The organism is Planctellipticum variicoloris (assembly GCF_030622045.1).
Lineage (GTDB): Bacteria > Planctomycetota > Planctomycetia > Planctomycetales > Planctomycetaceae > Planctellipticum > Planctellipticum variicoloris.
Genome location: NZ_CP130886.1, coordinates 1,095,758 through 1,557,130, shown reverse-complemented (window position 1 = coordinate 1,557,130; position 461,373 = coordinate 1,095,758). Strand labels below are relative to the sequence as shown.

The following is a 461,373-nucleotide window of genomic DNA, read 5'->3' as shown; positions in this document are numbered from 1 at the left end:
TGGCGGCGACGTCCTGTCCCACGGCGTTGATGCGGGTGTAGGGAGGCGTGCGCGGGCGGGGTTCGCGGAAGTTGATGTTGTTGATGTCGCCGCTGGTCCCGTTCGCCAGCAGGGCGACAAACGGCGGATCCTGCGGGACCGGTTCCAACGCCCGTGCCAGCTCCTTGCAGAAGACCGCGAAGTAGTCGGCGGAGATGTGCCCTGGTCCGACGTCGCCGACGTAGTGGAGCGAATACGCGGCGAAGACCGACAGCGGCCGGCCGTTCGGTTCGCGGACGGCGACGAAGGAGACCGATGGATCGGTGGGTCCGGCGGGTTCGATGAGGTTGGGGCTGCCGCCAGGCGGGTTCATTTTGACGATGTCGGTCCCACCGAACGGATTGGGAGGGATGGTCCCCGTCTTCATGTACCAGCGACGGTTGAAGACGTGCTCGGAGATGCCGACGGTTCCAAAGGCGATCTCGGCCGGCTGCAGATTGTTCCGGGCCCGCTGGACGCCGTCGGCGATGCGACGGGCGACAAACTGCTGGTAGTCGTCGAGCGGCTGTTCGTGCTGAAAGCGATTGCTGCCGAGAGCGCTGATTGCGGAGTGGGTATGCGTGCCGGAAATCATGACGTTGTCGCGGGGGATGCCGAGGCGTTCGGCGATGAGCTTGCGGGCCTCGTCGCTGACGCCGCGATGCAGGCCGAGCAGGTCGCAGACGACAATCGCGACCTGAGTCGTCCCATCGTCGAATACCAGACAGCGGGCGTGGAGCTCGTCATGGACGTGCTTCGAAGGGATCGGCAGAAAACCGCCGATGATCCCGCCTCCCAGCTCGGGAGTGATATTGCTGGTCGCCGCCCCGGCTTTGAGGGGGCCGGCGTGGGCTTTGGAAAATCCAAGCAGCGCCAGGCAGCAGAGAGTCAGGAGCAGTAACGACTTTCGGGCAAAAGGCATTGTGGGATTCCTGATGGCTCAGTGGATGGTCGGCGACTGGAGCGTCCTGGCGCAACCCCGGTCCTTACAAGCAGACAGCACAAAACTCACAGTTCGAGGGCAGTTCCGCTCAGGATCCGCCTGCCCTCATTCTCGATTCGTGTTCATTGGTGCGATTCGTGGTTCACTCCGCGTCGACCATCATTCGCGAAACCGCAGCGAATACAGATCCGCGTCCTTCATTGTGAAGCGAAGTCGGATCGGCTTACCGGCCAGCGACGAAACGTCGTCGCCGTTCTTCCAGCGGACGACTCGCTCGATTTCGTCGCCAATGGTTTCGACGGCCTCTTCACCGGTGAAGCCGGGGATCGGTTTCTTGTCGGCGTCGAGGACTTCCACGAAGATGCCGCCCGAGGCTCCCGTCGAGAAGTTGAGGGTGAGCTGCCGGCCGGTGAAGGTGACAGGCTTCGTGACGAGTGCGGCGCCACGGAACGGAGCATGGACCGAAGCGAACCCGTCGGTCCGGAGCGAGTAGCGGACGAGGTGGGCGCTGGGTTGGGCGTAATGGGCCTGCTTGTAGAGGGACATCTCGGCGGGGCCGGTCGGGACGACGCCCAAGGCCGAGATGCCGGCCCGCGAGGCCCAGTTGCCGAGATCGACGCCGGGGCGGATGAAGCCGTCCAGAAAAGTGCGATCGTAGGCGTTGCCGCCGCGGCTGGTGAGGAGGACCGTCTCGGCACAGTCGCTGCCGTAGCCCTTGTTGACGTTGAGTCTCGCGGCCTGCTCGTCGGTGAGGACTTTCCGGCCGGGGAGGAACCGCATCGGCAGCGCGATGTAAATGTGCGGAGCGCGGAAGTAGGGCTGGGTCTGGTTGGTGTAGAGATGCTCGGGGGCGGTCTCCCCGAACGTCATCCGTTCGGGCTCGGTCCAGTTGAGGAAGTCGGTCGATGTCGACCGGGCGACGGTGCGGTACCCTTTGGGTTGCCAGACTTTTTCGTCGGCGGTCCCGGCGGTGAAGACGCGAAAGTAGAGCAGGTAACACTGCTCGGCGTCGGACCAGAAGGCGACGTTCTGCGAATCGAAGGCCCCCTTGCGGAAGACCGGCTCGTCCTGAAGCTTCCGCCAGTGGATGCCGTCGCCGCTGGCCCAGGCGATGAGCCCGGTCTTCGCGGTCCCGCCGATGGCTTTGAGCCGCTGATCGGCGGGGACGCCGGGCCGGGTGTCGAGGAACGGGCTGAAGTTGTGGGAGACGCCCGGCTCGGAGAAGAGGATGTTGTTCTCTTTCGAGCCCCCAAATTCGAAGAGGCCCAGGTTCGGTTTGGTCCAGGAGACGCCATCCTGGCTCTCGGCGTAGCAGGTGACTTCTTTGTCGCTCGTCTGCGGCCAGCCGCGATAGTACATGCGATAGACGTCACCATCCTTGAGGACCGTGGGGTAGCCGACGAACGGTCCTTCCCAGGGGGCATCGAACTGCAGAGCCACGCCGGCCTCGACGGGAGTCTGCAGGCGGAGCTCGCCGCCCTTCAGATCATCGATCAGCAGAGAATCGACGAAGAGTTCGCGGCGGTTGCCGAGTTCGACGGGTTTGTCAGCGGCGCGGGTTGGCGACGCGAACGTGAGGAGGGCGAAGAGGCTCAGGACAGCAGTCGAGCGACGGGACACGCACACGGCGGGGGCTCCTCAAAGTGCTTTCGGGGAGAGTCGGTCCGGTGGTAGGATTGGAGACGGTGCCAGTGTGACACATCGGAAGTTGTGAATCTATGGCGCGGACGGGAATCGGCGACCGCAGAGTGCTGTCTGGCGAGCGAGATGACTGACTGGAACCGTAGCCACGACTGGGAAGTCAGAAAGTCCTTCCAGACTCGGTATCGCGTCAGGGTGTGCTTCGAGGGTGCGACGCCGACAGCCGCTGAATTGGTTGCCGTCCGTCGCTGTCTGCCGCAGTCCCGAAACCTGCCGCCCGCCGAGTTCCGAAGGATGATCGCACAGTCGGGGGGGCTGGAACTGGAGGAATTGGGAGAGATTGAGTTTCAGTGGCTGAAGCAACGGCTGGAAGCGGAAAAGGTACGCTATCGAGTGGATCGCGAGCCTTGCATGTCCTATCTGTGTGTTGATCGGACGACTTCGACGGCGCTGTTGATCGAAGATTGTGAGGAATCGCGACGCGTTGCCGAGGAGATGATTGCGATGGGCTTCGCGGTGGTGCCTGTTGAAGTCGACTAGGACTGCGCAATTCCAGGGATTCACTCGTTCCCAGGCTCCGCTAGAAAACGCCCTCTTCCGAGGTTTTGCCTCGTCTGCCTCCTGCGAGCCACTGATCAAGAGGACGCGGAGCGTCCGAAGACAGTGTTCCCAGGCAGAGCCTGGGAACAAGGGCGATCACTCCTTCGCATCCCGCAATGTGTACCCGCCGTCGACGACCAGCGTCGTCCCCGTGATGTAGTCCGCGTCGTCTGAGGCCAGGAAAACGGCGGCCTTTCCGATATCTTCCGGCTGGCCCATCCGGCCCCAGGGGAGTTGCGAGCCGGCTTCGGCGATGGCGGCGGCGCCGAAGGCTTCGTGTTCGCCGGGGGTGTCGATCCAGCCCGGTTCGATCACGTTGACGTTGATCCGGTGTGGCATCAGTTCGGTGGCGATGGTGAAGGCCATGTGATTGAGGCCCGCCTTGCCGGCGTTGTAGGCGATGCTGCGGGCGTACGGTCGGCGGGAGTGGACGCTGGAAATGAAGACAATCTTGCCTCGGCCGCCCCGTTCGACCATGTGGCGGGCGACCGCCTGGCTCATCGAGAAGCCGCCGACCAGCGTCCCCTGCAGGACTTTCTGGAACGTCTCGATGGGATAGTCGAGAAAGTCGCCGCGGCGGGAGTAGGCCGGGTTGCTAAGCAGGATGTCGATCCGTCCGAGACCGGCGATGGCCCGCTGGACGATATCGGCGCAGGAGGCATGGTCGAAGGCATCGCCTGCGACGAGCACTGCCCGGCGACCGAGGCCGCGGATCTCGGCGGCAAGGGATTCGAGGGCGGGGGTGACTTCGCGGTCGTTGAGGGCGACGTCGGCCCCGGCGCGGGCGAGTTCGAGAGCGCAGCCACGGCCAATGCCTCGGCCTGAGCCGGAGACGAGGGCGGTTTTGTTGAGAAGTTTCATCAGATGGTCTCGAAGAGTTGCTGGCGTATCCAATTGAATCGAGTGGCTGGAGTCGAGTCTTCGAGCCCCCATACGACCCGGTAACATCCAAGTCTGCCGCGCAATCGCTGGGGGCGGCTCAAAGCAGCCGACCCCAGCCACCCGATTTCGCTTCACTCTGATTGTGACCTTGTGCGAGCTTCGGATTTCGAGATTCGCCGCTTACCATGCCGTCCATCCGCCGTCGATGATCAGATTCTGGCCGGTCATGAAGCTGCTGGCTCGGCTCGCGAGGAACACAATGGCCCCCTTCAACTCGTGGGCCTGGCCCATGCGCTTCATCGGGAGCTTCTGTTCGAGGCGGGCGACCATGCCGGCCGGGGCTTTTTCGCTAGGGAAGGGACCCGGGCTGAGGCAGTTGACGCGGACACCGTCGGCGGCCCAGTAGGCGGCGAGGTGGCGGGTCATCTGGATGATGCCCCCCTTGAGAGCGTGATAGGCGACGGGGCTGGCGGGGCAGACGCCCTCGTAGGCATCCGGGTACGACGCGACGACGCCGTACATGGAGCCGAGCATGACGATACTGCCGGGTGCTTGCCGCACGACGACGTGGTCGCGGAACAGCCGCGACAGCAGAAAATATCCGGTGGCGTTGGAGAGCTGCCGGTTGAAGTCTTCCGCGGTCACGCTGGTCCAGTCGTGCCCGTCGGCGGCGTGTCCGTTGTTGACGAGGATATCGACCTTTCCAGCCTGCTCGATGATCTGACCGAACCGTTCCGGCAGGGCGTCTGTGTCGAGATGGTCGAGGGCGGCACCACAATGCACGGCGCCTGTCGGACTCGGAAGTCTGGCGGCGATCGCTGCGGCCTTATCCACGTCGCGACTGGTGGCGATGACTGACGCGCCTGCTTCGGCCAGGGCTCGGGCCATCGCGCTGCCGAGGTGCCCCCCTGCCCCGGTGATCAGGACCACCTGGCCGGAGAGATCGAACAGCTCGGAGACAGTCGGTTCAGCAGGAGGCATGTGTCGCGTTCCAGAGTTCAAGGCTCGATCGTTTGCCAGCGTTGCTCCCGGAGGCTGGTCAGAGCGGCCAGGTTGACGCGCAACGTCTGCAGACCTTCGCTCAGAGGACAGAGCACCGGCCGCCGACCATCGATCGCGTCCAGGAACATTTCTGCCTGCGCGATGAAGACCGTGTCGCGTTCGAGCGGAGCGATGGTTTCATCGGTCCATTCGCCCGAGGCTTCAGTCATCCAGCGCCAGCGATGCAGATGGAACTCGCAGCGGACCGTTCCCCGTTCGCAGACGACGGTGAACGTCGACTCGTTCGGGGCCTGGTGCTGGTTGAGACTGTAGCTGCCCATCACGTTACCGTGACGGGCCAGGACGTGGACGGTGTCTTCGACGTCGACCCCTTCGAGGACCTGGTGGGCCGCGTCGGCGACCAGCCGGTCAATCGGCCCGACGAGCCACTCGCCGGCATTGAGCACATGCGTCAGAGCGTCCTGAATCGCCCCGCCTCCATGCGCGTGGCTGCTGTAGTAAATTGTGCGATAGGCAGGCCGATAGAGCGGGAAGTGCTGTCCCGAGACGGCGACCAGTTCGACCGGCTTTCCGAACCGGCCGCTCTGCAGGGCTTCGCGCATTGCGGTCAGGAGCGGGTGGCAGCGATAGACGTAGGCGACACCGGAAACGAGTCCCGGCCGATCCGCCGCCGCCAGCAGTTCGGCAACGCCGTCGGTGGTCGTGCTGAGGGGTTTCTCGATCAGCGTATGCACGCCGGCGTTGAGCAGCGTGGTGGACTGTCCCATGTGCAGCGGGGCTGGGGTCGCCACGACGGCGAGCGTCGGCCGCCAGCCCAGTCCGGCCTCCAGGCTGTCGAAGGCCCCCGCGACGGGGTAGCGGTCGCGGATGGTCTCGCGGAGGGCGGGGTTCACTTCGACGAAGGCGGCTTCGACGCGGCCCGTCGACAGAAAGCACCGCAGGTGCCGTTCGCCGATCGAGCCGACGCCGATGACCAGCAGCTTGTGTTGCGCGCTCATGTCAGGGATCTCTGCACGAACATGTCGTGTAGGGTCCGCTGCGCGGACCGACATTAGAATTGGTCCGCTACGACTGCTCAGAGTCGGTTCTCGAAGGTGAAGCCCAGCGGCGCGAACGATGCCTGGATCGCTTCGAGTCCCTGCTTGACCATGATGATGTCGGCCCCGTGGGCGATGAAGCTCGCGCCGAGCGCCATCAGTTCCTTCGTTCGCTCGACCGACCCGCTCGGCATCCCCCAGGCTTTGCCCGCCTTCTTCGCCGCGGCCGCGACTTTGCGAATCGCGCCATCGACGAGCGGATGATTGAACTGCCCCGGAATTCCGCTGAGCACGGTAAAATCGGCCGGCCCCAGGAACAGGACGTCGACCCCTTCTACGGCGGCGATCTCGTCGGCGTGCTCCAGCGCCTTCGGATCTTCAATCTGAATGACGATGAACGTCTGCTCGTTGGCGGTCTTGATGTAGTCCGTGAACGACATCGTGCAGTAGGGCATATCTGCGTTGCCGCCGTCGAAGCCGCGCTCGCCGAGCGGAGCGAACTTCGACCAGCGGACGACTTCGCGGGCCTCGGCGGCGTTGTCGCAGCGGGGATACATGATGCCGTTGGCGCCCGATTCCAGCATCCGCCCCAGCCGCATGAACTCCCCCTTGGCGGGGCGGGCCATGATGTCAATCGAACCGACGCGGGCCGCCCGCATCAGCCGGGCCGCAGTCTCAAGGCTCGTCATATGGTGTTCGAGATCCATCCACAATCCGTCGAAGCCCATCAGGCCCGCGAGCTCGTAGGCGGAGGGATCGGTGAAATGCAGCGTAGTGACGAGGACCGGCTCGCCCTTCCGGAGCTTGGCCTTGATCTTGCTGGAGCGCATGAGTGTTCCCGATGAGACCGTAGTGTGAAACGATCAACGACTCGGGAACAGGTTAGCGACTCAACCTGCCGGCTGCGAGTCGGCGAACGTCCGGTTTCGCAGCCGCGTGCGTCGAGCCTTCAAGGCTCACGGCCCCCTTCGAATCTCGATCCAGGGCGCCGCCATCTTTACAGCATCTTTACAAACCGTAGGAGAGCAGCCAGAGAACCGCAAAGATCGCAGCCATGCAGCCCATGATCTGCAGAAACAGCGTCAGCGAACGGCGCAGAATGCGATCGGGCAGTTCGAAACGGCTGGCGCTGTAGACCAGGCTGACAATGGCGGCCAGCGGCAGCAGATACCAGGTGACGTTGATGGTGGCCAGCAGGAAGTTCATGGCAGGGCCGATGGGGAAAGGAGACGGCAACTCTCAAAGCCGGCAGGAAAAACGCTGTCAGCCAGAACGGGACGCCGGGGCGCCGGGAGTGGCGACGGTCGACGAGACCAGCTCCGGAGTGGCAGCCGCCGGGGCGGCCGCGGCGACGGCCGCTTTTGGATCCGCAGCCGGTTCGGCTGGAGCCGGCGGCGCTTCATCCCCAAATCCGTAAGCCGGCCCCTGCACGCAGTCCCAGATCGCCAGCAGATTCAGCAAGCCGGCGACCCAGGTAAAAACCTGCGCCAGCTCAAACACCCGCCCCAGCCGCCGGGTGACTTCATCAAGCGCCCTCGGCTCGGGGGGAGCCGCGTACGCGTTCCAGAACGAACGGGGAATCGTTCCCTTGACCACCTGCGTCTGCATCGGATGCTGGGTGCCATCACGGACCACCGCGACCTCCAGCGGACGCCCGAACCCGGCGCCAATTGGCGGACCGAGCTGGAATTCCCCGCCGAGCGTTAATTCCACCGGTTTGCCGTCGAGCGTCCCGGTCAGTGTGCCGCGGGTGTCGGCGATGCCGCCGCTATCGGCGGACTTCAGGGAAATCTGTCCTTTCAGAACGCCGCGAGCTTCTCCGCTGCCGGGGCCGTAAGCTTCCAGCAGTCCGGTGAACGGTGCGTCGAGCGGAGCGGTCAACTGATAGGTCGAACGATTGTCGTGTTTCGCCCGCCGCGACTGCACCAGCGCCGGCAGCGATGGAAGTCCGACCGCAAGCTGCGCCGCAAACCCGGCCGAGAGGGGAAAGCGCTGCCCCTTCGGAGTCGCGTGATACACAACATACCACTCGCCCATCCGTTCCCCGCCAACAAACAATCCCATGATGCAGACGAAGTACAGGACCGCCTTGAAGGTTCGTCCCTGATACAGGTGACCGGCCCCCGGAATCAGCCAGGCCAGCACGCCCGCCACGATCGGATTGCGCTGCTCCCAGAGTCGCGGATGGGACGGCGATGATTCGGACGACATTCCGGCGGGCCTTCCAGCGATTCCTTGCACGACATCAGCGGGACAACGTCCCCGCCCTCACGCCGGATCACAACTCGGCGAAAGAGGATCGTTGCGAAGTGTAGCAGAGGCATCCCTGCGGAGACCAGAGAGGCTGGAGAAACCTCACGGCGCCTCCCAGTCCCAAAGTCGGGTGAGTCGAGTCCGCGAGGCTCACATTTTCCGCAAGGAGTTATGGCGAACGTCGAAGACTCGACCTCGGCCCCTGAGATTCTCCGGAACGACGACCGCTCCATCCCTGGCGACAGCTCCTCGCCCCGTCCGGAGGGAAGTGTGGATCGGACATTTGAGCCAGAGGCTTTGCATCCGAACTCCCCAGGTCAGTCGCGGCAGGTGAGATCGTTGAGGGTGGAGTTGACGACCGCCTGGGGGCAGGACCAGACCTGGAAGAACATCGCCTCGCGAATGGCGCGCTCGGCTGGATGCCCTTGCACGTAGCCGGCACCTTTGCAGGCCGCGAGGTAGGCCTGACTGGTTCGACTGACCAGCGAGTTGGCCCGGAAGCGGAGTTCTTCGGCCGACCCGGCGGAACCTTGTTCCAGAGCGGTCGCCGTCAGCAGTCCCGTCTGAAGTCCGTCGGCTTCGCTGTGGAGGAGTGAAACGACTTCGCGCAGCGTTTCACGGCTCTGCACTTCTTCGTTCAGACGGTCCAGGATGCCGAGGGCGGTTCCGAGGGCGAGCACGGACGTGCCCAGCGAACCGGTTCCTCCTTTCGTTCCGACCTTCATGACCTGGTCGGCTGGGCCCGCCACCACCCGGTCGGCGGGGACGCGGACCTGACCGAGGTGGACGCGGCCGGTTTGGGTGGCGTTGAGCGCCATCAGCGGCAGCGGCGTTTCGATTGTGACGCCGGGCGAACCGCGTTCGACGCCGAGCAGGACCTGCCGACCGTCGGGCAACGCGCCGCCGGTGACCAGCCAGTCGGCGTGAGCGGCGCCGGTGACCCAGGGAACGCAACCGTTCAGGCGCCAGGTTCCATCCGGGGACTGGTCAGCGGCCACGACGGGGCGCTGCAGGTGCTGGCGGGAGGTGCTGAAGTGGGAGATGCCGACGGTGCACCAGGCGCCGTCCCGAGCGACCGCGGTCAGCAGTGCTGCGGCCCAGTCGTTCTCTGATCCGCTGACCAGGCGCTGGACGGCGGCGTTGTGCTGCGTGAGCAGGAACGCCGTGGTCAGGCAACTGCGGGAGAGGTCGAGGTAGCCGCGCAGCAGCTCGGGTTCGGGCAGCTCCTGGCCGCCGAAGCGGCGGGGAACGGTCCATTGCAGGACGCCTGCAGATCGAAGCCTTTCGACTTGTTCATCAGGCCAGGCGTTTCCGGGGTCGAGCCGTTCGGACGCCGAGCGGAGCCAGGCGTGGAAGTCGGGGGTGAGGCGAGGCATGGCACTGTCCGGTGTGGTTCAGGGTTCCACGGTGCGAACTGAGAGGAGAAAGAAAGGGGGGGAACCGCAAATCTTAGGAAGGACGGTGTTCTCGGAGCGAGGCGGAGCCTCGCGAAGAGGCATTCCCAGGCGGAGCCTGGGAACGAGGGAATGAGGTTGTGCGCTGTTCTCAAACTGGAAATCGGGGAGGTTCAGAGCAGGTCGAGGAGACCCTGCATTTCGCCGGCGGCGTGGAGGTCGCCGACGCGTCGGGCGACGGCAATGCCTCGAAGCAGAACGTCTTGAGCGGCTTCACTTTCGCCGGCGGCGGAGAGGATCTGTCCACGCTGGAAGTAGGCGGCGACGAGATCGGGGAAGCGGGACTCGATTTCCGTCAGCCGGGCGAGGGCGGCGGGGGAATTTCCGGAGGATTTTTCCTCCATGGCGAGGGCGTAGTGCAGGAAGGGATCGCTGGGATCTTCGGCGAGCATCGCCTCCAGTTGATTGCGGCGCGACATCAGAGTCCTCCAGGTTTGACTGACCGGAATGGTCGGGGGCCTGTCTGGCAGGCTGGGGAAACTTTGCGGGTCTGCGATCGCTGCAGATCGCATCACAGATGCAGTCGGCTCCGGCGGCGTCTTGAGCAGAATCCGCCCGTCACTGCCGGAATGGTCGTTACGGCTGACTCGGCGTGCTCAGGGTCGACGCAGTTTTGCGCGATTCCGACTTGGCAAGTTATGCGTCACCGCCCCGCGGGTTTCAAGCGCTCCGGACAGTGTCGCCGATCCTCAACTCCGCTGGAGAACAGACGGATCGCTCTCCGCTTCACGAGGGATCGTGGCAAACGCAGCTTTGTTCTGGCAAACCAACCACCGAGCGGCCCACGAGCAGACCTTCCCTATGACACAACGGTTAACGTCCACCGGACTGTGCTGGGCCCTGATGACCTGGGGCCTCGGCACGACACTTCTGGCATCGGAACAGCGAGAGACGCCGGTCGTCCGCGCTGTCAAACGGGCGGCGGTTTCCGTCGTCAACATTCACACCGAGAAGCCTGCCGCCGATCGCGACGCCGTGTTTGCGGCGGGCAAAGGTCGCAAGATCAACGGGATGGGGACCGGCGTCGTCATCGACGAACGGGGCTACATCGTCACGAACTTCCACGTGATCGAAGACGTCGACGTGATCCGCTGCAGTTTTCAGGACGGTAGCGACTACGACGCGAACGTGGTTTCGTTCGATCGCGAGCAGGACCTGGCGGTGATCAAGGTCAACGCGACCAAGATTCATCGGGTCTCCGCGTTCGGCACGTCCTCGGACCTGATGCTGGGCGAATCGGTGATCGCGATCGGCAACGCCTTCGGATACCGCCACACGATCACGACGGGGATCATCAGCGCTCTCGGCCGGGACGTGGAAGTCAATCAGAACCAGTCTTACAAGAACCTGATTCAGACGGACGCGAGCATCAACCCCGGCAACAGCGGCGGCCCGCTGATCAATCTCGACGGGGAGATCATTGGGATCAATGTTGCGATCCGGGCGGGCGCCCAGCGGATCGGATTTGCGATTCCGATCGACGACGCCCGGCGCATTGTGGCGCGGCTGATTTCCACCGAGCAACTGAACCATACGGTTCACGGGATGCTCGGCAAGGATGTGAAGTCGGGGACGAACCGGATGCTGGTCGTCGAAGGGGTTCAGCCGGCCAGCCCGGCGGCCCAGGCGGGACTGAAGAACGGCGACGTCGTGCTGAAAGCGGGTTCTGTCGACGTGGTCGACGGCGCCGACTGGGAGCGGGCGCTGCTCGGGAAGCCGGCGGGCGAGTCGGTGGATGTGCTGGTCCGGCGCGATGACAAGACGGAGAAGTTGACGATCGCTCTGGCTCCGCAGCAGAACGGCAAAACGGTGCTGAGCACCGAGATCGTCGCCCGGGCCAACAACGATACTCCCGTCATGGAGAAGTCCTGGGCCGTCCTCGGCCTGCGACTGACGCCGCTGCCGGCTCAGCAGAAGACGCTGGTGGCTCCGAAGTATCATGGCGGGATGCGGGTTCTGGAAGTGCGGTCGGACAGCCCGGCGTTTCAGAACGGGATCAAGCCGGGAGACATTCTGGTCGGGCTGCATCTGTGGGAGACGATTTCGACGGACAACGTCGCATGGATTCTGAATCAGCCGCTGAACGAGCAGCCGCTGAAGTTCTATATCATCCGGGGATCCGAGACGCTGTTCGGTCATTTGCAGGTCGCGATGAAGCACAACTGATTCGCGCCCAGCGGATCGCAAATCGAACGAAATCCAAACGCCCCCGATCTCTGGTCGGGGGCGTTTTCGTTGTAGGATGCGAGAATTCCTTCGGAATCGGAGACCGGGGTTTCGCGAAGACGCTCCCAGCCCCGGCCACCCGCTTCCCCCATTAACGACACAGCCTGGACGTCAGCATGGCTGCAGCGGAATTCGCTTTGATTGACTGGATTCGGCGAGAGGCCGGGAGGACGACGGCGCCGGCGGTGCGCGTCGGCATTGGGGACGATGCGGCGGTGCTCGACTGGCCGGGGGATCGGGCGTGCGTGGTGACGACCGACATGCTGATGGAGGGAGTCGACTTCACGGCGGAGACTGCGACGCCGGAGCTGATCGGGCGGAAGTCGCTGGCTGTGAACCTGAGTGACATTGCGGCGATGGGGGGGCGGCCGGTGGCGGCGTTCGTTTCGATCTGCCTGACGCAGGGGCGGGGGGAGGAGTTTGCCCGGCGGCTGTACGGGGGGCTGTTTGAGCTGGCTTGCGAGTTCCACGTTGCGATTGCGGGAGGAGATACCAACAGTTGGGGGGGGCCGCTGGTGATCAACATTACGGTCCTGGGCGAGCCCGTCGCGGGGGCTCCGCTGCTTCGGAGCGGCGCGCAGCCCGGGGACTGGATCTGCGTGACCGGGCGGCTGGGGGGAAGTCTGGCGGGGCGGCATCTGACGTTTACGCCGCGGGTGGCGGAGGTCGCGGCAATCCTGGAAACCGTTCGACCGACGGCGATGATCGACATCAGCGACGGTCTGGGGGCGGATCTGCACCACTTGCTGGAGGCGAGCGGGGTTGGCGCGCGGGTGGAGGGGCCTCGGATTCCGCTTTCGCCCGAGATCGGGCTGATGCCGGCGGACAAGTCTCCGCTGGACCGGGCGCTGTCCGACGGGGAGGACTTTGAGCTGCTGTTTACGGTGGAGCCGTCGGCGGGAGAGCTGCTGCTCGCGAACTGGTCTCATGGGACGCCGCTGACGCGGATTGGTGAGATTACGGGGGGGCTGGGGGCGGTGCTGGTGATGGAAGATGGCCGCGAGACGGTACTGGAGGCGAAGGGGTGGGCGCATCCGCTGTGAGATGAAGAAAGAAGTGCAGGGTGCAAAGTAAGCAATGCGGAGTGGACGAGGATTCAGAGCACTTCCTGGATGATGCGGCCGCGGCTGAGTGGGATCGGGCGGCCGAGCTGGTCGTGGAGCAGGGTATCCGGGGCGTAGCCGAGCTGGTGGAAGACTGTGGCGCACAGGTCGGCGGGCTCGACAATGCCGCTGACGGGGTAGGCGGCGTGAGCGTCTGACTGGCCGTGGGCCACGCCGCCACGGATTCCGCCGCCGCACAGGGCCAGCGAGAAGGCGTTGCCCCAGTGGTCGCGGCCGGCGTTGGCGTTGAAGCGCGGCGTGCGGCCGAACTCACCCATCCAGACGACGAGGGTATCGTCGAGCAGGCCGCGCTGGTCGAGGTCTTCGATGAGGGCCGAGTAGCACTGGTCCATGATCGGCATCAGCAGATTCTTGCAGGCCGCGTTGTGCGTGGCGTGCGTGTCCCAGCCCCCCTGGTTGGGCTGATCGGCGATTCGGGTCCAGTTGACCTGGACCAGCGAGACGCCGGCTTCGACGAGGCGCCGGGCGAGGAGGACGCTCTGCGCGAACCGGCTGCGTCCGTAGCGGTCGCGAGTCTGGGGCGTTTCGAGGTCGAGATCGAAGGCGCGGCGGGTGGCGCCTGTGGCGAGGACGCCGAAGGCCTGCTGGACGTCGTCACCGTACTGATCCTCGGCGGCGCCGATCGGGGTTCTTCGATGCTCCAGTTCCGCGAGGAGGCTACGCCGGCTCTCGAAGCGTCGGCTCGGGATTTCGTCGGGCAGGGTCAGGGCCGGCGGCTTGAACGTGGCGGCTGAGGGATCGCACGTCAGGAGCCAGGGATCGTACTTGCGGCCCAGGAGACCGGCGTCCTGTCCGGGCCAGGGGAAGTTGCCGTCGTTCCAGATGTGTTCGGGGAGAGTCACGGCGGACGGCAGTTGACCGCGGGAGGGACGCAGGTACCGGACCATCGCTCCCCAGGAGGGGGCCAGATTGGGAGCTTTTGCGGTGACGCTTTCGGCGTTCGGCGGGACGTGGGGTACACCGGTCAGGAGCTGGTAGCCGCTGGAACTGTGGGCGTTGTCGCGCGTGACCACGGCGCGGAGGACGGCGATTTTGTGGGTGAGCTGCGCGGTCTTCGGCATCAATTCGCCGACATAGAGACCGGGGGTTCTCGTGGCGATGGCGCCGAATTCGCCGCGAACCTCGACGGGGGCTTCGGGTTTGGGATCCCAGGTTTCGTGCTGGGCCGGGCCGCCGACGAGGCCGAAGATGATCACGTTTTTCGCGCGCGGGGCTGCGCCTGTTTCCGCCCGTGCCGTCTGCGAGCGGAGCAGTTGCGGCAGGGAGAGACCTCCCAGACCGATTCCGCCGATGCGCAGCGCCTCGCGGCGCGTCAGGCCGTCGCACAGTGTCGGACCACGATCGAGCATCGACAGCATGGTGAGATTTCAAAGGTGTTGGACTGGCCGGTCAGGCGAGGATGTCGTGGATGACTTCGCCGTGGACGTCGGTCAGCCGGAAGTCGCGGCCGGCGTAGCGGTAAGTCAGCTTGGTGTGGTCGAGTCCCAGCAGGTGCAGCATGGTGGCGTGCAGATCGTGGACGTGGACCTTGTTTTCGACGGCGTAGTAGCCGTAGTCGTCGGTGTGCCCGTAGACCAGGCCGCTTTTGATTCCGCCGCCGGCCATCCACATGGTGTACCCCTGCGGGTTGTGGTCGCGGCCGTCGTCCCCCTGGGCGACGGGGGTGCGGCCGAATTCTCCGCCCCAGAGGACGAGCGTACTTTCGAGGAGGCCGCGGGCCTTGAGATCGTGCAGGAGAGCGGCGATGGGCTGATCGACTTCGCGGGCGTTGCGGGTATGGTCGGCCTTGAGATTGCCGTGCTGGTCCCATTTGTAGCTGTGGGTGCACTGGACGAAGCGGACGCCCTGCTCGATGAAGCGTCGGGCCATCAGGCACTGCTGGCCGAAGTTTTTTGTGGTGGGGTCGTCGAGGCCGTATTGCTTCTGCGTGGCTTCGCTCTCGTCGGACAGATCCTGGAGCTGGGGGGCCTCGGCCTGCAGCCGGAAGGCGAGTTCGAAGGAGTTGATGCGGGCTTCGAGGAGGTCGTCGGGGCCGCTGCGGGTGAGGCCGTCGCGGTTCATGGACTGGAGGAGGTCGAGCTCCATGCGCTGCAGGTCGCGCGGGGTTCTGTCGAAGTTTTCGATGAACGGAATTTTCGCCTTGTCGGAAGGGATGCTGGCGTTGCCGAGCGGCGTTCCCTGGTAGTCGGCGGGGAGGAAGGAGGAATTGTAGGCGTTGACGCCGCCGTGGGTGAGGGTGGGGCAAATGGTGATGAAGCCGGGGAAATCGCGGTTTTCGGTGCCGAGTCCGTAGGTGATCCACGAGCCCAGGCTGGGTCGGACGAAGGTGTCGCTGCCGGTGTGGAGCTCCAGCAGAGCGCCCCCGTGGCGGGAGTTGGAGCAGTGCATGGAGTTGATGAGGCACAGGTCGTCGACGCAGCCGGCGACGTGGGGGAAGATCTCGCTGACCCACGCACCCGATTCGCCGTATTGGCGGAATTTGAATGGCGACTTGAGCAGGTTTCCGGTCGGGGCGGAAACGACACGGGGCTTGTCGAAGGGGAGCGGTTTGCCGTGATCCCGTTCGAGGAGAGGTTTGTAGTCGAAGGTATCGACTTGCGACGGTCCGCCGTGCATGAACAGGAAGATGACCTGTTTGGCCTTGGGAGCGTACTGGGAGGCCCTTGCCGCGAGGGACTCCGCGGCGGCCTCTTCGGCCAGGAGGGAGGCGAGCGCCAGGCTGCCGAATCCGGCGCCGCAGCGGCGCAGCATGTCGCGGCGGGAGACTTTCATCAGTGATTCGCTGTTGGATTTCAAGGGACTATTCCACAAAGACGAATTCGTTGGCTCCGAGGACGGCGCGGCAGAGGCTCTGCCAGCCGCGGCGGCGAGCTTCGGGGGCCTGAGCGTCCGACGATTTCCGGGCGTAAGCGGTGACGAAGGCGATTGCGCGATCGGTCTCCCGGGCGTCGGGGTCGCGGGCGTATGCGGCGCGGTAGACGGCTCGGACGCGGCCGGCGTCGTCGAGCGTTGTTTCACTCAGAAGGCGGTCGGCGAGGCTCAGCGTCTGCTCGGCGACGAGCTGGCTGTTCATCATGAAGAGGGCCTGCGGGGCGACGGTGGTCGACTGGCGCTCGCCCGACAGCACGCTTGGATCGGCGAAGTCGAAGGCCTGGAAGACTTCGTAGAGGGCGCTGCGGACGACGGGCAGATAGAGCGAGCGCCGATTGGACTGGTAGATCGCCGGATTGACGTTGGCGGTGCTGGTGACGTAGGCGCGATTGGCGGTCGGGAGGAGGCTGCCGGTCATGGTCCCGTCCAACTGTCCGCTGACGGCCAGGGCCGCGTCGCGAATCGCTTCGGCTTCGAGACGGCGGCGGGCGAACTTCCATCGCAGCCGATTTTCGGGATCGACCAGCAGGGCCTGCTCGCTGATCTGCGTTCCCATCTGGTAGGTGGCAGACCGCAGGATCTCGCGGTGCAGTCGCTTGAGGGACCAGCCCTGTTCCACGAATTCGAGCGCGATGTGGTCGAGCAGCTCCGGATGGGACGGGAGTTCGCCGAGCATCCCGAAGTTGTCTGAGGAACGAACGAGCCCGAAGCCGAAGTGCCACTGCCAGACGCGATTGACGATCACGCGGGCCGTCAGCGGTTGCCGGTCGCTGGTCAGCCACTGCGCCAGTTCGAGACGTCCGCTGCCGGAGGGGCTGGGCGGGGGGCTCGATCCGTCGTCGAGAATTCGCAGATACCGCCTGGGGACGACCGGCCCCAGCGTCAGGTGGCTGCCGCGGTAGTGCACCGGCACGTTTTCGACCTGCTGGTCCGAGACGGCCATCACATCCGGAAACTGCGGGACCAGGGTCTGCAGGCTCTCCTTCTCGACACGCAACTGCTGGAGGTTTGACGCCACTGCGGGAGCGTAGTGCGTCTCGATCGTTGCGGGGGCTGCGAAGGCGCCCTTGGGGTCCTGCAGCAGTTTCCGCAGAGCCGCTTCGCTGGGGGGGAGGTCGGCGTCCGCCGGTCGGTCGAGAATCAGTTTCGCGCGGTCCTGGTAATCGAGCGCCAGCAACGGCAGCGTTTTGAGCGATTCCATCCGCGGCCGCGTGAGGAGTTCCCGCCAGGCTTTGAAGACGGCATCGGGATCCTTTTCCGGATGGGCGATCAGATCGCGGACAGTCTGCACCAGTTCCGGCCAGCATGCGACGGACGGCCCGTCAGTGGGAATCGCCAGGGCGGCGAGTTCCGCGGGGGCCGGGGCGATGAGCATCTTATCGATGTGCGGAAAGAACTGCGGCTGTTCCAGGCGGATCAGATTCCGACCTGCCAGCAGCTCGAAGAAGCCGACGACTTCCCACTTCTGGCTGTCGGGCTGCCAGCCCCCGGTCACGCCGCCGGCAAGATTCGTTTCGCGCACGGTCCCATTGATGGTCAGCGTGCAGGGGCGCGATCCTGCGGCAGCGTAGCGGACTTCAAGCTGATACCATCCGGCCCGCGCGACTTCGACGTCGTATTCAACGAAATTGGGGGTCTCGCCCCGATTGACGAGGACGCCGATGCCGACGCCGTAGCTGGTCGTATCGCGGAGGACGTTGCCGCGGGCGTAGTCTTCCGCTTCCAGGATCTGCAAGCCGGGCATCTCGGCGGCAGCCTGCTGGCCGAGAGATGCAGTCGACGTTTTCAGATCTTCGCGCCATTGCTGCGATGTTGCCGCCAGCAGGTACTCGCCCAGCTTGCGGCGTTCGTCCGACAGCAGTCGCTGGTTTTCCTGATCGACCTGCTGTTGAATTTCGGACTGTTTCGTATCGACGAGGCTCTGGCGTTGCTGTCGCTCGGCGAGCTGGGCCGGGGTGGCCAGCGGGCGTTCCTGCCATTTCGCGACGACGCCGAAGTTCTCCATCGTGCGGGTGCTCTTGAAGATCCCCGCCAGGCCGTAGTAGTCGGCCGTTGAAACCGGGTCGAACTTGTGGTCGTGGCACCGCGCGCAGCCGAGCGTCAGCCCGAGAAAGGCTTTGCCGACGGTATCGATCTGCTCGTCGATGATGTCCATCTGCATTTTGACCGGATCGTCCTCGGCGAGCATCTTGGCTCCGAGGACGAGGAAGCCAGTGGCGGCGAGCCCCTCGGTCACAGCCTCGGCGTCTTCGCCGTGCGGCAGCAGGTCGCCGGCAAGCTGCTCGGTGATGAAGTCATCGAACGGCAGATCTCGGTTGAAGCTCCGGACGACATAGTCGCGGTAACGGAATGCGTGGGCGTGGGCGAGGTTTTCGTCCAGGCCATTGGAGTCGGCATAGCGGGCGACATCGAGCCAGTGGCGGCCGTAGCGTTCGCCGTAGTGGGGCGAGGCGAGCAGCCGGTCGACCACTTTTTCAAAGGCGTCGGGGGAGTCATCGGCGAGAAATGCGTCGACGTCTTCCGGAGTCGGAGGGAGACCGATCAGATCGAAGGTGACGCGTCTCAGGAGCGTTCGCTTATCGGCCTGGGGCGCGGGTGATAGACCAGCCGCTTCCAGCTTGTGCAGAATGAAAGCGTCGAGCGAACTGCGGATCCAGTCCGGTTGCGTTACCGCGGGCGTGGGTGTCCGTCGGGCGGGCTGAAAGGCCCAGAAGTCCCGTTGCTCGGCGGTGATCCCCGGCTCTTTGGCGACCGCACCGCCCGTGGATCTGGCGACCGGCCCCGAATCGGGCCAATGTGCGCCCGCTTCGATCCACTGGGTGATGATGGCGATTTCGTCGCGCGACGGTTTTTCTTTGGGCGGCATCTTGAGCGTTTCGCCATGCTTCATGGCGCTGAGCATCAGGCTGGCGGCGGGCTTGCCGGGAACGATGGCCGGTCCGCGCGTGCCCCCTTTGAGGAGTGCGGAGAGGGAATCGACGCTGAATTCCGACTCGGCGTTGTCGGCGCTGTGGCACTCCTGGCACTTGGCGATCAGGAGCGGTCGGACTTTGCGTTCGAAAAACTCCAAGGCGGCCGAGTCCTCGCCTCGGACGGAGGGCGTGCCGACCAGCGCAACGACGATCAGTGCGAAGAGTCCGGAGAGAGTCTGAGGCAGCGAGTCCCTCATCGGGCGCGATTCCTTGAGCAGGGGCGGCCAGCGAACGACACATGCACTTCCGCTGATGGATTATGTTACCATCGGCGCGACGACCTGAAAACCCGAATCGAACATTGCAGGTCGGCACGACCGGTTCCCTGGCCGGTGCTGCGGGGCTTGAGCTGGCGACGAACGACGAAAAGTTCTTGCCACGAATGGCACGAATGAATGAGAAAAACTGGAACCAAGGAGGGGACTGAAGCAGCAGAGCGAGAAAGTGTGTCGACGGCGTCAGTTTCCTCAGTACACCTTCGTCTGCAGCAGGGCTCGTTCGTCGATGCGAGCGAGGTTAAGATGGCCCGCTTTCCCAGATTTCTACACCGTCTGATTTGAGAGACTCTCCATGATTCGATCGTCGATGTGGTTGCTGCTGGCTTGCGCCGTTCTGGGAATCGCGTCGCCTGGCAGCGCAGCGGATTTGAAAACGCCGGAGCCGGTCACGGTCGGTCCTCGGGACTGGCCCTGGTGGCGCGGGCCGCTGCGGAACGGAATTGCCTCTTCCGAGCAGACGCCGCCCCTGAAGTGGAGCGAGACGGAGAATGTGGTCTGGAAGACGCCGGTGCCGGGCCGCAGCCACGGGTCGCCGATCGTCGTTGGCGATCAGGTGGTACTGGCGGTCGCTGAACCGGATCGCGAGATCCAGTCGGTCGTCTGCCTGAACCGCAATTCGGGACAAGTCCTCTGGCAGACCGTCGTCCATGAGAAGGGCTTCGAGCAGACTGGAAAGCCGAATGCGAAGAGCTCGCTGGCCAGTTCGACTCTAGCCTGTGACGGTCAGCGGTTTTTCGTGAACTTCCTCAACGCCGGGGCGATTTACACGACCGCGCTGGATCGACAGGGAAAGAGGCTCTGGCAGACGAAGGTGAGCGATTACGTGCTGCACCAGGGTTTCGGCTCGTCGCCCGCCGTGTATGAATCGCTGGTCATCGTTTCCGCCGACAACAAGGGGACCGGCGCGATTGTCGGGCTTGAGCGGGCGACCGGCAAAGAGGTCTGGCGGCACGAACGCCCGAAGCTGCCGAATTACACATCGCCGATCATCCTGACGATCGGGGGACGGGACCAGGTGCTGTTGACCGGCTGCGATCTGGTGACCAGCCTCGATCCGCTGACCGGCAAGACGCTCTGGGAGGTGGAAGGTTCCACGACCGAATGCGTCACGTCGACGGTGACGGACGGCGCGCGGATCTTCACGAGCGGCGGATATCCGAAGAACCATCTTTCAGCAGTGCTGGCGGACGGTTCCGGAAAGCTGACGTGGGAAAACAATACTCGGGTCTATGTCCCGTCGATGCTGGTCCGCGACGGGCATCTCTATGCGATACTGGACGCCGGGGTGGCCATGTGCTGGAACAGCGCGACCGGCGAAGAGGTGTGGAAGGGGCGACTGGGGGGGACGTTCAGTTCGTCCCCGGTGCTGGTGGGAGAGCACATTCTGGCGACGAATGAGGCGGGGCGGACTTACGTCTTCAAGGCGACTCCCGCCGCGTTTGAACTGGTCGGCGAGAACCAGCTTGGCACCGAGGTGTTTGCGACGCCGACAGTGTGCGGCGGTCGGATTTATCACCGGGTTGCGGTCCAGCAGGGGGAGGAGCGGCAGGAGTTTGTGTATTGCCTGGGGAAGTAGTTGGGGGTCAGTTGTCCGTAGTCATTCGTCCGTTGCCGGAGGCTGCCGAAACGGGCACGGTCGCTTGTTGATCGTTCTGCAAACATCCCGACTGCTTGGCAGTTTCTTGACGCCAGATGTGGCGTGCAACCCGTGGGGCAAGTCGCGTTCCGCGCAATCGCCTATGACGGGCTTGCGGAGACTCGATCGCAACAAGGGACGAGGCGGACCGTCGCTGCCGGCAGTTCTCGAGCGATGCCCATCAGATTGCGGCGTGCTTCGCCCCCTACGCCGAGAGCTTCTCGGCGAATTGCAGGCGGCTGATGATTGAAGCGTCGGGGGCGAGGTTGGCCTGTTGGCCGGCCATGACGAATTCGACGACGCGCCAATCGAGCCAGTAGATGTCCGGGTCGAGACCTTTTCGGGCGATGTAGCCGACATGGCCGCCGCCGTTCGAAATCGTCAATCGGACCGTGTCGGGCCAGGAGCTCTGCTCGGCTTCGAAGGTTTCGACCGGCACCATCGGATCGTCGCGCGACGTCAGAATGGTTGTCGGGACCTGGATGCCGGGGATGAACTGGGCGGCGCTGCAGCGCTGGTAGTATTCGGCTCCGTTCTCGAAGCCGCCCATCGGGGCTGTGTACCAGTCATCAAACTCGTGCATGCGCCGCGGACGGGTTCGCGGGCAGGGGGTATGGGCATCCGGAAAGCGCTGGAGGTGCTCGGCCAGATGTTTGCCAAGCGAGCCGACGAAATGGCGGTCGTACCAGCGGTTGATCGGACCCGAGAGGGTGCTGACGCTGCGGGCCAGGTCAATCGGGGGATTGACGGCGATGGCGCGGGTGACCTGCGACGGGACCTGTTCCGGATTCTCGCCGAGATACTTCAGCAGGATATTTCCGCTCAGCGAGACTCCGAACAGGACCAGCGGCGTTTCGACGCCCGACGGGGCTTCGGCGTCGCACCAGCCGAGGACCGATCGGACCACCTCGGCAAGATCGTCGGAACGGCCGGCGTGGTAGGGGCGGCGGGCCAGGTTCGCGCCGGCGCCGCAGCCGCGCATGTCGAGCCGGAAGACGCGCACGCCGCGTTGATTCAGTTTTTCGACCAGTCGGACAAGGAGCGGGCTGAGTGAAGAACCGCCGAGACCGTGAGCGAGCAATGCGGCGCGGTCTCCGGGTCGCCAGCCGGTCGGACAGTCATCGTGGACGATGACGGCATCTCCATCGTGCATGACGACGGGACGGGCGACGGCCCGGTATTTCGGCAGCCGGGCCGGCCAGAGTGCACCGGCTAACGTCTGGGCGTGTCCGCCGCGGAGCCACCAGGGGGGTTCAAACGGGAGCACGTTGCGGTGCCATTGTGCGTCGCATTCGATTTTTGCAGCCCTTGTCTGACGGACGCGGATGACCGAGGTCCGCACGGAACCCGGCAGGCGATAAGTCGTTGCAATGATTTCAGTACGGGTAAGGTCGGCCTGTTCCGGTGCGATCATCGTGAAACCGGTGGAAGGCCGCAACCCCAGTTGCCGTTGAATACTGTGGAAGAATTGGAGCCGCCGCCTGGCGGCCGACCGGCGGGCGCTCCGCGATCGCGGAACGGAGCCACCGGCTGACGGAATGAGGCTGGATTCGGGCCGGTTCCGCGGTCAATGTGTGCCGCAGGTTCGCCGGCGGAGGCGTCGATTGTTGGTGAGTTGTGAGGGTCGCAAGATGACATCGGACGATCCCGATCTGTCGGCGTTACCGGATGAAGATTTTCGGTTCTCGCTGGGAATTCGGGAGGGTGACGCAGCGGAGTTCTTCGGCCCGTCGGCTGACCGGGAGGGATTGCTGGCGGAACGCCGGCGTTGGCTCCAGGAAAATCCCGCAAGGTATGCAGCAGCGGGGGCGAGCTCGGGACCGGGGCTGAACGAGGTCGAGTTGCTGGCGGGCGGATGGGGTTGCGTGTCGTCGCACGCCGCCGGAGACGAACTGGGGCGACTCACTGAGCTGGGGCAACAGCTCGAGCCGGATCTGGTGGTGCTGGCGCCGGATGAGGGCGGGCGGATGGCGGTTGTCGCGGGCTGCGTCTGTTTTCCCTCGTACTGGCGACTGACGGACAAGATCGGCCTTCCACTCGACGACGTGCACGGACCGGTTCCGGGGCTGAATGGCCACTTAGGAACGGCGATCCATCGCTATCTGGCGCGCATGAAACGGGGAAGCTGCTGGCTGCGGTCGAACTGGGGGCTGGCGGGAACGGCGGAGCGGAACGAACATCCCGACCGCCACTCGCGGCGGCTGGAGACTCCGATCGATCTGGAGCGGATCTGGGTCCGGCGGGAGGATCAGGCGATTCTGTCGCTGCCGGCGTCGGGAGGGGTGCTGTTTGGAATTCGGGTGGTTGTCCGGCCGCTGATGGAGCTGATGCAGTCGGCGGAGAAGCGGCGGCGGCTGAGCCGCGCGCTGCGAACGATGCCCGCGGAGATGCTGAAGTACAAGGGTTTGACGGGAGTTTGCGAGGAGCTGATCGGGTTCCTCAGCGGCGTCTCGTCTTCATGAACGGATCTTCGAGGTTTGCGGCGGGAAGCGGGTTGTCGACGGCATTCGGGCGGCGGTTCGGCAGGTTTCGCCGGTCGGGACGTGCAGGAGAGGAAACCGTCCAGTTTGAGTCCCGGCTGCCGTCTCAATCGGCTTGACCGGTCGTGGCGATTCTGGGAGAAGCCGATTCTCCCCTTTCTCGAAGATTTTCGTTTCACCGATTTCAATTCATGCCGCCGGCCCGGTCGTGGTCGGCGACCGGACTCGTTTCGGAACCAAGGATGGCACGCATGGACAGGTACCTCCTGGGCGGCCTGGTCTCGACCGCACTGCTGTGCGTCGGGGCCGGTTGTTCGCATCTCATGGAGACGCGGACGATCCAGAGGTTCGCCGACGGCGTCCAGACGGGAAATCTGGAGACGCTGAAGAGTCAGACTTCGCCGCAGTTTGCCGAGAAGGCGCTCCGTTCGACGGATGCATTGCAGGATCTGAAGATCCTGCGGCTGCCGGACGGCAAGGTGTCCGTGGTGGAAGTGAAAGAGATTTCTCCGTCGCGGAAGAAGGTGACGGTCGAAGTCGGCGAGATGAAGCAGGAGCTGTTTTACGAGATAACGAAGAACTCGAAAGGGACGTGGGTCGTCGACGACATTTACCTGCGTCAGAAGAAGCGAGGAATCGAAGCGTACAAGTCGGTGACCGAGCAGATGGATCTGCTGCTGACGGTGCGCGAGTTTCTGGATCACTGGCAGAGCGGGGATCGGACCGACATTTTCGCGAATACGACGCCCGAGTTTCGGGCCGCTCTGGAGAAGCTGCCGCCGAGTTACCTGGCGCGGGTGACGGGGGACGTGGTCGAACGGCGTTCGCCCGGCAGTCGGTTTCAGCCGAAGGCGGAGATGGACGAAACGAAAGCGGTCGTCCGTCTGGCGCGGGGGGCTGGGGAAGTTGCGCTGTCGCTGGAGCTGGTGGATGGGACCTGGCTGGTACATGACGTCGGGGTCGATTCCCGCGACGATGCGCAGCATATTCCGTCGCTGCGGAAGCTGGCGATTTCGGTTGGCACTTGCGTCGATTTTCTGGCGGCCTACGACAGCGCAGAGCACGACCGGCTTAAAGGACTGGTGGCCGAGGAGTTTTACGAGGGCGCCCTTTCGGTCGGCGACCTGAAGTCGGTCCAGTTGCCTCATCCGACGCTGTCGGACTTCGATCTGGACGTCAAAGTCCAGGATCTCCGGGCCGACTTCATTCTGAAGAACGACTTCCAGATCGTGCAGATCAACATGCACGAGACGGAGAAGGAGAATCTCAACGATCCGACGAAGTTCGAGGTGACCGACGTCACGATTTACGACATCGAGAGCAAACAGGAGCAGCGGCTGGCGGCGCTTTTCACGTCCCGCGCCATGCTGGAGCTGTTCGTGAAGGCGCTGGCGGATCGGGATCTCGCGCAGCTCCGCCATTGCACGACGCGCGATTTCCGTCAACGGATCTGGGCGCAGCTCAACGCGGCGACGATGACGGCGATGCCGTTGGAACTGTTCGATTCTCCCAAGCTGAAGGTGACGGAGACGACGTTCCAGGGATCGCTGACGAAGGTGGTTGCGGATTGCGGCGGTCAGCCGGTGACGTACATGCTCCGGGAGGAGTTCGGGCGATTCTATGTGGACGATATTTTGTGGCAGTCGCCGGGACGACCGGCGTCGGTCAAGACGACGATGGAGCTGCTGATTCCGGTCGCCAATTTTGCGGCGGGCGTAGCGATCGGTCGCGATGCGGCGGAGCAAGGGCCGGCGCTGGAGTTGCTGCGACGGAGCACGTCGGAGGATTTCAATCGGATGGTCTGGAGCCAGGCGCGGTTCCTGCCGGACTCGGGATTTTCCGCGGACACGTTCATGTCGTCGGCGGTCAAGTCGATGACGATCGGCGAGAAGCAGGCGGAGCTTCAGCTCGGGGATGCCCGATATGGCGCCCAGGTGCGTCTGGTTCGCGAATACGAACGCTGGCTGGTTGATGAGGTTGTGCTGATTGCGGGCCCGGAGGACGCGGATCGGCTGGCGGTGAAGCAGACGTTCCGGAACGAACTGGCACGCGGTGAAGCGAGGCCTCCGGAAGGCTGGGTGGAGGCGCCCCGGAAGCAGTCGAAAGCGACGATTCAGCAGGTCAGCGCCGTCGTCGATCCGGAAGAAGAGGAGTCGGCTGATCCGTTCGCCGAGATTCCTGAGGCCCCGGAACAGGCTGCTCCGCCGCGACTGCTGCCGGAGTGATTGCCCCCGGGGGCGTCAGATGGCGGGGGCCGCGGGCCAGTCGCCGATGCGTTCCGGTACGTCGAGTGCGGAAGTCAGCACATACCGGGCCTGCTCGATCGACTGTGCGCCCCAACTGCTGCCGTTGACCGAGAGCGGGGGGGGCTGAGATTCGACGCCGTCGGTTGTCGGCCCGAGCCAGATTCTGAGGCCGGCGTCGGGAACTTCGTACGCCGATTCGGCGACGCGCAAGTCTGCGGCGGGGAACGCCGGTTTGAGAGTTGCGACAATCGCGGTCCGGTCAACGGCGGATCCGCCGAAAATGGCGACTCGGAGCGGTCTGGGCAGCAGTCGTTGTCGCAGCTCTCCCCAGGGCTTCCAATGGAGGGGATGCCGGACGTCGGGGGCGAACTCGCAGACGGGATCGAGGACGAAGCGGCGATACCAGGCGGCGGGGTGAGGCACGGTGAGCTGGGGTTTCTGGACGATCGTGTCGCCAAACTGAATCAGATCGAGGTCGAGGGGGCGGGGTCCCCAGCGGAGATCGCGCGTCCGGCCGGCGGCGTCTTCTGCCTGCTGCAGTCGCTGGAGGAGCTCCAGCGGGGAAAGCGCGGTTTCCCAGGCGGTGGCGGCGTTGAAGAAGGCGCTTCCTGCGTCGTCGCCGACGGGAGCCGTCCGGTAGATCCCGCTGGAGCGGATGAGCTCCAGTTCGGGTTGCCGGGACAGCGAAAGGCAGGCGGCGCGGAAAGTCTGGGGGACGTTCCCCAGATTGCCGCCCAAGGCGATCCATGCCCGCGCCATTGCTTTTGACCGTACTGGTGGGAAACCGGGAGGCGTGTGAAGATTCCGAGGAACCGACGCGGGGAATCGCGGGATTCCTGGAATTCCATGCTAGCAAACAAACCGGCGTGGGAGATGCCGGCGGAGTGCGATGGACTGGGTGCGAGACGAAGTTGGTGTGAGCGGCCGGAATGGAGCGGGAACCGGAGACATCGAGAGGGGACGACTGAAAGTCGATATTCGAAGCGGGCTGGACAAGGGGGGGGCTGCAATTCCGCCTAGATTCCGGCGTCGTCGAGTTTGGTATCGATCAGAGACCATTTCGACCCCTGTCCGGTGCCGAACGTAGTGATGGCGCCGATGCAGGCCAGGAGGATCAGGGCGAGCATGACGGCATATTCGACCGCCGTCGCTGCGGAATCATCCTGGAGAAATTGACTGACGTGATTCATCGGGGGGGCCCTTCGACGAGTCTAGCTATGGAACGGTTGGCCCGAATTCCTGACTGCCGGGAATCTTCCTTGGTGAGCCTGCTCCGCATTTCCGGGCTGGGCAAATTCTTTCGACGACGCGGGAGCGGAATTCTCCGGCGGTTCTTCCGGGAGGTCGGGATATTCCAGTCGGGCCGGTTCTGCGGATCGCTCCGAACCCCTTTTCTGGAAGGAAGTTGCCGGTTGACGCTTGGATCACGCGCCCGATGGGGGCTATACTGGTCGCTTCGCTGGATTTCCGAGCCGTACGAGAGGACGTCAGGTTATGGCCAAAGAAGAGGCCATTGAAGTTGAAGGCAATGTGGTCGAAGCGCTCGCCAACACGCAGTTTCGTGTTGAGCTGACGAATGGACACACCGTGATGGCCCACGTCGCGGGGAAGATGCGCAAGCACTTTATCCGTATCGTGCCGGGCGATCGCGTCGTCGTCGAGGTCTCGCCGTACGATCTGAATCGCGGTCGCATCATCTACCGCGAGCGCTAGCCGTCGGCCGGTCCGACGTTGTGTTTTCCCGGCCTCATTCCAGTGAGCAGTGCGCCGTGACGTCTGCATCCTCGTCCGGTTCCGCTCTGCCGTTCGTACAGCTCTTTACGGACGGGGCCTGTCGCGGCAATCCGGGCCCCGGCGGCTGGGCGTGCATTCTGCGCCATCCCGCCTCGGGGAAGGAGAAGGAGCTGGCCGGCGGCCAGCTCCTGACCACCAACAACCAGATGGAAATGCTGGCGGTCATCCGCGGACTGGAATCACTGAAATCCCGTTCCGACGTCGAAGTCGTCACCGACAGTTCCTACGTCGCGCAGGGTTGCACCGAGTGGATGAAGGGCTGGAAAGCCAACGGCTGGCGCCGACGGGAAGGAAAGGCGTTCAAGCCGGTCAAGAATTGCGAGCTGTGGCAGCAGCTCGACGAACTGCTGACAAAGCACAAAGTTCGTTTTACGCACGTCCGCGGACACGCGGGTCATCCCGAGAACGAGCGTTGCGACGAGCTCGCAGTGGCGGCGGCGCTCGCGATCATGAATGGAGATGGGGAATAGGGATTCATTGCGGCCTGCTGATTGAGAAGCTGGCCCGCCAAGCTCCCATGGACGTCGATCCCCCATCGATTTGACCTGGCCCCCGCTCGCGGGCGACAATCCCTCCGGCCCCGTCTGAGTACGACATCCGCGGAGGGACGTGTCCGATGCCATCGATCGCCCGACGACTCATTGCGCCGACAATCGGCCTGCTCCTGCTGCATGCTGTTCCCGCGCTGGCCGCGGAGCAGACTCCAAAGCCGAATATCATCTTCATCCTTGCCGACGATCTCGGCTACGGCGATCTCGGCTGCTACGGCCAGACGCTGATTCAGACGCCGCGTCTCGACCGCATGGCCCGCGAGGGAATGCGATTCACCGACTTCTACGCGGGAGCAACGGTTTGCGCACCATCCCGCAGCGTCCTGATGACGGGTCAACACACCGGTCACACCCGCGTCCGCGGCAATGCGCCTCGCACAAACCGCGCGCCGCAGACTCTGCTGCCGGAGGATGTGACCGTCGCGGAACGGCTCCACGATCTGGGATACCGTACCAGCCTCGTCGGAAAATGGGGGCTGGGAGAGGTCGGCGACACCGGCCATCCCAACCGGCAGGGCTTTGACGAATTCTTTGGCTTCCTCGACCAGCAGCACGCCCACAACCACTTCCCGGATCATCTCTGGCGCGGCGAGACGCGCGTCCCGCTGCAGAATGTCATCGTTCCGATCGGAGACAGCGGGGCGGGCTATGCGACGACGCGCGTGGAGTACGCGGGCGATCTGTTCGCTGCGGAGGCGCTCAAGTTCGTCGAGGCCAACAGCCAGCGCCCGTTCTTCCTGTATCTGGCTCTGACCGTGCCGCATGCCAACAACGAGCGGACGCGGGAACTGAAGGACGGCCAGGAAGTCCCCGATTACGGCCCCTACGCCGACCGCGACTGGAGCAGTCCGCTCAAGGGCCAGGCGGCGATGATCACCCGGATGGATGCGGACGTCGGCCGGCTGCTGGATCGCGTGAAAGAACTGAGGATCGACGACAAAACGCTCGTGCTCTTCAGTTCCGACAACGGTCCCCATAAAGAGGGCGGCCAGGATCCTACGTTCTTCAATCCCAACGGCCCCGTTCGCGGCTACAAGCGCGACTTGACGGACGGCGGCGTCCGCGTGCCGCTGATCGCCCGCTGGCCCGGCCATGTGCCGGCCGGAAAAGAGTCGAAATTCGTCGGCTACTTCGGCGACCTCTTTCCGACGTTCGTCGAAATTGCCGGTGGAACGCCGCCGCAGAATCTCGATGGAATCAGCTTCGCCCCCGAATTGCTGGGGCGTTCTGCAGAGCAGAAGCAGCACGAGTATCTGTACTGGGAATTCTACGAAGGAGGTTCTTTGCAAGCGGTCCGCTTCGGCGACTGGAAAGTCATTCGCAAGCCATTCGGGACCGGCCCGGCGCAGGTTTACAACCTCGCCAGCGACCTCGGCGAAGAGCACGATCTGGCGAAAGACCAGCCTGAGATTGCCGCGCAGGGCGTGAAGTTCATGGACGAGGCGCACGTCACATCGCCGCTCTGGCCGGCCCCAAAGCCGAAGAATGCCGGTCGGTAGTCCACGCTCTCGGACAAGAAGAAGTTTTCGCCGCGAAGGAGCCGAGAAGAGAACGCGGGAGGTATGGGATTTCAGCAGTCCAACCGACCTGCCCCGTCGGAAAATGTGAGCGAGACAGAGCCCCGCAGCAGACGATGCTGCGGGGCTCATTTCATCTGGCTTGCAGGTCATTGCGCCGAATGGCTGGCGGCTGTTACCTGCAGCAGCAGCGTTTCCACAGCGGCCACACTTTCCTCGACAGAGTAGGCCTGTTCGACGCGGTGGCGAGCCGTCGGGACATACGACTGCCAGGCGTCGGGATGGGCGATGCAGTCGGCAATGGCGTCGGCCAGGGCGTGGCTGTCGCCTGGGGAGACCAGGCGGCCGCAACGGCCGTCGTCGAGGATCTCGCGCGGGCCGCTGGGGCAGTCGGTCGAGAGGACGGGAGTGCGGCAGGCCATTGCCTCCAGCAGCACGTTGGGCAGGCCTTCCGAGAGTGAAGCGAGCACCAGTAACCGACTGGCGCGGTAGAGCGGGAAGGGGTTCGATTGAAACCCTTCCCAGACGACGTGATCGGTCAATTCCAGGTCGGCGGCGAGCGTTTGAAGCTCCGGCACATCGGGCCCCTGGCCGACGACGTGCCATTGGATCTGACGGAGACCGCCCTGGTGGACGAGGTCCGCCAGCGCCTGCAGAACGAAGCGGTGTCCCTTGTTCTCGTCGATGCGGCCGACGGTGACGAAGTGCCAGCGGTCGGCGGGCCAGTCGGGGGTGAATTCGGCCGCACGGCGCTCGACTTCTAGGAGGTCGATGCCGTTGGGAATCACGGCGATCTGGTCGGGAGTCAGGTCCAGAATCTCGACCAGTCTCTGGCGGAGTCCGGCGGAGTTGGCGGTGACGCGGCTGGCGGTGGCGAAGGCGCGTCGGGCCAGCTTGCGCCAGAGGCTGGGCCACTGGCGGCCGTAGAGGGCCAGCTCGGTTGCGGGGTCGGCGACGCAGGCGGAGATGCGGGGAGTCGGTCGGAGTCGACAGGCGGCGGCCGTGTCGAGCGTCATCAGAAACGTGCGGTCATAGATGACATCGATCCGCTCGGCGTGCAGCAGGCGCGCCATCTGCCGGGCGCGAACGACGCGACCGAGCCGGAACCGCTGCGCGAGCCGTCCGACAATGGAGCGGACGAATGCATCCCAGGGGGCATAGATCGGGACGTCTGCGGGCACGAGATTCAGCAGTTCGCCCTTGCGGTAGCAGAGCCACAGCAGGGGTTGGAACTTCGTCCGGTCGAGCCGCTGGAGCAGGGTGAGAAGCTGGCGTTCGGCGCCGCCGCCCCCCATTGTGCCGATGGCGAAGAGGACGCGGAGTGGGCGGGGCGGACACTGCCCGTTCGCCTGGAGACCGAGATCAAGATCCAATGAGGTCGACTTCAATCAAGCCTCTCATAGCGGAAGTTAACGACGATTGGCGCGTGACGCGCGTTCCTCAAGAACCATGATTTGACGACGCGAGCTCTCAGGGTTTTCGCCCGACGTAGACCAGCCCCGTTTCCGGCAGCAATGGAATCACGGAGGAGATCAGTTTTCTCCACAGGCGTTTGATCAGCGGGACCGGTTGCGTTTGAATGTTTCCCCAGGCGATCGGCCGTGACAGGAGCGTCTGGAACCCGGCCCGCTCCATCGTGTCCTGCAGCAGCGTGTCGGTCCAGACGCGTCGATGCTGCCACCGATGAAACACGCAGCCGCACTCAGGACAGCAGACCTTGGCGGCATCGTAGTCTTCCCGATTGGGTGTCGTAATCACCACGTGCCCCCCCTGTTCGAGCAGTCGAAGGACTTCGTCGAGCGTAGTCGCCAGTTCGGCGTCGTCGAGATGCTCGACGACCTCGGTCATGACGATGAGGTCAAAGTCCGCAGCATGGAATGGGGTCGGGAATGTGGTGATGTGCTGCAGATCCGGGCGGGGAACTGCGTTCTGCAGTCGCTGCGAAGCCGACGCGACGCTTGCGGGTGAAAAATCGACGCCGACCAGCCGACAGTTGGAACTGACGAAGGGGAGGCAGGCCGCGAGAAGATCACCGACGCCGCAGCTCAGATCGAGAAATGCCCGGACGCGCCGGAAACCGATCGTATCGTCGATGAATCTGGCCACGGCCGGTCCCGCCTGAGCACCGAAGTACATGGACGTGACCGAGCGGTTGGTCGCGTAAAAATCCCAGAGACGGGTGACCTTTTCGGAGGTCCACTCGATTTCGTGTCGTTGAAATTCGGTCATGCAGGATTACCAGATCGAGGGGGCCGGAAGGTTCACGATGATGCCGCAGTCGGCGGATGGTCGGCGGTCCGCACGACAGACCATTCCAGATCGGGGCGGACAGCGCCGGGCCATTCGCCGGTCGTGGGCAGTTTGCGCTCGATATCGTGAACGTCGAAGGTCAGCACGCCGTCCACGTCGACCTGTGGAGACAGGTCGACAGCGAGCATGATCCGCAACTGGTGCGTGCCGTTATTGAGCAGGTGGCCTGGAATCCGGACGTTGGCCGCAAGTCGTCCCGGGGGGAGGTTTTCGGGTACTGAGCCTGTATTAAAAATACAAATGCCCTGCAAATTGGACAGATAGAGGGCGACATTCGAGTGTCCCCCGGCCTTGAGCTTGTCGTACTCGATCTGAATATCAAAGGTGGTTCCGACGTCCAGCGGCCGGTCGATCGTCCCGCCCTGAGGAATCAACCGGATCGCCCTCAGCCGGACCAGGTGATTGCCGGGGGCGGCGTCTGCGGTCCAGGTCCGTTCGGACTGGCGGACTTCGCCGGCGGAGAGGAAGCGGCGAATGACTTCGCCGGGGGGGCCGTTGTCGACCAGCCGCCCCTGTTCCAGCAGGATCGCGCGGGTGCAGAGGCCGCTGACGGCGGTCATGTTGTGACTGACGAAGAGGACAGTCCGCCCGGATCGGGAAACATCTTCCATTTTGCCGAGGCACTTGCGTTGAAAGGCGTAGTCGCCGACGGCGAGGACTTCGTCGACGAGCAGGATTTCGGGATCGAGATGCGCGGCGACGGCGAAGGCGAGTCGGACGTACATGCCGCTCGAATAGCGCTTCACGGGGGTGTCGAGAAAGGCCGCGATTTCCGCGAAGGCGACGATTTCGTCGAGTCGGCTGCGAATCTGGGCGCGGGTCATTCCCAGGATGGCGCCGTTGAGGAAGATGTTTTCGCGGCCGGTCAACTCGGGATGAAAGCCGGTGCCGACTTCGAGCAGGCTGCCGACGCGCCCGCGCATGCCGACGCGGCCCGAAGTGGGTCGGGTGATGCGGGAGAGGATCTTGAGCAGCGTGCTTTTGCCGGCGCCGTTGCGGCCGATGACTCCGACGACTTCGCCCGGGCGGACGTCGAACGAGACGTCCGAGAGGGCCCAGAATTCGGGGGAATCGGCGGTTGGCGAGCGATCGCGAGTCCAGGACCAGCGGACGGCCCCCAGGGCGGCGTCCCAGAGTCGTTCGGAGAATCGCAGGTACGAGGAGGCCGTCCCGCGACGGAAGCGTTTGGAAACCTGGTCAACGCTGAGCACCGGTGGCTGCATGGGGTTCAGATCCGGTCCGCAATCCAGCGTTCGACGCGTCGGAGGTAGGCCAGTCCGGCGATCAGCACCGCCAGCGTGACGAGTGCCGTAACGGGCAGGAGCTTCCAGTCCGGGCCGGATACGCCGGGGTGGACGACGATCGACCAGCGGCAACCTTCGATGGCGGCGGCGAGGGGGTTGAGCCCCCAGAGCCAGCGCCAGCGTTCCGGGACGAGGGCGTCGGTCTGATAGACGACCGGCGCGGCAAAGAACCCGAGCTGCAGCAGAAAGGGGATCACGTAGCCGATGTCGCGATAGAGGGCGTTGAGGGCGGCGGCCCACAGGCTGCCGGCCAGAGCCGCGAGAATTGCGAGGCTGAGGAATGCGGGCAGGAGCAGCAGGCGAGCGGAGGGCGAGACGTTGAAGGCGATCATGAGCGGAATCAGGACGAGCAGGGCGATCAGAAAATCGACCAGAGCGCAGACCACCGTGGCGGCTGGCAGCAGCAGGCGCGGGAAGTAGACTTTGGTCACCAGATCGCGATTGCCGACCAGCGAGGCGCTCCCTTCACGGACGGAGTAGGCGAACAGTTGCCAGACCAGCATGCCGATGTAGGCGAGGAGTCCGTACGGCGCGCCTTCGGCGGCGGGGCGGCGGCCGAGCCAGCCGAAGAGGACGACGAAGACGAGCATGGTCGCCACCGGCTGCAGGATGGCCCAGGCGATGCCGACGACCGCCTGGCGGTAGCGGACCTTGAGGTCGCGGACGGCGAAGACCAGCAGCAGCTCGCGGTAGTTCCACAGCTCGCGGAAGTCGACGATGCGCCAGCCGGGATCGGGACCGAACCACGCCATCCCGGCGAGCGGTGGTGGGGACTCCGACGCTGCCGCTGTTGCGCTGCCAGTCATGCTGTTTCGAGAGACCCTCTGAAGGGAGATCAGCCGCGCCTGACAAGGCGCTTGAGGACTTCAACGCCTTTGGCGAGTGTATCGTCTTCCGCGGCGAACGACACGCGGAAGTGGGTGTCGTGCTGGCTGAAGACGTTGCCGGGGATGATCAGCAGTTCGTTGCGGATCGCCTCGGCGACGAATTCGCTGCCCGTTCCCCACGGGGCTTTGATGAACAGATAGAACGCTCCGCTGGCGCCCTGGATGTCGTAGAGTCCGCCGAGTTCGCGGAGCATCATGTCGCGCTTGCGGTGGTACTCGGCGACGCGGTCGGAGATATCGGTTTTCAATGCGGCGAGGCCGGCCCACTGGACGGGTTGCGGGGCGCAGACGAACGTGAACTGCTGCAGCTTGATCATCTGCTGAATGATATGAGCGGGTCCGTGGGCCCAGCCGAGACGGAGGCCGGTCATGGAGTGCGATTTGCTGAACCCGTCGATCACGATGGTCTGATCGTTCCAGCGGGCGGGGCTGACGAAGGGGCGGTCGTAGCAGAAGACGCGGTAGATCTCGTCGCTGATCAGGGCGACGTCCTGTTCCTTCGCCAGCAGGGCGAGCCCCTTCAACTCCTCTTCCGTGGCGACGTAGCCGGTGGGGTTGCAGGGGCTGTTGCAGAGAATGACTTTCGTCCGCGGCGTGATCGCCTCGCGGACTTTGTTGAGGTCGATGCGGAAGTCCGGGTAGGTGTCGATCAGCTTGACCGTGCCGCCCGCGAGGGTTGTCAGGTGTTTGTACATCACGAACCAGGGGTCGAAGCAGATCACTTCGTCGCCGGGGTTCACGAGGGTCGACAGCGCCAGCATCAGCCCGCCGCTGGTTCCACTGGTGACGAAAATCTGCCGGTCGGAATGGTCGTATTCCTGGGCGACCTGAGCCTGGAGCGCCTCCAGCAGGGGCTTGATTCCCTGGGTCTGGCTGTAGACGTTCCTGCCGGCCTGGACGGCGTCGCAGAGGGCCTGTTTGACCTCCGCAGGAGTGTCAAAGTGCGGCTGGCCGATGCTCAGATTGATCGGGCTCTGCATATTGGCCGCAAGGTCGAACACTTTGCGGATGCCGGACGCATCGATCTTATGCATCCGGTCAGCAATCCAACGGTCGCTCATGGTCTCAGGTCTCGACGGAAATCAGGCAGTTGCGGCAATCTTAGCTGCGCCCGCGGCGGCAGTCACCCGATAGAGACCAGCTTCAGGCATTCGGCGAGGACTTCGAGCGGCAAACCGACGACGTTTGAGAGGCTCCCTTCGACGCGGGAGACGAAGACGCTGCCGGCTCCCTGGATCGCGTAGCCCCCCGCTTTCCCCCGGGACTCTGCGGTCTGCAGATACCAGTCGAGCCAGCGATCGACGTCCGAGCGAAATTCCACGCGTGTTTCCACGACGCGGCGGATCGGAAGGTTATGGCCGATTCGAAGGTCGAGCGCTGTCGCGGCGATGTGCCAGCGACCGGCGTAATACCGGCGGAACCAGTCCCGGACTGTGGTCTGCCATTCGTCCGTCTCGGGCGGCTGTTCCAGAACGTGCGGCCGCTGGGTTTCGGGATCGGTCGCGATGATCGTGGTGTCCGCCGCGACTACGATACATTTGTCGAAACGCTCGCCCAGTTGCCTGACGACCTGGTCGGCCTTGGTCGATGCGATTTCCTGAAGTCGCGATCGAATGGCGTCGAGGTCGCTCAGCTCGGCGAAACCGGCCTCCCGCGAAGTCGGCGGCGGGAGGACTTCGATCGATTCGGGGGGGACGAGCAGGCTCAGCAACTCCCGGCGGCGGGGAGACCGCGAGGCGAGGATGTAGCGGTGAGAAGGAGCCATCGCAGGACTTTCCGGAAGTGATCTCAAAACAGTGCGGGGTGGCTGGGGCTGGACCGAAGGGAAGCCCCGGTCCGGAGGTTGATTCGCGAGAACAACCGGGGCATCACGAAAACGCTCCTGCCCCGGCCACCCATGCCGTGCCAGTTACGAAAATCACCTCGAATACCGTCGCGAATTCTACTCCGCGTGACGGACGCCGGGGGATCGAGACAGGAATTTGGGGGGAGGGGGGCCATCGCTGCAGTCCGCAGTCGGCGGCGGGAGTTCGTCAGCGCTGAGCTGCAGGCTGGCGGGCATGTTCTCCGGGCGATCCTCGACCCGGCGGATCTCGGCCCCGATCGCGTTCAACTTCCGTTCGAGCCGATCGTAGCCGCGGTCGAGGTGATAAATTCGACGGACGACGGTTTCGCCTTCGGCGGCCAAGGCGGCGAGAACCAGCGCGGCGCTGGCCCGCAGGTCGGAAGCCATCACCGAGGTCCCGCTGAGTTGCGGCACGCCCTGCAGGATCGCGCTGGCCCCTTCCCGGCGGATGCTCGCCCCCAGCCGCATCAGCTCCGGGATGTGGAGGAAGCGATCCGGAAAGACCTTGTCGGTGACGATGCTGATCCCCTGGGCGACTGCCAGCAGGGCCGTGAACTGGGCCTGGACGTCGGTGGGAATGCCGGGGTATGGGAGCGCCGTGATATCGGCCGGCCGCAACGGCCCGGGCCGGGAAATTCGCAGGCAGTCCGGAGCGAACTCCAGCTCGGCGCCCGTGGCAGTCAGCACGTCGAGGACCCCGGCGAGATGTTCGCGACAGACGTTGGTGAGCCGTAGCGAGCCGCCAGTGATGGCGGCGGCCATGAGGAGCGTGGCGGCCTCGATGCGATCGGGGATGACGGTGTGTTCGCCGCCGTGAAGACGTTCGACCCCTTCGATGGTGAGCACCGGAGTTCCGAGCCCCTGGATGCGGGCTCCGAGGCCGTTGAGGAAGTTGCCGACGTCGATGACTTCGGGCTCGCAGGCGGCGGCGGAAATGGTCGTCACCCCCTCGGCGAAGACCGCGGCGGACATGACGTTGCAGGTGCCGGTGACGGTGCTGCCGAACGGACCTCCCAGGTAAATCTGAGCGCCGCGGAGCCGCTCGGCGCGGGCGAAGACATAGCCCCGTTCGATGGAAATCTCGGCCCCGAGGGCGCGGAGCCCCTTCAGATGCAGGTCGATGGGGCGGTGACCGATATTGCAGCCCCCCGGCAGCGAGACGCAGGCTCGCTTGCGTCGCCCGAGCAGCGGGCCCAGCACGCAGACGCTGGCACGCATGCGGCGGACCAGTTCGTAGTCGGCGAGGCAGGGATCGTGGCTGAGGGTCTCCAGCTCGATTCGTCCGGAACCGTCCTGAATGACGGACATTCCCAGGGATTCAAGGACGCGGGCCAGCGTAGTCACATCCACGAGATCGGGGACGTTATGGAGGACGACGGGGCCGTCCGCGGCGAGGGCAGCCGCCATGATCGGCAGGGCCGCGTTTTTCGCCCCGCTGACGGCGAGCGTTCCCCGCAGGGGCATTCCCCCGCGAATCACGAGCATGTCCATCCCTGGACCTCCACGATGCGGTTGGTGTGCTCTCGCCGGAACTCCGTCCGGCCCCGTCGGCGTTACCGTTTGCCTTTCCGATTGTTCGGATCGCGCGCGTCGGCTGCCGACTTCTTCGCGAGGGTCTGTTCCGCCCGGTCGACGGCCCGAGCGGCCTCCTGAAGATCCCGCTGGTGCTTCTCAACGGTCTGGCGGGCCTGGGCGACGTCGCGTCTGGCGGATTCGAAGGTCCGCTCCGCAGCCTGCCAGGCTGGCGAGCGGGCCGTTTCCCGCTGGACATTGGCGAGTTGTTTCCGCACGACCTCCTCGGCCTCGTCGACTGCTCTCTGGTGGATCTGCGTTCGACTGTCGCGGGCCAGCGATTCGCGTTCGAGGCGATTGAGGGCGGCGGTCAGACGCGCCAGTTCCGCTCGATCAGCCGCGACGCCGGACGGTCGCAGGGATTCCAGCCGCGTCCGCTCGCGATCCAAAGCCGCCTGAGCGTCGAGGATTGCGGCCGTTCGCCGCGCCTCCTGAAGGACCGGCCGGGAGGCGGCGTCGAGCTGCGCCTGTGCCGCTTTGAGAGCGCTTCGAGAAGTTGTCAGGCCCAGGCGGTCAGCGTTGTCGTTCTCCAGCCGCTCGCCGGTTTTCTGCAGTTCCGCGGCGGCGCGGCGTTGCTGCTGCTCGGCCTGATTCAGGGCCTGCTCGGCGTCGCGGACAGCCTTCGCGGCGGCGCGCTGCCGGTCTTGAGCGGCATGGACTTCCTTGCGGGCTTCCTTGACTGCGGCATTCTCGCGTTGCTCGTCATTTTTCTGGGCTTTCGACGGTGCGCCAAGGGCCGGCGCGGCCAGAAAGGCCAGTGCGATTGCGATGCACCAAGTCTGTCGCTGATTGTTCATCCTGCGTTCCCGCCAGGGGAATCCGATTGGCCGTCGTCCGGATCGACCGGTTGAGCCTGCCTCGAAGTATCGCTCCGGCGGTCGCACCCGGTCAACACGGGCTTGACCGTCGACCTCCCGTCGTCGCCTCGCTCACAGAAACACCGAGCCCGCATCCTCGTCAGACGCGGGCTCGGGAAATCGACAACCTCCCGGGCAGCGTTCAACCCGCGGCGGCCAACTCCAGCGAATCGCTTTCCTCTTCCGCTCCGAGCGGAAGGGGGAGATCTTCGTCGGCATTCGTCTGCACGAAGCCCCGAAGGTGGTCGGCCCGCGTGTGGTGCTGGAGCTTCTTGAGCGCCTTGGACTCGATCTGCCGGATCCGTTCGCGAGTCACGTTGAAGATCCGCCCGGTTTCTTCCAGCGTGTAGCTGTAGCCGTCGCCCAGGCCGTAACGGAGCCGGATGATTTCCCGTTCGCGATAGGTCAGGCTGCGGAGGACATGCTCGATCTTGCCCCGCAGCATTTCGTGCATGGCGGACTCGGCGGGGCTCTTGTCCCGCGTGTCTTCGAGGAAGTCGCCGAAGCTGCTGTCCTCGCTCTCGCCGACGGGCGTGTCCAGGCTGACCGGATGTCGCCAGGTTTTCATGATCCGTTCGGTGTCTTCGATCGACATCCCGACGGCTTCGGCGAGTTCCTCCATGCTCGGCTCGCGGCCGGTCGCCTGGCGGATGGCTTCGCTCTTGGCCTTGAGCTGCGAGATGCTCTGGAACATGTGGACCGGAATGCGGATCGTGCGGGCGTGATCGGCCACGGCCCGAGTGATCGCCTGGCGGATCCACCAGGTGGCGTAGGTCGAGAACTTGTAGCCACGGCGGAATTCGTACTTTTCGACGCCGCGCATCAGGCCGGCGTTGCCTTCCTGGATCAGGTCCAGGAAGCTGAGACCGCGGTTGCGGTACTTCTTGGCGATGGAGACGACGAGGCGGAGGTTGCCGCCGGAAAGCTGCTGCTTGGCGCGGGTCCAGGCGTCGAACTTGGACCGCATCTGGGCGACGCGCTGGCAGAACTCTTCCGGGGTCTCGCAGACCATGTCGGAGAGTTCTTCCAGTTCCCGCTCCAGGGCGTCCCGGTCGCGGTAGGCGGCCAGGGCGCTGCGGTGGTCCGGATGGGCGAGGAACTGGCGGAGGTCGGTGATTCGGCGGGCGATCTGATCCATCCGCTTCAGGACCGGCTGCAGGCGCTGCGTTCGCACGCTGAGCTCTTCGACGAGCATGGCCAGCTTGCGACGGCGGACCTTCATGCGGGCCTTGATGACGGCGACTTCGTCGGCGGAGCGTGCGGAATTCCGCGTTTCTTCGAAGTCCTTGCGGTTGTCGGCCAGCAGGCGTTCGATCGTCGGCAGGTTCAGCGGCATCCGGCCGAGGATCTGTTCCTTGCGGACGTTCTCGGTTTCGCTGGTCCGCAGCGTCCGCTCGAACGGCAGTTCGCCGTTGCGGACTTTGTGAATCGTTTCGACGGCAATATTCAGTGCAAAATCGGATTCCAGCATGATCCGCCGGAACCACTTGCGGGTGACTTCGATCTGCTTGGCGAGATAAATTTCCTTCTCGCGGGAGAGGAGGGGGATGTTCCCCATCTGGCTGAGATACATGCGGATCGGATCGCGGGAGGAGGCCGAAGCCAGCGGCTCCAGCATCATCGCGGTCATCGGTTCGGCCGGCTCGTCATCGTGCCGGGCGTCGTCGATGATGTCGAAGCCGTAGTCCTGCATGGCGAGGATCAGATCCTCGACCATTGCAGGGTCGCCTCCTTCGTCCGGCAGATAGGCGCAGACGTCGGTATAGGTTGCGTGGCCGCGTTCTTTCGCGGCGTTGATCAACGGTTCGAGCTCGTCCTGATAGCGATACATAATCCTCGGATCCTCCTGTCCTGAGCAGCTCATCCATGAGCCTGCCGGCGGTGCGAAGACCGCCCCCCCTGATACACTGAATTCCACCTTGAAACGTCGAACGTCACCGATTTCAGAAACGAACCGACGCACCGCGGACGTAACGGCGCGACGGTCAAGTCTGGGGGGCCGCTGGATGCGGCTCCACCAGCAAAGCTCACGTTTTCCGCCAGCAGGACTCAACAAGCCTCAACGGCCCCGGCGGAGGCAACTCGTCACGACAGGCGTGAAACGCCTGAAACATCGACGGTCGTGCTGGATCTCGCATTGACAGCTTCCCTTCTCTCGCTGCGATCGATCGGCAGGACATCCAGCCCTGCGTGAGGGCGGAAATGCTATCAAGAATGGTCGCCGCGCACAGGAAATTTCCGGTCTGGCGAAGATTTTCCGAAAAAATCTTTCAGTCCAGAACTGGCCGTACGAATACGTTCCCGTGAAATGCCAGGGACGCCGACGGATTCCGTCGGCGTCCCTGCGAATACTTCTACGGCTGCGGGCGGTGTTATTTCGCCGCGCCCGCGGGCTTGTCGTCGTCCTTCGGAGTCGGCTTCTTCGGCTCAAAGTCGCCGGCAATCGCCACCAGAATCCGGTCTGGATGGACGTGCTTCCGCAGCGCCTCGACGACGGACTCCGGCGTCAGTTTCGAGATCTGAGATTCCAGCCGGGCGTAGTATTCCATCGTCCGACCGGCGTAGAGACTTTCTTCGAGCATCCGGGCCAGGGCCGGATCCTCCGTCCGGGCGACTTCCTGCCGCTGCAGATAGCCCTTGGCGGCGTTCTCCAGTTCAACCGCGGTGATGCCCTCCTTGAGCAGGCGATTGAGCTCTTCGGTGATTGCGGCCTGAACCTTCGGGACGTTGTCCGGGTTGCAGATGGCGTAGAGCGAGATTGTGGCCCGTTCGTCGAGTGACGACGCACGGAAGGCCGAGCCGACGCCGTACGACAGGCCCTCCTTCTGGCGGATCCGGTCACCGAGCCGGGACGAGAGGGCGCCGGCTCCGAAGACATAGTTGCCGATGACCATAGCGGCGTAGTCCGGATCGTCGTCCCGCATCGGCAGGGCCGTTCCGCCGAAGTAGAACGCGTTGGCCTTGTCCGGCGTGAGAATCCGGATCGTTTCGGCCTTCAGATCGAGGTTTCCGCTGCGGCTGATCCGCTCGTAGGGCTGAGCGGCCTGCCAGCCTTTGAGCATCCCCGTCACGGCTTCCATCGTGGTTTCCGGGTCGAAGTCCCCGACGACCACGAGCTGCCCCGCCTGGGCGCCCAGGAAGTTCGAATAGAGCTTCTTGACCGCCGCCAGATCGAGCTCGATGGCGGCTTTCAGCTCTTCTTCGAGCGTCATGGAGTAGCGGACGTCGCTCGGCGGATACGGGTTCAGTTTGCGATTGATGGCCCGGACCGCCAGCGACTGGGGATCGGTGAGCCCCTGCTCCAGATCGGACCGATGCGCCTGCTTCAGGATTTCCAGCTCCGCCGGCGGGAGCGCCGGTTCGCGGAGGACTTGCCGGAGCAGATCGAGGACCGCCGGGAGTTTGTCCCGCTTGGTCTGGATGGAGAAGGTGGCTTCGCCGGCATTCCCGCCGGCGCCCAGCGTCGCCAGACTCTGATCGAGCTGATCCTGGAGCTGCTGCCGCGAGAGCTGCTTCGTGCCGCGGACCATCAGGGCCGGGAGGAACTCGCAGGCGGTGCTCATGCCGGCCAGAGACTGGCTGGTCCCGTAGCGCAGCGTCAGCCGCAGAATGACAGTATTGCCGCGGGTTTTCTTGGGGAGGAGTGCGACGCTGACGCCGCCGATTTCGCTCCGGCGGGTGCGTTCGTCGATGTTGGCCGGCGAGACGTCGAACTGCTCGCCTTCAGTGGCGGACTCGCGACCTTTGTAGTCCTTGACCAGTTCGACGATATCGGGCGTGGCGGGCACGGCCGTCCGCTGCGGCTGAGCCGTAGGGATGTAGAGTCCGATCGTCCGATTGCTGGGCTGGAGGTAGGCGCGGGCGACGCGGTCGACGTCTTTGACGGTGACCTGTTCGATCCGATCGCGGTAGAGGAAGTAGAGCCGCCAGTCTCCCTGGGCCTGCCACTCGCTCAGTTCGATCGCCATTTCGGCGCTATCGGCGGCGGCCATTTCCCGCTGCTTGAGGAGTCGCTGCTTGACCCGTTCAACTTCTTCTTCCTTGACACCCCGTTCGACGACAGAGTCGATGGTGTCGAGCAGCGTGTCGAGAACGGTTTCAGGAGTGTTTCCGGTGGCGACTTCGGCCATCAGCCGCAGCGTGCCGGGATCGTGCCAGGCGTAGGCGGCGCCGCTGACGCTGGAGGCTTTCTTCTGCTCGACGAGCGCCTTGTAGAGCCGGCCGGCCGGCTGGAGCGTGAGCACTCCTTCGAGGACATCAATCGCAGAGTAGTCCGGATGAGCGCCCGCGGGGATGTGGTAGACGACGCCGACCACGGCGACGTCGCCGACGCGGCGCAAGGTCACGGTCCGCTCGCCATCCTGGGCGGGCTCTTCGGTGTACGTCGGTTCGAGAACGCGTTCCGGCTTCGGAATTTCTCCGAAATACTTGCCGATGAATTCGAGCGCCTTCTGCTCGTCGAACCGGCCGGCGACGACGACCATGGCGTTATCGGGCTGGTAATATTTTTTGTAGAAGCGGCGCAGGCTTTCGACCGGCACGCGCTCAATGTCGGCCCGGTTGCCGATCGTCGATTTGCCGTAGTTGTGCCATTCGTACGCGGCGCCCATCATCCGCTGTACGAGGACGTAGGCGGGGTTATTTTCTCCGCGCTCGAACTCGTTGCGGACGACGGTCATTTCCGAAGCCAGATCCTCGGCGAGGACCTTGCTGTTCATCATCCGGTCGGCTTCGAGCCGGAGGGCGAACTCCAGATTCTCGTCGTTCGCCGGGAGCGTTTCGTAGTAGTTGGTGCGGTCGACCCAGGTGGTGCCGTTGAACTCGGCCCCGCGCCCCTGGAGGGCCTTGGGGATGGTGGGATGATCCGGCGTCCCCTTGAAGAGCATGTGCTCCAGCAGGTGCGCCATGCCGGCTTCGCCGTAGCCTTCGTGGCGGGAGCCGACGAAGACCGTCAGGTTGACGGTGACTGTCGGCTTCGACGAGTCCGGGAACAGGAGAACCTTGAGACCGTTGTCGAGACGGTATTCACTGATGCCTTCAATCTCGGTGATCTTCATCGGTTTGACCGTATCGGCTCCCTGCACCACGGAAACACCGACCGCGACCAACCAGGCCGCGGCCCATCCCTGCCACCCGCTGAGCATAATCCCCACTCCGTGAGTATCCTGTCGGAACTGCGCAATCCAACCCGGCGCATCCTAACAGTCGACTCTGGGGAATGAAACTCTCTTCCCGACTGGCGCAGCTTGCCGGAGTTGGCGCGTGCGGTGAGAAATCCAGAACGCAGCAAAGCAAAGTCTACTTGCCGTCATCCTGCGGATAGACCAGCAGACGGTCGTGCGTCAGGAGGACCAGATCGGCCCGGCCGTCGCCGGTGACATCGACGACCAGGGCCTCGCGCGGTTCGGTGTCGGAGACCCGGTCGTTGGCGAAACTCTTTTCTTCGAACAGACGGAAGTAGAGGGCGTGCTTGAGGCCGGTTTCCGGTCGGAACTGAAGCAACTCAATAAAGTGGGCTCGCGTGTCGGTCATCACCAGATCGACATGGCCGTCGCCGTTGAGATCTCCGGCGACGACGTCCGTGGGATAGACCTTCTCCAACTGACTTTCGAACGACGCCAGTTCCTTGACCGTCGGGGCTTCGCCGCCGGAGTACAGGACGGCATAGCGGTCCGCTCCGAAGACGAGGACATCGGATCGGGCGTCGCCGTTGAGGTCGGCGATCTGCAACGACTCGAAAGGGAAGTCGCCGAGATCGATTTCTTTCCAAGGCAGGTATCCCGACTCCTGCTTCAACAGGATTCGCAGTTTTTTGACGCCGGGGTCGACGAGGATGATCTCCGGACCGGGCTGGCCGTCGAGATCGACGGCGGCGGCCGCTGCAACGCGGGCGTTGGATTCCGAGACGTTGAACTGTTCGATCACCTGCCAGCGCTGGTCTTCTCCGAGGACCAGGAACCTGGCGAAATTCTCCTGGGCGACGAGGAGCCCGGATTTCCCGCCGAGCTCAGCGACAGTGACCGCGCCGGCGGCGACGCTTGGCAAGCCGGGGCCGCTGGTGTTTTCGGCGGATTTCAGAACCAGTTGATCGTCGAACGCGAAGACTTGGGGACGCTTGGAGGTTCCTTGCAGAATGACGAGTTCCGGCCGGGCGTCGCCGGTGAGATTCGTTGCCAGGAGCCGTTCGGGCGTGCCGTTGAGCTCGAAGGGCTGCATCCCTTCGCCTTTCACCGGCAGTGTTTCCCAGCGGTTCTCGCCGTCCCCGGCCTTGAGCAACTGCACTGCGTAGGTGGTCTCCCGCCCCTTCTTCACACGCAGCAGCAAGATCATTTCGGCCCGACCGTCGGCATTCAGATCGGCGAGTTCCAACCCGACGACATCGCCTTCCGCGGGGATTGCCCGCGGGAACTGAAGCCGACCGTCAACGAGCCGGCTGACGCCGAGCGTCTTTTCGGCGCTGCTGTGAACGACCAGTTCGCTGGCGCCTCTGCCATCCAGGTCGCCGGCTCGCAGTAGATCAGTTCCGGAGAGTCCTGGGAATGGCGTCCCAAGATCCAGCCCGCCCCCCTTGCGCTGCAGGAAGACCAGCATCCGCGAGCCTTCCGGGTCGGAGACGGCAACGTCGGTCAGCCGGTCGCCGTTCAAGTCGGTCAGCGCCACTTCGCGGTCCCGCCCCGTCCCGGCCTTGCCGAATCCATAGTGGATCAATCGCTCGGGCAACTGCCCGGCTGGAGTCGCCACGGTTTCCAGCTTGAGCAGCTTGATCCGTCCAGTCCGCGAATCGACAGTCAGGATTTCGGCGCCGGGGAGTCCGTCGACGTCTTTGAGGCTCACGGCCCGCGGGCGTTCGAGGTCGAAAACGTACTCCGGCCCGAGTCGACCTTCGCCATCCTGCAGTCGCGTGCAGAGCGTGCGATTCAGCCCGTCGCCGGCAAGATAACAGAGGTCGTTCCGACCGTCGCCGTTGAGGTCGGCAATCTGAACCAAGCCGAGTTTGTCGGAGGTATTCAGCAGTTTGACCGGCGTGCCGAACTTTCCGCCTTGCTCCTGGAGGAACACCCAGGTTTCCGATTTTCCCAGGACCGCCAGGTCGGCCTTCCCATCGTGGTTCAAATCGCCGGCGGTCAGCATCCAGGCGGCCGGGGCGACATCGGGGATCCGCAGCTCAAATTTGCCGGTCCATTCGCCCTGCTCGGGCTGAAATCGGACAATCAGGCGGTCCGGGTTGCCAAAATAGGCGATGTCGTCGCGTCCATCGCCGTTGAAGTCGGCGACGGCCAAGGCCGCCAGCTCTTGATCCACGCCGAGCTTCTGCTGGTCGAATCGCCCGGAATTGGCGACGGCGTTCACCTCTGGTATTCCGGCGCCGACGCCCGCGGGAGTGGCGTCGGTCGGCGACTTGCGCTGCAGCAGCAGATCAATCCGGCTGTGGCTGTTGTCGATGGCCGCCAGATCCGTCAATCCGTCGTGGTTAAAGTCTCCGGTAACCAGGCTGTTTGAGCGCTCGGTGAGTTTGGAGACTTCGAGCTCGCGAAAGCCGTAGAACTCGGCGAGTGAAGGTTCCTGGGCGTGCGACAGACCCGCCAGGCAGATCAGGGCGACGCCGGCGCTCAAAGATGTGGGCAGATTCATACGGATCCTCACCAAGTCTCGAATTTCCGGCGCGGAGCGATTGGGAAATCTTCCGACCGTCGTCCTGCGACGGCCACTGTACATCGCGCGAAGGCGAATCGAAAGTTTTCCGCGGACTTTTTCGCAGGAGGCGTTTCGGAAGTCCTTGGCAGGGCGAGGCTTTCCGTACTTGCCCCGCCCGAGGGAGCGGCTGCCGGTGAAATCGATTTCTTTGGTCGGGAAACGGCTGATTTCCGGGAGGCGCAGCGAACAAGACTCGAAACCCGTGTGTCGGATGTCTACACTAGGCGATCCTCGCACAGTTCGCGCATGACGCGGGCCGGGGCGACGGTGTAGGCAGATGGGGGCTCCGGAAAGCCGCCCGATGAGCGAAGGATGATGACTGTGGCGATTTGTGAACGACCGGAAGTGACTGCTGCCAAAAATGTTGTGAACGGCGCCGAGATCATGGTCCAGGCGCTGATCAAGCAGGGGATGGACGTCATTTTCGCGTATCCGGGCGGCTGCAGCATGCCGCTGCATCAGGCGTTGACGTTCCACCGCGACGAAGTCCGCACGATTCTCCCGCGGCACGAGCAAGGGGGGGCGTTTGCCGCCCAGGGGGTCGCCCGCACCACCGGTAAGGTGGGGGTGTGCATGGGGACGAGCGGTCCGGGGGCGACCAATCTGGTGACGGCGATCGCCGACGCCAAGATGGACAGCATCCCGATGGTCGCCATCACCGGGCAGGTGCCGACGACGGTGATCGGGACCGATGCGTTCCAGGAAACGCCGATCGTCGAAATCTGTCGCGCCATTACCAAACACCACTACCTCGTCACCGACGTGCGCGATATTCCGCGAGTCGTGAAAGAGGCTTTTCATATCGCCAATACCGGCCGCCCGGGCCCGGTGCTGATCGATATGCCAAAGAACGTCCAGCTCGCCACTGTGAGCGGGGACGTGGACTACGATCCGCCGATGAATCTCCCGGGCTACCACCCGGAAGTCCGGAAAGCCCATCCGAACCAGATCCGCCAGATTCTCGCCGCCATTCGGGAATCGAAGAAGCCGGTGTTCTATATCGGCGGCGGCGTGATCCAGGCGGACGCCTCGGAAGAATTTACAAAGCTCGCCCGCAAGACGCGGATTCCCGTCGCGACGACCGTCATGGGGATCGGCGCCTTTCCCGGCGACGACGAACAGTCCCTGCACATGCTGGGGATGCACGGCACGGTCTATTCGAACTTTGCGGTCGCCGAGGCCGATCTGCTGATCGCCCTGGGTGTGCGATTCGACGACCGGGTGACCGGCAAGCTGGAAGAGTTTGCCAAGCACGGCAAGATCATCCACGTCGACATCGACGCCTCGGAGATCCACAAGAACAAGGTGGCCCACATCCCGGTGGTCGCGAACGTGAAGCAGGTGCTCCAGGGCCTGAACGCGATGATCGCCGACGACGATGTGCCCGATACGTCGGCGTGGTGGGAGAAGCTCAACGCGTGGAAGAAGCAGTATCCGCTGGCCTATAAGGACTCGGGAGACTTTATTCTGCCGCAGTACGCCATTGATGAGCTCTGCCGGCAGACGCGGGCGAAAAATCCATACGTCTGCGTCGGGGTCGGCCAGCACCAGATGTGGGCGGCTCAGTTCTTCAAGTTCGACGAGCCGCGGCACTGGCTGAGCAGCTCGGGCCTGGGGACGATGGGTTTCGGCCTGCCGGCGGCGATGGGCGTGCAGGCGCAGCATCCGGATTCGCTCGTGATCGACATCGACGGCGACGGCTGCATGCTGATGAACGTGCAGGAACTGGCCACGCTGCATTGCGAGAAGCTGCCGGTCAAGATTCTGCTCCTCAACAATCAGCACCTGGGGATGGTGATGCAGTGGGAAGACCGGTTCCACGAAGGCAACCGGGCCCACACCTACCTGGGACCGGTCGACCACCCGGAAGCCGTCGGCGCCGGCGAGGGAGCCCATTACGAAGAGACCTATCCGAACTTTGTGCAGGTGGCCCGCGGCTTTGGCGTCGGCGCCGCGCAGGTCCGCCGGAAGCAGGACTTCCCGGCGGCGCTGGCGGAAATGCTGGCCTACGACGGCCCCTATCTGCTCGACGTCGTCTGCCCCTACCAGGAGCACGTGCTGCCGATGATTCCGAGCGGCAAGACCGTCCACGACATCATCGTCGAGTAACTCGTACAGTTCGCCAGAGATCTCACAGAGCCCCCGGAATCCGGGGGCTCTGTTCGTTAGCCGGGCAGGTCTTCATGCATCCTTCATGGACGGAAATTATGCTTCCGGAAACACGACCGTAGTCGCTTGAGACGTCCCGCCATGAGCCTCCCCCGCGTGCTGTTTGTGTGTGTCGAGAATTCCAACCGCAGCCAGATGGCCGAGGCATTCGCCCGCCGGCATGGAGCGGCCATTGTCGAAGCCCACAGCTCGGGGTCGCGACCGTCGGGGCGGGTCAATCCGCGGGCGATCGAGTTCATGCAGGAAGTCGGCTACGACCTGACGACGCACACCTCGAAATCCCTCGACGACATCCCTCCCGGACGGTACGCCGCGGCGATCACGATGGGCTGCGGCGATTCGTGCCCGATGGTCGCGGCCGACATCCGCGAGGACTGGCAGATTCCCGACCCGAAGGAGCTGCCTGCCGACGAGTTCCGGCAGATCCGGGATCTGATCGAGTCGAAGGTGAAGGCGCTGCTGACGCGCGTCGCCGCCGGCTGATCGCGGGGGTTCGGGCCGCTGGTTGCCGGTCGGAGTTCGCGGCCTCGGAAACTGAGTTTCGCGGACTCCGCGACTTGGGTATGGTTTTCCGCAGCCTGTGACCGTTTGTCCCGACTGCGGACGCGCTGCAATCATGCCCAACAGCGACGAAGACCTCGAAGAGTACGCCCCCCGTTCCGCGAAACCGAGCCGTCGGAAGAAGTCGTCCGCCGGGGTGTGGGCGATGATCCTGGTGGTCGTCGCAGTCGTGATCGGCGGCGGGACGCTCGTCTGTTGCGGGGGCTTCGTGTACTTCGGGCTGAATGTCATGTCGGCGGAGGTGGAGACGGAGTTGCGCGACAACGCCCGGCTGCGCGAGCACATCGGCGAGATCCAGGAGTTTTCGATGAACGTCACCCGCTCGCTGGCCAACGACGATGACGACGTCTTCGTCTACAGCGTCCGCGGCACGAAGGGGAGCGGCGAACTGACGGTGCATCACGTGACCGGCGACGACGGAAACGAGATCGTCGTGGCCGCGAGTTTGCGCCTGCCAGACGGTCGGACCGTGGACCTGTTCGAAGAGCAGTAAGTGCTGACGCTGGCGTTCGGTGGCGCATCGGCGGCTTCTGAGTCGATGCGGAGAACTGGCATCCAGTGCACGCCGGAAGCGGTCAGGCTTACGCACTCACGGGCGGCCGACGGTTCCCGAGAATCGTCGACAGCCTGCCGGGGCGGCGTCTCTACCCCGTCTCAGAACATGAACAAACGAACCCATCTGCAGCGTTTGCGTCGCGAAAAGTGGTCCATTTCCCGGCACAAACGCTGAACAATCCGGCAGTTTTCTGGTTTTTTGGGTTGCCACGGACTTGTTTTTGCGTATGCTTTCTTTCAAAGTTGACTTTGAGCACGTTTCGACGTTTGCATCATTCGCTCATCTCTCTTCGCAGATTCCTGCGTTTCCCCGTTGTCTGTAATTTTCTTTTCCGGGAGGTCACCCATGACGAAGTCTCGCGGTCGTTCACGTGTTGCGTTTACCCTGATTGAATTGCTGGTGGTGATCGCCATCATCGCCATCCTGATCGCACTATTGCTGCCCGCTGTTCAGCAGGCGCGCGAGGCCGCTCGTCGTACACAGTGCAGAAACAATCTGAAGCAGCTTGGGCTGGCACTGTACAATTATCATGATGTGTACAATGTTTTTCCGATGATGTCCGGGAATACGGGGGGACCCGGCGGACAACGTCAGGGCAGCTACGTGGGTATGTTGCCGTACATCGACCAGGCGCCTCTTTTTAATATCTGCGCTTCGGGCGGGCCGACGGCACATATCACCGGCGCTGCGAACAACTATGCGAATTTCTCATTCGTTCCATGGGATGAGAACCATGTGGGCGTGGTCGCCAAGATACCAATGTTGCTCTGTCCGTCGGATGCGGACACCAGAGTCGAGGGGAACGAGGGAAAGTGCAACTACATGACGTCCCGCGGCGACACCATCTGGGATCACACTCCGCAGTGGAATGGCAACGGTCAGCGTGGACTTCGCGGGTTTTTCGTCGGGGGCCAGCCGGGAGCGGGTACTCGTTCCGTGCGTGATGTGACCGACGGGCTGAGCAATACGATTGCCATCAGCGAAGCGATTAAAACAAAGCCAGGCGCCACGACGATTCTGACTGGGGCAGTCTCCTACCAGTTCGATCAGGGGACGTTGCGTACGAATCCTTCGATTTGTCTGACCGGCCTCGGTGCCGGGGGCGTTATCACGACGACGAACGGCAATTCACTTCGCCGTGGCACTCGCTGGATGGACGCCGCGCCCGTGTTCACGGGCTTCACAACGATTCTCGGGCCGAACAAGATCAGTTGCCTGTCGAGCAATGGCGGGGATTCTGGCGATGGAATTCTGGAACCGTCCAGCATTCACACGGGTGGCGTTCATGGCCTGATGGGTGATGGCGCCGTTCGTTTCATAAGCGAGAACATCAATGCGGGAAATGCCACATTGACGAATCCGCCAGGCGGCTCCGATCAGCCACCGAGCGGACAAAGCGTCTACGGCGTTTGGGGGGCACTGGGTTCCATCAACGGTGCAGAAACCGTGACAGATTTCTAGGACCGCTTTGCGCCTTGGATCATCGCACGTAGAGTGAGGGACGTTCTTCGCCCCTCACTCTACGTCTTTCTGAATCGGCAATTCTCTGAGGATGTTTACGCGATGCGAACGTCAATTCTGCACGCTTCAATCGCCCTGACGCTCGGTGCAGCAGTTCTGGCCGCTGGATGTTCGGGTGGGGGAGATGGAGCAAGTAAACGCGCCCAGGTCTTCAAGGCCAAAGGCAAGGTCACGTATATGGGGAATCCGTTGGTCGGCGCGTCCGTGGCCTTTTCCCCGCAGGGGAATCAACCTGCGGCTGTCGCGCGTTCCGACGACAACGGAGAATTCTCACTGATGACTTATCGCGCTGGCGATGGTGCTGCCGCGGGTGATTACAAAGTCATGGTCACGGTGACCGATGAGGCAACGCCCGGTGAACCGAAGGAAGCGCACGGCACCGTGGCGGGCGTCGACTATGCGGCAGCCTATTCCCACAGCGGCAAAGGGAAACGCTCCAGCAACATTCTCCCCGCGAAGTACAGCGACGCCCAGAACACTCCGCTGACGGCAAAGGTCGAACCCAACGGGAAGAATGAATTCACTTTCGAACTCAAGTAACGCAGTTGATGCGATGACTCCATGAGTCGAAATTCAACTTACGCAGCGCGGCATTTCAGCCGAATCGGCCGGAATGTTGCGATGCTGATACTTTCCGCCGTGTCCCTTGGCGCTGCCGGTTGCGACCGCACTTCGCCGCGTCAGGAGTCGGTGCTGTCCCAGGCGCGGGCGGCGCTGGCAGGCGGAAATTTTCGGAGTGCAGAGAAGCTGGCGTTGAAAATCCAGCGTGATAGCCCGGATTGGATGATTGCGATTGCTCTTGCGGGAGAGGCCGCGACGAAGGATCAACGCGTCGACGATGCCGTCCAACACTATCGAACGCTGGCTCTAAAACAACAGGAGTCGCGGGAACTGCCGCTGGGGGTGTTTTATGCCGCCGAAGCCTCCCGCGATGCCGGCCGATTGACCGAGGCGGAAGCCCTCTATCGGCAATTTTTGAATTTCGCTCCGAATAACGCTCTGACGCACGAGCGCATGGCCTTTCTGACGAGCGTGTCCGGCAGACGGTGGGAGTCTTTTCCCCACTACTTCTTCTTGGTTCGTAGCGGAACGGCGACCGTTCAGGAGCTGATTCTCTTTGCGGATCTCGATCGGCCCGTCGAGCAACGTCCGTTTCTGGAGCGTTGCTCTGAAAAAGTCCCCGACGACCGGCTTGTCCAACTGGGGTTGGCCAGTCATTCGTTCTGGGAGGGGGACGCCGCTGGTGCGGAGTCCCGGTTGCGATCTCTTGTCGCAGAGACACCGGATCTGATTGCCGCCCAGTCGATGCTGGGCGAGTTGCTGGTCACTCGGTCGAGCCAGCAGTTTCAGGAGTGGCATCGAAAGCTCCCGGCCGCCGCCAATGGCGATCCCGATATCGCGTATGTTCGTGGGCTCTGGGCCAGGACTCAAAATCGACCGCAGGTGGCCGCCCGATGTTGCTGGGAGGCCATCCGACTGGCCCCGACGCACCGCCGGGCGACATTTCAATTGGCCCAGGTTTTGCGGTCGATTGAGCATCCCGCCAGCGCGCCCGCCGAAGCCCGCGCCAAGCAATTGATTCAGTTGACGCAGGAGATTGACCGCGTCTTGCGCACGAAGTCTCAGGACGCTGCGCCCTACCGGAGCGTGGCGACGCTTCTGGAGCAAATGGGCCGCATCTGGGAAGCCGGCGCCTGGGGCGTTGTGGCGAGAAAAGAGTTTCCCGAATCGGAATGGATCGGAGACTTGCTGTCACGTGTTGCCGCGCAGCTCAACGACCAATTGCCGTTGGTGACTGACAACGAAAATCTTGCTCTGCGATACGATCTCTCGGGATTTCCCGAGTTCGCCTCTCTGATCAGCAGCAGTGCCGACGACTTGCCGCGTGATCCAGTTTCAAGTCGGGAGGCCATTCGATTTGCCGCAGAATCGGACGGCCCGGACTTCGCCTACTGGAACGGCGCAGATCCGGAGACGCCTGGCGTGCGCCAGTTCGAGCAGACCGGCGGCGGGGTCGGAGTTCTCGACTTCGATGTCGACGGCTGGCCCGATCTGTTCTTTCCGCAGGGGCTCGACTGGCGAACCGGCTCAATGGTTCCCGAAGTCTCGAATCGCTTTTCCGATGGATTGTTCCGCAATCGTGGCGGAGAAGGTTGGGGTGACGTGTCGACGTCCGCGGGATTGCATGACACCGGCTTCGGACAGGGATGCGCCGCAGGCGACTTCGACAATGACGGCTTTCCGGATCTTTACGTCGCCAATGTCGGCCGGAATCAACTGCTCCGTAACAATGGCGACGGCACGTTCGCCGATGTCACGGACGCCGCCGGCTTGACGACCGGCGACTGGACGGTGAGTTGCGCACTGGTCGATGTGAACGGCGATGGTGATCCGGACCTGTACGATGTGAATTATCTCACGGGTCCCGGCGTTTATGAGGCGATCTGCAACGGCAAAGCCTGCTCTCCGGGCGCCTTTGCCGGCGCTCCCGATCAACTGCTCATCAGCCACGGCAATGGCCGGTTTGCAGTTCATCCGCCCGACTCGCCGGAAGTTGACGGAAAAGGAATGGGAATCGTGGCCTTCGACGGGAGCGGACGCGGTCGACCGAGCCTCTTCATCGCCAACGACCAGGTGCCGAATTTCCTGCTGCAGAACCGGGCGACGGATAGTGGCGACCGCGTGCGGTTCGACGACGAGGGCTTTCCCGCCGGGGTCGCGTTCAATCAGGACGGTCTGGCGATGGCGTCGATGGGGATTGCCGCGGACGACGCCGACGGCGACGGTCGCATCGACTTCTATGTCTCTACCTTTAAGGACGAGGGGAGCACGTTGTTCTTGCAGAGTTCGCCCGGCCTGTTCGTCGAATCCGCCAACACCGCCGGCCTGAAAGGGCCGACGTTTCCGTTCGTCGGCTGGGGGGCGCAGTTTCTCGACGCCGATCTCGACGGCTGGCCTGACCTGGTCGGCGTCAACGGCCACGTCGACGACTATCGGGACAAGGGGGGCGAGTACCACATGCGGCCGCAGTTTTTCCGCAATCTCGGCGGCGCGCGTTTTGAAGAGTTGCAGGGCGCGGGCGTCGGTCCCTACTTCGCTCAGCCGAGGCTGGGACGCGGACTGGCGCGACTCGACTGGAACCGCGACGGCCGCATGGACTTCGCCGTCTCGCACATTGGCGACCGGGCGGGGCTGGTCACGAATGATACCGCACAAGCCGGACACTTCCTCAATATTCGCCTGAGTGCCCGCACGACGGCGCGCGACGCGATCGGGGCCACGGTCGAAGTCGTCGCGGGCGACCGTCGCTGGACGAAGCAGCTCGTCGCAGGGGACGGGTACATGGCCGGCAACGAACGATTGCTGCAGTTCGGACTCGGCTCGGCGGAGACGGCGACGCGGGTCAAAGTTGAGTGGCCGTCCGGGGCCACATCCGAGGTCGATGACGTTCCCGCAGATCGCACACTGGAGCTGATCGAGGATTCGTCGCGAGGGATCTTGCGCGAAAACCCGGAATGCTCGGAGGTGATCGCGACGGTGACCGGCCATGCCGAGTAAGCGGTCGAAGCGGAACCGCGTTCGATCCGGAGCGACTGCGGTCGCGCCTGAAGGTGTCCGTCGATATGGGGGCACAGGCTGGAAGGGGTTCGCGGCGGCGCTGGCAGGCGTGCTGATTGCGGCGGCCGTGTTCGGCATTTTCCAGGTTCGCGAGCCGCCGGAACGCGTGCTGGCGGAGGCGCGACGCGAGCGCGGCAGGGGCCGCCTGGCCGAGGCGGAGCGGCTGGCGGCGCGCGTGCTCGAACGGGATGTCGCCTCCGGAGAGGCCGGGCTGCTGGCAGCGGAGTGTGCGAGCGGGCAGCAGGCGTGGGTACGGGCCGCCGGATATCTGCAGAAGTCGGCTCCGGCTGCGCCGCGCCTGCGTCTGGAAACATCTTTGAAGCTGGCCGAGCTGGAGCATCGTCGGCTGCATCGGCTGCGGAATGCCGAACGGGCTTACCGCGCGGTTCTCGAGATCGATCCGGGACATGTTCGCGCCAACACCGGACTGGCGGAGCTGTTGAGTCTTTGCATCCGTCGTCGCGAGGCTCAGGAGTGCATTCTGCGCCTGATCCAGGCGGGCGAGGAAACCGAGCTGCTGATACTGCTGGCCCGGTCCGAGGGGATCGTGAATGATCCGGAGCTGCTCGAAGAGGCCCGGGCCGCCGATCCGGCCGACCCGAATCCCCTGGTCGGGCTGGCCTGGCTGGCCGCGGAGGCCGATCACATCGAGCTGGCGCTCGAACTGCTGGACGAGTCTCTCCGGCGGCAGCGCGATCACCTTCCGGCGCACGTTCTGCGGGGCCGGTTGCTGATTGAGACGAATCGGGCCGGGGATTTCGCCGACTGGCTGCACGGGTTGCCGGCCAGCGCCGACGCATCAGGGGAGGCCTGGTTTCTGCGGGGACAGATCGCCGAGCAGGCGGGCGATCTGCCGGCAGCGATTCGCTGCGACTGGGAGGCCCTGCGGCGGACGCCCGAGCTGAAGGGGGGGGCGGGCCGGCTGGCCCGGCTGTTGACGGAAGCGGGAGAAACGGAGCTAGCTGCGCGCTTCGGCGACCAGGTCCGCCGGGCTTATGAACTGGAGCAGGTGCAGAATCGGGTGCTGTTTCCGGGAGGGGAACGCCGGGCCGATCTGCTCGGCGAACTGGTGCCGGCCTTTGAGGCGGCCGGCCGGCTGTGGGAAGCGTACGGCTGGTGTCGGCTGGCTGTCGCCATGAATGTTGGCGGGCCGGAGCTGCACAGGGTGCTGCAGCGACTGCAGCAGAGCGTTGCCGGTCTGCCGCTGCAACTGATGGCCGAGAGCGCGAATGTTGCGCTCTCCGTCGACCTCTCTCATTACCCGTTGCCACGACGGGCGGCCGTCCTGGCGGCGCCGACCGCGAGCGGATCGTCATCGACGACTCCGTTGTCATTTCGCGATGACGCCAGAGCCGCCGGCCTGCAGTTTCGATTTTGCAACGGCGTCGGCGGTCCCCCGACGCAGCGCATGTTTGAATTCACGGGAGGGGGCGTCGGCGTGCTGGATTTCGATCTCGACGAGCGGCCCGATCTGTTCTGTTCTCAGGGTAAGACCTGGCCGCCCGGGGTTCCCGATCGCGAGCATGGCGACCGGCTCTTTCAGAATCGGAGCGACGCCGGCTTCGTTGACGTCAGTCTTAGTGCCGGAATCGTCGAGGACGGTTTCGGGCAGGGGGTGACGATCGGCGACTGGAATACTGACGGCTTCCCGGACGTGTACGTCGCCAACATCGGCCGCAACCGGCTGTGGCGGAATCAGGGCGATGGGACGTTTACCGACGTCACGCCAGGGGCCGGCATTGATGGCGACGCCTGGACGACGAGCGTTCTCCTGGCCGACCTCAGCGGCGACGGATTGCCGGACATTTACGACGTGAACTATGTCACGGCGCCCGACGTGTTCGATCGGGTCTGCCGGCACGCCGACGGATTGACGAAAATGTGCATGCCGTTTGATTTCTACCCGCAGCCGGATCAATTCTGGCTGAACGCGGGGGACGGTCGATTCATAGACGCCACGGCGAGTGCGCTGGATGAGCCGCCGCTGGGGATGGGGCTGGGAATCGCCGCGTGGGATGGGGACGGCGACGGACGGCTCAGCGTGTTTGTGGCGAACGATACGACCCCCAGCTTCTTCTTCGTCCGGGACTCCGCGCCGGATGGAACATTCCTGCTGCGCGAACGGGGCATTGAATCCGGGCTGGCGTTGAATGGAGACGGCAAGGCGACGGGGTGCATGGGAGTGGCGCTGGGGGATGTCGACGGCGACGGTCGGATCGATTTGAATATCACCAACTTTCTGGCGGAGCCGAACACTCTGTTTGTGAATCCGGTTGCAGGCGTCTTTGAGGACCGCACGCGCGCCGCGGGGTTGTCTGAACCTTCGCTGGAAATGCTGGGTTTCGGGACGCAGTTTCTGGATGTCGATCTCGACGGATCGCTCGATCTGTTTGTCGCGAACGGCCATCTCGACGACCTGACTCGTTTCGGACGCCCCTACCGGATGCCGCCGCAACTGTTTCGCGGCAATGGACGGGGGGAGTTTGCTGCGGTCCCGCCGGAAGAACTCGGCAATTACTTTCAGAGCCGCTGGCTGGGGCGGGCGGCGGCGAGACTCGACTGGAATCGCGACGGGCGCGAAGATCTCGCCGTCGGGCATCTGGAGGACGAGACCGCCCTGCTCACGAACACCACGGCGGAGGCCGGGCGAGCGTTGTCGCTGCGCCTGATCGGAATCACTTCGAATCGCGACGCTCTCGGGACGACGGTGACCGCGAGAACCGGTTCGAAGACTGTCATGCGACAGCTCACTGCGGGGGACGGCTACCAGGCCAGCAACGAACGGCGGCTGGTGATCGGGCTGGGGGAATCGGACACGATCGACGAGATGATCGTCCGTTGGCCCTCGGGGCTGCAGCAGCGATTTCTCGATCTGAAGGCATCCGGAGACTGGATTGTCCGTGAGGGGCATCCGCCGTTGAGCGTGCCGAGTGACGGGCGCTGACCGGGGGGGACCGATGGCCGCGACTTGATGAAGACTCGGTGAGAACTCGGGACGTCTGGTTCTTCATTTGTTGGGAATCTTCACAGAATCAACGCAAACGCCGGCATCGGGAGGACGGTTGCTCGACTTTTTGCAGGAATCATGAACTTCCGTAACTCTCTTCGCAGAAGTGATTTACGTCTAACTCCATTTGCGCCTGGATCGGGTTCATCGGGAATACTCCAAACCCTCACACAATCTTAATTTCGCACCGGATGATACCCCGGTCGTCTCACGCAGGGTGAGCGGTGTGTGATTCTCAGGGTTTTGGAGAGGTTCCGGATGAAGATTTCCACGGCGACTGAAAAGTCGCGCCGACAGGGGTTCACCCTGATTGAGCTGCTCGTTGTGATCGCCATTATCGCGATTCTGATCGCGCTCTTGCTCCCCGCCGTGCAGCAGGCCCGCGAAGCGGCCCGCCGGACGCAGTGCAAGAACAATCTGAAGCAGATGGGCCTGGCGGTCCACAACTACGAGTCGACCTACACCCGGTTCCCGTCGTCCGGGGAATACACCGACCGTGCGGTGATCGGTCGCCGGTTCTTCCCGGTCTCGACGTTTACGCAGATCCTGCCCTACATCGACCAGGCCCCGCTCTACAACCAGTTCAATTTCGCCTATCACTACTCCAACAGCGCCCTCAGCACCAACGCGACGGCCGCCAAGACGACGATTGTCGCGTTCCTGTGCCCGAGCAATCCGAACGCCAAGCCAGACAACCTGGGCTTCGGCAGCGTCGACTACATGCCGATCGCCTACACCGATCTCAGCCCGACGACTGGTGTTCGCAACAAGTGCGTCGACCTCACATCGCTGGGGAGCGACGTCGATAGCGCTCTCGGCCTCTGCAACCGGATCGCCGACGTCACTGACGGGACCTCGAACACGATCGCGATCTTTGAAGACGCCGGTCGCGATGTGAATACCGTGGGCTCCTACGATCCGGTCGGCCTGCTGGGCACCGTTCCGCGGTATCTCAACAGTGCTCGTGGCATCGACCTGACCGTCATGCCGTCGAGCAAGTCGTGCCCGAACCGCTGGGCCGATCCGGACAGCGGCAGCGGCGTCTCCGGAGCGGCCAATGCCACGACCAGTTCGCTCGGGATCATCAATCAGAACAAGACGCCTCAGGGTGGCCCGACGACGGGACCGAATCCGTGCCCTTGGACGACCAACAACTGCGGTCCGAACGACGAGCCGTTCAGCCTGCACGTCGGCGGCGCGCATGCTCTGCTGTGTGACGGCACGGTCCGGTTCATCTCGGAAAACACCGACACGCACATCGTCCGCCGGCTCTGCAGCCGGGCCGACGGCGAAGTGGTCGGCGAGTACTAAGCTGCGGGGGCCAGCTCCCGAACCCTGAGAGTGAACGCAACGGGTCACGATCTTCAGATCGTGACCCGTCTGCATTGGCGGGCGCAATAATTGAGTCGATCAGGCCGGCTGGCCGGCCTTCCACAGATTCAGCGTCAGGTGGGCCTGTCCCTGATGGTGGGCTTCGTGCCAGGCGACGACTTCAAGAACCCGTTCCAGCGTCCAGCCCCGCTGTTCGAACCACTTGGGGATCTTCGGCAGGTCGTCCGGGCCGAAGCCCTGCAGCGTCGTCAGCAGGTGGCTGCGTCCGTCCGCCAGGACCTGCCGGATCATTTCGACCGTGGGAATGTCGTCGTCGGGCGTGCTTCCCCCTTTGAAGCGCGGAATCAGTTCCGGGTAGGGGGGCATGGTCCCCAGCAGGCGCTCGGTGGCGAACAGGGCTTCCGTGACGCCGACGTGCATGAGCTGCCAGGCGATGTGTGCGCGACCGGGGCCGGGACGCCAGCCGAGCACGGCGGCGGGATCGGTCTGCCGGGCGACGTCGTCGAGCGTCAGCAGGGTCCGCTGGCGCTGAAAGTCGAAGAGTTTGAAATACGTGTCGAACGGATGCATCGAGCGCCTTTCATGAAGTGGTGGCGAACCCGGCAGGTTGCCGGCGAGTCCTTCCGGACGGACCCGTTTGGCGCGGAGGGGTTCACGCAGTCGACTCAGGCTCGCGACCCTCTCAGCCGCGGATCGGAGGCGTCCCGCAGGGCTTCGCCGACCAGGTTGTAGCAGGTAATGGTGATGAAAATGGCCAGCCCCGGGAACTGAATCAGCCAGGGGGCGCGAAAAATCGCGTCGCGACCGGACGAGAGGATCGAGCCCCAGGAGGGGGTCGGGACGCTGATCCCCAGCCCCAGAAACGACAGGCTGCTTTCGGTCAGAATCGCTCCCGCGACGCCGAACGTCGCCGAAACCAGGACGGGCGCCAAAGCGTTCGGGAGGACGTGACGGAAGATGATGTGCGGGGCCGAGTAGCCGAGCGCTTTGCCCGCCAGGACGAACTCCTGATCGACCAGCCGCAGGAACTCGCCCCGGACCAGGCGGGCGATGCCGGTCCACCCGGTCAGACCGATGATGATCATGATGTTCATGAGGCCGGGGCCGAAGAACGCCACAATGGTCAGAATCAGGAAGAACGCCGGGAAGCAGATCACGACTTCGATGATTCGCGAGATGACCAGATCCCAGAAGCCGCGGAAGTAGCCGGCGACGGCGCCGACGATGATGCCGATGAAAGTGTAGATGCTGACAGCGACCACGCCAACCGCCAGGCTGACGCGGCCCCCCCAGATCATGCGGCAGAGGATGTCGCGTCCCAGGTCGTCAGTCCCCAGCCAGTGGGGACCGTTCCAGGGGGAACTGGGCGATTTTGCCGGCTCTTTGAGAGCCCAGTAGGGGGGGGCGGCTTTGCGGGAGAGGTCGTCTTCGTCGATGGCGAAAGGAATCGGCGGCCAGAGGACCTGCTGGAAAACGACCGGGGCCGTCGCTGCGGCGGGATCTGCGGCCAGGACGGCCAGTTTGTAATTCGTGCGGTCGAGTCGCTGCGGGACGAACCACCACCAGCCGACGGCAGCGAGGACCGGCACGGCGAATACAGCGGCCGTGAGGCCCCGACGCAGGGCGTGCTGGCGGCCGACCGGCGCCAGCCGGCTCACTCCCCAGAATCCGAGCGGGGCCGCGAGGCAGACGACATAGCCCGTCATGAAAAAGAGATCCATCCCGCCGAGGCTGGCGAGCACGGGCCACCGGGCGGTTTCCCGAAGTTTGAGATCGCCGCGTGAAAAGTCTTTGCGAAGCTCAATCTGCAGCTTGCGGAGCCCGGCGGCATCCGGCGTCGAGGCGGCGGCGGTCGCCCGAGCACCGAATTCCCGCAGTTTCGCTGCGTCGTCGACCGGAAGTTCGACGGCCATCAGTTCCCACTGCAGCCGGGCGGACTTCAGCAGTTCGGCGCGGCGGCCGGCCTGCGATTCGCTCGAAATCTGACCGAGCAGCGCCCGCAGCGTCCGGGCGGCTTCCTGGTAGTCGAAGCGGTTGGACCCGACGTAATAGAGGGGCCGGTCGTGGGCGATCAGCGGGGCAAAGATGCTGACGCCGAACAGCAGGGCAATCACAACCGCGGCAGCCACGGCGAGCCGACGGCGACGGAACTGCCGCCAGATGAGAACCCATTGACTCTGTCGAACCCGGTGCTGCACCGCAGTCACTGTGGCTGCTCCGCGATATTTGTGATTTGTCAGTTGTTATTTGTCAGTTGTCAGTTGCGGGTGGTCCATCGTGTCTGGCTCTCGACTCTTAACATCTTGTTGCGTGGCATCTTCCTGCCTCCCTCTCCTGTTCCTCTTCCTCTCTGCGAACTCCTCTTTCCTCTGCGAGAGATCCTCGCTGTCCCAAAGGGGGCTCGCGCGTTTCCGGGCTATTTGTCGGCTTCGAAACTGACGCGCGGGTTCACGACGACGTAGAGGATGTCTGAGAGAAGGATGCCGAAGAGGGTCAGGACCGCCGAGAGCATCAGCGAGATCATGACGAAGTCGTACTCGCGACGCAGGACGTTTTCGTAGGCTCTCAGTCCCATGCCCGGGATGTTGAAGACGAACTCAATGATCACGCTGCCGCCGATCAGGGCCGGCAGCAGGGCCGCCAGCAGGGTGATCATGGGAAACAGCCCGTTGCGGAGGGCGTGGATCAGGATGACGCGGGCTTTGCTGCAGCCTTTGGCCTCGGCGGTGCGGATGTAGTCCTGGCGGATGACTTCCAGCATGCCCGCCCGCATCTGCCGCGACAGGTAGGCCAGTCCGCCGTAGGTGAGGCAGGCGACGGGGAGGACGATGTGCTGCAAGTAGTCGGTGAAGCGCTCCCAGGAAGAGAGCTGATCGTAGTGATCGGACCGGAGGTTCATGATCGGGAGGAGGGGAGGAGTCAGGCCGAATTGCCGCCAGAAATCCGACGCAATCGCCATCCGCAGCAATTCCGCCACCCAGAACGACGGGAGGCTGTAGAGCATGAAGAGCACCACTGTCAGCAGCTTGTCCCCCCAGGAATGGGGGAACGCGGCGCTGTAGATCCCCGTTGGGACCGAAATCGCGTAGATCAGCAGAAACACGATCAGGTTGAGGCCGATCGTAATCTTGAGCGCCCGGTTAAAGTCGCCCCAGATCGGCTCCTCCGTCTGAAAGAAGATCATGTCGCCGCGCCAGAGGCGATCGAGGAAGTAGCCGAACTGCACGACGACGGGCTTGTCGAAGTGGAATCGTTTGCGGAACCGGAGTTCGGCCGCTTCGGTCCCCCGTTCGGCGTTCATGCCGGCCTGGGCCTGAGCCGCCCCGCCGAATTTCTGCGAGGCGGGATCTCCGGGGGCAAGCTTGATGACAAAGAACGAGAGGACCAGGATTCCGAGCAGGGTCGGAAGCATGAGCAGGACGCGTTTGGCGATATATCCGAGCAAGGCTGGCGGTCCCCTTCAGGCGGCGAAGCACGGGAGGCATCCCAGGCGATCATTCCTTGATCAGTTGCTCGTCTTTGGGGACGTACCATTCGGTGAGATCGAAACCCGGACGCAGGCGATACCACTTCACCCCGCGGAATCGCTGGTGGTAGGCGCCGAAGTCTTTGATGCAATACATGAACATGTAAGGCTGCTCGGCATCAATCAGCCGGTGAAACGCGTGATGAATCTTCTGCCGCTTCTTGTCGTCGAGCGTGACGCGCAACATCTCGATCAACTCGTTGGCCTGAGCGTTGTTGAACGAAACGTGATTGCTGCCGCGCTTGTCCGCGCCGGCCTGCGATCCGTGCCAGATCTGATACGGGTCGCTCTCGACGGGCGTCACCCAGCTCAGAGTGCAGATGTCGAACTTCTTCGAGCGGATGCGGTCAATGAACGACGCCCATTCCTGCAGCCGCACGTCGAGTTCGATGCCGACGGTTCGCAGGCTCTTCTGGTACAGCTCTATCCGCTGCTGAACCACCGGATTGCCCGGCGGAATATAAATCGTCAGCGAAAGCTTTTTGCCGTCTTTGTCGAGCAGGCCGTCGTTGTCGGTGTCGACCCAGCCGGCATCGGAGAGAAGCTCCCGGGCGGTATCGGGCGAGTAATCGAGCGGGGCGACCGAGTGGTCGTAGCCCGGGCCGAAGTAATACTGCGATCCAGAAACGATCACGCCTGCATTGTAGAGTTTCTTTTCCAGGAAGTCCTGCTTGTCGAACAGCATCGACAGTGCGATCCGGACCCGCCGATCCTGGAACTCCGGGTTGAGCATGTTCCAGCCGATGTAGTTGAACATCGGCGTGAACCAGTCGGCTTTGACGTACTTGTTCTTGAACCAGTCGGGAGGGCCTTTGAGGTCTTCGAAATACTGCTCCGGCGTCATATACCAGAAAAAGTCGATTTCGCCGGCCTGGAGAGCCTGCATCGCCGTCACGTTATCGGGGATGAACTTGACGATGATCTTGTCGAGATAGCCCGGACGCTGCTGATTCCAGTAGATCGGGTTTCGCTCCAGCTCGACGAGCTGATCCCGGACCCAGCGACCAACCATGTACGGACCGGTTCCCAAGGGTTTCAGGTTGTATTCGCTGTCGGTGTTGAAGAACCGGCCGAACTCTTTGCCGTGAACGCTCCACTTCCCCTGGGCGGCTTCTTCCGCTTCGGTCAGCGGCTCAAGCGTCAGCTCGACGTTCTTCGAGTCCTTCACCCGTTTGGCGAAGAAGTGGAACGGGGGAGTATAAAGCCCGATCTGCGCGGTCACTTCCAGGGCTTTGAAGTACTGCTGACGGTAGCGCATGCGGACCACGTGAGGCGTGAGCCCTTTGCACTCGATAATGTCGGAGTAGTAAGTGCGGATCGACTCGCCATCAACCGTCGGATTCTTGAGGGAGGCGTAGGCGAATTCCAGATCCCTGGTCGTATACGGAGTCCCGTCAGACCACTTGACGTCCTGCCGCAGCCGGTACGTGTAATACGTCTGTTCCTGAATATCGCTCCATTCCCCCGCCTTCAGCGTCAGCTCGGCGTCCCCCGAAGACTTCAATTCTTCGCGGAGCGGGTTTTCTTCCGTGGCCGCCGTCACGACCAGCGAACCGTCGTCCCCTTTCTTCGCTTTACCGTAGATTTCGGCGCCGGTCTTGACGACGTACGTCCCGGTCGGAAATGCGCTCAACGTGACTTTGCCCTGGGGATCGCTCCACAGGTGATATCCGTTGAGCGGGGCGCCGAGAATCTTGCCCTTAGGAAACACGCCGACCCAGACTCCTCCGAGCGGTTTGCCGGCAGGGTCGCTGGTCAGGACTTCGACCTTCGCGGGTTCATCCCTCTCGCTGGCCGGTTCGGTATAGTCGAATTCGAAACTCGCCGCGGGGGTCTCGCCTGTCCGGGCGATCCGGCGCTCCTTGCCGGGATAGTCGGCCGACAGCTTCACGGAATCTTCGGCGACCCAGGATTCTGCAAGATGGGGCTCAAATTCGAAGGTCTCCATGTTCTGCCAGAGCAGAGACTCCTGCACGTACTGACCGATGTAGGTCTGCACGGCGGACGTCTCGACGATCGGGTTGAGTGTCTTCGGTTCCGAGTTGAAACGGATGCGGATCGCGTCGCCGCGGACAGGCTCGGACGGTTTGGCTTTTGCATGCTCGTTGCCGACGTCGGCCTGGATCGGACCGGTGAGCTGCAGGTCCTGGGATCCCGTCGTCAGCCGCGGAATTTCGATTCCGTCGACTTCGGTCATGATCGGAATGACGGGGACGTCGGGATACGCGGCGTCAACCGCGGCGATCTTTGCCGGCGAATCCGCGACCTTGCCAGATGGATCGGCCGATGCCCCCTCTGCGGGAGTCGCGGACTTCGCTGCGCTGTCGGCGGCCGGCGGAGACGACGTCGTGCAGCCGGCCAGCAGAACACAGGTCAGGCCGGCGGCCCGCCAGGCACTCGCGATGAATCGTGGCATCTCGCAATTTCCTCCGTGCAGCTTGATACGCTGACGCGACGTTGGTCGCTGGCCGGATTCTGGCAGACTCGTCCGGGAGCGGCAAGGACGGTTCGGCATTTCCGGAGCGTGTGTGCACGTGCGGATGGAATCGGCGGCGGCTGGCGACTACAGTTCTGAGATCGCCCTCCGTCTTACGCGAGCTCCCCGATGAATGCCGTCGTCCCTCCCCGGTTTCTCTTTCGCTGGTCGTTTCCTGCGCGACAGTGGAACGGTGCGCCGGCCGTTAAAGGCCGGCTGCTCGACCTGCCCGCGGAATACATCCTGCCCTGGCCGACGGGATTCGACGCCGGGCCGACGTTCGCCGAGATTCGCATGGGGTGGAACGCCGGGGGACTGGCGCTGGGGGTCAACGTGACGGGCAAGCGACTGCCGCTGCGCGTTCAGCCGCAGATGCCGGCGGAGTCGGACGGCGTCCAGCTCTGGATCGACACGCGGGCGACGCAGACGGTCCACCGCGCGACGAAGTTCTGTCATCACTTCTGCCTGCTTCCGGCGGCGGGAAAGGGTGGCAAGGGGGGAGGTCCGCTGGCTGTCGGGTTGCCGATCGCCCGGGCGCGCGAGGATGCGACCGCCACGGATGCCGCCAGCGTCCGGATCTGGTCGGAAGTGCGGCCGGATGGCTACGTCCTGGACGCCTGGATCCCCGCCGAGGCCCTCACCGGATACGATCCAGCGGGTTCGCCGCGGATGAGCTGGTATCTGCTGATCCGGGATGCGGAGCTGGGGGACCAGACACTGACGGTGGGTCGGGAGTTTCCGTTCGACGCGGACCCGAGCCTGTGGCAGACGCTGGAGCTGGTGCGATAGCCGCCCGCGGTCAGCCGTTGAATTCGGGGATGTTCCACGTCGCCAGGGGGAGCCCTTTCCAGAGCATGTAAGCGACGGGGCTGGCGTAGAGGACGCTGTCGAGCAGATCGAGCAGGCCGCCGAAACCGGGGAGGAGCAGGGCGGAGTCCTTTTTGCCGACGTCGCGCTTGATGAGCGATTCGCACAGGTCGCCGATGAGCCCGACGACGCCGAGCACCAGCCCGTAAAACGCCGACCAGTACCAGTCGGGGGGATGCCAGGTCGAGTTGAAGAGGGGCGTGGCGAACTGCAGCCAGAGGATGGCGCCGAGGGACGAGCCCACCAGGGCGCCGAAGCCGCCCATCCAGGTCTTGCCGGGCGAGAGGAGGGGGACCATCTTGCGTCGTCCGAAGAGCCGCCCCAGCGTGTAGGCGCCGACATCGCCGGCTTTAGTCACGATGACCAGCGACCCCAGTACGAGATATCCCGCGTCGGAGCCGGCGACCCAGCGCAACTGGGCGGTGACTCCCAGCAGCACGCCGAGGTAGCTGACGATCAGCAGTTCGCAGCCGAGCGTCTCCATGCTCCGCCCCGGCTCGCGATAGCGGTAGGCGGCAGTCAGGAAGAGGAGCAGAATTGTAAACGAATAAGCGAGCAGCACCTGCGCCAGCGTGTTGCCGTCCCCTTCGACGCGGATCGGCATATGTCCGAAGCGACCATACCAGCCCGCGGCGGAGACCAGCACGCAGCAGGCGGCGACGATCCCGCGGTTGGGGGTAAAGGAGCGCGTCCAGAGCAGGTCGACCAGTTCGCTGGAACCGCGGATGGCCAGGCCGATGGTCAGCAGCAGCAGGATGGGGGCAGACGGTCCCGCCAGCGCATCCAGGTAGAAGATGCCGAACAGCCCGGGGATCAGGATTGCGGAAATTGCCAGTCGCCAGCCCAGCATAGTGCCTCAGCTTGAAAGTCCGCCAAAGCGACGGTTTCGAGACCCAAAGTCACGCAGGGCCGACAGCAGGACCTCCCGGTCAAAATCCGGCCAGCACAGCGAAGTGACCCACAGTTCCGCGTAACTGATCTGCCAGAGCAGAAAGTTGCTGACGCGCAGCTCGCCGGCGGTCCGGATTACCAGGTCGGGATCCGGCATGCCGGCCGTGTAGAGGCGGTCGGCCAGAGCTTCCTCCGTGATCTCCTCGGGGTTCAGCCGGCCCTGCTTCACGTCTTCGGCCAGCGCCCGGGCGGCGTCGACCAGTTCGCACCGGCTGCCGTAGTTGACGGCGAGGCACAGCCGCATGCCGGTGTTTCCGCGGCTCAGATCGGTGGTCCGCTGCATCTCGCGGAGGACCCCTTCGCCGAGGCCTTCCCGGCGGCCGATGACGGAGAACTGCAGGTTCTGCCGCAAAATTTCCGGACGTTCGTCGATGAGATACCGCTCCAGCAGTTCCATCAGCAGCTTCAGTTCCAGCTCGGGCCGCTTCCAGTTCTCGCTGCTGAAACAATAGAGCGTGAGCTGCTTGACGCCGAGGCGGGAGCATTCCTCGACGATGTCGCGGACGACGAGGACGCCGCGCTGATGCCCTTCGATCCGGGGAAGTCCCTGCGCCTGCGCCCAGCGCCCGTTGCCGTCCATAATGATGGCGATGTGTTGCGGCATACGTTCGGCGCAAAGCCCGAACTGCTCCAGCTCCGCCGGGGAATAGGGAGCAGGAGCTGTCGGCAAGGTGTCAGCGGGGGGGGCGAGGGATGCCATGCGAAAGCGACGAGACCTCCAGTCTGCCATTGTGGCGGATTTGCCGTCGGCAGCAACTGTCAAAACATCGCGATGGGGAGTTCGGCCGCAAGGACTGGTCCGGACGCCATCCAGCCGGCCGTTCGTGGAACCTGGAATGCCGAACGTGCCGACGAACGGGGCGTCAGTGCGCAAGCTGCGCCACCCATTCATCTTGACGTGATTTCCCGAATCGCGAGAATCCCCCTTTCCGATGCAGAGAGATTCTCGAAGCTGGCCGTGACGTTCGGTCTGCGTTCGATCCCGCCCGTCAGCCCCGCAGGGAGGCGTATGCTGTGGGTGACGCCGTCGTTCAACCGCCGATCATCATCAGTCTGCGTCGTCTGTTTCCCCAGGCCAGTTTTGTGGGCTGCGCGGATTTGCGGGCCACGCACGTGACGGCCGACAGCCGGACCTGCCGCCCGAAGAGCCTGTTCGCCGTCATTCGGGGACGCCAGCTCAACGGATGTGAGTTCATCCGGGACGCGCTGTCCCGTGGAGCCGCGGGACTGATCGTCGACCGTCCCATCCCCGACATTCCCGTTCCCCAGTGCGTCGTCCAGGACGTGCGGGCCGCATTTGCGGAGATCTGCGCTTTCCGATGCGGTTGGCCATCGCGGCAGCTCAAGGTCGCCGGCGTCACTGGGACCAACGGCAAGACCACGGTGACCTGGCTCGTGCGATCGATCCTGGAGTTCCACCGGGAGCGGTGCGGCGTGCTCGGCACCGTCGAATACAGCGACGGCTGGACGACCGAGCCCTCCGCCTTGACGACGCCCGGTCCCGAAATCCAGGCGGCCTGGCTGGCCCGCATGGTCCGTCGCGGGGCGGGTTTTGCGGCCATCGAAGTCTCCAGCCACGCACTGGATCAGCGTCGGATTTCCGGGACCGAGCTGCAGTGCGGCGCGATCACGAATATCACGCGGGACCACTTCGACTACCACGGGACATTCGAGGCGTACCAGTCGGCCAAATTCCGGCTGCTGGAGTCGATTCGTCCCGGCGGACTGGTGGTGTTGAACCGGGATGATCCGGGCGCCTGGGCGCTCCGCGAGCGCGTGGATTCGTCGCGCAATCTGATCGCCACGTCGCTGGGGAACGCCGCGGACGTAACCGCGCAGTTGCGCGAGGAGTCGCTGCGGGGAACGGCGTTTCAACTTTCGATTCACGGCCGGACGGTCGAGTGCCATACGACCTTGATTGGTCGCTACAACGTCGCGAACTGCCTGACGGCGGCCGCCATTCTCAGCGGATTCGGACTTTCCCCCGAGCAGATTTCCGCCGGACTGGAGCAGTTCTGCGTGGTGCCGGGACGGCTGGAGCGGATCGCCTGCGGTCAGCCGTTCGACGTGTTCGTGGACTACGCCCACACCGACGACGCCCTCGCCCGCTGCCTGCAGGCGCTGCGGAGCATGACGCCGGGCCGGCTGATTGTCGTGTTCGGCGCGGGGGGGGATCGCGACCGGGAAAAGCGGCCGCTGATGGGGCGGGCGGCGCTCCACGCCGACGTGCAGATCGCGACCAGCGACAATCCACGATCCGAAGTCCCGGAGCGGATTATCGAGGAGATTCTGGCGGGGATGGCCGGCGCGCGGCCGATCGTCGAAGTCGACCGGTCCGTAGCGATCCGCCGGGCGCTCGAACTGGCGGTTCCGGGCGATTGCGTGCTGGTCGCCGGGAAGGGACACGAGCAGGAGCAGATCATCGGTGCGGAGCGTCTGCCGTTCGACGATCGTCAGGTCGTCCGGCAATGGTTGAGTCGGCTGACGACGGAGTGGAATCTGAGCCTGCCGACAGCATCTCCCCGGAGTTTTGCGCGTGTGGGATGACCGCCGGCCTTCGGTTCTTTTCCCCTTCAACCGATCTGGAGGCTGACGTGGAACGTCTGCGGCTGAAGGATCTGGTAGCGGCGACTGGCGGACGGCTGGCGGATGTCCCGGTCGGACTGACGGAAATTGTCCGCTTCGGGACCGACTCTCGAACATTGCAGCCGGGGGACGCCTTCTGGGCGTTTCGAGGTCCGCGATTTGACGCGCACGACTTTGTGCCGACCGCCGTTGCGTCCGGGGCGGTTCTGGCGGTTGTCGACGAGGCGCATGGGGAACTGGCCGTCCCGCGGCTGATTGTCCGCGACACGCTGGCTGCCTGGGGAGAGCTGGCCGGCTGGCGGAGGCGGCAGAGCGACGCTCTTGTGATCGGCGTCACCGGAAGCGTCGGCAAAACGACCACCCGGGAGCTGGTCTACGCCGCCTTGAGCGAGCAGTATCAGGGCATGCGCTCGGCGGCAAATCTCAACAACCTCTACGGTCTGCCGCAGACATTGCTGGAACTGCGGCAGTCTGATGAATTTGCCGTCCTGGAACTGGGAGCCGACCGGGTCGGCGAAATTCGCGATCTGTGCGCGATCGCCCGCCCGGAGGTGGGCCTGATCACTTCGATCGGAAAGGCGCATGCGAAGTCGTTCGGCGGGGTTGAAGGGATCATTCGCGGCAAAGGCGAATTGCTCGAAGCCCTTCCATCCAGCGGATTTGCCGTGCTGCCGGGCGACGATCCGGTCGTGCGGGACATGGCCCGCCGGGCGGCCTGCCCGGTGATCTTCGTCGGCGAACACCAGCAGAACCACCTCTGGCCGGTGCAAGTCCGGGCGACCGCGGGGTCGCTGCAGTTCCGCGTCAACGGTCAGGACTATTCGGTCCCGGCGACGGGGCGTCATTTTCTGGCCAACGCGCTCCTGGCGATTGCGGTCGGACGCGAGATCGGAATGAACTCTGGCGCGATCGCCCGCGGTCTGGCCCGGTTTGAGCCCGTCGACGGTCGCTGCCGCCCGCGGCAAATCGGACTATGGACGGTGATCGATGACAGCTATAACGCCAGTCCGACGTCAATGGCGGCCGCGCTCAATGTGCTTCGCGATCTCGATTTCGGCCGGTCCGCCCGGCGGATCGCCGTGCTCGGCGATATGCGGGAACTGGGAGAGTGCGGTCCGGAGGAACATCGCAACATTGGCCGACACGCGGCTGCAGCCGGAATCGACGCACTCCTGGCCTACGGGGACTCCGCCGACGAGCTGGCCCGGGGCGCACGGGAGGGAGGACTGACGTCGGGGCGGATCGCCGCGACGGACGATCTGGAAATCTTACGGCTGTTGCTCGACTGCTGGCTGGAGCCCGGGGCGGTCGTCCTGGTCAAAGGTTCGCGGGCGATGCAGATGGAGCGGGTCGTGAGCTGGTTAGAACAACTTGCGGAGGACTCCGGTCATCGGGTGGTCGGGCGTCAGGTGGCCTGACGCAACAGGGGGCGTTCATTCGAGGGTTTCTGACGAACCCGTCCAAAAATTGAAGGAGCTTGGCCGATCCCGTCTGAGGCGAAGAATTTGCGGGAATTCGTCGTCGAGTCCGGTGTAAGCCGGGCCAGCGTGCTGGAACTTGCGAAACGGTGGCGACTGGGTCCATCACCGTTCCGTGCCAGCCGCCAGGCGGGGTCAGGACCGGGCGTCGGCCTGCCGACGCCCGGTCTCTCCTTTTTCTTGAGACCGGGCGTCGTTCGCGCCAGCCGCGTGCGTCAGGGGAGGAAGCCCTTTTCGCGCAGCTCGGTGATATTGCCGGGAGCGCTCTGCAGCACTCGCTCCGTAGCGTAACGCAGCACGGCGAGACCGGCGAGATGTTCCGGGGCGGTCAGGATCGCGACGCGGTCTTCGTCTTCCGCATCGAGCTGACGATTGAGGCGGTCGACCGCCTCGTCGACGCTGTCGCTGACAATCCGCTTCGGTCCCGACTGGTTCTGCAGCCGGAGATGCGAAAAAGAGGCGGTCCGGGCCAGCAGAAACTGGGCGAGCTGCGCATCGTCCAGGTCTTCGAAGAAGTCCCGCAACTCGGGCTCGGCGTTGTCCGGCGTAATGATCAGGGGGCGGGTGATCTTGACGTCCCCCCGCACAATGGCCACCTGCCGCGTCGGCTCGGCAGGTTTCAACACCAGATAGTAGGGGAGGTCCGATTCGCCGAAGGTGAACAGCGAATAATGCACGCTCCGAGCGATCGCCACGGAGTCCCACCCCGCACGAAACCGCGACTCGGCATCCCAGTCCTCAGATGGCAACACGCTCAATTTCCTCTGCCGCAGCCGGCTTGTATTGATTAAATTCGATGGAAGAGGATCTCAACGCGGAGACGCGGAGGACGCAGAGAAATGCAGAAGAAGAGTCCGGAAAGTGAAAAGTGAAAAGTGAGTAGTGATGAGTGTAAAGTGTTCCCGAAGTCGAGAGATTCGCTCCAGCGCCGTCGAATCTTACTGCCTTATTCTGCACGACTCACTCTTCAGTACTCACTTTTCACTTTCTTTAATCTTCCCTTCTGAACTCCGCGTCCTCCGCGTCTCCGCGGTGAATCCTCTTCATTCCTCTTCTTCTTCGTCGTCGGTAATCTCGCCGTAGGCAAACTGCGCCCCGGCGATCGCCAGGCAGTCTTCCGCCCCTCCGAGGAGTCGCTGCACTTCCCGTTCGTTTTCGAGGGGGATCGCAAAGAGATCTTCGGCCAGGTTGCTTTCCAGGCGACTGAGCAGGTAGAGCGACGCCCAGTCGGCGGCCTGGGTCCACTGGGTGGCGGGAACCAGGTCGGGAGGGGACTCGCGGCGGAGGGGCTGCAGCGCGTCGGATGGGGAGCGCCGATTGCGGACCATTTCGACTCCGGGGCCGGGGGTGGCCTCCAGATCGGTCAGGAGCACGATGCGACCGCCGCGCGTCACAAGTTTCCGGGCCACTTCCAGGGCGGCGCCGACCTCGTCCCAGGTCGTCGGACCTGCCGCCGGTCGAACAGACACGAGGACGGTTTCGCGACGCTCGTGCTGAGTGATTCTCCAGCCGATGTCGAGCTGGCGGCGTCCCTCGCGAATGGTCGCTTCCAGACTCCCTGCCAGGACGGCGGCGATGCCCGTGGCGGACGGTATGACTTGAACGCCGAACTGGACTCCCAGCAGCCAGGCGGCTTCGTCGATGAGCTGCCGCAGGGGACGATCATCTTCGGGACGAAGTTCGGAATGCCCCTGCCCGTGGGCGCGGACAAACGCGTCGGGGCTGGACAGTCCCGGGTAAAAGAGGCTGGCGGCGCCGCGGTAGCCCAGCACCGGGTCGAAGCCCAGGCGGCCGACGGGCAGGACGAAGTCGGCGTCCAGGAGCTCGCGAGCCAGATAGACTCGTTCACCGGAGAGGCTGGTGGCGAGATAGCCGGTCGAGTTGTCGGCGGCAGGCTGGTGCATTTGCCAGCCGACCGCCGCCCGAATTTCCGCCGGAAGCGCGGACCGGGGATCGAGCGACTGCCGCGGCGTCAGCGAGGCCGGTTGGAGGAGCAGCAGGTCTTCCGGGCGAATGCCGGCTTCGGCGAGAACGCTCCAGATCCCGGTCAGCACGTCCGCCAGACCGGGCAGGCCGGGATCGAGAGCCATGACGACGCGATCACCCGGCACAAGCGCGGCGGCGAGAGCCGGATACTCCAGAGGCGCCGCCAAGGCTTCCCGAACGGCATCGATCGGGCGGGCCAGCGCCGCCGGGCCGGGTTTCCACTGAACATCCGCGTCGGCCCCGGTCTCCAAGGTCAGTTGGCCGGTCGTGCCGTATTCGATTCTCAGTTCCACGGGGGTTCCTGGCTGCAGGCCGGCAATTCGGGTTCGGGAGACCGGGGGGGACGACACCGGGCCGCAACGGCGACCGGGATCAGAAACTCGCAAGCTTCGACCGCCGACGATAGCGAGGGCCGACGGACTCGCCAACTGCGACGATCGATCGAGGCTCCAAGAAACGGGCCAAAATGGAAATTCCGTGTTGATTGACCGGGACGGATGTCTCATAGTGCAGAGCACCGCGGTGGAGACGATGCGCATGCTCCGGTCCAATCATTATGATGTGGCGTTTGAGGCTTATCTGCGGGCCTGCCGGACGGCGTACGTCGCAGTCGACGAACGTCGGCGGTCGGTCCTCGAACGGACTTCCTTGAAATCCCTGGATTTCCTGGTCTATACCCCGGATCAGGGGACCTGGCTGGTCGATGTGAAGGGACGGCAGTTTGCCGCGGGGGGACCGGGGCGACGCTGGGAGAACTGGGCGACGCACGAAGACCTTTCGGGAATGGCCGCCTGGCAGGAACTGTTCGGGGGACAGTCGCGGGGGCTGCTGGTTTTCGCGTACGATCTCGGAGAGAATGCGGTCGAGGTCCCGCCAGAGCTGGGGGTTCCGTTCGTCCATCGCGGTCGGCAGTATGCGTTCTTCGGCGTCTGGGCCGATTCCTACCGGGACTGGATGCGCGTCCGTTCCCCCCGCTGGGAAACGGTCTGGCTGCCGTCGCCGTTGTTTCGCGAATTGCGATTTCCGTTGTCCAGGCACCTGGTTCCGAGCGTGACCGTCTCATGAAGATCTCCGCCCTGTCCGCCGTCAGCGAATTCCTCCAGTCCGCCGAAGCGGGATCCGTGCTGCTGGCCCAGGCCGGCAATAACGTCCTGCTGAATGCAGGAATCTTCGTGCTGCTGGCGGCCGGTGCGGTGTATGCCGTCTGCCGCAGCAGTCAGCGGAATTGAACTCCCGTCGGGCTGGGTGGATCGCGGCAGGCCGGGTGAGGCGGATTGACGGTGACTGACCGGGGCTGGAGCACGCGCGACGTCGATCCGGTTGTGGTCACGGGAATCGGCCTCGTTACGCCGCTGGGCGCCGATCGCGAAACGACCTGGCGACGCCTGCTGGCCGGCGAGAGGGGCGTCGACTGGCTCCCGGACGCGTCGCGTGCGGCCTTCGAGCGCGTCGGCTTTCCGCGTCCCTGGGGGGGCTCCGCCGCGCTGACCGCGGGGCAAATTCTGCCCGGTCGCGACCGGAGTCTCTCCCTGGCTCGGGTTGCGACCGCCGAGGCGCTCGCCGACGCCTCCTTCGATCCGGCGGAAAGCGAAACCGGCTGCGTATTCGGCGCCAGTAAGGGAGGGCTGAGCGCCACCGCCGCATGGTGGGAGGCAGTCCATCATCGCCAGCAGTCGCACGATCTGCCGCCATTTCCGGACCTCTGGCCCTCCGCAGCGGGCGTCGATCTGGCGGAGCATTGGAATCTGCGAGGTCCGCTGCTGACCCCCGTGGCGGCCTGCGCGACCGGACTTGCGGCCTGTCTGCGGGGGGTAAACTTGCTGCACGAAGGGGCCTGCGAAGTCGTTCTGGCAGGGAGCGTCGACGCGGCAGTGACCCCTGCCGTGCTGGCGTCCTTCCGCCGCCTCGGCGTGCTGGCTCCGCCGGAACCGGACCCTGCAGCCGCCTGCCGTCCCTTTGATCGGCAGCGGCAAGGATTTGCGGTGGGGGAGGGAGCGGCCTGCCTGGTGCTGGAGCGACAGTCGCACGCGCTGTTGCGCGGAGCGCGATGGTATTGCGCCTGGGAATGGGGTCGGCTGGCGGCCGACCCCACGGGACTGACGCAACTCGCTCCGGACGGCGCACCGCTGCAGCGACTCATTCGCGACGTCCTGCGGGGCCAGCGCCCGGATCTGCTCCACCTCCACGGAACCGGCACGCATCTCAACGACGCCGTCGAAAGCCAGGCGGTCGCAGCGGTCCTGGGCGACGCCTTACCAAAAATTCCGGCAGTCAGTGTGAAGGGGGCGCTGGGACACCTGCTGGGAGCGGCGGGGAGCGTTGAACTGGCCCTGGCGGCGCTGAGCCTGCGGGATCAAATGGCGCCGCCGGTTGCGAATCTGGTCCATGCCGATCCCGCCTGCCCGCTCCCCTGGCTGCCACGAACCGCGGAACGCCTCCCCATCGAGCGCGTTCTCAAGCTCTCACTCGGCTTCGGCGGCCACCTGGCGGCGGCGGTGTTGAGCCGCTGTCGGGGAGAGGGGGAGAGGGAAGCGTTGATCGTTGATCGTTGAGAAGAGACGAAATCGAATCGCCCACCACCCACCACCCACTGACCACTGACCACTGACCACTGACCACTGACCTACGCCAACATCTTCCCCACCACCTCCCCATGCACATCGGTCAGGCGGAACGGGCGGCCCTGGAATTTGTAGGTCAGTTGGGTGTGGTCGAAGCCCAGCAGGTGGAGCAGCGTCGCGTGCAGGTCGTGGACGTGGACCCGGTCTTCGACGGCGTTGAAGCCGAGCTCGTCGGAATTGCCGAGCGTCAGACCCGGTTTGATTCCGCCCCCCGCGAACCACATGCTGAAGGCGTTCGGGTGGTGATCGCGGCCGTCGTTGCCCCCCTGGACCATCGGCGTCCGGCCGAATTCGCCTCCCCAGATGACGAGCGTGTCTTCCAGCAATCCCCGCTGCTTGAGATCTTTGATCAGGGCGGCGCAGGGACGATCCGTGTCGGCGCAGTTCTTTTTGAGATCGCCCACCAGATTGCCATGCTGATCCCAGGCTTCGTGGAAGAGCTGCACGAAACGGACGCCCCGCTCGACCAGCCGGCGCGCCAGCAGGCAGTTGTTGGCGAATGATGGCTTCCCAGGCTCGGCTCCGTACATTTCCAGCGTCTGCTTCGTTTCCTGCCCCAGATCCATCAGCTCCGGGGCGCTCGACTGCATCCGCCCGGCCATCTCGAAGGAGTTGATCCGCGTGGCAATCTCGGGGTCTCCCACGGCGTCGAACCGGAGCTGGTTGAGGCGGTTGATCGAGGCCAGGGACTCCCGTTGAACCGTGTCGTCGACTCCCGGCGGATTGGAGAGATACAGGACGGGGTCGCCGCTGCCGCGGAAAGTGACTCCCTGGTAGACGGTCGGCAGGAAGCCGCTCCCCCAGCAACTGCTGCCGCCGCTGGGCCCCTTCTTTCCCGAACTGAAGACGACGAACGACGGCAGTTCGCGGGTTTCGCTCCCGAGGCCGTAGGTCGCCCAGGCGCCGAAGCTGGGCCGGCCGAACTGTTGGGCGCCGGTGTTCATCAGGAGCTGACCCGGCGCGTGATTGAAGGCGTCAGTGGCCATCGATTTCACAATCGCGATGTCGTCGACCACCTCCGCCAGATGCGGCAGCAGTTCGGACAGCTCCACACCGCACTCCCCATGACGGGCGAACTTGAATTTGGGACCGAGTAACCGGGAGTTCGGATTGATGAACGCCGCCCGGTAGCCCTGCAGCAGCTCGGCAGGCGGAAGCTGTCCGTCCAGTTCGGCCAGCTTCGGTTTGTTGTCGAACAGCTCCAGGTGGCTGGGCGCCCCCGCCATGAAGAGAAAGATCACCCGCTTCGCTTTCGGCGGGTGATGAGGCGCACGCAGCCCCAGGGGGTCGGATGTTGCTCCGTGAGCGGCCGGTCCCAGCAGGTCGGTCAGGGCCAGCGAGCCGAGTCCGACGCCGCACTGCTGCAGAAACCAGCGGCGGGCGACAAGCTGTCGATGCGATTGAGCAGAAAAATCCAGCGGGGACATCGATCGGTTACTCCCGGGTGATAGTTTCGTCGAGGTTGAGGAGCACGCGGGCGACCGCCGTCCAGGCGGCCCGCTCCGCCGGCGAATGGCCGGTGCTGTCCTCCCCGCCGGCGAGTTCAGCCGCGTCGATCCCCGGCTGAGAAAAGTGGGCGCGCTGATCCTGCAGGAGTTGCTGCAGTTCCTGAAGTTCTGCGTTCGCCGGGGGACGGGCGACGCAGCAGCGGAAGGCGTACGTCAATCGCTCGGCGTCAGTCGCCCCCCCGCCAGCCAGCGTTCGTTCGGCCAGACCGCGCGCGGCCTCCAGGAAGACCGGCTCGTTGAGGGTCATCAGCGCCTGGAGCGGGGTATTCGAACGATTCCGGCGGACGCAGGCAAAGTCGCCGTTGGGTGCGTCGAAGGCCTGCAGGACCGGATAGGGCAGCGAGCGGTATCGGAAGGTGTAGAGCGCCCGGCGATGGCGCTCGGCCCCCTGGCTTTCGGGCCAGGTCTTCGGTCCGTAGCTGGCCGGCGGGAGCAGCATGAACGCAGGCAGCGGCGGAAAGACGCTCGGTCCGCCGACGTCTTCGTTGAGCAGGCTGCTGGCGGCGAGCGTGATGTCGCGAACCAGTTCGGCGTCGACCCGGAACCGGGCTCCGCGACCGAGGAGACGGTTGGTCGGATCGATCGCGTGCTGCTCCGGCGTCACTCGCGACGACTGCCGGTAGGTCGCGGAATTGACGATCAGCCGATGCAGCTCCTTCTGACTCCAACCCCGCTCCATGAATTCCACTGCCAACCAGTCGAGCAGCTCGGGGTGGCTCGGCGGCGCGGCCTGCGTCCCGAGATCCTCGCTGGTCTCCACCAGCCCCGTCCCGAAGTAAGCCTGCCAGACGCGGTTGACGAGAGCTCGGGCGGTGGTCGGGGAATTCCGATCCGCGAGCCAGCGGGCGAACGCCAGGCGGTCTGGCTCGTCTGTATCCGGGAGCGAATTCAGAAACCCCGGGACCCCCGGTTCGACCGTCGGTCCAGGCTTCAGGAAGTCGCCCCGTTTGAGCAGGTGGGTCATCCGGGGAGTTTCGCGGCGGGACAGGACCAGTTGCGAAGCCCCTGCCGGATGCTGCTGCCAGAGCACTTCGATGCGGTCGTTGGCAGCCTTCCATTCCGGAACGGTCGCCCGCCAGGCGCCGAACAGCGCGGCCTGTTGAGCCGCAGACCGCTCGGAGGCGGGGACTTGCAGCGCCGCACGGGCGGCGGTTGACAGCGGATCGGCCACAGGGTTCTCGGCCGCGGTGACCGCGAGCCGAAACCGGCCGAGATTCAGGTTCTGATTGTCGTCGCTGTTCCAGCCCCCGTGGTTCTGCACGAGATGAAACTGCAGCTCGAGCCCCTCGCTCCCCTCGGGGAGCGTGATCGGCAATTCGGGGACGAAGACCGCCTTGCGGGGCTGATTCCGCCGGCCGGGGCCGACGTCGATCGTCCAGGCCGTTTCGTCCTTGCCGTCGATGGCGTAATCGACCGGGCCGGTGACGCGTTTGCGGTCGGTCTTGTCGCCGAAGAGAGGTTCCAGCGGACGTTCGGGCGGATCGGCGTCCGACGTCGCCCGGACAAACTTGACCCAACGGGCCTCGTCCGGTTTGCCGAGCGGCTTCACGTGGACCTTGAATTCCGTGAGAGCCGACGTGCCGTAGATGGAACGTCCGGGGCCGGAAAGCGGCAGATTGGGATCGTTGAGCTGTTCGAGCCGGAACCCGGTGATCTTCGGCTGTCGGCTGACGACCGTCACCACGACCGTGTGCTTCGTTGGGGCATACCCCTGACAAAGGTAGGAACCGTCCGGCAGGCGATACATTTTCTGGCCACCCGACAGGTCGTCTTCGGCAGACTGGACTACGGTCCAATCCGGCTGATCCCCCCGGACAGTCTCTTCCCAGGCCGCCAGCTTCGCCGGCCAGTCGGGAGTCGACTCCTTGAGCCCCGCTTCAATTTCGGCGATCTGGCGAAACAGATCGGCTCGCTGCTGCTGCTCGGCGGGGGTGTAGGCGATTGCGCTCCCTTCGTGGGAATCGTTGAGGCAGGCGAACATGCGGTAATAATCGAGCTGCGTCAGGGGATCGTATTTGTGATTGTGGCACTGGGCGCACTGAATCGTCAGGCCGAGCACTCCTTTGCCGACGGCGTCCATCCGGTCGAACATCGCCTCCATGCGGAACTGTTCGGGATCAACGCCCCCTTCTTCGTTGATCATCGAGTTCCGCAGGAAGCCGGTCGCGACGAGCTGGTCCTGCGTGCCGCCGGGCAGCAGGTCGCCGGCGATCTGTTCGATGATGAACTGGTTGTAGGGCAGATCCCGGTTGTGGGCGTTGATGACATAGTCCCGGTAGAACCAGACGAATCGGGGTTTATCCTTCTCGAATCCGTCGGAATCCGCATAGCGAGCCGCATCGAGCCAGAGCCGGCCCCAGCGCTCCCCGTAATGCGGCGAAGCCAGCAGCCGTTCGACCAGGTTGGCGTACGCTTTGGGATCGCGGTCGGCGACAAAGGCATCGACGTCGGCCACGCTGGGGGGGAGGCCGAGCAGATCGAGGCTGAGCCGGCGGATGAGCGTGATCCGGTCCGCTTCGGGCGATGGCGTCAGCCCGTCGGCCTCAAGTCGCGCCAGGACGAACCGGTCGATTGCATTCCGAATCCATTCAGTCGCTTTAACCTCCGGCAGCTCCGGGCGTTGCGGCGGCTGGAAGGCCCAATGCCGACTTGTCGCCGGGTCGAGACCGGCCAATGCATCGGGCCAGGGGGCGCCGGCGTCGATCCAGCGTTTCAGCCGGGCGATTTCTGCCGGAGTGAGCGGTTCCCCTTCGGGCGGCATGCGCAGGGAATCGTCGGACGAGGAGACCCGTTTCAGGAGATCGCTCTCGTCAGCGTGTCCGGGAACGATGGCTTTGACCCCGGACTCTCCGCCACGGGCGGCGGCGGCGCGGACGTCGATCCGGTAACCGGCGGTCGCTTTGCGCTGGTCGTGGCACTCGTAGCACCGCGATTTCAGCAGCGGCAGGATTTCGCGTTCGAAGTCGACGGGGACCGGCTCGGCGGCCTGCGCCCCGAGACCGACGGCCAGTACGAGGCAGGCCGCGCGGGCGGTCGGAAAAATCGAGCGGTGCACGTCTCAGGTCTCCGGACTGGCGACGATCCCATCAATAGCGGCTGATTTTTCAGTGTAGTCAGCGAAGCGGCCTCTGACGAGCCGGAATGGCCGCGGCAAAGTTCTGCGTGATCCGGGGAAGCCCGGCCCGCGTTGTCGCAGAATGCGCGAGGATGTGACGGCGGCGTAACGGACCGGTACACTGTTCCCCATGACTGGGACACAGGAACACGGGGCCACCACGCCGGATCGGACGATGCTCGACGAGGACGATCAATTGATGCTGCGGCTCCAGGGAGGAGACCGATCGGCTTTTGATTGCCTGGTGGAGCGTCACCGTCACGCGCTCGTGGGGTTCTTTTTCCGGAACACGCGCGACATTCAACTGTCGGAAGACCTGACTCAGGACACGCTGCTGAAAGTTTACAATCAGTCGTGGGACTTTCTCCCGCGCGGTGCGTTCCGGGGCTGGATGTTCCGGATTGCCCGGAATCTGATGATCGACAATTCGCGTCGGCGTTCGCACGATGCGCTGGTGAAAGCGGTGCGCGGCCGCCACGGCGAAGAGGATGACGGACTGGGGCGGATTGAGGGCCGTGTGAAGTCGGCCGAGAGCGAAGCGGAGCAGCGGGAGCTTGCGAAGCTGGTCGAGGCCACGCTGCCGCTGCTGCCGGAGGAACAGAGACAGACATTTGTCATGCACCATTTCGACGGGCTGAGCCTGTCCGAAGTGGCGGATGCCATGGAAACAAATCTGCCAACCTGCAAAAGCCGATTGCGGCTGGCGCGGGAGAAGCTGCGAGACAAGCTGAAAGATCGGGGGGTGCGGGATCCACGCCTCGAATTGGACGAATAACGTCGCCAGTCAGTGTTCGGGAAATGCGAAAGAGTTGCCGCTCGTTCTTCGGTCCGGTGATCCGCCGGCGGAAGATTCGCGTTTTCCGAGAATGAGTTGCGACACGCGGAGGCGTGTGCGGAGGGGTTTATGAGTTATTTCAGTCGTCTGACCGACATTGTGTCGTGCAATCTGTCCCGTCTGCTGGCGGAGGCCGACGATCCGCAGGCCGCGATTGCCGAAATCGTGCAGGAAATGCAGGAGGGTCTGGCGGGCGCCCGGCGGAGCGTGGCGACAGCCTCCTCCGCGGAGCAGCGACTCCAGCGGGAAATCGACGAGCACGCAGCCCAGGTGGCCGCGTGGGCCGACAAAGCCCGCGAACGGCTGCGGGGAGGCTCCGAAGATGGAGCGCGGCAGTGCCTGCTGCGGAAACGGGAAGTGGAAGACCTGCTCGCCGGACTGGAGCAGCAGCACCGGGCGGCAATTGGGACGCGCGAGCATCTGGCCACGATTCAGCGGGCGCTGGATGCCCGGCTGGCAGAGGCCCTGCGGCGGCAGGCGGAAATGGGGGTGGCGGCAGCTCCGCCTGCCCCCGATGCCCATTTAAGCATTCCGGCCCACGCGGGCGACGAGCGATCCAACCAGATCGATGCCGAGCTGCAGGCCCTGAAACAGGAACTGGGGGCCTGAGATCCGCAGTACCCCGGTCGGGCGGGGATGAGTCGCCGGGGAGCAGGAAAAACGAAAAGAGCGCGGCAAGGTCCCCTCGAAGCTCCCAGCTCCTCCTTGCCGCGCTCAAGGCGATTCGAGATCTCGCGAACTCGAATCGCTGTCTCTGGCTTGAATTCCGTTGCGGTTGGCGGTCCCGTTCCGGGGACAACGCAAACATAGGTCGCGGCCGGGGACTGTCAAATCTGATATGAGCGCGAAGTTTTCCCGTCCGCGACAATCCGGGCGACCGCTGCAACCCGACACCCGGCTCAATGGCCCACCACCCCGTATTCTGCTGTCACAGGATTCCGTTCCGCATGACTGGCGATTTCACGACGACCGTCGGTCCAGACCTCGCCGGAAAGACGGTCCTGGCCGCACTGCGACAGCTCGAACCGGGGGCAAGCTGGTCGCAGTTGCGAGGACGTCTGTCGAGCCGCCATGTTCTGGTCAACGGCGTGCTCTGCCTCGAAGAAGCCCGACGCCTGCGGCTGGGGGACGTCATTGCACGGCAGATGCGTGCGGCGCCGCCACCGCCGGGGGCCGAGTCCGTCAAGATTGTCTATCGCGACGCCGATCTGCTGGTCGTTGATAAACCCCCCGGCCTGCAGACGGAACGTCGGGATGAAGAAGCCCGCTGGCCCGCCTGGCGCAGAGCGCAGCGGCCTACGCTCGATGAGATCGTGCGCGGCCTGCTGCAGTCGCAGAACCGGCGATCGTCGGGGAGGGCGCCGTACGTCGGTTTGGTTCATCGTCTCGACCGGGAAACCAGCGGACTGATGGTCCTGGCGCTCAATCCGCGGTCCGAAGAAAACCTGATCGCGCAGTTCCGGGACCACACCGCCCGGCGAACCTATCTGGCGGTTGTCGCCGGGACGCCGCAGTCCCAGACGATTCGCACGCGAATCACGCGCGATCGCGGCGACGGACTGAGGGGCAACGCAACGGAAGGGCTCTCCGCCGTCACCCACCTGACCGTCGTGGAATCGTTCGCGGGATATTCGCTCGTCCGCTGCGAGCTGGAGACCGGCCGGACGAACCAGATCCGGATTCACCTGGCGGAACTGGGGCACCCGGTCTGCGGCGATGGAAAATATCGGGGTCCGCTGGGACACCCCGTCTCCGACGATAGCGGTGCGCTCCGACTGGCCCTGCATGCGACCCGGCTGGAGCTGCGCCATCCGGCGAGCGGCAAAGGAATCGGCTGGGACGCGCCGCTTCCCGTGGAGCTGGCGAGCTGGCTGATGCGACTGCGGGTTTCCCCATAACCTCCCGGAACCGTATCTGATTGTTCAGTCGCTTCCACGAGCCGTTCTGTCGCAATTTCTCTGTTGTGAAACCTGCAGGGGATCGGCGGGGTATCGTTGCGGTCGGGAGGCAGAATCGCCTTGCCCGCATCCTCCCGACATTGCATGATCATGCGCCGTTCTTGCCAGTTCACGTATTCCGTGCAGTCGGACATTTCAGGGGATCTGCAACATGGTGCGGAAGTTTGCCGTTGGCTGGATTTTCGCCGGCCTGCTCCTGAGCTGTACGGTTTCGCAGGCTCAGACCGTTGCCCGCTGTGGCGACGGCTGGCTGGAAAAGGTCGACGGCTACCTCGTGCTGCACCTGAAGGGCTCCCCTTATGACATGGGCTACCAGCACGGCGCTCTCCTCAAGGAGCACGTCCGGCAGAACATGCACCAGTTGCTGGAGGTGAAGGCCAAGGAGTGGACGCTGGTGGAGATGGGGCCGGTCAAGGTGACCCCCAAGACCGCCATTGAAATGATCGTCAAGATCCAGCAGCCGCATGTCGATCAGCGGTACTTCGACGAAATCCGCGGCGTCGCCGATGGCGCCGAACTCTCCCACAGCGACATTCGGGCCGCCAATTTTATCCCGGAACTGTTCCACTGCAGCGGCTTCGCGCTGTCGGGAACCGCGACCCGCAACGGAAAAATGCTGCACGGACGCGTCCTCGACTACGCCGTCGACTGGGGTTTGCAGGATCACGCGGTGCTGATCGTCGTCGAGCCGACCGGTCGGCTTCCGTGGGTGAATGTCTCGTACGCGGGGTTCATCGGCTCCGTCACGGGCATGAACGCCGAGCACATTTCCATCGGCGAGATGGGGGGCGGCGGCCTGGGCCACTGGGGGGGCCGGCCGATGTCGCTGCTGATCCGCGAAGCCCTCGAAACGTCTCACTCGCTCGACGAAGCCATCGCCGTCTTCCGCGACGGCCCGCGGACCTGCCAGTACTACTACGTGCTCGCCGATGGCGAAGCGAACAAAGCGGTCGGCATGGAAGCCTCCTGGGACGTTTTTTCGCTTGTCGAGCCCGGCACGCCGCACCCGCTGCTGCCGAAAGCCGTCAAGGACTGCGTGCTGATGTCCGCGGGGTCGCGTTACGACGAACTGGTGAAGCGGGCGTCCGACAACCTCGGAAAATTCACCCCCGACGAAGCCCTGCAACTGATGTCCCGTCCGGTCGCCATGAAATCCAACTTGCACAACGTGTTGTTTGAACCGGAATCGACCCGGTTGTGGGTGGCCAACGCCAGCGCTGACAAGGAGCCGGCGGCCGACCAGAAATACCACGCGTTCTCGCTGAAAGAACTGCTGCAGCGCCGTCCCAGCGCCGATGCGCCGCAGTTGCCGATGGGGCAGCGAACGGCCGCCGCGAAATAGTCGGACGTCTCAGCCTGATCGAAGAGACGTAGCGATCCCGAATGGTTGAACCGGCGAGCGCTGCTTGCGAGGAGGCGGCGGGATCACTCCGCCGCCCGGTTCACTTCGGGAATCCGTCCGAAGGACGTGAGCAGCGCCATCAACTCGGCGAGGAAGATCTCCTGCCGGAATCGACTTCCAATGCGAGCTGCTTCAGCAGCGAAGTCGACGTATCCGAGCGGGCCGGGGAGCTTCCGACGCTTCCGCGGGAATATCAGGCGTGCATGGCCGCTGGCGATCGTCGGATGTTCTCGTAGCGGCCGCTTCGGCTGACCCTTCGGTGAACGGGGTCGCGTCACGGCGATGCCATTCTTTCACGTGCCGCATTCCGCAGATTTTCTGCTGCGGGAACGCAGGCCAAAGACGTGCAAAAAAACAACCCCGGCCAGGACTGCGGACCGCCGCGAGCGGCAATCCTCAGGCGCTCACCCGGCCGGGGAGTCTTTGGAATGGCGTGTACATCTTCATTATAATCGCGCATACGTGTGCCGGCAGTCACTACGTCAGTTGGGACGGCAATCGGCACGAAGCCGCGAAACGCCGCGCAAACCCGCGAGAGCAGCATCAGCAAATGTCCGAATCGGTCGCGGTCGTCGAGATATTCAGATTTGTCTGGACGTTTTTCGATGGCGACGCAGCATTCGGGCGGCCACACTTGGAGACTCATGTCGCCGGGGCGCACTTCTCCCCTTTCTTTCCACACGCTCTCTCCACCCTGCTTCAGGAAACGCATCATGCAGGTCCTCTGGAAATCACCCGCAAACGCCCTTGTCGCGATTCTGGCGGGGCTTGCCTTGGCGGCGGCCCCGGCACGTGGAGACGACGCTCTGCTGTGGCTGCCTGAAGGGTTGAACGCCGTGCTGGTGATTGACGCGAATGCGGCCTATCGCTCGCCGCTCGCCATTGAAGAAAAATGGGCGCAAAAGACGGCCCAGGCCTTCGTGGCTCAGGATCTCTTTCTGCCCCCCTCCACTCGACGGATCACCGTGGGGGCGGAACTGGATCTGACGGGGTCGCTCAATCCCATCCGCCGGCAACTGATCATGGAAGTCAAAGCCGGGACGGAACTGGCCGATATTGCTTCGGTGACCGGCGGGAACGTCGAGAAAGTCGATGACTGGCAGGGACTCAGCGTCCTCGACGGCCGCTATCTCGTCGAAGCGAAGCAGGCGGAATACCTGATGGTCGAACCGGGGGGGCGGCAGGCGGCCCTCCGCTGGGTGCGGGCCGGCGCCTCCCCGGCTCCGCGTGTCAGCAAGTTTCTGCAGCAGGCGGTCGGCAGCGTTTCCGACCAGTTCCCGATCGTCACCGCACTCGACCTGACCGATGCCGTCGACGTCGCTTCTGCAAAGGCCGTGCTTTCGTCGCTTCCCAACAGGCCGTTCACCGGGGCGGAACTCGATTCGACGGCGGCGCTGCTCGTGTCGGTTCGCGGCATCGTCTGTAAAGTCCATCTGGGGACGCAGCGGATGCTGCAGTGCCGGATCGAGTTTGGACAGTCGGCCGCTCCGTTGCAGCCGGTGGCGATTCCGCTGGTGAGTTCCGTTCTCCAGATGTGGGGCGCCAGCCTGGATGACAGCGTTAAGTGGCGGACTCGGGCCGACGGCCATGCGCTGATCATCGAAGGGGATTTATCGCCCTCCGGTCTGAAGCGTCTGATGAGCGTCGTTCATCCGCCGATCGTCAGCAGCGCGGCCCGCCAGGCCGGCGCGGAGAGTTCGAACGTTCCGACGGCTGAGGCGTCGAAGAAGTATCTGCGGTCGATCCAGCATGAACTTGACGACCTGCGCGGGACGCTGAAGAAGACTCGCGACAACCACTGTCTGTGGTACGAACGATCGGCCCGGACGATCGATGGCCTGCCGATGCTGAAGGTCGACCCGGACCTGTTGACGTTTGGCGCCCGTGTCAGCAATTCGCTGCGCTATCAGGCGCAGGCTGAACGGTTTTCGAATGTTCGGGCGGGGACGCGTCGGGCTGAGAACGAGACCGGCAAGTTCTACGGCGGCGTCAGCTCTTATGACGGTTACTACTACACTCCGACGGCGGGAGGGAACGAGGCCGCCATCAATGCGCAGGAGAATGAGAACGCGGCCGGCGTAAAGTTTTCCGAGTGGAAGCAGATTGAAGACGGACTGGTGGAAATCCGACGCGGACTGACGCAGAAGTACAGCGTGGAGTTCTGAGTCGGGTGGATTGAATCGGCAGTCCATCCGGAAACAGGTGCTGAAGCTCCGGATGGACTGGGCCGCGCGTCGATCAGATCGTGATGCAGCGATCTCGGGCGGTGACCGGCCAGCGATCGACGACGTTTCCGCCCGAAACGACGTAGACGTCTTTGTAGAGGGCCGAGGTCGGGCAGACGTGGCGGGGAATGGCGAGCAGTTCGTCGCCCGGCTGATAGCGACCGGCCAGCGGCGTCTCCAGGACCAGATGCTCCTCGTTGTGCAGCACCTGCTCGGCATCGGGCAGGTCGGGCACCTGAACTCGCGTCCCTCGCGGCGGATCGGAGGCCACGGCCTTGTTACCGACGTCCAGCGTCAGCCGAGTGGGGGTCGGGCGGCTGATGACGCGGGTCAGCAACAGTGCCGCCGGCTCGAAATCCATGTCGGGGAACGTCGTGCCGTAGCCGCAGTCGTGCAGGACGCAGGTGCCGGGGCTGAGTTCGATCTCAGGATCGGTCAGTTCCGCAAAGACTGGAAACGACCCGGTTCCGCCGCAGACGATGCGGGGGACGCTGAGCCCCTCGGCCAGCAGTTCCGCTCGCAGAATTTTGGCTGCGGCGTAGGGCCCCAGCACGGCGGCTTTGCGTTCGGCGAGATCAGTCTGGTGGTTGTGGCCGTCGTACCAGTGGAATCCTTCGGGCGTGAGTCCCGCAGTCCGACAGATTCGCCGATACAGATCGGCGGCCTTCGGGCCGGGCAGGACGCCGGTTCGGTGGAGTCCGGTGTCCATGTCGAGCAGGACGCCGATGGTCGTTCCGGCGGCGACCATTGCGGCCCCGAGCTGGTCGATCATCCGCTCGTCGTCGGCGGTCACAATCAGTTTCGCGTCGGGGAATTTCTGGCGGAAGGCGACCGCGCGGGCGATGTTCGGCCCGACCATGTTGTAGGCCAGCACGATGTCCTTCACACCGCACTCGGCGACCATCTCCGCCTCGGCAAATGTCGCACACTTGTGCCGGGTGATTCCGAGTTTGAGTTCCCGCTCGATGACCGCCGGCATCTTGTGCGTTTTGCAGTGGGGGCGGAGCCGGTCGACGCCCCCCGAGATGCGGATCATGCGTGCGAGGTTGGCGTCGAGAATGTCGCGGTAGACGATGAGGGCCGGGGAGAAGATCTGCGAGGTGTCAGCGATCGCGTAGCGAGAATCCACGGGGGCGCTCCGGGCGGGGTTATAGCGAATAGGGAATAGCGAGAAGCGAGCAGCCAGAAATTTGTCAGTTGTCAGTTGTCAGTTGTCAGTGAGTTGTTTGGGCGTGTGGAAGACGCGGAGTGTTGGTTTGGCGGGGCCGGGCCAGTCGGACCAGTGGTCGACGTCGGCGTCCAGGACTGCGACGGCTGCCGTGGGGAATTTGCGTTGGACGCCGGTCAGCTCGGCGAGCCATTCTTCGAGGCCCGGATTGTGGGCGACCAGCAGCAGGCAGGAAACGTCGTCGGGGAATGTGCTGACCACGGATTTCAATTGCTCAGGACCCGCCATGTAGAGCTCGGGACAATCATCGAATTTGACCGGCAGCCATTCGGCACGCAGGAGTTTGACGGTTTCCTGAGCCCGGACCGCGGTCGAGCAGATGATAAAGTCCGGGCGCAGGTCGTGCTGGCCCAGCCAGCGGGCGATCTGCGGCGCGGCCCGTCGCCCCCGCACGTTGAGGGGGCGATCGTGGTCGGCCAGCTCGGGAGCCTCCCAGCTCGATTTGGCATGGCGCATCAGGCAGAGCGTCTTCATCGGACAGCCTACTTCAACGGGTGAGGCTCAGGCCTTCTCGGGCGGGAACCAGGTGTGGCCATCCCAGCCGGCGACGTCGCGGACGTGGCGGACGATCCCCTGCGTGAAGACTTCGAACAGATGCTCTCCCTTTTCGGCGGTCGCCCGGCGGGGATCACCGATGTAACCGAGTTTCGTCCGATCCTTCGTCGTCCAGCCCCGATAGGCCGGTTCAAACCCGTATTCGAAGGACGCCGGCTCGAGTCCGTCGATCGGGCCGACCAGGTGCGGGGCCAGACGGAGAATCATCGAGGTCTCCCATTCGCAGGCATGTCCCATCGAAGTCTGGACCAGGTCGGATCGCCCTTCGCGCGGATCGGCGAATTCCCAGTACGTGGCGAATAACAGGAGCAGGTCTTCGCGGTGCCGGTACTTCTGCCGCACTTCAAAGACCGCCTGCTTGCCAGGCGTAATATTGCCTCCGTGGCCGTTCAGCAGAATGATCCGCCGGAAACCGTGGAACAGGAAGTTTTCCATCAGGTCAACCAGCAGATCCAAATAGACCCGCGGGCTGGCGGAGAGGGTGCCGGGAAAGTCCATGTGGTGGTGCGAATTGCCCAGCCACATCAGGGGGGCGAACAGGGCCTGGCCTTCCAGGGCGGCGGAAGCCCGGCGGACGACTTCGCCGAGCAGCAGGCTGTCGGTGAAAACGGGGAGGTGGCCGCCGTGCTGTTCGAGGGCCGCGACAGGAATCACGACGGGGGTCGAACGGGGGAGGGCCTCGACGGCGGGCCAAGTCAGATCGGAAAGTTGCACCATGCACCTCTATGTCTGGGAAGGCGGGAGTACCGGGCGAGAGAGCATATCGTCCTCTCACGAAGTCACCGCGGCAAGCGTACGCCGCCGCATTGGTTCTCGCAGGTCCGGTTGCCGGCTAAGATGGGACCGCCTCCCACGCCCAATTTGCGAGCTGCTCCATGACCGAAATCTCAACCGTCAATCCCCTGACGCTCCTGCGGCCCCGTCGCAAGGTCGAGGGGATTTCCGCCATCCTGCTGCCGTTCGTCGCGTCCGGCGAAGTCGACTGGCCATCGTTTGAGGCGCACGTCGAGCGGACGGCCCGCTGCGGTTTGACGCCGGCGGTCAACATGGACACCGGCTACGTCCACCTGCTCGACGCGGAACTGCAGGATCGCATCCTGGACCGGACCCGCGCCATCCTGGGGGGGCTGCCGTTCGTCGCCGGGGCGTTCGTGGGGGATCAGCCGGGAGCGGCGTTTCAGCCGGACGCCTATCTGGCACGGATGGACGCCATTGCCCGGCGCGGCGGAACGCCGGTGATCTTTCAGTCGTACGGACTGACGCGTCAGCCCGGTCCGGAGATTGTCGCGGCGTATCAGCAGCTTGCGGCGAAGAGCGACCGATTCATCGGCTTCGAACTGACGACCGATCTGGCCCCGTTCGGGGCGGTCTACGATCTGGCGACGTACGAGGGGATGCTGCGGATTCCGCAGTGCATCGGGGCCAAGCACTCGTCGTTCCATCGCGAACCGGAATGGGAACGGCTCGTGCTGCGGGATCGCGTCCGGCCGGACTTTCGCGTCTACACGGGGAACGATTTTGCGATCGACATGATCATGTACGGCAGCGACTACCTGCTGGGCCTGAGCACGTTCGCCCCCGATCTGTTTGCTCTGCGTGACACGTACTGGGAAGCGGGCGATCCGCGGTTCTACGAACTGAACGACCAGCTCCAGTATCTGGGGTATTTTGCGTTCCGCGCGCCGTCCCCCGCGTACAAACATTCGGCGGCCCAGTTCCTGCAATTGCGCGGGTGGACGTCGACCAGCCAGACGCATCCGCGGAGTCCGTCCCGGCCGGACTCGGACGTGGAGGTTTTGCGCGAGTTGGGGCAGCGGATGCGGGTGGTGGAGTCGAGGGAAGCGAATAGGGAGTAGCGAATAGCGAATCGCCAGAGAAGAGGGCTGATCGTGGATCGCCTATCGCCGGAGACGGGGCAAACGGTCGAATCTGGCTCTAGACACTCGACTCTCGTCTCTCGACTCCTGCCTTTCGACATTCCGCCTTCGTCATTCGACATTTCCCGCCTCGTCGGTTGCGGTATCGCCCCACACTACCAGCGCGATAGACTGGAGGGGTCGAAACCCGCCAGATTTTCCGCCTGTGAGTTCCCGCCATGCTGCGCGTTTTCCTGGCCTGCCTGACTGTTGCGCTGTGTGCGAGCTCCGCAGTTGCGGGGGACATTCAGTTCAGTCGCGATATTCTGCCGATCCTGTCGGATGCCTGCTTCCAGTGTCATGGACCGGATGACAAGGCCCGCGAGGGGGATCTCCGCCTCGACCGCGAGGCCGATGTGTTCCGCGCCCGGGACAGCGTGCACATCATCGTCCGCGGCAAGGCGGATCAGAGCGAACTGGTCCGGCGGATTCTGAGCACCAACCCCGATGAGGTGATGCCGCCGGCCCGGGCTGCCGGCAAGCTGACGAAGTCGCAGATTGCGCTGCTCAGGCAGTGGGTCGACGAAGGGGCGCCGTGGGGGCGGCACTGGGCCTTCGAGCCGATGGCCCGTCCTGCACCGCCGGCCGTAAAACGCACCGACTGGCCGGCAAATGCGATCGATCGATTTATCCTGTCCCGGCTGGAGCGGGAAGGGCTTTCTCCGGCGGCTCCGGCGCATCGCGAGACGCTGATCCGGCGGGTGACGTTCGATCTGACGGGGTTGCCGCCGACGCCTGCCGAGGTGGCGGCGTTTGTTGCGGACGCCTCTCCCGCCGCGTACGAACGGGTGGTCGACCGGCTGCTGGAATCTCCCCGTTACGGCGAGCGGATGGCGGCGGACTGGCTGGATATTGCCCGCTATGCCGACACACACGGTTATCAGATGGACCGCTACCGGGCGATGTGGCCCTACCGGGACTGGGTGATCGGGGCTTTCAATCGGAATCTGCCGTTCCGCGAGTTCATCGTCTGGCAGCTTGCGGGGGATCTCCTGCCGGACGCCACGCGCGAACAGCGACTGGCGACCGCCTTCAACCGGCTGCACATGCAGAACGAAGAGGGGGGCGTGGTCGCCGAGGAATTCCGGACGGCGTACGTGGTGGACCGCGTCAATACGATGGGGACGGCGTTTCTCGGTCTGACCTTCGAGTGTTCGCGGTGCCACAACCACAAGTACGACCCGATCTCGCAGCAGGAGTTCTACGGGCTCTACAGCTTCTTCAACAATATCGATGAATACGGGCAGACGACGTATTTCACGCCCGCGATGCCGGTCCCGACGCTGCTGCTGCCGGACGATGCGACCGAGGCCAAGTTGGGGCAGCTCGACCAGCAGATCCAGGCCGCGGAACAGCGACTGCAGGCCGTGACAGCCGACGAGGCGGCGGCGTTGGCGACATGGCTCGGGAGTCGAACCGGCGAGTTACCGCTGCCCAGACCGGTTGCTGCGTTCGACTTCGAGACGCTCGAAGGGAACAAGGCGGTCAACAGCATTGATGTCGAGAAACCTCTCTCGGCGAGCGACAACCCGCAACTCGCGCCCGGCAAGGTCGGGCAGGCGGTGGTTCTTTCGGGGGACAACAGCCTGACCGGCGGAGGCGTAGGCGCCTTCGCGCGGGCGGATGCCTTCAGCTTCACGCTCTGGCTGAAGCCCGCGGAGATTGTTTCGCGGGAGGTCGTGTTTCATGCGAGCAAGGCCGCCGCGGACGCCGGCAGCCGGGGCTACGAACTGCTGCTGGAAGATGGTCACGTTTCATTCGGTCTGCATCACATGTGGCCCGGAAATTCGCTGAAGGTGACGACGAATGGGGCGATCCCGGCGGCGGACTGGACTCACGTGGCCATCAGTTATGACGGCTCCAGCAAGGCGGCGGGCTTGAAGCTGTTCCTGAACGGTGTTCCGGCGGACGTGGAAGTGATCCGCGACGGACTGTTCAAGGACATCACGTACGACGGGGCGTCTGCGGCATTTCAAATCGGGGCGCGATTTCGCGACAGTGGTTTCAAGGGGGGGAGCGTCGACGAGCTGCAGATCTACAATCTGCCCCTGACGACGATCGAGGTCGCCAGGATCGCCGGCAATCCCCGCGGTCAGGAGGCATGGTCGGCGACGCCTGACGCATTGACTCCCGGGCAGCGGAAAGAGCTGCAGGACTACTATCTGGCTCGCGTTTCCGCGCCGGTCGCCGATGCGCGAAAGGTGCTGGCGGATTTGCGGCAGGAGCAGTCTAAGACGATCAATCCCGTGATGGAAGTCATGGCGATGCGGGAGATGTCCGAGCCGCGGCCCACGTTCGTCCTCAAGCGGGGAGCTTACGACGCACCCGGCGAACCCGTGACGGCGGGGACTCCGGCGGTGCTGCCCGCATTCCCAGCGGATCAGCCGAAGAACCGGCTGGGGCTGGCACGCTGGCTGACCGATCGCGAGCATCCGCTGACGGCCCGGGTGACCGTCAATCGCGCGTGGCAGCAGTGCTTTGGGCGCGGGCTGGTGGAAACAACGGACAATTTCGGCAGTCAGGGGGCGTGGCCGTCGCACCCGGATCTGCTTGACTGGCTGGCGAGAGACTTCGTGGCGAACGGCTGGGACATGAAATCCCTGCTCAAAGAGATTGTGATGTCGGCGACCTATCGGCAGAGCTCCGTGGCGTCTCCTGAGTTGCTGGCCCGCGATCCGGCGAACGTGCTGCATGCCCGCGGGCCGGTGCGTCGGCTGACTGCCGAGATGCTCCGTGACCAGGCGCTCGCGGTCAGCGGACTGTTTGCGGAGAAGCTGGGTGGCCCGAGCGTGAAGCCGTATCAGCCGGACGGATTGTGGGACGTGGCGATGGGCCGGCCGCAGTACGACCAGGGTCACGGCCCGGACCTCTATCGCCGGAGTCTTTACACGTTCTGGAAACGGACCGTTCCCCCGCCCTCGATGATCACGTTCGACGCCGCCGACCGAAACGTCTGCGTGGTGAAGCGTCAGAGCACGAGCACGCCTCTGCAGGCGCTGGCGCTGCTGAATGACGTGCAGATTGTGGAGGCGGCCCGGTTCCTCGGCCAGCGGATGCTGAAGGAAGGGGGAGCGGCGCTGGATGAGAGGCTCGCCTGGGCGTTCCGGACGGCGACCAGTCGATCGCCGCAGCCGCGGCAGATCGCGGTGTTGAAGCAGGTCTGGGACGAACAGCGAGCCATTTTCGCCGCCGATCCCGAGGCGGCTCAGAAGCTGCTGGCGCAGGGGGAAGGGAAGGCGGATGAATCGCTCGATCCGCTCGACCTGGCGGCGGCGACCGTTGTGGCCGAACTGCTGCTGAACTTCGACGAGACCGTCGTTCTGCGCTGATTTCCGGAATGAATCGACCGCGAGCTGCGGAGAGACGCAAAATGTTCTGCTCGAACGTGAATGTGGGCTTGAATCGCCGGGACTTCTTCGGCCGCTCGGGGCTCGGACTGGGTGGCCTGGCGCTGTCGCAACTGCTCGGACGGGACGCGGTGGCTGAGATTGCGCCGCCGAATCCGTTTCAGGGGATCCTCGATCAACCGCACCATACGCCGCAGGCGAAGCGGATTATTTATCTTTTCATGAGCGGCGGTCCGTCTCAGCTCGACCTGTTCGATTATAAGCCGCTGCTCAACGAGATGAACGGCCAGGATCTGCCGGCGAGCGTGCGGCAGGGGCAGCGTTTGACAGGGATGTCTGCCAACCAGGCGATTCTGCCGCTGGCGGGGTCGGTCTTCAAATTCGACAAGCACGGCGAGAGCGGCGCCACAATCAGCGAGCTGTTTCCATCGCTCGCCGAGGTCGCCGATGACCTGTGCTTTGTGAAGTCGCTGCACACGGAGGCGATCAATCACGACCCGGCGATCACGTTCTTTCAGACTGGTTCGCAGCTTGCGGGCCGGCCGTCGATCGGCTCGTGGCTGAGTTATGGTCTGGGAAGCGCGAACGAGAATCTGCCGGCGTTCGTGGTGCTGATTTCGAAAGACCGGATCGATCAGCCGCTGTATGCCCGGCTGTGGGGCAATGGATTTCTGCCGAGCATCCACCAGGGGGTGCAGTTCCGCTCGGGGGCCGATCCGGTGTTGTACCTCAAGAATCCGGAAGGAATCTCGGCGGCGAGCCGCCGGAAGATGCTCGACCGGCTCGCCGAGCTGCATCACCAGCAGTTTGAAGACCTGGGCGATCCGGAGATCAACGCCCGGGTGGCCCAGTACGAGATGGCTTACCGGATGCAGACCAGCGTTCCCGAGGTGATGGATCTCTCCGGGGAAACGGAAGCGACGTTCGAACTCTACGGTTCCGCCGCGCGGCAGCCGGGGACATTCGCGGCGAACTGCCTGCTGGCCCGCCGACTCGCCGAGCGGAACGTGCGGTTCATTCAGCTTTATCATCCGGGGTGGGATCAGCACGGGAACCTGCCGGGGGCGATCCGACGGCAGTGCTCCGATGTGGATCAGCCCTGCAAAGCCCTGATCCTGGATCTCAAGCAGCGGGGATTGCTGGAAGACACGCTGATCGTCTGGGGAGGTGAGTTCGGCCGGACGAATTATTCGCAGGGGAAGCTGACGAAGACGGACTACGGGCGGGACCATCACCCGCGCTGTTTCACGATGTGGTTCGCGGGGGGCGGCATCAAGCCGGGGATGACCTACGGCGCGACGGACGACTTCGGCTACAACGTCGCCGAGAACCCGGTCCACGTCCACGACCTGCAGGCGACGCTGCTGGACCTGCTGGGGATCGACCACACCCGGCTGACGTTCAAGTTCCAGGGCCGGCACTACCGGCTGACCGACGTGCATGGGGAAGTGGTGCGGGAGATTCTGGCGTGAGGGGCGTTTATCGTTGATGGTCGATCGTTGATCGTTGAGAAATACCAGGTCGTCGGCCGCGGCGTTTCTTCTAACCATCGACGATCAACGATCGACCATCAACGAACGTCGTCCGCGACCAGCGGAATATGGACCGCTTCGGCGGGATCCATCGCGGGGTAGTCGCTGCGGGCGTGGACGCCGCGAGATTCTTTGCGGACGGCTGCGGCGCGGATCATCAGCCGGGCGGTGAGGAGCATGTTCTGCAGCTCCCAGCCGCGGACGGACGAGAACTCGCGGGGACCGACGTAGCGATCCCAGAATTCGATCTGGTGCAGGGCCGATTCCAGCCCTTCCGCATTCCGCGAGATGCCTACGTGCCGCCACATCTCGCTGGTGAGCGAGTTCCACAGATCTTCGAGCTTGAGATCGTCATCGATACCGGGCGTGGATTGAATCGGGTCGGGAACCAGCGGGATCGCGGAGAACCGGTCGGGTTCGTCGAGCGCCAGGGCCGAGACGTTCGCTCCGGCCCGTCGCCCGAAGACCAGGCCTTCCAGCAGGCTGTTACTGGCCAGGCGGTTGGCGCCGTGGAGGCCTGTGGAGGTGACTTCGCCGGCGGCCCAGAGGCGTTTGAGAGAGGTGCGGGCTTCACCATCAGTGGTGACGCCGCCGACCATGTAATGCGCGCCGGGGCGGACGGGAATCAGGTCGCGAGTTAGATCGAGGCCAAAGTCGCCGCAGACTTTGCGGATATGCGGAAACCGCTCGGCGACCAGTTCCTTCGGCAGGTGGGTCACGTCGAGGTAAACGCAGTGATGCCGGGTTTTCTCCATCTGCTTCGTGATGGCCTGGCTGACGACGTCGCGGGGGGCCAGTTCCATCGCGGGATCGTAGTCCCCCATGAAGCGGACGCCGTGACAGTCGCGGAGCAGGCCCCCTTCGCCGCGGACGGCCTCGGAGATCAGGTGGCGGGACCCGCCGGCGATGTAGAGGACCGTCGGGTGGAACTGCATGAATTCCATGTCGCGCAGCTCGGCCCCGGCGCGGAAGGCCATCGCCTGTCCGTCGGCGGTGGCGATGTCGGGATTGGTGGTTTCGCGGTAGAGCCGGCCCGCGCCGCCGGTGCACAGAATCGTCTGCTTGGCCCAGACGAAGGTCTTGCCGTGCTGGGGATTCCACATCAGCGCGCCGCGGCATTCCCCCTCGTGAGTGAGCAAATCGAGCGTGAAGGTCTGCTCCCAGACTTCGATGTTGGGAGACTGGCGGGTCCGTTCGATGAGTGCCCGGATGATTTCTTTACCGGTGGCATCGCCGAGAGCGTGTGCCACGCGGCGGTGGCTGTGGCCCCCTTCGTGACCGAGGGCCATCTCGCCGTTTTCCTGATCGAAGACCGCGCCGTAGCCGATCAGCTCGCGGATGCGATCGGGGGCTTCCCGGACGACCAGTTCGACGATCGGGATGTTGCAGAGGCCCTTGCCGGCGGCGAGCGTGTCGGCGACGTGGTTGGCGAAATCGTCCACCGGATCAAAGACGCCGGCGATGCCTCCCTGCGCCCAGGCGCTGTTCGAGAGCTGGACCCGATCTTTGGTGGCCATCACCACGTTGAGCCGGGAGTCGATTTCGAGGGCCGCCCGCATTCCCGCGATGCCGGCTCCGACGATCAGCACGTCCGTGAAGAGGTGGGGAACCCGTTTGGGATCGAACCGCACGAGATACCGCCGCTTGGGGGCAATCCGAATCGGTTCCATCAGATCGTTCCCAGTTCGTCGTCGACGTCTGCCAAAGGAAACCGGCGCGGTGGCCGCGCCGGTTCATCATCGTCCCGCGATCGCTCAGCCGATGAATTCGACCTGCACCGGCTGCGGGATAATCTTCGCATCATACGCCCGTTGCAGCAGCGTCGCCACGGCCTTCCGGCCGCGCTCGCCGAAGTCGATCGTCCAGTCGTTGACGTACATGCCGACGAACTTGTCAGCCTGGCTGCGGTCGAGGTCCCGACCGAACTGCAGGGCGTACGCCAGGGCCTCGGCCCGGTGATCGAGAGCGTACTGGATGCTCTCCTTGAGCAGCCGGGTGACGTCCTGCATGACCTTGGGGCCGAGATCCCGGCGGATCGCGTTGCCGCCGAGCGGCAGGGGCAGGCCGGTGTCTTCGAGCCACCACTTGCCGAGATCGACGATCAGCTTGAGGCCCTGGTTCATGTAGGTGAGCTGGCCTTCGTGAATGATCAGGCCGGCGTCGACTTTCCCCTGCTCGACGACATTGAGGATTTCGTCAAAGGGATAGACGACCGGGGTGAAATCGTCCCCCAGCCACAACTTGAGAGCCAGGTAGGCAGTTGTCAATTTGCCGGGGATCGCGATCGTCTTGCCGCGAAGGTCTTCGCGAGTCATCGGCTCGCGGGCCACGACCATCGGGCCGTAGTCGTCACCCATGCTGCACCCGCAGGCGCAGAGGGCGTACTTGTCGGTCATGTACGCGTAGCCGTGCAGGCTGACGGCGGTCAGTTCCAGTTCGCCCTTCAGAGCCCGGTCGTTGAGGGTCTGGATGTCCTGCAGCTCGTGGGTGAAGCGGTAGGGGCCGGCGTCGATTTTGTTATTCGCCAGCGCATGGAACATGAAGGCATCGTCGGGATCGGGACTGTGTCCCACGCGAATCAGTTGCTTCTCGGCAGACATTCCGACTCTCATTTCATACGTCGTGAGCGGGCTTCCGGCCCTGCGGGTCCGGCAAGCCCCTGCGGTCCGTCCAGCCCCGCGCGGGGAAACTCCGGAACGGTGCGGCCGACGTCGCCTCATCCGCGAGACGACGGTGATCCGGCCGTCAGAATTGCTGCAATATAGTCCCCCGCTTTAGGATTGACCAACCTGCCGGGGCTGCCGGAAGGGCGTCCGGGGCAAATCCGCCCGCTTTCGCTGGAACCAGATCCCCCGATGATCCTCATTTCCACCCGCGACCTCAGCCGCCAGTTCGACAGTGCGCCGATTCTGAACAAGGCCACCTTCGACGTCCGGGCGGGCGAACGGATCGGCCTGGTCGGGCCGAACGGGGCAGGAAAAACCACCCTGCTGCGGATTCTGGCCGGGCAGGACCACTCCGACACGGGGGAACTGGCGATTCCTGGCGACGTCCGGATCGAAATTCTGGAACAGCACCCGGAATTCGCCCCCGGCCGGACGCTCCTCGACGAGGCCCGCGAGGGGCTGGACACCGTGTTCCGCCTGCAGGAGGAATCGCACCGGGTCGCCGACCAGATGGCGACGGCCGCCCCTGACGAACTGGCCAGGCTGCAGAAGCGGTTCGACGCCATCCAGCACGAGCTGCAGCGGCTGGACGGGTTTCAGGTCGACTACCGGATCGACCAGGTCCTGGCGGGGCTGGGATTCGACCGGTCCCAGTACGACCAGCCGGCGCAGTCCCTCAGCGGCGGACAGCAGAACCGGCTGCTCCTCGCCCGGCTGCTCCTGAGGGCGCCCGACGTCCTGCTGCTCGACGAACCGACGAACCACCTGGACATCGCCGCCACGGAGTGGCTGGAAAACTACCTGGTGGGCTGCGGGCGGGCGATGGTGCTGGTCAGCCACGACCGCTACTTCCTGGACCGGGTCTGCACGCGGATTCTGGAGCAGCATCAGGGGCGGCTGAGCGACTATCCGGGGAATTTCTCGCAGTACTGGCGGCTGCGGGAAGAGCGGCAACTGGTCGCCCAGCGGGCCTTCGAAAAGCAGCAGGAATTCATCGCCCGGACCGAAGAGTTCATCACTCGCAACCGCTACGGGCAGCTTTCGAAACAGTCTAAAGACCGCGAACAGAAGCTGGCCCGGGTCGAGGCTGTCGAAACCATCAGCGACATCGACGGCCCCAACATGGGCTTCGGCAACTGCACCCGGACCGGCGACTGGGTCATCGAGGCCACCGGCCTGACGAAAGGCTTCGGCGGCCCGCCCCTCTTCAAAGAAGTCTCGCTGCGCGTCGATCGCGGCGACCGGCTCGGCATCATCGGCCCCAACGGCACCGGCAAAACGACCCTGCTGCGGACGCTGCTGAAGGAGCTTCCACCCGACGCCGGGACGGTGCGGTTCGGGGCCAACGTGCTGGTGGCCTATTTCGACCAGCAGCTCGCCTGCGTCGACGAAAATCTCGACGCGATGGAAGCGATCCGGCCGCCCGATATCGCCCGTTACACCGACGGCCAGCTCCGGGACTTGCTGGCGAAGTTCGGCGTCCGGGGCGCCCTGGCGCTGCAAAAGGTCGGGGCGATGAGCGGCGGCGAGCGGAGCAAAGTCGCCCTGGCCCGGATTGCCGCCCTGCAGCCGAACGTGCTGGTCCTCGACGAACCGACCAACCACCTCGATCTCTGGTCTCGCGACGCTCTGGAACAGGCCCTGCGGACGTTCGCAGGAACCCTGCTGTTCGTCAGCCACGACCGCTACTTCCTCGACCGGCTCGCGACGAAAGTCCTCGTCGTGGAACCGGACCGCTGGTTCCTGTTCGAAGGGAACTACTCCGAGTACGTCTCGTTCCGCAAAAACCAGCAGGCGGCCCAGCAGGCCAGCCAGGAAGGCCAAAAAGCGGCCGAGCGCGCCGCGGCGGAACGGAATAAGCCGTCAGACAGCAAACGCCGGCGAAAATACCCGTACCGCAAAGTCGAAGACATCGAAGCCGACATCGCGGCCAGTGAAGCCCAGTTCGCCCGCTGCGAGGCCGACCTGGCGGACGTCGAGGTGCATCGAGATGCGGAACGAATGCAGCGGACGCAGCAAGATTATGCGCAGGCCCAGGCAGATCTGGCCCGGCTGATGGAGCACTGGGAAGAGGCGATGGAGTTGAATTAGGGCGAGAAGTCAGTGCAAAATGAAAGGTGAAAAATGCAAAGTGCAAAATGGAAGAGGGGGTGAGGCGGACTCATGCAGGACGCATGCAAATGCACCCGTCCTTGGAGCTGGTGCATTTTGCTTTGCTTCATGCACCCTGTGTCTTTCTCGGTGACCTCAGTGCCTTCCGTGGTTCCATCTCTTCACTCTGATTCGTGCGAATTCGTGTGATTCGTGGTTCCCCCCGCAATCACGCAAACACCTTCTCGCACACATACCCCTCATTGAGCGTCGGCCGTTCCGGCCGGCCCTGGTGGCGGTAGATCAGGCGGGTGTGATCGAGACCCAGCGCCGCCAGGATCGTGGCGTGGAAGTCGTGGATGTGCAGGCGGTCGTCGACCGCGTGCATGCCGAAGTCGTCCGTCGAGCCGACGATCTTGCCTCCCTGAACGCCGCCACCCGCCAGCCACATCGTGAAACCGTACGGGTTATGATCGCGGCCGTCTCCCTTCTCGGACATCGGCGTGCGACCGAACTCGCCTCCCCAGACGATCAGCGTTTCCTCGAGCAGGCCGCGCTGTTTCAGGTCCATCAGCAGGGCGGCGATCGGCTTGTCGGTCGACTTGCACAGCCCCGAGTGATTCTGTTCCAGTTTGCTGTGAGCGTCCCACTTGCTCCCCGAGCCTGAATAGAGCTGGATGAACCGAACGCCGCGCTCGACCATCCGCCGGGCGAGGAGGCAGTTGCGGCCGAAGGCCTCGGTCGCCTTGTCGTTCAGACCGTACAGTTCCTGCGTTTCCGCGGTTTCCTGAGTCAGGTCGACTGCCTCGGGGGCGTGGGCCTGCATGCGGAAGGCGAGCTCGTAGGACTTGATGCGGGCTTCGAGTTCGGAGTCGCCGGGGCGAATCTCGGCGTGATGCCGATTCAAGCGATCGATGAATTCCAGCTTCTTCGACTGACGTTGCGCGGTGATCCCGTCCGGCGAATTGAGGTGCAGGATCGGATCGCGGCCGGGCTGGAACTTGGTCCCCTGGAACGTCGCCGGCATGAAGCCGGTGTTCCAGACGCGGTTGCCGCCGGGCGGTTCCCTGTCGCTGTCGAGCAGCACCACGAAGCTCGGCAGATTGCGGTTCTCGGTGCCGAGGCCGTAGGTGACCCAGGAGCCCATGCAGGGCCGGCCGCCGAGGATGCTGCCGGTATTCATCTGGGCCACGCCGCCGACGTGATTCAGCGAATCGCCCCAGACCGAGCGGATGACGCACAGGTCGTCAGCGTACTGCGCGACGTGCGGGTACCAGTCCGAAATCGGGATCCCGCTTTCGCCGTATTGCTTCCAGGTCCGCTGGCAGGCCAGCAGCGGATTCTCCGAAACCCCCATCGGGGTGATGACCCGCTTGACGGTCGACGGTAGCGGTTTGCCGGCGTACTCGTTGACGACCGGCTTGGGATCGAACGTGTCGATATGGCTCGGGCCGCCATCCATGAACAGGAAGATGACGCTCTTCGCCTTGCCGAAGGCGTGCGGTTTGCGGGCCGATTCTTCGATGATGGCGCCAGCGGCGGCCTCTTCGGCCAGCATCGCCGACAGCGCCAGGGCGCCGAAGCCGCCGCCGGCCCGCTGCAGGAAGTCGCGGCGGGACTGGGCGGGACGTGCGTGCGGCAGACGGAAGTCGCTGGCGGTGGGCTGGTTGGTCATGAGTGGCCTCCGGGCGGGCGGCTGCGAGCAGCCGGGTCAGTCCACAAACAGGAATTCGTTCGAGTTCAGGACGGCGTGGCAGAGATCGATCCAGGCTTCGCCGCTGGCCAGCTTGCGTCCGGCGGTCGCGTCTTCTCCCAGCGACGGGTTGAGCGCCAGGAACTGGTCCTGCTGCTGACCGAGGAACTGCAGAGCTTCGGCCTGCTCGACCGAATCGGGCGGGCGGCCGTAGGCGATCAGCCACAGGGACTCGACCATCCCGGCGGCGTCGCCGGTCGCATGCTCGGAATTGATGCGATCGGCGAGCTTGCGAGCCGCGCCGAGAACCAGTTCGCTGTTGAGAAGCATCAGGGCCTGCGGAGCAATTGTCGTCTGCGTCCGGCAGCCGCACGCCTCGTGCATATCGGGCAAATCGAAGACCTGGAGCATGGGGTAGGGCAGGTTGCGTTTCGCGTAGATGTAGACCGACCGGCGAACGCGATCCGCGGGGTTCTCGGAAACTTTCCAAGCTCCGGCCCCGCCGAATTTGGGGGGGAGTTCAGGGCGGACGCCAGCCCCGAACATCGAGTCGTTGAGAGAATCGGCAACTGCCAGCCAGGCGTCGCGGATCCGTTCGCCGGTGAGCCGCTGGCGGGGAAAGTGCCAGTAGGTTCGATTGTCGGGATCGGTCTTCAGGGCGATGGCGGAGTCGCTCGCGGCATCGGTCCGGAATCCGGCCTGCTGGTAAGTCGCGGAGGCCATGATCAGACGATGCAGTTCCTTGATGCTCTTACCGCGAGCCAGGAATTCGGCGGTCAACCAGTCGAGGAGCTCCGGGTGCGTCGGGGCGGCGGTCTGCACGCCGAAGTCGTTGGCGTTCTCGACCAGCCCCCGGCCAAAGTGCCCCTGCCAGATCCGATTCGTCAGCACGCGATAAGTGAGCGGGTTGTCGGCGGCGGTGAGCCACTCGACAAAGGCCGACCGTCGGCCGGATGTTCCCGGCCGCGGCGGCTGGATCGCCGGTCCTTTCCACCCTGCCTTGCGGAGAACCTCGGGGACATCGGGGGGCGTTTCGTCAAGCGGATAGTCATAGCTGCCAGTCGCCAGCAGGAATGTGTCGGGGGCTTTTTCGGAGACTTCCGTCACCGCCATCGCGGTCAGTTCGCGCGGCGGTTTCGGGGCCGACTTGCGGGCCTCGTCGAGGGCTTTGGTCAGCTCGTCGCGGCGGGCCGCATTGGCTTCGCCCATCGCCGCGAGCAGATCCTTGTCTTTGATCTCGATCTGCCGCTCGGACCAGAAGACGAGCTGCAACTGGTAGGGGGTGCGGTCTTCCGGGGCCGTGTCGACGGCGTCCAGCACGACCTTGGGGAACTTCAGCCGCTTCTCGGCGCCCGCTTTGGCGCGGGCGTCGCGGCTGATGGCGTGCAGTTCGCGTCGCAGGTCGGCGGTTCGGGCTTGCCATGCCTGCAATTCTTCGCGGTACTTTGCGAGCGCAGCGTTGTCGCCCAGCGGGACTTTGTCCTGCAGGGTGATGCCGGAAAAGAACGCCTGGAGCTGGTAGAAGTCGGACTGCAGGATCGGATCGAACTTGTGGTCGTGGCACTGGGCGCAGCCGATCGACAGCCCCAGGAAAACGGCCCCCAGGTTCCCCGTGTGATCATTGAGAGCCGACTGCCGCGCCAGCAGGACATCCGACGCATTGCTTTCGTCAGGCCACATGCGGTTGTAGCCGGTCGCGATCAGGGCGTCTTTGCTGTCCGGGAACAGTTCGTCCCCGGCGAGCTGTTCGGCGGCAAACTGGTCGTAGGGAGTGTCGTTGTTGAATGCGCGGATGACGTAGTCGCGGTACTGGTAGGCCTGCGGCCGGGCGGGGTCGGCGTTGAAGCCTGCCGTCTCAGCGTAGCGAACGAGGTCGAGCCACAACCGGCCCCAGGTTTCCCCATAGCGGGGATCGGCGAGGAATTCCTCGACGCGGCGTTCGAAAGCGTCCGGGCGATCATCGGCGACGAACGAGGCAATTTCCGCAGGAGTTGGCGGGACTCCCAGCAGATCGAACTTGGCCCGGCGGAGCAGCGTGTACTTGTCGGCCCGAGTCGAACTGCGCACTCCCGCGGTCTGCTGTTGAGCCGCGATGAAGGCGTCGATCGGATTGCCGTGGGCGGGGATTTCGATGGCCGGGACCGCTGGGCGGTTCACGGGCTGAAAGGCCCAGTGGGCGCGACCTTCCTCGACGGTGGGAGGACCATCCGATGCGAGCGACGGCAGGCAGGCTGCCAGAGCGACGAGGCCGAACAGTGTCCGTACCCGGAAATTGACTGCAATTCGCGGCATGCACAACCTCCGGGGAGCTACACCGCCCAGCCCGAAGGCCACCGGGCAGGGACTCGCGAGCGGGTGACGTCGCAGGGGGCGCAAACCCCAACGATTTGTGTGGTTCGGAGGGGAACTCCCTCGAAAAACTACAGCTCCCACTATAACCAAGTTCGACCGCTGCAACAGCCCTGCATCAGTGATCGCCGATCTTTCCGGAAATCGAAAAACGGGGGCGTCATGCGATCCGGGAATGATCGGCGGAATCTCACGCCTGAACCTGACATTTCGTGCACCAAAGAAATTCCGAAAATGGCAGCGTCCTTGGACCGGGGAGCGTCGACATCAACAATTCTGGCAGGGCTCTGTCGCAGCGACAGGCCGGCAGATGCTTTTCAATGGGACAAGACTGAGCATGGAATTCGTCGACGTACTTTCGCGCTGGGTGCATGTGGGGACGGCGATTACGGTGCTGGGGGGGAGCGTTTTCCTGCGATTTGTGCTCCAGCCCGCTGCGGCTCAGCTTCCTGAAGAACCGCATAACCAGTTGCGCGGTCTGGTGATGCAGCGCTGGCGGCGAATCGTCCAGGTGGGGATTCTGCTGTTTCTGCTGAGCGGGTTCTACAACTATCTGGGGGGGATGGGCGGTCACCGCGGCGACAAATTCTATCACATGCTCGTCGGAACTAAGATTCTGCTGGCGTTTGGCGTGTTCTTCCTGGCCTCGGTCCTGACCGGCCGGTCGCCGACGTTTGAGTGGATGCGGGCGAAGTCGAAAACCTGGCTCGCCGTGACGATTGGCCTGGCGGCAATCGTTGTCGCAATTTCGGGTTACGTCAAAGTGGTCCATCCGCCGCGCGCCGCCCCAGTCGCGAGCCCCGCTCCGGCGGTCCATTAGCCGCGGCCACGAAGTGGGGGCGCCGCATTCTGCGTCTCTATTGGAGCAACTTGGAGTGCGATTTTGAGCGCATGGAAGTGTTCGTTTGTGGAATTGCCCGGGATGTCGGTGACGAGATTGGGCAAGAATTCAGACATCGTGGAAAATCTCCTGCCTGATTAGTAGAAACCCCCTGTAGCCGTAACTCGTCCATCAATTGCGACTTCGGGTGATTGTCCGCCGGGAGACTGCGAGACACTTGGTAAATTCCGCGTCATCTCGAACCTTTTTCTTCATCTGGCTGTCGAGATTTCGCGTATTCCATAGGGAGAGATGCGAGTTCCTCCCCGGCGGGGGAGGGGTTGACGCGACTGACGAAATGGTTTCGCAATGCCGGTTGGCATTGGTTTTGCTGTGCAGGGTTCTCCCATGGATTTGATTTCGCACTGACCTGCGAGACGGTGATGCGGGGGGAGGAGGGCGGCGGTGGTGCAGTACCTCAATCCGGTGATGAAGCAGCTCCGGGATCAGCAGATCCGTTACGCACCACGCGATGTGCAGGCTGCCCAGGTGGACCGCGCCGAGCGGCTGCTCTGGGAAATCGAACGATCACACTCCTACCCGTATGGCGAAATCTGCGAACGGATTACGTCCTATCGCGCGGAGCTGTATCCCGATCTGGCGATTTCGGGAGAAGAAGCGCTGCATGACCTGCGACGCTTTGTGGAAGACCTTTCGGAAAACATCGAACTTGAGGCCGCGTCCGTAACCGATGATGAAGTCTGGACCGTCGAAGACGTGAGTCGTCGATATCAAGTGTCCGGAAAGACGGTCCTGCGGTGGCGCGAAAGAGGGTTGCCGGCGCGGCGATTCCGGTTTGGCGGCAGGAAAAAGGTAGGCTTTCTCCGTTCTACGGTTGAGCGATTTGTTCAGCGGAATCCGACTGTCGTCGAACGGGGAGCCAGTTTCAGTCAATTGACCGATGCAGAACGCGAGAATCTGATTCGCCGGGCGCGACGGCTGTCGCGGGCTGGCGCCGGGCAGACGGAAGTTGCCCGGCGGTTGGGGAGACGCTTCGGACGGTCTCCCGAGACGGTGCGTTATACATTGAAGAATCACGACCAGGAACATCCGGAGGTTGCCGTGTTTCCCAACTCCACCTCACCATTGTCTGACGAGCAGAAAGTTCAGCTCGTGGCGGAATTTCGTCGCGGGCTGGACGTGGGCGTCCTTTCGGAAAAATACCGTCGGACCCGCACAAGCATCTATCGCGTCGTCGCGGAAGTCCGGGCTCAGCAGATCCTGGAACTGCCGATCGACTTCATGGACGCCGAGGAATTTCATGCGGCCGACGCCGACGCGAACATTCTGACGTCGTCGCCTCCGCCGACTGACCGCAAATCAGGAGTCGTCAAGCCGCCGCCGGGGCTGCCGCCGTATCTGGCAAGCCTGTATGCCATCCCGCTGCTGACTCGCGAGGAGGAAGCGTACTACTTCCGGCGGATGAACTACTTGAAGTTCAAGGCCGCGGAATTGCGAAAGACGCTGGATCCGCAGCGCCCGAAGACTCGCGACATGGATCAGATCGAGCAGTGGCTGAACCTGGCGGGCGAGGTGAAGAACTTCCTGATCCGCAGCAACCTGCGGCTGGTCGTGTCGATCGCCAAGCGACACGTGAAGCCGAACACCAATTTCTTCGAGATGGTCAGCGACGGCAACATGTCGCTGATTCGTGCGATCGAGAAGTTCGACTTCACGAAAGGATTCAAGTTTTCGACCTATGCGAGCTGGGCGATCATCAAGAACTACGCCCGTTCGATTCCGGCCGAGCACACCCGCCTGGACCGATTCCGGACCGGAAACGACGAAGTCTTCCAGAATTCGTCCGATCCGCATGCGGGCGAGCCGAATTCCGAAGTGGTCAACCATCGTCAACATGAAGCGATCATGGTCATCCTCAATCGGCTCGAGCCGCGTGAGAAGGAAATCATCGTGCACCGTTACGGCTTGAGCGTGGGGGCGGCTCCGCAGACGCTGGAGCAGGTCGGCCACCGCTTTGGCGTAACCAAGGAACGCATCCGCCAGCTCGAGGCGCGGGCCTTGCGAAAGCTGCGCAAGATCGCAGAGGCCGAGAGCCTCGAAATTCCGGGCATCTGAAGCCTGACGAGCGGAACGGTTGGAATTCCCCTGCGGCGGCGCGACGATCTGCGCCGCCGCAGGCTTTTTCAGACGGCGCAGCAACGCGTCCGGGTTGCCGATCGCGGGAGAAAGTCGGGGAGAGCGAACCCGGATGCCAGTTTTCACGTCCAGTGACTGCGACTGGCGCTTGCACGTGGTGCCGAGGTTGCTATATTCATCCCTTCTCAACTGGGGTGGTCCGGGGACCCGCTAGCGTAGCTCAACGGCAGAGCTCCAGTTTTGTAAACTGGGGGTTGTGGGTTCGAATCCCACCGCTAGCTCTTCTCGGCGGTGGTCGGCACGGATTCCACAGAAGCGACAGGCAGGTCACGGCAGACAGATCACGACAGACAATCCGGTGGGATTCCCGAGCGGTCAAAGGGGTCAGACTGTAAATCTGATGGCAATGCCTTCGCAGGTTCGAATCCTGCTCCCACCACTGAAAAATGCTGAGGTCCGATCGTTCGAAAGCGAAATGAGTGCGGCTCTGCCAGAGACGTAACCTGTTTCGGCGTGAGGGGTTCTGGCTTCGGAGTTTTTCGACCGCGGGTGTAGCTCAATGGTAGAGCTCCAGCCTTCCAAGCTGGTGGTGTGGGTTCGATTCCCATCACCCGCTCTGTTTCGGCTTCGGCGTGCAGAATCGTGGCAGGGTTGACAACTTGCGACGAAATGCACACTTTTTGCGGCAAGGCCGGCCGTGCATTGCTGCTGTAGCTCAGCCGGTAGAGTGCGTCCTTGGTAAGGACGAGGTCGTGGGTTCGAATCCCACCAGCAGCTTTTGTGTTGTCGGGCAGCGAACTGGCTGCCACTGCAGGTAGACGGTGGGGGTTCACCGTCGTAGCGGCCCGGTGGTCACCGTGGTCAATGAATCAGGCGGGATCAGCCGCCCCCCGGGACAGAGAGAAAGAGGTTCAGAGCAGCAATGGCGAAGGAATTATTCCAGCGGACCAAGCCGCACGTCAACGTCGGCACCATCGGTCACATCGATCACGGCAAGACGACCACGACCGCCGCAATTCTGGCGGTTCAGACCGCCAAGGGGCTTGCGAAGTTCAAGTCGTATTCGGATATCGCCAAGGGTGGTACCGTCCGTGACGAAACCAAGACCGTCACCATCGCGGTGAGCCACGTCGAATACGAAACGGCCTCTCGCCACTACGCCCACATCGACTGTCCAGGCCACGCCGACTACATCAAGAACATGATCACCGGCGCCGCACAGATGGACGGCGCCATTCTGGTCGTGTCGGCCGCCGACGGTCCGATGCCGCAGACCCGCGAACACATTCTGCTGGCCCGCCAGGTGAACGTCCCCGCGCTGGTCGTGTTCCTTAACAAGTGCGATCTCGTCGACGACGAAGAGCTCCTGGAGCTCGTCGAGATGGAGATCCGCGAGCTGTTGTCGAAGAACGACTTCCCCGGCGATGATATTCCCATCGTGCGCGGCAACGCCAAGGGCGCGCTCGACAATCCGGCCGACCCCAAGTACAGCCAGTGCATTTCGAACCTGATGGACGCCCTCGACGCGAACATCCCCGAGCCGACCCGCGACGTCGACAAGCCGATGCTGATGGCGATCGAAGACGTCTTCTCGATCGAAGGCCGCGGCACTGTCGTGACCGGTCGTATCGAGCAGGGCGTGCTGAAGGTTGGCGACAAGTGCCAACTGATCGGCCTCCGCGATACGCAGGAAACGACCTGCACCGGCGTCGAAATGTTCCAGAAGACGCTGGATCAGGGGCAGGCGGGCGACAACGTCGGCGTGCTGCTCCGCGGCATCAAGAAGGAAGACGTGCAGCGCGGCCAGGTTCTGGCCAAGCCGGGTTCGGTGACGCCGCACACCAAGTTCGAGTGCAATGTTTACGTGCTGAGCAAGGAAGAAGGCGGCCGTCACACGCCGTTCTTCAACGGCTACAAGCCGCAGTTCTACTTCCGCACGACGGACGTGACCGGCGATTCCAAGCTGCTCGACGGCGCCGAAATGTGTATGCCGGGCGATAATGTTCGCCTGGAAGTTCAGCTCGGCAAGCCGATCGCCATGCAGGAAAACATCCGCTTCGCCATCCGCGAAGGCGGCAAGACGGTGGGCTCGGGCGTCGTCACGAAGATTCTTGACTAGTCCTCCGCCGGCGGACTGACCGTGCAGATCCATGGACCGACCTCACCCTCAACGGGGTGAGGTCGGTTGTGACTTCGGGAGAGTGATTCGATGGCTCGCGAATTTGTGTGGCTGGAATGTACGGAAACCGGCCTCCGGAACTATCGCGTCAACAAAGAGACGCGCGGCACCGAGCGGCTGGAGCTCAAGAAGTACTGCAGCAAGCTTCGCAAGCACACCACCCATAAAGAATCCCGCAAGAAGTAGCGCTCCAGGCTGCTCTGGCGGAACGGCGGCGGGCGAATGCCGGCCGCGGTCTACGGGTGTAGCTCAATTGGCAGAGCAGCGGATTCCAAATCCGCAGGTTGGGGGTTCGAGTCCCTCCGCCCGTGCTTGACAATGTTGCCGGAGAACGCGGTGCGGACTGCCGACCCGTTGGAATTCCATGCAGGAACGTCGAGCGATGCCGCCTGACGTCGACAGAGGGCAGTGATGGCCAAGGCGCTTCGAGAATCGACCTATCTGAACTCTCTGTTCTCCGCAGGGCTGTTCAAGAAGAATCAGGGGCGGATCGCCCGGCTCTGGACGTGGATTGTCGTAACCGCCGCTGTCGTCTGGGGCGCATGGACGCTGCAGGCGCGACTGCTGGTCGAGTACGGCGATCTGATTCGGATTGGCGTCCCGACGCTTGTGGTCCTCGCCGGGGCCTGGGCTGCGTTTCGTCTCGTCCACTTTCCCCGGTTCGCGGATTTTCTGATCGATGTCGAAGGCGAGATGGGGAAGGTGTCGTGGCCGGGCTGGGGCGAACTCTGGCGCGCGACGGTCGTCGTGCTGGTGACGATGTTCCTCTTCAGCGTGGTGCTGTTCGGTTACGACATGCTCTGGCAGTATTTCCTGCGCTGGTGCTCCATTCTGCAGGCGTAACTATCTCCAGTCGTCGTCAGGTTTTTCCTGCTTCGATGGCTTGCAAAACCAGTGCTGTGGCGACATCATAGCCGGTTCGCCGCGACTTCCCGATTGCGGGGACGGTGTTGTTATTGCAGCGTAAAGCGTTGTTTTTCAAGCGGTTGCAGCGAAGGACTGAGGGATGAGCCAGGAGCAAAATGCTGTGGGCGGTGCCGACGCCGACAGCCAGGGAATGCTCTGGTACGTGCTGAAGGTTCAGAGCAACCGCGAGCGGTCGATTCGTGACTCGCTGGTTCGCCGGCTGCGGCAGGAAGGGCTGGACGAGTTCTTTGGCGAGATCGTGATCCCGACTGAAAAGGTTGTGGAGACCAAGGGGGGAAAGAAGCGAGTCGTTGAGCACAAGTTGTACCCGGGCTACCTGATGGTGCACATGGTTCTCAATGACGACACCTGGTACTTGGTGCGCACGACCGGGGGGGTTGGGGATTTTACGGGAGCGGCCGGCAAGCCGATCCCGATGCGGGAAGATGAAATCCAGCGAATGCTCGGTGTCGAGCAGAGTCGCAAAGAAGAACCGGCCAAGGTCAAGGTGGACTTTGAGACCGGCGATATGGTGAAGATTAAAGACGGTCCCTTTGATACGTTTCAGGGGACGATTCACGCGATCGACGAGGCCAACGGCAAGATTACGGTGCTGATCGAGATCTTCGGGCGTTCGACGCCGGTGGATCTCGAATACTGGCAGGTCGAACGCTCCTGAGAGCGCGAGCTGAATCCGCGCAGAGCTTGGGCAAATGGCGAAGAAATCCGCGAAAGTTAAGGCGCAGGTCAAGGTCCAGATCCCGGGTGGCAAGGCGACGCCTGCTCCTCCCGTCGGTACGGCTCTCGGTCCGCACGGCGTGAACCTGGGTCAGTTTGTGACCCAGTTTAACGAGAAGACTCGCGATCTGAACGGCATGATCGTTCCGGTCGTGATCACGATCTACGACGATCGGTCGTTCACCTTTATTCTGAAAAGCCCGCCGGCGTCGGTGCTGTTGAAACAGGCCGCCAAGATTGCCAAGGGCGCGGTGAATCCGAAGGCGGAGAAGGTGGGGACAGTCACTCAGGCCCAGTTGCTTGAGATCGCCAGGACGAAGTTCGAAGACATGAATTCTTCGAGCCTCGAACAGGCGGCGAAAGTGATCGCCGGAACGGCGCGCAGCATGGGGCTGGAAGTGGTGGACTAGCTGCCGGGGTGGCGGCTGGTCTCTGGTGCGAACAGTTGGTTCTTTTGATCGGATCGTTGTCATGGCGCATCTTTCCAAGCGCATGCGACATTTGCAGTCTCAGGTCCAGAGCTTGGGCACGGTGGATCTTCCCTCTGCGGTGAAGACGTTGAAACAGCTCGAAGGGACGCTCCCCGCAGCGATCCGAAAGTGCCGGTTCGATCAGACCGTGACGATTTCGATCCGGCTTGGGGTGGATCCTCGGCAGGCGGATCAGATCGTCCGCGGCTCGATCGTGCTGCCGCACGGGATCGGCAAGTCGAAGCGCGTCCTGGTGTTTTGTCAGGGCGATAACGTCGCGATCGCGACGGCGGCAGGCGCCGAGTTCGTCGGTGGCAAAGAACTGGCGGATAAGATCAAAACCGGCTGGACCGACTTCGACGTTGCAATTGCGACGCCGGACATGATGGGTGTTGTCGGTCCGCTCGGCCGCGTGCTGGGGCCTCGCGGCCTGATGCCGTCGCCGCGAGCGGGCACGGTGACGCAGGATGTGGCGGCCGCCGTGAAAGAGTATCGGGCCGGCAAGGTGGAGTTCCGCGTCGACGACGGCGGCAATGTCCACTGCGTCGTCGGCAAGCTGTCGTTCGATGAGACGCCGCTGGTGGAGAATGTCGAGGCTTTCCTGAAGTACATTCGGGCGCTGAAGCCGGCGACCTCGAAGGGACAGTACATTCGGAACGTCAGCGTCCAGGCGACTATGTCTCCCGGCGTGACGGTCGCGGCCGTTTAATCGGCGAGACCGGTCTGCGGGGTTCGTGCACGGAATTTCTGGGGCAGTCGGTGCTGCCGGGTATGGGATAGAGATGAGCAAGGTCGTTAAGAATCTCATGATCTCGGAAATCCGTGAACGGGTTGGCGAGTATCGTGAAGTGCTGGTGCTGGACGCTTCCAAGGTGAATGCCGTCACGGCCAACAAACTCCGGCTGACGTTGCGCAAGAAGGGCATCCGGCTGCTCGGCGTGAAGAACGCGGTCGCTCGCAAGGCGCTCAGCGATCTCGGTCTGACCGGGCTGGGCGCCGTGCTCACCGGCCCGTCGACGATTGCGTTCGGTGGAGAAGATATCGTTGCTTTGTCTCGGGAACTGTCCGAGCAGGCGACGCAGATTAAAGAGCTGGAGATCAGGGGCGGCGCGATCGGCGCGACGTCGTTGACGGCTAAGAATGTTGAGGATCTGTCGAAGAGCAAGGGCCGCGCAGAGCTGCTGTCCGACCTCGTCGCACAGATACTCTCACCAGGCGCCAACCTGGCTGCGGCCCTGCTGGGGCCGGGAGGTCGCGTCGCCGGCGCGATCAAGGCGATGGCGGACAAAGACGGCGGGGATGCTCCCGCCGCGTAAGCGGGACGCGGTGTGCTGAGGCCGCGTCGGCCGGCAACCACTATCTAATGATTTGAGTATCGGTTTTTTGCGACGAAGAAAGGATCTGGGGAAATGACTGAAGTGGCGACTTTCGACGCCTCGACGACGGATCTGGGCGACAAGATTGCTAACCTGACGCTGCTTCAGGCCAAGGCCCTGGCCGACTACCTGAAGCAGCAGCACGGGATCGAGCCGGCTGCCGGCGGGGCCGTGATGATGGCGGCTGCTCCCGGCGCTGGTGCGCCGGCCGCCGCCGAGGAAAAGACCGAGTTCGACGTGGTTCTTGCCGCGATCGGCGACAACAAGATCGGCGTGATCAAGGTAGTTCGCGCGGCGACGAGCCTGGGTCTGAAGGAAGCCAAGGACCTGGTGGAAGCCGCTCCGAAGGCCGTGAAGTCGGGCGTTTCGAAGGAAGACGCCGACAAGCTGAAGGCCGAACTGGAAGCCGCCGGCGCCAAGGTCGAGATCAAGTAGAGTTGGACGACAGGCGTACTGCACCGATTTTTCCGCGTTTGTCAAGAGAACATTTGACGAACGGGGGTGATTGGTGTAGCCTGCTAGGCGATCATGCTGCGGCCCGGCGTGGATTCCGCGTCCGGGCCGCAGCTATGCCGCTTTCGCCAATCAGGAGGACGCCATGCGTACGGCCCGCCGCCGTCTCGCAGTCTACTGGTCTTGTCCGTTCAGGGATGGACGGGTCTCGGGTGTGATTCGTGCTCGGGAGAGAAGCCGCTCCCCATTGCTGTGAAATGTGGTTTGAGCGGGAGCAACGTGCGGATGGCTGAGGTTGATCCGCGCGTTCGTTCGGTTATTCTTTCCGGTTTGGCAGGTCGCGGAAAGTGTATGGTCGCGCGTCATCCCGACGTTGAGCACGATCCTGACGGGAAGTTGTGTGACCGGTACGGTCGCGCGACGTTCAAGCCGCTGATCTGCTCCCGGGTGTGAGGCAGAGTTCCTGCCGCCGGTTGTCTTTCTCAGGAAGTGACACGCATGCCAGTTCCCTCTATTCGCGTCATCCCGGTCAATGAAGTCCGTAATCTGGGCGCCCTGAAGGGTGACTTTGAGATCTCGGATCTGACGCGAATCCAGACCGAGTCTTACTTCCGGTTTCTTCAACTGGAGAAGGAACCCAGGGAGCGCAAGGACGAGGGCCTTGAGGCGATCCTTCGCGAAATTTTTCCGATCGAGAGCTACCAGGACGGAAAATACCGCCTGGAATACGTGAAGTATGAGCTGGGCAAACCGCGGTATACGCCACTGGAGTGCCGCCAGCTTCGCCTGACATTCGGTCGTCCGTTCCGCGTCTGGCTGCGACTCGTCAAGGAGCAGCCGATCGAGGAAGAGGTGTACCTGGGCGATATGCCGATCATGCTCGGCGGCGGCGAGTTCATCATCAACGGCGCCGAGCGCGTGGTCGTGAGCCAGTTGCATCGTTCCCCGGGCGTGGACTTTGTCCAGGCCAACGAGCCGGGCGAGCGAAAGAGTTTTTCCTGCCGCGTGATTCCCGAGCGTGGTAGCTGGATCGAGCTGAATATCACGAAGCGTGAGACCCTGGGGGTCCGCATCGATCAGAGCGGCAAATTCTCCGTGATGACGTTCCTGCGGGCCATGGGGCCGGAGTTCGGTTCGACGCCGGCGCTGATCAAGCTGTTCTACCCGGTCTCGACGGTGAAGCTGAGCAAAGAGGCCGTTGAGAAGCTGACGGGCAAGCACGCCGCGGAGGATCTGATTTATCCGGCGGGCCACGAGCGCTGCGGCGAGATCATCGTCGAAGCGGGTCATCCGATCAACAGCGCTCTTGCGGAGGAGCTGGCGGCTTCGCCTTTGAAGTCGGTGCTGATTATCGACGAGGTCGCCGACCGGCTGGCTCTGGAGAGCATCCTCGAAGATCCGACGATGTCCTACGAGGACGCCCTGCTGCGAATCTATCAGCGGCTGCGCCCGGGGAATCCGCCGCAGCTCGAAAAGGCCGTGGATCTGTTCAAGGAGAAGTTCTTTGACGTGAACCGCTACCGGCTGGGCCGCGTGGGCCGGTTCCGGATCAATCGGAAGTTCAATCAGGACGTGCCGGACACGGAGATGACGCTCCGTCCCGACGACATCGTCAACTCGATCCGCTACATCCACAAGCTGCGGTCGGGCGAAGCGACGGCGAGCGTCGACGATATCGACAACCTGGGCAATCGCCGGTTGCGGACCATCGACGAACTGGCGGCCGAAGAAATCCGCAAAGGATTTCTGAAGCTCCGTCGCACGGTTCAGGAGCGGATGAGTCTCAAAGACGTCGAAGAGATGTCGCCTCGGACGCTGATCAATCCGAAAAGCGTGTCGGCGGCGATCGAGTATTTCTTCGGCCGCGGCGAGCTTTCGCAGGTCGTCGATCAGACGAATCCGCTGGCGACGCTGACGCACGAGCGCCGGCTCAGCGCCCTGGGACCTGGCGGTTTGAACCGGAAGCGTGCGGGCTTCGAAGTCCGCGACGTGCACATTTCGCACTATGGCCGAATCTGTCCGATTGAAACGCCCGAAGGGACGAACATCGGACTGATTTCGAGTCTGAGCATCTTCGCGAAAGTCGACGATTACGGCTTCCTGATCACCCCCTATCGCAAAGTGGTGAATCGGAAAGTGACCGACGAGATCGTCTGGTGCCGTGCGGACGAGGAATCGCAGGTCTATATCGCGCCCGCCGATACGCCGGTCAAGGATGGCGTGATTTCAGACGATCGCGTGATGGCCCGCCATCACAACGACGTGGTCTGGATTACGTCGAACGAAGTCAACTTCATCGACGTGGCCCCCTGCCAGATGGTCGGCGTCTCCGCGGGGTTGATTCCGTTCCTGGAGCACGACGACGCCAACCGCGCCTTGATGGGTTCGAACATGCAGCGGCAGGGCGTGCCGCTGCTGATTGCCGAGCCGCCGCTGGTGGGAACCGGACTGGAAGCCGCCGTGGCGGAAAGTTCCGGCATGGTTCTACGGGCTGAGAAGTCCGGAAAGATCACCTATGTGGACGCGAACGTCATCGAGATCGATGGCCGGAAGCATCCGCTCCGCAAATACATGGGGCTCAACGAGCGGACCTGCCTGAATCAGAAGCCGACCGTAGTGGTCGGTCAGAAGGTCAAGAAGGGCGAGATTCTCTGCGATTCCGCAGCGACTCGAGACGGCGAACTGGCCCTGGGCCGGAACGTGCTCGTGGCGTTCATGTCGTGGGAAGGCTTCAACTTCGAAGACGCGATCATCCTGTCCGAGCGTCTGGTGAAGGAAGACGTCTACACGTCGATCCACATCGACGAGTTCGACGTGGAAGTTCGCGAGACAAAGCTGGGCCGCGAAGAGTTCACCCGGGATATTCCTAACGTCAGTGAGAAGGCGCTCCGGAATCTCGACGAAGACGGAATCGTACGGATCGGCACCCGCGTGGAGCCGGGCGACATTCTGGTCGGCAAGGTCTCCCCGAAGGCAAAGACAGAACTGACGCCGGAAGAAAAGCTGCTGCATGCGATCTTCGGGCGGGCCGGCGAGGACGTGAAGAACGAGTCGCTGGAAGTTCCGAGCGGCGTCGAAGGAATTGTGATCCACACCGAGAAGTTCTCCCGCCGAATGAGCCTGTCGGAAGGCGAGCGGAAGAAGTTCGAAGCGGAGCTGAAGAAGGCCGAAGAGGCCGGGGCTGCGTCGGTGGCCGAGGCGTTTAAGGAGTTCTTGAAGGAATTCGAGACGGCGTTCGGCAGCAAGCTGAAGGACTCGGACGGTCGGGACGTGCGGTCGGTGAACGACGACAAGTTCCTGGCGACGTACGCCGAGACGTTCCACAGCATGTTTGAGATGCTCGATATCAAGAGTCCGCAGAAGAAGGCGGACTGCAAGAAGGCCATCAAAGATTTCTGGCAGCCTGTGGAAGACGCGATCGACGAACGCGACCGCACGCTCAACACCATGAAGCGCGGCGACGAGTTGCCGAGCGGCGTGCTGCAGATGGTCAAAGTCTACGTGGCGCAGAAGCGGCAGATCTCCGTCGGCGACAAAATGGCCGGTCGTCACGGGAACAAGGGTGTGATTTCCAAGGTGCTGCCCGAGGAAGACATGCCCTTCCTGGAGGACGGCACTCCGGTCGACATCCTGCTGAATCCGCTGGGCGTGCCGAGCCGTATGAACGTCGGTCAGATTCTCGAGACCCACCTCGGGTTCGCCTGCGCCAAGCTCGGCATCCGGGTCAAGTGCCCGGTGTTCGACGGTCCGGCGGAAGAAGAGATTCACAAGCTGCTGATCCAGGCCGGCCTGTGCGACGACGGCAAATCGCAGCTTTACGATGGACGGACGGGCGAGGCCTTCGAGCAGAAGACCACCGTTGGCTACATCTACATGCTCAAGCTGCACCACCTCGTCGAAGACAAGGTGCATGCTCGTGCGACCGGGCCATACTCGCTGATCACGCAGCAGCCGCTGGGCGGCAAGGCGCGGTTCGGCGGACAGCGATTCGGCGAAATGGAAGTGTGGGCGCTGGAAGCGTACGGCGCCGCCTACATTCTGCAGGAACTGCTGACGGTCAAGAGCGACGACGTCGAAGGCCGGACGAAGATTTACGAGTCGATGGTCAAGGGCGAGAACACTCTCGAAGCGGGCACCCCGGCGAGCTTCGAAGTGCTCAACAACGAGATTCGCGGTCTGTGCCTGAACATGCAGTTGGAGAAGACGGGCGTCTGACGCGCGTTTCACCGGCTGGCGTAAGTGATCAAGTTTTTCTGCGCATCGACCGCAGACTGCATTCTCAAAGGAGATTCCCCGTGAGTGTTGGCGAAACGACCTATGATCGCGTCAACGAGTACTCGGGCATCAAGATCGGCCTGGCGAGCCCGCACGATATTCGGAGCTGGTCGTTCGGCGAAGTGAAGAAGCCGGAGACGATCAACTACCGGACCTACCGTCCGGAACGCGACGGCCTGTTTTGCGAGCGCATTTTCGGACCCGAAAAGGACTGGGAATGCGCCTGCGGCAAGTACCGCGGCATGAAGTACAAGGGGATGATCTGCGATCGCTGCGGCGTGAAGGTGGCGCACAGCCGCGTCCGCCGCAAGCGGATGGGCCACATCGAGCTCGCCGCTCCGGTCGTCCACATCTGGTTCTTCAAGAGCATGCCCAGCCGGCTGGGGGCGCTGCTCAACATGAAGACCACGTCGCTGGAAAAGGTGATCTACTTCCAGGACTACGTGGTTATCGAACCGGGCGATACCCCGCTGCGCAAGTGCCAGATGCTGACGGAAGAGGAATTCCGGCAGGCGAAGGCCAAGTACGGCGATGAGTCCTTCGAAGCCGAAATGGGCGCCGAGGCGGTCAAGCGGCTGCTGATGGGCCTGAATCTGATCGAGTTGTCGGCTCAGCTCCGCGAGGAGCTGAAGAAGACGACCAGCGAGCAGAAGCGCAAGGACCTGATCAAGCGGCTGAAGATCTCGGAAGCCCTTCGCGACAGCGACAACCGGGCCGAGTGGATGGTGCTGGACTGCGTGCCGGTCATTCCGCCCGATCTGCGCCCGCTGGTGCTGCTCGACTCGGGTAACTTCGCCACGAGCGATCTGAACGATCTGTACCGCCGGATCATCAACCGGAACAACCGGCTGAAGAAGCTGGTGGACCTCAATGCGCCCGAAGTGATCGTGCGCAACGAGAAGCGGATGCTGCAGCAGTCGGTCGATGCGCTGTTCGACAACAACCGCTGCAAGCGACCAGTCCTGGGCTCGTCGAATCGTCCGCTGAAGTCCCTGACCGACATGATCAAGGGCAAGCAGGGCCGGTTCCGCGAGAACCTCCTGGGCAAGCGAGTCGATTACTCCGCCCGTTCGGTCATCGTCGTCGGTCCGAACCTGCAGTTGCATCAGTGCGGGCTGCCCAAGAAGATCGCGCTCGAACTCTATCAGCCGTTCATCATCCGGCGGCTGAAGGAGCTGGGCCACGCCGACACGATCAAGTCGGCCAAGCGGATGCTGGAGCGTCGCGACGAAGAAGTCTGGGATATTCTCGAAGAAGTCATCACGAATCACCCCGTGCTGCTGAATCGCGCTCCGACTCTGCACCGCGTGGGGATTCAGGCATTCGAGCCGATTCTGGTCGAAGGCAACGCGATCCGCATCCATCCGCTGGTCTGCCGCGGCTTCAACGCCGACTTCGACGGCGACCAGATGGCCGTCCACCTGCCGCTGTCGATTGAGGCGCAGGTGGAAGCCACCACGCTGATGATGTCGACGAACAACGTGTTCAGCCCGGCGAACGGCGCTCCCATCATCAGTCCTTCGCAGGACATCGTGATGGGCTGCTACTACGTGACGGTCAAGAAGAACGACCTGATCGGCCACGGGATGTGCTTCTCCTCCGTGCGGGAAGTCCATACCGCATTCCAGCTCGGCAAACTCCGGCTGCACACCGCCGTCAAGGTGCGGATGCCGAAGGACAAGCGAGTCAAGGGGGAAGGCGCCGAAGAGTTCACCAAGGGCGGCCTGATCGAGACGAGCGTCGGCCGCGTGATGTTCAACGACATCCTCCCCGCGAAGATGGCGTACTACAACATCACGATGAAGTCGAAGGACCTGGCGAACGTCATCTCCGACTGCTATCTGGAGCTGGGCCGTCGCGAGACGATTCAACTGCTCGATCGCATGAAGGAAATCGGCTTCCGCGAATCGACGCGCAGCGGTCTGAGCTTCGCCACCAGCGACCTGAATACGCCTTCCAACAAGGAGAAGGTGATCAGCGACGCCGAGAGCAAAGTTCTCAAGCAGCAGAAGCTGTACGAGCGCGGCATCATCACCTCCAAGGAACGGTACGAGCAGGTGCTCGATACCTGGACCCACGCGAGCGAACAGATTCGCGCGGCGATGATGGACGCGTTCAAGAACGACGTCCGCGACGGCGGCAAGTACGTCAACCCGATCTTCCTGATGGCGGACTCGGGCGCCCGAGGCGGCCAGGAGCAGATCCGTCAGCTCGCCGGTATGCGAGGCCTGATGGCCAAGCCGAGTGGCGAAATCATCGAAACGCCGATCAAGGCCAACTTCCGCGAAGGCCTGACCGTGCTGGAGTACTTCAGCTCCACCCACGGCGCCCGTAAGGGGTTGGCCGACACGGCGCTCAAGACGGCGGACAGCGGTTACCTGACCCGTAAATTGGCCGATATCTGCCAGAACATGGTCATCACCTGTCTGGACTGCGGGACGACGAAGGGGATCACCCGCGGCGTCATCTATCGTGGTGAGAAGGTCGAAGTCGGACTGACCGACGCCATCCGCGGCCGCGTCAGCCGGACCAACATCGTCAACCCGATTACGGACGAGGTTATCGTCCGCGAAGGCGAGCTGATCACCGTCGACGTCGCCCGACGCATCGAAGCGATGGGTCTGGAGAAAATCCAGGTCCGCAGCCCGATGATCTGCGAAGCCGATCTCGGCATGTGCCGGCTGTGTTACGGCATGGACCTGTCGACCGGTGCGCTGGTCGAAGAAGGTCTGGCCGTCGGCATCATCGCCGCGCAGTCGATCGGCGAACCGGGTACGCAGCTCACCATGCGGACGTTCCACATCGGCGGCGTCGGCATCCGCGACGTGCAGGACAGCGAAATCAAGACCCGCCGGGCCGGACGCGTCCGGTTCGCCCGCGTCCGCAGCGTGGTCAACGCCGAAGGCAAGAGCGTCGTGCTCGGCCGGAACGGCGAAGTCGTCATCGTCGATCCGAAGGAGCGTGAACTCGAGAAGTACACGATTCCCAACGGCGCCGTGCTGCAGGTCGCCGAGAACGATCTCGTCGATATCGGCCAGGTGGTCTGCGTCTGGGACCCTCACTCGGTTCCGGTGCTCTGCGAGGTCGGCGGACGCGTCCGCTTCGAAGACCTCGTCGAAGGCCAGTCGGTCCGTTCCGAACGCGACGCCAACGGCAACATGCGGCGAACGGTCATCGAGCACAAGGGCGATCTGCACCCGCAGATCATTCTGGAAGACGCGACCGGCAAGATCCTCGACTTCTACTACATCCCCGAACGGGCGAGCATCGAAGTCGAAGAGACCACTCAGGTCTCCGCCGGTTCGGTCATCGCCAAGGTGCCCCGCGAGTCGCAGGGAACGCAGGACATCACCGGCGGTCTGCCGCGCGTGACCGAGCTGTTTGAAGCCCGGAAGCCGAAGGACCCCGCGATCATCGCGCAGATCGAAGGCGAGATCGTCATCGTCGCGGAGAAGAAACGCGGAAAACGCGTGATCATCGTCCGCGGCGCCGACGGCACCGAGAAAGAGCACATTATTCCGCACGGTAAGCACCTCCTGGTGCATGCCGGCGAACTGGTGAAGGCGGGTGATGCGCTCGTTCGCGGGCCGCTCGTGCCGCACGACATCCTGGAAGTCAGCGGCGAAGAGGCCGTCGAACAGTACCTTCTCCACGAGATCCAGTCGGTGTACCGCTCGCAGCGTGTGACGATCGACGATAAGCACGTCGAGATCGTCGTCACGCAGATGCTGCGGAAGCTCAAGGTCAACGACGTCGGCGATACGACCCTCCTGCCCGGCCTGCTGATCGACAAGTGGGAGTTCCGCCGCATCAACAACCAGTTGATGCAGTGCGTCAAGGTGCTGGACCCGGGCGACACCGAGTTCCACGAAGGGGACGTCGTGCCGGCCGCGACGATTCTTCAGGTCAACCAGGAAATCGAAGCTACCGGCGGCAAGCCCGTGAAGACCGGCAAGCCTCGCCCCGCGACCGGAACGCCGCAGCTTCTGGGCATCACGAAGGCGGCGGTGCAGAGCGAAAGCTTTATCTCTGCTGCCAGCTTCCAGGAAACCACGAAGGTTCTGACCGAGGCGGCGATCGCCGGCAAGCTCGACAACCTCGTGGGCCTCAAGGAAAACGTGATCCTGGGGCACCTGATTCCCGCCGGTACCGGTTTCGAGCTGCATCAGAAGTCCGAGGTCCGGATCAAGCCTGAGGCTCTGGCGGAAATCTATGCGGAACGGGACCGCATCCTCGCGGCCCGGGCCAACCTGCTCAACGAACCCGACCTGACCGGCAGCGGATCGTAACGGCCAATTGGTGGCGGATGCGTGAAGTACGAGGAGGTCCGGCGAATTCGCCGGACCTCCTTTTCATTGGGGAGGCTCCCGCGTGGAACGCCGGAACGAATTTGCCGGAGTTTCACGGCGAAATCGGTCTTGAGGCGACCGGGACCGGTTGTCACACTACGCGCCGGGTCCGAACTGGAGACGGTCCCTCGTGTTCCTGGAGTCGAATCCGTGCTGCGTGCGGACAGGATGTCCCCGGCTCGCGTCTGGCTGCTGATGCTGGTGCTCGGCAGTGGGGGAGGGTGCGCATCGATTCTCCCCTCCAGTCCGCCAGTCGGCAATCCGGTCTTCGTTCGCGCCAACGACGGCGAGTTCGTCTGGGAGCGGACGGTCGATGTGGTCCACGACTACATGTTTGAGATCCGCCGCGAAAACAAGCTCGACGGCGTGATCGAGACGCAATACAAGACCGGCTCGGGCGTTCTGGAGCCGTGGCATCGCGAGTCGGTCGGTCTGTACGAGCGGACCGAGAGCACGCTGCAGTCGATTCGGCGAAAGGCGTATATCAGCATTACGCCGGCCGACGGCGGCTACCTGATCGGCGTCGAAGCCTACAAGGAGCTCGAGGACGTGGCGAACGCCGCAAACTCGCCGGGAGCGGCGACGTTCCTCGACAACAATCCGCTGCAGCGGGATTTGAGCCTGGTCGTGGGGCAGGCCACCCCCTCAGGCTGGATTGCGCGAGGTCGCGATCAGTTGCTCGAACAGGCGATGCTCGACGACTTGCGGGCGGCGTTCGGACAGTGATTGTCGCTGCGTCCGTTCAATGTTCGAGGCTCTCCAGCGCCGTCACCAGCCGGTCGATCTCGGCCCGCGTATTGTAGAGATGGCACGAGACCCGCAGGTGCCGGCGATTGCGCCAGTCCATGACGGGAACCTCGATCCGGTGCTGCTCCCAGAGCGCCCGCTGCAGAGGATCGAAGGCATTCGGTTTTGAACGCTGCGGCTCGGATCGACGGAGCGGCACGGTCACCATCGTTCCATACCAGCCCGGTTCATCGGGAACGAGACCCCGGCAGCCGGACCAGGCTTCCAGACGCCCGCGGGCGTAGCGGGCGAGGTCGTGTCCGTAGGCGCGAAACCGGTCGAGCCCCGCCGCCTGCAGGAATCGAATCGCCGCAGGAACCGCCAGAACCGCCGCAGGATCGCGCGTCCCCATCCACTGGAATTCATCCTGCCAGCATTCGTCGCGGCCGCCCAGACTGCGTCCCCAACTGACGAGCGGCAGCCGTAACTGGGACTGACGTTTCCGGGCGACATAGAGAAAACCGCTGCCGAAGGGAGCCGAAACCCACTTGTGCAGGCTGGCGCAGTAGAAATCGCAGCCGATCGCCCGCAGGTCGATCGGCACCATCGCTGGAGCGTGCGGACCGTCAATGCAAACCGGTATGCCGAGACTGCGGGCGCGCCGGCAGTTCTCGGCCACCGGGAAAATCGCCGCGGTCGGGGAGGTCACGTGGCTGACGACGATCAACCGCGTCTGCGGAGTGACTTTCGCGAACAGCTCCTCGATCAGTTGCTCCGCCGAACTGATCGGCGTCGTCAGTGCGGCGGTGACGACCTTGGCGCCGACCCCCTGGCACGTCTTCCGCCAGATATTGAAGACGGCGCCGTATTCGTGATCGTTCAGCAGCACCTCGTCCCCGGCGGCCAGGGGCGTTGAGGCGGCGACGACGTTCATGGCGATGGTCGCGTTGTCGACGAAGACCAGGTCGCGGCGATCCCCGCCCACGAACTGACCGAGGACCGCACGCGCTTCGTCGAGCTGCGGCTCCATTTCCCGCAGGAAAAAGTCCATCGGCTGCTGTTCGAGGCGGCGGCTCCAGCGTTCGCGTTCTTCCTGAACGCACCGCGGGGCCGGGCCGAATGAACCGTGATTCAGGTACGTCACATCGAGAGGAATCGTCCAGGCCTCGCGACCGGGGAGCGTTGAGGCGTCCGTGGCCTGCATCGGGGGCTATTCCTCGTCGGGGGGGGCGGTCGGCTCGTACGGGCTCTCGAATTCCTCGGAATCGAGATGCAGACTGGAAATGATGCGTTCGAAGTCCGCCCGGAATTGTTCGATCTCCCGGTCCTGCCCCTGATAGACGATCAGGAATGTGCGGGTCAGTGTTTCGAAGGAACGCAACGCGGCGGAGCTGACGAGGTCGAAGCAGACGAAGTCGAGGTCGCAGGCCTCGGCGGGAAGCTGGCAGATCGTCGTGCTGACGCCGTAAATATCGAGCTCGGGATAGTCGTCGCGATATGCGGCCAGCACGGCGCCAAGGACATCCTCCGCCGCCGGGCGATCGGCAAAGACCGTCAAGGACCAGAACGCGGCGCCCGAAGTCTGCAGCGACACGGTCGCAACGCCGTCGGACGCGTCCTCTGACAGCGTCCAGTCGGTCGGATAATGAAACACCAGTCCGTGGCCGGTGTAAGTTCTCTGGCTCGACATGCGGGATCCATTCCGGACTTCAATCCGTCCCGGAGACGGTCGGTGAGTTAGTATCAGAGCGATTTGCAGAGCACGCCGCCATCGACGAGCAGCGTCGAACCTGTGATGTAGCTCCCCGCGTCGCTGGCCAGCAGCAGAGCGGGCCCGGCGACCTCCTGCGGATCGCCCCAGCGACCGAGGGCCGTCCGGTCGGAAAAGTTCTGGCGATCGGCCGGCGACAGGACGCTCAGCGGCAGATCGGTCAGGAACGGACCCGGCGCGATGCAGTTGACGGTCACGCCGCTGGGGCCCAGATCGAGCGCCATGGCGCGGGTCATGCCGATCAGTGCGGCCTTGGTGGCGGAATACGTCGTGCGGCCCGCTTTGGAGGTCATCCCCATCACCGACGAAATGTGAATGATGCGTCCCCAGCCCCGCTCCTTCATCGCCGGCGCGACGGCGCGGGAGAGAACCATGCAGGAGGTCAGATTCAATTCCATCAGCCGGTCCCAGTTGACGTCCTGGAGATCTTCAATCGGTTCGGGAATGTTCGAGCCGGCGTTGTTCACGAGAATGTCGATGCGGCCGAACGTCGCCAGGGCCTCGTCGGCCAGCCGCTGCATGTCCTCGCGCACGGACAGGTCCGCCGCAATCCAGCATCCTTTGCGATGCGTGCCGTGCAGGATCTCCGGCAGGGCAGCCTCCAGCTCGGCGGGATGGCGGCTGCTGATGATCACATCCGCACCCGCCTGCGCGAAGGCGCGGGCCATCGCTTTGCCGAGTCCTTTGCTGCCGCCCGTGATCAGTGCGACGCGGCCGGTCAGATCAAACAGCGAAGTCGCCATCCGGAGGGCTTCCTGCGAAGTTGGTTGGGGGAATCTGCGACAGTTATCGGCTTGGACCGGACAATTCGCAAGTCGTGGACGAATGCGCCGCGGCCGAAGCTGCTAAAATGCCTCGAACGCGAATCGCTGGAAGACTCGACGTGAAACTCTTCTACACCGATCAGTTCGTGCTGCCCCTGCCGGAAACTCACCAGTTTCCGATGCAGAAGTACGCCCGACTGCGCGAACGGATCGCCCGGTCGGACTGGGGTTGCGGGCAGGAACTGCTGGTTCCGCCCGCGGCCAGCGACGTCGAGATTCTGCGCGTTCACGATGCCGACTATCTGACGCGGGTGGTGAAGGGCGATCTGGACCGCGACGACCTGAAACGCCTGGGGTTTCCCTGGTCTCCGGAGCTGATCGAACGGTCGCGGCGTTCCTCCGGAGCGACGCTGGCGGCCGGCCGGGCGGCCCTCTTCGACGGCTTCGCCGCGAATCTGGCCGGCGGCACGCATCATGCCTTTCGCGACCGGGCCGAAGGTTACTGCATCTTCAACGACACGGTGATCGCGGCTCGCGGACTGCAGGCTGAAGGTTTGATTCGGCGGGCGGTTGTGATCGATCTGGACGTGCATCAGGGGAACGGGACCGCCGCTCTGGTCCGCGGAGACAGCTCCATCTTCGCGTTTTCGATGCACAGCGCCCGGAACTATCCGTTCGAAAAGGAAACCAGCGATCTGGACGTGGCTCTCGATGACGGCGCAGGCGATACGGAATACCTCGCCTCCTTGAAGAAAACGCTGCCGACGGTTCTCCAGGCCGCCCGGGCGGACATTGCGTTCTATCTCGCAGGCGCCGATCCATACGCCGGAGACCGCCTTGGACGACTGTCTCTGTCAAAGGCCGGTTTGTCCGAACGGGATCGGATGGTCTTTGCGGCGTGCCAGGAGGCGGAGTTGCCAGTGGCCGTCAGCATGGCGGGAGGTTACTGTCCACGGATCGAGGACATCGTCGATATTCACGCGGAGACGATTCGGCTCGGGCTCATGCATTTTGGCGGGCGATCAACAATAATCACCGTGCAGCCATCGGAAGCCGTTTGAAAGACTCGACGGGCGAACTGCCGAATCTCCGCCGTTTGCGATGGCGGACCAGAATTCTCCTGGGCATCGTCGCAATGGTGTTTGCAGCGGGAGGTTGGAGCTTGATGACCGCAATTCAGCCCGACAATCTGGGCGTCGTGGAGGGGAGGTTGCGGCCGTGCCCCGCGTCGCCGAACTGCGTCTGCTCGTTCGACACAGATCGGGAACACGGCATTCCGCCGCTGACATTTTCAGATTCGCCGGAAGCCGCAATGGAGCGGCTCCGCCAAACCGTCAAGGCGATGCCGCGAACGCGGCTTGTTGTCGATGCTGCCGGCTACCTGCACGTGGAATTCCGAAGCCTGATTCTGCGATTCGTAGACGACGTCGAATTCCTGGTCGACGCAGAGACCCGCATGATCCACGTCCGATCGGCGTCTCGATTGGGGTACTCCGACCTGGGAGTCAATCGGCGGCGCATTGAGGCGATCCGGAAGGCATTCGCCGCCGGAAGCTGAAGGCCGGTCACATCCAGTCAGTCAGCTCGACTTCGACCGTCATGACTTCCTCATTGCGGCGGAAGATGACCGGAATCTTGTCGCCGGGGACTCTGTCGTTCAGCAGCTCGATCAGAGCTTGAAACGAATCGACTCTGTCCTCGCCGAACTTCAGGATCATGTCGCCTTCCCGCAATCCTGCCTTGGCCGCAGCCGATTCCTCGGCCACGCTGCTGACCGTGCAGCCGACGGCCGGCTGCACCGCGCTGATCCCCAGATATCCTTCGCCCCGCACCTGGATCTCATCCACGTTCCCCATGTCATTGGCGATGGCGTCCAGAGCTTCGTCCGAAACGGCAGCGTGTTTCGTCCGGTAGATTCGCAGCTTCGGGATGTGATAGAGCCTCAAAAGCTGCTTCAATCCCGCGTCGCCGCCGGTCCAGCGGCGCGTGATGATAATATTGCCCGGGGGCCGGCTGCGCCGGGCGGGTGTCGGAGCCGCCGCAAAAACGCCGGTGGGATCGTTGTATTTGACGAGTGCTCCCTGTTTCTCCAGTTCGGCGACCGCGCGCGCAAGTCGCTGATCTGCCGCCAGTTCAAGAATTCGCGTCGCGCGATCGCGAGTGGCCGTCTTGGGGGATTTCATCAGCGCGAACAGGACGGCTTCGGTCGCGTCGAAGCTCACGTCCTGGTTCGCGGCGTAGATCCGGTTGAGGACTTCGAGGCTGCGGGCGGCCGTTTCCGGGCTTCCCGCGCCTGCCGCCCGCGCGAGCGGTTCGATGGCCGCCGGTCCAGCCTTCAGCAACTCTTCAGACGCGCTGTCGCGCGTTGCAAAACTTGACGAATCGAGATCCTGAATCAGAGCGGTCAGACGCGCCGACGAATCGGGGGTCTCTTCCCCCGCGGCCAATGAGACAGTAAGAAACGCAGCCGCCAGCCCGCAGAAGACCCGTCGCCAGACCATCGCGTTGCTCCTCGAGTTTCAGTCTTTCGAGATTCGGGCCGAGTTTCGCGAGGGGCGATCAGTCGCTGAAGCCGACGGCGACGGAGCCTCACCGGCTGGAACCGATTCGGTTGCCGGAGCCGATTGTGGCTGTGAGTCGGGTTCCGCCTCAATGGCGTCCGGCCGTTCCGGCTTCGCCGCGTCGGTCGCAGCAGCCGGTTTGATCTCCGCCAGGAAACTGTAATCCCCGACCGTGTCCAGGCCGCCCGAATGCAGGGACTCGATCGACTCGATATAGCGGTCTCCCATTAACGAATCGACGTGAGTTTTGGGGCGATTTCGCTCTGCCATCGCGGCCGGGATGGAGTCGCGGGCCACATACAGCAGGAAACGGGCGGCGACCCGATCCGCGCTGGCATATCGTTCGAGCCGCGCCACGATCGGAGCCAGCTTCTCCTGGGATTTGCTGATGAAAATCTCCCATTCCGTGTCCGAAGCCTGGCGGCGCTGCAGCTCGCCGATTTCCATCCAGATCTTCTTCACCTCGGGATAGTACATCCGATCGTATTGCGGTCGTGGAATCAGAATGTAAAGGGCGATCCCCGCGGCAATCAGGCCGGCGGCGGCAAACCAGCGGCGTTTGCGCCACAGATGCTCGCGAAACGGGACCCGGGCGATCGCGCGGACGGCGTCGTCCTGCCGGGGAAAGATTTCCCACATCGAATCCAGCTTCATGATCCGCAGAACATCCTGCATATCTGCGGAAGCGCCGCAGAGCGCGATCCGTCCGCCGCGCTCGCGGACTGCAACCCCCAGCCGCATGAATTCGCCAATCATCACCGAGCCGAAGTAGTTGGCCCGTCCGAGATCGATGACCAGGTGCTTGACCCGACTCGATTTGGCGACTTCCAGGACTTTGGCGACTTCGTTGTTGACGACGTTGAGTCCGAAGCCGACGGCGTCCCCTGCCGGTATGACGACGAGGGTGTCCCCAAACAGGTCGACTTCCAGCACTCGGTGGTCGCGGAGTTTTTCCGTAGCTGGCATGCAGGCACCGGCAGGCGGGGACGAAGGAGGAAAGTCTTGTCGCAGGAGACGTTGTACCACGGCGGCCATTGGCGGTCACGCGCGATGTTTGCGAACCGCGGCCCGGCGCTGGAAATGCGATCACCCCGCAGATTCTGAGGCGATCGGTCGGAAATCCGGGAGAGTTCTTCCGAAACGAGGCGTCTTCTCTCTCGAATGGACTTGAGCGGAGCTGTTCGCTTACCGGTTTTAGCGGTTTTTCCAAATCTACTCTCTCGACAATCTTGCCGCATTCTGCTGAAGTTGACAGGCCAGTGCACAACGTGCGACGCCGCAGAGGGATGCTTTCATGCAACGATATCAGCCGCAAGGACTTCTGTTGACCGTCTGCCTTGTGCTCGCCGGGCTGGGGCATCCGACTGTCGGAGTTGCGCAGGAGCCGCCCGCCACGGACGCGGCCTCACTTCCAGAATCCGAAGGCGCCGCAGCCCCGGACCGGACAATCTACATACCGTTCAAGAACTTGCGCTCCGTCTTCGAGGGCCAGGGCTCAAGCGTTCTGATGCCGTATCGCGAGTATCTTGAGCTCGCCGAGAAGTGGTGGGGCGACAAACTTCGGCCCGCCGGCAAGCCGCCGGTCGAAGGGCTCGTCAGTTCCGCCACGTATGTCGCCAAAGTCGAAAGGGACATCGCGACGGTGACCGCCACGCTTGTGGTCACCGGGCTGGACCGCGGTTGGGCCGAGGTCCCGCTCCGATTTGGCGAAGCGGCGATCGGGGAACTGAGCAGCGATACCGGCAAGGTCCTCCTGCGCGGGACTGGGAATGGCACGTACGCGCTGCTTCTTCCCGAACCGGGCGAACATCGGGTGACACTGCAACTGACCGCGCGCGTTCGCACCAGTCCCGATGGCCGAAGCCTGGAGCTGGAGTTGCCGCCCGTCGGCATCACGACGTTCGAGCTCGTACTTCCCGAAGCCGATCAGATCGTCGAATTGAGCCCGAAACTCGTCAGCGAAGTGGTCAAGTCCGGGGACAAGGAGACTCGGATCAAGGCTGGACTCGGCGCCACCGAAAAAGTCACAGCGACCTGGCATTCCCGGGCCGGAACGCGCCCCGACATGGAGCTGCTGACCAGCGTCACGAATCAGACGCTGGTCTCGCTCGAAGACGGGCTGATTCATACCGATGCCTGGCTGACCTACGAAGTGCTCCGGGGCCAACTCGATCGCGTCCGGCTGGCGATTCCCAAAGAACACCGAATTCTCGACATCACTTCGGAGGCCCGCGTCAAAGACTGGACGACCGCCGAAGAAGAGGGTCGGCAGGTCGTTACGGTCGAGTTCCTGAGCCGGGCGAGCGGAAAAGTCACGCTCGAAGTTCACACCGAACGACCGTTGCCGGCAGACGCGGTTTCAGTGGTCGGTCTCGAAGACAACGCCGCCCACGGAATTCATGCCCTCGACGCACTCCGGGAAAGCGGTCAGGTCGCGGTCCGAACGGGCGGCGACCTGACATTGACCGTTGAGGAGCAGCAGGGGCTTTCGCGAATCGACGAAAGCGAAGTCGATGCCCGGCTGAAACGCCCCGGGGCGCTCTACTTCAAGTATTACAGCCCTGCCGTGCAGCTTAAGGTGCTGACCCGCCCCGTCCAGCCCCGGCTTATCGTGCGACATCAGAGCCAGGTGATCTATCGCGACGAGCAGCTCCGACTGCAGTCATCGCTGAACTACGCCATCGACCGCGCCGGGGTGTTTGAGTTGAAGTTCCGGCTCCCGGCCGGGATGACGGTCGAGAATGTCGTCTGCGCTCCCATGAAGCAGTTCGACGTTTCTCCCGACCAGTCGCAGTTGACCATCCTGCTTAAAGAGAAACTGCAGGGCGAAGTGGCCGTGCAGGTGGTCTGCGTGAAAACCCTCGACACCCAGGCGGCCGCCGCCGACCAGATGGCGCCGCTGCTTGAGCCGGAAGGGACCGAGCTGGAAAACGGTTCCGTGCAGATTTACGCCCCGGATTCGCTGGAAGTCATTACGGATATCGAGAAAGTCGTTTCGGCCCAGCCCGATCCCAACCCGCAGGCCGGAGGGATTCCGAACAGCCGACTGGTCTCGTCGTGGGTCTACAATCGTCGCCCCGTGGAGATTCCCGTCCGCATGGTCCGCAAGCCGACCCGTCTGACCGCCACGGTCGGGACGCGGATCGACGCCCGGCAGGGACAGGTGCAGGTCGTCGCACAGGTGAAGTTTCTCGTCGAATACGCGGGACTCGATACGTTCCGGATCGCGGTTCCGGAACCCGTGGCCGACACCGCCCAGATCACCCTCGCCGGAGGGGCCGATCTGCCGCCGGTGAAACAGAAGAGCAAAGCCGCCGCCGCCGTCGACGGCTGGGTCACCTGGACCATCGTCCTGCAGCGGGAAGTCGTCGGCACCGTCCCCTTCGAAGTTCGCTACGAACTGACCCCCAAGACCGCCGCCGCCTCGCCCGCCGAGCAGACCGCAGTGGGTCTGGTTCGCGTCGAATCGCCATACGACGACACTGAGCCGAACGCCCAGAAGAAAGCGATTACCGTCTCGCGAATCGCGGGCGAAGTGACCGTCGTCAAAGACCGCGCCCTGGCGGTCGCGACCAGCGCCACCGGCGGCGACGTCGAACCGATCGACGTCCGCGAGCTGACCCAGCTTGCCCAGGACGGCTTTGTCGCCTATCGCTACTACAAGCAACCGGTGGAGATTTCTCTCTCCGCCAGCAAGTACGACATTCAGGCGGTGGTAGAGACCGTCATCCCGCGGGCGCTGGTCGAAATCGTCATCGACCGCAACGGCGCCGCCACCTACCGCGCCCGCTATGTCATCCGCTCCAGCGAACGTCAGCGCCTTGCGCTTGCGCTCCCCAAAGGGGTCGAGCCCCTCGGCGTCATGGTCGACCGCAAGACCGTCGCCCTCGAAAAGAACCCCGCCGCCGACACCGAACACCTCCACGCCTACTTCGTCAACGTCGCCCGCGCCACGTCCGCCGACGAACAGTTTTCGTTCGCGGTCATGTTCCGCAACCCCCAGCTCGAAAAAGACCTGTTCCAGACCTGGGGAGGCAACATCATGCTTCGCCTGCCGGTCATCGGCGGCGAGACCGGCGTCGCCATCCAGCAGCTCAAGCTGGCCGTCTGGATGCCCCAGGAATACGCCCTCGTGGCGACTCCCGATGGCTTCACTTCGGAAACCCGTTCCACGTTCCGCGCCGCGCTTTTCGGTTTCCCCCGCCGGACCAGCAGCGCCGGCGAACTCGACCAGTGGATCGGCTCCGACGCCACCGGCCTGTTCGACTTCCCTGTCGAGGGCCGCGACTATGTCTACTCGAATCTGGGGGGCAAGAACCTGGCCGTCGTCTCCTGGTGGCCCCTGCCGGCCTATACCTGGCTCATCAGCGGCGCCCTCGTCGTCATCGCCGTCATCCTCCGCAACACCTCGTGGGAGAACAAGCTCACCATCCTCGTGATCGGCCTCTTCCTCGCCGCCGCGTATGCCTTGAAAGACTCCGAAATCATCCTCCACGCCGTCACCGTCGCCGCCTATGGCATCGCCGCCCTGATCGCCCTCTGGCTGATCCACGGCCTGCTCGGCGCCCGGCCGACGCCAGTCCTCGCCACCGCCGGCGGCCCCTCGCTGCCGGTCACTTCCGCCGCTGCTCCGAATGAGCCGGAACCGGAACGCGAACCGCCTCAGGAACCGCCATCCCCACCGGTGAGCTGAGTCTGAATGCGTCTTCGCGTCCCTTTCCGCCGTGCTCCGTGTTCTCCAGAAGTCGTGCCGACCATGAATATCACACGTCGTTGCACAATTGTTTGCCGGTGGATGGCAGCCGTCGCCCTGGCGATGGCCGGAGTGCCAGCGGTTCTCGCTCAACCGCCGGCGCCGCCCCAACCCTCGGCTCCCCGCCGCGTCTTCGTCCCTGTGGAAGAGCTCGACGCCGTCCTCGAACGCCATCGCCAGGGAGTCTTCCTCCAGCGGGCCGAGTTCGACGAACTGCTGAAGCTCGCGCAGGCCGCTGAGCAAAGCCGGCCGCGCAGCGCCGTCCCCGCCGCGGTGACGGCAGCGACCTGGCTGGCGGAGATCCGCGACAACCAGTTGTTGCTCAAAGGCACCATTCGCCTGTCGCAATTCGCCGACGGCTGGCAGAGCTGGACGTTCCCCGCCAACCGGATCGCCGTCGAACGGGCTCTCATTGGCGAAAACCCTGCCATTCTCAATCGCGACCCCCAGGGGGCGCTGGTCCTTCTGACCGAAGGCCGGGGCGATCATACTCTGACCCTCGAACTCAGCACCGATCTGACCGCCGTCGGCAGCGATCAGGTCGCGGTCTTTTCGCTCATCCAGGCGGCTCAAGGGACTTTGACGCTCGCCGTGCCCGCGGGAAAGCGACTCCTCGCCGGCAACCTGCAACTGGAACGCCCGACCCCGCTCGATCAGCCCGCCGAATACAAGCTGGCCGTCGGCGGGCTCCACAACCTGCAACTCCGACTCACAGACCGCGCCGCCGACAAGAACGCCGACGCTCTGGTCTTCGCGACCACCGGCTACGGACTGCACGTCGCGCCGGGCGAGGTCACCTGGCGGGCGCTGACGTCGGTGATCGTGTATGGCAAGCCGATCGACACCTTGATCTGCACGGTTCCCGCGACCCTGGAAATCGCCGACGTCTCCGCCACCGGGCTCGAAGGCTGGGAGCTTGCCGACGCCGACGACGGTCAGACGCAGCTCACCCTCGCCTTCGGTCAGCCGTTCGACGGCCAGCGGAAGATCACGTTTCAGGGCGTCATGGCCACCCCCCCCGATCAGGAATGGGCGGTCCCCCCTCTCAGCATTCGCGAAGTCACTTCGCACGTTGGCCAGATCGTGCTGCAGCATCCCGCGGCCGTCCGCCTCGAACGGACGGCGGCCGACGGGGTTCGTCCCGCGTCCGCCGGCGAGAAGGCCGCCTCCGATATGCCGGACGACATGGCGACGCTGGGGGCCACGGAGTTCCACCGCTACGACTTCTGGAAGCCCGATTTCACGCTCCGGTTCATCACCCGCCCCAAACAGCGCGAGCTCCACACCGCCGTCGCGGCCGTGCTCAACGTGACCTCGCAGAGTCTGGAGGCCCAGGCTGCCATCACGCTGGCCCCGCGGTTTGAACCCCTGTTCGACCTCGACGTCCAGCTCCCCGCGGAGTGGGCCGTCACCGGAGCTTCCGTCGCGGATCAGCCGCGCCGCTGGCAGGTCATGCCGCTGGAGGCCGGGCGGCAACAGGTTCGCGTGCCGCTGGAATCCCCGCTGGCGTCCGGCGCGACCGCCGTCGTCGTCCTGCAGCTCCGCCGCGAAACCGAAGGCTGGCCGCCGGAAACCGACGCCGTCGAAGTCACCCTCCCCGAATTCGTCCTGCCGCAAGCCAGCCTGGTCGAGACGACGCTGGTGGTCCGCGGCGATGACGACCTGGATCTGGCCCTCGAACAGATCGAAGGACTCGACCCGCAGCCCTTGCAGGCCGATTGGGAACGTCTGCGACTGCAGTCGCAGGACACGCGCTATTCCGGCCTGATGAAAGTCCGTCGGCGCCCCTCGCAACTCGCTGTCGAAACCGTCGAATTCGCCCGGCTCGATCCGCAGACGCTGCACGTCCACCTGCAGGGGCGGGTGACGGTTCGCGGCGGCGGCGTCCGCACGATTTCCGTGGGCCTGTCGTCCGCGCTTGGCGACAGCGTCCGATTCGATTTTCTCTCCGGCCCCCGCATCGTCGAGCAGCGAGCCGCCAACGCTGTGGACGGAGAGCGGGTCTGGACCCTCCGTCTCGATCAGCGATTTCGCGGCGAACTCCTGCTGGCGCTTGATGCCGATCTCCCCCGGACGACTGGCGAGTCCGTCTCCGTTCCCGTGTGGCGATTCACGGATGCCGAGCGCCAGAATGGCTACTTTGCGGTTGAAGCCGGGGCCGATCAACGTTTGACGCTGAAGGCCGAGAGTGCGGAAGCCGATCCGCTGGCCGAGGCCGATCCGCTGGACCTTCCCCCGACCCGGTACGCCCCGAAGGAACGGGTGATCGCGGTCTATCGCTTCGTGACTGCCGGGGCGAAACTGTCGCTCAGCGAAGAACGCTTCGAGAAAGTCAGCCTGCCGACCGCCGTCTGCCGCGAGCTGCTGATGGAATCGGTCCTCGGCGAGACCGGCGAGATCCAGCAGAAGGCCCTGTTCCAGGTGACGCTCGTCGGCGTGCAGAACCTGCGCGTTCTGCTCCCGGAAAACTCGACCCTCTGGGCGGCCCGGCTGAACGGCCAGCCGGTGGAAGTCCGCCGGGCGGACGACGCCTATCTGCTCCCCATCAGCGCCGACGTCGCGGCCGACCAGTTGCAGGCGCTGGAGTTGTTCTATCGGACGGAAGGCCCCGGCCTGCGGGCGTTCGGGACGATCAGTCAGCAGCCTCCCCGGTTGACCGCCATCTCCGGCACGGGCGTGGGACAGGCGGTCGAAGTTCTGCAGCAGAGCTGGCGCGTGCATCACCCGCGGGAGACGCTGGTGGTCGCCAGCGATGGCACGCTGGAACCGGTCGAACCGCTGGACGACACGGGCTGGCTGCGGAGCTGGCAGGACCTGGTCCGCGTGCCGACCGGCTGGAATCTGGCGTGGACCTTGATCGCCCTGGCCGTGATTCCTGGTGTTTGCGCGATGGTGGTGCTGACATGGCGGAATGGCGGCGTCGGTGGATTGGCGCGTGCGATCGGAGTCGTTGGAATCGTGGGAGGCCTCGGTCTGGTCGGACTAATGGTCTACACACTCGGGTCGCAAGAACGGAGTGCCTCAGCTCGGTTTGGCAAAGTCAATACGGCCCTTTCCGGCAGTTCGGATGGAAGTAGCACGCGGTATTCTGCGGGAACGATTGTCGGACTGAATCCGCCCGCGTCGGAAGCTGCGAGTCCGACAGCCGCACCGGCCAGCGAACCGCAGGCGGCAATGATGGGAGACTTCGATGCGCCGCAGAAGAGTCTCGCCATGCCAAGGGAAGCGAAGCCTGCCGAGGAGTTTTCAAAGCGACAGCAACCACAGTCGGCGGATGGCGAGTCCAAGAGCGAAAGTCTTGCCGACCGCAAGTCGGGTGAGGCCGAAGGACGATTCAAGAACGACCTCTCGGGGCCGCAACAGGACCCGTTTGCACCGCAGCGTGCTCAAGCTCAAGCAGCTCCCGTGGCCGCAGGCCAGACGCAGCCGTTCGAGCAGAATCTCTCCCTCGTGATCCAGCAGGACCAGAACCAGGACGGCGTCATGGATCGCGATGCCGATGGCGAGAAAACGAACTGGGCCTTTCGGAGCAAGTCGATGTCGAAGGGACTCCTGTCCCTAACGATGCAGCTCCCCGTCCCTGAAGACTCCGTGGCGAAACTCTTCCGTTACTACGGGACCGAGACCGATGGCGTCACGCTCGAATTCGGCTTTGTGAACCGCCAGGCCGGCCTGGTTCTGCGGATCTTCCTCCTGGTCCTCGGGCTGGCTGCCGGCTGGTTTCTGCGGAAACGGTCTCTTTCGGCCAAACTGCGAATCAGCCTGGTCCTGCTCGGCGGAACGCTGGCCGCGGTGGCGGTCGCCCCGCTCGGCTGGCAGGCGCTGCTCGATGGCGTCTGGCTCGGAAGCTGGGCCATGCTCGCCGTCTGGAGCCTGCACGCCGCCGTCCGCTGCTGCATCCAATGCTGCCATTGCTGCGGTTGGAACCGGACGACAACCACGATTACGACTCTGCTCGCCTTGACGGTCGGCCTGTCGTCTGCGGACACCGTTCAGGCGCAGGCGAAGGGGCCTGCCAAGCCGCCGGCCGCGGCGGCGGCGAAGAAGCCGGCAGTGGCGGCTGCGAAGAAAGACGTCGCAAGTCCGCCGGTGGTCGCGCCCTACATCGTCGTCCCGTACGACGCGAATGAGGCTCCGACCGTCGCCGACCGCGTCTTCCTGCCGCAGGAGAAATTTCGCGAGCTGTGGGAGCTGGCGCATCCCGACCAGCGGCCGGACGCCCTGCCGCCGCAGGATGGCGGACTGGTCGACGCCCTGTATGCCGCCCGGCTCGTCACGGCCGATCGCGCCGAGAAGGACGCCGTGCTGCAGATCACCGCCCGCTACTCGGTCCGCAATCTGACGCGCGGCCCGCTAACCGTGCCGTTGCCCCTTGGCCGGGCCGCCGTGCAGTCGGCCGTCATCGACGGCAAGGCCGCCGCCGTTCTCGTGCGAGACGGACTGATGCACGTGGTCGTCACCGAACCCGGCTGGCATGTCGTCGACGTCGAGCTGGCCGTTCCCGCCCTCCTCTCGGGACAGACCGGCAGCGCCCAGGTGCCGCTGCTGCCGGTTCCTGCCGGAAAATTCTCGCTCGAACTTCCTGCCAAAGGGCTCGTGCTGCGGGTTAACGGATCGAGCACCGCCTACCGCCTGCGAGCTGACGGCGATCGCCAGGTGGCCGAGTTCGGCGTCGACCGGACAAAGGAGCTCTCGCTGAGCTGGCAGCCAGAACAGACCCGGGCCGGCGCGGCCGCCGTGATTCAGGTCGAGTCCGCGACCGCCGTCTCGCTGACCGATTCGGGCATCGTGCTGAGCACCGGCCTGCAGTATCGGGTTCGGCAGGGAGGGATCAGCGACGTGCAGTTCGTGCTGCCGGCGACCGTCCGCCTGCGCAGCGTCCTGGGCCCCGATGTCGGCGGCTGGGACGCCAGCGAAGTCGACGGTCAGCGCCGGCTCCGCGTCTTCTTCCGTCGCACTGTCAGCGATGCCACGCAACTGACGCTGGAACTGTTTCAGGAACAGGTCATCGGCGGCGACTCGCAGACGTTCGATGTGACCGTCGTCACGCCGCTGGAAATCACCGGCGAAGTCGGCTTTGTCGGCGTCTTTGCCGGCGACCAGTTCACCGTGCGCGGCGCGTCCGGCGTCAATCTGAGTCAGGTCAATCCGGACCGCTTTACCGCACCCGCCCCGGTCAGCCGCCCCGAGGCGCCTCCCGCCCTGGCCTACCGCTTCACCAAGCGGCCGGCGACGGTCACGCTGACCGCGACCCGGCAGGCGACCCAAGTGCAGCTCGCCGCCCGCCACGCCGTCAGCGTCTTGCGCCGCAAGGCCCAGTTGACCTCGCAGTTCTCCGCAACGCTGACCGGTGCGCCGCGGACGTCGCTGTCCGTCGCCGTGCCGACCGGCTATCTGCTGCTCGACGTCCAGGCGACCGAACTCAAGGACTGGTACGTCGCCCGCCGCGATGGCGGCGACCTGCTGACTGTGGAATTTAACCAGCCGCGGACCGGACTGGTCGAGCTGGTACTGAATGGCGTCATCCGGCGGGACGACGCAGCGGCTCAGCTCGCACTCCCGTTGCCGCAACTGCTGGAGACGACCCGTCGCGACCAGCAACTGGCCGTCTGGCTGGAGGCAGGGATTGCGCCGCAGGTCGAAAGTCTGGGAAGCTGGAAATCGATTGACGCCGGCCTGGCGACGGGCATTGCCCAGGCGCTCGGACGTCCCGCGCCGCAGTTGGCGTTTTCGTCGCAGGACGCCGATCCCCAGCCGGTCGGTCTGCGGCTGACGCAGTTGCCAGCGAAGTTGACGGCGGCGTCGCTGGCGACGGTGCTGGCGTCCGACGTCGGCGTGGCCCACACGCTGGGTCTGCAGTGGGAGATCTCGCAGGCTGCGACCGATACGCTGTACTTCACCACCCCCGAATGGCTCGCCGGTCGGCTGGAATTCGCCGGGGAGAACCTGCGCGAGGTCGTGGCGGGCACGCCTGAAAACCAGCGGGTCCGCTGGACGGTCTCGCTCCGCTCGCCGGTCTCCGGCAAGTATTTCCTCACCGGGACCGGCATGCTCCCCCCTCCGTCAACGGAAGTGGCTGCGCCGGCCGTGATGTTTGAGCAGTTCGCCGGGCCCGGGCAGTTTCAGACGCTCCAGCGGCAGCAGGCCTTCGTCCTGCTGATCAACGCCTCGCCGGGACAGTTGACGGCGGTCGACACCGCGAACATCGAGCCGGTTCTGCCGGCCGATCTGCCGATCGTTCTCGACGACCAGCTTGCCCGGCAGGCGACAGAACTGCTGCATGTGAAGCAGCCCGGAACCGCCCCGCGCTGGAGCGTGCAGCGCTTCGCCGCCGCCGCGGCGATTCCCGCCTCGGTCAACGTCGCCGACTACACGACGGTCGTCTCGCGCGACGGGGCGTATCGCGGCGTGCTGGCGCTGACGGTCAAGAACCGGACGCGGCAGTTTTTGGCGCTGCGGATGCCGGCCGACTCGCGGCTCCTGTCGGTCTTCGTCGGCAATCAGCCGTCGCGGGCCGTGCAGACCACGCTGGGGGCGGGGCCGATCGAGCTGATCGCCCTGCCGAAGACCAGCGAGGCCGATACGTCGTTCGTGGTGCGGGTCGTCTATTCCGGCCGGCTCGGTTCGTCGTTGCCGAAGGGCTTTCGGTGGGCGAGCCAGGAACTCGAACTGCCCGCCCCGCTGGTGGTCGGCCAGCAGGAGGACGAGAACTACGGCATCCCCGTGGCCCGCACCCGCTGGACGGTCTACCTGCCGGACGATCTCCGGGCCGCTCCGGTTCGCAGCGGCCCGAAGAACAACCTTTCGCCGGTGACCGACGAAGCCGCCGATCTGACCTACCAGTTCTCGGCCCTGCAGGAAATCAACGATCTGATGTCCTGCGTGGAAAGCGAAGTCAGCACGGCGACGCGACTGAGGGCCTTGAACAATCTGAAGCAGATCGAGTCGTCGGTCCGACAGTACCGGAACGACAACGAAGAATTCGGCCGCGTGCAGACGAAGGCTCTGGAGCGTCTGTCGGAGGTCCAGCGGAAATGGTCCGATTCGCCGGGAGATCAGGCTGGACGTGGCGCTATCGTCGAGCAGCAGGCGGTGACGAACATTCAATCGGCGGACGACCTGTTCGACCTGAATTACGACAATGGCCGCCGACTGATGATGAGCAACACCTTCACTGGCACTCCCATTGGCAGTCCTGGTGCGACGATCCATCTCCCTGCACCATCCTTCGAGTTCCGCGCGCCACAGAACGACGCGGCGCCAGTTTCGGGAAAGCCGGCGAGTCGCAACGAATCTGAGCAGTTGCTGCTGGGGCGTTCCCGGGCCGCCTACCAGGGCCAGAATGCGATGGAGATCGATCGATTGAATCGTTCGCTGGAGGAGAAATCGGGGAAGAAAGGCGGCCAGGTTCAGCTCTGGGACGTGAATTCGGCGCAGACCATGGTCGATGGTCGCATGGGAATGGCCGGGAACGGTATCGCCAACTCTGGAGGGGTTCCGCAGGCTCCCGTGAACGGACCGGGACCGGGTGTCGTCAACGAGTTTGCTCGCCAGAACGTCTTTGTGGCACAGGGAATGGCCGGAGAAGGTGCGGAGGTCCAACTGCACGGACTCCAGGCCGGGGCCAGTCATCGGATCGCGGGGCTGTCGCTGCCGATCGACATTCCTCAGTTCGGTCAGAAGCTGGTCTTCTCGAAGCCGGGCGGCGACCCGAAGCTGGCGATCTCCGTCCGGCCGGAAGAGACCGTGCAGTCGGGACTGGCCTGGGTCTGGGCCGCCCTCTGGGCGCTGGTTGTTGCGGGAGGCTGCTGGGCGCTCTCTCGACCGGGGTTCAGTAACCGACTGCTGCAGGCGCTTCCGGGACTGCTGACCATCCTGTCCGGCCTCGGTTTCCTGACGCTCTCCGCCCCGTTCAACCTGCTGTCGCTGGCGGTGTTCGTCGTGGCCTCGATCTGGTTCACGCTGGGCGCGACGCGTCGAGCACCATCCGCCGTCGACTCGAACGCAGCCTGATCTCGGACGGATCAGTCACGATGTGACAGGGTCGACCGTTCGCGGCGTCTCGCGATGGTGTGCCGGGACGGCGACGAACTTGTCCGGTGAGAGGATCTGCTCGCCGTCCCAGCGATAGGCCACCAACTGACCGCCTCGGGCGACGCTGTAATCCAGGCAGGCGGCATTCGGCGCCCGCGGCGTCGGCGAAACAACCTCGCCGGGCGAGAGCCAGTAATGGCCGAAGAAGACGGGCGGCGCGTCGACGGCATAGGGCTCCAGATCCGGGTAATCGACTGCCGGGAACAGCGTGTCGGGCATCTCTTCCGGATGAACGCTGATCGTGTAGCTGCGCCAGGTCTGGTTGTGCGGCGAGCGATACCACTGCAGCCGGACGCGGCGGCGCAGGTGGCCGTCCTTGTCGTGGTAATGCACCCCTTCCGGCAATCGGACGTCGATCCCTTTGAGAGCGATTTCGATCGCGTCGAACAGGGGAGTTCGTTTCGCGGTCGCCTGTTCGAGGAACGCCGCGGTCATTGTCCCGTGAGCGGAGAGAGCTCTCCCAATCTCCTGCAGCGAATGGGGATGCCAGCAGGCGTGAATGCAGCGGAGGCCGTCGAGTTCGAGAAAGACGGGGAGCGTGCGAAACCAGTTCAGCCAGTCCGACCAGGCGGGGTCGCCGGCGAACTGGTGCATGGTCGCGCGATGCTGGTGGACGTTGTGCTCGTTGTGCGGGCGGAGGAATTCGCCGGGCGCTGCGGGGTCGGGAGTGGCGTAGCAGAGGGCGTTGAACTCGTGGTTGCCCATGACGGCCCGGGCGGCTCCCGCCTCGACCATGTTGCGGACGATCGTCAGGACCTCCCGAATCGCCGGTCCGCGGTCGATGAAGTCCCCGAGGAAGAGGGCCTGCCGCGTCGGATGTCGGAAGATGCCGTTCGACTCGGCGTACCCCAGCCGGTCGAGCAGTAGTCGGAGTTCGGCGGCATGGCCGTGAATATCGCCAATCACATCGTACATCGTCGGAACCAATCCTCCGGGGCCGTGCGGGAATGTTGATGCGGACCCAGTATGGCGGATGGTCGAACGGTTGTCGCCGCAGCGGTCTGCCGGGGATATAGTGCGGATGCCGGTTTGACCGAGGGGCCGGCGACTTGCACCGTGATGTTGAGCGTGTCGAAAGGGGAGTTGCTGCGATGTCTCGTTCGTTCGCTGCCTGGTTCGCGTTTTTGTACGCCGTGTCGTCGTTGCCGATGGTGTCGGCGGCCGACCGCACTCCAAACATTGTGCTGATTCTGGCGGACGACCTCGGGTACGGGGACGTGAGTTACCACGGCGCCACCGACATCCGGACGCCGCACATCGACAGCCTGGCGCGGGACGGGCTGCGGTTCGACACGTTCCGGGCCAACAGCAACGTCTGTTCGCCGACGCGGGCGGCGCTGCTGTCGGGTCGGTTTCCGGACCGGGCCGGGGTGCCGGGGGTGATCCGGTTTCATCCGGAGAATTCCTGGGGACGGCTGGCGGACGACGTGACGCTGCTGCCGAAGGCGCTCAAGCCGGCGGGTTATCGGAGTGCGATTGTCGGGAAGTGGCATCTGGGGTTGAACGAGCCGGATACGCCGCTGGACCGTGGTTTCGATGTCTTCCACGGTTTTCTGGGCGACATGATGGACGACTATTACACGCACCTGCGGCATGGGGAGAATTTCATGCGGCGGCAGCGGGAGGTGATTTCGCCCGAGGGGCATGCGACGGATCTGTTTACGGAGTGGTCGTGCGACTGGATTCGAGGGCAAGCGGGGAAGCCGGAGCCGTTTTTCCTGTATCTGGCGTACAACGCGCCGCACGGTCCGATTCAGCCGCCTGCGGACTGGCTGAAGCGGATTCGCGGCCGTTCGCCGGAGTTGCCGGAAAAGCGGGCGAAGTTTGTGGCGCTGACGGAACATCTGGACGACGGCATTGGGCGGGTGCTGGGGACGCTGAAGGATCTGGGGATCGAGGAGAATACGGTTGTGATCTTCACGTCGGACAACGGGGGAGATGTTCCGAGCGGGGCTTCGGCCGGTCCGTTCCGGAGTCACAAGGGGCATATGTACGAAGGAGGCCTGCGCGTCCCCTGCGCGGTCCGCTGGCCGGGTGTTGTGAAACCGGCGAGCCGGATCGCGTTTCCCGCGCTGACGCTGGATCTGTACTCGACGCTGGTCGACATCGCGAGACAGCCGGTCCAGGCGGGAACGGACGGGGTCAGCCTGCTGCCGACCCTGCGCGGCGAAGCGCAGCCCGTCCCGGACCGGGTGCAGTACTTCGTCCGACGGGAAGGGGGCGTGCAGTTCTTTGGCAAGACGAATGACGCCGTGATTCGCGGACGCTGGAAGCTGGTCCATGACGGTCCGATGTCGCCGCTGGAGCTGTTCGATCTGGAGAGCGATCCGGCGGAGACCACGAATCTGGTGGAGAAGTCGCCGAAGGTGTTTCGGGAGTTGGTTCTGGAGTTGTCGCGGCAGTTGCAGTTGGGAGGGGCGGTGCCTTGGCAGAGGGCGAATAGTGCAAAATGAAAAGTGAAAAATGCAAAGTGCAAAATGAAAAGAGGGTGTGAGGGGCTGGTTGGTTGGAGGTATTGGAGAGGCAGAAACTGCCGGTGGGGAAGTCTGACGGCGGGGGACGCATCGCGTTTCACGAATGCCTTCGCATCTCTCCGCTGTGAAACAAGTTCCGACGTCTGCGAATCGCTGTCCGCACGGTGAAAACCGTCTGGACAGCGATTTTTCTTTGGGTTAAGAACCCGACCTCCAATCTCCCGGAATTTTCTCTCAAGTTTCTCTTCACAACTGCCGACGGCGCGGAGCCGTCGTCGCGGAGGCATGGATGCCGTCCGAACGTGCGCCCGGATTGCGCGGACTGATTTCCGACACACAGTCGCTGGTGTTTCCAGTCGTGATTGTGTGTTCGGTGGGAGTCATCGTCGCGCCTCTGCCGCCGTGGATGATGGATCTGCTGCTGGCGGGCAATATTACGCTCGCCGTCGTGATTCTGCTGACGACGATTTACGTCCGGAAGCCGCTGGAATTCAATGTCTTTCCGTCGCTGCTGCTGGGCGTCACGCTCGCCCGGCTGGTGCTGAACGTGGCCACGACGCGGCTGATTCTGACGCGAGCCCACATCGACGGAACCGGGGCCGCCGGCGGAGTGATCGAAGCCTTTGGAGGCTTCGTCGCCGGCGGTCAGCTCGTCGTCGGACTGATTCTGTTCGTGATTCTGGTGGTGATTCAGTTTCTTGTGATCACCAAGGGCTCCACGCGCATCAGCGAAGTCGCCGCCCGGTTCGCCCTGGACGGAATGCCGGGCAAGCAGATGGCGATCGACGCCGATCTCAACGCCGGGCTGGTTACCCAGGAGCAGGCAAAGATTCGCCGGGCGGAAGTGACTGCTCAGGCGGACTTTTACGGAGCGATGGATGGTGCCAGCAAATTCGTCCGCGGCGACGCCATCGCCGGCATCGTGGTGACGCTGATCAATATCATCGGCGGTCTGATCGTCGGCATGGCGATGAACGGGATGGACTTCCAGAAGGCCGTCACCGTCTTCACGACGCTGACGATCGGCGACGGCCTTGTCTCACAAGTACCGGCCTTTCTGATCTCGCTGGCGTCGGGTCTGCTGGTCACGCGATCGTCGGGGGACTCGAATCTTTCGCGCGACGTGGTCGGGCAGACCTTCCGGCATTCCGAAGCGATGTTTCTGTCTGCAATTTTTGTGACGGGCCTGGCTTTCACGGGGCTGCCGATGCTGCCGATGCTGAGCCTGGGCCTGGGCTGCGGAGCGATTGGACTGGCGATTCGCGGCAAGAAAAAACAGGACGTGGCGGCGAGCGCGCAGCAGGAGCAGCAGGCTCAGTCCGAAGCCCGGCCGCAGCCTAAGCCGGAAGATCACCTGCTCGTCGATCCGCTCGAACTGGAGCTCGGGTTCGGCCTGATCCGTCTGGCCGATCCCGCTTCGGGGGGCGATCTGCTGGACCGCGTGACGCGCGTCCGGTTGAAGGTGGCCCAGGAGACCGGCATTATCCTGCCGAAAGTCCGGATTCGCGACAACGTGCGGCTGGATCAGCGCAGCTATCAGATCAAGCTCAAAGACATCCCCATCGCCTGGGGCGAAATCCACCCCGACGGGCTGCTGGCGATCGACACCGGCATGGCGAACGGCGAGGTGCCGGGCATTGCGACAACCGACCCGGCGTTCGGTCGCCCGGCCCGGTGGATCGAGTCCTCGATGGCGGAGCGGGCCGAGCTGATGGGGTACAGCGTCGTCGAGCCGTCCTCGGTGATCGTGACGCATCTGACGGAAGTCGTCCGGGATCACGCCGACGAGCTGCTGACGCGGCAACACGTGCACCAGCTTCTGGAGAATCTGAAGGAACGGGCGCCGAAGGTCGTCGAAGAGCTGATTCCGGAACTGCTGAAGCCGGCCCAGGTCCACATGATTCTGGCCAACCTGCTGCGTGAACGGGTGCCGATCCGCGATCTGGAATCGATCCTGGAAACGCTGGGGGAATACGCCGACAAGACCAAAGACCTGACGATTCTGACCGAATACGCCCGGCACTCGCTGAGCCGGACCATCTGCCAGCAATACCGCGATCCGCAGCGGACGCTGCATGTGATCACGCTGGACCCGGCTCTGGAAGACGTGCTGGCTGGGGGAATTGAGTTCGGGGATCGAGGCTTGTCGATCAAGCTGTCGCCTCAAGTCTCCGAAGCGGTCACGAAGGAACTGGCGAAACAACTGGAGCGGCTGGTCTCCGGCGGGCATCCGCCTGTGCTGGTCTGCAGCCCGCAGATCCGGGCGGGGCTGCGGCAGATTACGCAGAATACGCTGCCGAAGCTGGCCGTTTTGAGTTTGAATGAGATTACCCGGGATACCGCAGTTCAACCGCACGGCCAGGTGCCGCTGCAGGCGATCCGGACTGGCGGCCCCGCCGTCCGACCACTTCAGACCGCGTAGCGCATCGACGAGAGACTGAAAGACCCGTTTCGCCAGGATGGTGAGACGCATTGATTGCAGAGTCCAGGGAAGGACGAATGCCATGCAAGCCGATGTGAGAACTTACAAAGCCCCGACGCTGGATGCGGCGCTGGAACTGGTCCGGCGTGAGATGGGGGCTGACGCCATTGTTCTTCACACGCGCCAGGTGACCCGGCGCGGACTGCTGCCGTGGTCGCGCGGCCGCGAAGAAGTTGAGATTACGGCCGGGCTGGGAGTGCAGGTGCGCTCGACGCCGAAACACCTTCTTGAGCCGTCAATGGCCCGAACGGCGGCGGCCGGGATTTCGCTTGCTGACGAAACTCTCCAGCCGCCGCCCGATCTGCTCGGAATGAAGTCCGCCCCGACGGAGGCGGTTCCCCCCGAGCCTGCGCCCCCGATCAATCGTCTCTCGTCCGTCGCCCGCACTTCGGAGCGGCCCCAGCAAATCGCGGCCGAGCCTCCGATGGGCCGGCATCCCGGAACGAAAACGATTGCGGCCCGGCTGGCGGCGATTTCGCCGACAATGCCAGAAATTCCATTGCCGCCGCCGCCGGCCGCTGTCACTCCGCCGCCGGCTCCGGTCGCGCCGCCTGTCGTGCCACCGGCTCCGGTTCCCCGGTCGATGACTCGGGAGCGAACTGTCAGCGAACCTCCGGTTCCTCCCAAGCCGCCGACGCCTTCCGTGGCGACGGCACGCTATATGCCGTCCAGCGATCCGACGCTGGCAATTCAGCAGCGGCTGGACATGCTGCAGAAGATGCTGACAGACCTGGGGCGGCAGAACCGCAGTAAGGGAGCAGCGGACATTCCGGCGGAGCTGTTCTCCAGTTTCACACAACTCATCGACGCGGAAGTCGACGAAGATGTGGCGCGGGATGTCGTGCTCCGTCTGCGGTCGCTGCTCTCTCCCACGCAGCGGAAGAGCCCGGAAGCGATCCGGTCGGTCCTGACGACCCAGATTGAGAAAGAACTGCGGGTCGGTGCGCCGATCGCGCCGCAACGCGGACGTCGCAAAGTGATCGCCCTGGTGGGGCCGACCGGCGTCGGCAAGACGACAACGATCGCCAAGCTGGCGGCAAACTTCCGGCTCCAGGACGGGGCGAAGCTCGGGCTGATCACCGTCGACACGTATCGCGTCGCGGCCGTCGAGCAGTTGCGGACGTACGCGGAAATTATGGACCTGCCGATGAAAGTCGTGACCAGCCCGCAGGAAATGCGGCGGGCGCTGGACGAGCTGACGGGGCTGGATCTGGTGCTGATCGATACGGCCGGCCGCAGCCCCAAAGACGAACTGAAGCTGCAGGAGTTGAAGACGGTGCTGTCCGAGGCGCGTCCCGACGAAGTGCATCTGGTGATGAGTCTGGCGGCGGGATCCCGGGTCTTGCAGACGACCGCCGCACAGTTCCAGCCGGCGGGCGTTTCGTCGCTGATTCTGACGAAGCTCGATGAAGCCTCGGGGCCGGGCAGTCTGCTGAATGTGGCGCGATCGGTTCCGGTGCCGGTGAGTTATCTGACGACGGGTCAGGACGTTCCGGCGGACATCGAGCCGGCGCATGCAACGCGGATGGCCCGACTGATCACGGGGCAGGATTCGCTGTCGGCAACGTCCGGTCGTTAGCCCCCGATTCGCGACGTGCCAGTCCGTTTGGAAATTTGCCCGACTCTGGTTGCCAAAGATTTTCATGACAGTTCTGTCCGCCCCCATTCACGATCAGGCACTCGAACTGCGACGGCTCGTCGAGCTGCGGCGGACGTCGAAGGAAGCCTTGACGCCGACCCGGGCGCGATCGATCGCGGTGACGAGCGGAAAGGGTGGGGTCGGGAAGAGCCACCTGGCGCTGAATCTGGCCGTGGCGCTGGCGGAACAGGGGGCCGCGGTCTGTCTTCTGGACGGGAACCTGGGGCTGGGAAGCCTGGATCTGCTGTGCGGCGTCAACGGGTACTGGAATCTTTCGCATGTCATCACCGGATCGCGGCAACTGGAAGACATCGTGCTCGACGGCCCGGGGGGCGTGCGGCTGATTCCCGGCGCCAGCGGGATCACGGATCTCGCCGATTGCCCGGCGTCGGTGCATGAGAAGTTGCTGGAGCAGTTTGATGAACTGGAGGCGGGCTGCGACTACCTGATCATCGATACGGGGAGCGGCATTCACCGCCTGGTCCGGCAGTTTGCGGCCTCCAGCGACGAAGTGCTGGTGGTGACGACTCCGGAACATACCGCGATCGCCGACGCCTACGCGACCGTCAAAGCGCTGTCGACGCTCCCAGATCTGGCGTGGAACGTGGTCGTGAATCAGGTTCACGACTCCGAGCAGGGGGAGCGGATTTTCGAGCGGCTCAGGCACACGGCGGGTGCGTTTCTGCAGACTCCGCTGCGATGGGCGGGGGCGGTGCCGTGGGACGACGTCGTGCCGGATGCCGTGGTCCGTCGTCGGCCATTTCTGATCGATCACCCCGGTTGCCCGGCGGCCCAAGCCGTTCGGCGAATTGCGCATCGCTTCAGCGAGGGTCAACCGGGCAGCGAACTGGGCGGGTATCTCCGGCGATTATCGCAGCGGCTGGTGCGTCGGCGAGGGATTGAGGCGGATGCCTCTGTGAAACAGAGAACTTGAGAAAAAGTGACTCCTGCGCGGGAAAATTCACGGCCTGGGGCCGGCTGTCACAAATTGGTAAAGGGCAGAGAATGATTCAATTCTTCGGATTGTAGTGCCGATGTTGAACCGGCGGAGAACAGTCGGCCGGCGACGGTCGGGGTTTTCGACTGTCCGGAATTGAGGTTCGGGGGCGGCGATGGCTGTCCAGTTTGCGGTGCGTCTGGCTTTGTTGGCCTTTGCGGCGACCAGCCTTGTGGGGCTGATTGCGGGCGGAGATCTGGTCGGGGTGATTCAGCTTGCGCTGTTTCGCGTCGTCGCGTTCTACGTCATGGGGCTGTTGTGTGGTGGTGTGGCTGAGCGGCTGATGGACGAGCAGGCCAACGGGGACTTCGCCCGCTGGATCGACTCGCTGAAGGCTGCGGAGGTCGCGAGCGAATCCGGTGCTTAAGGAAGTAGACTCACCATGGAGGGTCGGATGGTCACAAAGGTAACCGACGACATTGGCGAGCTGTGGAACGCGTTCAAGCAGGATCAATCGAATCAGGAGCTGCGAAACGCTCTGATCGAGAGGTTCCTGCCGCTGGTCCGATACAACGCCGAGCGTGTCTGGTCCAAGCTCCCCGATGGCGTCGACCTGAACGATCTCATGTCGGCGGGCGTGTTCGGGCTGATCGATGCGATCGAGGCGTTCGACCTCGAACGCGGCGTGAAGTTCGAGACGTACTGCGTGCCGCGAATTCGCGGGGCGATGCTGGACGAACTGCGGACGATGGACTGGGTTCCGCGGCTGGTGCGCAGCAAGGCCAGCAAGATGGAGGCCGCCCGGAAAGAGGCGGAAGCCGAACTGGGCCGTCCGCCGTCCGATACGGAAATCTCCCGCAAGATGGGACTGCCGATCGAGGAATTCGAGCGGCTCAAGAGCGAAGCCAGCGCGGTCAACCTGGTCAGTCTCAACAAGAAGTGGTACGAGACCGACAGCTATAAGGACGTCCGCGAGATCGACATCATCGAGGACTCCAAAGGCGAGGACCCGACGAAGGGGATCCAGAAGCGGGATCTGATGAAGCTGGTCACCAAGGGCCTCAACCGCAACGAGCGGCTGATCATCATCCTGTACTACTACGAAGAGCTGACGATGAAGGAAATCGGAACGACCCTGGGTCTGTCCGAGTCCCGCGTCAGCCAGATGCATTCGAGCATCGTGAACCGGCTGAAAGACCAGCTCCGCCGTCGGCGTCCGGAATTCGCCCAGTAATCGCTCGATCTCGTCCGCGCACTTATCGATCCATTTGACAGGCCGGAGAGTTTTCCAATGGGGAACTCTCCGGCCCGTTTGCGTTTTGGGCGAGGCGTCGTTCGCGGACTATTGCTGACGGGCAGCGTGTTGGATGAGTTTGCAGATGTTTCCGACCGTCATGAGCTGCTTTGGCAACTGTGGGCCGGGCTGGCTAGTCAGCGGGGTCCAGTCGAGAGTTGCGTACTGAGTCTGCAGTCGAACCAGGCATGAGGGAGTCAGCCGCCCGTCGGCGTCGCACTCCCATGCGTCGTGCTTGATGACGCCTAAGATCGAGTTCTTGATTCCCAGGCGTTTTTCCACCTGGAATTGAAGATCGAGGTAATCGATCGATTCTCCACCGAGATCATCCTCGAAGAGCGAATCGGGCTGAATGTCTTCGATTTCAATTCCCAGGCCGTCGGCGATCAGTTCCCGGACAACGGGATAGACATCATTCAGTTCCACGGTTGCAGTCATTGGCAGGTTCCAGAACGGGATGAAATGGCCGTATTCTTACGGACGTTCCGCGACGGCGTTGGCGAGATCAGGCTGGTTGAACGGGACGAACTGGGCGTAGATGGCCGTGACCATCGGATGGGCGTGGCCGAGCTGTTGCTGGACGAACAGCAGATTGCCGCCGGTTCGTTTGTAGGCGAGATAGCCGTAGGTATGCCGGAGCAGTTGCACGCTGGCTCGCTCCGCGAGCCCGGCGGCGGAGAGGATTCTCACGACCCGGCGGTAGAGGGCGGTTCGCTCGTAGGGTTTGCCGCGTTCGTTGAGAATCAGCGGCTGTTCAATGTCGTCCGGCCGGACGCCGGCAGGGAGACGCTGAGGATGGAATTCGCGGACGTAGCTTTCCAGCAGCTCGCACAGGCTGCGGGGCAGATGGACCGTGCGGACTTCGCCTGGACGCTCGGAAACCTGAAACTCGGGCCGGCCTGTGGCGATGCAGGTGTCCGCAATGAGCAGCCGGCAGAACTCGGTATTGCGAACGCCCGAGAAGAGCAGCGTCTCGATGATCACCCGATCCGTCGCGGCTGCACTCCGGTCGCTCGATTCCTGTTCGACCTGTCGCAAATGGGCCAGCAGCCGAGCGACTTCATCCTCGGACAGGAAGCTTTCGCGGGTCAGTTCCCAGGGCGTTGCGGTCACGTGCATCTCCACAGATTGGAAGTGTTGCGTATGACTGTAACGCAACAAAAACGATCTGTAAAGGGATTCTGCATGCGCGTTCGAGGCTGAAGAATCGCAATTCCTCTGTCTTCTCTGCGTCCTCCGCGTTCTGCTCTGCGTCTCTGCGAGAAATCCGGTTCCCTTCCGGGTATGATTAGGCGTTTCCCGCTGCCTCACCCCGCTTTCCTGCCTGAGAAGATCATGTCTGTCCCCAAAGTGGCCATCATTGGACGGCCCAACGTCGGCAAGAGCTCGCTGCTGAACTGGCTGTCCCACAAGCGGATTTCGATTGTCGACCCGATGGCGGGAGTGACGCGCGACCGTGTGACGTATCTGATGCACGTCGAGGATCGCTTTTTCGAGCTGGTCGACACCGGGGGCATCGGGATCGTCGACCGGGACGATCTGGAGGCGGATATCGAGCGCCAGATCGAGATCGGCATCAATGAGGCGGATGTGATCCTGTTCGTCGTGGAAGGTCCGGTTGGCATTACGCCGCTCGACCGCGAGGTCGGGCAGCGGCTGCGGAAGATCCAGAAGCCGAAGCTGCTGGTGATCAACAAGTGCGATTCGCCGAAGACGGACCAGGAAGTCGCGGAATTCTTCGGCATCGTGGACGCGCCGGTCATCTGTACGAGCGTCAAAGGGAACCGGAATCAGAAGGAACTGCTGAAGGCGATCCTGAAGACGCTGCCCGAAGCCGACGCGATGGAGCCCGAAGAGGGGGGCGACCGCGAGGCGGATCCGGAGTTGAAGCTGGCGATCGTGGGCCGGCGGAACGTCGGCAAGAGCACGTTCATCAACCAGCTCGCCGAGACCGAGCGGATGATCGTCAGCGAGATTCCGGGGACGACGCGGGACAGCGTGGATATCCGGTTTCAGGCGGACGGCAAGTCGTTCATCGCCATCGACACACCCGGCGTCCGCAAGCGGAAAAGCCTGGCCAACAGCGTCGAGTGGTACGGGCTGGCCCGCGCCAAGCGGAGCATCCGCCGGGCGGATGTGGTGCTGATGTTTTTCGACTGCACCGAGCGCGTCTCCCGCGTGGACAAGCAGCTCGTGTCGGAGATCCGGGACGAGTGCAAGCCCTGCATTTTCGTGGTCAACAAGTGGGATCTGTCGGGCGAGATGTCGATGGAGCAGTGGTCGGAGTACCTCTTCAAACTCTTCGCCGACATGCGTTACGTCCCGGTGGCCTTTGTGACGGCGTTGACCGGCCGGAACGTGAAGAAGCTGATCCACCTGGCGCAGACGATTCACAAACAGGCCCGCGAACGGGTCACCACCGGCGAATTGAACCGGGTGATCCGGGCGGGCGTGGCCAACTGGCCGCCGCCGATGCGGCAGAACCGGACGGCGAAGATTCTGTTCGCGACGCAGGTGGGGACCGAGCCGCCGACGATCGTGATCAAGTGCAACGATGCGGTGCTGTTCGACGAGTCGTGGAAGCGGTATCTGTTCGGCTACCTGCGGGAGCACCTGCCGTTCCAGGAGGTGCCGGTCAAGGTTTACTTCCGGTCCAAGGGGGATTCCAACCAGAAGCCCGGCTTCCACCCGCGGGAAACGCAGGAGTTCGAGGAAGAGCTGGCGGCCTGGCAGGCGGAGGAGCAGGGCGAGTGGAACGACGCCGACGAGTTCCAGGACGGGCAGATGCAGGACGAGTAGCCGGGAGGACGGTCGTTGATACGGGTTGGTCACACGCAGCCGCCCCGGAAGGGGCGATGGAGTGGCGACCTGACGGAAGCGGTCTCCCTCGCTCCGCCAAGGATCCCGGCACTCTCCGGGACCGCCCCACGGGTTGCGCGTCGGTCGGAACCGCCGCTCCACCCGTGGCTACAACCCGTCGCCCCTGCCGGGGCGAAGAGCCTTCAAGACCGCGAACTGTCGGGGTCGAACGAGGGCCGCCCGCCCTCCCGAAATCGTCAGGAAACCGGGTTCCCGTTTCCTCGCCCCGGCCGGCCCGGTAGACTGAAGGTGTTCTGGCCCGCCCTCTGATCTGCCGGAGTCTCCGCCATGCGCCTGCCCGCCTTTGCCGCTCTTGCCGTCGTCACGCTGTCGCTGGCGACCGCGGTGGCCTGCCCCTTCTGCTCGGCCCCGTCGCTGACTCTGACCGAACAGCTCACCCAGGCGGACGCCGCGTTGCTGGTGAGCTGGGCCGGCGGCGAGAAGGGGAAGAGCGTCGACGGCGGGTCAACGATCTACAAGGTGGTCGAAGTGGCCCATCAGCCGGCCGATGGCAAGTGGAAGGCGGGAGACGCGATTTCCCTGGTCCGCTACCGGGCCGGCAAAGAGGGGGAACAGTTCCTGCTGCTGGGGACGAAGAGCGGCAAGGAGATCGACTGGGGCAGCCCGCTGGAGGTTTCCGAGACCAGCTACAAGTACATGAAGCATGCGCCGAAGCCCGACGCCAAGGCGGCGGACCGGCTGCGGTACTTTTTGACGTACCTGGAAAACGCGGACCCGATCATCTCGGCGGACGCCTACGGCGAATTCGCCAACGCGAACTATGAAGACATCACGCAGCTTTCCAAAGAGATGCCGCGGGACAAGGTCCGCAAGTGGCTGACCAGTGCTGAGACGTCGCCCGGCCGGATGGGGCTGTATGGCCTGCTGCTGGGACTGGCAGGGAACGCGGATGATGCGGAGCTGATGCAGCAGAAGATCACCGAGTCGGGGGAAGATTTCCGGCTGGGGATCGACGGGATCATGGGTGGCTATCTGCTGCTGACCGGCGAAAAGGGTCTGGAAGTCCTGGAGCAGACGAAGCTGGCCGACAAGAAGGCGCCGTTCAGCGAAACATACGCGGCGATGCAGGCGCTGCGGTTCATGTGGCAGTACGGGGACAACCGGATTCCTCCTGAACGTCTGAAGCAGTCGATGCGGATTCTGCTGGAGCGACCGGAGCTGACGGACCTGGTGATCGCGGATCTGGCGCGCTGGAAGGACTGGTCGATCAGCGACCGTCTGATGGGGATGTACGGTCAGCAGGAGTACGATATTCCGTCGATCAAGCGGGCGATCGTGCGGTTCTACCTGGCGTGCGAGAACGAAGCGAAGAAGCATCCGGAAGCGGTCCCCGCAGACCTGGCGAAGGTGGCCTCGCTGAACCTGGCCGAGCTGGAAAAGAAGGACCCGAAGACGGTCAGCGAAGCCAAGCGGTTCTTCATTCTGAAGTAGGTTGGAACTGCGGCGCTCGGGAAGGGATGTCCCATGCGGTGGCTCTGGTGCTGTCTGGCTCTGGTTGCGTCCGCTGACGGTGCGCTCGCGGCTCCCGGCTGTCCGTTTTGTCCCCCTTCGCAGCCGACGCTGTCGGAGAAGGTGGCCGAGTCGGACATGGTGGTGCTGGTGCAGTGGGTGGAATCCCAGTCCGACCCCAATGATCCCGACGCCGGGGCGAAGACGGCGTTTCAGGTGGTCGACCCGTGGCGGGTGGCGAAGAACTCGCAGGGGCGAACCTGGAAGAAGGATGACCTGCTGGAGTGGCCGTTTCTGCGGACCGGGAAGAAGGGTGAGCTGTTCCTGATGTTCGGCCGCTGGCAGGACGGGGAGCCTGCCTGGGACTTGCCGGTCGAGATTTCTGAGATCAGTTTTCAATACGTACGGCAGGCGCCGTCGCCTGAGAAGTCCGGGCCCGATCGCCTGAAGTACTTTTTGCGGTTCCTGGAATTCTCGGACCCCCTGCTGGCGGGGGACGCCTTCTCGGAATTCAGCAAAGCCCCATATGAAGATGTCGTGGCGCTGGCAGAGCTGCTGCCGCGGGCCAAGCTCCGGCAGTGGCTGGAATCGGCGGAGACGCCGCCTCTCCGCCGGGGTTTCTACGGGATGCTGCTGGGACTGTGCGGCGACGACAACGACGCGAAATTCCTGGAGAGTCAGGTGCTGTCGAAGCCGGCGGCGGACGAGGTCCGGCTGGGGCACGACGGCATGATGGGGGGCTATCTGCTGCTGCGGGGAGAGCCGGCGCTGCAGAAGCTGATCGCGGCCAAGCTGGGCGATCCGTCACTCCCGACGGGCGAAATGTACGCGTTCCTCAATGCCCTGCGGTTCATGTGGCAGTACGGGCGGGATCGCATTCCCGCCGCGGATTTGCAGGGGGCGTTGCGGGGCTTCCTCGACCGGGAAGACATGGCGGAGGTGGTGCTCAGCGACCTGTCGCGGGCGAAGGACTGGTCGGTGCTGGAACGGCTGACGACGGCGTATGGCAAGCCGCCGTTTGAGACCTCGTCGGCGAAGCGGCGGATCGTGCAGTTCGTGCTGGCCTGCGCGAAGGATCAGTCGGAAATGCCCGAAGCGGAGACCGCGAAGCTGGCGAAGGCATTTCTCGACCGCATCCAGCGGGAGGAACCGGGCGTCCTGAAGGCGGCGCAGTCGCCATTCTGAGGGGCGCTGGGGGAAATACTGGGGGCTCGAAGACTCGACCCAGCCACCCCAGTGCTTCGCAACCAGTCCCTGCAGCTTGGCTGAACCGCGGCAAAGCGAAGCAGGCGACGCCGCGGAGCGACATCGCCTGTGCCGAATCAATTTCGCCAAGACCAGAGGCCTCAGATCGCCATGCCCTTCTTGCGGGACTTGCGATGCTTGGCGCTGCACGGACGCTTGCCGTGGTTGGCGGGCTTCACTTTACGCTGATTCTTGGCCATGGTCTCTCACCTGAACATACGGAACCGCGGGTTCCCCGAAAAACGAGTTGGGGAGTTTAGCAGCCGTCGCGGGGCCTGCCAAGTCACTGGCGGGAAATTGAATCGCGGTTCGGACGCAACGCATTTCGGAAATGGAGGTTACGTCCGAATTGCGAATGTGGGAGACGGCTACTTGATGGCGACGATCATCGAATCGGGGCCGACCAGGTGTTCGACCCGAGTTTCGCGGAAACCGGCCTCGCGCATCCAGCCGCAGCCGTCGGCCCCGGTGTAATCGAAACCGGCGGGCGTCTCAATCAGCATGTTGAGGCTCATCAACAGGCCAAACGCGTTCTGCCGGCGATCGTCGTCGATCAATGCGTCGTAGACGACGAGCGCGCCGCCATCTGGCAGGGCGTCGCAGGCCTTCCGGATCAGCATCTGTTTATCGTCGAGGCCCCAGTCGTGCAGGATGTGGCCCATCAGGATGACGTCGGCCCGCGGCAGCTCGTCTTTGAAAAAATCGCCCGGCTGGAAGCGGACGCGATCTGACAACCCGTTTTCCGCCACGTAGTCGTCGAAGACTGGCCCGGCCTTGGGAAGGTCGAAACCGATGCCGGTCAGGTGCGGGTTGGCCAGTGCGATCTGCACGGCGAGATCTCCCTGGGCAGTCCCGACATCGACGTAGGTCTTGTACTGAGCCCAGGGGAGCTGGCGGGCGATCGCCATGTTGGCGCCCCGGCTGAGTCCGGACATCGCCCGCAGGAATTCCCGCAGTCGCTGCGGGTCGGCGTAGAGGGCGCCGAAGAAGTCTTCGCCGCCGTGGCGGGTTTCGTTCTGATGCTCGCCGGTGCGGAGGGCTTCGGTGAGGTGGCCCCAGAACGGATAGAGCCGGTGACTGCTCATCTCCAGGATGCCGCCGACGTACGACGGCTTATTCCGGTCGAGGAACAGATCCGTGGACGGCGTATTGCGGTAGACGCCGTCGGTCCGTTCCAGAAATCCGAGGGCCACGAGGGCGTCGAGAAAATCGGCGGCGGAACGAGGATGGAGCCCGAGCCGGGTCTGCAGCTCGTGCAGGTTTTCGGGCTGTTTCGCCAGTTCGGTGAAGACGCCGAGTTCGACGGCGCTGAGAAGCGTCTTGGAGGACCAGAAGCCGAAGCCGACCTGCAGAATCTTTTCGGGCGAGGAGTGAGTCATGCGAATCCTTCCGTGGAAACCGTGAGCGAGTGCTAACGCGGCCGGATTTTAATCGGGCGTTCGATCCGGCGACAATTCACCGGGGCTTGCGGGCTAGCGGGCGATGGGCGTCCCGCCCGGCTTTCCAGGGATCGACCGGCGTCGTGTTCGGCTGCCGCGGTCCCGGAGTTGTGCGACCTGCCGCCGCTTGCGCTTCGAGCCGCGTTGTCAGTCGTTCGACGACTTCGGGGTGTTTGAGGGCCAGATTGTCGCGTTCGCCGATGTCGGCCTCCAGATCGAAGAGCTGGACGAGCGGCAGGGCGCTCGTGTCGTCTTTGCCGGGACGGGGTGCGCTCCAGCCTCCCGATCCGGGGCAGAGGAGCAGCTTCCACTTTCCCTCGCGGATCGCGAAGGAGCCGTTGATCGAGTGGGAGATCAGATCGGGGCGAAGCGCTTCCGTGGTTCCCGTCAGCACCGGCAGGAAGCTGAAGCTGTCTTCCGCGGCATTCGCCGGCAGTGGAGCGTCGAGGATGTCGGCGACGGTGGCGAGGACGTCGGTCAGGCAGACGAGTTGCTCGCCGGTCTTTCCTGCGGGAGCATGTCCCGGCCAGCGGACGAGGAACGGGACGCGGTGGCCCCCTTCATAAAGATCGGCCTTATGCCCACGCAGAATTCCGCTGGGGTTGTGGCCTTTGGCGAGGAGTTCCGGGTATTGGGCCTGCGGCGAGCAGCCATTATCGCTGGTCACGACCACGAGGGTGTTGCTGGACAGTCCCTCCTCGTCGAGCTTCCGAAGGACTTCGCCGACGGCCGTGTCGGTCTGCATGACGAAGTCGCCATAGGGATTCAGGCCGCTCTTTCCCAGCCAGTCGGCAGTGGGGAGGATGGGAGTATGGGGAGAGGCAAACGGCAGGTAGAGGAAGAAAGGTTTTCCGTTGCGGGCGGCTTCGGCGCGGGCGCCGATCGAGCGGACGGCTTCGCGGGTCAGTTCGGGCAGCACGTTGGCGGCGTCGAAATCTGCAGCGGCGGGGCCGAGGCGGGTTTTGCCGCCGTTGTCTCGGCCGGCCATCATGAGGAATGCGCGATCACCGACGGGGGGTGCGGTCAGCCGATCGTTGCGGAGGTAGGCATAGGGGACCATGTCGAGCGACGCGCTGATGCCGAAGTAATCGTCGAAGCCGACGCTGTTGGGGCCGTCGGTGACGGGCTGCGTGTAGTCGACGTTGTGGACCTGATCGGCGGCTTCGATATTGAGCTCCGCCACGTCCTTGCCGGGCAACTTCTTCCAGTTCATCCCGAGGTGCCACTTGCCGGCGGCGGTCGTGTGGTAGCCCTGGCTTTTCAGCAGCGACGCGATGGTCAGGCGATCGGGCTCGATCAGCCGTGGACTGAGGCCGCCGAGGACGCCGCTTTTGAGCTTCGATCGCCAGCAGTAGCGGCCGGTCAGCAGACCGTACCGCGTGGGCGTGCAGACGGCCGATGGAGTGTGGGCGTCGGTAAATCGCACGCCTTCGGCGGCGAGGCGGTCCATGTGGGGCGTGGCGATTTTGCCTTCGGGGTTGTAGCAGCGGACGTCGCCGTAGCCGAGATCGTCGGCGAGGATCACGACGATATTCGGTTTCTCGGCGGCGGCCGGTGACAGAGCGGAAAGCACGATCGAGAACAGGGCTACTGGGGTCAGGATAATCCGCATGTCGGAATTCCTCTGAGGCGTATCAGGTGCGAATTGCGAATTACGGTTTGAGCGTGAGCCACAGGCCGCGGACTTCCATCACGTTTTTGCCGGGGATGTCGGTCGCGCGAAGCGTGAGAGTTCCGGGGCCGCGATCGAGCTGCAGTTCGCCGAGCGTCAGGGGCTGGAAGTCTTTGACGTAGGATTCTGAGCCGCGTGAGGCCCGGTCATGCTCGTGGCCGCGGAGGGGCGGGTCGTGGGCCTCGACGATTCTCGCTTTCAGCCGATGCGGGCCGCAGCTCAGTTCGATGGTCGAGCCGACGTCGACCGCGGGGCAGGCGTAGTCGACGACGACTTCGTAGGCGCCTGCGGTGTGGACGTCGACGATCCAGGTGATCCGGCCTTCGGTGGTCGTCCAGTTCGTAAAGAACGAACAGTTCGGGGCCTTGCCGCTGCGCTCGACGCCGCCGTGCGGGATGCCGTCGCGGGCCGGTAGTTGCGTGACCGGGAACTCGTGATAGCCGACCGTGAAGGGGCGTTCTTCGCGGACCATTTCGGCCAGGACGGTCCCTTCCCAGTCTTTGACGGCGGCGGCGAGGCGGGCGGCGACGTCGGGCTGTTGCTTACTGATGTCGGTCTGCTGGCCGGGATCGGCGAGCATGTCGTAGAGGCGGCCGGCCGCATCGAGCCGGTACTGTTGGGTCCGGACACTGACTTTGTTGGCCCAGTGGGAGAAGATCATCCGGTCCGTCGGTTCCGCGGTCTTGCCACGGAGCAAGGGGGCCAGGCTGACGCCGTCGAGCGGCTTGTCGCCGACGCGCTGGACGCCGGTCAGGTCGAGAAGGGTCGGCAGCAGATCGATGGCGGCGGAGATCTGCGGGATCTTCGTTCCCGCGGGGATCTGGCCGGGCCAGCGGACGAGCAGCGGCGAGCGGACGCCCCCTTCGTCCGTAGTTCCTTTGCGCCCGCGCATCCCGTCGTTCCAGCGCCAGCCGTTCGGACCGTTGTCGGAAAAGTACAGGACGATCGTGTTGTCGGCGATTTTCAGTTCATTGAGCTTCGCCAGGACGCGTCCCACGTTCCAGTCGATGTTTTCGCACATGGCGAGTGCGGCCCGGGTGTGGTCGAGCTCCTCCCGCTCTTTGCCGTGATAACGCAGCGGCAATTCGTTGTTGTCGAACTTTTTGTAGAAGCTGTCGGGAACCTGCATCGGCGAGTGGGGCGTGTTGAGCGCCAGATAGCAGAAGACCGGTTGCTGACGGTGCTGTTCCAGGAAGGTCAACGCGTGGTCGGTCAGGTCGTCGATGATGAAGCCGTTGCCGCGGACCGGTTTTCCGTTGTGCTCCAGCGGCGGGCTGAAGTAGTCCCCCCAGTGTCCCGAGCAGAAGCCGTAGTATTCCTGGAATCCTCGACCGTTCGGGTGATAGGGGTATTGCATGCCGTTGTGCCATTTGCCGAATGCGGCGGTGGCGTAGCCGCCGGCGGCGAAGGCGTCGGCGATGGTTCGCTCGTCGAGGTCGAGCCGCTCGCCGCCGGTGGAGACATTCCAGACGTTGCCGCGCGGGTGATAGCGTCCGGTCAGGAACTCGGCCCGTGTCGGCGAACAGACGGGGCAGACGTAGAAGCGGTCGAAGATCGCCCCGTCGCGCGCCAGCGAGTCGATGTGAGGCGTGCTGAGGTTGGTATTTCCATGCACGCTGAGGTCGCCCCAGCCCTGGTCGTCGGCGAGGATTACGATGACGTTCGGCCGATCGGCGGCCTGGACGACGGTTGCGGCCGTCAATGAAGCGAGCGTCATCATCAGTCGCGTCAACATGACGTCGGCTCCAGGTCGTGGAATCAGGGTGTTGGCGGAGTCTGTTCGCGATGGGAAGTGTCGAGTATCCTCACGGGCAGCGCGTTCCGCGTCAACAGCCTGTCGTGGTAAAGAGAGACGCCATCGATCTTATGAAGGATTTTGCCGGATGCTGCCCCGACTGGTGCTTCTGATGTTCGGCTGCTGGGCGTTCTCCAGCGAGTCAGCATTCGCCACCCCCCCCAACGTCGTCTTCATCCTGACGGACGATCAGGGGGCGGTTGACGCGGGGTGTTATGGCTCGACGGATCTGGTGACGCCGAACATCGACGCTCTCGCCGCCCGCGGCGTACGGTTCACGCAGTTTTATTCGGCGGCGCCGGTCTGTTCTCCATCGCGGGCGGGCATTCTGACCGGGCGTTATCCCGTCCGCGCCGGCGTCCCCGGCAACTGCGCTTCACAGCCCGGCGAGAAAGGGGCGCTCCCACCCGAACAGGTGACGATCGCGGAAGCGTTTCGCGGCGCAGGTTACGCGACGGCCCACATCGGCAAGTGGCACCTGGGCTACACCCCCGAAACATTGCCGCTCGCCCAGGGGTTCGACCATTCGTTCGGACATATGGGGGGCTGCATCGACAACTGGTCTCACTTCTTCTACTGGAGCGGGCCGAACATTCACGACCTCCACCGCAACGGTCGCGAAGTCTTTCACGACGGCCAATACTTCCCCGAACTGATGGCCGACGAGGCGATTACTTTCATCGACCGGCACCGGGAGCAGCCGTTCTTCCTCTACTTCGCGATGAACGCCCCGCACTATCCCTACCAGGGGGAGGCGAAGTGGCTGGAGCGATTCAAAGATCTGGAGTATTCCCGGCGTCTCTATGCGGCGTTTCTGGCCAGCCAGGACGAGCGGATCGGGCGACTGCTCAAGCATCTCGATCAGACCGGCCTGCGCGAGAACACCATCGTCGTGCTGCAGTCGGACAATGGTCACTCGACCGAGGAACGGGCGCACTGGGGAGGTGGCAGCGCCGGTCCTTACCGCGGCGCGAAGTTCAGCCTCTTCGAAGGAGGCATCCGACTGCCGGCGATGATCAGTTGGCCGGGACAGATTCCGCAGGGAGAAGTCCGCAATCAGGTGGCCCATGCCTGCGACTGGTTCCCGACGCTGACGGAACTTTGCGGAGTCCAGCTCCCGGAAACGGATATCGACGGTCTCAGCCTGACGCCGGTGCTCAAGTCGGCCGACGCTCCCTCGCCGCACAAGACGCTCCACTGGCAGGTCGGCAACGGACCGAATGCGCAATGGGCGGTCCGTCATGGCGACTGGAAGCTGATCGGCAACGTACAGGACACGACCGTCGGCAACAAGCCGGGCGCGAAGGCGGCCGAGCGGCCTCCTCTGTTCCTCAGCAACATCGCCCGAGATTCCGCCGAGCGGACCAACCTGATGGATTCGAATCCCGACATCGTCCAGCAACTGCAGCAACTGCATACGGACGAGACAAAACGCCCCTGACCGTTTCCCTGAAACACTTCGGAGCCTCGCATGCCGCTGTCGTCCGACTTGCCCCGCGGTTTCTCCCGTCGCAGGTTCCTGGCGGCGTCGTCCGCCAGTCTGGCCGCCGCATCGTCGCTGTCGTCTGCTGCCGACGCTCAGGAGGCCCCGTCGGCGTCCCCGGCCAGCGGCCGCCGTCCGCGCGTGGCGGCGATCAATTCGATTTACCGGCTGCGGTCGCACGCGTATCACATCGCAGGGCGGTTCCTGCTGGGCTATACCCGCAACGGCTTTCATCATCAGCCGCCGTTCGACCTCGTCCGGATGTACAACGACCAGATCCCCGAACACGATCTCAGCCCGGAGACGTGCGAGCGGCACGGCGTGGAGCTGTGCAAGACGGTCGAAGCGGCAATTGGCGGTCCCGATAAACTGGATGTCGACGCGATCCTGCTGATCATCGAGCATGGCGACTATCCGCTGAACGAGCGAGGGCAGATCCTCTATCCCCGCTACGAGCTGTTCGAGAAGATCGTCAACGTGTTCCGCAAGAGCGGACGGAGCGTGCCGATCTTCGTCGACAAGCACCTGTCGTACGATCACGCCAATGCGGCTCGCATGGTGGCAACTTCGCGGGAGCTGGGTTTCGGTCTGATGGCCGGCTCATCGCTGCCGGTCACCTGGCGCCAGCCGGAAATCGAACCGCCGCTCGAAACGCCGTTTGAAGAAGCGGTGGTCTGCTTCGGCTACGACCGGGGTCCGGTGGAGATCTATCTGTTCCACGCCCTCGAAGTGCTGCAGAGCATGCTGGAACGCCGGGCGGGCGGGGAGACCGGCGTGAAGTCGCTGGAGTGCGTGCAGGGAGACGCAGTGTGGAAAGCGGCGGCGGCAGGTCGCTGGTCCCGTCGGCTGCTCGACGCGGCCCTGTCCCGCTGCCAGAGCTGCAACGTCGGACCGGTCGAGCAGAACGTGAAGCAGCCGCTGGCGGTGTTCGTCGAATACCAGGACGGCACCAAGGCCACGGTTCTGAATCTGATCGAACAGGTCTCCGACTTTGGCTTCGCCGCGACGGTCCGTGGCCGGCCGGATCCGGTCTCGACCTGCTTCTATCTGCCGTCGCCTCCCGGCGCGAGGTTCTTCGATCCGCTGACCTGGAACATCGAGCAGTTCTTCGCGGCCGGGAAGCCTCCGTACCCGGTGGAGCGGACGCTGCTGACGAGCACGCTGTGCGATTTTGCGATGCGTTCGATTCACGCCGGCGGCAGCATCATTCGCGATCCGGCGATGGCGGTCACGTATCGCGGCCCGGAAAGCAGCGGCTTCTTCCGCGGTCCGTATGTGGATGCCGGTTGAGAAACCGGATGACATGCTCACCCTTGACGGTGAGCATGTCATTGGCCTTGGTCGGCTATCGCTTCGGGACTTACCAGGCTCCGCTTGGGCTGCCGACTCTTGTGAAGCCATGCCGGGGCACTGAGCAATCCAAATAGACATTCGCAGATGGCACAAAAGTACGAACTTGAAGCACTCGGACGATTCCAAAGGCAAGAGAGACGGAACCGCAACGCCCCATACCGTCGGTTTTCAATCCAGCCTGAAGCGGATCGTGCCGAGTTTATACGCCCGTTCGCATCAGTAAAACCTGCACAAGCGGCAAAAAAACAGTTGACAGTATGTTCCTGAACTGTATCGTGATCATCCTGATGGAATCGCTATGGTGTGTCTGTCATGGATGACTCGAACTGTTCATCATCGGAATCAGGGGGCGATGAGAATGATCGGGACATTACGGCGTAACCGTTCACACCCCGCCGGCCTCGTCGGTTGAGATCTGGTCTTCGCGCCCGCGGCGAAATCGGCGACATCATCGGCATGTCGCACGAAACGTCGCCGGTGACTCCTGAGCAGATCGCCGCCCTGCCGCCCGAATTCCGGGCGCTGCTGCAGGCGGTGATCGACCATTACGAACGGCGCATCGCCGCCCTCGAAACCGAGATCGCCACGCTCAAGAAAACGCCCCGCAATTCGTCCCTGCCGCCCAGCACCGAGCATCCGCACGCCAAATTCCCGCCGCAAAAAACGAAGAGCGGCAAGAAACGGGGCGGTCAGCCGGGGCACCCGAAGCACGAGCGGGCTTTGATTCCCACCGACCAATGCCAGACGGTCATCACGGTCAAACCGGAGGCCTGCCGGTGTTGCGGCGAGCCGCTGACGGGGGACGATCCGCAGCCGTGGCGGCATCAGGTGTGGGACGTGCCCGAGATCAAGCCGCTCGTCACCGAATACCAGCGGCATCGCCTGACCTGCCCCTGCTGCGCGACGAGCACCTGCGGCGAACTGCCGCCGGGCGTGCCCCAGGGCCAGGCCGGACCGCGGCTGGTGGCCCTCGCGGCGCTGCTCATGGGCTGCTTCAAGCAGAGCAAGCGGCGAGTCGCGCTGTTCCTCGAACAGGTGCTGAACCAGCCCTGTTCGCCGGGCTGGGTGGTCAAGCTGCAGAACCTGGCGACGTCCGCCCTCGCGCCGTCCTATGACGAACTGTCGAAACAACTGCCGGCCGAGACGGTGCTGGGGATCGACGAATCGCCGACGAAGGAAGCGAACCGCAAGAGCTGGCTGTGGACGTTCGTCGCCGGCTCGTACACGGTCTTCGCGTTGCGGACCACGCGGGCCGCGACGGTCCTGCAGGATCTGCTGACCGACGCCTTCGACGGGGTGGTCAACTGCGACCGGGCGAAGATGTACTACAGCGTCGGCCGGCCGCAATGGTGCTGGGCGCATTTGAAACGGGCCCTGACATAACAGAAACAGGGCAGGCGCTGATCGATCATCCCGATCAGCAGGTCAAGCGTCTGGGCTACGACCTGATGCGGCCGACGAAGGAACTGTTCCGACACTGGGCCCGCTGCCGGGACGGCACGCTCACCCGCGGCGGCTTCGAGCGTCTGATGCAACCGATCCGGCAGGAGATCGACGGCTTGCTGCTGCGCGGGGTGTTCAGCGGGAACCGCAAACTGCAGGGCATGTGCCGGCCGCTCTACAACCATCGGGACTGGCTGTGGACGTTTCTGGAGGTGGAGGGGGTCGAGCCGACGAATAACGCCAGCGAGCGGGCGTTGCGTCCGGCGGTGATCTGGCGGAAGCTGTCGTTTGGGACGCAGAGCGCCAGCGGCAGCCGGTTCGTGGAGACGATCCTAACCGTGGTGGAAACCTGCCATCGGCAATCTCGCAGCAGCTTCGAGTACCTGACCGCCGCCGTCACAGCCCACTTCGCCGGTCAGCCCGCCCCGTCGCTGCTGGGCGGGGTGTGAACGGTTACCATTACGGCGGCTGACTGGAATTAACGGTGCGGTTTTGATCTTGGCGGCGACGCTCTGGAATGGAATGGCAGCCAACGCCGAGGCGGCTGGCTTCCGTGTGTTCGATGAGCAGATCCAGACCGACCCGAGCTACGACTTTCGAGCCAAGGTGTACTCCGTCAACAACGGCGTTTGGACGCTGATTGCAACGGAGAACTACGACTACGTTGGTTCGTATTACATGGATGGCTACGGCTGGTTCTACAAATGGAGGATTAATGAGTTAATATTTCCTGCCGACGAGGATGCGACGGTTATGTACCAAGTCGAGTACCGGTATGGCGGCGGAGCTTGGACCTACTTCTTCACTAGCTCGGCGCCGGAAGAATGAGCAGTTCCAGAACTTGAATGCATGAAAGGCGGAGCCGGAATGCAAAACACTCGTAGTGATCGATGCTGTGACCGAAGTGGCGTCACCATCATTGAAGTGCTGGTGGTCGCAGGCATTCTGGGTCTGCTTGCGGCCTTGCTGATCCCGGCGGTTCAACAGAGCCGCCGGGCATCGCGCCGAGCCACTTGCCAGAATCATCTGCGGCAGATCGGCATCGGGATCGCGTCGATCGCAGAAAGCACAGGTGTGTTTCCCACGTCGCAAAAACCAGAACCTGCGTACTATCGCCTCTTGCCGCACTTGGACGCGGCCGCCGTGCGAACGGCACTTCTAGAGCAGAGAGTTCCGGAGAATTTTCAAGTCCCCACTTTGGCGTGCCCGGAAGATGCAATCGTCACTTCCAATATGGCTGTGGGCGACTCCAGTTATTTCTTCAATGACGGGATACACTTCCGGATCTTCGAGCCGATGAATGGCTTTCGAAATTCGCGGACTCGGGATACTCGTCCCAGCGACGTTTCGGACGGGCTGTCGAACACAGTCGCCATGGCGGAACGACTGGTCCGGCCGTTGAAGGGAGGGCCGTGGACCGCAGAGATCATGGATCGAGAACCGCGGCGGTTCTTGTGGTGGACGGAAACACGATACTCAGGGCGCGGGGAGGAGGATCTGGCGGCTGAGAACTGTCGCAATCATCGCACGACAACATATCCTTTGCACTTTGGCGCGAACGCGATGAACTACCGTTTGTCGTACGGTTATGACCACATTCTCGCTCCGAATCAGACCGGATGCTACAACGGACCCGAAGACTTCGATGTGGATGTCGATCTCATCCTGATGCCCGCGTCGAGTCTGCATGCGGGTGGCGTCAACGTGCTTGTCGCGGATGGCAGCGTCCGTTTTGTCGCCGATGGAATCGACCTGGGCGTCTGGCGGGCCTTGGGGACGCGAAACGGAAATGAGTCAGTCGCGGCCTTTCCGGGTCACTGAAAACGTGAAACAGAATCGACACTGGCGTTGGATGGTGATTGGCGCGGCGCTGCTGATCGCCGCGTTATTGGGCCTGTATTGGTGGACGCGCCAGCCGCCTCCGATCTTGCCGGCCAACCCGGCTCCCTACGTAAAGCAATTCACCTTCACGCGGCTGGAAAGCGGTGAACCGATCGGCGACGTGGTGACGCTTCTCCAGCGTACCGGGTTCTATGCCAACGTCGATGTGACGCCAAACAATCTCCCCGGACAGATATTCGCCGACCGCGAGCTGACGGAAACGGTGTATTGGCCGATGACATTGGCCGTCATTCCGCGCGGCTGGCGTGGAACGGAACGGAACACGGTTGAAATGCCGTGCATTCGCTACCGTCAGCAGATTTCGCCACGGCAAGCGACCGTGGTCAAGAAAGGCTCCCCCAAGCCTACCCCGCTGGCGGTCGGAAACATGAAGACGTGGCCGGTATCGGCGGGATACTCGGGTTCTCCGAAGAAGATCCCTCCGCTGACTAAGGGGAACCTCTGCGGATATACGTTCTTCGCCCTCGGGAATCATCCACCGGGCGAATACGTTTACGAACTGCGTATCTATCCAACAGCGCACTGGATCTCAGACGTACGCTTCGAATCCGGCCCGCCCCTCGTGTTGCAGCGGGGGCTGTTGCAAGTGACCGGTGACGAGCAGCCACAATAGCCGATGGTCCACCCGGCGATGAAGACTTCGTGAGTCCGTCATCGCTTCGGGCGATAGAAGTGCGTCGCCTGGCCGTAGCTGGCTTCTGCGGCTTCCATCAGGGTTTCCGACAGCGTCGGGTGGGCGTGGATCGTTTCCGCCAGGTCGCGGGCGACGGCTGCGGTTTCGACCGCCAGGGCGGCCTCCGCGATCATCTCGCCGGCGCCGGGGCCGACGATGCCGATGCCCAGCACCCGTTCCGTGGCGGGATCCAGCACCAGCTTCGTGAGCCCTTCCGTCCGCGCCAGGGTCATCGCCCGGCCTGAGGCGGCCCAGGGGAATTTGACCACTTTGACATCACGTCCGCGGGCCTTGGCCTCGGGCTCCATCAGGCCGACCCAGGCAATTTCCGGATCGGTGAAAACCACGGCGGGAATCGCGGTATTGTCGAAAGCGGAGGGCTGCCCCAGAATCGCTTCGGCCGCGACCTTGGCTTCGCGGGTCGCCTTATGGGCGAGCATCGGTTCGCCGGCGACATCGCCGATGGCGAACAGGTGGGGCACGTTGGTCCGGCGCTGGGCGTCGACCTTGATGAAGCCCTTCTCGTCGACTTCGACGCCGGTGTTCTCCAGGCCGAAACCCTTGCTGGTCGGGCGTCGTCCAATCGAAATCAGGACGCGGTCGAAGGTCTGCTTGGGGGCGACTCCTTCGCCTGCGAGGGTGGCGGTGATACCGTTCTTCGCGGCCGCGAGAGCCTCGACCTTCGTGTTGAGATGAATCGCTTCCAAGTGCGATTCCAGCCGCTTCTGCAGCGGGCGGACGAGATCGCGGTCCGCACCCGGCAGCAGTCCGCCGGTCAGTTCGACAACGGTGACCTTCGAGCCCAGGGCGGCGTAGACGCTCCCCATTTCCAGGCCGATGTACCCGCCGCCGACGACCAGCAGGCTGCCGGGGATGTCCGCCAGTTCGAGCGCGCCGGTCGAATCCATCACGCGCGGATCGCCGATCTGAAAGACCGGCGGCACGGCGGGCGTCGACCCAGTGGCGATGATGCACTTCTCGAATTCGACCGTCAGCGTCTTGCCGGCGCGGGTCTTCACTTCCAGCAGATGATCGTTGATGAAGGTGCCGCGGCCGGGAATCAGTTCGACGCCGCGCGCCTTGCACAGCTCGCCGACGCCTCCCGACAGCTTGCCGACGACGGCGTTCTTCCAGTCTCGCAGCTTGTTCAGGTCGATTTTGGGCTTGGCGAAGGTCAGTCCCCAGTCGGAGGCTTCGCTGCTTTCGTTGATCAGCTTGGCGACGTGCAGGAGCGCCTTCGACGGGATGCAGCCGCGGTTGAGGCAGACGCCGCCCGGTCGTTCGTCGTCGTTGATCATGACGACTTTCAACCCGTGATCGGCGGCTTCAAACGCGGCGGGATATCCGCCGGGACCGCCACCGAGGACCAGCAGTTGAGCCTGGATGTCTGCCATGGAAACTCTGTTCTCAGCAAGGAGCATTGATCGGGCGATTCAGCGAAGGAGCCCGCGGATCGCAACCCGCGGGCTCCAGGAAATTCTAGCCGCTCAGCAGCCTCGGCACCAACCGATCAGCATTCGACCAGCAGGCGGAAGGCGTCGGAAAACAGCCCGCTCAGCTTGACGATGAAGCGGGCGGCGTCGGCGCCGTTGACCACGCGATGATCGTAAGAGAGTGACAGCGGCAGCATCAGCCGGCTCTGGACTTCGCCGTCGACGAGCTGCAATTGCTGCTGGCTGCGGGACATCCCCAGGATGGCGACTTCCGGGTAGTTGACGATCGGCGTGAAGGACGTCCCGCCGATCCCTCCCAGATTGGTAATGGTAAACGTCCCCCCCATCATGTCCTTGATCTCGAGCTTGCCGTTGCGGGCCTTCTCGGCGATCTCGCCCAGCTCGGTCGCGATCTGCAGGATCGTCTTTTTGTCGCAGTCGCGGAGGACCGGGACGACCAGGCCGTTGGGGGTGTCGACGGCGACGCCGATGTTGTAATACTGCTTCAACACGACTTCGGCCTTCGCCGAATCGTAGCTCGCATTGAAATTCGGGAACGCCTTGAGGCAGGCCACCGCCGCTTTGATAGCGACCGCGGTCATGGTGACCTTCACGCCGCTCTTGCCGACCGATTCCTGGAACCGCCGACGGGTGGCTTCGGTCTCGGTGATGTCGGCCAGGTCGTGCTGGGTGACGTGGGGGATGAGCTGCCAGGCAAGGCTGAGGTTGTTGGCGGCCGTCTTCTGCAGCTTGGTAAACGCGATCCGCTCGACGGGGCCGAACTTGGAGAAGTCCGGGAGAGGCGGAGCGACAAGGCCGCCGCCGCCCGAGCTGCTCCCGGCCGCCGCCCGTGCGACGTCTTCCATAGTGATTCGACCGCCGGGGCCGGAGCCGCGCAGGGCTTCCAGCTTCAGGCCGAGTTCTCGCGCCAGTCGCCGGGTGGCGGGGCCGGCAGGAATCGGCAGGCCGGCGACGGAGGCGACTGCGACCGGAGCAGGTGCAGTGGCCCGGGCAACAGAGGCCGCGACGGGCGCCGCCTTGGCGGGAGCCGCTTTCGCCGCTCCGCCGTTGACGCTGGACGCCGCGGCGCCCGAGGGCTCGATACTCAGCATCGGCTGGCCGACTTTGACCGTGTCGCCGGCTTTGACCAGGATCTTGCCAATCTTCCCCGCGTGGGGGCAGCGGAGATCCATCACGGCCTTGTCGGTTTCCAGAGCCATCACGACCTGGTCGGCCTGAATCGTATCTCCGGCGGCGACGAGGATATCCGCAATGTCGGCGGACTCGATTCCCTCCGCCAGTTCGGGCAGTTTGAATTCAATCGTCATGACGTCCCAATTTTCTCTGGGGCGGCTCCATCATGACTGACGGTGAACCGCCTCGAACTTCCGGCCTTCACGCCGGCTGACAGTCTGTCTGCAATCGACGCCGCCGGGAGCTCGCTCCCGACGGCGCGACACGATTTCAGGCGAACGCGGGGTCGACTTTTTCCGGATCGACGCCCAGTTCCCGCAGAGCCTGCGGCAGCTTGCGCGGATCGAACTGCCCCTCGCGGGACAGCGCCAGCAGGGCGTAGTAGGCCACGCATTCCGCATCGATCTCGAAGTGCCGTCGCAGCGTGCTGCGCGCCTCGCTCCGACCGAACCCGTCCGTGCCGAGAACCACGTACTGCCCCGGCATATAGGGCCGCAACTGCTCCGCGACGAGCTGCACGTTCTCGCTCGAAACGATGAACGGCCCCTTCACGCCGGACACGGCCGATTCCAGGTAACTGGTGCGCGGCTTCTGGTCCGGATGCAGGGCGTTCCAGCGGGCGGTCGACTGAGCGTCCCGCTTCAATTCGTTGAAGCTGGTGATGCTCCAGACGTCGGCCTGCACGCCGAACTTTTCGGCCAGAATCGTCTGAGCGCGAATCGTCTCCCGCAGGATCGGGCCGCTCCCCATCAACTGAGGACGTCCCCCCCGCTTCTTCGCGGTCAGCTTCGGATCGAGCGGATAGAGCCCCTTCAGAATCCCTTCTTCGACCCCTTCGGGCATCGTCGGCTGCACGAAGGACTCGTTGTAGACCGACAGGTAGTAGAAGATGTCTTCACCGCGACCGTACATCCGGTCCATGCCATTCTGAATGATCACCGCCAGCTCGTAGCCGAAGCAGGGGTCGTAGGCCAGCAGGTTCGGGACGCTGCTCGCCATGAGCTGGCTGTGGCCGTCCTGGTGCTGGAGGCCTTCCCCATTGAGCGTCGTCCGCCCGGAGGTCCCCCCGCAGAGGAAGCCCTTGCAGCGGGAGTCGCCCGCCAGCCAGATCAGATCGCCGACCCGCTGGAAGCCGAACATCGAATAATACGTGTAGAACGGCACCATGTTGATGCCGACGTTCGCGTACGCCGTCCCCGCCGCGACGAACGACGACATCGCCCCCGCTTCGTTGATCCCTTCCATCAGCACCTGACCATCGCGGGCCTCGCGATAGTAGACCATCTGCCCGGCGTCGACCGGGGTATACATCTGGCCTTTGCTGGAGTAGATCCCGTTCTGGGCAAACAGCGTGTGCATGCCGAAGGTCTGGGCTTCGTCGGGAATGATCGGCACGATCCGCTTGCCGATTTCCTTGTTGGCCATCAGCCAGCCCATCAGTCGACCCAGCACCATCGTGCTCGACCAGTCTTTGCCGTAGGACGCTTTAATGGCGTCCAGGAAGGCGGTCGGGGCGGGAATCGGCAGACGCTCTTCCGTCGGCGTGCGCTTCGGCAGGTAGCCGCCGAGCGCCTGGCGATGGGCGTGAAGATACTTCATCTCGGCGCTGTCGTCGGCCGGCTTGTAGAATTTGGCCGCCTTCGTGTCCTCATCGGACATCGGCAGCTCGAACCGGTCGCGGAATTTCAGCAGCTCGTCTTCTTCGAGCTTCTTCTGCTGGTGAGTGGTGTTCTTCCCCTCGGCGCTTCCGCCCAAGCCATAGCCCTTGATGGTATGCGCCAGGATGACCGTCGGAACGCCCTTGGTGTCGACGGCCGACTTATAGGCCGCGTAGACCTTGTGGGCGTCGTGACCGCCGCGACGGAGATTTTTGATCTGGTCGTCGCTGAGGTGTTCGACCAGTTTCAGCAGTTCGGGGGACTTGCCGAAGAAGTCCTGGCGGATGAATTCGCCGGACTCGACGACGTAGCGCTGGAACTGCCCGTCGACGATTTCCAGCATCCGCTGCTGCAGCGCGCCGGTCGTATCCGCCTCCAGAATCGAATCCCAGTCGGCGCCCCAGATGACCTTGATGACGTTCCAGCCGGCGCCCCGGAAGATTCCTTCCAGCTCCTGAACCACCTTCCCGTTGCTCCGGACCGGGCCGTCCAGACGCTGCAGGTTGCAGTTAATCACCCAGGTCAGGTTGTCGAGATGCTCGCGGGCGGCCATCGAAATCTGCCCGAGCGATTCGGGCTCGTCGATTTCCCCGTCGCCCAGGAATGCCCAGACTCGCGACTTGTTCGCGGTCGGACAGATGCCGCGATGTTCCAGGTACCGCAGGAATCTCGCATTATAGAGCGAGCAGATCGGCCCCAGCCCCATCGAAACCGTCGGAAACTGCCAGAAATCGGGCATCAGCCAGGGATGCGGATAGGACGAGAGACCCGTCCCGCGCGGCAGTTCCCGGCGGAATTTCTCCAGATTCTGCTCGGTCAGGCGGCCTTCGACAAACGCCCGCGAATACATGCCGGGCGAGGCATGGCCCTGAAAGTAAACAAAATCGCCCGGATGGTCGGCCGTCCGGGCGTGGAAGAAGTGATTAAAGCCGGTCTCGACGAGAGTCGCTGAGGAGGCAAAGGTGGAAATGTGGCCGCCGACGCCCGAACCGGACCGGTAGGCGCGGACGACCATCGCCATCGCATTCCAGCGCACGATGCTGCGGATCTTCCGCTCCATCGCCCGGTCGCCGGGATACGCCGGCTCGGCTTCGCGCGGAATGGTATTCACGTAGGGGGTCGTGATCGACGGAACGACCGGCACCTGCTGCGCCTGAGCGCGCGCAAAGAGTTGCGTCAGCAACTGGCCGACCTGTTCGCGACCGTAGCGGTGGAGGACGTCGTCGAGCGACTCCAGCCACTCGTCGAGTTCGGCGGGATCCACCGTGAGAACGGGAGCTACGACGGGCTCATCCGCGTTTTCAGCGACCGGAACCGACTCCGTCCGCCGGTCCGATACCGGAGCAGCCATAGTGCCTGCCATAAAAGAATCAACCTCATCGATTGAGGAGCGAACAAATTTCGGGAGCCGCCCGGCCATCAACCCGTCTGGAAAACGGTACCGGCTGGTCCGGATAGACCGGGAGCGCACCCGCAAACTGGAACCTTATCCTATCAGCTTGGGCCGCATCTGCACAGACTGCAGCAACCCCCGGAAACCGGAGCCGGTCCATTGGGAAATCGCCGGATTTCCCTGGAAATTCTGACGCGTCTCGGCAAAGGCCGTCCCAGCGTCGCCCTGATCGCAACTCGTTTGTTGATTTTCTGTTAGGAAGCATCTCCGAAGGCCCTCCACCTGATCAGGCAATTTAGACACGTACAATTGACGAAAGTCGGACCGAGGACAACAATGGGTGCATCCTGGACGCGACCAGCGCGTCGCTCCAGTCCCACCTTCTGAAGCGATCCGACGAGTCCCGCGGGTCGTTTCGATTGCAGGAGAGTCGAGGATGTCCTCAGCGACACTCAAGAATCCGCGGAACCGACCCGCAGCCAGCGGGCATCACGCTGCTCCCTTACCCACTGACCTTCAGAGTGCGATCGAATTCTTCGGCGGCGACGAGCCAATCGCCGCCGTCAGCGTCGGCGCTGCAGAGCTTCCCCTGAGCGACGAGGCCCCTCGCGCCGCGGCCGACCCGTCGGGCGAACTCCTCTATTCCAACCGCCTGCGGGAATGGCCGCTCCTGACACGCGACGACGAATTTCGCCTGTTCAGCCGGATGAACGGACTGCGGCGCGAGGCGGAATCGCTCCGGAAGACGCTGGCCGCCGGACGGGGAAACGGCGGACTGGTCCGTCGCATCCGTCGTCGGCTGCAGTCGGCCCGTCAGGTTCGTAACTATATTGTGTCATGCAACTTGCGTCTGCTGGTCTCGGTGGCCGGTGCCGCCGTCCAGCGACCGGGCGAGCTCGACGACCTCGTCAGCGAAGGCCAACTCGCCCTGATTCGCGCCGTCGAGCTGTTCGACTACACCCGCGGCCTGCGGTTCAGCACCTACGCCACTTGGGCGATCCGTAATACGCTGGCCCGCTCGCAGCAGAAGAATGCCCGCTACCGCCATCGATTTGCGATTGGACTCGATTCGGGGGGGCTCGATCAGCCCTGCGACCGCAGTCCGGAGCCGGAATTCAGCGACGTCCCGCCCGCTCCGCAAGTCGTGCAGCGTCTGCTGCGGGGATTGCCTGATCGGGAACGGACCGTGCTGGAACTGCGCTTCGGCCTGACCAAGTCCGGCCGCGAATTGCGGTTCCGGGAAATCGGCGAGGAACTGGGAGTCAGCACCGAACGCGCTCGACAACTCGTGTCCCGCGGACTGCTGAAGCTCCAGGATCTGGCCCAGGACGCCGGCGTCACACTCGACGAGTAATCGCTGGTGCACATTGCCGGGTGGCCGGCAACCGGGTCGGGTGGCCAGCGGCTGGAGCGTCTTCGCGAAGCCCCGGTCCGGAATCACTCGGTCCGGATTGCGGCGAGTCCCGTCGCGAGGTGGACTGCCGCGTCAACGTGAGCATCTGGTATCCTGTCATCTCCCGGATCAGCCCCGAGAGACCTTGTCAGGATGCCGCCATGTCAATTCGCGCCTGGACGCTGCTGCTTGCTGGCGTTAACTTCTTTCACTGCCTTTCCCTGATTGCCGCAGAGCCCGCTCCGGTCCTGCTCGGCCGGCCGCTGCTGGTGAGCGAAGACTTCGAATCCGGTGGCACCTCCCACTGGGCTCCCGCTGATCCGCAGGCGTGGAGGCTGATCGAGCAGGACGGCAACAAGGTCTTTCAGCAGTTCGCGCAGAGCAAGGTCGAAAACCCGGTCCGCTCGCCGTTCAACCGCTGCATCCTGAAGGATCTGACGGTCGGGGACTGCGTGCTGGACGTCAAGCTGCAGTCGACAGCCCGCGACTATCCTCACCGGAGCCTGTGCTTGTTCTTCGGGTTCCAGGACCCGTCGCACATGTATTACGTCCACTTCGGCCAGAAGACCGACGACCACGCCAACCAGATTTTCATCGTCAACGACGAGCCCCGGAAGAAGATCTCGACGAAGACCACCCCCGGCACCGCCTGGGACGATCAGTGGCATCACGCCCGCATCGTCCGCGACGTCGCCAGCGGCCAGATCGACGTCTACTTCGACGACATGCAGACGCCGGTCATGACCGCGGTCGACAAGACCTTCACCTGGGGCCGGGTCGGCATCGGCTCGTTTGATGACACCGGCAATTTCGACGACGTGCTGGTCTACGGGACAAAGGTGGAGTCAAAGCCGTAGACGTAGGGCAGGCTCCCGCCTGCCGGAATGGATTGCCCCAGTTCAACAACGCATGTCGGTCGGATTCCGTTCAATCGCGAGCCAGATCATGGCACAGCGGCACATTGGCGGCGCGTCTCCGGTTCCTCAAGAAGGCTCGAGTTCTGACCGGGAGAATGTTTCGCCCGTTCGAGGACTTGCCTGGGAAGCAATCGCTGGACTCGTCAGTATGATCGGCTATTTCATCGCAAGAGGCCCCGGCGTCGACAACGGAATTCCGTTTCTCGTCGATGAGTCGCCACAGCAATACAGCCTTGAAATCGTGCTCTTGGCATTCGCGGCCGGTTTTGGACTTTCGGCCATGAGACAGCGCCGTCGCCATGGACGACTGGGAGGCGCCGTTGTGTTTCTATTGTCGGTGGTCTGTCTGCTTGGCTGGCTGGATTTCCTTCTGAACTGGCAAAGTCGTCCATGGGGATAGGGGCCGGTCGAGTCAGCACAATCCGGCCGGCACAGCCGGCCCTACTTTTCAATTGCCGACGCAGGAATCGCCTCGCCAGGAGCGTCCGGCGCTTCAATCTGGCGAATGGCCAGCGCCGCCGCGCCGCGGACCTCGGGATCCTCATCCTCGGCGAGCGACTTCAGCGCCGCAACCTGTGCAGCCGCGAGCGGTCCCAGGCGTCCCAGCGAAGATGCCGCCATGGCACGGACCTGCGGATTGACATCCCCCAGGGCCGCGGTCATCCGCGGGATCGCCGGTTTCGCCGCCAGGCCGGCATTTCCGAGCGATGACAGTGCGGTCATCCGGATGTTTTCTTCGGGGTGCTTGAGCAGGGTGGCCAGGGTTCGCACGGCGAACGTCACGCGCTCTGCGCCCTCCTCGGCTGGCGTGTCGGCTTCCTCGTCGCGCGGCTGATCGCCGATCATGATCAGCGTCGCCGCCGCATTGACCTGAATCAGCGATGACGGGTCCCCCAGCAGTTTCACCAGCGTCGGGGCCGCCGGAGCCGCCTCCGGACCGACCTGCGCCAGCAGCATCACCGCGAGCTCGCGGGCCTGCGGCCGCTCATCGTCCAGATGCTCAATCAGCACGGGAATGACGAGGTCGCCCGCCGCCTGCAGATCCTGCTCGGCAGCCGCCCAGTCGTCCGGCTGCCCCCCTTCGGCGGCCTCCACGAGCCGTCCGAACGCGAGTTCAACGTCCGACGGGCCGGTCGGCGTCGCGGGAACCGGCTGCAGCGTCTCCATGTCCGCCTCGATTGGCTGCGGCACAGGAACCAGCGGTCCCGGAGCGGCCATTCCGAGCGCGACTTCCTCAGTCTTCGTCGGCGTAACGACTTCGGCGGCCGCGGAAGTCGCCGGGACGGGGACCGGGGACTTCGCGACAGGCTCGCTGACCGGGGACGCCCCCTGCTGCCCGCAGCCAATGACCCCGCCGACGGTCAAAAACACCCCGATGGCCGCTGAATATCGCACGTTTCGGTCTCCCTCCCGGAATTCGCGTTTCACGCACGGACTGTATGCGAAAACGCCGACGGCGCTCAATCCGAATCCGGCGGAAGTGCCGGGCTGTCCGGCACGGATCTCAAGCGATACAAGGAATGTCGAATGACGAAGGCGGAATGTCAAAAGGAAGAAGTTGAGAGACGAGAGTCGAGAGCAGAAAATAACCGCCAATAACCAACCACCAATCACAAATAACCAATATCGCCGCCGTCCAGGGCCTCCACGTCAAACCCATCTCTGAGTCGGCACCAGCCGGCCCCGCCGGTTGACAGTTCTTGCGGCGAGCAGTACAGGTGTACGAGAGACATTTCTGAGTCGCGCATCGCGAGCCTTGTTGCCAGCCTCCCCGCAGGAACTCCGCCTTGCACGCCTCCGCCGAGCCGTCGCCTGTTGCAGCGCCGACGCCGATCGAAAACTTTGTGCCGCTGGCGGTCGACGTTCGCCACCTGCGGGTCAAGTACGGCAAGTTCGTCGCCGTCCAGGATATTTCGCTGGAGATCCCCGCCGGGGAGGTCTTCGGATTCATCGGTCCGAACGGCGCCGGCAAGTCCTCCACCTTTCGCGTCCTGGCGACGCTGCAGCCGAAGTATGAAGGCGAAGCCCGCGTCTGCGGCCTCGACGTCCGCGGCGACCCGCAGCGCGTCCGGGAGAAGATGGGCTTCGTCCCCGACTACTTCGGCGTCTACGAAGACCTCACCGTCCGCGAGTACCTCCATTTCTTTGCGGCGGCCTATCGGCTGTCGGTCACCGGGCGCAAGGCCGTTGTCGACGATGTCCTGCAGCTCACCGACCTGACTCACAAGATCGATTTCCAGGTCGATTCGCTGTCCCGCGGCATGAAGCAGCGGCTGTCGCTGGCCCGGGTGCTGATTCACGATCCGGAAGTGCTGTTGCTCGACGAACCCGCCAGCGGCCTCGATCCCCGCGCCCGCATCGAGATGCGCGAGCTGCTCAAAGCGCTGCGGGACATGGGCAAAACCATTCTGATCTCCAGCCACATCCTGCACGAGCTGGCCCAGCTCTGCACGCGGATCGGCATCATCGAAGCCGGTCACATCGTCTCGCAGGGGACGGTCGCCGACATCTATCGCCAGCTCGGCATGCTCAAGATCGTCCATCTGCAGGTCGCCAATGAGACCCCGGAGCTGCTCGACAGAATCCGGCGGATTCCCGGCGTCACGCAGGTCGATTCTCAGACCGACCGGATTTCGCTCCGTTACGAGGACGGCGCGATCGAAATCGAGGAGCTGCATGCCCGCATCTGCGCAGCGGGCGCTCGCGTGCGGATGTTCCAGTCCGAGGTCATGGACATGGAGACGGCCTTCATGAAGTTGACCGAAGGAACGACGCAATGACGTGGCGACCGCGTCTGCCCAGCCTGCCGCTGCTGGCCCGCGAGCTGACCGAACAGGCCGCCCGCCGCCGGACGTTCGTCATCCGTGCGATCTATGCCGTCATCCTCTATGGGGCCGCCGGTTTCTATCTGTACGACCGCATGTCCCTGGCCGGTTTTTCGATCGACGACATGCTCGGTTCCGGCCGGGAGATGGTCAGAGCGTTTACGAACTGGCAGCTTGCGGGCGTCTACATTCTTCTGCCGGCGATCACCTGCGGCGTGATGACCTCGGAAAAAGAACGCGACACGCTCGGCCTGCTGCTGCTGACCAAACTCGGACCCTGGACCATTCTGTGGGAAAAACTCCTCAGCCGGCTGTTCCCGATGCTGATGTTTCTGCTCCTCCCGCTCCCGCTCTACGCCATCGCCTACGGATTGGGGGGCGTCGATACCAGTGAGATGATCTTCTTCGCCTGGCTCCCGCTGGCGACGGCGTTCCAGGTCGCCTGCTTCGCGCTCCTCTGCTCGGTCTGGTTCCGCACCACCGCCGGCGCCTTCGTCGCCAGCTACGTGGGGGGCTATCTGTCGATCTTTCTCGGCTCGTGGTTCCTCGGCATCATCCTGATTCCGATGGGAGAACTCGGCATCTTCACGGTCTACCTGCGCGAGTTCGGCCAGCCGCTCGACCAATTCCTCCGCATGTTCTCGGGAGAGTATCCCCGTATGGGATTTCTACCACTTCTGGCCCCCTGGTATATTGGAATGCTGCAATCCCCGCAGTTTTTCGGCACGGGCGGCCCTGGCTTCGGAAGTCCGGTGGCGATCCTGGTCGCATGCGCGGCCGGCAGCTCGCTGCTGGTGCTCAGCGGCGGTTTCTGTCTCGTGCTGGCGCGAATTCTCCTCTGGCGCCGGGCCTTCCTGAATCCCGGCAATCCGCTCATGGCCTTCTTCCGGGGGCTGGATCGTTTCTTTCACCGGATCAATCAGAACCGCTTCACCCGCGGCATTCAGCTCGTCAAAGACCACAGCACCCTGCCCCTCATCGACCCCGTCGCGTGGATGGAAACGACCAAGCGGTCGCTGGCGACGCTGCGTTACCGCGTCCGAATCCTGCTCGTGCTGATGATCCCCCTGCTGCCGCTGATCGCGCTGGCGATTTTCGACGACGGCGGCGGCTACTATCAGAATCGCCCCTACGGACTCGCCTGGCCCTTCTGGAGCGTGCTGGTCCTGCTGCTCGCCGTGCAGGCCAGCGGCCTGATCGCCGGCGAACGGAGCCGGCAGACGCTGGACGTGCTCCTGTCGACGCCGATGACCGCGGGCGAAATCCTCGAACAGAAGCTCGCGGGCGTCTGGCGTCTCGCCAATACCCTCGCCGTCCCCTACGCCACCATCGTCCTCTGGGAGGTCTGGCATTCCGCCTTGAGGAGCGGCGGAGCCTCATCCGCAAACTACGGCTACGACTGGATGGCCAGCAATCCGGGAATCACGCGGCCTGCATTCTCGACGATCGAATATCTCGTCGGTTCCGTGGGGTTCTATTTCGTCTATACCCGTCTGCTGGGATGGCTCGGGATGACTTTCAGTCTGACGTCGACGTCACGCATCCGCGCCATCCTCTGGACCCTGGGGATGGTGTTCGGCCTGTGCGCCGCTGGACCGACCGTCGCCGCCGTTTTCGATCTCGTCACAGGCTCTATGTACAATTCTGGTTACGGCGAGCCGTTGCTGATCCTGGAAATGCTCCGCTGGTCCAGCCCCGTCACGATTCTCCTGGTCCACGAGCGGCAGTGGTACATTCCCACCCACGGCGCTCCCGCCTTCCTGCTGATCGCCGCCCATCTGTTCTGCGTCTGGATCCTGGTCGTATTGCTCCGGCAGAGGTGCTATCGTCGATTCGGTCCCGCCACGCATCGCGTCGAACCGCCCGAAGTGCAGATCGGCCAAGTCAGAATTGCCACGGCCGCGCGGTGATCCGCGCGGCGGCGGCTCGCGTTGAAACGTCCAGTCCCGTCCAGAGTCCGATCGAGGCCACGCATGTCCGTCGACCGCTGCCGCCCGCTCCTGGGACATCGGACTGCTGCATTCCGCCGCCTGGCGGCCCTGATCGTCGCGTGTGTCGGCGGGCTGGCGCTGCCCGAACCGGTCGTCGCGCAGGTCAAAATCGAGCAGACCCATTGGGGCTTCGACGGCCGGGCCGCCGCCAGTCACTTCACCCCCCTGTCGGTCGAAGTCAGCAACACCTCCGCCGAACAGGTCGAAATCGACCTCGTTCTCCGCCGCCAGGCCGGAATCGCCAATCCGGTCGACGCGCCGCTGCTCGAAAAAGCCTTCCTGGCCCCGTTCAGCTCGCGCTGGGTCCAGTTCTACCCGTATATGACCGTCAGCACGTCGTCGTGCCGGCTGAAGCTCGGCGACGAAACCATCGAGATTCCCAGTCCCCGCTTCAACCGCTTTCAGCGCGTGCTGCTCGACGACGGAACGAACCTCTCCTCCGAGTCGTCGCTGGTCAAGTCGTTGCCGGACCAGCTCTTTCCGCCATTCGTGACTGCCACGGACGGACTCCAGGCCGTCTTTCTGGACCATGTCCCCAAGTGGGAAGAAGGTCGCCGGACTGCGTTCCTGGAGTGGCTCTGGCTCGGCGGGCGGCTGTATCTGATCCACGACGGGGCGGGACGTTTTCCGCATTTCTCGGGGGAAATGGCGTTTCTGAATGCGCCGATCGAGGAGTTCTCGCACGGCACGGGACGGATTCGCCGGCTCGAGATGCGCCGCGGCGGCCTCAACCGGACCGTCCTGAGGAGTCTGTTCAAGGACCTTCCCGGGGATCGAATTCCGCTCCCCGCCGGCGCGGTCGCCGAGACCACCGGAAACGACCCGATCGAGATTCAACGCGGCGTCGACGAAGCCAAGGAGGAGGCCGAGGAAGCCCAGGAGCAGCAGTACGGCATGTTCATGCGCGACGACCTGCTGTCGGCCGACCGGCTGCTGACCGAATTGAAGCAGATGACCCGCCCCGAGCACTCCTGGCTGCTCCTTCATTTCCTCTTCTGGATCTACATTGCCGCCGTCTTCCCGGGAGCATACTTCCTGGGGCTGCGTCTCGCCGACTACCGCTGGGTCTACGTCGGACTCGGCGCCGCCGTGACGTTCTTCAGCATCGCCTTCGCCGTAGTCGGACATCGGGGCTACGGCGAGCGCGCCGCAGTCTACACGACCGCCCTGATTCGCCCCCTCCCCGAGACCGGCTGGGATGTCAGCGGCTGGTCCGACGCCTTCGTCACGCTCGGCAACACCTACACCATCGACCACCCCGGCCAAGGATTGCTCTATTCCACCTGTCAGGACCTTGAACCGGTCCGGGGACTGATTCAGAACGGAGCCGACGCCTCGTTCACCGTCGACATACCTCCCTACAGCTCACGCGAGTTCGCGCACCGCGTACGCATCCCGGGCAAGCGTTTCGACGTCCGCGTGAAATCCTATTCTCCGGCCGCCGAAGGTCTGGCGGCCTTCGAGCTGACCGTCGGCAAAGATTTCCCGGCCGACATCCGCACCTGCCACGCCATCGCCGGCAATCACATCTACCTCGTGAGCCGCGACGGCAATTCCCTCAAGCTGCAGTCGGACCTGGGAACCGTCGCCAATGCGCTTGGACTGCGGGACGACACCTCCATGGTTCCTGCGATGATGCTCGGCTACGGCGACGACGAAAGCAGTCAGGACGAGCGCTTCAACAATCTCGGCCAGCGGATGCTGGCCCAGGCCGCCCACGTCGGCACGCGCCGCGAAGCCCGACGGTCGTCGCTCCCGCCGGACATGCTCCGACTCTGCGTCTACGCCAGCCTCCCGGAAGAGCTGGCCCCTCCCCCTTCTCTCGGCCGGAATCTCGGCCGCGCCATGTATGTGCTCGATCTGCCCCTGAACGCTTCGGAACAGCCATGAGTGAATTGCAGGCGACTCCCGTCCGTCCCGCTCCCGGACGGGCAACCTCCGGAGCAGAACCCGTCGTGGTGGTGGACGACGTCGTCCATTCCTACAAAGGCCGCCGGGCGCTCGATCACGTCTCGTTCGAGGTCCCCGCCGGTTCGCTGCACGGCTTCGTCGGCCCCAACGGCGCGGGCAAAACGACGTCGCTGAAAATCATCTGCACGCTGCTCCGACCGCAATACGGCGTCGTCAAGGTCTTCGGCCAGGACGTCGTCGAACATCAGCACTCCGTCCGCAGGCGGATCGGGTTCATGCCCGATCACTTCAGCAGCTACCGCCAGATGACCGTCTTCGAATATCTCGACTTCTTCGCCGCCGCCTACGGCCAGCCCTTCAAACAGCGCACGACGACGATCGAGGAAGTTCTCGCGCTGACCGATATGGAAGGCCGGCGCGACGATCTCATCAGCGGACTCTCCCGCGGCATGCAGCAGCGCGTCGGCCTGGCCCGCGTGCTGGTGAACGACCCCGATCTGCTGCTCCTCGACGAACCGGCGTCGGGACTCGACCCGCGCGCCCGGATCGAATTGATGGAAATCCTCAAGGCCCTCAAGTCGATGGGCAAGACCATTTTCATCAGCTCCCACATCCTCAGCGAGCTCGCCGAACTCTGCGACAGCGTCACGATCATCGATCGCGGACGCGTCAAATTCTCCGGCAAAGTCTCGCAACTGCTCGCCCGGACCGGCGAACATCCGATGTTCCGCCTGACGGTCGGCGACGACCGTCCCGAATGGGGGGACCAGCTTCGCGCACTGACCGGGGTCGTCTCTGTCGAACAGGTCGACGACCGCCCCGAGTATCGCATCGAGTTCGACTGGACCCAGACTTCGACCAACGACCTCCTGCGAAGCGTGATCGATCTCGGCATCGTGGTCACCGGCTTTGCGGAAGACAAGCGGCACCTCAATGAGGCCTTCCTCGACCTGACCGAACGCGGGGTGCGCTGATGTACCACGGCCTCGCCGCCCTGATGACCCGCGCCCTCCGGCTCGACGCCCGCCTCCTGCGCGGCCACCTGTTCCGCCTGGCCTTCGTGGTGATGGTCTACTTCTCGTTGTTGATCGCCCAGCTCCAGGCTCTCAGCTTCGGCGCGCCGGGGCTCCGGTTCTTTACGAACCTCGTCTGGCTCAACGCCTGCTTCATCTGCCTGGCAGGCGTCAGCTTCTTTGCCACGGCGATCACCGAGGAAAAAGAAGAGGACACGCTCGGTCTCCTGCGCATGGCGGGACTCAACCCGCTCGGCATCCTCCTGGGAAAATCGACCAGCCGGCTGCTCCAGGCCGTGCTGCTGCTGATCATCCAGTTCCCCTTCACGCTCCTCGCCGTCACGCTGGGCGGCGTGCTGACGGTGCAGGTCGTCGCCATGTACGTGGCGCTGGTGGCCTTCATCATTCTGCTCGCCAACGTCGCGCTGGTCTTCTCCGTCATGTGCCAGAAGGGGGGGAACGCTGCCGGGCTGACATCCCTCTGGCTGTTGCTCTACATCGCCGCCTGGCCGATGGCGGAAGGCGCGCTGGCCTGGTTTCCGACCGTCGGAATCACGAAAGCGGGCTTCTGGAAGACGACGCTGATTCACTCCGTGGAGATCATTCGCAGCTCCTGCGTCTTCGAGCGGATCGGCGTCATTCTGTCGACCGGCTTCGACGAACCGGTGCTGTCGACGCAAGTCGTCGGCAACTCGCTCGGCGGATTGGCCGCGTTCCTGCTCGCGTGGGCGTTGTTCAACGCGTTCGCGAAAAACGCCACGCCGACGGCCCAGACCCGCGGCCTCCTGGGACGCAGCAAGTCCCGGCAGCGGATCCAGGTCTTTTCGCCAGGCCGCGCGTGGAATCGATCGCTGATCTGGAAGGACTACAACTTCATCGCCGGCGGGACGGCGATGGGTGCCATCAAGCTCCTGGGATACTTCGTGGTCTTCGGCCTGATCGTTCTGTTCAATTCCCCTCCCCTCTCGTTAAGCACGAACTGGCGCGACATCGGGGCGGCCTCGCTGATGCTCTGGTGCCTGCTCACCGGACTCGACCTGAGCCTCATGTCCTCCCGCCTGTTTCACGACGAGCTCAAGGGGCAGACCATGTCCGCCCTGCTGATGCTCCCCCGCTCGGTGGCGTACGTCGGCTACACCAAGCTGATCGGCTGCCTGCTCGGACTCTGGCCGGCGATTGTGGCCCTGATCGTGGCGCTCGTCGCGGTTCCGAACGCGGCGGAGTTCTTTATCGACGCCATCGACGAACCGGGAACCTGGGCGTTCGTGATGAGCATCCTGGTCTTCTGCCACGTGGTGGCGCTGCTGTCGCTGTTCGTCAAATGGGGCGCCCTGCCGCTGGCGATCCTGCTGATGATGGTCTCGGTCAACTGCTGCCCCGTCCTCGCGATTCCCTTTCTGCTCCTCTCGTCATCCAGCAACGGCGAGGGGGCGGCCCTGGCTGCGATCGTGACGCTCTGGATTCTGACCGGCGTCATCAGCTTCGTGCTGCAGGTGATGATCGGCGCCCGACTCCAGGAAATCGGCTCGAAGTGATCGCGTCGCGAATCGCTGATCGCTGATCGCTGATCGCCAGATTTGAAGGCCGCACAGCTCTTCACTGGCTCTCGACTCTGGACTCTCGTCTCTCGTCTTCTACGCAAAGATCTCTCGAATCGGCCGTCCGCCGGTCAGCGCATGCGGGCGGTTCAGCGTATCGTAGAGCACGGTCTCGTCCGAAACTCCCAGTGCATGATACATCGTCGCGACGAAATCCTGCGGCGAGACCGGCTTTTCGATCGGCCGGCTGGCGATCCGGTCGCTGGCGCCGTAGACCTGCCCGCCGCGGACGCCCGCTCCCGCCAGCAGTCCGCTGTAACACCACGGATGGTGGTCCCGGCCGGTGGAGCCGTTAATCGTCGGCGCCCTGCCGAATTCGCCGACCCAGGCAATCAGCGTGTCGTCGAGCTTCCCGGAAGCGGTCAGGTCCTCCAGCAGCGCGGACAGCGCCCGGTCGGACGGCGGAATCAGATCGTTCTTCAACCGGTTGAAGTTGTTGCCGTGGGTATCCCAGAAGTTCTGACCGTCGTTGTGCCAGTTGACGGAGACCATCGGTACGCCCCGATCCAGCAGACGTCGCGCCAGCAGCACGCATTGCCCGTGCAGATTGCGCCCGTACCGCTCGCGAGTCTCGGGAGCTTCCCGTTCGAGATCGAAGGACTCGGTCACTGTCGGCGACGTCAGCAGATCGAAGGCCCGGAGCTGTTGACGATTCAGACTGGCGACCGCTCCGATCTGTTCGAGGGCGGCGCGCTGGCGGTTGATCCCTTTCAGCAGTTCTCGGCGATGAGCCAGCCGGTCGGGCGACTGCCCGTCGATCAGCGTCAGGGCGGGGACTTTCCAGCCCGTAGCGTTGGGATCCCCCTCGACGAGAAATGGATCGTATTGCCGGCCCAGCCAGCCGCCATGTTGCCCGGGCGCGCGCCCGCCCGGCGCGGCCGGATGCAGCGCCAGCCAGGGGAGAGTGACGAACGAAGGCAATCCGGTCTCGCAGGGTCGGAGCTTGGACATGACGCAACCGATGTGCGGCGTATCGCGTTCGCTCGGCGGCTCCGCGTCGCTCTTGTTCACGGGCGGGAGCTGCCCCGTGAGGGCCGTGTGACCGCTCGAAAGGTGGGCCGGGTCGTCGTGAGTGAGCGAACGAATGACGCACAGTTTGTCGGCGTGCCGCGACAGATGCTGCACGTGTTCGCTGAATTCAATCCCCGGCACGTTGGTCGCAATGGTCTGAAACGACCCGCGCACTTCGGCAGGGGCCTGCGGCTTCGGATCAAACGTGTCGATCTGGCTCGGACCGCCCCACATAAACAATAGAATGCACTGCTTCGCACGCCCCGAGTCCAGCGCGGCCTGGGCCTGCTGCACGGCGGACATCCCGCCCCAGCCCAGTCCGGCGATCCCCAATGCCCCCGCCTGCAACAGCACGCGCCGACGCGGCAGAAACGGAGACGCACTTCGAGGGACCGGTGGGAGCATACACAGGCTTTCGGGCGGGATAAATCAAGGCGGGCTTATGCGTTGAATTGTCGCCGATCTCGTCAGAGGCGTCAAGCTGGCTTGCAACATTGCGTACAGCAGCCCGATCACTCGATGGCACGCGGAGAATGACTGTGTCAGAACGTCGTTCTACGTGCATTCCACGGCGCTCGTAGTTAAAGTGGCCGTCCTCTTCTGCTCGACTCCGCGCTCAACCTCAGGAGGCAGACATCATGTGCAGCCGCCGGACCGCCCTGGCGATTCTGACCCTGCTGGGGGCCTGCGTCGACACCACGCTGGCTCAGGAGCAGGCTCCTGGACTTCAGCGGCTGCCCTACAGAAACCCCGGGCTGGTCGTCGACCTTGGCGTCGGTCTCTGGGCCTGGCCCCTCCCGATGGATTTCGACGGCGACGGCGACCTCGATCTCGTCGTCAACTGCCCCGACAAGCCCTACAACGGCACGTACGTCTTCGAAAACCCCGGCGGCGGCAAGCTCCCGATCTTCAAACCCGGCCGACGGATCAGCCAGGGACTCCAGAACGTTCAGGTTTCCTATGTCGCAGGAGTTCCCCGCGTCCTTTCTCCGGGGATCGAGTACCCGGACTTCCGGAAGTCGGGCCTCGAACATGGGGTGAAGCTCCCGTTGAAGGCCAACATTCACCCCAACAAGGTCCGCGCCAATCAGTGGAAATACGCGGACTTCGATGGCGACGGCCAGCTCGACCTGATCGTCGGCGTCGGCGACTGGACGGAATACGGCTGGGACGACGCCTTTGACAAGACAGGACGCTGGACCCGCGGCCCGCTGCGCGGCTACATCTACGTGATCCGCAATACCGGCTCGACGCAGGTGCCGAAGTACGCCGATCCGGTCAAGCTGCAGGCCGGCGACGCCCCGGCGCAAACGTTCGGCTGGCCCTGCCCGAATCTCGCGGACTTCGACGGCGACGGCGACCTCGACCTCCTGTGTGGCGAGTTCCTGGATCAGTTCAACTACTTCGAAAACGTCGGCACGCGGACGGAACCGCAGTATGCCCCCTCGCGTCGGCTCATGTACAACGGTCGGCCCATCGCCATGGATCTCGAAATGATCGTTCCGGTCGCCATCGACTGGGATGGCGATGGCGATCAGGACCTCGTCGTCGGCGATGAAGACGGCCGCGTAGCCCTCGTCGAACACACCGGGAAAGTGGTCGACGGCGTGCCGCAGTTCCTGCCGCCGGTCTATTTCCAGCAGGAAGCCGAGGATGTGAAGTGCGGCGCACTTGCCACCCCGGTGGGAGTTGACTGGGACGGCGATGGCGATTTCGACGTCGTTTGCGGCAACACGTCGGGACACATTCTGTTTTACGAAAACCTGAGCGGCGCAGGCGTCGAGCAGCCCCGCTGGGCCGCACCGAAGCCCTTCCACGCCGGCGACGCCGTTCTGCGGATCATGGCCGGACCGAACGGCTCAATCCAGGGCCCCTGCGAAGCCAAATGGGGCTACACAACCCAGACCGTCGCCGATTGGGATCAGGATGGTTTCCTGGATCTCGTGGTCAACTCCATCTGGGGCAAGGTCGTCTGGTACCGCAATCCAGGGACTCGCGGAACGTTGAACCTGGAAGCCTCCCGGCCGATCGAAGTCGAGTGGCCCGGTGCTCCCCCAAAACCCGGCTGGACCTGGTGGGAACCGCAAGGGCGCGAACTGGCCACTCAATGGCGCACCACGCCGATCGCAATCGACTGGACCCAGGACGGCCTGACCGATCTGGTGATGCTCGACCACGAAGGCTACCCCGCGTTGTTTGAGCGGGTCCGTCAGGACGGAGCACTCAAACTCCTGCCCGGCCGACGGATCTTCTGCGACGCCAAAGGCGAAGTCCTGCGGTTCAACGCCGGCTGGGCGGGCAAGAGCGGTCGCCGGAAGTGGTGCATCGTCGACTGGGACGGCGACGGCAAACTCGACCTGCTGCTCAACGGTCAGAACGCCGTCTGGTACCGCCAGACCGGCACGCAAGACGGGAAGGTCCTGTTCGAAGACCGCGGCCTGCTCGACACCCGCAAGATCGAGGGCCATGACACCAGCCCGACCACCGTCGACTGGAACGCCGACGGCGTCCCCGATCTGCTGGTCGGAGCCGAAGACGGCCGGTTCTACTACCTGAAGAACTCGCGAACCGCGAAATAGTCCGCCACGCCGCACCTGGAACAACAAAGGGTTTGACATGCTGAAAGCCTGCTGGAGTCTGCTGCTGGCCGTCGTCGCGATGCCGGCCCTCGCCGCCGAGCCGGCCGGGGTCGTGGAACGCGAATTCATCTACGAAACAGCCCCCTTCCCCGAATGCCATGCGTCGACGATCGCCGAAACTCCGCAAGGCCTGGTCGCCTCGTGGTTCGGCGGACAGTACGAAAAGGCCAAAGACGTCGGCATCTGGGTCTCCCGGCTGCAGAACGGCAAGTGGACCGCGCCCGTCGAAGTCGCCAATGGCATCCAGTACACGAGCGTTGACGGCACAGTCCACCGGCATCCCTGCTGGAACCCCGTCCTGCACCAGCAGCCGGGCGGGCCCCTCGTTCTCTTCTTCAAAGTCGGTCCCAGCCCGGACACCTGGTGGGGCGAAGTGATGCAGAGCGAAGACCACGGCGTCACCTGGTCGACGCCGCGCCGCCTGCCGGAAACGATCATGGGCCCCGTCAAGAACAAGGCGATCCTGCTGAAGTCCGGCGCCCTCCTCTGCCCGACCAGCAGCGAGCACGACGGTTGGAAAACCCATTTCGAAATGACCTCCGATCTCGGCAAGACCTGGACGCGGACCCCTGCCGTCGAAGATCCCATCAACGCCGGCGCCATTCAGCCGACACTGCTGATGCATCCGGACGGCCGACTGCAGGCCCTGGCCCGTAGCCGCACCGCCAAGGCGATCGTCGAGACGTTTTCTTCCGACGGCGGCCAGACTTGGACACCGCTTGCGAAGACTTCACTCCCCCACCCCAACTCGGGAATCGACGCCGTGACGCTCAAAGACGGCCGGCATCTCCTGGTCTACAACCACACCCCCAAGGGCCGCAGCCCGATCAACTTGGCCGTTTCGAACGACGGCAAGACCTGGAAGTCCGCCGCCGTGCTCGAAGTCGAACCGGGGGCCGAATTCTCCTATCCCGCCATCATCCAGACCGCGGATGGCCTCGTGCACATCACCTACACCTGGAAGCGGAAAAAAATCACGCACCTGACGGTCGACCCCTCCAAACTGCAGCTCACCGACCTGCCGTAGTGCGCCAGGCCAGAAGGCGATTTGAAGACGGCTGATCGCTGATCGCAGATCGCCGGAGAATGCGTCGCCCGTGTATCTCTGTTCTGGCGATTCGCGATCAGCGATCAGCGATAAGCCCTCTCCTCTGGCTACTCGCTACTCCCTATTCGCTATTCCCTCTTCTCACCTTGCGAGACCGTCGATGACTTCGCTCCGCGCCTGGCCCCGTCCGCTCCGTGGCGTTGTTCCTCCCATGATCACGCCCTTGAGGGACACCGAAACGCTCGATCACGCGGGACTGGAGCGGGTCGTCGGGCGACTGCTTGACGGCGGAGTGGCGGGAATTTTCATTCTGGGGACGACCGGCGAAGGCCCCAGTCTCAGCGACCGCCTCCGGCAGGAAACGATCTCCGCCGTCTGCAATCTGGTCCAGGGACGCATCCCGGTCCTCGTCGGCATCACCGAGACCTGTTTAACGGCTGCCATCGAACTGGCCAAGGTCGCCGAGGAATGCGGCGCTGACGCCGTCGTCACCGCGCCGCCCTATTACTTCAGCCCGGACTCCCGCGAACTGGTCCGCTACGTCGAGCGGATTACCGACTCGATCGGCCTGCCGATGGTGGTCTACAACATCCCCAGCCTCACCGGCTGCTTCTTCGATTTCGACGCCATCCGCCAGCTCATGCAGCACGATCGGATCATCGGCTTCAAAGACAGCTCGGGCGACATGCTCTATTTCCACAAGATGTTGCAGCTCATCCGGCAGCGACCCGACTGGACGGTCCTGATGGGCCCCGAAGAACTGACCGCCGAAGCGGTGCTGATGGGGGCCCACGGGGGAATCAACGGCGGCGCCAACGTGCACCCCCGGCTCTACGTCGATCTCTGCGCCGCCGCTCTGGCCGGGGACCTGGCGCGCACGCGCGAACTGCATCTGCAGGTGCTCGACCTCGCCGGGCGGCTCTACTCCGTCGGCACCGGCTCCGCGCCCGTGATCAAGGGAATCAAGGCGGCCCTCGACATCCTGGGAGTCTGCCGCGACGTCTGCGCGGAACCGCTGATTCCTCTGGCCGGCCCCGAAAAACTCCTCGTCCGCCAGCACCTGCGCGATCTGGGGCTGCTGGAATGATTTAATTCTTGAAGATCTCTCGCAGAGACGCGGAGCAGAACGCGGAGACGCAAAGAAAAGACGATCGCGAGACTTTCGCCGCTGTGCAATGGAAGTCGCGAATGAACGAACGGATCGACCACGGGCCGAGGGCTTGTTCAGATGGCATTGCCGGCTGATGCGACGCACCTGCACTGCTGGTTCTGGAGCGAGTGAATATGGAGTATTCATTCTGCGTTGATGTCTCGATCTGGCATCCGTCGATTGACCCGGACGAGATTACGGATGCATTGCATCGCCGTCCGTCGCGTTCTGTCAAAGTCGGCGAACTCCCCGCACGGAAATACGGCGGCACGTCCGGTGACGGATTGCGCCCGGCACGTGTGACGACTTGGAGGATTGGCTTACATTCGGAATCCCGGTTGAACTTCCCCGAAGTCGAACCGGACGACATCGTCCGGACTTTCCTGTCGACTCTCGACGAGGAAGAACGATCGTTTCTTCGTCGAATGTCCGCGGAGGGACGCGCGGCAATGACGGTGTGCGTCTTCACAGACGGAGGGAACGCGGCCGTCTGCCTGAACCCCAATGTCGTCCGAGAGTGTTCGCGGTGCGGCTTTGAAGTCTGCTGTGATTTCTACTGTGTGCCGCAGAGAGGATAGCGGCGTCGACCCAAAGTCGATTAACTCGTGATGCCTCAAATCTCTTCGTTCAAGCGACTGCGCTCGAGTCATCGAGCCGCCTGCCGCTTGCGAATCAATCTCATCGACTCGCGACGTTGCGAGAAAAGCCGGTCCCCCCTTTCCCCGCAGACTTTCACCGGGTAAGTTTTTGGTCGGCGTTCCCGCAACAACCTCCTGCCCAGGATCTCCAGGATGTCCCACCCGGTTTCACGTCGTCACTTTCTGTCGCAGGCGATTGTCGCCGGCGGTGTCCTGGCCTTGCCCTCGGCGAGCTGGGGACGCGTTCCCGGAGCGAACGCCCGGCTGCGCGTCGCCTCCATCGGCACGGGCGGCAAAGGCTGGTCCGACCTGACCGCCACCGCCGCCAGTCCCCACGTGCAGATCGTCGCCCTGTGCGACATCGACGAAAGCGCCGAACACCTCGGCCGGGCCGCGGAAAAATTCCCCGACGCCAAGCGCTACACCGACTGGCGGAAACTGCTCGACGAGTCCAAGGAAATTGACGCCGTCATCGTCTCCACTCCCGATCACATGCACGCGCCGATTTCCCTCGCCGCCATGCAGCTCGGCAAGCACGTGCAGTGCCAGAAGCCGCTGACGCACACCGTCTTCGAAGCCCGGCAGATGCAGCTCGCGGCGAAGAAGTATAACGTCGTGACGCAGATGGGCAATCAGATCCAGTCACACGAGGCCTACCGGACCGCCGTCAAGCTCGTTCACGACGGCGCCATCGGCAAGGTCCGCGAAGTCCACTCCTGGCAAAGCGGCGTCATGAGCTGGATACTCGTCGACGACCGGCCCGCCGGCAGCGAGCCGGTGCCGGAAACCGTCCACTGGGACGACTGGCTGGGCGCAGCGCCCGAGCGCCCCTACCTCCCCAAAATCTACCACCCGTTCAATTGGCGCGCCTGGCAGGACTTCTCCAACGGCCAGCTCGGCGACTTCGGCTGCCACATTCTCGACCCCGTCTTCATGGCCCTGAAGCTGACCGCGCCACTCTCGATTCAAGCCGAAGCCCCGGCCCTCAATCGCGAAGTCTGGGCGAAATGGTCCACGGTGTCCTACGTCTTCCCCGGAACCGAATTCACCGCCGGAACGACAATCCCCGTCACCTGGTACGACGGCGCCGGCAAGTTTCCTCCGCGCGACGCCTTGGGACTGCCCGAGTCCTACAAGCTCCCGGGCAGCGGCTCCGTCCTGGTCGGCGAAAAAGGCTCGCTCGTCATTCCGCACGTCGCGATGCCCAAGCTCTTCCCCGAGGAAAAGTTCGCTGACTTCACCATCCCCGTGGTCCCGGCCCGCAATCACTACACCTCGTGGGCTGACGCCTGCCGGGGCGAAGACAAGGCGACTTCGGCGTTCGACTACTCCGGCCCCCTCAGCGAAACCGTCCTGCTCGGAACCATCGCCATCCGCCACGCCGGGAGCAAGCTCGCCTGGGATTCAGAGAAGCTGCAACTGACCGGCGCTCCTCACGTGCAGGACCTGCTGACCAAGCCCTACCGCACCGGCTGGCAGCCGACCTGGATCTGAGCGGTTCGCCGCGACAGTTTCGCAACGCATTCGCACGGGCGCATCCGCGTCTGCAAATCCTCCGAAGCGCCGGCGGCAGTGATTGCCCCCGGCGCTTCGGTCGTTTTTTCCGCTGTCAAACTCGGTTTCCAGTAGACTCCCAGCAACGATTCTTTATATGTTATTCGAATGAGAAACCTCGTCCGTCAACTCGGGAGCGTCACAGATGGCCGGCCGATCGGGAACGCGAGCCCCATTTTGTGACGGGCTGTCGCGACGGAGCATGCTGCAGGTCGGCGCCCTGGCCATGGGCGGACTGAGCCTCCCCGACCTGCTCCGCGCCGAAGCGGCTGCCGGCCGGCGGTCGCACAAAGCCGTCATCATGGTCTTCCTGTCCGGCGGCCCGCCCCATCAGGACATGGTCGACCTGAAAATGGACGCACCCGCCGAAATTCGCGGCGAGTTCCAGCCCATCTCCACCAATGTCCCCGGGATCGAAGTCTGCGAGCTCCTCCCCCGGCTCGCCAGTCGGATGGATCGGCTGGCCGTCATCCGATCGCTCGTCGGGTCCGAAGGTCGCCACGCCGCCTTTCAGTGTCTCACCGGACAGAAAGTCCTCAATCAGCCCGCCGGCGGCTGGCCGTCGTTGGGCTCGGTCGTCTCGAAGCTGCAGGGGCCGGTGACCGAGGGCACGCTCCCCTTCGTCAGCCTCGCGCCGCGGATGCGAAATGCTCCCTGGGGCGACCCGGGCCAGCCCGGCTTCGTCGGTGAGGCCCACGCCCCCTTCGCTCCGAACGCCGAGTCGGCCCAGCTCACTCTCAACGGCCTGAACGTCGACGGACTCCGAAATCGCAAAATCCTCCTCGACGGCCTCGATCGCCTGCAGCGCCAGGCCGGGCAGAGCGGGGCCCTCGAAGGACTCGCCAAACACTACGAAAATGCGTTCGGCATCCTGACGTCGAGTCACCTGGTCAACGCTCTGGATGTCGCACAGGAAGGCCCCGAAGTCCTTGATCGCTATGGCCGCGGTGCCGTCGAGAACGCCGGCTACGGCGACGCCGGCCCGCTTCGCAACGAGTACCTCCTCGCCGCGCGACGCCTCGTCGAAGCGGGCGCCCGCGTCGTGACCGTGGCCTACGGCCGCTGGGACTGGCACGGCCGGCCGCACGGCACAAATTTCGAAAACGCTCGCGACCATCTGCCGCAATTCGACCAGGGGCTGACCGCCCTGCTGGATGATCTCGAAGAACGCGGACTCGACAAAGACGTCAGCGTCGTCGTCTGGGGCGAATTTGGCCGGACCCCGGTCATCAACAAAAACGGCGGGCGCGACCACTGGCCGCAGGTGGGCTGCGCCCTCCTCGCCGGCGGCGGCATGCGCACCGGCCAGGTAATCGGCAGTACGAACCGGCTCGGCGAACATCCGCAGGAACGCCCGGTCCACTTCCAGGAAGTCTTCGCCACGCTGTACCACAACTTGGGGATCGACGTGGAACACACCACGCTCCCCGACCGTTCGGGACGCCCGCAGTACCTCGTCGATCCGATTCATCGCCCCCTGCCGGAACTGGTCTGATGGCGGCCCTGCGACTCACGCGCACCCGCACGTTCACGCACGGCAACTCCGTCTACTGGGCGGCGTTCTCCCCCGATGGCAGCCAACTGGCCACCGCCAGCCTCGACAACACCGTCAAGCTCTGGAACGTCGCCGACGGAGCGCACACCGGCACGCTCAAAGGCCACGGCGACGGCGTCGCGTTCGTCGCCTGGCTGTCCGATCAACGGTTGCTGACCGCGAGCCTCGACCGGTCGCTCAAGCTGTGGAAGCTGGAAACAGCCACCGCCGAAGCAACCTTCTCGGGGCATCAGGACTACCTGAGCTGTGCGGCGATCAACCGGCAGGGGACGCGGGCCGCTTCGGGGGGCTTCGACAAGACCGCCCGCGTCTGGGACCTGCAGAGCACGGCGGCCCTGGCCGTGCTGACCGGCCACACCGGGACAGTGCAGGCCGTGGCGCTTTCGAGCGACGGCAAACATCTCGCCTCGGGCGGCGACGATCACAACATCCTTCTGTGGGACGTCGACTCGCAGAAGTTGCTGAAGACGCTCGCAGGCCATTCGCGGACCGTCGAAGGGCTGGCGTTTTCCCCCGACGATCGACGACTCGCCTCAGTCGGCGCCGACGGCAGTCTGCGGCTCTGGACCGCCGACGGGGAGCCCGCCGGGAGCATGCAGGCCAATTCACATGGCCTCAAATCGGTCGCCTGCTCGCCCGACGGCCGCTGGCTGGCGACTGGAGGCCTGGATGGCGTCGTCCGGTTGTGCGATCCGGCCAACGGTCAGCAACTCCTCGCAGAACCGGCCCATCGCAACACGGTCTTCTGCGTCGCCTTCAGCCCGGACGGGAGCCGACTGGCAACCGCGAGTTTCGACCGGACGATTGCCGTGTGGGATCTCGCGACCGCTTGATGTTGCTTCGCATGCGAATCAGACGTCTGTCGGGGGCGCTGCGGCGCGTGACGCCGGGGATCTCGACTACCCCTTCTGAATCGCCTGCCGCATCTCCCGCGAGTCCGCCTTCTCCTTGAGCTTCTCCCGCTTGTCGTGCAGCTTCCGGCCCTTGGCCAGCGCCACCGTCAGCTTCACCAGCCCCCGCTTCAGGTGGACGTCCAGTGGAATGATCGTCAGCCCCTTCTGCGACGCCCACTCGGCAAACTTGCGGATCTCCCGCCGACGGAGCAGCAGCTTTCGCGGCCGACGCGGCTCATGATTCATATACGTCGCCTGCGGGTACTCCGAGATATCGCAGCCGAGCAGCCAGACCTCGCGATTCTGCACGCGGACGTAGGCCTCTTCGATGGAGATCTTGCTGTTCCGGATGCTCTTGACTTCGCTCCCCAGCAGCACGACGCCGCATTCCAGCTCTTCGAGCAGATCGTACTCGTGCCGCGCGCGACGGTTGCGACAGACCACGCGGTCGTTCGGAGTCTCAGCAGAAGCAGCAGGTTTCTTGGCCATGATATCCGGAGCTGGAGGTCGGGAACCATCATTCTAGGCAACGCCCGCCGCAGCCACCAGTCGCGGGGAAATGTCGAAAAACAAGTCGAGAGTCGAGTGCCTAGAGTCGAGAGCCAGAATTGAGCGTGATCCCATGTCTGGCATTTTCTTCTCACTCGCCACTGACCACTCCTCACTCACCACGTCTTCCCTCTCCCCACACTCCCGCGTTCCGCGCCAAAAACTCCTCCGCCCAGTGATAGTGGTCGAGCAGCCCTTCCGTCGACCGACCGAGCAATCGGAACGCGGCGTAAACCGCTTCGATCGTCGCCAGTCCCGACACCGGGTCTTCCGACACTTTGGAGACCCGCGGATACGCCGTCACCAGCGGCGGCAGCGTCCGCACGGGCACCTCGGCGACGAGTCCCTCCATCCGTTCCGCCCACCGCCAGGTCCCGTCCAGGAACAGCAGACCCGCCTCGGCGTCCGCCGCACTCAACACCGGCCCTCCCAGCCCGAGTCGGACATACCCCGCCGGAATCGCCGGGACGCGGGGATAGTTGCAGAACCGGAAGTCCGCCCGCGGACGCAGAGGGCGGACCGTGCACTTGGCCCGGCGTTCTTTCGGATGCACGACGATGATCGTCGGCGGATACGTCAGCGCAAGCTCGTCAGTCACTTCGCGCCAATCGCGTAGAGGGCCTTCTTGCCACGCAGATAGATCCGGCCATTGCTGACGGCCGGCGAGGCGACGAACTCGTCGTCGAGCGTGTTGCTGGCCAGAACGTCCCGCTCGGCCTCCGCCGCAATCACCGTGCACAGTCCCTCCCGGCTCAGGAAGTAGACCTTGCCGTCCCCCGCAACCGGCGAAGCCTTGTAGTCGCGACCGCCGATTCGGTCCCGCCACATCTTCTCGCCCGTCGCCTGCCGGTAGCACGCACCGATGCCGTTGTCGGTGACGACCCACAGCAGCGAGTTCCAGGCCACAGGGCTGCAGGAGTCGGGCGTGTTCTGCGTTTCTTTCCAGGCGATGATCTCACCGGGCAGTTGGCCCCTGCCGACCGGCTTCAGCCCCTGCAGCGCCCCGCGCATGCCGACCGTGGTAAAGACCCAGTCGCCGACGAGCGTCGGACCGGTCACCGTCCGTCCGCCGGTGAGTCCCGGCACCGACCAGATCCGTTCGCCTGAGAGCGGCTCATAGGCGTCGAGGACGTTCCCCCCCATCACGACCAGTTCGCGACGGCCCTGAGCCGTCCGCAACTGCGGAGTCGTGTAGGAATCCCCTTCCTCGGCGTGCGAACCGGTCATGCGCGGCGTGTGCCAGACCACCTTGCCGGTCGTTTTGTCGTGCGCCACAACGTAGCTCGGCGCAAGCTCCGTCGTCTCTCCATCCAGCGAGTCCTGCATGCAGGCCGAAATCACCAGGTTGTCAACGAGTACCGGACTGTTGGCGTGACCCCACCAGATCGTGTAGGGACCGTAGTCTTCGACGAGATTCCGCCGCCATTCCAGCGTCCCGTCGAAGCGGTAGCTCGCGAGCAGTCCGTTCCCGAAATGCACGATCACCCGTTCGCCGTCGGTGACTGGCGACGGCGTGGCCAGATTCTGCAGGTCGTGGAACTTCGACGAACGTTTGCCAGTAGCGGCTTCCTTCCGTACCGCGACTGCAGCCCCCACTTCCTTCGTCCAGACGATCTGGCCATCTTTCGTCGAAAGACGCACGAGCAGCAGCTTCCCGTCGGACTCGGACGTCAGGAAAATCGCGTCTCCCCAGATCGCCGGCGTACTGTCGCCCCACTCCGGGAGCGCGGCCTTCCAGACGACGTTCGCCGTTTCGCTCCAGGTCACCGGCAAACCCGTCTCCTGAGTGGTGCTGTCGCCACGCGGACCGCGCCGTTGCGGCCAGTTGTCCGCCATGACGCCGACCGGGGAATTGCCGACGAGCAGCGTCCCCAGGCACAGAAGCAAAAACATTCTCACCGTAAACTTCCTTCGCGAGCAAATTCCGTTCAACGCCGATCGTCGTTCGAAGCACGCCGCCATGTTTGTCATCACATGCTCCCCAGACAGCTTAACCACAACGGTTTCCGGGAAGACTTGCATTTCTGCATTTCGCACATTTCGTCTTGCAAGGACTTCGCTGCCCCGCCTCTCTCGTCACAGCTCTTTATCAAGTTCCATCGGAGCAATTTTACAAGGAAACTGGCAAGCGTCTCTCCCCCTCTGCTCTCCGCGTCCTCCGAGTCTCCGCGGTAAAACTTCTTCTTCTCTGCCTGCGAAATCGCTCACTCCCCGCGCGCCGTCAGTTCGGTCCGGCCGAGACCGTTCGCCGACCGGGGCGTAAAGACGAACGGCGGCAGCGTGAAGTTCTGGATCGCCGAGCGCACGCCCCCCGTGTACTGATCCTGCAACGCCTGATCGACCGACTGATTCCCCTGGGTCGTCACGAACCCGGAAGAGTTGCTCACCGTGTGAGATTCCTCCCACGCCGTTTCCCCCTGCACCACGAACGCGGCCTTCACGGTTGTCACTTTGGCCGTAAAGCTGACGTCCACCGAATCGAGTCGCCCGAACTGCCGGTAGCTCCGCTGTTCCGTCGTACCAACTTCTTCGACCGCGGTGACGACGAGCTGCACCGCCGCCCCCTCCTGGACCGTGATCTTATGGTTCTTGAGCTGCTCGACCAGTTTGTTCCGGGCCTCGGTCAGCGCCGACGGGTCGATCGCCGGATGATTTGCCTGCAGCACCAGCGAGCAGACGCCTCCGGGTTGCAGCACGAACTCCAGCGGCGCCGTCTTCCCGGAAAGCTCGCCGACGACCTGCGGCGCCGGCAGGCGGGCCGCCGCCAGGACCGGCCGGTCCCCGGCCGTCGTGACGTACCAGTGTCTCCCCCAGCGACCCCGCGGCAGGTGATCTCCTTCCGCCAGATCGTACGCCCAGACGGTCACTTTCTGGTCGGTATCAATCAGGCGGGCGTTGTCGAGCAGCAGATAACGCTCGTCGCACCACTGCAGATAACCCGACAGGACCGGCACGGGGAACGGAGCCGCAGCCTGACCGTCGGTGAGATTGACCGTAAACAGGTAGTAGCCGCCGTTGTGCTCGGAGAGGAGCGCCAGCCGCATCCCGGCGGAATCGATCGCCGCCGCATGAACGTCGCCGACGTCGGTGATGCGTCCGCACCGCTCGCCGGTCGCCGCATCGACGAAATAGTACGCCTGCCCGTCGGAATAACCGATATACTTCCCCCCCGGCGTCACGACCGGGCGCGAAGCGTTGTCCGCTCCCCACATCGCCGCGGCGCCGGCATCGAGATCCCAGCAGACCAGTCGACCCTCGCCGCTGAGCGTCACAACCCGATTCCCGGCGACGAACTGAGCCCCCACGGGAAGTCGTCCCAGTTCGGTGGTTTCCGAACGATACGGCTGCCAGCTCGCAAGCTGCTTGCCGTCCTGCGTCGCATAGATGTCGTACCGCCCGGCCTTATCGGCGGTCCAGAAGAGAAACCGCGAACCATCCGGACTGACGTCGACCAGATCGCCGTCTCGACGGAACTTGAACTCGCGGAGCTGCTGACCGGTCTTGAGATCGTAAACATCCACCCAGGCCCGGTCCTTGCCCGAGCCGGTGTCGCTGGAGAACGCCGAGGACTCATTCCCCGCGGTCGCATGAAAGCGAAACTGCGACAACTGCTGGGCCGACCGATCCCCCTCCATCACCCGCCCGAACGGATCCCACTTGTTGGAACGAAGCGCCACCGCCACCGGGGCGTCGTCACCCGCCAGCGCGATCTCCCGCAGCGATCCCGGCCCGTTCCGCAGCGCGACCGGCTTGGAGTTGAGTTCAGACTGCGGTCCGGGGTCGGGCTTCACCGTCCATGTCGTCTCACCCGGTTTCACCGTTTTCATCGAAACGAACGTCGGCTGATCGGGGACTTCGTCGTCGTTGACGAGGATGACCTCGTAGTCGTTTCGCCGGGCCAGGTTCCTGGCGATTCGCTCGGTCGACTTGGCGATCTTCTCTTCGGGCAATTCGTAAACGGTCACAAACCCGGAATTGCCGCTGGCGTCGATCACCGTCAGATGGCTGTCGTCGAGAGCGAACCGCTTGCCGGGAAAGTTCACCGAGCTCGCCGGAACCTGCCAGACCATCGCTCCAGCCTGGCGATCGATCAGCCCGTGCTCGTAGGCCAGCAGCCGCTGCCCGCCGGGAAAGAACTGAATCGGCATCGCCCCGATCCGCCGATCCCCGAGGACCAGATCCTTCAGCTTCTCCTTGAAGGTCATATGATCCACGATCTCGCCGTCTTCCACATTCCAGATCACGATCTTGGAACAGTGCCAGCCGTCGAGAACCGCCGCCAGTTCTTTGCCGTCGTGCGAGAACGCCAGACCGACGACTTTAATCCACCAGCCGATGTCGTAGCCCGGCAGCGCCAGATCGCCCACAGGGCTCCCGTCCTCCAGGTCGAACAGCGTGACGACTTCCTTCCAGTCCTTGTTGTGGACCACCGCAATATGCTTGCCGCCGGGGCTGAACGCCGCCGCGTTCGCGCGGCCGTGATGCCCCAGATCGATGTCGGCCACCTTCGAGCCGGTCGGCAGCTCGAACAGATGTATCTCGCCGCGCCCGAAAAAGTTGGCAGCCACCAGCCGATCGGGGCGCGGAATCGCCAGCCCGTCCCAGTTGGCGTCGAGCGACACTCCCTCAATGTCGATCACATGTTCATCATGCTCGGTGTCCCACACGCCGACTCCCTGGGAGCGATGTTTGTCAGTCGTCCCCGCGAAGTATTTTCCATCGGGGCTGAGCGCCGCCATGAACGTCTCGGCCTTCAACCCGTCGATCTTCGCAACCTTCGAATTGGCCGTCACATCCCACAGCTCGCGGACGTCCTTCGGCTTCCCTCCTTGCCCGACCAGCACAAACCGGCTCGGAACCACTGGAAACACGATGTCCCCCAGCGATGCCCCCCGCGTCATGGGAATCTTGATCTTCGGGGCCTTCTTCGCCGTGTACTCCAGCGCTGCGACCGTCTCTTCGGGTTCCGCCGACCAGAACTCAGGCGGCAGGACATCCGGCGGCTCTCGCAAAATGTCGAACTCGCCCTCCGCCCCCCCCGCGCGCACCGATCGCTTCTCGCGAAAAGTCTTCGTCACGCCGACCACGGCCCCGAATCCCGAGCCCGCCTCAGGATTCCTCGGCCCCTCCGACCGCGGCAGCCCGGAGGCCGCATTCCCAACCCCGCTCCCGCCGACGGTCGTCCCCGTCACTGGAGCATCGAATCGCGACTTCGTTCCGCTGCCGGGAAAGGCCTGATCGCCGCCCGGCAAACCGCTTCCGACCGGCATCGCCCCGACGCCGTTCGGCATCCCGAAGTGCGGCACCGGTTGCGCTGGGGCGAACATCGAACTCACCACCTGATAAGCAATCACCGCCGAGACGACGAAGGCGACTCCCCCCGCGGCGTACTTCACGACGGGAGGAGCCCCGGAGCTCTTGCCGCTCCGACCGCGGGAACGGCCGCTTGACCGGCTGCGTCCGCCGGGTAATTCGAGATCGGCTCCGCACTCCTTGCAGACGACCGTGCTCCCGGCCCGCTCATCGGGAAAACGATACTTTTTCCCGCAGACGTCGCATTCCGTCAGGATTGGCATGACGCACCATCATGTTGTGAATCAGGATGTTGGGAACTGGCCGCGCAGAGCCCCCGGAACCGGGGCGCGCAAGTGATGATTCGGACGAGAGTTGTCGTTCGATACTAACGGAATCTCGCAGGGAAAAAAAACGCCAATCTCCGGACCGGAGACGCCGCCGATCTGACGGCAGAACATCGGCAAACAGGGACCGCAGCGCCTCGCTCAGGCGATCAGACGAGACGCACGTGCTGGACGTTGTGCTGCAGCAGCCATTCGAGCCACCGTTCCTGATCTTCGGAGATCTCGATTTCAGTCCGATACGAACTGTCGAGCGGGGAAACAATCGTGATCACGCCGTCGTCAAACGCCTGACGAGCCTCCTCCGCCCGAATCCAGTATTCCCGTTCGCCCAGCTCGGCAGGCGCATCCTGCACCCCGGCCGGCGTTGCAAAATAAGTGACGTCATGCCGGAACCGATCGGGCATGGCGCACGACGGCGCCGCGGGCTGGTCAATCGAGATTACGCGCACTGCCATAGTCGACGCCGACTTTCCGTAAGTAGATTTACTATGTCTCCGCTCCGTATCGCGGATCCCCTCGGCGCCCCTGCGGCAGCATTGTCCGAAAAAACGAACTCCGTCGCAAAAAACCGAGTTGAGACTCTTCAGGTCTCACGTTTACGATACCGGGAGACGGGGCCTTTGACACCGGGTCAGTGGACCTCCCTCCGGTGCGGGCCATCGAAGGATCCTCGTCTGGCAGCACCGGTGCCTCTCCGCGCCGGTGCTGCTTTCATTTTCCGACGGCACACTCTGCACCGGCATCGTCGCACGTTCCAGGGAGCCAGGCCATGTCACGCCGCTGGTCCGCTTTGATCGCCCTGCTCGCCGTCTCGCTCACCGCGGGCAACACGGGAGCCATTCGCCAGCTTTCGCTCGATCCCGAAGCGCCCGTCGTCGACCTGTTCCAGGGCGAACACGACGGAAAGCTCGGCCTGAGAATGGTGGCTCAGAACCCGAAATCCGGGCTCGTCTTCGTCACCAATCGCTCCCCGGAATCGCTCACAGTCGCTGTTCCGAAAGCCGTCATCGGCGTCCACATTCTCCCGCAATTCGGACAATTGCAGGGGCTGGGAAACCAGAATGGCTTCGGACAGGCGAACGGACTCGGAAACAATCAGGCCGGCGGAGGCGGACTGGGACAGAACACCGGTGGAACCCTGTCCCCCATGGGCGGCAATCAGGGGTTTCCGGGGCTCCAGAACGGCGCAAACGGCCTCAATCCCGCCGGCAACGGTTTCTTTTCGATTCCACCCGGCAAGACCGTGCAGCTCCAGTTGAACAGCGTCTGCCTCAGCTACGGTCGCCCCGATCCAACCCCCGCCATGAAATACAAGCTGGTACGCCTCGAAGACCAGGTCAGCGACCCCGCGCTCCAGGAACTCCTGGCGGGAATCAACGACCGAGCCGACCGCGACGCGGTTCAGGCCGCCGCCTGGCACCTGGCGAACGGACTCTCATGGTCCCAGATCGCTCAACTCTCCGAACAGCGGCTGCCAGGAGTCGTCACTCGCATGTTCTCGCCCGCCGACGTCCGCAACGCGCAGTCGCTGGTGGAAACGGCGAAAGACATCGCCAAGGACCGCCCGGCCGAAGAGTCGCAGCCCGTCGCACTCCGCACTTCATCCGCGCGCTGAACAATCGCGACCTTCAAACATCAATCGACAAGGGCTTCCGGATTCCGGAAGCCCTTGTTCGCTGAGGCTCGCTGCCGATCGCCCGGCGGCCAGCAGTCTTACAGCATCCATCCGTCTCGATGCGTTCGATCCCAAAACGTCTCGGCCGCGGGAGCGCTCGGGCACTTCATCGCGGCAGCGTCCCACGCGAAGCCGCCCCCCGTCCGATACGCCACATCCCCCACGAGATCTTCGCCGTCCCCTTCGCGACCGCTCCCCGAGTTGCGTATGATGTTCACAGTTCACGAAGGGAACACCGCGATGGCCAAATGCGACCAGGGATATCTGTGCGAAGTCTGCGGCGAAGAAGTCGACAACATTACCCAGAGTGATCTCTACCTGCGGTATGTCATCGGCGAAGTCCCCGTCCGCGACCTGCTCGCCGCCCCAGAACGACACCTCGCCTGCAATCCCTTTCACGCCCAGTTCATCGTCGACCCGGGATTTCCCCCCGTTCCGATGGAGGGTCCCTTCGCCAAGCAGAACCTCGACCCCGCCGAGGTGTCTCGCCTGGAAGATCTGATCACCCGTGGCTGGCGACGACTCCAGGAGCTGCACGGCCAGAGCCTGCCCGTCAGCGACTATCCCCTTCCCGAAATCCAGGCCGCCGGTGAACGGGAATCGAGCGTCACCTAGTCGTCCTTCCCCCTCCGCAGTCAACTAGGTTTCGAAACGTCGCGCGATGCCCCTCTGGCCCAACTCCGACGAAACGCTGCAGCTCCTGAACAACGCCGGCGGCGGTGACGCCGGCGCGGTCAATCAGTTGCTGGAACGTCATCGGAACTCGCTGCGCCGGGCGGTCCATCTCCGACTCGATCGCGCGCTGGCCCGCCGGGTCGACGCCAGCGATATCGTGCAGGACGTGCTGGTCGAAGCCAACACCCGCCTGGCCGACTACCTCCGCGATCCCCGCCTGCCGTTTCACCTGTGGCTCCGGCAGCTCGCCAAGGACCGGATTATCGACATGCACCGTCGGCACCGCGGCGCCCAGCGCCGCAGCGTCGATCGGGAACAGGGAATGTCGGTCCCGGGCGCCGGCGGCCAGTCGTCGATCAATCTGGCGGGCCTCCTGCCCGACGCCGAGCTCACCCCCGCCGCCGCCGCACTTCGCCGGGAACTGGAAGAACGCTTCCTGCTGGCCCTGGAGCAGCTCGAAGAAGACGATCGCGAAATCATCCTCATGCGGCACGTCGAACAGCTCGGCAATACCGAAGTCGCCCAGGCCCTCGACCTGTCCCCGGCGGCGGCCGGCATGCGGCATCTGCGAGCCTTGCGCAAGCTCCGCGCCATCCTCGGCGACACCCCGTCCCAGGCCGGCTGGACCTGAAACATCCGGCGAAATCGCCACTTTCCGCCGCACCTCCGCCGACGAAATGTGTCTGCCATCGGCCGGCGCAGCATTCCCCCGCCCGGCCGACTACAATTTCCGCAACGCGAGAGTGGCGAAACTGGCAGACGCGCTAGATTTAGGATCTTGTGCCGCAAGGCGTGGGGGTTCGACTCCCCCCTCTCGCAATAAAGGACTTACGACGATTCGACCGGGCGGTCACGGCAAGAAAGAACCCGTCTTCCACGCCCCCCCCCCCCCGAAACCCGCCCTTCTTAGCCCCCGTCGATCCACCGGGGGCCGTTTTCTTTCCCGCCCGCTATACCGTCGACAACCACGATCAGCCCCCTTCCATCATCCAGCCCCCCTCCACCGCAGAGGGCAGGAGTCGGGCACGCTCCGGCTGGCCGATTTGCGGCCTCCACATCCACCGCGCCAGGCGGTGGCTTCCCCGGCCGGGAATTCAACCACGTCTGCCCCCCCGCCTCGGAGAGTTCTTGACTCGGCTCCGGCCACTGGTATTCTCGGGCGTCCTTGTCACACCTCTCGTGAGTCACATCTCTGGTCGGAGACGTCCCCATGATCCGTTTCGCGGGCCCGTTCGCCTTGTGCCTTGCCCTTTCCGCCGGCCCTGCCCGGGCCGAAGTCATCACACTCCAGTTCGAGGGCGTCATCGAGTCCGTCGTCGACGCCAACGCCGTGGGGTTGCCGACCATCGACTTCACTCCCATCCCCGCCGGCAGCCCGCTGGTCGGCACATACACGTATGACACCGACACCCCGCTGACCAACGGCGGAACCGGTTTCAAACGCTACACCAACCTCCTCTCCACGGACGCATCGATCGCCGTCAACGGCCACCAGTTCGACTCCGCCGGCCCGGGGGCCGCCATCGTCGTGTCGCAGGAAGCCAACTTCAGTTACACCGGGGTCGCCATCTCCACCCAGCCGATCTCGCTGCCGGCCGGCTGGAGCGTGGCGAACGCCAGCAATCCCTACTTCACCATCCGCTTCGAAGACGCCACGCCCCAGACCCGGTCGCTCGACCTCCCGTCCTCGGCCGCCGACTTCCCCACCGACAACATGGTCTTCGTCCTCGACTTCCAGCAGTCGGTCACCGTGGACGGCGTCCCCTACGGCGGTCGAGTCTTCGTCCAGGGCAGTCTCTCCTCGCTGACCGTCGTACCGCCGCCGCAGGAAGTCGCCATCGATGTCGACCCGTCGAGCGCCGACAATCGGGTCAGCCTCAGCTCCCGAAAACCCAAACCGCTGCAAGTCGCTCTGTTCGGCTCCGCCGAGTTCAACGTTCACGACGTCGACACCGACACGATCGCCCTGGGTGACCCGCTCCTCACCGATCCCGACACCGGGACCGGCCTGAAGGCCCCGCCGACGGCCTTCCGCTACCGGGACGTGAACCGCGACGGCCACCGGGATCTGCTGCTGACCTTCAGCCTCCTCGATCTCCAGGACCTGGGCGCCATCGACCCGTCCTCCACCTCGCTGGAGCTCCAGGCCCTGCTGCAGAACGGCGGCCTGATCTTCGGCAGCGATGCCGTGTCGATCTCGGGCGGTCACGGTCACGGTCACGGCAAGAAATAACCCGCCCGCCAGGCCCCCCTCGAAATCCCCCCCTCTTAGCCCCCGTCGATCCGCCGGGGGCCGTTTTTTCTTCGTTTCGCAAACACGCCGGGGGCCGTTTTTTTCCGCCCGCAATGACGTCGACAAACAGGATCAGCCTCCCTCCGCCAGTCGGCCCCCCTCCACTGGAGGGGGGCTAAGAGAGGAGGCGCGGTTGCGCCTCACGGCAACTCAATAAAATCCCACGGTTTCGCGGGCCACCCCCGTTCCGTGTTATGCCGCTCGACATACGCAATCCGCGTCGCCAGCGACGCCGCCGAGAAGCAGAACCGCTTGTCGTATTTGATCGTCCAGATCGGGCGACCCGGACGGAGTCCGTAGCGGACCGCTTCCTTGGCGCACTTCACGACCCACGGCACCTCCCACCGCGACGGCCCGACGACGAAGTGGACGTGCCACGTCTGCACGGTCAGCGCCAGCACGCGCTGCTGCAGCCGGTCGATGAGCGACCGCCCGAGCATCCCGCCGATCTCGTGCCACCGGCTCAGATCGAAGCGATAGACGGGATACTTCAACCGCTCCCGGTCCGCCCTCTCCAGCTCGGGATCGGCGGGGTAGGTGATCCCGTCATCGACCCACCCGCGCGGATCCCCCCGCAGCCAGGTCCCATACGTCGTCATGGTCACCATGACCCCATGAACCTCCCGCATGGCAGAACTCCGCGCGAAACATGGACGCTTGTGTATTGCGATGCATAACGTATCGTCCGTCCACGTCTCTGTCACCAGGAATCCCAGATTTTTTTCTTTTTGTCTTGTCTTAGCCCCCCTCCAGTGGAGGGGGGCCGATTACGGAGGGAGGCCTAATGACGCACGCGAGGCGGCATCACGAAGGGGGGCCGATTTACGGAGGGGTGCAACGCGTGGGAAAGGGGCCCGATCATTGAAAGAGGCCCGATTACGGAGGGGGGCCTGACAACGCACGCGAGGCCACAACACGGAGGGCGTCTCGCACGTCAAACGCACGCCTCATCACCAAGGAAGCCCGCTGACGGACGCCAGCCCTCGGAACGCCTTCGCGCATTCGGTCCGCCCGGCGCGATCGGTCCCCCGTGGGGGTGGATCGGTCACTCTCCTGGTGCACCGATCCGTGCATGATTCACCGGTCACAGCGTGCGATCAGCCCCCTTGCGCGAACGGACCCGCTGCACGATCGGACCCCGGTTGGTGGATCGGCCCCCCGGTGCGCAATCGGCCCCCCTCCATTGGAGGGGGGCTAAGAGGGTGAAGAGGGAGTTGGGCGAACTGCATCCCCCACCACCCCAGCCCCGCACGTCGTAACTCTTCTCTGCGAAGCCCGAAGCCCGAATCCCGAAGCCCGATCCGAGCCATTGCACTCTGCACAACCGTGTGGTACTTCTCAGGAACACACGTGGGGGCTGAACGCCCCGGCCCGCCGGGTGGGGCCGGTCCGCCCGCTGGTCCGAGTGGCGACACACCGTCGGAGTCCCGATCGCATGCATTCCGTCACGCTCTCCGGGGGTCCCAGGCGGGCCGACTGCGGTCGGTCGGTGTCGTCCGGGGGACACAGGCTGGTCGTCCGCGATCGACCTGTGTCGCACAGCGACAGGAGGTTGACGGCAGATGTCCCGGTCCACTTCGCCGACCACCGCAGCACCGTCGGTCGGCCTCTCTTGTTTCCTCGCGGCACAACGGCAGAACCAACCTCCTGTGGCGTTGCCACCCCGGTAGGACGCAGACGTCCAACCGGGGCTGCCCGCCGGCGTGTGGTACTCGATCAGCCTATCGCTTAACTTGGGGTCGCCCTCAATTAGATGTTCACCGACCTATACCGCGACGTCTGAAATCGGACTCGATACATGCCTCAGAATCTCTGGAATGCAACTCGTTTGTTCAACGAGCTAAGCCGCGATGATCGACTCAGACGAGAACCCGAAACCGCTGGGATCACCGCTTGGCTAACGCTGACGTTGCCTGGCATTGAGACGGTGTTACGGTCGGCTGGGACTTCGCCATCGGATTTCACCCTTCACAACGACGAGCATGCGTTCCGCGTCGCAGAAAAAATGGCTCAACTTGTTCCGGAAGAAAGCCTACACGCGCTGTCGACGTTTGAGATTGCTCTCCTACTTCTGTCATCTTACTTGCACGATATAGGCATGACGCCACACCAAGGTAGAGTCCACGCACTCACGGTATCGGCACTTGGAGGGCCTGCACAGCCTGATCATGCGCCGGACGTCGAAGACTTTCAACGTTGGATGCGGGCTTCTCCAGAGTTTGCAAATGCGACAGGACTGTCTCCGACTATCCCAGATCCTGCTAGCCTAGCGAGGGTACGCCGCGCTATTGCGCATTATTGCCGTTCGAAGCACAATGACTGGAGTCAAGAATGGATCGCGTCGTCGTTAGAACTACCGCCCGAACCAAGTCCTCTCTACGCCGGATTTTCTGAAGATCTCATTGAACTGTGCCGTTCTCACCATTATGGGTATGAGCGTCTAGTCGAGAGATGCTTCTCTCCAAAGGTAATACGCGAACGCATCGTTCATCTTAGGTTCCTCGCATGCATTCTCAGAATTGCTGATGTCTTGGAGGTTGATCCGGAACGGACTCCCGAAGTCATTTTGACGCACCGGGACATCGATCCATCCAGCATCCCATACTGGTACAAAGATCACGATTTCAGTGTAGAGCTTGACGACTACAACGTACGTCTCATCGCTCACCCACGTCGAGCGTATATTCACCGAGCCATAGTCGACACGGCAGATCAGATCGAAGAAGAATTGCGGCTCTGCCAACGTCTCTCGACTGAGATTCCATTCGAGAGCATCCCGTACCGAGAGGGACGAGGAGAGGCGTATGCGTGGAAACTGTCGCCGTTTCTTCAGCGATCAATCACGCCGGCGCCAGGTCACTACGAGTACATTGACGGAGCCTTCCGGCCTAATACAGACAAAGTGCTTCAACTGCTTGGAAGCCAGGAACTCTACTCGGAGCCGCTCTGTGCCGTCCGTGAGTTATTGCAGAACGCCATCGACGCAGTTCGAGAGCGTGTCGCATACGACTGGCTAGCACTTCCACAGCAAACCGATGAGGCGTTTTCGCTCATTCAGTCGCTCGCTAGCGTTACGCTCGAACTAACTGTCGTTGGCGGTGACGTCTGCCTTGTGTGTGCGGACAGCGGTGCCGGCATGTCTAAACGCATAATTAGCAAGCACTTGCTGGTTAGTGGTGCGTCAGAACGTCCGGACGTGACGGAACTGGAAAGAGCGTGCAATCGGCATGGGCGAAGGCTGGGGCGGACCGGAAAGTTTGGGATTGGAGTGCTGAGCTATTTCCTGTTAGCGAATAGCGTGACGATTGAAACGCGAAGACACTCCGGCGCAGGAGACGACGACGGTACGGGTTGGCGCTTTACGACGGGCGGAGTCGGCGATTTCGGAGAACTCGTACGCCTGAATCGGTCTGATTCGGGTACAAAAGTCGTTCTTGCGTTACGTAGCAATGTGTGTGCTGATCCCGTTGCGTTCTGGCGATCACTTAGGACTTACGTGACTGGGACGCTCACGCGCGTTCCCTGCCGCTTTGTTCTCAAATGCTCGCTTCCAGAGTCTTCGGACACGCTCGAAATCGCGCCCGGTTGGGCACGAACGTCGGAGTCGTTGACACCAATTGCTGGGAACGACCGATTAGAGAGTTTCGGCAGAGAGCAAAGGGAGCGAGAAGCGTTTATCGACCCAGTTGCCGCGAGGCGAATGGCTGAGTCCCAAATGCGACAAGAGGCAACCATTGCCTCCGTGCGCGACGCGATACGTTGGCAAATTGGGGAGGAGGTCCGTCTCGACCGGATTGGAACGGCGCGTATCCACGTCCCCTACTTTCAGCTGCCTGGGGGCACGTCTCCCGTGTACATGGAGACGTCAGGCGACGCGGTACAACCGCAGGTGCGGCAAATTGAAGCGTTTCGCCTTGGCAAAAGCCCAACGATTGGCCTGGCAGTTGGAGGTGATCTTCTTCTCTCGTGGCGGGGAATGAGTGTCGTCGCTCGTGTCGTAGAAAGCGAGTCCCGCGTCGCGGTACTTGTGTACGGTTTTGACCGCGGATGTACGATAGAGATCGATCTTGAAGAAGAGTCGATTGGGCGGCTTGCTTTGAGTCGAGAGTGGATCCAGTTGTCGCCAGAGGTGGATAGGTGGGCGCTATTAAGGTTGGTTGCGAAGCACGTAAACGCCGTGCGGAGTAGAGTTGTCGAGTTATGCGCAGGGTCACAATTTGCAAGTATTTCGTATTCGATCGCTCACCGCGTCGATTTTCCAGACGCAGAGTTGTACTGGATCCGATCGGTCGGGACGTCAGGTGATGGAAATCGGGTATTTTCTTGGGAAAAAACACAGTTTCCGTTCACAAAGAACAACCGAGTGTGGTCAGGCGACAGTGCCGACGTCTGCCTCCAGACAGAGGCAGGCTTGTTACGGTCATATTGTGCGCTTCATGTAGTGGTTGTCGACGGAAACACTGGTTGGAATCTATTCGTGCCAATTAGGCCTACACGAATCCTCGCGTATGATGCTGGTGAGTCGGGTGCGGTAATCGTACCGGTTTGGGATTCGGGAGTGGCGCGTTTCGACTGCAAGTGTAGCAGATGGTCGCGATTGAGCTTCCCAGATGCGTGGTCAGATTGGGTAGGCCTTTTGAGTACGGATTCCCAGTTCGTTTGGAACGAGAGGCATTCATTCGTAGGGAAGTGTAATTGGGAAGCCTCGGCATTAGCGGAGTCGGCGCATGTGTCAGCCGTTAAGAAGGCAGATGTAGTGGAGACTATAGACAAGTGCCGGGATCCGGAGTTTGCGCATCTGTTGATGTTTGACATAGTGGCTCACCGAGATATTGGTCGTTGGAATGGAATTGTCGAAGGAGAGGTGCGTCTTGCTGAATCAATGTGGCAGGCCGTTGGTGCAATGCCTGAAATCCGCTTTGTTCAACAGAACATCGATGAAAATGGAGGCGTTTCAAATACGTTGTTTATGTTTCGAAGGGACGGAGGAATTAAAGAAGAGCCTTTCGTGATTCCAGTTCCGGGCTCGCAGTGGATAGTGACGCAAGTCCAAAGCGTTCGCAGGGCGGAGGAGTAGCTTCAAGGTGACGCCAAGTGCGTCCTCCCGGACCGCTGACGCGGTCCGGAGGGCCATCCGTCACCTGATTCCGTCGTCCGAGCGAATCACACCGCCCGGAACGCGAACTCCCCGTTCTGGCTCTCCACCCGGATCGTGCTCCCCTCGGGGAACTCGCCTCCCAGGATCGCGTTCGCCAGCTCGTTCTGCAGACGCTGCTGGATCACGCGCTTCAGCGGCCGGGCCCCGTAGACCGGGTCGTAGCCCTCTTCCGCCAGCGCCTGCTTCGCTTCGTCCGACACTTCCAGCGTGAAATCGTTGTCCGCCAGACGCTGCTGCAGCTTCGCCAGTTGCAGTTCCACGATCTGTCGCACTTCCGTCCGGCCCAGCGGGTGGAACACGATCGTCTCGTCCACCCGGTTCAAAAACTCCGGCAGGAACTCCTTCCGCAGGGCCCCCAGCACCCGGCGTTCGATCTCCTTGTCGTCCTCCTGCCCGTTCAGATCCAGGATCAACTGGCTCCCGATGTTCGACGTCATCACCACGATCGTGTTGGTGAAGTCGACCGTCCGGCCGTGGCTGTCGGTCAGCCGGCCGTCGTCCAGGAGCTGCAGCAACACGTTGAACACGTCGCGGTAGCGTGCGGCGGCGGGGGAAGATCACAGACAGGAATGTCTGTGCCACTGAGAGGGAGGCCCTGGCTGGTGGTGCGATGAAGTCCCTCGCCCTGGCCCTCTCCCGCTGAAGACAGCGGGAGTGGGGACTGGAGGGTGTGGGTTTCGGCGGGAGTTTGAGCGCGGTCGAGTTATTCCGGCCCGGTGCTGCCGGCGGGGGCGAGGTCGACGTGGCCGTTGGGGGAGGGCTCGTCGCCCGCGACCTTCAGCAGCGTTTCCGGCAGTTCGATCCCGGCGATGTCTTTCATGACCTGCATCATCGGGGGGAGGCTGCGGCTCATGCTCTGCAGGAAATTCGCGGTGGCCCCGCCGTGACCGTTGGAGTTCCCGCCGTCCCAGACCACGATTTTGTCGAACTTGATGTTCGAAATCGCGGTGGCCGAGGCCTCGGCCATTTTATCGATATGTTCGAGCATCAGGAGCTGGAAGGCCTGCTGCGCCCCGCCGCACGCATCGATGATCTGTTTGAGACCTTCGCCCTTTTTGGCGAGGACTTCATACTGTCCGCGGGCCTCGGCTTCGAATTTGGCGTAGATGGCGGAGGCTTCGCCTTCGGCTTCGATCTTCCGCTTTTCGGCGCTCGCCTGGGCGTCGACGATCATCTTGGCTTTTTCGGCCTTGGCGACCGCTTCGAGCGAGGCCCGTTTTTCGGCTTCGATCCGTTCGGCGTCGGCCAGAGCGGCCTTGGCCATGGCGCGGTGCTGGGCTTCGAGCACCGACGCTTCGGCTTCGCGCCGGCGAGTTTCGCCGATCTGGTAGGCTTCCGCGTTTCTGACGGCCAGTTCGGCTTTGGACTTGGCGATGGCCGCCTGGGAGATGTTTTCGCCTTCGACCGCGCGGGCGTTGGCCTCGGCGGTTCGGATCCGCATGTCCTGTTCGGCGGTTTTGACCTGGGCTTCGCGCTGGAAGGCGGCTGTCTGTTCGGCGATCTGCTTTTCTTTGTCCAGCTCGGCGACGCGGACGGCGAGCTCGCGAGCGGCGGACTGCATCCCGATCTGGCGCTCTTTTTCCAGCTCCGCGACGCGAATCGCCTGATCGCGTTCGGCGGTGCGGATGCCGATTTCCCGTTCTTTGGTAGCCGAGCTGATCTGCACGACCTTGTCGCGTTCGGCTTCGGCGACGCGGGTTTCGCCGAGGCGGAGCTGCTCGGCGACGTCGCCGCGGGCCTGCTGGATGGCCTGGGAGGCGGCCTTCTGGCCGATGGCGTCGATGTAGCCCGATTCGTCGGTGATGTCGGTGATGTTGACGTTGATGAGGACGAGGCCGATTTTTTTGAGCTCGGGCTCCAGGGAGTTCTGAATGTGGGTCAGGAAGGTGTCGCGGTCGCGGTTGATGTCCTCGATCCGCATGGAGGCGATGACCTGGCGGAGCTGGCCGAAGATGATCTCCTGGGCCTGTTTTTCGATGTCGACCCGCTTGAGGCCGAGCAGGCGGACAGCGGCGTTGTGCATGACTTCGGGGGTCACCCCGATGGCGACGGTGAAGACGCTGGGAACGCTGACGCGGATGTTCTCCGCGGAGAGGGCGCCGCGGAGGGGGATTTCGATCTGGACGGGTTCGAGGTTGAGGTAGTTGTAGTCCTGGATGAGGGGCCAGACGAACTTGGCGCCGCCGTGCAGACATTTGACGGTGCCGTCTCCGCCGGTCTTGCTGCCGTAGATGACGAGGATGCGGTTGGACGGACACCGCTTGTAGCGGCTGGCGAAGAGCATCAGGAAGCCGAAGAGCGAGATGACCGCGAGGACGATCATCACGAGGACGAAGAAGCCGCCCGAGGAGAGTGGCAGGTCCGACTGGGCGAAAACGAGCGGGTTAAGCATGCTGGAGCTCCTCGGCGACGTTGAACGGCGCGACTTCGACGGCTTCATGGCCAATCATGGCGGTGACACGGACAGTGGCGCCGGTGGGGATTTCCGGGCCGGCGGTCCAGGCGGTGAGTTCGACGGTCCCCTGGGGGGCGGTGACGTGGACTTTACCGGCGGCGGACTGGCCGCCGGGGATTTTGAGGTAGACGGTGCCGGTGAGTCCGACGAGGCGGTTGAGATGGATGGTTCCGTCTTCGTCGAAGCGGGTCATTTGCTGCATGAGCCAGTGGACGACCCACATGGCGGCGACGCCGGCGACGACGCCTCCAGAGAGAGCTTGGAGCGGGGTGCCGCCGGAGGACTGAACACCAAGCCCGGCAAGGCCGAAGAAGGCGATGGCGGCGGTGAGGGTGCGGATGGTGACGATTTTGAAGAACCAGAGGGCGCTGCTGTGATCGTGACCGTCGGCAGCATCGTCGCCGCCGGCAGAACCGTGATCACCGGAGGAGGCGCCGGCGTGGGCGACTTCGGAGGCGCCATCGTGGTCGCCGCCGAAGCCCATGAGGGTCATGGCGAACTGGCAGAGCATCCAGGTGCCGCCGATGACGGCGCAGACGAGAAAGACTTGGGCCATGGTGGAGTTCCTCAACAGTTCCGATGCGAGATCCGGACGCGGAGGACGGGAATTATGACGGAGTGAACGCAGGGGCGTCGCGACAGATCACGGGAATCGACGGGGGCGGATGAGAATTGGGGGGCGTAGGTGTTTTTACTATCGACGGTGGAATCGCGGGGGATGGCACCGCGTCCGTTCCCGGCGGACGCGGCTGCGGTCCTCGCCGAAGGCTTCGTGGCGGATTTCGAAGAAGACGTGTTCTCGAGCCGCCGGTGACCGCGGTTGAGCGCCGGCGGCCGAGACGCGTCGGCCTGGCTGTCCCTCGCCGGGGTCACGTAATGGGTGCCCCTGTCGACGGTCGTTGGTTTCCGCCGGGGCTCGGGCGTTGATGCAGCACGCCGCCTACGATAATGGAAGTGGCTGAGCTGCGCAGGGTTGCCGGAACCAGCGACCGCCCGCGTCCGGTGGCCGACGACGTGCCCCCGCAACTGCTACTCGCCGACACGCGGATTCTGGTGACCGATGATGATCGGGATGCGCGCTGGCTCATCCGCCGATGCCTGGAGACTGCCGGCGCCCGGATCGAAACCGCGATGAGCGGTGCGGAGGCGAAGTCAGGTTGGGCGTGGATGTCGCATGCCGCGGCGGGGGGGGGAGTGTGCTGGTGTGCGGGGGGGGCTCCGGGCGCTGACGCTTCCGGCTCCTTGGTGCGCAGGCGGGAGGGGGCGCCTGGGCCGTCTTCAGCACGCGGACAGCTCGATCCCCGTCCCGGACCGCCTCAAGGTCGGGAAATGCCGTTTTTCAGCCGGAAACGTGCCGATTCGGCTAACCTCAAGCCGAGCCATCGCCCGCGGCTTTCCGCTTTTTTTGTCCTGGGAATGACCGGCCGCCGTTCGCGTCCCGGCCTCTTCCCTCAACGGTAACGAGAAGTTCGCGTTGAGAGCTGCGGACTGGCCGAAGCTGCGGCCGGCCGCACGTTGACCGGTGGTCGCCGTGCGAACGAATTCGAACGGAGACCGCGTCGAGTGCTGCGCAAGAGTTGCTCGGCCAATTCAAGCCGCGGACTCGACGCATCTCGTTGTCTGCCGTGAGATTGACAGCCGTCCTGCTGAGAGTATTCTCAACTCGGATCGTTTAGAGAATCACAAGTTCGGCGGCGGAGGGCGGAAGAGTGGTCACGCTGCGGTCGTACCAACCGAATGACGGGCCCGCGCTGCTGGCGTTGTTCCGAGACACCATCCGCCGCGTCAACAGCCGGGACTACTCCCCGCCGCAGGTGGCCGCCTGGGCGTCCGACGACATCGACACGGTTCAGTGGTTCGGGCGGTTCGCCGGGCGGTTCGTCCCGGTGGCCGAAGAGGACGGCCGCCCGGTCGGCTTCGCGGAATTGGAGCCCGACGGGCACATCGACCGGGTGTACGTCTCGGCCGACCATCACGGGCGTGGAGTCGGGCGGCAACTGCTGGCCGCCGTGGTGGCCGAGGCCCGGCGTGTCGGACTCGCCCGGCTGTTCACCGAAGCCAGCATCACCGCCCGGCCGTTCTTCGAGGGCCAGGGATTCGTCGTTCTGGCCCCGCAGGTGGTAACTCTCCGAGGAGTCGAGTTCGTCAACTACCGGATGGAGCGGGTACTCGCCGAACCAGGCGCTGCAGCAGACGGCGGGGGCAGGTCGGCTTTCTGGAGGTCATAGCTCACTCGGCCCCCGCCGCTGCTGAGCTTTGTCGTTAGGCGGAGGATGCCACATCCGGTGTCCGGCCTGGCTGATCTGGACTCTCCGGCATCCGCTCGCTGATAGGTAGTTACCGCGCGAGCGAATCCGAATCGAGACATCAGCGTGCGCCGTGTATTCGACCCATCTCGATCCCATCATTGAGATTGACTGCCGGTCCGTAGCGAGTATTTTCGACCTAGATCGTTCAGTAAAACATCGCTTCGGCTATGGAGGCTTCCGGCGTGGCTAAGGCGAAAAAGATCTTGTTTGTCTGCGAAGGCAACTTGCATCGCAGCCCGACCGCCGAGCGGCTGTACTCGGCTACCCCTGGCATCCGGACCAAGTCCGCGGGACTCTCTGACTCCGCCCGTGTGCAGGTCACAGAGGAGCTGTTGGCGTGGGCCGATGTCGTGTTCGTCATGGAGCAGCGACTTCAGCGACAGCTCTGCCGCCGGTTTTCGGCGGAGCTAATCGGCAAGCATCCGGTGTGCCTGGACGTGCCCGACGACTTCCAGTGCGGTCAGCCTGAGTTGGTGGAGGTTCTCACCCAGCGGCTGGCACTGCACCTCGGGCCACCTGCCGGCGGAGCTGCTCCAGACTCCGTAGAAGACTGAGGGGCCCGACGGTAACTATTCGTTACCGTTCGCAGACTCTGGCCACTTCCAATCTCCCATACGACCTACGAAGTCGTGAAACGGGCTTCCTTCGTATCCATCTTGAAACGGGGCAACGCCGAATCGCTCAAGGACCTTGAGCGATTCAAATATGCCGACCTCAACTTGGTGGCTGAGCATTTCGGCGACGACTTCGCGGTCCACGGGCGTCATTCGCGACAGGAGTTCGTTGATTGCGTGCTGTTCCGGGATGAAATCTGGAGTCGCATTCCGGTTCCAGATGCCCGCGCGAACCCGTTGCGGACCAATCTGACCTTGTCCATCTCGGCAGACCTCGACCAATGCGTCAATGATCTCTCGATAAAGTCTTGGCTTGTGTGTTTCCACCAGCTTGTCTCCGGAGCGACTACGGCTTGCCCTCTAAACCCCTCGACACACGCCGTTGAGGGTGTGCGGACTTCGCTACTTGTCAACGCGGTCCGGCGCAGCGAGTTACGACGAATCACCCGCTGGCGGACTCGCCTGAAGGCCCCCGGCACGACATGCCACGCGTCTCAACGGTAACGACTGGTTACCGAGCGGCCGACGGCCAGCCGCCGCGAGCTGATTACTAATCACCGTCAGCGGAAGTCACTTTCGGCCGGTCGGCACTGCAAACAGCTTCCGCCTTGAGGTGGCGCTTGGCAATTAGCCTTTCCTATCCATCATTCGCCGAATGGCGTGAACGTCAACGTCATTCCATTCCCGGCTTGGCAGCGGACGGCAAGGGCGATGATTTGATCGACGTGGCATCTGTCGCGATCTCCTACGCATTCGCGTACAGCCTGAAGTTCTCCGATCAACTCCGGCATATCGTCCTTCCCAAATGTGTCGTAGCCGCAGTCAGATAGCTGCGACAGCAATTTGAGCGAATCCTGACGACCCAGCAAATAGCGTTCGTTTTCCTCTCGGCCACACGTTGAAACAACGGACTCACCTTGCTCCAGTACGATTGTGATCATCGAAGCGTCCTACCTCGCCGGGACATTCGAAACATCCCGACCTCGATCCTACACCATCGGTTCGACGTCGGTCAAAAGTTGTCGGCTGCCGCCCGACACGCTTCGAAAACGTCACCGCCCGCTGCTGAATTCCACGCAGCCGTACGCCGCTGTTTCAAGCCTTTCGCAACGGTAACAAGCAATCACCGTTGAGCGATGGGCTGGCCGACGCTAACCCGGAACCAGACCCAGCACATGATCGCGTTGACGGCAGCGACGGAGACCAGCCCCCGATCCAACTGCCAGGCACCCATCATGAAGCTGCTCAACGCCAACAAGCCGCAGACGGTTGCCGCGCAGGCAGCCAGGAACCTGAAGAATGAACGAACTGCGGAACCAGCCATTGGCGTTAACCTCTCATCGACGCAGAACAGCCAGGAGTCTACAGGGCTTGGCGGCGAGTGTCACGAGGCTTTGCCCTGACGCCGTGTCACGCGGATTGGTCTCGGAGACGCCTCGCAACGGTAACTGCTGATCACCGTCGGCGGCTGCACTGCCCGCTCTGGTGTCGAGGCGCCGGTTGCCGGTTGGTTGCACTCTGAGACGCTGCGTCGCAGACTTTTGTCGTGCTCGCGGATTCGGCATTTGGTCGAATAGAGGACCGGAGAGTTGCTGCGATGGAATGACGTTCGCCGCCTGATTGTCCGGCATGTGGCCCCGGCCGTGTGTTCGCTTGGATTCATGCAGCCAGGGCGAACGATGCGACGGTGGCGGCCGGACTTCGTGGACGTCATAGACTTTCGCTGCGGAAAGTGGAACGACTGCTTTCAGGTGACGTTTGGGTGCGAGCTGCTTCGGAACGTCAGGACTAACCCAAAGCCTTGGAACTGCTCCTTTTACGTTCAACCGACAGATGTCTGGCCGGAACGACTGCTACAGTTCAAGGACACAACCGAAGACCAGGTCTTGGCACTTGAGGCACTCTCTCCAATGTTCGCGGCCGAGGCAGCGCGGTGGTTTGGCCTGCTTCCAACCCTCCAGGCGGCCCGGTCTGCCGCTGACCGAAACTCTCCGATGAGCCGAAATGCGGTCGGAAGCTTCAACGTCCCGAGCCCTCGCTATGAAGAAGTCGTTCGGTTGCTCGAAGCGACGATCCAAGAAAAGCAATCACCGCCGCCTGCGAACAGTAAATGATCATCACCGTTCGGCCACGCACTGGAAGAGCGGGACGATCACCTGTTGTGACCTGAGCGGCGCGAAGGCCATGTCGCGGTCAACCGTAGTAATCCGTCGGGCTCGAATTCCGTCTCCAGCCGCAGGTTCGCAGTTCATTCAAGACTTCTTCGGGTGGAGACTCAAACATTTCGGCTCAACCGACGAATGCGTGCTGACTGCAGTGCAGGCCGGGCAGCCTGAGCTTGAAGAATTCCTTGTCGCGAAAGTCGAACGCCTGCCGCTGCAGGAGTTTGATCTTGGTGTTCGCCCCCTCCAGCGAACCCCGTTGAGATTGGGTGGTCGTACCAGGCCAGGAGGTCCTGCCGGTGTTTGCGCAGCGTCTTGGCAAGCTGGATGAGCGGCCGGATGCCCGACGCTTCCGCCATGCGGATCCGGCGCTCCAGCACCAGCTCGCCCGTCCGCTTGTCCGGGTGTTCCCAGACCTGCAGCAGATCCCCTGTCAAGGAGTACGCCTTCGCCAGCGAGCCGTTCAGCCGCAGCGTTTCCTCCAGCCGCTGGCGTTCGAGGCGACACGTCCGGCAGAGCACCCGCGGCACGGCGAGTTGCAGCCGGACGGTTTGGGAACCGATCGGGAGCGTTTTGAACTCACGCGAGACTGATCCCTGGGGATGGACGTCACGAGATCCACAGGCCGAGCAGCGCAACTTCTGCCGGGGCTGCTCCGGACAGCAGCACGATCGCGTTCTGCTCCCACAAGGTTTGTGTGACGCGGTCGCCGGCTATCCCGAAGGCGCGGTCCAACGGATCGGCGGACATGCGGACTCCTGTCGTTTGAGGCTGTTGTCGTAACCCCCAATGACGGCCGCATGTCCGTGCTTTCGCCACCCTCAGCACGCATTCCCCGGCAGCACGCATTCGCCGGATGAGTTGAAGAAAGTCGGGATGGCGGGACACCGTCAGAGCTTTTCCTGGCCGGATTGGTAAGCTGGAGGTCTCAATTCCGGGAGTGGTTGGCCGGCGCCAATTTGAGGCGCATGTCAGAGAATTGCGGAATGTTTCAGGTCGTCGACGTCGTGGCAGAGGCTCATGAGCGATGAACGGGATAAAGCACAACTCTCTCAGAATTACGCTGCGCATTCCCGGGAGCTGGTCGCATCCTGGCGAGCTTCTGGAGCGTCTGCCGGATGGTTTTCGCCTGGCTCCCGACACCTTGTTTCTGCCGGACGATACGTCGATCGATTTCATCCCGATGCCGCCGGACGGCGAGTTTCCCCAGATCTTTGAATCGTCGTGCCGCCGGCCTCCCAAGGACGACGAACTGGCAGTCGTCGCCCGATACACCGTAAACGTGGGGTTGAGCGGCCCCGGAGGTTCTTTGGAGTCGGCCAGGACAATGATGCAAGCCGGCGCAGCCATCGTGCAAGCCGGCGGGGCGGGCGTGTTCGTCGACAGCAGCGCCCTGGCTCATGGGGGCGAGGATTGGATCAAGATGACGGATGACGGAGGGCCGGACGCCATCAGCTTCGCATTCGCTTCGATCGTCCGCGGTCGGCGGCAGGTGTATACGATGGGCATGCAGGCGATAGGATTCCCCGATCTCCTGATGAGTCCTTCCGACGTCGACGAGCAAGGCCGGACGATTATCGAAATGATCCGCTACATCTGCAGCAGCGGTCGACCAGTTGACGTCGGCCACATCCTGGCGGACGAACGGGGACCGCGATTCCAGGTCGTGGCTCGAACGAGCGACGACTTCGATGCCCGGAGCCCGATGCACAATCCTTTCGGGCGTTTGAAGCTCGTGAGTGCACGAGACATCGCGGAAGGCAACTGACGCCGCGACGTCAGCGGGCCGGCGCCAGCCAGTGCAGTTCGGCGGCGAGACTCCGTTCGCGGTCGTCTTCGCCGGTCGTCTGCGCTTGCGTTCGCTGGTGTTTCAAGTACGCCAGCCGGCGATGAGCGCGCATCACCAGCCGAAGATCCGCCTGGCAACGGCGACAGGTCTCGCGCAATGTCTGCGCCGCGCGGCAGACGGGGCAACGGAAAGCGGACTCATCGGACATAGAATAGAATATCCTCCAGTTCCTCGCCGAGACCGGCCACGGCCGCGCGATCATCGACCGCCATGGCGTTCTTCAGATTCTCGCAAAGCGACTCGATGTCCCGTGCGTCCTGGCCTTCGACGGACGTTTTCAACATCTCCGCCTTTTTGAGAAGCGAGACGGCTTCCGGAAATCTCGATTCCGCGGTCTGGGAATCGGCGGCAGTCGGCGTGCTCGGGCGATCGGAGTCCCGGTCGTCCCATTGGTTGGAAGAAGGAGGAAACTCCCCTTCATCGGCGAATTCCTCGGAGGAGCCGAACATCGCATCCAGACGCGATTCCGCGCGGTCTCGCTCGTCGGCCTGGAACTGGCTGAGCGCATTGTCGACGGCCAGAACTCGGCTGAGGCCCGTCGCGGGTTGCGTCGCGGTCACTTTGAGCGTGCCGTCCAGCGTCAGATCGAATCGGACGACGATCTTGCTGCGGTCCCCGCCGCCCGCTTTGAGATCGAGCCGGAACCGTCCGATCGACCGATTGCGGTGCACCTCGGGCCGTTCCCCCTGAAGCACGTGGATTTCCGCCGAATCCTGGTCGTCGTGCATGGTCGAGTAGGCTTGTTCGTAGCGCGCGGGAAGGGGGGTGTTCCGATGGATGATCGGGGAGAATTCCATTTGCGGCCCGGCGAACGTCATCCCGACGCAGGCCTCGATCCCGAGGGTATGTCCGGTCACGTCCACCAGTACGGGTCCCACGGATCGACCGTCGATCATGGCGGCCTGCACGGCGGCTCCCAGGGCGACCGCCAGATCGGGGTCGACCGCGCGACTGGGTTCCCGCAAAAACTCCTCGCGCAGACGTTCTTCGACCAGCGGAATGCGCGTGGAGCCTCCCACCAGCACCAGATCGTCAATTTGGTGAATCGTCAGCCCTGCCTCGCGCAGCGCTTCGTCGAGGCTCTGGATTGTACGCGCGACGAACGGCTCGATCAGCTCTTCGAACTCTTCTCGCGTGACCGTCGCCGTCAGGTGCACGGGTTCGCCGTTTTTTTCGGCGATGAACTCTTCCGCAATCTGCGCGGTCTCCTCGGTCGAAAGCCGCCGCTTGGCCCGTTCGCACGCCTGCCATAAGCGATACCGCGCCTGCGGGCTCTCGCGCAAGTCCAACCCCTGCTCGGCCTGGAACTGATCGGCGACGTAATTGGCCAGCACCTCGTCGAGATCGTCACCTCCCAGGCGAACGTCGCCGCGGCTGCTGAGAACTTCGATAACGCCCCCCTCCATGCGGACAATCGAGACGTCGAAGGTTCCGCCGCCGAAATCGTAGACCGCGATCTGCTTCCGATCCTGCGAGCCGACGTGATAGACCAGAGTTGCGGCGGTCGGTTCGTTGATGATGCGTTCGACCGACAGACCCGCGAGCGCCGCCGCTTCGCGGGTCGCCTGGCGCTGGTTCTCGTCGAAGAATGCCGGAACCGTGATCACCGCCCGATTCACGGGCTGTCCGATTGCGCGGCTGGCCCGGTCCCGCAGGCGACGGAGAATCATGGCGCTGATTTCCGGCGGCGTGAACGTCTGGTCGCCGAGCGGAACGGGATCCATGCGCCCCATCCGGCGTTTGATCGACGCCACGGTGCGGTCGGGGAACGCGGCCAGTTGGTTCTGCGCGATCACGCCTGTGACCAGTTGCCCCTGCGGATTGATCCCCACCACCGACGGCAGAAGCTTCTCTCCCGCTTCCTCCAGGACGCGCGGCTGCCCGTCGATGACGATCGCCACCACGCTGTTGGTGGTCCCCAGGTCGATGCCGACGACGGGATCTCGAAGATCGGCCATACGTTTCTCCTCCTGTGATACGTCCATGTCCCCGGTCGAAATTACTTCGCCACTCTCACATCCGCGAATCGCAACAGCCGACCCTGCCAGCGGTAGGCCGGCGCAAGCTGCTCCACGACGTGTCCGGAGGGACAATCCACCGATTCGACGGCGCCGATGGCGCGCATGGTGTTCGCGTCAAATTCGCTTCCCTCGGTATCGAGTCGATCGATGTCGCGGTCATTCATCGCGCGGCGAAGTCGCGTCAGGACCAGGTTCAGCCCTTCGATCGCGGGATTCTCGGCGGCCGGACTTTGAACCCGGCGTTGTTCGACGACGAACGTCAGCAACGGACGGGCAAACCAGCGGGCCACTCCGTTCATCCCCGCGAAGTAGAGGTCGACCGCATTCGCGTCCGCCTCCTCGCGGAGTCTTCGATTCCTTTCCCATTGCGCGATCGCGGCGACCGCCCGGGAGAGCTGATGATCCGTCTCAACGATGAGCAGCGCGAGTTGTCTGGCAGCGGCTGAATCGTCGGGACGGCTGTCGGCGGCGCGGACGAGCAGTTTCGATTCCAGCGATTGAAGGTTCGTCACCGCGGCCTGAATCTGCTCGGCCAGCGCGCGGCTTTCTTTGGTTTGTCCGCGCCACTCGTGCCGCATCGCGGTGAACGCTTCGACGATGTCCACCGCTCCAAACTGCGGCGGCGCCTCGTCGCGCGACGGGGTTTCCCCACAGGGTGGTTCACCGGACGATTCCCGCTGGAACATCGAGTCATTCATGGAGCGTCTGTCTCACGATGTCGCAAAGGGGCCGATCGTCGCCGCAATTGGAATTCCGGGCGCGCTGGTTCAGGCCGGCGCCGGCGGAGTTGCGGAATTGTCCGAAGCCCGATTGCCCAGGCTCAACAGGAACGCAGGGGACAACCGGGGTGGGTTCCGCCGTTGCGCTTCGATCGCATCGGACCACCGAGGAACTTCCTCGGGAGGGGGCTGGACCAGGCGTCGGGCGATCGACAGCGGATCCTTGACCGCCTCGAAGGCCGAGCGGATTTCGCGGAACCGTTCGGGTTCCCGGTCCGGAGGAAACTGCTTCACCAGCTCCAGATACCGGGCGCGGACCTCCGCCTCGCCGGCGTCTCGCGACACGCCCAGGATTGCGAAGGGATCGGAGGTCGTTTCAGCGGACGTCGACGGATTCATCGGTGAAGCTCCTCGTCGTCAAAACGGCTGCGATTTCTGAGCGGCCCGCCTGGCCGCCTGACACGTGGCACAATTGCAGTTCGGCTCGAAATCCAGGTCGTCGCCTTCATCGTCCTCGGAATCGCCCTCGTGGCCGGTCCCGAATGCATTGCCGAAGGGAAAACCGAAGAACCGCATCGAATCCGTTGCCAGCACGTCGTCGAACTCGTCGGCCAGCGCGACAAACCAATACCGATAGTAAGCGTCCCGCTGCAGTTGGGCGGCCTCGCGCAACATCGGCCCCAGTTCCCGATATTCTTCAGACCTCCAATGATAACGTCCCCGAAGATAAGCGTTGAGTTTGGCCGCAGCGAAAATCGGGTGGCGCTGGATCGCGGTTTCCTTGTAGCAGGGTGGCCACTTGATTTCGTAGTTGTCGGGCCAGAATCGATGTTCCGAACACCAGAGGAAGGCCTTGTGAATCCGTTCGTCATTCATGCCTTCCAGGACCAGCCGGGAAGCCTTCGCCAATTGGGCCAACAACGCCTTTCCGATATTTTTTCCGTGCATGCGGTAGGCCGGGTAGAGCAGTTGAATGCGCTGCAAATCCCAGAAAAAGCCCCCGGCATCGAGCAACTCATCCAACGGCAATCCGCCGAGCCGCTTTAAGACGCCATCCAATGCCGCACGCAATGGTGCGAGATCGGTCGCGGGAACTCGCATCTGTTGAGCCGCTCCCAGCATCATGCAGGCATCAGCCAGCGAATCCCGGCCCCGGCCCGATTCCTCACAGATCTGTCGGCGCTGGTCCTCAAACGCTTCGGTTCGGCCGCTGCGCAATGTGGCGGCGGCTCTCAGGTAAGGCAGCCATTGTTTCGGCAGCCATGCGGGCCACAGCTTTTCGGCTTCGTCCAATCGCGCCGGGACGTCTGCGAGCCACGCCTTCCGGCGGCACAGCCGCATCGCCTCCAGGAGCTGCCACTTCCAGGGGGTCGCGCGCACGCGCGGATCGTCCAGCCGGGAGGCGGCGAGAAAATCGACGTGCGGCTTCGCGTCCTCCAGACACTCGTTTTCGAGCAGATGGTCGACCAGCCACAATCGCGGCTCGACGTCCTCGGGCAGCGCCTTCGACCAACTGCTCATGGCCGCGGCCAGCTCATCCTCGAGGGGCTTCCGCTTCGGTTTCGCCAGCCGGTCGTCGTCCAGTTTGGATTCGATCCACTCGACGTAAGCCTCGTGCGCCGGGCGATTGGAGGAATCCGCCTTCACCGCAGCCCGCAGATTTTCTCGAATCGCCTTGGGATTTTCGGGCGGCCCGAACATTAGCGATATCATTCCGCCGCCGCGGTCGGACTGCATCAGCGAGAGTGCTTCGTTGAGGTGGATCTGGCTGGCGATCGCGCCGCGGAGCGGCGCCGACAGGGCCTCGTTCCGGGGCAGATCTTCTTTCAGATACTTGTCCAGCAGGCATTCTGCTTTTTTCTCCGCGACAGAATCATCTGCGAATCGGCTGAAATAGAAAAAGGAGAGCAACCGGTTCCGGGGATCGTGCCGCGGCCCCTGGAACAATTTGGCCGCTTCTTCAAAGAGATTGCCGAACTCCTGAGCGAACGCTCGACCGAGAGCGACCTGCGAGAGTGCGGCGGCCAGATCCGGTTCGGTCTCCCCATATTCCGCCACAAACCGCCGCAACCACTGCAGCTTCTTCGGCCCCAGAAGGAGCTCCCGCGATTCCTCCGGGACGCTCAGGCCAGCTTCCGCGATGCGAATGGCGGCCCGATCAAAACGGACGCGCCGCAGGAGCTTGGCGTGATAAAGCAGTTGATCGTCCCAGCGGTTCCACGACGGCGACTGCGACTCGTCGCACGGTTCGCCGGTCCCCTGAGAGTGAGAAACGTCCTCGAGATCGGAACGCAGCGCGACCATCATGGCCGTCGCGATTCGCCCGGGACGCCGCTCGGGGTTCAAACGCTTCCAGGCTTCGTTCGCAGCTTCGGCGTCCTCCGCCAGCCAGTCCACCAGTCCGCGAGTGAACAGCCGCCATTCACTGAGCGGACTGCCGCGGGAAATCACGGAGAGGCGTCCGACGGCGACTTCTCCGCGAGATTCGCACGCGTCCTGCAGTGCGGCGCGAATCGCGGAGACCTGCTCAGCCAATTCCGACGGCAAGGCAGAGAGCGCCGAATCGTCAAAGACGGCAACGTCTTCGAGGGTTTCATCCGGCCAGGCGCGCGGAGTTTGTTGCGACAGCCGCTGGCGATGACGTGCGTTGCTGCCCAACGGCACATCGTCGTGTCGCTGGATCTCCGGACGTCGCGCCGGCGACTGCGACTGCGACTGTTTCTGGGCTTTCCGTTTTTCCTGCCGCTTTCGCGTGTGCCGTTCCTTCTGGCGTTGCGATTTGCTCCCCATTTCTCGCGTCCACTTCTCAGGACGTCGTCAAACGAGCCCAGCTTGTGGCAGTCCAAGCTGCCAAGTCGATCATTGCACCACGCAGCCGCATTATGGAGCGTCGGGCTCGACGCCGGAAGGGATCAAGCCTTCTGCACTGCCATGCCTGGCGCTCCGTCCGGTTCTTGCCAGCTTGCTCTTGTTTGGCGGGAAATTGTGGCTCATCGGACGAATGCGTGCTTACGCCGGCGAATTCTGAGGCCCGACAGGGAGCGATTCGGCGCCGTTGCGGCTCCAAGTAACGGAACTTGGGGGAGAACTGCTTTGGTGAATCGCCGAGTCGCTCCGACACACTGTCCGCCGCTCGGATGGCTGGAGCGACGATGTCGCCATCGTCAGATCGTCAAGGGTTCCGATGCTGGTGACAGAATACGACCTCGGCGACTCATTGCTCGCCTGCACGTTACGGTCGTCCCGTCTCCGCCGGTCCAGTTTGGGCCGGACCTTTGAACCAAATCAATTGGACAGCGCCATCCACTGATAAGATGAGGGTGGCAAATGAGTAACGGCTCGTCGCAGATCAGTTGCGACGAGCCGTTCGTGATTCAAGTCGGGGCGACAGGACGGCTATTGAACTTCTTCCGGGATGTTTCCGGACGTGGCCGACTGCGCTTCTCCCGGCAGCAAAAGACTTTACGGGCCAGAGTGATCCTGATAAGTCTGACGGGTGACCTATTCCACCGTAAAATCAATCCGATCACAAAGGGCAAATGATGGTTGTCGTCGGCCATCCAGTCGCTTGACGCCCAACATAACTGAAAGGCCATGAGGATGCGTCTTGTTACTCACGAGCCGGCAGCGCCGCTTGGGAACTTCATCCACCATTTCTGGGACTGCACCGACGCGCCCTCTCACCCGAGAGAGCGAATTCTGCCGAGCGGAACAATTGAACTCGTCGTTAACCTTCGTGAGGATGAAGTTCGAATTTATGGCTCAGCAGAGCCAGAGCGTTGCCGGCGATTTCCGGGTATTGTCGTCTCGGGAACGTATGCTGGTGCGTTTGTTATCGATCCGACGCAACATGCTTCAATGACGGGCGTTCATTTTAGGCCCGGTGGTGCGTTTCCCTTTTTTGGCGGCGCCACCGGCGAACTGGCGAACAGTCACCTTGGTCTGGAGGACCTATGGGGCAGGTCTGCTGTCGAGCTTCAAGAGAGAATGTGTTCCGCCGCGACGCCTCTGAAACGATTTCGAATCCTGGAAGAAATGCTTGAAACTCGGTTGCGATGGCCATCGGAACACCCGGCGGTTTCTCTCGCCCTCGATATCTTTGGACCGGCGGGCATCGGCGACTCGGTTCGTGCGGCCGCGAAGCGCGTCGGACTCAGCCAGCGACGGTTTATTCAAGTATTTACGGCTCAAGTTGGCTTGACGCCGAAGCTCTTCTGTCGCGTCCTGCGGTTCCAGCGTGCCCGGGAGGTCGTGGATCAAACCGCGACGCCGAACTGGGCCCAGGTGGCGCTGGTCTGCGGCTATTACGACCAGTCTCACCTGATCCACGATTTTCTGGAGTTCTCCGATCTAAGCCCAACTGACTATATCGGGCTACGCAGCAATCGCCTCCTGCGAAATCATGTCCCTCTGATCGGCTAGGTCATTTTTCTCCAATACGACCATCGTCTCCCGCTGTAGCATCACCGGCGTCGGGGGCGCAGGTTCATCCCACAGCACACGTGCCCAACGGACGGTAGTTCGGCAAGCCGATTGTGACAGTTGGATCCGGCGACATTCGCCCCAACGTTACGATCCAAGTCAGGATGGTCCAGACCTTGAATCGGGCACGAGAGTATTGGAGAAGAAGAAAGGCAGTCTCATGAACAAGCTCATTCCTCCGGTAATGTTGCTTTGCCTCGGGATTTCTGCAGGTGGTTACAACGAGGTGGAGAGCGACGACACGAAGGCATCGAAGGACACGATACAGAAGGAGGGCAGGCCCATGTCCACGGTTAGCATCCGCTACATGATCGACGACGTTCCCACCGCCATCAAGTTTTACACGACACAGCTCGGCTTCGCGCTTGACCATGACGCCAGCCCGGCTTTCGCATCCGTCACCCGTAATGGGGTGCGGCTCTTGCTCAGCGGCAAGACCAGCTCCGGTCGCAGGGAAATGCCGGACGGCCGCCAACCCGTTCCCGGCGGCTGGAACCGGATTCACATCCAGGTAGACGACCTCGAAGCAGAGGTTAAGCGGCTTCGCGAAGCGGGCCTCAAGTTCCGTAATGACATCATCACCGGCCCGGGCGGTTCCCAAATCCTCCTCGACGACCCGTCAGGCAATCCCGTCGAATTATTTCAGCCCAGAACGGGTGCGGACGATCCGGACAAGGAAAGGGCACACGACAAATTCGAGGCAGTCAAGCGGTCACCGGAGCACGCCAAACTGAAAGAGATGGAAGGCACGTGGAAGGCCACGGTCAAGCCGACCAGCGGACCCAAATCGAAGGGCACCATGTCGATGAAGATGGACCTTGGCGACCTGTGGCTGGTGTGGGATTTCAAGAGCGAGAAAGGGGACTTCTCCGGTCGACGTCTGGACACATACGATCCGCAATCGAAGAAATATTACGCCGTTTGGATCGATTCGATGTCAACGACGCCTTTGCAAATGAGCGGCAACTACGAAGGCAACCAGATGGTCATGGTCGGCGAGTCCCGCGGAGCTGACGGAGAAATTCAGAGGATGAAATTCGTCACCGAGATGAAAGACAAGAACAACATCGACTTCACCATCTACGCCCCCGGCCCCGACGGCAAAGAGAGCGCGATCATGAGCATCATGTACGAGCGAGCGAAGTAGTGGCGCCAACCCCGCATAGAGAGTTTCCGAGAAGTGCTGGTCGGGGTTCCGCGAGCTTAGGATGCCAGTCGATTTCCGCGAACGGGGCGATAGGATTGAACTCCGCAACCGCGGATTGGATAACGGGTTAGCGGCACTCAATCGGGCAAATAAATCAAATCTGCCTGGCCAGTCGAACCGATTTCAGCCCCATTCACTATCCGCACGTCATTGGCACCAAAGGATAACGGCTCGTCGCAGTTCAGTTGCGACGAGCCGTTCGTGATTCAAGTCGGGATGGCGGGATTTGAACCCACGACCTCTTGCACCCCAAGCAAGTGCGCTAGCCAGGCTGCGCTACATCCCGTTGTTGCAAATTGCTGCCGCGGAACCGGTTCGGACGCCGATTTCCGCCGCAGGGTCAATGCAGACTGCCAGTTATCGCGTTGACGGGCGGGAAATGCAAGTCCGGCCTGCTGACGTTTTCCTCGCGGGCGGGGCCGATGTCGCAACGTCTCTGGCAAATGCGAGTTGCGTCAACGGCCGACTATCGGGCCTGAGGTCGGATCAGGACCGGGGTCTGGGGGTGGCCCGTCCGTGCCTCGGCGTCCCTCATAGCTGGAGTCAGCGCGTTCATCAATTCGGGGGCCGTCAAGTGGAGGTCGCGGTCGGCGTCGGCGGCGCCGTCAAAGGCCTCCGCAAGGCTGGCGGCGAACAATCCTCGTCTGCGTTCGTTCCAGACGTGGCTTCGCTGATCGGCGTCGCAACTCATGACGATCGTCGTGGACTGGAGGGGCGAATTCAGCTCATCAAGGATTTCCTTTCCGGCCGGCTGACGCTGCAGATCGCGCCCGCTCCCTTCCGGAGTACAGTCCCAGAGGAGGAGCTTGTCGGTCGACGGGCAGGCTTCCAGCCGTTCGATCAGCCACGCCAGCGGCAGGCCGGTTTCCGTCATCCGGGCGGAATCGAAGTCGCGCGGTGCGAGGTAGACCTTGCCGTCGTCAGTTCGGTAAGCGTGACCGGTGATATAGATGATGACCTGCGTAGCCGGCTTGGCCGCCGTCAGCACGTTCTCGAACGTCTGCTTCCATTCCTCCAGCGTCGCATCGAGAAGAAGCGACCCGCGGTGGTCGGAGAGGGCATAGCGTTTCAGCAGCGCGGAATGTACGAGCCGTGCATCGTCGAGAGCGGTCTTGACCGGGCTGAGCGAGGTGTCTGTATACGACTGCGTCCCGATGACCACCGCCCAGCGGTCCGCCTGCGTCGGTCGGCGGGCGTCGATGGCGGAGGCCCGCAGAGTTCCGCTCGAAGTGAAACCGCTCACTCGCACGGCATCGAATCGGCGTAACGACGATTGCGTCACTTTTTCCAGCCCCAGCGTAACTTCGGTCTGCGGATCGAGCAGGACAGTCTGACGCTGGCCATCAGGAGCGATCACCAGCAGCTCGCGGCCTGCCGGGTCGAGTTTTTCGATGACGCCGTCGAGGGTCTCGCTGCGTGTCACCTGCAGTTCACGAATCAGCGTGTCGTGCTTGAGCGACAACCGGTCTCCCGGAGCGAGGTCCGCCGAAGTCAATGAAACGCCTGCACGGGTGACTTCGCCATTAACGCTGATCCGGCAGTTGTCCGCCAGCGGCAGATCGAGCGTTGCGCCGCCTGATGGTCCGACCTGGATCCGGAGTCGACGGCCGTCGTCCAGAACTTCGCGCAGGCTGCCCACCGTGCCAACCAGCCGGGAGGCACGGAGGGATTGCAGCAACCGGCTGGCGCGCCCCCCAGACTCGGTGACGTGCGCGAAGGCGACGTGGTCGCCGACCTGGAGATCAGCCAACTTTGCCCGGGCGCCGTTGAGTTCGAGGATGGCGGCCGCGGGAACGTGAACGGGCAGGTCGTCGCGCAGGGAGCCCTCGGAGAGCGTGATCACGAGCCGTTGTTCGGGCAGATTGAGCTGCTTGACGACGCCGTGGCTCCGGACCGGCCGATCAACGTTGATGCCGAGCGCCAGGCTGGTTCGATTGGCGTCCAGTTCGATGGTGAGCAGATCGCCGGGCTGCAGTTCGCGGAGCAGAATATTCCGCTTGTCATTCTGCAGGAAGATCTTCTGTTTGCGCGGAAGTTCAAATTCTTCGAGGGCGCCGCTGTGAGCATCCTGGACGATGATCCGGCTATCGTTCGGCAGGATTTTGTGCAGGATGCCGTTGACGGTGTGTTCTGAGCGAACCGACGGGGGCTTGCCCGACGGCCAGAAGAGCATGGCCGCGCTCATGACCAGCGAGAAGCCAAGCGCCCCCGCGGCCACCCAGACTCTGCGGCGCGCACCGGAGTCATCGGAGGGCGGAGGCTCGTCGCCGCCGCCGACGACCTTGAGATCGACCTGCAGATCCGAGAGGGCTTCGTCTGCGGACTTGTAACGCAGGGACTGGTCTTTCTCGGTCAGCTTCTGAACGACGCGCGCGATGTCTTCGGGGACTCCTTCGAGCACGCGGCGGATTTCCGGGAGTCGGCGGTCGGGGGCGGCGTGCCACATCATCCAGGCGATCTGGCGATCGCGGCCGAAAGCGTTCAGGCCGGGGAAGAGCTGGTCGAAGTTCTCGCCGCAAAGCAGGCTGTAGGCGGAAAAGCCGAGCGAATAGAGATCGCTGGCGGGGCCGACGTCGCCGAAGTCATCGGAAACCATTTCGGGGGCCATGTACCTGGTCGTTCCTTTGAGCAGGCTCCCTTCGTCGTCGCTGGCCCGTCGGGCGAGACCGAAATCGCCGATTTTGACTCGTTTGCGCGAGTCGATCATCATGTTGCCGGGCTTGATATCGCCATGGATCACGCCCTGCTCGTGGAGATATTTGAGAGCCCGCAGGCAGTGGGCCAGGGTGGCCCGCAGCGCTCGGAGGTCCATCGGTTTGCCGCCGAGTCGCTCGGCGAGATTCCCCTGCATGAGCTCCATGATCAGCCATCCGCGTTCGCGGTCGACGTCGAAGATGGTGACGATGTTCGGATGGTGGAGCGACGCCAGGAGCTGGGCTTCGAGCCAGTACCGGGCGAGCTGTCGCGGATCCTCCAGAAACTGCTGATGGAGCTGCTTGATGGCGACTTCGCGTCCCAGTTCGACATCGCGGGCGCGATAGACGGTGGCGAAGCTGCCGGCGCCGATCTTTTCGAGGATCTGATATCGCTGCTGTTCGCTCGACACCGCACGACCTTTCGAGAACCGTTCTGCTCAGAGATCTGAAACGAGTTGTCTGTCGAGAAATCTACACGTCCGGCGGGTACCGGAAGACTCAGGACGCAAGCAGCACTGCGATGAGCTGCCGCAGCCGTTCGTCGTCTTCGAGTCGGCCCGTCAGCCCGACAAACGGATTCCGGTCCTCCGAGTTGAGCATTTTCAGAACATTGCGGAGGGCTTCGCGTTCGGATTTGGAATCGCCGCGCGAGTGAGCCAGGGTCGCTTCGCGGAGGAGCTGCTGATGGGGTTTGAGGGGCTGGCCCGGCTGCCCGATGAACTCGCGAACGATTTCCTTCCGGGCTCCGGCGCGGGAATTGGCGGGGCTGCTGATTTCCGGTTCCAGGACGAGCAGCACTGCCGAGGCGAGGACGCTGAACGCCAGAGCCGCATAGACCAGTACCGGATTCCCCTGACCGCTCTTGCGCGGATCGATCCGACGGGCGCCGCCGACATCCGCCAGGTGCAGTTCGGGAAGCTGGCCGTCTTCGCCGAGGCGGACGAGCGTCTCTCCGGTGCGGTCGGTAATGAAACGGGCCGTCTGCCGGCGGGAGTCCGACTTCTCGCCCTTCTTGACTTTCTTCCGGGCGCCGTTTCGAGCGGGAGCGGGTTCGGCGGGAGCACTGGTCGGCGTCAGCGACGGCGTCGGGTGAGCGAGGTCGCGGCCCGTGGCGGAAAAGTAGACCACCGTCTGCGGCGAAAGCTGCAGGACCGCCTCGGCGGGAAGCCAGACCCACTGGTCGACCGGCAGCGGTCGACCGTCGATCAGAATCCCCGTTTCCGGCTGTGCATAGATGGCGAAACGGCCGCCCCGACGCACGATGCTGCAGTGCTGTTCCGCGATATGGGAATCATGGAACACGAGCTGATTGTCGAGACCGGACCCCATCTGGACGATTTCGTCGCCCAGCATATAGACGGTCCCCTGCTCCGCCCCCGCAAGAACTGTCAGTCGCCCGGGAGCACTGGAGGAAACCTGAGTCATGGAAGCGTTTTCAATTCGCAATGGCGACGCTGACGACGGCACAACTTCATTCTATCGGCGGCGAACGCGTGCTGGAACGAATTCCGCGTCGGTTCGCCGAAACCGTTCAAGTGCCAAAGTCCATATAGATGAAGTTGATCAGAAACGGGCCGAGAATGATCAATACGGTGGAGGCCATGATCAGGATTCCGGGCAGTAGCATCTTGACGGCCGCTTCGCCGGCGACCATTTCCGCCCGCTGGCTCCGTTTGAGCCGAAGCACGTCGGCCTGCGTGCGGAAGATCCGGACGATTGGCGTGCCGAGCTGCTCTCCCTGAATGATGGAACCGATGATTCCGGTAATATCGTCGTCGTGCAGCCGGTCTCGCATGGCTTCGAGGGCCGCGATACGTCCCTTGCCCATGTTCATTTCGCTCAGGACGCGACCGAACTCGGCGCCCACGGGATGCGTGCGGAATTCTTCGACCGCACGTTCGAGAGCCTGATAGAACGTGGAACCGGCTTCCATCAGCAGCGTCACCAGGTCCAGCATGAACGGCAGCCGGCGCTTGATCAGGACGACGCGATGCAGCGCCTGCCCCCGGAGTCGCCGCCTCAGGAGCCAGCCCGTGAGCATCGTCAGCACGATGGCCAGAACAATTCCGGCGGGGCCCAGGAACAGAACGGCCAGATAGACATAGGCCGGCATCAGACACAGCGACCAGATTTCGAGCAGCCCCAGGTATTCTTCGGGCGTCCAGAAGCGTGGAAAGCCGGCCGCCTGCAGTTCGCGGCCGATTTCGGGGAGCTGCTCGCGGAAGGCGTTGCGGTTGAAGCGGGCGAGCGCCTGGAGGACGGGCTGGAAGATTCGATAGACGGGGCTGATTCGACTCAGCTCCTGAATCCGATTGACGTCGTACCGCCATTCGCGGTCCTGTTCGAAATCATCCGCGGCGAGCGTATTGGCGATCGAGCGGATAAAAACGAAGACCGCCACGCCAACCAGCCCGCTCCCCAGCAGTGGCAGGATGAAGTTCAGCAGCGGAGATTGGGCCAGAAGCAGCATTTGACCGGCAGACCTGAAGGAATCGTATTCGAAGAACGAGCGTGAAGGCCGTTGGAAACCGACTCAGATATCGGGATTGAGAATCTGTCGGGCCCAGAGATAGGCGACCAGATTCAGCACGAGCGAAGTACAGAGAAAGATCTGGCCGAGAACCGATGTGAATAACCGTGCGGTGCTCTCGGGATCGACGACGAAGTAGTAAATGGCCAGGATCGCGATCGGCACCAGGGCCATGTAGAACGCGCTCGTCCGGGCCTGTGAGGTGTCGGCCTGAATCTTTCGCTCCAGCCGCTGCATTTCCCGGACGGAGACCGCGATTCGTTCCACCGTTTCGTTCAGCCTGCCGCCGCTCGACCGGCTGGCCTGCATGGCGGCGGCGAAGAGTGCGAAGTTCTCGCTGCGAAGCCGCTCGCGGGCCTCGTCGAGACACTTCTCCATCGTCTTGCCCATCTGGTATTCGCCGACGATCTGCTGGAACTCCTGGCTGATGGGCCGCGGGCTCTGATTGGCGAGAATTTCGAGCGACTGCGGCAGCGACAGCCCGGCCCGGATGGCGCTGGCCAGCGAAACCATCGCATCGGCCATCTGATCGTCGATGAGCTGGCGGCGCAGGTGCGCCCAGCGACGGACGAAATACCACGGCGCAAGAAACAGGACGCCGCAGATCGCCAGGCCCAGGATCGGGATGTTGAACACGAACCACAGCACCAGAAACAGCGCCAGCACGAAAATCCACCACGACAGCAGGCCCGGACGGACATGCCGCGGGCTCGCCCGCAGCCGCCGGAGCTGAGCGCGAAAGTCGGCCTCGACAAAGTCGAGAAAACGGCCGAACGCGCCTTCTCCGGCCCACACGAGGAGGACGATCGCAGCGCCAAACATCAGTGACAGAATCAGGGGCATCGGATCTCGAGTCTGCCGTGTGCTGAAAACTTGCGAATCAGGAAGTGATTTTGCTTATTCGCCGTACAGGAATTCCAGTTGCAGCAGGTCTTTCGCAATCAGCGAATCGATGAACGTGGGAAGGTATCCGGTGGGATGCAGCACCTGCCCGTCGCGGAATGCGTAGATGTCGCGGATGATGAGCGAACTGCGGTCGACGTCGTATCCGGCGACCTCGGAAATCTGGGAGACCCGGCGCTGGCCGCCGGGCATCCGGGTAATCTGGACCACCACGTCGAGCGCTGACGCGATCTGGCGGTGAATCGAGACCACCGGCAGCTCCACGGCCATCAGCACCAGCACTTCGAGGCGTTTGATGACGTCTTCCGTGTTGTTGGCGTGCACCGTGGTCATCGAACCGTCGTGGCCGGTGTTCATCGCCTGGAGCATATCGAGGGCTTCCGGCCCCCGGCATTCGCCGACGATGATCCGGTCGGGCCGCATTCGCAACGAGTTGCGCACGAGATCGCGGATGGTGTATTCGCCGGCCCCTTCGACGTTGGCATGCTTAGACTCCAGCGTGACGACGTGGTCCTGATGGAGCTGCAGTTCGGTGGTATCTTCCACCGTGACAATCCGCTCCTTGTGCGGAATGAAGCTCGACAGAATGTTGAGCATCGTCGTCTTGCCGGTGCCGGTCCCTCCGCTGACGAGTATGTTCCGGTGGTCGACCACACAAGCTCGGAGAAACATTGCCGCGGACGACGTCAGCGAACCGAGTTCGATCAGATCGTCGACGGTGAAACGATGGACCGGAAACTTGCGGATGGTCAGACAGGGGCCGCGAGTCGCCAGCGGCGGGATGATCGCATTGACGCGGCTGCCGTCGGGCAGGCGGGCGTCGACGAGGGGCTGGCTCTTGTCGATCCGACGACCGACCTGAGCCACGATTCGTTCGATGATCGACTCGGTGACCTTATCGGAAATGAAGCGGCGGCCGGAAAGTTCGACAAGGCCGTCGCGCTCGACATAGACCTGGTCGCTCTTGACGACCATGATTTCGCTGATGGTCGGCGCCCGGAGCAGATCCTGCAGGGGACCGTAGCCGAAGACGGTGTCCTTCAGCTCTTTCTTCAGCGTCCGCAGGATCAGATACTTTCGCAGTTCGCGATGCAGATGCGGACGGACCAGCGGGAAGACTTCGGCAAACTGCGACTCGACCCGCCGGATCTTCGAACTGAGGTCCGCCTGGTGCTGCAGGTCGAGCCGTTCGCGAGAAAAGACAAGCAGGTTGTGAAGTTCCGCTTCGCGCTCCGGGACCAGCGTGGCGGGAATGTCGAACTCGTTGTAAGTCAGCCGGGCCAGGGAATCGAGGTTCTCCTTGCCGCTCTCCAGAATCAACTGATTGATCAGCAGATCGCGCAGCGTCAGCCCGACGATTTCCTCCAGGAGCTGCTCGTTGTCAGTCCCGAACAGGTTGAGTTCGCGGCAGACGTCTTCGATGTTCCGTTCGAGGAGCACAATCGTGTCCGGATTCCCGACCCGGCTGTTTTCGATCTCATAGAGGTCCAGCCGCTCCAGCAGCTTGCGGTGCACCCGCTGATTGACGTCGGCCATCAACGACCGCAGGTGGGCTTCGAGCTCCGCCCGGCTGATCGGAGAGACCTCCTCCGATTCGAACGTCAGCGTGAACGGCCAGATCCGGACGGAATCGCCGGCCTTGAACAGCGCGGAGTGGCCGCCGAGAACTTCGGCTTCGCCGACCATGCAGCCGTTGATGCCGATGTTTTCAAGTTTGAGCTGGCCGCTTTCCCGCGAAACGACCGCCTGGCGCTTGGAGACCAGCGGACTCTGCAGCACGATCGTGTTGGACGGATCGCGGCCAATACGGATCGTCGACTCCTCGGTCTCGATGAGGGTCCGCCGGCTGTCGTGAATCTTGTTGAACCAGATCTTCATGGATGTTGCAATCGGACCGATGAGCTGACGAGCTGGCGACGGGTTGCAGTCAGGGACTTCAGCGTTTCTTCGGATGGAGCAGCACCTGCAGCCCCTGCGAACGGGTGGTCCGCAGATACTCGGTAATCCGTTCGGCCTTGGCTTCCAGCCTGCCTCCCACCATTTTGGCGACGACGGTGATCGAGGTTTCATTGCCGCCGCGGCCCCCGGCCGCCCGGAAGACGTCGGTCCGGCCAGTCCGGTTGCCGATTTCCAGAATCCGGAACGGGCCGATGATGTCGGACCCCATCCCGGTAGGAGGCTGGGCCGGATCGGTCTCGGGAATCGGGGCCAGGGCCCCCACGCTGCCGCCGGGCAGCCGGGGAATCAGAAACGAAACGTCGTCCTCGGGATTGACGCGGGAGGCGTTGAACGTGCGAGGATCGACGGGCAGCCAGAGCGCCACCTCGTCGGGGCCGAGCTTCTCATTGAGGTCGCGCTGGCCCGGCGTGCGAATGTCCTGATAGAGAACAAGCTCGCCGCCGCGGTAGCTGCGGTTCGACGTCTGGCCGACGACGGTGCTCTGATAGTCCCACAGGGGGGCGACCTGTTCGAGATTCCCGACGCTGCTGCGAGGAATATCGACTCGAACGAGATGTTCGGCGCTGATGGCCTCGCCGGCGTTGAGCTGGACGTTCGCCCGGATGCCGATGAAGCCGACGCGCGAGTCGCGTCCAGCGAGACCTTCCAGGTAGAACCAGCTCAGCAGAGCGCCCCCCAGACCCAGCCCCAGCGCCAGCACGATTCCCGGCACACCCTTCATATCGCAGCTTTCGTTGGAGAGTCGTTCTGAGGCTGAAGTGACAGATCACGGACGAGAGACAGACTCCGTCGCCGGCGTTTCGGCGGTTTGAGACGTCTGCGGGCGGCCAGGTGCGGGAGTGCACCAGCAGATTCCAGTGACGCGATCCCCGTTCGACTGCAACTGCACGTCCCATTGAGCGTTGGAATGACGTCCCCTCAGGACGGCGGAATCATCGGTCAGGTTCTGAGTTTCGAGCTGAGCCAGTTTGCGATAGTAACCGCTCCAGTCCTGCAGCGAACCGCCTCCTTCAAAGGCCACCACCGCAGCGCCGTTCTCATCGCTCCATCCCAGGATGCGCCGGGCTCCCGGCGGAAGCGCGAGTTCGCCGGTCACGGGTTCCCCGGATTGAGCGACAAACGGCGTGGCATAGAGCAGCCAGCGTTGCTCTCCATAGGGGAGCGCCCACGCAGTCGCCGTGATGCGGTGGCCCGCGCCATCGGCGGCTCGGCCGCTGACCTGTCGGACGGCGACCGCCTGCGGAAGCGGAGCGGGCGGCAGATAGACGGCGTCCACGCTGTCGCCTGTTTCGAGGGCCGTCGGCAGTGTTTCGATCCGCCGCAACCACGCGGCCTCGTCCTCGCTGACCTGCTCCGCGGACGCTGTCACGCGGGCAGACACGTCGCTGCAGAACTTCGCCAGTGCCTGCTCGGCCGAAGATCGATCGCCGGAAATGATTCGACGCGACAGGGTCGCCCCGGAGTCTCCAATGGTCACATCGACGGCCCGCGCATCCCAGTCGGCCAGTTCATCGGCGCCGACGGCGACGGGATGGGACATTGACGCAGGTTCCACCCGCCACCAGGCGACGATCTGATGGCCGGCCGACAACCCCACCATCAGCACCAGCCCGACGGCGAAGAGGTCCGTCGCCCGGCCGGCGATGATCCGCGCCAGCGCCCGTGGCGAACGCCGCGGAGTGGTCGAAGGGGAGACTTCAGATGCTGCAGAAGTTGTTGCCACGGTTCAGTACCCGACTCCCACCGGAGATGGGGGGCAAGGCGGCGGACAACCACGCCCCTCGCAGTAGCAATGCTCCAGATCTTTGAGGGAAGGACAACGCATCGAAGTCGGAAGTAATCCTCGAAGGTCATTCAAGTCGTCGTAACGCTCGCGGAGCGGCTCGACAAATATGTCGGGAAACATACAGAGTTCCAACTCACAGCGCCACTTGTCGTAGAGCCGCATGAATGACGTCGACATTGTACACGGCAGAGCTTCAATCTGCTGAATCAACGGTTCCACCGTCGTAATACGAACGGTAACCACATCGCCGGCGCATTCCCGCGGCAGCCTGGGATAGAAGTCCGGCGCCCTGCCGTAATAGCGGATGAACTCCTCGTCCTGATCCAGAGTCTTGAGATGTCGGCGGTCGGAGCTGTTGACCAGTTGCTGCCAGAGCTGTTCGAGCTGGTCGTACTTGCCGGAGGCCTGTCCGCTGAGGTTGGCGAAATCGAGGTGCTCCATGTCGTACCAGACCCGCGCCCGCGGATACATGTTGTCGGGAATTCCCAGCGAGAAGAACTGCCAGCGATGGTCGAGCAGATCCTGCGACAAATTGAACGACAACCGTCCCAGCCCGCCCGGCATAGAGCCTCGAAACAGGGGCACGGGTTTGCTGACTTGAGCGCGACCGCGATGGACGCTGCCGTCCATTTCCAGCCGCCCCTGGACGATCATCACTTCCTGAGTGCTGGGAGCGGTCAGGAGCGGACCACGGATGCACTGAACCGTCAGATCTGGCGGTTGATTCCAGATTGCGTCGACCTGAGGCAGGTCAGCTCCGGATTCGGAGCTCAGCGGCGATCCCGCCGGCCAGTTGTCGGGGGGAGGATTCCATTGCCCGGTCCGGACCGCCAGCGAGCGCCACGTGGCATAGCGCGCTGAGCCCTGAGCGCGCACCTTCCAGGCCCCGACGAAGCCGATGTTGATCATCAGCGCCGTCATCAGCATCAGAAACGGGATGCTGAGCGTCAGTTCCAGGGGCGCCAGTCCGGCCCGGCTGGCCGCGGGGCGGCATTCACGGTCGCGGCGATGATGGCGGGCGATCACGGCGGACATTCCTGCGGACAGTGTGCGGTCTTGCGAGGTCAGTGCGGGCTGACGATCTGCAACTGCGTCTGGCTCAAGGCGCCCACGCGGGGTGGAACATAGCTCGTCAGGGAGCCGGTCAGATAGCGGCTCGGGTGCGTCTGCAGAACGGGAATCAGGCTTGGCGCCGTCGCCGGCGTCAGGCGGGCGGTCCAGTTCTGATTGAACAAATCCCACTCGTGCGGCCAGTTGTCGTACTGATTGATCCAGCAGGTCGCCGGCTGACCGTTCTCATCGGTGCAGGCCACCGGATAGGCCCACGGGCAGCAGGCATATCTTCGAAACGGAATATAGATCTCGGCCTGAGCAAACGTGACCGCGTAGTTCCGAGAGTCGCGCTCCAGCGGATTGCGAAACAATCCCGGAAACATCGTCGACAGCGGCGGCCAGTAGGCGGTCCCGACGAACTGGTAGTCCCGTTCGAGCGTCGCCTGCTGCTGCGAATCGAAACCGGCGCACCCGCCCCCCGTCGAGGCATCGAGCTCGCGAAGCATATGCGGCAGGTTTGTGTTGGGATATTCGTCGAGCAGCTTATTCAGTTGATAACACGTAAAGATTCGCCACAGATTGATATATTGCGACATCTTGGCGGTCGTGTCCCCCTCCCGGGACGAATACGACGGTGTGGGGTATTCGAAGTACTTCGTTTGCCAGTGGCGGATCCAGTCTTCCAGGTAGAAGAACGCCAGAGACCGCCGACGATCGGACGCCCGCCGGAAGTACTCATCCAGGTTCGGCATCATCGTGTCGACGCCCATCGGCGACGGGTCCAGGGCCGGCACGGTGCGGGCCCTGGGGTCGTCCTCGTCGGTGTATCCGACCGCGAGGACATTGCTGCGCCAGAGGAGCGCTCGCAACGGCTGGTTCTCGTGGATCCCCTGCGAAGACGTCCCGTAGCGCTGGACGATGTCGTCAACCGCCGTCTCGGCGAGAATCGGAGTGGCCCGGACGACGGCTCGCTGGAAACGCGGAATGAATCCCCCCAGCGGATCTCCCTGACCGTTCGGCCCGGCGAGAATGTACTCAAACAGCGGCAGCGAAATGCGGGACTGTTCGTGGGCCAGCGCGCCGAACGCGTCGACCATCTTCTGCTCGACATCGGCTTTGTCCACGATCGCCCGGCCCATCAACTTGAACTTCTGCGAATGGACCCTGCTTCCAGTTCCAAGCCAGAACTGCGTCCCGACCACCCGCCAGGCCTGCAGAATCTCCGGGACCAGTTTCTCCGCATTCTGGTCCCGGCCTTCACGCATGTAGGCCGTCAGCGCGAAGACTTCGCAGAGCAGATGGTTGCTGAAGGCCAGGGCGTTCATGCCGCGGGCGATCGCCACGCTCCCCGAATAGGCCGACGCATCGGCGGCGTTCTGCATGCGAATTTTGTCGTCGATCTGCCGGCCGACGTTGATCAGCATCACCAGCAGAATCGTAAACAGAAACGTCGCGAAGACCGTCAGAACGCTGATGACGCCCCGTTCGTCGCGATGCACGCGCAGCACCAGGCCCCGGCCCTGCCTGCAGGCGGCGGTCAGCAGATTCGGAGCGGGCAGGTTACCGTTCATGGAGATACGGCCTGACGGACTTGATGCCTTCGTTGCTCAGCGTCGCTTCCGCAAAGATCCGGGTCGTATTCACCCGCTGGCGGTATCCAGTGGCGGATTGGATCTTCGGGGCGACGGCATCGGGCTGACCGTCGGCCCGGACAATGTACTTCGCCAGCAGTCGGCCGGGGCCGGGCAGCAGCGCGAACTGATGTTCGACACGAACCGTCAACGGGTCCTGCCATCCGACTTCATATGGATCGAAGATGATGGACGGGTTGTCGTGGTTGCGGGGGTTGTAGGTTCGATGCGACAGCGAATCCCGCCCCTGCTGGCTCATCGCGTCCAGCCAGCGCAGCGTGACTGTCGTGTTCTGGTCGGCATACATCAGCTTGTTGCGCAGCCGGCCCGGAATCCGGGAGTTCGCCTGCGACGCGGGGACCAGAGCTGCATAGGCCTGCTGCTGCGCGGAAATCCGTTCGAGATTCGCCATTGATGGAAAAGTCGTCGAGCCCAGGTCGGCCGACGGGCAGATCGGCGCAATGGCCTGCACGGCCGCTGACCGGATCTGCTGGAGCTTGGGACTGACGAGGGTGGAATCAATGTTGACCAGGCTCATGCTGTCGATGGTGCTGCTGGACTGCGGATAAACCGCTTGCACGTTCGCCGGTTCGTCGACCGATCCGCAGACCTCGGCGGGGATCCAGACGCAGGCGGCCCGCGCCGCGGCAAACGCCGCGTAGTGCACCACCATCTGCGCCGCCATGAGCTGGCTGATCTGCACGATCAGCATCAGAATCGCCAGGAACAGCGGAAACGTCAGCACGAAGGCCAGGCTCTGGACGCCCCCCTGCTCGCAGCGATGGACTCGCTCCAGCCGGGACCAGTCCCAACGGGCGCCGCTCGCCCGGGCCAGAATCCGCAGCAGCACGAAACACACCGTCAGGGCGACCAGCCCCGGCCAGCACGATTCGAGCACGCTGCGGTCCATCGTTTTCCCTTCGATCGCGAGCGTCAGCGATTCCCGCCAACGCCGTCAGCAGTCAACCACATCTGCCAGTCGGGCCAGGTCACAATCACGGCGGCCAGCAGACCGGCGGGCGCCAGAAACAACTGCTGTTGCAGCGGACGCCGCTCCTCCGCGGTCAGCGGAACCCAGCCGCGGGCGTTCCAGATGCGGGACATCTGGCGAAAAGTCGCGGTCAGAATCCGGAAGACGCCGATCTGCCAGATGAGCCAGGCCACGCCGAGAACTCCTCCCAGAACGAAGGTCCAGAGCAAGGCCTCAATGCCTCGCTCCCAACCCAGAAACGCGCCCATCATCGCCACCAGCTTGAGGTCGCCCCCCCCGAGTTGAAACATGACGAAACAGAGCAGCATGATGCCGCCGCAGAGGACCAGACCGCGAATGCCGTCTTCGGCGGCCGGCCAGCCTCCCAGAAGTCCCCGCAGCGCGAGACCCAGCAGGCTGCCGGGGTAGGTTATCCAGTTCGGAATTCTCTGCCACTTGAGGTCAGTGCCGGCGGCGACCGCCAGCAGCGCCAGCAGCACGGCCCACAGCAGCATGCCCGCATTCTCCGCGTCAGTTGGACGTCGAACCGCCGTTGATGACGTTATTGGATTCGTTCTCCAGGTTCTGGAGGCCGGTGTTGAAGTAGTTCTTGATCGTCGGCCAGCCATACTTGAGGAGGAAGATCAGGATTGGAATGACGATCGCGGCGACGATCAGAATCGTCTCCAGACTGACCGCGCCCCGCTCGTCCCGGTGCAGACGTCCCCAGAACCGGCGAATCGAATTGCTGCTCACGTCCCCGACTCCTGCATCGCCTGTGTTTCCTGGAAATCCGTTCCTAGAGAAACGGCCACGAGACCTGCACGCACAACATTTCCCAGACGAGCGCCATCGTCCGTTTTCCATAGACAGTCACAATCAGCACCACCGGAAACGTCGCCGCCAGCACGAGCACATAGTCCAGCGTCGCGCCGCGACGGCGTCGGACTTCGGCACGTGACTGGACGAACGCTGGCATGGAATGAAATCGTCAATCGACAGGATCGCAGATCAGTCTGCCACGGACAGCACAGGAACATTCCCACCATAACACCGTACAGCTCCGCGGACATCACTGCACCGACTTTTGCATGGTACCCCGCGCCCACCCGGCGAACCAGACCCGTTCTCAGCCTGCCGCGCTGGAACGGCCTTCCGTTGCCGATCGGGAGGTTCCATTCCAGGAGAAACGCAAACGGGGCCAGCCGATCAACGGGCCAAACCGTAATCACTTCGAACTTCCGGAGCAGCCCGTCACGACGGAACCCCCGGGACTGATCGGTCAAACCTCCTGACGCAGCAGAGGTTGTGGCGAACTCGACAGTCGCTACAATGCAAACTCTCGCGATTTTTCCGACCACGCAATCTGGGGGGGCTGCCTCCGCTGCGAGCCTGATCGCAAAGACCGTTCTCTCATGCGCTTCCAGCTCTCCAACAAGAATCCGAGATTCCTGAACCGTCGGTTTCAGGCCCGGATGATCGTTGCAGTGGTGATGTTCGGCCTGTTCCTGTGGCTGGTCGAAACCTGGCGATTTTCCAGTCTGAACGTCAAATCTCCGCCCGCCAATCCCGCGCGCAACCTGGAAGCGGACTATTCCATCAAGGAAGATTCGCCGTTGCGGGACGACGAGTTCCGGGTGAGTGCGACGCCTGTGCTGCCCGAGGAGGAACTGCGCGTCGCGGCAGCCGACATGGGGGTGGCTCTGCCTGCCGGATGGCTGGACGGCGTTCGCGACAATACGATCGGGATTCGCCGGGATGAAGGCGACAGCTTTTTTCGGGTCCTGGCCCATGCTCGCGACGTTCCGGCCAGCGATCTGGAACGGGCCGCCCGCAAAGACGTCCTCTACATCAACCTGATGGCGGAGTCCGAGCGGTTCCGCGGCGACGTCGTCACGGTCACCGGAGAGATGTGGCGACTGCGGGAATTCGCCGCCGCGGAGAATTCGTACGGCCTCCGCAAGCTCTACGAGGCCTGGATCTTCACCGACGATTCCAGCACTCACCCCTATCGGGTCGTCTGCACGAGCCTGCCGAAGGGGATGGAGCCGGGCCAGAATCTGCGGACTCCCGTCCGGGTCGTCGGCTATTTTTTCAAACGTGAAGGCTATGAGTCGCCGGGGGGGCTCCACGTGGCGCCCACCATCCTGGCCAAGCGGCTGCAGTGGTATCGCTCGCCGAACTCGCCGCCGCCGATGGAGTCGCTGTCGACTTACCTGCTGGGAATCGTCGGCGCGGTCAGTCTGGCCCTCGTGGCGACCCTGGTCGCATTCACGCTCAGCGACCAGAAAGCCGAACGGGACGACCTCCGCCGGATGCAGGCCGCCCGGCTCGAGAAAATGCCCGATCTCAAACAGGCCGACTACGTTGATGTCGGTTCGATGCTTGAGAAGTTGTCGGTCCAACTGGAACGGGAAGAGCCTCGGCGCCCGTCCCGCCCGGCCGATGAACTGGAACCGCCAACCCTGCGAGTCCTTTCACGACCGTCGGTCGAGGATGACGACGAGTAGTGCTGCAAGGCCGCGGAATCGGCAAGGGCCGATGTGGTCGAGCGGCGACCGCACACTCCAGACGGACTGATTTCGCCCCGTGGCTCGCCCGCAGCAGCAGAACCTGTTCGCCGATGACGAACTGCCGGAGAACCTGGCGGCCTGGGAAGTTGCCGCTCAGAATGATCGGCTCCTGGCCGAAGTCGTCTTCAATCGCCCGCTCACCACCGTCTATCACTACGTCGTTCCCGATGCCTTGCGCGAATTGATCGGCCCCGGGAAGCGGATCGAAGCTCCCTTCGGTCGCGGCAATAAATTGACGACCGGGTTTTGCGTGGGGCTGTCGACGGAAGTCCCCGCCGGGCGCGCCCTCAAGTCGCTGACGGCGGTTCTGGATCGCGAGCCTCTCGCCGATGCAAAACTCCTGGAACTGACTCGCTGGATCGCCGACCGGTATCTCTGCGGCTGGGGTCAGGTTCTCGAAAGCGTGATTCCTGCGGGCGTGAAATCCCGGGCCGGCACGCGCGACCTGACGTTCTTTGAACTGGCGGCCGACTTCGAGCGGCGGCTGGGGAAAACCCGGCTGCCGGCCAAGCAGCAGGCCGTGGTTGCCGCGTTGCAATCGGCCGGCCGTCCCCTGCGGGCCGATGAGCTGTCCGAGGCTGCCGAGTGCGGGATCTCGCCGATTCACACGCTTCGCGACAAAGGCCTGGTCGTCTCACGACGAGACCGGATGCTGGTCGCCTCGGCGGAACTCCCTCCGCCCGAACCGCACCGCGAAATCGTCCTCAACAGCGACCAGCACCGGGCGGTCCGGGATATTCTGTCGGTCCTGCAGTCGGGACAGCACAAGACGCTGCTGCTCCACGGCGTCACCGGCAGCGGCAAAACGGAGGTTTACATCCGCGCGATCGAAGAGATCGTCGGCTACGGTCGCCAGGCGATCGTGCTCGTGCCGGAAATCAGCCTGACGCCGCAGACGATCCGCCGGTTCCGGTCGCGGTTTTCGTCGGTCGCCGTGCTGCACAGCCATCTGACCGATTCCGAGCGGCACGCCCACTGGCAGGAGATTGTTTCCGGCAACGTGCAGGTGGTCGTCGGCGCCCGCAGCGCGATCTTTGCACCGACGCCCCATCTGGGATTGATCGTCATCGACGAGGAGCACGAGACGTCGTTCAAGCAGGACACGACTCCCCGGTATCACGCCCGCGAAGTCGCCCGCCGGCGCGCCGCACAGGAGCGGATCCCGCTGCTGCTGGGATCGGCGACTCCCACGCTGGAGTCGTGGCTGCGGGTGCTGCGCAAGGAGGACTCGCTGATCTCGATGCCCAAGCGGGTCGAGCGCCTGCCGCTGCCGCCGGTGATCGTCGTCGACACTCGCAACGACCCGCAGGTCCGCCAGGGGACGGCTATCGGCCGGGCGCTGTTCACCGCGATGAACTCCGCCCTCAAAGAAAAAGGGCAGGTGATTCTGTTTCTCAACGTGCGCGGATTTGCCCCCGTTCTATGGTGCCGGGCCTGCGGCGAGGGCGTCCGCTGTCCCCATTGCGACATTTCGCTGACCTGGCACAAGCAGCGCGGCGTGGCCCTCTGTCACAGTTGTGACTTTGAGGTCTCGCCGCCCCCGACGCACTGCCCGAAGTGCGGTCACGGCGGGCTCACGCACCTGGGACTCGGAACCGAGCGGCTGGAGCACGAGGTTCGTCAGCGTTTCCCGGAGGCCACCTGCCTGCGGATGGACAGCGACACCATGAAGCAACGCGGATCGCACCAGACCGCCCTCGACGCTTTCCGTGCCGGTGAAGTGCAGATTCTGCTCGGAACCCAGATGATCGCCAAGGGGCTCGACTTCCCGAACGTCACGCTGGTCGGCGTCATCGACGCGGACACGCAGTTGCATCAACCCGACCTGCGGGCCGCCGAGCGGACCTTTCAGCTCATCGCCCAGGTGGCGGGACGGACGGGCCGCAGCGCCCGCGGCGGGCGGGTCTTCGTGCAGTCGGCCAGCCCCGAGCAGCCGGCGATTCAATTCGCCTCCCGGCACGACTACCTGGGATTTGCGAGCGCCGAGCTGGAGCACCGCAAAGTGCTGCAGGTTCCGCCGTTCTCCCACCTGGTGCGGGTTATCTTCCGCGGTCCGGTCGAGTTGGACGTCGAAGCCGACGCGCAACTCACAGCCGACAAGATCCGGGCCGCGGTCAAGGAGCAGAGCCTGGCGGTGCGCGTGCTGGGGCCGGCTCCCTGCCTGGTCACCCGATTGAAGACGCTGTTCCGGTATCACCTGCAGATGACGTCCGTCAGCCTCGAAGCACTGCGCGCCGCCTGGCTGGCCATCGCAGCAGAAGTCCCGACGCGGAAGGATGTCGAAATCGTGGTGGACGTCGACCCGATGAATCTGCGGTGACCGTTCAGACGGCACGGGTGGCTGGCGTCGGAGTCTGCGACGACCCAGCCCCGTTTAGCAAACGGGGTGACCGGGGCGTCGCAGACTCCGCCCCGGCCACCCGGATTCAATCGTCAAAAAAACCAACTTGCGGGAACGGCTACTCTTCCTGCTCCCGCAGCTTCGCCATCACCGACAGGTCTTCCAGCGTCGTCGTGTCGCCGACCGATTCCCGGCCCGCGGCGATGTCCCGCAGCAGTCGCCGCATGATCTTGCCGCTGCGGGTCTTGGGAAGCGCGGGCGTGAAGCGGATCTTGTCAGGCGTCGCCAGGGCGCCGATCTGCTTGCGGACATGCTGAATCAGATCTCGTTCGAGGGCTTCGCTTCCGTCGCCGCTCTTGAGCGTGACGAAACAGCAGATCCCCTCGCCCTTGATGTCGTGCGGGAATCCGACGACCGCCGCTTCCGCGACCGCTTCGTGAGCGACAAGGGCCGACTCGACTTCCATCGTGCTCAGGCGGTGACCGGCGACGTTGAGCACGTCGTCCACCCGGCCCATGATCCAGACGTAGCCGTCTTCATCTTTGCGGGCGCCGTCGCCCGCAAAGTAGCAGCCGGGCACCGTGCTGAAATACGTCTGCACGAAGCGTTCGTGGTCGCCGTAGAGCGTGCGAAGCATGCTCGGCCAGGGCTGACGCAGCACCAGCAGCCCCCCTTCGTTCGGCCCCAGGCTGTTGCCTTCCTTGTCGACGATATCGCAGACGACCCCTGGCAGCGGCTGCGTACAGCTCCCGGGCTTGGTGGGGGTCACCCCCGGCAGCGGGCTGAGCATGATGGCCCCGGTTTCCGTCTGCCACCAGGTGTCGACGATCGGGCAGCGTTCGGCGCCGATCATGCGGTGATACCACATCCAGGCTTCCGGATTGATGGGCTCGCCGACCGAACCGAGCAGCCGCAGGCTGGAGAGGTCGTACTTGGCGGGCCAGTGGTCGCCCCACTTGATGAACGCGCGAATGGCGGTCGGAGCCGTATAAAAGACCGACACGCGGTACTTTTCGATGATGTCCCAGAACCGGCCTTCATCGGGCCAGTTCGGGGCGCCCTCGTACATGACGACCGTCGAACCGTTGCACAGCGGGCCGTAGGCGACATAGCTGTGCCCGGTGATCCAGCCGATATCGGCGGTGCACCAGTACGTGTCGTCCTCTTTGAGGTCGAAGACCCACTTGCTGGTCATCATGGCGCCGAGCAGGTAGCCGCCCGTCGTATGGACCACGCCCTTGGGTTTGCCGGTGCTGCCGGAGGTGTAGAGGATAAACAGCGGGTGCTCGCTGTCGAGTTCGACGGCGTCGCAGTCCGCCGAGACGTCCGACATCAGGTCGTTCCACCAGTAGTCCCGGTCGGGCATCATGTGCACCTGCATGCCGGTCCGGCGGACGACCACCACCTTCTGCACGGTGGGAGACTTCTTCAGCGATTCGTCGACCGCCTGCTTCAGCAGGACTTCCTTGCCGCGCCGCCAGCCGCCGTCGGCGGTGACGATGACTTTGGCCTCGGCGTCGTTATTGCGGTCGGCGACGGCGTCGGCGCTGAAGCCGCCGAAGATGATCGAATGCGTGGCGCCGATGCGGGCGCAGGCCAGCATGGCGATGGTCAGTTCGGGGATCAGCGGCAGATAGAGCGTGACGCGGTCGCCGGTTCGAACGCCGAGCCGTTTGAGGACGTTGGCGAACTTGCAGACCTCGCGGTGCAGGTCCTGGTAGGTGAGGACGCGGGTGTCGCCCGGCTCACCTTCCCAGATGATGGCCGCTTTATTCTTTCGCCAGGTGGTCAGGTGCCGGTCCAGGCAGTTGAAAGATGCGTTGATCTTGCCGCCGGTGAACCACTTCGTGTTCGGCATCTCCCCTTCCAGCACCGTGTCCCATTTGCGGAACCAGTGCAGTTCGGCGGCCAGATCCCCCCAGAAGCCGGCAGGATCGTCCTTGCCGCGTTGCCACATCTGCTGATATTGCTCGACGCTGCTGATGTTGGCCTGGCTGACGAAACTCGCCGGCGGAGCGAACGAGCGGGTTTCCTGCAGGGTGGACTGGATCGATTCGGAGCTCATCGGCTGAAAATCTCCCGGTAGTCACAGCAGCATTCCGGGCACCCGCGATCCGTGGGCCGGCCGGAGCCAACGCAGCAAATTCCGCCGGCCACATCGCCGGTCGGGGAACAGTCTCGGCTGAACGCACCGATCACGGAGTGACTCTGGAACGATCAACGGGAGCTGATCTTACGGACGGGAAACCCAAGGGTCAACGAGCCCGGCCGTCGGGGGTTCATCCGGGTTCCGCAAAGATTGCCCAGCCCGCAGACTCTGGCGATTCGGGATCAATTCCCGGCAAACAGAGCATCGACGAACCGGTCCGGATTGAACAGTTCGAGGTCGTCGATCTGTTCACCGACCCCGACATACTTGACGGGAATCCCCATCGCCTGCCGGATGGCGACGGTGACGCCCCCCTTGGCGGTGCCGTCCAGCTTGGACAGGACGATGCCCGTACAGCGAACGGCCGCGGAGAACGCCTTCGCCTGGTTCAGCCCGTTCTGCCCGGTCGTCGCGTCGATCACCAGCAGGCTTTCGTGGGGCGCACCGGGGATTCGCTTTTCAACGACGCGAGTAATCTTCTCCAGCTCTTTCATCAGGTTGGCCTGATTGTGAAGCCGTCCCGCCGTGTCGATCAGGACGACGTCGACGCCCGCCTTGACGGCTTCGTCGCAGCCGGCGAACGCGACGCTGGCGGGGTCGGCGCCGCTCGGGCGAGTGACGATCTGGCATCCCAGCCGCTCAGCCCACATCGCGAGCTGCTCGACGGCGGCAGCACGAAACGTGTCTCCCGCCGCCAGCATGACCGATTTCCCCTGGCTGGTCAGCAGCTTCGCCAGCTTGGCGATCGAGGTCGTTTTGCCGGTCCCGTTGACGCCCGATACCAGAATCACCGTCGGCTTCTGATCGGAGAACGTCAGCGGCGACAACGGTTTGTCCGGATCCCAGGCGATCTCCTCGGAACCCCGGAGCAGCTCTTTCAACTTCCCGCGGACCGTCTCCCAGACTTCGTCCACATTGACGGTCCGGCCCAGATACCGCTTCCGCAGCTCTTCGACGATTTCGCCGGCCGCCAGCACGCCCATGTCAGTCCGGATCAGCCGGGCCTCAAACTGCTCCAGCCGGTCTTCGTCGAGGATCTCGCCCGCGCGGAACAGATCCCGCACATCGGTCTGCAGCAACTGCCGCGTTTTCTGCAGCCCCTGCTTCAGCTTGTCAAACCAGCCCATCGCCTCAGCGCCTCTGCGTGTCTCTCAATCCAGCCAGCGGACCACCGCTTCTCCAACACTCTACCACGGACGGCAATCAGACGGCAGGCCACCGTCAGACCAACTCGCGAAGCGAGAAATCAGGAACTCACAATCCGAGGCAGAATCTGCGAAGTCCTGGCAACTGACAACGGAGAGGCGATCCGGAAAACCCCGCTGGGGTCCCTCAAGTTGGGCGGGGGAGGGGTGGCTAGTGATTAGTGGCTGGTGGTTAGTGGGGAGAAGGCGGGGGTGGGGGAGTTGGTTTGCCGTGGATGCCGCAATTCGGCAGGCGGGAGCCTGCCCTACCGCGGCGGACGAGGACGTCCACCGTACGTACCGCGATCGGCTCCGGCGGGTCGGCTTTCTTACTGCCGTCCCGCCGGAGTCCGTCTGGCGGTGATGTTGCACCGGTGGAAGTCCCGGCGGTTCAAACACATTGATCAGGTTCGCCGGCTGTTGGGCCGGGTGAACGGGGAAAAGCTCGACGTCGAGGCTGTGCGCACGCGGGGTGCGCCCCTCGGGCTCTCCTTGCGGAAAGCCCGTCGCTGGGCCCTGATCAGGCCCGGTTTGACGGGAATCGTCCGGAACGCCGGCGGTGGCCCGCCGACGCGCATGCTCCTATGTCCCCGTCATAAATAGCGAGTTTGTTGCGCGGAATTCACATAAGAGGTGGTTGGTGGGTCGTGGATGGTGGATGGGGAGGAAGACGAAGAGGTGGTGAGTGAGGAGTGCGGAGGAGCCGGAAGACGAAAACGACGCGGAGCGTCTGAAGAGGCGTTCCCAGGCGGAGCCTGGGAACGAGGGGATGCGAATCCGGACAACTGACAACTGACAAATCACAAATCACAAATCACAAAGAACCAAGTCCAAAAGAAAAACCGCCGCGATCCAGCCCAGGGATCGCGGCGGCCGAGGTCTTGCGACAGGGGCCTCGGACGAAAGCGTTACGGCGAAGTCGCACTGACACCCAGGAGTTCTTCTTCTTCCTCCTGGATGACGATTCGCGGCGTCACCATCAGCATCAGACTTTCGGTCTCGCGACCGACGCCGGTGTTCTTGAACAGGCGGCTGATGTAGGGGATCTTATTGAGGATCGGCACACCCGACATGTTCCGGCCTTCCCGCAACCGCTTCACGCCGCCGAGCAGCACCGTGCCGCCGTCAGGCACGCTGACGGTCGTCGAGGTGTTGACGGTTTCCACGACGGGCTGCTGGACGGTGATTGTGGTCGAGGCGCCCAGATTGTTATTGCCGCCTTGCTGACCTTGCTGGCCGCCTTGGCCGCCGCCGCCGCCAACACCACCGCTGACGCCCTGAGCCATGATGGCGTTGACCATCTGCGCGGCCGAGCCGATGCTCCCTCCGATGCCAAGGCCGGGACCGCCCTGCTGGCCCTGCTGGCCCTGCTGGCCGCCCTGCTGCCCCTGCTGGCCGCCCTGCTGCCCCTGCTGGCCGCCGGTGCCGCCACCGGCGAAGGAGAACGTGAAGACGTCGGTCACGCTGAAGAACTGCGGCTGGACGGTCAACCGGACATACCGGCGATCGGCCGACACCACGGGCGTGACCGTCAGGAACACGCCGTCAGGGACGAACTGGATGATCGGCTGGAAGCCTGTGGAGAAGAAGCCCACGGTCGGCACCACGCTGATCACGAACGGACGGGACACGTTGTCGGTGATGAAGCCGGGGACGCCGTTGAACGTCGTCACCTTCGGAGCGAACATCAGGTTGGTCCGGGCGTCGCCCTGAGCCGCCTGAATGAAGAAGAAGGCTTCGATGTCGCTCAGAATCGCCAGCCCCATCTGGACGCCGGCCTGCGGGTTGTAGCCGCCGAACGTCGGCACGCCGACTTCGAACGACCCCTGCTGGAACGGAATGTCCAGGCTCGGATTGAAGGTGCCGGGCTGATTCAGTCCGACGATCGTCCCGCTCTTGTATTGATCCACGTTCGTCAACTGGCGGGTCGGCCCCTGCGTAAACAGTCCGCCGGTGGTCGTCGACTGGCCCTGCTGGCCCTGCTGCTGACCGCCGCTCTGCTGACCGCCGCTCTGCTGGCCACCCTGCTGACCGGACTGGGTCGTTCCCGTGAGACCGAAGCCGGGCAGAATCGGGGTGCCGAAGGCGTTCAGCGGCCGTCCGGAGTTGTCGTAGGTCGGTCCGCCGACGGAGTCCTGAATATTGAAGTCGAAGTCGATGCCGATCCGTTCGAAGAAGCGGTCGGTCACGGTCACGAACCGGACTTCGATCGTCACCTGCAGATCCTGCAGGCGGCGGAGCTGATCCAGCAGGTCCGCGATTTCCTCGTGAACCTTCTGGGTCTGGCGGATCACCAGGCTCAGCGTCGTTTCGTAGTGCTGCACGGCCCCTTTGCCGCCCCCTTCAATCCAGGAGTCCGGCGAAATCGTCGACTGCAGCAGCTCGGTCAGCGTGTTGAAGTCGGTGTTTCGGGGGCCGCCCGTCCGTCCGGCGACCGGCTGCGGTCCCAGACCCATCGCCCCCGGACCCATCTGAGCGAAGCCCTGGCCGCCGGCCATGGCCGCGCCCATGATTCCCTGCGGATTGGCGCCCATCGCCATGGGCGACATCCCGCCCGCCCCCGGCATCATCATCTGGTTGGCGCCGAAGTTCCAGGGCATTCCGTCGCGGACGTCCGGCACGGGAATCGGCACGACGAGGTCGGCGACCGAGTAGGTCCGGACTTCGAGTTCGCCCTGTTGACGAATCCGGCTGGTGATCTTCAGCACTTCGTCCTTGATCATGTAGCCCAGACCCTGGGGTTCCAGAATCAGGTTCAGGGCGCTGCGAACCGTGATCCCGTCGACGTCGATCGAGACCGGGTAGTTCGAGTTCACCCCTTCTTCTTCCAGTCCGGCGCTGTCGACCACGATGTTGATGTCGGCGAGCGTGCGGATTTTGGCGATGATATCGCCGAGGGGGACGTTGTCTTCGTGGAGCGAGATCCGCCGCCCGAGGCTCTCCTCGATCTTCCGCTCTTCGGAAGAGCGGGGGCGGTTGTCGACGCCGTAGCGTCCCTTGCGGCGATTCGTGATGTCCTTGAAGTCGTCGCCGAACTTGAGAGGATTGGCGTCCCCGACTTCGACGACGACCGCGGTTTCCACGTCCCAGAGCTGATTGTAGAAGGACTTTTCCTTGGCGTCCTTCAGGTTGTCGATTTCGTGAACGCGCCGTCCAAGCTGGGCCTTCATGACCAGGCTCACCGCGACGGGATCGCGAGGATTCAACAGGGCCGCCTTCTTGGCGACGACTTCGGCGTCGGCGAACCGGCGCTGCTTCATCAGTTCGTTGAATTCGTCGACCAGCTTGGCGAACTCCTGCTCGATGCGGATCTTGTTCGCGTTGTCGATCTCCACGACGTTCAGCGTTTCCGTATTCTTGCGGCTCTGTTCCAGGTTCGGCTGCTGACGGGTGATCTCCGACTGCAGCGAGGACCGGGTCTTGTTGAGCGACCGCAGCAGGACCGCGGACTGCTCTTCCGGCAGGCCGGCCCCTTCCACGCTCGCCATCGCCTGATCGACCAGGTCCAGAGCCTTTTCCGGATCCTTGTCCCGCAGACGTTCGGCCTTGAAGACGGCGTTCAGCGTTTCCGTCCGCAGACGGTCGAACTGCACCGAGTGCTGCTGTTCGGCGGCCCCGATGGCGTCCGGCGCCCCGCTCAGGACCGGTTCTTCCACTTCGTTGCGGACGCGCTGGATCCCCTTGTCGCCGCGGGGCGACAGATCCCGCAGGTAGTCCTGCAGTCGTTGCGCCTGGGCGCGGTTGAGCTGCTCGCCGGTCTGGTGGGCCGCCAGGAACGCGCTGTAGGCGCCTTCGCGGTTGCCGCGGTTCAGCTCGGCCAGCCCCTGGCTGTAGAGTTCGGCGGCTGACAGTCCGGCCGTCGTCACCGTCGCCACGGCGGGCTCAGCCCCCCACTGATCGTCGGCGGCCTGATGGCCGGCGGCGGCGATCGAGCCGGGTGCGGAGTCGGGAATCGACCGGGCGGCCGGTTCGGCAACTCCGGCAGCGGCCGCAAACGATTCGTCCTTCATGGCTCCGGCGGTATTCGACGGACGGGACATCTGAGCGATGTCGGCCAGAACGACTTCGGGGCGATCGTCGAACAGCTCGTAGGGGGCCTTCAGTTTCTCGGCGTCGCTCGCCAGACGGCGAGCTTCTTCGAGCTGGCCGGCGGCCAGGGCCTGGCGGGCCTGGCCCAGCAGGACCTTGGCCTGCTGCTTGGCGTCGGTTGCAGGGCGACCGCCGTTCTTCTGAGCGACGTTCTGGAAGGCCATCCGGGCGTCGATGTCCTGCAGGACGAGCTCCGGCTGATCTTCGAACAGCTTGTAGGCGACCTGGAACTCGGAGGCCTGAACGGCCTTGTCGCGAGCGGACTCCAGATTGCCGGCTTCGATGTCTTTTCGCGCCAGTTCGAGCAGAGCGGCGACCTTCTGCTTGTCCGAATCCGTGGCGGCTGCAACCGGCGCGGAGGAGGCGCCGTTGGACTTGGCCGCATACGTCACTCCGCCGGTCCGGCGGTCGACGTCGTTCAGCACCAGCTCGGGCCGATCTTCGAACAGGTCGAACGGCACGTCGAGCGCCTTCGCCTGCAATGCCTTCTGCCGGGCTTCTTCGAATCGCCCGGACTTGATATCCGCCCGCGCCAGTGCGACGAGCTGAGCGGCCTGTTCCTTGGGGGATCCGGTCGGGGCGATCGCCGAGCTCGATTCTTCGACCGCGGCGGTCTGTTGAACCGGGCCTGCGTCGCGAGCCCATTCCGGCCAGTCGGCTTCGCCGCCGGCGCCGGCCTGCAGTTTCGCCAGCAGAGCGGTTGGGGTCGCAGCCCCCTTGGCGAACGTCAGTTTCGCCTCGCGGGAGATCTGCTCCGCCTGTTTCGCCAGGCCCATTGCTTCGGACGTCTTTCCCTTCTGGTGGGCGTTCATCGCCTCCACCATCAGGCGTTCGACCCGCACGCGAGCGGCGTCGGTGACGTTCTTCGGCAACTTCCCGTCGGTTCCGCCCGGTGCGACGACCACGTCGTTCGCAACACCCTTGGCCGGAGCGGCCGGAGTGATCGCGAACGGGTCGGCGTCGGAGGACTGCCCGCGAGTCGTCACCCCGTTCTGCCGGTTGAGCCGGCCGAGGCAACGGGTCAGGTAATCCTGAGCCTGCTGACGCTCGGTGGTGGTCAGACCACTTCCGGCGGCAGCCGCGGACTGCAGATCCGTGAGGGCTTCGGTGTAGCGACCGCGCAGATACAGCTCCTTGCCGTGCTTCAGCAATTCGCGAGGCAAGCGCTGGACCTGTCGGGCCTCATTCGGATCGACGCCCCCCAGGAGCGTCTGATCCTCGTACTGCAGATTGGTCAGTCGCAGAACCGCGATGACCAGACATGTACCGCCGATCAAACCAATGATTCTACCCAAGGTCGATTCCTCCTTCCGGTCTTGGGATACTTCACCGCTCGAAATCGCATTCGTGATCCGGCGGGATGTCAGCGGCGGTGACCGCTGTCGCGGGGACCAGCGAAGGTCCCAAACCCGGACTACACGTCATTTCACGACGAGCCGCACGGGACGGACGGTCCCGGGCGGCCCGGCGTGAGAAATTCAGCCTGAGCCAGCAAACTCTGACAGGAGACGAGATTGGCGGGCGGGTCATAGTCCATACCGTCAAAGACGGTCAATATGTTTCGCCGCCACGATCGGCGGTCGCCCCGCGAATTTCCGGGAGCCGCATCGAAATCGGCAGGAGCTGCCGGCGGGACTCTTCCGGCCCGCTCGGAATTCCTCAAGTCGGGCTCGACGAGCCCCGGAATTCCCGCACTCGCTGGCAATTCGCGAGGTTGGCGGTCGCGACGGTCAGGCGCAGAGCGAATTGACGGCTCAGAGCGAGAAACGGCGGCGAAATTCCTCTGCGACGGACGTCCGTCGGCGTCGCAGTCGGTGTCGCAGATTGTGCCGCCCTGGCAAAGAGGCCGACGGACAAGGATGTCCGTCGTACTTTAAAAGATGGCGGCCGCTCGGCGGCGATTGCCGTTCTGGCGTTGCTTCTCCGCTCGTTGCCGAGTCAACGTCACATGTTCGTTTTGGCGTCGGTCGCCTCGCCCAGGACCCCGTTGAGGGCTGCGTTCAGCTCGCCGTCGTGCTGGTGGTCCTTCGAGTAGATCCGGAACACGCAAAAGCTGATCGGCAAGGCCCGGAACAGGTCGTCGTCGGACAGCTCCTGCGGCGTGCCGACGGCCGGGTCCAGCAGGAAATTCTGGCCGCCCGTCGGCAGCCTCCCGCTGGGCCGGTGATAGTGCCGGGCAACGTCGATTTTCAACGGGAGTTCCCGCAGGCCGGCCGGGAGTCGTTCCCGGACTCGCCGCAGAACCAGATCGGGCTCGGAGAAGATCGTCGTCCGCTCCGCCATTCCGGAATGGAAGTTGAGCGTCCGCTCGCAGGCCATTTTCCACGTCACTTCGCGGCAAAGCACCTGCCGCCAGCGCTCGCCGAGATCGCGCAAGGCGGGATCGGCGGCGTCGGCCCAGCGCTGAACGTCGACGAGGAACGACGATTCCGTCAGCCGCCGGTACTTACCGAGCTGGTCGAGCGGATTTCCCTGAAACAGATGGGGCATCGTCTCGGGAAACAGCTCCTCCAGCGACAGATCGACTGCCCGCACCGTGCGATGGAAGTAGACCGTGCGGAACAGGTTGGCCCGCGTTTCGATGAAGTTGATCAGCGTCGGCAGTCCGCGGACGTGAATCGTCAGCCCGGCGGGCGTGAAAAATGTGTAGTGCAGGATCCGCGACAGGTCGAAAGCCTTCGTGTTGTAGCCGGTCATGTAGGCGTCGCGGAGCACGAAATCCATGTTGTCGACGGTGTAGATTCCGCTGAAGAGCGACCGCAGCTTCCGCAGCCAGTCGGGATGTCCCTCCTCGTCGGCGCTTTCGCGTTTCGGCCGGCGGATCAGCCACGAAATCTGGCGCGGGTCGAGTTCTTCCAGAGGCTGCAGGTGCCCGCGCGGATTCCGGCGGACTTTCCGCAGCAGATCCCCCAGTTCCTGCTCGATGATCGCGGCCCCGACGTCCTCATGCGTGACGCCGAACTGGCTGAGATAGTGATCGTCGAAGAAATGGCCGAACGGACCATGCCCGACGTCGTGCAGCAGCGCCGCCATCCGCAACAGGCTCTCGACGCAGGCCCGCGAAGGGACATTCCGGCAGGAGTCGCACAGCGAGTCGTACCAGCGGTCGATGGCCTCGCTCGCCAGATGCATGGCCCCCAGAATGTGCTGAAACCGCATGTGTTCCGCTGAGGGAAACACCCACCAGGCCGTCTGCAACTGGTGAATCTGCCGCATCCGCTGGACCCACGGATGATCGATGATGTCCTGTTCGGCGACTTCTCCAATCGGGAGCCCGGACCGCGCAATGAACGGGATGTACCCGTGCACGGGATCGTGGGACAGGCTCTCGTTGAGATAGTCGCGTGGCATTCCGCCGGCTCCGTGCACCAAAAGTCTCTCCGTTCCGGCCCGCAGGTACGGACCGGCCGCGGGCATCCTAGCACAGAACCGCCCGCCTGCGGAGATCTCCCGGACCGATGGCCCGGAGAAGCGCTATCTCATTCCGGAAACACGAGATACGACACCCGTTGCGACGCTTTTCACGAACCGCCGGACCGGTCGTCGAATCCGGCGGCGATCCCAATTCCGGGAAGCTTGCGACATTGCAAACGAGACGGCTGCACGAGCCGTCGAAAGGAACGTTTAATACTGATACACACCGGAGCGGGGTCGCCGGCTCGCCACTCCGAGCCGCCCCCGCTCCCCGAGGAGCTTGCCATGCGATCCGTGATTGCAATTCTCGTTCTGAGCTTGTTCGTCCCGCCCGCACTGGCTCAGTCGCGGGGCTACAGTCGCGGTTCGATGATGCGGATGATGCAGCAGCGGCAACAGCAGTTGCAGGCGATGCAGAAGACCGCCGCGGAACAGCAGGCGAAATCTCTCGCCGCCCAGCAGGCCGCCGAGCAGAAACATCGCGATCTGCACAAGCAGGCCAGCGCTGCCCGCCGGGAGAAAGAGAAATCGTTGCGAGAGAAGGCGATCGCCCGGCGGAAACTTAGCGCGACGGCGTCCACAACGCGGGAAAACCCAATGGCGACTCCCGCCAAAGCTGCGGGGGGAAGCGTGATTCCGTCCCGGAAGCCGGTTGCGGCCGAGGGCACGAAGTCGCCGTAATATGACTCCACAAAAGGAGTTAAAATCTCATTGAGTTGGAACGGGAGTGCGTTGCTGAAGGACTTTAGGGGGGCGTCGAGTTCGATTGGGGGCGGGAACGGCCGCTGGCCGACACATCAAGATACGTCAATTTGTTCGCCGGGAACCCGTTGACGAACCGCCATACCGCGAACTAGACTTTACAGATCAACATCTGTTGAATTCTTGCCCGATGGCCGCATGGGCAAGAGACTCGGCAGCCTGTTGCCCCGCCGATCCGACGTTTGCCCCGCTCCGGAAGGAGTCCCTCCTCATGATGAACTTCTTTGGTCGCCCTCAGCGCTACTGTGATGGCCTCTCCCGCCGTTCGTTTCTCCAGGTCGGCGGTTTCACCTTCGGGTCGGCCGCCTGTCTGTCGATGACCGACATTCTGCGGGCGGAAGCGGCTGCCGGGACGCGATCCTCGCATAAGGCCGTGATCAATATCTTCCTCGGCGGCGGTCCGCCCCACCAGGATATGTGGGACATCAAGACCGACGCCCCGCGCGAAATCCGCGGCGAATTCGACCCGATCGCGACCAATGTCCCGGGCATCGAAATCTGCGAAGTCTTCAAGCGTCTGGCCGGCATGGCCGACAAGCTGGCCTTCATCCGTTCCGTCGTCGGGAACGATGGCGCGCACGACGCCTTCCAGTGTCTGTCGGGCTGGCGCCGTCAGGACAGCGCCTCCATCGGCGGCCGACCCTGCATCGGTTCGGCGATTGCGAAGCTCGAAGGCCCGGTCGATCCCGGAGTGCCGCCCTTCGTCGCCCTCGCCGACAAGACCCAGCACGGCCCGTGGTCCGAACCCGGTGCTCCCGGCTATCTCGGCGCGGCCTTTCAGGCCTTCAAGCCGCAGGGCGAAGGAATGGCGGATCTCCGCCTCAATCCCACGATCAATCTCGAACGACTCGAATACCGCAAGCAGCTCCTGGGCGATCTCGACAACCTCCGCCGGGATGTCGACGCCACCGGCATGCTCAGCGGGATGGACGCCTTCTCGCAGGCCGCCTTCGGAGTCCTCACTTCCAGCCGGCTGGTCGACGCCCTCGACCTCAGCAAGGAAGATCCCCGCATCCGCGAACGCTACGGCGACGGCAAGCCCTACAAGTACCAGTACGACGGCGCGCCCACCTGCAACGACCAGTTGCTGATGGCCCGCCGGCTGGTCGAAGTCGGCGTCCGCTGCGTGACTCTCTCCTTCGGCCGCTGGGACAGCCACGGGGCGAACTTCGATCTCGTCCGCGATCATGGCTCCAAGCTCGACCAGGCCGTCAGCGCCCTGATTGAAGACCTCGACAGCCGCGGCATGCTCGACGACGTCACCGTCGTCGTCTGGGGCGAGTTCGGCCGGACGCCGCGGATCAATCCGCAGGCCGGCCGGGACCACTGGCCGCAGGTCAGTTGCGCGTTGATGGCCGGCGGCGGCATGCGGACCGGCCAGGTGATCGGCTCGACCAACCGGCTGGGCGAATACGCCAAGGACCGCCCGGTCGACGTGCAGGAAGTCGTCGCGACGATCTACAAGAACCTCGGCATCGACCCCGGTTCGACCACGTTCCGCGACCCGACCGGCCGGCCGCAGTACCTCGTCGAACACCGGACGCCGATTGCCGAGCTGGTCTGAGACCGACTGCAGAAATCAGCATTGATCAGGCCCGCCGATGAAAGTCGGCGGGCCTGTTTTGTTTCATCGGGTGCGAACAACACGTAGGGCCGGTTTCACCGGCCGCATGGTTGCGATCGCCAAGAGGCCGGTGGAACCGGCCCTACACGCGCAGATCTTCGCCCGCACGACTGAGTTCGCTGGCGTATCGCTTGCGGATCGGGTCGACGATCTCTGCCACGAACTGATCGACCTGCTGCGGCGCCCGGCCGATGAACTTTGCCGGGTCGAGCGCCCCGGTCAGGTCGACCTTTGCAAACGCGGAATCGCCGGCCAGCCGCTCGATCAGATCATTCGGTTTGCCATGTTCTTTGACCTGGCGGCCCGCTTCCTGGCTGTGGACGCGGATTCGTTCGTGGAGGTCCTGGCGGTCGCCGCCGGCCCGCACGCCGGCCATCAGAATCTCTTCCGTCGCCATGAACGGCAATTCTTCCCGCAGGTGGTGCTCGATCACCCGCGGATAGACCACCAGCCCGTCGACGATGTTGCGGAACAGGATCAGAATTGCGTCGGTCGCCAGGAAGGCCTGCGGGATCGTCAGCCGGCGGTTGGCGCTGTCGTCCAGCGTCCGCTCCATCCACTGCGTCGAGGCGGTTTGAGCGGCGGACGACGTCAGGCTGGTCACAAACCGGGCCAGGCCGCACATCCGTTCCGAACGCATCGGGTTCCGCTTGTAGGCCATCGCCGAGGAGCCGATCTGGTGCTTCTCGAACGGCTCTTCCAGCTCCTTCCGGCTCTGCAGCAGCCGCATGTCCGAGCCGGTCTTGTGGGCGGATTGCGCGATCCCTCCCAGCGTATCGAGGACGTGGGAGTCGACCTTGCGCGTGTAGGTCTGCCCTGTCACCGCGTACTTGTCGGCAAACCCCAGCTTGCGGACCACCAGCCGGTCGAGTTCTTCGACCTTGGCGTGATCGCCATTGAACAGCGCCAGGAACGTCGCCTGCGTGCCGGTCGTCCCTTTCACGCCGCGCAGTTTGAGCGATGCGATCCGGTGTTCCAGTTCTTCCAGATCAATCACCAGGTCGTAGCACCAGAGCGTCGCCCGTTTGCCGACCGTCACCGGCTGGGCCGGCTGCAGATGGGTGAAGCCCAGGCACGGGAGATCGCGGTATTGCGAAGCGAAGGCCGCCAGCCGGTCGATGACACCCACCAGGCGCGAACGGAGCAGTTCCAGACCCTGCCGCAGCAGGATCAGGTCGGTATTGTCCGTGACGTAGCAGCTCGTCGCCCCGAGGTGGATGATGGGCCGGGCGGTCGGGCAGACGTCGCCGTACGCGTGGACGTGAGCCATCACGTCGTGCCGCAACTGTTTTTCGTAGCGGGCGGCGGCGGCGAAGTCGACGTCGTCGACGTGACTGCGGAGTTCGGCGACCTGCGCCTCGCTGATGTCGAGCCCCAGTTCGCGTTCCGCCTCGGCGAGGGCGACCCAGAGCCGGCGCCAGGTCGAGTGCTTGGTCTGGGGCGACCAGAGGCGGCTCATTTCGTCCGACGCATATCGGCCGATTAATGGGTTGTCGTAAACGTGGTGCTCCACGCGCAAAGTCCTGCTGTCGAAAGGGAAACGGGTACGCCAGACCTCGTCGCGAAGTCGGGCGGAATTGGCGGGGAAGGCTCTCCGGCAACTCCGGAGGGGGAGGTCGGAGTTCGCGGGAATCCCGAGCAAAGGTTTTCCCGCCCGGTTTCCGCCGGTATCATCCCCGGAAGATTGTAACGCCCTGCCGGGCGACCTGAAACCGCCCGGCGACTTCCCGAACCGTGGATCGACGTCATGCCTACCCCCCTGGAATCGCTGGTTGCCTGCGGAACGAAACTCTGGCTGGACAGCATCGATCCCGACCTCGTCCGGGAAAACCGCCAGTTCGGCGCGACCGGCGCCACCTCCAATCCGATCATCATTTCCGACCTGCTCAAGACCGGCCGGTTCGACGACCAGATCCGCAAGCTGGTCGCCGAGGGGCTGAGCGACGTCGATATTGCGTGGGAAATGACCGACCGGCTGGTCCGGCAGGCACAAGAGGTCTTCCACGACGTCTGGGTGAAGACCAAGGGGAACGACGGCTACGTCAGCTTCGAGCTCGACCCGCTCCTCGAAGCCGCCGACTGCCCGCTGACGGTCGCCGAAAAGGCGAAACAGTACGTCGCGCTCGGCAAGAAGTGGGCGGCGGGGCACGAGAACCGCATGATCAAGGTCCCGGCCACGCCGGGCGGACTGGCGGCGTTGGAAGAGCTGGCCGCGGCGGGAATCACCCTCAATGTGACGCTGCTCTTCACCCGTCGCCAGTACGAAGCGGCCCGCGACGCCGTCTGGCGCGGGGCTCAGCGTCGCAAGTCGCTGGACGGTTTCAAATCGGTCTACAGCATTTTTGTGAGCCGGATTGACGTCTATACCAAGCAGCAGGTTCCGACGTTGTCCGCTGCCGCTCAGGGACTGGTCGGCATCGTCAACGCGCAGCGGCTGTGGCAGGAGAATCAGCAGTTCTGGGCCGATAAAAAACTGCCTCTGCACCAGGAATTCATCTTCGCCAGCACCGGCACCAAGGACCCTGCCGACTCGCCGGACAAGTACGTTGCCGCGCTGGCCGGTGCGGACATCCAGACGAACCCGCCGGGGACGAACGCCGCGGTGCAGAAGCTGGCCGGCAAGGTCTTTACCCGCAAGGTAGACCAGCTTCCGTCGGCTGCGGTTCTGGCCGAGATCGACGAGAAGATCGACTTTGCGAAGCTGGAAGAAGTCCTGATGAGCGAAGGTCTGGCCAAGTTCGCCGACCCGTTCAAGAGCCTGCTGGCGACGATCGCCGGCAAGCGCTAGTCCGTCGTTCGCTGGCGACTGGTTGTTACATAGATGCAGGCGGGGGTACACTGACTGGCCCCTGCCTGCTTTTGTTTCTGAATTGCCCCCTGGAGTTCGTACTCGGACGATCTTATGCCGACGGCTGATGCCCTCGATTCCGCCCTCGACGTGCTCCGGCAGTACTGGGGTTACGACGAACTGCGGCCCTTTCAGCGGGAAGCGGTCGCCGCAGGTCTGAACGGTCGCGATTCGCTCGTCGTCCTGCCGACGGGGGGCGGGAAATCGCTCTGCTATCAGCTCCCCGCGGTCTGCCAGGAAGGGCTGGCGATTGTCGTCTCGCCGCTGATCGCCCTGATGAAGGATCAGGTCGACAGTCTCCGGGAATGCGGCATTCCCGCCGCAGCCGTCCACAGCGCACTCCCGCCCGCCGAACGCCGCGAGATCGCCGACGACATCCGGGCCAATCGGCTCAAACTGCTCTACGTCGCTCCCGAGCGGCTCTGCACCGAGCGGATGCTCGACTTTCTGGCGGAATGTCCGGTCTCGTTCATTGCGATCGACGAAGCCCACTGCATCAGCAACTGGGGTCACGACTTCCGCCCGGAATACCGCCTGCTGGGCCAGTTGCGCGACCGTTTTCCGGGCGTCGCATTGCACGCATACACGGCCACCGCGACGGAAGCCGTTCGACGGGATATCGCGAGTCAGCTCAACCTCCGCGATCCCGATGTCATCGTCGGGCTCTTCGATCGCCCGAATCTCAACTACCGTGTCGTTCCCCGCGGCGATCTCTGGAAGCAGGTGACCGATGTCGTCGAGCGTTACCGCGGCGAGTCGGGGGTGATCTACAGCATCTCCCGCCGGGAAGTCGACGAACTGGCCGAGCGCCTCAAGCGGGCCGGCTACCGGGCCGTCCCCTACCATGCCGGGTTGTCGGACGTCGACCGTCACCGCCATCAGGATGCGTTCCTCAATGACAAGGCGGACATCGTCGTGGCCACCGTGGCCTTCGGGATGGGGATCGACAAGACCAACGTCCGCTACGTGATCCACACCGCGGCTCCCAAGTCGGTCGAGAGCTATCAGCAGGAGTCGGGCCGAGCCGGTCGCGACGGCCTGCCCTCCGACTGCTGCCTGTTCTTCGGGACGCGGGACTTCGTCACCTGGCGCAAGATGCAGGATCAGTTGACCGGCCAGGCGGCCGAGCAGGCCCTCGTCAATCTCCGGGAAATCGAACGCTTCTGCACCGGCGCCACGTGCCGGCATCGCACACTGGTCGAGTATTTCGGTCAGACGTATGAGGGCCAAAACTGCGGGGCCTGCGACATCTGCACCGATCCGACGGCCCTGCTCGACGACGCCCTGATCGTCGGCCAGAAGATACTCTCGTGCGTGATCCGCGTGAAAGAAGGCTTCGGAGCCGACTATGTGGCTCAGGTTCTGACCGGGTCCAAGGACCAGCGGATTCTGGCCAACGGGCACGACCAGCTCAGCACGTACAATCTGCTGGGAAACTGCCGCAAGGCGGAGGTCCGCCAGTGGATCGACCAGCTCGCCGGCCAGGGGTTTCTGGAACCGACCGGCGAATTCCGGGTCCTGTGCGTCACGCCAGCCGGCCGGCAGCTTCTGAAGGGGGAAACGACTCCCCGGTTGTCAAAACGCAGCCAGGCGGCGCCGGCGAAAGCCAGCGGTTCCCGCCGGGCTGCCGTCGCCGACTTCGACGTGGCCCTGTTCGAGCGTCTGCGGACACTCCGCCGCGAACTGGCCGAGGCCCGCGGCGTGCCGCCGTTTGTCGTGTTCGGCGATGTGACGCTGCAGGATCTGGCCCGGCGGAAGCCCCGTTCACTCGAGGAATTCCTCGAAACCTATGGCGTCGGCGAGAAGAAATGCAACGAATACGGCGAGATCTTCCTGAAGGCCATCGCCGACGGCGAGGACTCCGCACCTGCGGCTCCCGCGGTTCGTGGGCCGGAGAGCCCCGGCGACGTCAAACCGCCCAGCTCGTCTCAGCTCGCCGCTGACGAGCTGTTTCGAGCGGGCCGTTCGATCGCCGAGGCGGCGGCCACGCTGGGCCGGGCGGAATCGACGACCCGCCAGTACCTGGTCGACTTCCTGGAACGGGACGGTCGCTGCGATCCTGAGCCGTGGGTTTCCCCGGAGATTTTCACCCAGGTCGACGGCGCGGCCCGGGAACTGGGAGATTTCCGTTTGAAGCCGATCTTCGACCATCTCGGCGGAGCCGTCTCGTACGATCAGCTCCACGTGGCGGTCGCCTGCCTGCGCAATGCGCTGAAGTCTGCGACCTCCGGCAACACTATGGGCGAGTAAGAACTCGTTCCAAGCGATTGCAGGGCGAGACCGCAAACGACCGGTGGAACCGGCCCTACGCAGGCTGTTCCAGCGGGTCTTTCTGCTCGGTCAGGATGCAGAGGCGGATGCCGAGTTCGTAGAGCGCCAGCAGGGGGAGCATCATCATGAGCATGCTCATGGGATCGGGCGTGGGAGTCAGGATCATCGACAGGACGGTGATCGCCAGGATCGCGATCTTGCGCTTCTCGCGGTAGTCCTTCACGCCGAAGATCGAAATCTTCTGCAGGAACAGCATGATCAGCGGCAATTGAAAGCTGATGCCGAACATCAGCGGCATCATGATCGCGAAGCTGATCCATTCGGAAATACGGATCTGCGCCAGCAGTCCCATGCGGACGTTGAAATCGAGCAGGAAGCCGAGGACGGTCGGGAGCACGGCGTAGTAGCAGAAGGTCACGCCTCCCAGGAACAGGACGATGCTCATCGGCAGGTACGTGTAGACGTATTTCTGCTCGTGCGGGTAGAGCCCCGCCGCCACGAACAGCCAGAGCTGGTAGAAGATCCAGGGACTGGCGATGACCAGCCCTCCCACCAGGGCCACCTTCAGGTAGGTCATGAAGGCTTCCTGCACGTTCAGCGTAATCGGACTGTCGATCCGTTTGACGGCGTCCCGCAGGTCGGCGAAGGAAGTCGACGATGCCTCCAGCTTCAGTGTTTTATCTTTCAGCTCGGCGGGTGCGGCGGGGTACTGCTCGGGGGCCAGATCGTGAAGCTGACTGGCGAGCGCGTCGGCCGGGATTTCGATCGTGATCATCTTCTGCAGCTTGGGATCGTTGAGGGCGTCGAATTCCTTCTGCTGCGTTTCGTTCATCCCCGCCGGGGCGAACTGCTGCTTCATCATGTCCCAGAACGAAAGCTGGGGCATATCTTCGGTCTGTTTGGCGCGGATGTTGGCCTTCCGCAGCGCGGTATCGATCGGCATGCGGATGAAGATCACGAGCGACTCGCCGTAATACAGAGTGCCGGCCATCGCGACGAACAGCCCGAGAATTGCGCGGATCAGATGGGTCCGGAGCGCTTCGAGGTGCTCGCCGAACGTCATCACGCTGTCGTCGAAGAGGTCTTTCGAGGGAGGCATGGCAGGTGATCCCGGTTCGCCGTCCAGAGGCTGGGCGGCAGGCGGAGCAGGCAGGAGTCGAAGCCGACGGCGGAAACCGTCGGGTCACACATGGTGATCCCCGGCCTCCGAAGAGGCAAGCCGGCCGGCTCGACAGAGTGAGATCAGGCCACAAGTCCCGCAGCCGATGAGGGTTCGGGAAATCTTGCGGTCTCCACAGACAGGCCCCGCAGGTCGCGGAGCAGGAGGGATCTGCGTGCGATGCATTCTAAGCGCGTTCGAGCGCCTGTCAATCCGCGTTCTCAGGCTGGAAACGATCCATGACCGTCGGAATCCACATTGACGCAATTCCAGGCCCTGCCGAGAATTCCTGAGCAGACACCGTGAGTTACGAATGCGACGCCGCTTGCAGCAGGAGGCCTTCGATGACGCGCCGAAACGGAACCGCCGCAACGACTCCGGAGACGCGCCCCCGCCGGAAAGCGGCCGCGAAAGTCGCCGCTCCGCCTCCCGTTGCTTCGCCGACGATCGGCAGTTACCTGATTCAGCGGATGCAGGATTACGGGATCGGGCACGTCTTCGGGATTCCCGGAGATTTCGTCCTGACCTTCTACGGGATGCTGCAGGACAGCCCGATCGAGGTCATCGGGACGACCCGCGAAGACAACGCCGGCTATGCCGCCGACGCTTACGCGCGGGTGCACGGGCTGAGCGCCGTTTGCGTGACCTATTGCGTGGGGGGCCTGAGCCTCTGCAACAGCATCGCGGGAGCGTATGCGGAGAAGTCGCCGGTCGTCGTGATCAGCGGCGCGCCGGGCGTTGAGGAGCGGCGGTCGAATCCGCTGCTGCACCACCGCGTCCGCGATTTCAATACGCAGCGGGAAGTCTTCGAGAAGATCACCGTTGCCAACGCCCTGCTCGACGACCCGCTGACCGCCTTCCGCGAAATCGACCGCTGCCTGGAGGCAGCCGTCCGCTTCAAGCGACCGGTCTACCTGGAGCTTCCGCGCGACCGCGTGTTTGCGAAATGTCCGTACGAGCACGTCCCGACGACGGTCCCGCAGGAGAGCGACAAGGACGCCCTCCGGGAAGCGCTCGCCGAGGCGGCGGAAATGATCAACGCCTGCGAACGCCCCGTGATCGTCGCCGGGGTCGAAATGCATCGCTTCGGGTTGGCGGCGGACGTGGTCAAGCTGGCCGAGAAACACAGCCTGCCGATGTGCGCGACCCTGCTGAGCAAGTCGGTCGTCAGCGAGAAGCACCCGCTGTTCGTCGGAATCTACGAGGGGGCGATGTGCCGCGAATCGGTCCGCAAATACGTCGAAGACAGTGACTGCCTGATCATGCTGGGGGCGCTGCTGACCGACATCGACATGGGGATCTTCACCGCACAGTTGAATCCGCTGAAGTCCATCTCCGTCACCAGCGAGTCGCTGCGGATCTCGCATCATCATTTCCACGACGTGCTCGTCGCCGACTTCGTGAAGGGGCTGCTGAAGCAGAAACTGTCGCCTCCCGTGCGGGCTCTCCCACCCCGTCCGAAGGCTGAGGGGAAGTTCGTCGTCCGGGCCGACGCTCCGGTAACGACGGCCCGGCTGTTCGCACGGATTAACGAGATGCTCGACGACAACATGGTCGTCGTCGCCGACGTCGGCGACTGCCTGTTCGGGGCGGCGGAGTTGACCACGCACAAACAGACGGAGTTCATCAGCCCGGCGTATTACACGTCGATGGGCTTTGCGATTCCCGCGTCGATCGGCGCCCAGGTCGGCCGGCCGGATCTCCGACCGATCGTCCTCGTCGGCGACGGCGCGTTCCAGATGACATGTCTTGAGCTGTCGACCGCGGTCCGGCAGGGATTCAACCCGATCGTGATCGTCCTCAACAACAAAGGCTACACGACGGAGCGGTTCATTCAGGACGGACCGTTCAACGACATTCTGAACTGGGAATACCACCGGATGCCCGATCTGCTCGGCGCCGGGTGGGGGTTCGAGGTCCAGACGGAGGGAGATCTCGATCAGTCGCTGAAGGCGGCGCTGGCCAACCAGGACGCCTTCAGCCTGCTCAACGTCCACCTGGATCCGATGGACGTCAGCCCGGCCCTGCGGCGACTGGGCGAGCGGCTGTCGAAGCGGATCTAGCAGCGAATAGGGAATAGCGAGTAGCCAGAGGAAGATGGCTTGTCGCTTATCGTGGATCGCTGATCGCCAGAGGGTCGGACGTGCCGGGTTCTGCGAAGCCCGAAGCCCGATTCCCGAAGCCCGCCTACAGGAAGAACACGAACGTCACGACGATGAAGATGGGGATCAGGATGCCGACGGAGTAGGCCATGTAGCCGAAGAAGCCGGGCATGCGGATGTTGTTCTCTTCCGCGATGGCTTTGACCATGAAATTCGGTCCGTTGCCGATGTAGGTATTCGCCCCCATAAAGACCGCTCCGCAAGAGATTGCGGCCAGGATTGCGGCGCCTTTCATTCCCTCTTGAGCCAGGTAGACCTTCATATACGCCCCTTCGTCGGGGACGCCGGCCGTGCCGCAGGCGGTCGCGGCGAACGCCAGATACGTCGGGGCGTTGTCCAGGAAGCTCGACAGCGTTCCCGAGGCCCAGAAGTACTGCATCGGCGTCGTCACGCCCAGCTCCTTGCCGTGGACGTTCAGCAGCGCCAGCGCGGGAATCATGGTGACAAAGATGCCGGCAAACAGCACGGCGACTTCGATGATCGGGCCGAACGAGAAGTTGTTCTTTTCGCGCAAGGCGCCGGAGGTCGCCAGGAAGCTTGCCGCCCCGGTCAGCGCCATCAGCGCTTCGGAAACCCCCCAGGGCCAGGGTTCGCCGCCGTTGCCGATTCCTTGCCCGGAGCAGTAGATGATCGCCACGATCGCCGCCAGGAAGGCGAAGTTGTGGAAACCTTCGAGGCCGAACGTGATCTGGGCGGCTTCCGGTCCATGACCGGGGTGGGGGTCGGTTTTCGAGGCGATCGTATCCCAGATGAAGAACGCCCCGAGCAGGATGCCGTTGACCAGCAGCCACTGGGGAAACAGCCGCAGGGTCCACTCGAACGGCACCCCTTTCAGGAAGCCCAGAAACAGCGGGGGATCGCCCAGCGGCGTCAGCAGGCCGCCGCAGTTCGACACGATGAAGATAAAGAACACGACGACGTGCGCGACGCGGCTGCGCCCCCGATTCGCCCGCAGCAGCGGCCGGATGAGCACCATCGAGGCCCCGGTCGTCCCGATCAGGCTGGCGATGGCGCCCCCCAGGGCGAGGAAGATGGCGTTGACGACGGGAGTCCCGCGGAAGGCGCCGCGGACGTAGATGCCGCCGCTGATCGCAAACAGCGACCCCAGCAGCAGCAGAAACGAGACATATTCTTTGGCGGCGTGCTCCATCGCGTGGATGCCGGAGCCGCCGAACGAGGCCAGATAGGCCGCGACCGGAACGCCCAGGACGCCGGCGATGATGCCCTTATTGCTGTTGTGCTCCCACCAGTGGGGGTTGGCCAGCGGAAAGACGGCGATGCAGAGGAGCAGGATCGAGAAGGGAATCACGGCGAACGGCGGGAGGAGGCTGCCGAGCTTCGGGCCGTGGTCGCCGTGACTGTCGTCGGTCGCGCCGTGGTCGTCGTGGGGCTGTTTCGCGTGGTCGTCATGCTCCGCCGCGACGGCTGCGGCAGACGGTTCGACGACTTCGGGGCTCTGCGCCCGACCAGTGGCGGGGACCGCTCCCACCAGCAGAATCGTCACTGCCCACAGGCCCAGAGCAGATCGTACAACCTGATACACGCCAGAATTCCCTTGAGCCATGGCCGCCATCGACCGCCTCTTCGGACAGAGTGCGCCCGCGATCTATCGTCCGCGATCTCAGTGCACCGCGAGCGATCTCCGGGACGACGGATCGCTTCGAGCGCTCTGGCCACGGGGAGACCGGCAGGACCCCTGTCTTCGGTCTCGTCCGCACGTGACCGGATCGGGGCAAATCATAGCAAAGTCCCGCCGCGGCTCCCGGCTGCGGCGGCGGAACTTCTGAAAAAGTTCGACGATTCAACGGGTTTGGACCGTCGTTCCGATCGCCTGTCCTGCAGAGTTCTCCCAGTTTAAAGTTCGTCAATACGCTTCACGCCCATTCAGAGTTCCGCCCTCGATCCTTGCGGTCGTTCAGGCGGACCGGCACGCTACTATCACTTCGGGCGAAAATCCCCGGCAGTTTGCTGCAATCGACGCTTGTTCTCCTGTTGATGGAGCCCCGCTATTTCCACATGCGCGACCTCCGCCTGCGGTCACGGATCCCACGCGCCGACAGCGGTTCCGGGACACCACGCCTCCGTCTTTCTAGAGCCGATCCTCTGCCTGATCGGGCTGCTCGCCGGTCTCGGGCTTGAATACCTGCCAGCGTGGCTGGGGGGCTCTGAGTCGCTCATCGCTTCGTCGAACCGGGTGGCTGTCGCCGTCTACATCCTGGCGTTCATCGCCGGGGGACGGGAGACGCTGCATCACACGCTTACCGACCTCAAGCACGGCGAGGTCAACATTGATCTGCTGATGCTGGCGGCCGCCGCGGGGGCCGCCGCGCTCGGAGACTGGCCGGAAGGGGCCGTGCTTCTGTTCCTGTTCTCGCTTTCACACGCGCTCGAAGACTTCATTCTGGGGCGGACCCGTCGCGCGATTGCGGGCCTGATGGAGCTAACGCCGGACGAAGCGACGCTGTTGCGCGACGGCCAGGAACAGCGGGTACCGGTCGAACAGCTCGTTGTCGGCGATCTCGTGGTCGTCCGCCCTTCGGAACGGATACCCGTCGACGGCGTCATCGACGAGGGCATGACGAGCGTCGATCAGTCGCCGATGACCGGCGAATCGATCCCGGTCGACAAATCACCCGGGGATGTCGTGTTTGGCGGGACGCTGAATCAGCAGGGGTTGATTCACGTCCGTGTCACCCGTATTGCGGGCGAGACTACGCTGGCGCGGATGGTGAAGCTTGTCGAGCAGGCTCAGACCGAACGGGCCGCCAGCCAGCGTTTCACCGAGTGGTTCGGCCCCCGCTACACCTGGCTTGTCCTGGGTGGATCGCTTGCCTATTTTCTGCTCCTCTGGCTGGCGCTGGGTTTCGCGCCCTACGACGCGTTCTACCGGTCGATGGCGGTGCTGGTGGTGGCCTCGCCCTGCGCCGTCGTGCTGTCGATCCCCGCGGCGATTCTGACGGCGATCACCAGCGCTGCGAGCGGCGGCGTTCTGTTCAAGGGGGGCGTCCATCTGGAGGACACCGCCCTGCTCAAGACGATGGCGTTTGACAAGACGGGGACGCTCACCCGCGGCCGGCCGGAACTGGTCGGCATCGCAACCGCCGCCGGCGTCTCCGAAGAGCAGTTGCTCAGGGCGGCCGTTGCCATCGAACAGCGTTCGGAACACCCGCTGGCGCGGGCCATCACTCAGGCGGCGGAGACGCGAGGCTATGCTGCGAAGCCCGCAGACGAGATCACGTCGGTCCCCGGCTTTGGCGTCACCGGGACCGTCGACGGACATCGGGTTCAGATCGGCAAAGCCCTGTGGTTCGAACAGAACGGCCCGGCGCTCCCCTCCGAACTGGCGCCACGATTGCGGGAATTCCGCACCGCCGGTCAGACCGTCATCGCCGTCGTCGAGGATCAGCGTTTCCTGGGGCTGCTGGCTGTCGCCGACACGCTGCGTCCCACGGCGGTCAGTGCGATCGGTGAACTGAAAGGGCTGGGCATCGCGCCGCTGCTGATGCTGACGGGTGACAGCATCGACGTTGCCCGCGACTTCGCGGGACATCTCGGGTTGGACTATCAGGCCGAACTGCTGCCGGAGGACAAGCTCAAGCACATCGAACGGCTTCGTGAGCGGCACGGCCCGGTCGGCATGATCGGCGATGGAATGAACGACGCTCCCGCGCTGGCGCTGGCGAATGTCGGTTTTTCGCTGGGAGGAGCCGGGACCGACGTCGCGCTGGAAACGGCGGACGTCGTGATCATGGCCGATGACCTGCGGCGGCTGCCGTATGCGGTGACGCTGGCGCGGCGGACCCAGCGGATCATCCGACAGAATCTCGCCATCGCGTTCGGCGTGATGGGGACGCTGCTGCTGGTCGGGCTGTTTTTTGAACTGCCGCTGCCGCTCGCCGTGCTGGGCCACGAAGGGAGCACGGTCCTGGTGATTCTTAACGGTTTGCGGCTGCTGGCTCATCCCCGGCCGGAGCCGCTGCTCCAGCCGGGTTGAGGGGATCGTCGATCAGTTGTGCAGGAGACCGGCCGATGCCCGCTGCTTGAGCCGGGCGACGAGGGTCAGTGCGGCAAAGCGCGTTGGCGCCCAATTCTCCGGAATCAGCGCCGACGCCGGCGGCTCGGCGCTCGCAACCGCCATCGGCGCCGGCTTAGCCGGAGGGAGGCCGGCCAGGATGGCCTGCAGATCTCCGGCCGATTTCACGCCGGTAATCCGTTTGCGGATGATCAGTTCCGGGGAGACGACGATCCCGGTCGGATAGGCTTCCACCTGGAACTTCGCGACGAGTGCCGGTTGAGCATCGGCGTCGAGCAGGCATGGAACGAAGCCGGCCGCGAGCAATTTGCGGACTTCGGGCGCAGTGAAGGCCTGGGCTTTCATCGACTGGCACGCGCCACACCAGGTGGCGGAGACGTGGACGTAGACCGACTTGCCAGTCTTCTGAGCCTCGGTCACTGCGGCCTTGTAGCTGGTTTCCCAGCGGATTTCGGCATCCTTTTCCGTCATCTCCGCGGCCAGGGCGTTTGTCACGCCCACCGCGATCCACAGGGCGAATGCTGCGGCGATTCCCCGCCCGCAGCGACGTCCATTGCTGCAAACCATTCACGAGCCTCCTGCCCGGCAGCGCACCTCGACCGTCCTCCGCTTGCGCATGCCCCAGCATTGCTCACGGAAATCCGCCCTGGCTGGCCCGCCTGGCTATCTCACGCAAATCGCCCGGTACCCACAGATCGCCGCGTCGGCTCCGACGGCATCCGACCTCCGGACGGCGGAAGCAAACTAACCGGCATAACCACCGCACGCCACCCCAAAGTGAAAATCGTCAGACGCCCGGTTATCTTGCGCTGTCGATGTCATTCGCCGCAGCGTTCCGAATCCTTCCATCTCATTGGGCTTTGGGCTTCGGGCTTCGCAGAAACACGAAGAAATCTGCCCCTCTGGCGATCCGCGATCGGCCTTCTTCCTCTGGCTATTCGCGACTCGATATTCCGTATTCGCTTCGGGCTTCGCATCCCTGTAGAAACTGTCAGTCGGGGCCTCATTTCAAGGTTTGCCGATTGATTGAAGATCTTCTCCGTTGCAGGCTATACTCCGGAGGAACCACCTAACCCTCCCTCCAACCGTGGCCGACAGATCAGGTTGCCGACGGGCAGCTTCGAACGAGGCCCCTCCCTGAGAGCGTGACATGGCTGCCGAAGCTGCAATGGAGAAAGAGTCCCCCGATAAAGTGGCCGCGCGAGGCCTCAAGGGGATCGTGGCCGCCGATACGACAATTTGCGATGTCGACGGCGATCTCGGCAAGCTGATCTATCGCGGATACAACATCCACGAGCTGGCCCAGAACAGCACGTTCGAGGAAGTGGCTTATCTGCTGTTCAAGGGTGAACTGCCGACCGCTCCGCAGCTCCAGGAATTCAGCAAGCACCTGACGAAACATCGGGCGCTGGAGCCCGAGCTGATGGCGTTTCTGAAGACGTTGCCCCGTTCAACGCCTCCCATGACTGCGCTGCGCTGCGCCGTGTCGATGTCCGGGGTCTACGACGACCTTGCGGAGACGGATACGCCGCAGGCCAATTTTGAAAAGTCGATCCGGCTGACCGCCGAAATGTGCACAATTGTCGCCGCCATCCGCCGGCTACGGGACGGACTTGAGCCGGTCGAGCCGCGGCAGGATCTCGGTCACTCGGCGAACTTCATGTACATGCTCAACGGCGTCGCCCCCTCCAAGGACGCCGAAAAGGCGATGGATCTGATCCTGATCCTGCACGCCGAGCACGGCCTGAACGCCAGCACGTTCGCCGCCCGCGTGATCGCAGCGACGCTCTCCGATCTCCATTCGGCGATCACGGGGGCGATCGGCGCATTGAAGGGTCCGCTGCACGGCGGCGCCAACACGGAAGTCCTCAAGACGCTGATGGAGGTCGGCAGCGTCGAGAACGTGAAGCCGTGGGTCGAAGGGGTCCGGGCCCGCAAGGGCAAGTTCATGGGCTTCGGGCACGCGGTCTATAAGGTCCAGGATCCGCGGGCCGTCCATCTGAAGGAGCTCTCCCGCCGGCTCGGCGTCGAAACCGGCGACACGCGCTGGTACGACATTTCGGCGGCGATGGAACAGGAAGTGGTCAGCGCCATCGGCCGGCAATGTAACGTCGACTTCTACTCGGCCGGCCTGCAGCACTATATGGGCATTCCGGGCGACCTGTTCACGTGCGTGTTCGGGGCCAGCCGCATCATCGGCTGGTGCGCCCACGTCCTCGAACAACTTGCCGACAACAAGATTATCCGCCCTTCGTCGAACTACGTCGGCGCCGCCGAACGGACCTATGTGCCGCTGGCACAGCGGTAGTGCGGCTGCGACTCGATGCCCAGTCTCCGAAACCCCGGCGCCGGCCGGGGTTTTTTGTTGGACTTTGCCCCCTGGCGGCTCGCACAATCCGGGAATCCGACTTCGTCCGGCTCCTCGAGAATCTCCGCATGAAATTCCGTGATTTTCGTCTGTTCCTGATCGCCGTCCTCGCGTGTCAGCATGTGGCCGGCGCGGGGGTGCTGTTCGTTGACAACCGCAGCGGGTCGGACGCCGCCGACGGGCGATTTCCCCGATCGATGTCGCCGCAATCGGGGCCGGTCCGGACCATTCGCCGGGTGCTGGAACTGGCCCAGCACGGGGAAACGATCGAGCTGACGAAGAACGCGCAGCCCTACTACGAAGCCTTGCCGCTGACGGGGATTCGCCACAGCGGGTCGGCGGAAAATCCGTTCATCATCCGCGGAAACGGCGCCATCCTCAGCGGGCTGCGGGCGCTCCCTTCGGCGGGCTGGGAGCCGGTCGGTCAGGACACCCGACTCTGGCAGCTCTCCTTCACGCGGAAGGGGTACTACGTGCTGCTGCGGGAGGGCGTCCTGGTTCCGGAGTTTCTGCCGCAGTCCTCGGCCGATGGCATCGACAGCTTGCCCGCAGGCCGCTGGATGTCGCGGCGCGGCGGTTTTTACTACCGGTCCGATTCGGCAGAGCCGCCCGCGAAGCAGACGTTTGCCCATGCAGGAGCGGAAACCGGCATCAGCCTGTATCGCACGTCCCACGTGTGGATTCAGAACCTGACGGTTCAGCACTTCCGCATCGACGGATTCCATGCCCACGATCTCTGCGACGGAATCCTGCTGGAGAATCTGGAACTTCGCCAGAATGGTCGGGCGGGAATCGCGGTGACGGGGACCTCGCAGGTCGACGTCAGCGGCAGTCGGATCTCGGAGAACGGGCGCTATTCCGCCTTCTCGATTTCCCCCGCCCGCCTCTACATCAACGACTCGGAGCTGGATGTCGAGCCGGTCGTGAGGAAGTCCCAGGATCTGGACTGACGGCTCAGTTCCCGGCGAGCGGGGTCAGGAACGCCTTGCCGTAGCCGCGGCCGAGTCCGTCGAGTTCGCGCTGGAAGACGACCCGCGGCGGGATCTGAGTGGCGTCGATCACGGCTTCAAGGCGTGCCACGGGTCCGCCTCCGTCGGAATAGCCCAGAACCTGGACGCGGTAGACGTCGCCGCGGGCGGTGATGTACGGGTCGATGGCGCGCAGAGTCGCCAGATCGGTCAATTTGTCCTCCACCAGCCAGCCGGTCGTCGCCCGTCGTTGAATCGAATCGGTCAGCGGTACGCCCTCGGCCGAGATCTGCTGCGATCCGACAATGGCGTCGGCCAGCTCTTCGGGCATGCCGGGTATGCCGATCAGGACTTCCCGGCGAGCCTGGTTGATGTTGATCCGCCCTTCGATGTAGGGATCGGCGGAAATGCCAAATTTGTCGAACAGTTCCAGCAGGATGGTGGAGAAGTCTCCACCGTCGGATTTCCACGGACTCGGCAGCGTCGTCTTGACGCCGTCGATGGTGGCTTCGACTTCGGCGTCGATCAGATCGTAGATCGTCAGGACCTTGTTCGCGCCCCCCTTGGACAGGTCCATTCCCCCACGGGTCACCTGGCCGTCGGCACCAATTCCCGTCAGGATTTGTGCAACGTCTTTCGGCTGTGGTGCTGGATTTTTCGGCTGTGGTGCTGGATCTTTCGGCTTTGGTGCTGGATCTTTCGGCTTTGGTGCTGGATCTTTCGGCTGTCCTCCTGTTGGTTTTGTGCCACCGCCGTCACCTCCATCCGGCTGCGTTTCATCCGGTTTCGGGCCGAAGATCCGGTAGGCGACGACGAACTTGGCGACGTCTTCGTCGAAGGCTTCTTCCAGCTCGTCGTACAGGTCCGTCAGGATTCCGGTGCTCAGGTCGATCCGGGGCGCGCCGTCCGCCTGCAGATTCGACTCCCGGCTGTGAACCGTAAAAAACGCCACCCAGCCCGGATCGAGGAGCCCGTCGGCATTGTCATAGGGAGGCGAGGCGTCGGCGTCGTTCTCGTTCGGATCGAGCAGGCCGTTGCGGTTCGCATCCTCGCCATACAGCAACTGCGGCGTCACCCCGCGGACCATCAACAATTCGTCGATCGACTCCAGCGGGCCGTTCTTGGCAGAGTACGGCGGCGACATGGTGGCGTAAGTGTCGTCGGTCTCGGCGCCGTGCAGCAGCACTTCGCTGTCCGCGTCGATCCAGTCCCGGATCGCGTCGGCAATGTCTTCCGTCATACCGGGAACGCCCATCAACAACGCACGGGCCTGGTCGTCGGTGAGCTTCAACTGCCCCAGAATATTGAGGTTCAGCTTGCCCGATTCGTCCATCATGCCGTAGCGGACCCGCAGGCCCGCGGCGTCCTGTTCGAGGGGGGCGATCAGGCTGAACCGCACCCGGGCGCGGGCGCGTTCCGAGTCGATCACGGTCACCCCGTGGAAGAGTTGAGGGTTGTGGAGCAGGTTCTCCAGTCCGGGTTCCGATCGATTCGCCAGCAGCGTCGCGGCGTACTCGACGCCGGAATCGGCCGCGGCCCGCGTCTGGGCGTCGAGCCCCTGGATCGACGAAGCTTCCAGCTCCGTCAGCATGGTCTGCGTGTACGTGTAGGCCGCCAGCGTCAAGAACAGGATCACCACGAAGACGACGATCAGCACGCTTCCGCGTCGCCCGGAACTCGGCCAGGAACGGTTTCGTGATGGAGTTCTCATAGCTGGCTTTCTCCTCCCGTCGGGTCGGCGGTCGGCAGGGCGATCACGAAACGAAACTGAGTGGTGCCGGCGGCCACCGCTGCGGCCGTGCCGCCGAGCATTGCCGCAGAAGTCGGTTCGAACTGGATGGAGACTTCGATGGCGCGCGGCAGCATGCCGAGCGTCGGCGTGTCCCACTCCTCGTACCAGGTCGTCCCGTCGAAATACCGGAACAGGACCGAGTTGGCTTCGGGAGCGAGCGCCTGCGGCAACGTCATGATTTCGCCGGCCCCTCCCGCCGCTTCGACGTCCAGCACGGCCATCCGGTCCCCTTCGGTGCGGATCAGTCCGATCAGGGGTTGGCCGTCGGCGTCGACCAGCGTGGAGCTTCCGCTCCCCTGAAAGTCATAGATGACGCTGCGGAGGTCGCTGACCCGCGTGGTGACGCTGGCGTCATCGACCAGAGGGCCGAAGGAGAGCTCCCGCCGCGGACGCGAGACGTGCAGTTCCAACCGGGTTGCGGTGCCGATCAGCCCGACGCTTCCCGCAAGTAACTGGTCGATCGGAGAGAGGACCGTCACTTCGGGGACTGGTTCTTCGGGATCGGGATCTTCCGGGTCGGGTTCGGGGTCCACTTCAAACAAGGCGCTGTCCGCATCTGCGGCTTCAACCGTGGGAGCGTAGGTCACGGAGCGGACATCGAGCTCCATCCGGCGGAGGATGGCCCGCGCCAGTTGCATTCGCTGCAGGTCATCTTTCCCCGTGCTGCTGAGCCGATAGGCTTGGTCCATCGCCGAGTAAACGGCGAGAATCAGCAGGACGCACAGTCCCGACGCCAGCACGACTTCCAGCAGCGACATTCCGCGGCGAAGCGACGGAACTTGTTTTGGGGCTGTAGGCATCATTGCGGCGGGGACTCCCCCGGAGCGCCACCGCCCATCCCGTCCGCGGCCGCCTCGGCCGCCAGAGTCGCGGCCTCCGTCAGCACCGCGGGGTCCCGCATCCACCGGCTGATGGCGAATTCCGTGTTGCCCAGGCTGTTGGAGGCCGAGCGCTGGACGCGAACGTCGATAAGCACCAGTTCCGGAAAGCTCCCCGGAGAAATCATGGCGCTCCAGGTCCAGGCGGAATCGTCCGGGAAGGGAATGTTCGCTTGCGACTGCAGGGGTTCGACGCCGCTGACCAGTTCGGCCAGCTTCGTTTCGCAGCGGATTACGGCTTGCGCTTTGAAACGGGCCTGCAGGGCGGCGCGTGTCCCGTTCCAGGTCAACTGCGCGAGGGCCGCCATGGCGCCGAAGAAAATGGCGAGCGCCAGGACGACTTCCAGCAGGGTCATACCCTGCCGCAGGCTGGACGGCGCCGTCCGTCTCCCGGAAGCTGGTCCGCTACTTCCCATTGGTGCGTAGCTCCTGCTGAATGGGACTGACCGTGACCGCCCCCGTTGCGCCGCGGAGCACCAGCGCGACGTTCCGCCCCGTCGGATCGCCGACGATCAGTTCTCCGTCCACCGCCGTACCGTCCGGCTGAAACAGCACCGGCTCCGACCAGGCGACTGCGGCGAGTTTGTCGGCGTCGGGGAACGACGCGAACAGGTCCGCGGGGAGGGACTGTCCGCCGGCGTCTTTCCCTCCCACAAACGTCAGCTTTTCGGGAAGCTCGCCCACGTAGCGGCGCGCGACGTTTCCCGAGAGGTCATCCTGGATCTCGCCCTCACCCTCGGCCGGCAGATCGAGCTCCGCTTCGTAGGGAAGCGACAGATACCTTCGGCCGTCCGGTTCCCAGCGGAACTGGTAGACAATGCCGCTTTCGATCGCCCGCGTCCGCGTGGCGGCGAACTGCAGGCGGACTTGCTCGGCCCCTTCCAGCAGAAACTGGGTGGCGTACAGCCGCTGAAACGACGGCCACGCAATCGTCGTAAACGCCACCAGTACGGCCAGTACCAGCAGCATCTCGACCAGCGTGAATGCGGAGCGAGCCTTCCGTCGGGCGGTCATCGCAAGCCCCCCCTGCCGATCAGGTCGTCCAGTTGTTGATGTCGTCGCCGGAGCCGTCTTCATTCTGCTTGTTGGGCCCCGCCGACCAGATGGCCGGCCTGGAAGAGTTCTGGGCCTTGGTATTGGGATATTCGTAGTACAGGTGCTGCCCCCACGCGTCCTTCGGGACCTGTTCCAGGTACGGGCTGATCGACCGGCCGTCGGCGTTCTGCCCCGGATTCATCAGCAGGTTGATGACGTCGTCGTTGCTTCCCGTGGGGAACTCCGCGCTGTTGTCGACGGCATACTGCTTACAGGCGTCTTCCATCCCTTTGATGCTGGTTTTGGTCGCCCGCACCAGCGCGTCCTTCTGGCGGCCGAGGAGCTGCGGGACGACCATTGCGGCGATCACGCCCAGAATGGCCAGCACCAGCAGGACTTCCGTCAGCGTGAAACCGCGGCGGCGCAGACGGGGGCGAGTGGACATCGGACGAATCACGGCGGCGCTCCTTGCAGAAAACTGTGGTCGAAAATGGGAACTGGACCTCACAGACCACCCGGCCCGGAGCCGTTTCCCTTCATTGATTGAACACCCGACTCCCGTCGGCTGGCCTACGCGAGCGACGAACTTTGGAAAATTGGCAGCATCAGCGCCACCACCACGAACAAAATGATCCCCGCCATGATCACCAGCATCGCCGGTTCCAACAAGCGCACCACCAGATCGAGCTGCCGGTTGGTATGCCGCTCCATCTTGTCGGCGACCTGCACCAGCACCTCTTCCAGGTTGTTGGCCTCTTCCCCCACGGCGATCATTTCCAGCACGTCCGGCGGGAATTGCTTGCAGTCCGCCAGCGGGACGGCGAGGGACTTGCCGGACGACACGTGCTCCGCGGCCTCGCCGATGGCTTCGCTGAGGACGCGATTGCCGGTGGCGTCTTTGGCGATCCGGAGGGAGTTCAGCAGCGGCACGCCGTTCTTGAGCAGCGTTCCGAGAACCCGGCAGAACCGGGCGATCGCCAGGCTGCGGACGACCTGCCCGATGCCCCAGAGCCGGATCTTCAATTCGTCGAGTCTGCGCCGGCCGGCATCGGACTCCAGCATCTTCTGGAGGCCGATGATGATTCCGGGGATCGCCAGCAGCGCCACCCAGCCGTAGGACTGCATGCCGCGGCTGATGGCCATGAGCGCCGTGGTGGCCCAGGGAAGGCTCCCCTGCTCTTCCATCCGTTCGAACATTGGTTCGAACTTGGGAACGAAGTAGATCAGCATCGCCACGACGATCAGCGAGCCGACGACCATCAGGAATGCGGGGTAGACCATCGCGCCGACGACTCGCCCTTTCAGCTCCTCCTGGTGCTCGGTGAAGGTGGCGATCCGGTGGAGTGTATCCTCCAGGAAGCTGCCTTCTTCACCGGCTCGCACCATGCTGATCGTCAGATCGGAAAAGACCGCCGGATGACGGCGCAGCGACTCTGCCAGCCGGGTGCCGTCCGCCACGTCGGCGCGGATTTCCTGCAGAATCAGTTTGAACGTCTGATGTCGCGTCTGGCGATCCAGCAGCTCCAGCGACCGCAGCAGCGGCACGCCCGAACGGAGCAGGTCGGAGAGCTGCGAATAGAAGGTCGCCAGCAGACTGGCGGGGACGCGCCGTCGGCGTCCTTCCTGATGCCGGCGCGCCGCGTCGGCCAGAGCGATCTGCAGCGGGAACAGATTTCGAGCGGCGAGTTGCCCGAGCGCCTCGCGCTCCGTCCCCGCAGTCAGCGTCCCGCTGACCTGCTGGCCGGAAAACTCCTTCGCGGTGTAGCGGAACTCGGGCATGTTCAGCCGACTGTCTGCGGGTACGGTTCAGAAAAGACGCGGGAAGCTCAGCCGATGTCGCCCTTGGTGATGCGCAGCACTTCGTCCAGGCTGGTCAACCCTTCCTGGACCCGCTGATAACCCGATTGCCGCAAAGTCACCATCCCCCGACTCAGGGCGTACTGCCGGATTTCCAGGGTGCTGGCATGCGCCACGCACAGCCGGCCGATCTCGGCGTCCTTGTGCAGCAATTCGAAGATCGCCATTCGTCCGGAGAAGCCAATGTCCCGGCACTCGCGACAGCCGACCGGCTCGTAGAGCATCACCTCCGGCTCCGTGCACGGATAGTCGTCGGGCAGGGCGTCGCGCGGCATCACCACCTTTTTTTTGCAGTGCTTGCAGAGGCGACGGACCAGCCGCTGCGCCAGCACCCCTTCGACGGAACTGGCCACCAGGAACGGTTCGACCCCCATATCGATCAGTCGCGTAAATGCGCCGGGGGCGTCGTTCGTATGCAGGGTGCTGAAGACGAGGTGGCCCGTGAGGGAGGCCTGAATGGCGCTCTCGGCGGTTTCCGCGTCGCGGATTTCGCCGATCAGCACGACGTCGGGGTCGTGACGCAGAATGCTCCGCAGCCCCGCGGCAAAGGTCAACCCGACCTTCGAATGGACCTGAATCTGGCTGATGCCGGGGTTCTGGTATTCGACGGGGTCTTCGACGGTGATGATCTTGATCGACGGATCTTTAATTTCGTTGAGCGCGCTGTAGAGCGTCGACGTTTTACCGCTGCCGGTCGGTCCGGTGACCAGCACGATGCCGTGCGGCATCGCAATCATTTCGTGAAATGTTTTCGCCATCGCCGGGGGCATCCCGACGTTGGCCAGGTTGAACTGCATCCGCCCCTTGTCGAGCAGACGCAGGCAGACCCCTTCGCCGTGGACCATCGGAATGATTGAGACGCGGACGTCGATCTCGCGTCCCGAAATCTTGAGCTTGATCCGGCCGTCCTGCGGCATCCGCTTTTCCGCAATGTTCAGACGCGACATGATCTTGAGACGCGTCACGATCGCGGCAAAAAACTGGGAGATCGACTGCGGCACCGGCTGGACGCGCAGCAGACCGTCGACGCGGTAGCGGACGGTCAGACCATACTCCTGCGGCTCGATGTGTACGTCGCTCGCCCCCTGGTCGAGGGCTTCCACGAGCAGCTCGTTGACCAGCTTGATGACCGAGGCCGCCTCGGCCATCTCCGCCAGGTCGCCGGAATCCTCGGAATTGTCCCCCAGGATTTCGACGCCGTCCGCCGTCCGCTGCGCGACCAGTTCGCCGAGCGTATCGCCGCCGACGCCGAGATAATCCTTGATCATCTCGACGACGTCGACCTTGCAGGCCAGCACCGGTTCGAGATGAAAACCGCTGATCGAACTCAGCTCTTCGAGCGATTCCAGATTGAACGGATCGCTGGTGGCGACGACCACGCTGCCATTCTGCCGCTGCAGCGGCAGCAGCGAATGTCGGAAGACCGCGCTGGTCGGAAACTGCATCAGCAGCTCCCGGTCGATGGCTTCCTTTTTAATCTCGACGAACCGCATTCCCAGTTCGTCGGCGAGCGCCCGCAGCGCCGCTTCTTCGGTGATGACTCCCAGATCGACCAGGGCGCGATCCAGCCGTCGGCCGCTCACGTCAGGCTGCGCCGACTTGAGCTGTTCGGGCGTCACCACCCCCCGGCGAATCAGGACTGTGCCAATATCCATCCGAAATGCATGCCCTGCTGAGAATTCAACTGGTGAAACTGCCGCCCGGACTCGCTGGCAGGCAGGTGACAGGCTTCCACAAAGAATACGACGCGAGGGGAACCGACGTCCAACGGCTTTCGCCAATCGGCGAAAATTCTCACGTTCGCCTCGCCGGCCCACTCAGCGGGAACCGCGACTCCCACCCCGACTCCCGCCAAATCCACCGAATCCGCTTCGTCCGCTGGAATCCCCGCCGCGACCTCCCCCGGAATCTCCTCCCCGACCGCCTCCCGAAAAGCCGCCGCCGGGAAATCCGCCGCCAGGAAAACCTCCAGGGAAGCCCCCTGGCGTCGCCTGCGGAGTCGAAGTTCCGCTCCCGGACGAGTTTGGCTGCCCGGATGTCGAACTGGCGTCGCTCCGGTCGCGGCTCGGCCGACTGCCGCCGCCGCTGACGGTGACCTTCGGGATGACCGACCCGAGCGTCCGCGAGAGGAGCATGGGATCGGCTTTTTCGAGGGGCACCACGCGGATCGTCCGTCGGGCGTCGCGTTCGCGCTCATCGATCGTCTGTACGAGATTCTCGATCTGGCGGAACATGGAGTCGTTGCAGGAGACGATCAGGTGATTCGTCTGTTCGTCCACCCCGACCGTCAGTTCAATCCCCCGCTGTTTTCCCTGCGGAGCGCCTCCCATCATCATGGCGAATGGATTTGCCCCTCGCTGATTCTGGGCCGGCTGCTCCGGCTCCAGCGCATCCTTATAGACTTCGCGGACGATCTTCGCGACTTCCGTCACGCTGGAGTATTCGACGGGAATGGAACGGGGCACGCGGGTTCGCAGGCTTTCGGGCAGCTCACTGGCGTCGATCAACTGCAGAACCTGCTCGATCTCCCCGACCTGATCGCTCGGCCCGGTTACGAACAGCGCATTCGACCGGATGTCGGTAATGATTTTCAGCGGCTGACCGCCGGCCAGCGTGCTGTCGAGTCCCGTTGCGTTCATCATGCCGCGGCCGAAGCTCGACAGGCCGCCGGTGAACGAGCCCATGAATCCCTCGCTCGAACTCGTCGACGCGGCGACCGAGCTCTGTGGAAAGAGCCGCTCCAGCAACTGGGCGGCTTCAGTGGCATCGGCGGACCGCAGGTAGAACACGGTCCACCGCGTCCGGTTGGGCAACGCCGCCGACAACTGGCTGATCATTTCTTCCAGCCGATCCAGCGCCTTCTCGTCGGCGGAAGTGATGATCAGGTCGTTCCCCATCACCGTGATTCCGATCGGCGACTTGGCCCCGGACTTGTCCGGGGCCGGTTCCTCGACGGGGGAGGCGTCGGTTTTCTCCGTTTCCGGTTTCCGGGCTTCGGGTTCAGGCTGATCGGCCGACAGTTTCTGGCTGGCGGGCAGAACCTGAAGCCGCCGTGGCGCGGACACGGAGGGTTGTCCGCCAACTTTCTCGCGACGCGGCTGCCGCTCGGATGAGTTCAGCGGCTCGCGGTCGGCGGGGGGAACCGAGACCTCGCTGGGAATCCGTCGGTCACGGATCGGATTTGGCACAGACGGAACCACCACGCGAATTGGATTCCGCCCCGACGTCCCCCAGGCCTGCTGGATCAGCGGCAGGAACTCTTCGGGATCGCGACCGTCAATGGGAACTCTGCGGACCGGTCCGCCGCCGCTGCGCGGGCCGGTCCCGGTTCCGCCATCCTCCCCCATCTGAGTCAGGATCGACTTGACCTGCTGCACCTGCTCGGGAGTTCCGCGGACCATCAGGCGACGACCGAAGACGTCCGGCTCAATCGAAGGAGCCCGCGAACCGTCGCCGCTGAACAGGCTCCGCAATGTGTTGGAGGCCTGGACCGGCTCCATCCGTGACAGCGGGATGACGGCGACGGACCCTTCCGATTCGCCGCCGAGCTGGGCGATCAGCTTTTCAATCTCGGCGTGTTCCGAGGCGGTGGCATTGACGTGAATTTTGCCGTACTTGTCGTCCTGGCCGACGATCAATCCGGGATACATTCCGCTGAGAGTCAGCGCGACCTGCGCCACGTCGCCGCCGTTGATCGTATAGCTCTTGAACAACACGGACTGACTGTCCTGAGGGACTCGGTTGCCGTGTTCATCGACGATGTCCACGTCGATCGACTTGACCACTTCCTCGACGACCTTCACAAGTTGCGAAGACGCGGTCACCAGCAGGCTGTTGGTCCGGATGTCGGCGGAAATCTGCAGCTTGTTCGCAAATTGCGATTGCGTGGTCGTCGGCGCGGGGGCCGGCGTCGGACCGCGGAAGGCTTCGCGCGGATCGAACCCGCCGCGATCCCCTCGATCGCGAGAGAAGAAATCGCTCCGGGAAGAAGAGGATCGCGACGAGGTTGCCGTCGTCGCAGCCGCGGTCGGCAGCAGCCCGAACAGCCGCCTGACACTTCGCTCCGCTTCGGTTGCGGACATGTACTTCAACGGAATCGCCTTGAAATCGGTCTCCCGATTGCCGGCTCCCGCTCCGCCCGACAGGAGGGCATGCACCCGCCGGACGTGGCTGGCGATGTCGGTGATCACCAGCGAATTGGTGTTTTTGAGGGCTGCGACCGTTCCCTGCGGCCCCAGCAATTCCTTGACTTCACTCTGAATCTTGTCGGCTTCCAGACCTTCGAGCGGCAGGACCAGCGTGACCATCTCGTTCCGGCCGCGCTGTTCCAGTTCCTCGACGGAAACGGTCGGGACCATGTTGGGCGGGATCTTGTTTTCCGTGTTGACGCAGGCCAGGAAGCGATCGCGACGAATCAGCACATACCCGCGCGGCAGCAGGTAGCCGTTCAGGATGTCCAGCGCCTCCGTCGGCGTGTAAGTCCGTTCGTCGTAGTAGTTGAACGTCCCGGGGGGGACGTCGTTGAGGTCCAGCGTCAGCCCGGAGACCTCGGCAAACATCTTCAGAACTTCAGTCCACGGCGCGTAGCGGAAGTTGAACGTCAGGGTCGCGGCCGATCCCGTTCCGGGGGCCGGATCACCGCCGAAGCTGGCCGAAGGTACGGCTCCGGCAGGAGCCTCGACAATCGGCGGCTTTCGAACAGGTGCTTTGGGGGTTGCAGGCGCTGCTCCCGGAGCCGCACTCTGTCCGGGAGCGGCGGGAGCCTGCCCCGCGCTGCGCATTTGAACAATCTTTGCCTTCTGCCTGTCCCAGACCTGCGTCTGTTCGGGAGTCAGGACTTCGAGAGCGGCCTGATTCATTTCCTCGACTTTGGCGGCCTGTTCGGCGGGATCTTGAATTCGGAACAGGTCCCGCATGCCACGGCGAATTTCGTCGATCTGTTCCTGCTGTTCTTCGGTCAACTGGAGCTGCCTGACGAACTCTTCGTCGCGGCCAAATCGCCCGAGGCTCATCAGCGGAGAGTCGAAGGTTGGAAATGGCGTCCCTCCCGGAACCCCGAAGCTGGGTCGACGATCCGCTCCAGGCGATTCCGGCTGAGCCAGAACCGGTTCGCCCGCCACCGCCAGCGATGCCAGAACAGCGCTGAACTGGAGGAGGCGGACGCCAAGTCGAGATTCCGATGTCAACATTTCGACCTGCACAAATGACGGAAGAAGAATCGCGCAATGAACAAAAGACTTCGGCGACCGGAGACCATCGCACTGCGGGGTTCCGCGGTCCCTCCCCATTAAACCCGGTCGTGCCCGGACCGGTTTCGGGAGAATCCCCTACAAATTGATTCGGGCGGAAATGGTTGCCGAAACAGGGTTTCCCCCCGGACAGGAAATAACGGCCAAACAAAGGGTTACGACGATTCCACGGCGAGAGGGAGATCAGACTTTTCCGGACACGTTCCTCCTGCGCCCTGTGACTGTTGCGATGGCGGGGCGCAATCGTCTCAAGGATTCCCGCCCGACAGCCGCTGGAACTCAGATCCAGTCAGGCGAGTTTTTCGCCGAAACTCCTGCTGGCGGCAGGTGTTGGATCTGTGGAGGTTCCTATGTCAGCGCCGTCGCACCTGTTCAAGTTCTTTCTGGCGGTCGCCGTCTGTCAGGCCTCGGCGGCGCAGCCCCCGGATTTCGGTCGTGGCGGCGAGGATCGCGGTGACCGAGGTGGCTTCGGACGCGATCGTGGCAGCCGGGGCGATGACCGCGGACGGGACGGCGGATCATTTCGCGGGTTTGGAAGTGGCGGCCCAGGCAGCTTTGGGGGCGGACCTCCAGGCGGCTTTGGAGGCGGTCCGCCGGGCGGTTTTGGCGGTGGCCCTCCGGGCGGATTCGGGGGCGGAGCGCCCGATCCCGGCCGGTTTTTCGGGTTCATGGACCGCAATCAGGACGGCAATATCGACTCGGAGGAATTCGAGCGTCTGCCGCCGCCGTTGCGGGACCGCCTGCAGCAGTCCGGGCTGAGCGCCGACAGCCCGATCTCCCGGGACGCTTTTTCCGGGGCGATGCAGAAGGCCATGGAGCAACGTCAGCAGGAGGGAGACTCCGGCCGAAGCGATCGCGGGGACCGCAGCCGATCCAGCAGTAGCGCCAGCCCCCCCCAGACTCCCAAGCCGCTGCCGTTCATCCGGGATCTCCCGGAGAAGTACCGGACGCTCGACAAGAATGGCGACCGACAGATCGGCATGTACGAATGGGACCGGGGCAATCTGGCCGAGTTCCGGAAATTCGATCTGAACGACGACGGATTCCTGACGCCGCCCGAGCTGACGTTCGCGCTGGTGGCAAAACCTTCCCAGCGGATTTCGGCCGCCGCGCTCAGCATCGGCGTGGGCCTGCTGTCGCCTCCCGCGGAAGAAGATGCGGCCCTTCGCGAGGATGCCCGGGAGACGTTCGGCCGCATGGACAACGACGGGAGCGGCGGGCTGGATACCGACGAATGGGGACGGAGCCTGAAAGTCCGCCCCCTGATCGAGCAGGCGGGCATCAAGGTCGCCTTCCCGATTCGGGAGTCGCAGTTCGTCGCGAGTTTCGTGGAAGCGAAGAAGTACCAGCCTTAGCAAACGGTCATCCGGCGCGCACCGATGCGCCGCGGACGCGATCGAGCGTCAGCAGGAAGATATCCCGCAGCGCGCGGATGGCTTCCATCCGGTTGATCTTCGACTGGCCCGCAATGCGGTCCTCGAAAACGATCGGCACCTCAACGAGCCGGCAGCCGACCCGCGCACAGCGGTAGAGCATTTCTTCCTGGAACGCATAGCCGCGCGAACGGAACTTGCTGAAGTCGATCTCGCGCAGCTTACTGATCCGGTAGCAGCGGAAGGCCCCGCTGCAGTCCCGGCTCTTCAGGCCCAGCAGCCAGCGCGAGTAGATGTTGATCCCGCGGCTCATGAAATGCCGCAGAAAGGGCCAGCCGGTGATTCCGCCGCCGGGGATATAGCGGGAGCCGATCGCGACATCAGCCTCGTTCATGGCTGCATACAGGGCCGGCAGATACCGCGGATGATGGCTGAAGTCGGCGTCCATGTTCAGCACGAAGTCGTAGCTCCGCTCCATGGCGGCCTGAAATCCGGCCAGCGTCGCCGCCCCCAGACCCTCTTTGCCACCCCGCCACAGGAGGTGCACCTGCGGGTCGGTTTCGCCGAGCTGCCGGACGACGTCGGAAGTGCCGTCAGGCGAATTGTCGTCAACCACCAGCAGATCCGCCTGCGGCAACGCCGCTCGAATCTCGGGGATCAGCCGGGAAATGTTCTCGCGTTCGTTGTAGGTGCAGAGCGTAATCACACAGCGAACAGACTCGGTCGACATTCCAGCCCTTCGACGGCAGTTGAAGTCGCTGCATCGCCAGTCAGACGGCGACCCGACGAACGCGTCGATTTTCGTCCGAAGCCTGCTGGGGACACAATCCCGAACTCGTCACCCAACACGACTTCACGGCCCGAAGACGCGGAATATTCGGGTTATGGCGTTCAACGCGGCAATGGCGGCAGTCGATCGACGCCGGCCGGCCGCGGATTTGCGGGAACCCGAGGAATCTCCGCCGGGGCCGGCGCCGGGGGCAGTTCCGCCTCGGGAACGATTCCCGGCAGGGGAGGGGGCTCCAGCCCCGGTCGGGCCGGCGGCGCGATCTCAATCACCTTCGGTCCGAGACCGGCTGCGGGAGCAGGGGCTGCGGGGAGCGCCGGCCCCGCCGCCGCGGGCGCTGGATTCACAAACGCCAGAAAATAGTCCCCCCCGCCCGCCAGGCGGTAACCGGCCTCCAGAATTTCGGCGGCCCGCGGGTCGTCGTTGAGATGCAGCATGACACCCAGCACCCACAGGCGATCGGGGTTGCGAATATCCTCATCGACCCAGCTCGTCAGCCGCGAAATCAGCGACAATCGAACGAGATCACTGTCCGGCCCCAGCAGTTCGGACAGCCGGGGCGCTGTCTGCGCGATCTGGCGGTCGACAAAGACTGCCCGTCGAAACTCCCGACTCGCCAGTTCCAGTTGATTCTGAGCCGCCAGCGCCACGCCGAGGCGAATGTGGTTGTCCGCCTGATCGTCCGCGGTTTCGACCGCCCGCCGATAACGCTCCGCCGCCAGCCCCCATTGCTGCTGACGCAGGCGCTCATCGCCCAGCAACCGCGCCTGCAGGCTCCGACGACGTCCTTCGGCGGTCGATGGCATGGCCGGCCGCTGGGTGGAATCGGGCCGCGGGTCTACTTGGGGCAACGGCTGCTGCCAGCGCTGCAGATTCTCTCGCCAGGCATCCGCCAGCAGCGGGTTCTCTGCGGCTGGAAGCCCCGCCAGTCCCGGATCGACTGTCGTCGGCACGTAGAGGCTGCCGGGATAACCGCCGGCAATGTAGGTGTATGAGTTCGCCCCGTAGCCCGGCACGCCGAACGCGACTGGACCGGCGGGGCCGTACCAGAAGTTGCTCGGCCCGGCCCCGAACCAGTAACCGCCGCTCAAGCCGAAACTGGAACCATAGTAGGAACCGTACGGCGCGTAAGGGGCATAGAGTCCCGGACCGTAGACCGGGTAGGCCCCACCGATAACGAACGACTGAGCGGGGCTGGCCGGGCCGTAGCCGCCGTAGTTCGGGCTGCCATAGTTTCGCTGGTAGCGATAGGCGCTCTCGCCGCCGCCGTAGGGATGTGGTCGGGTCGAACGCTGTGCCAGTGCGACGTCCGGCAGACTCGACAGCACCAGACAAAAGATCCCGAAGGCGCCAACTGGTCGCATGACTCGACTCCCGGCCCGGGGGGCTGTAGAACACCCCTGCATTGTCCGGCTCCCGTTCGTCCGTTTCAAGGAGCGGCTGCCGGCCGGGCGGCGAATCTCAGGATTCGACGACTTCGATTTTGTGTCGACGTCACGGAGCGGGAGCCATTGAGGCCAATGGGATGCCAGCTATCCCAGGCAACTCGCAATTCGCTCCGCCAGCTCGTCGACGGTCAGATCGCGGACGCGAAAGACCTTGCGGCTGTTCGTGGGCCCCGAGGCCAGGGAGATCTGGCTCCGTTTCAGTGCGAGGTCGTCCGCGAGCACTGCGATGATTGCGTCGTTGGCCTTTCCCTTTTCCGGCGCCTGCGTCACGGCGACTTTCAGCCGGCCGGCGTGTACGCCGACGATCCCGTTGCGCCTCGCTCCGGGCTGTGCATGCACCGGCAGCAGTACGCCGTCGCGATCGGCGGTCAGTTCGACGCCGCACATTTCAGCCTCACTCCCGCAGTTCAAGAGGCGTCCTGCAGTTCGTCGTTCGCCGTTGCGAGCGAACCGCGTCTCCCCCCCAGAAAGTGCGGCCGCCGGACGGTCGATTCATTCTGCATCAGCGGCAGCGCATGGTCGCGCCACAGCCGTTCGCTGAACTGCAGGTCCGGCAGCAGGCAGGGATGCTTGTACTGCTCGACGCTGCCACCCAGCCGGTTCTGCCGGCTGCGCGCGAACGTGTGCCAGGTCCCCGGCGGCAGCAACTGGCCGTCGAGAGGTTCCAGGCGGGCCGTTTTCCGCTTTTCGTGGTACTCGCAGTTCAACCGCTGCAGCTCCGTGTCGACGTCCCGCAGAATCGACTGCCACACCGCATCGTCCGGCATGTGGACCGACTCCAGATGCATTCGATACCGCGGCGGATCGCCCCAGACCGGCGAGACGGTAAAGTGGCCCAAGTCCACCTGCCGTCGCTGAGTAATCGTTTTCACGGCGGAGACAACCTGCGATTCGGAGAGTTTTTCGCCCGTGATGTTGGCGATATGCGCCCCCTTGTGCAGGAATTCCAGCAGGGGCGTCGTTTCGTGGTATCCGCTGCAGCGGACGACATCGCGGATATCGTACCGGTACAACCCCGAGACCGTGGTCAGCAGGATAAAGTAGTTCCGCCCCGCCTCCAGTTCGTGCGCTTCCAGAACCAGCGGATCCGGTTTCCCGTGTTCTTCCTCGGGGATGAACTCGAAGTAATGCGAGCCGATGTCCAGGATTCCGGCCGACGTTTCGTCCTGCAGCGGAATCGTCATGCGCCCTTCGCTGGCCGACAGTCCGTGGTCACGAACGGGGATATTGCCATACAGCGGGCGCATCGTTTCCAGATAGGCCCCGACGCTGCCGCCGGTCCAGACGCCGGCCAGCGTCAGTTCGGGCCAGATGTCGCGCGGATACAAATGCCCGGTCTGTTCGACGGCTCGTTCCAGTTCCTTCGCACGGACGCGGTCGCGGCGCGTCAGTCGCCGCCGGAGCCCCGGCGGTATCGCCTCCCCCAGATCGAAACGGCGATCCAGCGTCCCGTCGGCGATGTCGCGGATCAGCGTCTGTCGCTCCCGATCTGCCAGCCGGGCGATCTGAATGAGCGTGCTGGGATTGGCGGTCATCACCAGCCCGACATGACGGTTCATCGCCGCAATCCGCAGCGTCGCGTACTGTTTGGCCTCGGGCTCGGTGAGTTTCGTGATCTCCTGCGGGGCGGCGTACATCAGCCGCACGACGGGGCTCTGCATGGCGCCGACCAGCCCGCTGATGTTGCCGCAGGGGGTGCCGGCGGGAGTCCGGAACTGATCGTAGTCGCTTGCCAGTTGCAGGATGTCCTGCTGATGCAGTTTCCGGTGCGCGTCCATCGCGCAGATGCCCCACGACTGCCAGCCGTGGCGATAGGACTTCAGGAACTGATCCGTAATCGGGATGTACTTGCTTTCGGCCGTCGTCCCGCTGCTGAGCGTGAACATCAGCAGCCGGTTCTGCGGTCCCAGCAGAGCCGAGAATTCGCCGGTCTTCAGTCGCTCCACGTACGGCCGGACCGTTTCGAAGTCGCCAACCGGAATCCGGCGACGGAACTCGGCGGCCGTCAGCGAGCCGGTCAGTCCCCGTTCGCGGGAGAAGTCGCTGGCGGCGTTCAGCGTCAAAATCTGTGCCAGCGTCGCGGCCTGGGTCTCCCGGCAGCGACGCGTGCTGGCCAGAAACGCCTGCAGGTGGCGGCGGGTCCGATAACGGGGCAATGCCCCGCCGATTCCGCGGAGAGCTCGCAGCATGAGGTACCGTCCCTGGCCCAGGTTGTGCGCGTTGCGCCTCCCCGACGCCAGCGCAAACCACGAAGGATCCTTCCTTCGCCACGGTCTGCAGCGGCCGTTGCATGGCAGTGCGAATCCGCCCGTCCGCGGACCCGCACCAATGCAACAAAGCCCTGGCGGCAGGGAAACAGTTGGTTTCCGGACCACCAAGGCTTTGAGCGAATCAGCAGCAGAGGACGAACCGTCGGCTGCCGTGTGCGACGAGTCGTCCGCCTACTTCTTCTTGGCGGCCTTCTTCTTATCGTCCTTACCGCCCGGTTCTGCGGTCTTTTTCTTTTTCTTCTTGCCGACGACAAGCTTCACGATCCGCAATTTGGGCAGCCCGAACGGACCGGTTCCCTCGACCCACTTCTCATCGGTCTTCATCTGGGCGATCCGCTCGTGTCGCTGCAACACGTTGCGGGTACGGGCCAGACGCCCCTTCCGCTTCAGGCTCTTGTCGATCGTCACGTCAACTGCTCCCGCAATCCAAGGGCCGGTAAATCGAGGCGGCGTGCCCCGCGCCCGGCGCGTCAATTTGTCAAGATTCTGCGGCTGATCGCCCAGCCGGATATTCCAAATGCGGCAGGAAGTGTGTTCGCAAGTTCACAGATCCCGCAAAAACACCCGTCGCGGACGAATCCGCGACGGAACCCCAGATGCTAGATTCCCCCCGCGTCGTTTGCAAGACAACGGGCCGACATTCACTCAGCAACCGCGGCGCGGCGGATCGCACCCGTCGAAATTCGCCGAAAGCGAGCCTTAACACGTTCCCCCGAAAAGGCTTGTGGCGACACTGGCGTCTCAGACATCTTGCGGGTTCGGGTTCAGGCATGGGCCGGCAGGGGAACCGGACGTAGAATGCCCGCAGAGCGATTTCTCCCCAGCATCCTCCGCACAATCCCGCTGCGGTGCAGCGGACATGAAACAGGACCCGGCATGTCTGCGGACTCCGACGTTTTTCCCGAACGACCCGAAACTCGCCCGATCCCGATCACCGAGTGGGCTGCGGACAGCGAAGCCCGAGTTCCGCAAGTGCGGATTGCCCCCCACTTCTACGGCCTGTCGCTGGGATTGTTCGCCGCCACCTGCCTGACGACCTTCTTCGTGGGCGCCACCCTGTTTGGTCGAGATCCGAAGACGGACTTCGGCGGCTGGTTTCAGGCCGGACTCGAGTATTCAGCCGGAGTCATGACCATCCTGCTCTGCCACGAGCTCGGGCATTACCTTCAGTCGTTGCGCTATCGCATCCCCGCTCTTCCCCCGCTGTTTATTCCGATGCCGCTGATCCCCTTCGGGACAATGGGCGCCGTGATCGTCCAGCAGGCGGGAATCGGCAATCGGCGGCAGATCTTCGACGTCGCCATCTCCGGCCCCCTGGCGGGGCTCGTCGCAACGATTCCAATTCTCTACCTCGGGCTTTCGCAGGCCAAGTATATCGTCATCGAGCAATTCCAGGGGGTGGGAACGATGACCCTGGGCGACCCGCTCCTGTTGACCTGGATGGCGGAATGGATCCTTGGCCCGAAGCCGGAAGGGTTCGACGTGCAGCTCAATCCGCTGCTGCATGCCGGCTGGTTGGGGGTTTTCATCACCGCGCTGAATCTGTTCCCGATCGGTCAGCTCGACGGCGGACACATCCTCTACACGTTGATCGGTCGCCGGGCGCATGGAGTCGCACAGGCGATCGTCTTCGGAGCCGGAGGGTGGATCCTTTTCACGGGCAATTACTCCTATCTGCCGATGCTGGTGCTGATCTCGCTGTTCGGGATCCGACACCGCGCGACGGCCGATGACTCCGTCAGCATCGGCTGGTTCCGCGCCGTTCTGGGTTGGGCGACCCTCTCGTTCCTGATCATCGGATTTACGCCGAATCCCATCACGATGACCGGGCCGGACGAGGCCCCCGCCCAATCGGCGCCCGAGGCGGAACCCTTTCCCCGTCGGCCCCTGCGGCACGACGAAATCGAAGTCTGACCGCCTGCCAATGCAGCGAGGCCGGGGCGTCGCCAGTTGACGCCCCGGCCTCGTTCCTGAACTGTCGCAGAGCCTGGCGCTGCCAGCGGCCCGCCACGCGAATCGCGGGTTGCCGGTCGCACGCCCTGGCAGCCAGCCCCGGTTTCGCGGAAAACCAGGACTCACCGCCCGTCTCTGCGGCCGATTTTTTCCTGCAGGAGCAGCAGGAATCCGATCGGCATCCGCATCGCAGACCGTGTTCTCCCCCTGTGGAAAACACAGCCGGTCTCACCCACCAGCGGGAGACAGCATCCTCGGCGGTGCGCTGAGTGATTTCTGTCCCCGGAAACCACCCGTCCGCCGAACGTCGCAGGTCTCATCGCCGGCATACTCGTCCGGAAAAACTCGACGCGTCGCGCCACGGCGTCAGTGCGGCGGCGGTTGAGGCAGATGGGCCGGACCGGCCTCCGCCTGCTGCACAAAGTTTCGCCAGCGTCGCGTCATCGTTGACCTCCCGTCAGTGAGGTGGTGACCGGCCTTGTCTGCGAGAACAGCCGCTCTGGCATGACTGCAGGAATTCGTTTCGCTGCAGTGAGTTGCTGTCCCGGACACGCAGCAATTCTGCGCTCTGCCGCGATGCGAGACGGAATGCCGTCGCGCGAGCGACAATTTTCAGCCGTTCTGCAGGCATCGCCGCGGTGCGACAGTTGCGACGCCGAGAGTCTCGCCGAACGGGCTGTTTTACGTGGACGGCATAGGTTGCCGGGGCGGGCGCGGGGCGGCGCTGATTGCCAACGTCGGGTGGCACGCTCCAGAGGCATCGCGATGGGGGTGGACTTTACAAACTTGAAGACACGCCCTTCGAAGACTCAGGGACGTGCCACCCGGAATCGCTTTGTTGTCGAGAGATGTGGCTCGCTACGCCGGCGAAACCCGAAACCGCCACACACCGAGCCCGAAGAATACGGCCGCGAACAGCGCCAGTCCGCCGCAGCATTGCAGCACCCGCAGGCCGTCGACGCTTTCGTGAGCCAGAACCGCGTCGAAGGCCGACAGCGCCCAGGCGTGAGGCGTGGCCAGGCTGAGCGATTTCATCAGCGGGGGGAGCCATTCCCGTGGCAGAAAGCAGCCGCTGATGCCGCCGAGGATCAGCACCAGAGACGTTCCGTAGGCCGAGACCTGCTGGTCGGTCTTCACGACCGTCGCCAGGAGCAGGCCGAGAGACGTCGCCGCCAGCGACGTACTGATGATCGCGGGAATCAGCCAGACCGGCGCCGGCCCCCAGCTCATCCCGAACAGCACCCGGCCGCAGAAAAACAGCAGACCGCACTGCGCCAGCGACACCAGAAAGAACGGGATCGTCTTCCCGAGCAGCAGGTCGACCGTCGACAAGGGAGCCAGCCGCAGCCGGCGCAGCGTCCCCAGGTCCCGTTCCGCAATAAAGCTCCGGGCCATGATGTTGACCAGAAAAAAGACGAACATCACCGTGAACCCCGGCACCAGAATCCGGTAAACAGCTTGCCCCTGAACATCCCCGGACGGATTCACTTCTGGAGCGCCGGCTTCTTCCGTGCTCTTCGTGGTTCCGCTCTCTTCGTCTTCGTCCGGCGACTTCACCCACCGCCGGGCGATGGCGTTCTTGCTGGCCACGGTCGGCAGGATCGACCGCAGCGCCTCGGCGAAGATCAGGCGATCCAGCAACGCAGCGTCCGTGAGCGTCGCCGGCCGGCTGAGAATCTGCAGATCGAGGGCCGGCAGTCCCGCGGCCAGCGGTCCCCGGCGGCTGTTCAGAATGTCGCCGATGTCGAGCGCATCAACGCGCTCCGCAAAGTCGGCGCCGATCACCAGCCCGATCGTCGCCTGCCCCCGCTCAACGGACTGGCGGGCAGCCGGCAGATCCGACGCAGTGGTGACATCGATCGAGCGATTGTGCTCGAGATCCGTCACAAATTGCGCCGCCAGCGGGTCGTCAGTCTGCTTGACGACCATGATCGTCAGCCGGCGCGACTCGTTCGAACGGGTGAGAAACTGCCCGGTCGTCATTCCCAGAATGGCGATGAACGCCAGCGGCAGAAACAGCAGCAGAGCCACTGCCCGCCGGTCCCGGGAGAGCAGCTTCAGATCCTTCCGCGTCAGGTCCCAGGCGCCGCGCATCGTGCAGGTCTCCGTTCCGGATGGCAAAGACTACCGAGTCCCCGTCGGAACCGGTAGGTTGACCCATCGCGCGAACCGGACTCCCCGACGAGTCTCTCTGCCTGTGGAGGATTTCGCTGATGACGATTGCTGCCGTTGAGTTACCGTTGGTCCTCGCCCGCCCCGGCGACCCGTTTCCTGACATCGTCCTGGCAGTCATCGTCGGATCCGCCGTGATGATCGGCCTGACCGCCGTGGCCGTCGTCGGCTGGCGGAACAGCCGCATTCGCCGGCGGCTGGCCTGGCACTTCGGCGGCCCGCGCTACCGGCAGCTTCCCGTCGTCGGTCGTTCGTTCTCGGCGCTCGATCTCCCCAACGTGCGGCGGGCTATCGAAGCCTATGCGCAGCAGTTCGGGGGGACGCTGGAGGTCCTCTCGGTCAACGCCAAGCCGCTGCAAGCGACCGATCTGGCCCCTCAGGCCCCCTCCTACCGGCAGGTGGACATCGACGTCGATGTCCACGAGGACTGCCTCACCAATCCGCTCTACCTGCTCGCCGCCGGCGAGCAGCGCTACGCCATTCTGCTGTCCGGCGTTTACAACTACGGCGTTCCCGCTCCAACGCTCAACGTCATGGCCGCGACGCGAGAACTGGCGGGGGAGTGCCTCGATACGCTCCGCCGGCTGGTCCGGCAGCACAGTATCTATCGCGGCCGGGTGATCTCCATCGAGAGCAAACAGCACAGCGACGACGACTACTCGGATCACTCCGGCTGGGGGCAGGTCCGCTTTCACCGCTTGCCCGCGGTCTCCGGCGAGGCCATCATCCTGCCCCAGGCGACGATGACGATGATTCAGCGGAACACCGTCGGCTTCTTCCGCCACGCGCCGCGCCTCAAGCGGGAAGGGCACTCCGTCAAACGGGGACTGCTGTTCCACGGCCCGCCCGGCACCGGCAAGACCCGGACCGCCTGCTGGCTGACCCATTCGCTGAAAGACGTCACCGTCTTTCTGGTGACCGGCGAACAGCTCTGGAACATTAAGGAATCCTGTTCGCTGGCCCGCTCCCTTTCGCCGGCCATGCTGATCCTGGAAGACGTCGATCTGATCGCTACCCGCCGGGACCAGAGCTTTCAGACCACGGCGCTGCACCAGCTCATGAACGAGATGGACGGCCTCGATTCCGACGCGGAAGTCCTGTTTCTGCTAACGACCAATCAGCCCGACCAGATCGAGCCCGCTCTCGCCAATCGCCCTGGCCGGATCGACCAGGCGATCCACTTCCCCCTGCCCGATCACGACTGCCGGAAGCGGCTGATCGAGCTCTACCGCGGCCGTTCAACCCTGGCGATCGACGACTGGGAGACGGTGCTGCGGAAAACCGACGGCGCCAGCCCGGCGTTTATCAAGGAACTGGTCCGGAAGGCGGCGTTGATTGCGGTGGAACAGATCGAGGATGAGGAAGCTCCCACCATCCTCACCGACCGCCACTTTCTGGACGCCCTGCACGAAATGACGTCAGGAGACGGCGAACTGACGCGACGACTGGCGGGCTTTGCGCCGCGCGAGTAGTCGCAGCGGAAGCCAAGTCTCCAGGTTCCACGAAGATTCAACCACGAATGACACCAATGCGCACGAATAATTGAAGAAGGGAACCACGGAGGGCACGAAAGACACGGAGAAACGGAAACAAGAACGATTTCGTTCGGTCTTTTTCAGTGCCTTCCGTGTCCTCCGCGGTTGCCCTCTTGACTCGTTTTCTTCATTCGCGTCGATTCGTGACATTCGTGGTCCTGCCTTATTCCGGAATCCGGGACTCCCCCCGCGGATCCTCCCTCCGGCGTGACTTTGCGGGGGGCGTGTGTTATCACATTCCCCTTCGGGACGTCGTCTCCGCAAGGGGCGGTGCGCCCGCAGGTTCCGTCTATTTCTCGTGGTAAGGCAGTCGCGGCATTATGGAAGCCGGTATCGTCGGTTTGCCCAACGTGGGCAAAAGCACCTTGTTCAACGCACTCACCAGCTCCAAATCCGCCCAGAGCGCGAATTACCCGTTCTGCACCATCGAGCCGAATGAAGGGGTCGTCAGCGTCCCCGACGACCGGCTCCGGCGGATCAGCCAGATCATCGTCCCCAAAGTGCTGGTTCCCGCCGCGATCAAGCTGGTCGATATCGCCGGCATTGTGAAAGGAGCCAGCGAAGGACAGGGGCTGGGGAACAAGTTTCTCAGCCACATTCGCGAAGTCGACGCCATCCTGCAGGTGGTCCGCTGCTTCGACGATCCCGACGTGATCCACGTTTCCGGATCGGTCAACCCGGTCTCGGACATTGAAGTCATCGAAATCGAGCTGATGCTCGCCGACATGCAGACCCTCGACAATTCTCTCCCGAAAGCCGAACGCTCCGCCCGGACCGGCGACAAGGAAGCCAAGCTCCGCGTCGACGTCATCAAGAAGTGCATGGCGCACCTGCAGACGGACGAACCCCTCCGGAAAATGACCTTCGAGGGAGACGAAGCTAAAATCGTCTCCAGCTTCGGACTGATGACCGCCAAGCCGATTCTCTACGTCGCCAACGTCGACGAAACCGACCTCGAAGGCCAGGGCCCGCTGGTGCAGCAGGTGCGGGAGTTCGCCGCGAAGGTCGGGGCCTCAGTCGTCCCCGTCTGTGCGAAGCTCGAAGCCGAAATCGCCGAGCTCGATGAAACCGACCGGGCCGAAATGCTGGCGTCCGTCGGCCTGAAAGAACCGGCGCTGGCGTCCCTGGCCCGCGAGGCTTACCGGGTGCTGGGCTACCACAGCTACTTTACCGCCGGGGAGAAAGAAGTCCGCGCCTGGACGATTCCGATCGGCGCCACCGCGCCGCAGGCCGCCGGGGTGATCCACACCGACTTCGAACGGGGCTTCATCCGGGCCGAGGTCTACACGCTCGACGACCTGGAAAAGTACCGCAGCGAAAAGGAGATCCGCGCCGCCGGCAAGCTCCGAGTCGAAGGCAAGACTTACGTCATGCAGGACGGGGATATCTGCCACTTCCTGTTCAATGTGTAGAAGAAGTGGCTAGTGGGCAGTGGTTGGTGGCTAGTGAAGACAAGAGAAGAGCCGGGCGGTGATTGCCGCCCGGCTCTCTTTTCTGACTTTCAACTCTCAACTCCACCGCTATTCCCCTCGTTCCCAGGCTCCGCCTGGGAATGCCGTCTTCGGACGCTCCGCGTCCTCCTAGCTGGTGCCTCGTTGGCGGTGGGATGGCAGACGAGGCGGAGCCTCGGGAGAGGGCGTTCCCAGGCGGGAGCCTGGGAACGAGGGACAGACAAGAGCCGGGCGGTGGTTGTCGCCCGGCTCTCTTTCTTTCACTTGGCTCTTGGCACTGAGCCCTTGGCTCTCTCACTCCCACTCGATCGTGCTTGGCGGCTTCGAGCTGACGTCGTAGACCACCCGGTTAACGCCGCGGACTTCGTTGATAATCCGCGTCGACATCCGGCCGATCACGTCGTACGGAATGTGGTACCAGTCGGCGGTCATGAAGTCGTCGGTCTGGACGGCCCGCACGGCGACCACGTCTTCGTAGGTCCGGCCGTCCCCCATCACGCCGACCGACTGCACTGGCAGCAGCACGGCGAAGGCCTGCTGCACGTCCCGGTAGAGCCCGCTCTTACGCAGCTCTTCGAGTACGATCGCATCGGCCTCGCGAAGCGTGTCGAGCCGGCTTTCGCTGACAGCTCCCAGGCATCGCACGGCGAGGCCCGGCCCCGGGAACGGATGCCGCCAGATCAGCTCTTCCGGCAGCCCCAGTTCGAGCCCCATCCGGCGGACTTCGTCCTTGAACAGATCGCGGAGCGGCTCAATCAGCTCGAAGCCCAGTTGCTCGGGCAGCCCCCCCACGTTGTGGTGGGCCTTGATCGTCGCCGCCGGGCCGTCGCCATTGGCCCCGGATTCGATGACGTCCGGGTAGAGCGTCCCCTGCGCCAGGAAATGCGCATTCTCGATCGACTCGGCCTCTTTGCGGAAGACGTCAATGAAGACCCGGCCGATGATTTTCCGTTTCTGCTGCGGTTCGCTCACCCCCGCCAGCTCATCGAGGAACTGCTTGCGGGCGTCGACGACGTGCAGATCGGTGCGGAAATGGTTCTGGAAGCGGTCGCGGACCCGGTCCGACTCCCCTTTGCGGAGCATGCCGTTGTCGACGAAGATACACGAGAGCTGCGTGCCGATGGCCTTGTAGAGAATCGCCGCGGTCACGGATGAATCGACGCCCCCCGACAGGCCGCAGATGACGCGGCGGTTGCCGACGCGCTCGCGGATCGTCTGGACTTCCCGTTCGATCAGCGAGCTGATCTTCCAGGTGCCTCGACAGCCGCAGACGTTCTTGACGAAGTTGGCCAGGAGCTGGCCGCCATGTTCGGAGTGAGTGACTTCCGGGTGGAACTGCAGCCCGTAGATCGGCTTGCGGAGGTGCTTCACGGCTGCATTCGGACAAGTATCGGTGCGGGCCAGCGAAACGAAGTTCGCCGCCAGGTCTTCAACCTGATCCCCGTGACTCATCCAGACCGTCGTCTCGGGAGGGAGTCCGTCGAAGAGCTGCCCGGCTTCCGTGACGCGGCAGACCGTCCGACCGAATTCCCGCGTCGTGCCAGGCAGCACCGAGCCCCCTTCGGCTTCGCAGATGAGGTGCAGGCCGTAGCAGATGCCGAGAATCGGAATTCCGAGTTCGAAGATGGCAGGATCGACCTTCGGCGCCTGCTTGCCGTAAACGCTGGCCGGCCCACCCGACAGGATCAGTCCCTTCGGATTGAGCTCGCGAATTCTGTCGCAGGACAGATCGTGCCGGACGAGCTGGCAGAAGACGTTCTGGTCGCGGACTCGGCGGGCAATGAGCTGGGCCGTCTGGCCGCCAAAGTCCAGGACGAGCACCAGCTCTTCCTGAGTGGGATCGACAAAGCCGCGGTACTGATTGCCGGGGGCGGACGGGTTCGTCACTGTCGTTTTCCAATGACCGGAAACAAAACGGCCGGTCCGCGGGCGACCGGTGGGGGAAACTGCCAGTGTATCCGCGCCGACGCCGACTGCCAAATCTGCCGCTGGCGTCCGATTCGCTGGAAAGCCTGTCCACCGGTAGGAATCGGCTGATTCGTTTCCACCGCCAGACTTCCGGTTCCCGGAGGGCAAGTTCCCTTCCGCTCGATTGGGAATGCGGTGTATAGTCGACTTGGGTGAAGAATCTTCATCGATTCTTCTGAGCGGGTCTCGCGAGTCTCCGTGCGTCAAACCGGCCGTGACGCGCGGAACTGCCAGGTCCGAAGTTTCGTCAACGGCGGTGGTATCTGTCCAGACGACATGAGCATCACAAAACGTACTCCCCGTATGCGACTGAAGTACGCCCCGCAGGCGTACCTGTTTATTTCAGAGGCGCTGCGCGTGGCTCAGGATGAACTGGGGCGGATCGGCTCGGGCGAGTCTGACGATGACTCTGCTCACATCTCCGGTCCCGAATTGCTCGACGGCGTCCGGATTCTCGGTCTCAAGCAGTTCGGCATGATGGCTCCGGTCGTGTTTCGCTCCTGGGGCGTGACCAGCACCGACGACTTCGGACGGATCGTGTTCGAACTCATCGAACGCGGCGACATGCGCAAAACCGAACGCGATCAGCTCGCGGACTTCTGCGGCGTCTATGACTTCGAGGACGCCTTCCAGCGCAACTATCAGCTCGACGTCTCCAAGGCCTTCAAGTCGTGACGGAATCGACGCCGGAGTCGAATCGTCCGGCGAGCAGTGCTCCCGTCTGGCTGCGAGCGATTCTGGCTGTGTGCGTGATCGGCTGGATCGCGTGGCTCGCCGGCCTGGCGGTGGAGACGGCCAACCCCGTAGCGCTCAACCGAGCGCAGATTCTCGCCGCCGATGTCGTGGTCGAAGGACGCTGGCTCGATTTTCCGCGAGGGCGCCTCGGGGTGGATCGCGTCTGGAAACGTCCGATGATTCCGCGCGAGATCACGATTCGAGAACTCCCTTTCCAGGGCGTTCCGCAAGAAGGTCCGGTTCTGCTGCCGTTGACGCGGATCGGCAAGGCCGACTTTCGGTTGACGGGCGGAGTCCTCCCGAATCCGCCGGCCTTTGACGGCCCGGACCTGCGCGAAGGTTCCAAGGTTCGTCCAATCGGCTACCCTGCGACAATCTCTGCCGTTCGCGAGCTGGAACAGATCCTGAATCCGTGATGACGGCTGGCCCTATCGACCCTCGGCGATCTGCTTTCCACCAGATTCTGAGATGGCGTTCGGCCCGACGACTTGCGAAAATAGCGAGGTTGGGCGACTGGCGAGGATGTTGAATTCGTCGGCGTGTTTCATTATCGCCGGTCGCAGTGAATCCAACGCAGTTGCAGGCAGACTGAGGCTTCATGATTCTCAAGCAACGCACCTTCCGCGGAATTCTTGCGATCGGCGCCGCACTGGCGGGGCTGGTCGGTCTGGAGACTTCCGGGGTCCCGCGAGACGTTGCCGCCGCCGGCTGGTGCGTCTCCGCAGCCATCGGCGCCTGGTATGCCGGATCCGCCTGGACGGCGGCCATCGTAACGGTCTTCGCCATCACCAGGGCGGTTGCCGTCGATATCAACGATCCCTGGAACGGTCTGACCGCAACGCTCGGGGCGCTCGTGCTCGCGATCCTGTCCGGGCAGGTTTCCGTGGCTTTGCGGCGCGAACGCGAACTCGCCCGCTGCGACCCGCTGACGCACCTCCCGAATCGGCAGGCACTGGAGGAGCAGCTCGATGCGGAAATCGCCCGCTCGATGCGCTTCCAGCGTCCCTTCACGCTGGTCCTGATCGACTGTGACGGCTTCAAAACCTTGAACGACCACTACGGACATCACGCCGGCGACGAACTGCTACGGCGGCTGGCGGATGCGTTTCGACGTTCGGTCCGGATCTACGACCTCGTCAGCCGCCTGGCGGGAGACGAATTCGTGCTGATTCTCTCCGAGGCCGGACGCTCCGAGGCTGAAATGGTCCTCGAACGGGTCTGGGCCACCATTCGTCTCGAACTGGCGGACGACTTTCCGGGCGTGACGGTCAGCGCAGGAGCGGTGACCTTTCCCCCCGGAGATCACGATCCAGCGAACTGCCTGCAACGCGTCGATTCCGCGATGTACTCCGCCAAGCGTTCGGGCAAGAACCGCACCGTCTTTCGAGAAGCACCGGCGTCGGGCGGCAAGACCAGCGACTTCGGCATGCCGGTGCAGTAGCGGACCATCCTCCGTTCAACTGAGCTGCAGCACGACGAACTTCAGATAGCGGAATTCCGGAAGCGCCAGCGGCCACGGGTGATCCGACGGCTGGCTCCGGACGGTAATCACCCGCCCCTGCCGCCGGGCGTCGGAGACCGCCTCTTCGCACAGACCGATGAAGTGGGCTTCGCTGATGTGGCTGGAACACGAAGCCGCCGCCAGCAGACCGCCGTTCGCAGTCACGCGAATCGCTGCCGAGAACAGCTTCTGGTAGGCCGACGTCGCCCGCGTGACGCTCTCCTGCGACGGCGCAAACGAAGGAGGATCGACTACGACCACATCCCACCGCCGTTTCTCCATTCGCACCTTTTCGAGGTACTCGAACGCATCCGCGGCAACCGCCTCGTGAGCGCCGGCAGGAAGCTCATTCAGCGCCCAGTGGTCCTCGGCGGCTTTGACGGCGGGAGCCGCCAGATCGACCGAGGTGACCTGCGAGGCCCCGCCAACGCCGGCGGCGATCGAAAAGCCACCCGTGTATGAAAACAAGTTCAGAACCGACTGCCCGCGAACCAGCCCCCGCAGAAAATCCCGATTGTCGCGCTGGTCGAGAAAGAAGCCGGTCTTCTGGCCCGCAACGACGTCGGCGGTAAACCGCATTCCATTCTCCAGAAATGGGACGACAGGGCTTCGCATCTCCCCCGCCAGCACGCGCGCGGCCGCCGAGCGTTCCCGCCGCCGACCAACCACGGCGTCGACCCCTGTCTGATCGCGAAGCCACCCCGCCAGTTCCTCCGCATTCCAGAAGCCCTCCGGCCCCGGGCCGTCGAATTTCTGAACGAGGACGCGATCGTAACGGTCGATCGCCAGCCCGGGCAGCCCATCCCCTTCGCCGTGCGCCAATCGATACCCGGTCGTATCGGGGCGAATGAATCGCTCGCGCAAGGCCAGGGCCCGCGTCAGTCGACGTTCGGCCCAGCGATCGTCCAGAGGTTTGCCATCGGTCGAGCAGATTCGCAGCGCCAGCGGGCTCTTCGGATCGTAAAGTCCCCGAGCGATCTCCTGGCCTTTGCGGTGATCGAGCAGTATGGCCGATGTTCCCGCAGGGGCCGGCGGGAGCTGCCGAAGCGCCTCCGCGTAGACCCAGGGATGCCCTCGTTTGATCGTCCGGACCAGATCCCGGCTGAGCCGCAGGGCGACCGGGGCGGTCGCGGGGTGCCGCAGGAGAGACATGGACCTCTTTCGCGAATTGAAGAATCAACGTCGAAATCGACGTACAGGAAACGCGGCGGAACTCAATTCATGTCGATGTCAGTCATGTCCTGCAACTGGTCGAGGTCAACAGCGCCGCGCGGATGCTGTTCCTGCCATTGCTGGAGCCCTTCCCGCAACTGGTCGGGCCTCACGACTCCGGCCGTGCCAATCTGCTTGATCGTCGTCGCCGCCACCAGATTTCCCATCAATGCCGTTTCGACGGTCGTCGCTCCCGCCGCCGAGGCCAGAACCATCCCCGCCGTGGCCGTATCCCCAGCGCCGGTCGGATCAAGCATCCCCTGGAGGCGAATGCCCGGCACCAGCTTACCGGTGGGATCGGAGACCAGAATTCCCTTTTCCCCAAACGTGATAAAGACCGGTGCGCCGGTTTCACTCCGCAGCCGGGGCAACACCGCCTTGAGGTCCGTCAGTCGGACTTCATCGCCGGCGATCGGTCGAAACCGCCCGACCGCCTCGAATTCGTTGGGTTTGACGATGATATTGCGAAAGTGCCGCGTATTCCGGCGGCTGTCCGCCCAGAAGACCACCTTCGGAAAGGCCAGCGCCAGGCGAGAGAGCTCTTCTCGCAGCCGCGGAGTGATGACTCCGGTGTCGGGATGATCGGACTGATCCATAATGATGACCGCATCAACCGCGGGCAGGATTTCAAGCAGATTTCGACTGAGCCGGTCGATCGCTTCTTCGGGAATTGGAATCCGATTGCGGATGTCATACCGGGGATGCCGACCGGTCCAACCGTCGCTGCTCAGATCGAGGGGCCGGATGACTGCAGGCGTGCGGTAGTCCGGGAAGCGCAGCAGGCCCTCCGTCGTACACCGGAGTTTGCGGAGGTTCTGGCAGAGCTCGTAGCCTTCGCCGTCGTCGCCGATCACGCCGAACACGTGCAGATCGCACGCACCCAGCGAGGCCAGGTTGTTCACCACCGTCCCCGCCGCGCTGGGGCTCGTGCGAATGCCGACGACCTGATGGACCACCCGGCCGCTGTTCTCGCTCCGTTCGACCAGCGTCGGATCCAGATGCAGCAGCTTGTCGAGTGAGAAATCGCCGACGACCACCACTCGCAGACGCGAGAAATTCGCAATCAGTTCATCAAGTCGCGGCAATTGCATTCCGACATTCCCCGTTGCATGCTCTACGCCCGCCTCAGACCCAGACGTCGCGCCGCTCTACCAGCCCAGCCAGGCCAGCAGCGACTCCAGGTCGCGGTAGTCGCCAACCACGGCATCGGCGCCCGCCGACAGCAGCCGGGGCACTTTCCAGCCTTCCAGCGCCCCGCTGCGATGGCGTTCGTCGCTGGCGATCCCGACGGCGAGACCGCCGAGCGACTTCAGACTCTCGATTTCGACCGCTCCATCTCCGATCCCCGCCAGCTCTTCGCCCCGGAGTCCGTGCTCGGCCTTCAATCGCTCCATGACCGCGAGCTTCGAAAACGCATGCGGATTCTCGTCCGAAGGACCGTGAATGCGACCCTCAAAGAATTCGTCAATCTGCAGCAGTGCCGACTCCCGACGGACGGCGATCTCCTCCGTCCCGCTCGCCAGAGTCATTGGCACTCCCCGATCGCGGAAAGCTTCCAGCAACTGGCGCGCCCCAGGAACCAGGTAGTCGTCCGGGCGCCCGGCCCCGGAACGAATCGCTTCGCACCGGGTTTCGCTCTGCAGAGTCAGACGGCGAACAAACTCGGCCGTATAAGCTTCCGCCGACTGAGGAACCCCGCCGCGCTGCCGGACCTGGTCGGCCAGAAACATCATCTGGTAAACGGTCGGCCGGCCGTTGTGGTTGAGAATGGCCTCGCGAATCGTCGGCTCCAGCTCGTCCGCCGTTTCGGTCGTGCCGGGTAGCGGCAGGAGCTCGTCGAGCATTTGCGGAATCATGATGTCGGCCCAGCCGGCCCGCAGCAGGCTCAGCGTGCCGTCAAAGTCAAACACGATGCAGCGCGGTCGTCGTTCCGGGGGAGCAGGCCGAATATGGATCGCGGGAGCAGGCAACTGTCGATGCCGCGGCGGGGCCTCGGAATGGCGGGCGGCGAGGGCGGGGTTCATACGGACGCAATCCTGTCCTTGCGGGCGAAACCGCAAGCAGTATAAGACGTTCCGACGGGACTTCCCAGCCTGCTCGATCCTGTGGAACCTGCAATGCCCATCGAGGCGTCGGGCTCTTGCCGATGCCTCCACCCCGGGAAAATTCGCTATCGATTCTCGGGCGTGTCCGGGAACTCAAAGACCGTCAACACCGGTCGATGATCCGAAGCGACCGTCTGGTCGATCACTTGCTGCTCCCGGATTTTCCAGCCGGGAGCGTTCCGGTACAGGATGTAGTCGATCCGGGAGGACGGGTTGACCGCCGGGAACGTGAATCCGCCCTTCTCCGGGCCGCTGTCAGTCCAGGAACCCAGAAGCCGGCGCAGCGTCTTTGAATCTGGCGCCGCGTTCATGTCGCCCGCCAGAATCATCGGCTGCCGCGGCAGCCTGGACATGACCTTTCCCAGCGAATGGGCCTGATCCATGCGAACCCCTTCCAAGGCGTGGTCGAGGTGCGTCGACAGAAACTGAATCTGCGGTCCGATTCCGCCAATTCGAATCCGGGCAACGGCCACACAACGGGCCTCGTGCCCCGCAATCGTCGTCAGCGGATAAGCCTGAAACTCTTCGATCGGCGCCTTCGACAGGATGCAATTGCCGAAGTCCCCCTCGTCGTACGTGATGGCCTTTCCGAAGCCGACGTACATGCCGAGCTGAGTTCCGAGCGCAGCCGCCTGGTCCTCGCGATACGTCCGCCGCGTCCGGACGTCGACCTCCTGCAGCGACACAATGTCCGGTCGAGCCGCCCTCAGCACCTCCGCAATCCGCCCGAGATTCAATTCCTGATCGGTCCCCAGCCCGTGATGAATATTATACGTCACCACTCGCAAGGTCCGGACCGGAGCCTGCGCGGCAAGGTCGCCGATCAAAAACGTCACCAGCGGAGCGGCCAGCAGTAAACGCAACATGAATCGCCCTCTCGCGCCATCCGATCGACGTGAATTCGGCAGGAAACGCCGTCATCAATTTCGCAGAGTCTACGGCAACCCTGCAATCTCCAAACGGCAACGGCCTCGAAATTCCTCCGAAGTCAGACTTGCCGGAAAACGACGCGCAGCCTTGAATAGATTCAGACCCGTCGGCGTTCGGCTCACGAGCAGCCGCGCCGATCACGGCAGGATGCTGGAGCGCCATGCGGATACTCAGCTACAACATTCATAAGGGAATCGGCGGACGCGACCGTCGCTATCGCCTGGAGCGAATCGTCGGTGTCATCCAGCACGAAGCCCCCGACTTCATCTGCCTCCAGGAAGTCGACCGGAACGTCGCTCGCTCGCGGCACCACAACCAGCCCGAACTCCTCGCCGAGCAGTTGAACGCCGTCAACAAACTCTATCAGCTCAACGTCAAGCTGAAAGAAGGGGGGTACGGAAACCTGATGCTCAGCCGCTGGCCGTTCCTCGAACAGCATCAGATTTCGCTGACCCTCCGATCGCGGAAGCCGCGCGGCGGTCAACTGGCGATCGTCGAAACCCCCGAAGGGCCGGTCCGGATCGTCAACTGGCACCTCGGCCTCGCCGAAGTCGAGCGCCACTGGCAGGTCCGACGGTTCCTCGAACACCACCTGTTTCGACAGTCCGCAGCCCTCCCGACGTTGATCATCGGCGACAGCAACGACTGGCGGAACACGCTCGCCAACGGACCGTTCGCCGTCCACGGCTTTCACCACGTCACCGCGCCGGCCTCACGCTTTCGCTCATTCCCGGCGTACCTGCCAATGGGTTCGCTCGACAAAGCCTTCTGCTGCAGGAAGGTCCAGATCGAACATGCCCGTGTCGCGCAGACCAAGCTGACTCGCGACGCGTCGGATCATCTGCCGCTGATCATCGATTTCTCAGTGAAGAAAGCCGAATAGGCCAAGTCTTCGGCGATCGGTTCCAGGACTGCGTCCTGAAGAATTCCAACGCCAACATCCCGTCCTGCCAAAGACTCGGTGCCCCCACCCGTCAGCTCTTCAATTCCACCGGCAACTGATCGATCTTCGCCGCCAGGATGAAATCGTTCTCGGACAAGCCGCCGATCGCGTGCGTCCAGATCTCGATCGCCACGTTCCGGTAACCGACAAGGTGCAGATCGGGGTGATGCCCCTCGCTCTCGGCCACTTCCGTAACGCGGTTGAAGAACGCCATCCCCGCCCGGAAATGCTTGACCGTCCACTCCCGCCGGATCCGCTCGCCATTGTGCACGATCGACCAGCCGGGAACGCTCGCCAGCAATCCGCCCGCCTCCTCCGGCGTCAGCTTCGGAACGCCCCCTTCGCACGGAACGCAACGTTTCGCAGTCAGTTCACACGCCGACATGACAGCCTCCCTTCGACACAACCGACGAATTCTCTTTCCGCATTCCCAGGCTCCGCGTGGAAATGCCGTCTTTGGACGCTCAGCGTCCTTCTGGTTGGCGGTCAGACGGCAGACGAGGTGGAGCCTCGGAAGAAGGCGTTCCCAGGCGGGAGCCTGGGGACGAGGACCAATCTTCCTACCGGAAGTATTCTACCGCGTTGCGGAAGACTTGCATGCCCGCCCCTTCACCCTTCATTCCAAGTCGCGTCCAGTGCGGATGTTGCGTCGCAAACAGAAATCGCTCCGGGTGCGGCATCAGCCCCAGCACCCGCCCCGACGGATCCCCCAGCCCCGCAATGTCCCCGACCGCGCCGTTCGGATTGGCCGCCCAGCGCTCGTTGACCGGATGCGACGCCCCGTCGGTCCCCGCCCACGGAATATACTGCAACGCAACCTGCCCCGAACTCCGCCACTGTTCGATCAACGCCGGATCGGACACCACCAGCCGACCTTCCGCATGCGCGATGGGAACATCAATCTCCGTCATCCCCCGCAGGAACACATTGTTCGCAGCCGCTACCCGCAACCGCACCCAGCGTGCCGTGTACTTGCCGTTGTTGTTCCAGGTCAGCGTGGCCGTCGCCTGCTCGCGCCCCCCCGTGCTCCAGCCTGCCGCGCCCCCCGGCAGCACTCCCGCCTTCAACAACGTCTGAAACCCGTTGCAGATCCCCAGCGCCAGCTTGTCCGCCTGCAGAAATCGCTGGACCGCGTCCCCCAGACGGGTCCGCAGCTCGGATCCAAAAATCACTCCGGCCCCGATATCGTCCCCGTAACTGAACCCCCCCGGAACGCACAGCACCTGAAACTCGTCGAGCAGCGTCGGCTGCTCGAGCAGTCGAAACAGATGCACCCGCTCCGGACGCCCTCCGCAGTTCTCGAAGGCGAACGCAGTCTCGGGGTCGCAGTTGGTGCCGGGAGCACGAAGGACGCAGACGCGGGGGGCGGGCATGAAACCACTCGTCTAAAAAGGACTCAAATCTCTGCGAAATTCACGACTTCGTTCGCTGCAGCAAATCCCGGAATCGACCGTACGCATCGTCCCAGGCAAACGTGTCCTGCGGCTCGTAACGCTTCACGGCGGACGACGCCCGGACCACGCTCCGGATCTCGGCCAGCGAACCGATCTCGCCCGCCGTCCGCGCCTGTACCAGCACGTTACCCAGCGCAGTCGCTTCAATCGGCCCGGTCACAACCGGCCGGCCGCACGCGTTCGCCGTAAACTGATTCAGCAGCTCGTTCTGCGTGCCGCCGCCGACAATGTGGATCACCTCCACCCGCTCGCCCGACAGCTCTTCCAGCCAGTTCAACACCTGCCGGTACTTCAGCGCCAGACTCTCCAGGCAGCACCGGATGATCTGCCCCTCGCTGTCCGGCGCCTCCTGCCCGCTTGCCTGCGCCCAACTGCAGATCGCCGAAGGCATATCCTCCGGCGCCAGAAACTCCCGGGCATCCGGATCGACGAAACACCGGAACGCATGCGCGTCGCGCGCAATCTGCGTCAGCAACCCATAATCGTACGACGCCCCGCCCCGCTCGAACGACCGTCGGCACTGCTGCACCAGCCAGAGCCCCATAATGTTCTTCAGCAGCCGGTATGTCCCGTCGATCCCGCCTTCGTTCGTGACATTCAACTCCAGCGCGCGCTGCGACAGCACCGCGTGCTGCACTTCCAGCCCCATCAGCGACCACGTGCCGCTGCTGATGTATGCCCAGTTGGCCGAACCTGTGTGATCGGTCGGAACCGCCGCAATCGCCGCGCCGGTGTCGTGCGTCGCCGGCGCCACCACGTCGAGCCGCGGCAAACCCGCCCGCCGGGCCACGCTCTCCCGCAATCGCCCCAGCTTCGTTCCCGGCGGAACAACCTCCGGAAACATGTCCGTCGGCAGCTCCAGCCGCCGCAGCATGTCGTACGACCAGTTGCGCTCCACCGGATGAAAACACTGCGAAGTCGTCGCGTTCGTAAACTCGACCACCTTGCTCCCGCACAGCAGCCAGTGGAAGAAGTCGGGCATCATCAGAAACTTGTCGGCGAGCGCCAGCAACGGCCCATTCGTCCGCTGCATCGCCACAAGCTGATACAGCGAATTGATCTCCATGAACTGCAACCCGGTCTGGGCGAAAATCTCCGACCGCGGCGCCCGCGAAAACGCATAATCCAGCATCCCGCTGGTCCGGACGTCGCGATAGTGATACGGCTGCCCCAGGATCTCCCCCGTCTTCGACAGCAGCACATAGTCGACCCCCCAGGTGTCGACCCCCACCGACACGATCGACTGACCGAACCGCGACGCCGCCTTCGCCAGCCCGATCTGGATCTCCGACCACAGCCGGATCACATCCCACCGCAGCGTTTCCGCAACGTGTACCGGCCCGTTCGAAAACCGGTGAATCTCCTCCAGACGGATCGTTTGGCCGTTAAACAGTCCCGCCATGAGCCGGCCGCTCTCGGCGCCGAGATCGATCGCCAGATAGCACGATTCCGCCATAAATCCAGTCTTTCGCCGAAAATGCCGCCCGGATGCCCCTCTCGCCGTACTCCGGATGATACCCCGTCCGCAGGACGGGAAAAAGGAAGGGAAACGGCCGGGCGGACGGCACAATCATTCAGGCCGTCCCGTTGTAACAGACGGCCGCGATCCGTCGACTGAGCAGCGCAGCGTTCCCCGCGGCGATACCAGGCGGATCATGAGCGCGCATCTCAAGCGTCGCGTGCGTCACGCCATCGATGGAAATCCCGAAGGCACGGCGTCACGGAGTGGCGGACATACGAACTCGTGCCGCTTGAGGCCATTTGTCGCAGCCTCCAATGACAGCCGCAGGCCCCTCGTTCGCCATCTCCAGCACGCATTCGGCGGAAAAGCCGAGCTTTTAAGAGATCCTGGAATTCGATCCGCCGGGAGCTTCCCAATCGATTCCGCCTGGAGTCAGCCGGCCCCCCCCGTCCCGCGCGGCAGAGACCGCTAACTCCCGTAAACCGATCTCCCGGACTTCGGCGTTTTGTTCAACCGGTTGTGGCTGTGCAGCGCCTCCACGACAAACTCCGCCACCGCCGCCAGCAGCCCTTCTTCAGTCTCCCCCGTCTGCAACTCCGGAGCCAGTTCCCGAGCCGCCGTCTCGATCTGACCGCGGAATCCCCGGAAGCCGTCGACAGCCTTCAGCACTTCCCCCGGCGTCATCCGGTCATGCAGCTCCAGCGTCCGCCCCCCTTCGAACTGCTCCACGAAGTTCCGGAACTGCTTCGTGGTGAACCGCTGGTCGAAGACGTTCTTGATCGCTTCCTGAATCAGCCGCTCCAGCAGCCGATCCTCCTGTCCCGGCTCCTCGCTCATCAGCAGTTCCAGCTTGCCGCGCGTGCTCGCCGCAAGCTGACTCAAATCGCTCACCCGGCAGACCGCCGTCGCCGCCCCGGCCAGAATCGCCCGACGTTCGGCGCTGGAGACCATGTTTTCGTAGTTCGCCACCGACATCCGCACGCTGACCCCCGAGGCAGGGTTCACGTGGGGACTCGTCCGGGCCAGACGCGACGTTTCTTCGACCACTTCCGCCATGAATCCCGGCACGACGACGTGCGCTCCGTCCCGGTCGCCCCACGCGTTCTGGGCGGTAATCTCCATCCCCAGTTCCCGCGTCAGCGGATAGTGCGTCCGGATCACGCTGCCAATTCGATCCTTCAAGGGCGTCACGATCCGCCCGCGGTTGGTGTAATCCTCCGGATTGGCGCTGAACACCAGGCACAGATCCAGCGGCAGCCGGACCGTGAATCCGCGGATCTGTACGTCCCGTTCTTCCAGCACGTTGAACAGCCCCACCTGAATCTTCGGGCTCAGATCGGGCAGCTCGTTCATGCAGAAGATGCCCCGATGGCTCCGGGGAATCAGACCGAAATGCATCACGTCTTCACTCGCCAGGTGCCGCCCTTCGGCGTGCTTGACCAGATCGACTTCGCCGATCAGATCGGCGATTGTCACATCCGGCGTCGCCAGCTTTTCGTGATACCGCTGGTCGCGGCCGATCCATTCGACGGGAGCGTCGTCTCCCTTCACCGCCACCAGATCGCGGGCGTACCGCGACAGCGGCGCCAGCGGATCGTCCTGAATCTCGGAGCCGACGACAACAGGAATGGCCTCGTCGAGCAGAGTGACCAGCATCCGCAGCATGCGGGTCTTCCCCTGGCCCCGCAGGCCCAGAAACAGCATGTCGTGCTGCGATAGAATTGCGTGCTCGATCTGCGGCAGTACGGTCTCGTCGTACCCCAGAATGCCGGGAAACAGCGTTTCCCCCCGCCGGAGCTTGCCGATCAGATTCCGCCGCAGCTCCTGCTTGACGCTGACAGACTGATAGCCGCTCTGACGCAGTTCACCAAGAGTCCGGGGTCGGTCCGACATCGGGGGAAGGCTCCGGGGAAAACGAGGAACATCACTCCCCAGATTCTAGTCCCCAGCCGCCGATTGGCTACCTCGCCACGGTTTCAGGAAGCAGCCGGAGTTTCAACACAGAGACGCGGAGCAGACTGAGGACGGACGAAGCGTGGACGTTGAGTAACGCCGAGTGCGAAAGTCTCTGCCGAACTCATGTGCCCGATGCAATCCCCCATACATCGGGCCCGATTTTCTATCCCCATTCCTCGACGTGTCTGCGGACTCCTCTGTGCCTCTGCGAGAAATCTTCTCGGCCTTGGCTTCTCCGCGTCCTCCGCGTCTCGTATGTTGAATCCATCTACCCCGTGTGGTGTCATGGGACACGCGGCGGGGGCCGCTTCGGAGCGTAGCGACGAAGCGGCCCCCGCCGCGGCCGCCGACAGATCGATCGCGTCTGGGGCCTCAGAGCCCGCCGCGGAGCTGGATCGTCGTCGGCATGGTCGTACCAGCCCGAACAGCCGTTTGAGCCGGAAGCGTTCTCGAAACTCTCCGAGCTCGCATTTACGAGATTGGGAACACGCCATCGACCCCCGCATCCACATCGGCATCGACGTCTCCAAGGCACGACTCGATGTCGCCATGTCCGACTCCTCTTCCCTCCTGGCCGTCGACAACGACCTCAAGGGCTTCCTGAAACTCCTCAAGCAGCTCCCCCCACCCGACCGCTGCCAGGTCGTCATGGAGGCCACCGGCACCTATCACTTCGACGCCTTCCTCTGTCTCAACGATCACGGGTATCACGTCGCCGTCGTGCCCCCCATCCGCGTCCGCGCCTTTGCCACAGGGGCCGGATGGATCGCCAAAACCGACGCCATCGACGCACGCGTCCTCGTTCGTTACTCCAAGGTCGCCGAACTCCAGATCACCGAAAAACCCTCCGATTTCCAGCTCAAACTCCACGCACTCGTCACTCGCCGACGGCAGCTCGTCGACCTCCACGTCCAGGAGTCCAATCACTTCGAAGCCGCTCGCGACAAGGCCGTCAAAGACGACATCGAGCAAACCCGAAACATGCTCAAAATACGCATCACTGCCATCGAAAAACAGATCGACGATCTCTGCGACTCCGACCCCGATGCCAAACGCCGCGTCGAACTCATGACCTCCGTCCCAGGCATCGCCAAACGGACAGCCGCCGTGCTCCTCGGAGAACTCCCCGAACTCGGCGACGCCAACCGCCAGCAGGTCGGAGCACTCGTCGGCGTCGCCCCCTACAACCGCGACAGCGGCAAGTCCTCCAAACTCAGATCCATCCGCGGCGGCAGAGCCTCCGTCCGTTCCGCTCTCTACATGGCGGCACTCACCGCCTCACGCTGCAACCCCGTCATCAGACCGTTCTATCGCAGACTCAAAGACGCCGGTAAGCCAAGCAAGGTCTGCCTCACCGCCTGCATCCGCAAACTCCTGACCATCCTCAACGCGATGATCAAATCCGACACCGCCTGGAACCACGGACTCCAGAATGCGTAAATCTCACAAATCCACCTTGACCAACAACACAGCCGCTCCGCGGTAAATCTCTTCTCAACCTTGATTTACGTAAAGAACTCGGCCGAATCGCGGTAGAACTGCGGATCCAGCGTCTTCAGTTTGCCGGTCGCGTCCGCCAGCGCCACGTCGACGATCGACGTCCCCTGCAGAGCGATCATCCGACCAAACTTCTTCTCCAGCACCAGCCGGCCGGCGCCAACGCCCAGACGGGTGCCGAGCACGCGGTCGAAGGCCGTCGGCGTCCCGCCGCGCTGCAGGTGCCCCAGCACCACGCACCGGGTTTCGATCCCGGTTTTCTTCTCGATGATCTCGGCGACCAGGTTCCCTACGCCCCCCAGGCTGACGTGGCCGAATTCGTCGATCTTGGCGTTCGTGGTCACCAGCCCCTCTTCGGGAGTCACGACTGCTCCTTCGCTGACGACCACGATGCCATACATTTTACCCGCGGCCCGCCGGGCCAGCAGCACGTCGCACATCTGCTTCAGATTGACTTCAACCTCGGGGACGAGAACGTAGTCCGCCGCCGCGGCCATTCCGGTTTCGCACGCAATCCAGCCCGCATGCCGCCCCATCGTCTCGACAACGATGATCCGCCGATGCGACTCCGCAGTCGTCCGCAGCCGGTCGATCGCCTCGATACAGATGTTGATCGCGGTATCGAACCCGAACGTCACGTCGGTGCAGCTCAGATCGTTGTCGATCGTCTTCGGACAGCCGACCGTGTTCAGCTTGTGGTCGGCATACAGCCGGCTGGCCACTCCCAGCGTGTCGTCGCCGCCGATCGCGACCAGTGCGTCGAGCCCCAGCGTCTTGTACGTTTCCAGCAGTTGCTGAACGTCCTCGGCCTTCTTGTACGGATTCGTCCGCGACGAACCGAGAATCGTTCCACCCTTGTGAATGATGTCGTCGGTGTTCGCGATCGTCAGTTCGGTCGTGATCCCCTGGATCGCGCCGCGCCACCCCTGCAGCAGACCCACCACCTGGCCGCCTGCATTGCAAACCGTGCGAACCACGCCGCGAATGACTGGGTTCAGGCCGGGGCAGTCGCCGCCGCCGGTCAGAATGCCGACTTTCATGTCTTGCTCACCAAATGTTGTTCAACGAACGTCGTGTCCATCCGGCCCTCGACGAAGGCCGCCTGGTTCAAGATTTTCTTCAGCAGCGGAATCGAAGTCTTCACGCCTTCCAGCACGAATTCGTCCAGACAACGCTTCAGGCAGGCGATCGCCTCCTCCCGCGTCGGCTTGTAGACGATCAGCTTGCCGATCATGGAATCATAGTACGGCGGAATGAAATATCCCTCGTGGACGTGCGAATCAAACCGCACCCCATGCCCGCCCGGCACTCGCAATTTTGTAATCCGTCCCGGGCAGCCGCGGAAATCATTCTCCGGATCCTCCGCATTGATCCGAACTTCGATCGCCGCTCCGTTGCACGGAATGTTCCGCTGCTTCCAGGGAAGCGGTTCCCCCGCGGCGACCCGGATCTGCTGCTGGATCAGATCGATCCCGGTGACCAGCTCGCTGACCGGGTGCTCGACCTGAATCCGCGCATTCACTTCGATGAAGTAGAAGTTGTGGTCTTTGTCGACGATGAACTCAACCGTTCCCGCGTTGGTATACCCCGCCGACTTCACCAGCCGCACCGCCGACTTGCAGATCTCCTCCCGCACCGCCTGCGGCAGGTTCGGAGCCGGCGATTCCTCGATCAGCTTCTGGTGCCGTCGCTGCGTCGAGCAATCCCGCTCCCACAGGTGCACCACTTCGCCATGCAGGTCGGCGATGATCTGGACTTCGACGTGTCGAGGATTCTCGACGTACTTCTCGATGTAAACGCCGGCGTTATTGAACGCCTTCTCCGCTTCCATCGCCGCCTGCTTGAGCCCGGTCTTCAGCGAAATGTCATTGCGGGCAACCCGCATCCCCTTGCCGCCTCCGCCGGCAGTCGCCTTGATCAGCACCGGATAACCGATCCGGTTGGCGATCTGCAGCGCCTCGGCCTCAGTCGCCACCAGTCCGTCGCTCCCCGGAACCAGCGGCACTTTCGCCGCCTTGGCGATTTCCTTTGCCGTGACCTTGTCCCCCAGCTTGGACATCGCGTCCACGGACGGACCGATGAACTCGATGTTGCAGCTCCGGCAGACCTCGGCAAAGTGCTCGTTCTCAGCCAGGAAGCCGTAGCCCGGATGGATCGCCTGAACGTTGCCGATCTCGGCCGCGCTGATGATGTTCTTGATCAGCAGATAGCTGCCCGCCGCCTGCGCGGGCCCGATGCAGATCGACTCGTCCGCCATGCGGAGATAGTCGGCGCCCCGGTCCGCCTCGCTGAAGACGGCGACCGTTTCGATCCCCATCTCGCGACAGGCGCGGAGGATCCGCAGGGCGATTTCGCCCCGATTGGCGACAAGGATGCGTTGAAACATGGCTGGTGGTTGCTTCGCGCGGGCGGAACGGACGGCTGACCGCTTCTTGGCCATGGGGCTGTCGCCTTACGGCTTGACGCGGAAGAGAGGCTGACCGTACTCGACGGCGTCGCCATTCTTAACAAGGATGGCAGTCACGGTGCCGCTCACTTCAGCGGGAATCTGGTTGAAAACCTTCATGGCCTCAATCAGACAGACAATCGTATCCGGCGAGACCTTCGTCCCCACCTGCAGGAACGCAGGCTCGTCCGGCGAGGGAGACGCATAGAAGGTTCCGACCGTCGGACTCTTGATCTCGACCCCCGCCGGTTCGACCGCCGCCGGGGCCGACGCCGGCGCAACGGGCGCTGGCGCCGCCGCCGGGGCGGCGACCACCGGAGCCGCCGCCTGCGGAACGGCCGTCAGCACCGGTTCGGCGCGACCGCCGCGGCGCAGCCGCCATTGCTCTTCGCCATGCCGGAGGCTCACCTCCGTCAAACCGTGCTTCTCCATCATCTCGACAAGCTGCCGCAGCTTCTCAAGATCGAACGGATCTCGCGATGCAGAATCCTTGGATGACATTCCGAAACCTTCCGAGTATCGGCCCGGCTCGGGCCGAGATCACCGACTGAGTTCGCTGATTGGATGCAGGAAGCTAGGCCAGGGAATCCAGCCCCTTCGGGACGGAAGACAGCACCTCGCACCCGTCGCGGGTGACCAGAATGTCGTCTTCAATCCGGACGCCGCCGATCCCTGGCAGATAGATCCCCGGTTCCACTGTCACCACCATCCCCGGACGAAACACATCTCGGGAGATGGGACTCATCCGTGGCTCTTCGTGAATCTGAAGTCCGATGCCGTGTCCCAGTCCGTGGCCGAAAAACTTGCCGAATCCAGCGTCTTCGATCACCTTCCGGGCGATTGCGTCAACTTCGACAGCAGGCCGACCGGGGCGGATTCCCGCGATCGCTGCCTCCTGCGCATTCAACACAACTCTATACACCTTATCCAGTTTGGGCGGGAGTTTACCGGTGGGTATAACCCTCGTCAAGTCACTGTGATACCCCCGCGGACTCACCGCCCCCCAGTCAAACAGCACGAATCCCGCCTCGGAAAGGTGTACTCCGCTGGGTCGTCCGTGAGGCAGCGCGGACCGGGGCCCGACCCCCACGATCGGCTCGAAGGCCGCCCGCAGCGCACCGAACCGGCGCATCGCATGCTCCAGTTCGTTGGCCGCCTCGCGCTCGGTCATCTCCGGTTTCAGCAAGGCTCGCAGCAGTTGAAATCCCTGCTCCGCCTGCCGGACCGCAATGCGGATTTCCTGGATTTCCTCGGCATCCTTGATCTGCCGAAGATCTTCCACCAGTGAGACTTGCGGCGAGAGCGGCAGTCCCGCGAGCTTCTCGGCGAGATGGTCGCGAACGGCGACGGTCATGGAAGCCGACTCGATGCCGAGGTCTTTCAGCCCCAGTTTCGGCAGTTCCCGAGTGAGAACCTCCCCCATCTGCGTTTTGGAGGTCCGGATATGAACCTCCAGCCCTGGACATTCATCCTGAAGCTGTGTCTCAAAACGACTGTCGCTGAACAGCACCGTCTTCCGCGGCCCGATCAGCAGGTAACTCGAGTCACCTGTAAATCCCGTGAGGTACGTCACATTGATCGGGTTGGTGACCAGCAACGCGTCGAGCTTGGCGGCTCGAACGCCCTGCAACAGCTTCGACCGGCGGGCGGCTGGGCGGTCTACGGGCATCATGCTCCAGTACGGACAGGTCGAGATCGGGCAGCAGGGCTGCTAGTTGGCCGGATGAGTTTCAGGCGTTGCTTCGGGCGCCAGCGGCTGAGCTCCCAGCCACCGCCCCAGTTTACCGAACCGCCCCTGATGCAGCAGGACCAGATACGACGGGACCAGAATCGGCCGCACCACAAAGGTGTCGAGCAGCACGCCAAATGCCAGCGCAAATCCAAGCTGGGACATCCCTTTCAGGCTGCCGGCCATCAGCGAGGCAAACGTCCCGGCCATAATGATCCCGCAGCTCGAAATGATCCGCCCCGTCAGGGACAGGGCATGCACGACTCCCTGCACCGGCCCCAGTCGGCGCTGCTCCTCCTCGATCCGCGTCATCAGGAAGATGTTGTAGTCTTCGCCGACGGCGATCAGGATCGTGAACAGGAACATTGGAACCTTCCAGTCCAGCCCCGCGAATTCGGTCGGATCCATCGCCCAGTAGAACAGGTACGTGGCTCCCAGCGCCACCAGGTAGCTGAACAGCACGCTGACGATCAAGTAGGCGCAGATGGCCGGCTTTCGCAGCAGAACGACAAGAATCAGAAACACGCCGCCGATCACCAGCGAGTCGATCCGGATCTGATCGCCGTCGGTCACAATCTTGAGATCGCGAATGCTGGCCGTCGGGCCGATGATCGACAACGCGGTCTTCCCCTGCAGCTCTTCGGGAAGCAGCGATCGGATCTCGTTTTCCAGACGGGTCAGTTGAGCGATACTGTCCCGCGCAAACGGATCGTTTTCGGCCGTGATGTCGAGCCGCGTCACATGGCCGTCCATTCCTTCGGTCGAACTGACGTAGTGCCTGATCGCCCGGTCCCGCGCCAGCTTCGCTTTGACGCCGGTCCCCCAGCTATCAAGCCCCTTGTCTCCCCCCAGAGGATGCGACGCGCTCCGAATATCGGCGAACTGCAGCTCCCCCTTGCGCGATCGCAGCGCTTCAGTCAGCGTCTCAATCGCCGGCAGCCCCGCCCCCTCTCCGTCGATCTGCGCGAAATCGACCGAGTCGTTCTTCAGCAGCACGGTGATTGTGCCGGTGGCCCCGGCGGCAAAGTGCTCCCTGACCGCCTTCGTCCCGACAACGCACGGCGAATTCGACGGCAGGTCCGACAGCAGCCCGTAGCTGAGATGCGTATAGAAAATTGCTCCGACAATCGCAAACGGAGCCATCGCCGCCATCGTCCCCAGCCAGATCCACCCCGGCCGCTTCAACAACGCTCGTCCGACGACTTCCCAGGTATTCTGCAGCCAGTCCAGTTGCCCGAAGTGAGCAGACAGCGGCGTCGACGGAATCCAGCCGGCATCCCCCGACACCCGTTCCTTCCGCATCTGGGGCCAGAACGCCCAGCGCCCCGTCATGCGGAGCATCGCGGGAGTAAAGGTCATCGATGCCAGCAGCACCACGGCCAATCCGAACGCGATCGCAATCCCCGCCTCGCGAAACTTGCCGAACTGCGCAAACACCATCATCCCGATGCCGCAGATCACCGTCCCGGCGCTGGCGGTGATGGCGTGCCCCACTTTGGCGACGGCATTTGAAACCGCCTCCTCTAGACTCGCCCCCTCGTCCAGTTCTTCCTTGTAGCGCGCGATCAGGAACAGGCAATAGTCGACTCCCGCCCCGTACAGCAAAACCGTGACGTACGACTCCACCCCCTGAAACAGCGTGATCAGCCCCCGCTCCGCCCCCAGAATCAGCAGGCTCATCGTCAATTTGACCGAGACGACCACGGTCACCAGCGGAATCAACGCCAGCAACGGCGCGCGATAAATGATGATCAACAGCACCACCACCAGCACCACCGTCAGGTGCTCGGTCGCCCGCGCGCTGTCCTTCTGCGCGACCAGCATGTCACGACCGACCGTCGCCGTGCCGCTCAGAGAAATATCCAGCCCCGCCGGAATATGCCGCCGGAACTCCAGATCGTCCTGCAGAAGCTGCTCGATCTTACGAACCGTCTCGCCGTTCTTGGCGTCGAGAAACTCGGTCGTCAGCCCCACAATCACCAGCGTCGCTTGATTGTCCGCGCTCTTCAGCAGGTCGCCCAGATTCTTGTCTCGAAACGTGGTGACGCTCGTGATGATCGACGGGGCCGGTCGCTTCTCGCTCCCCTTCTCCGCCGCTGGCTCATCGTCATCGGCTTGCGCCAGCCCTCCTCCTTCTTCGGCGATCCGCAATATGCGCTCGCGAAGTTCGAAGTCGTTGGGCTTGCTCCCGTCGTCAACTCCGTCGTCAACGAAGTCCCAGTCCTTCTCCTGCAGACCGCCCGACTGGCTCGTCCGGCGAACGACGATCACCACGCTGCTGGCCAGCAGATCGTTCGGAAACGCCCTGGAAAACAGCTTCTCGCCGATCAGGCTCGGGCTGTCGGACGGCAGAAATGCGAATTCCCCCGTCTTGACCACGGATTCCAGCGGCGGCGCCTGCCACGCAACCAGAACCAGCACGACCACCCACGCCAGCCAGACCGGCAGCCAGTGGCGCACCAACAACTGGCCGACTCGGGAAAACATCAGGCGGAAAACCTTCCAGGCAGGAACGGTGCCGCTGAAACAGCCCCGCCCGGCTTAAGGAGTATCGTGCAACAGGAATTCGGTTTGGAAACCGCTAACGTACTGCTGTTGCCGGAAAGCGTCAAACGACCTCGCAGATGTCCACGGCGCTTCCCAAGCTGTGGTCAAGTAGACTTGGGGGTAAGTCTGCAGGAGTCTCGTTTGTCCGCAAGGAGGTTTTTCGGTACACGCCGACCCTCGACAGGACTTGCGTCAGGGTTTGACGCAAGCCGCTGATCTGCGAGGGCGCTGCGGAAGACACTACGTCTTATCGGCCATTCTGACGACCGTGGTTTGCGCCATCCTTCAGAACCACTGCGACTCTTCGGCCATCAGCGGATTTCTGCACGAACAGCCAGTTGATTTCTGGCATTGACTAGGGTTCCGTCGGACTCGGCTGACCGCCAGCGGTCGGTGGAAGGCCCGGATCAAGATCGACGTCGATACATTAGCCCGCATTATTCATCAATCAGTTCATCGTTTCGACGTCGGCTCGCTCGGAGAGCAAGTGGCCGCTGCGACGAACCGGGTGATGAATAATGCGGGTTAGTAACGTCAAAGTCACATCCAAAATCTCATCGGGCGGACACTCCCAGATCTCGCGATGCGGACATTTGTACCTCGCGATCTGGGCGATTCCCAATGCGCGACAGGCTACGGCAAGGCACGAACGGCAGACTTACTCTGCATGCGACGTTCGACGCGATCATCACCCGCACCTGCTATCTGGGCGAAACCGAAGTCACCATCGCTCAGTTCCGCAAATCCGCTGAGGCAACCGGATACGTCGCCGACGCCGAACGCTTCGGCGGCGATCTCTGCATACCCAAAGGAACCCGTCGCAAGGACAAAGATCTCAACTGGCGTTCGCACGGATTACGGTCGTCCCGCAGCTTCTTCACGATCTACTCAGGGCTGTGACGATTGCCATCTCGCTTCGCCGTCGATTCGTCTCCTTGCCGATTTCCTCGGCTCGAAGGCTCTCCTTTCTTCTGGTGCATTTCCACCAAGGCAGACCAAACGCGTGACCGAGGTTTGGCCATTGCTCTCAGATGAGAGCGATTATCATCCCCGGTTCGACGAATCGCACTGTCAAAGACATCCAGCGCAATGCCTTGCGTGTTGGGCCTGGTCGGCGGCAGCGGTTCTGCTTGCGTTTCGAAGTCCGCATGAGAGTCGGAAAACCGCAAATTGCGACCTGATGACCACAGTGGAGGCAGGCGTTGTGACGTCGCCTCGCGGGTCTCCTCTGCAAGCAATACGTGTCGCATCACGACTACCAGCTCTCCCTGATGCCGGCGAGACCGAATCGCCGGATGCTGGTCCTCAACCTCGGCTTCGGGACCGATTCGGAAGCCTTTCAGTCGGAGGCAGCCGAGTGGCCTGGCAGCACATTGCGGTCACTTACGATCCCGCCGGAACGGTCCGCTTCTATCGCAACGGCGAAGCTTTCGGCGGCCGCACGTCGGCCGCGCGACGGGCGATCCCGCCTGGACCGCTGACCTGCGGGAACGTCGCTCGTCGTCAACGGGCTGTTGCTGCTTCAATGGAGTCGCGCCTGAATGGCGCGGATGACGTCGTACAGCTCTTGAGGCGGCGTCGGGCCGGTGAAGAGCTTCAATGGGGCCGCGCCTGAATGGCGCGGATGACACCTTCGGCCAATACCTCGGCGCAAACATCCGATCCGCGCTTCAATGGGGCCGCGCCTGAATGGCGCGGATGACCTGACCGCCATGCCGCACGACCGCCCCGCCACCCTCGGACGCTTCAATGGGGCCGCGCCTGAATGGCGCGGATGACCTCGCCGCCTTCGGCTGCCAGCCGTCGGGATCGTACGAGCTTCAATGGGGCCGCGCCTGAATGGCGCGGATGACATGCGATCGCCGCGGCCCTGGCGTTGCGTGACGCCTGGCTTCAATGGGGCCGCGCCTGAATGGCGCGGATGACAAGTCATGGCGGAAATGGATGCCGATCTCGCCCGCCGGCTTCAATGGGGCCGCGCCTGAATGGCGCGGATGACTTGCCAGAGACACAGGGACAACCGGGACAAGTTGAGCAGCTTCAATGGGGCCGCGCCTGAATGGCGCGGATGACACGTCTCGATACCGGCGATGGAGTCCATCGCCTCCCGCTTCAATGGGGCCGCGCCTGAATGGCGCGGATGACCTGAATGAACGTCGCCGGGAGAGTGTTGTCCGCGTCGAGGCTTCAATGGGGCCGCGCCTGAATGGCGCGGATGACATCAATCGCGTCCGCGAGATCTTCGACCAGCTCGAAAAGCTTCAATGGGGCCGCGCCTGAATGGCGCGGATGACCACGCTGCAGGAGCCGCTCGCGCTGCTCAGCCGTCGCGCTTCAATGGGGCCGCGCCTGAATGGCGCGGATGACGTCCGGACCTGACGGCGGGACGCCGCCGGCAGGCGTGGCTTCAATGGGGCCGCGCCTGAATGGCGCGGATGACCGGCCGGATCGGCGACCATCGCATCGAACACGGCGTTGCTTCAATGGGGCCGCGCCTGAATGGCGCGGATGACGATTGTTGCGTTCGCGAAGCGGGCGTGGGATGAGCGCGCTTCAATGGGGCCGCGCCTGAATGGCGCGGATGACCAGGTCCGAATTACTGGGACAACACCGGGAACTGGGCTGCTTCAATGGGGCCGCGCCTGAATGGCGCGGATGACACGCAATGGTAGCTGCTGAATGACCCGCGAAACCCCGGAGCTTCAATGGGGCCGCGCCTGAATGGCGCGGATGACCAGGACGGCGATCATCTTCGCCACGTCCTGCGGCTCGCTTCAATGGGGCCGCGCCTGAATGGCGCGGATGACATTTCTGACCACGTGCCCGGCAGCAGCAGTCTCGACGCTTCAATGGGGCCGCGCCTGAATGGCGCGGATGACTGATTGCCGGCCAGTCCGCACCCATCGACCACTTCAGCTTCAATGGGGCCGCGCCTGAATGGCGCGGATGACTCCTGCTTATCGCTGGATGTTTGTTGAATTTGACCTCGCTTCAATGGGGCCGCGCCTGAATGGCGCGGATGACAGTCGCGGAACCTGCTGTGGTCCGCCAGCGACAGGACCGCTTCAATGGGGCCGCGCCTGAATGGCGCGGATGACAAGCTCGGGAGGAAACTGTTCGGTCCGGGCTGGGTGCAGCTTCAATGGGGCCGCGCCTGAATGGCGCGGATGACTTTCGTAGCATTCGACAAACCGCGAGGCGACGTACTCGCTTCAATGGGGCCGCGCCTGAATGGCGCGGATGACCGCGGGGCGGCTAAGGCCGACCCGCGAATGGGCGAGGGCTTCAATGGGGCCGCGCCTGAATGGCGCGGATGACCAATTGGAGTCAGTCGTCCGTGTTCGTCCATTTCGACGCTTCAATGGGGCCGCGCCTGAATGGCGCGGATGACCGCTGAAACCGCTTGCGTGTCGCCGTCGATGCAGAAGCTTCAATGGGGCCGCGCCTGAATGGCGCGGATGACGTCGGACCATACCAGACGGTTTCGCAAGGCTTTCATTGCTTCAATGGGGCCGCGCCTGAATGGCGCGGATGACTCGGCGGGTGGTACATCGCTCCTGCCGGCATAGCGGCTTCAATGGGGCCGCGCCTGAATGGCGCGGATGACCAGTGGCTGGAGGGTCAGCTTGTGGCCGTCCCCGGCATGCTTCAATGGGGCCGCGCCTGAATGGCGCGGATGACGACGTAAGCGATCGACACGATCGCCTGGACGGGCGGCCGGCTTCAATGGGGCCGCGCCTGAATGGCGCGGATGACAGGTCACGTTGGGCGGAGACCGCGCGATTGCCTGCAGGCTTCAATGGGGCCGCGCCTGAATGGCGCGGATGACTGCGGATCGGCGTCTGCTGCCTGGAGGGTGAAGGCTACGCTTCAATGGGGCCGCGCCTGAATGGCGCGGATGACCCCGAAAAGAAGCATGGATGGCAGTCGGCGGATTCAAGCTTCAATGGGGCCGCGCCTGAATGGCGCGGATGACCCAGCGCCGCCGGTTCCCCCGGTTCCCCCGTCACCACGCTTCAATGGGGCCGCGCCTGAATGGCGCGGATGACCCGTCGCCCGCTGATCGATCACGCTGGGATCAAAGGGCTTCAATGGGGCCGCGCCTGAATGGCGCGGATGACTGAACGCAGAGCCTGCCCATGTGGCGGCATTCGTCTCGGCTTCAATGGGGCCGCGCCTGAATGGCGCGGATGACTTCCCTTGCGTGAGTGAGTCAGACACACTCAAACATAGCTTCAATGGGGCCGCGCCTGAATGGCGCGGATGACGTACGATGGCACGGAGGTCAACACGGACGCTGCGTCGGCGCTTCAATGGGGCCGCGCCTGAATGGCGCGGATGACAAGCTGGCACGTTGTCACCTCCCGTTAGTACCACTTGCTTCAATGGGGCCGCGCCTGAATGGCGCGGATGACGTGTCCCTGTCGCGATTGAACGGCCCGTCGTCATCCTCGCTTCAATGGGGCCGCGCCTGAATGGCGCGGATGACACGGCCGTCATTCCGATTACGAATCTTTCCACGGTCGCTTCAATGGGGCCGCGCCTGAATGGCGCGGATGACCTGCTCCTGCATCGGGCCTACCAGGGATCCAGCAAGCTTCAATGGGGCCGCGCCTGAATGGCGCGGATGACTCCGCTGAGCAGGGCCGTGAACCGCTGAGCGTTAATGAGGCTTCAATGGGGCCGCGCCTGAATGGCGCGGATGACAATGACGAACTGCCTGGTCGACACTGGGACGTCGACTCGGCTTCAATGGGGCCGCGCCTGAATGGCGCGGATGACATGTGGATCACGGTCGTGATGAGCGCGACGGAGTGGGAGCTTCAATGGGGCCGCGCCTGAATGGCGCGGATGACGAGCTACCGAACCGACGGTGCAACTGGTAGCGTGTTCGCTTCAATGGGGCCGCGCCTGAATGGCGCGGATGACACGGTTCCGACGAGTATAAGGCGTTCCTTGCTGGCATGCTTCAATGGGGCCGCGCCTGAATGGCGCGGATGACTTGTGGACGAGCACAAGAAATTCATCGACGGGATCGTCGCTTCAATGGGGCCGCGCCTGAATGGCGCGGATGACTCCCATTTCTTGTTCGGGTTCGTCCGGCGGATCACCCGCTTCAATGGGGCCGCGCCTGAATGGCGCGGATGACAATATGCCGAGCGTCAGAGAGTAGCAATCGAACCAGTGGCTTCAATGGGGCCGCGCCTGAATGGCGCGGATGACAATCTTCCGCCGGCTGCGGGACAAGGCCGGCCTGCCGGCTTCAATGGGGCCGCGCCTGAATGGCGCGGATGACGAGACCAGACAGACAGGCCGGCGACTTGGATTGTCGAGCTTCAATGGGGCCGCGCCTGAATGGCGCGGATGACACGACAGGGCTGATTTGGGATAACGGAAAGGACTTTGCTTCAATGGGGCCGCGCCTGAATGGCGCGGATGACAGCACATTTGGAGCCCCGGATACTGGCCTGATGCGTTGCTTCAATGGGGCCGCGCCTGAATGGCGCGGATGACTCCACAATTCCCGTTCATTCAGCAGCATCGCCTGCGGCTTCAATGGGGCCGCGCCTGAATGGCGCGGATGACACCACGGAGCCTGCTCGCGAGTGTCGATGAGGACTTCGCTTCAATGGGGCCGCGCCTGAATGGCGCGGATGACCAGTCGGGCTAGTGCCAGTCGTAATCTTCCCAGACACGCTTCAATGGGGCCGCGCCTGAATGGCGCGGATGACTCGGCGAGGCGATGGCAATCGTCGCGGACCCCGCCGCTTCAATGGGGCCGCGCCTGAATGGCGCGGATGACTTGCCGATGAGCTGCATGATTGATCCATGCGAGGCCGGGCTTCAATGGGGCCGCGCCTGAATGGCGCGGATGACTCGGACTGTCTCCATGAAGCCAAAGGGCGGGCAGCCGCTTCAATGGGGCCGCGCCTGAATGGCGCGGATGACTTCGTCGCGGTACGTTTCGACGGTTCCCATGACCGTCGCTTCAATGGGGCCGCGCCTGAATGGCGCGGATGACGCGTGTCTATATCGCCGCCTGCGGTTTTTCGTCGCGCGCGCTTCAATGGGGCCGCGCCTGAATGGCGCGGATGACAGGCTAATGAGCGGTTTCTGCAGGCGATTGACCAGCAGCTTCAATGGGGCCGCGCCTGAATGGCGCGGATGACTCGTTCACCATACCTTTCGACACGTTTCTGAAACCGTGCTTCAATGGGGCCGCGCCTGAATGGCGCGGATGACCCGTCGAAGGCGAGCAGTGGCCGGAAGGCGGCGAGGCTTCAATGGGGCCGCGCCTGAATGGCGCGGATGACCTGGTGGCCGGTGTTCTGTGCGAGCATGGCGGACATCTTGCTTCAATGGGGCCGCGCCTGAATGGCGCGGATGACTTCCGCCCCGGCCGTTCCTTCCGACCGGACCGCTGCCGGCTTCAATGGGGCCGCGCCTGAATGGCGCGGATGACTCGTGGCGGATTACCATATCGGCGGGTGGCTGCACGCTTCAATGGGGCCGCGCCTGAATGGCGCGGATGACGATTGGTAGTAAGTTGCGAGCGGGTAATGCGGCTTTGCTTCAATGGGGCCGCGCCTGAATGGCGCGGATGACTCGTTCGGAACTCCGTGGCGGGCCAGTTCCGGCATGTGCTTCAATGGGGCCGCGCCTGAATGGCGCGGATGACTCCGGTCGGATCGCGTCTTCCGTGATCGCGTCGCCCTGCTTCAATGGGGCCGCGCCTGAATGGCGCGGATGACAAGCAGATCATTGCAGAGCGACTGGGGATTGCGCGGCTTCAATGGGGCCGCGCCTGAATGGCGCGGATGACCGGTCGGTTTCGACGCAGTACGCTGGTGGCGTCCAGACGCTTCAATGGGGCCGCGCCTGAATGGCGCGGATGACTGGCTCCGCTGAACGTCAGGGTTGCGGCCTGCGGGCTGCTTCAATGGGGCCGCGCCTGAATGGCGCGGATGACTGAATGCCAAGAACCGTTTCGCCAGGACAACATCGTCGCTTCAATGGGGCCGCGCCTGAATGGCGCGGATGACGGTTTGGCGACGTGCTGGACAGATTCGAATTGATCTTGGCTTCAATGGGGCCGCGCCTGAATGGCGCGGATGACCATCCTAGACGCATCTGACGGCCTCACACGCAATACCTGCTTCAATGGGGCCGCGCCTGAATGGCGCGGATGACCCGACAGTGAGAGCATGCCGCGTATCATCAATCGCCTTGCTTCAATGGGGCCGCGCCTGAATGGCGCGGATGACACGGTCGCCAGTTGCCTCTGGTAGCAAATATTTGATGGGCTTCAATGGGGCCGCGCCTGAATGGCGCGGATGACTTCTCGACGGTGTTGGCGGCGTGGTTCCCCTGCCAGAGCTTCAATGGGGCCGCGCCTGAATGGCGCGGATGACATGTATGCCCAGCCGGGCGGAATGCGGTCTGCCGCTGCTTCAATGGGGCCGCGCCTGAATGGCGCGGATGACAAGTACATGGAGGACAAAGCGAAGGCGTTGCAGGACGCTTCAATGGGGCCGCGCCTGAATGGCGCGGATGACGCCCAGTTCTTCCCGCTTCACGAATTCACCGACCTGTTGCTTCAATGGGGCCGCGCCTGAATGGCGCGGATGACGACGCGATGGCTGCCGCACTCACGACCATGAGTCAGGCTTCAATGGGGCCGCGCCTGAATGGCGCGGATGACCTCGACAATCTCCGGCTGCCGATCTTCGCACTGGCGATGGCTTCAATGGGGCCGCGCCTGAATGGCGCGGATGACAGGCGTTTCGGCGGCTTGTAACCGGACTTGCTTGAAGCTTCAATGGGGCCGCGCCTGAATGGCGCGGATGACCACCGCACCAGCAGCCGAAACTACCTGCTGCACCTGCGCTTCAATGGGGCCGCGCCTGAATGGCGCGGATGACTCGGTAATACCAAGCGAAACATCCACCAGCTAATACTTGCTTCAATGGGGCCGCGCCTGAATGGCGCGGATGACCGGATGCACGTGCTCTCGTCAAGCACGAACGCATCCCAGCTTCAATGGGGCCGCGCCTGAATGGCGCGGATGACGGGGATGACGGTGTCGTATTCGTCCGCGACGCCGGCGCTTCAATGGGGCCGCGCCTGAATGGCGCGGATGACGACGAAGCGCAGCCGCGGGATCCCGTCCGGACCGTCAGCTTCAATGGGGCCGCGCCTGAATGGCGCGGATGACCGGCCCGAAGTCCGGTATCCGCGAACCGTTCACCCGAGCTTCAATGGGGCCGCGCCTGAATGGCGCGGATGACGAGCAGCGGAGCATGCCGAGACCGATCGGCTTGTCGTGCTTCAATGGGGCCGCGCCTGAATGGCGCGGATGACGAGCTGACCATCGGTGCCAGTGTCTCCGTCGAGTGGCTTCAATGGGGCCGCGCCTGAATGGCGCGGATGACTGGTGCTATCGCGACGCGAGAATGCTCTTGCGATGCGCTTCAATGGGGCCGCGCCTGAATGGCGCGGATGACATGGCGGTTCTGGAAACTCTGTAGCAGGGAGGTGCCGCTTCAATGGGGCCGCGCCTGAATGGCGCGGATGACCGGCAGATGGCCGATCCCTTCTTTGTAATCGGTCTGGCTTCAATGGGGCCGCGCCTGAATGGCGCGGATGACTACCTGCGGAACATCAGAACGATCGAAGAGGCCAGAGCGGCTTCAATGGGGCCGCGCCTGAATGGCGCGGATGACCAGCAGACGTTCCAGCTCTTTGCCCTCACACAGCCCGCAGCTTCAATGGGGCCGCGCCTGAATGGCGCGGATGACGCAGCGCGTTTCTGTGGCTGAACGTGGTCAGACTGGCGCTTCAATGGGGCCGCGCCTGAATGGCGCGGATGACCTTCCAGCCCGCCGCCTTGGCTTCCGCGGTGTTCTCTAGCTTCAATGGGGCCGCGCCTGAATGGCGCGGATGACTTGTGGGACAGCATCCAGTCAGCGTTTGACGCCAGCGCTTCAATGGGGCCGCGCCTGAATGGCGCGGATGACACGTGTCGCAAGAGCCGACGCTGCTCGATGCGTTGTGGCTTCAATGGGGCCGCGCCTGAATGGCGCGGATGACTCGGTTCCGCGAAGTGGAGGCCGAACGTGTCACCCATGCTTCAATGGGGCCGCGCCTGAATGGCGCGGATGACCGCCCGCACATGCCGCGGCAGCTCCAGGCAGACCGTGACGCTTCAATGGGGCCGCGCCTGAATGGCGCGGATGACGAGCCACTCAAGATCGACATGGGGATTCCGTTCAATACCGAGCTTCAATGGGGCCGCGCCTGAATGGCGCGGATGACCGACGCCACGGAATCCGAGTCGCGCGAGAGCACGGCGGGCTTCAATGGGGCCGCGCCTGAATGGCGCGGATGACGTGGCCACGCTTCGTGTAGAGGTTGCCGTCGATTTGCTTCAATGGGGCCGCGCCTGAATGGCGCGGATGACGCGTTTCGTTTCCGTCCTAAACAACGTCTCCTGTTGCGCTTCAATGGGGCCGCGCCTGAATGGCGCGGATGACTCGGCTTCGCTACCCTTCAACACAAGTTTCGCCGCCTGCTTCAATGGGGCCGCGCCTGAATGGCGCGGATGACCCGCCGAACCAGTCGAACTTTCGACCTGCATCGCCGGCTTCAATGGGGCCGCGCCTGAATGGCGCGGATGACTGGGCGGGACGATCCGGGCATCGTTGCCGGCGTGCTCGCTTCAATGGGGCCGCGCCTGAATGGCGCGGATGACAACGCGGATCCGCTCGCCGACCCCGACGACGACCTCGGGCTTCAATGGGGCCGCGCCTGAATGGCGCGGATGACGCACCCCGGCTGATGGTTCGGCGTCGGAGGAGAGGTTGCTTCAATGGGGCCGCGCCTGAATGGCGCGGATGACCGGAGGAAGACGTGGCGAAACTCTGGGGCGGCTACAACAAGCTTCAATGGGGCCGCGCCTGAATGGCGCGGATGACGCAATTTCTTCAGTCGCCGCCCGACCCGCTCCTCCAGGCTTCAATGGGGCCGCGCCTGAATGGCGCGGATGACGCGATCGTTGCGAGACCCGCGATCAACCAATCGAGTGCTTCAATGGGGCCGCGCCTGAATGGCGCGGATGACGCGGTGTCCCTGCTCCTGCTGCGTCGAAAGGAGGCCGCGCTTCAATGGGGCCGCGCCTGAATGGCGCGGATGACTCGGTGCGCGCCGTGACGAAGACGACGTAATTGTGTCCGTGCTTCAATGGGGCCGCGCCTGAATGGCGCGGATGACGAGCCCTCCGAAGACGACCATCACATGGGCACACCAGCTTCAATGGGGCCGCGCCTGAATGGCGCGGATGACTTTTCTTGATAGTTGAAACGTCTTTAGCTGCTTCTCGCTTCAATGGGGCCGCGCCTGAATGGCGCGGATGACCCGATCCAGAGCACAGACGTTGCTTCGGGACTTATCGCTTCAATGGGGCCGCGCCTGAATGGCGCGGATGACCGGCGGATACCGATCTTGCGAAGGATATTGCCGCAGTGCTTCAATGGGGCCGCGCCTGAATGGCGCGGATGACTGTTTCATCCGCTGGAATACTGGCTCACACCGGCCGCGCTTCAATGGGGCCGCGCCTGAATGGCGCGGATGACAGGACGCAGGCGAATTAGAAACCTGGAGGGATCATGCGCTTCAATGGGGCCGCGCCTGAATGGCGCGGATGACCGCCCGCTTCCCAAACTCCTTGCCACCAACGGCTTCGAATCCAGTTTGCGAGCGGTAACGAAACTGACATCTCACAAAGTCTCTCCTCAACAGGTCTGTTCACAGAACTCGATGCATCTCAGTCACTTACGCCTGCGAGAGGTCACGGGGGTTTGTCGGGCACCGGACCGCTCGAATTCGCTTCAATCGCAACAAAACCTCCTCAAACGATCACCGCAGCTCGCTCCGGCGTCAGCCAGCGCGGCTGACCCCAGAAATCCACGCACTCGTCGCCGCGCGAACCCGCCGGCCCCAGGTTCACCACCATAACTCGATCCTCGTCCAGATTCAAAATCTCCCACAGCCCGTCCTTCAACGTCTGCAACTGAATCGGCGACAGCTCGCACCGGAACACCGAATACTGCAGCGACTGCCCGAACCCGCACAGCTTCCGGTACGTCTTCCGCAATCGCTTCGCGTCCGCCACGTCGTACGACACGATAAACACGTTCTTCATACCTGTCTCACTTCATCTTCAGCCTGCCCCTCGGCCTCTTCGCCACCTCCACTTCCCTGGTCTACCCCTCACACCTACCGCGTGCAGAAACCGGGGTACTCGGGCAGATCGCCCTGCAGCACCCGCGATAACAACCTCGCCTGCACTTCCAGCACCCGCCGATAACTCAACTTGTACCGGAAGATCGGGTGCGTGATCTCGTGTTCCATCCGCCGTTCGTACGCCGCCAGGACCGCCTTCCTCCCGGTGTCCGTCAGCGCCACCGACCCCGCCCGCGATACGAACTGATTCGCCGACACCTCCCCGTTATTGACCAGCGTCAGCACCACCGAATCGCCGATCAGCGGCCGGAATTCCTCCGCCAGGTCCAGCGCCAGCGACGGCCTCCCGTACCGCGGCTGATGCAGAAACCCCAGCATCGGGTCGAACCCCACCGACTGCAGCGTCACCGTCAAGTCCTTCATCAACAACGCATACACGAACGACAACAGCGCGTTGATCGGATCGGTCGGCGGCCGCCGGTTCCGCCCCTCCAGCGTGAAGTTCTGCGGCCCCTTGAACAGCTTCGCAAAACCCGCGAAGTACACCTTCGCCGACATCCCTTCAATCCCCATCAGCGACTCCGCACTCGTCGCCCGCTCCGCCTTCCCGATCCATTCCGCCAGCCGATCCAGGTCCGGCTTCAGCGACTCCGGACCGTGCCGCCGGAGCATCGTCCGCTGATTCCGGATCTTCGCGGCGATGAACGCCCGGCAGATCGGCAGCGACTTCGCCGGATCGCCGGCCGCGGCGAACTGGGCCATCCGCAACTCGACGTTCTTGTGCGTCAGCCCGGTCGTCATCGCGTGGAACCAGCCGCCGTACGAAAAATGGCAGATCGAAATCCCCCGCGAAACGATCTCACGCAGCACCGGGGCTGACATCTGTGCGTTGCCGAACACCGACACCTGCGACACGTTAATCAGCGGCACCGGCGTCGAACTCCCGTCCTTCGAGCGGACAATGAGCCGCTCCCCGTCCTTCCCCAGCGTCGCCCCCTGTTCCTGCACATACAGCGGCCGCGCATCATCCCGCGCAGGCAACAGTTTCCGAACCTCCCCCACCGGCCGCGCCCCAATGCGGTCTTTCTTCGCATTCTCCTCTTCCGGCTCTCGCCTGGCCGTCCGCTCTCCGCTTTCTGCTTTCCGCTCTGTTTCTGCCTCTCGACTCTCATCTCTCAACTCTCGACTCTCCCGCAGCCAGTTCGTCTCATCCGGCAGGCAGATCCCCACCAGCGAGCAGCGCGGGCACTTCGGGCTGTCGACCAGCGGCGGCGGCAGTTTCCGCGCCTCGGCCATCCGCCGGAGATCCCCCACGAGCTGTCGCGTCCGCATGATCAGCACGTCGTCGAACGGCACCACCACCCGCCGACGGGACTCGATGAAATACAGCTCGCCGTAGTCGCAGGCGTAGCCGTTGTCGCGGAGAATCAGCCCCTGGGCGCAGAGCTGCACCCGCTCGGGCTCCCACGCCTGGTGCGGACTATCGGGAACGGTCCCCCGCTTGTAATCGACCGGCACCGCCCGCCGGCCTTCCAGCTCGACGATGTCCAGCTTGGCGAGCAGTCCTTCGCGGTACGACGACAACATCAGCGCCCGCGACGTCTGGGGCGGCGGATCGTCCTCATCGCCGAGCTCGTCGGGGGAGGGGACCGGCTTGCACGACGGCCGGTCGACGTTGCGATGCCCGAACGTCCCTTCGCGGGTCACCAGGTTGTCTTCAAACTCCCCCTGCACCCATTCGAGATACGCCAGACGCGGGCAGTAGGCGAATTCGTTGAGCATCCGGGCCGGAACCAGCTCGGCGTCGGACGCGACGGCGTTGGTCCCTTCGCCGGTCAGAATCCCTTCGAGGTCGAAGGGGGCGGGCGCCGAGCCGGGTTTCGGGCCTTGGGAATCGGGAATCGCGGTCGGCGTGTGTTCGAGATCGAGAGCGGCAGGCGTCATCACGGAGTTCCTCCAGCAAAGGGGAGAGCATCCTCCGTGACAACGCCGCGCAGCTCGACACTACGGAAAAAGGGTTTTCACCAGATTGTGAAAGAGCGGCGTCATACCGCTGGGGAGCGGAAATCAGTCGGTGGCGGCGAAGAGGCCGAGACCGTAGTGGCGACCCGCACCGACCGTGATCGGGCCGGGAACAGGCTGCTGGAATGTTATTCGCAGATGCACGGCCGTCTGGTGCAGCAGGTGATCCGGGCGGAAATAGCCGACACGCCGCTTGCCACCAGGAGCATTGTCATCATGAACGTACTTGCGAGCGTCATACGATTTCGGGAAGAGGCTGAATGTGCTCCACTCGAACTCGCAGGGTTGCTCTATTCCGGATTGGGCCAATGCCTTGAGGATCAATTTGCGAGTTTTGTCCGGCTTGTGATCGTCATGTCCCGGAAGGATGACCGGTGTAAAACTCGCCCAGGTTCGCGAATCCCGGATGTAGGCGTCGCGAACACCGTCCTTGTGGCCATCAGGAATCAACTGGAGGTGCGTGCCGGCCGGGAGTCTGGTGTCGTTCTCCGGTTCCAGCATCTGACCGTCAAGGTACTGCGCTAAATGATCAAGCCATGCCTCATCGCCGAGAGGCGCAACGATCATCACGCGCCGAACAGCAGGGTCCGCGTGTTGGTGGCCGATTGACGGAAGAGGAATGTACGACAACTGCGAATGAGGACCGTCGGCCGCCTTGTCTTCGGGAGACTGATGCCCGGCAACGTAAGCCTGAACCCACTCCGTGGGTTGCCTTTCTCGCAAATTGCGCGGCGGATTGTGCCTCATCATCTCGATCGCAATGTGCCGGACCATTCCCGCAACATGAATAAGTTTGGCGTGAGGATAGGCAACCGTGTCGTCGTTGTCATCGATGAGCTTAAACACGGCGTGAGGGCGCACGACACCGGAAGCATATGGCCACGGCTGGTAAACCGGACCGCCTGATTCGAGGAGCGTTGAATCGCTTGATTCAAAGCGGCCGAGATATTGTCGGAAACACGTGGTTAAGGACTCCATGCTTCCGGCCTTTGGAACACGAATCTCAATGCCCGGCGCATCCGGGTGTTCTCGCGGAACAAAATGCGAACGCGACTCGGACGGTTCAGGCAGGCGTTCCTGTATGACCCCGTGGCCGATCGCAAGATCGATTCCCCACCCAAAGGCTCTAATATGGCGAACAGCGTCAAGAAGAACCCGTGCATGATTCTGCGTCATGATCTCAGAAGAATCATACTGCCAGGCAAACTCGATCAAGCGGTCGCCATTGAGCAGCGTTGGCCGAAGAAATTTCTGCGTGCGACTACGTCCTTCGGCGTTGTTCAGGACGTAAGTAAGTATCACCATCCCCGCTTTCGACGCCGGGACGATGACTACGGGCGGTGGGAGCGCTTCAAGCCACTTGAGTGCTTCAACGACCTGAGCGGGTATTGAATCGCCCCTCGCGTTTCCCGCAACGATCGCTTGAAACAGGCGAAAGCAAGAAGGGGGCCAGTTGGGCTGCTCGCCATTGGCGGCGAGGCCGTGGAAACGGTCGTCGAGCAAGCGAACCGACAAAAGAAGGATCACGCGTTGTCCTCCTCTTTGGCTGGCTTTACTTTCTTCCGCGCCGCCTTCGCGGCTTTCGCATCGAACACGATATCAATGCGATCTGGGCCGATACCAAAATCGGCGGCAGCCATGCTGGCATACTTCAACGCAGCCGTAGCATCGATCACGAATGCCGCCTCCGTTCCGTCGGCGTTAATCGCATTGCGTTCCATGGGCTTCTCCGGAACACCGACTAATTGACAGCCCTGCCGTAGGTTCAATACCTTTCCATCAAGGTAGGTAATCGCAACTAAGCTCAGGCCAAGGATGTATCGTTGGAGCTTCAGGGTTTCCTCATCCGATGTCGATTGGATGTCCCGTAACGTACAGAGATTCAGAGACGCCTCACGGCAAATGCCACCAATTGCCTCAACTCCCCCGAGTTGGAACGTGGATGGGGCACCATCCATACCGACCTCAGATAATCGGACGTCGCCCTTGTCTGTGGTCACTCCGGCAGCCTCAAAATCCATGGCCGGATTGAACTGCGAGGATCGACGGTACTCGCGAACGTCGTATGCGCGGATAATTGAATTGATGAGTCGCGGAATTTTCACGCCTGTGGCCTGCGAATCCCACATGCCGAAGATGAGCGATGTCGGAGCAAGTTTTGCGAGCGGCTTAGAGTCGGGCTTGTCGCGCTTCTTTCGGGCAAGAATTGCGGCACTGACGTCGGCTGCGATGGAGGTGTAGCGAAGCATGGCATCGGCAATACGATGGCCTGCATCAATGAGCAGATCCAGTTCACGTACCTCGTCGTCGATCTTGGCCTTCACTTTCACTGTCGGGACGAGCTTGACTTGGTTTCCCTCGTCGTCGACCAAACGTGCAAATGCCGGCTCGATTCGATTCGCTTGCGAGGGAATGCTGTCAATGACGCAAACGGAATGGAGCTTGCCTTCTTCGACACGCTCAGAAGTCATGAATGTATGCGTCTTCTTGAACCTCTCGAACCGCTTTCCGAGAGACGTAGTGTCTCCAAAGTGATCAATGTTGTAGACAGGCGGATCCTTCTCTTTTGGGTTGGCGTAAGTTGGTGGGAAAACGATCGGGTCGCCGACCGGCTTGAGCCATTGCTTGAGCACGATGGCTGCCGGACCGGTGTCTTTGAGAAGGTGATCGTAAGAATCAAGTAATTCAGACATTGGGTTTCCTTGCGGGTTGTGCGTGACCGAAAAGCTTGAAACGACCTTGCGAATCACGCGCTTTGATTGGGAATTCAAAATACTGACCAACGAAGGACGGAAGCATACCGAGTGCAGCCATCGGAGCGACAAGCACCGGCAGAGGCTCGATCCAAGTGCAGTAGCGATTGCGGTTCCACACCTCGATCATCTCTGGACGAAATCTCTGAAAGCCGACGAGGCACAGCACATCAATCGCTGGCGAGAAAGCTAACGTGCCGTGAGTAAAGTGCCCCATATCAAGTGCGTTATTGCGTGAAAGGCGACTGTCGAACGAAAATGCTGCGGGTGAGTCAATCGGGACAGCCTTGCGTAACCAGTCGTCTGGATACTGTTTGACGACGTTGGCGAAATGCTCTCGCGTTGAAGGCGTGTACAACTTTGTGGTTTCGTCTGGCTTGCCCTTGACTTTCTTCTTCTTCCTCTTGTGGTGTCCGAGCAAAAGGTCGGTTACGCGCTGGCCTGCGGTCCAGAGTTTGAGCTTCTGTCCCTGGGCTTCGTTGTCCGTCCACCAGTTAAGCAGCAAATGAAACGGAGGGCCAAGCTTCATCGGAAAAACACGCCCGCGGTAATGATCGTCGCTGTCGTCTGTGTCTTCTTCCTTGCCATCATCGGCACTCGCTGACTGATATGACGAGTCCACGTCGACCGTACAACTGAAGAACTTGTCGAGGAAATCCTCGGCAAAAGTGCTAATGCAGTATTTCGAGCCATCGAACCAGCCCAGTGCGTTTGCGTCAATACGGCTAGCCAACTCCAGTAATCCACAGCATGCAAAAAACTGGCCGGGGTTGGTCAAGTCGATTGGAATCTGGATATTGGCGTTCTCCCTGTCGCTCATTATTCGCCTCGCTCCGTTTCGTCGCTTTCGGTGCTGTTAACATTCGCACTCGCCAAGGCGTCGGCGCATCGCAGCAGGTTTTCAAGCCACGCCAGACGCCACCAGCCGTACCTCCGCTGAAGCCGCGCGAAACGGCGAATGGCCTCCGTATGAATTTCATTCGAACGAGCTTCGCAATCGGGATCAAAACCGCCTTTTGGAAAATGCGGCCGTCCGCGACCGTGATGGACGGCGATCAGGTGCGCGGCCAGATCGAAGACGTCCTGATTGACTGGATCGCCGGAAGTATCGAGCAGGTTCCCACCGTTGAATGCGTCGGTGAACTCGCGGAGCGAGGCGAATTCGTGGCGATAGCCCCGTGAGTCACGTTTCATTTCGCCGCCGGACTTGCCCATCGGTTCATCCGGTCTGGCGAAATCTCCCTGGAGAACGAGCAGGCGCTGCCATCGTTCTCGGGCTTTTCCGTGGTCGTGCCAATCGGCAGCAAATTGGGAGGCCTGTACGATCGCACTGGGAATCGCCAAGCGGGAAACGATGTCGTCTACGACCTTGCGGACGGTAGACACATGCTGTTTGAGAGTTTGCGGTTTCTGGCCTGTTTCGGGTCGCTCTCGTCGCGGAACGTAGCTGACAAGACGGACAGTCTTCTCGTCATCGGATTCAAGTTCGAGAGCGTAGCGAGCGAGTCCCGTCGGATTAACCGCTCCAGGGATGAGCGGGGTCGTTTCCGGCTCGCCTCCTTCGAGTTTTACGAGCTTCTCGCGATAGCGTCCCCCCCCTACGTCGGCAACGTCGATTGCGTCCGTCTGATCATTGAGAATCGACGGGGCTTCTTCAGGCGGCTTCGCTTCGTCGCCTCTATTGAGCTTTGGTTCGGTGAAATCGAGTAAACCAACTCCACGACGAATGCCGCCGAAGGACGCAGGAACAATGATTTCCGCTCCCCGCAAGAACGCATCGGCATCGGCGGTCTTGCGTGACAAGCGATTGACGACTTCGCCCAACGGGAGGATTTCCATTCCCGCACGATCGATGATCACCGGCCGTTTTCCGATCTCTTCTTGCTGCATTTCGGAAAATCCATCCCACCGTGCCTTGAGCCAACTGGCTACATCGCCAGTGTTCGCACCGAGCGATTCGTGAGTGAGGATGCGGTGGGTGTCGAACCATTCTTCAATGTCGTAATCACCCAGGTCGGCAAAGCCGTCGAGATCGAGTTCGGCCCGCCAGGCGATCTCCGTTCGTGGTGGTTCCCACTCGGCAATGCCACGCAGCCATGGACCGACATCGGGGCGGCCCGGCATGCGGTCCGTGATGCTGGTCATGCTCCACGCATCGAGAAGAACATCGGTCAGGTCGACCGTTGCTAGTTTTGGAGAGGACGCCCGTTCGATCTGCTCCCGCTGGAGCGAATTCTTGAATACTTTCAACGCCTTGGGGCTGACGTCCATACCATTCGTGAGTAGATTCGACGTGGCCGAACACGCCTTGTCGAACTCTGACTTGTCGGCAGGTTCCTTCCTTCTGACCAGCACTACCGTTGCCTTGCCGTTACCGCGACGATTCACCCGGCCCAGGCGCTGAATCCAGGAATCCAGCGGCGCCTCGTCACCCACGAGATGGTCTGCGTTGAGATCGAAGCCGACTTCGCCGGCGCTGGTAGAGATGAGGAAGCAACTCCCAAGTGAAGGATCATTATCGGGTTTGAGAAACCGTTGCATCACCCGGCGTTCGTGGTCGCCTTCGCCAAGAGGTTTCTCAAGATCGACGAGTTCATCGCGCTCCAACCCGCGCATCGTGCCGGTGAGGACTGCAACCGAATTCGCGTATGGTGTGCTCTTGATCCTTTTGGACTTCTGGCCGGCCTCATCAATGACTTCGACAACCTGCCCGCGAATCGCGATGGCAATACTCTTTGCATCATCCGGCTTTCGAACAAAAACAACGATGCGTTTGCCACGAAGCGAGTTGTCTTCTGCCAAAGCGACGGCTTCGCGGGCGATTCTATCGGTCAATTTTTCCTTCTGGCCAAGTGTCGTAATCGTCAGGACCTTCGTGGCCTCGTACCGGTTAAAAACCGTATCGTCGACAAAGTCCTCGGTTCGGCGCTCAAAATCACCTTCGAGTCGAAACACGTTGACTGTTGGATCGGATGAGGTCGTCGCAGACATGCGAATAACTCGCATCGGCGAGCCTTGTAATCGCTTGTCGCGACTTTTCTGGAATGGGCCATCATCGCCAATGGCGCAGGCAAGCTTCTCGAAAGGTTTGGACAGATGAGCCTCGTCCAGAACCAGCAGAGAATCCTGCCCGAGCAAGCCCGCTTCGAGCGGTCGGCGTTTGTAACTGGAGCGATAGCCGGAGAACAGCAGCGCCGAGCCGATGAGATCGACCGTACCGATGATGATTGCGGGCCTGGAAGGATCGCGCGACCATTCGCGATTGTCGGCGAGTTGGCCGCGAAGTGTGGAGATGGCGGGTGGTTCGCCGCCAAAGTTCGTGTTTTTCCAGTTCCTGACCAGCATCTCTGCAAGGTCGGTGGCCTGATCGACGACGGTTCTCCGATCGACGACGTAGATCAGCCGCGTGGGAATCCTCAGGTTGTTTGCCCAGGCGATGAGCCAGATCGCCATCACCATCGTCTTACCGAGTCCTGTTGGCAGATCACAGACGGCCGGGAATTTTTCGACGGCGAACCAGTGCCGATACAACCTCCGCTGCCACGACAACGGTGAATGACCGGTGAGCGCCTTGAAGGCGCCATCGAAATCAACCTGCTGGCTGGGTTTGGTCATCTTGCGGCCCGTCGTCGAACGAACAGATGCGGAATGGATGCTCATGCGTGCGTTGCAATCACCGTACAGTGATCTGAAGTGGTGTCAAGCATTTTTCAAGAATTCTGTCATCTCCCCAAACCCCTCTTAACGCAATGAAAGAGATTGAACGCCGGGAGAGTCGCTGTATGCTGGCACGCTGGAAGTTGATTTCCGGGACGAAGGCGTCGGCCTTGCGCCCCCGGCCCCATTGAAGAATTGCTTTGAGCGGGGTTTCCTGCGGCTTCCGAAACCCACTTCCGCCCCATCCAGGGGCGGCCCCATTGAAGAGTGACGACGCAACGGGTTGAGGAGCCGGCGGATCGGCGTGCGCGGCAGATCGACTTTGCTGCCGACCGGCAGCAGGACCGCCCAGGTCCGTGCCTGGCCGTCGACCGTCATCAGCACTTCCCCCCCGCCCGGAGGAAGTTCGACCGGCGGATCGCAGCAGACGGCGTCGGGAGTGATCTGGCCCGGCCGCAAACAGCGCCCCGCAAACCGCAGCATCAATCGCACTTCGGCCGAAGAATTCGTCGACAAAACCGCCATCCCGGAGCCCCCGTTTCGTTCGAGCGTCCATATCTTCATCCCCCGATGTATTTCTCTGCGATACCCGATCCCCGATTCCCGATACCCGCCTCTGTGAATTCCGCGCAACAAAGTCCCTCTTATTGAAGAGAGCGCCGCAGCGCGAACAATGAGCCAATCCCTCCCCCCATCCCCCGACCACCACCGCCCCGCCCGGACACCACCACCGCTGACGATGATGTTGTGACTGCCGATGCCGACAACGATGTTCCCGCCACCCAAAAACCCAAAATCCCCCCTCCTGGAAATTTTCGAGCCCACGCGACTCACCTCGCCTCAGATTCGCAACCCACTACTGCAAAATATGTTGCGTAACATCCAGGCCCCAGGAACCGTTCATCCCTTCCCCCTCCCGCGCTTCACCCGCTCGGGCCGTTCCGGCTCATACAGCCCGCTCGCCTCCACCAGCATCCGCCCCACCTGCTCCCGCAGTTCCGCCGGTTCGAGCACCTCCGCCTGCGGGCCGAAGCTCAGCACCCATGACGTGAATTCCTCGAACGTCCCCAGTTCGTACGTCGCAATCACGGAGCCGTCGCGCTGGCGATTGAGGGTCTGGCTCGGATGAAACGTCTTTTCCTCCAGCAGCCGGACGACCGGGGCGGCGAAGCGGATCCGAACCGTTCGCGGCGGCCCGTCCCCCGCAAAGATGCCAAACGCATGCTGCAGAAACTTCGCCGGTTCGAAGTCGCCGGGCCGCTCGAACTGCAGACCCTGCACTTCGACGTCGGAGACCCGGTCAACTTTGAACGTACGGATTTCGCCGTGGTCCCTCGACCAGGCGATGAGGTACAGGGCCGCCCGGTAGTGGACCATCGCGTACGGGTGGATATCGAAATACGTCACCGGCTCCGTGCTGCGAAGCGACTGGTACGTCAGAACCGTGAGTTTCCGATCCTCAATGGCCATCATCAGCCGGTCAATCAGCTCGGCCCGGCCGGTGTAGTCAGTCAAGCGATGCGACTGCAGGTAGAACCGCGTCGCCAGTTTCGTGATGTGCCGAAGGGCGGCGTCCCCCAGGGCCGACTTGATCTTGCTGAAGGCGCTCTGCGCCCCGGACCAGAAGAGCGTCCCGGCCAGACCTTCGAGATACTGGCGGCCGAGGTAGAGGGCCGCGGCTTCCTCGAGAGTGAAATTGAGGCTTGGCAGCCCGCCGGCATCGGTCATCCGCCAGTGCTTGCGACCGAACTCGCCGACGGTTTCATCGATGGGGAAGGCGAGCAGTCGCAGGAGTTTGAGATCGCGGAGGATGGTTTTCTGGGAAACGCCGGCGTCGGCGGCCAGCTCCTTGAGCGTCGCTCCGTGCCGTCGTGCGGAGAGCGAGCGGAGGAGCGTCCACTGGCGGATGAGTTGTGCGGAGTCGGACATCGTGACCGGGTTCCCGAGTGCGATGCAATACGCAGGGCCGCAGAATAGCGTGCCCGGGGGTACAGAACGTGTCCGACGGTAGTCGCGTACACCACCCCGACGCAAGCAAATGTTGCGAAGCGGGCGTGCCGATTCGTCATGCCGATGCAGTCAAAGTCGGCCCAAGACGGCTCGAATCGCTAAATCCCGGCCGTTTCTGCGTCATATATTCATGAGGAGATCTGTAGCCGTCGGAATTCGGTGCTGGAAGGCGGCGACAGGACCGGGCGGAGCAGCGTTCCATGTCCAGCGACGGCTCCTCGACGCTGACCGCTCCCGAAGCGCCATCCAGCTCCGAGTTCACATGCTCGGTGCTGCAGGGAGTCGATCTCCCGGACGATCTTCGCCGTCATCGGCTGGTGGCTGGCCGCCGGTTCTACGCGGTGCCGCTTGAGTTGTGGAAGGGCTTCAAAGGGGCGGTGAAGATTACCCAGTTGGACCAGGAGATTGCATCTGTCGACAGGGCGCTCTCTGAGTTTGCGGAATCCGTTGATGGCTGCGTCGGCTTTGCCGACGGAGTACCGATCGTCGACGGGCTTGTGCGTCCGCCCGCCCCTTGGATGACCAGTTACCCGCGGTGCAAGGCTATCTGGAGGAGTGTCGGCGGGCGAAAATCCGAGTTGATGATGTGGTCCCCATCGCGAAACGGCGATTCACGCTGCAAAGAATCGCACAGCACGGCTATCTCGGCTGGCTGTTGACGAACCCAGACTTTCTGAACGAGCTCCGTGAGTTCTGGCAGAAATTCTCTGACCTTGGTCAGGATGGTCGAGCCGTTCCTGTCGGCATTGCGCTGCGGGCGCAGGCCGGTAGTTACTCCCCGAACGCGATGCGTGATCCCGAATCCGATCCTGTCGCTCAGATTGTCGACGCATTCTGCCGTCGCTGTCGAACGTGCGGCGCCGCATGGCTGACGGCTCGCTGCCAGTCGGGCAGCCCGGTGGGAGACGGACGGCTGTCCGGATCCGCCGCTCCGCACTTACTTCGTCCCACCAGCCGCCGGATCCGTCCGCCGTGGCGGCTCCGAGCCCCGCTGAGGCTGCGCCGAGACCGCGTTGCGGGCCGCAGCCGCGCTGGAAGAAGGGCCTGTAGCCATCCACCTGAAAGGACAATTTCATCATGCGTCGGCCTAGTGCCGACAAGCAGAAGATCCAGTGTCGCTTTTACTCGTACGTCGTTGCGCTCCGTAACGACATCTATTACGCCGACGGCCGGGGGAACTCTCCCGGTCTTGGACGCCATTCGCTGGGCGCCTCGACTCTGAAGGAGGCCCTCACGAACTTGGAGCTGCTCGACCGCAAACTGGCCGTCGAGCAGGGTTTGGCCGATCGTTCGGTGTTGATCGAGGTCGGAACGCTGTCCCTCGCGGAAGGCCGGGCGCTCTACGAAGTCTATGCGAATCGCCCCGCTGTCACGGGTGGTACTCGTCCCGCAACTCGCAAGCGCTATCGCGCCGTGCTCGACAAGTTTCTGGCGTTTGCCGGCGGCATCGGCATCACGAGCCGGAAGCAGGTGACCAAGGGCGTGCTCGATCGGTATGCCCAGCATCTCGAGGACCTCGGTCGCGCGTATAATACACAATATTTGGAGTTGACGACCCTCAAGCAGATCAACAAGTAGTTGATCGAAGAAGGGCACCTGCCTGAATCGGCGCGGATTCGCTTGAAGATGGCGCGTGAGAAGGAGTCGACCCGGTACTGTTGGAATCCCGATGAATTCCGGGCGATGCTTGAACACTGCCGGATGAAACCAGACCTGAACTGGCTGGGAAATATTCTGCTCACGCTGGGGCTGACGGGAATGCGGATCTCGGAGCTGGCCCAGCTCTGCTGGTCTGACGTCGACCTGGAAGACCAGCAGATCCGGCTCGTGGACGAAAGCCGCCGGGGACGTCGCCAGGCGGACGCCGCCAGCGGACACTGCAGAGTAAACGTGGCCGGTCGTTTCCGATTCACCAGGAATTGCTGCCGCCCCTGCGACAGCTGCCGCGCCACACCGACGGTTATGTCTTTCACGGTCCGCGCGGCGGTCAGATCAAACCGGACACGTTGAGGAACATCCTGATCAAGGAACTGCTGACGCCGTTGGCTGAGCGCTTTCCGGCTGCCGCTGGCGAGCCAGGGTTTACCAGCGGCCGGTTGCACAGCTTCTGGCACTTCTTCTGGAGCTTGAGCGCGAACAGCGGCGTTCCCGAACGGGTAGTGATGGACTGGCTCGGCCACGCGGATGCCGCGATGGTCCGCCGGTACTACTACCTGAACGCCGACGAATCACGTCGTCAGATGGATCGGGTGTCGATCCAGGGGGTGAACGCCGATCCGCAGGTGATCGGCGGAGATGTTGTCGCCGAGGAGGCCCCGGACCGGGAGAGCGCCTGATCGCCCTCAAGGCTTGCCATTTGGCACAACCGTGACACAGTTCTGGTGTGCCAAAAAAGTCGCCTCCGCAACTCGTTGGTAATCAACAGGTTGCGGAGGCGAATTCTGGCGAGCGGAGAGGGAGGGATTCGAACCCTCGGTGAGCTTGCACCCACACCGGTTTTCGAGACCGGCACAATCGGCCACTCTGTCACCTCTCCGGGGTGACGGAAGCAGGTCGCTTCCCTCAATTCTCGACAAGTCTTCGAACACCAGGTTCGCGACTTGCCCCAAATCTGACCGTCAATCAGCTATTCGGCGGCTTCTTCGCCACCACCGGCATGGCGCTCAGCAACGGCGGCGGTCACGGCTTCCCCTTCTGCAACCGCGCTGAGGCGACGACGAATCTGCGTGCAGCGACCGCTCAGCTTACGGTATTTCGGATTCAGGCGAAGTTCGGCGGCGCCGACTCCCTGAGTTTCCAGGGACTTGCCCCAGGCCGAAAGTGTCTGCTCAGCGCGCATCAGTTGGGCTTCGATCGTCGGACGGTGCAAAGGCATGGTCAAGAGTCTCTGGAAATCCGGTGCAACTATGGGTCCGCTCAACATTGCCAGACCATTGCAGATCGGTCCGGCGATTTTGAGAACTTTGATCAGAAGGCTGGAGTCCGAAAGTGTCGCAGAATCCGCCAGATGCTGCAACTGTCCGTTCTACGCCACAAAATCAATACGCATGTGCGCTGTTCCGGCGGTGAAATCGGACTGTAGCCGTGAGACCTGGACGGCCTGCGGCGGGGGCGAGGGGGAAACTTGGGTGCAAAGTTGTCTGGACCCTGGCGGCGGCTTCCGTGTCTAATCCGCGGGACATTGTCAGCAAGGATGCCGGTAGGATATGGAAAGTCTGGCTCGACTGATTCCGTTTGTCTGGAGACATCGCCGCGACTGGGCGCTGTCGGTGCTTGCTGCGCTGGGAATCGCCGGACTCTGGGTGACCGCGCTGCTGCTGGTCTATCCGCTGATGACGGTCCTGCTGAAAGGCCAGACGGTCCAGGTGCACGTTTCCGCAGAGATCCGCAGGCAGCAGGAGCTGGCGGAGGATCTGACGCGACGGCTGGTCAATGCGCGACGGGAGCTGAATCGGCTCGCCGAGCAACATGTCCCGGCCGCGTCCCGCGAATCGGTCCGGGCGCTTGGGATCGAGTCGGGGTTAAAAGCCAAGCTGGCGGAAGCCGCCCGGCAGGAGCTGTATTACCGGCGTCTGGAAGCCTGGCTGGTTCCCTGGCTTCCGAACGATCGGTTTCAGCTCCTGGCGGTGATGATGGTGGGGCTGCTCGCGATGACGGCCGCCAAAGGCGTCTGCGTCTGGGCGCAGGAAGTGCTGATCGGGCGAGTCGTCCAGGGAACGCTGATGGCGGTTCGCGAGCGGCTGTTTCGGCGGACGTTGCGGCTCGACTTTCAGACTCTCGCGGCGACCGGAACGCCCCAGTTAATGTCCCGCTTCACCTACGATTTATCGCAGCTCCAGCAGGGAATCGAACTCGTCGGCGGCCGTCTGATCGTTGAACCCCTGAAGCTGGCCGGCTGCCTCCTTTTCGCGTTCTGCATCAACTGGCGATTGACGTTGTTTTCGCTCGTCACGGTCCCGCTGATCGGCCTGCTGTTCCATCGGTTCGGCAGGCGGCTGAAAAAGGCCAGCCATCGCCAGCTCGAAAGCATGGCCCGGATTTTCCGTGTACTGGAGGAGACGCTTCATTCGTTTCGCGTGGTGCAGGCGTTTCGCAACGAGCGGCTCCACCGCCGACGGTTCGCCGCCGAGAACCGCGACTACTTCCGGCGCGCCATGCAGATCCACAGGATTGATGCCCTGACCAATCCGACGATCGAGATGATCGCGACCGCCGCGGCGTTTCTCGCACTCCTGCCCGGCGCCTACCTGGTCTTGAAAGATCAAACCAGCATCGGCGGTCTGCAGCTCGCGACTACGCCGATGAGCTTCCCGGATCTTGCGCTTCTCTACACTCTGCTCGCCGCGGTCCTCGATCCCGCCCGCAAACTCTCCAGCGTCCATGCCAAGCTGCGAAAGGCCAGCGCCGCGGCGGACCGGATCTTCGGCCTGCTGGAACGGACTCCCGCCGTGGTGTCGGGACTTCACCGACGCCAGATTCCTGCTCCGACAAAGGAGTTGGAGTTTCGACATGTGACATTCCACTACGACGCGGCGGAAGAGGGCTCTGCCCCCGCGCTCGACGACGTCTCTGCGACAATCCCATGCGGCGAGATCGTAGCCGTGGTCGGTGGAAACGGGTCCGGCAAGTCGACGCTGATTAACCTCCTTCCGCGATTCTTCGACCCGCAGCAAGGACAGGTGCTGATCGACGGAGTGGATCTGCGGGAGCTCCCTCTCCGCGGACTTCGCAGTTGCTTTGGACTCGTGACCCAGGAGACTTTGCTGTTTGACCGCAGCATTCTGGAGAACATTCGACTTGGCAAGCCGGGCGCCTCGGATACCGAAATCCAGGAAGCGTCACGGTTGGCGCACGTTGCCGAGTTCGCCGCACGCTTGCCCCACGGTCTGGAGACCACCGCCGGCGAACGAGGGGGGCGCCTGTCCGGCGGACAGAAGCAACGGATCGCTCTGGCCCGGGCGATCCTCCGCGATCCGCCGATTCTGATTCTGGATGAGGCGACGTCCGCCATCGATGCAGAAAGCGAACAACTGATTCACCGGGCGCTGCAGGAATTCAGCCGGGGCAGAACGGTCCTGATCGTGACACATGCCATGTCGCCCGCTCTGCTGAAACTGGTCACCCAGGTCATGGTGATGGACCGCGGTCGGTTGCTGGCGCACGGTCCGCACGAAGCCGTCCTCAAGACCTGCCCTGCCTATCGCGAGCTGTTTGAGTCCCAGGTCCGCCAACGCGCCGCATGAACGGCCGGAAGTGATTCTACACTCCCGCTCACCCGGAGAGCGGGGCCGTCCGCCCGGCGATCCCGTGCTGGCTGCACGAGGCCGGTACAAGGCGGCGAGGTTCGGATTATTTCCGGACGAACTTCTGCAGCCGCTTTCCGCCGACTTCCGCCACGAACAGATTTCCGTCCGCGTCAGACGTCAGCATGTGCGGCAGATCGAATTCTCCCGGCCCCGTCCCCTTCCGCCCCCAACTGCGTCGAACCTTGCCATTCGCGTCGAGTTCCAGGATTTGGTTCGCTCGAGCGTCCGCGACGAACAGAATACCGTTGTGATTGAACGCCAGCCCGTAGGGAGCGAAGCCGGCCCAGATTTCCAAAAGTGCGCCGTCGCGGTCGAAGATCTGTATGCGATTGTTTTCGCGGTCTCCAACCAGCACTCGCTCGCGCGGATCGACCACGATCGCGTGCGGCAGATCGAATTCTCCCGGCCCCGTCCCGGGTGTTCCCCATGTTTTGATCAACTTGCCGCTGGCTGCAAATCTCAACACGCGCGCATTGCCGTATCCGTCCGCGACAAAGAACTCGCCGTCAGGCCCGAAGGCGACGTCGGTCGGCTTGTTGAACTGGTCGTCACCCGCCCCGGGCTTTCCATTCCCCAGTGACAGCAGCAGTTTGCCCGAGGGATCGAACTTGAACACGCGATGACCGCCAATATCGGTCACCCAGACGTTGTCATCGCGATCGACCCGCAGACCGTGCGGCGACTGGATCAGATCGTCGCCCCACGACCGCAGGAATCGGCCGCTTGCATCGAAGATGATCAGCGGATGTCTACCGCGATGGAGGAGCAGAATCTCGCCCCGCCCATTGACCCCCACGGCCGAACAACTTCCCAAAGTCCAGCCGTCGGGGAGCTTCAGAAAGTCCGTGACCGGCCGAAAGCCTGCTTCGTCATCGGCCAGTGATGTTCCGCCCGCAATGATCAATACGACAAGGAACGTGCACAGCGACATCGTCCGAGAGAACTGCATGGTGACTTCCGAAAACCAACTATGGCAGAGATTCCCGATTGAGGAATCGCCACCCGAGAGTGCCCAATGTATCACGCTTCACGCCAGAATATCGCGGACCACGCGGCCATGGACGTCGGTCAGACGATAGTCGCGGCCCCCGTGGCGATAGGTCAGACGCGTGTGATCGATCCCGATCAGGTGCAGAATTGTCGCGTGGAAGTCGTGCACGTGGACTCGGTTCTCAGCGACCGTGGCCCCGATCTCATCAGTCTTGCCGTAGGCGATTCCTCCCTTCACCCCACCCCCCGCCAGCCAGGACGAGAAGCACGCGCTATGGTGCCCTCGTCCCTTTTCTCCGTCGACTCCCGGCGTCCGACCGAACTCCGTGGTCCAAACGACGAGCGTCTCGTCGAGCATTCCGCGCTGTTTGAGGTCCCGCAACAGGCCTGCGAGAGGCTGGTCGATGTTTTTTGCATGCACCGCATGCTCCGCCATGTTGCCATGCTGGTCCCAGTTGTTGCTGCTGCTGCCGTCGACAAGCTCGATAAATCTCACCCCCCTCTCCGCGAGGCGTCTCGCGACGAGGCATTGCCAGCCAAAGCCGTCGCTCTGACCCCGTTTCAGTCCGTACAGGCCGAGCGTCGCGTCGTCTTCGCGTCCGACATCGAAGGCCTCGGGGGCATCAGCCTGCATGTGGAACGCCGTCTCGAAACTCCGAATCCGGGCCGCCAGATCGGTGTCGTCGGCCCGCGCCCGGAGGTGGCGGTTATTGAGGACGTCGGCGAGGCCCAGCTCCAACTCCTGCAGTCCGCGCTGCTTCGAACGCCGATCCAGGTTGGCGATCGGCTCCTTTCCTCCCACGACGCGAACTCCCTGGTGATAGGCCGGAAGAAAGTCGTTGTTAAAGATCTGCGTTCCTGCGTACGGCATTTGCGGCGCCAGCGCCACAAACGACGGCAGGTTCTGATTCTGCGTCCCCAGGCCATAGCTCACCCAGGAGCCGATACTCGGCCGCGAGAAGAAGAACGATCCAGTGTGCATCCCCAGCGTGGCGTTGTAATGCTCGTTGTCGTTGCCGTTCAGCGAACGAATGACGCAAATGTCGTCCATGCACTCCCGGAGTTGCGGGAACAGATCGCTGACAAGCGTGCCGCAGGTTCCCCCGGGCCGAAACTCCCAGAACGGCTTCAGCAGGACCCGCTGCTGGTTCGACAGACCGCCCCCCGAGCCCGTCTTCTTGCCATCGGCCCGAAACAGCTCCGGCTTGTAGTCGAACGTGTCCATGTGTGATGCCCCGCCATTCGAAAAGACGAAGATCACACGCTTCGCCTTCGCGGAAAAGTGCGATGGTCGCGGAGCAAGCGGATCGCCGGGGGACGACGTCGAATCCGCGAGAAGCTCGCTCAGGAGGCCGGGCATGAGCAGCGAGCCCCCCACGAACGAGCGGAGGAACTCACGACGTGGAGCGACGGGAATCGAACGCATGGCAGCAGCCGATCAATCGAGGTACACAAACTCATTCAGGCGGAACAACGACCGGATGTACGCCCGCCAGGATTCGTGTTCGAGCTGATCCGACGGGAGACCCTGCTCGCGCAGCAGCTCCCGGGATCGTGCGAGGAATTCCCGCGCGGCGGCGACCTCCTCCGTGCCTGCCGGCCGCGCGAAGAGCAGCTCGCCCGCAAACCGAATCCGATCAGGTTCGCCCTGGCGATCGGCCATGACGCGCTCGGCGACGAGCCGCGACTGCTCATGCACGAACGGATCATTCAGGAGGTAGAGCGCCTGCAGCGGAGTTGTGCTCGTCGTTCTCGCCGGCGTGCTCGTCGAGGGATCGGCGCCATCAAATATCGCCAGATACGGATGCCGCTGGATGCGCTGCGTCATCAGATACACGCTGCGATGCCGGCTGTCGTAGACCGCCTTGAACGGATTGTGCTGCGTGAAGCCCCACGTATGCTCCGGGGGGAACGGATGCGGTCCCGCCGGCGAAAGATCAAGATTTCCCCCCAGCACCAGCAGCGTGTCGCGAATCGACTCGGCATCGAGCCGCCGCCGCGGAAAACCGGCCAGCCATTCGTTCGCGGGATCCTGCGCAATCGCTTGCACATCGCGGTCCGCAGCCTGCCGGTAGGTGCTCGACAGCATGATCAGACGCTGCATCGACTTGATCGACCACCCCCCGTCGCGAAAACTGGCGGCAAGATCGTCGAGCAGTTCCGGATGCGTCGAAGGCTTGCCCTGCCTGCCAAAATCGTTGGGCGTCGGCACGAGGCCGCGGCCGAAGTGCTGCTGCCAGATCCGATTCGCCATGACCCGTGCGGGAAGCGGGTTGTCGGCGGCGAGAATCCAGTCCGCCAGTTCGACTCGCCCGCTCGACCGGCAGTTCTCCGGCAGCTCCTGGCCCCCGAGCACCGAAAGGAATCGTCGATGGACGACGTCCCCTGTCCGGGTCGGATCGCCCTTCAATTGCACCGCCGCATCGTCGAGAGCCCCAGCGTCGGCGACGGCGTAAGCCGTTTCAAAGGGTGCGGGGCGATCCCGGTGCTCCCCGGCGGCGAGCTCGGCTTCCATCAGCGTTGCTTCGATGCTCTTCCTTTCCCCCTCCGGGGCCTTCTTCAGCCGGTTTCTGAGAGTGTCGACTTCGGCGTCGAGTCGAGATTGCTCCTTCGCCCGCGCAGCCAGCGCCTCCCGAGCCTCGTCCTGTTTTTCCGGGGAAGCAAGCACCACAAAGTCTCGCTGACGCTTGTCGAGCTCGATCCCCGGCCAGGGATACCGCGTGCTCTGAAAAATACCGTAGAGGCCGTAATAGTCCCGCGTCGTGATCGGATCAAATTTATGGTCGTGGCACCGGGCGCAGCTCAAAGTCATGCCGAGAAAACTGCGGCCCAGATTGTCGAGCGTGTCTTCAATCGTCAGATGCTGCGGATAGTCGTCGACGCGCGAGCCGAACCGTCGGGCATTGGCGATGTATCCGGTCGCGACGATTCGCTGGAAACGTTCCTCGTCGGTCGCTCCGCCGCGCAGGTCACCCGCAAGCTGATCTCGAACGAACTCGTCGTAAGGCAGATCGCGGTTGAAGGCGTCGATCACCCAGTCCCGGTAACGATGCATCTGAGGGATCGGGTAGTCGGAATTGTCCCCGGCGGTATCCGCATAGCGGACGACGTCGAGCCAGTGCCGCCCCCAGCGCTCGCCATAACGGGGCGAAGCCAGCAGCCGCTCGACGACGCGCGAATAGGCCTCGGCCGAATCATCCGCAAGAAACGCCTGCTGCTCCTCCAGCGTCGGCGGCAGCCCGATCAGGTCGTACGTTGCGCGGCGCAGGAGAACTCGCTTGTCGGCGGCCGGGGCAGGCTGCAGCCCGCGCTCCTCCAGTTTCGCCAGAATAAAGCGGTCAATGTCATTGATGGGCCAGGCGGCGTTTCTGACCGTCGGGACCGCCGGCCTGACCAGCGGCCGCAGGGACCAGAATTCCCGCGCGGCGGCCACGTCGATCTGTTTGCCGATGAACTTCGTGGCGGTTACGCGCGGGTCGGGCGCCCCCATTTTGACCCAGCGTTCGAGATCGGCGATTTCCGTCTCCGTCAGCTTCCCGTCCGGAGGCATCTGCAGGTCGGTATTTGTATAACGGACCGAGTCGATCAACAGGCTGTGCTCGGGATCGCCCGGCACAACCGCCGGCCCGGTGGCCCCTCCCCGGCGAATCGTCCCTCGCGAATCAACCAGCAGTTCCCCCTGCAACTCCTTCGACTCCGCGCTGTGGCATTCGTAGCAATGCTGCACCAGCAGCGGCCGGATTCGTTTCTCGAAGAATGCAAGTTCGTCGTCGTTCAGCGGCGCGTCGCGGCTTCCGTCGTGTCGGCCGCGCCACAGCTCGATTCCCGAGAAGTTCGCGGCGCCGCCCCGGCTGGTGACGACAATCCTGCCGTCGCGGGATTCCGCATACCACGGGCCGAGTCTCTGCCAATGTCCTGCCTTTCCGCTGTTGTAACGCGCCTCAACCTGACGCTCATTGACGGCGATCGCATAGGTTTCCGGGTCGTTATCCTCCCAGACGTAAAGGAAGACCGTGTAAGTCCCGGGAGCCAGGTCCGTCAGTTCGACGCGGTTGCCCCCCCAGCGGCTGCTGCGGATCATCTTCGCCCGCTCGGGATCGGTCGACGGAACGAGCGGGACATTCTGACTCTCGAATGCCTTGTCCTGGCAGACGTAATGCCCGGAATCGCGCCCCTCCCACGCGTGCCCGTCGATCGTAACGTTGGGGCCGTTCAGATTCAGGCCGCGAAAAAACGCGGGAGGCTCCGCACGACTCAAACTCACCGCGAACAGCAGGGACGCCATCGCAACACACAATCTAAGCAGACGCCGACTCGTCATGACCGCACGCACGGATGCCCGGCGCAGCGTCGATTTCGCATTCGTCTCTGGCGCCAGGACTGTCATTGTTACCTCGCGATCCCGGGGGATCTGCGAACTTCGCCACGCCCCCCCTCTTCGACCACATCTATCTGAGATCTCAGTTGCCGTCAACGGCGTCGCATCGTTCGACGGAGTTTCCTGCGGCGTTTGGACCGGACCTGTCCTTGTTTTAAGGAGAACTCCGCGCGGCCGCCCTCGGTCTGACCGGAACCTGTAAAATCGCCGGCCCCTCATCCCGGCCCGCCACTCGCAATGCCGTCAGCCGCGATGCTCTTCAAGGGCGTTCGATCGATCGCACGGTGAGCCCTTATCGGGGCGATTGCGATGACAACAGGTACTGCTTGCCGAAATCGAGATGCTGGTCCAGGAGACGTGCGGCTTCGGACGGCTCGCCGCTGCGAACCGCCACGAAAATCTCGACGTGCTCCCGCACCGCGTCGCTCAGTCGGCCGGGCGATTTCGACATCACCCGGAAAATCAGGCGATGCATTTTCTCCCGGTGCTGCACCAGGCAGTCGATGATCGCCCGATTGCCGAATGCCTCGCAGAGCAGCAGATGAAACTCCGTGTCGAGCTCGACCAGCCGTCCGACGAGCTCCCGCGAGGCCGCCGCCGACTGCTGCCGGAGATTGCGCTCGATCGCCTGCAGATCCCGGTCGCTCAGTTTTCCGGCAATCGCCTGGACCACATACGTTTCCAGCGCTTTCCGCAACTCGAACTGATCGGCGGCTTCCGCGATGGACAACTCGCGAACCACGATCCCCTGCTGCGGCGAAACCGCCACAAACCCCTCCTGTTCGAGCCGCTCCAGCGCCGCCTTGACCGGCGTTTTGCTCATCCCCAGCAGGGCGGCCAGTTGCCGTTCTGACAGAAAATCGCCAGCCGCAAATTCGCCGCTCTGAATGTGCTGCTTGATGTCGGCGTAGGCCCGGTCTTTCAGCAGGCCCTTGTCGGGAGTTACGACGGTCACGGGATCCTCGCGCAGGGGAATTCGCACCATTGCCGGCCCGCCGGCGGCCGGCGGGGGAATCGCCCGAGTCTATCTGAGATCTCAGCGCGACTCAAACGAGCCTCGCCGGACTTCGCAGACCGGACTGTGCGGCGGCCGCCGGTTCTCCGTGCAACAAGGCTGCACGGAGATTCCGGGAAACGCAAAAACCCCTTGTTTCCAAGGGGTTTCGCAGCGGGAGGTAGGCCCGGCCAGACTCGAACTGGCAACCAAAGGATTATGAGTCTCGCCAACCCGACTCAACTGCGGTTCTGTATCTATTGACCGTCGTCGCTCAATAGAAGGCAGGGTTTGCAGTTGCGTCGTTTCTTGTCAGGATAGGCGGGTGTTATGTCGGGTTGCGGAGAATCCTCAATTCGGCGTCGGTGAGACATGGGCGCTGACTAACTGGTCGGCGACAATGAGGCCACGGGTTCCGGGGCGGGTTCGAAACCGCCCCGGATGAAAACGGCCGGCCGGTCTGTGCGGACTACTCCCCGCATGGCCGGCCGGCGACCCGCTTCAGGAGTAGAGCGATGGGAACTGAATACGAAGATGGGACCGTATGCCGGTTCGTCACTTCGAAAGAACTTCGAAAGGCAAAGGAAGAGCACGAAGAGCGAATGAAATTGCGGCGGGCAGCAGAAGTTCCGATCCCGTCTTGGTGGGCTCGAAACATCGCTGCAAGCGGCAGCGGCGGTTCTGGTGGCCAAATACGGTTCAATGCCCCTCCCGAACAGATTGACGATCCTGGATCGTTCGAACGCTGGCTCCGATGGCACGCGAAAACGTTCGACGAAGAGGCGGCACGCGAGCACGAACAACCATCGCCCCGCGGGAACTCGCTCATTCTGGCAATGCGTCGTGACGTCGTCGCGACGAATGCAGACCTGATGCTCTCGCATGCATTCGGCCTGGATCACCTGATTCCGCGATTGAATGGCATAGAGTTCAATTCGAGCGCGGAGGGGGCCGCAGTCTACTTGCGGTCTGTGCTGAAAGTGGTTCGAAAACGGCTGATGAAGGCTGCGAACTCGCGACAGGCTCAGAAATCCCAAGATCAGCAGAATGGATCGCTCGAATCGTCAAACGTGGAACTGCTGGCCAAATGGATTCTCAAGACTTTGGGGAATCTCCCAAAGAATCGGACCATCAATGGCAGTCTTTCGAGCTGGAAGGTTGCCGGGAGTAATTCAGGCGTTGGTGATCCGACTACCAGAAAGCGAGCCCTGGAAACGATTCTTGACCGGAAACTCGGGCGAATGAACGAAGAGTGGCCAGCGCTATTTCGCGGATACTCCGTCGAGGAAGCAATCAATGAAGTAAAAAACGCACTGCATCGACTGAAAAGCGGAGAGTCTCAGACTAATTCTCAGACTTCAAAACAATGAGACTTTCCGCAAGGTCTGTCGTGTCCATTTGATGCGACTCAAATTGCTTTCCCGGCCCGTGGTCATCTCTGCAATCTTCGTTTTACTGCACCCATCAGACCTGCGAACGACTCGCAGCGACTGATGGGGAGCGAAGAATTGCCGCAGTTCACGTTTGATCTTGAAGAGCTAAAGCCAGTCATCGAAGCGGCGATAAATGCCACGATGAACCGTGTGGCGTCGTCCGGGCTCATCGGCGGGACCGGCGGCGACGCGGAGCGGATTGCGTTCGGTGAGGCCGAAGCTGCAGCGTTGATCGGACTGCCGCGGACTGCACTTCGCGATGCCCGCTTGCGTGGTCTGGTCCGGCCGGCAAAGGTCGGAAAGAGGTTCCTCTACCCTCGCCAAATGCTCATTCGTCTCGCGGCCGGGCTCCCCCCTGAATCAGACTTGCGTCCCGTCCCCGTCGATGCTGATTTCCGAACCGACTCGCGGAAATCAGGGGAATCTTCGGCGGGGACGGTTTCTTCCTCCCGCAAGCGAAAGGGGGCGAAGTGATCGCTCCCGAACAGATCCCAGTTCGAAGGCTTGTCTACAACTCCCTTGCCAGGATCATCGCTCCCGGTCAGGTGTTCGAGGTGCGGGCACTCAACTGTAAAAACGCCAGTGGAAAGGGCAGGCCACACGCGCGACGCGGGTACTTCGATTCCGATCATCTCTCTGAGGCCGCGGCCGAGGCTGCCAAGCTCACGGAGTTGACCAGCAGGGGCGGATGGGGAGCCGATGGCGTCTATCTTACCCTTAACCCTCTCAATCCCGATTTGCTCGCACGGTGCAGTAATCGCGTTGATTTCTCGAATGACGGGGATGCTTCAGGGGACTGCCATGTCCTGAATCGCCGCTGGCTCTTTCTCGACGTCGACCCGAAGAAACCAATCAGCGGAGTGTCGGCTTCAGACGAGGAACACAAAGCCTCCGAAGTAGTCGCGAAGGCGGCGCTCAGTTCGTTTCGCGATGAGTATGGATTCTCGCCTCCAGCGATCATCGCCGATTCGGGAAACGGCTGGCATCTCATCTGGCGTGTCGACATGCCGAACGACGAAGCGTCTTGCAAGCTACTGAAGTCGTTTCTGAGGTCAGCGAATAAAGCGTTCGGGAACTCTCAGGCTGAAATTGACGCGAAGACTTTCAATGCCAGCCGCATCTGCAAGTTATACGGGACATTCTCACGCAAGGGGGACCACACAGAGGCCCGGCCGCATCGGCAGTCGAGAATCGTTCGATTTGTCGAGAATCCAGAGTTGCTTTCGCCCGATGTGATTGCCGATTTCGTCAGAAAGAACCCCGTCGAAGATGAGAATCCGAACGGATCGAATCGGCCAAGGCCAGCGGTGGGAAGCTCCCCATCTGGTGAGCGACGGTCCGGCGGAATGACGATTGAGGAACGGGCAGCGAAGTATCTCTGGAAGATCGCGCCTTCGATTCAGGGAGAGCATGGGAGCGGTCAGTTACGTCGTGCTGCGATTGTGCTGGTTCGCGGATTCTCGCTGGCAGTCGAAAGGTCTGTCGAGATCATCATGCCGTGGAATGCCACGTGCAAGCCGCCGTGGTCGGAGCATGAGCTTCTGCATGCGATGGAGCGGGCAAAAGAGAACGCCATAGAAGATTTCGGATACCTGCTGGCTGTCCAGATCGAACGCGACGGGGTGACGCGAGAGCAGGCGGCGTCGGTTGAGTTCGGCCCGTTCGATGGTACGACAGCAGCAACGGCAGCGGGAAATCAATCATCCGGATTGATTTCCGTCTTGATCACCACTGAAGAGCATGAGGCCGTTGCCCGGGTCAGCTCGAATCTGCACAGACTGCCGGGCATTTATCAGCGAGGCGGACGCCTAGTTCGGGTCATCGAAATATTCGGTTCAGAGCATGGCATTGATCGGTTCGGCACCCCAGCCGTTCAGGATTATCCCCAATCGGTGCTTCGAACGGACGTGACGAAGATCTGCGACTTTGTCAAAGAGAAGCAGAGCAAAGACGGGCCGATCCTGAAGAGCGTTCATTCCCCTCAGTGGCTTATTCGGTCCGTTGCCGAACAAGGCGTTTACGAAACAGTTCGACGGTTAAGGGGCGTGGTTCCATTCCCCTGCATCCTGCCGGATGGGTCGATCCTGAAGGAACCTGGATACGACCAGAATTCGGGATTGCTGCTGACGGCTCGTGTTTCGTTGCCGGAGATTCCGGAAGAACCGACGCGAGAACAGGCCGTTGCCGCGGCCGATGCCCTGATGGCCGTGGTGTGTGACTTTCCATTCGTCAGCCGCGACCATGCGTCAGTCTGGCTGGCACTGGTTCTTACGCTCGTCAGCCGATTCGCATTCAGCGGCCCGGCCCCGCTGTTCCTTTTCGACGCATCAACGGCAGGGTCCGGGAAGTCTCTGTTGACCGACCTGGCAAGCCTGATCGTTATGGCGGTTTCCGCTCCGAAGTTTGCCAACTCGACCGACGATGACGAAATGCGGAAGCGAATCACTGCCATCGCAGCGGCCGGCGATTTGATGGTTGTGATCGACAATATCAGCGGTTCGTTCGGAACCCCATCCCTTGATGCTGCAATGACGGCAGACACGGTGAAAGACAGGTTGCTGGGGCGAAGCGAGATCGTCAGTTACCCGTTGAACTGGGTTGTCTCCGGGACCGGTAACAACTGTCAGGCCAACGGGGACATGAAGCGGAGGATTGTTTACTCGCGTCTTCAACCAGCGGAAGAAAACCCCGAAGATCGATCCAATTTCAAATTCCCAGACGTCCGTTCTCACGTCCTTAAGAATCGCCCATCGCTCCTGGCTGCCGCGTTGACCATCGCTCGTGCGTACATCGCGGCAGGGAGACCGAAACTCGGACTGCAACCGATGGGGAGCTATGAAGCGTGGGGGAGTCTCGTTCGTAATGCCGTGGTGTGGGCAGGGTGGCCTGATCCAGTGTTGACCCGAAAACAGTTCGCGGCGATGTCTGACCCCCAGGCGACGGCCCTGGCAGAGCTGCTGGAGGGGTGGAGTGCTGTCGACCCGGAGAATTCTGGACTCACAGCCGCGGAGATTCTTCGCTCCATCGAACGATACCCCCTCGCAGGGGAGATGATCAGCCTTGCCTTGCAGGAGCTGTGTTCAACCCCATCAGGGAAGCTGCCGAGCGCCCGACAAGTCGGGAACAAGCTGAAGTCGATCCGCGGCCGTGTCGTGAACGGGAGAAAGCTCGAAGGGTTTATCAATCGGACGAAAACGCAGGTTTGGAGAGTTGTCGACGCAACATCTGGACGTTTGCCAACTGCAGGTTCTGCAGGGTCTGAAGGCATGGTTTATCCCCAAGCTGAAATCGATATGGGGGAAGAAGAGAAATGGGACCGGGGTGAAAGTGCCCCCGCAGATCCTGCAGACCCTGCACTGAGATTCGATCCGAACGAGTTCGCCGATCAGTTGGAAGGATTCTGAAAATGCCCGCGACGGTCAACGAAATTTCCAATTTGTTCCAGTTCAGGGAAAAACCTGAGGACATTTTCCGGGATTACGACGTGCCAACTGATGTCCGCCTGCTGATTGACGCTGTGACGGGCACGGTCCGCGATGGGGAGCCCCAGCACGTTCCGACCTTCCGGCGACTGACTCCGCGGCAACTCGTCTGGCTGCGGGCGTACGGCGGATCCGGTCGGCTGGGAATTGCCTGCCGGGCTGCGGGAGTGTCCTGGAAGGCTCACGGCTCCTGGCTGAAGCACAACCCCGACTTTCGGGACGCATTCGAACTGGTCCGGCTGGATCTGGTCCAGCGACTGGAGAACGTCGCCCTGGCTCGCGTGTTCTCGCCGGAAAAGTGCTCTGACCGGTTGTTGATTTTCATGATGAAACGACTCGACAAGATGGCGGATCGATCCGCCAAAAGTGGGGAGCAAGAGCGATGACGACAGCGACCATGCAACCGGCCCGGACCGATTCGAGCACTGCGAAACCGATAGCTGCGGCCCCCGTGCGGCGGAAGGCCGGCCGGCCGCGGTCCAGCCTGGAGACGGCCGCGAAACGACGGGCGTTCCTGAAGACGATCTGCATCGTTGGCGAGATCAAGAAAGCGGCCCGCATCGTCGGGATTTCCGCATCGGCTCATCGCTACTGGATGAAGTCGGAGCGATATCGGCAGGCGTTCGCCAAAGCTCAAAAGCGGTACGTGCGTCGGATCGAAGACGAGGCCATCCGCCGGGCTTTGGAGGGTACTCAACAGTGGCTCATCGGCCCGGATGGTCAACCGCTCCTGGACGAGATCACCGGGCGACCGAAATTCCGGCTGATTCATTCCGATCTGATGCTCTGCCGGTTGCTTGCGGCTCACGACCCGTTCTATGGCCGTCTGTCGGGCTTCGGTCGGGTGACGTCTCGTGAGCTGGAGAACATCGAAGAATTCGCCCGGCGATGGCCGGAGCACCTGGAGCGTCACCGGGAAAGGCTGATGGTCCTGCTGTTGACCGGCCGGCCGATGCTCCCTGAATCGGCGGAGATCAGACCCCCGAAAGGGTTCACGTTCTGGGATGAAATCCCGTCCGTCCGTCAGTCAGCGGATCAACAATCCGATGGGAACCGGAATAACCAAGTCGAGAAGTGAATCAATCCCGCAGCGTGTTTCGTGTTAGTCGCGATGAGCGGCAAGGCCTCACCCGATGGCCGACGGGATGAGGTTCAGAACAACAGGCCAGGAGGTTGCGTCATGGCAACGATGGTGAGATCAGTTTCGTTCATGGAGCAGACCGTTGGCGGCGGCGGAATGCGGGTTGACCGCGATGCCGGCGTCATTCGAAACGTTCGCGTTCTCGGGAAGGAATCTCGCAACGGTCGCACGTACTCCGAAGCTGCGATGAGTCAGGCCGCGAAGTTGTACGAAGGCGTCCGGGTCAATATCGACCACCCGGACCGCAGCAGACCGAAACAGGAACGCGGGTTCGCTGAACTGGTCGGCACGCTGCGGAATGTCCGCCGGAACGATGAAGGCATTCGGGCCGATCTGCACATCGCGAAGTCGCATCCGATGGCCGATCTGATTTTCGAATCGGCCGAACGCTGGCCGGAGAACTTCGGGTTGTCCCACAACGCGGAAGGGGACACGTCGCCCGATGGCCGGATTGTCGAGAGCGTCAACTCGGTGCGGTCGGTCGATCTGGTCTGCCGGCCGGCGACGAACAAAGGCTTGTTCGAAAGCGTCGGCATCGACACTCCGGCGGCGTTGGAGCTGGAGTCCCAGGTCTATGAGATCGTCCGTTCGTCGACGCTGACGATTGAGGAAAAGTTGGAAGAGATTCTGAAGCTCCTGAAGGTCATGGAACGCAACCGGACTGACGGTCAGAACCCGTCTCCCGTCTCGGAGTCGATGGGTCACATGACGCCGATGCAGCGTCGCGTCTGGCAGTGGAATCAGGAGAGGTCGCGAGCGTTGAGAGAGCATTTGCAGGAGCAGCGCAGGGATCACCTGGAGGAATCCGACGCCGATTACGACACCAGCATGGAACGGCTCCGGCAGCGATTCGGGGCGTCGAAGTCGAGTTCCGATGAAGGCCGCGAGCTGGCCGAAGGCATGGCCGCATTGCGTGAGAGCTTCGGCAAGAAGTAGTTCGTTCGTTCGTAAACACCCGGCGGCATTCCCCCTGCCGCCGTTCCCGTCACCCTTTGGAGATTGTGAGCAATGACGACGCAGAGTGCGATTGAAGACGACATCGACGCCGAACGCGAAAGCCTGGAGGAAGTCCTGCAGGACGTCAAACAGCAGGAAGAGGCCGAACTGGAGGAAGCGAAGCGGCTGAAGCTCGTCATTCTCCGGGATAAGAGGAACCCCGGTGCATCACAAAACGAACTGCGGCAACGGGCAATAAAGCGACTGCTGGAATCGATTCAGCCGGAGACGTTTGCCGAGGTGACGGAGTCGCAACGGCGGTTCCGTCAGGAGTTCCTGGAGGCGGAGCAGTCCGGACCGCTGATGAACGCCATCAATAACGCACGGGCCGCTGTCGAGCGGTGCGAGGAAGAGCGGCGGGCGGCGAGCGTGAAGCTGGCCGCTCTGGAAATGCAACTTGAACAGCAACTTCAGAATGCGGAATCGATTCCGCCCGATGAGGAGCAGAAGCTATTCGCCGAAATGAGTCAGCATCGATTCACGATTCAGAACTTCGATGTGAAGTTGAGAATCCTGCGGCAGAAACAGGAAGACGCGGAAAAGGAGTTGCCGGAACTGCGTAGCCGAATCTTCAGTGAGACTCACGCGAAGTTCTCACGCGAGATTCGCGAAACGATGAAGGATGCCGAGGCCAAGCTCTGCGAGATCATCTTCACGGAGGAAGTAATCTCTCTGTTGAACACCTACGCGACGGCTGCGGATCAGTGGAGGTTCTTCGGTCCGGCAATCGCATACATGATGATGCAGGTTCAGCAGGAGGGACCAATCGGCGGTCTGAGGCACGTTTGGGGCGATTGGCGACCGACAGACCATGTCATCGGTGCGACCCAAAACATTAGCAGTGGCGGCGGCGGATCGATGGGCGGACTTGGCCGCGATTACAAGGATTCCCAGGGTGGAGCGTTTGGCGGCGGCGGTCCGCTCGACAAATTCCAGTTCAGCGGGAATCTCTGATGGTCCCCACTCTGCAGGAACTGGCCCGCGAACTTCGATCCTCAGAGCAATCGGGGATCGAACGATTCGACTGCGCTCTCGAACTGCGGCGAGTCTTGCGACGACTGCAGGCCGCGAGCGTCAGTCAGGGACGGCCACTGACAGTGCTGGAGAGCGTGCTTTTCCATCTGGCGGAAATCGCCATTGACGAGAGTCTGACGGAACAAAGCGGACTGGCTGAACGCTCGAATCGGTCCGCACGTCTCGCGGAAGAATGCCTGGCAATCCTTCAAGGCGACGGGCGATGAGTGAGACGGAAGCAATTGGTGATACGTGGGTGCGAATGTCGGACCGTGGACGCGAGCGAGGAAAGGCGTTGCCCGATCCGACACCCGCAGAAATCGCGGCAACCTGTCGCGAGATCCAAGCGGAATGGACACCCACTGAAGAACGAAGGCGACGGGCGATTGATTCCCCGTCGTGGCACGTTCGGCAAATCGGCGACCGACCCAACAATCAAGAATAGAGGACTGATCATGGTGGCGTTCAATTCGGCAGGCGGCGACGGTGCGAGCATGGGCGACGACCCGCCCGATGGGGAGCAGGAATCGCTGTCGGTCCGCGATCACTTCCTGCGGTTTCAGGAGCGACTGGCGGAGATCCTGGAGCAGACTCGGGAATCGCAGTCGACGCTCCGGGAGTGTCAGCAGAAATCAAAGCTGACGCTGCCGGATGAGTATCGGAACAATCCCGCGTTTGCGGACGTTGTTCGATGCTTCGACCTGCAAGCGGAGCAGGCACAACAGAGCATGGCCTTTGCGATTAACTCATCCGCGACACTCGAATCCTGGCTGCTCTGCGTTCGGGCGTTGTTCAAGACGATGGACCCTCACATTTCCTGACGGTCCCCAGTTCGGGCGATGCGTCTTCACTCATTCACAAACAGAAGGTATTCACGATGAGCGCAGGTGCTCAAACAATCCGGGACGTTCTCATCCGCATCGGCCTGCAGACCAATAGTTCGGGCTTCTCGGCTCCCGACTTGCGGAAGGTCGAACGGGAGGCGAACGACGCAACCGCGGCCGTTGAGAAGCTCAACACGGCATTGAAGAGCGGCGGGTCAGCTCGCGCCGCGGGCGGAACTTCATCGCAGCGGGCTCCCGACGTGTTCGCCGGCCTGGATCTGGGGACGAATCGGTACAAAGACCAGATCACCCGGCAGGGGCGGTTCAATCAGCAGATTCTGCAATCGGACGAACTTGTCCTGAAACGGTCTGAGACCATCGCGAAGTCCGCCGATGCTGCCGAGAGGGCGAATCGGAAGCTGATCGATTCCGAGCGGGCATCGCTGGAGATTTCGAATCAGCGGGCGGAAGCGACGATGATCTTGGCGAATGCGGGAATGAAGCTCGCCCGCGGGGTGGCGTTCGTCACGGCCGCGAACGAAGCCGAATATCAGTCGATGCTGAAGACGATTGCCCAGGCTCAAGGGTACTTCGACATCTTCACCGGCATCATCGACGGGTACAAAGCCTACATCGCCTTCAGCAAGGTGGCGACGGCCGCGAAGCTGATTGAGGCCCGAGCGACCGACACCCAGACCGCGGCAGAGATCCGACTGGCCGTCGCGAAACGTGCATCAAGCGTAATCGGCATCGGCGGCATCGCGATTGCGGCCGTAGCTGCTGCCGGATACGGAGCGTACAAGCTTGGGCAGGGTCTCTACAACGAAAGCGAGATGGGGACTCGCCGGCGATTCGATGCCGAGCGGAGAAACAGGGCGCTCGCCTACGGTTCAGAGGAAGCGACGGCGGATCGGAACGCGAGAGGATCAGAGGCGATTTCGCGGTTGCTGGACGCGGTCGAAGGGCGAGCTGCCAGCGGCCGGAACATTCGTGCGGCGATGATGTCCGGCCCGCGAGCGATGATCGGCTACGATCAGGCGTTGGCCGGCCTGGCACACGATCAGCGAGCATCAACGGAGATTCTGCGGTCCGACAGACTGGTGGGGAGCCCCCAGCAGACGAATTCGGAAATCGCACAGCGGGAACTGAAGGTTCAGGAACTGGCCCTGCAGTTCGAACAGGAAAAGCAATCCGTCTACCAGAAGCAACAGGCAGCCTTGCAACAACAGCTCGACACGTCACTCTCCCTGAAGCAAGCTGCCGTTGAAACGCTCCGGGCTGAAGAGAATCGGTATCGATCGCTGGAGGCGTCCCTTGGCCGGATGTCTGCGGGTGAGGCGAGTCGGTTGAAGACCATCGGGGAGAAGGTGCAGGCCGGCGGGAAACTGTCGCGGTCCGAAGCGGAATTCCTGGAGCGGTCCGGGATCGGCGGGGCACAAGCCGAATCGTACTTCGTGCAGGAAGGCCGCAAGCGAGGGGCCGGCGGGATTCTGGCGGCATTCGGCGAGAACCGGGGACTGCAGGCCGCACAGACGAACCTGCAAGACTTCTCAACCGGGGAGGCGGCGAGAGCTGCAACCCAAGCTCGTGAAATGCTGGAGAAGGTGGAGAAGTCCATCGCGAAATCGTTCGAAGCCGAGGCACAGCTTTTCGGCCGCATCCTGAACTACGCGGAAGCGAGTGCGGCGGAGCAGGCCAAACTGGAACAGCGGGTGAGCAAGATCGAAAACGGACCGCTGGGGAACCCGTTCAAGTAGTCGCATCGGATGAAGAATCCGAAGGGAATCCGGCATTCCACTGTGGGAACGCGTGGTCTGCCGGCCCGTGTCGCGGAGGAGTCTCATCTGCAGCGCCTTGCGTTTGCTCAGAATCGCAATGAGGCTGTAAGCGGAAGTGATCGGTCTGTCCGTCAAGTACCCAACGAAAGGCACCGCCATGCACGCTCGAATCCTACTGTTTGCGGTTCTGTTAGCTGGTTGCAGCAAGGCGTCTCCTGATATTGCTCCAGTGAAACGGGCCGAAGCGACAGAGGTTTCCGATAGCAACATCATTCCGACCGGCGATGCACCGCAGCAACGCAGCATGCCGGAATCAAAGAGACTGAACCTCAATGAAATCACGGCAAAGGCGTCTGCCTGGCGGCAATTGGTGACCGATGAGGAATTCGAGCGTCAGGACAGACAATTCACGATCAACCTCGGGAGAATGTCAGAGGGCGATGCCGCATGGATCACAGCAATTTCCGAGAAGATGAAGTCGGGGCAGGATCTGACTTGGGACGAAGCGAGGCACGCACTTGCGGCGTTTGGTCGCCCAATCGAGAAGCTCGATTACCACATAGTTAGACGTGCCGAGGAGATTGGAGCATCGGAAGTGCTCGATAGACTTGAAGAGAATTCGATGGATATCAGGGTGCTCTTTCGGTTTGTCATGCTGTCTGAAGTCGACGACAAGGAGCTGCGTCGCATCGCAATTCTGCCCGAGTTGACGGCGGACGACGTATCAACGCTGCGACGCATCGGACTCGGGGAATCGAAGTTCGATCAATCGCAAAATCGCTAACTGCCAGACTTCTTTCTCTTCTTCGTTCCGCCAGCGATATCGTCAGCGGCGGCAAGCCCCATATCCCGAAGCCAAGTCCCCGTCGGTTGCCCGGCGGCAGCGGCGGCGGCGTCCAGTTTCGCCTTTTCGTCTTCAGTCATGCGAATTTGCAGGACGGCGGTTTTTCGCTCGCCCGCCATCGGCGGACGTCCGGCTGGTGACATTTTCAGAATCTCTCCGAATTCGTGTAATTACACAATTGACGCAACGCGTTGTAATGACATAATACGGGCGTCGGTCGGGAAATCAATCTCAGTTCAAGACACGGGGCGAATGATGACGGTCGAACAAATCCAGATCCGCCAGCAGCAGGCCGCAGTCAAGTTCGAAGTCGCGGCACAGATTCGCAAGCTCCTGGACGACGCGAAACGCGGATGGAACGGCGAAGAGGACTGGGACGACGTTGAGACGGAGATTCTTGAACTGGTCAGTGAGGACGAATAGACGACGTTGAGACACTCCCGCGGAGATTGGGCTCCGCGGGTTCCCTCCCGTTCGGCGAATGAGAGCAGCCGAGCGAGAGGATAAAGCGAGCGACCGGCCCGAGTTTTGGCGAACAAAGCCGGTCGCTCGCCCATCACCAATGGCCCCTTTTTTGAGAGGAAGGGACACATGGCTGGCTCCGATTCTAGGCAAAGGTACGTCCTTCGAACAGCGCAAACGAGAGGCTTCCTGCGGTGGACGGTCGGAAGATGGGAAGCCGCTGACAAGCTCCCGGAACCGACCTTCTACAAACTCTTCTGGGAACTCGCCGAAGCGTGGATGGCACGCATGCGGGACGATCTGCCGGCCGAACTGGCGGCGATTCGCTCACTTCGCAGGGTTGAGAACCGGGTTGGCGTTCGCGTCGATCTGCAGGCCAGCACGCCGGACCACGTCGTTATTCGCGAGTGGTCGCCGCGGTCCCAGGTGGGCGTCTGGCACATCTGGCCGGAGAGCTGGAATGGAAAGGGGGTGCGGGCATGATGACACCCGAGGAAATGAAAGCCGCCGCACGGCTGACGCTCCGCCAGTTCTACGATGCGTTTTACGACAAATCGGACCTGGAAGAAGGATCGAAGGGCAGAGCACATTACGAGATTCTGCGATGGGAGAGGCTGACTGAGAACCCGCCCATTGAGGACATCGACAATCAGACGGTTGAGCGGTTTCGATTTGAAATGCTGGAGCACGAGTACGCTCCCAGCACAATCAGTTCGACATGGACCGGGCTTCGGGCGATTCTCCGGCTGGCGTGTCCAGAACAGCTTGGAAATCCCCGCGGAATGGGCGTCATCACAAAATGCCCGTACATGAAACCCGTCAAAGAAGTGAGGGCACGTCCGCGGCGAGTTCCGTTGAACGATATCGGAGCGCTCTATCTGTCATGCGAGAACGCCACTTACCCGAGACCGGGATTCCCGCCTCGTGACTGGTGGCGGGCGTTGTTCGTCATGGCTTACTTCACCGGGATTCGCAAAGGCGATTTGCTGACGCTGAAGCGATCACAGATCGACCTTCGGGAGTCGCTACTCACGTTCAAGGCATCGAAGACGAGAAAGGAAGATACCTTCCCGCTGCACGAACTCGCGGTGATTCACCTCGAAAGGATCTGGTATCCCGAGCGCGAGCTGGTGTTTGCCGGAATGCACAAACTCGCAACCCGGTTTTATTCTCACCTGCACGACCTGGAGGAGAGGGCAGGAATCGCCGGAAAGCAGATGTTCGGACTGCACGACATCCGCAGAACCGCAGCAAGCGAAGTGCAGCGGGTTCGCCCTGGCATGGGGTCTGTGTTTCTTCAGCATGTTTCAACAACCGTTACCGGGTTGTACTACCTGAACGAGATAGAGGAACTGGAGGAAGCGATAAAGGGGATGCGTTTTCCTGAGGAATTCGCGACAGGGACGGCGGCTGTATCGCCAGTTCCAGTCGCTCCAAAACGCAGACCGCTGCCACCGGCGGCAGACCCCAAAGACTGGAGTTTCGTCGCCGGTGGGTTTCGCTATCAGAGAGGGCAATGGCATCGCATCACTGGGGAGTTGCTGCCAAGGCTCTTGAAGCTGCTCGTGGAAGCCGGCGAGCCGGTAACGATGCAGGAGATCTGCGAACACCTCCGAAAGCATCTGCCGGCAAAATCGATGAAAGGCAGCGTCCGCCAAGCAATCCACAAGCTGAGAAAGCTTCTCAGGGAATGCCTTCAACTCCCTTCGACAGTCGATCCAGTCGAGTGTGTTCATCGCGGTGAGGGGGGAGCGTGGGCTCTCTACATTCCGCCAATCGTCAGCAATGAACTCGTCAGCGTGGGGAGCGAAGCCGATGGGGAATAGCCGTCGACACTCAACGACCACGAAGCGGCGGATTCGCGAGGCCTGGCCGGTCTGCGCGTACTGCTCTCGTGACTACAAGCCGTTCATGTCCGGGCAATTCACCATCGACCACGTTGACCCGCTGTCGAAGGGCGGCGAACGCGGGTTGGCAAATCTGGTGGGTTGCTGCCGTTCCTGCAACGAGTCCAAGGGAAACCGGACTCCCCAGCAGTGGGCGGCGGACATCCTGTCATTTGAAGAGCGGCGGCAGGCTCCCGTGGCTATCGCTGGCGAGCTGTCCTGACGCATTCCATCACAACATCCCGGTCCGCGGATCGGATTCAAGGAACAGGTTTCAATCATGGCAAAGAAACGCGGCAAGGCATGGGTGCGGGAGCGGTTCCCGGGGACCGGCAAACAGACATGGATTTGCGAGTGGACCGAACCGAGCGGAAACCGGCGAATCCGCACGTGCGGACCTGGCAAGGCCGGCAAGAAGCTCGCCGAAACCCTCCGGGACAAGATCAACACGGAGTTGACGCTGGGGATTTACAAGTCGGAGGCGGGCACGGTTCCCGACTGGGATCGTTTCGTCGAAGAGTACCTGCAGAAAGGGCTCCCCAGCAACTCGCGAACCGGGACGATCAGCGAAGCTCGATCCGCCCTGACGAGTTTCGTGAAGATCCTGAAGATTGGGAAAAAACCGGTCAACGTCGTCAGTGGCAAGAGCATCGACGATTTTGTTTCGGCCCGCCTGGCAGAGCGTGGGAAGCAAGTCGGATCGACCACATCAATCGAGACGGTCAACCGGCAGTTGAGACGACTGAAGGCAGCGCTCCGCACGGCCCTGCGATGGAAGTACATCGAAGAGGTTCCGGAAATCAAGTTCCTGAAGGGGGACCGGAAGCTCCATCGGTTCGTGACTCCCGAGCACTTCGCGGCAATCCTCAATGCGTGCAAGTCGTCGACGACACCCGACGGCCATCACTTCGCGGCCGAAACATGGTGGCGTGGGTTGCTGACGTTCGCCTACCTGACCGGATGGCGGATCGGCGAGATTCTCGCCCTGGATTGGCGAGACGTCGATCTGGACGCGGGCACGGCGTTGACGCGGGCGGAGTCGAACAAAGGCCGGCGGGATTCGATGGTCGCCCTGCATTCGGTCATCGTCGACGCAATTCGCCCCCTGAAAGGATTCCAGCCGAGAGTCTTCCCGTGGAAGGCCGACCTGAAAGACCTCTATTCCGAGTTCCACCGGTTGCAGGCGGCGGCAGAGATCAGCCTGGAGTGTGCCAACCCACGGCCGCACGAATGTTCGTCGGCCTGCACCCGGTACGGCTTCCACGACCTGCGGCGGGCGTTCGCGACATTGAACGCAACCCGGATGCCGGCGGAAGTCCTGCAGACCCTCATGCGGCACGCGAGCTACCAGACGACCCAGCGATACATCAAGCTAGCAGAGGAACTTACGCCTGCAATGCAAAATATATACGTGCCGCCCGTTCTCGCTGCCCGGCCAGCCAGCGAAACCGAAACAGGTTCGTAGCGGTGGACTTCGGATCTACTTGCTCGTGGAACCTATCGGTCCAGTTAGCTTCCCTGATGGAGATCGTCGGAGAATAGGGAGCGTGATAGGAGGAATCGACATTGCAAGGGTAATTGCAGCGACGTGTTGGCGAATGTACGGCCACGCGATAAATGTAACCATTCCATTGAAATCCTGAGCATCTCTCTTTGACAGTTGAGATATTTTCGGGATTTCCTCAACTTTGAACACGCACTGTGCGGACAGTTGAATTTTTATGGACGATTTAGATGCATCATCAGGATCGCTCTTGTCATTTTCTGTTACAGTGACCGTTACATCCACCGTTCCAAGAACTACTTTAGCGACTTCGTTTGCACCAACCCGCGAACCAATCTGAACGCCCAAATGTGACGGAATTACGCTATTCTGAATGTTCATCTTGCTGTGAGATTCGACAATTCGAATTGTACTCAAGCCAAGCTGATTGAGAATAGATTCTGCGGATACCTCTTTGACTTCGGGGTCGGCGGCGACATCTGCCGGCTTCTTCTTAGGGCTTTTTGACATCGCTTACACGCCTACATTCAGCAGCCCGGAAGGCATATCCACGACAGCTCTTTCGTCGTTTCGGCAGAGCGAAGTGACTTCGGTCCCAGCATTAAAATCTGTAATATTAAAATGAAACTGGGTTTGAAAGACCTCGTCAGATTCATCATCTTTGAGTCTCACCTGGCTCGGGTGGAACTCACAGCCGAGCGCGAAGAAGACATCCGAGACCGTTCGGAGAGTTAGATTTGCCGTTCCATCCAGAATCTGGGTTATGTGTCCTTTTGACTTTCCAAGCCGATCTGCCAGTTCGGAACGAGTCACTCCAGACTCATTCATGATCTGGCACATGAGATTAGCGGTCTCGAATAGCGTCCTTTCCTGATGCCAAATTCTCGCGCCTTCGGGGCTTGCCAAGATCTCGCTTCTCAAACTCATTGCCGTCCTCGTCTGTGCAAGTGACGTTCTGCGTCTAGATGTTCTTCCGCGATAGTTTTAGCGAGCATCGCGGCTCTCGTTTGATGCCCCGTCACATGCCCTTTTTTGTAGACATGAGTCAGAAACCATCGGGAGTCATGGCGAAAGCAGAAAATGCGAGCTGACCCACGACGAAACTCGTACGTGTCATCCATTCCCCGCATCTTCTTCAGTTGATTGGGATTCTGGATTCCAGAGTGGCTCACCGCAAGTCTGAACAAATGATCAAACTTCGCTTGATACGCCAAGGGTTGCCCCTTGAACCAATCCTTGAACTCCAGCCCTCGCGTTGAGAGATTCGCGTACTCAATCGTGCCCCTTGGACCGCTCGCAACAATACAGTCGGCAGTCGGCAGGCCAGTCATGGAGTTTAGTTCCGACTAAACTGGAAGGCAAGGGGCATTCTCAAACAGATTGTCACCGTGAACACTTCCGCATGCAAGCCGGAATAGGTTGCACGCTCGTGGAGGGGGACCGGTGAGACAGTGGTGAGACTGACAGTTGCGTGGAGCTTCTCGAATTGTCGTAAGTCGTTTCGTGGTAAGTAGGCCCGGCCAGACTCGAACTGGCAACCAAAGGATTATGAGTCCTCTGCTCTAACCGATTGAGCTACGGGCCCGGAGCTCTGTTTTGTTGGAAATCTTGCGCGACGCGGGGAGTTTGCAAAAAAGGGGTACTACACCCGAAACGACGCCTGAAGCCCCGAAACGATGGTGAACAAAAGAGGGACGGCAACGGATTCTACTCGGAAGTGGCGACGATCAGGAAGCGACTTCCCGCTGTATCTGCATCCGACCGGGCAGTGGCCGAAGAAGATCCGCGGAAAGACCTGCAATTTAGGCTCATCCGGTCAATGCGTGCCGACTGAGGTGCTGACCGAAGAGCCTCCGCCTGAAAAACTCCTTGACGCAGCCGTCGAAGGCCCGCCGCTGCAGGCCATCGCCGATATCCAGGAAATCTCGCATTGAGTGATCATTTATCAGAATAACGAATTCCACATTGCAAGTGTTCTGCAGTCCGAAGCGTGCGTACTAAACCGGGCCAAGGGGGGATTTGACCGGCTTGCAGGGCGGGGCGAATGCGACGATACTTTTGAGGTGAACCGCGCGGGGTTCTTGCAGGTCAGAAGTCGTGCATTGATTGCTGAATCGATCAGGTCGAACGGTCCGCCATCGACTTGCGGGAAGAATGTAATTCCGGGAGCGCCCGGCAACCCTGACAACCTTTGAGAGCCCCCGCAACAGCCTGATAAATAACGCTTTGCGCCCGTAGCTCAGTTGGATAGAGCAACGGATTTCTAATCCGTCGGTCAGTGGTTCGAATCCACTCGGGCGTACTTTCCACTCCGTCGCACTTGAACTTCGCACCTCGTCGAATGGCCTGCGTCGGGCTTGTTTTCCGGTTTGCGAACGATGGTGGTCGATTTGTGGCGGCTTTGTGACTTGCGAGGCGACGCCATGCTGCGACGAATTTTGACGACGGCGATCCTGCTGCTATGCGTCCCAGCGTCGGCTGCGGAAAACGCATTGACCGAGTTGGAACAGAAGGACGGGTGGAAGTTACTGTTCGACGGTCAGACGACCAGGAACTGGATGACGGTCCGGGAAGAGCCGCTGCCGCCGTCGCACGTGCAGAACGGAGCGCTCAATCCGCATCCGTGCAACTACATGCTCGTCTACGGCCAGCCAGTGGGGAATTTCGTGCTGGCACTCGATTTCAAGCTGACGCCGAAGTGCAACAGCGGCGTTTTCATCCGGACGTCGCCGTTGAAGCCCCGGCCTGGCAAGGACGTCGGGTTCAATGGCATTGAGATCGCGATTGACGACTCGAAAGACGTCGGATTTCATCATACAGGGGCGATTTACGACCTTGTTCCGATTCAGAAAAATGCCATGAAACCGACGGGAGATTGGAATCATCTGCAGGTGACGTGTGATCGGAACCGGATCGCTGTGGAGGTCAACGGCGAGAAAGTTTCGCAGTTGGATCTCGATCAATGGACCGAGCCGAATCAGCGGCCGGACGGTTCCGCGCACAAGTTCGACGTGGCGTACAAAGACCATCCGCGGGCCGGCTACATCGGCCTGCAGGACCACGGCAGCGACTGCTGGTACCGCAACATCAAGCTGAAGCGGCTCGAGTGAAATGCGCCGGCCGATCACGGCGGTTGAGTCAGTTGCCGGGCCGAGCGGCCGCGGCTGCAGGAACGGAGTTTTTCAGAAACTGCGAGAGCTCAGCCGCAACTACGCCGCGTTCGACGTCGTAGACATCGTTATGGCTGGCGCGTTCGAGGATGACCTGACGCTTTGCCTGTCCGCTGGTCGATTCTGGCGGAGCGGCCTCGAACAGCTGTTGTCCGAGTCGCAGCGGAACGATTCGATCGTTGCGCCCGTGCAACTGCAGAATCGGGCAGGAGACAAAGGGGATCTGCTTGACCGATTCGTAGCGGTCGACGAGCAACCATTGGACGGGGAGGAACCAGTAGAGTTCCGAGCCAGCGTCGGCCAGGGACGAGAATGTCGACTGGAGGATCAGTCCGCCCGGCGGCTGGCCGTCCCGACAGAGTTCCGAGGCCAGCCGGACGGCGACGCCTCCTCCAAGCGATTCGCCATAAATCACGATCCGCTGCGGCGAAACGCCGAGTTTTTGCGTCAGTCGATCCCAGATCGACCGGGCGTCGGCTGCCAGGTGTTTTTCGCTGGGCTGTCCGGGGTTTTCACCATAGCCGCGGTGATCGAAGATCACCACGTGCGCGCCGACCGACGCCAATGTTTCCACCGGGAGGGCTCTGCGCGCGCGATGGCCGCCGTTGCCGCCGAAGTACAGAATGACGGGGGTGCCATCGGCGAGGCTCTTGGGCACCTCCTGACCGTGCGCTGTGTGTCCCTCGCGCAGCACCAGCCAGCCATTGAGCTGCAGTCCGTCGGCCGTCCGGCAGCGGATGTCGTGGCAGCGACCGCGGCCGAAGGGGGCTTCGACGGCGGCCAGAGACCGGGCTCGCGACGGCGCATAGATCAGCGAGCGCTGAATGACGAAAACGATCAGGCAGAGTACGAGGTAAGTCGTCAGGAACTTCAGCGTCAGCGTCACGACCCAGCCGCGCCACGGACTGCCGGTTGGTGGCGGTGCGGTGCGCGACATGTCATCCTTTCAACGCCAGACTGAACCCTTTGGACCTTCGCAGTTTCATTCTGGCCCCGTCCGAAGAACCACACCAGACGAATCTTAGAGATCCCGTATGCGAGTTCGTCCGGTTCTGGACCTCCTGGAGGGTGTTGTCGTTCGCGGAATCGGCGGTCGCCGGGATGAGTACCGGCCGATTGTCAGCGGCCTGACCGCGGAATCGTCCCCGCTGGCCGTGGCGCGGAGCCTGTCGGATCATTTCGGCTTTCGCGACTTCTACATCGCCGATCTGGATGCGATTCTCGATGCTCGTCCGAATATGAATCACCTGCGGGAGCTGGCGCGAGCCGGATTCCGACTGGCGGTCGATGCGGGCGTGAAGACGCCGAGGGATGTCGACCGGCTGCTTGGAGTGGGGGTTGAGACCGTGATTCTCGGTCTGGAAAGCCTGGAAAGCCCGGAGCTCCTCGCGAGGTTTGTCGAACGGTCCTGGAAGAGTCGACTGCTTTTCAGTCTGGATCTGCAGAACGGGCGACCGCTGGCGACGCCGCACTGGCCAGCAACCGTTGCCGAGATCGCAGCCGAAGTCCTGGCCTGCGGGATCGACCAACTGCTGATTCTCGACCTGGCGGATGTCGGGACGGGGCGGGGAGGCTCGACGCAGCGAGCCGTCGGCGCGTGTCGCGTCGACAACCGCGTCAAAAGTTTGTGGGCGGGAGGGGGCGTTCGATCCGTGGGCGACCTTGAACGCTGGCGCGAACTGCAGGTTGACGAAGTTCTGGTGGCTTCGGCGCTGCATGACGGGCGGTTGTCGGTTTCCGACGTCGGCCCATATGCTGGTTGACCGCGCGGCGATTCGGCGCATCGCGGCCCTGTAGAAACACCAACAGCCCCGAAGAGCGAACTCTTCGGGGCTGCGGTTATTCAAGATGGCGGATGGTTCTGAGTGCTGCCGTTTTATGCGGCGAAAGTTATCTGTCAGATGGATTCTCCCATGCCTCGTGAGGGGCACAGGTCCATCCCGGCTGGTCGAGCCGAATCCTTTAGAAAGGAGGTGATCCAGCCGCAGGTTCCCCTACGGCTACCTTGTTACGACTTAGTCCCAATCACGAGTTTCGCCTTGGACGCCGTCCTCCTTGCGGTTAGACGAGCGGCTTTAGGCGCCCCCCGCTTTCGTGGCTTGACGGGCGGTGTGTACAAGGCTCAGGAACACATTCACCGCCGTATTGCTGACCGGCGATTACTAGCGATTCCGGCTTCATGCAGGCGAGTTGCAGCCTGCAATCCGAACTGGGGCACGCTTTTTGGGATTTGCTTGGCCTCGCGGCTTAGCGTCCCTCTGTACGCACCATTGTAGCACGTGTGCAGCCCTGGACATAAAGGCCATGAGGACTTGACGTCATCCCCGCCTTCCTCCGGCTTGACGCCGGCGGTCTCCTTAGAGTCCCCACCATAACGTGCTGGCAACTAAGGATAGGGGTTACGCTCGTTTAGCGACTTAACGCGACATCTCACGACACGAGCTGACGACAGCCATGCAGCACCTGTGCACGTTCCACCCGAAGGCGTGGCTCTCCTTTCAGAGAGTTAATCCGCACATGTCAAATCCAGGATAAGGTTCTTCGCGTTGCCTCGAATTAAGCCACATGCTCCACCGCTTGTGTGAGCCCCCGTCAATTTCTTTGAGTTTCAGCCTTGCGACCATACTCCCCAGGCGGAGCACTTAACGCTTTCGCTGCGAGCGGAAAGGCCGAAACCCCTCCGCTCCAGTGCTCAGTGTTTACGGCTAGGACTACCGGGGTATCTAATCCCGTTCGCTACCCTAGCTTTCGTGCCTCAGCGTCAGACAAGGCCCAGTGCACCGCTTTCGCCGCCGGCGTTCCTTCCGATATCTACACATTTCACCGCTCCACCGGAAGTTCCATGCACCCCTACCTCACTCAAGCACTGCAGTTTCAAGCGCCATTCCCCGGTTGAGCCGGGGGATTTCACACCTGACTTACAGCGCCGCCTACGCACCCTTTAAGCCCAGTGATTCCGAATAACGTTCGCACAGTTCGTATTACCGCGGCTGCTGGCACGAACTTAGCCCGTGCTTCCTCCGGAGCTCTGTCAAACACAGGGGATAGCCCCCGTGCACTTCATCCCTCCCGACAGCGGTTTACAACCCGAAGGCCTTCGTCCCGCACGCGGCGTCGCTCGGTCAGGCTTTCGCCCATTGCCGAAGATTCTCGACTGCAGCCACCCGTAGGTGTCTGGGCAGTATCTCAGTCCCAGTGGTGGGGGCCATGCTCTCACACCCCCTAGATATCGCAGCCTTGGTGAGCCGTTACCTCGCCAACAAGCTAATATCGCGTAAGCCGCTCCTCAGGTGGAATCTCACCTTTGCTGATCCGATAATTAAACCAGACCAGATCATCGGGTATTACCCACAGTTTCCCGTGGCTATCCCCGTCCTGAGGGTACGTTACCTACGTATTCCTACCCCGTTCGCCGGTGTCCCCCTTGCGGGTTCTCCCTCGACTTGCATGCCTAATCCACGCCGCCAACGTTCATTCTGAGCCAGAATCAAACTCTTTGAGAATTGTTTCCGAAACGCCTTGGCCGAAGCCGCAGCGATCATGACAACCTGAGTTTGTCTGCCGGCCGTACGTTGGTCGCAACAAAAGTTGCGATTTGGTCTTTGCAGACGGTTTGTACGGCCAGCAACCGCATAATACGACAGCTGAATACTCAGAACCGATCCACCAAATTGTCAAAGAACAAGACCGTTCGCCGCTCACCCGCATTCCGAAGTCGTTTAACGACCGTGGTTTGCGAGCTGTTTGTCGCGGCGGCTGGCTGACCCGCGTTGGGTGGGCGAATCTTAAAGGGCTCTCCCCCAACCGTCAACCGACTGGTCCGAGATTTTTTTGTCCGGGTGCTTTCCAGGGCTTCGGCAGAGGCCGAATCCTGCGGAAGGGACTGCTGAATTGCCGGGATCCGTCGTGTGGTGGGCAGATCGTTGAAGCCTGCCGGACTGGGCGGCAACCGATCGCCTGCCGTCCGAACAGAGTGATCGAACGCACACGCCCCATCTCCTCGTTGATTCAGATGACGGCGGCGCGGGCTTTCGGGGAGGCAGTCTTGCCTGCCGCAGGGGAGGCAAAGTGCCTGATGAATGATCGAGCCATGACTGAAGTCACTTCGGCCGGGCTCGGCCGGCCTGCCCTACAATTCTGGGCGGGCTTGCTGAGCGGCCCATTCCGCGCCGCTCAGCCCCGGATTTCTCTCCTTCGGCGCCCCACCGGGACGAGAAGCCGCCGAGTTGCCTGCACGACCGCATCCGACTACGCCGCGGGAGCTTGAGGACTTCCCCCCCGACCAGGGTGCCCTGACCGCAGACTGTGTCTGCGATGACACATTCTGCCGGCGACATCATAGGCATCTCGCGGCGCGGGCGAGTCTGTCGGTTGTCGCGACCGAAAAGGTGCGGGGCGGCGATTCGGGGGCGGCGGAGCGGAATTGCGAGCCGGGGACTTTCGCGTGGCAATTCGCGGGAATAAAGTGACGGGCTGATGGATCAACATGGGTGAAAGGCAGGGAACGCTGCCGTGAATCGCTGGACATCTGGTTTTTTGAAGGACTGCTCGTAATGAAGACGCTTGCCTGCACACTGTCGTTGGCCATCGTGACCGCTCTGGTCGGCTGTACCGCCGAAGCCCCGAAGCCTGCCACTCCGCCGACAACTTCAATGCCCGGCGAAGGTCATGCCAACCCGACCACGCCCCCGGGTGGCGAGCCGGCTGCTGCCGAAGGCGAAAAGAAGGAAGGCGAAGCCGCCGCTGCTCCTGAAGGCGAGAAGAAGGAAGGCGAAGCCGCCGCTCCCGCCGAGCCGGAGAAGAAGGAATAGTTTTTTCCTTCGGCAATTGAGAGACTGCAGGGGATGAACGCATTGGCGTTCATCCCCTTTTTTGTGGACTCCACGAAACCGGAAAACCCGGCTCACTCTTCTGCTTTGGATTCGAATATGCCGCTCACCTGCATCGGACGCGCGTTGCGCGAACTCGATACGCCGGCCTTGTGCGTCGATCTGGCTGCCCTGGAATCGAACCTGGCGACGGTTTCGGCGATCGTCCGCGATTCCGGAAAGGGCTGGAGGCCGCATCAGAAGTGTCCGAAGACTCCGGCGGTTGCCTGGAAGATGCTCCGGGCCGGGGCGTTTGGGGTGACCGTTGCCAAAGTGTCCGAGGCGGAAGTGCTTTCCGCGGCAGGCATCCAGGACATTCTGCTCGCGCACATGCCGGTCGGTCACGGGCGCGTCGAGAGGATCGCCGGGCTCTGCGGCGACGCCACTCCCGTCGTCGCTTGCGATCACTTCGCCCAAGCCGAACCCTTGGCGGCCGCCTGCCGACGGCGGGGAGTTGTCTGCCGCGCGATTGTTGACGTCAACGTCGGATTGAACCGCACCGGTGTGCGGCCGGGCCGGGACGCCCTCGAACTGGCGCAGGCGATCGACAGACTGGAAGGCCTGAAGCTGGTCGGAGTGATGGGCTACGAGGGGCACCTGATGCCAGTCGCCGATCCCGCCGAGAAGATTCCACGCGTGCAATCCGCCCTGCAGTCGCTGGAACTGGCCCGCGATCAGTTTCGCGAAGCAGGACTCTGCTGCGAGATCGTGAGCGCCGGCGGAACGGGGACGCTGAATGCCGCGGCTCACTGTCCGGCGATTACGGAATGGCAGGCCGGAGGGGGAGTCTTCGGCGATCCATTCTATACCGATAACTGCGGTCAAATCGGCCTGAAGCCGTCACTCAGCATCCTGGCGACCGTCGTCAGCCGGCCGAACCTCGATCGCGCCGTTCTGGACGCAGGGCGCAAAACATACGCCAATGATCCGTGCCCGGCCCGGCTGCGCGGGCTGCCGGACGCAAAGGTGATCATGCACAGCGCCGAGCACAGCACATTGGAGCTCGGACCGGAATCGCAGGCCCTAAGGATCGGCGATCAGGTCGAGATCCTCGTCGGCTACGGGGACTTTACGACCATGCTGCACGACGAGATGCACGCCATTCGGAATGGTCATGTCGAAGCGGTCTGGCCGCTCTGGGGACGCGGCAAACTGCAGTAGTTATTGGTTATTAGTTATTGGTGGTTGGGAATAAGTGGCCGACGCGGCACAGGAATGGCTCTCGGAATCAGTCCAGCAACGACTTGAGTAAAGGCGGCGACAAGGGAGGCGGCTGGTCCACGGACATCCGCTGCCACAGTTCCAGCACTAGCAGCAGCCAGAGCCGGGCGCTGTGGTCGGTCCGACCGCTCACATGCTCGTCGACGAGACCGCGGACGACCTCGGGACGGAATAGGCGACGGCTGAGACAGCGATCGGACAGCAGGACGCTTTCCAGCAGCGGGCGCAATTCTCCGCGGAACCACGCATCGAGCGGCACGCCAAAGCCCGACTTTTTCAGCGTTCGATTTTCCGGCGGAATGAGGTCGGAAAACGTCTCCCGCAGGATTTTCTTACCGACTCGTCCTGCTCGTTTAAGCGACTGCGGCATCGACGCCGCGAGTTCCGCGACCCGCTGATCCAGCAGCGGAGAGCGGCACTCCAGCCCGCAGGCCATGCTGGCGATGTCCACCTTCGTCAGAATATCGCACGGCAGATAACTGCCCAGATCGACGCACGTCGTCCGCTGCACAAAATCCTGCAGTGGCAACGCCTCGTACAGTTCCTGCAGGAAGCTATCGGGTTCGTAGCCGTCCAGCTCCGCCAGAAATTCGGGATGAAACAGACCGGCCCGCTGACGGCGATCGAAAATGCTCATCCAGTCGGCATAACGCTCTACCGCGGAGAGAGCGACTCCGCCAAGAAATCGCTGCACCTTCCGCATCCGCGATTTCTGCCGCCCGGCGCCGGGCAACTTCTGCCACCACTGGCTGGCGAGTCCACGCCGGACCCATGTTGGCAGTCGGTCGATTCGGCCGGCGAGCTCCACGGCCCGATATCGGTCGTAACCGCAGAACAGTTCGTCGCCGCCATCGCCGGTGAGCGCCACGGTGACTTCCCGCCGGGCGAACTCCGAGAGCCACATCGTCGGAATCGCGGAGCTGTCGGCAAAGGGCTCGTCGTAGTGCCAGAGCAGCCGGGGCAGAATCTCCAGTGCATGGGGCTCAACTATGTGCTCGCGGTGAATCGTTCCGAGGTGCGCCGCCACGGCCCTTGCCTGAGTTCGCTCATCGTACTGCGCATCGGCGAAGCCGATGGAATAAGTACGCACCGGCTGATCGGACAACTGCCGCATCAGCCCGGTGATGATGGTCGAGTCGACCCCGCCGGACAGGAACGCCCCAAGGGGAACATCGCTCCTCAAACGGATGCGGACGGCGTCAGAAAGCGTCTCCCGCAGCCGGTGCTGCCAGGTTTCGACCGAGTCGGCCGCGGGAGGGGAATCGCAGAATGGAGGCCGCCAGTAGCGCCCGGTCTCGAAATGATCGGCCGCAGCGTCGTACTGCAGCCAGTGCGCGGGGGGGAGCTTCTGAATGCCTTCAAAGATGGTCCGGGGATGGGGGATGTACTGCCGCGCCACGAAATCCGCGACAGCCCGCGAATCGACCTGACGCGGCGCGTCGGGCGCCTGCAGCAAGGATTTCAGCTCACTCGCAAACCAGAGCCGTCCGCGAGCGTGCCGATAGACGAGTGGCTTCTTTCCCAGCCGGTCGCGGGCCAGCAGCAGCCGGCCGCGGCGTTGATCCCACAAGGCGAAGGCGAACATGCCCCGCAGACGGCTCAGCATCTCCCGGCCGCACTCTTCATAGAGATGCACCAGCACCTCCGTGTCACTCACGGTTCGAAAGCGATGTCCTTTCCTTTCCAGCTCCGCGTGCAGCTCGCGGTAGTTGTAGATCTCGCCGTTGAACACCACCTGGACGGCGCCGTCTTCGTTGGCAAGCGGCTGATGACCGCCCGCCAGGTCGATAATCGACAGCCGGCGGTGCCCCAGTGCCGCGCCGCATGCGGTCTGTTCGACCGGGGAATACCAGACTCCCCGGTCGTCGGGGCCGCGATGGCGGAGGATGTCGGTCATCCGTTCCAGCGTTGCCGCGTCGACCGGGCCGCCCGCTTCAGACCAGGCAACACCGCTGAGACCGCACATCCGGGATTACCGTGAGGGAGAACTGGGACCGACCGCTGCCGTGGCGCGTCAGGCGACTCCGGCGGGGACCTGCTGCTCGGCGACAACTTCACGATACAGCGCAATATGGCGCTCGCGCATCCGGTCGACCGAAAACTCCTGCAGCATTCGAATGCGGGCGGCGTTCCCGAGCTGCTCCCGCAGGCCGGGCTCGTCGATCAACCGCCGGGTGAACTGCATGAAGGCCACGGTGTCGCCCGGCGGCGCCAGGAAACCATGCACCCCCTGCTCGATCAATTCCCGGTTCGGCGGAATGTCTGAAACGACGCAGGGCTTCCCGGCGGCCATCGCCTCCATCAGACTGTTCGACATGCCCTCAAAACTGCTCGCCAGCCAGAAGACATCCGCCAGATTCAGCCAGCTCGCCACGTCTTCCTGAAGCCCCACGAACCGAACATGTTCCTGGCAATGGATATCTTGCGCGACTTGCTGTAACGAATCCCGGGCTGGGCCGTCCCCGACGAGCACCAGCCGCAACTGCGGGCGGATCTGGCGCAGCGTTTCGACGGCCCAGACGAGGTCTCCGACCCGTTTCTGGGACGCCATGCGACCGATGTACATCGCCACGAATGCATCGGGGGGGAAACCGAGCCGATTCAGCAGGGTCGCCCGATCCACACGGGGAGGATTGGGAGCCGAGATCCCATTCGGGATCGTGACCAGCTTTTCGCCGGGAACGCCATGCTCGCGGTAGAAATCGACCACGCTCTGCGAGTTTCCGACGACGCGATCGGTCCCGGGGAGCAATTTGCGATCGAGCCAGTGCTGCCAGTTCGCCTTCCAGGAATCGACGCAGCGTTCTGAGACGATGACGCTGGCCTTAGGAACCGCCCCTGCCGCCAGCCTCCCGTAGGCGTTGGCGGCGAAAAGCCAGGTGTGAATGACTTCGGGCTGCAACTGCTTCAGCCATCGGCGCAACCGCCACCAGGCCCGGGGATCGCACTTGAACCGTTTGCCGATATGCGTCGCCGGAACGCCGGCCGCGGCGAGATCAGCCTCGAACGCTCCACCACGGGTGAGGAGCGCGACGTGAACGTCGAATTCGTCACGTGGCAACCCGGTCGCCAGCAGCGTGAACTGTTTCTCGGCGCCGGAACGATCCAGCGTCGGGATGATCAATGCCAGTCGGGTCGCCACGATGGGATCGGCTGCGCCGCGCTCTGCGGCTCCTTCAGGACTTGGATCGAAGTCAATCTTTGCAGTTTACGTCGCCCCGGCGAAGTGCGAAAGCTCCGACGGGATCACGGCCGCTGCGGGGCCTTGCCTCCCTGAACCATCACCGGCACGCGCAGCTCCGGCTGATCGGCGTCATCCGTCTTCAGCGTAATCAGCCCATGATGCCGTCCGTCGGGAACATTGGCCGCTGCAGTCACGCGGACCACCTGTTGCGGATAGCCGTCCCGAGGCGACAAGCCCTGATCGCCAATCTGCAGCGTGACGTACGAGGAGTTCGTAACGGCGTCCAGAATTCGGAGCGACGTTCCGCGGGCATTCGTCACCGTCAGGTTCTGCGTGGTCTCCTGGTCGCCGAACTGGAAGAAAATCAGAGCTTTGGGACTGACCAGAAGTTGTTGTTCAGGGATGATGAGCTTGAAGGTCAGGCGGACGGATCGCGGTTCAGGATCCGTGTACTTCATATCGACAAAGTACTCTTTGGAACCGGGCTGCTCATTCGCCGGTTGCACGCGGACGACAAGACCGTCGGATTCGCCGGGTTCGTAGCGCTTTTTAGAAAGTCGGGGCATCAGACAGCCGCAGCTCGGCTGGATTTCCTGAATCTCGACGGGCTGCGATCCGCGATTTTGAAAGACGAACGTAGCGCGGACTTCAGGCATCGCCTGGATTGCGCCGAGATCGACCTGATACTGATTAAAGGCCAGTGCCGGCCGGGACGCGGCAGCAATCGCCAGCGGGGCCGGCGTCGCGGCGCCGTGGACGATCACTGACAACACGACCGGCAGGCACGCCAGCGTCCACAATCCGACGGTCTGAGCGGTCCACAGCGCTGGTTTCACGACGAGCCTCCTTGCCTGACGCCCCGATGCTCCGCGGGTTGTAGCGGGGAGCACGGGACGAGGACAAGGCGAACTCTCTGGGCAGACGCGTGAAACGGAGGACAGAACTACTTCTGCAGTCGATACAAAGCGGTGTCAGTCCGTAGGAACAGGGCGCCATCCGCCGTGGAAATGGACGCCAGCGTCCGCCCCGGGAGCTGATTCTCGGCGAGGACTCGATACTCTTTGCCCGGAGCGATGACCGTGCACTTGCCGTCTTCGTCCAGCAGGTAGATTCGGCCGTCAGCAAACAGCGGCGAGGCGGAGAAGTTGCCCCCCAGCCGCTCCTGGTAGTGCTGCTCACCGGATTTCGCGTCCAGGCAGGTGAGAATCCCCTTGTCGCTGACGACGTACAGTTCGTCGCCGACCAGCAGGGTGGAGGGATTGTGGGGAGCCCCCTTACTCAGCTTCCAGGCGACGTGGCTGTCGGTGACATCTCCCTCTCCTCCCAGGCGGATGGCATACAGCGTCGCCGAATCGTAGCTGGAGCTGACAAACGTCAGCCCGTGCCCGACGACCGGTCGGGGGACGACGGAGTAGCCGCCCGGATAGCGGACGCGCCAGATTTCTTTTCCAGTCGCAGGGTCATAGGCCTGGACCCATTCGCCGCCGGGGCTGATGAGCTGAGGCTTGCCGTCGACCGCGACGATCAGCGGAGTCGCGTAGGCCATCTTGCCTTCGCGATCCGTCCGCCAGACTTCCTTGCCGGTCAGCTTGTCGAGGGCGACGACGTATTGCACGTCGGTTCCGTCGCAGTTGAGAATCAGCAGATCGCCGAACAGCACCGGGGAACCGGCGGGGCCGTGCCGATGATTGTACTTGAGAACGGTCGTCCAGAGGATCTCTCTGGAGGTCGAGACGCAGGCCGTGCCGAGCATCCCGTAGTGGAGATAGACCCGGTTCCCTTCGATCAGGGGGGTGGGCGACGCATAGCTGTTTTTCTTATGGATGTTCCCCGGTTCGTCTTTGTGGAAGACTTCGACGTCGTGCAGGACTTTGCCGGAATCGCGATCGACGCACAGAACCCGGAGCGAGTGGCCTTCGTCGGTCGCCGTCGTCAGCCAGATCTGCTTGCCGACGATCGACGGTGACGACCAGCCCAGTCCCGGCAGTTCCGCCTTCCAGGCGACGTGCTCGGTTTCGCTCCAGGTGAGCGGAAGATTCGTCTCGGCCGAGTGCCCTTCTCCGTCGGGACCGCGAAACTGCGGCCAGTCACCGGCAGGACACATCGAACCGGTCAGGAGCAGGCACGCGAACGTCAGGCAGGAGCGCAGCACGGTCAGTTCTCCGGAGGGCGGGAAAAGGAGGCGGATTGTGGCGGCGACAGACTCGACGGCGAGTATTTCACGGCAGGCGGGCAGAGTATACTCGCAGTGACTTCGCGGACGCACGGAGAAATTTCCGCCGCACAGAAAACCAGATACCGGACGCCCACCGTTGGTCACCGCCCTTCGCACGCGCAGGACGCTGCATCTGCCGATCACGCTCAGCGTAGTGCTGATGGTCCTCAATATCTCGCTGATGATCCTCTGGATCGTCCTGCTGGCGCAGATCACGTGGTGGAGCGCCCTGTTCGCCGGGGTGGTGATCTTTGCCGCAATTCTCGCGGGGCTGTCGTTCTATCTCGTGCTGATCATCAAGGAAGTCCGGCTGAACCAGCGGCAGGCCAACTTCATCGACAGCGTCACGCACGAGCTCAAATCGCCGATCGCGACGCTCAAACTGTACCTGGAGACCCTCGAACTGCGGACCCTCGACGACCAGCAGCGGACGAAGTTCTACCGCGTGATGGAACAGGAACTCGAACGGCTCGATCACCTGATTAACCAGCTTCTCGAAGTCGGCCGGCTCGATGCCATCGGAACGCAGGCCGACCCCGCCGACATCGATCTGGAGTCCCTCCTCCGGCGCTGCGCCCAGGCGGCCTGCGTCCATCACAAGTGCGAAGAGTCTGAAACGATCCAGTACGATCTCCAGCCGGCGATCCTGCATGCCAGCGGGCTGGTGCTGGACACGATCTTCCGCAACCTGCTCGACAACGCCATCAAGTACGGCGATACGCCGCCCCGCGTCGAAATCCAGGTCCGTGTGGAGCGGGGTCGCGTGATCACACGGATTGCGGATAATGGGGAAGGCGTTCCCCCCGAACTTCGCAAGCGGATTTTCGGCCTGTTTTTTCGAGCCGGGAGCGAGCTGACCCGTCGTCAAAAGGGAACCGGGCTGGGGCTGTACATTGTCCAGACGCTGGTGCGGCAACTCAAAGGACGGATCACCGTGCATGACCGCCAGGGGGGACAGGGCAGCGTCTTTGAAGTCGATCTGCCGGGGAGGAAGGCCGGGGCATGACCACGATCCTGATTGTTGAAGACGAAGACGCCCTCGCCGCAGGACTGAAATTCAACTTCGAGCAGGAGGGCTACGAGGTTCTGCTGGCCGGAGATGGACCGACGGCGCTGCAGTTGTTCCAGGCGGCGTCTCCGCCGGTCAGTCTGGTCATCCTGGACCTGATGCTGCCGGGGATGAGCGGCTACGAAACGTGTACCGCCATCCGCTCGCTGGACAAGCTGGTTCCGGTGCTGGTCCTGAGCGCCCGGACTCTCAGCGAAGACAAGATGCACGCCTTCGACTGCGGGACCGACCAGTACATCACCAAGCCCTTCGCACTGCCCGAGCTGCTGAACCGGGTGAAGAATCTGCTGGAACGCCATCGGACGCTGCTGCAGTCCCATGAAACGTCCGGCGAACAGCCCGGCTCGGCGCAGTCCGTCGCGGAGTTCGGCAACGTCAAAGTCAATTTCCGGACGTTCGAAGTCCTGGTCGGCGGACGCAGGCACAATCTCACCACGCTGGAAATGCAGTTGCTCCGGTACTTTATCGAGCATCCGAACGAAGTGCTGTCGCGACAGAAGATCCTCGAGCATGTCTGGGACGAAACGGCGGACGTGACAACGCGGTCGATCGACAATTTCGTCCTGCGGCTCCGGAAGGTCATTGAGCCGGATCCCGCCCAGCCAAAGCATATTCTGTCAGTCCGGGGGACTGGATACCGCTTTGTCCCGGGGGAATCAGCAGATGGCCGCGCCCCGAAAGAGGCGGGCTGAGACTGGCATCTGGCGAAATTCAGCGGGCCAGGGCCTGTCGGGAGGGCAGGCCCGCTCGGGTCAGGCGGGCCAGCTCGTCGAAGAGACCTTCCAGCGCCAGCGACACGGACACATTCTGTTCAATGTGTCCGGTCGCCTGAGCGGCGCGCTCGATCAGTTGGCCGACAAGGTCCGTAGCCTCTTCCGCAGTCAGCGGGAGTGCGTCGATCCAGGCGCAGGCCGCTTTGGTCGCCGCACCGGCATCGGCCGATGCGCCGCCGATTTCCCAGAGGACTGCCCGATAGAACTCCACCGTGAACCGAATCAGCCAGTGCGCAAAGACCCTCTGCTCCGCCGCTTCACTGCTGAGCTTGTCGAGCCCCTCCTGCAGTCGCTTCGCCAGCCCCAGGCCGCTGAAATCGAGTCGCGACAGTTCGTCGAGGAGCAGCAACTGCAGCCCCCGGAGCCCCGGGTCGAGCAATTGCCGGGCGGTCGCCAGACTCCCCTCGCTGAGAGCCGCGACCGCCGCGGCCTCGTCGCGCGTGGCAGTCACACCCTGCAATTCAAGCAGCCCGGCGATTTCGTCCGTGGACAAGGGCGAGAATCGCACCAACTGGCAGCGGGACCGGATCGTCGGCAGCACCGAATCCAGATTGGACGCGATCAGAAATAACACAGCCCCGTCAGGCGGCTCTTCCAGAGTCTTCAGAAGCGCGTTCGCAGTCACGTCGTTCATCGTATCGGCGTCGTTGACGACGGCGACTTTCCGCGAGCCGGGTAGCGGCCGCAGAGCAAGATCGTGGCATAACCCCTGTTGATCGTCGTCGCCGACAATCTTGCCGACGGTCAACTCCCGCTTGCCGGGCTCGCGATCGACAAACAGATAATCCGGATGCGCGCCAGCCAGAAACGGTCGGCAGCCCGGACATTCACCACACGCTTCGAGTTGGTTGCGCGGACGGTTCTGGCACAGCAGGCATTCGGCAAGCCGACGGGCGAAAAGCTGCTTGCCGATCCCCTCAGGCCCCACCAGCAGGTAGGCCTGCGTCAGTCGGCCGCGCTCGACGGTCCGCCGAAACATCTCGATCTGGTCAAAATGACCGCGAAAACCGTCCCAGATCGAAGCCATCTCCTGCCCCTTCCTGTGTTCAATTCCGGCATTCCGTCCGCCGTCGATGTCAGAATCAGTCTGACCGTTCAGCAACTTCCGGCTCATCGGCTCGCCGGCAGAGCCTTGGCGACGGCAGCCTCCGGAACGATCAGCACCGTTCCATGACGCATTTTGACTGCGGGCAGCGACATTTCTTCCGAGCGATTCTTCCAGACCTTCAAATCTCGACTGGTTGCAAGGCAATAGGAATGAGGGCTATCTGGGGCGTCCCAGTACAGAAACCATGTGCCGGAATGCTTCAGCAGGGAGGGGCCTTCCCCCATTGTATTGACGATGTCGGTCCCGGCGCCGACGATCGGCGGGCCAAGCGTCGTTTCGTAAGGTCCCTGCATGTGCGCACCGAACGTCAGGCGCAGATTCTTGCCCCCTTGCTCGGGAGCCATTTCATTCTTGATGACCATGACCCAGCGGTCATCCGAAGTCTCCGGGGTTCCGCGATCGTCGTGCGCAATGTAGGGATCGATGACCCCGTGCTCGGGGTCCCGGGGGCTGAAGAACAGCTCAGGCTCCGAGAACGTCGCAAAGTCCTTTGTCCGCGCGGCGTAGGTCCGATGGTCGTGGCCGTGGGGATCGACCGAGCCGTCGTTGTCGTTCAGTTCCGCGTCGATTGTCGAGCTCCAGAGGATCAGGAACTCCTTCCGTTCGGGATCCCAATGGAGCTCGGGAGCCCAGGTGTTCCTGACCGCGGCGCCGGCTCGCCAGATCTCGATTTTCTGGGGCTTGCTCCAGTTGACGAGGTCATCGGACCGAGCGTAACCGATGCTGCGCGAGCTCCAGCTCGTCGTCCAGACCAGATGGAACACGCCATCATGGTAGACGATCGACGGATCGCGAGTCAGGTTTTCGCCAGGCCACTCGGGCGCCGGCATAACCACCTTGCCGTCGTTGAGCCATTCGAACTTGAGCCCGTCGCGGCTGTACGCGAAGTAGACGCCGGTTTCCCCGTTTCCGAGAAAATAGGGAAGCAGGAAGACGTCAGCAGTTTGAGCGGAGCTTCCAAGGGACGCAATCACGAGCAACGCAGCCCAACTCAGTCGAGTGATCAGCCGTGTTGCATTCATAACCCAAGCCGCCCGTTTCACGAATCGCCGGTCGTTTCGGCAGAATTGCGATGGTATCGCCGAAATTCCACGAGGGATTCAGACTTCGAAGCCATCGTCAGGTTCCGGGGCGTCGGCGGCAACCCAGGCGAGGATCTCACCCGGCGACAGCAGCACTCCGGCCTGACGGCAGATCTCGTTCAGAACGCCGTCAGCGGGGCTACTCACCGAAACCGCCAGCCCTGGAACGACCAGTTCCAGAATAGGATCGCCGGCGAAAACCCGGTCGCCCGGTTCGGCGTGCCACTGCCCGAGAACGACCGGCTCCTGGCCGGTCTGCAAATCGGGCGCAACCACCGGCACGCGGTCGCTCACGCTCCCTCCAGTCCTGCGGCCATCTCTCCTGCGTGATAGCTCGACCGGACAAACGGTCCGCTGGCAACCATCGTGAACCCCATCGACTCGACCTCCCGGGCGATTTCATCGAACTCGTCCGGCGGCAAATAGCGTTCCACAGGAAGATGCTGCAGCGTCGGTTGCAGATATTGCCCCAGCGTCAGCAGATCGACCCCCGCAGCCCGCAGGTCGCGGCAGACGTCCAGCAATTCCTCGCGAGTTTCGCCCAGCCCGAGCATCAGGCCGCTTTTGGTCGGCATCGCGGGAGCTTCATCTTTCACCTGCCGCAGCAGTTCGAGCGTGCGCTGGTACGTCGCGTTGCGGCGGACGCGGTGATACAACCGCGGAACGGTTTCCGTATTGTGATTGAAGACATCCGGCCGGCTCTCGATAACCCGGCTGATCGCCGCGCGATTGCCGCGGAAGTCCGGAGTCAGCACCTCGACCTGGGCGCCGGTTTTTTCGCGAACGACGGTCACGCACTGGAAGAAGTGCTCGGCGCCGCCGTCCGGCAGATCATCCCGCGTGACGGAGGTAATCACGACGTACGACAGCCCCAGCCGCCGAACCGCCTCAGCCAGCCGGTCGGGTTCGTCGAGCTGAACCGTTTCGGTCTTGCCTTTCGGGACCGAACAAAACCCGCAGGGTCGGGTGCAGACGTTGCCCAGAATCATGAACGACGCCGTCTTCTGCGACCAGCACTCGGTCCGGTTGGGACACTTGGCGCTCTCGCAGACCGTCTCCAGCTTCAGGTCGCCGATGACGTTGTCGGTGTAGGCCATGCCCGCCTGCGGCAGAGGACGACGCAGCCACGCCGGCAGCCGGCGGCGACTCGACGATTCGGGCGTGGCGACGGGCAGTATGGGGAGATCAACGGAAGACATATGCGGTCCGTGTCGTTCGAGTCAGGAGCGGGTGCCCCGTGAAAAGATGATATGTCGAATAGTCCAGCGCCTGAGCCAGCCGACGGATCAGGGATTCGCGAACCCCGGCCATATCGAGCGGGCGCATCCGGGCGGCAGCCAGGCAACTGACTCGCTCTTCCGCGCTGCGCCATCGGATCAGTTCGAGGGCCTCGGGGGGAGTCGAGACGTTCAGGACGCAACCGAACTCGCTGACGCCGTCGCGGATTGCTGCTCCCACAAAGCCAACCTGCCCATAGCGGGTGGCCAGCCCGGGACTGGCCTCGGACCGCCAGGCGGCCACCCGCTGATCGGCGGCCGTCCCCTGCAAAGCCCGCAAAAGCGCCTGGCGAAACGCCCCGGCAGATTGCTGTCGACGCCCCACGGGCACGACGAGGTACGCGGCGAGTTGCCCGGGCAGATGCACCCATGTAGCGCCCCCTCGGGGCACCCAGCGAATCGTCATCTGACGCGACCGCAGTTCCGTCTCCTCGACGAGCAGGTCGGCGCGACTCCCCTCGCGACCGATCGAGACTCCCGGAGGATGCTCACACAGAATTAGATGAGCCGACTGCCGCTGCGAAGCAATAGTCTCCGAAACGAGATGTCGCTGGACCCCAAGGGCTGCATCAAAATCGACCAGACCGAGCAGATGCACGCTCAGCGACGACGCGGGACGCATCCGGGAAAGTCGATCTGAGACGAAGGTCGCCGACATAACGGCCCTGATGGAATCGCCGTAACGTGTGAACCGACAAGATATTTGCAACGGGCAGCGTCAAATGCATCCCCGCCGTCAGCACCGATATTCTAACGGTCATGGTCCCCCCGGCCAATGGGGACCGAATTGACGCTGACAGATGCGAGGCAGACCCGCAAAATGTCAAAACCGTTACCCTGACGCTCCGTCAAGTCCGGCACGCGGAATGCATCACTCCGCAGAATCGCCAATTCCGAACTATACTCATCGGAAGGGGTCTCTCCGCAGTCACCGCGGCCCCGACGTCAGGAACCGCAAAGGCCGGTCATGGAGAGTCGCTGGATCTGGCCCTTCGAGCTGCAGGACAAGCTCGGCGAAGGGGGCATGGGGGTCGTCTATCGCGCACGATACGTCGGCAACGATCGGATCGTGGCGGTGAAGCTCATTCCCCCGGAGGTCGCGGCCGATCCAACCTTGCTCGCCCGCTTCGAACGCGAAATGGAAGTTCTGAAGCAGCTCCGTCACCCGAACATCGTGCATTCGTTCGGCGGAGTCTGCGATAACCAGCAGCGCTTCTACGCAATGGAGCTTGTCGAAGGCGGAACCCTCGCCGATATCCTGCGAGAACGGGGTCGCCTCGCCTGGGACACGGTGATCGATTACGGGCTGCAGATGTGCGCAGGGCTGCAATGCGCTCACGAGCGGGGCGTCGTTCACCGCGACGTGAAACCGGCGAACTTTCTGGTGACCCCCGCCGGCAAGTTGAAACTGAGCGACTTCGGGTTGGCGACGATGGCCGCCGCGACGCGGATTACCGCCGCCGGTCGAACGCTCGGCACGCTGCAGTACATGGCGCCGGAACAGATCCGGGGCAAGCCGCCGATTTCGAACCGGACTGACCTGTACGCCCTCGGCTGCGTCTTTTTTGAACTGTTAACCGGCAAGCCGCCGTTCGAAGCCGAGCACCCGGCCGAAGTTCTCCACAAACATCTGAAGGACGCCCCCCCCCGGCTGGCCGACCAGATGCTGGATTGCCCCCCAGAACTCGATCAGCTTGTGGCCGATCTGCTGGAGAAAGATCCGCAAAACCGACCCGCCACCGCAGCCGACGTCGCCCAGCGGTTGCAGTCCATGATTCAGCCCACCCGTTCGCGCGATCCGGTTCCGAATCCGTTCCAGCGAACTCCGACGCGTGCAATACCACAGATTTCCGCGCGCCTGACGCCTGACGAGCAACTGCTCCCATCGGCGGGACCTGGGGGATCTCCCGCCCTCACCGGGGTTATGGCGGCGGCAATCGGAATGCTCTCGGTCCTGGTGGTCTGGCTTGGCCTGGCTTCAAGCGAACGGGGGTTTCGCGCCCGCGAAGCCGAGCGCGCCTTGATTTCCGCCTGGCAGAGTGCGCCGCCGCAGGATCGGGCGGGCATGGCCCAGGCGCTGGCAAAGATGCCGATGCTCGCTCCCGAGACCGCTCGCATCCTCGAAGGGTCGCTCTCCGCGGAGGCCGTCCATACGCGCCTTTCCGCGATTTCCATCCTGAGCGAACATCAGGAATTGATGCGGCCGCTGATTCCCGAATTCATCAAGCTGCAGAAGTCTGATCCGAGCCCCGAAGTGCGAAACGCCGTCGAACAGGCTCTCCTGAAAAAGGACGGCCCCCCGCGTCACGCGGCCGGACCCGGTTGGTGGTGGCTGATTGGCGGAATGGGACTGGCCGCAACTGCGGGCTGGTTCGGTCGCGACTTCCTCCAACGGGTTGCATGATCGCGGGAAGTGGTCGACAATCGGCGGGTCAAGTTTCCCCACCAGCCAGGAGTCGCTGCCGATGCGTCGCTTAGCCTTGATGCTGCTCGCGAGCGGGTTCGTCGCGGGAATTTTCTCTGCCGGATCAACGACGGTCGCCGCCGAGCCCGATGCCGCAGCCCGGGCGGCGGTCAAACTGACGGCCGCGACGTGGGAAGACGTGCAGAAAATCGTGGCCGGCGCCAGGGGCAAAGTGGTTGTCCTGGACGTGTGGTCCACCGCCTGCCAGCCCTGTATGGAAGAGTTTCCCCACCTGATCAAGCTCCAGCGCAACCAGCCCGAAACGGTCTGCATTTCCATCAGCGTCGATTACGCGGGAATTCGCAGCAAACCTCCCGAATATTATCGGGAGCGGGTCGAAATATTCCTCGCGGAGCAGAAGGCCGAAGCCGTCAAAAACTATCTTTGCAGCCAGCCGGCAGATGAACTGTTTGAGAAAATCGAACTCGACAGCATCCCGGCGGTCTATGTCTACGGCCGGGATGGCAAACTGGCGCAGCGGTTCGACAACCGTACGCCCGCCAAACCGGGATCGGAAGGGATTTCCTACGAGACTCAGGTTGTGCCGCTCGTCGAGAAATTGGTCAAGCAGCGATAAAGCGAAGCGGTTGGAATTGGAATTCTCGATCCAATCCTCCAAATCTGACTAGTCAGACTTCTGGTGCACCGGTACCGTATTTGCGGGGAGTCGTGCACACGGGAGGGACGCTGAGTGCGCAGTCGGAGGGTGTGGGAGCCGCTCTCCAACTGACAGGCCCTGAGGTTTGTCTCCGCGCGGAGCGCAAAGTCATGATGTGTCCGTTTTGCCGCCACGGCGAGACCAAGGTCATCGATTCGCGGGCCAGCCAGGATTACGTCATCCGCCGTCGGCGGGAATGCCTGAGCTGCGACCGCCGATTCACGACGTACGAGAAGATCGAAGAATCGCCTCTAAAGGTGATCAAGAAAGACGGCAGCCGGATTCCGTTCAATCGGGAGAAGATCCGCGCGGGGCTTGAGAAAGCCTGCTACAAACGCCCCATCAGCGACGAAATCATTCAAGGCATGGTCGCCGAGATCGAGTCCGACCTGTACGAGCAGTTTGACCGCGAAGTTCCTTCGCAGGTGATTGGCGAAAAGGTCATGGATGCCCTTCGCGCAGTCGACCAGGTCGCCTTCGTCCGATTCGCATCCGTCTATCGCGAATTCAAAGACGTCAACGATTTCGTCGACGAGCTGGAACCGATTCTCCGAGCGGGGATTCGCTGAGGACCCGCTGCAGATCCGCCCTCAGCGGATCCGCCTGTTCCTCGCGCCATTGCTGGACCTTTTCGCAACGGACGGCCACCGTTCGCTCCAGGTCTCCCAGGAGCGAACGCAACGACGAATCGTAGCGGGGCCAGCCGGGGAGATTCTCCATTTCCAGCTCTGAGTGCCGCGTTCGCACCCGCACTGCGGCCAACTGGCAATCCTGAATGCCGCCGAGCAGTTCCTGCAGCGTTTCCAGTTGGGGAGAGATCTGCTCCGAAAGCGCCGGCACAAAGCAGCCGCTGAAGATCTCGACGGCATAACGCAGCGGCTTCAGCGCCAGTCGCAACGCATGGTAGTCCGTCACGTCGGCCAACGGGCCACCGAACTGTGAGAAGAAACGCTCCGCCAGCGCGGTCAGCCGAAACCGGCCGATGTCTCCAAAGGTCAGACCGCGGCGATCTGCGGCTGAAACTGCTCCGACCAGCTCCTTCGACCGACGACGGAGGGGCGCCTGCGATTTCCGGCAAACTTTCAGAAATTTCTCCTGGGCCATGCTTCGCCGTGCAGCGGAATCGCCCGCGAGCAAGTCGAACCCCGGCGCATCCTCCGCACCAATCTGCCAGACGCGCTGCGCGAGATCCAGGAGCAGAACGTCCCAGTCGCGGATGCGTCCCGCAGCGCGACGGATGGACCTGACCCTGCTCGACAACTTGCGCGACTGTTGATGCGGCAGGCAGACGCCGAAACTTTCGACCGCGGCAGTCGCCCTGCGACTCGCAACTCGCAACTGGTGAACGGCTTCCGAATTTCCGCACTTCGCCCTCAGCACGTCGGCCAGGCGTTTTTCCAGAATCTCCAGCCGCTCTGCCAGAACGCATCGTGCCGCCCGGCCCGCGGGACATCCGGCATCGACTTTACGGTTCCACTTGCCGGACGACATGAGACCAGTCCCTGACAATGGCTTGCAGAGACGAATTGCCCCAGCCACCCCATCATCCGCATTTCAACAGCCAGCCCGCAATGAGATTCCCGGCGAATCCCCGGCGAATGCGCACCAGTCCGCCGGGCTTGGATCGCCTGCTGTTCGTCTACTACAATCCAAACATGGCTGGAAACTCGTTCGGACAGGCGTTCAAGATTACGACCGCAGGCGAAAGCCACGGCCCGGGCAATGTCGTCATTCTGGACGGCGTCCCGCCGGGAATCCCCCTTTCCGTCGAGGACCTGCAGGTCGATCTTGATCGCCGACGTCCCGGCCAGAGCCACATCGTGACTCAACGGAAGGAATCCGATACACCTGAGATTCTTTCGGGGGTCTTTGAGGGACGGACGACGGGCACGAGCCTGGCAATCCTGATTCGCAATGAAGACCAGCGCAGCCGGGACTACGGCGACATCAAGGACCTGTATCGACCCGGCCATGCGGACTACACGTTCGACGCTAAGTATGGCTTCCGCGACTACCGCGGCGGCGGCCGGAGCAGCGCCCGCGAAACCACCTCCCGCGTGGCAGCCGGCGTAGTCGCGAAGAAGATCCTCGCGGAAGCCTGCGGCGCCCGGGTCGTCGGCTACGTGCTGCAGGTCGGCGATATTCACGCGACGATCGAGAATCCTGCTGCAGTCACTCTGCAGCAAGTGGAAACTCTCCCGGATGGCAGCCCGAACATCGTCCGCTGCCCCGATCCCGAAGCCGCCGCGCGGATGGTGGAATTGATTGAACGCGTCCGGAGAGAACAGGATTCCATCGGCGGCGCCGCCGAAATTGTCGCGACCGGAGTTCCCGCGGGCCTCGGAGAACCAGTCTTCGACAAGTTGAAGGCGGATCTCGCCAAGGCGCTGTTCAGCCTCCCCGCGGTCCTGGGTGTCGAGTACGGCGTCGGATTTGGCTGCGTGACGCTGCGCGGCAGCCAGAACAACGATGCCTTCGTCCCCGATCCCGCCCACCCGCGGCAGGGACGTCCCGGAATCTCTACAGCGTCAAACCGCCATGGCGGAATGCTGGGCGGCATTACCAGCGGACAGCCCATCGTGCTCCGGGCCGCCGTCAAGCCGACGAGCAGTCTGCCTCAGCAGCAGCCGACCGTTACGCGTGAAGGCGAGCCGGCGACAATCCAGACGAAGGGACGGCACGACCCCTGCCTGCTGCCGCGATTCATCCCCATGGCAGAGGCGATGGTTGCCATCGTGCTGGTCGATCACTGGCTCCGCTGGCAGGCGCAAAAAAGTTGGCGCGGGGTCGTCGGCGACTGAATCGTCCGAAGGAGCAACGGGCGACAACAACGGACTGTGAAGGAGCACAAGCATGTCGCGAATCCTGGTCGTCGAACCTGATTCTGCAGTCACCGAATTGATCCTGCCGACGCTGGAGTGCCTCGGGCACGAGGCGCTGGTTGTCACGGACGCCAGTTCGGCCCTGACGCAACTGGAGGATGTCCCGCCGGATCTGATCCTGACGGCCTACAGGCTTCCGGAGTCTGACGGCCTGGAGCTCGTCGAAGAAATCAGCCGCAGATTCCCGCGAATCCCTTCGGTCCTGATGACCGATCAGGGAAACGAAGATCTGGCGACCGAGGCGTTGCTGCGCGGAGCAACCAGCTACATCCCGAAGCGACGTCTGTCGAGAGATTTTCAGCGCACGATCCAGAAGCTGCTCGGCCTGTCGCGTGCCGCGCGACGGCATCGCCATCTGATGGCCTGTTGGAGGGAAACGTCGGACCGATTCGTAATCGACAATTCACCGGCACTCATTCCCGCTCTCGTGTGTCACTTCCAGGAAACCCTGCAGCTCCTGGAGTTTGCCGATGACCGGACACGCCTCAGAATCTGCGTCGCACTGACCGAAACCCTGGAGAACGCGGTCTACCACGGCAACCTTGAACTCAGTTCCGCGTTGCGGAGCGGCGACGGAACCCGCTGGCATGAGGAATCGGAGCGGCGGCGCAATCTCCCCCCGTACTCCCGTCGGACCGTCGACGTCCGATCCGCCATTTCTCGCGATGAAGTCCGGTTTGTCATCCGGGACGAAGGCCCGGGGTTCGATCCGGCGAAACTTCCCGATCCGCGGACGCCTGAGCATATTGCCGACATCGGCGGTCGAGGCGTGCTGCTCATCCGGACGTTCATGGACCGGGTCGAGTACAGCAGCCGCGGCAACGAAGTCACTCTCGTCAAACTCGCGCCAACCAAACCGGTCACGTAATGCCTGAGATTGGCGGAGGTGGACTGCACGACTCAGCCGTCACGGACCGCGGACGCCGTCGCGTCTCGCCAGACTGCCCAATCCTCAGGCGTATTGATATTAACCAGCGACAGCAGCCGTGGATCGACGCTGCTGAATTCCTCAGCATGTAATTCGTACATCGACAGCCGCTCCAGAAACGCCTGCATTCTCCGTTCGCCCGTCGCCACCAGGGCTGAAAGCCGCGGCAACACGCCGAACGCATAGCACGCGGCCAGCGGATGACGGCGGCCATCGATCACCGGAACCGCAGCCTCCCGTTCGCCGCAGAATCGGGACACGACGCGAACGAATTCCGGCTTCAGGAACGGCGTATCACAGCCGCTGAGGAAAACTCGCCTCGGCTGCGCCCGCAGGGCGCGCCAGCCGGTCTCGAGCCCCGCCAGCGGCCCCGCTCCTGCGACCGCGTCGCGCACGACAAGCACCCCGTCCGGCAGAACGGGCAAGTCCTGCCCGTCCGCCGCGACCACCACCAGTTCGCCGGCAACCTGGCAGATCGTCCGGGCAATCCGCTGCAGGAAGGTTTCTCCATCAATCGGGAGCCATGCCTTCGGCTGTCCCATCCGGCGACTTTGCCCGCCGGCCAGAAGTATCGCCGCCAGCCCCGGTTCTCGTTCAACCATTTGACCAGGCCTCGTGGACCTCCAATCCTCGGACCATCCGTACGAAAACGCCGACGGCCCAGGAAGACCTGAGTCTCCCGGAGCCGTCGGCAATCCGCAATCGTCAGCGGCCCATCCTGCCGCAACGCCCCTACTTGATAAACAGCATCTCGGCGTAGGTCGGCAACGGCCAGTAGTCGTCGGCGACGACGCCTTCCAGTTCGTCGACGACCTGGCGCAGTCCGTTCAGCGCCGGCTTGATTTCCTTGGCGCACTTCATAGCGGCCTCGGTCGGATTGGCCACGCCATGGCCGCCATGCCCCGGCAGAAGCTGCTCCAGAGCGCCAATCTTCTCCAGCAGCGACTTGATCAGCCCGCTGACCTTATCGAGAATTGCGACGTCAAACGCGACTCCCGCAGCCTTGCAGTTCGCGGCCGCCGAGGCCAGTTCGGACTGGTACCGAACCGCCGCCGGATAAATCGTCGTCTTCGCGACTTCGTGAGCGACATTCGCCTCGACGTTGAGCGTCAGGACATACTGCTCGAAGTAAATCTCCTGCCGGCTTTCGAGTTCCCGCTTCGACAGGACCTTATATTTCTCGAACATCGAGATCACCGCGGGGTTGGTGATCGACGAAAGCGCGTCCACGGTCTGCTTAAGATTGGGCAGACCGCGTTTCGCCGCTTCCTGCTGCCACTCCTCCGAGTAGCCGTCCCCGTTGAACACCACCGCGCCATGCTCGTTGATAATATTCTTGAGCAGGGTCTGCACGGCCGGAGCAAGCTTCGACGGGTCGCCGCCCGTCGCCTTCTCCAGCTCAGTGGCGATGTCGTCCAGCGACTCGGTCATAATCGTATTGAGAGCCACCAGCGGTCCCGAAAGGGACTGAGCCGAACCGACCGCCCGAAATTCAAACTTGTTGCCGGTAAACGCAAACGGACTCGTGCGGTTGCGATCCCCGGCGTCCTTCGGCAACGGCGGCAACGTATCGACGCCCACGGTCATCACGCCAGGCTGCTTGCTGCTCGTTGCGGAGCCGGACTGCTTGATCTGCTCGAACACATCGGCCAGTTGCTCGCCGAGGAAGATCGAGATAATCGCGGGGGGGGCCTCGTTCGCTCCCAGCCGATGATCGTTGCCGGCATGCGCCACAACGGCCCGCAGCAGCGTCGAGTGCTTATGCACCGCGCGGATCACCGCCGCGCAAAACACGAGGAACTGCATGTTCTCGTGCGGTGTCTTACCCGGTTCCAGCAAATTGCCCTGAGTGGAGCTACCCAGCGACCAGTTGAGGTGCTTTCCCGATCCGTTGACGCCGGCAAACGGCTTCTCGTGCAGGATACACGTCATGCCGTACTTTTCAGCCACGCGCTTGAGCGTGAGCATCAGGATCTGCTGATGATCCGCCGCCACGTTGGCGTTCTCGTACATCGGAGCGATTTCGTACTGGCTCGGCGCCACTTCGTTGTGGCGGGTTTTGACCGGCACTCCAAGCTTGTACAGTTCCCGCTCGGTCTCCAGCATGCAGGCCAGCACGCGATCCGGAATCGACCCGAAATACTGATCGGCAAACTCCTGACCCTTCGGAGGCGGCGCCCCGAACAGCGTCCTGCCAGCGGCAATCAGATCCGGACGGGCGAAGTAGAAGTTCCGATCGATCAGGAAGTATTCCTGCTCGGGACCGCACGTGGCCGTCACCATCGCTACATTCTTGTGGCCGAACAGCTTCAGGATTCGCTGGGCCTGAGTGTTCAGCGCCTTCATCGAACGCAGCAGCGGAGTCTTCTTGTCCAGCGCTTCGCCGGTCCATGAGAAAAACGCCGTCGGGATGCAGAGCGTCGTTCCGTTCGGATTCTCCAGAATGTACGCCGGGCTCGTCACATCCCACGCAGTGTAACCGCGGGCTTCGAACGTCGCGCGAATACCGCCCGACGGGAAACTCGACGCATCCGGCTCACCTTGAATCAACTGCGAGCCGCTGAACTCGGCGATCGCGCCGCCAGTCCCGTCCGGCGACAAAAAACTGTCGTGCTTCTCGGCCGACAATCCGGTCAGCGGATAGAACACGTGGGCGTAGTGCGTCGCCCCCTTCTCGATCGCCCAATCCTTCATCGCGGCCGCAACCGTATCGGCAACGGAGCCGTCGAGCGGTTCTCCCGCTTCGAGAGTCTTCATCACCGATTTGAAGATGCTCTTCGGCAGCCGGTCCTTCATAACCTTGATGCTGAAGACATTTGTCCCAAACACTTCTCCAGCCGGAGTTTCCGCAAAACTCAATGGGGCCGAAAGGGGCTTGTAATTCGTCACTGCCGAGATTGCATTCAGCCGCGCACTGCTGCCGCTCATGTTCTCACTTTCCTGCTGTAACGGTGGAGGGGCCAATCCTGGTGGTCACCCAGTGCCCGATGAGAGTGCAACCAGCGTGCCGCCATTGATGGAGTTTCAACTGCCTCAGACTCTAGCAGGAATCGACGGATTTCCTAGCGAGCAGCCACCACCAGGACCGCCAAGAAAACAAGCACGACAGCACAGTTTTCGCGCAACCCTTAAAGGCGTCGAGAACAACTTTGCTCCCGCCACCGAAATCCCCTCAGTCGCCGCAGATCTTCTGCGGAAACAGGTGGCCTGACGCCAAGATTGCCGAAAGGCAAGTTCTGGAGCCGGAAAATGCCGGCCAGCAGCCCCGAAGCGTCTCATGAAGCTTTCGAGCAAGACCTCGACAACCTGTTCTGTCAGCAGGAGATTCGACTTCTGAGATTTTCCTCGCTGCGGAATGAACCCGGTCGCTTGACGGGTGTCTGTCGGGCTGTAGAATCAGCCCACCGCACGCGGTTGACGCCACGTGTTGGGGCCGTAGCTCAATTGGTTAGAGCACCGGACTGTCGATCCGGAGGTTACGGGTTCGAGCCCCGCCGGCCTCGTATAGAACTGGCTGATTGCCCGATTCGTCGCAACAGCAGTTCGCTTCACAATTTTGAGAACACACCAGGCTGTCATGCCTGGTGTGTTTTCGTTTACACCTCCTCAGAATCAGTATCCCGAACTCACCAGCGGCCTCCGAGAGACATCGGCCGCATACACAATGCCCAGCAGCGATCAGCGACCCCTGGCGCGGCGATCCCGTCACCCATCTTTCGCCGCCTGACGCCGAAATTGATGATCGAGCCGGCCAAGATCCGTTAATATTTGGATTCCAATTCCACAATCGCGAACGCCCAAAGAACTCGCTGGCCGAAACAGATGTCTTGACAAGACTTGTTTCGACAAGTATTTTGCCGATATTCCCCCGCAACGACATCCCCAGGAGACCTCCATGCCTTCCAATGCCCAGCAATACGATGTCGTCGTGATCGGCGGCGGACCGGCAGGAACGACGACCGCGACGCTGATCGCCCAGCAGGGATACCGCGTCGTCCTCTACGAGCGCGACCACTTCCCTCGCTTTCACATCGGCGAATCGCTGATCCCGCAGACCTACTGGGTCCTCGATCGCCTGAAAATGCTCGACAAACTCAAGGGAAGTCACTTCGTCCGCAAGTACAGCGTGCAATTTGTGACCGACAAGGGCCGGCTGTCCGAACCCTTCTATTTCTGCGACCACCGGCCCCACGAATCCTCGCAGACCTGGCAGGTCCGCCGGAGCGAGTTTGACCAACTCATGCTGGAGAACGCCCGCGAGCAGGGAGTGGAAGCCCATGAAGGCGCCCGAGTCCACGACGTCCTGTTCGACGGCGATCGCGCCGTCGGCGTTCGCGTCACGCTCGATGGCGAGTCCGCCTCACGCGAAGTCCGTGCGAAAGTCGTGGTCGACGCCACCGGCCAGCAGTCGATGCTGATCGGCAAACTCGGCCTGCGCGAGTGGTACCCGGAACTGAAGAAGGCCGCCGTCTGGACCTACTGGAAGGGGGCGTTCCGGGATACCGGCCGCGACGAAGGCGCCACGATCGTCCTGCAGGTTAAGGACAAAAAAGCCTGGTTCTGGTACATCCCCCTTCACGATGACGTCGTCAGCGTCGGCGTGGTGGGAGGACACGACTACCTGTTCCGCGATCGCGGAACCACCGACTTCGAAGAGATCTTCTTTCAAGAAGTCGCCAGGTGCCCGGGAGTGCAGCCGCGAATCGCCAACGCCGAGCGCTGCGACATCTTCCGCGCCCAGAAAGAATACTCCTACCGTTCCCGCAGGGCGGCGGGCGACGGCTGGGTGCTCGTCGGAGACGCCTACGGCTTCCTGGATCCCCTGTACTCCTCGGGAGTGCTGATGGCGCTCAAGTCGGGACAACTCGCCGCCGACTCGATCTGCACCGGTCTGTCGAAGAACGACACGTCCGCCGACCAGATCGGCGACTGGGAACCGGCATTTGTCCGAGGCGTGGACCGTATGCAGCGGCTGGTGATGGAGTTTTACAACGGATTCAGCTTCGGCCGGTTTGTCCGACGGCACCCGCACCTGAAGGACTACGTGACGGACGTTCTGATCGGCGACGTGTTCAAGGACGACGTCGACGTGCTCTGGCCGCTGATGGATGAAATGCGGGCGGAACGCGAGCAGGAGCTGGCGACGCTGGCCGCTGCCCGGCCCGTTGCAGCGGAAGCCGGCAGCGATGAGTGAATCCGGCTCGATCCGCCGACCCTCGATCGCCGTATTGCCGGTTTATCTGCTGTTGCTGATTGCCGCCGTCGGGATTTTCTGGGGCATCTGCCGGTTTCACGAGGAGCTGTCGGTCCCTGCGGCAAATGCAAAAGCCGCGGCGGTCTTCGAAAGTTCCCGGCACGTCAATGTGGTCGTGCATGTGATGACCACGCTGACCGCGGTCATCGGCCTGGGAAACCTGCTGGCCTGGCTGTTCCGACGCATTGGCCAACCGGCCGTCATCGGCGAAGTGATCGCCGGGATCCTGCTGGGACCGTCCGTCCTCGGTGCGATCTCGCCGGAAGCCATGCACTGGTTCATTCCCGGCCCGGAGACCGATCCGCAGGGGCTGGTGGTGGCGGCATTGAACGTCGTGGCCCAACTGGGCATTGTGCTCTACATGTTCGTGGTCGGCCTGGAACTGAATCTGGAAAAAGTCGGTCGCAACGCCCACATTGCTGTGGCGATCTCTCATGCCAGTATCGTGCTGCCATTCGTGCTCGGCGGGGTTCTGGCGCTCTGGCTATACCCGGTCCTGTCCAGCAGCGACGTTCCGTTTACAAGCTTTGCGCTGTTCCTGGCCGTCGCAATGTCGATCACCGCATTTCCGGTCCTGGCGCGCATTCTGACGGACCGGGGGCTCGACAAATCCGATCTGGGAGTCATCGCTCTGAGTTGCGCTGCGGCCGACGACGTGACGGCGTGGTGGCTGCTCGCATTCGTCGTGGGCGTCGCTCAGGCACGGGTGGGAGATGCCGTGACGATTGCGGCTGCAACCGTGCTCTTCCTGGGGGTGATGATTGGCGTTGTACAGCCGCTGATCCGCAACTGGATCGCCTGGACCACACATTGCAAATCGGAGCTGCGCGCCGGGCCGCTGGTGCTGATTGGGCTCTTGATGGCCTCCCTCACCACGGAGATCATCGGCATCCATGCGGTGTTTGGCGCGTTTCTCTTCGGCTCCATGATTCCGCACGACAGCGCGCTGGCGAAATCGCTGACCAATCAACTGCGCATGGTGGTTACAGTCCTGTTCCTTCCGGCGTTTTTCGCAATTACCGGCATGAATACTCAAATCGGGCTGATCGTCGGAACGGATCGCTGGCTGATGTGCGCTGCGATCATTCTTGTCGCCACCATCGGCAAGCTGGGAGGCACCCTGGTGGCTTCCCGCGCCGTCGGGCTGGATTGGCGAACATCGGCCGCGCTGGGCATCCTGATGAATACGCGGGGCCTGATGGAACTGATCGTCCTGAATGTTGGCCTGTCGCTGAAAATCATTTCGCCCGAGCTGTTTGCCATGATGGTCCTGATGGCGCTGGCGACGACCCTGGCGACCGCGCCGATCTTGAGCCGACTTTCTCCAGCCGAACGTCCGTCCCGGAGTTGAGCCGGCAACCGACCGATGCGGAGCTCGGCGCAGAGGGAATCGCAAGGCCGAGGCTTGCAACGCCCCCCTTGGGGGCATAAACTGCCGACACTGAGATTGAATCTCAGTCTCATCGCCAGCCAGCGACCTTACCGGCAGCCCGCTCGCCAACGCCTGCGTCCAACCGGCTCCGCCTGTTGTGACTGACCACGCCCCGTGATCGGCCCTCTCCGTTCACGTCCCCGCTGCTGCCGCTCTCTTTGCGCTCCATCACCATGGAGGACCGGGGCGCAACATCGACGGGCCGTCGGGAACTCGGACGACCGAAATCTCCTCTCACTCCCCGGAAAGTCGCGATCCATGATGTTTCATTCCTCCCGTCAATCACTCATGACTGCGGTTGGCTACTGGCTCTCCGCCGGCGGCTTCGTGGCAATGGCCCTCTGGCTTACGCAGGCGGTCGCCGCCGAGCCGACCGCAGCTCAGCTCATGCAGGCTGGTCACGACGGGCGGGTCGCCTGGCACGCATTCCCCGGCTTTGAAGCAAAGCTGACGGCGGCAACGAACGGGCGGAGCGTATCGGGGCATGTCACAGTCGCCGCCGATGGCAAGTTGAAGCTCGACCTGTCGAATTCCGAGGGCTTCGAGTGGATCACACGGACGCTCGACTCGCTGGTCGGCCATCGACTGGCTGACAGTGACGCTAACCTTAACGTCGAATTTGCGGATGACGACGCGACGCACCCGATGGGGCGTCTCATCCGCTCCAAGGATCCGGCCGAGAAAAGCCAGTGGCGCGTCCGGGGCGACGTCATGACGGAAGTCCATCGTTTCACCGAGAAGACGCACTTCGTCATCAGCGTTTCCGACGTCCTGCGGACCCCGGACGGAAAGCACCTGCCGCAGGACTTTGCGGTGACGACGTGGGACAAAGCGACGGGAGACCTGATCAGCAGCCGGCAGGTTCACACCGAATGGAAATTCGTCGACGGCGTCGCAGTTCCAAGCCTGTGGTGGGCCGCCATCAACACCGGCAGGGAGACGCGGTCGACACAACGGCTGGAACTGTCCGAACCGCGTCTGCTGGCCCGAACGGCCACGACCGCAGTCAGCCGGTGACCCGTCGCCGACGGCGCCTCGCACGTTCCTCCCATACGCCCGCTTCTGGAAAGTGACTGTTCCATGCTCGACGGCATTCTGTATGGACTGTTTTTCGCAATCGCGTCCGCCACCCCGGGCGAACACTGGCCAGGTTTTCGTGGCGACGGGACAAGCACGACAGCAGCCCGTCAACTCCCGCTGACCTGGAGCGATACCGAGCACGTCGCCTGGACCGCCGAAATTCCGGGCTATGGTCAATCAAGCCCCGTCGTCTGGGGAGATCAGATCTTCGTCACCTCCGCAAAGGGAGAGGAAAAGGAAATGATCGTCGTCTCGGCTTTTTCACTCGCCGACGGCCAGCAGGTCTGGTCCCGCGAGTTTCCGGCGACGCAGAAGGTCAAAGTCAGCGACTATGTCAGCCGGGGCGCCCCCACGCCGGTCGTCGATGCCGACCGGGTTTACGCGTTCTTTGAAAGCGGCGACCTGCTGGCGCTGACACATGCCGGCGAGCCGGTCTGGCAGCGGTCGCTGGTCAAAGAATACGGCGAGTTCCAGGGAAACCACGGCATCGGGTCTTCGTTGACGGCCGCGGGCAACAGCGTGATTGTGCTGATCGACCATGCGGGCCCGTCGTATCTCCTCGCCGCCGACAAGGCCAGCGGAGACAACCGCTGGAAAGTCGACCGCAAATCCCGGACGTCGTGGTCCACGCCGGCCATCCGCACGGTCGGCGACTCGACCGAGATCGTCGTCAGTTCGAACGGGGCCGTCGAGGGGTATCGGGCGGAGACCGGTGAGCGGGTCTGGCGGGTCGAGGGCGTCGACGGCAACACGACGAATTCGCCGACCTGTATCGGCGATGTCGTCCTCGTCGGCTCCAGCAAGGCGAACCAGAATCTTGCCGTGCAGCCGGGGGGCCAGGGGGATGTTTCTGCGACGGCAGTCCAGTGGCGATCCGAGGACGTCACATCCTCATTTGCATCGCCGCTGCTGGCGAGGGGAACGGCGTGGTTCGTGAGCAAGGCGGGCGTTCTCTACGCGGTGGATCCCCGAAGTGGAAAGACGCTCTGGAACGAGCGGCTCCCCGACTCCTGCTGGGCCTCGCCGCTGGCGGTTGAGGATCGCGTCTACTTCTTCACCAAGGGAGGCCAGACCGTCGTTTATCGCGCTGGCCCGGAAAAGGAACGACTGGCGGAGAACACATTGACGCTCGAAGGCCGGATCTATGGCGTCGCCGCCGTCCACGGAGCGTTGATCGTTCGATCCGGGAGCAAGCTGTGGCGGCTCGGCGGCAGCGGCGTTCCGCAATAGCGAATGCGGCCCGTCCCGAATCAGACTCTGAGATACCAGCCCCGCCACTCCAGGAACCGGCAGACGGCGTAGACCGACGCCGTAAAGCACGCAAAGCCGGTCAGAGTGAGGAGCACCGACGGAGAGGACTCGGGGAACCAGATGGCGACAGTCCAGCCGGCAATGTCGTGCAGGAGATAAGCGGCCAGCGAGTTGGTTCCCAGCGTACGGAAGATTCCCAAGGTCCATCCCCAACCATCGCAGGCCCCCAGAAACCCGGCATAGAGCAGCAGCGACAGACCCGCCGCGAACGTCGGATACGAGAGATTGCCGCTCCGCTGGCTCATCATCCAGTAGTTCCACTGACGTCGCATCGCGTCGGGCGGGGGGACGAAGGGAGGTTCCACCAGACCGCCGTCCCAGGCCCGCAGGCGTTCGAGAGACGGCAGAACCGGATCGGGCGCCAGTTTGGTGACTCCGGGTGCTGGTGCGACGATCGGCGGCGTGGTCCGAAAGGCGTCGATGCTGTCCCGATCGCCGGAATCGTCGATCGTGCCGGACGGAACTGCCGGCAGGACCGTCGATTGAGCACGAGCCAACGGCACGTTGTAGAGGACTGTCCCGCAGGACATGCCCCACGCCAGCGCCATGACTCCGATTCCGCACAGGGCCAGGCTGCGCACGGCAGCGGTTCCCCTTGCGCGGGCGGCGTCGCAGGCCAGCGTGCCGCAGATGGCGGGAACGGTCCATGTCAGAAATCCGAGCGGACCGCCGTCGATTCCATTCGGGGCAGAGTTCACCCACACAAAATTGAACCACCAGGACAGCACGATATGCAGCACGCCGGATGCCACAGCATAGGCAATCCGCACCCGGACCGAGGCGGAGATCACCGGCAGGATCCAGAGCGAAGTCACGGCGATGTGCATCAGCGTCTGAAACCAGCCCCGTTTCGCCTGGCTGTAGAGAACGCTGGCGAGATCCTGAGTGTTGAACTTGTCAATCATTCCACGCAGGTCACAGAACGAATACCAGATCACGGCGACCAGCGCCAGCCCCAGAATTCGGCGGAGCGCCCGCCCCCAGGGCATCTTCCCGCCCGCTTCCAGGCGACGCCCGAGGCTCAGCCGGAGCGCAAAGCCGGCCGCAAAAAGAAACTGCGGCATAATGGTGTCGGCGTAGCTGCAGTAGTCGTGGGAGTGTTTAAGAATTCGCGGACAGATCGAGTATCCGCCGAGGAAATTGACCAGCAGCATTCCCAGCATGGTGTAGCCGCGGAACTGGTCCAGCGAAGTAAGGCGCGGTGGCTTGACGGCCGGTACTGTCGACATGCGACGTCCTGACGGAATATTCGGGAACGACGTGTGGCCGAATTTGTAACGCGCCGTCCTGAAACGGGCTACAGAGCGAGTCGCCCAGGATTTACGCCGCTGGGCGACAGGGATTCGCCCCTGACCGGGCCTCATGACGCGCCAACTGCGGTTCGTCGTCAGAACCTGCCGTTTTGCCTTCGCGATTCAACGCGCTATGTCGTTGCGTCAAATTCTGGTTCTTCTCCGCGAACTCCTCTTCCCTCTGCGTCTCCCCGAGAACTCTTACTCTTCCAGTTCCGCCTGCAGTTCACACCAGCGTTCTTCGGCGTCGACGAGCTGCGCGGCAATCGCCTCCTGCTCATCGTGCAGCCTCATTGCTTCAATCGCGTCTGTCGCCTGCATCAGCGCCGCGTGGACCTTCTTCTTCTCGTCGTCGAGCCGTGCGATTGTTTTCTCGACGGTCGACATCTCTTTCCGCAGTTCGCGTTCGTTCTTCTTCGGTCCTTTGGCGACCGGCGTCGATTCGCGGCCCGGAACCGGGGGAACCTTCGCCCGGCGGGCGGCTTCTTCGCGCTCGCCTTCTTCGATCTCCTTGTTGACCGAGTACAGATACGCGTCGTACTGACCGCCGTAGAGGGTAACCCGGCCGTCGCGGACTTCGATGATGCAGTTGGCCACCCGCTTCATGAAGTGCCGGTCGTGGCTGGTGAAGATCACCGTCCCCTTGTAGGCGATCAACGCCTCGGCGAGGGCTTCGATCGTGTCAACGTCGAGGTGGTTGCCCGGTTCGTCGAGGATCAGAACGTTGCACTGACTGAGGAGCAGACCGGCCATGCAGAGCCGGGCGCGCTCGCCGCCGGAGAGGACCGAGACTTTCTTCTGCACCGCTTCGCCGCGGAACAGCATGGCGCCCGCCAGATCCAGAATCTGCTGGTCGCGGGTTCCCGGCGCCGCCTGGGCATAGAGGTAATCGAGAACAGTCTGCTTCTCGGGCAGGCTGGTGTAGACGTGCTGGGCGTAGACACCGATCTGGCAGCCGTGACCCCAGCGAACGTCGCCCGCCAGCGGCTTCAGGGAGTCGACGAGCGTCCGCAGGAACGTGGTTTTCCCCTGGCCGTTGTCTCCCACGATCGCCGCCCGCGTGCCGTGATCGATTTCCAGCGTGATGTCGTCAGCAATTTTCCGCTCGGCGTAGCCAATCGCCACGTCGCGGCAGCGGACCGCCGGTCCCTGGCGGGGATCGACCTGCGGCGCACGGATACACGCCGTCGGCTCATCGGCTTCGATCTCGATCGTTTCCAGACGTTCGAGCTGCTTGCTCTTGGAACGGGCCTGCGTCGCCGTGCTGGCGCGGGCTTTGTTCTTGGCGATGAATTCTTCGAGGTGTTTGCGTTTGGCAAGGACTGCGGCGTTGGACCGTTCTTTATGTTCCTTCTGGTCCCGCTGATATTCGAGATAGGCTTCGATCTTTCCAGGAAACATCGTGAGCTTGCCGCGGGTCAGGTCGAGCGTGTGCGTGCACGTTTCCTGCAGGAAGGACCGGTCGTGCGAAACAATCAGGCAGGCCTCGCGATAGTTCCGCAGAAAGTGCTCCAGCAGAATCTGTGTCCGCAGATCGAGGAAGTTGGTCGGTTCGTCCAGCAGGAGCAGGTTGGGCTCGTGCAGCAGCAGGGCCGCCAGCTTGACGCGGGTCTGCCAGCCGCCGGAGAGCTTGGCGATCGGCCCGTCGAGATAGGCCCCCTTCAATTCGAACTGACCGGCGACTTCACCGCACTTCCAGTCAGGCTGGCCGCTGTCGCGCATCAGAAACTCGAGGGCGGTTTCGCCAGGTTTGAAGGGATCGTGCTGCCGCAGATACCCCAGCCGCAGGTTGTTCGAGCGCGTGACTTCGCCCTGATCCAGCTCCTCTTCGCCGAGCAGAATCCGCAGCAGGGTACTTTTCCCGGCTCCGTTCCGGCCGACAAACCCCACCTTGACGTCTTCCGTCAGCGCAGCTTCCGCTCCGTCCAGCAACACCTGCGACCCATAATTCTTATGGGCGTTCCTGATCTGCATCAACACGGCCATCCGGCGGAAACCCTCGCTGAAACGGACAAAAAACGAAGTCGACTTAATGACTGCCGGACCGGCAGCCCGATGCCCGAAGGCAGCCTGAGCCTGAATCTTACCGAAATCCCGTCCGACCGGAACCCTGACCGGTCCAAACCGACCTGCTCGCGTTCCGTCCAGGCCGCCGCCAAAGTCGACCGAATTCCCTGTGCGAACTTGACTTCCGGCGGCGGAAACAAATACTGGGACTGTGGCCTTTCGGGCCTTCGCATTGCGTCGGCAGGCGGGGAGTCGGAAAGCTGCCTCTTTTCGCGGTGAGGCCGTGTGAACCGGGTCAGGTCGTAACTGAAGCAGCCCTAAGCAGTTGGTTCTCAGGTGCGGACGGAGGCAGCTTTGCGGCTCCCCGTTCCTTTTTTGCAATCGAGCCGCACGGACCGCCAATCGGGCTGAGTCCCCTGCCGCGGCGCGGGCGAAATGGTACCATGCGACGGCCCCGGCAAGCTCTCCGCAGTCTGCCTGTTCGGCCATCCGCCGGGGCGGCTTTTCCCGGGACTTTGCCGGCATGGATACGCAATACACCGCACTCGCTCGACGCTTCCGCCCGCAGACGTTTTCGGAAGTCGTCGGCCAGGAGCGCATCGCTCAGACGCTGCGCAACGCCATCCTCGAAAACCGAGTCGCCCACGCCTATCTCTTCACCGGGGCGCGGGGCGTCGGCAAGACGTCGATGGCCCGGATATTCGCAAAGGCCCTGAACTGTCCAAACACCAAAGACGGCGTCCCCTGCAACGAGTGCGAGATCTGCCGGGGCATTTCCGCGGGCAACGACGTTGACGTGTCCGAGATCGACGGCGCCTCGAATCGCGGCATCGACGACATCCGCTCGCTGCGGGCGAACGTCAACGTCCGCTCGATGCGGTCGAAGTACAAAGTCTACATTATCGACGAAGTTCACATGCTGACGAAGGAGGCGTTCAACGCCCTCCTGAAGACGCTGGAAGAACCGCCGCCGCTCGTCAAATTCGTCTTCTGCACGACCGAGCCGAATAAAGTCCCCGACACGATTCTGTCCCGCTGCCAGCGGTTCGATTTCGGAACGATTTCTACCGACAACATTGAAATTCGCCTGTCGCAGCTCGCTGAGGCAGAAGGCTTCACGGTCGACCAGGAGGCCCTGGAGCTGGTTGCCCGGCGGGCGGCCGGTTCAATGCGTGACAGCCAGTCCCTGTTCGACCAGCTCCTGGCCTTCGGCGCGCAGCACATCACTGCAGCCGACGTCCATCGCCTGCTGGGGACGGCGCCCGACCAGCGGTTGATTGATCTGATCGAGGCGATGATCGACCGGCGGCGCGATGCGGCCTTGTCACAATTTCAAGTCGCGTTGAATGATGGGGTGCAACTGGAGGCTTTCACCGACCAGTTGTTGAATTATTTCCGGGATCTGATGGTCGCTGCCTGTGGAGCCGAGGGCGTTCAGCTTTTGAGCGTGGGGCGGGATTGCCTGCCGAAGCTCCAGGAACAGTCCCGGCGCTGGGGTCTGGAGAACGTGGTAGCGGCGTTGCAGATCTTCGCCGATACCAAGGGCCGGATGCAGCGGGTGACATACGGTCGGGCGCTCGCCGAGCTGGCTCTCGTCCGGCTGTCGCTGCTGGCCGATATGGAGCGACTCGACGACCTTCTGTCGCAACTCAAGGCGGGCAATGCCGTTGTCGCCAGCGGAACCGCCCGTCCGACGAGTGCTCCGCCACCTCGGCTGGCGGCCTCGACGAGCCCTGTTCCGGCCCCAAGCCTGCCAGCGCAAAAAAAAAATGAGCGACTGACGCCCCCTCCGGCGGAGGTGGCTTCAGGTGCGGATTCGCCGGTGACTGGGAGTCGAGATCCGGCTCCAATCGAGGCTGCGGCGCCCCCCCCGGTGATCGCATTTCAGCCGGGACTTGAGGCGGAACTGCACCGCCTCATGTTGTCCCGCTTGACCGACATGACTGGGACTCACCTGGCGAAAGTCGTGTCAACTGCAATTTCCGGACCAAATCGACTGGATTTCTCATTTTCTGCGAGCTATGATATCGGACGGAAGGCGTGCGAGCGGCCGGAAGTCCAAGCCCGGCTAGAGAGTTTGGTCAAAGAGCTGACTGGCCAGGACGTACGGATTCAGTTCCGTACCGTGGTCACCGAAGCTCCAGAAGCCAAACCTCAGCCCGCTCAGCCGACGAACAGTCGACGCAAAGTGGTGGAGTCACCCGAAGACCCGCTGGTCCAGGAAGTTGCGAAAACCTTCGGGATCGAGCGCTGGCTCCGGCAGGAGGTTCTGGCCGAGGTGGTCGAGGCCCCGGCTGGCGGAGACCTGCCCGAGGAATAGACAGTCATGTTCAAGCAACTGGGAAACCTGACCGCCCTGCTCCAGCAGGCCCAGTCGATGTCGGCCCACATGAAGGGGGTCCAGGAACGTCTGGCCGGCCGACGCTGCACGGGTCGTGCGCCCGGCGGGCAGGTCGAGATCGAGGTCAATGGCCAGAACGAAGTGCTGAACTGCCGGATCGATCCCGCGCTACTCGCAGCCGGCAATCCGCGGACGGTCGAGCAGCTCGTCGTCGCGGCGGCGAATGACGCAATCGGCCAGGCGCGAGCCGCTGCGGCCGAGGAGATGCAGCAGGCGACTGGCGGGCTGAAACTGCCGGGAATCTCGGAAATGCTCGCAGGCCTGGGCTTGGGCGGAGCTCCCCGATAGCCGGCTCCGCAGGAATGGAACTCCAGGAACGACAGCATGGCCCGTGTGAATGAAACCGCTCGGCACCCCTACGGTGAAGCGGTGGGAAATCTGATTGAGCAGTTCGCTTCGCTGCCCGGAATCGGGCGGAAGTCGGCGGAGCGTCTGGCCAACCACGTGCTGGATTTGCCCGCGTCGGCCGCCCAGGCGCTGGCCGATTCGATCCGCCGGGTCAAACAATCGGTACATCCCTGCAAGATCTGCTTCAACCGGACCGAGGGCGAAATCTGCGACATCTGTCGCGATCCCCGTCGCGATCAGCATGTCGTCTGCGTGGTCGAGCAACCCCGCGACCTGCTGGCGCTCGAAGCCGCCGGGATTTTTCACGGCGTCTACCACGTCCTCGGGGGCCGGATTTCCCCGCTGAGCGGCGTTGGTCCCGACGACCTGACGATCGACGCTCTGCTGCATCGGATTCGGACGGCCGAGATCCGCGAAATCGTGATGGCGACCAACCCGACCCTCGAAGGGGACGGCACCTCGCTCTATATCTCCAACCTGCTGGCCGACAGCCCGGTCAAGATCACCCGGCTGGCCCGTGGCATCGCCTCGGGGAGCATCCTCGAATTTGCGAATCGCGAAATGCTGGCGGACGCCCTCCGCGGCCGTCAGGCCTTCTAGCCCACGAGTGTTTTGGCGTTTCTTGAGCCGGTCGGCGACTGTCGCTGACCGCCAATTGCTGACGAGAGAGTGACACCGAACGATGCAGCTCAATTTCTCTCAGCAAATGAAGATGAGCCAGCAGATGAAGCTGGCGCCGCGGATGATCCAGTCGATGGAGATTCTGCAGTTGCCGATCATGGCGCTGCAGGAACGCATCGAACAGGAGCTGGCGGAGAACGTCTGCCTGGAGAATCCGCTCGGCGATTCGGAGGCTCCGGGGGTCGAGGAGGAACTGCAGGCCGCCCGCGAAGAGGCCGACGAGAAGCCGATTGCGGAACGCGAACTGGTCGTCGATGCCGATCACGAAAACGCCGCCGACTTCGAACGCCTGATGGAGATGTCTTCCGACTGGCCGGAAGACAACTACACGTCGGGCAGCAAGCCGTCGTCGAATCGGATCGACGAGAGCTCCGACCGCCAGCACGACGTGATTGCCAACATCACTCAGCCCTCCCAGTCGCTTCACGACTACCTGCTCGAACAGTACGGCTACTTCAGCGTCCCCGTGGAAGTCCGCGAGTTCGGCGAGTTCATCATTCAGAATCTCGACCACAACGGCCGCCTGCAGAATGCCCTCCCCGAGCTGATGCAGGTCTACGGCCGCACGATCAGCCTTCGCGATGCTCAACAGGCTCTGGCCAACGTGCAGAAGCTCGACCCGCCCGGAGTCGGGGCGCGCGACGTGCGGGAGTGCCTGCTGCTGCAGATCACCCCCGAAACGCCGCACCGCGACTGCCTGGTGACGCTGATCACGTCGCACCTGGAAGACCTGGCGCAGAACCGGCTCCCGCTGATCGAGAAGAAGACCGGCTACTCGATCGAGGAGATCAAGGCGGCGCATCAGGAGCTGCTGAATCTCAATCCGTATCCCGGCGCGGGCTTTGAAGTCCGCCCGGTCCAGAACGTCACCCCCGACCTGTTCGTCGAGCAGGACGATCATGGTCATTACGTGGTCCGGCTGGAGGACGAGTACACGCCCCGCCTCCGGATCAGCAAAAAGTATCAGCAGCTCATCCGCGACGGCGCAGACGCTCAGACGCGGGAGTACATCAAGCGGAAGATCGACTCCGCCAAGTGGCTCATCGAGTCGATCGAACAGCGGCACAACACGCTCAAACGGGTTGCACAGGCCATCGTCGATCACCAGACGGACTTTCTGGAGAACGGCCCCGAGGCGATCGTCCCCCTCAAGATGCAGCAGATCGCCGACGTCGTCGGTGTCCACGTCACGACAGTCTCGCGGGCCGTCGACGACAAGTGGATCCAGACGCCCCGCGGGCTGTTTCCGCTGAAGCGATTCTTCGGCGGCGGCACGGTGAACTCGGAAGGCGAAGAAGTCGCCTGGGACATCATCCGACTGAAGCTCAAGGAGATCGTCGGCAACGAGGACAAGAACGACCCGCTCAGCGACGACGCGCTCGTCGAGGAGCTCGCCAAAGAAGGTTACCAGCTTGCCCGCCGGACGGTGACGAAGTACCGCAAGGCGCTCAACATCCCGTCGTCACGGCAGCGCAAAGCGTACTGAGCGCCGCAACGGGTCATTTTTCGCAGGGTCCGCTGTGCAGACCGATTCCGGTTGGAGGCTGCCGGGCGACTTGCTGATCCGCACCGCGGCCTCTACCCGTGGAATTCCCACGAGCCCCCGACGGGAACCGTATTCGCCGTCGGCACTTCGTTGACGTCTTCCATCACCGAGAAGTAGTTCTCGACGGCGAAGTCGAACGCCTCGGGCGTCATCTTTCGCGGCTGGATGCGGTAGGCGCAGTAGTTCCGCACCTGCAGCAGCAAGTCGCGGGGCTGGCACGAGCGGAAGGGACGCTCCGCCTCGCGATAGTGGCGGTCGACGAGATAATCCACGGCCATGTCGTCGTACTGAAATCCGAGCTTCGGGGAGACCCGGCGGAAGATCTCGCGGAACTCCCGCTCCGTCGGATCGGGAATCTCGATCTTGTAGGGAATTCGCCGCAGGAAGGCGCCGTCAACCAGATCTTTCGGCTGCAGGTTCGTCGAAAAGATGATGAGCTGATCGAACGGGACCTGAATCTTCTTGCCGCTTGGCAGATTCAGGAAGTCATAGCGTTTCTCAAGGGGCACGATCCACCGGTTGAGGAGCTCGTCAACCGGCATCCGCTGCCGGCCGAAGTCGTCGATCACCAGCGTGCCGCAGTTGCTCTTGAGCTGCAGCGGAGCTTCGCAGATCCGCGTCTGCAGATTCTGCGTCACTTCCAGCTCGTTCATGGTCAATTCACCGCCTGCGACCACAGTCGGGCGGACGATCTGCACCCAGCGACCGTCGACGCCGCTCAGGTCGAACAGACCATCTCCCTTCTCCAGGGGAACCTCTTCGTGAACGCCCGGGTCGAACAGCCGGATGATGTCGCCGTCCACGGACAGCGTCCGGGGAATCCAGATCGTCGAACCGAAGCACTGGGTGACCCGTTCGGCGATGCTGGTCTTGCCGTTGCCCGGCGGTCCGAACAGAAACATGCCGCGGCCGGAGTTGATCGCCGGCCCCAGGCGGTTGAGCATATGGTCGTCGATGCACAAGTCGGCGAAGGCATGCCGCAGGTCGTCTTCGGTCACCGTCTGCTTGGCGATGCTCTGCACTTCCATCGCATGCAAATAGTCGCTGAGGACGACCGGCGCAGCGCCGAAGTAGCTGCATTCGTCGGTATACCTGCGGGCTCTCTCGCGCCCCAGGTCGGAAATGGCGTACGTGTAGTCGCCCATCTCCGCCGAACCGACCAGCGCGACGAGCTGATCCCGTTTGAGCTGCTTGAGCATCGGGTCCAGGATGCCGAGCGAAAGTTTGACCTGGCCGGCGATCTGGCGGCCGGTGGCGCTTCCCCGGACCAGCAGGTATTTCATCACCAGCCGTTCGAGGTCGTCGCCCGACAGCCCCGACTCTTCCAGAGTCTCCGGAGACCGCGGGGCGAACCGATCGCCTTCCACCGCGGCGCGACCGCCGAGCAAAGTTTGAACTCGATCGAACAGGTGCGTCAGGCGTGTGTTGGATTTTGCCGCATCGGGCAACGGAGCCGCGCCGGAATCCGAAGAATCGTCTCCGTCTTCAGCAGGCTGTTCATCGAGGGATCCGCCGGCGTGTGCGGCGACTTCGGCGACCCCTTCGAGGTCGGAGAAGTCGAGTTCCAGATCGTCCAGAACAGTTCGCGGCGCGCGCGCCGGCTGAACCGCAAGTCGGCTGCGGCGATCAAGCATCGCCATGAAATCGTCAGTGGCGTTCGATGGATCACGAGGCGGCATAGGGGGTGCTTTTTTCAGAGACTTTGCAAGGCTTCAGAAGCGTCTTTACCTCGCCCAGTCAACGGCCTGAAGGAAACTTAGGTTGCAATCCGGCAACAGTCAAACGCTCTATCCCCTCCGCTCCCCTTCCGTGGCATTCTCGCCCTGCGCGCCTCCGTTCAACCGCGTTCACGATCGCGGCCGACTCCGCGAACGCCCGCACGACCGCTACAATCGCGTCGACGCAATTGCCTCCTTCAATCCGCACACCATACCGAGCAGAGAGATGTCCGACATGCGATTTCAGGACCGGGTCGTCATTGTCACCGGAGGCGCCAAAGGGATCGGCGCGGGCTGCGCCGCGGTCTTCTGCAGGGAAGGGGCGAAGGTCGGCATCCTCGATCGCAACCTCGACGCGGCCCGCCAGACGGCCGACCGGCTGACTCAGGTCGGTCCGGGCGCGGCGATCGCCGTCGGCTGCGATGTCAGCCGGCACGCAGAACTGCGGCAGGCGATCGACCAGATTGCCGGCGAGTTCGATCGGATCGACTGCCTGATCAACAACGCAGGCGTCCATCCTCCCGCCACGAGCATCGATGATACGAGCGTGGAAATGGTCGAAGACCTGTTGCGGGTCAATTTTCTCAGCACATTTTGCGGCGCCAAGTACGCGCTGCCGCACCTGCGGAAGACTCGCGGAACGATCATCAACATTTCGTCGATGACCGCGGTGCTCGGCCAGGATCAGTCGAGCGCCTACGCTTCGACCAAGGCGGCACAGGTCGGCCTGACGAAGGCGCTGGCGGTCGAACTGGGGCGAGAAGGAATTCGCGTCAACGCGATCCTGCCCAGCAACATCGACACCCCCCTCATGCGGGAATGGGCGGCGACGCTCGACGATCCAGAATCGGCTCTCGAACGAGTGGCCCGGCTCCAGGTGTTTGGCCGGATGGGAACACCCGAGGAAATCGGTACGATCGCCCTGTTTCTGGCGACGGACGATTCAAGTTTCCTCACCGGCCAGGCGATCGAGGCCGAGGGCGGTTCGAGCCTGGATTACTGATCCGCAACGCCTGCGAAAATGATGATTCCTGCTTGCAGGCGAACGGATTGTTCGCGTATTTCTGGAAGCCCGGTATCTGGATCAACCACTGGCGGATCAGTCCTCTCTGGCACTCCGCCTTCGACATTCGACAATCTTCGAGGGAAAGAGTTTCCGATGAGTGCAGAAGCCCGCGTCGCTGAACTGAACCTGACTCTGCCGCCCGCTCCGAAGCCGGGCGGCGTTTACATGCCGGTGGTGATCGTCGACCGCATGGCCTGGGTCTCCGGGCACGGTCCGCTGCGGCCGGATGGATCGATGATTACCGGCAAGGTCGGAGTCACGCTGACGGAGGCCGAGGCCTACGAAGCGGCCCGCGCCGTCGGCCTGACCATGCTGGCCACGCTGCGCAAGGAGCTGGGGAGCCTTGACCGGATTGAACGGGTCGTGAAAGTTCTGGGCATGGTCAACGCCGCCCCCGACTTCACCAATCACCCCCAGGTGATCAATGGCTTCAGCAACCTGATGGTGGAAGTCTTCGGCGACGACACCGGTCGCGGCGCTCGCAGCGCTGTCGGCATGGGCTCGCTGCCCAGCAATATCGCCGTCGAAGTCGAAGCGGCATTTCTGCTGAAAGAGTAACAGTCCAGCGGAAAACAGAAGGCTGAAAGCGAAAAGGCCGGAGGCCGTGGACTCATTCGTCCCCGGCCCCGGTCGAGACGCCCAGGGCTTGCCAGCTCTGCGCTCCGTTCCGCGCCTCTGCGTGCGAACTACCGTTTACGATCTCAGGTAACCGGGGCTTCCAGCGAATTCCGGGAGAACGAGTCTTTGAGCAGGGCGTCGATCACGCTTTCCACGCCCTGGAAGCGGGCGACGAGCGATCCGTCCGCGGCGAGGAACTCCACGTCGGCCCGCACCAGGTGATCGCTCCGCTGCGTGATCTGGCAGACGACGCGGTATTCGCCCGGCGCAAAGCCGCGGCGGAACTGCCGATACTCAGCACAGCCGCTCGGCAGACAGGGATTCCCCGTCGTCTGCCAGCTCCAGACGATCAGCGCCTGCAGCGCCGCATCCAGCACCAGCGGATCGGCGAGCCATGCGCCTCGTTGCGGCTGTCGGATCCACTGATCGGGCTGTGGAGCCGTCCGGCTGCGCACAGCGATACCCTCCGGGCTGCAGCCATCGACGCTCGTCAGCCCCTGGAACGCCAAACCGTGGAAGAGCTGCGTGCCATAGAGCCCGACTGCGTCAGTCCGCGGTCCGGCGACTGGCTGCAGCCGCGGTGTTTCGCCGGCTGGCAGCTTGACCGCCAGCAGGACGGTTGCGGCCGCATGCAGAACCGACCGATCCCCGACGAGACTTACCAGTTGGACCGGCACGCGGAACAGTTCGCCGTCGCGGACAGAGCGACCGGTCTGCACTCGGATCTGGACCTTCTCGCCGAAGGCCAGCTTGAGCCCCTTGAAGATCCGCAGCTCGTGAACGCCGACGAATTCGAGCCCGGGATTGCGGTGCAGCGCGCCGTGCCCCAGCCACTCCAGAACCAGCACCATCGGCACGACCGCTTTCCCTCCCAGTACGTGCGACGACAGGCAGGGAAGCCGATGGAGATCGATCTCTCGTTCGAACGCGGTCTGATACCCGGCAGCCGGTGCCGGCGCGATCACCGGAACGACAATCTTTGCCGCAGGCTTCGACTCTATCTTAGGGGATGGAGTCCCGTGAGGCAGAGGTGTCGCCGTCATCGGCCGTCCCTCCTGCCAGCCGGCCACTCCCAGCAGGACCGGCCCGCGGGAACCCGTTTCGCCGGACCGGCCGAGGACCACCACTTCCGCCGGACCGTCGGCAGGCGTCGCCAGTTCGGCCGCCACCAGTTCGGCTCCGGCACTCCGGGGGATCAGCCCGACGCCTTCGCTCGCGAAGAGCTGCTTCAGGCCGGGCGTGACCATGCCGCCATCCCACGGTCCCCAGTTGAACGCCGCCACGCGGCAGTGCGGGTGTTCCCGGCGAAACTGCTGGCCGAACTTATTGAGGACCTCGTTGGCCATCGCATAGTCGACCTGGCCGGTCCGTCCGTAACGTCCCGTGAAGGACGAGAACAGCACCAGGGCTTTCAGCTCCCGGGCGTCGACAGCCCCCAGCACGCTGAAGAGTCCCTGGACCTTCGTCTGGAAGACGTCGGCGAACTGCTCGCGGGTCTTCTGCTCGATCCGCTGATCGGCCAGAACGCCCGCACCGTGAATGACGCCGCGAATCGGGCCTCGAGTCCGCTGAATCTGCTGCAGGAGTCCGCGGACCGCGACGGCGTCCCGCACGTCGATGGCGTGGTATTCGACGCCGGTCGCCTGCTCGCGGAGAGCGGCCAGATTCTGCCGGACTTCCCGCTCGGCCATCAGTCGCTGGTACTGCTGCTGAATGTCGCGTGGAGAGGTTCCGGGGACAGCCTGACGAAACAGGTGCTGCTTGATCTCGGCTTCAGTCAGCAGCGGCGCGAGCCAGTCGGGCTCCGCCTGAGGTTCGGCGCTGCGGCCCAGCACGACCAGAAATGGCCGAGCAGTTTCTGCGACGGCTATGGCTGCCGCTGCCGTGACTCCGCGCGCTCCGCCGGTGACGACGACCAGATCGCCCGGTTGCAGGAGATTCGGTCCAGCTTCGACCAGCGGAGCTTCTTCGACGGCAAGGGTCCAGACGTCAGTCGGCGTGACGCCGACTTCGTAGGGACCGCGCCAGCTCAGTTCTTCGACGACCAGCCGGGCCGCGTCCCGGAGCTGTACGAAGCCGCTGGAGACGTCAATGGTCTTCGTCGTCAGTTCGGGCCATTCATGCCGGAGAGTCTTGATCAGCCCGGCCAGCCCGCCGCTGGGCGGGTTGAGGAGCCGGGGCGCTTCGCCGAATCCCAGGACGCCGTCGAGCCGGGTCACGGCGGCGATGAATGCCGGTCGTGTCGCGGCCGCCGCCCTCAGTTTCGGGCCGACCGCTTGCGCCAGCCGGATCGCGTGCCACAACTTGTCTTCAGTGGTCCCCTGCGGGGGAGCGACCAGCAGCAGACCGGCCGGCGACGCGGCCCCGTCCACAAGAACGGCCTCCCAGCCGATCAGTCGGGGCTTCATTCCGCGGGCGGCGAGTTCTTCGGTCAATCGCAGCGACAGTTCGGTTCCATCGTCGGTGACCAGAACTTCGCAGCCGGCGGGAAACTCGTACTTCACCCGGCCGCCAAGTTCTGCGACGCGGACTGGACGGACGATGCAGCGCTGAATGGACTGCAGTCGCGTCAGATCAGGCTGACGTCCCCGGGTCGGTGCGGAAGTCGATGCGGGCGCAGACTGTCCCTGATCGAGCAGCGCGATCACGTCCTGCAGCGTATGCAGCGAGCCAAGCTGTTCCGGTTGAACCGCGGGCAGCGAGGGGACGCGTTCCTGCAGCGCGGAGAGGATTTCGACGCGCTTGATGGAGTCGATGCCCAGATCGTGATCGAGGCTCATCTCCAGCGACAACATCTCCGCCGGATACCCGGTCTTTACAGCGACAACTTCCAGCAGCAGCGGGCCCAGGCTGGAGGGAGCGGCGACCAGCGGAGCGGGCGGCGGTGCAATGACAGCCTGACTTTGAACGGAAACGGACTGATCGAGCAGCACGATCACATCCTGCAGCGTATGCAACGAGCCAAGTTGTTCCGGCTGCACGGCCGGCAGCGACGGAACGCGTTCCTGCAGCGCGGAAAGAATTTCGACGCGCTTGATCGAGTCGATCCCCAGATCGTGATCGAGGCTCATTTCCAGCGACAACATCTCAGCCGGGTAGCCGGTCTTCGCCGCGACGACTTCCAGCAGCAACGGCCCAAGACCGGGTGACGGAGTCATCGGCGCAGTCGCCGGTGCGACAGGCGAGGGAGTCGATACGACGGCAGTTACGACGGACGTTTGAGCCGGCGATTCCTGATCCAGCAGCGCGATCACGTCCTGCAAAGTGTGCAGCGAACCGAGCTGTTCCGGCTGAACCGCGGGCAGCGAGGGCACGCGTTCCTGCAGCGCGGAGAGGATTTCGACGCGTTTGATCGAGTCGATCCCCAGATCGTGGTCGAGGCTCATTTCCAGCGACAGCATCTCGGCCGGGTAGCCGGTTTTCGCCGCGACGACTTCCAGCAGCAGCGGGCCAAGTCCGGATGACAGAGCTGTCGGCGCAGTCGCCGACGCGACAGGCGCGGGCGTCGATACGACGGCGACGGCGGAAACTTGAACCGGCGAGGCCTGATCCAGCAGCGAGATCACGTCCTGCAGCGTATGCAGTGAACCGAGCTGTTCGGGCTGCACAGCCGGCAGCGACGGCACCCGTTCCTGCAGCGCGGAGAGAATTTCGACGCGCTTGATGGAGTCGATCCCGAGATCGTGATCGAGACTCATCTCCAGCGACAACATTTCCGCCGGGTAGCCGGTTTTCGTCGCCACGACGTCCAGCAGCAGGGCGCCGAGCGGTGAAGGTTCAGTCGCGATTGCTGTCGGAACGACGGGTGCAGCCGCCGGAGCCGTGACGACTTCAGCAGCCGTTGATTGCTCGTCCAGAAGCGTCACGACGTCTGCAAGTGTGTGGAGCGAACCGAGCTGTTCGGGTTTCACCGCGGGCAGACTGGGGACGCGCTCCTGCAGAGCCGACAGAACCTCAACCCGTTTGATCGAGTCGATCCCCAGGTCGTGATCGAGACTCATCTCCAGCGACAGCATTTCCGCCGGGTAGCCGGTTTTCGCCGCGACGACGTCCAGCAGGATTGAGCCGAGCGCCGAAGGAGCAGTCTCGACAGCCGGCGGAGCGACCGGCGCTGTCGGCGCGACAACCTGAGCCTCGGGTTCGCGAACAATAACGGCCGCCGCGACCGGCGCCGCCACAACGTCAAGTTCGGCGGCAACCGGACGCGCAGTTTCCACCGGCGGTGCAACAGTCATCGTCGGGACTGGTGCTGACGCCGCGAGCGGTGCGGGGGCCGTTGTTCCGGTCAGCAGCCGTTCGAGTGTCTGCAGTGCGGCCGACTGACCTTCCAAAAACTGCTGATGCAGCCGAGCAGTCTCGGCCTGCATTTTCTGCAGCAGATCCAGCACAGGCGAAACGGAGGGTTTCGCATTGGCGGCGGTCCGTGCAGGAACGGGAACAACCACGGCGGGCACTTTCGGCAGGTCTGCCTTCGCGGAATCCACGATTTGCTGTACGGCTTCGGGGACAGGCATGGCGGCGGGCAATAGTTCCGACTTCTGTGGTGTCGGCTGTGTCCTTGCTGTTGGGAGAGCCGACTCCAGGACCGCGGTCGGCTTCGGCTCGATCGACGTCGCCGGGACTGCACGAGCGGGCCGTGGCGTCCGGGGTTTCACATAGTTGGCTCCGGTCAACGGCACGCGCATCCGCGGCCGACCGGTTTCCTCGAAGGGCGCCCGGAAATTCTCCCCGCTGGGATCCCATGTTCCAAGTGTCACTCCATAACCCGACGCCCCGAGCTGAGCCAGTGCATGGGCCAGATCGACCATGCCGCCGCGACGACCTTGCGTCGCATCGACGGCGACCGCCCGAAAATCGCGTCCCGACAGGATCGACCCGACCAGGCCGGTCAGCACGGCGCCGGGGCCGACTTCGACGAAGATCCGCACGCCGGCGGCGTACATGTTCTCGATCTGCCGTACGAACTGCACCGGTTCCGCGAGCTGCCCGGCGAGCAGATCGCGGGCCGCGGCGGGATCGCGCGGATACTCCACCGCCGTGCTGTTGGCGTAGACCGGCACTTCGGGCTGGGCGAAATCGACCTCGTCCAGGACCGGTCGGAAGCGGTTCTTGGCCTTGACCATCAGCGGGCTGTGGAACGCGGCCGAGACCTGCAGCTTGCGACCGCGGATATTCCGCCGCTGAAACAGTTCCGACGCCCGCTCGATCTCCGGCAAGCGTCCGGAAAGGACCACCTGATTCGGGCTGTTGCGGTTGGCGATGACCAGATCGACGGCGGCTTCCTGAATGGCGGCCTCCACCTGGCTCAGCGAAGCTCCGACGGCCAGCATGCCGCCGTCGACTTCCTGAGCCTCGGCCATCAATCGTCCGCGGAGCATCGACAGCCGGTAGAGCGCCTGCGGCACAAAACGGCGCGAGGCACATAGCGCCGTGAGCTCGCCATAGCTGTGCCCGGCGACGACTTCGGGCTTGATGCCGAACTGCTGCAGGACCGCCAGTACACCGAGGCTCACCGCCCCGATGGCCGGCTGGGCCACCTGGGTCGCCCGCAACGCCGCTTCCTGCGCGGCGAGCCGTTCGTCCCCGAAGGCGGGCGGCGGATAAACCAGATCACTCAGCCGTTGCCGGGCATTTTTCGGCTCGGCCCAGGTTGCGTATGCCTCGTCAGCCTCGGCCAGGACCTCCTGCATGGCCGGGAAGGTGCACGCCAGATCGCGGAGCATCCCCACCGTCTGCGAGCCCTGCCCCGGAAACAGAAAGCCCAACTTCCCGGCGCGAGGCCCAGAACCGAAGTACGCACCATCCGGCGTCGCCCAGCTTGCCGGACCATTCGCCTTCTCAAGCTGACTCACAGCAGTCCGCACGACCTGCCCTGCCGGAGTTTTGCCCCGTTCCAGCACGAGGAGCAGCCGCTGCGGATGCTCCGACCGGAACGCCGCCCGGCTCGCCCCGCAGCGACGGCGGACTTCCGCCCAATCGGACAGGTCCGACCAGGGCTGCAACTGCACCCGCAACCCGACCACGTCCGCCGCCGAGAATGCAGCGATTTGAACGTCACCGTCGAAGTCCGTTTCTGCCGCGGCGTACGGAGCCTCTTCCAGCACGCAGTGAAAATTGCTGCCGCCAAAGCCAAAGGCGCTCACGGCCGCCCGCCGCGGATGCTCTTTCCGGGCGATCCAGGGACGGGGCAGCGTGTTGACGTAGAACGGCGTCTGTTCGGACTCCAATCCCGCCGCCGGCCGGTCGACCTTGATCGTCGGCGGCAGGACCCGATGCTGCAGCGCGAGCATCGCTTTCAACACGCCAGCGACGCCTGCTGCGGCTTTCGTGTGGCCGATCTGCGACTTGATCGAACCAACGGCGCACCAGGCCCCATCGCGACCACTTGACCGATAGACTTCAGTCAGCCCGGTTACTTCAGTGGCGTCGCCGACCTTGGTCCCGGTTCCGTGAGCTTCGACCAGTTCGATCGTATCGGGCGAGACACCAGCAACCCGATAGGCATCCTGCAGGCAGCGAATCTGCCCCTCGGCCTTCGGCGCATAAACCGCGTTGCCGGCGCCGTCGCTGGACGTGCCGATGCCGCGAATCACAGCGTAAACCCGGTCTCCATCTCGCTCGGCATCCGCCAGCCGCTTCAGCACCAGCAGGCCCACCCCTTCACCAAGGATCGTCCCGTCCGCGCGATCCGAAAACGGCTTCGCGTCGCCGGTCGGCGAAAGGGCCGGCGTTTTGCTGAAGCACATGTACATGAAGATGTCGTTGAACGTGTCGACGCCGCCCGTCAGGACCATGTCCGAACGCCCCGAGGCCAGCTCCAAGGCCGCCAGGTGCATCGCGCTGAGGGAACTGGCGCACGCCGCATCCACGACGCAGTTTGTTCCGTGCAGATCCAGGCGATTCGCGATCCGCCCCGCCACGACGTTGCCGAGCAATCCCGGAAACGAGTTTTCCTGCCACGGCACGTACGACTCGCCGATCCGCTCGATGACATCGGCCGCGACCTCCTCCGGAACGCCGGCACCGAGCAGCGCCTGTCGCCACCTCGGATGCCCGAGCCGAGCTCCCAGCGGGATCACCATCTCCAGCGTGCCGGTCACCCCCAGAATGCAGCCGACGCGCGAGCGATCGAACTTGCGTCCGGCCCCGTAACCCGCGTCCTCCAGCGCGCGTTTCGCCGCCACCAGGCTCAAGAGCTGGGCGGTATCGATCGCCTCCAGGTTGTTGGGCGAGATGCCGTACTCCAGCGGATCGAATGGCACGGGCGCCAGAAAACCGCCGCGCCGGGCATAGGTCATGTCCGGACGCTTCGGGTCTTCATCAAAATAGTCCTCCGGTCGCCAGTGGGAGGCAGGCACTTCGCTGATGCAGTCGACGCCGCGGCGGATGTTCGCCCAGAACTCGTCCAGCCCCTGCGCCTGCGGGAACAGGCAGCTCGCGCCGACGATCGCCAGCGGCGGCATGTCTGCGGTTCTGCCCGACGGTGTCGCGTGGTCGCTCATGCGGAGACTTCTTCCTCTCGCCCGAATCGGGCATGTCGCAACGGGACGGGCCCGCGAAAACATCAGTGATGCAGCATCGACGACAGTTCGGACAGTGGACGGGGAGCAATTCGCTCCAATTCGGGCGTGACCGGGAACCCGGCGCAACGGAGACTCTGCAGGCGCAACGTCACCGCGGCGCCATACAGCAGGTTATACCCGACTGTCAGGACCTGGCGATTCCTGGGCTCTTCCAGGAACGTCCCGCGGGTCCATTCGTTGAAGGCCCCCATCGCCGGCCCGCACCAGATCTGATAGTCCAGCCGCCGGCTCTCCTCACCCAGATTCGCCCACCGGGACGACTGGCCGAGATACCAGCGAAAGACCAGCGCCATCTTGTGCTTTGCGTCCTTTTCGGCCCGGGCGATCTGTCCCGGGTCGCGGACCGTGAAATACTCCTGCGTCTGCCGCCAGACTTCCTCCAGCGGAATCCGGAACAGCGTCTTCTCCAGATTGATCCGGTCCGCAGCCGGCAGCGCGTCCAGTCCGGAATACTGCCGATACAGCTCGTAAAGTTTTGCAGCCCGCATGGCGAACATGGTGCCCCGTTTGAGCACCTGCAGCTTGACCCCCATCTCGAACATGTCGGCGGCAGGAGCCATGATACAGTCGGCCTGCTCGGCTTCGGCGAGCATCTGCCGCACCAGGTCGCTCGTCCCGGACTCGACGCAGGCCTGCTGAACCGAACCCGTCACGATATAGGCGGCCCCCATCGCAAACGCGGCGGCGGCGGACGCCGGGGTCGAGATCCCCCCCGCGGCCCCGACCCGCAATGGTTCAGCGTAGCGGTGGCGCTCCATCATCCGGTCCCGCAGCGCCAGCAGCGTCGGCAGCAGTGCGACCAGCGGACGATTGTCGGTGTGTCCGCCGGAATCCGCTTCGCCAGTGATGTCCTGGGCGACGGGCACATGTTCGGCAAGCTGGGCCTGCTCGGCCGTCAGTTCGCCCGACGCCACCAGCTCCGACAGGATCTTCGCCGGGGCGGGGGCCAGGAACTTGCTGGCGACTTCAACCCGCGACACTTTTGCAATGACCCGGTTCGGCGTCACGAGTCGCCCGTCGGGTCCGCGATGAATTCCGTGCAGACGAAATCGCACGACGTTGGGAGTGAGGTCTAGAAACGCCGACGCCTCGATCAGCCGAACGCCCCTCTGCAGATACAGATCGGTGATCGCCCGTTCGAGTCCGGGTTCGCCGGGACTGTGAATCAGATTCAGCCCGTACGCCGCCCCGGCCACGTTCTGCTGGATCCGGTGAATGGCCTGATCGACTCGCGACAGCCCCAGGCCGGCGGAACCGAAGATGCCGAGCATGCCGCCGCGGGCCATCGCTTCCACGACCGCCTCCGACGCAATCCCGCCCGCCATGGCTCCCGACATGTAGGCCCATTGCAGTCGATGGTCGCGGCAGAAGCTGACGTCGCCAAGTTGCCTGGGTGACGTCGGAGGCACAATGCCGAGCAGAGGCATCGATTCGGCCTCGGGACGGCGATCGCCCAAAGTCGCTACTCCGCTGCGGGCAACCGAGAGACCGCCGTTCGCCTGGACGACATACAGCGGCTCGTGGACGCTACCCAGAAACTGGCGAACCTCGACCGTTTCACGGACGGGGCGACTGCTTCCCGCGCACCACCACCCCAGCGGCAAACCCGTGCGGGAAGCGGCGGAGAACAAGGCGGTGGAAGGGCTCAACACGGACAAGGGACGGATCCAATCCGCCGCGCAGTCGAACCGGAGACTCGTCCCCCAGATCTGCCGCGAGGCTCGTTTCCTCCGACAAGGCCGGCACAGCGGCAGTCCCTGCCGCGCGGCTCAGGCCTCTCTCCCCTGCGGCCCGCTCGTCGAGCCCACAGTATAGGCCGACTGCGAAGAGCCTGCATCTCCTAACGCCAAAAAGCAACGCGCAGACTCTGCGGATCGCGCGTCCGAGCCGCTTCGACCGCTAAACTCACTCGCTCCGACGGAAAGCGACCGCCCTTCAAACGACAACAGCCGGAGCAGTCGCTCCGGCTGTTGGAAATCTCATTGACGCACCGAGCCTCAAGCAGAGGCTTCTGCAGCCACGGCCTCTTCCTTGACGACCGGGGCGGCCCGACGGCGCGTCTTCACGCGATCGTTCTCCCCCACGAACTCGATCAGCGCCTGCTGACCGGCGTCGCCCAGCCGGACGGTGGAAAGGCGAACGATCCGCACGTAACCGCCATTGCGGTCCCGCATCTTCGGAGCGACGACGTTGAACAGCAGATTCAGCGCCTCCTTATCGCGAAGATCGGAGAACGCCCGGCGACGCAGCCAAACCGCAGGGGCAATTGCCTTATTCCACTGCTGATACCGCTCGCTCTTGCGCCACTCTTTCCACGCCTCCGTGTTCCGCTGAGCGGCCGTTGCAAACTGCTCCGCAGCTTCCAGATGAGGCTGGGCCCTTTTTGCGAGCGTGATCAGCTTCTCGATGACGGGGCGAAGCTCCTTCGCCTTCTCGAGCGTCGTCACGATCCGGCCACTGACCTTCGCTTTCCCCTCGGACTCCTCGGTCCGGAGAGTATGCAGCAGGCTGACGGCCATATTGCGGAACATCGCTTTACGGTGCGACGCATTCCGGTTCAGAGTTCGACCACGGACGCGGTGACGCATAGCACTAAACTTCGCTCAGAAGACTCGAAAGTCGTCGGGGGTTCTCGAAATCAGCCCGCCCGACGAAACCCATACTAACCAGTCGCCTAACGGTCCCGCTGCATCGACGGCTGCAACTTCATGCCCAGCCGCAGCCCGATCAGCGTCAACCGCTCGCGGACTTCCTGCAAGGTCGTCTCGCCAAAATTGCGGACCTGCAGCAACTGATCCTCGGTCCGGGCGACAAGGTCGCGCACCGAGTTGATCCCCTCGGACTCCAGGCAGTTCGTGGCCCGCACCGACAAATTCAGCTCCGCCAGGCTCTGACCGAGCTTCTCTTCCAGCTCGAGATCGATCGGCGAATAACCCGTCGCGTCAAGCATATTCCGCAGGCCACCTTCCGGAGCGGTCTCGGGACCGGGCTCGCGGTAGGTGATGAACGGGTTGAGATGCTTCCGCAGAATCTTGGCGGCTTCCACGAGCGCCATCTCCGGCGACGTGGTGCCGTTCGTCCAGATCTCCAACGTCAGGCGGTCGTAGTTCGTCCGCTGCCCGACGCGAGTGTCTTCGATCTTGTACCGGACGCGAACCACCGGCGTGTAAATCGCATCCAGCGGGATCACCCCGACTTCGGCGTCTTGCTGGTAGTGTTCCAGAGCCGGGATATATCCGCGGCCGTTCTCGACGTACAGCTCGATGTTGAGCGGAACGTCGTCGGTCATGGTGGCGATCACCAGGTCCTTGTTGATGATCTCCACCTGGTCGTCGGTGATGATGTCGGCGCCGGTGACGACGCCCCGTTCGTGACGCTCGATCCGCAACGTCTTCGGGCCGGGACTGTGATTCTTGACCACAATCGACTTCACGTTCAGGCAGATATCCGTCACGTCTTCAACGACGCCGGGAATGGTCGTGAACTCGTGCTGCACACCCTGCAACTTCACGCGAGTGATCGAGCTCCCCTCCAGACTGGAGAGGAGAATCCGTCGCAAGCTATTGCCGATTGTCGCGCCAAAACCTCGCTCGAAGGGTTCGACCACAAACCTGCCGTAGGTGCTCGTGAGCGAATCGCGCTCCGGCGCCACCCTGCTTGGAAGTTCCAGACCGCGCCAACGAATTCGCATAGTTCTCTTCCCCCCGTATTGACCGAATCAACCCACAGATCGCCAGGCCCCGGAACGTCGCCTCAAACGCGACGCTTCTTCGGCGGACGGCAACCGTTGTGCGGCAGCGGCGTCACGTCTTCGATCGACCGGATCGACAGCCCCGAAGTCTGCAGGCCGGTAATCGCACTCTCGCGACCTGAACCCGGCCCCTTGACCCGGACCTCGATCTCCTTCAGACCGAATTTCGACGCCCGCTCGGCGCACGTTTCCGCCGCACGTTGAGCGGCGAACGGCGTGCTCTTGCGGCTTCCCTTGAAACCAACGGTGCCGGCCGTCGCCCAGCACAGCACGTCTCCGTTGGTGTCCGTGATCGTCACCGTCGTGTTGTTGAACGTCGCCTTCACGTGAGCGACGCCCCGGCTCACATTGCGGCGAATCTTGCGCTTCTTTGGCTTGGCCACTTCTCAAACCTCTTGACTGAAACTCCGCGCCGCCCGGCAAAACTCGCCCGGCTAAGCCGTATCTCTCCACCAGCAACCCCCTGACCGGGAGCGACTAGTGCTTCATGTCCTTGACGCCCTTCTTGCCCGCCACCGTCTTCTTCACGCCCTTACGGGTCCGCGAATTGGTCCGGGTCCGCTGACCGCGGACCGGCAGGTTGCGGCGATGCCGATAGCCGCGATAGGACTGAATGTCCTTCAATCGTGAAATATTCTGCTGCACCAGGCGACGGAGCTGACCTTCGACCATGTACTCTTTGTCGAGCAGGGTCGAAATGCGAGCCAGATCGTCGTCGGACAGCTCGCGCGCCTTGCGCTGCGGATCCAGCGACAGCGTGAAGCAGATCTCCATCGCCCGAGCATCACCCACCCCGTACAGATACTGCAGAGCAATATACGTGGGTTTGTCGTTCGGGATGTCAACACCCTGAATACGAGGCATGGTAGACCGCCACTCCTGAACGCTGCGCCAAACCGGCCAGCAAAATTACCTGGAAGAACCTGACCAGACGCCGAGATCAGCCTTGACGCTGCTTATGACGGGCATTTGACGAGCAGATCACGTAGATCCGCCCCTTCCGGCGCACGACTTTACACGCTTCGCAAATCCGCTTGACGCTCGCACGCACCTTCATCGCCCGTCACCTTACTTCGCAAAGACCCGACAGTTGCCCGTCACCGACCTGCCGGCGACACAGACACTCCGCCAGAAGTCGTTTAATATCAACCACTTCCGTCTCGTCCGCCGCACGGCAAAGGCCCGCGATGAACGAGGTACGCGCAGCAGAATCGCGGATTATAGACGTCCAACGCCCCGAGGGGCAAGGGACCGCCGCCCTTTTCCGTGATGAAGGATTACGTCGCCCCTTCAAACGGAAGTGAGGATCTCCACCCCACCTGCTCCGAACCAAACTGTTTCTTCAAACTGAAACCGCTCCGGACGCTGGTTCCTCGCCCGACCGCCAACGAACTCTCGCCAGACCGACAACTCCACCGCGAATCCGCGGCCGAACGCCGCTGAAATCCATCCGGCCTCGCCGCCGAAGACTGGATCCTCGTGCAACTCTCGACCGATGCCGTGGCCCGTCAGCTCCGCTCGCAGTTTCTCTCCGAATCCCTGCACAAAGCTCCGGACTTCCTTCGCTGCAGCGGCCCAGTGCCCACCGCTTCGGGCGACACTCTCGATCCCCAACCTCAACGCCTGCCGTGTCGTCGAGAGCAATGGATCTTCAGATCTCCCGTCCGCCGAAACCCGCCACGTTCGCGCCGCATCTGCACACCAGCCGCGCCATCGGCAGCCCACATCCAGCGAGATCAGGTCGCCGTCCCGCAGATGCTCTGTCGAATTCCCGGTGGCCTGGACTCCATTCACCAGCAGCGCCACGTCCTCAGAACCGCCCGCGTCCCGGAACACCAGCTCGCCGCCGAGCCGAATCACCGACCGACACGCCGCGAGAGCGACCGCACCCACTGCGGACCCGACACGCGCCTCGCGACCAGCGTCCCGAAGTGCGGCGGACACGATCAGACCTGCCCGCCGTTGAGCGTCGCAGCAACCGTTCACGGTGACTGCAAACCAATCAAGCGGGCTGGTCGGCTTCGAGGAGACCCGGGTAATTCCGCATGATCAGGTGGCTGTCGATCTTCTGGACCAGGTCCAGCGCGACAGACACGCAGATCAGCAGTCCCGTTCCGCCGTAGAAGCTGGCGACCAGGAAGTCGATGCCAAGCATCGCCGTAATAATCGAGGGGATAATGGCCACCAGCGACAGGAACGCCGCCCCGACGTAAGTGATCCGCACCATGACCGCTTCCAGATAGTTCGCGGTCCGGGTTCCCGGACGGTAGCCCGGAATGAAGCTGCCATAATCCTTCAGATTATTGGCCATATCGGTCGGGTTGAAGGTGATCGCCGTCCAGAAGTAGCAGAAGAAGTAAATCAGTGCGATGTACGAAATCTCATACAGGAAGCCGTGCCCCGTGAACGAGTCCTTCAGCTCCCGGAGCGGCCACCAGCCAGTCACCGCCTCGAGCTGGGTGAACAGGAACAGCGGGAACATCAACAGGCTGGAGGCGAAGATGATCGGCATGACGCCCGACTGGTTCAGCCGCAACGGGAGACTGGTCCGCTGCCCGCCCATCACGCGATGACCGCGGACATGCTTCGCACTCTGGACCGGAATCCGGCGCTGGGCCTGCGTAATCAGCACGACCCCGAGCACCACGCCGACGAACAGCAACCCGAGCATCAGGAACCGTTCGATCCCGGTATTGCTCCCCAGCCGCACGCCGCTTTCCAGGGCCGGGGCGATCAGCGTCCGCCCGGCCTCCGGCATCCGCGCCAGAATGCCGGCCATGATCAGCAGGCTGACGCCATTCCCGATTCCGTACTCATCGATCTGCTCGCCGATCCACATCAGCAGGATGGTCCCTGCAGTCATGATCAGCGTGCAGACCATGTGGAAGTAGAGCGTGTTGTATTCTGAGAGGATCAGGCTGCCGCCCGAGCCGAAGAAGTTGTTGGACGACGAGATGCTGCGAATCCAGAAGAAACTCTGCCCCAGGCAGATCACGACCGTGGCATAGCGCGTGTATTCGTTGATCTTCCGCCGCCCCGCCTCGCCTTCCTTCTGCAGTTTCTCCAGAGGCGGATAGACCGTCCCGAGCAACTGGAAGATGATCGACGCCGAAATGTACGGCATGATCCCCAGGCCGAAGATCGTGCTCATCCCGATGCTTGACGCCGACAGCAGGGACAACATCGCGATGACGCGGTCGACCCCTTCGCTCCCGCCCATGCCTTCGAGGGTCGCGCTCAGCCGTTCCTGATCGATGAACGGCAACGGAATCTGAAATCCGAGGCGATAGACCGCCAGCAGGATAAACGTGAGAACGACCTTCTGCCGCAATTCGGGAATGCGGAAGATCATCATCAGTTTCGAGAGCATTTCAGGGGGTTCCTGCCGAGATGCCGTGCCCGTTCCATGAGCGGGTCCGGCAACCGGCAGCTCCTGCCCAGGTTACGTCAAGTAACCGATCACGGGAACAACCGTCAAGCCCGACCGCCGCTCCGCAGCCCTACTCCGCGCCGAGCAGGGTCGCGGTGCCACCCGCCTTGACGATCTTGTCGATGGCGCTCTTCGAAAACCGATGGGCCGACACAGTCAGCGCCTTCGTCAACTCGCCCTGGCCGAGAATCTTGCATTCCTCGAAGCGGCCCTTGGCCAGCCCCTTCTCGACCATGTTCTCCACGGTCACCACGGCGCCGTTGTCATACGACGCTTCGAGAGCGAACAGATTCACCTCGGCGACGACCGTGGCGAACTGGCGGTTGTTGAAGCCCCGCTTGGCGATCCGGCGCACGAGCGGAGTCTGACCGCCTTCATGCCCCAGCGATCGCTTGTACCCGGAACGGCTGGCGCAGCCCTTGTGACCGCGACCGCTCGTCTTCCCGTGGCCGGATCCGATACCGCGACCAACGCGCTTCCGCGCGCGGCTGCCGACGATCCCCACGTTCACGTCATGAATCATCATTAGAGTTCAACTCCCCGCAGCCGAGCCACATCTTCACGGGTCCGCAACTGCTTCAGCGCCACGAACGCGGCCTTAACCACGTTCATCGGATTGTTCGATCCGCGTCCCTTGGTCAGGACGTCTTTGATTCCCAGCGATTCCGCGATCGCCCGCAGCCCGGCCCCCGCGATAATCCCCGTACCGGCGTTTGCCGGCATGAACATCACCTGCGACGTGCCGAACTTCCCGTACACCTGATGGGGAATCGTCGTGCCGCGCATCGGCACCCGGATCATGCGTCGATTCGCCTGCTTGACGGCCTTCTCGACCGCCTGAGGGACTTCGACGCCCTTCCCGTAGCCGTAGCCAACTCGCCCCTGGCCGTCCCCAACGACGACGAGCGCCGTGAAGCTGAACCGGCGGCCGCCCTTGACCACGCACGCGCAGCGGCGGATCTGAACCACCTTCTCTGGGGAGTCGCCGGATGATGAATCGCTTGCCACGTCGTCTCGCTCCTGTCACTTCGATACGCCAGGTACCGAATCACTTTTGCCGAATGTCTGCTAGAAATCCAGTCCGGCCTCACGGGCCGCATCAGCCAGCGCCGCGACGCGGCCATGATAGCGATACGAGCCGCGATCGAACGCGACTTCCTTGATTCCCTGCTCGATGGCCCGCGTCGCCAGCAGTTTGCCGATTGCGCCGGCGGCCTCCGTGTCGCTCGTGGATCCCTCGCCGGCTCGAATCGCCGGCTCCGCCGTCGACGCGGCGACCAACGTCCGCCCGGCCTCGTCGTCGATAATCTGGGCGTAAATGTGCTTGTTGCTGCGGAACACAGTCAGCCGCAGCCGACCGGTCGCGCGAACCACATTCCGCACCCGATACTGCCGCCGGGTCTTCTGCTGCGTAATTCGTTTTTGAAGTTTCATAATTCTGCCGCTCATCCACCCAGCCGAACCAAAACGCCCCAGTCGCACCGGCCTTAGCTGCCGGCGGCCTTGCCTTCCTTACGACGGACGCGTTCATCGGAGTAGCGAATTCCCTTGCCCTTATATGGCTCCGGCGGACGGACCGCCCGGATATCGGCCGCAAACTGGCCGCACGACTGCCGATCAAGACTCTTGACGATGATGTGCGTGTTGTCAGGCACTTCGCAGACCACGTTCGCCGGCACCGGCAGCTTAATGGCGTTCGCGAATCCGACCTGCAGCGTCAGCACCTTGTTGGCCAGCGAGGCCTGGTAGCCGACGCCCTGGATCTCGAGTTTCTTCTCCCACTGCTTCTCGACGCCCACAACCATGTTGTTGAGCAGCGCCCGGGTCAGACCGTGCAGCGCCCGCGCGTCCCGAGTATCGTTCGGACGCTCGACGATCAGCTCGCGCTTCGCGTCGTCGAACCGGACGGTGACCAGCTCGTGCGCTCCCAGCGTCAGCTCGCCGTTCTTTCCCTTGACCGTCACTTTCGAGCCGTCGATTTTGACGGTCACCGAAGCAGGCACAGGGACAGGTTTCTTGCCAATTCGAGACATACCAGCACCATTCCGCCGACTGTGAAATACCGATCCGCACCGACTCGGAAGTCTCGGAGACTAGGAGATCGTACAGAGAACTTCGCCGCCCAGGCCCTTCTGCCGCGCCTCGCGGTTGCTCAGCACCCCCGCATTGGTTGAGACCAGCGCGATGCCGAGCCCCTGCAGCACGTTCGGCAGATCGCGAACGCCCGAGTAGACCCGACGGCCAGGCGTGCTGACCCGCTTGATCTGCTGGATGACGCGCTCGCCGTTGGGGCCGTACTTCAGGTTGATCCGCAGCGTTCCCTGAGGATTGCCTTCGATCACCTCGAAGTCCCAGATGTAGCCTTCTCTCTGCAGAGCTTCGGCGATACTCACCTTCAGCTTCGACAGCGGAGCGTCCACAAACGGTCGTTCAATCGCGATCGCGTTACGCAATCGGTTCAGCAGGTCTGCGACCGGGTCAGTCATCATCGCGGACAATTCCTTCGTTGCTGCGCCGCACGGCTGGAAGCCACACGCTCACGCACACATTACCAACTGGCTTTCTTCACGCCCGGGATCAAACCGTCGAGCGCCAGATTCCGGAAGCAGATTCGGCACAACTTAAACTTGCGATACACCGCCCGCGGACGTCCGCAGAGTGCACAACGATGTTCCAGCCGCGTCGAAAACTTCGGCTTCCGCTTTGCCTTGGCAATGTGCGCCTTAGTGGCCATGTCCGTCGCCCGAAAAAAGTCTTGTAAGTTGCGGTTGTCTCAACTGGCGCTTCGACCGGTCAATCCTTGCGGAAAGGCAGGCCCATCTCACGCAACAGCAGCCGGCCTTCATCGTTCGTTCGCGCCGAAGTCACCATCGTGATGTTCATGCCCTGCACGAACGTCACTTTGTCTGGATTGACTTCCGGAAACACGACCTGCTCGTTGAGTCCCATGCTGTAGTTTCCGCGGCCGTCGAATCCGTCCGGATTCAAACCGCGAAAGTCGCGGACCCGCGGGAGGGCCAGCGTGATCAGCCGGTCGAGAAACTCGTACATCCGCTGCCCGCGAAGAGTCACGCGGCAACCGATCTCCATCCCCTCGCGGAGACGGAACGCCGAAACCGCTTTGCGGGATTTCGTGATCTGCGCCTTCTGTCCGGTAATCGTCGCCAGATGGGCGGTCGCCTCATCCAGCCGCTTGCGCTCCTGGATCGACTTGCCGAGGCCCATGTTCACGACGATCTTTTCCAGCTTCGGCAACGCATGGACGTTGTCTCGTCCCAGCGCTTCGCGCAGACGCGGAATGATCTCTTCACGATATTTCGTCAACAGGCGAGCCATCTGGCCGTCTTTCCTAGTCCGCGTATGCTGTTCTCAATTCGCCGACCACAACGCCACCACGCGTGACCGACACACTCGCTATTCCGATTTCTTCGCGTAGGCCGGCCGAACCGCACCTACCGTGCTCAAGGTCGCCTGGCACTTCTTGCAGTACCGCTCCTTGCGACCCTCGTCATTGTATCGCAGACCGACCCGCGTCCCGTGGCTGCAGGCGGGGCAATGGAGCAGCACGTTCGACGCGTCAATCGGCATCTCGAGCTGCAGACGCCCCCCCTGCGGGCTCTTCGGATGCCCGCGACGGACGTGCTTGTAGACCCGATTCACCCCCTCGACAACCAGCTTCCGCCCGCCGTCCAGGAGCTGCAACACCTTCCGCGGCGTGGCCGCCGAATCGTCACCGGTGACCACAATCACCGAATCACCTTTGCGAATCCGCATTTTCCCGACACCCTTCCCCGGCGGAGCCGATCCCCGTGCTTAGACCACTTCCGCCGCAAGGCTGACAATTTTCATAAACCGTCGGTCGCGCAACTCGCGGGCGACCGCCCCGAAGATTCGCGTTCCCTTCGGATTGTTATCGTTATCCACGATCACGATCGCGTTGCTGTCGAACCGCACATAGCTTCCGTCGACCCGGCGGGTCGGCTGCTTGCACCGGACGATCACGCCCTTCACGACCTGGCCGTGCTTGATCGTACCGTTCGGCAGCGATTTCTGCACGGCCACGACGACAACGTCGCCCACACCCGCATATCGACGCCGGGAACTCCCCAGCACCTTAATGCACCGTGCCGTCTTCGCGCCCGTGTTGTCGGCGACGTCCAGCATCGTCTGCATCTGGATCATGTTGTGTCCGTTTCCGCTTACGCTGCAAACTGTATTAAAACCGACCAGCGACCAAAGGCGGTCAGCCGACGACGTCCGCCGCAGAACCGGCCGCCTTCGCAGCCGGCTGGACAATCTTCACCAGCGCCCATCGCTTCAGCTTCGACAGCGGGCGGCTCTCGATCATCTCGACGAGATCGCCGACATGCGTCTCATTGTTCTCGTCATGCATGTGACAGACGATCCGACGCCGAATCGTCTTCCCATACTTCGGATGCCGATAAACGCGAGCCACTTCCACGCGACGCGACTTGCTCATCTTGTCGCTGGTGACTACGCCGGTCAGATGCTTCCGCATGATTTCGTCCGTCGTCCAAACTGCGCGGACCAGCCGCGATTCCAAATTCCAATACCACCAGCCGGACTATGCCCCCGCGGGGACCTCTTCCCGCTCGCGCAACACCGTCTTGATCCGGGCAATCTCACGACGCAGCTTTCGCAGGCTGCTTGGAGCATCCAGCTTTTCCGTCGCCGCCTGAAACCGGAGCTTGAACAGGCTCTGCTGAGTTTCACGCATTTGAAACTCAAGCTGTTCAGAACTCATTTCGCGAAGCTGTTTGGCTTTATTCATCGTTCCGTTCACCCTCGCGGCTCGTGCCGCAACTCCGGGTCAAGCACCCGGCAACCGCCCGACCAGCCGCACCTTGACGGGCAGCTTGTAGGCAACTCGCGCAAAACACTCGCGTGCCGCTTCCAGACTCACGCCAGCCAGCTCGAACAGGACCTTTCCCGGCTTAACAACCGCCACCCAGTGGTCCGGTTCGCCCTTGCCGGTACCCATTCGCGTTTCCAGCGGACGGGCCGTCATCGGCTTATTCGGGAAAATCCGGATATAGAGTTTGCCTTCTCCGCGGACATACTGAGTCGCCGCAACGCGGCAGGCCTCAATCGTCTGCCCCTTGATAAAGCCTGCCTCGACGGTCTGGAGACCCCAGTCGCCAAAGGAGACTTTATTGCCCCGCGTGGCGTTACCTTTTACGCGGCCTCTTTGCTCTTTGCGGTGCTTTACCCGCTTGGGCATGAGCGCCATCTGTCGTCTCCTCGTCCGTATACTCGCCCAGGTTGATCCAAACCTTCACGCCGATCACGCCCATCGTGGTCTGCGCTACCGCCAGGCCGTAATCGATATGCTTCCGCAGCGTCGACAACGGGATCGAACCCCGGCTGGCCTTCTCCGTCCGCGACATCTCGGCGCCGCCGAGTCGCCCGGACAACTCCATCTTGACACCCTCAACGCCGGCTTCCATCACCTGGTCGAGCGTCCGCTTCATGACGCGTCGGAAGCTGCCGCGCTTCACCAGTTGCTGGGCAACGTCCTCCGCAGCGAGAATCGCGCTCCGCTGCGGCTGATTGATTTCAACGATCTTCAATTCCATCCGCCGGCCGGTCTGGTCTTCCAGCTCCGCCTTCAGACGGTCGACCTCCTGCCCCTTCCGCCCGATGATAATCCCGGGCCGGGCGGTATGCAGATGCACGATCACCTGATCCCGCGTTCGTTCGATAATGATCCGCGAGATCCCCGCGAACTCGTACTTACGCTTGACGAAATTCCGGATCTTCTGATCTTCGATCAGCAGGTCGCCGAACTCCCGCTTCGTCGCATACCAGCGACTCCGCCAGTCTTCCACGATCCCGACTCGAAAACCTGTCGGCCGAACCTTCTGACCCATCTTTGTCAGTCCCTCTCGACTGCCGCAGCCTGTCTGCGACCCGCAGTCCGGTTATGCTTCGCTCTCTGCTCCGGCCACCAGCGCTTCGGGTGACTCCACAGCCACCGTAATGTGCGAAAACTTCTTCTTGATCAAAAAACCCATCCCGCGAGCGTGCGGTTGAATCCGCTTGAACATCGGCCCGCCATCGACCTTCGCTTCGACGATGATCAACGACTCGGCATTCCGAGCGCCCCGATCCTCAGCGTTCCCGATCGCGCTCTTCAGGGTCTTCTCGACCATCCGGGCTCCACGATGCGGCAGATACCGCAGCGTATTCAACCCCTCCTGAGCCGTCTTTCCACGGATCAGGTTGACCACCTGATGCACCTTCGTCGGTGCAATTCGTGCATAGCGATAAACCGCTCGGAATTCCATCACCGTACTCCCGCAGTCGCCCAGGACGGGTTCCGACTACTTGCCGCCCTTGTTGCCGTGGCCGCGGAACAGACGAGTCTGAGAAAACTCGCCCAGCTTGTGCCCGACCATTTCTTCCGTGACGTACACGTTAATGTGCGTCCGACCGTTGTGGACCAAAAACGTGTGGCCGATAAACTCCGGAGCGATCGTCGAACGACGCGCCCAGGTCTTGATCGGATCCTTGCGACGAGCCACCTCAAGCTTCTCAATCTTCTTGAGCAGCTTGGCGTCGACGTAAGGCCCCTTTTTCAACGAACGGCCCATGCCCTGCCCCCAACTACGCCACTGTATCTATTGAACGAAACAATCTCTGACCGACTCTGCCGCAGACCTCGTCCGACGCCCGAATCGCGCCACTAGGTCTTCAACTGACCGTAGCGTACCGATTTCCGCCGACGCACGATCGCGTTCTTCGACGGCTTACGCGGATTCCGCGTACGACCGCCCTTCGACAGCTTGCCCGTGGGACTGACCGGATGCCGACCGCCCGAACGGCGGCCTTCACCACCACCCATCGGGTGAGCAACCGGGTTCATCGCCGAACCGCGGACGCGGGGCCGACGCCCCTTCCATCGCACGCGACCGGCCTTGCCGATCACGATATTCATGTGCTCGCCGTTCCCGATCGTTCCGATCGTCGCCCGACACTTGACCGGCAGACGTCGGACTTCGCCGGAAGGCAACGTGATCTGCGCCCAGTTCCCCTCGCGGGCGTTGAGCACGGCGGAGACGCCGGCGCTGCGCACCAGTTGGCCGCCGCGACCAGGCTGCATCTCAATGTTATGAATCGTGGTGCCGAGCGGAATGTTCTCCATCGGCATGCAGTTGCCGGGCTTCGGCTCTGCGTTCGGTCCGTTAAAGACCTGATCGCCCGCCTTCATCCCCTCGGCCGCAAGAATGTAAGACTTCTCGCCGTCCGCATACTGAATCAAAGCAATCCGGCACGTCCGGTTGGGATCGTACTCAATGTGCGTCACAGTCCCGGCGATATCGTCCTTCGTCCGCCTGAAGTCGATCAGCCGGTACATCCGCTTATGACCGCCGCCGCGATGGCGGATCGTGATCTTCCCCTGGAAGTTACGACCGCCACGCTTCTTCGCCGGAACCAGCAAACCCTTCTCGGGCTTCTTGTTCTTGTCGGTGATCTCAGCGAAATCGCTGACCATCCCGCTCCGCCGTCCGGGGCTCGTCGGCTTGTATTTTCGAAGACCCATAACATCACTTCCAACGCTGATTTCGTAAGAACGACAGACCGGCGATCAGACCGCCTTAGAAGAACGCGATTCGATCATCTTCATGCAACTCGACGATCGCCTTCTTCCACGACTTCATCTGCCCCTGCATCATCTTGTGACGACGCGGCTTGCCGACCCGATTCTGCGTCCGCACGCCAACCACGCGCACATTCCACAGCTCCTGCACGGAACGTCGAATATCCTCTTTGGTCGCGAGCGGATTCACCTCAAACGTATACGCGTTATTACGCTGGGACAGATACGTCCCCTTCTCCGTCACCAGCGGACGCAGCACCACCTGGTAGGGCTCCAACTGCAGTCCCGGCACGTATTGCTCAGCCATCGTCATTCACTCCCGCCGGCGGTCGCCGAATCCCGATCAACCACCCTGAACCTTGCCGCGGATCTGATCCAGGGCCTTCGTCGTCACCACCAGCCGTCGCTTCTCAAGCAGCTTCAGTGCGTTGAGATCGGCCGCAGGGGAGACCGAGAGCGTCGGAATATTCCGAGCGGAACGCCAGACCGCAGCGTCGTGATTATCGATCGCCAGCAGGCAGCTATCCTTCTCGACGCCCAGCGCCTTCAGCACCGCCGCCATCACCTTCGTCTTCGGCTGATCCATCGTCAGGCTGTCGACGACGGTGACTTCGTTGTCCTGAAACTTGCCCAGCACCGCCATTCGCGTGGCGATCTGCAGCGCCTTACGCGGAAGCCGATAGCTCCAGTCCTTCGGACGCTTGGCGAACGCATGCCCGCCACCCCGACGAACAGGAGTCCGCTTGTTACCGGCACGGGCATTACCCGTCCCCTTCTGACGATACAGCTTATGAGAGCTGCCGGCGACTTCCGACCGGGTCTTCGTCTTGGAAGTCCCCTGCCGCAGGTTCGCCTGGTACATCACGACCGCGTCGTGAAGCAACTGCTTATTGATTTCGCCAGCCAGCTCCGCCGGGTCGAATTCGTACTTCGCCCCAGTGTCCTGACCGGCCTGATTGTATACTGCTACGGAAATCATGTCTCAGCCTGCTGCTAGCCTGGGAGTCAACCCACTCGAAGAGAACGACGCTCTTAGTAGCAGTTCGTCTCACGCACCATCACGTACGCGCCGTTGTAACCCGGCACCGCACCGCGAATGAGCACCGTGTTGTTCGCCTCGTCAATTCGCACAACCTTGAGACGACGCACGGTCACTCGACTGTCACCCCAGTGCCCGGGCATTTTCTGCCCCTTGAACACGCGGCCCGGATCTTGTCGCTGACCGGTCGAACCGAGCGACCGGTGAGCCTTCTTCACGCCGTGACTGGCGCACAGACCGTGAAAGTTGTGCCGCTTCATACCGCCGGCGAAACCACGCCCCTTGATCGCCCCGATCACATCGACGAACGCGACGTCCGCCAGAGCCGCAGCGGTCAGCACCTGACCGACTGCATACTCGGCCTTCTCGCCATCCGTCCGGAACTCTCGCACGTACTGCTTCGGCTCGGTCTCAGCCTTCACCAGCGTCTCAACGCCGGCCGCCTGGCGCGACCTCTGACGCTTGCTGCCAATCGCCGCCACGTGACCGCGCTCCGCCCGACTGGCCAGACGACGCGGCTTATCGCCAAATCCGAGCTGAACGGCCTCATAGCCATCCTTTTCGGCAGTCCGCACCTGCAGAACCACGCAGGGCCCCAACTCCAGAACAGTCACCGGAATCACCGCCCCGGTCTCGTCAAAGACCTGCGTCATCCCGACTTTGCGTCCCAACAAGCCCCTGGGCATCGGACCGTACCTCAATAACTGCAGAATCACGCGACGAAAACCACGAACCAGAACGGCGGCAGCCGCGTCCTGCTGACAGAACAGCAACCGCACCCGCCACTAGCCGGCCGAGGCCCGAATCTTGACATCCACACCAGCCGGCAACGACAGCTTGTTCAGCGCGTCGATGGTCTTGCCGGTTGGCTGAAGAATATCGATCAGACGCTTGTGCGTCCGAATTTCAAATTGCTCACGAGACTTACGGTCAATATGCGGGCTTCGCAGCACCGTATACCGCTCAATGCGCGTCGGCAGCGGGATCGGCCCATGCACGATCGCCCCAGTCCGCTTCGCCGTATCGACGATTTCAGACACAGACTGATCGAGCACCGAGTGATCGTAGGCTTCCATCCGGATCCGGATGCATTCCTGTTTTGCGCCAGCCACGCCAAGTCCCTTTACACAAACAACTTACAGCCGACCCCATCAAGACGACAGGGGCCCCGGCGGCAAGGGAATCGACAAGTTTAGTGACGGCCCCCGCGACTGTCAATCAACCGCGGGAGAGAATCGCGAAACAACACCGGCCGCCCGGATGATGACGCCCTTCGACTTGGCTCGAACGCCAAATCGGGTACGCCAGCCATACCGCGCGGCAACTTCTACTGACCCAACATGCCCGCCAGCACATCGTCCGGAGCCGCATCAAACCGAAGCGGCTCCATCGAATACGACGCCCGTCCCTGCGACAGACTTCGCACCTGAGTCGAGTAACCAAACATCTGGGAAAGCGGGGACTCCGCCTGCAAGGCCACCAGATTACCCCGAATCTCCGTATCCACAATCATCGCCCGCCGTGAACTCAGGTCGGCCGTGATATTCCCCAGGAAATCCTCGGGAGTCACAACCTCCAGCTTCATGATTGGCTCCAGGAGCACAACCCCGGCGGACTGCAGTGCATTTCGGAGAGCCCTAGCGGCCGCCGTTTTAACGGCAACCTCCGTGGTCTCTTTCTCGCGGTATTCGGCATCCGTGACCGTGATCTTCACGTTCATCAGCGGATATCCCACCAACCCACCCCCGCTGGATTCGTCGCGCAGCGCCTGCAACGCCGAATTCAACAGGTCGGGCGGTAGTGTACCCGGTTTGAGTTTGTTTTCAATTGTGACCGGCTCAGTTCCTGAAAATGGTTCGATCCGGATCGCCAATTCCACAAACTGCGTGCTGTTTGCGGCCTGATGCTCGAACCGCTCCCGATGCTCCAGCGGCCCCGCCACAGTCTCGCGGTACGTGACGCGAGGCTTGTAGACGCGGATTTTCAGGCCGAAATCGCGCTGCATCCGCTTCGCGATGATCTCCAGATGGAGCTCCCCCATCCCGCTGATGATCGTCTGCCCGGTCTCTTCGCTGATTTCCGCCCGGAACGTCGGATCCTGCTTCGACATCAGCCGGAGCACCTCCTCCAGCTTCTTCCGCTCCGCGCTCGTCTCCGGCTCGATCGCCATCGAGATCACCGTATCCGGGAACCGGATCGACTCCAGCAGGATCGGCTGACTCTGATCGCACAGCGTATCCCCGGTCGCCGAATCCTTCGGCCCGACAACGCCGACAATGTCTCCCGCAAACGCCTCTTCCAGCTTTTCGCGGTCGCTGGCCCGGATCCGCCAGAGCTGGCTCACCAGCTCTTTGGCCCCGGTCCGCGGATTCAGCAGCCGGGAACGGCTCTTCAGCGTCCCCGAATAGATTCGCACAAAGCACAATTCGTTATGCTGGTCCGCGACGATCTTGAAGACCAGGCCGGCAAACGGCTCGTCGTCTTTCGCTTTGCGAACCTCGACGACGTCCTGCTTCTTCGGGTTCGGATTCCGCCCTTCCACCGGCGGAACGTCGGCCGGACTGGGCAGATACCACACCACGCCGTCCAGCAGCGGCTGCACGCCAATATGATTCAGCGACGAGCCGCATAACAGCGGCTGGAGCTGATAGGCCAGGGTCGCCTTTCGCACCACACGCCGGATCTGATCCGGCGGCAGGTCGCCCGTCGCGTCGTAAACGGCAAACACCTCGTCGTCGAGCATCGCCACCGCGTCCAGCAGCTTCACCCGCCACTCGTCGGCCCGCTCCTGCTCGGACTCCGGAATCGGCTCCACACGGATCGTCGCCCCCTGGCTCTCAGGGTCGAAATAGAGCGCCTGCATCGCCACCAGGTCGATCACCCCGCGAAACCCGTCGGCGTTCGTCGCAGGCCCCTCGCCAATCGGAATCTGCAGCGCCAGCGGATTCCCGTGCAGCCGGTTCACGACCTGGTTGAAGGTCCGCTCGAACGACGCCCCGATGCGGTCCAGCTTGTTGATAAAGCAGATCCGCGGCACGCGATACCGGTCGGCCTGCCGCCACACCGTCTCGCTCTGCGCCTCGACCCCTTCAACCGCGCTGAAGACCACGACGCCGCCGTCCAGCACACGCAGGCTGCGCTCCACCTCTGCGGTGAAGTCGACGTGCCCCGGCGTATCGATGATGTTGATCGTGTGATCGAGCCAGTGGCACGTCACGGCCGCCGAGTAAATCGTGATCCCGCGAGCGGCCTCTTCGGGGTCGAAGTCCGTGATCGTATTGCCGGAGTCAACATCCCCCATCCGGTGCGTCGACTTCGCGTAGAACAAAATCCGCTCGGTCGTCGTCGTCTTGCCGGCGTCAATGTGTGCAATGATGCCGATGTTCCGGACTTTTTGAATGTCGTACGACATGACGGCACCGTTCTGAAGCAACAACAGAAGTCGAACATCGAACCCGGAAAATGCAAAACGGCGGGACAGCGCCGAGGTAGTCTCCCTCCTGCGCGGTCCCGCCGAATTCGTGATCTGCGCGCCGCCCGGCCGGCGGCGTCAGGTTACCAGGCGAAGTGAGCGAACGCCTTGTTAGCGTCGGCCATACGATGCACGTTCTCGCGCGTCGTCATCGCAGTCCCTTCACGACGATAAGCCGCCAGAAATTCCTCGGCGAGCTTGCGGTCCATCGGGCGTCCCTTCTTGCCGCGGCAGGCCTGCAGGATCCAGCGGATCGCCAGCGTCTGCTGCCGCTTCGGACCGACCGGCGTCGGCACCTGATAGTTCGCACCGCCCACGCGCTTCGAGCGAACTTCAATGCCCGGACGGCAGTTGTCGACCGCAGCCGTGAACACCTCGATCGGATTCCGATCGGGCAGCTTCTCGGCGATCATGTCGAGCGCCGAATAGAACACCGACTGCGCCACGGACTTCTTGCCGTCGTGCATCAGACAGTTGATGAACTTCGAAGCCAGTTTCGAACCATACCGGGTGTCCGGCCGCAGATTCGTACGACTGACGGTAAAACGATCGGCCATTCCAGAACCTCAGAGCTTGCAAACGCCCGACGCGGGCAAATTGATCGATGACTTCCCAGACACAGCAGCAGCTTACTTGGGACGCTTGGCGCCGTAGCGGCTGCGAGCCTGCTTACGATTGGTCACGCCCAGCGTATCCAGCACGCCACGAATCACCTTATACCGCACACCGGGCAAGTCGCGAACGCGGCCGCCTCGCACGAGCACAATCGAGTGCTCCTGCAGGTTGTGGCCTTCACCCGGAATGTAAGCGGTCACTTCCTTGCCGTTCGACAACCGCACACGGGCGACCTTTCGCAGAGCCGAGTTCGGCTTCTTCGGAGTCACCGTCTTGACCAGCATGCACACGCCCCGCTTCTGCGGACACGATTCCAGCACCGGAGACTTCGTCCGGACCGGCTGCACCTTGCGTGGCTTGCGAATCAACTGGTTGATCGTCGGCATTCTGCTTCACCCGTTCGGTCGCAATCGGCACCGCCGACGCGAGCAACAACTCGTTGTTTTCCAATCACTTCCGACAAATAACACCAATGCACGGATTCTCTCCGGGCATGGGGGGAAACGAAGAGTGTAGAGACCCCACACCAGAAGATCAAGCGCCGGAAGTCAATCTTGCCGCCCGATCACCCTCTGAAGTGCTCCTCTCTCTCAGGAAAATCGACAACTCGCCCTCGAGTGTCCAGAAGTCCCGCGGAACGAAGCGCCGGGCAACGCCCGCAACTCGCCCGCGAACGTCCCCGGAAGCGGTCACTCCAAACGATGTTACCCATTCCCCAATATCAATTTACGCGAAGAGTTCCTTCACAATTTCGCCCCCGTCCACGATCTTCATCGGACGTCCGAGCGGGCTCATGTTCTCATGCGCCGGATTGACCTGCAACGAATGGCAGATCGACGAAAACAAATCGTTGACCGCCACCGGTCGATCGGAGATCTCTCCCCCGTCTTTCCCGGTCGAACCAATAACCTGCCCCCCCTTCACGCCCCCCCCGGCGACGGCCACCGAGAACGCCCGCGGGTAGTGATCGCGCCCGTTCCGCGGGTTGATTTTCGGAGTCCGCCCGAACTCGCCCATCCAGACCACCATCGTCCGTTCGAGCATTCCGCGCTGGTGCAAGTCGCCGATCAGCGCCCCCATTCCCGGATCGACCTCCCCCGCCAGCCGGCCTGTCGCCTCGAAGTTCTCCTGGTGCGTATCCCAGTTCCCTGCCCGGACCTCCACGTAGGTCACGCCCGACTCCACCAGCCGCCGAGCCAGCAGACACCCCTTCCCGAACACCGTGTCCCCGTACTCCTTCCGCAGCGAGTCCGACTCGGCGGCCAGATTAAACGCCTCCGTCTGCGGACTGAGGACCAGGCTCGACGCCTTGTCGTAGATCCGTCGATGGTTCTCAACCACCACCTGCCCGCCGCGGGACGCAAAGTCGTCCTCCAGTTGTCCCAGCAACCCCAGCCGCCGCTGATATCGCGCCGCCGGAGTCCCCGCCGCCACGTTGTCCGGCAACCCGCCCGGCTGCGTGACATGGAACGGCTCATAATCCACGCCCAGGAAACCGGCCCCCGTTCCCGAACCGACCCGCTGGTTGCCGATCGTCACCACCGAAGGCAATTCCAGCCCTTCCGGACGGATTTCCTGGGCGATATTCGCCGCCAGCGACGGGTGCCGCACTGAACCCGATGGGATGTACCCCGTATGGAGCTGGTACGTTGCCCGGTCGTGGTTCCCCTCTTTATTGGTCATCGAGCGGATCAGCGCGATGTGCTCCATCTGCTTCGCCGTCTGCTCCCAGCCCTTCGCAATTCGAATCCCGCTGACCGACGTTTCGATCGCCTCGGTCGGGCCGCCATTCTCGTGACCCGGCTTCGGGTCGAACGTCTCAAACTGGCTGGGTCCACCCTGCATCCACAGAACGATCAGCGACCGCCCCTCTTTCCGCAACTCGCTGGCCTGCAGCGACATCGCATCACGAAAATTCAGCGTTCCCGCCGCGGCGGCTGCCGCCGAAACGCCATGCAAAAACCCGCGCCGCGACCAGCCTCGCCGCGTCAGCGAAACGTTTTCGTGCCATGCCAGAGCCATGATCAAGCCTCGTTTGAGATAAAAAATGAATAGGGAATCAGGTGAGCGACAAGGCTGATCGCTGATCGCAAATCGCCGGAGAAGAATCTGCCTGCATCTCTGGCGATTCGCGACAAGCGATAAGCCCGATCGCAATCTCATCGCTTCGACAGAAACTCGCTCGAATTGAGCAAACTCCACATCAGATCCTCGAACGCCTCGCCCCGATTTCCGACTTCCTTGATGTAGCCCTGGCTGATCGCCAGCTCCCGGTCCGACGCTTCCCGGCACAGCACCAGCAGGTACAGTTCGCTCACCGCATCCTGATCGTCCCGGTTTTTCTGCAGCAACTGGGCCAGCCGTCCGCCGCCGGTCGCCTGCACGGCTCCGCGCAACTGCGGACTGTTCATCAGAAACAACGCCTGCGGGACATCCCCGGTCAGATCCGCTTGAGGCGTCGACGGGTCGAAACCGAACAGAGCGTTGAACTGGTTTCGCGGCGACCGCTGGGCCGCCATCATGCCCATCACCCCTCGCCCCGCCGGTGCTGCTTGCTCCCGATATCCCAGCACCTGCGTCATCGCACCGTACAACTGGTCGGATCGCAATCGCATCGCCGTCTGAGCGGCGAACGGCAACGTTGCCTCCGAAACCGGTTTCGGACGGATCTGCCGCTGATAGGCGTCGGTCCGGGCGATCGTCTTCATGACCCAGGCCACGTCGTAGCCGCTGGCAACAAACCCCTGCGAAAGCAGATCGAGCGCTTCCGGGAACCGGGCCGATCGGGTTGGCCCCATGTCATCCACCGGCATATAAAAACCTTCGCCCAGCATCTCCGACCACATCCGATTCACAAACGCCCGGGCGAACCACGGATTGCTCGGATCGGTGAAGGCTTTCGCCGCGGCCTGCCGCCGCTCGTGATCCGACATTCCCTGCTCAACCTTGTCGCCGTCGACGAAGAACTTCGGCTGGATCAGCTTTCCACGTGACGAGGGGTCGCTCAGATCCGGCATGTAGTGCTCGGTGCTCCCCCGCCGCTGCATGTCGGGCATCGGCAGAGTTTTCATTTCCTCCAGGTCCAGCCCGCCGTCCTTGTTCTTATCCCCCAAATCCAGCAGCCGCGGGAAAATCTGCCCGAGCTGCTGACCGCGCGGCGAGGCTTCGACTTCCGCCTTCGTGACCTTCCCATCCCGATTCCGGTCAATGAACCGCAGGAACTGCTCGGGATTGTTGCCGAAGGGTCCGCCCCGCCCGCCACGATCCGCGTTCACAGAGACCACTTCAAAACTCCGCTGCCGGCCGTCTTCCAGTACGGGTCGCAGCGCCGTCCGCGGAAAGAAAGCCGCCAGCTCGTGGAACTGCTCCCGCTTCCACACGTCTGACGGATGGTCGTGGCAGTTCGCGCACTGGATCTGAATTCCCAGAAAAATCCGGCTGGCCTCGGCCGCCACCTCCGGCGCTTCCGAACCGTGTGCAAAGAACAGCGCCGTCGCCCCGTTCTCCTGCACATCTCCCGTGGCGGTCAGCAGCTCGGTGGTGATCTCGTCCCACTTCCCCCCCGCCTGCAGCCGGTCCGTCATCCAGTCCTCGAACGTCCCCATCCCCCGGCGGGAGCGCATGTCGGTCGCGTTCATGAAGATCACGTCGCGCCAGTACCTGGCCCAGTTTCGGGCGAAATCCTCGGACGACGCCAGTTCGTCCACCAGTTTCGCCCGCTTTTCGCCGTCCGGATTCAGTCCGAACAGCGTCACCTGCTGCGGCGACGGTAGTCGCGACGCCAGATCCAGCGACGCCCGTCGCAGAAAATCCGCGTCGTTGCACCGCGGAGCGGCCTCGGCGCCGACTCGGCCGAACTCCGCATTCAGCAACTGATCCACCTGAGCTGCCGTACGCGCCGGATCGGGCGTTCCGGACTTCTCAGCCCCCGCGGCGCCCCCGAGGAGCGCCAGCGCAAAGCCGGCACAACCGGCAAATCGGACGACGTGCAATCGCATGACGGATCGCCTTCTGCGGGAAACCTCCGCGCTGAACGCAACGGCAGGCAGAATGGAGTTGACTCTAGGGAAATGAACCCCCGCGGAACCCCGAAAGTTTCGGGCCTACGGGAAAATCCATAGTTCACCTTCGAGTTCCCGTTCCCTCCGTCGCCGGCCAAGCGTGCAATGACTCTCAAACGTGGTACAGTACCGGAACCCTGTTTCTCCTGTCTGAAACGACATCCCGGATTGCCATGGAACCGTTCGCAGCGCGGGCTCTGCTCCGCGAAGTGAATGGCCGTTTGCGGAGTGCGTCTCGCCATGCCGGTTAAGGTCAAATGCAGTACCTGTCAGAAAGTGCTGTCGGTTCCGGACTCCGCCCGCGGCAAAGCGGTCAAGTGCCCGGACTGCGACACCCGCATTCCAGTTCCCGCAGGCGACTCCGATGCGCCCGTGAAAAAACCGGTCAAAAAGAAAGCGTCAACCGACGACGACTTCGCGTCGCTCGACCTCCGGAATATCGAGGACCGCAAGGCCCGCATCTGCCCCAAATGCGGCTGCGACCTGAAGGACCTCGACGAAGACGAAACCGAATGCCCCAAGTGCGGCTACGACACCTCGACCGGCGGCATGGGCGCAGCCGCGAAGAAACGGGCCCTCAAAGGCCCCGACCCTGACAAGTTCTTCAAGGGACTCTGGAGCGACGGCTGGAAGTTCGTCGGCCGCAATAAGGGGCTGGCCTTCCGCTCCATCATGTATTCGATCGTCGCGTCGCTGCTCGCCGCCTTCTCGATCTTCATGTTCCTCTACAACTCGACCTGGCCCCCCCGCGTCTTCTTCGGCTTCGTCACCGCCGTCTGCCTGATGGTGATCCCCGGCTGGTACTGGCTCGCCGACGTCTACATCATCCAGAACGCGATGGAAAAGAAGGACAAGATCAAGCGGCTGAACTTCGACTTCTTCACCGCCAGCGCCCTCGGCATCAAGTTCTTCGCCTGGAACATCGCCTTCGCCGGCCCCGTTCTGGCGATTCCCGCGGCGATCGGCGCCATTCTGGTGCGCAACGGTTCGCCGACGTACGTCCTCGGGATCATTACGGGTTTGGCCTACATCCCCGTCCTGCTCGCATTCCCCGGCGTCATGGGCCACATGGCGATGCCGATTTCCTATCCCGGCTGGATGTTCTGGAAGATTCTCCCCTCCCTGGGCCAGACCTTCAAAGGCTCGATGGTCTGGGTTCTTCTCGCCCTGTCCACGAACATTGCCACCATCGGCACCATCGGTGCCACGATCGCCGTCTACGGCAACGATGTCGTCGGCGTCGTGAATGCGATGGAAAGCAACGCCGACATCTACCGCCGCAAGTGGGCCGCCGAGAACAAGCCCAAAGTGCAGAAGAAGGGCGAAGCCCCCCCGGCTCCCGAAGCGCCGATCCCCGATCCCGTCCGCGTCAATTACCAGCCCCTGATCATCCCCGGCATCCTGTGGTGCGTTGCGTTCATTCCCTTCGGCTTCACCGCCCTGTTCAACATGCGGACCAACGGGCAGTTCGTTTATTACTTCCGTCCTGCTCTCGGACTCATCGGACAGGCCAAGCAGTACAAGTACAAGGCCATTCTTTCCCGCGAGCTGGACGAAGAATACAAACCCAAAAGCACCAAGGTGGCGCTCCTCGAAGCGATCGCCGTCACCGGAATTCTGGCGCTCGTCGGCGGAGTCGGCGGACTGGTCGTCTCGACGCTGTTCAACACCGATCTGGCCGCCTCGATTCTAGTCGGAGTCATTTGCGGGGGTGCGCTGGCCGAAACCGGCGGCGTCCTGATGGTCAGCAAGGAGGCCATGGACCACGGCAACCCCTTCTACTCCGCAGCCGGGTTCTTCCTCTCGTCCTTCTGGCTCATCCGGATCGGGGCCGGAATTCTGATCGCCATGTACGGCCTCGACTTTGTCCGGATTCTCGTCGACATCCTGACGCTGGCTTCGTTTATTGTCCTCCTGATCTACACCATCAATAATTGGGGCGAAGCGAAGCCGGGCTGTCTGACCGCCATCCTGGGCTTCCTGACCTCCTTCATCGGGATCATCCTGGTCATCGTCGGTCTGATCGCGTCTCCGCTGATTCAAGAGGCCATCTGGGGACGAGGAAACGAACCGGACCCCGTCCAGCAGCAATTCGATCCGGCCGGCGGCGCAATGCCGGGTGGAGCGATGCCCGGAATGCCGGGCGCCCCAGGAGCCATGCCGGGTATGCCCGATCCGGGCGGCGCAGCGCCGGCAGGTGCACCATAACCCGCCGATGATTCGAAGGAGGCTCCGTCAAGACTCCTCCGCCGACGCAGGTTTCGAGAGTTCATCTTCCGCGGAAACCCGGCCATGCACCGACTGCTCCCATCCGTCGCCTGCGTCTGCTCGCTCGTGATTGCTGCCAGCCTCGCTTCCGCCGAGGACTGGCCGGGCTGGCGCGGCCCCCGCGGCGACGGGACCAGTCTGGAGCAGAACATTCCGCAGCGCTGGAACGGCGAGACTGGCGAAAACATCGCCTGGAAAGCCCCCATCCCAGGCGTCGGCCATTCCTCCCCCGTCATCTGGGGTGATCGAATTTTCGTGGCATCCTGCCTCGAAGAGCAGCAGGACCGCGTCCTGATCTGCCTCGACCGCCGCGACGGAAAGATCCTCTGGCAGCAGACCGTCCTCGAAGCGCCGCTCGAAAAGCATCACAAGCTCAACAGCCGGGCCTCAGGAACTCCTGTAACCGACGGCAAGCTGGTCTACGTCTCGTTCCTCGAAGCCGACTTCGCCAGTGACAAGGAGCGAACGCCCGGCGATATGATCGTCACCGCCCTGGACTTCGACGGCAAACCGGTCTGGACCGTCCGCCCCGGCCGCTTCGCCAGCGTCCACGGCTTCTGCTCCTCGCCGATCCTGTTCGAGGACCTGGTGATCGTCAATGGCGATCACGACGGCGACTCCTACGTCGTCGCCCTCGACCGCCAGACCGGCGAGACCCGCTGGAAAGTCCCCCGCAAGCACAAGACCCGCAGCTACGTCACGCCCATCATCCGAGAAATCGACGGCCGGACGCAGATGGTCTTTTCGGGCAGCAAGTCAGTCGTCAGCCTCGATCCGCACGACGGCCATCAGCACTGGGAAATGGACGGCCCCACCGAGCAGTTCGTGGCTTCGATGGTCTACAACGGCAAGTATCTGTTCCTGACCGCCGGTTTCCCCGACCGTTACATTCAGGCGATCCGCCCGGATGGACGCGGCAACGTGACCTCCTCCCACATCGCCTGGGAATCCCGCAAAAACTGCTCCTACGTCCCGTCGCCCGTCGTCCTCGACAAATACCTGCTCGTCGCCGCGGACGACGGCATCGCCAGTTGCTACGACGCCGACACCGGCGAGCGACTCTGGGCGGAACGGATGGCCCCGCACTACAGCGCCTCGCTCGTAGCCGCCGACGGCCTGGTCTATTTCACCGCCGACGACGGCACGACGAAAATCGTCCGGCCCGGCCCGAAATACGACCTCGTCGCCGAGAACCCGCTCGGCGAATTCAGCTACGCCTCGCCCGCCATCTCGCAGGGCCAGCTCTTTCTGCGCGGCGAGCAGCACCTGTTCTGCGCGGGGAAGCAGCGAGCAGGGAAGAGCGAAATCCAGAGTGGGAGAGCTGATCGCTGATCGCTTGTCGCTGATCGCCAGAGAGTACGGAGGAGAACTCGCTTCTTAGTCTGGCCTTTTCTCTCAACTCTCCGCTCTCAACTCTCAACTACTCCTTCGGCAACCTCCCCAGATCCGTGTTGGCCCCGATCACGATCAGCACATCGTCCGTGGCGATCACGTCATCGGGCTGCGGAATTGCAATACTCTCCTTGACGACTTCTTCTCCGGACGAAGACGTGCTCCGCGCGGTCCGACGGAGCGCCACCAGGTTCACCGCGTATTTGGCCCGCAGATTCAGGTCTCGCAGCGTCTTCCCGATAAACGGCGACGGAGCGTGCATCTCGATCAGCGAAAATCCCTCGCCCAGATCGAAGAAGTCTTCGAGAAACGGATTGGCCAGTCGGCGGGCGAGCTGGATGCCCGTTTCGGTCTCGGGCTGGATCACTTCGTCCGCGCCGATCTGCCGGAAGATCTCCGCATAAATCGGCATGCTCGCCCGGCAGATGACCTGCGGAATCTTGAGATTCCGCTTGGCGATCACCGCCGTCAGCAGGGCCGCTTCGAAATTCTCGCCGATCGCCACCACCAGCGCGTCGACTTTGTGAATCTCCTGACTTCGCAGCGCCCGCTCGTCGGTGGAGTCGAGCACCAGCGCCAGATCGACCAGGTCCTTCGCCTCGTCGATCAGATCCGGATCGGAGTCGATCGCGATCACCTGCACGTGAGTCGAAACGAGCTGCCGCGCCACGGCCAGTCCAAACCGGCCCAGTCCAACAATGGCAATCTTGCGCATGCAGGCATCCCGCGGGTGCAGGCGACTTCGTTCCGTCGCCATGCAATGAAAACAGGGGCCTGGAGCGATTCACTCCAGACCCCTGCAGCATAATCAATTGCAGACAGCCTGTCCCGTCACGGGTTCCCGGCCAGCCGGGTCATTGCCCCGAGGCTCCACTCCCCCTGCGGACGAACATGCGCCCGGGCAACGGTCGGAACCGAAAAACGCGGCCGCAACGGCAGGCGTTCCTTCACGGCGACCGCCTGAGACGTTTTCACCGCTTCCAGACGCGGCCCGACATTTTCCATCGGCATCTGAAATTCGTCCTCAACCGCGTCGGCGTCAATCGGCGCCGCCCGCCGCGGAATCACATGCTCGGCCCCCTCGATCGGGGTCTTTTCCACATCGCGTCCAAACGGAGCGGGAGTCCCGCCGTCGTTGGAGGGCGTGCCGGACTTGTCATCGTCGAGATTGAACAGTCCCCGCGAAGAGGGCGGCGTCCCACTGTCTTCCGGCCGTCGAACCGGCGCCTCAAATCCCGGATCGTCCGTCGGTTCCACGTTCGTCGGCAGATCAGCGCCCGGTCGCCGCGGCGCCCCCGCACCCGGTGCTGCACCCGCTCCGGGCGCTGCCCCCAGCCCGTCGTTTCCGCGCGCCGGAGGCGCCCCGTTCCCGCGCGGCGGGGCATCATTAAACGTTCGATCCCGCGGCACGAAGCCATCCGTTGGCGCTTCCCGTCGATAGGGCGGCGCCGAATTGGCAGGTTCTTCCCGCGACGGCGTCGTTCGCGCTGGCGCGGGCTCCGGCGTCGGAGTCAATTTGCCGCTGGAAGTCGTCGACCCCGACGGAGCGACGCCGCACGGTGAACCGCCGCATGCGGTTCCGCAGGGCGAACTGCCACAGGCGGAGCCGCAGGACGACCCGCACGGATTCCCGCATGGCGAACAGCACGCGCCGGCTGCGGGTGCGTACATCGCCGTCCCGCAGCAGGAACCGCCATAGGATGCCGAGTAGCCGCTGCCGTAGGACACCGGTGTGCCATAGTACGCGGGAGCGTAGGCCGAGTAACGGTAATGCACGTTGCTGACCGGCGCGTACGCCACGTCGTAGGAGCCGGGAATTACCCCGGCCTCAACCGACGCAGACTGCAGGGAAACTCCGCCCAGCACCGCCGCCGCCACGAAAACGCCTCGCATCAGACGCAGCATTTTCCCGTTCCTTCCTCTTGCGTAGTAACCACTCCGGTCGCCACTCTCAACGCGTCCTCGGCCTCCCTGACGCCTGACAGTCGCCCCAGCCCCATCCTTCGCTGGATTCGCTGTATTCGCGAGATCCCCAGTTTTCTACCCCGTTTGTGAGCAATCTGTCAACAAGCGGCAATTTCTGCCGGTTGTTTCGCGCAAACCACACGACGAAGCAATGCACGCAAATCCACTACACCACAGCGAATGCGGACCTGCCCGAGAATGACTGTTTCGCCGCCACATGAAGTCCTGTCGCACTATCCCGCCTTGGCGACAATTCAGGGCTGCCGGCCGGTCGCGAACGCCGGCTTCAGCGGGGCTGCGGTCTGGCGCGTCGAGACGCTCGCCGGCCCCCTGGCCCTCCGCCGCTGGCCGGACAACGGCCCGCCCGCCGACCGCCTGCGGGGACTCCATGCCCTCCTGCACCACCTGCACAATCGCGGGCTGACGTTCGTCGCGGTTCCGCTGAGGAATCGAACCGGCTCGACCATCACGCGCCATCGGAACACCTGGTGGCAACTCGAGCCGTGGCTGCCGGGAGTCGCCGACTTCGCCCTCAACCCCTCCCGACTACGCCTGACCGCCGCCATGCAGGCTCTCGCCCGCTGGCACAACGCCGCCCGGATCTTCGCTCCGGAGCCACCGGCGAAATCATGGTTCGGCGGTCCCGAATGCGGCCCGGCCCCTGCGATTGTCGAGCGGACCGCAAGGCTCCGCGACATGCTCCTCCGAATCGGTCAGATGACACCTCCGACTCACCTGCCGACCGGCGACTGGCGCGACGCGTTCCGGCGGCTGCTGGCCGGCTGCCATTCCCGCGGCCCGCAGCTCCTGCCCCTGTTGGAACCGGTCCGCACAACCTCGGTCCCCCTGCAGATCTGCCTGCGGGATGTCTGGCTCGACCACGTTCTCTTCACAGGCGACACCGTGACCGGGCTGATCGATCCCTCCGCCAGTCGATGCGACTCCGTCGCCACAGACCTCGCCCGCCTGCTGGGGAGCCTCATCGGCGACGACGCCCCCGCCTGGGATCTCGCCCTCGCCGCCTACGAGAACGAACGCCCCCTCTCGGCCGTCGAGCGCCAATTGATCCCGCTCCTCGACAAATCAGGCGTCGTCCTCAGCGCCTGGACCTGGATCGAGCGCCTTTCGACATCCCCAACCGCAGACCTCGGCTCGCCCCGCCTGCTCCGGCGGCTGCGCGACATGGCCGACCGGTTGGAGCAGAGTCCAAAATCGCTGATCCTCCCGCCCTGACGTCGCCAAATCATTGAAAGCCCTCATTCGCCAGCCGACCCTCCGTTTCGTAAAGTGGCTGGCGTTACGCCCCGAGCACAGAAAAATCCAGACACGATGTCCGGAACAATTTCCGGTGGCCCGATTTCGATCACGTGATTGTTCAGAGCCGGCTTGGAGAACTCTCCGGTTAGAGTGGTGGCCGTCACGGACTCGACAAACCTGCAAATTCTGCAGCCAGCGACGTTCCACGTCGCACAACGGAAAAGAGCGAAAGTCATGTCGGCGCGCTGGTGTCTGTGGCTGGGGGCGTTGTTCGGCGGTCTGGGTGTCGGCTCCGGCGCATTCGCCGCTCATGGGCTCTCCGGCTACTTTCAGACCAAATACGCCGACCAGACCCGCGTCGTCGCCGGCGAAACGATTCCCCTCGCGCGAAAGTACCTGGGCGACTTCAAGACCGGCGCCGAGTACCAGCTCACCCATGCCCTCGCCCTGCTCGCAGTCGGTCTGCTGGCCGACCGCCGCCCGTCGCGCTGGTGCCGCATCGCCGGAATCTCGTTCACCCTGGGAATCCTGCTGTTTTCCGGCAGCCTGTACGGCCTGACGCTGCTCGGCATTCCCGTGCTCGGCGCCATCACGCCCCTGGGGGGCGTCGCCTTCCTCGTCGGCTGGGGCTCCCTGGCAATGGCCGCCCTGGAAGTTCGCACAACTCTGTCCGATCCCGCCGTGTAGTCCTCCCTCCCCCGTCCTGTATTGAAGGATGCCCGCCTCATGCTCGTTTTTGACGCTCACCTCGACATGGCCTGGAATGCGGTCGAATGGAACCGCAATCTCGAACTGACCGTCGCCGAACTCCGCCAGTTCGAAAAGCACTTCACCGGGATTAACCCCGGCGACTGCACCGTCACCTGGCCCGAACTCAAGCGGGGCGGCGTCGGCGTGATCATCGCCACCCTCCTCCCCCGTCTGCATCGCAAGGACAAAGAGCTCACCTTCCCGCAGTCCCGCGAAGCCGCTTACGCCATCGCCTGCGGCCAGCTCGCCTACTACCGGGCGATGGTCCGCAAGGGAGTCATTCGCGACCTGCCGGACATGGCCGCACTCGACGCCCACGTCGCCGAATGGCAGACCAACGGCACCGGACCGATCGGCTACATCCTCAGCATGGAAGGGAGCCCCCCCATCCAGAACCCCGAGCAGATCGCCGAATGGTACGAGGCCGGCCTGCGAATTCTCGGCCCCGCCCACTACGGCCCCAGCCCCTACTGCTTCGGCACCGGCAGCACGGGCGGCTTCAACGCCGACGGCAAACGCCTGCTCCAGGAAATGGACAAGGTCGGCATGCTCCTCGACGTCACCCACCTGGCCGACGAATCGTTCTGGGACGCCATGGAAATCTTCCAGGGACCTGTCCTGGCCAGCCATCACAACTGCCGCTCGCTGGTCAACGCCGATCGTCAGCTCACCGACGACCAGATCAAGACCCTCATCCAGCGCGGAGCCGTCATCGGAGCCGCCTTCGACAACTGGATGATCCGGCCCGGCTGGAAGATCGGGGTCAGCGACCCGTCGACCGTCCAGATGGAACACATCGTCGACCACATCGACCACATCTGCCAGCTCGCCGGCAACGCGAAGCACTGCGGCATGGGAACCGACCTCGACGGCGGCTTCGGCAAGGAACAGTCCCCCAGCGACCTCGACACCATCGCCGACCTCCCCAGAATGGCCGACCTCCTGGCGAAGCGCGGCTACTCGGCCGACGACATCGAACGGATCATGTCCCGCAACTGGCTGGAGTTCTTCCGCCGCGCGTGGGCATGAGACATGGTCGATCGTTGATGGTTGATCGTCGATGGTCAGAAACGGGGAGCCCGACAATCCGTTCTTTCCATCAACGATCAACGATCGACCATCAACGATGTCCCTTCCGCCCAACGACTTACATCAATCCGCAAAATCCCTCCAGAATTCCCCCAAGATTCCCGCCCCTGCAGCGAATGACTCTGTAACAACGCGTGCGGCCGGTTGAGCCGACGACGGAAGTCAGCGTCACATTCGACTGAGGGGATCGCCATGTTTCTCAAAAAGATCGCACTGGGAGCGGCGGCCGCCGCGGTTCTGGGTGGGCTGCTGCTGGGTCGCGAGACCCTGAGCTACGTCCGGACGGGCGCCACCAGCATTCACAAAGCCGTGAAGGCCGAGGTGCCGGTCGAGTTCGAAATCGCCCGGGCCCACCAGATGGTCGAGCAGCTCGTCCCCGACGTCCGGCAGTGCATGCACGTCATCGCCGAGCAGCAGGTCGACATCGAACACCTCCAGGCCGGCATCGACCGCCGCGAAACCGAGTTGTCCAAGCAGAAGGAAACGATCCTGGCGTTGCGGAAGGATATCGGCGCCAACAAGTCGACCTATTCCTACGCCGGCCACACCTACGCCAGCGACGAAGTCCGCCGGGACCTGGCGACGCGGTTCGAACGCTTCAAGGCCGCCGAGGAAACCCTCGCCGCCGACCGCAAGATCCTCTCCGCCCGCCAGCAGATGCTGAAGGCCAACCAGGACAAGCTGAACGGCATGATGCAGGCCCAGAAGGACCTGGAAGTCCGCCTGGAACAGCTCGAAGCCCGCCTGCAGACGGTTCGCGCCGCCGAAACAGTCTCGCAGCTCGCCATCAACGACTCGAACCTCGGCCAGGTCAAGAAGCTGATGGACGACCTCAACAAGCAGCTCGACGTGCAGCAGCGCCGGCTGGACATCGAAGGCAAGTTCACCGGCCTGATTCCGGTCGAAGCCCAGACCCCGGCAGTGCCGAGCGACCTGGATTCGCAGATCGACTCTTACTTCGGCGACGAACCGGCGGACGCCGCCCCGGTCGCTTCGCCGGGAATCTGATTCCAACCGGGTGGCCGGGGCTGGAGCGTCTTCGCGAAGCCCCGGATCGGCGAACGCCGGGGCTTCCCTTCGGTCCAGCCCCGGCCACCCTGCCGATCCTGGCGAGCGGAAAGCGAAAAGCCAGAACGGACAACTGCGAGGACGAGGACGAATAGATGCGTCACTATGCCTGGCTGCTGATTGGACTCGTGGCGTCAGTCGTGTGCGGCTGCAACGTCGACGTCGGGAACGCTCCGGTGGCGGCGGCCGCCGCCGGGCTCCCCAAAGCCTTGAAACAGCAGATCGGCAAACGCTGCACGGTGCAGTTCCGGAGAGACGCCCTCGGGGCGGCGGCCGATTTGCCAGTCAGTCCTACCACCGGGAACATCAACGGGGCCGATGTGTCGATCTCAGGGACGCTGGATACCGTCGAAGGCGAGTGGCTGGCGATCAAGTCGGGTTCCCGAGCCCAGTTCATTCCGCAGGCGGCAGTCCTGATGATTCAAGTCGAACTGGAAAGTCCTGCGACGTCCGACCACTCGGACCATTCTGACAACGGTCATCACTGATGGAAAACGCGACCGGATCGAAAACAAGATTCCGGGTGGCACGCCGTGAGTCTTCGAAGGGCGTGTTTGTCGTGAAAGTTCACGCCCATCGCAAGGCCTCTGGGCGTGCCACCCACAATCGAACAGTTCTTATGCACGTGTTGTTACGAAAAACCCCTCCGCCCGGTCGACGGCAATCGATCGGCGCGGTTCTGCTGCCGGAGCAAGCCTTGCTCCGGCAGTTTTGCTGATCCGAAGGAACGGCGGATGCGTTCCTTCCCGGGCGTGACGCCCGGAAGTCGTGATACACTGAATTCTCGCGACAATTCACCAACATCTCGAACGATCTGCACCAACGGGGACCGCTGACATGAGCGTTCACGCTGCACCCCGCCGGACGGGATCCATGAAGTTCACCTGCGAGCCCGATTCACGACCGTTGCCGGGATACACGATCCGCCGGGCCATCTGCCGCGGCGGATTCGGCGAGGTCTATTTCGCCGTCACGGACGCGGGCAAAGAGGTGGCGCTCAAGCTGATCTTTGCCGACCAGTCGGAGAAAGAGCTGCGCGGGATTACGCAGTGCCTCAACCTGAAGCATGCGAACCTGGTCAATCTGTTTGACGTGAAAGTTGACGGGGCCGGCCGCTCCTGGGTCGTCATGGAATACGTCAGCGGCAGCAGCCTCGAAGACGTCCTCACCGCCTTTCCACACGGTCTGCCGATCGGAGAAGTCGAATCCTGGCTGGCGGGGATCGTCGCCGGCGTCGGCTTCCTCCACGAACACGGCATCGTCCACCGCGATCTCAAGCCCGCCAATATCTATCGCGAACACGGCGTCGTGAAGGTCGGCGACGTCGGACTCTCACGCCGGCTCGAAGGCCCCCGCGGCGGTCAGTACACGGAGAGCATCGGCACCGTTTACTACATGGCCCCGGAAGTCGCCCACGGCCAGTACGGCACCCAGGTCGATGTCTACAGCCTGGGGATCATCCTCTACGAGATGCTGACCGGGCGCGTGCCGTTCGAGGGTGAAACGACCGGCGAAGTCCTGATGAAGCATCTGTCGGCCGCTCCGGATCTCGAACGCCTGCCGCTGGCGCTGCGGCCGGTCCTGGGACGGGCGCTGCAGAAGGATCCGGCGAAGCGGACGCGAACACCTGCCGTCCTCCTGGACGAACTCAAAGCCGCGCTGCATGGCTCGCATGTGTTGCCGGAAAGCGCGTTTCTGCCGGAAACGCCCCGGCCCCGACCCGAGCGATTCACGCCCCCCCCCGATCCATCGCAGCCAGATGCGGCAACGGCGCGCTTCGCGGCCGAATTTGTTCGCGCAACCGCCAGCGACCACGCCGCCCCTTGGAAATCATGGGCGCCGTGGGTGGCGTTCGCATTCGTCATGGTCACCCTCTGGGCCCCGCACGCCCTGCCAGGATTCTTCAAAGCCGGCCTGACCGTGGGAGCGATCTTGCTGGTGCTGCGACTGACGCGACCGGCATCGGCGATCCCGATCCATCGGCCCGTGTCAAAGTCGACTCCGCCCCCCGTGGCGGCAGCGGCCCGGCGTCGCATTTCCAA

Annotated in this window: 355 protein-coding genes, 11 tRNA genes, 1 rRNA gene, 1 other RNA gene, 6 pseudogenes and 1 CRISPR repeat array (2 of these 375 only partly in view); of the genes and pseudogenes, 171 read left to right on the top strand and 203 right to left on the bottom strand. The window is 63.2% G+C overall.

Annotation, left to right across the window (positions count from 1 at the left end; genetic code table 11):
• Together SH412_RS06120 and SH412_RS06115 are read right to left on the bottom strand one after the other, a co-directional pair.
• Positions 1-940, bottom strand: the 5' portion of a protein-coding gene (locus SH412_RS06120) for a neutral/alkaline non-lysosomal ceramidase N-terminal domain-containing protein (protein WP_336522629.1). The gene continues 500 nt to the left of window position 1, outside the view; only the first 940 of its 1,440 coding nucleotides appear in the window; its start codon is at positions 938-940; its stop codon lies beyond the left edge, outside the window.
• Positions 941-1,120: 180 nt separating this feature from the next.
• A complete protein-coding gene (locus tag SH412_RS06115) occupies positions 1,121-2,587 on the bottom strand; it encodes a glycoside hydrolase family protein (RefSeq protein ID WP_336522628.1) in 1,467 nt (488 codons plus the stop codon).
• A gap of 309 nt (positions 2,588-2,896) precedes the next feature.
• Here SH412_RS06115 and SH412_RS06110 point away from each other — a divergent pair, with 309 nt between their 5' ends.
• Entirely contained in the window at positions 2,897-3,142 is a 246-nt protein-coding gene (locus SH412_RS06110) for a hypothetical protein (RefSeq protein ID WP_336522627.1), read from the top strand.
• Positions 3,143-3,298: 156 nt separating this feature from the next.
• Here the strand turns inward: SH412_RS06110 and SH412_RS06105 are convergent, their stop codons facing one another.
• From SH412_RS06105 to SH412_RS06070, 8 genes are all read right to left on the bottom strand, one after another.
• Complete coding sequence (locus SH412_RS06105) at positions 3,299-4,063, bottom strand: SDR family NAD(P)-dependent oxidoreductase (RefSeq protein ID WP_336522626.1); 765 nt, start codon at positions 4,061-4,063, stop codon at positions 3,299-3,301.
• Between the two features lie 201 nt (positions 4,064-4,264).
• Positions 4,265-5,065, bottom strand: coding sequence for an SDR family oxidoreductase (locus tag SH412_RS06100; protein ID WP_336522625.1), 801 nt, complete (start codon positions 5,063-5,065; stop codon positions 4,265-4,267).
• A 17-nt stretch (positions 5,066-5,082) separates the two neighbouring features.
• Positions 5,083-6,084 (bottom strand): Gfo/Idh/MocA family protein, encoded by a 1,002-nt coding sequence (locus SH412_RS06095; RefSeq protein WP_336522624.1) that lies wholly within the window; start codon positions 6,082-6,084, stop codon positions 5,083-5,085.
• A 77-nt stretch (positions 6,085-6,161) separates the two neighbouring features.
• The gene (locus tag SH412_RS06090; RefSeq protein ID WP_336522623.1) at positions 6,162-6,953 is read right to left on the bottom strand and encodes an HpcH/HpaI aldolase family protein; all 792 of its coding nucleotides are present in this window, start codon (positions 6,951-6,953) and stop codon (positions 6,162-6,164) included.
• Between the two features lie 178 nt (positions 6,954-7,131).
• Positions 7,132-7,329 (bottom strand): hypothetical protein, encoded by a 198-nt coding sequence (locus SH412_RS06085; RefSeq protein ID WP_336522622.1) that lies wholly within the window; start codon positions 7,327-7,329, stop codon positions 7,132-7,134.
• A 57-nt stretch (positions 7,330-7,386) separates the two neighbouring features.
• Entirely contained in the window at positions 7,387-8,334 is a 948-nt protein-coding gene (locus SH412_RS06080) for a DUF6677 family protein (RefSeq protein ID WP_336522621.1), read from the bottom strand.
• A gap of 359 nt (positions 8,335-8,693) precedes the next feature.
• On the bottom strand, positions 8,694-9,752 hold the full coding sequence (locus SH412_RS06075; protein ID WP_336522620.1) for an acyl-CoA dehydrogenase family protein: 1,059 nt from the start codon (positions 9,750-9,752) through the stop codon (positions 8,694-8,696).
• Between the two features lie 191 nt (positions 9,753-9,943).
• Positions 9,944-10,249, bottom strand: coding sequence for a hypothetical protein (locus SH412_RS06070; protein ID WP_336522619.1), 306 nt, complete (start codon positions 10,247-10,249; stop codon positions 9,944-9,946).
• A 382-nt stretch (positions 10,250-10,631) separates the two neighbouring features.
• Between SH412_RS06070 and SH412_RS06065 the strand changes: the two genes are divergently transcribed.
• Both SH412_RS06065 and SH412_RS06060 read left to right on the top strand, forming a co-directional pair.
• On the top strand, positions 10,632-11,996 hold the full coding sequence (locus SH412_RS06065) for a trypsin-like peptidase domain-containing protein (protein WP_336522618.1): 1,365 nt from the start codon (positions 10,632-10,634) through the stop codon (positions 11,994-11,996).
• A 176-nt stretch (positions 11,997-12,172) separates the two neighbouring features.
• A complete protein-coding gene (locus tag SH412_RS06060) occupies positions 12,173-13,099 on the top strand; it encodes a thiamine-phosphate kinase (RefSeq protein ID WP_336522617.1) in 927 nt (308 codons plus the stop codon).
• A gap of 53 nt (positions 13,100-13,152) precedes the next feature.
• Here the strand turns inward: SH412_RS06060 and SH412_RS06055 are convergent, their stop codons facing one another.
• The 3 genes from SH412_RS06055 to SH412_RS06045 are packed head-to-tail and all read right to left on the bottom strand — an operon-like array spanning position 13,153 to position 19,220.
• On the bottom strand, positions 13,153-14,538 hold the full coding sequence (locus tag SH412_RS06055; protein ID WP_336522616.1) for a DUF1501 domain-containing protein: 1,386 nt from the start codon (positions 14,536-14,538) through the stop codon (positions 13,153-13,155).
• Positions 14,539-14,569: 31 nt separating this feature from the next.
• Positions 14,570-15,952 (bottom strand): DUF1501 domain-containing protein, encoded by a 1,383-nt coding sequence (locus tag SH412_RS06050; RefSeq protein WP_336522615.1) that lies wholly within the window; start codon positions 15,950-15,952, stop codon positions 14,570-14,572.
• 28 nt (positions 15,953-15,980) lie between these two features.
• Positions 15,981-19,220 carry a DUF1553 domain-containing protein gene (locus SH412_RS06045; RefSeq protein ID WP_336522614.1) on the bottom strand — a complete coding sequence of 1,080 codons (3,240 nt, stop codon included), beginning with the start codon at positions 19,218-19,220 and terminating at the stop codon, positions 15,981-15,983.
• Positions 19,221-19,593: 373 nt separating this feature from the next.
• On the opposite strand from SH412_RS06045, the gene SH412_RS06040 reads away from it, so the two are divergent.
• Positions 19,594-20,877 carry an outer membrane protein assembly factor BamB family protein gene (locus tag SH412_RS06040; RefSeq protein WP_336522613.1) on the top strand — a complete coding sequence of 428 codons (1,284 nt, stop codon included), beginning with the start codon at positions 19,594-19,596 and terminating at the stop codon, positions 20,875-20,877.
• Positions 20,878-21,142: 265 nt separating this feature from the next.
• Here the strand turns inward: SH412_RS06040 and SH412_RS06035 are convergent, their stop codons facing one another.
• Positions 21,143-22,204 (bottom strand): YheT family hydrolase, encoded by a 1,062-nt coding sequence (locus SH412_RS06035; RefSeq protein WP_336522612.1) that lies wholly within the window; start codon positions 22,202-22,204, stop codon positions 21,143-21,145.
• 364 nt (positions 22,205-22,568) lie between these two features.
• On the opposite strand from SH412_RS06035, the gene SH412_RS06030 reads away from it, so the two are divergent.
• Both SH412_RS06030 and SH412_RS06025 read left to right on the top strand, forming a co-directional pair.
• Positions 22,569-23,399, top strand: a complete 831-nt coding sequence (locus SH412_RS06030; RefSeq protein ID WP_336522611.1) for a heme-dependent oxidative N-demethylase subunit alpha family protein — start codon at positions 22,569-22,571, stop codon at positions 23,397-23,399.
• A 269-nt stretch (positions 23,400-23,668) separates the two neighbouring features.
• The gene (locus SH412_RS06025) at positions 23,669-25,642 is read left to right on the top strand and encodes a hypothetical protein (RefSeq protein ID WP_336522610.1); all 1,974 of its coding nucleotides are present in this window, start codon (positions 23,669-23,671) and stop codon (positions 25,640-25,642) included.
• Positions 25,643-25,657: 15 nt separating this feature from the next.
• On the opposite strand, the gene folK is transcribed toward SH412_RS06025, so the two are convergent.
• The gene (gene folK / locus SH412_RS06020) at positions 25,658-26,422 is read right to left on the bottom strand and encodes a 2-amino-4-hydroxy-6-hydroxymethyldihydropteridine diphosphokinase (RefSeq protein ID WP_336522609.1); all 765 of its coding nucleotides are present in this window, start codon (positions 26,420-26,422) and stop codon (positions 25,658-25,660) included.
• A gap of 257 nt (positions 26,423-26,679) precedes the next feature.
• Complete coding sequence (locus tag SH412_RS06015; RefSeq protein ID WP_336522608.1) at positions 26,680-26,853, bottom strand: Flp family type IVb pilin; 174 nt, start codon at positions 26,851-26,853, stop codon at positions 26,680-26,682.
• A 304-nt stretch (positions 26,854-27,157) separates the two neighbouring features.
• Between SH412_RS06015 and infA the strand changes: the two genes are divergently transcribed.
• The 3 genes from infA to SH412_RS06000 all read left to right on the top strand — a co-directional run bounded on the left by infA (position 27,158) and on the right by SH412_RS06000 (position 29,507).
• A complete protein-coding gene (infA, locus tag SH412_RS06010; protein ID WP_336522607.1) occupies positions 27,158-27,376 on the top strand; it encodes a translation initiation factor IF-1 in 219 nt (72 codons plus the stop codon).
• A gap of 56 nt (positions 27,377-27,432) precedes the next feature.
• Complete coding sequence (rnhA, locus tag SH412_RS06005) at positions 27,433-27,927, top strand: ribonuclease HI (RefSeq protein WP_336522606.1); 495 nt, start codon at positions 27,433-27,435, stop codon at positions 27,925-27,927.
• Positions 27,928-28,073: 146 nt separating this feature from the next.
• Positions 28,074-29,507 (top strand): arylsulfatase, encoded by a 1,434-nt coding sequence (locus SH412_RS06000; protein WP_336522605.1) that lies wholly within the window; start codon positions 28,074-28,076, stop codon positions 29,505-29,507.
• Between the two features lie 167 nt (positions 29,508-29,674).
• Here the strand turns inward: SH412_RS06000 and SH412_RS05995 are convergent, their stop codons facing one another.
• The 11 genes from SH412_RS05995 to SH412_RS05945 all read right to left on the bottom strand — a co-directional run bounded on the left by SH412_RS05995 (position 29,675) and on the right by SH412_RS05945 (position 45,933).
• Positions 29,675-30,898 (bottom strand): glycosyltransferase, encoded by a 1,224-nt coding sequence (locus SH412_RS05995; RefSeq protein ID WP_336522604.1) that lies wholly within the window; start codon positions 30,896-30,898, stop codon positions 29,675-29,677.
• A gap of 97 nt (positions 30,899-30,995) precedes the next feature.
• Entirely contained in the window at positions 30,996-31,754 is a 759-nt protein-coding gene (locus SH412_RS05990; RefSeq protein WP_336522603.1) for a class I SAM-dependent methyltransferase, read from the bottom strand.
• Positions 31,755-31,786: 32 nt separating this feature from the next.
• Positions 31,787-33,058, bottom strand: a complete 1,272-nt coding sequence (locus SH412_RS05985) for an ABC transporter ATP-binding protein (protein WP_336522602.1) — start codon at positions 33,056-33,058, stop codon at positions 31,787-31,789.
• A 5-nt stretch (positions 33,059-33,063) separates the two neighbouring features.
• Positions 33,064-33,945 carry an ABC transporter permease gene (locus tag SH412_RS05980; RefSeq protein ID WP_336522601.1) on the bottom strand — a complete coding sequence of 294 codons (882 nt, stop codon included), beginning with the start codon at positions 33,943-33,945 and terminating at the stop codon, positions 33,064-33,066.
• Between the two features lie 29 nt (positions 33,946-33,974).
• A complete protein-coding gene (locus SH412_RS05975) occupies positions 33,975-35,087 on the bottom strand; it encodes a pyridoxal phosphate-dependent aminotransferase (protein ID WP_336522600.1) in 1,113 nt (370 codons plus the stop codon).
• A gap of 62 nt (positions 35,088-35,149) precedes the next feature.
• Positions 35,150-35,791, bottom strand: coding sequence for a Maf family protein (locus SH412_RS05970; RefSeq protein ID WP_336522599.1), 642 nt, complete (start codon positions 35,789-35,791; stop codon positions 35,150-35,152).
• A gap of 177 nt (positions 35,792-35,968) precedes the next feature.
• A complete protein-coding gene (gene murA, locus SH412_RS05965; protein WP_336522598.1) occupies positions 35,969-37,363 on the bottom strand; it encodes a UDP-N-acetylglucosamine 1-carboxyvinyltransferase in 1,395 nt (464 codons plus the stop codon).
• Between the two features lie 62 nt (positions 37,364-37,425).
• The gene (locus tag SH412_RS05960) at positions 37,426-38,241 is read right to left on the bottom strand and encodes a coiled-coil domain-containing protein (RefSeq protein ID WP_336522597.1); all 816 of its coding nucleotides are present in this window, start codon (positions 38,239-38,241) and stop codon (positions 37,426-37,428) included.
• Positions 38,242-38,443: 202 nt separating this feature from the next.
• Positions 38,444-40,132: a sigma-70 family RNA polymerase sigma factor gene (locus SH412_RS05955; RefSeq protein ID WP_336522596.1), complete on the bottom strand. Its 1,689-nt coding sequence runs from the start codon at positions 40,130-40,132 to the stop codon at positions 38,444-38,446.
• 541 nt (positions 40,133-40,673) lie between these two features.
• Positions 40,674-43,358, bottom strand: a complete 2,685-nt coding sequence (locus SH412_RS05950) for a M16 family metallopeptidase (RefSeq protein WP_419555788.1) — start codon at positions 43,356-43,358, stop codon at positions 40,674-40,676.
• A 241-nt stretch (positions 43,359-43,599) separates the two neighbouring features.
• Entirely contained in the window at positions 43,600-45,933 is a 2,334-nt protein-coding gene (locus SH412_RS05945; RefSeq protein ID WP_336522594.1) for an FG-GAP repeat domain-containing protein, read from the bottom strand.
• Between the two features lie 375 nt (positions 45,934-46,308).
• On the opposite strand from SH412_RS05945, the gene ilvB reads away from it, so the two are divergent.
• The 8 genes from ilvB to SH412_RS05905 all read left to right on the top strand — a co-directional run bounded on the left by ilvB (position 46,309) and on the right by SH412_RS05905 (position 58,739).
• Positions 46,309-48,105 (top strand): biosynthetic-type acetolactate synthase large subunit, encoded by a 1,797-nt coding sequence (gene ilvB / locus SH412_RS05940; RefSeq protein WP_419555772.1) that lies wholly within the window; start codon positions 46,309-46,311, stop codon positions 48,103-48,105.
• A 141-nt stretch (positions 48,106-48,246) separates the two neighbouring features.
• Entirely contained in the window at positions 48,247-48,648 is a 402-nt protein-coding gene (locus tag SH412_RS05935) for an arsenate reductase ArsC (RefSeq protein WP_336522592.1), read from the top strand.
• Positions 48,649-48,781: 133 nt separating this feature from the next.
• Positions 48,782-49,219: a Coa1/Tim21 domain-containing protein gene (locus tag SH412_RS05930; protein ID WP_336522591.1), complete on the top strand. Its 438-nt coding sequence runs from the start codon at positions 48,782-48,784 to the stop codon at positions 49,217-49,219.
• Between the two features lie 408 nt (positions 49,220-49,627).
• Entirely contained in the window at positions 49,628-50,743 is a 1,116-nt protein-coding gene (locus SH412_RS05925) for a DUF1559 domain-containing protein (RefSeq protein ID WP_336522590.1), read from the top strand.
• Positions 50,744-50,845: 102 nt separating this feature from the next.
• Positions 50,846-51,343 (top strand): carboxypeptidase-like regulatory domain-containing protein, encoded by a 498-nt coding sequence (locus tag SH412_RS05920; RefSeq protein ID WP_336522589.1) that lies wholly within the window; start codon positions 50,846-50,848, stop codon positions 51,341-51,343.
• Positions 51,344-51,424: 81 nt separating this feature from the next.
• On the top strand, positions 51,425-54,361 hold the full coding sequence (locus SH412_RS05915) for an FG-GAP-like repeat-containing protein (RefSeq protein WP_336522588.1): 2,937 nt from the start codon (positions 51,425-51,427) through the stop codon (positions 54,359-54,361).
• Positions 54,351-57,365: a CRTAC1 family protein gene (locus tag SH412_RS05910; RefSeq protein WP_336522587.1), complete on the top strand. Its 3,015-nt coding sequence runs from the start codon at positions 54,351-54,353 to the stop codon at positions 57,363-57,365. Before SH412_RS05915 ends, SH412_RS05910 begins: the two co-directional genes overlap by 11 nt.
• A 321-nt stretch (positions 57,366-57,686) precedes the next feature.
• Positions 57,687-58,739 carry a DUF1559 domain-containing protein gene (locus tag SH412_RS05905; RefSeq protein ID WP_336522586.1) on the top strand — a complete coding sequence of 351 codons (1,053 nt, stop codon included), beginning with the start codon at positions 57,687-57,689 and terminating at the stop codon, positions 58,737-58,739.
• 99 nt (positions 58,740-58,838) lie between these two features.
• Here SH412_RS05905 and SH412_RS05900 read toward each other — a convergent pair whose 3' ends face one another.
• From SH412_RS05900 to SH412_RS05885, 4 genes are all read right to left on the bottom strand, one after another.
• Positions 58,839-59,330, bottom strand: coding sequence for a DinB family protein (locus SH412_RS05900; protein ID WP_336522585.1), 492 nt, complete (start codon positions 59,328-59,330; stop codon positions 58,839-58,841).
• A gap of 95 nt (positions 59,331-59,425) precedes the next feature.
• A complete protein-coding gene (locus SH412_RS05895; protein WP_336522584.1) occupies positions 59,426-60,967 on the bottom strand; it encodes an ABC transporter permease in 1,542 nt (513 codons plus the stop codon).
• Positions 60,968-61,176: 209 nt separating this feature from the next.
• Positions 61,177-62,205: an ABC transporter permease gene (locus SH412_RS05890; RefSeq protein WP_336522583.1), complete on the bottom strand. Its 1,029-nt coding sequence runs from the start codon at positions 62,203-62,205 to the stop codon at positions 61,177-61,179.
• A 49-nt stretch (positions 62,206-62,254) separates the two neighbouring features.
• Positions 62,255-64,702: an ABC transporter substrate-binding protein gene (locus SH412_RS05885; protein WP_336522582.1), complete on the bottom strand. Its 2,448-nt coding sequence runs from the start codon at positions 64,700-64,702 to the stop codon at positions 62,255-62,257.
• 189 nt (positions 64,703-64,891) lie between these two features.
• On the opposite strand from SH412_RS05885, the gene SH412_RS05880 reads away from it, so the two are divergent.
• Positions 64,892-65,551, top strand: a complete 660-nt coding sequence (locus tag SH412_RS05880; RefSeq protein ID WP_336522581.1) for a DOMON domain-containing protein — start codon at positions 64,892-64,894, stop codon at positions 65,549-65,551.
• Positions 65,552-65,561: 10 nt separating this feature from the next.
• On the opposite strand, the gene SH412_RS05875 is transcribed toward SH412_RS05880, so the two are convergent.
• Positions 65,562-66,479 carry a phosphatidate cytidylyltransferase gene (locus SH412_RS05875; protein ID WP_336522580.1) on the bottom strand — a complete coding sequence of 306 codons (918 nt, stop codon included), beginning with the start codon at positions 66,477-66,479 and terminating at the stop codon, positions 65,562-65,564.
• A gap of 6 nt (positions 66,480-66,485) precedes the next feature.
• On the bottom strand, positions 66,486-67,280 hold the full coding sequence (locus tag SH412_RS05870; RefSeq protein WP_336522579.1) for an isoprenyl transferase: 795 nt from the start codon (positions 67,278-67,280) through the stop codon (positions 66,486-66,488).
• Positions 67,281-67,594: 314 nt separating this feature from the next.
• Here SH412_RS05870 and SH412_RS05865 point away from each other — a divergent pair, with 314 nt between their 5' ends.
• Entirely contained in the window at positions 67,595-69,127 is a 1,533-nt protein-coding gene (locus SH412_RS05865; protein ID WP_336522578.1) for a UDP-N-acetylmuramoyl-L-alanyl-D-glutamate--2,6-diaminopimelate ligase, read from the top strand.
• Positions 69,128-69,174: 47 nt separating this feature from the next.
• Complete coding sequence (locus SH412_RS05860) at positions 69,175-70,584, top strand: UDP-N-acetylmuramoyl-tripeptide--D-alanyl-D-alanine ligase (RefSeq protein WP_336522577.1); 1,410 nt, start codon at positions 69,175-69,177, stop codon at positions 70,582-70,584.
• Positions 70,585-70,859: 275 nt separating this feature from the next.
• Here SH412_RS05860 and SH412_RS05855 read toward each other — a convergent pair whose 3' ends face one another.
• Positions 70,860-71,396: a hypothetical protein gene (locus SH412_RS05855; protein ID WP_336522576.1), complete on the bottom strand. Its 537-nt coding sequence runs from the start codon at positions 71,394-71,396 to the stop codon at positions 70,860-70,862.
• Positions 71,397-71,687: 291 nt separating this feature from the next.
• Positions 71,688-72,923: a lactate racemase domain-containing protein gene (locus tag SH412_RS05850; protein WP_336522575.1), complete on the bottom strand. Its 1,236-nt coding sequence runs from the start codon at positions 72,921-72,923 to the stop codon at positions 71,688-71,690.
• Positions 72,924-73,167: 244 nt separating this feature from the next.
• Here SH412_RS05850 and SH412_RS05845 point away from each other — a divergent pair, with 244 nt between their 5' ends.
• Genes SH412_RS05845 through SH412_RS05835 form a run of 3 tightly spaced genes read left to right on the top strand, consistent with a single transcriptional unit; the run spans position 73,168 to position 75,182 of the window.
• A complete protein-coding gene (locus tag SH412_RS05845; RefSeq protein WP_336522574.1) occupies positions 73,168-73,695 on the top strand; it encodes an HYExAFE family protein in 528 nt (175 codons plus the stop codon).
• A complete protein-coding gene (locus SH412_RS05840; protein WP_336522573.1) occupies positions 73,692-73,859 on the top strand; it encodes a hypothetical protein in 168 nt (55 codons plus the stop codon). Before SH412_RS05845 ends, SH412_RS05840 begins: the two co-directional genes overlap by 4 nt.
• 51 nt (positions 73,860-73,910) lie before the next feature.
• Positions 73,911-75,182, top strand: coding sequence for a beta-ketoacyl-[acyl-carrier-protein] synthase family protein (locus SH412_RS05835; protein ID WP_336524148.1), 1,272 nt, complete (start codon positions 73,911-73,913; stop codon positions 75,180-75,182).
• A 71-nt stretch (positions 75,183-75,253) separates the two neighbouring features.
• On the opposite strand, the gene SH412_RS05830 is transcribed toward SH412_RS05835, so the two are convergent.
• Together SH412_RS05830 and SH412_RS05825 are read right to left on the bottom strand one after the other, a co-directional pair.
• On the bottom strand, positions 75,254-76,678 hold the full coding sequence (locus SH412_RS05830; protein ID WP_336522572.1) for a DUF1501 domain-containing protein: 1,425 nt from the start codon (positions 76,676-76,678) through the stop codon (positions 75,254-75,256).
• Positions 76,679-76,685: 7 nt separating this feature from the next.
• Positions 76,686-79,814 carry a PSD1 and planctomycete cytochrome C domain-containing protein gene (locus SH412_RS05825; protein WP_336522571.1) on the bottom strand — a complete coding sequence of 1,043 codons (3,129 nt, stop codon included), beginning with the start codon at positions 79,812-79,814 and terminating at the stop codon, positions 76,686-76,688.
• A gap of 190 nt (positions 79,815-80,004) precedes the next feature.
• On the opposite strand from SH412_RS05825, the gene SH412_RS05820 reads away from it, so the two are divergent.
• The 4 genes from SH412_RS05820 to SH412_RS05805 all read left to right on the top strand — a co-directional run bounded on the left by SH412_RS05820 (position 80,005) and on the right by SH412_RS05805 (position 84,009).
• Positions 80,005-80,649: an RNA polymerase sigma factor gene (locus SH412_RS05820; RefSeq protein WP_336522570.1), complete on the top strand. Its 645-nt coding sequence runs from the start codon at positions 80,005-80,007 to the stop codon at positions 80,647-80,649.
• Positions 80,650-80,778: 129 nt separating this feature from the next.
• On the top strand, positions 80,779-81,318 hold the full coding sequence (locus tag SH412_RS05815; protein ID WP_336522569.1) for a PspA/IM30 family protein: 540 nt from the start codon (positions 80,779-80,781) through the stop codon (positions 81,316-81,318).
• Between the two features lie 338 nt (positions 81,319-81,656).
• Positions 81,657-82,607 carry an RluA family pseudouridine synthase gene (locus SH412_RS05810; RefSeq protein WP_336522568.1) on the top strand — a complete coding sequence of 317 codons (951 nt, stop codon included), beginning with the start codon at positions 81,657-81,659 and terminating at the stop codon, positions 82,605-82,607.
• A 211-nt stretch (positions 82,608-82,818) separates the two neighbouring features.
• A complete protein-coding gene (locus tag SH412_RS05805; RefSeq protein ID WP_336522567.1) occupies positions 82,819-84,009 on the top strand; it encodes a C45 family autoproteolytic acyltransferase/hydolase in 1,191 nt (396 codons plus the stop codon).
• A gap of 83 nt (positions 84,010-84,092) precedes the next feature.
• Here SH412_RS05805 and SH412_RS05800 read toward each other — a convergent pair whose 3' ends face one another.
• Positions 84,093-84,347, bottom strand: a complete 255-nt coding sequence (locus tag SH412_RS05800; protein ID WP_336522566.1) for a hypothetical protein — start codon at positions 84,345-84,347, stop codon at positions 84,093-84,095.
• Positions 84,344-84,784, bottom strand: a complete 441-nt coding sequence (locus SH412_RS05795; RefSeq protein ID WP_336522565.1) for a hypothetical protein — start codon at positions 84,782-84,784, stop codon at positions 84,344-84,346. Before SH412_RS05795 ends, SH412_RS05800 begins: the two co-directional genes overlap by 4 nt.
• Between SH412_RS05795 and SH412_RS05790 the strand changes: the two genes are divergently transcribed.
• Complete coding sequence (locus tag SH412_RS05790) at positions 84,783-86,234, top strand: hypothetical protein (RefSeq protein ID WP_336522564.1); 1,452 nt, start codon at positions 84,783-84,785, stop codon at positions 86,232-86,234. The two genes, SH412_RS05795 and SH412_RS05790, sit on opposite strands and share 2 nt — an antisense overlap.
• Positions 86,235-86,307: 73 nt before the next feature.
• Here the strand turns inward: SH412_RS05790 and SH412_RS05785 are convergent, their stop codons facing one another.
• The 3 genes from SH412_RS05785 to SH412_RS05775 all read right to left on the bottom strand — a co-directional run bounded on the left by SH412_RS05785 (position 86,308) and on the right by SH412_RS05775 (position 88,794).
• Positions 86,308-87,423, bottom strand: a complete 1,116-nt coding sequence (locus SH412_RS05785) for a D-TA family PLP-dependent enzyme (protein WP_336522563.1) — start codon at positions 87,421-87,423, stop codon at positions 86,308-86,310.
• Between the two features lie 78 nt (positions 87,424-87,501).
• Positions 87,502-87,996: a SixA phosphatase family protein gene (locus tag SH412_RS05780; RefSeq protein WP_336522562.1), complete on the bottom strand. Its 495-nt coding sequence runs from the start codon at positions 87,994-87,996 to the stop codon at positions 87,502-87,504.
• A 27-nt stretch (positions 87,997-88,023) separates the two neighbouring features.
• A complete protein-coding gene (locus tag SH412_RS05775; protein ID WP_336522561.1) occupies positions 88,024-88,794 on the bottom strand; it encodes a creatininase family protein in 771 nt (256 codons plus the stop codon).
• Positions 88,795-88,952: 158 nt separating this feature from the next.
• Here SH412_RS05775 and SH412_RS05770 point away from each other — a divergent pair, with 158 nt between their 5' ends.
• The 3 genes from SH412_RS05770 to SH412_RS05760 all read left to right on the top strand — a co-directional run bounded on the left by SH412_RS05770 (position 88,953) and on the right by SH412_RS05760 (position 94,812).
• Positions 88,953-89,933, top strand: a complete 981-nt coding sequence (locus tag SH412_RS05770) for a dihydrodipicolinate synthase family protein (protein ID WP_336522560.1) — start codon at positions 88,953-88,955, stop codon at positions 89,931-89,933.
• Positions 89,934-90,172: 239 nt separating this feature from the next.
• Complete coding sequence (locus SH412_RS05765; RefSeq protein ID WP_336522559.1) at positions 90,173-93,322, top strand: DUF1553 domain-containing protein; 3,150 nt, start codon at positions 90,173-90,175, stop codon at positions 93,320-93,322.
• 41 nt (positions 93,323-93,363) lie between these two features.
• Positions 93,364-94,812, top strand: a complete 1,449-nt coding sequence (locus tag SH412_RS05760) for a DUF1501 domain-containing protein (RefSeq protein WP_336522558.1) — start codon at positions 93,364-93,366, stop codon at positions 94,810-94,812.
• 98 nt (positions 94,813-94,910) lie between these two features.
• On the opposite strand, the gene nadB is transcribed toward SH412_RS05760, so the two are convergent.
• Positions 94,911-96,542, bottom strand: a complete 1,632-nt coding sequence (nadB, locus tag SH412_RS05755) for an L-aspartate oxidase (protein ID WP_336522557.1) — start codon at positions 96,540-96,542, stop codon at positions 94,911-94,913.
• A gap of 84 nt (positions 96,543-96,626) precedes the next feature.
• The gene (locus tag SH412_RS05750; protein WP_336522556.1) at positions 96,627-97,472 is read right to left on the bottom strand and encodes a menaquinone biosynthesis family protein; all 846 of its coding nucleotides are present in this window, start codon (positions 97,470-97,472) and stop codon (positions 96,627-96,629) included.
• A gap of 255 nt (positions 97,473-97,727) precedes the next feature.
• Between SH412_RS05750 and SH412_RS05745 the strand changes: the two genes are divergently transcribed.
• Entirely contained in the window at positions 97,728-99,629 is a 1,902-nt protein-coding gene (locus SH412_RS05745; protein WP_336522555.1) for an ABC-F family ATP-binding cassette domain-containing protein, read from the top strand.
• A gap of 229 nt (positions 99,630-99,858) precedes the next feature.
• Here the strand turns inward: SH412_RS05745 and SH412_RS05740 are convergent, their stop codons facing one another.
• Positions 99,859-101,304 carry a DUF1501 domain-containing protein gene (locus SH412_RS05740; RefSeq protein ID WP_336522554.1) on the bottom strand — a complete coding sequence of 482 codons (1,446 nt, stop codon included), beginning with the start codon at positions 101,302-101,304 and terminating at the stop codon, positions 99,859-99,861.
• A gap of 36 nt (positions 101,305-101,340) precedes the next feature.
• Positions 101,341-103,614, bottom strand: a complete 2,274-nt coding sequence (locus tag SH412_RS05735) for a DUF1549 and DUF1553 domain-containing protein (RefSeq protein ID WP_336522553.1) — start codon at positions 103,612-103,614, stop codon at positions 101,341-101,343.
• A gap of 394 nt (positions 103,615-104,008) precedes the next feature.
• On the opposite strand from SH412_RS05735, the gene SH412_RS05730 reads away from it, so the two are divergent.
• The 18 genes from SH412_RS05730 to SH412_RS05645 all read left to right on the top strand — a co-directional run bounded on the left by SH412_RS05730 (position 104,009) and on the right by SH412_RS05645 (position 122,120).
• Positions 104,009-104,491, top strand: coding sequence for a hypothetical protein (locus SH412_RS05730; RefSeq protein ID WP_336522552.1), 483 nt, complete (start codon positions 104,009-104,011; stop codon positions 104,489-104,491).
• 465 nt (positions 104,492-104,956) lie between these two features.
• Positions 104,957-106,627, top strand: a complete 1,671-nt coding sequence (locus SH412_RS05725; RefSeq protein WP_336522551.1) for a sigma-70 family RNA polymerase sigma factor — start codon at positions 104,957-104,959, stop codon at positions 106,625-106,627.
• Positions 106,628-106,857: 230 nt separating this feature from the next.
• Positions 106,858-106,929 (top strand) — tRNA-Thr (locus SH412_RS05720).
• A gap of 76 nt (positions 106,930-107,005) precedes the next feature.
• Positions 107,006-107,087, top strand: a tRNA-Tyr gene (locus SH412_RS05715).
• Between the two features lie 106 nt (positions 107,088-107,193).
• A tRNA-Gly gene (locus tag SH412_RS05710) sits at positions 107,194-107,264 on the top strand.
• A gap of 88 nt (positions 107,265-107,352) precedes the next feature.
• Positions 107,353-107,425 (top strand) — tRNA-Thr (locus tag SH412_RS05705).
• Between the two features lie 145 nt (positions 107,426-107,570).
• Complete coding sequence (gene tuf, locus SH412_RS05700; protein WP_336522550.1) at positions 107,571-108,767, top strand: elongation factor Tu; 1,197 nt, start codon at positions 107,571-107,573, stop codon at positions 108,765-108,767.
• Between the two features lie 90 nt (positions 108,768-108,857).
• A complete protein-coding gene (gene rpmG, locus SH412_RS05695; protein ID WP_336522549.1) occupies positions 108,858-109,013 on the top strand; it encodes a 50S ribosomal protein L33 in 156 nt (51 codons plus the stop codon).
• A gap of 52 nt (positions 109,014-109,065) precedes the next feature.
• Positions 109,066-109,138 (top strand) — tRNA-Trp (locus tag SH412_RS05690).
• A 100-nt stretch (positions 109,139-109,238) separates the two neighbouring features.
• A complete protein-coding gene (gene secE / locus SH412_RS05685) occupies positions 109,239-109,670 on the top strand; it encodes a preprotein translocase subunit SecE (RefSeq protein WP_336522548.1) in 432 nt (143 codons plus the stop codon).
• Between the two features lie 163 nt (positions 109,671-109,833).
• Positions 109,834-110,412, top strand: a complete 579-nt coding sequence (gene nusG / locus SH412_RS05680; RefSeq protein ID WP_336522547.1) for a transcription termination/antitermination protein NusG — start codon at positions 109,834-109,836, stop codon at positions 110,410-110,412.
• Positions 110,413-110,446: 34 nt separating this feature from the next.
• Entirely contained in the window at positions 110,447-110,881 is a 435-nt protein-coding gene (gene rplK / locus SH412_RS05675; RefSeq protein ID WP_336522546.1) for a 50S ribosomal protein L11, read from the top strand.
• Positions 110,882-110,942: 61 nt separating this feature from the next.
• Entirely contained in the window at positions 110,943-111,650 is a 708-nt protein-coding gene (gene rplA, locus SH412_RS05670) for a 50S ribosomal protein L1 (protein ID WP_336522545.1), read from the top strand.
• A gap of 73 nt (positions 111,651-111,723) precedes the next feature.
• The gene (gene rplJ, locus SH412_RS05665; RefSeq protein WP_336524147.1) at positions 111,724-112,257 is read left to right on the top strand and encodes a 50S ribosomal protein L10; all 534 of its coding nucleotides are present in this window, start codon (positions 111,724-111,726) and stop codon (positions 112,255-112,257) included.
• Between the two features lie 93 nt (positions 112,258-112,350).
• Positions 112,351-112,752: a 50S ribosomal protein L7/L12 gene (rplL, locus tag SH412_RS05660; protein WP_336522544.1), complete on the top strand. Its 402-nt coding sequence runs from the start codon at positions 112,351-112,353 to the stop codon at positions 112,750-112,752.
• A gap of 516 nt (positions 112,753-113,268) precedes the next feature.
• On the top strand, positions 113,269-116,985 hold the full coding sequence (gene rpoB / locus SH412_RS05655) for a DNA-directed RNA polymerase subunit beta (RefSeq protein ID WP_336522543.1): 3,717 nt from the start codon (positions 113,269-113,271) through the stop codon (positions 116,983-116,985).
• A gap of 80 nt (positions 116,986-117,065) precedes the next feature.
• The gene (gene rpoC / locus SH412_RS05650) at positions 117,066-121,334 is read left to right on the top strand and encodes a DNA-directed RNA polymerase subunit beta' (RefSeq protein WP_336522542.1); all 4,269 of its coding nucleotides are present in this window, start codon (positions 117,066-117,068) and stop codon (positions 121,332-121,334) included.
• Between the two features lie 210 nt (positions 121,335-121,544).
• Positions 121,545-122,120: a hypothetical protein gene (locus SH412_RS05645; protein WP_336522541.1), complete on the top strand. Its 576-nt coding sequence runs from the start codon at positions 121,545-121,547 to the stop codon at positions 122,118-122,120.
• Between the two features lie 16 nt (positions 122,121-122,136).
• On the opposite strand, the gene SH412_RS05640 is transcribed toward SH412_RS05645, so the two are convergent.
• The 3 genes from SH412_RS05640 to SH412_RS05630 are packed head-to-tail and all read right to left on the bottom strand — an operon-like array spanning position 122,137 to position 124,634.
• Positions 122,137-123,324: an aminotransferase class V-fold PLP-dependent enzyme gene (locus SH412_RS05640; protein WP_336522540.1), complete on the bottom strand. Its 1,188-nt coding sequence runs from the start codon at positions 123,322-123,324 to the stop codon at positions 122,137-122,139.
• Between the two features lie 6 nt (positions 123,325-123,330).
• Positions 123,331-123,810 carry a hypothetical protein gene (locus tag SH412_RS05635; RefSeq protein ID WP_336522539.1) on the bottom strand — a complete coding sequence of 160 codons (480 nt, stop codon included), beginning with the start codon at positions 123,808-123,810 and terminating at the stop codon, positions 123,331-123,333.
• Positions 123,811-123,863: 53 nt separating this feature from the next.
• The gene (locus SH412_RS05630; protein WP_336522538.1) at positions 123,864-124,634 is read right to left on the bottom strand and encodes an SDR family NAD(P)-dependent oxidoreductase; all 771 of its coding nucleotides are present in this window, start codon (positions 124,632-124,634) and stop codon (positions 123,864-123,866) included.
• Between the two features lie 140 nt (positions 124,635-124,774).
• Here SH412_RS05630 and SH412_RS05625 point away from each other — a divergent pair, with 140 nt between their 5' ends.
• Together SH412_RS05625 and SH412_RS05620 are read left to right on the top strand one after the other, a co-directional pair.
• Positions 124,775-125,716: a histone deacetylase family protein gene (locus SH412_RS05625; protein WP_336522537.1), complete on the top strand. Its 942-nt coding sequence runs from the start codon at positions 124,775-124,777 to the stop codon at positions 125,714-125,716.
• 104 nt (positions 125,717-125,820) lie between these two features.
• The gene (locus SH412_RS05620) at positions 125,821-126,213 is read left to right on the top strand and encodes a DUF1499 domain-containing protein (protein ID WP_336522536.1); all 393 of its coding nucleotides are present in this window, start codon (positions 125,821-125,823) and stop codon (positions 126,211-126,213) included.
• Positions 126,214-126,220: 7 nt separating this feature from the next.
• On the opposite strand, the gene SH412_RS05615 is transcribed toward SH412_RS05620, so the two are convergent.
• Together SH412_RS05615 and SH412_RS05610 are read right to left on the bottom strand one after the other, a co-directional pair.
• A complete protein-coding gene (locus SH412_RS05615; RefSeq protein ID WP_336522535.1) occupies positions 126,221-127,156 on the bottom strand; it encodes a PDZ domain-containing protein in 936 nt (311 codons plus the stop codon).
• Positions 127,157-127,174: 18 nt separating this feature from the next.
• Entirely contained in the window at positions 127,175-128,182 is a 1,008-nt protein-coding gene (locus SH412_RS05610) for an STAS domain-containing protein (protein WP_336522534.1), read from the bottom strand.
• 328 nt (positions 128,183-128,510) lie between these two features.
• Between SH412_RS05610 and SH412_RS05605 the strand changes: the two genes are divergently transcribed.
• The gene (locus tag SH412_RS05605; RefSeq protein WP_336522533.1) at positions 128,511-131,909 is read left to right on the top strand and encodes a hypothetical protein; all 3,399 of its coding nucleotides are present in this window, start codon (positions 128,511-128,513) and stop codon (positions 131,907-131,909) included.
• A gap of 63 nt (positions 131,910-131,972) precedes the next feature.
• Positions 131,973-139,982 carry a hypothetical protein gene (locus SH412_RS05600; protein ID WP_336522532.1) on the top strand — a complete coding sequence of 2,670 codons (8,010 nt, stop codon included), beginning with the start codon at positions 131,973-131,975 and terminating at the stop codon, positions 139,980-139,982.
• 15 nt (positions 139,983-139,997) lie between these two features.
• On the opposite strand, the gene SH412_RS05595 is transcribed toward SH412_RS05600, so the two are convergent.
• Entirely contained in the window at positions 139,998-140,978 is a 981-nt protein-coding gene (locus SH412_RS05595) for a metallophosphoesterase (RefSeq protein ID WP_336522531.1), read from the bottom strand.
• A 176-nt stretch (positions 140,979-141,154) separates the two neighbouring features.
• Here SH412_RS05595 and SH412_RS05590 point away from each other — a divergent pair, with 176 nt between their 5' ends.
• The 6 genes from SH412_RS05590 (at position 141,155) to SH412_RS05565 (ending at position 148,829) form a co-directional block, all read left to right on the top strand.
• The gene (locus SH412_RS05590; RefSeq protein ID WP_336522530.1) at positions 141,155-142,516 is read left to right on the top strand and encodes a sulfatase-like hydrolase/transferase; all 1,362 of its coding nucleotides are present in this window, start codon (positions 141,155-141,157) and stop codon (positions 142,514-142,516) included.
• A 310-nt stretch (positions 142,517-142,826) separates the two neighbouring features.
• Positions 142,827-144,959 carry a flagellar biosynthesis protein FlhA gene (gene flhA, locus SH412_RS05585; RefSeq protein ID WP_336522529.1) on the top strand — a complete coding sequence of 711 codons (2,133 nt, stop codon included), beginning with the start codon at positions 142,827-142,829 and terminating at the stop codon, positions 144,957-144,959.
• Between the two features lie 82 nt (positions 144,960-145,041).
• Positions 145,042-146,598 carry a flagellar biosynthesis protein FlhF gene (gene flhF, locus SH412_RS05580; protein ID WP_336522528.1) on the top strand — a complete coding sequence of 519 codons (1,557 nt, stop codon included), beginning with the start codon at positions 145,042-145,044 and terminating at the stop codon, positions 146,596-146,598.
• A gap of 64 nt (positions 146,599-146,662) precedes the next feature.
• Positions 146,663-147,592, top strand: a complete 930-nt coding sequence (locus tag SH412_RS05575; protein ID WP_336522527.1) for a MinD/ParA family protein — start codon at positions 146,663-146,665, stop codon at positions 147,590-147,592.
• A gap of 178 nt (positions 147,593-147,770) precedes the next feature.
• Positions 147,771-148,022, top strand: coding sequence for a hypothetical protein (locus SH412_RS05570; protein WP_336522526.1), 252 nt, complete (start codon positions 147,771-147,773; stop codon positions 148,020-148,022).
• A 27-nt stretch (positions 148,023-148,049) separates the two neighbouring features.
• Positions 148,050-148,829, top strand: a complete 780-nt coding sequence (locus SH412_RS05565) for a FliA/WhiG family RNA polymerase sigma factor (RefSeq protein ID WP_336522525.1) — start codon at positions 148,050-148,052, stop codon at positions 148,827-148,829.
• Between the two features lie 108 nt (positions 148,830-148,937).
• Here SH412_RS05565 and SH412_RS05560 read toward each other — a convergent pair whose 3' ends face one another.
• Together SH412_RS05560 and SH412_RS05555 are read right to left on the bottom strand one after the other, a co-directional pair.
• Entirely contained in the window at positions 148,938-149,327 is a 390-nt protein-coding gene (locus SH412_RS05560; protein ID WP_336522524.1) for an acyl carrier protein, read from the bottom strand.
• A gap of 36 nt (positions 149,328-149,363) precedes the next feature.
• Positions 149,364-150,002: a tyrosine-type recombinase/integrase gene (locus SH412_RS05555; protein WP_336522523.1), complete on the bottom strand. Its 639-nt coding sequence runs from the start codon at positions 150,000-150,002 to the stop codon at positions 149,364-149,366.
• Positions 150,003-150,224: 222 nt separating this feature from the next.
• Here SH412_RS05555 and der point away from each other — a divergent pair, with 222 nt between their 5' ends.
• The 3 genes from der to SH412_RS05540 all read left to right on the top strand — a co-directional run bounded on the left by der (position 150,225) and on the right by SH412_RS05540 (position 154,403).
• Entirely contained in the window at positions 150,225-151,688 is a 1,464-nt protein-coding gene (gene der, locus SH412_RS05550) for a ribosome biogenesis GTPase Der (protein WP_336522522.1), read from the top strand.
• A gap of 348 nt (positions 151,689-152,036) precedes the next feature.
• Positions 152,037-153,200 carry a hypothetical protein gene (locus SH412_RS05545; protein WP_336522521.1) on the top strand — a complete coding sequence of 388 codons (1,164 nt, stop codon included), beginning with the start codon at positions 152,037-152,039 and terminating at the stop codon, positions 153,198-153,200.
• A 33-nt stretch (positions 153,201-153,233) separates the two neighbouring features.
• The gene (locus SH412_RS05540; RefSeq protein WP_336522520.1) at positions 153,234-154,403 is read left to right on the top strand and encodes a hypothetical protein; all 1,170 of its coding nucleotides are present in this window, start codon (positions 153,234-153,236) and stop codon (positions 154,401-154,403) included.
• 161 nt (positions 154,404-154,564) lie between these two features.
• Here the strand turns inward: SH412_RS05540 and SH412_RS28565 are convergent, their stop codons facing one another.
• The 4 genes from SH412_RS28565 to SH412_RS05525 form a co-directional block, all read right to left on the bottom strand.
• The gene (locus SH412_RS28565; protein WP_419555771.1) at positions 154,565-154,663 is read right to left on the bottom strand and encodes a 50S ribosomal protein bL37; all 99 of its coding nucleotides are present in this window, start codon (positions 154,661-154,663) and stop codon (positions 154,565-154,567) included.
• Positions 154,664-154,831: 168 nt separating this feature from the next.
• Positions 154,832-155,842, bottom strand: a complete 1,011-nt coding sequence (locus SH412_RS05535) for a methyltransferase (protein WP_336522519.1) — start codon at positions 155,840-155,842, stop codon at positions 154,832-154,834.
• 76 nt (positions 155,843-155,918) lie between these two features.
• Positions 155,919-157,514 carry a sulfatase family protein gene (locus SH412_RS05530; protein WP_336522518.1) on the bottom strand — a complete coding sequence of 532 codons (1,596 nt, stop codon included), beginning with the start codon at positions 157,512-157,514 and terminating at the stop codon, positions 155,919-155,921.
• Positions 157,515-157,554: 40 nt separating this feature from the next.
• The gene (locus tag SH412_RS05525) at positions 157,555-159,309 is read right to left on the bottom strand and encodes an arylsulfatase (protein ID WP_336522517.1); all 1,755 of its coding nucleotides are present in this window, start codon (positions 159,307-159,309) and stop codon (positions 157,555-157,557) included.
• A 148-nt stretch (positions 159,310-159,457) separates the two neighbouring features.
• On the opposite strand from SH412_RS05525, the gene SH412_RS05520 reads away from it, so the two are divergent.
• The 7 genes from SH412_RS05520 (at position 159,458) to SH412_RS05490 (ending at position 166,163) form a co-directional block, all read left to right on the top strand.
• Complete coding sequence (locus SH412_RS05520; RefSeq protein WP_336522516.1) at positions 159,458-160,810, top strand: sulfatase-like hydrolase/transferase; 1,353 nt, start codon at positions 159,458-159,460, stop codon at positions 160,808-160,810.
• A 30-nt stretch (positions 160,811-160,840) separates the two neighbouring features.
• Positions 160,841-162,142 carry a hypothetical protein gene (locus SH412_RS05515; protein WP_336522515.1) on the top strand — a complete coding sequence of 434 codons (1,302 nt, stop codon included), beginning with the start codon at positions 160,841-160,843 and terminating at the stop codon, positions 162,140-162,142.
• Between the two features lie 471 nt (positions 162,143-162,613).
• Positions 162,614-163,588, top strand: a complete 975-nt coding sequence (locus SH412_RS05510) for an IS66 family transposase (RefSeq protein ID WP_336522514.1) — start codon at positions 162,614-162,616, stop codon at positions 163,586-163,588.
• Entirely contained in the window at positions 163,552-164,097 is a 546-nt protein-coding gene (locus SH412_RS05505; RefSeq protein WP_336522513.1) for an IS66 family transposase, read from the top strand. Before SH412_RS05510 ends, SH412_RS05505 begins: the two co-directional genes overlap by 37 nt.
• Positions 164,098-164,170: 73 nt before the next feature.
• On the top strand, positions 164,171-164,476 hold the full coding sequence (locus SH412_RS05500; RefSeq protein WP_336522512.1) for a hypothetical protein: 306 nt from the start codon (positions 164,171-164,173) through the stop codon (positions 164,474-164,476).
• Positions 164,477-164,497: 21 nt separating this feature from the next.
• Positions 164,498-165,469: a DUF1559 family PulG-like putative transporter gene (locus tag SH412_RS05495; protein WP_336522511.1), complete on the top strand. Its 972-nt coding sequence runs from the start codon at positions 164,498-164,500 to the stop codon at positions 165,467-165,469.
• Positions 165,438-166,163 carry a hypothetical protein gene (locus SH412_RS05490; protein WP_336522510.1) on the top strand — a complete coding sequence of 242 codons (726 nt, stop codon included), beginning with the start codon at positions 165,438-165,440 and terminating at the stop codon, positions 166,161-166,163. Before SH412_RS05495 ends, SH412_RS05490 begins: the two co-directional genes overlap by 32 nt.
• A gap of 38 nt (positions 166,164-166,201) precedes the next feature.
• Here the strand turns inward: SH412_RS05490 and lpdA are convergent, their stop codons facing one another.
• The 3 genes from lpdA to aceE form a co-directional block, all read right to left on the bottom strand.
• Positions 166,202-167,617, bottom strand: coding sequence for a dihydrolipoyl dehydrogenase (gene lpdA, locus SH412_RS05485; protein ID WP_336522509.1), 1,416 nt, complete (start codon positions 167,615-167,617; stop codon positions 166,202-166,204).
• Between the two features lie 116 nt (positions 167,618-167,733).
• A complete protein-coding gene (locus SH412_RS05480; RefSeq protein WP_336522508.1) occupies positions 167,734-168,984 on the bottom strand; it encodes a 2-oxo acid dehydrogenase subunit E2 in 1,251 nt (416 codons plus the stop codon).
• A gap of 136 nt (positions 168,985-169,120) precedes the next feature.
• Entirely contained in the window at positions 169,121-171,859 is a 2,739-nt protein-coding gene (gene aceE / locus SH412_RS05475) for a pyruvate dehydrogenase (acetyl-transferring), homodimeric type (RefSeq protein ID WP_336522507.1), read from the bottom strand.
• A 478-nt stretch (positions 171,860-172,337) separates the two neighbouring features.
• On the opposite strand from aceE, the gene SH412_RS05470 reads away from it, so the two are divergent.
• The 3 genes from SH412_RS05470 (at position 172,338) to SH412_RS05460 (ending at position 174,611) form a co-directional block, all read left to right on the top strand.
• Entirely contained in the window at positions 172,338-173,255 is a 918-nt protein-coding gene (locus SH412_RS05470; RefSeq protein WP_336522506.1) for a sigma-70 family RNA polymerase sigma factor, read from the top strand.
• Positions 173,256-173,455: 200 nt separating this feature from the next.
• Entirely contained in the window at positions 173,456-174,151 is a 696-nt protein-coding gene (locus SH412_RS05465) for a hypothetical protein (protein WP_336522505.1), read from the top strand.
• 88 nt (positions 174,152-174,239) lie between these two features.
• Positions 174,240-174,611, top strand: coding sequence for a hypothetical protein (locus tag SH412_RS05460; protein WP_336522504.1), 372 nt, complete (start codon positions 174,240-174,242; stop codon positions 174,609-174,611).
• 41 nt (positions 174,612-174,652) lie between these two features.
• On the opposite strand, the gene SH412_RS05455 is transcribed toward SH412_RS05460, so the two are convergent.
• Positions 174,653-175,606 (bottom strand): HEAT repeat domain-containing protein, encoded by a 954-nt coding sequence (locus SH412_RS05455; protein WP_336522503.1) that lies wholly within the window; start codon positions 175,604-175,606, stop codon positions 174,653-174,655.
• Between the two features lie 392 nt (positions 175,607-175,998).
• Here SH412_RS05455 and SH412_RS05450 point away from each other — a divergent pair, with 392 nt between their 5' ends.
• The 5 genes from SH412_RS05450 to SH412_RS05430 all read left to right on the top strand — a co-directional run bounded on the left by SH412_RS05450 (position 175,999) and on the right by SH412_RS05430 (position 183,486).
• Positions 175,999-176,991, top strand: coding sequence for an ABC transporter ATP-binding protein (locus SH412_RS05450; protein WP_336522502.1), 993 nt, complete (start codon positions 175,999-176,001; stop codon positions 176,989-176,991).
• Positions 176,988-178,946 carry an ABC transporter permease family protein gene (locus SH412_RS05445; protein ID WP_336522501.1) on the top strand — a complete coding sequence of 653 codons (1,959 nt, stop codon included), beginning with the start codon at positions 176,988-176,990 and terminating at the stop codon, positions 178,944-178,946. Before SH412_RS05450 ends, SH412_RS05445 begins: the two co-directional genes overlap by 4 nt.
• 63 nt (positions 178,947-179,009) lie before the next feature.
• Positions 179,010-180,917 carry a hypothetical protein gene (locus SH412_RS05440; protein WP_336522500.1) on the top strand — a complete coding sequence of 636 codons (1,908 nt, stop codon included), beginning with the start codon at positions 179,010-179,012 and terminating at the stop codon, positions 180,915-180,917.
• Positions 180,914-181,912, top strand: a complete 999-nt coding sequence (locus SH412_RS05435; RefSeq protein WP_336522499.1) for an ABC transporter ATP-binding protein — start codon at positions 180,914-180,916, stop codon at positions 181,910-181,912. Before SH412_RS05440 ends, SH412_RS05435 begins: the two co-directional genes overlap by 4 nt.
• Entirely contained in the window at positions 181,912-183,486 is a 1,575-nt protein-coding gene (locus tag SH412_RS05430) for a hypothetical protein (RefSeq protein ID WP_336522498.1), read from the top strand. The genes SH412_RS05435 and SH412_RS05430 overlap by 1 nt, the downstream gene beginning before the upstream one ends.
• 99 nt (positions 183,487-183,585) lie before the next feature.
• Here the strand turns inward: SH412_RS05430 and SH412_RS05425 are convergent, their stop codons facing one another.
• Positions 183,586-184,965: a DUF1501 domain-containing protein gene (locus tag SH412_RS05425; RefSeq protein WP_336522497.1), complete on the bottom strand. Its 1,380-nt coding sequence runs from the start codon at positions 184,963-184,965 to the stop codon at positions 183,586-183,588.
• A gap of 233 nt (positions 184,966-185,198) precedes the next feature.
• Between SH412_RS05425 and SH412_RS05420 the strand changes: the two genes are divergently transcribed.
• The 6 genes from SH412_RS05420 to SH412_RS05395 all read left to right on the top strand — a co-directional run bounded on the left by SH412_RS05420 (position 185,199) and on the right by SH412_RS05395 (position 193,977).
• Entirely contained in the window at positions 185,199-187,139 is a 1,941-nt protein-coding gene (locus tag SH412_RS05420; RefSeq protein ID WP_336522496.1) for an FG-GAP repeat domain-containing protein, read from the top strand.
• Between the two features lie 37 nt (positions 187,140-187,176).
• Positions 187,177-188,226, top strand: coding sequence for a sialidase family protein (locus SH412_RS05415; RefSeq protein ID WP_336522495.1), 1,050 nt, complete (start codon positions 187,177-187,179; stop codon positions 188,224-188,226).
• Between the two features lie 181 nt (positions 188,227-188,407).
• Entirely contained in the window at positions 188,408-189,334 is a 927-nt protein-coding gene (locus SH412_RS05410; protein WP_336522494.1) for a dihydrodipicolinate synthase family protein, read from the top strand.
• A gap of 854 nt (positions 189,335-190,188) precedes the next feature.
• Positions 190,189-191,529, top strand: a complete 1,341-nt coding sequence (locus tag SH412_RS05405; RefSeq protein WP_336522493.1) for a Gfo/Idh/MocA family protein — start codon at positions 190,189-190,191, stop codon at positions 191,527-191,529.
• Positions 191,530-191,734: 205 nt separating this feature from the next.
• The gene (locus tag SH412_RS05400) at positions 191,735-193,084 is read left to right on the top strand and encodes a DUF1501 domain-containing protein (protein ID WP_336522492.1); all 1,350 of its coding nucleotides are present in this window, start codon (positions 191,735-191,737) and stop codon (positions 193,082-193,084) included.
• Positions 193,084-193,977 carry a WD40 repeat domain-containing protein gene (locus SH412_RS05395; protein WP_336522491.1) on the top strand — a complete coding sequence of 298 codons (894 nt, stop codon included), beginning with the start codon at positions 193,084-193,086 and terminating at the stop codon, positions 193,975-193,977. Before SH412_RS05400 ends, SH412_RS05395 begins: the two co-directional genes overlap by 1 nt.
• 66 nt (positions 193,978-194,043) lie before the next feature.
• Here the strand turns inward: SH412_RS05395 and smpB are convergent, their stop codons facing one another.
• The 5 genes from smpB to SH412_RS05370 form a co-directional block, all read right to left on the bottom strand.
• Complete coding sequence (gene smpB / locus SH412_RS05390; protein ID WP_336522490.1) at positions 194,044-194,526, bottom strand: SsrA-binding protein SmpB; 483 nt, start codon at positions 194,524-194,526, stop codon at positions 194,044-194,046.
• Positions 194,527-194,698: 172 nt separating this feature from the next.
• A complete protein-coding gene (locus SH412_RS05385) occupies positions 194,699-195,184 on the bottom strand; it encodes a hypothetical protein (RefSeq protein ID WP_336522489.1) in 486 nt (161 codons plus the stop codon).
• On the bottom strand, positions 195,181-196,479 hold the full coding sequence (locus SH412_RS05380; protein WP_336522488.1) for an outer membrane protein assembly factor BamB family protein: 1,299 nt from the start codon (positions 196,477-196,479) through the stop codon (positions 195,181-195,183). Before SH412_RS05380 ends, SH412_RS05385 begins: the two co-directional genes overlap by 4 nt.
• Before the next feature lie 311 nt (positions 196,480-196,790).
• Positions 196,791-200,162 (bottom strand): hypothetical protein, encoded by a 3,372-nt coding sequence (locus SH412_RS05375; protein ID WP_336522487.1) that lies wholly within the window; start codon positions 200,160-200,162, stop codon positions 196,791-196,793.
• Positions 200,163-200,374: 212 nt separating this feature from the next.
• A complete protein-coding gene (locus tag SH412_RS05370; protein WP_336522486.1) occupies positions 200,375-200,680 on the bottom strand; it encodes a hypothetical protein in 306 nt (101 codons plus the stop codon).
• A gap of 314 nt (positions 200,681-200,994) precedes the next feature.
• Here SH412_RS05370 and SH412_RS05365 point away from each other — a divergent pair, with 314 nt between their 5' ends.
• From SH412_RS05365 to SH412_RS05345, 5 genes are all read left to right on the top strand, one after another.
• Positions 200,995-201,840 carry a hypothetical protein gene (locus SH412_RS05365; RefSeq protein WP_336522485.1) on the top strand — a complete coding sequence of 282 codons (846 nt, stop codon included), beginning with the start codon at positions 200,995-200,997 and terminating at the stop codon, positions 201,838-201,840.
• Between the two features lie 300 nt (positions 201,841-202,140).
• The gene (locus tag SH412_RS05360; protein ID WP_419555787.1) at positions 202,141-202,515 is read left to right on the top strand and encodes a hypothetical protein; all 375 of its coding nucleotides are present in this window, start codon (positions 202,141-202,143) and stop codon (positions 202,513-202,515) included.
• A gap of 46 nt (positions 202,516-202,561) precedes the next feature.
• Complete coding sequence (locus tag SH412_RS05355; protein ID WP_336522483.1) at positions 202,562-203,206, top strand: sigma-70 family RNA polymerase sigma factor; 645 nt, start codon at positions 202,562-202,564, stop codon at positions 203,204-203,206.
• Positions 203,207-203,312: 106 nt separating this feature from the next.
• Positions 203,313-203,394: transfer RNA gene (locus tag SH412_RS05350), tRNA-Leu, on the top strand.
• Between the two features lie 391 nt (positions 203,395-203,785).
• On the top strand, positions 203,786-204,808 hold the full coding sequence (locus SH412_RS05345) for a hypothetical protein (RefSeq protein ID WP_336522482.1): 1,023 nt from the start codon (positions 203,786-203,788) through the stop codon (positions 204,806-204,808).
• Between the two features lie 200 nt (positions 204,809-205,008).
• Here SH412_RS05345 and SH412_RS05340 read toward each other — a convergent pair whose 3' ends face one another.
• Positions 205,009-205,497 (bottom strand): hypothetical protein, encoded by a 489-nt coding sequence (locus tag SH412_RS05340; RefSeq protein WP_336522481.1) that lies wholly within the window; start codon positions 205,495-205,497, stop codon positions 205,009-205,011.
• A gap of 1,169 nt (positions 205,498-206,666) precedes the next feature.
• Between SH412_RS05340 and SH412_RS28560 the strand changes: the two are divergent.
• A pseudogene (locus SH412_RS28560) lies at positions 206,667-207,590 on the top strand (HD domain-containing protein); the annotation flags it as partial.
• A gap of 2,007 nt (positions 207,591-209,597) precedes the next feature.
• Positions 209,598-209,945 carry a hypothetical protein gene (locus SH412_RS05335; protein ID WP_336522480.1) on the top strand — a complete coding sequence of 116 codons (348 nt, stop codon included), beginning with the start codon at positions 209,598-209,600 and terminating at the stop codon, positions 209,943-209,945.
• An 86-nt stretch (positions 209,946-210,031) separates the two neighbouring features.
• On the opposite strand, the pseudogene SH412_RS05330 reads toward SH412_RS05335, so the two are convergent.
• The 3 genes and pseudogenes from SH412_RS05330 to SH412_RS05320 form a co-directional block, all read right to left on the bottom strand.
• Positions 210,032-210,556: pseudogene (locus tag SH412_RS05330) on the bottom strand (AAA family ATPase); the annotation flags it as partial.
• 173 nt (positions 210,557-210,729) lie between these two features.
• Complete coding sequence (locus SH412_RS05325) at positions 210,730-212,418, bottom strand: flotillin family protein (RefSeq protein WP_336522478.1); 1,689 nt, start codon at positions 212,416-212,418, stop codon at positions 210,730-210,732.
• Complete coding sequence (locus SH412_RS05320) at positions 212,411-213,037, bottom strand: hypothetical protein (RefSeq protein ID WP_336522477.1); 627 nt, start codon at positions 213,035-213,037, stop codon at positions 212,411-212,413. Before SH412_RS05320 ends, SH412_RS05325 begins: the two co-directional genes overlap by 8 nt.
• Positions 213,038-214,190: 1,153 nt before the next feature.
• Here SH412_RS05320 and SH412_RS05315 point away from each other — a divergent pair.
• Both SH412_RS05315 and SH412_RS05310 read left to right on the top strand, forming a co-directional pair.
• Positions 214,191-214,709, top strand: coding sequence for a GNAT family N-acetyltransferase (locus SH412_RS05315; protein WP_336522476.1), 519 nt, complete (start codon positions 214,191-214,193; stop codon positions 214,707-214,709).
• Between the two features lie 263 nt (positions 214,710-214,972).
• Positions 214,973-215,344 (top strand): low molecular weight protein tyrosine phosphatase family protein, encoded by a 372-nt coding sequence (locus SH412_RS05310; protein ID WP_336522475.1) that lies wholly within the window; start codon positions 214,973-214,975, stop codon positions 215,342-215,344.
• A gap of 15 nt (positions 215,345-215,359) precedes the next feature.
• On the opposite strand, the gene SH412_RS05305 is transcribed toward SH412_RS05310, so the two are convergent.
• Positions 215,360-215,731 carry a DUF6547 family protein gene (locus SH412_RS05305; protein WP_336522474.1) on the bottom strand — a complete coding sequence of 124 codons (372 nt, stop codon included), beginning with the start codon at positions 215,729-215,731 and terminating at the stop codon, positions 215,360-215,362.
• A gap of 317 nt (positions 215,732-216,048) precedes the next feature.
• Complete coding sequence (locus SH412_RS05300) at positions 216,049-216,345, bottom strand: hypothetical protein (protein WP_336522473.1); 297 nt, start codon at positions 216,343-216,345, stop codon at positions 216,049-216,051.
• Between the two features lie 294 nt (positions 216,346-216,639).
• Here SH412_RS05300 and SH412_RS05295 point away from each other — a divergent pair, with 294 nt between their 5' ends.
• Positions 216,640-216,807 (top strand): hypothetical protein, encoded by a 168-nt coding sequence (locus tag SH412_RS05295; RefSeq protein ID WP_336522472.1) that lies wholly within the window; start codon positions 216,640-216,642, stop codon positions 216,805-216,807.
• A gap of 872 nt (positions 216,808-217,679) precedes the next feature.
• Here SH412_RS05295 and SH412_RS28785 read toward each other — a convergent pair.
• The 3 genes and pseudogenes from SH412_RS28785 to SH412_RS05285 form a co-directional block, all read right to left on the bottom strand.
• Positions 217,680-218,096, bottom strand: coding sequence for a transposase (locus SH412_RS28785; protein WP_336522471.1), 417 nt, complete (start codon positions 218,094-218,096; stop codon positions 217,680-217,682).
• Between the two features lie 33 nt (positions 218,097-218,129).
• A pseudogene (locus SH412_RS28780) lies at positions 218,130-218,204 on the bottom strand (hypothetical protein); the annotation flags it as partial.
• Positions 218,176-218,316 carry a hypothetical protein gene (locus tag SH412_RS05285; protein WP_336522470.1) on the bottom strand — a complete coding sequence of 47 codons (141 nt, stop codon included), beginning with the start codon at positions 218,314-218,316 and terminating at the stop codon, positions 218,176-218,178. The pseudogene SH412_RS28780 and the gene SH412_RS05285, both read right to left, overlap by 29 nt.
• Before the next feature lie 277 nt (positions 218,317-218,593).
• On the opposite strand from SH412_RS05285, the gene SH412_RS05280 reads away from it, so the two are divergent.
• Positions 218,594-219,334: a hypothetical protein gene (locus SH412_RS05280; RefSeq protein WP_336522469.1), complete on the top strand. Its 741-nt coding sequence runs from the start codon at positions 218,594-218,596 to the stop codon at positions 219,332-219,334.
• A gap of 10 nt (positions 219,335-219,344) precedes the next feature.
• Here the strand turns inward: SH412_RS05280 and SH412_RS05275 are convergent, their stop codons facing one another.
• The 5 genes from SH412_RS05275 to SH412_RS05255 all read right to left on the bottom strand — a co-directional run bounded on the left by SH412_RS05275 (position 219,345) and on the right by SH412_RS05255 (position 224,945).
• Positions 219,345-219,470, bottom strand: coding sequence for a hypothetical protein (locus tag SH412_RS05275; protein ID WP_336522468.1), 126 nt, complete (start codon positions 219,468-219,470; stop codon positions 219,345-219,347).
• Between the two features lie 82 nt (positions 219,471-219,552).
• On the bottom strand, positions 219,553-221,373 hold the full coding sequence (locus tag SH412_RS05270) for an Hsp70 family protein (protein WP_336522467.1): 1,821 nt from the start codon (positions 221,371-221,373) through the stop codon (positions 219,553-219,555).
• A 41-nt stretch (positions 221,374-221,414) separates the two neighbouring features.
• Positions 221,415-222,134 carry a nucleotide exchange factor GrpE gene (grpE, locus tag SH412_RS05265; RefSeq protein WP_336522466.1) on the bottom strand — a complete coding sequence of 240 codons (720 nt, stop codon included), beginning with the start codon at positions 222,132-222,134 and terminating at the stop codon, positions 221,415-221,417.
• 69 nt (positions 222,135-222,203) lie between these two features.
• On the bottom strand, positions 222,204-222,554 hold the full coding sequence (locus SH412_RS05260) for a DnaJ domain-containing protein (RefSeq protein WP_336522465.1): 351 nt from the start codon (positions 222,552-222,554) through the stop codon (positions 222,204-222,206).
• An 18-nt stretch (positions 222,555-222,572) separates the two neighbouring features.
• Positions 222,573-224,945, bottom strand: a complete 2,373-nt coding sequence (locus tag SH412_RS05255; RefSeq protein ID WP_336522464.1) for a hypothetical protein — start codon at positions 224,943-224,945, stop codon at positions 222,573-222,575.
• An 810-nt stretch (positions 224,946-225,755) separates the two neighbouring features.
• Here SH412_RS05255 and SH412_RS05250 point away from each other — a divergent pair.
• From SH412_RS05250 to SH412_RS28540, 3 genes and pseudogenes are all read left to right on the top strand, one after another.
• Positions 225,756-226,577 carry a helix-turn-helix domain-containing protein gene (locus SH412_RS05250; RefSeq protein WP_336522463.1) on the top strand — a complete coding sequence of 274 codons (822 nt, stop codon included), beginning with the start codon at positions 225,756-225,758 and terminating at the stop codon, positions 226,575-226,577.
• A gap of 343 nt (positions 226,578-226,920) precedes the next feature.
• Positions 226,921-227,286, top strand: a pseudogene (locus SH412_RS28545) (VOC family protein); the annotation flags it as partial.
• Between the two features lie 75 nt (positions 227,287-227,361).
• Positions 227,362-227,784, top strand: a pseudogene (locus SH412_RS28540) (DUF1579 family protein); the annotation flags it as partial.
• Positions 227,785-228,055: 271 nt separating this feature from the next.
• Here the strand turns inward: SH412_RS28540 and SH412_RS05240 are convergent.
• The 14 genes from SH412_RS05240 to SH412_RS05175 form a co-directional block, all read right to left on the bottom strand.
• A tRNA-Pro gene (locus SH412_RS05240) sits at positions 228,056-228,130 on the bottom strand.
• Positions 228,131-228,310: 180 nt separating this feature from the next.
• Complete coding sequence (locus tag SH412_RS05235; RefSeq protein WP_336522461.1) at positions 228,311-230,950, bottom strand: serine/threonine-protein kinase; 2,640 nt, start codon at positions 230,948-230,950, stop codon at positions 228,311-228,313.
• 88 nt (positions 230,951-231,038) lie between these two features.
• Positions 231,039-231,965, bottom strand: coding sequence for an FHA domain-containing protein (locus tag SH412_RS05230; protein WP_336522460.1), 927 nt, complete (start codon positions 231,963-231,965; stop codon positions 231,039-231,041).
• 106 nt (positions 231,966-232,071) lie between these two features.
• Positions 232,072-233,010 carry a type II secretion system F family protein gene (locus SH412_RS05225; RefSeq protein ID WP_336522459.1) on the bottom strand — a complete coding sequence of 313 codons (939 nt, stop codon included), beginning with the start codon at positions 233,008-233,010 and terminating at the stop codon, positions 232,072-232,074.
• 63 nt (positions 233,011-233,073) lie between these two features.
• Positions 233,074-233,913, bottom strand: coding sequence for a type II secretion system F family protein (locus SH412_RS05220; RefSeq protein WP_336522458.1), 840 nt, complete (start codon positions 233,911-233,913; stop codon positions 233,074-233,076).
• 54 nt (positions 233,914-233,967) lie between these two features.
• Positions 233,968-235,851, bottom strand: coding sequence for an ATPase, T2SS/T4P/T4SS family (locus SH412_RS05215; RefSeq protein ID WP_336522457.1), 1,884 nt, complete (start codon positions 235,849-235,851; stop codon positions 233,968-233,970).
• 58 nt (positions 235,852-235,909) lie between these two features.
• The gene (locus SH412_RS05210) at positions 235,910-236,653 is read right to left on the bottom strand and encodes a hypothetical protein (RefSeq protein ID WP_336522456.1); all 744 of its coding nucleotides are present in this window, start codon (positions 236,651-236,653) and stop codon (positions 235,910-235,912) included.
• A gap of 45 nt (positions 236,654-236,698) precedes the next feature.
• Entirely contained in the window at positions 236,699-237,655 is a 957-nt protein-coding gene (locus tag SH412_RS05205; protein WP_336522455.1) for a hypothetical protein, read from the bottom strand.
• Between the two features lie 3 nt (positions 237,656-237,658).
• Positions 237,659-238,744 carry a hypothetical protein gene (locus SH412_RS05200; RefSeq protein ID WP_336522454.1) on the bottom strand — a complete coding sequence of 362 codons (1,086 nt, stop codon included), beginning with the start codon at positions 238,742-238,744 and terminating at the stop codon, positions 237,659-237,661.
• A gap of 38 nt (positions 238,745-238,782) precedes the next feature.
• Positions 238,783-240,342, bottom strand: a complete 1,560-nt coding sequence (locus tag SH412_RS05195; protein ID WP_336522453.1) for a TadE/TadG family type IV pilus assembly protein — start codon at positions 240,340-240,342, stop codon at positions 238,783-238,785.
• Positions 240,332-241,312, bottom strand: a complete 981-nt coding sequence (locus SH412_RS05190; protein WP_336522452.1) for a TadE family protein — start codon at positions 241,310-241,312, stop codon at positions 240,332-240,334. Before SH412_RS05190 ends, SH412_RS05195 begins: the two co-directional genes overlap by 11 nt.
• A gap of 23 nt (positions 241,313-241,335) precedes the next feature.
• The gene (locus SH412_RS05185) at positions 241,336-241,887 is read right to left on the bottom strand and encodes an A24 family peptidase (protein ID WP_336522451.1); all 552 of its coding nucleotides are present in this window, start codon (positions 241,885-241,887) and stop codon (positions 241,336-241,338) included.
• A 16-nt stretch (positions 241,888-241,903) separates the two neighbouring features.
• Entirely contained in the window at positions 241,904-242,128 is a 225-nt protein-coding gene (locus SH412_RS05180; protein ID WP_336522450.1) for a TadE/TadG family type IV pilus assembly protein, read from the bottom strand.
• 43 nt (positions 242,129-242,171) lie between these two features.
• Positions 242,172-242,351, bottom strand: coding sequence for a hypothetical protein (locus tag SH412_RS05175; protein ID WP_336522449.1), 180 nt, complete (start codon positions 242,349-242,351; stop codon positions 242,172-242,174).
• Positions 242,352-242,787: 436 nt separating this feature from the next.
• Between SH412_RS05175 and SH412_RS05170 the strand changes: the two genes are divergently transcribed.
• Both SH412_RS05170 and priA read left to right on the top strand, forming a co-directional pair.
• Complete coding sequence (locus SH412_RS05170) at positions 242,788-243,882, top strand: hypothetical protein (protein WP_336522448.1); 1,095 nt, start codon at positions 242,788-242,790, stop codon at positions 243,880-243,882.
• 79 nt (positions 243,883-243,961) lie between these two features.
• A complete protein-coding gene (gene priA, locus SH412_RS05165) occupies positions 243,962-246,265 on the top strand; it encodes a replication restart helicase PriA (RefSeq protein ID WP_336522447.1) in 2,304 nt (767 codons plus the stop codon).
• 139 nt (positions 246,266-246,404) lie between these two features.
• Here priA and acs read toward each other — a convergent pair whose 3' ends face one another.
• The 4 genes from acs to SH412_RS05145 form a co-directional block, all read right to left on the bottom strand.
• On the bottom strand, positions 246,405-248,351 hold the full coding sequence (gene acs / locus SH412_RS05160) for an acetate--CoA ligase (RefSeq protein ID WP_336522446.1): 1,947 nt from the start codon (positions 248,349-248,351) through the stop codon (positions 246,405-246,407).
• A 266-nt stretch (positions 248,352-248,617) separates the two neighbouring features.
• Complete coding sequence (gene ftsY, locus SH412_RS05155; protein ID WP_336522445.1) at positions 248,618-249,562, bottom strand: signal recognition particle-docking protein FtsY; 945 nt, start codon at positions 249,560-249,562, stop codon at positions 248,618-248,620.
• Positions 249,563-250,527: 965 nt separating this feature from the next.
• Entirely contained in the window at positions 250,528-255,003 is a 4,476-nt protein-coding gene (locus tag SH412_RS05150; RefSeq protein ID WP_336522444.1) for a hypothetical protein, read from the bottom strand.
• A gap of 649 nt (positions 255,004-255,652) precedes the next feature.
• A complete protein-coding gene (locus SH412_RS05145) occupies positions 255,653-257,059 on the bottom strand; it encodes an HD domain-containing protein (RefSeq protein ID WP_336522443.1) in 1,407 nt (468 codons plus the stop codon).
• A 348-nt stretch (positions 257,060-257,407) separates the two neighbouring features.
• Between SH412_RS05145 and SH412_RS05140 the strand changes: the two genes are divergently transcribed.
• A complete protein-coding gene (locus SH412_RS05140; protein WP_336522442.1) occupies positions 257,408-257,803 on the top strand; it encodes a hypothetical protein in 396 nt (131 codons plus the stop codon).
• A gap of 292 nt (positions 257,804-258,095) precedes the next feature.
• Positions 258,096-259,448 (top strand): DUF1501 domain-containing protein, encoded by a 1,353-nt coding sequence (locus SH412_RS05135; RefSeq protein ID WP_336522441.1) that lies wholly within the window; start codon positions 258,096-258,098, stop codon positions 259,446-259,448.
• A 142-nt stretch (positions 259,449-259,590) separates the two neighbouring features.
• On the opposite strand, the gene purB is transcribed toward SH412_RS05135, so the two are convergent.
• Positions 259,591-261,021, bottom strand: a complete 1,431-nt coding sequence (gene purB, locus SH412_RS05130) for an adenylosuccinate lyase (protein WP_336522440.1) — start codon at positions 261,019-261,021, stop codon at positions 259,591-259,593.
• A gap of 234 nt (positions 261,022-261,255) precedes the next feature.
• Here purB and SH412_RS05125 point away from each other — a divergent pair, with 234 nt between their 5' ends.
• Positions 261,256-262,296: a transaldolase family protein gene (locus tag SH412_RS05125; RefSeq protein ID WP_336522439.1), complete on the top strand. Its 1,041-nt coding sequence runs from the start codon at positions 261,256-261,258 to the stop codon at positions 262,294-262,296.
• A 114-nt stretch (positions 262,297-262,410) separates the two neighbouring features.
• Complete coding sequence (recQ, locus tag SH412_RS05120) at positions 262,411-264,606, top strand: DNA helicase RecQ (protein WP_336522438.1); 2,196 nt, start codon at positions 262,411-262,413, stop codon at positions 264,604-264,606.
• A 55-nt stretch (positions 264,607-264,661) separates the two neighbouring features.
• On the opposite strand, the gene tatC is transcribed toward recQ, so the two are convergent.
• Positions 264,662-265,726: a twin-arginine translocase subunit TatC gene (gene tatC, locus SH412_RS05115; protein WP_336522437.1), complete on the bottom strand. Its 1,065-nt coding sequence runs from the start codon at positions 265,724-265,726 to the stop codon at positions 264,662-264,664.
• A 404-nt stretch (positions 265,727-266,130) separates the two neighbouring features.
• Here tatC and SH412_RS05110 point away from each other — a divergent pair, with 404 nt between their 5' ends.
• Complete coding sequence (locus SH412_RS05110) at positions 266,131-267,849, top strand: alpha-keto acid decarboxylase family protein (RefSeq protein ID WP_336522436.1); 1,719 nt, start codon at positions 266,131-266,133, stop codon at positions 267,847-267,849.
• Between the two features lie 124 nt (positions 267,850-267,973).
• On the opposite strand, the gene SH412_RS05105 is transcribed toward SH412_RS05110, so the two are convergent.
• A complete protein-coding gene (locus SH412_RS05105; RefSeq protein WP_336522435.1) occupies positions 267,974-269,491 on the bottom strand; it encodes a sodium:proton antiporter in 1,518 nt (505 codons plus the stop codon).
• A 651-nt stretch (positions 269,492-270,142) separates the two neighbouring features.
• On the opposite strand from SH412_RS05105, the gene SH412_RS05100 reads away from it, so the two are divergent.
• Positions 270,143-271,942: a heavy metal translocating P-type ATPase gene (locus SH412_RS05100; RefSeq protein WP_336522434.1), complete on the top strand. Its 1,800-nt coding sequence runs from the start codon at positions 270,143-270,145 to the stop codon at positions 271,940-271,942.
• A gap of 12 nt (positions 271,943-271,954) precedes the next feature.
• On the opposite strand, the gene SH412_RS05095 is transcribed toward SH412_RS05100, so the two are convergent.
• Positions 271,955-272,548, bottom strand: coding sequence for a thioredoxin family protein (locus SH412_RS05095; protein ID WP_336522433.1), 594 nt, complete (start codon positions 272,546-272,548; stop codon positions 271,955-271,957).
• Between the two features lie 583 nt (positions 272,549-273,131).
• Here SH412_RS05095 and SH412_RS05090 point away from each other — a divergent pair.
• Entirely contained in the window at positions 273,132-274,289 is a 1,158-nt protein-coding gene (locus tag SH412_RS05090; protein WP_336522432.1) for a citrate synthase, read from the top strand.
• A 128-nt stretch (positions 274,290-274,417) separates the two neighbouring features.
• Complete coding sequence (locus SH412_RS05085; RefSeq protein WP_336522431.1) at positions 274,418-275,299, top strand: right-handed parallel beta-helix repeat-containing protein; 882 nt, start codon at positions 274,418-274,420, stop codon at positions 275,297-275,299.
• Between the two features lie 4 nt (positions 275,300-275,303).
• On the opposite strand, the gene SH412_RS05080 is transcribed toward SH412_RS05085, so the two are convergent.
• The 8 genes from SH412_RS05080 to SH412_RS05045 all read right to left on the bottom strand — a co-directional run bounded on the left by SH412_RS05080 (position 275,304) and on the right by SH412_RS05045 (position 286,068).
• Positions 275,304-276,974 (bottom strand): hypothetical protein, encoded by a 1,671-nt coding sequence (locus SH412_RS05080; protein ID WP_336522430.1) that lies wholly within the window; start codon positions 276,972-276,974, stop codon positions 275,304-275,306.
• Positions 276,975-277,024: 50 nt separating this feature from the next.
• Positions 277,025-277,912: a hypothetical protein gene (locus tag SH412_RS05075; protein ID WP_336522429.1), complete on the bottom strand. Its 888-nt coding sequence runs from the start codon at positions 277,910-277,912 to the stop codon at positions 277,025-277,027.
• Positions 277,909-278,343, bottom strand: a complete 435-nt coding sequence (locus SH412_RS05070) for a hypothetical protein (protein WP_336522428.1) — start codon at positions 278,341-278,343, stop codon at positions 277,909-277,911. Before SH412_RS05070 ends, SH412_RS05075 begins: the two co-directional genes overlap by 4 nt.
• A 49-nt stretch (positions 278,344-278,392) precedes the next feature.
• Positions 278,393-279,001 carry a pilus assembly FimT family protein gene (locus tag SH412_RS05065; protein ID WP_336522427.1) on the bottom strand — a complete coding sequence of 203 codons (609 nt, stop codon included), beginning with the start codon at positions 278,999-279,001 and terminating at the stop codon, positions 278,393-278,395.
• A gap of 19 nt (positions 279,002-279,020) precedes the next feature.
• Entirely contained in the window at positions 279,021-279,479 is a 459-nt protein-coding gene (gene gspG, locus SH412_RS05060) for a type II secretion system major pseudopilin GspG (protein WP_336522426.1), read from the bottom strand.
• Between the two features lie 113 nt (positions 279,480-279,592).
• The gene (locus tag SH412_RS05055; protein ID WP_336522425.1) at positions 279,593-280,801 is read right to left on the bottom strand and encodes a type II secretion system F family protein; all 1,209 of its coding nucleotides are present in this window, start codon (positions 280,799-280,801) and stop codon (positions 279,593-279,595) included.
• A 47-nt stretch (positions 280,802-280,848) separates the two neighbouring features.
• Positions 280,849-282,534: a GspE/PulE family protein gene (locus SH412_RS05050; RefSeq protein ID WP_336522424.1), complete on the bottom strand. Its 1,686-nt coding sequence runs from the start codon at positions 282,532-282,534 to the stop codon at positions 280,849-280,851.
• A 162-nt stretch (positions 282,535-282,696) separates the two neighbouring features.
• Positions 282,697-286,068 (bottom strand): secretin N-terminal domain-containing protein, encoded by a 3,372-nt coding sequence (locus SH412_RS05045; protein WP_336522423.1) that lies wholly within the window; start codon positions 286,066-286,068, stop codon positions 282,697-282,699.
• A 410-nt stretch (positions 286,069-286,478) separates the two neighbouring features.
• Here SH412_RS05045 and SH412_RS05040 point away from each other — a divergent pair, with 410 nt between their 5' ends.
• Positions 286,479-287,483 carry an EF-hand domain-containing protein gene (locus SH412_RS05040; protein WP_336522422.1) on the top strand — a complete coding sequence of 335 codons (1,005 nt, stop codon included), beginning with the start codon at positions 286,479-286,481 and terminating at the stop codon, positions 287,481-287,483.
• Positions 287,484-287,490: 7 nt separating this feature from the next.
• Here SH412_RS05040 and SH412_RS05035 read toward each other — a convergent pair whose 3' ends face one another.
• From SH412_RS05035 to SH412_RS05015, 5 genes are all read right to left on the bottom strand, one after another.
• The gene (locus tag SH412_RS05035; protein ID WP_336522421.1) at positions 287,491-288,231 is read right to left on the bottom strand and encodes a polyprenol monophosphomannose synthase; all 741 of its coding nucleotides are present in this window, start codon (positions 288,229-288,231) and stop codon (positions 287,491-287,493) included.
• Between the two features lie 161 nt (positions 288,232-288,392).
• The gene (locus tag SH412_RS05030) at positions 288,393-289,652 is read right to left on the bottom strand and encodes a tetratricopeptide repeat protein (RefSeq protein ID WP_336522420.1); all 1,260 of its coding nucleotides are present in this window, start codon (positions 289,650-289,652) and stop codon (positions 288,393-288,395) included.
• A 168-nt stretch (positions 289,653-289,820) separates the two neighbouring features.
• A complete protein-coding gene (locus tag SH412_RS05025; RefSeq protein WP_336522419.1) occupies positions 289,821-290,123 on the bottom strand; it encodes a DUF167 domain-containing protein in 303 nt (100 codons plus the stop codon).
• A 20-nt stretch (positions 290,124-290,143) separates the two neighbouring features.
• A complete protein-coding gene (locus SH412_RS05020; RefSeq protein ID WP_336522418.1) occupies positions 290,144-291,925 on the bottom strand; it encodes a GH3 auxin-responsive promoter family protein in 1,782 nt (593 codons plus the stop codon).
• Positions 291,926-292,177: 252 nt separating this feature from the next.
• Positions 292,178-292,414: a small basic protein gene (locus SH412_RS05015; RefSeq protein WP_336522417.1), complete on the bottom strand. Its 237-nt coding sequence runs from the start codon at positions 292,412-292,414 to the stop codon at positions 292,178-292,180.
• 468 nt (positions 292,415-292,882) lie between these two features.
• Between SH412_RS05015 and SH412_RS05010 the strand changes: the two genes are divergently transcribed.
• Positions 292,883-293,920 carry a site-2 protease family protein gene (locus tag SH412_RS05010; protein WP_336522416.1) on the top strand — a complete coding sequence of 346 codons (1,038 nt, stop codon included), beginning with the start codon at positions 292,883-292,885 and terminating at the stop codon, positions 293,918-293,920.
• 897 nt (positions 293,921-294,817) lie between these two features.
• Here the strand turns inward: SH412_RS05010 and SH412_RS05005 are convergent.
• Positions 294,818-296,053 carry an ABC transporter permease gene (locus SH412_RS05005; RefSeq protein WP_336522415.1) on the bottom strand — a complete coding sequence of 412 codons (1,236 nt, stop codon included), beginning with the start codon at positions 296,051-296,053 and terminating at the stop codon, positions 294,818-294,820.
• Positions 296,054-296,172: 119 nt separating this feature from the next.
• Here SH412_RS05005 and SH412_RS05000 point away from each other — a divergent pair, with 119 nt between their 5' ends.
• The gene (locus SH412_RS05000) at positions 296,173-297,603 is read left to right on the top strand and encodes an AAA family ATPase (protein WP_336522414.1); all 1,431 of its coding nucleotides are present in this window, start codon (positions 296,173-296,175) and stop codon (positions 297,601-297,603) included.
• A gap of 383 nt (positions 297,604-297,986) precedes the next feature.
• Positions 297,987-299,078 carry a redox-regulated ATPase YchF gene (gene ychF / locus SH412_RS04995; protein WP_336522413.1) on the top strand — a complete coding sequence of 364 codons (1,092 nt, stop codon included), beginning with the start codon at positions 297,987-297,989 and terminating at the stop codon, positions 299,076-299,078.
• Positions 299,079-299,411: 333 nt separating this feature from the next.
• Here ychF and guaA read toward each other — a convergent pair whose 3' ends face one another.
• On the bottom strand, positions 299,412-301,004 hold the full coding sequence (gene guaA / locus SH412_RS04990; RefSeq protein ID WP_336522412.1) for a glutamine-hydrolyzing GMP synthase: 1,593 nt from the start codon (positions 301,002-301,004) through the stop codon (positions 299,412-299,414).
• A gap of 384 nt (positions 301,005-301,388) precedes the next feature.
• Here guaA and SH412_RS04985 point away from each other — a divergent pair, with 384 nt between their 5' ends.
• The 3 genes from SH412_RS04985 (at position 301,389) to SH412_RS04975 (ending at position 303,261) form a co-directional block, all read left to right on the top strand.
• On the top strand, positions 301,389-301,760 hold the full coding sequence (locus SH412_RS04985; protein ID WP_336522411.1) for a Minf_1886 family protein: 372 nt from the start codon (positions 301,389-301,391) through the stop codon (positions 301,758-301,760).
• Positions 301,757-302,236 (top strand): hypothetical protein, encoded by a 480-nt coding sequence (locus SH412_RS04980; RefSeq protein ID WP_336522410.1) that lies wholly within the window; start codon positions 301,757-301,759, stop codon positions 302,234-302,236. Before SH412_RS04985 ends, SH412_RS04980 begins: the two co-directional genes overlap by 4 nt.
• Positions 302,237-302,418: 182 nt before the next feature.
• Positions 302,419-303,261, top strand: a complete 843-nt coding sequence (locus SH412_RS04975; protein ID WP_336522409.1) for a GGDEF domain-containing protein — start codon at positions 302,419-302,421, stop codon at positions 303,259-303,261.
• A 15-nt stretch (positions 303,262-303,276) separates the two neighbouring features.
• Here SH412_RS04975 and SH412_RS04970 read toward each other — a convergent pair whose 3' ends face one another.
• The 4 genes from SH412_RS04970 to SH412_RS04955 form a co-directional block, all read right to left on the bottom strand.
• Positions 303,277-304,473: a class I SAM-dependent rRNA methyltransferase gene (locus SH412_RS04970; RefSeq protein ID WP_336522408.1), complete on the bottom strand. Its 1,197-nt coding sequence runs from the start codon at positions 304,471-304,473 to the stop codon at positions 303,277-303,279.
• 62 nt (positions 304,474-304,535) lie between these two features.
• Complete coding sequence (locus SH412_RS04965) at positions 304,536-305,624, bottom strand: bifunctional heptose 7-phosphate kinase/heptose 1-phosphate adenyltransferase (protein ID WP_336522407.1); 1,089 nt, start codon at positions 305,622-305,624, stop codon at positions 304,536-304,538.
• Positions 305,625-305,681: 57 nt separating this feature from the next.
• Positions 305,682-306,557 (bottom strand): HAD family hydrolase, encoded by an 876-nt coding sequence (locus tag SH412_RS04960; protein ID WP_336522406.1) that lies wholly within the window; start codon positions 306,555-306,557, stop codon positions 305,682-305,684.
• Positions 306,558-306,703: 146 nt separating this feature from the next.
• A complete protein-coding gene (locus SH412_RS04955; RefSeq protein ID WP_336522405.1) occupies positions 306,704-307,504 on the bottom strand; it encodes an endonuclease/exonuclease/phosphatase family protein in 801 nt (266 codons plus the stop codon).
• A 224-nt stretch (positions 307,505-307,728) separates the two neighbouring features.
• Between SH412_RS04955 and SH412_RS04950 the strand changes: the two genes are divergently transcribed.
• The gene (locus SH412_RS04950; protein WP_336522404.1) at positions 307,729-308,451 is read left to right on the top strand and encodes an endonuclease/exonuclease/phosphatase family protein; all 723 of its coding nucleotides are present in this window, start codon (positions 307,729-307,731) and stop codon (positions 308,449-308,451) included.
• 91 nt (positions 308,452-308,542) lie between these two features.
• On the opposite strand, the gene SH412_RS04945 is transcribed toward SH412_RS04950, so the two are convergent.
• The 4 genes from SH412_RS04945 to SH412_RS04930 all read right to left on the bottom strand — a co-directional run bounded on the left by SH412_RS04945 (position 308,543) and on the right by SH412_RS04930 (position 313,320).
• Positions 308,543-308,896, bottom strand: coding sequence for a 4a-hydroxytetrahydrobiopterin dehydratase (locus SH412_RS04945; protein ID WP_336522403.1), 354 nt, complete (start codon positions 308,894-308,896; stop codon positions 308,543-308,545).
• Positions 308,897-309,071: 175 nt separating this feature from the next.
• Positions 309,072-309,884, bottom strand: a complete 813-nt coding sequence (locus SH412_RS04940; protein WP_336522402.1) for a phosphoribosylformylglycinamidine synthase subunit PurQ — start codon at positions 309,882-309,884, stop codon at positions 309,072-309,074.
• A gap of 40 nt (positions 309,885-309,924) precedes the next feature.
• Entirely contained in the window at positions 309,925-311,421 is a 1,497-nt protein-coding gene (locus tag SH412_RS04935) for a rhamnulokinase (RefSeq protein WP_336522401.1), read from the bottom strand.
• Positions 311,422-311,895: 474 nt separating this feature from the next.
• Positions 311,896-313,320: a sigma 54-interacting transcriptional regulator gene (locus SH412_RS04930; protein ID WP_336522400.1), complete on the bottom strand. Its 1,425-nt coding sequence runs from the start codon at positions 313,318-313,320 to the stop codon at positions 311,896-311,898.
• A gap of 186 nt (positions 313,321-313,506) precedes the next feature.
• On the opposite strand from SH412_RS04930, the gene SH412_RS04925 reads away from it, so the two are divergent.
• Complete coding sequence (locus SH412_RS04925; RefSeq protein WP_336522399.1) at positions 313,507-314,823, top strand: IS110 family RNA-guided transposase; 1,317 nt, start codon at positions 313,507-313,509, stop codon at positions 314,821-314,823.
• A 65-nt stretch (positions 314,824-314,888) separates the two neighbouring features.
• On the opposite strand, the gene SH412_RS04920 is transcribed toward SH412_RS04925, so the two are convergent.
• The 5 genes from SH412_RS04920 to SH412_RS04900 form a co-directional block, all read right to left on the bottom strand.
• The gene (locus tag SH412_RS04920) at positions 314,889-315,920 is read right to left on the bottom strand and encodes a 6-phosphofructokinase (protein ID WP_336522398.1); all 1,032 of its coding nucleotides are present in this window, start codon (positions 315,918-315,920) and stop codon (positions 314,889-314,891) included.
• Positions 315,917-317,266, bottom strand: coding sequence for an acetyl-CoA carboxylase biotin carboxylase subunit (gene accC, locus SH412_RS04915; protein WP_336522397.1), 1,350 nt, complete (start codon positions 317,264-317,266; stop codon positions 315,917-315,919). Before accC ends, SH412_RS04920 begins: the two co-directional genes overlap by 4 nt.
• A 66-nt stretch (positions 317,267-317,332) precedes the next feature.
• Positions 317,333-317,827: an acetyl-CoA carboxylase biotin carboxyl carrier protein gene (gene accB / locus SH412_RS04910; RefSeq protein WP_336522396.1), complete on the bottom strand. Its 495-nt coding sequence runs from the start codon at positions 317,825-317,827 to the stop codon at positions 317,333-317,335.
• Positions 317,828-317,900: 73 nt separating this feature from the next.
• Positions 317,901-318,995: a M24 family metallopeptidase gene (locus tag SH412_RS04905; protein WP_336522395.1), complete on the bottom strand. Its 1,095-nt coding sequence runs from the start codon at positions 318,993-318,995 to the stop codon at positions 317,901-317,903.
• Between the two features lie 42 nt (positions 318,996-319,037).
• Positions 319,038-321,542 carry an MMPL family transporter gene (locus SH412_RS04900; protein WP_336522394.1) on the bottom strand — a complete coding sequence of 835 codons (2,505 nt, stop codon included), beginning with the start codon at positions 321,540-321,542 and terminating at the stop codon, positions 319,038-319,040.
• Positions 321,543-322,223: 681 nt separating this feature from the next.
• On the opposite strand from SH412_RS04900, the gene SH412_RS04895 reads away from it, so the two are divergent.
• Positions 322,224-322,502, top strand: coding sequence for a hypothetical protein (locus SH412_RS04895; protein ID WP_336522393.1), 279 nt, complete (start codon positions 322,224-322,226; stop codon positions 322,500-322,502).
• A 280-nt stretch (positions 322,503-322,782) separates the two neighbouring features.
• A pseudogene (locus tag SH412_RS28535) lies at positions 322,783-323,109 on the top strand (LamG-like jellyroll fold domain-containing protein); the annotation flags it as partial.
• A 12-nt stretch (positions 323,110-323,121) separates the two neighbouring features.
• Positions 323,122-332,306: direct repeats of the CRISPR family, unit length 36 nt; unit sequence GCTTCAATGGGGCCGCGCCTGAATGGCGCGGATGAC.
• 202 nt (positions 332,307-332,508) lie between these two features.
• Here SH412_RS28535 and cas2 read toward each other — a convergent pair.
• The 8 genes from cas2 to SH412_RS04855 form a co-directional block, all read right to left on the bottom strand.
• A complete protein-coding gene (gene cas2, locus SH412_RS04890) occupies positions 332,509-332,802 on the bottom strand; it encodes a CRISPR-associated endonuclease Cas2 (RefSeq protein WP_336522392.1) in 294 nt (97 codons plus the stop codon).
• Positions 332,803-332,876: 74 nt separating this feature from the next.
• Entirely contained in the window at positions 332,877-334,787 is a 1,911-nt protein-coding gene (cas4g/cas1g, locus tag SH412_RS04885; protein WP_336522391.1) for a CRISPR-associated endonuclease Cas4g/Cas1g, read from the bottom strand.
• Positions 334,788-334,910: 123 nt separating this feature from the next.
• Positions 334,911-336,392, bottom strand: a complete 1,482-nt coding sequence (gene csb2, locus SH412_RS04880) for a type I-G CRISPR-associated protein Csb2 (protein WP_336522390.1) — start codon at positions 336,390-336,392, stop codon at positions 334,911-334,913.
• Positions 336,389-337,558 (bottom strand): type I-G CRISPR-associated RAMP protein Csb1/Cas7g, encoded by a 1,170-nt coding sequence (gene cas7g, locus SH412_RS04875; protein ID WP_336522389.1) that lies wholly within the window; start codon positions 337,556-337,558, stop codon positions 336,389-336,391. The genes csb2 and cas7g overlap by 4 nt, the downstream gene beginning before the upstream one ends.
• The gene (locus SH412_RS04870; RefSeq protein ID WP_336522388.1) at positions 337,551-338,438 is read right to left on the bottom strand and encodes a hypothetical protein; all 888 of its coding nucleotides are present in this window, start codon (positions 338,436-338,438) and stop codon (positions 337,551-337,553) included. Before SH412_RS04870 ends, cas7g begins: the two co-directional genes overlap by 8 nt.
• Positions 338,438-341,278 (bottom strand): type I-G CRISPR-associated helicase/endonuclease Cas3g, encoded by a 2,841-nt coding sequence (gene cas3g / locus SH412_RS04865; RefSeq protein ID WP_336522387.1) that lies wholly within the window; start codon positions 341,276-341,278, stop codon positions 338,438-338,440. Before cas3g ends, SH412_RS04870 begins: the two co-directional genes overlap by 1 nt.
• Positions 341,279-341,359: 81 nt before the next feature.
• A complete protein-coding gene (locus SH412_RS04860) occupies positions 341,360-341,758 on the bottom strand; it encodes a hypothetical protein (RefSeq protein ID WP_336522386.1) in 399 nt (132 codons plus the stop codon).
• A gap of 417 nt (positions 341,759-342,175) precedes the next feature.
• Entirely contained in the window at positions 342,176-343,204 is a 1,029-nt protein-coding gene (locus tag SH412_RS04855; RefSeq protein ID WP_336522385.1) for a helix-turn-helix transcriptional regulator, read from the bottom strand.
• Positions 343,205-343,485: 281 nt separating this feature from the next.
• Here SH412_RS04855 and SH412_RS04850 point away from each other — a divergent pair, with 281 nt between their 5' ends.
• From SH412_RS04850 to SH412_RS04840, 4 genes are all read left to right on the top strand, one after another.
• Positions 343,486-343,944 (top strand): hypothetical protein, encoded by a 459-nt coding sequence (locus tag SH412_RS04850; RefSeq protein ID WP_336522384.1) that lies wholly within the window; start codon positions 343,486-343,488, stop codon positions 343,942-343,944.
• Between the two features lie 418 nt (positions 343,945-344,362).
• A complete protein-coding gene (locus tag SH412_RS04845; protein ID WP_336522383.1) occupies positions 344,363-344,863 on the top strand; it encodes a hypothetical protein in 501 nt (166 codons plus the stop codon).
• A gap of 48 nt (positions 344,864-344,911) precedes the next feature.
• Positions 344,912-345,295 (top strand): tyrosine-type recombinase/integrase, encoded by a 384-nt coding sequence (locus tag SH412_RS28530; protein ID WP_419555770.1) that lies wholly within the window; start codon positions 344,912-344,914, stop codon positions 345,293-345,295.
• A complete protein-coding gene (locus SH412_RS04840; RefSeq protein ID WP_336522382.1) occupies positions 345,205-345,621 on the top strand; it encodes a site-specific integrase in 417 nt (138 codons plus the stop codon). Before SH412_RS28530 ends, SH412_RS04840 begins: the two co-directional genes overlap by 91 nt.
• Before the next feature lie 113 nt (positions 345,622-345,734).
• Here the strand turns inward: SH412_RS04840 and SH412_RS04835 are convergent.
• Both SH412_RS04835 and SH412_RS04830 read right to left on the bottom strand, forming a co-directional pair.
• Positions 345,735-345,821, bottom strand: a tRNA-Ser gene (locus SH412_RS04835).
• A gap of 90 nt (positions 345,822-345,911) precedes the next feature.
• Positions 345,912-346,301 (bottom strand): hypothetical protein, encoded by a 390-nt coding sequence (locus tag SH412_RS04830; protein WP_336522381.1) that lies wholly within the window; start codon positions 346,299-346,301, stop codon positions 345,912-345,914.
• Positions 346,302-346,491: 190 nt separating this feature from the next.
• On the opposite strand from SH412_RS04830, the gene SH412_RS04825 reads away from it, so the two are divergent.
• Positions 346,492-348,528, top strand: a complete 2,037-nt coding sequence (locus SH412_RS04825) for an ABC transporter ATP-binding protein (RefSeq protein WP_336522380.1) — start codon at positions 346,492-346,494, stop codon at positions 348,526-348,528.
• Between the two features lie 106 nt (positions 348,529-348,634).
• On the opposite strand, the gene SH412_RS04820 is transcribed toward SH412_RS04825, so the two are convergent.
• The 4 genes from SH412_RS04820 to SH412_RS04805 all read right to left on the bottom strand — a co-directional run bounded on the left by SH412_RS04820 (position 348,635) and on the right by SH412_RS04805 (position 354,944).
• Entirely contained in the window at positions 348,635-349,540 is a 906-nt protein-coding gene (locus SH412_RS04820) for a peptidyl-alpha-hydroxyglycine alpha-amidating lyase family protein (RefSeq protein ID WP_336522379.1), read from the bottom strand.
• Between the two features lie 78 nt (positions 349,541-349,618).
• Positions 349,619-351,007, bottom strand: a complete 1,389-nt coding sequence (locus SH412_RS04815) for a DUF1501 domain-containing protein (RefSeq protein WP_336522378.1) — start codon at positions 351,005-351,007, stop codon at positions 349,619-349,621.
• Positions 351,008-351,019: 12 nt separating this feature from the next.
• The gene (locus SH412_RS04810) at positions 351,020-353,866 is read right to left on the bottom strand and encodes a PSD1 and planctomycete cytochrome C domain-containing protein (RefSeq protein WP_336522377.1); all 2,847 of its coding nucleotides are present in this window, start codon (positions 353,864-353,866) and stop codon (positions 351,020-351,022) included.
• A gap of 385 nt (positions 353,867-354,251) precedes the next feature.
• On the bottom strand, positions 354,252-354,944 hold the full coding sequence (locus tag SH412_RS04805) for a GntR family transcriptional regulator (protein WP_336522376.1): 693 nt from the start codon (positions 354,942-354,944) through the stop codon (positions 354,252-354,254).
• Positions 354,945-355,468: 524 nt separating this feature from the next.
• Between SH412_RS04805 and SH412_RS04800 the strand changes: the two genes are divergently transcribed.
• From SH412_RS04800 to SH412_RS04755, 10 genes are all read left to right on the top strand, one after another.
• Positions 355,469-356,323: a hypothetical protein gene (locus SH412_RS04800; RefSeq protein ID WP_336522375.1), complete on the top strand. Its 855-nt coding sequence runs from the start codon at positions 355,469-355,471 to the stop codon at positions 356,321-356,323.
• Positions 356,324-356,856: 533 nt separating this feature from the next.
• Entirely contained in the window at positions 356,857-359,790 is a 2,934-nt protein-coding gene (locus SH412_RS04795) for a hypothetical protein (protein WP_336522374.1), read from the top strand.
• An 80-nt stretch (positions 359,791-359,870) separates the two neighbouring features.
• Positions 359,871-360,254, top strand: coding sequence for a hypothetical protein (locus tag SH412_RS04790; RefSeq protein WP_336522373.1), 384 nt, complete (start codon positions 359,871-359,873; stop codon positions 360,252-360,254).
• A complete protein-coding gene (locus tag SH412_RS04785; RefSeq protein WP_336522372.1) occupies positions 360,251-360,946 on the top strand; it encodes a hypothetical protein in 696 nt (231 codons plus the stop codon). Before SH412_RS04790 ends, SH412_RS04785 begins: the two co-directional genes overlap by 4 nt.
• A 102-nt stretch (positions 360,947-361,048) precedes the next feature.
• A complete protein-coding gene (locus tag SH412_RS04780; RefSeq protein WP_336522371.1) occupies positions 361,049-361,945 on the top strand; it encodes a hypothetical protein in 897 nt (298 codons plus the stop codon).
• A gap of 72 nt (positions 361,946-362,017) precedes the next feature.
• The gene (locus tag SH412_RS04775; protein WP_336522370.1) at positions 362,018-362,959 is read left to right on the top strand and encodes a hypothetical protein; all 942 of its coding nucleotides are present in this window, start codon (positions 362,018-362,020) and stop codon (positions 362,957-362,959) included.
• Entirely contained in the window at positions 362,959-363,246 is a 288-nt protein-coding gene (locus tag SH412_RS04770) for a hypothetical protein (protein ID WP_336522369.1), read from the top strand. The genes SH412_RS04775 and SH412_RS04770 overlap by 1 nt, the downstream gene beginning before the upstream one ends.
• Positions 363,247-363,474: 228 nt before the next feature.
• A complete protein-coding gene (locus SH412_RS04765; RefSeq protein ID WP_336522368.1) occupies positions 363,475-363,840 on the top strand; it encodes a hypothetical protein in 366 nt (121 codons plus the stop codon).
• 56 nt (positions 363,841-363,896) lie between these two features.
• Positions 363,897-365,600 (top strand): hypothetical protein, encoded by a 1,704-nt coding sequence (locus tag SH412_RS04760; RefSeq protein WP_336522367.1) that lies wholly within the window; start codon positions 363,897-363,899, stop codon positions 365,598-365,600.
• Between the two features lie 178 nt (positions 365,601-365,778).
• The gene (locus SH412_RS04755; RefSeq protein WP_336522366.1) at positions 365,779-366,405 is read left to right on the top strand and encodes a hypothetical protein; all 627 of its coding nucleotides are present in this window, start codon (positions 365,779-365,781) and stop codon (positions 366,403-366,405) included.
• Here SH412_RS04755 and SH412_RS04750 read toward each other — a convergent pair.
• The gene (locus tag SH412_RS04750) at positions 366,402-366,584 is read right to left on the bottom strand and encodes a plasmid mobilization protein (protein WP_336522365.1); all 183 of its coding nucleotides are present in this window, start codon (positions 366,582-366,584) and stop codon (positions 366,402-366,404) included. The genes SH412_RS04755 and SH412_RS04750 overlap by 4 nt on opposite strands.
• A gap of 133 nt (positions 366,585-366,717) precedes the next feature.
• Between SH412_RS04750 and SH412_RS04745 the strand changes: the two genes are divergently transcribed.
• From SH412_RS04745 to SH412_RS04725, 5 genes are all read left to right on the top strand, one after another.
• The gene (locus SH412_RS04745) at positions 366,718-366,888 is read left to right on the top strand and encodes a hypothetical protein (protein ID WP_336522364.1); all 171 of its coding nucleotides are present in this window, start codon (positions 366,718-366,720) and stop codon (positions 366,886-366,888) included.
• 327 nt (positions 366,889-367,215) lie between these two features.
• Entirely contained in the window at positions 367,216-367,410 is a 195-nt protein-coding gene (locus SH412_RS04740) for a hypothetical protein (RefSeq protein ID WP_336522363.1), read from the top strand.
• The gene (locus tag SH412_RS04735) at positions 367,407-368,753 is read left to right on the top strand and encodes a tyrosine-type recombinase/integrase (protein ID WP_336522362.1); all 1,347 of its coding nucleotides are present in this window, start codon (positions 367,407-367,409) and stop codon (positions 368,751-368,753) included. Before SH412_RS04740 ends, SH412_RS04735 begins: the two co-directional genes overlap by 4 nt.
• A complete protein-coding gene (locus tag SH412_RS04730; RefSeq protein WP_336522361.1) occupies positions 368,743-369,036 on the top strand; it encodes an HNH endonuclease in 294 nt (97 codons plus the stop codon). Before SH412_RS04735 ends, SH412_RS04730 begins: the two co-directional genes overlap by 11 nt.
• 57 nt (positions 369,037-369,093) lie before the next feature.
• Positions 369,094-370,278 carry a tyrosine-type recombinase/integrase gene (locus tag SH412_RS04725; RefSeq protein WP_336522360.1) on the top strand — a complete coding sequence of 395 codons (1,185 nt, stop codon included), beginning with the start codon at positions 369,094-369,096 and terminating at the stop codon, positions 370,276-370,278.
• Between the two features lie 15 nt (positions 370,279-370,293).
• On the opposite strand, the gene SH412_RS04720 is transcribed toward SH412_RS04725, so the two are convergent.
• The 3 genes from SH412_RS04720 to SH412_RS04710 all read right to left on the bottom strand — a co-directional run bounded on the left by SH412_RS04720 (position 370,294) and on the right by SH412_RS04710 (position 371,902).
• Positions 370,294-370,827 (bottom strand): hypothetical protein, encoded by a 534-nt coding sequence (locus SH412_RS04720; RefSeq protein ID WP_336522359.1) that lies wholly within the window; start codon positions 370,825-370,827, stop codon positions 370,294-370,296.
• Positions 370,828-370,830: 3 nt separating this feature from the next.
• A complete protein-coding gene (locus SH412_RS04715; protein WP_336524146.1) occupies positions 370,831-371,145 on the bottom strand; it encodes a helix-turn-helix domain-containing protein in 315 nt (104 codons plus the stop codon).
• A gap of 683 nt (positions 371,146-371,828) precedes the next feature.
• Positions 371,829-371,902 (bottom strand) — tRNA-Ile (locus tag SH412_RS04710).
• Between the two features lie 643 nt (positions 371,903-372,545).
• On the opposite strand from SH412_RS04710, the gene SH412_RS04705 reads away from it, so the two are divergent.
• Positions 372,546-372,619, top strand: a tRNA-Arg gene (locus tag SH412_RS04705).
• 121 nt (positions 372,620-372,740) lie between these two features.
• Complete coding sequence (locus tag SH412_RS04700; RefSeq protein WP_336522358.1) at positions 372,741-373,427, top strand: 3-keto-disaccharide hydrolase; 687 nt, start codon at positions 372,741-372,743, stop codon at positions 373,425-373,427.
• A gap of 28 nt (positions 373,428-373,455) precedes the next feature.
• On the opposite strand, the gene SH412_RS04695 is transcribed toward SH412_RS04700, so the two are convergent.
• The gene (locus SH412_RS04695; protein ID WP_336522357.1) at positions 373,456-374,424 is read right to left on the bottom strand and encodes an alpha/beta hydrolase; all 969 of its coding nucleotides are present in this window, start codon (positions 374,422-374,424) and stop codon (positions 373,456-373,458) included.
• 97 nt (positions 374,425-374,521) lie between these two features.
• On the opposite strand from SH412_RS04695, the gene SH412_RS04690 reads away from it, so the two are divergent.
• Entirely contained in the window at positions 374,522-375,250 is a 729-nt protein-coding gene (locus SH412_RS04690; protein WP_336522356.1) for a HisA/HisF-related TIM barrel protein, read from the top strand.
• Positions 375,251-375,453: 203 nt separating this feature from the next.
• On the opposite strand, the gene SH412_RS04685 is transcribed toward SH412_RS04690, so the two are convergent.
• Positions 375,454-376,990, bottom strand: a 16S ribosomal RNA gene (locus SH412_RS04685).
• A gap of 1,050 nt (positions 376,991-378,040) precedes the next feature.
• Between SH412_RS04685 and SH412_RS04680 the strand changes: the two genes are divergently transcribed.
• Both SH412_RS04680 and SH412_RS04675 read left to right on the top strand, forming a co-directional pair.
• Positions 378,041-378,298, top strand: coding sequence for a hypothetical protein (locus SH412_RS04680; protein ID WP_336522355.1), 258 nt, complete (start codon positions 378,041-378,043; stop codon positions 378,296-378,298).
• A 117-nt stretch (positions 378,299-378,415) separates the two neighbouring features.
• Positions 378,416-379,516, top strand: a complete 1,101-nt coding sequence (locus SH412_RS04675) for an alanine racemase (RefSeq protein WP_336522354.1) — start codon at positions 378,416-378,418, stop codon at positions 379,514-379,516.
• A gap of 67 nt (positions 379,517-379,583) precedes the next feature.
• Here the strand turns inward: SH412_RS04675 and asnB are convergent, their stop codons facing one another.
• The 4 genes from asnB to SH412_RS04655 form a co-directional block, all read right to left on the bottom strand.
• Positions 379,584-381,542 (bottom strand): asparagine synthase (glutamine-hydrolyzing), encoded by a 1,959-nt coding sequence (gene asnB / locus SH412_RS04670; protein ID WP_336522353.1) that lies wholly within the window; start codon positions 381,540-381,542, stop codon positions 379,584-379,586.
• 48 nt (positions 381,543-381,590) lie between these two features.
• The gene (locus tag SH412_RS04665) at positions 381,591-382,718 is read right to left on the bottom strand and encodes a glycosyltransferase (protein WP_336522352.1); all 1,128 of its coding nucleotides are present in this window, start codon (positions 382,716-382,718) and stop codon (positions 381,591-381,593) included.
• 104 nt (positions 382,719-382,822) lie between these two features.
• A complete protein-coding gene (locus tag SH412_RS04660) occupies positions 382,823-383,596 on the bottom strand; it encodes a DUF1573 domain-containing protein (RefSeq protein ID WP_336522351.1) in 774 nt (257 codons plus the stop codon).
• A gap of 107 nt (positions 383,597-383,703) precedes the next feature.
• Entirely contained in the window at positions 383,704-384,912 is a 1,209-nt protein-coding gene (locus SH412_RS04655; protein WP_336522350.1) for a PQQ-binding-like beta-propeller repeat protein, read from the bottom strand.
• 160 nt (positions 384,913-385,072) lie between these two features.
• Here SH412_RS04655 and SH412_RS04650 point away from each other — a divergent pair, with 160 nt between their 5' ends.
• Complete coding sequence (locus SH412_RS04650; RefSeq protein WP_336522349.1) at positions 385,073-385,981, top strand: sensor histidine kinase; 909 nt, start codon at positions 385,073-385,075, stop codon at positions 385,979-385,981.
• On the top strand, positions 385,978-386,736 hold the full coding sequence (locus tag SH412_RS04645) for a response regulator transcription factor (RefSeq protein ID WP_336522348.1): 759 nt from the start codon (positions 385,978-385,980) through the stop codon (positions 386,734-386,736). Before SH412_RS04650 ends, SH412_RS04645 begins: the two co-directional genes overlap by 4 nt.
• A 19-nt stretch (positions 386,737-386,755) precedes the next feature.
• On the opposite strand, the gene holB is transcribed toward SH412_RS04645, so the two are convergent.
• The 5 genes from holB to SH412_RS04620 all read right to left on the bottom strand — a co-directional run bounded on the left by holB (position 386,756) and on the right by SH412_RS04620 (position 390,906).
• Positions 386,756-387,844, bottom strand: a complete 1,089-nt coding sequence (gene holB / locus SH412_RS04640; protein ID WP_336522347.1) for a DNA polymerase III subunit delta' — start codon at positions 387,842-387,844, stop codon at positions 386,756-386,758.
• 83 nt (positions 387,845-387,927) lie between these two features.
• Complete coding sequence (locus SH412_RS04635) at positions 387,928-388,947, bottom strand: glycoside hydrolase family 43 protein (RefSeq protein WP_336522346.1); 1,020 nt, start codon at positions 388,945-388,947, stop codon at positions 387,928-387,930.
• A gap of 78 nt (positions 388,948-389,025) precedes the next feature.
• Positions 389,026-389,301 carry a lipoyl domain-containing protein gene (locus SH412_RS04630; protein WP_336522345.1) on the bottom strand — a complete coding sequence of 92 codons (276 nt, stop codon included), beginning with the start codon at positions 389,299-389,301 and terminating at the stop codon, positions 389,026-389,028.
• Positions 389,298-390,206: a lipoyl synthase gene (gene lipA, locus SH412_RS04625; protein ID WP_336522344.1), complete on the bottom strand. Its 909-nt coding sequence runs from the start codon at positions 390,204-390,206 to the stop codon at positions 389,298-389,300. Before lipA ends, SH412_RS04630 begins: the two co-directional genes overlap by 4 nt.
• On the bottom strand, positions 390,193-390,906 hold the full coding sequence (locus SH412_RS04620) for a lipoyl protein ligase domain-containing protein (protein WP_336522343.1): 714 nt from the start codon (positions 390,904-390,906) through the stop codon (positions 390,193-390,195). Before SH412_RS04620 ends, lipA begins: the two co-directional genes overlap by 14 nt.
• 345 nt (positions 390,907-391,251) lie before the next feature.
• On the opposite strand from SH412_RS04620, the gene SH412_RS04615 reads away from it, so the two are divergent.
• From SH412_RS04615 to nrdR, 3 genes are all read left to right on the top strand, one after another.
• The gene (locus tag SH412_RS04615) at positions 391,252-392,688 is read left to right on the top strand and encodes a serine/threonine-protein kinase (protein WP_336522342.1); all 1,437 of its coding nucleotides are present in this window, start codon (positions 391,252-391,254) and stop codon (positions 392,686-392,688) included.
• A gap of 61 nt (positions 392,689-392,749) precedes the next feature.
• Positions 392,750-393,325, top strand: a complete 576-nt coding sequence (locus tag SH412_RS04610) for a TlpA family protein disulfide reductase (protein ID WP_336522341.1) — start codon at positions 392,750-392,752, stop codon at positions 393,323-393,325.
• Between the two features lie 191 nt (positions 393,326-393,516).
• Complete coding sequence (gene nrdR / locus SH412_RS04605; RefSeq protein ID WP_336522340.1) at positions 393,517-393,975, top strand: transcriptional regulator NrdR; 459 nt, start codon at positions 393,517-393,519, stop codon at positions 393,973-393,975.
• On the opposite strand, the gene SH412_RS04600 is transcribed toward nrdR, so the two are convergent.
• A complete protein-coding gene (locus tag SH412_RS04600; protein ID WP_336522339.1) occupies positions 393,923-394,897 on the bottom strand; it encodes a CHAD domain-containing protein in 975 nt (324 codons plus the stop codon). The two genes, nrdR and SH412_RS04600, sit on opposite strands and share 53 nt — an antisense overlap.
• A gap of 164 nt (positions 394,898-395,061) precedes the next feature.
• Between SH412_RS04600 and aroC the strand changes: the two genes are divergently transcribed.
• Both aroC and SH412_RS04590 read left to right on the top strand, forming a co-directional pair.
• A complete protein-coding gene (gene aroC, locus SH412_RS04595) occupies positions 395,062-396,207 on the top strand; it encodes a chorismate synthase (RefSeq protein WP_419555785.1) in 1,146 nt (381 codons plus the stop codon).
• Positions 396,208-396,259: 52 nt separating this feature from the next.
• Positions 396,260-397,156: an ATP-binding response regulator gene (locus tag SH412_RS04590; RefSeq protein ID WP_336522337.1), complete on the top strand. Its 897-nt coding sequence runs from the start codon at positions 396,260-396,262 to the stop codon at positions 397,154-397,156.
• Positions 397,157-397,188: 32 nt separating this feature from the next.
• Here SH412_RS04590 and mobA read toward each other — a convergent pair whose 3' ends face one another.
• Positions 397,189-397,818 carry a molybdenum cofactor guanylyltransferase gene (gene mobA, locus SH412_RS04585; RefSeq protein WP_336522336.1) on the bottom strand — a complete coding sequence of 210 codons (630 nt, stop codon included), beginning with the start codon at positions 397,816-397,818 and terminating at the stop codon, positions 397,189-397,191.
• Positions 397,819-397,948: 130 nt separating this feature from the next.
• Positions 397,949-400,144 (bottom strand): glutamine synthetase III family protein, encoded by a 2,196-nt coding sequence (locus tag SH412_RS04580; protein ID WP_336522335.1) that lies wholly within the window; start codon positions 400,142-400,144, stop codon positions 397,949-397,951.
• A gap of 501 nt (positions 400,145-400,645) precedes the next feature.
• Between SH412_RS04580 and SH412_RS04575 the strand changes: the two genes are divergently transcribed.
• From SH412_RS04575 to SH412_RS04555, 5 genes are all read left to right on the top strand, one after another.
• Positions 400,646-400,719 (top strand) — tRNA-Asp (locus SH412_RS04575).
• Positions 400,720-401,111: 392 nt separating this feature from the next.
• Entirely contained in the window at positions 401,112-402,410 is a 1,299-nt protein-coding gene (locus SH412_RS04570; RefSeq protein WP_336522334.1) for an NAD(P)/FAD-dependent oxidoreductase, read from the top strand.
• Complete coding sequence (locus SH412_RS04565; protein ID WP_336522333.1) at positions 402,403-403,821, top strand: cation:proton antiporter domain-containing protein; 1,419 nt, start codon at positions 402,403-402,405, stop codon at positions 403,819-403,821. The genes SH412_RS04570 and SH412_RS04565 overlap by 8 nt, the downstream gene beginning before the upstream one ends.
• 339 nt (positions 403,822-404,160) lie before the next feature.
• Positions 404,161-404,919, top strand: coding sequence for a DUF3386 family protein (locus SH412_RS04560; RefSeq protein WP_336522332.1), 759 nt, complete (start codon positions 404,161-404,163; stop codon positions 404,917-404,919).
• A gap of 63 nt (positions 404,920-404,982) precedes the next feature.
• Positions 404,983-406,212 (top strand): outer membrane protein assembly factor BamB family protein, encoded by a 1,230-nt coding sequence (locus tag SH412_RS04555; RefSeq protein ID WP_336522331.1) that lies wholly within the window; start codon positions 404,983-404,985, stop codon positions 406,210-406,212.
• A gap of 20 nt (positions 406,213-406,232) precedes the next feature.
• Here the strand turns inward: SH412_RS04555 and SH412_RS04550 are convergent, their stop codons facing one another.
• Both SH412_RS04550 and SH412_RS04545 read right to left on the bottom strand, forming a co-directional pair.
• Positions 406,233-407,522 carry a hypothetical protein gene (locus SH412_RS04550; protein ID WP_336522330.1) on the bottom strand — a complete coding sequence of 430 codons (1,290 nt, stop codon included), beginning with the start codon at positions 407,520-407,522 and terminating at the stop codon, positions 406,233-406,235.
• A 264-nt stretch (positions 407,523-407,786) separates the two neighbouring features.
• Positions 407,787-409,571: an ABC-F family ATP-binding cassette domain-containing protein gene (locus tag SH412_RS04545; RefSeq protein WP_419555769.1), complete on the bottom strand. Its 1,785-nt coding sequence runs from the start codon at positions 409,569-409,571 to the stop codon at positions 407,787-407,789.
• Positions 409,572-409,851: 280 nt separating this feature from the next.
• Between SH412_RS04545 and ffs the strand changes: the two genes are divergently transcribed.
• The 5 genes from ffs to rpoN all read left to right on the top strand — a co-directional run bounded on the left by ffs (position 409,852) and on the right by rpoN (position 414,508).
• An RNA gene (gene ffs / locus SH412_RS04540) (signal recognition particle sRNA small type) lies at positions 409,852-409,948 on the top strand.
• A 167-nt stretch (positions 409,949-410,115) separates the two neighbouring features.
• The gene (dnaX, locus tag SH412_RS04535; RefSeq protein ID WP_336522328.1) at positions 410,116-411,912 is read left to right on the top strand and encodes a DNA polymerase III subunit gamma/tau; all 1,797 of its coding nucleotides are present in this window, start codon (positions 410,116-410,118) and stop codon (positions 411,910-411,912) included.
• Between the two features lie 6 nt (positions 411,913-411,918).
• Positions 411,919-412,281 (top strand): YbaB/EbfC family nucleoid-associated protein, encoded by a 363-nt coding sequence (locus tag SH412_RS04530; RefSeq protein ID WP_336522327.1) that lies wholly within the window; start codon positions 411,919-411,921, stop codon positions 412,279-412,281.
• 36 nt (positions 412,282-412,317) lie between these two features.
• On the top strand, positions 412,318-412,941 hold the full coding sequence (recR, locus tag SH412_RS04525; protein ID WP_336522326.1) for a recombination mediator RecR: 624 nt from the start codon (positions 412,318-412,320) through the stop codon (positions 412,939-412,941).
• An 82-nt stretch (positions 412,942-413,023) separates the two neighbouring features.
• Positions 413,024-414,508, top strand: coding sequence for an RNA polymerase factor sigma-54 (gene rpoN / locus SH412_RS04520; protein WP_336522325.1), 1,485 nt, complete (start codon positions 413,024-413,026; stop codon positions 414,506-414,508).
• Positions 414,509-414,600: 92 nt separating this feature from the next.
• On the opposite strand, the gene SH412_RS04515 is transcribed toward rpoN, so the two are convergent.
• A complete protein-coding gene (locus SH412_RS04515) occupies positions 414,601-416,247 on the bottom strand; it encodes an ATP-binding protein (protein ID WP_336522324.1) in 1,647 nt (548 codons plus the stop codon).
• A 265-nt stretch (positions 416,248-416,512) separates the two neighbouring features.
• Between SH412_RS04515 and SH412_RS04510 the strand changes: the two genes are divergently transcribed.
• Complete coding sequence (locus tag SH412_RS04510; RefSeq protein ID WP_336522323.1) at positions 416,513-417,289, top strand: SDR family NAD(P)-dependent oxidoreductase; 777 nt, start codon at positions 416,513-416,515, stop codon at positions 417,287-417,289.
• 156 nt (positions 417,290-417,445) lie between these two features.
• Positions 417,446-417,910 (top strand): RidA family protein, encoded by a 465-nt coding sequence (locus SH412_RS04505; protein ID WP_336522322.1) that lies wholly within the window; start codon positions 417,446-417,448, stop codon positions 417,908-417,910.
• A 143-nt stretch (positions 417,911-418,053) separates the two neighbouring features.
• Here the strand turns inward: SH412_RS04505 and SH412_RS04500 are convergent, their stop codons facing one another.
• The 34 genes from SH412_RS04500 to SH412_RS04335 all read right to left on the bottom strand — a co-directional run bounded on the left by SH412_RS04500 (position 418,054) and on the right by SH412_RS04335 (position 449,479).
• Positions 418,054-425,472: an SDR family NAD(P)-dependent oxidoreductase gene (locus SH412_RS04500; protein WP_336522321.1), complete on the bottom strand. Its 7,419-nt coding sequence runs from the start codon at positions 425,470-425,472 to the stop codon at positions 418,054-418,056.
• A 62-nt stretch (positions 425,473-425,534) separates the two neighbouring features.
• A complete protein-coding gene (locus SH412_RS04495) occupies positions 425,535-427,205 on the bottom strand; it encodes a PfaD family polyunsaturated fatty acid/polyketide biosynthesis protein (protein ID WP_336524190.1) in 1,671 nt (556 codons plus the stop codon).
• A 345-nt stretch (positions 427,206-427,550) separates the two neighbouring features.
• Complete coding sequence (rplQ, locus tag SH412_RS04490) at positions 427,551-428,141, bottom strand: 50S ribosomal protein L17 (RefSeq protein WP_336522320.1); 591 nt, start codon at positions 428,139-428,141, stop codon at positions 427,551-427,553.
• 86 nt (positions 428,142-428,227) lie between these two features.
• On the bottom strand, positions 428,228-429,244 hold the full coding sequence (locus SH412_RS04485) for a DNA-directed RNA polymerase subunit alpha (protein ID WP_336522319.1): 1,017 nt from the start codon (positions 429,242-429,244) through the stop codon (positions 428,228-428,230).
• 62 nt (positions 429,245-429,306) lie between these two features.
• Positions 429,307-429,687, bottom strand: coding sequence for a 30S ribosomal protein S11 (gene rpsK, locus SH412_RS04480; protein WP_336522318.1), 381 nt, complete (start codon positions 429,685-429,687; stop codon positions 429,307-429,309).
• 94 nt (positions 429,688-429,781) lie between these two features.
• Positions 429,782-430,168, bottom strand: a complete 387-nt coding sequence (rpsM, locus tag SH412_RS04475; protein WP_336522317.1) for a 30S ribosomal protein S13 — start codon at positions 430,166-430,168, stop codon at positions 429,782-429,784.
• Positions 430,169-430,244: 76 nt separating this feature from the next.
• Positions 430,245-430,361, bottom strand: a complete 117-nt coding sequence (gene rpmJ, locus SH412_RS04470; protein ID WP_336522316.1) for a 50S ribosomal protein L36 — start codon at positions 430,359-430,361, stop codon at positions 430,245-430,247.
• 233 nt (positions 430,362-430,594) lie between these two features.
• Positions 430,595-431,290, bottom strand: a complete 696-nt coding sequence (locus tag SH412_RS04465; protein WP_336522315.1) for a M24 family metallopeptidase — start codon at positions 431,288-431,290, stop codon at positions 430,595-430,597.
• A gap of 16 nt (positions 431,291-431,306) precedes the next feature.
• Positions 431,307-432,674 carry a preprotein translocase subunit SecY gene (secY, locus tag SH412_RS04460; protein WP_336522314.1) on the bottom strand — a complete coding sequence of 456 codons (1,368 nt, stop codon included), beginning with the start codon at positions 432,672-432,674 and terminating at the stop codon, positions 431,307-431,309.
• 130 nt (positions 432,675-432,804) lie between these two features.
• Positions 432,805-433,260 carry a 50S ribosomal protein L15 gene (rplO, locus tag SH412_RS04455; protein ID WP_336522313.1) on the bottom strand — a complete coding sequence of 152 codons (456 nt, stop codon included), beginning with the start codon at positions 433,258-433,260 and terminating at the stop codon, positions 432,805-432,807.
• Positions 433,260-433,742, bottom strand: coding sequence for a 30S ribosomal protein S5 (gene rpsE / locus SH412_RS04450; protein ID WP_336522312.1), 483 nt, complete (start codon positions 433,740-433,742; stop codon positions 433,260-433,262). Before rpsE ends, rplO begins: the two co-directional genes overlap by 1 nt.
• A gap of 60 nt (positions 433,743-433,802) precedes the next feature.
• The gene (rplR, locus tag SH412_RS04445; RefSeq protein ID WP_336522311.1) at positions 433,803-434,168 is read right to left on the bottom strand and encodes a 50S ribosomal protein L18; all 366 of its coding nucleotides are present in this window, start codon (positions 434,166-434,168) and stop codon (positions 433,803-433,805) included.
• Positions 434,169-434,221: 53 nt separating this feature from the next.
• Positions 434,222-434,767: a 50S ribosomal protein L6 gene (gene rplF, locus SH412_RS04440; protein ID WP_336522310.1), complete on the bottom strand. Its 546-nt coding sequence runs from the start codon at positions 434,765-434,767 to the stop codon at positions 434,222-434,224.
• Between the two features lie 60 nt (positions 434,768-434,827).
• Positions 434,828-435,223, bottom strand: a complete 396-nt coding sequence (gene rpsH / locus SH412_RS04435) for a 30S ribosomal protein S8 (RefSeq protein ID WP_336522309.1) — start codon at positions 435,221-435,223, stop codon at positions 434,828-434,830.
• Between the two features lie 59 nt (positions 435,224-435,282).
• The gene (locus SH412_RS04430; protein ID WP_336522308.1) at positions 435,283-435,468 is read right to left on the bottom strand and encodes a type Z 30S ribosomal protein S14; all 186 of its coding nucleotides are present in this window, start codon (positions 435,466-435,468) and stop codon (positions 435,283-435,285) included.
• A gap of 59 nt (positions 435,469-435,527) precedes the next feature.
• Complete coding sequence (gene rplE, locus SH412_RS04425) at positions 435,528-436,070, bottom strand: 50S ribosomal protein L5 (protein WP_336522307.1); 543 nt, start codon at positions 436,068-436,070, stop codon at positions 435,528-435,530.
• Between the two features lie 78 nt (positions 436,071-436,148).
• On the bottom strand, positions 436,149-436,508 hold the full coding sequence (gene rplX, locus SH412_RS04420) for a 50S ribosomal protein L24 (protein ID WP_336522306.1): 360 nt from the start codon (positions 436,506-436,508) through the stop codon (positions 436,149-436,151).
• A gap of 39 nt (positions 436,509-436,547) precedes the next feature.
• Positions 436,548-436,916: a 50S ribosomal protein L14 gene (gene rplN, locus SH412_RS04415; protein WP_336522305.1), complete on the bottom strand. Its 369-nt coding sequence runs from the start codon at positions 436,914-436,916 to the stop codon at positions 436,548-436,550.
• 61 nt (positions 436,917-436,977) lie between these two features.
• Entirely contained in the window at positions 436,978-437,256 is a 279-nt protein-coding gene (gene rpsQ / locus SH412_RS04410; protein ID WP_419555841.1) for a 30S ribosomal protein S17, read from the bottom strand.
• 63 nt (positions 437,257-437,319) lie between these two features.
• Positions 437,320-437,526 (bottom strand): 50S ribosomal protein L29, encoded by a 207-nt coding sequence (rpmC, locus tag SH412_RS04405; protein ID WP_336522303.1) that lies wholly within the window; start codon positions 437,524-437,526, stop codon positions 437,320-437,322.
• 39 nt (positions 437,527-437,565) lie between these two features.
• Entirely contained in the window at positions 437,566-437,985 is a 420-nt protein-coding gene (gene rplP, locus SH412_RS04400; RefSeq protein WP_336522302.1) for a 50S ribosomal protein L16, read from the bottom strand.
• Entirely contained in the window at positions 437,924-438,625 is a 702-nt protein-coding gene (gene rpsC, locus SH412_RS04395) for a 30S ribosomal protein S3 (RefSeq protein ID WP_336522301.1), read from the bottom strand. The genes rplP and rpsC overlap by 62 nt, the downstream gene beginning before the upstream one ends.
• A 51-nt stretch (positions 438,626-438,676) precedes the next feature.
• Entirely contained in the window at positions 438,677-439,042 is a 366-nt protein-coding gene (gene rplV / locus SH412_RS04390; protein WP_336522300.1) for a 50S ribosomal protein L22, read from the bottom strand.
• 36 nt (positions 439,043-439,078) lie between these two features.
• Positions 439,079-439,348 (bottom strand): 30S ribosomal protein S19, encoded by a 270-nt coding sequence (gene rpsS, locus SH412_RS04385; protein WP_336522299.1) that lies wholly within the window; start codon positions 439,346-439,348, stop codon positions 439,079-439,081.
• A 92-nt stretch (positions 439,349-439,440) separates the two neighbouring features.
• Positions 439,441-440,298, bottom strand: a complete 858-nt coding sequence (gene rplB, locus SH412_RS04380) for a 50S ribosomal protein L2 (RefSeq protein ID WP_336522298.1) — start codon at positions 440,296-440,298, stop codon at positions 439,441-439,443.
• Positions 440,299-440,353: 55 nt separating this feature from the next.
• Positions 440,354-440,662 carry a 50S ribosomal protein L23 gene (gene rplW, locus SH412_RS04375; protein ID WP_336522297.1) on the bottom strand — a complete coding sequence of 103 codons (309 nt, stop codon included), beginning with the start codon at positions 440,660-440,662 and terminating at the stop codon, positions 440,354-440,356.
• Between the two features lie 36 nt (positions 440,663-440,698).
• The gene (gene rplD / locus SH412_RS04370) at positions 440,699-441,334 is read right to left on the bottom strand and encodes a 50S ribosomal protein L4 (RefSeq protein WP_336522296.1); all 636 of its coding nucleotides are present in this window, start codon (positions 441,332-441,334) and stop codon (positions 440,699-440,701) included.
• Between the two features lie 53 nt (positions 441,335-441,387).
• Entirely contained in the window at positions 441,388-442,080 is a 693-nt protein-coding gene (rplC, locus tag SH412_RS04365; protein WP_336522295.1) for a 50S ribosomal protein L3, read from the bottom strand.
• A gap of 99 nt (positions 442,081-442,179) precedes the next feature.
• A complete protein-coding gene (gene rpsJ, locus SH412_RS04360) occupies positions 442,180-442,506 on the bottom strand; it encodes a 30S ribosomal protein S10 (RefSeq protein ID WP_336522294.1) in 327 nt (108 codons plus the stop codon).
• Between the two features lie 215 nt (positions 442,507-442,721).
• Positions 442,722-444,806: an elongation factor G gene (gene fusA / locus SH412_RS04355; RefSeq protein WP_336522293.1), complete on the bottom strand. Its 2,085-nt coding sequence runs from the start codon at positions 444,804-444,806 to the stop codon at positions 442,722-442,724.
• A gap of 143 nt (positions 444,807-444,949) precedes the next feature.
• A complete protein-coding gene (gene rpsG / locus SH412_RS04350; RefSeq protein WP_336522292.1) occupies positions 444,950-445,423 on the bottom strand; it encodes a 30S ribosomal protein S7 in 474 nt (157 codons plus the stop codon).
• A gap of 72 nt (positions 445,424-445,495) precedes the next feature.
• Positions 445,496-445,867 carry a 30S ribosomal protein S12 gene (gene rpsL, locus SH412_RS04345; protein WP_336522291.1) on the bottom strand — a complete coding sequence of 124 codons (372 nt, stop codon included), beginning with the start codon at positions 445,865-445,867 and terminating at the stop codon, positions 445,496-445,498.
• Positions 445,868-446,207: 340 nt separating this feature from the next.
• Positions 446,208-447,503: a DUF1501 domain-containing protein gene (locus SH412_RS04340; RefSeq protein WP_336522290.1), complete on the bottom strand. Its 1,296-nt coding sequence runs from the start codon at positions 447,501-447,503 to the stop codon at positions 446,208-446,210.
• Positions 447,504-447,640: 137 nt separating this feature from the next.
• Positions 447,641-449,479, bottom strand: a complete 1,839-nt coding sequence (locus SH412_RS04335) for a DUF1549 domain-containing protein (RefSeq protein WP_336522289.1) — start codon at positions 449,477-449,479, stop codon at positions 447,641-447,643.
• A 303-nt stretch (positions 449,480-449,782) separates the two neighbouring features.
• Here SH412_RS04335 and SH412_RS04330 point away from each other — a divergent pair, with 303 nt between their 5' ends.
• Entirely contained in the window at positions 449,783-451,750 is a 1,968-nt protein-coding gene (locus SH412_RS04330; RefSeq protein WP_336522288.1) for a zinc ribbon domain-containing protein, read from the top strand.
• A gap of 84 nt (positions 451,751-451,834) precedes the next feature.
• Positions 451,835-453,142, top strand: a complete 1,308-nt coding sequence (locus SH412_RS04325; RefSeq protein ID WP_336522287.1) for an outer membrane protein assembly factor BamB family protein — start codon at positions 451,835-451,837, stop codon at positions 453,140-453,142.
• Positions 453,143-453,230: 88 nt separating this feature from the next.
• Here the strand turns inward: SH412_RS04325 and SH412_RS04320 are convergent, their stop codons facing one another.
• Both SH412_RS04320 and SH412_RS04315 read right to left on the bottom strand, forming a co-directional pair.
• The gene (locus SH412_RS04320; RefSeq protein ID WP_336522286.1) at positions 453,231-453,917 is read right to left on the bottom strand and encodes a potassium channel family protein; all 687 of its coding nucleotides are present in this window, start codon (positions 453,915-453,917) and stop codon (positions 453,231-453,233) included.
• Positions 453,918-454,033: 116 nt separating this feature from the next.
• Positions 454,034-455,107, bottom strand: coding sequence for a hypothetical protein (locus tag SH412_RS04315; protein ID WP_336522285.1), 1,074 nt, complete (start codon positions 455,105-455,107; stop codon positions 454,034-454,036).
• Between the two features lie 258 nt (positions 455,108-455,365).
• Between SH412_RS04315 and SH412_RS04310 the strand changes: the two genes are divergently transcribed.
• From SH412_RS04310 to SH412_RS04285, 6 genes are all read left to right on the top strand, one after another.
• Positions 455,366-456,400 (top strand): phosphotransferase enzyme family protein, encoded by a 1,035-nt coding sequence (locus tag SH412_RS04310; RefSeq protein ID WP_336522284.1) that lies wholly within the window; start codon positions 455,366-455,368, stop codon positions 456,398-456,400.
• A 258-nt stretch (positions 456,401-456,658) separates the two neighbouring features.
• Positions 456,659-457,111, top strand: coding sequence for a DUF423 domain-containing protein (locus SH412_RS04305; protein WP_336522283.1), 453 nt, complete (start codon positions 456,659-456,661; stop codon positions 457,109-457,111).
• A gap of 39 nt (positions 457,112-457,150) precedes the next feature.
• Positions 457,151-458,203, top strand: a complete 1,053-nt coding sequence (locus tag SH412_RS04300) for a dipeptidase (RefSeq protein WP_336522282.1) — start codon at positions 457,151-457,153, stop codon at positions 458,201-458,203.
• 252 nt (positions 458,204-458,455) lie between these two features.
• Complete coding sequence (locus tag SH412_RS04295) at positions 458,456-459,271, top strand: hypothetical protein (protein WP_336522281.1); 816 nt, start codon at positions 458,456-458,458, stop codon at positions 459,269-459,271.
• A 155-nt stretch (positions 459,272-459,426) separates the two neighbouring features.
• Entirely contained in the window at positions 459,427-459,819 is a 393-nt protein-coding gene (locus SH412_RS04290) for a hypothetical protein (protein ID WP_336522280.1), read from the top strand.
• A gap of 385 nt (positions 459,820-460,204) precedes the next feature.
• Positions 460,205-461,373 carry the 5' portion of a serine/threonine protein kinase gene (locus tag SH412_RS04285; RefSeq protein WP_336522279.1) on the top strand. 661 nt of this gene lie beyond the right edge of the window, so 1,169 of the gene's 1,830 nt are visible here — the first part of the coding sequence; it begins with the start codon at positions 460,205-460,207; the stop codon falls past the right edge of the window.

Bases quoted from the DNA above. Each gene is read 5' to 3' on its own strand.
- SH412_RS06110 (WP_336522627.1), top strand. From the start codon at position 2,897: ATGATCGCACAGTCGGGGGGGCTGGAACTGGAGGAATTGGGAGAGATT.
- SH412_RS06105 (WP_336522626.1), bottom strand. From the start codon at position 4,063: ATGAAACTTCTCAACAAAACCGCCCTCGTCTCCGGCTCAGGCCGAGGC.
- SH412_RS06100 (WP_336522625.1), bottom strand. From the start codon at position 5,065: ATGCCTCCTGCTGAACCGACTGTCTCCGAGCTGTTCGATCTCTCCGGC.
- SH412_RS06095 (WP_336522624.1), bottom strand. From the start codon at position 6,084: ATGAGCGCGCAACACAAGCTGCTGGTCATCGGCGTCGGCTCGATCGGC.
- SH412_RS06090 (WP_336522623.1), bottom strand. From the start codon at position 6,953: ATGCGCTCCAGCAAGATCAAGGCCAAGCTCCGGAAGGGCGAGCCGGTC.
- SH412_RS06085 (WP_336522622.1), bottom strand. From the start codon at position 7,329: ATGAACTTCCTGCTGGCCACCATCAACGTCACCTGGTATCTGCTGCCG.
- SH412_RS06080 (WP_336522621.1), bottom strand. From the start codon at position 8,334: ATGTCGTCCGAATCATCGCCGTCCCATCCGCGACTCTGGGAGCAGCGC.
- SH412_RS06075 (WP_336522620.1), bottom strand. From the start codon at position 9,752: ATGCCTCGCCTCACCCCCGACTTCCACGCCTGGCTCCGCTCGGCGTCC.
- SH412_RS06070 (WP_336522619.1), bottom strand. From the start codon at position 10,249: ATGTCGCGCCGCAATCAACTGGAGGCGATGCTCGCCGAAGATCCCAGC.
- SH412_RS06065 (WP_336522618.1), top strand. From the start codon at position 10,632: ATGACACAACGGTTAACGTCCACCGGACTGTGCTGGGCCCTGATGACC.
- SH412_RS06060 (WP_336522617.1), top strand. From the start codon at position 12,173: ATGGCTGCAGCGGAATTCGCTTTGATTGACTGGATTCGGCGAGAGGCC.
- SH412_RS06055 (WP_336522616.1), bottom strand. From the start codon at position 14,538: ATGCTGTCGATGCTCGATCGTGGTCCGACACTGTGCGACGGCCTGACG.
- SH412_RS06050 (WP_336522615.1), bottom strand. From the start codon at position 15,952: ATGAAAGTCTCCCGCCGCGACATGCTGCGCCGCTGCGGCGCCGGATTC.
- SH412_RS06045 (WP_336522614.1), bottom strand. From the start codon at position 19,220: ATGAGGGACTCGCTGCCTCAGACTCTCTCCGGACTCTTCGCACTGATC.
- SH412_RS06040 (WP_336522613.1), top strand. From the start codon at position 19,594: ATGATTCGATCGTCGATGTGGTTGCTGCTGGCTTGCGCCGTTCTGGGA.
- SH412_RS06030 (WP_336522611.1), top strand. From the start codon at position 22,569: ATGACATCGGACGATCCCGATCTGTCGGCGTTACCGGATGAAGATTTT.
- SH412_RS06025 (WP_336522610.1), top strand. From the start codon at position 23,669: ATGGACAGGTACCTCCTGGGCGGCCTGGTCTCGACCGCACTGCTGTGC.
- folK (WP_336522609.1), bottom strand. From the start codon at position 26,422: ATGGCGCGGGCATGGATCGCCTTGGGCGGCAATCTGGGGAACGTCCCC.
- SH412_RS06015 (WP_336522608.1), bottom strand. From the start codon at position 26,853: ATGAATCACGTCAGTCAATTTCTCCAGGATGATTCCGCAGCGACGGCG.
- infA (WP_336522607.1), top strand. From the start codon at position 27,158: ATGGCCAAAGAAGAGGCCATTGAAGTTGAAGGCAATGTGGTCGAAGCG.
- SH412_RS06000 (WP_336522605.1), top strand. From the start codon at position 28,074: ATGCCATCGATCGCCCGACGACTCATTGCGCCGACAATCGGCCTGCTC.
- SH412_RS05990 (WP_336522603.1), bottom strand. From the start codon at position 31,754: ATGACCGAATTTCAACGACACGAAATCGAGTGGACCTCCGAAAAGGTC.
- SH412_RS05985 (WP_336522602.1), bottom strand. From the start codon at position 33,058: ATGCAGCCACCGGTGCTCAGCGTTGACCAGGTTTCCAAACGCTTCCGT.
- SH412_RS05980 (WP_336522601.1), bottom strand. From the start codon at position 33,945: ATGACTGGCAGCGCAACAGCGGCAGCGTCGGAGTCCCCACCACCGCTC.
- SH412_RS05975 (WP_336522600.1), bottom strand. From the start codon at position 35,087: ATGAGCGACCGTTGGATTGCTGACCGGATGCATAAGATCGATGCGTCC.
- SH412_RS05970 (WP_336522599.1), bottom strand. From the start codon at position 35,791: ATGGCTCCTTCTCACCGCTACATCCTCGCCTCGCGGTCTCCCCGCCGC.
- murA (WP_336522598.1), bottom strand. From the start codon at position 37,363: ATGGACATGCTCGTGATTCGCGGGGGAATGCCCCTGCGGGGAACGCTC.
- SH412_RS05960 (WP_336522597.1), bottom strand. From the start codon at position 38,241: ATGAACAATCAGCGACAGACTTGGTGCATCGCAATCGCACTGGCCTTT.
- SH412_RS05955 (WP_336522596.1), bottom strand. From the start codon at position 40,132: ATGTATCGCTATCAGGACGAGCTCGAACCGTTGATCAACGCCGCGAAA.
- SH412_RS05950 (WP_419555788.1), bottom strand. From the start codon at position 43,358: ATGAAGATCACCGAGATTGAAGGCATCAGTGAATACCGTCTCGACAAC.
- SH412_RS05945 (WP_336522594.1), bottom strand. From the start codon at position 45,933: ATGAATCTGCCCACATCTTTGAGCGCCGGCGTCGCCCTGATCTGCCTG.
- ilvB (WP_419555772.1), top strand. From the start codon at position 46,309: ATGATGACTGTGGCGATTTGTGAACGACCGGAAGTGACTGCTGCCAAA.
- SH412_RS05935 (WP_336522592.1), top strand. From the start codon at position 48,247: ATGAGCCTCCCCCGCGTGCTGTTTGTGTGTGTCGAGAATTCCAACCGC.
- SH412_RS05930 (WP_336522591.1), top strand. From the start codon at position 48,782: ATGCCCAACAGCGACGAAGACCTCGAAGAGTACGCCCCCCGTTCCGCG.
- SH412_RS05925 (WP_336522590.1), top strand. From the start codon at position 49,628: ATGACGAAGTCTCGCGGTCGTTCACGTGTTGCGTTTACCCTGATTGAA.
- SH412_RS05920 (WP_336522589.1), top strand. From the start codon at position 50,846: ATGCGAACGTCAATTCTGCACGCTTCAATCGCCCTGACGCTCGGTGCA.
- SH412_RS05915 (WP_336522588.1), top strand. From the start codon at position 51,425: ATGCTGATACTTTCCGCCGTGTCCCTTGGCGCTGCCGGTTGCGACCGC.
- SH412_RS05910 (WP_336522587.1), top strand. From the start codon at position 54,351: ATGCCGAGTAAGCGGTCGAAGCGGAACCGCGTTCGATCCGGAGCGACT.
- SH412_RS05905 (WP_336522586.1), top strand. From the start codon at position 57,687: ATGAAGATTTCCACGGCGACTGAAAAGTCGCGCCGACAGGGGTTCACC.
- SH412_RS05900 (WP_336522585.1), bottom strand. From the start codon at position 59,330: ATGCATCCGTTCGACACGTATTTCAAACTCTTCGACTTTCAGCGCCAG.
- SH412_RS05885 (WP_336522582.1), bottom strand. From the start codon at position 64,702: ATGCCACGATTCATCGCGAGTGCCTGGCGGGCCGCCGGCCTGACCTGT.
- SH412_RS05880 (WP_336522581.1), top strand. From the start codon at position 64,892: ATGAATGCCGTCGTCCCTCCCCGGTTTCTCTTTCGCTGGTCGTTTCCT.
- SH412_RS05875 (WP_336522580.1), bottom strand. From the start codon at position 66,479: ATGCTGGGCTGGCGACTGGCAATTTCCGCAATCCTGATCCCCGGGCTG.
- SH412_RS05870 (WP_336522579.1), bottom strand. From the start codon at position 67,280: ATGGCATCCCTCGCCCCCCCCGCTGACACCTTGCCGACAGCTCCTGCT.
- SH412_RS05845 (WP_336522574.1), top strand. From the start codon at position 73,168: ATGCTCCGGTCCAATCATTATGATGTGGCGTTTGAGGCTTATCTGCGG.
- SH412_RS05840 (WP_336522573.1), top strand. From the start codon at position 73,692: ATGAAGATCTCCGCCCTGTCCGCCGTCAGCGAATTCCTCCAGTCCGCC.
- SH412_RS05830 (WP_336522572.1), bottom strand. From the start codon at position 76,678: ATGTCCCCGCTGGATTTTTCTGCTCAATCGCATCGACAGCTTGTCGCC.
- SH412_RS05820 (WP_336522570.1), top strand. From the start codon at position 80,005: ATGACTGGGACACAGGAACACGGGGCCACCACGCCGGATCGGACGATG.
- SH412_RS05815 (WP_336522569.1), top strand. From the start codon at position 80,779: ATGAGTTATTTCAGTCGTCTGACCGACATTGTGTCGTGCAATCTGTCC.
- SH412_RS05810 (WP_336522568.1), top strand. From the start codon at position 81,657: ATGACTGGCGATTTCACGACGACCGTCGGTCCAGACCTCGCCGGAAAG.
- SH412_RS05805 (WP_336522567.1), top strand. From the start codon at position 82,819: ATGGTGCGGAAGTTTGCCGTTGGCTGGATTTTCGCCGGCCTGCTCCTG.
- SH412_RS05790 (WP_336522564.1), top strand. From the start codon at position 84,783: ATGCAGGTCCTCTGGAAATCACCCGCAAACGCCCTTGTCGCGATTCTG.
- SH412_RS05795 (WP_336522565.1), bottom strand. From the start codon at position 84,784: ATGATGCGTTTCCTGAAGCAGGGTGGAGAGAGCGTGTGGAAAGAAAGG.
- SH412_RS05780 (WP_336522562.1), bottom strand. From the start codon at position 87,996: ATGAAGACGCTCTGCCTGATGCGCCATGCCAAATCGAGCTGGGAGGCT.
- SH412_RS05775 (WP_336522561.1), bottom strand. From the start codon at position 88,794: ATGGTGCAACTTTCCGATCTGACTTGGCCCGCCGTCGAGGCCCTCCCC.
- SH412_RS05770 (WP_336522560.1), top strand. From the start codon at position 88,953: ATGACCGAAATCTCAACCGTCAATCCCCTGACGCTCCTGCGGCCCCGT.
- SH412_RS05765 (WP_336522559.1), top strand. From the start codon at position 90,173: ATGCTGCGCGTTTTCCTGGCCTGCCTGACTGTTGCGCTGTGTGCGAGC.
- SH412_RS05760 (WP_336522558.1), top strand. From the start codon at position 93,364: ATGTTCTGCTCGAACGTGAATGTGGGCTTGAATCGCCGGGACTTCTTC.
- nadB (WP_336522557.1), bottom strand. From the start codon at position 96,542: ATGGAACCGATTCGGATTGCCCCCAAGCGGCGGTATCTCGTGCGGTTC.
- SH412_RS05750 (WP_336522556.1), bottom strand. From the start codon at position 97,472: ATGTCTGCCGAGAAGCAACTGATTCGCGTGGGACACAGTCCCGATCCC.
- SH412_RS05745 (WP_336522555.1), top strand. From the start codon at position 97,728: ATGATCCTCATTTCCACCCGCGACCTCAGCCGCCAGTTCGACAGTGCG.
- SH412_RS05740 (WP_336522554.1), bottom strand. From the start codon at position 101,304: ATGACCAACCAGCCCACCGCCAGCGACTTCCGTCTGCCGCACGCACGT.
- SH412_RS05735 (WP_336522553.1), bottom strand. From the start codon at position 103,614: ATGCCGCGAATTGCAGTCAATTTCCGGGTACGGACACTGTTCGGCCTC.
- SH412_RS05730 (WP_336522552.1), top strand. From the start codon at position 104,009: ATGGAATTCGTCGACGTACTTTCGCGCTGGGTGCATGTGGGGACGGCG.
- tuf (WP_336522550.1), top strand. From the start codon at position 107,571: ATGGCGAAGGAATTATTCCAGCGGACCAAGCCGCACGTCAACGTCGGC.
- rpmG (WP_336522549.1), top strand. From the start codon at position 108,858: ATGGCTCGCGAATTTGTGTGGCTGGAATGTACGGAAACCGGCCTCCGG.
- secE (WP_336522548.1), top strand. From the start codon at position 109,239: ATGGCCAAGGCGCTTCGAGAATCGACCTATCTGAACTCTCTGTTCTCC.
- nusG (WP_336522547.1), top strand. From the start codon at position 109,834: ATGAGCCAGGAGCAAAATGCTGTGGGCGGTGCCGACGCCGACAGCCAG.
- rplK (WP_336522546.1), top strand. From the start codon at position 110,447: ATGGCGAAGAAATCCGCGAAAGTTAAGGCGCAGGTCAAGGTCCAGATC.
- rplA (WP_336522545.1), top strand. From the start codon at position 110,943: ATGGCGCATCTTTCCAAGCGCATGCGACATTTGCAGTCTCAGGTCCAG.
- rplJ (WP_336524147.1), top strand. From the start codon at position 111,724: ATGAGCAAGGTCGTTAAGAATCTCATGATCTCGGAAATCCGTGAACGG.
- rplL (WP_336522544.1), top strand. From the start codon at position 112,351: ATGACTGAAGTGGCGACTTTCGACGCCTCGACGACGGATCTGGGCGAC.
- rpoB (WP_336522543.1), top strand. From the start codon at position 113,269: ATGCCAGTTCCCTCTATTCGCGTCATCCCGGTCAATGAAGTCCGTAAT.
- SH412_RS05640 (WP_336522540.1), bottom strand. From the start codon at position 123,324: ATGCAGGCCACGGACGCCTCAACGCTCCCCGGTCGCGAGGCCTGGACG.
- SH412_RS05635 (WP_336522539.1), bottom strand. From the start codon at position 123,810: ATGTCGAGCCAGAGAACTTACACCGGCCACGGACTGGTGTTTCATTAT.
- SH412_RS05630 (WP_336522538.1), bottom strand. From the start codon at position 124,634: ATGGCGACTTCGCTGTTTGATCTGACCGGCCGCGTCGCACTGATCACG.
- SH412_RS05620 (WP_336522536.1), top strand. From the start codon at position 125,821: ATGACCGCAATTCAGCCCGACAATCTGGGCGTCGTGGAGGGGAGGTTG.
- SH412_RS05615 (WP_336522535.1), bottom strand. From the start codon at position 127,156: ATGGTCTGGCGACGGGTCTTCTGCGGGCTGGCGGCTGCGTTTCTTACT.
- SH412_RS05610 (WP_336522534.1), bottom strand. From the start codon at position 128,182: ATGCCAGCTACGGAAAAACTCCGCGACCACCGAGTGCTGGAAGTCGAC.
- SH412_RS05605 (WP_336522533.1), top strand. From the start codon at position 128,511: ATGCAACGATATCAGCCGCAAGGACTTCTGTTGACCGTCTGCCTTGTG.
- SH412_RS05600 (WP_336522532.1), top strand. From the start codon at position 131,973: ATGAATATCACACGTCGTTGCACAATTGTTTGCCGGTGGATGGCAGCC.
- SH412_RS05595 (WP_336522531.1), bottom strand. From the start codon at position 140,978: ATGTACGATGTGATTGGCGATATTCACGGCCATGCCGCCGAACTCCGA.
- SH412_RS05590 (WP_336522530.1), top strand. From the start codon at position 141,155: ATGTCTCGTTCGTTCGCTGCCTGGTTCGCGTTTTTGTACGCCGTGTCG.
- flhA (WP_336522529.1), top strand. From the start codon at position 142,827: ATGCCGTCCGAACGTGCGCCCGGATTGCGCGGACTGATTTCCGACACA.
- flhF (WP_336522528.1), top strand. From the start codon at position 145,042: ATGCAAGCCGATGTGAGAACTTACAAAGCCCCGACGCTGGATGCGGCG.
- SH412_RS05575 (WP_336522527.1), top strand. From the start codon at position 146,663: ATGACAGTTCTGTCCGCCCCCATTCACGATCAGGCACTCGAACTGCGA.
- SH412_RS05570 (WP_336522526.1), top strand. From the start codon at position 147,771: ATGGCTGTCCAGTTTGCGGTGCGTCTGGCTTTGTTGGCCTTTGCGGCG.
- SH412_RS05565 (WP_336522525.1), top strand. From the start codon at position 148,050: ATGGTCACAAAGGTAACCGACGACATTGGCGAGCTGTGGAACGCGTTC.
- SH412_RS05560 (WP_336522524.1), bottom strand. From the start codon at position 149,327: ATGACTGCAACCGTGGAACTGAATGATGTCTATCCCGTTGTCCGGGAA.
- der (WP_336522522.1), top strand. From the start codon at position 150,225: ATGTCTGTCCCCAAAGTGGCCATCATTGGACGGCCCAACGTCGGCAAG.
- SH412_RS05545 (WP_336522521.1), top strand. From the start codon at position 152,037: ATGCGCCTGCCCGCCTTTGCCGCTCTTGCCGTCGTCACGCTGTCGCTG.
- SH412_RS05540 (WP_336522520.1), top strand. From the start codon at position 153,234: ATGCGGTGGCTCTGGTGCTGTCTGGCTCTGGTTGCGTCCGCTGACGGT.
- SH412_RS28565 (WP_419555771.1), bottom strand. From the start codon at position 154,663: ATGGCCAAGAATCAGCGTAAAGTGAAGCCCGCCAACCACGGCAAGCGT.
- SH412_RS05535 (WP_336522519.1), bottom strand. From the start codon at position 155,842: ATGACTCACTCCTCGCCCGAAAAGATTCTGCAGGTCGGCTTCGGCTTC.
- SH412_RS05530 (WP_336522518.1), bottom strand. From the start codon at position 157,514: ATGCGGATTATCCTGACCCCAGTAGCCCTGTTCTCGATCGTGCTTTCC.
- SH412_RS05525 (WP_336522517.1), bottom strand. From the start codon at position 159,309: ATGTTGACGCGACTGATGATGACGCTCGCTTCATTGACGGCCGCAACC.
- SH412_RS05520 (WP_336522516.1), top strand. From the start codon at position 159,458: ATGCTGCCCCGACTGGTGCTTCTGATGTTCGGCTGCTGGGCGTTCTCC.
- SH412_RS05515 (WP_336522515.1), top strand. From the start codon at position 160,841: ATGCCGCTGTCGTCCGACTTGCCCCGCGGTTTCTCCCGTCGCAGGTTC.
- SH412_RS05505 (WP_336522513.1), top strand. From the start codon at position 163,552: ATGGTGCTGGGCGCATTTGAAACGGGCCCTGACATAACAGAAACAGGG.
- SH412_RS05500 (WP_336522512.1), top strand. From the start codon at position 164,171: ATGGCAGCCAACGCCGAGGCGGCTGGCTTCCGTGTGTTCGATGAGCAG.
- SH412_RS05495 (WP_336522511.1), top strand. From the start codon at position 164,498: ATGAAAGGCGGAGCCGGAATGCAAAACACTCGTAGTGATCGATGCTGT.
- SH412_RS05490 (WP_336522510.1), top strand. From the start codon at position 165,438: ATGAGTCAGTCGCGGCCTTTCCGGGTCACTGAAAACGTGAAACAGAAT.
- lpdA (WP_336522509.1), bottom strand. From the start codon at position 167,617: ATGGCAGACATCCAGGCTCAACTGCTGGTCCTCGGTGGCGGTCCCGGC.
- SH412_RS05480 (WP_336522508.1), bottom strand. From the start codon at position 168,984: ATGACGATTGAATTCAAACTGCCCGAACTGGCGGAGGGAATCGAGTCC.
- aceE (WP_336522507.1), bottom strand. From the start codon at position 171,859: ATGGCTGCTCCGGTATCGGACCGGCGGACGGAGTCGGTTCCGGTCGCT.
- SH412_RS05470 (WP_336522506.1), top strand. From the start codon at position 172,338: ATGTCCTCAGCGACACTCAAGAATCCGCGGAACCGACCCGCAGCCAGC.
- SH412_RS05465 (WP_336522505.1), top strand. From the start codon at position 173,456: ATGTCAATTCGCGCCTGGACGCTGCTGCTTGCTGGCGTTAACTTCTTT.
- SH412_RS05460 (WP_336522504.1), top strand. From the start codon at position 174,240: ATGGCACAGCGGCACATTGGCGGCGCGTCTCCGGTTCCTCAAGAAGGC.
- SH412_RS05445 (WP_336522501.1), top strand. From the start codon at position 176,988: ATGACGTGGCGACCGCGTCTGCCCAGCCTGCCGCTGCTGGCCCGCGAG.
- SH412_RS05440 (WP_336522500.1), top strand. From the start codon at position 179,010: ATGTCCGTCGACCGCTGCCGCCCGCTCCTGGGACATCGGACTGCTGCA.
- SH412_RS05435 (WP_336522499.1), top strand. From the start codon at position 180,914: ATGAGTGAATTGCAGGCGACTCCCGTCCGTCCCGCTCCCGGACGGGCA.
- SH412_RS05430 (WP_336522498.1), top strand. From the start codon at position 181,912: ATGTACCACGGCCTCGCCGCCCTGATGACCCGCGCCCTCCGGCTCGAC.
- SH412_RS05425 (WP_336522497.1), bottom strand. From the start codon at position 184,965: ATGCTCCCACCGGTCCCTCGAAGTGCGTCTCCGTTTCTGCCGCGTCGG.
- SH412_RS05420 (WP_336522496.1), top strand. From the start codon at position 185,199: ATGTGCAGCCGCCGGACCGCCCTGGCGATTCTGACCCTGCTGGGGGCC.
- SH412_RS05415 (WP_336522495.1), top strand. From the start codon at position 187,177: ATGCTGAAAGCCTGCTGGAGTCTGCTGCTGGCCGTCGTCGCGATGCCG.
- SH412_RS05410 (WP_336522494.1), top strand. From the start codon at position 188,408: ATGACTTCGCTCCGCGCCTGGCCCCGTCCGCTCCGTGGCGTTGTTCCT.
- SH412_RS05405 (WP_336522493.1), top strand. From the start codon at position 190,189: ATGTCCCACCCGGTTTCACGTCGTCACTTTCTGTCGCAGGCGATTGTC.
- SH412_RS05400 (WP_336522492.1), top strand. From the start codon at position 191,735: ATGGCCGGCCGATCGGGAACGCGAGCCCCATTTTGTGACGGGCTGTCG.
- SH412_RS05395 (WP_336522491.1), top strand. From the start codon at position 193,084: ATGGCGGCCCTGCGACTCACGCGCACCCGCACGTTCACGCACGGCAAC.
- smpB (WP_336522490.1), bottom strand. From the start codon at position 194,526: ATGGCCAAGAAACCTGCTGCTTCTGCTGAGACTCCGAACGACCGCGTG.
- SH412_RS05380 (WP_336522488.1), bottom strand. From the start codon at position 196,479: ATGTTTTTGCTTCTGTGCCTGGGGACGCTGCTCGTCGGCAATTCCCCG.
- SH412_RS05375 (WP_336522487.1), bottom strand. From the start codon at position 200,162: ATGCCAATCCTGACGGAATGCGACGTCTGCGGGAAAAAGTATCGTTTT.
- SH412_RS05370 (WP_336522486.1), bottom strand. From the start codon at position 200,680: ATGGCAGTGCGCGTAATCTCGATTGACCAGCCCGCGGCGCCGTCGTGC.
- SH412_RS05365 (WP_336522485.1), top strand. From the start codon at position 200,995: ATGTCACGCCGCTGGTCCGCTTTGATCGCCCTGCTCGCCGTCTCGCTC.
- SH412_RS05360 (WP_419555787.1), top strand. From the start codon at position 202,141: ATGGCCAAATGCGACCAGGGATATCTGTGCGAAGTCTGCGGCGAAGAA.
- SH412_RS05355 (WP_336522483.1), top strand. From the start codon at position 202,562: ATGCCCCTCTGGCCCAACTCCGACGAAACGCTGCAGCTCCTGAACAAC.
- SH412_RS05345 (WP_336522482.1), top strand. From the start codon at position 203,786: ATGATCCGTTTCGCGGGCCCGTTCGCCTTGTGCCTTGCCCTTTCCGCC.
- SH412_RS05340 (WP_336522481.1), bottom strand. From the start codon at position 205,497: ATGCGGGAGGTTCATGGGGTCATGGTGACCATGACGACGTATGGGACC.
- SH412_RS05325 (WP_336522478.1), bottom strand. From the start codon at position 212,418: ATGCTTAACCCGCTCGTTTTCGCCCAGTCGGACCTGCCACTCTCCTCG.
- SH412_RS05320 (WP_336522477.1), bottom strand. From the start codon at position 213,037: ATGGCCCAAGTCTTTCTCGTCTGCGCCGTCATCGGCGGCACCTGGATG.
- SH412_RS05300 (WP_336522473.1), bottom strand. From the start codon at position 216,345: ATGATCACAATCGTACTGGAGCAAGGTGAGTCCGTTGTTTCAACGTGT.
- SH412_RS05295 (WP_336522472.1), top strand. From the start codon at position 216,640: ATGAAGCTGCTCAACGCCAACAAGCCGCAGACGGTTGCCGCGCAGGCA.
- SH412_RS05285 (WP_336522470.1), bottom strand. From the start codon at position 218,316: ATGTCCGCCGATCCGTTGGACCGCGCCTTCGGGATAGCCGGCGACCGC.
- SH412_RS05280 (WP_336522469.1), top strand. From the start codon at position 218,594: ATGAACGGGATAAAGCACAACTCTCTCAGAATTACGCTGCGCATTCCC.
- SH412_RS05270 (WP_336522467.1), bottom strand. From the start codon at position 221,373: ATGGCCGATCTTCGAGATCCCGTCGTCGGCATCGACCTGGGGACCACC.
- grpE (WP_336522466.1), bottom strand. From the start codon at position 222,134: ATGAATGACTCGATGTTCCAGCGGGAATCGTCCGGTGAACCACCCTGT.
- SH412_RS05260 (WP_336522465.1), bottom strand. From the start codon at position 222,554: ATGAATCCGTCGACGTCCGCTGAAACGACCTCCGATCCCTTCGCAATC.
- SH412_RS05255 (WP_336522464.1), bottom strand. From the start codon at position 224,945: ATGGGGAGCAAATCGCAACGCCAGAAGGAACGGCACACGCGAAAGCGG.
- SH412_RS05250 (WP_336522463.1), top strand. From the start codon at position 225,756: ATGCGTCTTGTTACTCACGAGCCGGCAGCGCCGCTTGGGAACTTCATC.
- SH412_RS05230 (WP_336522460.1), bottom strand. From the start codon at position 231,965: ATGACTCAGGTTTCCTCCAGTGCTCCCGGGCGACTGACAGTTCTTGCG.
- SH412_RS05225 (WP_336522459.1), bottom strand. From the start codon at position 233,010: ATGCTGCTTCTGGCCCAATCTCCGCTGCTGAACTTCATCCTGCCACTG.
- SH412_RS05220 (WP_336522458.1), bottom strand. From the start codon at position 233,913: ATGCCCCTGATTCTGTCACTGATGTTTGGCGCTGCGATCGTCCTCCTC.
- SH412_RS05215 (WP_336522457.1), bottom strand. From the start codon at position 235,851: ATGAAGATCTGGTTCAACAAGATTCACGACAGCCGGCGGACCCTCATC.
- SH412_RS05210 (WP_336522456.1), bottom strand. From the start codon at position 236,653: ATGAAGGGTGTGCCGGGAATCGTGCTGGCGCTGGGGCTGGGTCTGGGG.
- SH412_RS05195 (WP_336522453.1), bottom strand. From the start codon at position 240,342: ATGAACGGTAACCTGCCCGCTCCGAATCTGCTGACCGCCGCCTGCAGG.
- SH412_RS05190 (WP_336522452.1), bottom strand. From the start codon at position 241,312: ATGGACCGCAGCGTGCTCGAATCGTGCTGGCCGGGGCTGGTCGCCCTG.
- SH412_RS05185 (WP_336522451.1), bottom strand. From the start codon at position 241,887: ATGCTGCTGTGGGCCGTGCTGCTGGCGCTGCTGGCGGTCGCCGCCGGC.
- SH412_RS05175 (WP_336522449.1), bottom strand. From the start codon at position 242,351: ATGCCAGCGTTCGTCCAGTCACGTGCCGAAGTCCGACGCCGTCGCGGC.
- SH412_RS05170 (WP_336522448.1), top strand. From the start codon at position 242,788: ATGCGCTTCCAGCTCTCCAACAAGAATCCGAGATTCCTGAACCGTCGG.
- acs (WP_336522446.1), bottom strand. From the start codon at position 248,351: ATGAGCTCCGAATCGATCCAGTCCACCCTGCAGGAAACCCGCTCGTTC.
- ftsY (WP_336522445.1), bottom strand. From the start codon at position 249,562: ATGGGCTGGTTTGACAAGCTGAAGCAGGGGCTGCAGAAAACGCGGCAG.
- SH412_RS05145 (WP_336522443.1), bottom strand. From the start codon at position 257,059: ATGCCACGCGACTATCTCAACGAGAGCCTGTCCCACGATCCCGTGCAC.
- SH412_RS05140 (WP_336522442.1), top strand. From the start codon at position 257,408: ATGCGATCCGTGATTGCAATTCTCGTTCTGAGCTTGTTCGTCCCGCCC.
- SH412_RS05135 (WP_336522441.1), top strand. From the start codon at position 258,096: ATGATGAACTTCTTTGGTCGCCCTCAGCGCTACTGTGATGGCCTCTCC.
- SH412_RS05125 (WP_336522439.1), top strand. From the start codon at position 261,256: ATGCCTACCCCCCTGGAATCGCTGGTTGCCTGCGGAACGAAACTCTGG.
- recQ (WP_336522438.1), top strand. From the start codon at position 262,411: ATGCCGACGGCTGATGCCCTCGATTCCGCCCTCGACGTGCTCCGGCAG.
- tatC (WP_336522437.1), bottom strand. From the start codon at position 265,726: ATGCCTCCCTCGAAAGACCTCTTCGACGACAGCGTGATGACGTTCGGC.
- SH412_RS05110 (WP_336522436.1), top strand. From the start codon at position 266,131: ATGACGCGCCGAAACGGAACCGCCGCAACGACTCCGGAGACGCGCCCC.
- SH412_RS05095 (WP_336522433.1), bottom strand. From the start codon at position 272,548: ATGGTTTGCAGCAATGGACGTCGCTGCGGGCGGGGAATCGCCGCAGCA.
- SH412_RS05090 (WP_336522432.1), top strand. From the start codon at position 273,132: ATGGCTGCCGAAGCTGCAATGGAGAAAGAGTCCCCCGATAAAGTGGCC.
- SH412_RS05085 (WP_336522431.1), top strand. From the start codon at position 274,418: ATGAAATTCCGTGATTTTCGTCTGTTCCTGATCGCCGTCCTCGCGTGT.
- SH412_RS05075 (WP_336522429.1), bottom strand. From the start codon at position 277,912: ATGATGCCTACAGCCCCAAAACAAGTTCCGTCGCTTCGCCGCGGAATG.
- SH412_RS05070 (WP_336522428.1), bottom strand. From the start codon at position 278,343: ATGACCCTGCTGGAAGTCGTCCTGGCGCTCGCCATTTTCTTCGGCGCC.
- SH412_RS05065 (WP_336522427.1), bottom strand. From the start codon at position 279,001: ATGACCGCCCGACGGAAGGCTCGCTCCGCATTCACGCTGGTCGAGATG.
- SH412_RS05055 (WP_336522425.1), bottom strand. From the start codon at position 280,801: ATGCCCGAGTTCCGCTACACCGCGAAGGAGTTTTCCGGCCAGCAGGTC.
- SH412_RS05050 (WP_336522424.1), bottom strand. From the start codon at position 282,534: ATGGATATTGGCACAGTCCTGATTCGCCGGGGGGTGGTGACGCCCGAA.
- SH412_RS05045 (WP_336522423.1), bottom strand. From the start codon at position 286,068: ATGTTGACATCGGAATCTCGACTTGGCGTCCGCCTCCTCCAGTTCAGC.
- SH412_RS05040 (WP_336522422.1), top strand. From the start codon at position 286,479: ATGTCAGCGCCGTCGCACCTGTTCAAGTTCTTTCTGGCGGTCGCCGTC.
- SH412_RS05035 (WP_336522421.1), bottom strand. From the start codon at position 288,231: ATGTCGACCGAGTCTGTTCGCTGTGTGATTACGCTCTGCACCTACAAC.
- SH412_RS05030 (WP_336522420.1), bottom strand. From the start codon at position 289,652: ATGCGACCAGTTGGCGCCTTCGGGATCTTTTGTCTGGTGCTGTCGAGT.
- SH412_RS05025 (WP_336522419.1), bottom strand. From the start codon at position 290,123: ATGTGCGGCGTCGAACTGACCGCCGATCGCGACGGCGTACTGCTGCCG.
- SH412_RS05020 (WP_336522418.1), bottom strand. From the start codon at position 291,925: ATGCTGCGAGCTCTCCGCGGAATCGGCGGGGCATTGCCCCGTTATCGG.
- SH412_RS05010 (WP_336522416.1), top strand. From the start codon at position 292,883: ATGTCTGCGGACTCCGACGTTTTTCCCGAACGACCCGAAACTCGCCCG.
- SH412_RS05005 (WP_336522415.1), bottom strand. From the start codon at position 296,053: ATGCGCGGCGCCTGGGACCTGACGCGGAAGGATCTGAAGCTGCTCTCC.
- SH412_RS05000 (WP_336522414.1), top strand. From the start codon at position 296,173: ATGACGATTGCTGCCGTTGAGTTACCGTTGGTCCTCGCCCGCCCCGGC.
- ychF (WP_336522413.1), top strand. From the start codon at position 297,987: ATGGAAGCCGGTATCGTCGGTTTGCCCAACGTGGGCAAAAGCACCTTG.
- SH412_RS04985 (WP_336522411.1), top strand. From the start codon at position 301,389: ATGCGACTGAAGTACGCCCCGCAGGCGTACCTGTTTATTTCAGAGGCG.
- SH412_RS04975 (WP_336522409.1), top strand. From the start codon at position 302,419: ATGATTCTCAAGCAACGCACCTTCCGCGGAATTCTTGCGATCGGCGCC.
- SH412_RS04970 (WP_336522408.1), bottom strand. From the start codon at position 304,473: ATGTCTCTCCTGCGGCACCCCGCGACCGCCCCGGTCGCCCTGCGGCTC.
- SH412_RS04965 (WP_336522407.1), bottom strand. From the start codon at position 305,624: ATGCAATTGCCGCGACTTGATGAACTGATTGCGAATTTCTCGCGTCTG.
- SH412_RS04960 (WP_336522406.1), bottom strand. From the start codon at position 306,557: ATGAACCCCGCCCTCGCCGCCCGCCATTCCGAGGCCCCGCCGCGGCAT.
- SH412_RS04955 (WP_336522405.1), bottom strand. From the start codon at position 307,504: ATGTTGCGTTTACTGCTGGCCGCTCCGCTGGTGACGTTTTTGATCGGC.
- SH412_RS04950 (WP_336522404.1), top strand. From the start codon at position 307,729: ATGCGGATACTCAGCTACAACATTCATAAGGGAATCGGCGGACGCGAC.
- SH412_RS04945 (WP_336522403.1), bottom strand. From the start codon at position 308,896: ATGTCGGCGTGTGAACTGACTGCGAAACGTTGCGTTCCGTGCGAAGGG.
- SH412_RS04940 (WP_336522402.1), bottom strand. From the start codon at position 309,884: ATGCCCGCCCCCCGCGTCTGCGTCCTTCGTGCTCCCGGCACCAACTGC.
- SH412_RS04935 (WP_336522401.1), bottom strand. From the start codon at position 311,421: ATGGCGGAATCGTGCTATCTGGCGATCGATCTCGGCGCCGAGAGCGGC.
- SH412_RS04930 (WP_336522400.1), bottom strand. From the start codon at position 313,320: ATGTCGGACCGACCCCGGACTCTTGGTGAACTGCGTCAGAGCGGCTAT.
- SH412_RS04925 (WP_336522399.1), top strand. From the start codon at position 313,507: ATGTGCCCGATGCAATCCCCCATACATCGGGCCCGATTTTCTATCCCC.
- SH412_RS04920 (WP_336522398.1), bottom strand. From the start codon at position 315,920: ATGAAAGTCGGCATTCTGACCGGCGGCGGCGACTGCCCCGGCCTGAAC.
- accC (WP_336522397.1), bottom strand. From the start codon at position 317,266: ATGTTTCAACGCATCCTTGTCGCCAATCGGGGCGAAATCGCCCTGCGG.
- accB (WP_336522396.1), bottom strand. From the start codon at position 317,827: ATGTCATCCAAGGATTCTGCATCGCGAGATCCGTTCGATCTTGAGAAG.
- SH412_RS04905 (WP_336522395.1), bottom strand. From the start codon at position 318,995: ATGCCCGTAGACCGCCCAGCCGCCCGCCGGTCGAAGCTGTTGCAGGGC.
- SH412_RS04900 (WP_336522394.1), bottom strand. From the start codon at position 321,542: ATGTTTTCCCGAGTCGGCCAGTTGTTGGTGCGCCACTGGCTGCCGGTC.
- SH412_RS04895 (WP_336522393.1), top strand. From the start codon at position 322,224: ATGCGCGACAGGCTACGGCAAGGCACGAACGGCAGACTTACTCTGCAT.
- cas2 (WP_336522392.1), bottom strand. From the start codon at position 332,802: ATGAAGAACGTGTTTATCGTGTCGTACGACGTGGCGGACGCGAAGCGA.
- cas4g/cas1g (WP_336522391.1), bottom strand. From the start codon at position 334,787: ATGACGCCTGCCGCTCTCGATCTCGAACACACGCCGACCGCGATTCCC.
- cas7g (WP_336522389.1), bottom strand. From the start codon at position 337,558: ATGTCTGAATTACTTGATTCTTACGATCACCTTCTCAAAGACACCGGT.
- SH412_RS04870 (WP_336522388.1), bottom strand. From the start codon at position 338,438: ATGAGCGACAGGGAGAACGCCAATATCCAGATTCCAATCGACTTGACC.
- cas3g (WP_336522387.1), bottom strand. From the start codon at position 341,278: ATGAGCATCCATTCCGCATCTGTTCGTTCGACGACGGGCCGCAAGATG.
- SH412_RS04860 (WP_336522386.1), bottom strand. From the start codon at position 341,758: ATGCTGCGGTTTGCGGGGCGCTGTTTGCGGCCGGGCCAGATCACTCCC.
- SH412_RS04855 (WP_336522385.1), bottom strand. From the start codon at position 343,204: ATGTCCGACTCCGCACAACTCATCCGCCAGTGGACGCTCCTCCGCTCG.
- SH412_RS04850 (WP_336522384.1), top strand. From the start codon at position 343,486: ATGTCCAGCGACGGCTCCTCGACGCTGACCGCTCCCGAAGCGCCATCC.
- SH412_RS04845 (WP_336522383.1), top strand. From the start codon at position 344,363: ATGCGTCGGCCTAGTGCCGACAAGCAGAAGATCCAGTGTCGCTTTTAC.
- SH412_RS28530 (WP_419555770.1), top strand. From the start codon at position 344,912: ATGGCGCGTGAGAAGGAGTCGACCCGGTACTGTTGGAATCCCGATGAA.
- SH412_RS04825 (WP_336522380.1), top strand. From the start codon at position 346,492: ATGGAAAGTCTGGCTCGACTGATTCCGTTTGTCTGGAGACATCGCCGC.
- SH412_RS04820 (WP_336522379.1), bottom strand. From the start codon at position 349,540: ATGCAGTTCTCTCGGACGATGTCGCTGTGCACGTTCCTTGTCGTATTG.
- SH412_RS04815 (WP_336522378.1), bottom strand. From the start codon at position 351,007: ATGCGTTCGATTCCCGTCGCTCCACGTCGTGAGTTCCTCCGCTCGTTC.
- SH412_RS04810 (WP_336522377.1), bottom strand. From the start codon at position 353,866: ATGGCGTCCCTGCTGTTCGCGGTGAGTTTGAGTCGTGCGGAGCCTCCC.
- SH412_RS04805 (WP_336522376.1), bottom strand. From the start codon at position 354,944: ATGGTGCGAATTCCCCTGCGCGAGGATCCCGTGACCGTCGTAACTCCC.
- SH412_RS04800 (WP_336522375.1), top strand. From the start codon at position 355,469: ATGGGAACTGAATACGAAGATGGGACCGTATGCCGGTTCGTCACTTCG.
- SH412_RS04785 (WP_336522372.1), top strand. From the start codon at position 360,251: ATGACGACAGCGACCATGCAACCGGCCCGGACCGATTCGAGCACTGCG.
- SH412_RS04780 (WP_336522371.1), top strand. From the start codon at position 361,049: ATGGCAACGATGGTGAGATCAGTTTCGTTCATGGAGCAGACCGTTGGC.
- SH412_RS04775 (WP_336522370.1), top strand. From the start codon at position 362,018: ATGACGACGCAGAGTGCGATTGAAGACGACATCGACGCCGAACGCGAA.
- SH412_RS04770 (WP_336522369.1), top strand. From the start codon at position 362,959: ATGGTCCCCACTCTGCAGGAACTGGCCCGCGAACTTCGATCCTCAGAG.
- SH412_RS04765 (WP_336522368.1), top strand. From the start codon at position 363,475: ATGGTGGCGTTCAATTCGGCAGGCGGCGACGGTGCGAGCATGGGCGAC.
- SH412_RS04760 (WP_336522367.1), top strand. From the start codon at position 363,897: ATGAGCGCAGGTGCTCAAACAATCCGGGACGTTCTCATCCGCATCGGC.
- SH412_RS04755 (WP_336522366.1), top strand. From the start codon at position 365,779: ATGCACGCTCGAATCCTACTGTTTGCGGTTCTGTTAGCTGGTTGCAGC.
- SH412_RS04750 (WP_336522365.1), bottom strand. From the start codon at position 366,584: ATGGCGGGCGAGCGAAAAACCGCCGTCCTGCAAATTCGCATGACTGAA.
- SH412_RS04745 (WP_336522364.1), top strand. From the start codon at position 366,718: ATGATGACGGTCGAACAAATCCAGATCCGCCAGCAGCAGGCCGCAGTC.
- SH412_RS04740 (WP_336522363.1), top strand. From the start codon at position 367,216: ATGCGGGACGATCTGCCGGCCGAACTGGCGGCGATTCGCTCACTTCGC.
- SH412_RS04735 (WP_336522362.1), top strand. From the start codon at position 367,407: ATGATGACACCCGAGGAAATGAAAGCCGCCGCACGGCTGACGCTCCGC.
- SH412_RS04730 (WP_336522361.1), top strand. From the start codon at position 368,743: ATGGGGAATAGCCGTCGACACTCAACGACCACGAAGCGGCGGATTCGC.
- SH412_RS04725 (WP_336522360.1), top strand. From the start codon at position 369,094: ATGGCAAAGAAACGCGGCAAGGCATGGGTGCGGGAGCGGTTCCCGGGG.
- SH412_RS04720 (WP_336522359.1), bottom strand. From the start codon at position 370,827: ATGTCAAAAAGCCCTAAGAAGAAGCCGGCAGATGTCGCCGCCGACCCC.
- SH412_RS04715 (WP_336524146.1), bottom strand. From the start codon at position 371,145: ATGAATGAGTCTGGAGTGACTCGTTCCGAACTGGCAGATCGGCTTGGA.
- SH412_RS04700 (WP_336522358.1), top strand. From the start codon at position 372,741: ATGCTGCGACGAATTTTGACGACGGCGATCCTGCTGCTATGCGTCCCA.
- SH412_RS04695 (WP_336522357.1), bottom strand. From the start codon at position 374,424: ATGTCGCGCACCGCACCGCCACCAACCGGCAGTCCGTGGCGCGGCTGG.
- SH412_RS04690 (WP_336522356.1), top strand. From the start codon at position 374,522: ATGCGAGTTCGTCCGGTTCTGGACCTCCTGGAGGGTGTTGTCGTTCGC.
- SH412_RS04680 (WP_336522355.1), top strand. From the start codon at position 378,041: ATGAAGACGCTTGCCTGCACACTGTCGTTGGCCATCGTGACCGCTCTG.
- SH412_RS04675 (WP_336522354.1), top strand. From the start codon at position 378,416: ATGCCGCTCACCTGCATCGGACGCGCGTTGCGCGAACTCGATACGCCG.
- asnB (WP_336522353.1), bottom strand. From the start codon at position 381,542: ATGTGCGGTCTCAGCGGTGTTGCCTGGTCTGAAGCGGGCGGCCCGGTC.
- SH412_RS04645 (WP_336522348.1), top strand. From the start codon at position 385,978: ATGACCACGATCCTGATTGTTGAAGACGAAGACGCCCTCGCCGCAGGA.
- holB (WP_336522347.1), bottom strand. From the start codon at position 387,844: ATGGCTTCGATCTGGGACGGTTTTCGCGGTCATTTTGACCAGATCGAG.
- SH412_RS04635 (WP_336522346.1), bottom strand. From the start codon at position 388,947: ATGAATGCAACACGGCTGATCACTCGACTGAGTTGGGCTGCGTTGCTC.
- lipA (WP_336522344.1), bottom strand. From the start codon at position 390,206: ATGTCTTCCGTTGATCTCCCCATACTGCCCGTCGCCACGCCCGAATCG.
- SH412_RS04620 (WP_336522343.1), bottom strand. From the start codon at position 390,906: ATGCGTCCCGCGTCGTCGCTGAGCGTGCATCTGCTCGGTCTGGTCGAT.
- SH412_RS04615 (WP_336522342.1), top strand. From the start codon at position 391,252: ATGGAGAGTCGCTGGATCTGGCCCTTCGAGCTGCAGGACAAGCTCGGC.
- SH412_RS04610 (WP_336522341.1), top strand. From the start codon at position 392,750: ATGCGTCGCTTAGCCTTGATGCTGCTCGCGAGCGGGTTCGTCGCGGGA.
- nrdR (WP_336522340.1), top strand. From the start codon at position 393,517: ATGATGTGTCCGTTTTGCCGCCACGGCGAGACCAAGGTCATCGATTCG.
- SH412_RS04600 (WP_336522339.1), bottom strand. From the start codon at position 394,897: ATGTCGTCCGGCAAGTGGAACCGTAAAGTCGATGCCGGATGTCCCGCG.
- aroC (WP_419555785.1), top strand. From the start codon at position 395,062: ATGGCTGGAAACTCGTTCGGACAGGCGTTCAAGATTACGACCGCAGGC.
- SH412_RS04590 (WP_336522337.1), top strand. From the start codon at position 396,260: ATGTCGCGAATCCTGGTCGTCGAACCTGATTCTGCAGTCACCGAATTG.
- mobA (WP_336522336.1), bottom strand. From the start codon at position 397,818: ATGGTTGAACGAGAACCGGGGCTGGCGGCGATACTTCTGGCCGGCGGG.
- SH412_RS04580 (WP_336522335.1), bottom strand. From the start codon at position 400,144: ATGAGCGGCAGCAGTGCGCGGCTGAATGCAATCTCGGCAGTGACGAAT.
- SH412_RS04570 (WP_336522334.1), top strand. From the start codon at position 401,112: ATGCCTTCCAATGCCCAGCAATACGATGTCGTCGTGATCGGCGGCGGA.
- SH412_RS04565 (WP_336522333.1), top strand. From the start codon at position 402,403: ATGAGTGAATCCGGCTCGATCCGCCGACCCTCGATCGCCGTATTGCCG.
- SH412_RS04560 (WP_336522332.1), top strand. From the start codon at position 404,161: ATGATGTTTCATTCCTCCCGTCAATCACTCATGACTGCGGTTGGCTAC.
- SH412_RS04555 (WP_336522331.1), top strand. From the start codon at position 404,983: ATGCTCGACGGCATTCTGTATGGACTGTTTTTCGCAATCGCGTCCGCC.
- SH412_RS04550 (WP_336522330.1), bottom strand. From the start codon at position 407,522: ATGTCGACAGTACCGGCCGTCAAGCCACCGCGCCTTACTTCGCTGGAC.
- SH412_RS04545 (WP_419555769.1), bottom strand. From the start codon at position 409,571: ATGGCCGTGTTGATGCAGATCAGGAACGCCCATAAGAATTATGGGTCG.
- dnaX (WP_336522328.1), top strand. From the start codon at position 410,116: ATGGATACGCAATACACCGCACTCGCTCGACGCTTCCGCCCGCAGACG.
- SH412_RS04530 (WP_336522327.1), top strand. From the start codon at position 411,919: ATGTTCAAGCAACTGGGAAACCTGACCGCCCTGCTCCAGCAGGCCCAG.
- recR (WP_336522326.1), top strand. From the start codon at position 412,318: ATGGCCCGTGTGAATGAAACCGCTCGGCACCCCTACGGTGAAGCGGTG.
- rpoN (WP_336522325.1), top strand. From the start codon at position 413,024: ATGCAGCTCAATTTCTCTCAGCAAATGAAGATGAGCCAGCAGATGAAG.
- SH412_RS04515 (WP_336522324.1), bottom strand. From the start codon at position 416,247: ATGCCGCCTCGTGATCCATCGAACGCCACTGACGATTTCATGGCGATG.
- SH412_RS04510 (WP_336522323.1), top strand. From the start codon at position 416,513: ATGTCCGACATGCGATTTCAGGACCGGGTCGTCATTGTCACCGGAGGC.
- SH412_RS04505 (WP_336522322.1), top strand. From the start codon at position 417,446: ATGAGTGCAGAAGCCCGCGTCGCTGAACTGAACCTGACTCTGCCGCCC.
- SH412_RS04500 (WP_336522321.1), bottom strand. From the start codon at position 425,472: ATGAGCGACCACGCGACACCGTCGGGCAGAACCGCAGACATGCCGCCG.
- rplQ (WP_336522320.1), bottom strand. From the start codon at position 428,141: ATGCGTCACCGCGTCCGTGGTCGAACTCTGAACCGGAATGCGTCGCAC.
- SH412_RS04485 (WP_336522319.1), bottom strand. From the start codon at position 429,244: ATGCGAATTCGTTGGCGCGGTCTGGAACTTCCAAGCAGGGTGGCGCCG.
- rpsM (WP_336522317.1), bottom strand. From the start codon at position 430,168: ATGCCTCGTATTCAGGGTGTTGACATCCCGAACGACAAACCCACGTAT.
- rpmJ (WP_336522316.1), bottom strand. From the start codon at position 430,361: ATGAAGGTGCGTGCGAGCGTCAAGCGGATTTGCGAAGCGTGTAAAGTC.
- secY (WP_336522314.1), bottom strand. From the start codon at position 432,674: ATGCTCTCGAAACTGATGATGATCTTCCGCATTCCCGAATTGCGGCAG.
- rplO (WP_336522313.1), bottom strand. From the start codon at position 433,260: ATGATGATTCATGACGTGAACGTGGGGATCGTCGGCAGCCGCGCGCGG.
- rplR (WP_336522311.1), bottom strand. From the start codon at position 434,168: ATGAAACTTCAAAAACGAATTACGCAGCAGAAGACCCGGCGGCAGTAT.
- rplF (WP_336522310.1), bottom strand. From the start codon at position 434,767: ATGTCTCGAATTGGCAAGAAACCTGTCCCTGTGCCTGCTTCGGTGACC.
- rpsH (WP_336522309.1), bottom strand. From the start codon at position 435,223: ATGATGACTGACCCGGTCGCAGACCTGCTGAACCGATTGCGTAACGCG.
- SH412_RS04430 (WP_336522308.1), bottom strand. From the start codon at position 435,468: ATGGCCACTAAGGCGCACATTGCCAAGGCAAAGCGGAAGCCGAAGTTT.
- rplE (WP_336522307.1), bottom strand. From the start codon at position 436,070: ATGGCTCGCCTGTTGACGAAATATCGTGAAGAGATCATTCCGCGTCTG.
- rplX (WP_336522306.1), bottom strand. From the start codon at position 436,508: ATGCGGATTCGCAAAGGTGATTCGGTGATTGTGGTCACCGGTGACGAT.
- rplN (WP_336522305.1), bottom strand. From the start codon at position 436,916: ATGATCCAGATGCAGACGATGCTGGACGTCGCCGACAACACGGGCGCG.
- rpmC (WP_336522303.1), bottom strand. From the start codon at position 437,526: ATGAATAAAGCCAAACAGCTTCGCGAAATGAGTTCTGAACAGCTTGAG.
- rplP (WP_336522302.1), bottom strand. From the start codon at position 437,985: ATGGCGCTCATGCCCAAGCGGGTAAAGCACCGCAAAGAGCAAAGAGGC.
- rpsC (WP_336522301.1), bottom strand. From the start codon at position 438,625: ATGGGTCAGAAGGTTCGGCCGACAGGTTTTCGAGTCGGGATCGTGGAA.
- rplV (WP_336522300.1), bottom strand. From the start codon at position 439,042: ATGGAATTCCGAGCGGTTTATCGCTATGCACGAATTGCACCGACGAAG.
- rpsS (WP_336522299.1), bottom strand. From the start codon at position 439,348: ATGGGCCGTTCGTTGAAAAAGGGGCCTTACGTCGACGCCAAGCTGCTC.
- rplB (WP_336522298.1), bottom strand. From the start codon at position 440,298: ATGGGTCTTCGAAAATACAAGCCGACGAGCCCCGGACGGCGGAGCGGG.
- rplW (WP_336522297.1), bottom strand. From the start codon at position 440,662: ATGGCTGAGCAATACGTGCCGGGACTGCAGTTGGAGCCCTACCAGGTG.
- rplD (WP_336522296.1), bottom strand. From the start codon at position 441,334: ATGATTTCCGTAGCAGTATACAATCAGGCCGGTCAGGACACTGGGGCG.
- rplC (WP_336522295.1), bottom strand. From the start codon at position 442,080: ATGCCCAGGGGCTTGTTGGGACGCAAAGTCGGGATGACGCAGGTCTTT.
- fusA (WP_336522293.1), bottom strand. From the start codon at position 444,806: ATGTCGTACGACATTCAAAAAGTCCGGAACATCGGCATCATTGCACAC.
- rpsG (WP_336522292.1), bottom strand. From the start codon at position 445,423: ATGGCCGATCGTTTTACCGTCAGTCGTACGAATCTGCGGCCGGACACC.
- rpsL (WP_336522291.1), bottom strand. From the start codon at position 445,867: ATGCCGACGATCAACCAGTTGATTCGCAAGCCACGCAAGGTGCAGCCG.
- SH412_RS04340 (WP_336522290.1), bottom strand. From the start codon at position 447,503: ATGGCTCTGGCATGGCACGAAAACGTTTCGCTGACGCGGCGAGGCTGG.
- SH412_RS04335 (WP_336522289.1), bottom strand. From the start codon at position 449,479: ATGCGATTGCACGTCGTCCGATTTGCCGGTTGTGCCGGCTTTGCGCTG.
- SH412_RS04330 (WP_336522288.1), top strand. From the start codon at position 449,783: ATGCCGGTTAAGGTCAAATGCAGTACCTGTCAGAAAGTGCTGTCGGTT.
- SH412_RS04325 (WP_336522287.1), top strand. From the start codon at position 451,835: ATGCACCGACTGCTCCCATCCGTCGCCTGCGTCTGCTCGCTCGTGATT.
- SH412_RS04320 (WP_336522286.1), bottom strand. From the start codon at position 453,917: ATGCGCAAGATTGCCATTGTTGGACTGGGCCGGTTTGGACTGGCCGTG.
- SH412_RS04315 (WP_336522285.1), bottom strand. From the start codon at position 455,107: ATGCTGCGTCTGATGCGAGGCGTTTTCGTGGCGGCGGCGGTGCTGGGC.
- SH412_RS04310 (WP_336522284.1), top strand. From the start codon at position 455,366: ATGACTGTTTCGCCGCCACATGAAGTCCTGTCGCACTATCCCGCCTTG.
- SH412_RS04305 (WP_336522283.1), top strand. From the start codon at position 456,659: ATGTCGGCGCGCTGGTGTCTGTGGCTGGGGGCGTTGTTCGGCGGTCTG.
- SH412_RS04300 (WP_336522282.1), top strand. From the start codon at position 457,151: ATGCTCGTTTTTGACGCTCACCTCGACATGGCCTGGAATGCGGTCGAA.
- SH412_RS04295 (WP_336522281.1), top strand. From the start codon at position 458,456: ATGTTTCTCAAAAAGATCGCACTGGGAGCGGCGGCCGCCGCGGTTCTG.
- SH412_RS04290 (WP_336522280.1), top strand. From the start codon at position 459,427: ATGCGTCACTATGCCTGGCTGCTGATTGGACTCGTGGCGTCAGTCGTG.